At 59.5% G+C, this 459,648-nt stretch carries 407 protein-coding genes, 7 tRNA genes, 3 rRNA genes, 1 other RNA gene and 8 pseudogenes (2 of these 426 running past the window's edge); 247 read left to right on the top strand and 179 right to left on the bottom strand.

The annotated features are described in order from the left end of the window. The first annotated feature begins 96 nt into the window (after positions 1-96). Positions 97-423: a DUF1820 family protein gene (locus tag A7J50_RS25580; protein WP_003194436.1), complete on the top strand. Its 327-nt coding sequence runs from the start codon at positions 97-99 to the stop codon at positions 421-423. 129 nt (positions 424-552) lie between these two features. On the opposite strand, the gene A7J50_RS25575 is transcribed toward A7J50_RS25580, so the two are convergent. From A7J50_RS25575 to A7J50_RS25560, 4 genes are all read right to left on the bottom strand, one after another. After that, positions 553-1,107, bottom strand: a complete 555-nt coding sequence (locus A7J50_RS25575; RefSeq protein ID WP_064454266.1) for a tetratricopeptide repeat protein — start codon at positions 1,105-1,107, stop codon at positions 553-555. Between the two features lie 225 nt (positions 1,108-1,332). Continuing rightward, positions 1,333-2,616, bottom strand: coding sequence for a glutamate-1-semialdehyde 2,1-aminomutase (gene hemL, locus A7J50_RS25570; protein WP_064454265.1), 1,284 nt, complete (start codon positions 2,614-2,616; stop codon positions 1,333-1,335). 11 nt (positions 2,617-2,627) lie between these two features. Further along, positions 2,628-3,257: a thiamine phosphate synthase gene (thiE, locus tag A7J50_RS25565; RefSeq protein ID WP_064454264.1), complete on the bottom strand. Its 630-nt coding sequence runs from the start codon at positions 3,255-3,257 to the stop codon at positions 2,628-2,630. 32 nt (positions 3,258-3,289) lie between these two features. Beyond that, positions 3,290-4,087 (bottom strand): hydroxymethylpyrimidine/phosphomethylpyrimidine kinase, encoded by a 798-nt coding sequence (locus A7J50_RS25560; protein WP_064454263.1) that lies wholly within the window; start codon positions 4,085-4,087, stop codon positions 3,290-3,292. Positions 4,088-4,375: 288 nt separating this feature from the next. Here A7J50_RS25560 and A7J50_RS25555 point away from each other — a divergent pair, with 288 nt between their 5' ends. The 4 genes from A7J50_RS25555 (at position 4,376) to A7J50_RS25540 (ending at position 10,854) form a co-directional block, all read left to right on the top strand. Further along, the gene (locus A7J50_RS25555) at positions 4,376-6,754 is read left to right on the top strand and encodes a hybrid sensor histidine kinase/response regulator (RefSeq protein ID WP_064454262.1); all 2,379 of its coding nucleotides are present in this window, start codon (positions 4,376-4,378) and stop codon (positions 6,752-6,754) included. Between the two features lie 88 nt (positions 6,755-6,842). Continuing rightward, entirely contained in the window at positions 6,843-8,492 is a 1,650-nt protein-coding gene (locus A7J50_RS25550; protein WP_064454261.1) for an acyl-CoA dehydrogenase family protein, read from the top strand. Between the two features lie 182 nt (positions 8,493-8,674). Next, complete coding sequence (gene amn / locus A7J50_RS25545) at positions 8,675-10,147, top strand: AMP nucleosidase (protein WP_162238864.1); 1,473 nt, start codon at positions 8,675-8,677, stop codon at positions 10,145-10,147. 71 nt (positions 10,148-10,218) lie between these two features. Then, positions 10,219-10,854, top strand: a complete 636-nt coding sequence (locus A7J50_RS25540; protein ID WP_064454260.1) for a pseudouridine synthase — start codon at positions 10,219-10,221, stop codon at positions 10,852-10,854. Here A7J50_RS25540 and A7J50_RS25535 read toward each other — a convergent pair. Together A7J50_RS25535 and A7J50_RS25530 are read right to left on the bottom strand one after the other, a co-directional pair. Further along, on the bottom strand, positions 10,849-11,058 hold the full coding sequence (locus tag A7J50_RS25535; protein WP_007975837.1) for a DUF2788 domain-containing protein: 210 nt from the start codon (positions 11,056-11,058) through the stop codon (positions 10,849-10,851). The two genes, A7J50_RS25540 and A7J50_RS25535, sit on opposite strands and share 6 nt — an antisense overlap. A gap of 200 nt (positions 11,059-11,258) precedes the next feature. Then, the gene (locus A7J50_RS25530) at positions 11,259-11,738 is read right to left on the bottom strand and encodes an Lrp/AsnC family transcriptional regulator (RefSeq protein WP_003194418.1); all 480 of its coding nucleotides are present in this window, start codon (positions 11,736-11,738) and stop codon (positions 11,259-11,261) included. 457 nt (positions 11,739-12,195) lie between these two features. Between A7J50_RS25530 and A7J50_RS25525 the strand changes: the two genes are divergently transcribed. After that, complete coding sequence (locus A7J50_RS25525) at positions 12,196-13,287, top strand: DUF6515 family protein (protein ID WP_064454259.1); 1,092 nt, start codon at positions 12,196-12,198, stop codon at positions 13,285-13,287. Here the strand turns inward: A7J50_RS25525 and A7J50_RS25520 are convergent. Both A7J50_RS25520 and A7J50_RS25515 read right to left on the bottom strand, forming a co-directional pair. Beyond that, on the bottom strand, positions 13,284-14,177 hold the full coding sequence (locus A7J50_RS25520; protein ID WP_064454258.1) for a cation diffusion facilitator family transporter: 894 nt from the start codon (positions 14,175-14,177) through the stop codon (positions 13,284-13,286). The genes A7J50_RS25525 and A7J50_RS25520 overlap by 4 nt on opposite strands. Positions 14,178-14,192: 15 nt before the next feature. Further along, on the bottom strand, positions 14,193-14,612 hold the full coding sequence (locus A7J50_RS25515) for a hypothetical protein (protein ID WP_064454257.1): 420 nt from the start codon (positions 14,610-14,612) through the stop codon (positions 14,193-14,195). Positions 14,613-14,864: 252 nt separating this feature from the next. Between A7J50_RS25515 and hrpB the strand changes: the two genes are divergently transcribed. Beyond that, on the top strand, positions 14,865-17,372 hold the full coding sequence (hrpB, locus tag A7J50_RS25510) for an ATP-dependent helicase HrpB (RefSeq protein WP_064454256.1): 2,508 nt from the start codon (positions 14,865-14,867) through the stop codon (positions 17,370-17,372). A 137-nt stretch (positions 17,373-17,509) separates the two neighbouring features. Here hrpB and A7J50_RS25505 read toward each other — a convergent pair whose 3' ends face one another. Both A7J50_RS25505 and A7J50_RS25500 read right to left on the bottom strand, forming a co-directional pair. Continuing rightward, positions 17,510-18,598, bottom strand: coding sequence for an endonuclease/exonuclease/phosphatase family protein (locus A7J50_RS25505; RefSeq protein WP_064454255.1), 1,089 nt, complete (start codon positions 18,596-18,598; stop codon positions 17,510-17,512). A 40-nt stretch (positions 18,599-18,638) separates the two neighbouring features. Next, positions 18,639-19,298 (bottom strand): YciC family protein, encoded by a 660-nt coding sequence (locus A7J50_RS25500; protein ID WP_064455015.1) that lies wholly within the window; start codon positions 19,296-19,298, stop codon positions 18,639-18,641. 180 nt (positions 19,299-19,478) lie between these two features. Between A7J50_RS25500 and A7J50_RS25495 the strand changes: the two genes are divergently transcribed. The 3 genes from A7J50_RS25495 (at position 19,479) to A7J50_RS25485 (ending at position 21,511) form a co-directional block, all read left to right on the top strand. After that, the gene (locus A7J50_RS25495; protein ID WP_064454254.1) at positions 19,479-20,252 is read left to right on the top strand and encodes a DUF2076 domain-containing protein; all 774 of its coding nucleotides are present in this window, start codon (positions 19,479-19,481) and stop codon (positions 20,250-20,252) included. 128 nt (positions 20,253-20,380) lie between these two features. Then, the gene (locus A7J50_RS25490) at positions 20,381-20,857 is read left to right on the top strand and encodes an NYN domain-containing protein (RefSeq protein ID WP_053258147.1); all 477 of its coding nucleotides are present in this window, start codon (positions 20,381-20,383) and stop codon (positions 20,855-20,857) included. A 42-nt stretch (positions 20,858-20,899) separates the two neighbouring features. After that, positions 20,900-21,511 (top strand): PolC-type DNA polymerase III, encoded by a 612-nt coding sequence (locus A7J50_RS25485; RefSeq protein WP_064454253.1) that lies wholly within the window; start codon positions 20,900-20,902, stop codon positions 21,509-21,511. A gap of 139 nt (positions 21,512-21,650) precedes the next feature. Here A7J50_RS25485 and A7J50_RS25480 read toward each other — a convergent pair whose 3' ends face one another. Then, complete coding sequence (locus A7J50_RS25480; protein WP_053258145.1) at positions 21,651-21,959, bottom strand: DUF6124 family protein; 309 nt, start codon at positions 21,957-21,959, stop codon at positions 21,651-21,653. 334 nt (positions 21,960-22,293) lie between these two features. Here A7J50_RS25480 and A7J50_RS25475 point away from each other — a divergent pair, with 334 nt between their 5' ends. After that, positions 22,294-22,860, top strand: a complete 567-nt coding sequence (locus tag A7J50_RS25475; RefSeq protein ID WP_064454252.1) for a hypothetical protein — start codon at positions 22,294-22,296, stop codon at positions 22,858-22,860. Beyond that, on the top strand, positions 22,850-23,113 hold the full coding sequence (locus A7J50_RS25470; protein WP_064454251.1) for a hypothetical protein: 264 nt from the start codon (positions 22,850-22,852) through the stop codon (positions 23,111-23,113). The genes A7J50_RS25475 and A7J50_RS25470 overlap by 11 nt, the downstream gene beginning before the upstream one ends. A gap of 120 nt (positions 23,114-23,233) precedes the next feature. Here the strand turns inward: A7J50_RS25470 and A7J50_RS25465 are convergent, their stop codons facing one another. Further along, positions 23,234-23,695, bottom strand: a complete 462-nt coding sequence (locus tag A7J50_RS25465; RefSeq protein WP_053258144.1) for an Lrp/AsnC family transcriptional regulator — start codon at positions 23,693-23,695, stop codon at positions 23,234-23,236. A gap of 160 nt (positions 23,696-23,855) precedes the next feature. Here A7J50_RS25465 and yedA point away from each other — a divergent pair, with 160 nt between their 5' ends. Both yedA and A7J50_RS25455 read left to right on the top strand, forming a co-directional pair. Next, positions 23,856-24,752 carry a drug/metabolite exporter YedA gene (gene yedA, locus A7J50_RS25460; protein WP_064454250.1) on the top strand — a complete coding sequence of 299 codons (897 nt, stop codon included), beginning with the start codon at positions 23,856-23,858 and terminating at the stop codon, positions 24,750-24,752. A 47-nt stretch (positions 24,753-24,799) separates the two neighbouring features. After that, a complete protein-coding gene (locus A7J50_RS25455; protein ID WP_064454249.1) occupies positions 24,800-26,134 on the top strand; it encodes a DEAD/DEAH box helicase in 1,335 nt (444 codons plus the stop codon). 122 nt (positions 26,135-26,256) lie between these two features. Here A7J50_RS25455 and A7J50_RS25450 read toward each other — a convergent pair whose 3' ends face one another. Both A7J50_RS25450 and A7J50_RS25445 read right to left on the bottom strand, forming a co-directional pair. Then, positions 26,257-27,483, bottom strand: a complete 1,227-nt coding sequence (locus A7J50_RS25450) for a TIGR03862 family flavoprotein (protein WP_064454248.1) — start codon at positions 27,481-27,483, stop codon at positions 26,257-26,259. A gap of 170 nt (positions 27,484-27,653) precedes the next feature. After that, the gene (locus tag A7J50_RS25445) at positions 27,654-28,574 is read right to left on the bottom strand and encodes a histone deacetylase (protein ID WP_064454247.1); all 921 of its coding nucleotides are present in this window, start codon (positions 28,572-28,574) and stop codon (positions 27,654-27,656) included. Positions 28,575-28,649: 75 nt separating this feature from the next. Between A7J50_RS25445 and A7J50_RS25440 the strand changes: the two genes are divergently transcribed. The 3 genes from A7J50_RS25440 to A7J50_RS25430 are packed head-to-tail and all read left to right on the top strand — an operon-like array spanning position 28,650 to position 30,714. Next, positions 28,650-29,219, top strand: coding sequence for a GNAT family N-acetyltransferase (locus tag A7J50_RS25440; RefSeq protein WP_064454246.1), 570 nt, complete (start codon positions 28,650-28,652; stop codon positions 29,217-29,219). A 41-nt stretch (positions 29,220-29,260) separates the two neighbouring features. Then, positions 29,261-30,130 carry an acyl-CoA thioesterase II gene (tesB, locus tag A7J50_RS25435; protein ID WP_064454245.1) on the top strand — a complete coding sequence of 290 codons (870 nt, stop codon included), beginning with the start codon at positions 29,261-29,263 and terminating at the stop codon, positions 30,128-30,130. After that, positions 30,127-30,714 carry an HAD family hydrolase gene (locus A7J50_RS25430; RefSeq protein ID WP_064454244.1) on the top strand — a complete coding sequence of 196 codons (588 nt, stop codon included), beginning with the start codon at positions 30,127-30,129 and terminating at the stop codon, positions 30,712-30,714. The genes tesB and A7J50_RS25430 overlap by 4 nt, the downstream gene beginning before the upstream one ends. A gap of 162 nt (positions 30,715-30,876) precedes the next feature. On the opposite strand, the gene A7J50_RS25425 is transcribed toward A7J50_RS25430, so the two are convergent. From A7J50_RS25425 to A7J50_RS25415, 3 genes are all read right to left on the bottom strand, one after another. Further along, on the bottom strand, positions 30,877-31,863 hold the full coding sequence (locus tag A7J50_RS25425; RefSeq protein WP_064454243.1) for an alpha/beta hydrolase: 987 nt from the start codon (positions 31,861-31,863) through the stop codon (positions 30,877-30,879). Then, on the bottom strand, positions 31,864-32,751 hold the full coding sequence (locus A7J50_RS25420; protein WP_064454242.1) for a neutral zinc metallopeptidase: 888 nt from the start codon (positions 32,749-32,751) through the stop codon (positions 31,864-31,866). Positions 32,752-32,922: 171 nt separating this feature from the next. Beyond that, positions 32,923-33,339: a membrane lipoprotein lipid attachment site-containing protein gene (locus tag A7J50_RS25415; RefSeq protein ID WP_064454241.1), complete on the bottom strand. Its 417-nt coding sequence runs from the start codon at positions 33,337-33,339 to the stop codon at positions 32,923-32,925. A 199-nt stretch (positions 33,340-33,538) separates the two neighbouring features. Between A7J50_RS25415 and A7J50_RS25410 the strand changes: the two genes are divergently transcribed. Next, a complete protein-coding gene (locus A7J50_RS25410) occupies positions 33,539-34,417 on the top strand; it encodes a DMT family transporter (protein WP_064454240.1) in 879 nt (292 codons plus the stop codon). Between the two features lies 1 nt (position 34,418). Here A7J50_RS25410 and A7J50_RS25405 read toward each other — a convergent pair whose 3' ends face one another. Then, complete coding sequence (locus A7J50_RS25405) at positions 34,419-35,753, bottom strand: MFS transporter (protein ID WP_064454239.1); 1,335 nt, start codon at positions 35,751-35,753, stop codon at positions 34,419-34,421. A gap of 225 nt (positions 35,754-35,978) precedes the next feature. On the opposite strand from A7J50_RS25405, the gene quiC reads away from it, so the two are divergent. Beyond that, entirely contained in the window at positions 35,979-37,880 is a 1,902-nt protein-coding gene (gene quiC / locus A7J50_RS25400; protein ID WP_064454238.1) for a 3-dehydroshikimate dehydratase QuiC, read from the top strand. Positions 37,881-37,956: 76 nt separating this feature from the next. Then, positions 37,957-38,622 (top strand): TetR/AcrR family transcriptional regulator, encoded by a 666-nt coding sequence (locus tag A7J50_RS25395; RefSeq protein WP_064454237.1) that lies wholly within the window; start codon positions 37,957-37,959, stop codon positions 38,620-38,622. A gap of 121 nt (positions 38,623-38,743) precedes the next feature. Here the strand turns inward: A7J50_RS25395 and A7J50_RS25390 are convergent, their stop codons facing one another. Continuing rightward, positions 38,744-39,598 carry a shikimate dehydrogenase gene (locus A7J50_RS25390; protein ID WP_064455014.1) on the bottom strand — a complete coding sequence of 285 codons (855 nt, stop codon included), beginning with the start codon at positions 39,596-39,598 and terminating at the stop codon, positions 38,744-38,746. Positions 39,599-39,603: 5 nt separating this feature from the next. Further along, complete coding sequence (gene aroQ, locus A7J50_RS25385; protein WP_017253796.1) at positions 39,604-40,044, bottom strand: type II 3-dehydroquinate dehydratase; 441 nt, start codon at positions 40,042-40,044, stop codon at positions 39,604-39,606. Between the two features lie 274 nt (positions 40,045-40,318). On the opposite strand from aroQ, the gene A7J50_RS25380 reads away from it, so the two are divergent. Next, positions 40,319-40,747, top strand: a complete 429-nt coding sequence (locus A7J50_RS25380) for a hypothetical protein (protein ID WP_064454236.1) — start codon at positions 40,319-40,321, stop codon at positions 40,745-40,747. After that, positions 40,744-41,184 carry a DUF2442 domain-containing protein gene (locus A7J50_RS25375; protein WP_064454235.1) on the top strand — a complete coding sequence of 147 codons (441 nt, stop codon included), beginning with the start codon at positions 40,744-40,746 and terminating at the stop codon, positions 41,182-41,184. Before A7J50_RS25380 ends, A7J50_RS25375 begins: the two co-directional genes overlap by 4 nt. Before the next feature lie 6 nt (positions 41,185-41,190). Here A7J50_RS25375 and trmA read toward each other — a convergent pair whose 3' ends face one another. Both trmA and A7J50_RS25365 read right to left on the bottom strand, forming a co-directional pair. Continuing rightward, positions 41,191-42,270 (bottom strand): tRNA (uridine(54)-C5)-methyltransferase TrmA, encoded by a 1,080-nt coding sequence (trmA, locus tag A7J50_RS25370; protein WP_064454234.1) that lies wholly within the window; start codon positions 42,268-42,270, stop codon positions 41,191-41,193. Further along, a complete protein-coding gene (locus A7J50_RS25365; RefSeq protein ID WP_064454233.1) occupies positions 42,267-43,562 on the bottom strand; it encodes an NCS2 family permease in 1,296 nt (431 codons plus the stop codon). Before A7J50_RS25365 ends, trmA begins: the two co-directional genes overlap by 4 nt. A 210-nt stretch (positions 43,563-43,772) precedes the next feature. On the opposite strand from A7J50_RS25365, the gene A7J50_RS25360 reads away from it, so the two are divergent. From A7J50_RS25360 to A7J50_RS25345, 4 genes are all read left to right on the top strand, one after another. Next, the gene (locus A7J50_RS25360) at positions 43,773-44,216 is read left to right on the top strand and encodes a DUF4879 domain-containing protein (protein ID WP_064454232.1); all 444 of its coding nucleotides are present in this window, start codon (positions 43,773-43,775) and stop codon (positions 44,214-44,216) included. A 96-nt stretch (positions 44,217-44,312) separates the two neighbouring features. Continuing rightward, positions 44,313-44,837 carry a (2Fe-2S)-binding protein gene (locus A7J50_RS25355; RefSeq protein WP_064454231.1) on the top strand — a complete coding sequence of 175 codons (525 nt, stop codon included), beginning with the start codon at positions 44,313-44,315 and terminating at the stop codon, positions 44,835-44,837. Next, a complete protein-coding gene (locus tag A7J50_RS25350; RefSeq protein ID WP_064454230.1) occupies positions 44,834-45,823 on the top strand; it encodes an FAD binding domain-containing protein in 990 nt (329 codons plus the stop codon). Before A7J50_RS25355 ends, A7J50_RS25350 begins: the two co-directional genes overlap by 4 nt. After that, entirely contained in the window at positions 45,820-48,003 is a 2,184-nt protein-coding gene (locus A7J50_RS25345; protein ID WP_064454229.1) for a xanthine dehydrogenase family protein molybdopterin-binding subunit, read from the top strand. The genes A7J50_RS25350 and A7J50_RS25345 overlap by 4 nt, the downstream gene beginning before the upstream one ends. Positions 48,004-48,159: 156 nt before the next feature. Here the strand turns inward: A7J50_RS25345 and A7J50_RS25340 are convergent, their stop codons facing one another. Continuing rightward, positions 48,160-49,398: an MFS transporter gene (locus A7J50_RS25340; RefSeq protein ID WP_064454228.1), complete on the bottom strand. Its 1,239-nt coding sequence runs from the start codon at positions 49,396-49,398 to the stop codon at positions 48,160-48,162. 329 nt (positions 49,399-49,727) lie between these two features. On the opposite strand from A7J50_RS25340, the gene A7J50_RS25335 reads away from it, so the two are divergent. The 3 genes from A7J50_RS25335 to A7J50_RS30235 are packed head-to-tail and all read left to right on the top strand — an operon-like array spanning position 49,728 to position 52,356. Further along, positions 49,728-51,167, top strand: coding sequence for a cytochrome ubiquinol oxidase subunit I (locus tag A7J50_RS25335; protein WP_064454227.1), 1,440 nt, complete (start codon positions 49,728-49,730; stop codon positions 51,165-51,167). Position 51,168: 1 nt separating this feature from the next. Then, complete coding sequence (gene cydB / locus A7J50_RS25330; protein ID WP_064454226.1) at positions 51,169-52,176, top strand: cytochrome d ubiquinol oxidase subunit II; 1,008 nt, start codon at positions 51,169-51,171, stop codon at positions 52,174-52,176. A gap of 12 nt (positions 52,177-52,188) precedes the next feature. Then, on the top strand, positions 52,189-52,356 hold the full coding sequence (locus A7J50_RS30235; protein ID WP_064502999.1) for a DUF2474 domain-containing protein: 168 nt from the start codon (positions 52,189-52,191) through the stop codon (positions 52,354-52,356). 64 nt (positions 52,357-52,420) lie between these two features. Here the strand turns inward: A7J50_RS30235 and A7J50_RS25325 are convergent, their stop codons facing one another. After that, a complete protein-coding gene (locus A7J50_RS25325; RefSeq protein WP_064454225.1) occupies positions 52,421-53,545 on the bottom strand; it encodes a methyltransferase in 1,125 nt (374 codons plus the stop codon). A 181-nt stretch (positions 53,546-53,726) separates the two neighbouring features. Next, complete coding sequence (locus A7J50_RS25320) at positions 53,727-54,437, bottom strand: helix-turn-helix transcriptional regulator (RefSeq protein ID WP_064454224.1); 711 nt, start codon at positions 54,435-54,437, stop codon at positions 53,727-53,729. A gap of 458 nt (positions 54,438-54,895) precedes the next feature. Between A7J50_RS25320 and A7J50_RS25315 the strand changes: the two genes are divergently transcribed. After that, positions 54,896-55,672 carry a ferredoxin--NADP reductase gene (locus A7J50_RS25315; protein ID WP_064454223.1) on the top strand — a complete coding sequence of 259 codons (777 nt, stop codon included), beginning with the start codon at positions 54,896-54,898 and terminating at the stop codon, positions 55,670-55,672. 42 nt (positions 55,673-55,714) lie between these two features. Here A7J50_RS25315 and mscL read toward each other — a convergent pair whose 3' ends face one another. Next, entirely contained in the window at positions 55,715-56,131 is a 417-nt protein-coding gene (mscL, locus tag A7J50_RS25310; protein WP_064454222.1) for a large-conductance mechanosensitive channel protein MscL, read from the bottom strand. A gap of 286 nt (positions 56,132-56,417) precedes the next feature. On the opposite strand from mscL, the gene katB reads away from it, so the two are divergent. Genes katB through A7J50_RS25290 form a run of 4 tightly spaced genes read left to right on the top strand, consistent with a single transcriptional unit; the run spans position 56,418 to position 60,720 of the window. Continuing rightward, positions 56,418-57,959 carry a catalase KatB gene (gene katB / locus A7J50_RS25305; RefSeq protein WP_064454221.1) on the top strand — a complete coding sequence of 514 codons (1,542 nt, stop codon included), beginning with the start codon at positions 56,418-56,420 and terminating at the stop codon, positions 57,957-57,959. Between the two features lie 57 nt (positions 57,960-58,016). Next, positions 58,017-58,556, top strand: coding sequence for an ankyrin repeat domain-containing protein (locus A7J50_RS25300; RefSeq protein WP_064454220.1), 540 nt, complete (start codon positions 58,017-58,019; stop codon positions 58,554-58,556). Positions 58,557-58,591: 35 nt separating this feature from the next. Further along, the gene (radA, locus tag A7J50_RS25295; RefSeq protein WP_064454219.1) at positions 58,592-59,959 is read left to right on the top strand and encodes a DNA repair protein RadA; all 1,368 of its coding nucleotides are present in this window, start codon (positions 58,592-58,594) and stop codon (positions 59,957-59,959) included. Positions 59,960-59,985: 26 nt separating this feature from the next. Beyond that, positions 59,986-60,720, top strand: a complete 735-nt coding sequence (locus A7J50_RS25290) for a hypothetical protein (protein WP_064455013.1) — start codon at positions 59,986-59,988, stop codon at positions 60,718-60,720. Between the two features lie 4 nt (positions 60,721-60,724). Here A7J50_RS25290 and A7J50_RS25285 read toward each other — a convergent pair whose 3' ends face one another. Next, positions 60,725-61,093 (bottom strand): PilZ domain-containing protein, encoded by a 369-nt coding sequence (locus A7J50_RS25285; RefSeq protein ID WP_064454218.1) that lies wholly within the window; start codon positions 61,091-61,093, stop codon positions 60,725-60,727. A gap of 184 nt (positions 61,094-61,277) precedes the next feature. Between A7J50_RS25285 and A7J50_RS25280 the strand changes: the two genes are divergently transcribed. The 3 genes from A7J50_RS25280 (at position 61,278) to yjiA (ending at position 64,703) form a co-directional block, all read left to right on the top strand. Further along, positions 61,278-63,344 carry a carbon starvation CstA family protein gene (locus tag A7J50_RS25280; protein ID WP_064454217.1) on the top strand — a complete coding sequence of 689 codons (2,067 nt, stop codon included), beginning with the start codon at positions 61,278-61,280 and terminating at the stop codon, positions 63,342-63,344. Positions 63,345-63,359: 15 nt separating this feature from the next. Further along, the gene (locus A7J50_RS25275) at positions 63,360-63,557 is read left to right on the top strand and encodes a YbdD/YjiX family protein (protein ID WP_003176208.1); all 198 of its coding nucleotides are present in this window, start codon (positions 63,360-63,362) and stop codon (positions 63,555-63,557) included. Between the two features lie 186 nt (positions 63,558-63,743). After that, entirely contained in the window at positions 63,744-64,703 is a 960-nt protein-coding gene (yjiA, locus tag A7J50_RS25270; protein WP_064454216.1) for a GTPase, read from the top strand. Positions 64,704-64,900: 197 nt separating this feature from the next. On the opposite strand, the gene glyA is transcribed toward yjiA, so the two are convergent. Continuing rightward, positions 64,901-66,154, bottom strand: coding sequence for a serine hydroxymethyltransferase (glyA, locus tag A7J50_RS25265; protein ID WP_064454215.1), 1,254 nt, complete (start codon positions 66,152-66,154; stop codon positions 64,901-64,903). A 183-nt stretch (positions 66,155-66,337) separates the two neighbouring features. After that, positions 66,338-70,189 carry an EAL and GGDEF domain-containing protein gene (locus tag A7J50_RS25260; protein ID WP_064454214.1) on the bottom strand — a complete coding sequence of 1,284 codons (3,852 nt, stop codon included), beginning with the start codon at positions 70,187-70,189 and terminating at the stop codon, positions 66,338-66,340. Between the two features lie 283 nt (positions 70,190-70,472). Between A7J50_RS25260 and ettA the strand changes: the two genes are divergently transcribed. Beyond that, positions 70,473-72,137, top strand: coding sequence for an energy-dependent translational throttle protein EttA (gene ettA, locus A7J50_RS25255; RefSeq protein WP_064454213.1), 1,665 nt, complete (start codon positions 70,473-70,475; stop codon positions 72,135-72,137). A gap of 350 nt (positions 72,138-72,487) precedes the next feature. Then, entirely contained in the window at positions 72,488-73,825 is a 1,338-nt protein-coding gene (gdhA, locus tag A7J50_RS25250) for an NADP-specific glutamate dehydrogenase (protein WP_064454212.1), read from the top strand. On the opposite strand, the gene A7J50_RS25245 is transcribed toward gdhA, so the two are convergent. Together A7J50_RS25245 and A7J50_RS25240 are read right to left on the bottom strand one after the other, a co-directional pair. After that, a complete protein-coding gene (locus tag A7J50_RS25245; protein ID WP_064454211.1) occupies positions 73,822-74,319 on the bottom strand; it encodes a GreA/GreB family elongation factor in 498 nt (165 codons plus the stop codon). The genes gdhA and A7J50_RS25245 overlap by 4 nt on opposite strands. 70 nt (positions 74,320-74,389) lie before the next feature. Beyond that, complete coding sequence (locus tag A7J50_RS25240) at positions 74,390-74,746, bottom strand: hypothetical protein (protein WP_064454210.1); 357 nt, start codon at positions 74,744-74,746, stop codon at positions 74,390-74,392. A 429-nt stretch (positions 74,747-75,175) separates the two neighbouring features. On the opposite strand from A7J50_RS25240, the gene A7J50_RS25235 reads away from it, so the two are divergent. After that, complete coding sequence (locus A7J50_RS25235) at positions 75,176-75,466, top strand: DUF3077 domain-containing protein (protein WP_064454209.1); 291 nt, start codon at positions 75,176-75,178, stop codon at positions 75,464-75,466. Between the two features lie 50 nt (positions 75,467-75,516). On the opposite strand, the gene A7J50_RS25230 is transcribed toward A7J50_RS25235, so the two are convergent. The 3 genes from A7J50_RS25230 to A7J50_RS25220 form a co-directional block, all read right to left on the bottom strand. After that, complete coding sequence (locus A7J50_RS25230; protein ID WP_064454208.1) at positions 75,517-75,822, bottom strand: chorismate mutase; 306 nt, start codon at positions 75,820-75,822, stop codon at positions 75,517-75,519. A gap of 719 nt (positions 75,823-76,541) precedes the next feature. Continuing rightward, the gene (locus tag A7J50_RS25225) at positions 76,542-78,395 is read right to left on the bottom strand and encodes a DUF4105 domain-containing protein (RefSeq protein WP_064454207.1); all 1,854 of its coding nucleotides are present in this window, start codon (positions 78,393-78,395) and stop codon (positions 76,542-76,544) included. A gap of 91 nt (positions 78,396-78,486) precedes the next feature. Then, positions 78,487-78,975, bottom strand: coding sequence for a DUF3015 domain-containing protein (locus tag A7J50_RS25220; protein WP_017139294.1), 489 nt, complete (start codon positions 78,973-78,975; stop codon positions 78,487-78,489). 267 nt (positions 78,976-79,242) lie between these two features. Here A7J50_RS25220 and A7J50_RS25215 point away from each other — a divergent pair, with 267 nt between their 5' ends. Continuing rightward, on the top strand, positions 79,243-81,681 hold the full coding sequence (locus A7J50_RS25215) for a Lon protease family protein (protein WP_064454206.1): 2,439 nt from the start codon (positions 79,243-79,245) through the stop codon (positions 81,679-81,681). A 317-nt stretch (positions 81,682-81,998) separates the two neighbouring features. Then, positions 81,999-82,328, top strand: a complete 330-nt coding sequence (locus A7J50_RS25210) for a hypothetical protein (RefSeq protein ID WP_064454205.1) — start codon at positions 81,999-82,001, stop codon at positions 82,326-82,328. A 3-nt stretch (positions 82,329-82,331) separates the two neighbouring features. Here A7J50_RS25210 and A7J50_RS25205 read toward each other — a convergent pair whose 3' ends face one another. Continuing rightward, positions 82,332-84,155: a hypothetical protein gene (locus tag A7J50_RS25205; RefSeq protein ID WP_082895953.1), complete on the bottom strand. Its 1,824-nt coding sequence runs from the start codon at positions 84,153-84,155 to the stop codon at positions 82,332-82,334. Positions 84,156-84,317: 162 nt separating this feature from the next. Between A7J50_RS25205 and A7J50_RS25200 the strand changes: the two genes are divergently transcribed. Beyond that, positions 84,318-84,806 carry a TIGR00645 family protein gene (locus A7J50_RS25200; RefSeq protein WP_064454204.1) on the top strand — a complete coding sequence of 163 codons (489 nt, stop codon included), beginning with the start codon at positions 84,318-84,320 and terminating at the stop codon, positions 84,804-84,806. A 15-nt stretch (positions 84,807-84,821) separates the two neighbouring features. Here A7J50_RS25200 and A7J50_RS25195 read toward each other — a convergent pair whose 3' ends face one another. Together A7J50_RS25195 and A7J50_RS25190 are read right to left on the bottom strand one after the other, a co-directional pair. After that, the gene (locus tag A7J50_RS25195) at positions 84,822-86,255 is read right to left on the bottom strand and encodes an ArnT family glycosyltransferase (RefSeq protein ID WP_064454203.1); all 1,434 of its coding nucleotides are present in this window, start codon (positions 86,253-86,255) and stop codon (positions 84,822-84,824) included. 128 nt (positions 86,256-86,383) lie between these two features. After that, positions 86,384-87,409 (bottom strand): hypothetical protein, encoded by a 1,026-nt coding sequence (locus A7J50_RS25190; protein ID WP_064454202.1) that lies wholly within the window; start codon positions 87,407-87,409, stop codon positions 86,384-86,386. A 1,221-nt stretch (positions 87,410-88,630) separates the two neighbouring features. Between A7J50_RS25190 and A7J50_RS25180 the strand changes: the two genes are divergently transcribed. Then, positions 88,631-89,152, top strand: coding sequence for a hypothetical protein (locus A7J50_RS25180; protein WP_064454200.1), 522 nt, complete (start codon positions 88,631-88,633; stop codon positions 89,150-89,152). Between the two features lie 240 nt (positions 89,153-89,392). Here A7J50_RS25180 and A7J50_RS25175 read toward each other — a convergent pair whose 3' ends face one another. The 8 genes and pseudogenes from A7J50_RS25175 to A7J50_RS32015 form a co-directional block, all read right to left on the bottom strand. Further along, on the bottom strand, positions 89,393-92,386 hold the full coding sequence (locus A7J50_RS25175) for a DEAD/DEAH box helicase (RefSeq protein WP_064454199.1): 2,994 nt from the start codon (positions 92,384-92,386) through the stop codon (positions 89,393-89,395). Between the two features lie 11 nt (positions 92,387-92,397). After that, positions 92,398-92,610, bottom strand: a complete 213-nt coding sequence (locus tag A7J50_RS25170; RefSeq protein WP_064454198.1) for a YodC family protein — start codon at positions 92,608-92,610, stop codon at positions 92,398-92,400. Positions 92,611-93,087: 477 nt separating this feature from the next. Continuing rightward, entirely contained in the window at positions 93,088-93,219 is a 132-nt protein-coding gene (locus tag A7J50_RS32120) for a hypothetical protein (RefSeq protein WP_257784282.1), read from the bottom strand. Between the two features lie 79 nt (positions 93,220-93,298). After that, complete coding sequence (locus A7J50_RS25165) at positions 93,299-93,574, bottom strand: hypothetical protein (RefSeq protein ID WP_064454197.1); 276 nt, start codon at positions 93,572-93,574, stop codon at positions 93,299-93,301. Next, on the bottom strand, positions 93,571-94,551 hold the full coding sequence (locus A7J50_RS25160; RefSeq protein ID WP_064454196.1) for an integrase domain-containing protein: 981 nt from the start codon (positions 94,549-94,551) through the stop codon (positions 93,571-93,573). The genes A7J50_RS25165 and A7J50_RS25160 overlap by 4 nt, the downstream gene beginning before the upstream one ends. Further along, entirely contained in the window at positions 94,529-94,897 is a 369-nt protein-coding gene (locus tag A7J50_RS25155) for a hypothetical protein (protein WP_064454195.1), read from the bottom strand. The genes A7J50_RS25160 and A7J50_RS25155 overlap by 23 nt, the downstream gene beginning before the upstream one ends. After that, positions 94,881-96,281: a YfjI family protein gene (locus tag A7J50_RS25150; protein WP_064454194.1), complete on the bottom strand. Its 1,401-nt coding sequence runs from the start codon at positions 96,279-96,281 to the stop codon at positions 94,881-94,883. The genes A7J50_RS25155 and A7J50_RS25150 overlap by 17 nt, the downstream gene beginning before the upstream one ends. Before the next feature lie 1,033 nt (positions 96,282-97,314). After that, positions 97,315-97,455: pseudogene (locus A7J50_RS32015) on the bottom strand (integrase); the annotation flags it as partial. Between the two features lie 134 nt (positions 97,456-97,589). Here A7J50_RS32015 and A7J50_RS25145 point away from each other — a divergent pair. The 4 genes from A7J50_RS25145 (at position 97,590) to A7J50_RS25130 (ending at position 104,102) form a co-directional block, all read left to right on the top strand. After that, positions 97,590-99,074 carry a type I restriction-modification system subunit M gene (locus tag A7J50_RS25145; protein WP_064454193.1) on the top strand — a complete coding sequence of 495 codons (1,485 nt, stop codon included), beginning with the start codon at positions 97,590-97,592 and terminating at the stop codon, positions 99,072-99,074. Beyond that, the gene (locus A7J50_RS25140) at positions 99,071-100,237 is read left to right on the top strand and encodes a restriction endonuclease subunit S (RefSeq protein ID WP_064454192.1); all 1,167 of its coding nucleotides are present in this window, start codon (positions 99,071-99,073) and stop codon (positions 100,235-100,237) included. The genes A7J50_RS25145 and A7J50_RS25140 overlap by 4 nt, the downstream gene beginning before the upstream one ends. Positions 100,238-100,287: 50 nt before the next feature. Further along, positions 100,288-100,497, top strand: a complete 210-nt coding sequence (locus A7J50_RS32010) for a hypothetical protein (protein ID WP_064454191.1) — start codon at positions 100,288-100,290, stop codon at positions 100,495-100,497. A gap of 128 nt (positions 100,498-100,625) precedes the next feature. Continuing rightward, positions 100,626-104,102, top strand: a complete 3,477-nt coding sequence (locus A7J50_RS25130) for a DEAD/DEAH box helicase family protein (protein ID WP_064454190.1) — start codon at positions 100,626-100,628, stop codon at positions 104,100-104,102. Positions 104,103-104,256: 154 nt separating this feature from the next. On the opposite strand, the gene A7J50_RS25125 is transcribed toward A7J50_RS25130, so the two are convergent. The 5 genes from A7J50_RS25125 to A7J50_RS25105 form a co-directional block, all read right to left on the bottom strand. Beyond that, on the bottom strand, positions 104,257-105,513 hold the full coding sequence (locus A7J50_RS25125) for an integrase domain-containing protein (protein ID WP_064454189.1): 1,257 nt from the start codon (positions 105,511-105,513) through the stop codon (positions 104,257-104,259). A gap of 187 nt (positions 105,514-105,700) precedes the next feature. Further along, positions 105,701-106,097, bottom strand: a transfer-messenger RNA (tmRNA) gene (ssrA, locus tag A7J50_RS25120). Between the two features lie 104 nt (positions 106,098-106,201). Continuing rightward, entirely contained in the window at positions 106,202-106,480 is a 279-nt protein-coding gene (locus A7J50_RS25115) for a hypothetical protein (RefSeq protein WP_064454188.1), read from the bottom strand. Positions 106,481-106,616: 136 nt separating this feature from the next. Continuing rightward, positions 106,617-109,427 (bottom strand): FAD-binding and (Fe-S)-binding domain-containing protein, encoded by a 2,811-nt coding sequence (locus A7J50_RS25110; RefSeq protein ID WP_064454187.1) that lies wholly within the window; start codon positions 109,425-109,427, stop codon positions 106,617-106,619. A 70-nt stretch (positions 109,428-109,497) separates the two neighbouring features. Further along, positions 109,498-111,192: a lactate permease LctP family transporter gene (locus A7J50_RS25105; RefSeq protein ID WP_064454186.1), complete on the bottom strand. Its 1,695-nt coding sequence runs from the start codon at positions 111,190-111,192 to the stop codon at positions 109,498-109,500. A gap of 262 nt (positions 111,193-111,454) precedes the next feature. Between A7J50_RS25105 and A7J50_RS25100 the strand changes: the two genes are divergently transcribed. Further along, entirely contained in the window at positions 111,455-112,222 is a 768-nt protein-coding gene (locus A7J50_RS25100) for a GntR family transcriptional regulator (RefSeq protein WP_053258089.1), read from the top strand. Positions 112,223-112,260: 38 nt separating this feature from the next. Here A7J50_RS25100 and smpB read toward each other — a convergent pair whose 3' ends face one another. Next, positions 112,261-112,743, bottom strand: a complete 483-nt coding sequence (gene smpB, locus A7J50_RS25095) for an SsrA-binding protein SmpB (RefSeq protein ID WP_003176160.1) — start codon at positions 112,741-112,743, stop codon at positions 112,261-112,263. A gap of 166 nt (positions 112,744-112,909) precedes the next feature. Here smpB and A7J50_RS25090 point away from each other — a divergent pair, with 166 nt between their 5' ends. After that, a complete protein-coding gene (locus A7J50_RS25090; RefSeq protein WP_049711477.1) occupies positions 112,910-113,344 on the top strand; it encodes a type II toxin-antitoxin system RatA family toxin in 435 nt (144 codons plus the stop codon). After that, positions 113,337-113,639 carry an RnfH family protein gene (locus A7J50_RS25085; RefSeq protein WP_064454185.1) on the top strand — a complete coding sequence of 101 codons (303 nt, stop codon included), beginning with the start codon at positions 113,337-113,339 and terminating at the stop codon, positions 113,637-113,639. Before A7J50_RS25090 ends, A7J50_RS25085 begins: the two co-directional genes overlap by 8 nt. A gap of 63 nt (positions 113,640-113,702) precedes the next feature. On the opposite strand, the gene A7J50_RS25080 is transcribed toward A7J50_RS25085, so the two are convergent. After that, positions 113,703-114,230 carry an outer membrane protein assembly factor BamE gene (locus A7J50_RS25080; protein ID WP_053258086.1) on the bottom strand — a complete coding sequence of 176 codons (528 nt, stop codon included), beginning with the start codon at positions 114,228-114,230 and terminating at the stop codon, positions 113,703-113,705. 98 nt (positions 114,231-114,328) lie between these two features. Here A7J50_RS25080 and fur point away from each other — a divergent pair, with 98 nt between their 5' ends. Beyond that, positions 114,329-114,733, top strand: coding sequence for a ferric iron uptake transcriptional regulator (gene fur, locus A7J50_RS25075; protein ID WP_053258085.1), 405 nt, complete (start codon positions 114,329-114,331; stop codon positions 114,731-114,733). Positions 114,734-114,831: 98 nt separating this feature from the next. Here the strand turns inward: fur and recN are convergent, their stop codons facing one another. Beyond that, positions 114,832-116,505 (bottom strand): DNA repair protein RecN, encoded by a 1,674-nt coding sequence (recN, locus tag A7J50_RS25070; RefSeq protein ID WP_064454184.1) that lies wholly within the window; start codon positions 116,503-116,505, stop codon positions 114,832-114,834. Positions 116,506-116,759: 254 nt separating this feature from the next. Here recN and grpE point away from each other — a divergent pair, with 254 nt between their 5' ends. The 8 genes from grpE to A7J50_RS25030 all read left to right on the top strand — a co-directional run bounded on the left by grpE (position 116,760) and on the right by A7J50_RS25030 (position 127,227). After that, a complete protein-coding gene (gene grpE / locus A7J50_RS25065) occupies positions 116,760-117,320 on the top strand; it encodes a nucleotide exchange factor GrpE (RefSeq protein ID WP_064454183.1) in 561 nt (186 codons plus the stop codon). Positions 117,321-117,422: 102 nt separating this feature from the next. Then, positions 117,423-119,339, top strand: coding sequence for a molecular chaperone DnaK (dnaK, locus tag A7J50_RS25060; RefSeq protein WP_064454182.1), 1,917 nt, complete (start codon positions 117,423-117,425; stop codon positions 119,337-119,339). A 317-nt stretch (positions 119,340-119,656) separates the two neighbouring features. Further along, positions 119,657-120,781, top strand: coding sequence for a molecular chaperone DnaJ (dnaJ, locus tag A7J50_RS25055; RefSeq protein WP_053258081.1), 1,125 nt, complete (start codon positions 119,657-119,659; stop codon positions 120,779-120,781). A 10-nt stretch (positions 120,782-120,791) separates the two neighbouring features. Continuing rightward, positions 120,792-121,598, top strand: a complete 807-nt coding sequence (gene dapB, locus A7J50_RS25050) for a 4-hydroxy-tetrahydrodipicolinate reductase (protein WP_064454181.1) — start codon at positions 120,792-120,794, stop codon at positions 121,596-121,598. 259 nt (positions 121,599-121,857) lie between these two features. Further along, complete coding sequence (gene carA / locus A7J50_RS25045; protein WP_064454180.1) at positions 121,858-122,994, top strand: glutamine-hydrolyzing carbamoyl-phosphate synthase small subunit; 1,137 nt, start codon at positions 121,858-121,860, stop codon at positions 122,992-122,994. A 105-nt stretch (positions 122,995-123,099) separates the two neighbouring features. Then, a complete protein-coding gene (carB, locus tag A7J50_RS25040) occupies positions 123,100-126,321 on the top strand; it encodes a carbamoyl-phosphate synthase large subunit (RefSeq protein WP_064454179.1) in 3,222 nt (1,073 codons plus the stop codon). Continuing rightward, the gene (greA, locus tag A7J50_RS25035; RefSeq protein WP_064454178.1) at positions 126,318-126,794 is read left to right on the top strand and encodes a transcription elongation factor GreA; all 477 of its coding nucleotides are present in this window, start codon (positions 126,318-126,320) and stop codon (positions 126,792-126,794) included. Before carB ends, greA begins: the two co-directional genes overlap by 4 nt. A 28-nt stretch (positions 126,795-126,822) precedes the next feature. Further along, the gene (locus A7J50_RS25030) at positions 126,823-127,227 is read left to right on the top strand and encodes a hypothetical protein (RefSeq protein WP_064454177.1); all 405 of its coding nucleotides are present in this window, start codon (positions 126,823-126,825) and stop codon (positions 127,225-127,227) included. A 20-nt stretch (positions 127,228-127,247) separates the two neighbouring features. Here the strand turns inward: A7J50_RS25030 and A7J50_RS25025 are convergent, their stop codons facing one another. Then, positions 127,248-127,556, bottom strand: coding sequence for a YhbY family RNA-binding protein (locus tag A7J50_RS25025; RefSeq protein WP_017139256.1), 309 nt, complete (start codon positions 127,554-127,556; stop codon positions 127,248-127,250). 105 nt (positions 127,557-127,661) lie between these two features. On the opposite strand from A7J50_RS25025, the gene rlmE reads away from it, so the two are divergent. From rlmE to A7J50_RS24950, 16 genes are all read left to right on the top strand, one after another. Further along, positions 127,662-128,312, top strand: a complete 651-nt coding sequence (gene rlmE / locus A7J50_RS25020) for a 23S rRNA (uridine(2552)-2'-O)-methyltransferase RlmE (RefSeq protein WP_015885924.1) — start codon at positions 127,662-127,664, stop codon at positions 128,310-128,312. A 200-nt stretch (positions 128,313-128,512) separates the two neighbouring features. Beyond that, entirely contained in the window at positions 128,513-130,423 is a 1,911-nt protein-coding gene (gene ftsH, locus A7J50_RS25015; protein ID WP_017478564.1) for an ATP-dependent zinc metalloprotease FtsH, read from the top strand. Positions 130,424-130,431: 8 nt separating this feature from the next. Next, complete coding sequence (gene folP, locus A7J50_RS25010; protein ID WP_064454176.1) at positions 130,432-131,283, top strand: dihydropteroate synthase; 852 nt, start codon at positions 130,432-130,434, stop codon at positions 131,281-131,283. A 16-nt stretch (positions 131,284-131,299) separates the two neighbouring features. Next, a complete protein-coding gene (glmM, locus tag A7J50_RS25005; protein WP_064454175.1) occupies positions 131,300-132,637 on the top strand; it encodes a phosphoglucosamine mutase in 1,338 nt (445 codons plus the stop codon). 66 nt (positions 132,638-132,703) lie between these two features. After that, positions 132,704-133,459: a triose-phosphate isomerase gene (tpiA, locus tag A7J50_RS25000; RefSeq protein ID WP_064454174.1), complete on the top strand. Its 756-nt coding sequence runs from the start codon at positions 132,704-132,706 to the stop codon at positions 133,457-133,459. Between the two features lie 4 nt (positions 133,460-133,463). Further along, positions 133,464-133,847 (top strand): preprotein translocase subunit SecG, encoded by a 384-nt coding sequence (secG, locus tag A7J50_RS31015; RefSeq protein WP_010206600.1) that lies wholly within the window; start codon positions 133,464-133,466, stop codon positions 133,845-133,847. Positions 133,848-133,869: 22 nt separating this feature from the next. Further along, positions 133,870-133,955: transfer RNA gene (locus A7J50_RS24995), tRNA-Leu, on the top strand. A gap of 96 nt (positions 133,956-134,051) precedes the next feature. After that, positions 134,052-134,128, top strand: a tRNA-Met gene (locus tag A7J50_RS24990). A 140-nt stretch (positions 134,129-134,268) separates the two neighbouring features. Then, entirely contained in the window at positions 134,269-134,727 is a 459-nt protein-coding gene (gene rimP, locus A7J50_RS24985; protein ID WP_034117933.1) for a ribosome maturation factor RimP, read from the top strand. Between the two features lie 47 nt (positions 134,728-134,774). Then, positions 134,775-136,256 (top strand): transcription termination factor NusA, encoded by a 1,482-nt coding sequence (nusA, locus tag A7J50_RS24980; protein ID WP_003212187.1) that lies wholly within the window; start codon positions 134,775-134,777, stop codon positions 136,254-136,256. Between the two features lie 27 nt (positions 136,257-136,283). Beyond that, a complete protein-coding gene (gene infB, locus A7J50_RS24975) occupies positions 136,284-138,809 on the top strand; it encodes a translation initiation factor IF-2 (protein ID WP_064454173.1) in 2,526 nt (841 codons plus the stop codon). Between the two features lie 159 nt (positions 138,810-138,968). Next, positions 138,969-139,364, top strand: coding sequence for a 30S ribosome-binding factor RbfA (gene rbfA / locus A7J50_RS24970; RefSeq protein ID WP_016973761.1), 396 nt, complete (start codon positions 138,969-138,971; stop codon positions 139,362-139,364). A 3-nt stretch (positions 139,365-139,367) separates the two neighbouring features. Then, a complete protein-coding gene (truB, locus tag A7J50_RS24965) occupies positions 139,368-140,285 on the top strand; it encodes a tRNA pseudouridine(55) synthase TruB (protein WP_025857114.1) in 918 nt (305 codons plus the stop codon). A gap of 115 nt (positions 140,286-140,400) precedes the next feature. Beyond that, positions 140,401-140,670 carry a 30S ribosomal protein S15 gene (gene rpsO / locus A7J50_RS24960; protein ID WP_003176135.1) on the top strand — a complete coding sequence of 90 codons (270 nt, stop codon included), beginning with the start codon at positions 140,401-140,403 and terminating at the stop codon, positions 140,668-140,670. Positions 140,671-140,864: 194 nt separating this feature from the next. Continuing rightward, positions 140,865-142,970, top strand: coding sequence for a polyribonucleotide nucleotidyltransferase (gene pnp / locus A7J50_RS24955; protein ID WP_053258071.1), 2,106 nt, complete (start codon positions 140,865-140,867; stop codon positions 142,968-142,970). A 294-nt stretch (positions 142,971-143,264) separates the two neighbouring features. Then, positions 143,265-143,864, top strand: a complete 600-nt coding sequence (locus A7J50_RS24950; RefSeq protein WP_064454172.1) for a BON domain-containing protein — start codon at positions 143,265-143,267, stop codon at positions 143,862-143,864. A 290-nt stretch (positions 143,865-144,154) separates the two neighbouring features. On the opposite strand, the gene A7J50_RS24945 is transcribed toward A7J50_RS24950, so the two are convergent. The 14 genes from A7J50_RS24945 to dksA all read right to left on the bottom strand — a co-directional run bounded on the left by A7J50_RS24945 (position 144,155) and on the right by dksA (position 163,739). Then, positions 144,155-147,088 (bottom strand): DUF748 domain-containing protein, encoded by a 2,934-nt coding sequence (locus A7J50_RS24945; protein ID WP_064454171.1) that lies wholly within the window; start codon positions 147,086-147,088, stop codon positions 144,155-144,157. An 87-nt stretch (positions 147,089-147,175) separates the two neighbouring features. Further along, positions 147,176-148,192, bottom strand: coding sequence for a class I SAM-dependent rRNA methyltransferase (locus A7J50_RS24940; RefSeq protein ID WP_064454170.1), 1,017 nt, complete (start codon positions 148,190-148,192; stop codon positions 147,176-147,178). Between the two features lie 55 nt (positions 148,193-148,247). Then, positions 148,248-149,117, bottom strand: coding sequence for an oxygenase MpaB family protein (locus A7J50_RS24935; RefSeq protein ID WP_064454169.1), 870 nt, complete (start codon positions 149,115-149,117; stop codon positions 148,248-148,250). Positions 149,118-149,133: 16 nt separating this feature from the next. Then, on the bottom strand, positions 149,134-151,071 hold the full coding sequence (acs, locus tag A7J50_RS24930; RefSeq protein ID WP_064454168.1) for an acetate--CoA ligase: 1,938 nt from the start codon (positions 151,069-151,071) through the stop codon (positions 149,134-149,136). A 105-nt stretch (positions 151,072-151,176) separates the two neighbouring features. Next, entirely contained in the window at positions 151,177-152,841 is a 1,665-nt protein-coding gene (pgi, locus tag A7J50_RS24925) for a glucose-6-phosphate isomerase (RefSeq protein WP_064454167.1), read from the bottom strand. 241 nt (positions 152,842-153,082) lie between these two features. Further along, complete coding sequence (gene panC, locus A7J50_RS24920; RefSeq protein WP_064454166.1) at positions 153,083-153,934, bottom strand: pantoate--beta-alanine ligase; 852 nt, start codon at positions 153,932-153,934, stop codon at positions 153,083-153,085. Beyond that, positions 153,931-154,731: a 3-methyl-2-oxobutanoate hydroxymethyltransferase gene (panB, locus tag A7J50_RS24915; RefSeq protein ID WP_064454165.1), complete on the bottom strand. Its 801-nt coding sequence runs from the start codon at positions 154,729-154,731 to the stop codon at positions 153,931-153,933. The genes panC and panB overlap by 4 nt, the downstream gene beginning before the upstream one ends. Positions 154,732-155,096: 365 nt before the next feature. Further along, positions 155,097-155,582, bottom strand: coding sequence for a 2-amino-4-hydroxy-6-hydroxymethyldihydropteridine diphosphokinase (gene folK, locus A7J50_RS24910; protein WP_064454164.1), 486 nt, complete (start codon positions 155,580-155,582; stop codon positions 155,097-155,099). A 2-nt stretch (positions 155,583-155,584) separates the two neighbouring features. Beyond that, the gene (locus tag A7J50_RS24905) at positions 155,585-156,988 is read right to left on the bottom strand and encodes a polynucleotide adenylyltransferase PcnB (protein WP_064454163.1); all 1,404 of its coding nucleotides are present in this window, start codon (positions 156,986-156,988) and stop codon (positions 155,585-155,587) included. A 697-nt stretch (positions 156,989-157,685) separates the two neighbouring features. Next, positions 157,686-159,125: a sigma-54-dependent transcriptional regulator gene (locus A7J50_RS24900; protein WP_053258060.1), complete on the bottom strand. Its 1,440-nt coding sequence runs from the start codon at positions 159,123-159,125 to the stop codon at positions 157,686-157,688. A gap of 22 nt (positions 159,126-159,147) precedes the next feature. Then, positions 159,148-162,102, bottom strand: a complete 2,955-nt coding sequence (locus A7J50_RS24895; protein WP_167353711.1) for a sensor histidine kinase — start codon at positions 162,100-162,102, stop codon at positions 159,148-159,150. After that, the gene (locus A7J50_RS31485) at positions 162,086-162,262 is read right to left on the bottom strand and encodes a hypothetical protein (RefSeq protein ID WP_003176118.1); all 177 of its coding nucleotides are present in this window, start codon (positions 162,260-162,262) and stop codon (positions 162,086-162,088) included. The genes A7J50_RS24895 and A7J50_RS31485 overlap by 17 nt, the downstream gene beginning before the upstream one ends. A 62-nt stretch (positions 162,263-162,324) precedes the next feature. Then, positions 162,325-163,212, bottom strand: a complete 888-nt coding sequence (gene gluQRS, locus A7J50_RS24890; protein ID WP_064454161.1) for a tRNA glutamyl-Q(34) synthetase GluQRS — start codon at positions 163,210-163,212, stop codon at positions 162,325-162,327. Positions 163,213-163,295: 83 nt separating this feature from the next. After that, entirely contained in the window at positions 163,296-163,739 is a 444-nt protein-coding gene (gene dksA / locus A7J50_RS24885) for an RNA polymerase-binding protein DksA (RefSeq protein WP_025857127.1), read from the bottom strand. Between the two features lie 320 nt (positions 163,740-164,059). On the opposite strand from dksA, the gene A7J50_RS24880 reads away from it, so the two are divergent. Both A7J50_RS24880 and sfsA read left to right on the top strand, forming a co-directional pair. Beyond that, positions 164,060-165,232, top strand: coding sequence for a pyridoxal phosphate-dependent aminotransferase (locus A7J50_RS24880; protein ID WP_064454160.1), 1,173 nt, complete (start codon positions 164,060-164,062; stop codon positions 165,230-165,232). Next, complete coding sequence (sfsA, locus tag A7J50_RS24875) at positions 165,232-165,945, top strand: DNA/RNA nuclease SfsA (protein ID WP_053258056.1); 714 nt, start codon at positions 165,232-165,234, stop codon at positions 165,943-165,945. The genes A7J50_RS24880 and sfsA overlap by 1 nt, the downstream gene beginning before the upstream one ends. Here the strand turns inward: sfsA and A7J50_RS24870 are convergent. Beyond that, positions 165,942-166,259: a Rieske (2Fe-2S) protein gene (locus A7J50_RS24870; protein WP_064454159.1), complete on the bottom strand. Its 318-nt coding sequence runs from the start codon at positions 166,257-166,259 to the stop codon at positions 165,942-165,944. The two genes, sfsA and A7J50_RS24870, sit on opposite strands and share 4 nt — an antisense overlap. A 156-nt stretch (positions 166,260-166,415) precedes the next feature. On the opposite strand from A7J50_RS24870, the gene A7J50_RS24865 reads away from it, so the two are divergent. From A7J50_RS24865 to A7J50_RS24855, 3 genes are read left to right on the top strand one after another with little or no spacing between them, the layout of a single operon-like run. Beyond that, positions 166,416-167,294: a heme/hemin ABC transporter substrate-binding protein gene (locus A7J50_RS24865; RefSeq protein WP_064454158.1), complete on the top strand. Its 879-nt coding sequence runs from the start codon at positions 166,416-166,418 to the stop codon at positions 167,292-167,294. Further along, entirely contained in the window at positions 167,291-168,328 is a 1,038-nt protein-coding gene (locus A7J50_RS24860) for a FecCD family ABC transporter permease (RefSeq protein WP_064454157.1), read from the top strand. Before A7J50_RS24865 ends, A7J50_RS24860 begins: the two co-directional genes overlap by 4 nt. 23 nt (positions 168,329-168,351) lie before the next feature. Beyond that, a complete protein-coding gene (locus A7J50_RS24855; protein ID WP_410524806.1) occupies positions 168,352-169,095 on the top strand; it encodes a heme ABC transporter ATP-binding protein in 744 nt (247 codons plus the stop codon). Between the two features lie 243 nt (positions 169,096-169,338). Here the strand turns inward: A7J50_RS24855 and A7J50_RS24850 are convergent, their stop codons facing one another. The 3 genes from A7J50_RS24850 to A7J50_RS24840 form a co-directional block, all read right to left on the bottom strand. After that, positions 169,339-169,611, bottom strand: coding sequence for a TfoX/Sxy family protein (locus A7J50_RS24850; RefSeq protein ID WP_010562703.1), 273 nt, complete (start codon positions 169,609-169,611; stop codon positions 169,339-169,341). Positions 169,612-169,814: 203 nt separating this feature from the next. After that, on the bottom strand, positions 169,815-170,159 hold the full coding sequence (locus A7J50_RS24845) for a pentapeptide repeat-containing protein (RefSeq protein ID WP_064454155.1): 345 nt from the start codon (positions 170,157-170,159) through the stop codon (positions 169,815-169,817). Between the two features lie 93 nt (positions 170,160-170,252). Further along, entirely contained in the window at positions 170,253-171,809 is a 1,557-nt protein-coding gene (locus A7J50_RS24840; RefSeq protein ID WP_064454154.1) for an AAA family ATPase, read from the bottom strand. Between the two features lie 118 nt (positions 171,810-171,927). Here A7J50_RS24840 and mrcB point away from each other — a divergent pair, with 118 nt between their 5' ends. The 20 genes from mrcB to A7J50_RS24740 all read left to right on the top strand — a co-directional run bounded on the left by mrcB (position 171,928) and on the right by A7J50_RS24740 (position 199,312). After that, positions 171,928-174,252 (top strand): penicillin-binding protein 1B, encoded by a 2,325-nt coding sequence (gene mrcB, locus A7J50_RS24835; protein WP_064454153.1) that lies wholly within the window; start codon positions 171,928-171,930, stop codon positions 174,250-174,252. A gap of 17 nt (positions 174,253-174,269) precedes the next feature. Continuing rightward, positions 174,270-175,004 carry a hypothetical protein gene (locus tag A7J50_RS24830; protein WP_064454152.1) on the top strand — a complete coding sequence of 245 codons (735 nt, stop codon included), beginning with the start codon at positions 174,270-174,272 and terminating at the stop codon, positions 175,002-175,004. Beyond that, complete coding sequence (locus A7J50_RS24825) at positions 175,004-175,333, top strand: YqcC family protein (RefSeq protein ID WP_064454151.1); 330 nt, start codon at positions 175,004-175,006, stop codon at positions 175,331-175,333. Before A7J50_RS24830 ends, A7J50_RS24825 begins: the two co-directional genes overlap by 1 nt. Before the next feature lie 431 nt (positions 175,334-175,764). Then, entirely contained in the window at positions 175,765-177,489 is a 1,725-nt protein-coding gene (locus A7J50_RS24820; protein ID WP_053258279.1) for an acetolactate synthase 3 large subunit, read from the top strand. A gap of 2 nt (positions 177,490-177,491) precedes the next feature. After that, complete coding sequence (gene ilvN / locus A7J50_RS24815) at positions 177,492-177,983, top strand: acetolactate synthase small subunit (protein WP_003176102.1); 492 nt, start codon at positions 177,492-177,494, stop codon at positions 177,981-177,983. A 46-nt stretch (positions 177,984-178,029) separates the two neighbouring features. Then, the gene (gene ilvC, locus A7J50_RS24810) at positions 178,030-179,046 is read left to right on the top strand and encodes a ketol-acid reductoisomerase (RefSeq protein ID WP_064454150.1); all 1,017 of its coding nucleotides are present in this window, start codon (positions 178,030-178,032) and stop codon (positions 179,044-179,046) included. 145 nt (positions 179,047-179,191) lie between these two features. Then, positions 179,192-180,049 (top strand): CDP-diacylglycerol--serine O-phosphatidyltransferase, encoded by an 858-nt coding sequence (gene pssA / locus A7J50_RS24805; RefSeq protein ID WP_064454149.1) that lies wholly within the window; start codon positions 179,192-179,194, stop codon positions 180,047-180,049. 63 nt (positions 180,050-180,112) lie between these two features. Then, the gene (gene msrP / locus A7J50_RS24800) at positions 180,113-181,126 is read left to right on the top strand and encodes a protein-methionine-sulfoxide reductase catalytic subunit MsrP (protein WP_064454148.1); all 1,014 of its coding nucleotides are present in this window, start codon (positions 180,113-180,115) and stop codon (positions 181,124-181,126) included. Beyond that, positions 181,126-181,746 carry a protein-methionine-sulfoxide reductase heme-binding subunit MsrQ gene (msrQ, locus tag A7J50_RS24795; RefSeq protein ID WP_064454147.1) on the top strand — a complete coding sequence of 207 codons (621 nt, stop codon included), beginning with the start codon at positions 181,126-181,128 and terminating at the stop codon, positions 181,744-181,746. Before msrP ends, msrQ begins: the two co-directional genes overlap by 1 nt. A gap of 545 nt (positions 181,747-182,291) precedes the next feature. Further along, positions 182,292-183,828, top strand: a 16S ribosomal RNA gene (locus tag A7J50_RS24790). Between the two features lie 82 nt (positions 183,829-183,910). Beyond that, a tRNA-Ile gene (locus A7J50_RS24785) sits at positions 183,911-183,987 on the top strand. A gap of 30 nt (positions 183,988-184,017) precedes the next feature. After that, positions 184,018-184,093, top strand: a tRNA-Ala gene (locus A7J50_RS24780). A 250-nt stretch (positions 184,094-184,343) separates the two neighbouring features. Next, positions 184,344-187,235, top strand: a 23S ribosomal RNA gene (locus tag A7J50_RS24775). A 168-nt stretch (positions 187,236-187,403) separates the two neighbouring features. After that, positions 187,404-187,519 (top strand): 5S ribosomal RNA (gene rrf / locus A7J50_RS24770). The 16S, 23S and 5S rRNA genes sit together here with 2 tRNA genes alongside, the layout of an rRNA operon. Positions 187,520-187,656: 137 nt before the next feature. After that, entirely contained in the window at positions 187,657-191,109 is a 3,453-nt protein-coding gene (recC, locus tag A7J50_RS24765) for an exodeoxyribonuclease V subunit gamma (protein ID WP_064454146.1), read from the top strand. Continuing rightward, entirely contained in the window at positions 191,106-194,780 is a 3,675-nt protein-coding gene (recB, locus tag A7J50_RS24760; RefSeq protein ID WP_064454145.1) for an exodeoxyribonuclease V subunit beta, read from the top strand. The genes recC and recB overlap by 4 nt, the downstream gene beginning before the upstream one ends. Continuing rightward, complete coding sequence (recD, locus tag A7J50_RS24755; RefSeq protein WP_064454144.1) at positions 194,777-196,846, top strand: exodeoxyribonuclease V subunit alpha; 2,070 nt, start codon at positions 194,777-194,779, stop codon at positions 196,844-196,846. Before recB ends, recD begins: the two co-directional genes overlap by 4 nt. A gap of 144 nt (positions 196,847-196,990) precedes the next feature. Continuing rightward, the gene (locus A7J50_RS24750) at positions 196,991-197,557 is read left to right on the top strand and encodes a YfiR family protein (RefSeq protein WP_064454143.1); all 567 of its coding nucleotides are present in this window, start codon (positions 196,991-196,993) and stop codon (positions 197,555-197,557) included. Further along, entirely contained in the window at positions 197,554-198,816 is a 1,263-nt protein-coding gene (locus A7J50_RS24745; protein WP_064454142.1) for a diguanylate cyclase domain-containing protein, read from the top strand. Before A7J50_RS24750 ends, A7J50_RS24745 begins: the two co-directional genes overlap by 4 nt. A gap of 4 nt (positions 198,817-198,820) precedes the next feature. Continuing rightward, complete coding sequence (locus A7J50_RS24740; RefSeq protein ID WP_064454141.1) at positions 198,821-199,312, top strand: OmpA family protein; 492 nt, start codon at positions 198,821-198,823, stop codon at positions 199,310-199,312. A 1,036-nt stretch (positions 199,313-200,348) separates the two neighbouring features. Here the strand turns inward: A7J50_RS24740 and A7J50_RS24730 are convergent. Further along, a pseudogene (locus A7J50_RS24730) lies at positions 200,349-200,540 on the bottom strand (DUF3077 domain-containing protein); the annotation flags it as partial. Positions 200,541-200,697: 157 nt separating this feature from the next. On the opposite strand from A7J50_RS24730, the gene A7J50_RS24725 reads away from it, so the two are divergent. Genes A7J50_RS24725 through A7J50_RS24715 form a run of 3 tightly spaced genes read left to right on the top strand, consistent with a single transcriptional unit; the run spans position 200,698 to position 203,494 of the window. Continuing rightward, complete coding sequence (locus tag A7J50_RS24725; RefSeq protein ID WP_064454139.1) at positions 200,698-201,645, top strand: TauD/TfdA family dioxygenase; 948 nt, start codon at positions 200,698-200,700, stop codon at positions 201,643-201,645. A 53-nt stretch (positions 201,646-201,698) separates the two neighbouring features. Beyond that, positions 201,699-202,547 carry an EamA family transporter gene (locus A7J50_RS24720; protein ID WP_064454138.1) on the top strand — a complete coding sequence of 283 codons (849 nt, stop codon included), beginning with the start codon at positions 201,699-201,701 and terminating at the stop codon, positions 202,545-202,547. After that, complete coding sequence (locus A7J50_RS24715; RefSeq protein ID WP_064454137.1) at positions 202,547-203,494, top strand: LysR substrate-binding domain-containing protein; 948 nt, start codon at positions 202,547-202,549, stop codon at positions 203,492-203,494. Before A7J50_RS24720 ends, A7J50_RS24715 begins: the two co-directional genes overlap by 1 nt. Before the next feature lie 45 nt (positions 203,495-203,539). Here the strand turns inward: A7J50_RS24715 and A7J50_RS24710 are convergent, their stop codons facing one another. Together A7J50_RS24710 and A7J50_RS24705 are read right to left on the bottom strand one after the other, a co-directional pair. After that, positions 203,540-203,830 (bottom strand): DUF3077 domain-containing protein, encoded by a 291-nt coding sequence (locus A7J50_RS24710; protein ID WP_064454136.1) that lies wholly within the window; start codon positions 203,828-203,830, stop codon positions 203,540-203,542. 331 nt (positions 203,831-204,161) lie between these two features. Further along, complete coding sequence (locus A7J50_RS24705; RefSeq protein ID WP_064454135.1) at positions 204,162-205,109, bottom strand: LysR family transcriptional regulator; 948 nt, start codon at positions 205,107-205,109, stop codon at positions 204,162-204,164. 129 nt (positions 205,110-205,238) lie between these two features. Here A7J50_RS24705 and A7J50_RS24700 point away from each other — a divergent pair, with 129 nt between their 5' ends. Continuing rightward, positions 205,239-206,756, top strand: coding sequence for a CoA-acylating methylmalonate-semialdehyde dehydrogenase (locus A7J50_RS24700; RefSeq protein WP_064454134.1), 1,518 nt, complete (start codon positions 205,239-205,241; stop codon positions 206,754-206,756). Between the two features lie 15 nt (positions 206,757-206,771). Further along, positions 206,772-207,659, top strand: coding sequence for a 3-hydroxyisobutyrate dehydrogenase (gene mmsB / locus A7J50_RS24695; RefSeq protein ID WP_064454133.1), 888 nt, complete (start codon positions 206,772-206,774; stop codon positions 207,657-207,659). 48 nt (positions 207,660-207,707) lie between these two features. Here the strand turns inward: mmsB and A7J50_RS24690 are convergent, their stop codons facing one another. Continuing rightward, the gene (locus A7J50_RS24690) at positions 207,708-208,052 is read right to left on the bottom strand and encodes a cupin domain-containing protein (protein ID WP_003230905.1); all 345 of its coding nucleotides are present in this window, start codon (positions 208,050-208,052) and stop codon (positions 207,708-207,710) included. 367 nt (positions 208,053-208,419) lie between these two features. Here A7J50_RS24690 and kynB point away from each other — a divergent pair, with 367 nt between their 5' ends. Together kynB and kynA are read left to right on the top strand one after the other, a co-directional pair. After that, a complete protein-coding gene (gene kynB / locus A7J50_RS24685; RefSeq protein ID WP_064454132.1) occupies positions 208,420-209,070 on the top strand; it encodes an arylformamidase in 651 nt (216 codons plus the stop codon). Next, entirely contained in the window at positions 209,067-209,924 is an 858-nt protein-coding gene (gene kynA / locus A7J50_RS24680) for a tryptophan 2,3-dioxygenase (RefSeq protein WP_064454131.1), read from the top strand. Before kynB ends, kynA begins: the two co-directional genes overlap by 4 nt. Before the next feature lie 146 nt (positions 209,925-210,070). Here the strand turns inward: kynA and A7J50_RS24675 are convergent, their stop codons facing one another. The 4 genes from A7J50_RS24675 to antA form a co-directional block, all read right to left on the bottom strand. Continuing rightward, positions 210,071-211,474 carry an amino acid permease gene (locus A7J50_RS24675; RefSeq protein ID WP_064454130.1) on the bottom strand — a complete coding sequence of 468 codons (1,404 nt, stop codon included), beginning with the start codon at positions 211,472-211,474 and terminating at the stop codon, positions 210,071-210,073. Positions 211,475-211,546: 72 nt separating this feature from the next. Next, positions 211,547-212,554, bottom strand: coding sequence for an anthranilate 1,2-dioxygenase electron transfer component AntC (gene antC, locus A7J50_RS24670; protein WP_064454129.1), 1,008 nt, complete (start codon positions 212,552-212,554; stop codon positions 211,547-211,549). Positions 212,555-212,572: 18 nt separating this feature from the next. Further along, positions 212,573-213,064 (bottom strand): anthranilate 1,2-dioxygenase small subunit, encoded by a 492-nt coding sequence (gene antB / locus A7J50_RS24665; protein ID WP_064454128.1) that lies wholly within the window; start codon positions 213,062-213,064, stop codon positions 212,573-212,575. After that, entirely contained in the window at positions 213,064-214,455 is a 1,392-nt protein-coding gene (gene antA / locus A7J50_RS24660; RefSeq protein ID WP_064454127.1) for an anthranilate 1,2-dioxygenase large subunit, read from the bottom strand. Before antA ends, antB begins: the two co-directional genes overlap by 1 nt. A 313-nt stretch (positions 214,456-214,768) precedes the next feature. Here antA and A7J50_RS24655 point away from each other — a divergent pair, with 313 nt between their 5' ends. After that, the gene (locus tag A7J50_RS24655; RefSeq protein WP_064454126.1) at positions 214,769-215,761 is read left to right on the top strand and encodes an AraC family transcriptional regulator; all 993 of its coding nucleotides are present in this window, start codon (positions 214,769-214,771) and stop codon (positions 215,759-215,761) included. Between the two features lie 133 nt (positions 215,762-215,894). Here the strand turns inward: A7J50_RS24655 and A7J50_RS24650 are convergent, their stop codons facing one another. Continuing rightward, positions 215,895-216,770 (bottom strand): LysR family transcriptional regulator, encoded by an 876-nt coding sequence (locus A7J50_RS24650; protein WP_064454125.1) that lies wholly within the window; start codon positions 216,768-216,770, stop codon positions 215,895-215,897. 114 nt (positions 216,771-216,884) lie between these two features. Here A7J50_RS24650 and A7J50_RS24645 point away from each other — a divergent pair, with 114 nt between their 5' ends. From A7J50_RS24645 to catA, 3 genes are read left to right on the top strand one after another with little or no spacing between them, the layout of a single operon-like run. Further along, positions 216,885-218,012, top strand: coding sequence for a muconate cycloisomerase family protein (locus tag A7J50_RS24645; protein WP_064454124.1), 1,128 nt, complete (start codon positions 216,885-216,887; stop codon positions 218,010-218,012). A 12-nt stretch (positions 218,013-218,024) separates the two neighbouring features. Next, positions 218,025-218,315: a muconolactone Delta-isomerase gene (gene catC, locus A7J50_RS24640; protein WP_064454123.1), complete on the top strand. Its 291-nt coding sequence runs from the start codon at positions 218,025-218,027 to the stop codon at positions 218,313-218,315. Positions 218,316-218,356: 41 nt separating this feature from the next. Continuing rightward, positions 218,357-219,286, top strand: coding sequence for a catechol 1,2-dioxygenase (gene catA / locus A7J50_RS24635; RefSeq protein WP_064454122.1), 930 nt, complete (start codon positions 218,357-218,359; stop codon positions 219,284-219,286). Positions 219,287-219,442: 156 nt separating this feature from the next. On the opposite strand, the gene A7J50_RS24630 is transcribed toward catA, so the two are convergent. Continuing rightward, entirely contained in the window at positions 219,443-219,916 is a 474-nt protein-coding gene (locus A7J50_RS24630; protein WP_003176072.1) for an Lrp/AsnC family transcriptional regulator, read from the bottom strand. A 144-nt stretch (positions 219,917-220,060) separates the two neighbouring features. Between A7J50_RS24630 and kynU the strand changes: the two genes are divergently transcribed. Then, positions 220,061-221,311 carry a kynureninase gene (kynU, locus tag A7J50_RS24625; RefSeq protein WP_064454121.1) on the top strand — a complete coding sequence of 417 codons (1,251 nt, stop codon included), beginning with the start codon at positions 220,061-220,063 and terminating at the stop codon, positions 221,309-221,311. 162 nt (positions 221,312-221,473) lie between these two features. Further along, positions 221,474-222,880 carry an amino acid permease gene (locus A7J50_RS24620; protein ID WP_064454120.1) on the top strand — a complete coding sequence of 469 codons (1,407 nt, stop codon included), beginning with the start codon at positions 221,474-221,476 and terminating at the stop codon, positions 222,878-222,880. Here the strand turns inward: A7J50_RS24620 and A7J50_RS24615 are convergent. Next, entirely contained in the window at positions 222,826-223,722 is an 897-nt protein-coding gene (locus tag A7J50_RS24615) for a LysR substrate-binding domain-containing protein (protein WP_064454119.1), read from the bottom strand. The genes A7J50_RS24620 and A7J50_RS24615 overlap by 55 nt on opposite strands. A 182-nt stretch (positions 223,723-223,904) precedes the next feature. Here A7J50_RS24615 and A7J50_RS24610 point away from each other — a divergent pair, with 182 nt between their 5' ends. The 5 genes from A7J50_RS24610 to A7J50_RS24590 all read left to right on the top strand — a co-directional run bounded on the left by A7J50_RS24610 (position 223,905) and on the right by A7J50_RS24590 (position 228,960). Beyond that, the gene (locus A7J50_RS24610) at positions 223,905-224,669 is read left to right on the top strand and encodes a sulfite exporter TauE/SafE family protein (protein ID WP_064454118.1); all 765 of its coding nucleotides are present in this window, start codon (positions 223,905-223,907) and stop codon (positions 224,667-224,669) included. Positions 224,670-224,793: 124 nt separating this feature from the next. Further along, positions 224,794-225,384 carry an NAD(P)H-dependent oxidoreductase gene (locus A7J50_RS24605; RefSeq protein WP_064454117.1) on the top strand — a complete coding sequence of 197 codons (591 nt, stop codon included), beginning with the start codon at positions 224,794-224,796 and terminating at the stop codon, positions 225,382-225,384. 30 nt (positions 225,385-225,414) lie between these two features. Further along, a complete protein-coding gene (locus tag A7J50_RS24600; RefSeq protein ID WP_064454116.1) occupies positions 225,415-226,311 on the top strand; it encodes a LysR family transcriptional regulator in 897 nt (298 codons plus the stop codon). A 103-nt stretch (positions 226,312-226,414) separates the two neighbouring features. Further along, positions 226,415-227,308, top strand: coding sequence for an NAD-dependent epimerase/dehydratase family protein (locus tag A7J50_RS24595; RefSeq protein WP_064454115.1), 894 nt, complete (start codon positions 226,415-226,417; stop codon positions 227,306-227,308). Between the two features lie 206 nt (positions 227,309-227,514). Further along, entirely contained in the window at positions 227,515-228,960 is a 1,446-nt protein-coding gene (locus tag A7J50_RS24590; RefSeq protein ID WP_064454114.1) for a SulP family inorganic anion transporter, read from the top strand. A 69-nt stretch (positions 228,961-229,029) separates the two neighbouring features. Here the strand turns inward: A7J50_RS24590 and A7J50_RS24585 are convergent, their stop codons facing one another. Beyond that, positions 229,030-229,422: a lysozyme inhibitor LprI family protein gene (locus A7J50_RS24585; protein WP_064454113.1), complete on the bottom strand. Its 393-nt coding sequence runs from the start codon at positions 229,420-229,422 to the stop codon at positions 229,030-229,032. A gap of 248 nt (positions 229,423-229,670) precedes the next feature. Between A7J50_RS24585 and A7J50_RS24580 the strand changes: the two genes are divergently transcribed. The 4 genes from A7J50_RS24580 to A7J50_RS24565 are packed head-to-tail and all read left to right on the top strand — an operon-like array spanning position 229,671 to position 233,757. Next, positions 229,671-231,020, top strand: a complete 1,350-nt coding sequence (locus A7J50_RS24580) for a gluconate:H+ symporter (RefSeq protein WP_064455011.1) — start codon at positions 229,671-229,673, stop codon at positions 231,018-231,020. Positions 231,021-231,032: 12 nt separating this feature from the next. Continuing rightward, positions 231,033-231,893: a MurR/RpiR family transcriptional regulator gene (locus A7J50_RS24575; protein WP_064454112.1), complete on the top strand. Its 861-nt coding sequence runs from the start codon at positions 231,033-231,035 to the stop codon at positions 231,891-231,893. Position 231,894: 1 nt separating this feature from the next. Further along, a complete protein-coding gene (locus A7J50_RS24570) occupies positions 231,895-233,358 on the top strand; it encodes an N-acyl-D-amino-acid deacylase family protein (RefSeq protein ID WP_064454111.1) in 1,464 nt (487 codons plus the stop codon). Between the two features lie 30 nt (positions 233,359-233,388). Beyond that, complete coding sequence (locus A7J50_RS24565) at positions 233,389-233,757, top strand: glyoxalase superfamily protein (RefSeq protein ID WP_064454110.1); 369 nt, start codon at positions 233,389-233,391, stop codon at positions 233,755-233,757. Positions 233,758-234,397: 640 nt separating this feature from the next. On the opposite strand, the pseudogene A7J50_RS32345 reads toward A7J50_RS24565, so the two are convergent. Further along, positions 234,398-234,991, bottom strand: a pseudogene (locus tag A7J50_RS32345) (methyl-accepting chemotaxis protein); the annotation flags it as partial. A gap of 309 nt (positions 234,992-235,300) precedes the next feature. Further along, positions 235,301-236,317 (bottom strand): annotated as a pseudogene (locus tag A7J50_RS32340) (methyl-accepting chemotaxis protein); the annotation flags it as partial. 276 nt (positions 236,318-236,593) lie between these two features. Here A7J50_RS32340 and A7J50_RS24555 point away from each other — a divergent pair. Continuing rightward, positions 236,594-237,211 (top strand): FKBP-type peptidyl-prolyl cis-trans isomerase, encoded by a 618-nt coding sequence (locus A7J50_RS24555; protein ID WP_053257950.1) that lies wholly within the window; start codon positions 236,594-236,596, stop codon positions 237,209-237,211. Positions 237,212-237,358: 147 nt separating this feature from the next. Here the strand turns inward: A7J50_RS24555 and A7J50_RS24550 are convergent, their stop codons facing one another. From A7J50_RS24550 to A7J50_RS24540, 3 genes are all read right to left on the bottom strand, one after another. Then, complete coding sequence (locus A7J50_RS24550) at positions 237,359-237,616, bottom strand: hypothetical protein (protein WP_064454108.1); 258 nt, start codon at positions 237,614-237,616, stop codon at positions 237,359-237,361. A gap of 158 nt (positions 237,617-237,774) precedes the next feature. Then, positions 237,775-238,116 carry a zinc ribbon domain-containing protein YjdM gene (locus A7J50_RS24545; RefSeq protein WP_017254008.1) on the bottom strand — a complete coding sequence of 114 codons (342 nt, stop codon included), beginning with the start codon at positions 238,114-238,116 and terminating at the stop codon, positions 237,775-237,777. A 181-nt stretch (positions 238,117-238,297) separates the two neighbouring features. Next, positions 238,298-239,266 (bottom strand): polyprenyl synthetase family protein, encoded by a 969-nt coding sequence (locus A7J50_RS24540; protein WP_053257947.1) that lies wholly within the window; start codon positions 239,264-239,266, stop codon positions 238,298-238,300. 377 nt (positions 239,267-239,643) lie between these two features. Between A7J50_RS24540 and rplU the strand changes: the two genes are divergently transcribed. The 7 genes from rplU to A7J50_RS24505 all read left to right on the top strand — a co-directional run bounded on the left by rplU (position 239,644) and on the right by A7J50_RS24505 (position 245,254). Further along, positions 239,644-239,958 carry a 50S ribosomal protein L21 gene (gene rplU, locus A7J50_RS24535; protein ID WP_003176051.1) on the top strand — a complete coding sequence of 105 codons (315 nt, stop codon included), beginning with the start codon at positions 239,644-239,646 and terminating at the stop codon, positions 239,956-239,958. 34 nt (positions 239,959-239,992) lie between these two features. Continuing rightward, positions 239,993-240,250 carry a 50S ribosomal protein L27 gene (gene rpmA, locus A7J50_RS24530; protein ID WP_003176049.1) on the top strand — a complete coding sequence of 86 codons (258 nt, stop codon included), beginning with the start codon at positions 239,993-239,995 and terminating at the stop codon, positions 240,248-240,250. Between the two features lie 192 nt (positions 240,251-240,442). Next, a complete protein-coding gene (gene cgtA / locus A7J50_RS24525; protein ID WP_064454107.1) occupies positions 240,443-241,666 on the top strand; it encodes an Obg family GTPase CgtA in 1,224 nt (407 codons plus the stop codon). Between the two features lie 136 nt (positions 241,667-241,802). Then, positions 241,803-242,921, top strand: coding sequence for a glutamate 5-kinase (gene proB / locus A7J50_RS24520; RefSeq protein WP_064454106.1), 1,119 nt, complete (start codon positions 241,803-241,805; stop codon positions 242,919-242,921). A 16-nt stretch (positions 242,922-242,937) separates the two neighbouring features. After that, positions 242,938-243,402, top strand: coding sequence for a CreA family protein (locus A7J50_RS24515; RefSeq protein WP_064454105.1), 465 nt, complete (start codon positions 242,938-242,940; stop codon positions 243,400-243,402). A gap of 101 nt (positions 243,403-243,503) precedes the next feature. Further along, positions 243,504-243,986 (top strand): glutathione peroxidase, encoded by a 483-nt coding sequence (locus A7J50_RS24510; protein WP_064454104.1) that lies wholly within the window; start codon positions 243,504-243,506, stop codon positions 243,984-243,986. Positions 243,987-244,150: 164 nt separating this feature from the next. Beyond that, positions 244,151-245,254: an NADH:flavin oxidoreductase gene (locus A7J50_RS24505; protein WP_064454103.1), complete on the top strand. Its 1,104-nt coding sequence runs from the start codon at positions 244,151-244,153 to the stop codon at positions 245,252-245,254. Between the two features lie 38 nt (positions 245,255-245,292). On the opposite strand, the gene A7J50_RS24500 is transcribed toward A7J50_RS24505, so the two are convergent. After that, positions 245,293-246,471 (bottom strand): glycosyltransferase family 4 protein, encoded by a 1,179-nt coding sequence (locus A7J50_RS24500; protein ID WP_064454102.1) that lies wholly within the window; start codon positions 246,469-246,471, stop codon positions 245,293-245,295. A gap of 54 nt (positions 246,472-246,525) precedes the next feature. After that, complete coding sequence (gene cysZ / locus A7J50_RS24495; protein WP_064454101.1) at positions 246,526-247,290, bottom strand: sulfate transporter CysZ; 765 nt, start codon at positions 247,288-247,290, stop codon at positions 246,526-246,528. A 293-nt stretch (positions 247,291-247,583) separates the two neighbouring features. Between cysZ and trxB the strand changes: the two genes are divergently transcribed. Beyond that, the gene (gene trxB / locus A7J50_RS24490; protein WP_064454100.1) at positions 247,584-248,546 is read left to right on the top strand and encodes a thioredoxin-disulfide reductase; all 963 of its coding nucleotides are present in this window, start codon (positions 247,584-247,586) and stop codon (positions 248,544-248,546) included. Positions 248,547-248,715: 169 nt separating this feature from the next. Here trxB and A7J50_RS24485 read toward each other — a convergent pair whose 3' ends face one another. The 6 genes from A7J50_RS24485 to A7J50_RS24460 all read right to left on the bottom strand — a co-directional run bounded on the left by A7J50_RS24485 (position 248,716) and on the right by A7J50_RS24460 (position 251,708). Next, a complete protein-coding gene (locus A7J50_RS24485; RefSeq protein ID WP_064454099.1) occupies positions 248,716-249,054 on the bottom strand; it encodes a HopJ type III effector protein in 339 nt (112 codons plus the stop codon). Next, positions 249,047-249,343, bottom strand: a complete 297-nt coding sequence (locus A7J50_RS24480) for a DUF1244 domain-containing protein (RefSeq protein ID WP_064454098.1) — start codon at positions 249,341-249,343, stop codon at positions 249,047-249,049. The genes A7J50_RS24485 and A7J50_RS24480 overlap by 8 nt, the downstream gene beginning before the upstream one ends. Positions 249,344-249,427: 84 nt before the next feature. Continuing rightward, entirely contained in the window at positions 249,428-249,799 is a 372-nt protein-coding gene (gene folX, locus A7J50_RS24475) for a dihydroneopterin triphosphate 2'-epimerase (RefSeq protein ID WP_003194073.1), read from the bottom strand. A gap of 2 nt (positions 249,800-249,801) precedes the next feature. Further along, positions 249,802-250,362 (bottom strand): GTP cyclohydrolase I FolE, encoded by a 561-nt coding sequence (gene folE, locus A7J50_RS24470; RefSeq protein WP_064454097.1) that lies wholly within the window; start codon positions 250,360-250,362, stop codon positions 249,802-249,804. 20 nt (positions 250,363-250,382) lie between these two features. Then, complete coding sequence (gene folM / locus A7J50_RS24465; RefSeq protein ID WP_064454096.1) at positions 250,383-251,093, bottom strand: dihydromonapterin reductase; 711 nt, start codon at positions 251,091-251,093, stop codon at positions 250,383-250,385. 57 nt (positions 251,094-251,150) lie between these two features. Continuing rightward, positions 251,151-251,708, bottom strand: coding sequence for a hypothetical protein (locus A7J50_RS24460; RefSeq protein ID WP_064454095.1), 558 nt, complete (start codon positions 251,706-251,708; stop codon positions 251,151-251,153). Positions 251,709-251,920: 212 nt separating this feature from the next. On the opposite strand from A7J50_RS24460, the gene A7J50_RS24455 reads away from it, so the two are divergent. Continuing rightward, a complete protein-coding gene (locus A7J50_RS24455; RefSeq protein ID WP_064454094.1) occupies positions 251,921-252,880 on the top strand; it encodes a MerR family transcriptional regulator in 960 nt (319 codons plus the stop codon). 2 nt (positions 252,881-252,882) lie between these two features. On the opposite strand, the gene A7J50_RS24450 is transcribed toward A7J50_RS24455, so the two are convergent. Beyond that, positions 252,883-253,488, bottom strand: coding sequence for a hypothetical protein (locus A7J50_RS24450; RefSeq protein ID WP_064454093.1), 606 nt, complete (start codon positions 253,486-253,488; stop codon positions 252,883-252,885). 58 nt (positions 253,489-253,546) lie between these two features. Further along, entirely contained in the window at positions 253,547-254,014 is a 468-nt protein-coding gene (locus A7J50_RS24445; RefSeq protein WP_064454092.1) for a PAS domain-containing protein, read from the bottom strand. Between the two features lie 130 nt (positions 254,015-254,144). On the opposite strand from A7J50_RS24445, the gene A7J50_RS24440 reads away from it, so the two are divergent. Continuing rightward, on the top strand, positions 254,145-254,600 hold the full coding sequence (locus A7J50_RS24440; RefSeq protein WP_064454091.1) for a flavodoxin: 456 nt from the start codon (positions 254,145-254,147) through the stop codon (positions 254,598-254,600). Here the strand turns inward: A7J50_RS24440 and A7J50_RS24435 are convergent. Beyond that, positions 254,581-255,477 (bottom strand): LysR family transcriptional regulator, encoded by an 897-nt coding sequence (locus A7J50_RS24435; protein WP_064454090.1) that lies wholly within the window; start codon positions 255,475-255,477, stop codon positions 254,581-254,583. The two genes, A7J50_RS24440 and A7J50_RS24435, sit on opposite strands and share 20 nt — an antisense overlap. 98 nt (positions 255,478-255,575) lie before the next feature. Between A7J50_RS24435 and A7J50_RS24430 the strand changes: the two genes are divergently transcribed. From A7J50_RS24430 to A7J50_RS24395, 8 genes are all read left to right on the top strand, one after another. Then, positions 255,576-255,962: a CidA/LrgA family protein gene (locus tag A7J50_RS24430; protein WP_064454089.1), complete on the top strand. Its 387-nt coding sequence runs from the start codon at positions 255,576-255,578 to the stop codon at positions 255,960-255,962. Next, positions 255,952-256,638 carry an LrgB family protein gene (locus tag A7J50_RS24425; protein ID WP_064454088.1) on the top strand — a complete coding sequence of 229 codons (687 nt, stop codon included), beginning with the start codon at positions 255,952-255,954 and terminating at the stop codon, positions 256,636-256,638. Before A7J50_RS24430 ends, A7J50_RS24425 begins: the two co-directional genes overlap by 11 nt. A 140-nt stretch (positions 256,639-256,778) precedes the next feature. After that, positions 256,779-257,561 carry a class II aldolase/adducin family protein gene (locus A7J50_RS24420; RefSeq protein WP_064454087.1) on the top strand — a complete coding sequence of 261 codons (783 nt, stop codon included), beginning with the start codon at positions 256,779-256,781 and terminating at the stop codon, positions 257,559-257,561. Beyond that, entirely contained in the window at positions 257,561-258,463 is a 903-nt protein-coding gene (locus A7J50_RS24415) for an alpha/beta fold hydrolase (RefSeq protein WP_064454086.1), read from the top strand. The genes A7J50_RS24420 and A7J50_RS24415 overlap by 1 nt, the downstream gene beginning before the upstream one ends. Before the next feature lie 131 nt (positions 258,464-258,594). After that, the gene (locus A7J50_RS24410; protein WP_064454085.1) at positions 258,595-259,506 is read left to right on the top strand and encodes an SDR family oxidoreductase; all 912 of its coding nucleotides are present in this window, start codon (positions 258,595-258,597) and stop codon (positions 259,504-259,506) included. Positions 259,507-259,988: 482 nt separating this feature from the next. After that, positions 259,989-261,779 carry a DUF1302 domain-containing protein gene (locus tag A7J50_RS24405; protein WP_064454084.1) on the top strand — a complete coding sequence of 597 codons (1,791 nt, stop codon included), beginning with the start codon at positions 259,989-259,991 and terminating at the stop codon, positions 261,777-261,779. Between the two features lie 26 nt (positions 261,780-261,805). Continuing rightward, on the top strand, positions 261,806-263,164 hold the full coding sequence (locus tag A7J50_RS24400) for a DUF1329 domain-containing protein (protein ID WP_064454083.1): 1,359 nt from the start codon (positions 261,806-261,808) through the stop codon (positions 263,162-263,164). Positions 263,165-263,423: 259 nt separating this feature from the next. Further along, on the top strand, positions 263,424-265,922 hold the full coding sequence (locus A7J50_RS24395; protein WP_064454082.1) for a LuxR C-terminal-related transcriptional regulator: 2,499 nt from the start codon (positions 263,424-263,426) through the stop codon (positions 265,920-265,922). Between the two features lie 4 nt (positions 265,923-265,926). Here A7J50_RS24395 and A7J50_RS24390 read toward each other — a convergent pair whose 3' ends face one another. Next, positions 265,927-266,805 (bottom strand): AraC family transcriptional regulator, encoded by an 879-nt coding sequence (locus A7J50_RS24390; RefSeq protein ID WP_064454081.1) that lies wholly within the window; start codon positions 266,803-266,805, stop codon positions 265,927-265,929. A gap of 138 nt (positions 266,806-266,943) precedes the next feature. On the opposite strand from A7J50_RS24390, the gene A7J50_RS24385 reads away from it, so the two are divergent. Then, positions 266,944-267,846, top strand: a complete 903-nt coding sequence (locus A7J50_RS24385) for a DMT family transporter (RefSeq protein WP_064454080.1) — start codon at positions 266,944-266,946, stop codon at positions 267,844-267,846. 129 nt (positions 267,847-267,975) lie between these two features. Here the strand turns inward: A7J50_RS24385 and norR are convergent, their stop codons facing one another. Further along, positions 267,976-269,523, bottom strand: coding sequence for a nitric oxide reductase transcriptional regulator NorR (norR, locus tag A7J50_RS24380; RefSeq protein WP_064454079.1), 1,548 nt, complete (start codon positions 269,521-269,523; stop codon positions 267,976-267,978). Positions 269,524-269,670: 147 nt separating this feature from the next. Between norR and hmpA the strand changes: the two genes are divergently transcribed. Together hmpA and A7J50_RS24370 are read left to right on the top strand one after the other, a co-directional pair. Next, complete coding sequence (hmpA, locus tag A7J50_RS24375) at positions 269,671-270,852, top strand: NO-inducible flavohemoprotein (RefSeq protein ID WP_064454078.1); 1,182 nt, start codon at positions 269,671-269,673, stop codon at positions 270,850-270,852. 233 nt (positions 270,853-271,085) lie between these two features. Continuing rightward, positions 271,086-271,592 (top strand): disulfide bond formation protein B, encoded by a 507-nt coding sequence (locus A7J50_RS24370; RefSeq protein ID WP_064454077.1) that lies wholly within the window; start codon positions 271,086-271,088, stop codon positions 271,590-271,592. A gap of 474 nt (positions 271,593-272,066) precedes the next feature. Here A7J50_RS24370 and A7J50_RS32155 read toward each other — a convergent pair. Next, positions 272,067-272,357 (bottom strand): annotated as a pseudogene (locus A7J50_RS32155) (hypothetical protein). A 27-nt stretch (positions 272,358-272,384) separates the two neighbouring features. Between A7J50_RS32155 and cyoA the strand changes: the two are divergent. The 7 genes from cyoA to A7J50_RS24335 all read left to right on the top strand — a co-directional run bounded on the left by cyoA (position 272,385) and on the right by A7J50_RS24335 (position 279,180). After that, positions 272,385-273,326, top strand: coding sequence for a ubiquinol oxidase subunit II (cyoA, locus tag A7J50_RS24365; RefSeq protein WP_064454076.1), 942 nt, complete (start codon positions 272,385-272,387; stop codon positions 273,324-273,326). Between the two features lie 3 nt (positions 273,327-273,329). Next, complete coding sequence (gene cyoB, locus A7J50_RS24360) at positions 273,330-275,348, top strand: cytochrome o ubiquinol oxidase subunit I (RefSeq protein ID WP_064454075.1); 2,019 nt, start codon at positions 273,330-273,332, stop codon at positions 275,346-275,348. 3 nt (positions 275,349-275,351) lie between these two features. Next, positions 275,352-275,978, top strand: coding sequence for a cytochrome o ubiquinol oxidase subunit III (locus A7J50_RS24355; RefSeq protein WP_016971084.1), 627 nt, complete (start codon positions 275,352-275,354; stop codon positions 275,976-275,978). Continuing rightward, the gene (gene cyoD, locus A7J50_RS24350; RefSeq protein ID WP_010206434.1) at positions 275,978-276,319 is read left to right on the top strand and encodes a cytochrome o ubiquinol oxidase subunit IV; all 342 of its coding nucleotides are present in this window, start codon (positions 275,978-275,980) and stop codon (positions 276,317-276,319) included. The genes A7J50_RS24355 and cyoD overlap by 1 nt, the downstream gene beginning before the upstream one ends. Before the next feature lie 11 nt (positions 276,320-276,330). Then, a complete protein-coding gene (cyoE, locus tag A7J50_RS24345; RefSeq protein ID WP_014719864.1) occupies positions 276,331-277,218 on the top strand; it encodes a heme o synthase in 888 nt (295 codons plus the stop codon). Positions 277,219-277,321: 103 nt separating this feature from the next. Next, positions 277,322-278,020 carry a 7-cyano-7-deazaguanine synthase QueC gene (queC, locus tag A7J50_RS24340; protein ID WP_064454074.1) on the top strand — a complete coding sequence of 233 codons (699 nt, stop codon included), beginning with the start codon at positions 277,322-277,324 and terminating at the stop codon, positions 278,018-278,020. 77 nt (positions 278,021-278,097) lie between these two features. Next, a complete protein-coding gene (locus A7J50_RS24335) occupies positions 278,098-279,180 on the top strand; it encodes a pyridoxal phosphate-dependent aminotransferase (RefSeq protein ID WP_064454073.1) in 1,083 nt (360 codons plus the stop codon). A 567-nt stretch (positions 279,181-279,747) separates the two neighbouring features. Here the strand turns inward: A7J50_RS24335 and A7J50_RS24330 are convergent. The 4 genes from A7J50_RS24330 to A7J50_RS24315 form a co-directional block, all read right to left on the bottom strand. Continuing rightward, entirely contained in the window at positions 279,748-280,464 is a 717-nt protein-coding gene (locus A7J50_RS24330; protein ID WP_064454072.1) for a hypothetical protein, read from the bottom strand. Between the two features lie 69 nt (positions 280,465-280,533). Then, a complete protein-coding gene (locus A7J50_RS24325; protein WP_064454071.1) occupies positions 280,534-281,037 on the bottom strand; it encodes a DUF6622 family protein in 504 nt (167 codons plus the stop codon). Between the two features lie 140 nt (positions 281,038-281,177). Continuing rightward, positions 281,178-282,428 (bottom strand): aspartate aminotransferase family protein, encoded by a 1,251-nt coding sequence (locus tag A7J50_RS24320; RefSeq protein WP_064454070.1) that lies wholly within the window; start codon positions 282,426-282,428, stop codon positions 281,178-281,180. An 89-nt stretch (positions 282,429-282,517) separates the two neighbouring features. Continuing rightward, positions 282,518-283,411, bottom strand: a complete 894-nt coding sequence (locus tag A7J50_RS24315) for a LysR substrate-binding domain-containing protein (protein WP_064454069.1) — start codon at positions 283,409-283,411, stop codon at positions 282,518-282,520. 144 nt (positions 283,412-283,555) lie between these two features. Between A7J50_RS24315 and A7J50_RS24310 the strand changes: the two genes are divergently transcribed. Further along, positions 283,556-284,584 (top strand): amino acid ABC transporter substrate-binding protein, encoded by a 1,029-nt coding sequence (locus tag A7J50_RS24310; RefSeq protein WP_064454068.1) that lies wholly within the window; start codon positions 283,556-283,558, stop codon positions 284,582-284,584. A 112-nt stretch (positions 284,585-284,696) separates the two neighbouring features. Here A7J50_RS24310 and A7J50_RS24305 read toward each other — a convergent pair whose 3' ends face one another. From A7J50_RS24305 to A7J50_RS24290, 4 genes are all read right to left on the bottom strand, one after another. After that, positions 284,697-286,595, bottom strand: a complete 1,899-nt coding sequence (locus tag A7J50_RS24305) for an alkaline phosphatase D family protein (protein WP_064454067.1) — start codon at positions 286,593-286,595, stop codon at positions 284,697-284,699. Positions 286,596-286,843: 248 nt separating this feature from the next. Continuing rightward, on the bottom strand, positions 286,844-289,072 hold the full coding sequence (locus A7J50_RS24300) for an ATP-binding protein (protein WP_064454066.1): 2,229 nt from the start codon (positions 289,070-289,072) through the stop codon (positions 286,844-286,846). Beyond that, positions 289,069-289,683 (bottom strand): biliverdin-producing heme oxygenase, encoded by a 615-nt coding sequence (locus tag A7J50_RS24295; RefSeq protein ID WP_064454065.1) that lies wholly within the window; start codon positions 289,681-289,683, stop codon positions 289,069-289,071. Before A7J50_RS24295 ends, A7J50_RS24300 begins: the two co-directional genes overlap by 4 nt. 195 nt (positions 289,684-289,878) lie before the next feature. Next, the gene (locus tag A7J50_RS24290; protein ID WP_064454064.1) at positions 289,879-290,259 is read right to left on the bottom strand and encodes a response regulator; all 381 of its coding nucleotides are present in this window, start codon (positions 290,257-290,259) and stop codon (positions 289,879-289,881) included. Between the two features lie 182 nt (positions 290,260-290,441). On the opposite strand from A7J50_RS24290, the gene A7J50_RS24285 reads away from it, so the two are divergent. After that, positions 290,442-290,816 carry a c-type cytochrome gene (locus A7J50_RS24285; protein ID WP_064454063.1) on the top strand — a complete coding sequence of 125 codons (375 nt, stop codon included), beginning with the start codon at positions 290,442-290,444 and terminating at the stop codon, positions 290,814-290,816. Here the strand turns inward: A7J50_RS24285 and A7J50_RS24280 are convergent, their stop codons facing one another. From A7J50_RS24280 to A7J50_RS24260, 5 genes are all read right to left on the bottom strand, one after another. After that, positions 290,817-292,838: an LTA synthase family protein gene (locus A7J50_RS24280; protein ID WP_064455010.1), complete on the bottom strand. Its 2,022-nt coding sequence runs from the start codon at positions 292,836-292,838 to the stop codon at positions 290,817-290,819. 72 nt (positions 292,839-292,910) lie between these two features. Next, complete coding sequence (locus A7J50_RS24275) at positions 292,911-293,522, bottom strand: hypothetical protein (RefSeq protein WP_064454062.1); 612 nt, start codon at positions 293,520-293,522, stop codon at positions 292,911-292,913. Beyond that, entirely contained in the window at positions 293,522-294,790 is a 1,269-nt protein-coding gene (locus A7J50_RS24270) for a sialidase family protein (protein WP_064454061.1), read from the bottom strand. The genes A7J50_RS24275 and A7J50_RS24270 overlap by 1 nt, the downstream gene beginning before the upstream one ends. 23 nt (positions 294,791-294,813) lie before the next feature. After that, complete coding sequence (locus A7J50_RS24265; RefSeq protein WP_064454060.1) at positions 294,814-295,359, bottom strand: cytochrome b/b6 domain-containing protein; 546 nt, start codon at positions 295,357-295,359, stop codon at positions 294,814-294,816. Then, on the bottom strand, positions 295,359-295,625 hold the full coding sequence (locus tag A7J50_RS24260; RefSeq protein ID WP_053257899.1) for a PepSY domain-containing protein: 267 nt from the start codon (positions 295,623-295,625) through the stop codon (positions 295,359-295,361). The genes A7J50_RS24265 and A7J50_RS24260 overlap by 1 nt, the downstream gene beginning before the upstream one ends. 146 nt (positions 295,626-295,771) lie before the next feature. On the opposite strand from A7J50_RS24260, the gene A7J50_RS24255 reads away from it, so the two are divergent. After that, positions 295,772-296,434: a response regulator gene (locus A7J50_RS24255; protein WP_064454059.1), complete on the top strand. Its 663-nt coding sequence runs from the start codon at positions 295,772-295,774 to the stop codon at positions 296,432-296,434. Next, positions 296,431-297,813, top strand: a complete 1,383-nt coding sequence (locus tag A7J50_RS24250; RefSeq protein WP_064454058.1) for an ATP-binding protein — start codon at positions 296,431-296,433, stop codon at positions 297,811-297,813. The genes A7J50_RS24255 and A7J50_RS24250 overlap by 4 nt, the downstream gene beginning before the upstream one ends. Here the strand turns inward: A7J50_RS24250 and A7J50_RS24245 are convergent. The 4 genes from A7J50_RS24245 to A7J50_RS24235 form a co-directional block, all read right to left on the bottom strand. After that, on the bottom strand, positions 297,770-298,240 hold the full coding sequence (locus A7J50_RS24245) for a hypothetical protein (RefSeq protein WP_064454057.1): 471 nt from the start codon (positions 298,238-298,240) through the stop codon (positions 297,770-297,772). The genes A7J50_RS24250 and A7J50_RS24245 overlap by 44 nt on opposite strands. 4 nt (positions 298,241-298,244) lie before the next feature. Further along, positions 298,245-298,532, bottom strand: coding sequence for a colicin E3-like toxin immunity protein (locus A7J50_RS30990; RefSeq protein ID WP_082895950.1), 288 nt, complete (start codon positions 298,530-298,532; stop codon positions 298,245-298,247). A 165-nt stretch (positions 298,533-298,697) separates the two neighbouring features. Further along, positions 298,698-298,922 (bottom strand): DUF7683 domain-containing protein, encoded by a 225-nt coding sequence (locus A7J50_RS24240; RefSeq protein WP_064454056.1) that lies wholly within the window; start codon positions 298,920-298,922, stop codon positions 298,698-298,700. Beyond that, a complete protein-coding gene (locus A7J50_RS24235) occupies positions 298,919-300,055 on the bottom strand; it encodes a colicin E3/pyocin S6 family cytotoxin (RefSeq protein WP_064454055.1) in 1,137 nt (378 codons plus the stop codon). The genes A7J50_RS24240 and A7J50_RS24235 overlap by 4 nt, the downstream gene beginning before the upstream one ends. Before the next feature lie 550 nt (positions 300,056-300,605). Here A7J50_RS24235 and A7J50_RS24230 point away from each other — a divergent pair. Further along, positions 300,606-300,914, top strand: a complete 309-nt coding sequence (locus tag A7J50_RS24230) for a DUF3077 domain-containing protein (RefSeq protein ID WP_064454054.1) — start codon at positions 300,606-300,608, stop codon at positions 300,912-300,914. Between the two features lie 215 nt (positions 300,915-301,129). On the opposite strand, the gene A7J50_RS24225 is transcribed toward A7J50_RS24230, so the two are convergent. Together A7J50_RS24225 and A7J50_RS24220 are read right to left on the bottom strand one after the other, a co-directional pair. Beyond that, positions 301,130-301,906 carry a hypothetical protein gene (locus A7J50_RS24225; protein ID WP_064454053.1) on the bottom strand — a complete coding sequence of 259 codons (777 nt, stop codon included), beginning with the start codon at positions 301,904-301,906 and terminating at the stop codon, positions 301,130-301,132. A 155-nt stretch (positions 301,907-302,061) separates the two neighbouring features. After that, positions 302,062-302,433 (bottom strand): PH domain-containing protein, encoded by a 372-nt coding sequence (locus A7J50_RS24220; protein ID WP_053257892.1) that lies wholly within the window; start codon positions 302,431-302,433, stop codon positions 302,062-302,064. Between the two features lie 133 nt (positions 302,434-302,566). On the opposite strand from A7J50_RS24220, the gene A7J50_RS24215 reads away from it, so the two are divergent. Beyond that, complete coding sequence (locus tag A7J50_RS24215; RefSeq protein WP_064454052.1) at positions 302,567-303,202, top strand: LysE family translocator; 636 nt, start codon at positions 302,567-302,569, stop codon at positions 303,200-303,202. 6 nt (positions 303,203-303,208) lie between these two features. Here the strand turns inward: A7J50_RS24215 and A7J50_RS24210 are convergent, their stop codons facing one another. Beyond that, entirely contained in the window at positions 303,209-303,901 is a 693-nt protein-coding gene (locus A7J50_RS24210; protein ID WP_064454051.1) for an NBR1-Ig-like domain-containing protein, read from the bottom strand. Positions 303,902-304,035: 134 nt separating this feature from the next. On the opposite strand from A7J50_RS24210, the gene A7J50_RS24205 reads away from it, so the two are divergent. After that, on the top strand, positions 304,036-304,683 hold the full coding sequence (locus tag A7J50_RS24205) for a LysE/ArgO family amino acid transporter (protein ID WP_064454050.1): 648 nt from the start codon (positions 304,036-304,038) through the stop codon (positions 304,681-304,683). On the opposite strand, the gene A7J50_RS24200 is transcribed toward A7J50_RS24205, so the two are convergent. Both A7J50_RS24200 and A7J50_RS24195 read right to left on the bottom strand, forming a co-directional pair. Beyond that, positions 304,633-304,962, bottom strand: coding sequence for a hypothetical protein (locus A7J50_RS24200; protein ID WP_064454049.1), 330 nt, complete (start codon positions 304,960-304,962; stop codon positions 304,633-304,635). The two genes, A7J50_RS24205 and A7J50_RS24200, sit on opposite strands and share 51 nt — an antisense overlap. A 94-nt stretch (positions 304,963-305,056) precedes the next feature. Continuing rightward, positions 305,057-305,141: transfer RNA gene (locus A7J50_RS24195), tRNA-Leu, on the bottom strand. A 108-nt stretch (positions 305,142-305,249) separates the two neighbouring features. Here A7J50_RS24195 and queA point away from each other — a divergent pair. From queA to A7J50_RS24165, 6 genes are all read left to right on the top strand, one after another. Then, entirely contained in the window at positions 305,250-306,314 is a 1,065-nt protein-coding gene (gene queA, locus A7J50_RS24190; RefSeq protein ID WP_064454048.1) for a tRNA preQ1(34) S-adenosylmethionine ribosyltransferase-isomerase QueA, read from the top strand. A gap of 5 nt (positions 306,315-306,319) precedes the next feature. Then, positions 306,320-307,435, top strand: a complete 1,116-nt coding sequence (tgt, locus tag A7J50_RS24185; RefSeq protein WP_003175976.1) for a tRNA guanosine(34) transglycosylase Tgt — start codon at positions 306,320-306,322, stop codon at positions 307,433-307,435. 43 nt (positions 307,436-307,478) lie between these two features. Then, positions 307,479-307,817, top strand: coding sequence for a preprotein translocase subunit YajC (gene yajC, locus A7J50_RS24180; RefSeq protein WP_053135483.1), 339 nt, complete (start codon positions 307,479-307,481; stop codon positions 307,815-307,817). Positions 307,818-307,879: 62 nt separating this feature from the next. Beyond that, on the top strand, positions 307,880-309,748 hold the full coding sequence (gene secD / locus A7J50_RS24175) for a protein translocase subunit SecD (RefSeq protein WP_064454047.1): 1,869 nt from the start codon (positions 307,880-307,882) through the stop codon (positions 309,746-309,748). Between the two features lie 9 nt (positions 309,749-309,757). Next, the gene (gene secF / locus A7J50_RS24170; RefSeq protein WP_053257884.1) at positions 309,758-310,672 is read left to right on the top strand and encodes a protein translocase subunit SecF; all 915 of its coding nucleotides are present in this window, start codon (positions 309,758-309,760) and stop codon (positions 310,670-310,672) included. A gap of 123 nt (positions 310,673-310,795) precedes the next feature. Beyond that, positions 310,796-311,338 (top strand): glycine zipper 2TM domain-containing protein, encoded by a 543-nt coding sequence (locus tag A7J50_RS24165; protein WP_053257883.1) that lies wholly within the window; start codon positions 310,796-310,798, stop codon positions 311,336-311,338. A gap of 205 nt (positions 311,339-311,543) precedes the next feature. On the opposite strand, the gene suhB is transcribed toward A7J50_RS24165, so the two are convergent. Next, the gene (suhB, locus tag A7J50_RS24160) at positions 311,544-312,359 is read right to left on the bottom strand and encodes an inositol-phosphate phosphatase (protein ID WP_003175971.1); all 816 of its coding nucleotides are present in this window, start codon (positions 312,357-312,359) and stop codon (positions 311,544-311,546) included. A 145-nt stretch (positions 312,360-312,504) separates the two neighbouring features. Here suhB and trmJ point away from each other — a divergent pair, with 145 nt between their 5' ends. The 21 genes from trmJ to A7J50_RS24055 all read left to right on the top strand — a co-directional run bounded on the left by trmJ (position 312,505) and on the right by A7J50_RS24055 (position 331,401). Further along, a complete protein-coding gene (trmJ, locus tag A7J50_RS24155; RefSeq protein WP_010565226.1) occupies positions 312,505-313,275 on the top strand; it encodes a tRNA (cytosine(32)/uridine(32)-2'-O)-methyltransferase TrmJ in 771 nt (256 codons plus the stop codon). 2 nt (positions 313,276-313,277) lie between these two features. Beyond that, on the top strand, positions 313,278-314,063 hold the full coding sequence (gene cysE / locus A7J50_RS24150; protein WP_064454046.1) for a serine O-acetyltransferase: 786 nt from the start codon (positions 313,278-313,280) through the stop codon (positions 314,061-314,063). Positions 314,064-314,362: 299 nt separating this feature from the next. Beyond that, on the top strand, positions 314,363-314,854 hold the full coding sequence (gene iscR, locus A7J50_RS24145; RefSeq protein ID WP_003194020.1) for a Fe-S cluster assembly transcriptional regulator IscR: 492 nt from the start codon (positions 314,363-314,365) through the stop codon (positions 314,852-314,854). Positions 314,855-314,903: 49 nt separating this feature from the next. Beyond that, positions 314,904-316,118: an IscS subfamily cysteine desulfurase gene (locus A7J50_RS24140; protein ID WP_010207898.1), complete on the top strand. Its 1,215-nt coding sequence runs from the start codon at positions 314,904-314,906 to the stop codon at positions 316,116-316,118. A 99-nt stretch (positions 316,119-316,217) separates the two neighbouring features. Next, positions 316,218-316,604, top strand: coding sequence for a Fe-S cluster assembly scaffold IscU (iscU, locus tag A7J50_RS24135; protein WP_003175965.1), 387 nt, complete (start codon positions 316,218-316,220; stop codon positions 316,602-316,604). 28 nt (positions 316,605-316,632) lie between these two features. Further along, positions 316,633-316,956 (top strand): iron-sulfur cluster assembly protein IscA, encoded by a 324-nt coding sequence (gene iscA / locus A7J50_RS24130; protein WP_003209680.1) that lies wholly within the window; start codon positions 316,633-316,635, stop codon positions 316,954-316,956. An 8-nt stretch (positions 316,957-316,964) separates the two neighbouring features. Next, a complete protein-coding gene (gene hscB, locus A7J50_RS24125) occupies positions 316,965-317,486 on the top strand; it encodes a co-chaperone HscB (protein WP_064454045.1) in 522 nt (173 codons plus the stop codon). A gap of 51 nt (positions 317,487-317,537) precedes the next feature. Further along, a complete protein-coding gene (hscA, locus tag A7J50_RS24120) occupies positions 317,538-319,400 on the top strand; it encodes a Fe-S protein assembly chaperone HscA (protein WP_064454044.1) in 1,863 nt (620 codons plus the stop codon). 3 nt (positions 319,401-319,403) lie between these two features. Further along, on the top strand, positions 319,404-319,745 hold the full coding sequence (gene fdx, locus A7J50_RS24115) for an ISC system 2Fe-2S type ferredoxin (RefSeq protein ID WP_015885743.1): 342 nt from the start codon (positions 319,404-319,406) through the stop codon (positions 319,743-319,745). A gap of 14 nt (positions 319,746-319,759) precedes the next feature. Further along, positions 319,760-319,960 (top strand): Fe-S cluster assembly protein IscX, encoded by a 201-nt coding sequence (gene iscX, locus A7J50_RS24110; RefSeq protein ID WP_064454043.1) that lies wholly within the window; start codon positions 319,760-319,762, stop codon positions 319,958-319,960. Between the two features lie 88 nt (positions 319,961-320,048). Beyond that, positions 320,049-320,474 carry a nucleoside-diphosphate kinase gene (gene ndk, locus A7J50_RS24105; RefSeq protein ID WP_003175956.1) on the top strand — a complete coding sequence of 142 codons (426 nt, stop codon included), beginning with the start codon at positions 320,049-320,051 and terminating at the stop codon, positions 320,472-320,474. 29 nt (positions 320,475-320,503) lie between these two features. Next, the gene (gene rlmN / locus A7J50_RS24100; protein ID WP_064454042.1) at positions 320,504-321,652 is read left to right on the top strand and encodes a 23S rRNA (adenine(2503)-C(2))-methyltransferase RlmN; all 1,149 of its coding nucleotides are present in this window, start codon (positions 320,504-320,506) and stop codon (positions 321,650-321,652) included. Positions 321,653-321,664: 12 nt separating this feature from the next. Further along, positions 321,665-322,423 (top strand): type IV pilus biogenesis/stability protein PilW, encoded by a 759-nt coding sequence (gene pilW, locus A7J50_RS24095; protein ID WP_064454041.1) that lies wholly within the window; start codon positions 321,665-321,667, stop codon positions 322,421-322,423. Further along, positions 322,423-323,424 carry a RodZ domain-containing protein gene (locus A7J50_RS24090; protein ID WP_064454040.1) on the top strand — a complete coding sequence of 334 codons (1,002 nt, stop codon included), beginning with the start codon at positions 322,423-322,425 and terminating at the stop codon, positions 323,422-323,424. Before pilW ends, A7J50_RS24090 begins: the two co-directional genes overlap by 1 nt. A 2-nt stretch (positions 323,425-323,426) precedes the next feature. Continuing rightward, a complete protein-coding gene (gene ispG, locus A7J50_RS24085) occupies positions 323,427-324,536 on the top strand; it encodes a flavodoxin-dependent (E)-4-hydroxy-3-methylbut-2-enyl-diphosphate synthase (RefSeq protein WP_064454039.1) in 1,110 nt (369 codons plus the stop codon). Between the two features lie 21 nt (positions 324,537-324,557). Then, positions 324,558-325,847, top strand: a complete 1,290-nt coding sequence (hisS, locus tag A7J50_RS24080) for a histidine--tRNA ligase (RefSeq protein WP_064454038.1) — start codon at positions 324,558-324,560, stop codon at positions 325,845-325,847. Positions 325,848-325,912: 65 nt separating this feature from the next. After that, a complete protein-coding gene (locus tag A7J50_RS24075; RefSeq protein ID WP_177410102.1) occupies positions 325,913-326,530 on the top strand; it encodes a tetratricopeptide repeat protein in 618 nt (205 codons plus the stop codon). Then, positions 326,523-327,674: an outer membrane protein assembly factor BamB gene (gene bamB / locus A7J50_RS24070; protein WP_064454036.1), complete on the top strand. Its 1,152-nt coding sequence runs from the start codon at positions 326,523-326,525 to the stop codon at positions 327,672-327,674. The genes A7J50_RS24075 and bamB overlap by 8 nt, the downstream gene beginning before the upstream one ends. Before the next feature lie 135 nt (positions 327,675-327,809). Then, positions 327,810-329,279 (top strand): ribosome biogenesis GTPase Der, encoded by a 1,470-nt coding sequence (der, locus tag A7J50_RS24065; protein WP_064454035.1) that lies wholly within the window; start codon positions 327,810-327,812, stop codon positions 329,277-329,279. A gap of 194 nt (positions 329,280-329,473) precedes the next feature. After that, entirely contained in the window at positions 329,474-330,622 is a 1,149-nt protein-coding gene (locus A7J50_RS24060; protein WP_064454034.1) for a pyridoxal phosphate-dependent aminotransferase, read from the top strand. Next, positions 330,610-331,401, top strand: coding sequence for an amidohydrolase (locus A7J50_RS24055; protein ID WP_064454033.1), 792 nt, complete (start codon positions 330,610-330,612; stop codon positions 331,399-331,401). The genes A7J50_RS24060 and A7J50_RS24055 overlap by 13 nt, the downstream gene beginning before the upstream one ends. A 152-nt stretch (positions 331,402-331,553) precedes the next feature. On the opposite strand, the gene leuA is transcribed toward A7J50_RS24055, so the two are convergent. The 4 genes from leuA to A7J50_RS24035 all read right to left on the bottom strand — a co-directional run bounded on the left by leuA (position 331,554) and on the right by A7J50_RS24035 (position 336,663). Beyond that, complete coding sequence (gene leuA / locus A7J50_RS24050; RefSeq protein WP_053257867.1) at positions 331,554-333,233, bottom strand: 2-isopropylmalate synthase; 1,680 nt, start codon at positions 333,231-333,233, stop codon at positions 331,554-331,556. Positions 333,234-333,557: 324 nt separating this feature from the next. After that, positions 333,558-334,379, bottom strand: a complete 822-nt coding sequence (locus tag A7J50_RS24045; RefSeq protein ID WP_064454032.1) for a peptidoglycan DD-metalloendopeptidase family protein — start codon at positions 334,377-334,379, stop codon at positions 333,558-333,560. A 3-nt stretch (positions 334,380-334,382) separates the two neighbouring features. Then, a complete protein-coding gene (xseA, locus tag A7J50_RS24040; protein WP_064454031.1) occupies positions 334,383-335,762 on the bottom strand; it encodes an exodeoxyribonuclease VII large subunit in 1,380 nt (459 codons plus the stop codon). 10 nt (positions 335,763-335,772) lie between these two features. Next, positions 335,773-336,663, bottom strand: coding sequence for a LysR family transcriptional regulator (locus A7J50_RS24035; protein WP_064454030.1), 891 nt, complete (start codon positions 336,661-336,663; stop codon positions 335,773-335,775). Positions 336,664-336,762: 99 nt separating this feature from the next. Between A7J50_RS24035 and A7J50_RS24030 the strand changes: the two genes are divergently transcribed. From A7J50_RS24030 to A7J50_RS24010, 7 genes and pseudogenes are all read left to right on the top strand, one after another. Further along, positions 336,763-337,530, top strand: coding sequence for a sulfite exporter TauE/SafE family protein (locus A7J50_RS24030; RefSeq protein WP_064454029.1), 768 nt, complete (start codon positions 336,763-336,765; stop codon positions 337,528-337,530). 145 nt (positions 337,531-337,675) lie between these two features. Continuing rightward, positions 337,676-338,224, top strand: coding sequence for a hypothetical protein (locus A7J50_RS24025; RefSeq protein ID WP_058422675.1), 549 nt, complete (start codon positions 337,676-337,678; stop codon positions 338,222-338,224). Positions 338,225-338,328: 104 nt separating this feature from the next. Next, positions 338,329-339,798 carry an IMP dehydrogenase gene (gene guaB, locus A7J50_RS24020; RefSeq protein ID WP_003209646.1) on the top strand — a complete coding sequence of 490 codons (1,470 nt, stop codon included), beginning with the start codon at positions 338,329-338,331 and terminating at the stop codon, positions 339,796-339,798. A 126-nt stretch (positions 339,799-339,924) separates the two neighbouring features. Then, positions 339,925-341,502, top strand: a complete 1,578-nt coding sequence (gene guaA / locus A7J50_RS24015) for a glutamine-hydrolyzing GMP synthase (RefSeq protein WP_064454028.1) — start codon at positions 339,925-339,927, stop codon at positions 341,500-341,502. A 152-nt stretch (positions 341,503-341,654) separates the two neighbouring features. After that, positions 341,655-341,798, top strand: a pseudogene (locus tag A7J50_RS31480) (Arm DNA-binding domain-containing protein); the annotation flags it as partial. Beyond that, entirely contained in the window at positions 341,794-341,925 is a 132-nt protein-coding gene (locus A7J50_RS32115; RefSeq protein WP_257784309.1) for a hypothetical protein, read from the top strand. The pseudogene A7J50_RS31480 and the gene A7J50_RS32115, both read left to right, overlap by 5 nt. A 719-nt stretch (positions 341,926-342,644) precedes the next feature. Next, a complete protein-coding gene (locus A7J50_RS24010) occupies positions 342,645-344,783 on the top strand; it encodes an S-type pyocin domain-containing protein (RefSeq protein WP_064454027.1) in 2,139 nt (712 codons plus the stop codon). A gap of 719 nt (positions 344,784-345,502) precedes the next feature. On the opposite strand, the gene treR is transcribed toward A7J50_RS24010, so the two are convergent. Beyond that, complete coding sequence (treR, locus tag A7J50_RS24005) at positions 345,503-346,207, bottom strand: trehalose operon repressor (protein ID WP_064454026.1); 705 nt, start codon at positions 346,205-346,207, stop codon at positions 345,503-345,505. Between the two features lie 251 nt (positions 346,208-346,458). On the opposite strand from treR, the gene treP reads away from it, so the two are divergent. The 5 genes from treP to A7J50_RS23980 all read left to right on the top strand — a co-directional run bounded on the left by treP (position 346,459) and on the right by A7J50_RS23980 (position 353,971). Beyond that, positions 346,459-347,901: a PTS system trehalose-specific EIIBC component gene (gene treP, locus A7J50_RS24000; protein ID WP_064454025.1), complete on the top strand. Its 1,443-nt coding sequence runs from the start codon at positions 346,459-346,461 to the stop codon at positions 347,899-347,901. Between the two features lie 124 nt (positions 347,902-348,025). Then, positions 348,026-349,672, top strand: a complete 1,647-nt coding sequence (treC, locus tag A7J50_RS23995; RefSeq protein ID WP_064454024.1) for an alpha,alpha-phosphotrehalase — start codon at positions 348,026-348,028, stop codon at positions 349,670-349,672. A gap of 72 nt (positions 349,673-349,744) precedes the next feature. After that, the gene (locus A7J50_RS23990) at positions 349,745-350,965 is read left to right on the top strand and encodes a maltoporin (RefSeq protein ID WP_064454023.1); all 1,221 of its coding nucleotides are present in this window, start codon (positions 349,745-349,747) and stop codon (positions 350,963-350,965) included. Between the two features lie 184 nt (positions 350,966-351,149). Further along, complete coding sequence (gene ptsP / locus A7J50_RS23985) at positions 351,150-353,690, top strand: phosphoenolpyruvate--protein phosphotransferase (protein WP_064454022.1); 2,541 nt, start codon at positions 351,150-351,152, stop codon at positions 353,688-353,690. 2 nt (positions 353,691-353,692) lie between these two features. After that, on the top strand, positions 353,693-353,971 hold the full coding sequence (locus tag A7J50_RS23980; RefSeq protein ID WP_064454021.1) for a PTS transporter subunit EIIB: 279 nt from the start codon (positions 353,693-353,695) through the stop codon (positions 353,969-353,971). A gap of 138 nt (positions 353,972-354,109) precedes the next feature. On the opposite strand, the gene mltF is transcribed toward A7J50_RS23980, so the two are convergent. Further along, on the bottom strand, positions 354,110-355,570 hold the full coding sequence (mltF, locus tag A7J50_RS23975) for a membrane-bound lytic murein transglycosylase MltF (protein WP_064454020.1): 1,461 nt from the start codon (positions 355,568-355,570) through the stop codon (positions 354,110-354,112). Positions 355,571-355,856: 286 nt separating this feature from the next. Between mltF and purL the strand changes: the two genes are divergently transcribed. From purL to A7J50_RS23945, 5 genes are all read left to right on the top strand, one after another. Further along, the gene (gene purL, locus A7J50_RS23970; protein ID WP_064454019.1) at positions 355,857-359,753 is read left to right on the top strand and encodes a phosphoribosylformylglycinamidine synthase; all 3,897 of its coding nucleotides are present in this window, start codon (positions 355,857-355,859) and stop codon (positions 359,751-359,753) included. A 4-nt stretch (positions 359,754-359,757) separates the two neighbouring features. Then, positions 359,758-360,069: an NIF3 1 gene (locus A7J50_RS23965; protein WP_015885716.1), complete on the top strand. Its 312-nt coding sequence runs from the start codon at positions 359,758-359,760 to the stop codon at positions 360,067-360,069. 312 nt (positions 360,070-360,381) lie between these two features. After that, positions 360,382-361,020: a DUF6036 family nucleotidyltransferase gene (locus A7J50_RS23960; protein ID WP_064454018.1), complete on the top strand. Its 639-nt coding sequence runs from the start codon at positions 360,382-360,384 to the stop codon at positions 361,018-361,020. Beyond that, positions 361,004-361,456, top strand: a complete 453-nt coding sequence (locus tag A7J50_RS23955; RefSeq protein ID WP_064454017.1) for a hypothetical protein — start codon at positions 361,004-361,006, stop codon at positions 361,454-361,456. Before A7J50_RS23960 ends, A7J50_RS23955 begins: the two co-directional genes overlap by 17 nt. Positions 361,457-361,815: 359 nt before the next feature. Continuing rightward, positions 361,816-362,079, top strand: coding sequence for a DUF6124 family protein (locus tag A7J50_RS23945; RefSeq protein ID WP_064454015.1), 264 nt, complete (start codon positions 361,816-361,818; stop codon positions 362,077-362,079). A 117-nt stretch (positions 362,080-362,196) separates the two neighbouring features. On the opposite strand, the gene nagE is transcribed toward A7J50_RS23945, so the two are convergent. The 7 genes from nagE to A7J50_RS23910 form a co-directional block, all read right to left on the bottom strand. Further along, positions 362,197-363,903 (bottom strand): N-acetylglucosamine-specific PTS transporter subunit IIBC, encoded by a 1,707-nt coding sequence (nagE, locus tag A7J50_RS23940; RefSeq protein WP_064454014.1) that lies wholly within the window; start codon positions 363,901-363,903, stop codon positions 362,197-362,199. A gap of 26 nt (positions 363,904-363,929) precedes the next feature. Beyond that, complete coding sequence (ptsP, locus tag A7J50_RS23935) at positions 363,930-366,440, bottom strand: phosphoenolpyruvate--protein phosphotransferase (RefSeq protein WP_064454013.1); 2,511 nt, start codon at positions 366,438-366,440, stop codon at positions 363,930-363,932. A 29-nt stretch (positions 366,441-366,469) separates the two neighbouring features. Continuing rightward, positions 366,470-367,480 carry an SIS domain-containing protein gene (locus A7J50_RS23930; protein ID WP_064454012.1) on the bottom strand — a complete coding sequence of 337 codons (1,011 nt, stop codon included), beginning with the start codon at positions 367,478-367,480 and terminating at the stop codon, positions 366,470-366,472. Beyond that, on the bottom strand, positions 367,473-368,579 hold the full coding sequence (gene nagA / locus A7J50_RS23925) for an N-acetylglucosamine-6-phosphate deacetylase (RefSeq protein ID WP_064454011.1): 1,107 nt from the start codon (positions 368,577-368,579) through the stop codon (positions 367,473-367,475). The genes A7J50_RS23930 and nagA overlap by 8 nt, the downstream gene beginning before the upstream one ends. A gap of 10 nt (positions 368,580-368,589) precedes the next feature. Further along, positions 368,590-369,348, bottom strand: coding sequence for a GntR family transcriptional regulator (locus A7J50_RS23920; protein WP_064454010.1), 759 nt, complete (start codon positions 369,346-369,348; stop codon positions 368,590-368,592). A gap of 263 nt (positions 369,349-369,611) precedes the next feature. After that, complete coding sequence (locus A7J50_RS23915) at positions 369,612-370,115, bottom strand: L,D-transpeptidase family protein (RefSeq protein WP_064454009.1); 504 nt, start codon at positions 370,113-370,115, stop codon at positions 369,612-369,614. 40 nt (positions 370,116-370,155) lie between these two features. After that, positions 370,156-370,704, bottom strand: a complete 549-nt coding sequence (locus A7J50_RS23910; protein ID WP_064454008.1) for an NUDIX hydrolase — start codon at positions 370,702-370,704, stop codon at positions 370,156-370,158. 147 nt (positions 370,705-370,851) lie between these two features. Here A7J50_RS23910 and A7J50_RS23905 point away from each other — a divergent pair, with 147 nt between their 5' ends. From A7J50_RS23905 to purT, 5 genes are all read left to right on the top strand, one after another. Next, entirely contained in the window at positions 370,852-371,454 is a 603-nt protein-coding gene (locus A7J50_RS23905; RefSeq protein WP_017736785.1) for a CoA pyrophosphatase, read from the top strand. A 35-nt stretch (positions 371,455-371,489) separates the two neighbouring features. After that, complete coding sequence (locus tag A7J50_RS23900; protein ID WP_064454007.1) at positions 371,490-372,014, top strand: gamma carbonic anhydrase family protein; 525 nt, start codon at positions 371,490-371,492, stop codon at positions 372,012-372,014. Continuing rightward, positions 372,011-372,226, top strand: a complete 216-nt coding sequence (locus A7J50_RS23895) for a DUF1289 domain-containing protein (RefSeq protein ID WP_060754280.1) — start codon at positions 372,011-372,013, stop codon at positions 372,224-372,226. The genes A7J50_RS23900 and A7J50_RS23895 overlap by 4 nt, the downstream gene beginning before the upstream one ends. 166 nt (positions 372,227-372,392) lie before the next feature. After that, a complete protein-coding gene (locus tag A7J50_RS23890; protein ID WP_053257839.1) occupies positions 372,393-372,860 on the top strand; it encodes a preQ0 transporter in 468 nt (155 codons plus the stop codon). A 69-nt stretch (positions 372,861-372,929) separates the two neighbouring features. Further along, complete coding sequence (gene purT, locus A7J50_RS23885) at positions 372,930-374,111, top strand: formate-dependent phosphoribosylglycinamide formyltransferase (RefSeq protein ID WP_014719785.1); 1,182 nt, start codon at positions 372,930-372,932, stop codon at positions 374,109-374,111. A 114-nt stretch (positions 374,112-374,225) separates the two neighbouring features. Here purT and A7J50_RS23880 read toward each other — a convergent pair whose 3' ends face one another. From A7J50_RS23880 to A7J50_RS23870, 3 genes are all read right to left on the bottom strand, one after another. Beyond that, the gene (locus A7J50_RS23880; RefSeq protein ID WP_053257838.1) at positions 374,226-375,536 is read right to left on the bottom strand and encodes an MFS transporter; all 1,311 of its coding nucleotides are present in this window, start codon (positions 375,534-375,536) and stop codon (positions 374,226-374,228) included. A gap of 367 nt (positions 375,537-375,903) precedes the next feature. Further along, entirely contained in the window at positions 375,904-377,142 is a 1,239-nt protein-coding gene (locus tag A7J50_RS23875; protein WP_064454006.1) for a transporter associated domain-containing protein, read from the bottom strand. 12 nt (positions 377,143-377,154) lie between these two features. Next, on the bottom strand, positions 377,155-377,967 hold the full coding sequence (locus A7J50_RS23870) for a cytochrome C assembly family protein (RefSeq protein WP_064454005.1): 813 nt from the start codon (positions 377,965-377,967) through the stop codon (positions 377,155-377,157). Between the two features lie 233 nt (positions 377,968-378,200). On the opposite strand from A7J50_RS23870, the gene ffh reads away from it, so the two are divergent. From ffh to A7J50_RS23815, 12 genes and pseudogenes are all read left to right on the top strand, one after another. Then, positions 378,201-379,577, top strand: coding sequence for a signal recognition particle protein (ffh, locus tag A7J50_RS23865; RefSeq protein ID WP_010207982.1), 1,377 nt, complete (start codon positions 378,201-378,203; stop codon positions 379,575-379,577). A 250-nt stretch (positions 379,578-379,827) separates the two neighbouring features. Then, entirely contained in the window at positions 379,828-380,079 is a 252-nt protein-coding gene (gene rpsP, locus A7J50_RS23860) for a 30S ribosomal protein S16 (RefSeq protein ID WP_003175899.1), read from the top strand. 5 nt (positions 380,080-380,084) lie between these two features. Continuing rightward, positions 380,085-380,621, top strand: a complete 537-nt coding sequence (rimM, locus tag A7J50_RS23855) for a ribosome maturation factor RimM (protein WP_064454004.1) — start codon at positions 380,085-380,087, stop codon at positions 380,619-380,621. Further along, positions 380,603-381,376: a tRNA (guanosine(37)-N1)-methyltransferase TrmD gene (gene trmD / locus A7J50_RS23850; protein WP_173390389.1), complete on the top strand. Its 774-nt coding sequence runs from the start codon at positions 380,603-380,605 to the stop codon at positions 381,374-381,376. Before rimM ends, trmD begins: the two co-directional genes overlap by 19 nt. Before the next feature lie 45 nt (positions 381,377-381,421). After that, on the top strand, positions 381,422-381,772 hold the full coding sequence (gene rplS, locus A7J50_RS23845) for a 50S ribosomal protein L19 (RefSeq protein WP_003175895.1): 351 nt from the start codon (positions 381,422-381,424) through the stop codon (positions 381,770-381,772). Positions 381,773-381,854: 82 nt separating this feature from the next. After that, positions 381,855-382,268 carry an acyl-CoA thioesterase gene (locus A7J50_RS23840; protein WP_064454003.1) on the top strand — a complete coding sequence of 138 codons (414 nt, stop codon included), beginning with the start codon at positions 381,855-381,857 and terminating at the stop codon, positions 382,266-382,268. A 151-nt stretch (positions 382,269-382,419) separates the two neighbouring features. After that, the gene (gene xerD / locus A7J50_RS23835; protein ID WP_064454002.1) at positions 382,420-383,316 is read left to right on the top strand and encodes a site-specific tyrosine recombinase XerD; all 897 of its coding nucleotides are present in this window, start codon (positions 382,420-382,422) and stop codon (positions 383,314-383,316) included. A 169-nt stretch (positions 383,317-383,485) separates the two neighbouring features. Beyond that, entirely contained in the window at positions 383,486-384,217 is a 732-nt protein-coding gene (locus A7J50_RS23830; protein ID WP_053257833.1) for a thioredoxin fold domain-containing protein, read from the top strand. A 129-nt stretch (positions 384,218-384,346) separates the two neighbouring features. Next, on the top strand, positions 384,347-385,651 hold the full coding sequence (locus tag A7J50_RS23825) for a homoserine dehydrogenase (protein ID WP_064454001.1): 1,305 nt from the start codon (positions 384,347-384,349) through the stop codon (positions 385,649-385,651). Between the two features lie 67 nt (positions 385,652-385,718). After that, positions 385,719-387,128, top strand: coding sequence for a threonine synthase (gene thrC, locus A7J50_RS23820; RefSeq protein WP_064454000.1), 1,410 nt, complete (start codon positions 385,719-385,721; stop codon positions 387,126-387,128). Between the two features lie 110 nt (positions 387,129-387,238). After that, positions 387,239-387,472 (top strand): annotated as a pseudogene (locus A7J50_RS30965) (hypothetical protein); the annotation flags it as partial. A 292-nt stretch (positions 387,473-387,764) separates the two neighbouring features. Beyond that, positions 387,765-388,049 (top strand): DUF3509 domain-containing protein, encoded by a 285-nt coding sequence (locus tag A7J50_RS23815; RefSeq protein ID WP_064455009.1) that lies wholly within the window; start codon positions 387,765-387,767, stop codon positions 388,047-388,049. A 169-nt stretch (positions 388,050-388,218) separates the two neighbouring features. Here the strand turns inward: A7J50_RS23815 and A7J50_RS23810 are convergent, their stop codons facing one another. Further along, on the bottom strand, positions 388,219-389,103 hold the full coding sequence (locus tag A7J50_RS23810) for a TIGR02285 family protein (protein WP_064453999.1): 885 nt from the start codon (positions 389,101-389,103) through the stop codon (positions 388,219-388,221). Next, positions 389,103-390,302, bottom strand: coding sequence for a CaiB/BaiF CoA transferase family protein (locus tag A7J50_RS23805; RefSeq protein WP_064453998.1), 1,200 nt, complete (start codon positions 390,300-390,302; stop codon positions 389,103-389,105). The genes A7J50_RS23810 and A7J50_RS23805 overlap by 1 nt, the downstream gene beginning before the upstream one ends. Positions 390,303-390,451: 149 nt before the next feature. Between A7J50_RS23805 and A7J50_RS23800 the strand changes: the two genes are divergently transcribed. Together A7J50_RS23800 and recJ are read left to right on the top strand one after the other, a co-directional pair. After that, entirely contained in the window at positions 390,452-390,994 is a 543-nt protein-coding gene (locus A7J50_RS23800; RefSeq protein ID WP_064453997.1) for a YaeQ family protein, read from the top strand. Positions 390,995-391,167: 173 nt separating this feature from the next. Further along, positions 391,168-392,877, top strand: a complete 1,710-nt coding sequence (gene recJ, locus A7J50_RS23795) for a single-stranded-DNA-specific exonuclease RecJ (protein ID WP_064453996.1) — start codon at positions 391,168-391,170, stop codon at positions 392,875-392,877. Between the two features lie 149 nt (positions 392,878-393,026). Here the strand turns inward: recJ and A7J50_RS23790 are convergent, their stop codons facing one another. From A7J50_RS23790 to A7J50_RS23775, 4 genes are all read right to left on the bottom strand, one after another. Further along, positions 393,027-394,313, bottom strand: a complete 1,287-nt coding sequence (locus A7J50_RS23790) for a virulence factor family protein (protein WP_064453995.1) — start codon at positions 394,311-394,313, stop codon at positions 393,027-393,029. After that, positions 394,313-396,955: a bifunctional lysylphosphatidylglycerol flippase/synthetase MprF gene (gene mprF, locus A7J50_RS23785; protein ID WP_064453994.1), complete on the bottom strand. Its 2,643-nt coding sequence runs from the start codon at positions 396,953-396,955 to the stop codon at positions 394,313-394,315. Before mprF ends, A7J50_RS23790 begins: the two co-directional genes overlap by 1 nt. Positions 396,956-397,235: 280 nt before the next feature. Further along, positions 397,236-397,312 (bottom strand) — tRNA-Met (locus A7J50_RS23780). A gap of 207 nt (positions 397,313-397,519) precedes the next feature. Then, positions 397,520-397,596 (bottom strand) — tRNA-Met (locus A7J50_RS23775). A 280-nt stretch (positions 397,597-397,876) separates the two neighbouring features. On the opposite strand from A7J50_RS23775, the gene dinB reads away from it, so the two are divergent. Continuing rightward, a complete protein-coding gene (gene dinB, locus A7J50_RS23770) occupies positions 397,877-398,935 on the top strand; it encodes a DNA polymerase IV (RefSeq protein ID WP_064453993.1) in 1,059 nt (352 codons plus the stop codon). A gap of 130 nt (positions 398,936-399,065) precedes the next feature. Here the strand turns inward: dinB and A7J50_RS23765 are convergent, their stop codons facing one another. From A7J50_RS23765 to A7J50_RS23750, 4 genes are all read right to left on the bottom strand, one after another. Continuing rightward, a complete protein-coding gene (locus tag A7J50_RS23765; protein WP_064453992.1) occupies positions 399,066-400,019 on the bottom strand; it encodes a hypothetical protein in 954 nt (317 codons plus the stop codon). A gap of 20 nt (positions 400,020-400,039) precedes the next feature. Further along, positions 400,040-401,755, bottom strand: a complete 1,716-nt coding sequence (locus A7J50_RS23760) for a proline--tRNA ligase (RefSeq protein WP_064453991.1) — start codon at positions 401,753-401,755, stop codon at positions 400,040-400,042. Between the two features lie 109 nt (positions 401,756-401,864). Continuing rightward, positions 401,865-403,397: an AmpG family muropeptide MFS transporter gene (locus A7J50_RS23755; RefSeq protein ID WP_064453990.1), complete on the bottom strand. Its 1,533-nt coding sequence runs from the start codon at positions 403,395-403,397 to the stop codon at positions 401,865-401,867. A 43-nt stretch (positions 403,398-403,440) separates the two neighbouring features. Beyond that, the gene (locus A7J50_RS23750) at positions 403,441-403,755 is read right to left on the bottom strand and encodes an MGMT family protein (RefSeq protein WP_064453989.1); all 315 of its coding nucleotides are present in this window, start codon (positions 403,753-403,755) and stop codon (positions 403,441-403,443) included. A gap of 182 nt (positions 403,756-403,937) precedes the next feature. On the opposite strand from A7J50_RS23750, the gene A7J50_RS23745 reads away from it, so the two are divergent. The 5 genes from A7J50_RS23745 (at position 403,938) to groL (ending at position 408,573) form a co-directional block, all read left to right on the top strand. After that, positions 403,938-404,945: a DUF481 domain-containing protein gene (locus A7J50_RS23745; RefSeq protein ID WP_064453988.1), complete on the top strand. Its 1,008-nt coding sequence runs from the start codon at positions 403,938-403,940 to the stop codon at positions 404,943-404,945. A gap of 112 nt (positions 404,946-405,057) precedes the next feature. Then, complete coding sequence (locus A7J50_RS23740) at positions 405,058-405,789, top strand: HugZ family protein (protein WP_064453987.1); 732 nt, start codon at positions 405,058-405,060, stop codon at positions 405,787-405,789. A 66-nt stretch (positions 405,790-405,855) separates the two neighbouring features. Then, the gene (locus A7J50_RS23735; protein ID WP_064453986.1) at positions 405,856-406,332 is read left to right on the top strand and encodes an FxsA family protein; all 477 of its coding nucleotides are present in this window, start codon (positions 405,856-405,858) and stop codon (positions 406,330-406,332) included. Positions 406,333-406,579: 247 nt separating this feature from the next. Next, complete coding sequence (locus A7J50_RS23730; RefSeq protein ID WP_017846112.1) at positions 406,580-406,876, top strand: co-chaperone GroES; 297 nt, start codon at positions 406,580-406,582, stop codon at positions 406,874-406,876. Between the two features lie 50 nt (positions 406,877-406,926). Then, positions 406,927-408,573, top strand: coding sequence for a chaperonin GroEL (gene groL, locus A7J50_RS23725; protein ID WP_064453985.1), 1,647 nt, complete (start codon positions 406,927-406,929; stop codon positions 408,571-408,573). Positions 408,574-408,649: 76 nt separating this feature from the next. On the opposite strand, the gene A7J50_RS23720 is transcribed toward groL, so the two are convergent. From A7J50_RS23720 to A7J50_RS23705, 4 genes are all read right to left on the bottom strand, one after another. Further along, positions 408,650-409,027 carry a hypothetical protein gene (locus A7J50_RS23720; RefSeq protein WP_237140866.1) on the bottom strand — a complete coding sequence of 126 codons (378 nt, stop codon included), beginning with the start codon at positions 409,025-409,027 and terminating at the stop codon, positions 408,650-408,652. An 83-nt stretch (positions 409,028-409,110) separates the two neighbouring features. Further along, positions 409,111-410,409 (bottom strand): sensor histidine kinase, encoded by a 1,299-nt coding sequence (locus A7J50_RS23715; protein ID WP_064453984.1) that lies wholly within the window; start codon positions 410,407-410,409, stop codon positions 409,111-409,113. After that, a complete protein-coding gene (locus A7J50_RS23710) occupies positions 410,399-411,097 on the bottom strand; it encodes a response regulator transcription factor (protein ID WP_064453983.1) in 699 nt (232 codons plus the stop codon). Before A7J50_RS23710 ends, A7J50_RS23715 begins: the two co-directional genes overlap by 11 nt. A 75-nt stretch (positions 411,098-411,172) precedes the next feature. Further along, positions 411,173-413,122, bottom strand: a complete 1,950-nt coding sequence (locus A7J50_RS23705) for an LTA synthase family protein (RefSeq protein WP_064453982.1) — start codon at positions 413,120-413,122, stop codon at positions 411,173-411,175. A gap of 201 nt (positions 413,123-413,323) precedes the next feature. On the opposite strand from A7J50_RS23705, the gene colR reads away from it, so the two are divergent. The 7 genes from colR to A7J50_RS23670 all read left to right on the top strand — a co-directional run bounded on the left by colR (position 413,324) and on the right by A7J50_RS23670 (position 420,597). Continuing rightward, positions 413,324-414,007 (top strand): two-component system response regulator ColR, encoded by a 684-nt coding sequence (gene colR / locus A7J50_RS23700; RefSeq protein ID WP_016975511.1) that lies wholly within the window; start codon positions 413,324-413,326, stop codon positions 414,005-414,007. Beyond that, positions 413,997-415,277 (top strand): sensor histidine kinase, encoded by a 1,281-nt coding sequence (locus tag A7J50_RS23695; RefSeq protein WP_064453981.1) that lies wholly within the window; start codon positions 413,997-413,999, stop codon positions 415,275-415,277. Before colR ends, A7J50_RS23695 begins: the two co-directional genes overlap by 11 nt. A 189-nt stretch (positions 415,278-415,466) precedes the next feature. Beyond that, complete coding sequence (locus tag A7J50_RS23690; RefSeq protein ID WP_064453980.1) at positions 415,467-416,147, top strand: class I SAM-dependent methyltransferase; 681 nt, start codon at positions 415,467-415,469, stop codon at positions 416,145-416,147. Between the two features lie 4 nt (positions 416,148-416,151). After that, entirely contained in the window at positions 416,152-416,871 is a 720-nt protein-coding gene (locus A7J50_RS23685; RefSeq protein ID WP_064453979.1) for a lipopolysaccharide kinase InaA family protein, read from the top strand. Then, positions 416,868-417,095: a hypothetical protein gene (locus A7J50_RS23680; protein WP_053257809.1), complete on the top strand. Its 228-nt coding sequence runs from the start codon at positions 416,868-416,870 to the stop codon at positions 417,093-417,095. Before A7J50_RS23685 ends, A7J50_RS23680 begins: the two co-directional genes overlap by 4 nt. 512 nt (positions 417,096-417,607) lie before the next feature. Continuing rightward, positions 417,608-419,035, top strand: a complete 1,428-nt coding sequence (locus A7J50_RS23675) for an MBOAT family O-acyltransferase (protein WP_237140865.1) — start codon at positions 417,608-417,610, stop codon at positions 419,033-419,035. An 11-nt stretch (positions 419,036-419,046) separates the two neighbouring features. Beyond that, a complete protein-coding gene (locus A7J50_RS23670; RefSeq protein WP_064453977.1) occupies positions 419,047-420,597 on the top strand; it encodes an alginate O-acetyltransferase AlgX-related protein in 1,551 nt (516 codons plus the stop codon). 53 nt (positions 420,598-420,650) lie between these two features. Here the strand turns inward: A7J50_RS23670 and A7J50_RS23665 are convergent, their stop codons facing one another. From A7J50_RS23665 to A7J50_RS23655, 3 genes are read right to left on the bottom strand one after another with little or no spacing between them, the layout of a single operon-like run. Then, positions 420,651-421,748: a DUF1513 domain-containing protein gene (locus A7J50_RS23665; protein ID WP_064453976.1), complete on the bottom strand. Its 1,098-nt coding sequence runs from the start codon at positions 421,746-421,748 to the stop codon at positions 420,651-420,653. A 2-nt stretch (positions 421,749-421,750) separates the two neighbouring features. Next, positions 421,751-422,815 (bottom strand): imelysin family protein, encoded by a 1,065-nt coding sequence (locus tag A7J50_RS23660; RefSeq protein ID WP_064453975.1) that lies wholly within the window; start codon positions 422,813-422,815, stop codon positions 421,751-421,753. A 31-nt stretch (positions 422,816-422,846) separates the two neighbouring features. Further along, complete coding sequence (locus tag A7J50_RS23655; protein ID WP_064453974.1) at positions 422,847-424,286, bottom strand: di-heme oxidoredictase family protein; 1,440 nt, start codon at positions 424,284-424,286, stop codon at positions 422,847-422,849. 139 nt (positions 424,287-424,425) lie between these two features. On the opposite strand from A7J50_RS23655, the gene A7J50_RS23650 reads away from it, so the two are divergent. Next, entirely contained in the window at positions 424,426-424,989 is a 564-nt protein-coding gene (locus tag A7J50_RS23650; protein WP_064453973.1) for an NAD(P)H nitroreductase, read from the top strand. A gap of 139 nt (positions 424,990-425,128) precedes the next feature. Here A7J50_RS23650 and A7J50_RS32335 read toward each other — a convergent pair whose 3' ends face one another. From A7J50_RS32335 to gap, 8 genes and pseudogenes are all read right to left on the bottom strand, one after another. Next, the gene (locus tag A7J50_RS32335; RefSeq protein ID WP_407016289.1) at positions 425,129-425,884 is read right to left on the bottom strand and encodes a methyl-accepting chemotaxis protein; all 756 of its coding nucleotides are present in this window, start codon (positions 425,882-425,884) and stop codon (positions 425,129-425,131) included. A gap of 102 nt (positions 425,885-425,986) precedes the next feature. After that, positions 425,987-427,126 (bottom strand): annotated as a pseudogene (locus tag A7J50_RS32330) (HAMP domain-containing protein); the annotation flags it as partial. A 280-nt stretch (positions 427,127-427,406) separates the two neighbouring features. Then, positions 427,407-427,808: a YbaN family protein gene (locus tag A7J50_RS23640; protein ID WP_064453971.1), complete on the bottom strand. Its 402-nt coding sequence runs from the start codon at positions 427,806-427,808 to the stop codon at positions 427,407-427,409. 169 nt (positions 427,809-427,977) lie between these two features. Further along, positions 427,978-428,586, bottom strand: a complete 609-nt coding sequence (locus A7J50_RS23635; protein WP_064453970.1) for a biliverdin-producing heme oxygenase — start codon at positions 428,584-428,586, stop codon at positions 427,978-427,980. Between the two features lie 138 nt (positions 428,587-428,724). After that, positions 428,725-431,289 (bottom strand): TonB-dependent receptor, encoded by a 2,565-nt coding sequence (locus tag A7J50_RS23630; protein ID WP_064453969.1) that lies wholly within the window; start codon positions 431,287-431,289, stop codon positions 428,725-428,727. Positions 431,290-431,405: 116 nt separating this feature from the next. Then, positions 431,406-432,374, bottom strand: a complete 969-nt coding sequence (locus A7J50_RS23625; RefSeq protein WP_064453968.1) for a FecR family protein — start codon at positions 432,372-432,374, stop codon at positions 431,406-431,408. Positions 432,375-432,448: 74 nt separating this feature from the next. Next, entirely contained in the window at positions 432,449-432,967 is a 519-nt protein-coding gene (locus tag A7J50_RS23620; protein ID WP_064453967.1) for an RNA polymerase sigma factor, read from the bottom strand. A gap of 221 nt (positions 432,968-433,188) precedes the next feature. Continuing rightward, a complete protein-coding gene (gene gap, locus A7J50_RS23615; RefSeq protein WP_064453966.1) occupies positions 433,189-434,190 on the bottom strand; it encodes a type I glyceraldehyde-3-phosphate dehydrogenase in 1,002 nt (333 codons plus the stop codon). 221 nt (positions 434,191-434,411) lie between these two features. Between gap and edd the strand changes: the two genes are divergently transcribed. The 4 genes from edd (at position 434,412) to A7J50_RS23595 (ending at position 439,522) form a co-directional block, all read left to right on the top strand. Then, positions 434,412-436,238, top strand: a complete 1,827-nt coding sequence (edd, locus tag A7J50_RS23610) for a phosphogluconate dehydratase (RefSeq protein WP_064453965.1) — start codon at positions 434,412-434,414, stop codon at positions 436,236-436,238. Further along, a complete protein-coding gene (locus A7J50_RS23605; RefSeq protein ID WP_064453964.1) occupies positions 436,235-437,191 on the top strand; it encodes a glucokinase in 957 nt (318 codons plus the stop codon). Before edd ends, A7J50_RS23605 begins: the two co-directional genes overlap by 4 nt. A gap of 137 nt (positions 437,192-437,328) precedes the next feature. Further along, complete coding sequence (locus tag A7J50_RS23600) at positions 437,329-438,063, top strand: response regulator (RefSeq protein ID WP_053257795.1); 735 nt, start codon at positions 437,329-437,331, stop codon at positions 438,061-438,063. Further along, on the top strand, positions 438,053-439,522 hold the full coding sequence (locus tag A7J50_RS23595) for an ATP-binding protein (RefSeq protein ID WP_064453963.1): 1,470 nt from the start codon (positions 438,053-438,055) through the stop codon (positions 439,520-439,522). Before A7J50_RS23600 ends, A7J50_RS23595 begins: the two co-directional genes overlap by 11 nt. 124 nt (positions 439,523-439,646) lie before the next feature. Here A7J50_RS23595 and A7J50_RS23590 read toward each other — a convergent pair whose 3' ends face one another. Next, on the bottom strand, positions 439,647-440,576 hold the full coding sequence (locus A7J50_RS23590) for an AraC family transcriptional regulator (RefSeq protein ID WP_064453962.1): 930 nt from the start codon (positions 440,574-440,576) through the stop codon (positions 439,647-439,649). Positions 440,577-440,904: 328 nt separating this feature from the next. On the opposite strand from A7J50_RS23590, the gene A7J50_RS23585 reads away from it, so the two are divergent. Both A7J50_RS23585 and A7J50_RS23580 read left to right on the top strand, forming a co-directional pair. After that, complete coding sequence (locus tag A7J50_RS23585; protein WP_064453961.1) at positions 440,905-441,246, top strand: antibiotic biosynthesis monooxygenase family protein; 342 nt, start codon at positions 440,905-440,907, stop codon at positions 441,244-441,246. 43 nt (positions 441,247-441,289) lie between these two features. Then, entirely contained in the window at positions 441,290-441,538 is a 249-nt protein-coding gene (locus A7J50_RS23580) for a hypothetical protein (protein WP_064453960.1), read from the top strand. A gap of 126 nt (positions 441,539-441,664) precedes the next feature. Here the strand turns inward: A7J50_RS23580 and A7J50_RS23575 are convergent, their stop codons facing one another. Continuing rightward, positions 441,665-442,297, bottom strand: a complete 633-nt coding sequence (locus tag A7J50_RS23575) for a flavin reductase family protein (RefSeq protein ID WP_064453959.1) — start codon at positions 442,295-442,297, stop codon at positions 441,665-441,667. Between the two features lie 192 nt (positions 442,298-442,489). Between A7J50_RS23575 and A7J50_RS23570 the strand changes: the two genes are divergently transcribed. After that, positions 442,490-443,245, top strand: coding sequence for a hypothetical protein (locus A7J50_RS23570; protein WP_064453958.1), 756 nt, complete (start codon positions 442,490-442,492; stop codon positions 443,243-443,245). Between the two features lie 139 nt (positions 443,246-443,384). Here A7J50_RS23570 and A7J50_RS23565 read toward each other — a convergent pair whose 3' ends face one another. The 4 genes from A7J50_RS23565 to A7J50_RS23550 all read right to left on the bottom strand — a co-directional run bounded on the left by A7J50_RS23565 (position 443,385) and on the right by A7J50_RS23550 (position 449,862). Further along, the gene (locus A7J50_RS23565; RefSeq protein WP_064453957.1) at positions 443,385-444,704 is read right to left on the bottom strand and encodes an MFS transporter; all 1,320 of its coding nucleotides are present in this window, start codon (positions 444,702-444,704) and stop codon (positions 443,385-443,387) included. 296 nt (positions 444,705-445,000) lie between these two features. Next, positions 445,001-446,326: a sigma-54-dependent transcriptional regulator gene (locus A7J50_RS23560; RefSeq protein WP_064453956.1), complete on the bottom strand. Its 1,326-nt coding sequence runs from the start codon at positions 446,324-446,326 to the stop codon at positions 445,001-445,003. Further along, the gene (locus A7J50_RS23555) at positions 446,320-448,086 is read right to left on the bottom strand and encodes an ATP-binding protein (protein WP_064453955.1); all 1,767 of its coding nucleotides are present in this window, start codon (positions 448,084-448,086) and stop codon (positions 446,320-446,322) included. The genes A7J50_RS23560 and A7J50_RS23555 overlap by 7 nt, the downstream gene beginning before the upstream one ends. Positions 448,087-448,338: 252 nt before the next feature. Continuing rightward, the gene (locus A7J50_RS23550) at positions 448,339-449,862 is read right to left on the bottom strand and encodes a fumarate hydratase (protein WP_064453954.1); all 1,524 of its coding nucleotides are present in this window, start codon (positions 449,860-449,862) and stop codon (positions 448,339-448,341) included. 221 nt (positions 449,863-450,083) lie between these two features. On the opposite strand from A7J50_RS23550, the gene A7J50_RS23545 reads away from it, so the two are divergent. Next, entirely contained in the window at positions 450,084-451,016 is a 933-nt protein-coding gene (locus A7J50_RS23545) for an iron-sulfur-binding ferredoxin reductase (RefSeq protein ID WP_064453953.1), read from the top strand. Positions 451,017-451,046: 30 nt separating this feature from the next. Then, on the top strand, positions 451,047-451,796 hold the full coding sequence (locus A7J50_RS23540) for an enoyl-CoA hydratase-related protein (protein ID WP_064453952.1): 750 nt from the start codon (positions 451,047-451,049) through the stop codon (positions 451,794-451,796). Positions 451,797-451,993: 197 nt separating this feature from the next. Here the strand turns inward: A7J50_RS23540 and pyk are convergent, their stop codons facing one another. Continuing rightward, positions 451,994-453,445: a pyruvate kinase gene (gene pyk / locus A7J50_RS23535; protein ID WP_064453951.1), complete on the bottom strand. Its 1,452-nt coding sequence runs from the start codon at positions 453,443-453,445 to the stop codon at positions 451,994-451,996. Between the two features lie 174 nt (positions 453,446-453,619). Between pyk and A7J50_RS23530 the strand changes: the two genes are divergently transcribed. Together A7J50_RS23530 and A7J50_RS23525 are read left to right on the top strand one after the other, a co-directional pair. Continuing rightward, positions 453,620-453,994 carry a tetratricopeptide repeat protein gene (locus tag A7J50_RS23530; RefSeq protein WP_017139782.1) on the top strand — a complete coding sequence of 125 codons (375 nt, stop codon included), beginning with the start codon at positions 453,620-453,622 and terminating at the stop codon, positions 453,992-453,994. Positions 453,995-454,219: 225 nt separating this feature from the next. Then, the gene (locus tag A7J50_RS23525; RefSeq protein WP_064455007.1) at positions 454,220-454,579 is read left to right on the top strand and encodes a PilZ domain-containing protein; all 360 of its coding nucleotides are present in this window, start codon (positions 454,220-454,222) and stop codon (positions 454,577-454,579) included. A gap of 61 nt (positions 454,580-454,640) precedes the next feature. Here A7J50_RS23525 and A7J50_RS23520 read toward each other — a convergent pair whose 3' ends face one another. Beyond that, positions 454,641-455,972, bottom strand: a complete 1,332-nt coding sequence (locus tag A7J50_RS23520) for a DUF58 domain-containing protein (RefSeq protein WP_064453950.1) — start codon at positions 455,970-455,972, stop codon at positions 454,641-454,643. Between the two features lie 7 nt (positions 455,973-455,979). Continuing rightward, positions 455,980-456,975, bottom strand: coding sequence for an AAA family ATPase (locus tag A7J50_RS23515; protein ID WP_064453949.1), 996 nt, complete (start codon positions 456,973-456,975; stop codon positions 455,980-455,982). Beyond that, the gene (locus A7J50_RS23510) at positions 456,972-458,129 is read right to left on the bottom strand and encodes a DUF4350 domain-containing protein (RefSeq protein WP_064453948.1); all 1,158 of its coding nucleotides are present in this window, start codon (positions 458,127-458,129) and stop codon (positions 456,972-456,974) included. Before A7J50_RS23510 ends, A7J50_RS23515 begins: the two co-directional genes overlap by 4 nt. Then, positions 458,126-459,648, bottom strand: partial view of a DUF4129 domain-containing protein gene (locus tag A7J50_RS23505; RefSeq protein WP_064453947.1) — the 3' portion only. 4 nt of this gene lie beyond the right edge of the window; only the last 1,523 of its 1,527 coding nucleotides appear in the window; its start codon lies off the right edge, out of view; its stop codon occupies positions 458,126-458,128. The genes A7J50_RS23510 and A7J50_RS23505 overlap by 4 nt, the downstream gene beginning before the upstream one ends. Continuing rightward, positions 459,639-459,648, bottom strand: the final stretch of a protein-coding gene (locus A7J50_RS23500) for a stage II sporulation protein M (protein ID WP_064453946.1). It continues 971 nt past the right edge of the window; the window shows 10 of its 981 coding nt (coding positions 972-981); the start codon falls outside the window, past its right edge; it ends in the stop codon at positions 459,639-459,641. Before A7J50_RS23500 ends, A7J50_RS23505 begins: the two co-directional genes overlap by 14 nt.

Here is a 459,648-nt window from a genome sequence, read left to right as displayed (position 1 = left end):
ATAGGGGGCATGTCCATTGGTTCCTAGCGCTGTGCATCGGGTGCCATGCTATAGTTCGCGCCCTCTTTTATATCCCCGATGTGTTATTCGCCCACCATGACGAAACGTGAAGCTCCAATCTACAAGGTGATTTTCCTTAACCAGGGCCAGGTGTTCGAAATGTACGCCAAGCAGATCTATCAAAGTGATCTGTGGGGTTTCCTGGAAGTGGAAGAGTTCGTCTTTGGCGAGCGCACCCAGTTGGTCGTCGACCCGGGCGAAGAAAAACTCAAGGCGCAGTTTGAAGGCGTGGTGCGCAGCTTTGTGCCAATGCATTCGATTGTGCGCATCGATGAAGTGGAGCGCCTGGGCACGCCGAAGATCAGCGAGGCACGTGGCACCAGCAATGTGATGCCGTTTCCGATGCCGATGCCTGAGAAGTAGGCCGTTAGACCGAGTCGACCCTTTCGCGAGCAATCCCGCTCCCACACTTAACCGCATTCCAAGGCTGGAACTCGATTAAGTGTGGGAGCGGGCTTGCTCGCGAAAGCGGTAGTAGAAGCGCTGAATAATTCAGGGCAGTGGCGAGAAGGGCGAACGCCCATCGGCACTCTGCAATTCCTGCAGGTAATTGCGGAAGATCTGCCCCAGCACCTGCGTCGCCACTTCCAACTCATCGCGCTGCATGTGCTCGGCAACTTCGTCGGCCGTGTCCAGTGCGTCTTCCGCACCGTTGACCGCCGCCATTTTCAGCACGATGTACGCCTGGACGTTATTGGCCGGCACGCCTTCGCCTTTGAAGAACATATTGCCCAGCTGGAATTGTGCCTGGGCGTGGCCCTGCAACGAAGCCTTCTCGAAGTAGCTCAGGGCTTTGTTGAGGTCGCGGGCAGGGTTTTTTTCGTCGTGGTAGTACTGGCCCAACTCGTATTGCGCCTGCGCATCCCCGCCTTCAGCCTGTTTCTGGCACGCGCTCAGGGCTTCGGCCTGGCTGTCTGGCTGGGTATTGAGGGTGCAACGACCCATCGCTGGGATTAACAACGAGTTGCCGCCTGCTTGTGCATGTGCCAGCAGCGGCTGAAGGAGCAACAGGCAGCCCAGAACCAGGGTGCGGCCGGTGCGTTTCATGGGAATCGACTTACCTCTGACGGGGCACGCGGACCCTCGGGGAGTCCAATAAGCGCGCATTATGAAATAAGCAGGCCCCTGCTTACAAAGTCTTTACTCGTTTTTCTGCTGCGTAGGCAAGTTATCTGCCGGATTGCAGGTGATTTCTCGAAAAAAGTAGGAAATCTCTGTAGGCAAGGTAGCAAATCTGACGCCGCCAGGGGCAGCGTCAGATTTATCTGCCCCTTACTTCAGGGCCGCGAAGGCGCGCTCGGCAGCATCCAGGGTCAGTTTCAACTCCGCTTCGCCATGGGCGATCGACGTGAAGCCGGCTTCGAAGGCGCTCGGTGCCAGGTAAACCCCACCTTCCAGCATCAAGTGGAAGAAGCGCTTGAACAGGTCGGCATCGCTGCCCATCACGTCATCGAAAGTGACGATATCGTCGGCGCCACTGAAGTACAGGCCGAACATGCCGCCCGCCTGAGTGGTGACAAACGGAATGCCGGCAGCATCGGCGCGCTGTTGCAGGCCATCCAGCAGTCGGGTGGTGTAGTCAGTCAGCTCGGCGTGGAAGCCCGGGCGGCTGATCAGGCGCAGGGTGGTCAGGCCGGCGGCCATGGCCAGTGGGTTACCCGACAGGGTGCCGGCCTGGTAGACCGGGCCCAGCGGTGCGATGTGCTGCATGATTTCGCGTTTGCCGCCGAAGCAACCCACCGGCATGCCGCCGCCGATGATCTTGCCGAAGGTGCTCAGGTCCGGCGTGACGCCGTAATAAGCCTGGGCACCACCGAGGGCAACGCGGAAACCGGTCATCACTTCGTCGAAAATCAGCACCACGCCGTGCTTGTCGCACTGTTCGCGCAGGCCTTCAAGGAAGCCAGGCGCCGGTGGCACGCAGTTCATGTTACCGGCGACCGGCTCGACGATGATGCACGCGACTTCTTGACCGACTTCGCTGAGCATCTGCTCGACGGCGGCGATGTCATTGAACGGCAGCGTCAGAGTGTGTTTGGCAAACGCTGCCGGCACACCGGCCGAGCTCGGTACGCCCTGGGTCAGCAGGCCTGAACCGGCTTTCACCAGCAGGCTGTCGGAGTGGCCGTGGTAGCAGCCTTCGAACTTGATGATGCTGTCGCGGCCGGTGAAACCACGGGCCAGGCGAATCGCGCTCATGGTGGCTTCGGTGCCGGAGCTGACCATGCGCACCATTTCCATCGACGGCACGATCGAGCACACCAGGTCGGCCATCTCGGTTTCCATGGCGGTCGGGGCGCCATAGGACAAACCGTGCTGCAGTTGCTGGCGCACTGCGTCCAGCACGTCCGGATGGCTGTGGCCGAGGATCATCGGGCCCCAGGAACCCACATAGTCCACGTAGCGCTTGTCATCTTCGTCGGTGACGTACGCGCCTTCGGCATGCTTGAAGAACAATGGCGTGCCGCCCACGCTCTTGAACGCACGCACGGGGGAATTCACACCGCCGGGGATGTGTTTCTGGGCATTGGCAAACAGGGTTTCGGAACGGGACATGATCGGGCTCTCTAAACTGAATACTTAAGAAGATCGTTGAACGCGCGCGCACGGCGCGTGACTTCCTGGGTGCTGTCGGCACCGAACAGACCGTGCACCACGGCGAGCAGGTCGGCACCGTGGGCCACCAGCGGTTCGGCGTTCTCCAGGGTGACGCCGCCGATCACGCAGATCGGCAGTTGCAAGCGTGTACGGGCCTGGGCCAGCATTTCAACGGTGGCGGCGGGTGCGCCGGGCTTGGTGCTGGAGTTAAAGAAGCGACCGAAGGCGACGTAGCTGGCGCCTTCTTTGGCGGCTTGTTCGGCCAGTTCGATCTGGCTGTGGCAGGTGGCGCCGATGATCGCCTTGGGGCCCAGTAATGCTCGGGCCGGGGTCAGCGGGCCGTCGGTCTGGCCCAGGTGCACGCCGACGCCCAGGCGCGCGGCCAACTCGGCGTCATCGTTGATGATCAGATGGGTCTTGTAGCGCGAGCACAGCTCTCGCAACTTCTCGGCTTCACGCAGGCGGCGGGCTTCGTCGCTGCTTTTATCGCGGTACTGCAACAGGGTCACACCGCCGTCCAGCGCCGCTTCGACGTAGGCGAGGAATTTGCCGGCCAACAGTTGGCTGTCGGTAATGGCGTAAAGGCCACGTAGTTTCATGGGGCAGGCCTCTTGCTGTTAAAAGCACAAAGTTACGAGCAGAAATCCAGCGGCAGCCGGCGCGGCACAAACTGGCCCTGGCCGAGTTGTTCAGCGTCACGCAGGGTGCGCCAAGTGTAGTTGAGCGCCGATTGCACGGCGCTGACCAGGCCTTCGCCTTGAGCGATCCGACCGGCCAGGGCGCTGGCGAGCGTGCAGCCTGAACCGTGATAGCTGCCGGGCAGGCGCTGGCAGGTGAAGGTCTGGTGCGTGCCGTCGCGGCTGTAGAGGCGGTTGTGCACTTCGTGCTCGTCGCCGTGCCCGCCGGTAATAAGAAGATGCTTGATAAACGGCAACAGCTTCTCGGCGCATTCGTCGGCCGTGCCATTTGGCAACTCGGCGAGAATGCGCGCTTCCGGCAAGTTGGGCGTGGCGATCAACGACAGCGGCAACAGCCGCTCACGCATGGCATAACCCACTTCGTCCTTGCCCAGGCTGCCGCCGCCGCCGGCACGCAGCACCGGGTCGCACACCACCGGCAGGTGCGGGTGCGCCTGCAGCAGTTCGACCACGGTGTCGACCATCGCGGTGGAACCGAGCATGCCGAGCTTCACGGCTGCCACTTCGGAGTCGCTGAGCACGGCATTGGCCTGGGCCATTACCCACTCGCGGTCGAGCACGCGGAAGTCGATGACATTGACGGTGTTTTGCACGGTCAACGCGGTGACGGCCGGTGCCGCATGACAGCCTTGGGCGAGCAGGGCTTCGATATCTGCCTGCAAGCCGGCGCCACCACTGGGATCATGGCCGGAGAGACAGAGGACAACGGGGCGAGAGCTGTAGATATTCATGGTGCGCGAGCTTACCACCAAACGCTTTTTGCGTGGCTGTTGGGCGAAGGGGAAATTTCAGTGTCAGCACAGGCGTGTTTATGGCTGTTTATGGGTTGCTTTTTACGTCGAAAAAACGCGCTGAAAGGCCCGTTATAGAGCCTTTCAAAAAATTATTTCAATGGTGTCCAATGGCCTCTACTGGCTATGCTAAAGTGCACCCAAACAACTTACTGTATCGCCGGTGTACGTCTACTCAAAAGGAATGGGGGGCTTTTGACACAACCGGACAGGCCACGCTGGGGCTCTATGCGCTATTTGCTGATCTTATTATTCTGCGGGCTGCCGATGCTCGCCGGCGCCGCCGAGTTCAACCAGGACACTCGAAGCCTGCCGCTGGGCCGGGTCATGCAAGTGCTTGAAGACCCAACCGGTTCCCTCACCGTCGCCGACGTCAGTTCCCTCGCTTACGCTGCTCAATTCAAACCCCATGACAAAGCCACCCTCAACGCCGGCTATTCGCGTTCGGTGTTCTGGCTCAAGGTCGACCTGCATTACACCGCCATTGACCCCCGTGCGCCACGCACCTGGTTCCTGGAGTTGGCGTACCCACCGCTGAATCATCTGGACCTGTACCAGAACGACGGCACTGGCAACTACCGGCTGGCCACCCGCACCGGCAGCACGTTGCCTTTTTCCAGCCGTGAAGTGCGCGCGAGCAACTACCTCTTCAAGCTCAACTTTTTGCCCAACCAGCAACACACCGTCTACCTGCGCCTGCAAAGCGAAGGCTCGATCCAGGCCCCATTGACGCTCTGGTCCGCCACCGCCTACCTGGAAGAACAGCCCCTGCGCCTGTATGTGTTGGGCGCAATCTATGGCGTCTTGTTGGGGATGCTGGTCTACAACCTGTTCATCTACTTGAGCGTACGCGACACCAGCTACCTGTATTACATCCTCTATATCGCCTCGTTTGGCGTCTACCAACTGTCGGTCAATGGCGTGGCCGTGGAGTACTTCTGGCCTAACAACCCGTGGTGGGCGAATGCTGCGGTGCCATTCCTGATCGGGTCGGCAGCGCTGTTCGGCAGCTTGTTTGCCCGCAGCTTCCTGCACACCGCGCAGCACAGCCGCTGGCTCAATCGCATATTGCTGACGCTGGCTGCTTGCGGTGGAGTGGTGATGGTATTGGCGTTGTTGACCAGCTACGCCGTGGCCCTGCGCCTGGCCACTGGCTTGGCGCTGGTGTTCACCGTGACCATCTTTATTGCTGCAATCAAGGCCTGGTGTTGCGGCCAGCGCATGGCGCGCTATTTCATCATTGCCTGGTCGGCGTTTCTGCTGGGTGGGGTGGTCAACACCCTGATGGTGTTGGGTTACCTGCCCAATATGTTCCTCACCATGTACGCCAGCCAACTCGGCTCGGCCATCGAAGTGGCGCTGCTTTCCCTGGCCTTGGCGGATCGCATCAACGGCATGCGCGAGCAGCAGGCGCAGATCCTATTCGACGCCAGCCAGAAGCTTGAAGTGCTCAACCAGCAATTGGCCCGCAGTAACCGGCTGAAAGACGAATTCCTCGCCACCCTGACCCACGAGCTGCGCACACCGATGAACGGCGTGATTGGCTCGTTGGAGCTGATGCAAACCGTGCCGCTGGATGAAGACCTGGCGCAGTACCAGCAAACCGCCGCCGGTTCTGCGCGGGACATGATGCGCATGGTCAACGGCATCCTCACCCTGACCGAATTGCAAGCCGGACGCCTCACGGCCCAGCCGCAGGTGTTCAGCCTGCGCGGTGCACTCGACACCTTGCGCCAGCAATTCTGCGCCAGCGCCCAGAGCAAAGGCCTGGCATTTTCCATCGACGTGGCGGATGAGCTGCCGGACCGGGTGATCGGTGATGCGGACAAACTGATCCACTGCCTGGACTGCCTGCTGGACAACGCCTTCAAGTTCACCCACGAAGGCGCTGTGCGCTTGCGCGTGGTGGGTGTGCCGCAAAGTGATGGCGGGCTGCGCTTGAGCTTTATTGTGACCGACAGCGGTATCGGCTTTGCCTTCCTCGACGAGGCCACGTTGTACCAGCGGTTCTTCCAGCTCGACGGCTCGACCACCCGCGAATACGGCGGCATGGGTATCGGCCTGGCGATTTGCCGGCAGTTGATTGAACTGCTCGGTGGGCGCCTGACCCATCATTCCGAACCGCGCAAGGGCAGTCGTTTCCAATTGGAAGTGAGCGTCAGCCCGGTGCCGGCGGAGCCACAGCCGGTGGGGCAGGCGCCCCTCACGCAACGCGCTGCGCAGGATTGCACGGTGCTGTTGGTGGACGACAATAGCGTGGGCCAACTGGCGGTGCGCGGCATGCTGCTCAAGCTGGGTTACCGGGTGAAAACCGTGGATAACGGTGCGGCCGCACTGACCCTTTTGCAGGCCGAAACGTTTGATGCGGTACTGCTGGATGTGCCTGAAGGTGGCTTCTCTTTGTGCTGTCAGATTCGTGCATTGCCCGGCTGCGGCGAGCTGCCGGTGATCGCCCTGAGTACCTCGCTGCAGGCGCCGGATCGCGAGCGCTGTCATGGCGTAGGCATTACGGATCGTCTCACCAAGCCGGTGCGTTTCGAGGCGTTGCAGGCCGTGCTGGAGCGCCGTCTGTTGTGCCCTCTAGAGGGCGAAAGCGCCGGACATTAGGCGTGTATGCCACTTTTTTAAGCCGGATGACGGTGCTTAACTGAAATTCAGGCCTCAACGCACGTGGCCTTTTTCCAGGAGGCCCGTCATGAACCTGCATCAGTTCGCCGAAACCCACGACGTCACCAACCAGCCGCCGTCCCTGGACGGCACTAACCTGTACCGCATCGACCTGCCGCTGCAAGAGTGGTCGCGCCGCTTTGGCGCCGGCTGGGCCGAGACGCGTATCGACGCGTATGGCGCGCTGGCCGGTGGGCCACTGATGGCGGCCGGGTTCCTGGCGAACCAGAACAAACCGGTGTTCAACAGCCATGACCGTTATGGCCATCGCATTGACCTGGTGGAGTTTCATCCGGCGTATCACGAACTGATGCGCACCGCCGTCGAGCATGGCCTGCCGTCACTGCCATGGGCCCATCCGCAGTCCGGCGCCCATGTGGCCCGCGCCGCCATGACTTACCTGCACAGCCAGGCCGAAGCCGGCACCGGTTGCCCGCTGACCATGACGTTCGCTTGCGTCCCGGCCCTGCGCCTGCAACCGGATCTGGCGCAGATCTGGCTGCCGAAGATCCTCAACACCGAATACGACCCGCGCAACGTCGGCATCGCCCACAAAGCCGGCGCCACCATTGGCATGGCCATGACCGAGAAACAAGGCGGCACCGACGTGCGCGCCAATACTACGCGCGCTTACCCTGTGGGGGCGGGTGGCCCGGGGCAAGCCTATGAACTGGTGGGGCACAAGTGGTTCTGCTCGGCGCCGATGTGCGATGGGTTCCTGACCCTGGCCCAGACCGACAAAGGCCTGACCTGTTTCCTGCTGCCCCGGCACCGGCCGGATGACACACGCAACGAGTTCTATATCCAGCGCCTGAAAAACAAACTCGGCAACTGCTCCAACGCCTCCAGCGAAGTGGAGTTTCGGGGCGCCCTGGCCTGGATGATCGGCGAAGAGGGGCGTGGTGTGCCGACCATTATCGAAATGGTCGCCATGACCCGTTTCGATTGCATGGTGGGCTCCAGCGCGCTGATGCGTCAGGCGCTGACCCAGGCCAGCCATCATTGCGCCCATCGTTTGGTCGGCGGTCGCGTCCTTAGTGAACAGCCACTGATGCAAAACGTACTGGCCGACCTGGCCCTGGAAAGTGAAGCGGCGCTGGCCCTGAGCATGCGCATGGGCCGCGCGCTGGATCACCTCGATAACGAGCAGGAAGCCAAATTCGCCCGGCTGGTGACGGCGGTGGGCAAGTATTGGATCTGCAAGCGCGCGCCGGCGATGATCAACGAAGCCGCCGAGTGCATGGGCGGTGCCGGGTATGTCGAGGACAGTATCCTGCCGCGCCTGTACCGTGAGGCACCGGTGAATTCGACGTGGGAAGGTTCCGGCAATGTTCAGTGCCTGGACGTGCTGCGGGCGCTGTCCAAGGAGCCGGGTGTGCTGGAGGCGCTGTTTGTCGAGCTGGGGAATGGGCATGGCAGCCAGCAACTGGCGCAGCATATTGAGCAGTTGAAGTCGGCGTTTATGGACACTCAGGATATCCAGTACCGGGCGCGTCAATTGACTGAGGACATTGCTGTGGCGTTGCAGGCCAAGCTGCTGCTGGAGGCCGGGAATGCGGCGGTCAGTGATGGTTTTATCGCCAGCCGCTTGGGCGAGTCGTCCGGTCGGGTTTACGGCACTTTGCCGCGCGGTGTGAATGTTGAGGCGATTGTCGCCCGCTCGACCCCAAACCTCTGACTAAACTCGGTCAAAATGTGGGAGCGGGCTTGCTCGCGAATGCGCCGTATCAGTCGCATATTCAGCAACTGACAGACCGTATTCGCGAGCAAGCCCGCTCCCACATTGATCGCAATCCAATTCCACTGTTTCAGTGAGGCCGGGATACAGGCAAGATAAAGGTCTGCAAGTCAGAACACAGGATGCTTACCGTGACCGAAGCTTTTGTTGTCGTTCAAACCGCCGAAGAAGCCGTGGATCGGCTGGCGGCTCTTCATGAGCGTGCTACCGGCGCGCTCAATCAAGCCCTCAAGCAATACCTCAAGGACCGCGTCGAACCCGACGCCGAACAGCGCGCACAGTTTCGCTATCCGGAACTGCGCCTGACTTACCACTGCCACGGCGAAGTCCCACAGACTACTCGCGCGTATGCCAAGGTCCAGCTGCCCGGGACCTACAGCGTTACCGTCACTCATCCGGCCGCCTTCCGTAAATACCTGCTGGAGCAACTGGTGCCGCTGATGCACGACTTCACCGTGACGGTTGAAGTCGGCGTCAGCCAGCAGAACATTCCTTACCCGTATGTGGTGGAGCAGGGCGACGAATTGGCCGGCTCCGGCGTGACCGCCGCGACCCTCGCGCGCGTGTTCCCCAGCACCGATTTGTCTGCCGCCACCGATGGCATTGCCGACGGCCTCTATGACTGGGAAAACACCGACCCGCTGCCGCTGGCGCTGTTTGATGCCGCCCGTGTGGACTTTTCCCTGCGCCGCCTGGTGCACTACACCGGCAGTGACTGGCGCCATGTGCAGCCGTGGATCCTGCTGACCAACTACCACCGCTATGTTGACCAGTTCATCCTGCATGGCCTGGAGCAACTGCGCAGCGACCCACGGTTTATCCGCATGGTGCTGCCGGGCAACGTGATCATCGACAAGAGCATGGACCACGGCGAAGCGTCGGCGATTGCTGCCGGCGTGGTCTGGCACCGTTACCAGATGCCGGCCTATCACCTGCAGGCCACTGACGGCCACGGCGTGACCCTGGTGAACATCGGCGTCGGCCCGTCCAACGCGAAAAACATCACCGACCACCTCGCGGTGCTGCGCCCACATTGCTGGCTGATGATTGGCCACTGCGGCGGCCTGCGCCAATCCCAGACCATCGGCGACTACGTATTGGCCCACGCCTATATGCGCCGCGACGGGATTCTCGACCGCGTGGTGCCGCCGAACATCCCGATCCCGGCCCTGGCCGAAGTGCAGATGGCCTTGCAACAAGCGGCGGCGAATGTCACGGGCGAAAAAGGCGAAGAGCTGAAAAAACGCCTGCGTACCGGCACCGTGCTGACCTACGACGACCGCAACTGGGAGCTGCGTTGGGCCCAGGAACGGCCGCTGATCAACCTGTCCCGCGCCGTGGCCGTGGACATGGAAAGCGGCACCATCGCCGCCCAGGGTTACCGCTTGCGGGTGCCGTATGGCACGTTGCTGTGTGTCTCGGACAAACCGCTGCACAGCGAAATCAAGCTGCCGGGTTCGGCCAACGCGTTCTATGAGCGTGCGGTCAGCCAGCACTTGAAGATCGGCATCGAGGCGGTGGACCTGTTGCGCACCGAACTCAACTCGCTGCACTCGCGCAAACTGCGCAGTTTCGACGAACCGCCGTTCCGCTAAGCGGTTGGGATGGTCATTTAACGGTCAGGCCACTAGCATTGTCGGTCCTGACTGTTAGATGTTCCTTTGCCATGTCCCGTCCCACCCGTCCCGATTCGCGCCGCCCTGGCGTGAAACCTCCGCACTCCGCAGCGCGTCGTGTCGCCAAGGCGCCACCGGCCAAGCCGAAGTTGGTCCTGTTCAATAAACCGTTCGACGTGCTGACCCAGTTCAGCGACGAAGGCGGGCGTGCGACCCTCAAGGATTTTATCGACATCCCCGGCATCTACCCGGCGGGTCGCCTGGACCGTGACAGCGAAGGCCTGTTGCTGTTGACCAACGATGGCCAACTGCAAGCGCGCATTGCCGACCCCAAGCACAAGCTGGCGAAAACCTACTGGGTGCAAGTCGAAGGCGAACCCACCGAAGAACAACTGCAACGCCTGCGTGACGGCGTGGAGCTTAACGACGGCATGACCTTGCCCGCCGAAGCCCGGCAATTGGATGAGCCCGAGCTATGGCCGCGCAATCCGCCGGTACGGTTTCGCAAAAGCGTGCCGACGCACTGGCTGGAACTTGTGATTCGCGAAGGGCGTAACCGCCAGGTACGGCGCATGACCGCTGCGGTGGGCTTGCCGACCTTGCGCCTGGTGCGCGTGCGTATCGGGGATTGGTCGATTGATGGCCTGGATCAAGGCCAATGGAAGGAAGTGCCGGCGCGGTTATAGGGCGCCGGACTCGATCAGGCCGATCACCACGCTTTTGATGATGAATGCGGCCACGCCCAGGCCCAATACGAAGAACAGGATGAACGAGCCAAAGCGCCCGGCTTTGGATTTCTTCGCCAGGTCCCAGACGATGAATCCCATGAAAATGATCAAGATGGTGACCAGGCCGGTCATCATCCATTCTTCAAAAACGGCGGGATCGATGTTGTTCATGGGCTTCTTCCGACAGGGCAGGCGGGCAAGTATACGGCAGCGTTACAGACGCAATATTGACCTGAGTCTTGACGCGGTCAATGTGGGAGCTGGCTTGCCTGCGATGCAGGCAACTCGGTGTATCAGCCAGCCCCAGTTGATGCTATCGCAGGCAAGCCAGCTCCCACATTTGATCGGCGATGTGTTTGAGATCAGGTACGCAGGTGCGTCAGCGGCAACTCGGTGCTGTTGAGCACCTGGTTGAGCACAAAGCTGGAGCGCACGCTGGTCACGCCTTCAATGCGGGTCAGATGGCCCAGCAGCAGTTTTTGGTAGTGATCCATGTCCGGCACCACCACTTTCAACTGATAGTCAGCATCCATCCCGGTCACCAGACTGCATTCCAGCACTTGCGGCAGCGTGCGGATCGCGGCTTCAAAATTCTCGAAACGCTCGGGTGTGTGGCGGTCCATGCCGATCAGCACATAGGCCGTAAGGCTCAAGCCCAGCATCTTGCGGTCGAGCAGGGCGACCTGGCGCGCGATATAGCCGTCATCTTCCAGCTGCTTGACCCGGCGCGAGCAGGGCGACGGCGACAGGCCGATGCGTTCGGCCAACTCCTGGTTGGAGATCCTCGCGTCGCGCTGCAATTCCGCCAAAATACTCAGGTCGTATCGGTCAAGCTTGCTCATTGGGTTAGCCTTTGTCGTAACTATTGCGGCGAATTATCTATGAAGGGTTAAAAATTGCGCAAGCACTGTTTATTGACGCAATCTTCGCAATCATCTATCGGCGCGTCGGGCCTATGATTACCAACAGAATCACCGCCTGGACAACAGTCCACTTACAGCGAGCCCAATCAGGCCCGCTGCGGCCGCCACCCCAGCAGGGTTGAGCCGGCCTCCAGGCTGCACACTGTCCACAAGACGGCGTGAGGTGAGCCAACGTCAAAAGCGTTGAGCCAGGACGAAATTCTCAAGGGGTGGCCGACGGGTCACCCCTTTTCTTTTGCGTGGTTTTTACCTGCCTCTCTTTAAGTACAAAGAAAGTTCTCGTGACTGATAACCTGTCTCAGAACCGGGTGAGGCTTTTCCAGTCTCATACTATGAGGCCGGACACTCGAGGCCCTAATCCGCAGTGAGGAATAGCATGAAGCGCATCTGGCGTATGGCAGGTGTAGGTTTGCTGATGGTTACCGTCGGCACGCAAGTGATGGCCGACGACCCGCGCTCCGAAGGGGGCGGTCAGCATGAAAGAGGCCCGGAAGGCGGGCGGCAAGGTAACGAACAGCCGCGCCCGCAAAATAACCAGCCGCGCCCGCAGAACAATCAACCGCGTCCGGAGAATAACCAGCCGCGGCCACAGAACCCGCATGTCGAGAACAATCAGCCGCGCCCGCAAAACCAGCATTTTGATCGCGCTGAGCAACAGCCTCACGGCGGCGGGCAGTGGCAAGGTCGCCCGCAAGGCGCCGAACAGCCTCGGCCAGCGCCACAACCGGCGAATAATCTGCCGATTCAAGGTCGCCCGGACACGGTTCGACAAACCCAGGAGCCGCGTCAGGGCAACTACCAGGACATCCCGCGCCGCAACGACGGCAACCCGCATTGGCAGGCTGGGAATGGCGCCCGCCCAGGTGGCGGCTTCAATAATGGCCACCCCAATGACAACCGCTGGCCAGGTCGCCCTGATGGGCACGGCAACGGCTGGGGCCCGGGGCCGCAATATCGCCCTGGTTATATGGTTGATCGCTTCCCCGACCGCAATTACCGCGTGCCATACCGTGGCCAGGATTATTTCTTCTCCGGCGGCTACTGGTATCGCCCGCAAGGCCCGCGTTACGTAGTGGTCACGCCGCCGTACGGCATCCGCGTGCAATACCTGCCGGACTACGCCCGGGAAGTATGGGTAGGCAGCGCGTTGTTCTTCCTCGCGGCAGGTTCCTATTACACCTATGAAAGCGCCACTCAGCAGTACGTGGTGGTGCAACCGCCGACAGAAGTGCCGGCGCCGCAACCCGCGCCGCAAGGCAATGGTTATGACGTGATTGCCTATCCGGCGAACGGCCAATCACCGGCCCAGGTGCAGCAGGATGGCTATGACTGCTATCGCTGGGCGGTGCAGCAAAGTGGTTTCGATCCGCAGGCGGTCTCCTACGCCCCGGCCCCGGCAGTGGTACAAACCTACCGCCAGGCCCAGGGCAACTGCCTGACCAGTCGCGGGTATCAGGTGCAGTATTAGGCCTTGGCGCCCGTGACGACTTCCAGCGGGTCGGCGTGCACCAGCACTTCGGCCCGAGGGTAGGCTTTGTGAATGGCATCGGCGGCCTGGTCGCTGATGCCATGGGCCACTGACAGCGTCAATTCCCCGGGCAATTCCAGATGCAGTTGTACAAACCAATGGCTGCCGGAGATCCGCGTGCGCAAATCATGGGCACCCAGCACGCCGGGTATGCCACGCGCCAGTTCCAGCATGTGCTGGCTGACGTCCGGCGGCAGTTCCTCGTCCATCAGCACTGCAAAGCTTTCCCGGGCGATCTGGATCGCACTCCACAAGATGTAGACGGCAATCCCCAGGCCGAACCACGCGTCAACCTGATGGAAACCAAAACCGGCCAACACCAGCGCCACCAGGATGCTGCCGTTGAGCATCAAGTCCGAGCGGTAATGCAGTGAGTCGGCACGCACGGCGTTGGAGCCGGTTTCGCGGATCACGCGGTGTTGCAACATCAGCAGCGCCACGGTCATCACCAGTGAAAACACAATCACCCCGATGCTCAACCACGGCGCGCCTACCGGTTCCGGGTGCTGCAAGCGCTGGTACGCCTGGTATGCGATCAACACCGCACTGCCAGCGATAAACAGCGCCTGGGCCATGCCTGACAGCGATTCCGCCTTGCCATGCCCATAGCGGTGATCATCATCGGCCGGGCGCAGGGCGTAATGCACCGCCAGCAAATTCAGCAGCGAGGTCACGCCATCGAGCAGCGAGTCGGTCAACCCGGCGAGCATACTCACCGAGCCACTGAGCCACCAGGCGATGGCCTTGGTGATAATCAGCGCACAGGCCACGCCCACCGAAGCGCGGGTGGCCAGGCGCAAGAGCCGTGCGTGTTCGGGACTGCTGGTCATAAACGGGTCGAATCCTTAAGCGGCGGGTTGCAGGCCCAGGGACGCAAGTTGTTGCACGCTGCCCTTGAACTGGATCATGCGCGGGTCATCCAGCGGCAGGGTGTGGCCGGTTTCTTTCTGGATGATGGTTTGCAGCTTGGCGTTGTCGACTTTGCCGTCGGCACCGATGGCTTCGTGCAACTTCTCCGGCGCGACTTGTGCGGTTTTGCCCGGCTCGAAATAAATAGCGCCGGTGGCGAAGTCGACGCCGAATGCGATCAACCCCGGGATGACATAAAACAGCAGGCCAACGGCATCGAGCACGGCAATCGCCGGGTCGACCTTGCCGCCGATCTGGCCCCGGCGGTCCGGGTAGAAAATCGAACCGCAGGCCGTCAGTTGGCTCAGCAGGGTGACGGCGAGGACACCGCCGATGACACGGGAAGCGATACGCATAAAATTCTCCTGAACACGGTTGAAAGGTGACTATAAGCCAGATCTACGCGACGACGACTATCCAATGTGGGAGCGGGCTTGCTCGCGAATGCGGTCTTTCAGAAACATATTCGTCGACTGACAGATTGCTTTCGCGAGCAAGCCCGCTCCCACTTTTGACCGTTTTTATCTTCGAAGCCAGTGGTGTCTTTGAGACCACCACCGGCATCCGCCAGTTCGCCGTTATACTCGCCGCTCTGCTTTGGAGCCAGTATGAATTCGTTGCCGATCGATGATGTTTTACCCGCCTTGCGTGACGCCTTGGCGAATCGCCATGAAGCCGTGCTGGAAGCGCCGCCCGGCGCCGGTAAAACCACCCGCGTACCCTTGGCGCTATTGAACGAGCCTTGGCTGGCGGGGCAAACCATCCTGATGCTCGAACCTCGCCGTCTCGCCGCGCGCGCGGCCGCCGAGCGCCTGGCCAGTGAGTTGGGTGAAAAGGTCGGCGAAACCGTCGGCTATCGTATCCGCCTCGACAGCAAGGTCGGCCCCACGACGCGCATCGAAGTGGTCACCGAAGGCATCCTCACCCGCCGCCTGCAGGACGACCCGGCGCTGGAGGGCGTGGGCCTGCTGATCTTCGACGAATTCCATGAACGCAGCCTCGACGCCGACCTGGCGCTGGCCCTGAGCCTGAACGGCCGCGACCTGTTTCGCGATGAGCAGCCACTGAAAATCCTGCTGATGTCCGCCACCCTCGAAGGCGAGCGCCTGGCCGGGCTGCTGGATGACGCGCCGATCCTGCGCAGTGAAGGGCGCATGTTCCCGGTGCAGATGCGCTGGGGGCGGCCGTACCAGCCCGGTGAATTCATCGAACCGCGTGTGGTGCAGACCATCCTCGAAGCCCTGCATGACCAAACCGGCAGCGTGCTGGTGTTTTTGCCGGGGCAGGCGGAGATTCGCCGGGTTAACCAGCAACTGGCCGACGCTTTGGGGGATCGCAGTGATGTGCTGCTGTGCCCGCTGCATGGCGAGCTCGACCTTAATGCCCAGCGCGCCGCCATCGACCCGGCGCCGGCGGGTAAACGCAAGGTTGTGCTGGCCACCAACATCGCCGAGACCAGCCTGACCATCAACGGTGTGCGCGTAGTGATCGACGCCGGGCTGGCGCGGGTGCCGCGGTTCGACCCGGGCAGCGGCATGACCCGCCTCGACACCCAACGCATCTCCCGTGCCAGTGCTACTCAGCGCGCCGGCCGGGCAGGGCGGTTGGAGCCGGGCGTGTGTTATCGCCTGTGGTCCGAGGACCAGCACGAAGGTCTGGCTGCGTACGGCAGCGCGGAAATCCTCGCCGCCGACCTCGCAGGCCTGGCCTTGCAGTTGGCGCGCTGGGGCGTCACGCCCACGCAGTTGGTGTGGCTGGATGTGCCGCCGACTGCCGCGTATGCCCAGGCCCAGGATCTGCTGGTGCGCCTTGGCGCCTTGAATGACGACAAACTGACCGCCCATGGCCAGAAAATGGCCGAGTTGCCGGCCCATCCGCGTATCGCCCATCTGCTGCTGCGCGGGCAGGACCTGGCGCTGGCGTCGACAGCGTGTGATGTGGCCGCGCTGTTAGGTGAGCGCGATATCTTGCGCGGTGGCGGTGCTGACTTGCACAGCCGCCTGGCCTTGATGTCCGGTGAAGAACGCGCGCGCGGCACCCAAGGTGGCGTGCAGCGGGCCAAGCAACTGGCGCGGCAATACCGTGGCTATTTACGCGGCCCGGCGATTCAAGCCGTGGCCGACCCCGACCACCCGCGCTGGCTCGGTGCCTTGCTGGCGCTGGCCTACCCGGACCGTGTCGCCCAGCAACGTCGCCCCGGTGGCGCCGAGTACCGCCTGGCCAACGGCCGCGCCGCGCTGTTCGCCGAAGCCGACAGCCTGATGAAACAACCCTGGTTGGTTATCGCCGACCTCGGCAGCCGGCAGGGCCAGCGTGAAGAACGCATCTACCTCGCGGCGGACTTCGATCCGGCGCTGTTCGACACGGTGCTCGCCGAGCAAGTGCGCAACGTCGACCAGTTGGATTGGGATGAACGCGAAGGCGTCTTGCGTGCTGAACGCCAGCGCAAAGTCGGCGAACTGGTGCTGAGCCGTGAACCATTGACCGGGCAGGACGAGTCCGCCCGCAGCCAGGCACTGGTCAACCTTGTGCGCCGCAAAGGCCTGGAGCTGCTGCCGTGGACGCCTGAACTGCGCCAATGGCAGGCCCGCGTCATGCTGCTGCGCCACTTGGACGCCGGTAAAACCAGCGAATGGCCCGACATCAGTGACAAGGCGTTGCTTGCCAGCCTGGAGCACTGGCTGATGCCGTATCTGGGCAAAGTCTCGCGCCTGAGCCATTTCGCCAACCTGGATATTTCCAGTTTCCTGCACAACCTGCTGCCCTGGCCGCTGCCCCAACGCCTGGACGAGCTGGCGCCGCAGCATGTGAAAGTGCCGTCGGGCTCTTCGGTGCGTTTGGACTACAGCGAACAACCACCGATTCTGGCGGTGCGCTTGCAGGAATTGTTCGGCCTGGCGGACACACCGCGCATCGCCGGTGGGCGCCAGGTGGTCAAGCTGCACCTGCTGTCCCCGGCGCGACGGCCAGTGCAGGTGACGCAGGACCTGGCGAACTTCTGGCGCAGCACGTATGTCGAGGTGAAGAAGGACTTGAAGGGGCGTTATCCGAAGCATTACTGGCCGGATGACCCGTTGGTGGCCGAACCAACCGCCCGGATCAAACCCCGCAAGTAGGTCGTGTGGAGATCAAATGTGGGAGCGGGCTTGCCTGCGATACAGACGACTCGGTCTATCGGGTTCACCTAGGCGATGCTATCGCAGGCAAGCCAGCTCCCACACAAGCCAGCTTTCCACAGAGGTTTAGGTGTTGGTTATTGCGCAGCCGGCAGCAGGAAGCGGGCAATCACCGGCAAGTGGTTGGAGATGCGCAACGTGTCCGCCTGGCGCACTTTAGCCTCCACCCGCTTGATCCGAGGGCTGTAGAACAGATAATCCAACGTACGATCCGGACCCTCCACGCTCGGATCATTCGGAAAATTCGTCAGCCATTTCTCACGATCAATCCCACTCGATTCACTGTTACTCGGGATCATCGGGTATTTGTCCCACAGCAAATGCAGCTCACTGTCCGGCGAATACTGGCCGCGCTTAACCGCGTCCAGGCGCAGGAATTGCCCCAATGGCAGCAAGTTGAAGTCCCCGCCGATCAGCCATGGCGTGCCACGGCCTTCGAACTTGTCCAGCAACTTCACCGTGGCTTTCGCTTGTGCTTGCACTGCCGACCGCCCAGGCATGTCGCCATCCAGCCGGGTATTGAGCACCGCCAGTTGGCCGCCATCGCTCAGCGGCAAATAGGTCAGCAACAAGGCCGGTCTGGGTTGGAACTGGCGGCTGATGAAGTTGGCCGGCGACACCGGGAGTTGCAGGCGTTCGGCGTGTTCGATCTGGTAACGGCTCAGGGTCACCAGTTTGCGGCCGACGCTGCCGAAGATATGCAGGTTGGGCACAAAATCGGCTTTCCAGTCGAAGGCCTGGGCGCTGCACGGGTAGAGGTCGACCAGGCGTTCCTGAAGCAGGGCCACCTGGTCCTGGTAGTGGGACGATTTGGCGCCTTCGTCGAGTTCCTGCAACAGCAGGATGTCGGGTTGTTCGTCGCGGATTACCCGGGCCACTTCGTCCAGGCTCGAGGCCATGTCTTCCACGGTCGGGCGGTCGTCCGGGCCGCTGCCGTCGGCGGTGTCGTACCAGAACACGTAGTTCTTGCCGGCCAGGTATTGCACGTTCCAGGTCATGACCTTGAGCGCCTGCCCGGGCAGCAGGGTCGGCGCACGGGGCGCGACGCAGCTCACGGGCAGGGTTTGCTTGTCGGCGGGGCGCCAGGTCAGGCTGTAGATCAGTGCCGTGAGCAGGCCCGCGATGATCAACAGGCTCAACAGGGTGATGCGCAATAAACGGGTCATTGGCTCGGCTTATAGCGTTTCAGAGGTGGCACGGAGCATATCACCGCGCGTCGGCGTCGCCACCGATCAGCATGAATAAACGGAACAGCACCACGCTGGTAAACAATTGCAGGAAGCTGTGGGCGCTGTCGATCAGCACGCCCAGCAGCGGCGCGGGATGGGGATACGCCGCCACGCTGGCGCCCTTGAGCAGCCACAGTGGCGTCATCACGCACAGCAGGCACACCAGAATTCGCCAGAAATGCCCGCGAGTCAGGCGAAAACTTTCCTTCATCGCCTCCAGCGCCGACAGGCCGCGCAGCACCAGCAGGTACTCGGCAAACGCCAGCACCACCATCAGCCACAGGCCTGGCAGGAAATACAACGACAGGCCCAGCAATATCAGCAGCGTACTGATGGCCGTGAGCAGGGCGAAGCGTGGCCACAGGGTCAGGGCCATGGCCCACACATCTTTAGTACTCGGCGATTCGCCACGGGTGCGCGCGTCCAGAAACAGGATCAAGGCGCCCGTGTACAGCGGGTACACCAACAACCCCACCACCACGCTGTAGCCGGGGAAGGCATCCGGGCCCAGCGTGTGGTCGAGCACCTGTTGCAGCAGGGCTTCGAGAATCACCAGCGGCAGGCACAGCTGGACGATGGCGCCCAGGTTGCGTTGGGTGAAACGGAAAGAGTCGCGCAATACGTCTAACGGATTCATCAGGTTCATCACAGGCCTAAAAGCAAGGCCAACACTTTAACCGATCATGACGAGAGGTAAGCAAACGTAAACCTTTCGTAAAGACCATTGAAACGTCTAGTAACAGCCCCATAACTGTTACGTAGCTTGCCTGACCCTGGGCAGGCCCATGATTTCTACCGGCAATCTAACGAGGTCGCCATGAACAGCGAAGAGCAAACCCTGATCGATGGACTGTTTTCACGGTTGCAGCAAGCCGAAACGGACTCAGCCCCCCGCGACGCCCTGGCCGAAGCGCGGATCAAGGAGCACATGACTCGCCAACCGGCCGCCGGGTACTACATGACCCAGTCGATCCTGGTGCAAGAGCACGCGATCAAAAGCCTCGACGCGCAGAACAAGCAACAGGCGCAACAGATCCAGCAATTGCAGGACGAGTTGCAACAAGCCAAATCCCAGGCGGCGCAGCCTGCGCAGAGCAGCGGCGGTTTCCTGTCGAGCATCTTTGGTGGCGGCAGTTCCCGTGACGCCCAGCCTGCGCAAAGCGCCCCGACGTCTTCCGGTGGCGGCTGGCGTGAACCGGCGCGGCCATCATTCGGCCAGCCCGCGCCGCAACAGCAGAACTACGGTGCGCCGCAGCAGAACTACCAACAGCCGCAACAAGCGCCTGCTGCGCCCATTGGCAGTGGCTTCCTCGGTGGCGCGCTGAAAACCGCCGCCGGTGTGGCGGGTGGCGTAATGCTGGCCGAAGGCATCAGCAGCCTGTTCAACCACAACTCGCAACAGCCGCAAGTGGTGGAAGAAATCATCCGCGAAGAGCCGGCGCCTGCCAGCGACAACAGCAACTGGGGCAACGACGACCAGAAGTTTGCCGGCAATGACAACTGGGGCAGTGACAACGCTTCCGACAGCTTCGCTGACAACGACTACTCCGACGATTCCTCCTCTTTTGGCGACGACGACTCCTTCGTCTGACCCGCACTCAACCGGGGCGCTTCGTCGCCCCGGGCTGATTTTTCGCTGAAACTTTCCCATGGCTGGCATACTGGCGCCTTTGCGGACCTTCGCGTTCGAGGTCCAAGCGGCAGCCATGGGGAAGTGCGGTGAAGAAAATTGCGGTGTTCGCCGATGTACAAAACCTCTATTACACCGTGCGCCAGGCGTATGGCTGCCACTTCAACTACGCCGCCCTGTGGGCTGACATCAGCGCGCGCGGGCAGATCGTCGAGGCGTATGCGTATGCCATCGACCGTGGCGACAGCAAGCAGCAGCAATTCCAGCAGATCCTGCGCAACCTGGGCTTTACGGTAAAACTCAAGCCGTACATCCAGCGCGCCGACGGCTCGGCCAAAGGCGACTGGGACGTGGGCATCACCCTCGACATCATGGACGCCGCCGACCACGTCGACGAAGTGGTGCTGGCCTCCGGCGACGGTGATTTCGACATGCTGCTCGACCGCATCATCCAAAAGCATGGCGTCGAAGCCGTGGCCTACGGCGTGCCGGGCCTGACGGCCAACTCGCTGATACGCGCCGCCAGCCGCTACGTGCCGATCGAAGGCGCGCTGCTGCTCAAATAAGCGCGGCGGCTCAATAAATTGATAGACAGAGTTGGAACAGGTTTGGAACGTATAGCGGTCATCGACTTTGAAACCACCGGCATCACCCCGAGCAGCCACTGCCGGGCTACGGAAATCGCGGTGGTCATCCTTGAGCGCGGCCAGATCGTGGACCGCTACCAGAGCCTGATGAATGCCGGCGTGCGTGTGCCGGGCTTTATCGAACAACTCACCGGCATCAGCAACGCCATGTTGCGCAGCGCGCCTCCGGCCGAGCGGGTGATGAACGAAGTCAACGAGTTCGTCGGCACCACGCCACTGCTGGCGCACAATGCTGCGTTCGACCAGAAGTTCTGGGACTTCGAACTGGGCCTGATTCGCCGCACCCGCCTGCAAAAATTCGCCTGCTCCCTGCTGCTGGCCCGTCGCCTGATGCCAGCGGCGCCGAACCACAAACTCGGCACCCTCAACAGCTACGCCCAACTTCCCCACACCGGCAAGGCTCACCGGGCGATGGCGGATGCGGAGATGGCGGCCAACCTCACGGCGCACCTGGCCGAGCAATTGCGCGGTACGCATGGGTTGCGCGAACTGTCCCACGACCTGCTGTGCACCTTGCAGAAAGTGCCGGCGGCGAAGATCACTGAACACCTGAAGAAGCATCGCGGGTTCTAAACCGGCCACCCGCCCAAGAACACCGACGTTTCAAATGTGGGAGGGGGCTTGCTCCCGATAGCGGTGTGTCCGCTAATCATCCAGTGGCTGACACACTGTAATCGGGAGCAAGCCCCCTCCCACATGAGTCATGCGGTGTTCATCGAGGCTGCACACACTCCAACGCCCGACCCACCACGTCCTTCGCCATCCCCACCAAATGCATCACCGCTCGCTGCTGCGCATTCATCGCCTCTGCTGAACCGTGCGCCGTCTCCACCGCGCAATGCAGCAAGTCGGCCGCATGGGCGAGGGCGTCTTCGAAGCTCAGGTTGTCATTCAGCACAAAGTTGGGCGCGTCCGGGGCGGAAGCTTTGAGGTAGTAGTCGATGGCTCGGCGGTTGAGCAGGGCGTCTTCGCTGAGGAAGTTTGTCTGGGTATCAGTTGAAGCAGAGGTTGCTTTGACCATGTAGAATCTCCGGGATTTTTGACGCTCTCCTTCCGCCAATTTCGGCTTGCACTTCCGGTCACCGAAGGGCCGATGACGTGGTGAAGACTAGCGGCGGAATTCAGCCGGAACAAGGTATGAAACGGTGCTCGGAAACCTCCCGCAAATAAAAGGGATCAGTCTTGCTGGCCACTAAAACATCAGCTGTTTGTGGGGCCTTTTACGCTCTTTCTGAATAGTCAGTAGGGGAGTCCCTATTGCACTGTCGGACCTTTCTGATTTTTCCCTCCGCCCCTCCATCGCCCTTTGCTGCGACCTAACATCCCGCCTGTCATTTACGTAAAGGAACTACGTCATGCAGGAAAGCGATCTACACACCGCAATCATGCAAAGCCAATTTGAACTCGCGCAAAATGGCATCGATTTCGGCTCAACTTCCAGCATGGCGTTTCATTTGGGAAACACAATGACAAGCTGCCCGGCAGTCATGCTTTTACCTCATTCGCCAGGTTGGACTCATGGCGCCAGTTACACGTTACTCAGGCCCATTCAGGCGGACTCCACTGTGCCTGACACCACTGTTGACGACCTCTGGAAATGTACACAGCAACACTACGGTTTGACGGCGGCAACGGCTCTTACTGGCGCGGCGGGCATACCGATCAGCAAAATCGCCGTGGGAACTTGGGTCCACGTTGGCTCCAGTAAAACGACGAACCTGGCCAGCCTCATTGGAATGCGCTTTTTCCCTCGTACACTGATCAGGCAACCAACAATGGCTAGGATGGCAAAAGCAACGTTTGGCACCGTCCGGGTATTTGGCATTATTGGGCAGGGCATTCCCTTCGTTGCTGTGGGGTTAGCCGTTTTTGACTTAATCAGTATTGGTAAGTGTGCCTATGAGGCGAGAAGTGGAAGGTAGCCCTACCAGAGCCGAGATCACAGAAAAAGTGATCCAACTGTTCGTCGATATCATTGGTTTTATTGACCGAAGCCAAGTGACGGAAAATACGGATTTCATCCATGACTTCAAGATCATCGATGACGATTTGACCTGCTTCGTCATGCAGATCAAGTGGCAATTCAACCTGCAGGCGACTCAGGAGGATTGGGATCACATCACGAGCATCAAGCAGATTGTCGACTTGATCGTTCAGCGCTCAATTTTGCAGTGAGGCCGCTGACGCTATCGCAGGCAAGCCAGCTCCCACATTTGACCGAGCTCGCCAGGGCTGGATGCAATCTACTGTGGGAGCGGGCTTGTCGGGTCGCCGCATCGCCGCGATGGCGGTGTATCAGCCGCCATTTTTCCCATTGGCCTCCAACTGCCCCAACGGCACCCGCCGCTCTATCGCGCTGGACAAAATAATCGAGGTCTTGCTGAACCCGAACTTCGCCACCCGGTTGATCAGGTTCTCCAGCTCCGGCATCGACCCCACCGCCGCCTGCATGATCACGCACGGGTCGCCCGTCACTCGGTGGCATTCGGTCAGTTCAGGGATTTCAGCCAGTGCGTCGTACACTTTCTGGCTGCCGTTGTTGGTCAAGCGCAGTTCGATCGTGCACTGGATCGGCAAGCCGATTTTGGACAGGTCCACCTTGGCCTGATACCCGGTGATTACGCCGCTGGCTTCCAGCTTGGCCACGCGCTCGGCCACGGCCGGCGCGGAGAGGTTTACCGTGCGGGCCAGTTCGGCGTAGGAAGCGCGGCCGTCTTTAAGCAGGGCGCTGAGGAGCATGCGGTCGTATTTGTCCATGATAAGGCTCTGGTCCCGCGTGGCTTTCGAATCCACGGGTTATAGCCTTCATAACCATGCTTTGAAAAGTGTATGGGCGCTTTAAACAGGTTTTGTAACTTATGTTTAGCGTGCTGCCTTTCTAGAATAAGCCTCCAATTTCCTGCCGCAGAGCTACCCAATGCCTGGCCCACGTCGCTTTCCCTTACCGTTGATCGCCGCCTTTTTTGCGTTGTATGTGATCTGGGGTTCTACCTACCTGGTGATTCGAATCGGCGTGGAATACTGGCCGCCGCTGATGCTGGGCGGGATTCGATTTTTGGTGGCGGGGTTGGCGATGTATGGCTTTTTGCGCTGGCGCGGCGCGCCTGCGCCGACGTGGGTGCAGTGGAAGGCCGCCGCCAAGATCGGCATTTTGCTGCTGACCTTTGGTAATGGCGCGGTGACGGTGGCCGAGCACACGGGGGTGGCCTCCGGTGTGGCCGCGCTGGCGGTGGCGACGGTGCCGTTGTTCACCTTGCTGTGCGGGTATTTCTGGGGCGCGCGCAATACGCGTCTGGAGTGGGCCGGGGTGGTGCTGGGGATTATCGGCATCGCGATGCTTAACATGGGCTCCAACCTGCAATCGAGCCCGACGGGTGCCATGTTGCTACTGTTTGCCGCCGCCTCCTGGGCCTTCGGTTCGGTATGGAGCCGGCATTTGCCGCTGCCGCCGGGCGCCATGGCCAGCGCGGCCGAGATGATGATTGCCGGTGTCTTGTTGCTGGTGGGTAGTGCGCTGACCGGTGAGCGACTGCATTCCATCCCGCCGGTTGAGGGCTGGCTGGCCTTGGCGTACCTGGCCGTGTTCGGCTCGATCATCGCCTTCAATGCCTATATGTACCTGCTCAAGCACGTGCGCCCGGCGGCGGCGACCAGCTATGCCTACGTGAACCCGGCCGTCGCGGTGTTGTTGGGCATTGTGTTTGTCGGCGAGACCATCGGCATGGAAGAAGCCTTGGCGATGCTGGTGATCATCAGCGCGGTGCTGTTGATCAGCCTGCCCCAGTGGCGAAAGCCCAAGCCGGAAATAAGGTAAACTGCCGCGCATACGCCTATGCGCTGAATTTTTCCTACGGTAAACACATGACTTTCGCCACCCTTGGCCTGATCGAACCCTTGCTGCGCGCCCTTGAGACGCTTGGCTACCAGACCCCGACGCCGGTGCAGGCGCAAGCCATTCCGGCGGTGCTGGCCGGTCGAGACCTGATGGCCGCGGCCCAGACCGGCACCGGCAAGACCGCCGGTTTCGCCCTGCCGCTCCTGCAATTGCTGACCATGGAAGGGCCGAAAGTCGCCGCCAACTCGGCGCGCGCGCTGATCCTGTGCCCGACCCGCGAGCTGGCCGAGCAGGTTCACGCCAGTGTCGCCGAGTACGCCCAACACCTGCCGCTGACCACCTATGCGGTGTACGGCGGCGTGAGCATCAACCCGCAGATGATGAAGCTGCGCAAGGGCGTCGACATTCTGGTGGCCACGCCTGGCCGCCTGATCGACCTGTTCCGCCAGAACGCGCTGAAACTCAACCAGCTGCAAACCCTGGTGCTGGATGAAGCCGACCGCATGCTCGACCTGGGCTTCTCCGAAGAGCTGGCGAACATCTACCGCATGCTGCCGAAAAAGCGCCAGACGTTGCTGTTCTCCGCGACCTTCTCCGATGAGATCCGCCTGCTGGCCGGGCAGATGCTCAATGACCCGCTGACCGTCGAAGTCAGCCCGCGCAACGTCGCCGCCAACACCGTGAAGCAATGGGTGGTGCCGGTGGACAAGAAGCGCAAGGCAGAGCTGTTTGTGCACCTGATGCGCAAAGGCCGCTGGAAGCAGGTGCTGGTGTTCGCCAAGACCCGTAATGGCGTGGATGCGCTGGTGGATAAGTTGCAAGGCCTGGGCATCAATGCCGACGGCATCCACGGCGACAAACCCCAAGCCACCCGCCAGCGCGCACTGGACCGTTTCAAATCCAGCGACGTGCAGATTCTGGTGGCCACCGACGTGGCGGCCCGTGGCCTGGATATCGAAGACTTGCCGCTGGTGGTCAACTTTGACTTGCCGATCGTGGCCGAGGACTACATACACCGTATCGGCCGTACCGGCCGCGCGGGCAACACTGGTGAGGCGATTTCCCTGGTGTGTGCCGATGAGGTGAACATGCTGTCGGCCATCGAGATGCTCACGCGTCAGACCTTGACCCGCAAGATGGAGGCGGACTTCGAGCCTGAGCACCGCGTGCCGGATACCGATGCCAGTGGGCAAGTGGTGAAGAAGCCGAAGAAACCCAAGAAGCCTAAGGCGTCGGGCGGCGGCGGTAAGCGCAATTTGGGTAAGTGGGTGGACAGTGGGGATGCAGCGCCGGCTGAGCCGTCGATCAAGCCGGTGCGTAAGGTGCCGGTGTTTAATACTGGGCCGCGTAAGAAAAAATAAGTTTCTAGGCGCCTGTACGGGCCCTATCGCAGGCAAGCCAGCTCCCACCTTTGACGGTGCTCACACATCAAAATGTGCGAGCTGGCTTGCCTGCGATAGCGGTCTTGAAGGTATCGCAGGTTTCAGTGCTTAAGCCACTCCAACATCCCTCGCCCAGCCGCTCGCCCGCTGGCAAAGCACCCTGTCAGTAGGTAGCCGCCGGTCGGCGCTTCCCAATCCAGCATCTCCCCCGCACAAAACACGCCCGGCAATTGCTTGAGCATCAACCGCTCATCCAGCGCCTCGAACGGCACGCCACCGGCCGTGCTGATGGCTTCATCCATCGGCCGGGTTTTTATCAAGGTCAGCGGCAATGCTTTGATATCCACCGCCAACTGCGCCGGATCATTGAAATGCTCCGCCGGTGCCAACTCACGCAACAGCGCCGCTTTGACCCCATCCAACCCCAACTGGCTGTGCAAGTGCTTGCTCATCGAGCGCGAACCACGCGGTTTGGCCAAGGCAGCCTGGACTTTGTCCAACGGCTTGCTTGGCAGCAGATCGATATGCACGGTGGCTGAGCCCGTGCGGTTGATTGCTTCACGAATCGGTGCCGACAGCGCATAGATCAAACTGCCCTCGATACCCATGGCCGTGACCACACATTCCCCCAGCCGAGGCTTGTCATCCCCCAGGCCGATGGCGACGTTTTTCAACGGCGCGCCGGCGAATTTGCTGACCATCAATTCGCTCCAGGCTGACACCTCGAAGCCGCAATTGCTCGGTTGCAGAGGCGCGTAGGGCACGCCTTTGTCTTCCAGCAATTTGAGCCAGGCGCCATCGGAGCCCAGGCGCGACCAGCTGCCACCGCCCAAGGCCAGCAACACTGCATCGCTGTGGACAGTTTTCTCACCCTCCGGGCTGTGGATAAGTAAACCGCCGTCGACAGCCCAGCCTACCCAACGATGCCGGGTGTGGATAACCACGCCTTGGTCGCGCAGGCGCTTGAGCCAGGCGCGCAGCAGCGGCGCCGCCTTCATGTCAGTAGGAAAAACGCGGCCGGAGGTGCCGACAAAGGTTTGAATGCCCAGGCCATGAATCCATTCGCACAACGCCTCGGCACCAAACCCTCGCAGCAACGGCGCCATCTGCGGCGCGCGTTCGGCATAGCGCGACAGGAACGCCGGGTACGCCTCGGAGTGGGTGATGTTCATGCCGCCCACGCCCGCCAGCAGGAACTTGCGCCCCACCGACGGCATGCCGTCATACAGGTCAACCTGCACGCCCGCCTGGCTCAAGACTTCAGCGGCCATCAGCCCGGCAGGGCCACCGCCGATGATAGTGACGTGTTGAGACGGTGTCTGAGGCATGGGCAAGGCTACGGTCGCTGAATAGGCCGAGCATTCTACCCGACGCCGGCATCACTGCCTGATCAAAAAACGTACACTTTCCTACAAGCCATGCGGTTACTCGCTTTCAGGCCCTTACGCTCAAGTTATCCACAGGCCGTTCCACAGGCATTGTGGGTAACGCCCACACTTCAATGACAACCGGATGACGTCCACACCCGCTGTGCACTGTGATGCAGGATGCCGTGGCGGCGGGCCAGGGCAGGGCGGTCCTTGCTGTAACCACCACCGATCACGCCCATGACCGGGATGTCGCGACCCAGGCAGTGGCGCATCACGCTTTCATCACGCGCGGCGACGCCTGCGTCTGTCAGCTTGAGGTAACCGAGGGCGTCATCTTTATGCACATCGACACCGGCGTCGTAGAGCACCAGGTCCGGCTGGTAGAGCGGCAGCAGGTAGTTGAGCGCGTCGTCCACGGTTTTGAGGTAGTCGGCATCGCCCATGCCCATGGGCAGCGGGATGTCCCAGTCGCTCTGGGCCTTGCGGGCGGGGAAGTTTTTTTCGCAGTGCAGCGACACGGTGATTGCATCCGGCGTGTCGTGAAGGATGCGTGCGGTGCCGTCGCCCTGATGCACGTCACAGTCGAAGATCAGTATGCGGTTGACCCGCCCGCTGGCCAGCAGGTAATGGCTGATCACCGCGAGGTCGTTGAAGATGCAAAAGCCGGCCGGGTAGTCGTAATGGGCGTGATGAGTGCCGCCCGCCAGGTGGCAGGCCAGGCCGTGTTCCAGCGCCTTTTCGGCGGCCAGTATCGAGCCGCCGACGGCGCGCACAGTGCGTCGGGCCAGGGCTTCGTTCCAGGGCAGGCCAAGGCGGCGTTGGTCTTCGCGGGACAACTCGCCGCTCATGTAGCGTTCGATATACCCAGGTTCATGGGCGAGGGCCAGAATCTCTGTCGGGCACAGCTCCGGTCGCAGCAATTGGCTGTCCTCGGTCAGGCCGCTGTCCACCAGGTGGTCGCGCAACAGGCGAAACTTATCCATGGGGAACCGGTGGTCCGCTGGGAACTCGGGGCTGTAGTCGTCGTGGTAGATCAGTGGCAGGGGCATGGGATTTTCTGACGGGAACCTGCGAAGGATCTTACCAGCGCTGTACACTCACGCACATGGCAAGGGAGGGGACCCATGGAGCCGATACTCGAGTTGGAAAGCGCACGTCTGGTGCTGCGCCAATGGCGCGACAGCGACCTGCCGGAATTTGCGCGCATGTGCGCCGACTCGCAGGTGATGCGTTATTTCCCGGCCAAGCTGAGCCATCTGGAAAGCGCCGCGCTGATTGGGCGGATTCGCGGCCATTTTGCCGAGTACGGCTTTGGCTTTTGGGCCTTGCAGCGCAAGGACACGCGCGAGTTTATCGGCCTGACCGGGCTGCAAAATGTCAATTTCGAAGCCGACTTTGTGCCGGCCGTCGAGATCGGCTGGCGCCTGGCCCGTGAGCACTGGGGCCTGGGCTACGCCAGCGAGGCGGCCTGGACCGCACTGCGCTGTGGTTTCGATCGGCTGCAACTGGATGAAATCCTGTCCTTCACCACCGAAACCAATCTGCCATCACAAAAAGTCATGCAGGCCATCGGTATGCATTACGATCCCCAGGCAGATTTTGAACACCCCAAGGTCGCAGCCGATGACCCGCTGCGCCATCATGTTTTGTACCGCATCACCCGCGCCCAATGGTTGGACACGCTGCACGGATAAGCAGCCCGGAATGCCCTATCGATTGTTGTAGGAGTTGCTCTATGAGCCAAGTATTGGAAGATCTGGTGGACTTGCTGACCCTGGAGCCGATCGAGGAAAACCTCTTTCGCGGCCGCAGCCAGGACCTGGGCTTTCGCCAACTGTTCGGCGGCCAGGTGCTCGGCCAGTCGTTGTCGGCTGCCAGCCAGACCGTAGAAGAAGCGCGGCACGTGCATTCCTTGCATGGTTATTTCCTGCGTCCCGGCGACGCCGCATTGCCGGTGGTGTATTCGGTAGACCGTGTGCGCGATGGCGGTAGCTTCAGCACGCGCCGCGTCACCGCGATCCAGAAGGGCAACCCGATTTTTACCTGCACCACTTCGTTCCAGTACGACGAACAAGGCTTCGAGCACCAGACCACCATGCCGGTGGTCGTTGGCCCGGAGAACCTGCCGTCGGAACTGGAGCTGACCAAACAGCGCGCGCACCTGATCCCTGAGCACATGCGCGAAAAGTTGCTGTGCCCCAAGCCCATCGAAGTGCGCCCGGTCACCGAGAAAGACCCGTTCAACCCGCAACCGTCCGACCCGGTCAAGTACGTGTGGTTCCGAGCCGACGGTGCCTTGGCCGACTCGCCGGCGCTGCATAAATACCTGTTGGCCTATGCGTCGGACTTCGGTCTGCTGACCACCTCGCTGCTGCCCCACGGCAAGACGGTGTGGCAAAAAGACATGCAAGTCGCCAGCCTTGACCATGCGCTGTGGTTCCACGCTGACCTGCGCGCCGATGACTGGTTGCTGTACGCGATGGACAGCCCGTGGGCCGGCAACTCGCGTGGTTTCTCGCGGGGTAGCGTGTACAACCGCGCCGGGCAACTGGTGGCTTCGGTCACCCAGGAAGGCTTGATTCGCCATCGCAAGGATTGGGCATGAGCCTGGCGGACGTTAAGCACTGGGTCTTTGATATGGACGGCACGCTCACGGTGGCCGTGCATGATTTTGCGGCCATTCGTGTGGCTCTGGAGATTCCGCCCGAGGATGACATTCTCACCCACCTCGCGGCGTTGCCGGCAGAGGTGGCGGCGGTCAAGCATGCATGGTTGCTGGAGCATGAGCGGGCGCTGGCCGTTGGTTCGGTTGCCGCAGACGGCGCAGTGGAACTGGTGCGTGAATTGGCCGGGCGCGGCTGTCGCCTGGGCATCCTGACCCGCAATGCGCGGGAGTTGGCGCATATCACGCTGGAAGCGATTGGTCTGGCGGACTGCTTTGCTGTCGAGGATGTGCTGGGGCGTGAAGATGCGCCGCCCAAGCCGAATCCGGGTGGTTTGCTGAAACTGGCGACGGCTTGGGAGGTGGCGCCGAGCGAGATGGTGATGGTCGGGGATTACCGCTTTGACCTGGACTGCGGCCGGGCAGCCGGGACCAGGACGGTGTTGGTGAACGTGCCGGAAAACCCGTGGCCGGAGTTGGCGGATTGGCATGCTGAGGATTGCGCCGCCCTGCGCCAGATGATCTAAACCTGGCATCACACATCAAATGTGGGAGGGGGCTTGTGTGGGAGTCGGGCTTGCCCGCGATAGGATCACCTCGGTATGGCTGACAGACCGAGGTGTGCGCATCGCAGGCAAGCCAGCTCCCACAAAAAGCCATTTCCCACATTTTTAAGCCGGTCGTGTCAGTTACTTCGCAAACAGCACCTTTTCACCTTCAGGCGAGGTAAACATCTTGTCCCCGTCGTGCCCGACTCCCGGTACTTCCACCAGTTTGTGACTCAGCTGCGGATGACGCGCTTTGAGGTAATCAAAGTAGTTATGCCCACGAATCAGCCGATACGCGCCCTGGGTTTCGGCTTCGCAGCTTTTATCCAGCGCCGGGTGGTTCGGGTCGGTGTCCTGCTGGCCCAGCAGGTAGGTAATGTCGCGTGACACGTAAGCCTGCTCAAGCTGCTGCGCACTCTGGCCCTTGGCGTAGTCCGGCAGGTTTTGCATGCCGTACTTCCAGTCGTTGAAGCCCGGGCAGCTGGCCGCATCAAACTTTACCGGACGCTGCGGGCTGAAGTAGGCGTAGGACGATGGGTTGGCCACCACATAACGCAGGCTGATGCCTTCGGTTTGCAAAAGCGGGTGGTCGTGCCCGGTGAGCGCAAAACGCTGTATCACTTGGCCACCGCCGGAGTGGCCGGCGACGACGATTTCTTTCAGCGCCGGGAACAGCTTGCGGTTGCCCAGGTGCTTGATGATCTGGTCAAGTGCGCCGTAGGAGCTGACCTGGCCCGGGCCGGTCGACGGCGCGCCGGCCATCCAGTCATTGCCGTTCCAGCGCAGCACTGGGTTGCCCAGGTGGTTGCGTTTTACATCCGACTCATTCAAAAACTGCGGTGCGATCACCAGTGTGCTGGCGGCCAGCCCGGCGTGTTCGGCGGCATCTTCGCCACTTTTCAGGTAGGTCTGCGCGTTACGCAGGCGACCGTGCACGATGATCAGTGCGCGGGTTACCTGAGGCAGCGGCTTGCCCCAGTCCTGGCTCAAGCCGAGACTGAGATCGCCCGAATCCAAGTGAAAACGATCGGGGCTGACCACCTTGACGCCGTGGTCTTTCTCGGCGGCCCAGGTGAAGGAGGAACACGTGATTAACACGCCGAGCAGCAATCCCAATCGTTTATTCATTTAAAGACTCTTCGCTGTAAAAGTGTCGCATTGAGAGATCTGGCCCTGGGCGAAGCCGGTTTTGAACCAGCGAACGCGCTGTGCCGAGGTGCCGTGGGTAAACGAGTCTGGCACGACGCGCCCTTGACCCTGTTGCTGCAAACGGTCGTCGCCGATGGCGTTGGCCGCATTCAGTGCCGCTTCAATATCGCCGGGCTCCAGCCAGTTCAGGCGTTTTTGCGCGCGGTTGGCCCAGACGCCGGCGAAACAGTCGGCTTGCAACTCCTGGCGTACCAACAGGCCGCCATCGCCTTGCATCTGTCGGCCCTGTTGGCGCGCGGCCTGGATCTTGGCCGAGATGCCCAGCAGCGTTTGCACGTGGTGCCCGACTTCGTGGGCGATCACGTAGGCCTGGGCGAACTCGCCGGAGGCCTTGAAGCGTTGTGACATTTCCCGGAAGAAATCCAGGTCCAGATACACTTGCTGGTCGGCTGGGCAATAGAACGGGCCGCTGGCCGAGGTGGCGCCACCGCAGGCGGAATTCACCCGGCCACGGAACAGAATCAGTTTCGGGTTCTTGTAGGCCAACCCATTTTCCTGGAACACCTGGCCCCAGGTGTCTTCCGTGTCCCCCAGAATCGCTCGGACGAAGTCAGCCTGCTGATCATTGGCCGGCGGAGCCTGTTGCGATTGGGTGCTCACCGAGGGCGCTTGTTCCATCTGGCCGGTCAATTGGCCGAGGATCTGCATCGGGTCCTGGCCGGTCAGCCAGCCGATGCCGACAATCAGCACAATCGCCGTAAGGCTCAGGCCCTTGCCGCCACCAAAACGCATGCCGCCACCACCGCCTCCACTGTCATCGCGGGCATCCACCACGTTGTCGCTGCGTCGGCCTTTTTTCCATAGCATGGGGCAATCCTCTCGATAAACCTGTGGAACACTTTTTTCAGAACAGTGTTGTTGGTGCGTATGAATGGCGCCAGCCCGGCTGTCCGACAAGTAACGAGAGCTGCGTAGTATCGCTGCTGTCAGTCGGTGTCGGCACGGGCGCCAGATGAAAGTTGTGTCAGCAAAACCGGGTCAGTCGCGGCAATAACCTTCGCCGGTATCGACCACCAGGCAGTCTTTTTTATCCGCCAGCCATTTCAGGCCGGTGGCTTCACCGTCGCCGGCGCGCAGCAGTTGCGGGCCGTCCGGGCGAGTGAACGTGATGCCTTCTTCGTTGGCTTCACCCTTGAAGGTGCCTGAGTCGTCGGCGTCGAGGCCGTACTTCATGGTGAGGAGGTAGTGGCCACGGCCGATGCTGTCGTCCTTGGCGATGCTCAGGTTCAGGCCTTCGACGCCCATCCACGTGCCGACCCATTTATCGGTGGGCGGGGTCGCCGGTACCAGCGTGGCTTGCACGGAGGCGGGCGCAGGTTTCGGGGCTTCCTTGGGTTCCTTGTTACAGGCGGTGAGCAGGGCAAGGGCAGAAAGAACAAAGAGTGTCTTTTTCATAGCGGCAAGGCCTTGGTTAAAAAGTGTGCAACGCGCGGGCTAACGTGCAGCGTTGGACTCAAATCCCGTGATTTAGTGCGCTGTTCGCACGGTGTTTGGTTATGCTCTTGGGGCAGACTTCGGCCCGGCTGCTAGATTACCGGGTTGAGTGCTACCGCGTTCAGTGCTCAGCGTTCAGCCCGCCATGCAAGAGAATTAAATGACTGTCAGCACACCCCTTTCCGGCGTCAACCATCCTTTCAAAGGCATCCTGCTGATTGTGGTGGCGACGTTTCTGTTTTCCAGCCACGACGCCTTGTCCAAGTACCTGGCCGGGTTCTATCCGATTGTGATGGTGGTGTGGGCGCGTTACCTGGTGCACACCTTGCTGATGGCCGGGATCTTCCTGCCGCAATCGGGCTTGCGTGTGCTGCGCAGCAAGCGCCCGGGGATGCAGGTGGTGCGGGCCTTGTGCCTGTTGGGCACGAGCCTGTTCTTTACCGCGGCGCTGCATTACATCCCGTTGGCGGAAGCCACGGCGGTGAACTTCCTGGCGCCTATCCTGGTGACGGCGCTCTCGGTACCGTTGCTCGGTGAACGTGTGACGCGTGGCCAATGGCTGGCGGTGATCTGCGGGTTTATCGGCGTGCTGATCATCATCCACCCGGGCGGCGAGTTGTTCACACCGGCGGTGTTGCTGCCCCTGTGTTCGGCGCTGTTCTTCTGTTTCTACCAACTGCTCACACGCATCTTGAGCAAATACGACACCCCGACCACCAGCAACTTCTTCGCTGGCCTGTGCAATACCTTGGTGATGAGCGCGCTGGTGCCGTTCTTCTGGCAGCTCCCTACGCTGTGGCACGGTGTGTTGATGCTGGCGCTGGGCAGCTGCGGGATGACGGCGCACTTGATGTTGACCCAGGCCTTCCGCTTCGCGGCGCCGGCCTTGCTGGCGCCGTTCGGCTATTGCCAGACCGTGTTTGCGGGGTTGTTGGGCTGGCTGGTGTTCAACCATACCCCCGACTTGACCACGGTGGTCGGCATCGGGGTGATCTGCATGAGTGGGTTGGCCGCTGCCTGGCAGCAGCGGCGTCGGTGAGTCAAACGTCGACGGTAGGAATCTTGCGCGGCGCCATGAAGTACATCCAGGTCAGCGCGATGAAGTACATCGCCGGGATCAGGGTGAACAGCACGGTGTAGTTGTTGTTCGTCACCGTAAGGATATGGCCGACGATCTGGGTCATGAACATGCCGCCGATGGCTGCGCACATACCGCCGAAACCAAACACTGTGCTCATCATGTGCTTGGGCGTGTAGTCCATCACCAGGCTCCAGATGTTGGCGGTCCAGGCCTGGTGCGCGCCGATGGCCAGGGAGATCGCAAACACCGCGACCCACAACTGGCTGGAGCCGGCCGCCATGATCACGCCGACGATGCAGCAGGCAAACAGCAACATCGACAACAGCCGCGCCTTGATCGCATTCATCCCACGGCCGATCAGGAATGACGACAGAATCCCCCCACCCACGCTGCCGAAGTCGGCTGTCAGGTAAATGATGATCAGCGGGATACCCATCTGGGTCACGTTGATGCCCAGGTTGTATTGCTGGTTCAAGAACGGCGGCAGCCAATACAGGTAGAACCAGAACACCGGGGCGGTCATCGCATAGGCGAGGGCGAAGGCCCAGGTGCCGCGCATGCGCAGGATGCGGCTGAAAGGCACGCTCGGTTGTTCCGGTTCGGATTCCTGTTGCACGTAGTCCAATTCGGATTGTTTGGCCGTTGGATGGTCTTCCGGGTTGTAGTACTTCAAACCCCAGAACACCAGCCAGATTGCGCCCAGCGATGCCATGCACAGGAACGCTGCCTGCCAGCCCCATACATGCAGGATCAGCGGCAGCAGCATCGGCGTCATCATTGCGCCCACGTTGGTGCCGGCGTTGAAGATACCGGTGGCCACCGCGCGCTCACCGGCCGGGAACCACAACCGTGTGGTCTTGACGCAAGCCGGGTAGTTGGCGGCTTCGGTCAGCCCGAGGATAAAGCGGCACACCATAAAGCCGACGGCCGAGGTGGCCAGGCCGTGGGCGCCGGTTGCCAGGCTCCATAACAGCACTGCGCAGAAGAACACGCGCTTCACGCCGACGCGGTCGATCAAGCGACCCTGCAGCACAAAGCCGATGGCGTAGCCGACCTGGAACCAGAAGTTGATGTTGGCGTAATCCATCGCCGTCCAGCTCATCTCTTTGGCCAGGATCGGTTGCATCACGCCCAGGGCGGCGCGGTCGATGTAGTTGAGGGTGGTGGCGAAGAACACCAGGGCCAGCATGCCCCAGCGAGTTTTACCCACGGCCAGTGCGCCACGGATTTTGTCGCCGATGCCGGCGTGCGGGTTGCCCGGGCGCGCGGCCAGGGCGGAGTTTTGCAGAGGCATGAGGTCGTACCCGTTTTTTGAAATTTTTATGGTGTGTTCTGGGTCTTTTTTTCTTTGAAGGTTGCGTCGTCGATGGTGCGCAGCGGTTAAAAAACCGTCAATTCGCCAAACGGGCATAGTGTTCGGTAATCGCACGAAAAACTAACCGGTTCGTACATTTTAATTGCTGCGTGTAGGCTAGGGGCGAATAATTTGCCGCAAATAACAACTGCCGGGAGTCGCCCCATGCAACGTTCCATTGCCACCGTTTCCTTGAGCGGTACCCTGCCGGAAAAGCTCGAAGCCATTGCCGCCGCCGGGTTTGATGGGGTTGAGATCTTCGAGAACGACCTGTTGTATTACGACGGCAGCCCGCGGGAAGTTAAACAAATGTGTGCCGACCTCGGCATCGCCATCACGTTGTTCCAGCCGTTTCGCGACTTTGAAGGCTGCCGCCGTGATCGCCTGGCACGCAACCTGGAGCGCGCCGAGCGCAAGTTCGATTTGATGCAGGAGCTGGGCACCGACCTGGTGCTGGTGTGCAGCAATGCCTCGGCCGATTGCGTGGGCGATGAACGCATTCTACTGGATGACCTTGGCCTTTTGGCGGAGCACGCCGGCCGCCGTGGCCTGCGTATTGGTTATGAAGCACTGGCCTGGGGCAAGCACGTGAACACCTGGCAGCAGGTGTGGAACCTGGTGCGTCAGGTCGATCACCCAAGCCTCGGCGTGTTGCTCGACAGCTTCCACACGCTGTCGCTGAAGGGCGACCCAAGCGCCATCGCCGAGATCCCCGGCGAAAAGATCTTTTTTGTGCAAATGGCCGATGCGCCGATCCTGGCCATGGATGTGCTGGAGTGGAGTCGACATTTCCGCTGTTTCCCAGGGCAGGGCGAATTTGATTTGGCAGGGTTCCTGGCGCCGATTATCAAGACGGGTTACACCGGGCCATTGTCCCTGGAAATTTTCAATGATGGTTTTCGCGCGGCGCCGACCCGAGCGAACGCGGCGGATGGCTTGCGTTCGCTGCTGTACCTGGAAGAGAAAACCCGTCAGCGCCTGGCACAGGAACAACCGGCTGCGCCGGTGGATATTTTGTTTGAAACCCCGGCCGCCAGCGAATACGACGGCATCGAATTCCTCGAGTTCGCCGTGGATGAAAGCCTCGGCGCCAAGCTGACCCACTGGCTGGAACGCCTGGGGTTCGTCAAGGCCGGGCAGCACCGCTCCAAGAGTGTGAGCCTGTTGCGCCAGGGTGATATCAACCTGATTCTCAACTGTGAACCCTATTCCTTCGCCCATAACTTCTTTGAAGCCCACGGGCCGTCTTTATGCGCCACGGCGATTCGGGTCAAGGACAGCGCTAAAGCGTTGGAGCGGGCGGTGGCCTACAAGGGCCAGCCCTATCGCGGACTGGTCGGCCCCAACGAGCTTGAATTGGCGGCCGTACGTGCGCCGGACGGCAGCCTGATTTACCTGGTAGACCCGAGTGAAGGCGGGCTTTATGACACCGACTTCAACCTGCAACCGGCCACCGCCGCAAGTGGCGGCCTGTTGCGTATCGACCATATGGCCATGGCGCTGCCGGCCGACAGCCTCGACAGCTGGGTGCTGTTCTACAAGAGCCTGCTGGACTTTGAAGCCGATGACGAAGTGGTGCTCCCCGACCCCTACGGGTTGGTAAAAAGCCGCGCGTTACGCAGCCGCTGCAGTTCGATTCGCTTGCCGTTGAATATTTCCGAGAACCGCAACACCGCGATTTCCCACGCGCTGTCGAGTTATCGCGGCTCGGGTGTGCATCACATTGCCTTCGACTGTGCGGACATTTTCGCCGAGGTGAGCCGCGCCAAAGAGGCGGGCGTGCCGTTGCTGGATATCCCGCTCAACTACTACGACGACCTGGCGGCGCGGTTTGATTTCGACGACGAGTTCCTCAGCGAACTGGCGTACTACAACGTGTTGTACGACCGTGACGCCCAGGGCGGTGAGTTGTTTCATGTCTACACCGAGCCGTTCGAAGGGCGGTTTTTCTTTGAGATCATCCAACGCAAAAATGGCTACGCCGGTTATGGCGCGGCCAACGTGGCGGTGCGCCTGGCAGCGATGGCCAAGTCCCGCAGCGGCGCGGCACGCCAGGCTCGGTTGTAACGGCTGACAGGTGCTTCCTTCAGAGGGCGCCGCGGCCCATAATCATGGCCTGCATAACAATGGCCGTGAGCGCACCATGACCTCGAGTCCCGATCTCCCCGCGGTGTCAGACGCACCGCGCAAGAGTCGTAAGAACAATCCGGAAAAGACCCGCGAAAATATCCTGCAGGAAGCCATCGTCGAGTTTGTTCAACAGGGCCTGTCCGGCGCTCGCGTGGATGCGATTGCTGAGCGTATCCACACCTCAAAACGCATGATCTATTACTACTTCGGCAGCAAGGAGCAGTTGTACGTCGAGGTGCTGGAAAAGCTCTACGGCGATATTCGCAACACGGAAACCCGCATGAACCTCACGGCCCTGGAACCGCGCGAAGCGATTCGCAGGCTGGTGGAGTTCACCTTTGATCACCACGACCAGAACGTGGACTTCGTGCGCATTGTGAGCATCGAAAATATCAACAACGCCGAGTACGTAAAGCGCTCGGATTCGATCAAGGCAATGAACAGCAACATCCTCGAAGGGTTGGGGGCTACGTTGCGGCGGGGTGCTGAGATGGGCGTATTTCGCCAAGGATTGAATCCGTTGGACGTGCACTTGCTGATCAACTCATTCAGCTTTTACCGAGTGTCCAATCGCCATACGTTCAGTGAGATCTTTCAGATCGAGCTGTCGGATGAGCTCGTCAAACAGCGGCATCGCGAGATGATTTGTGAATCGGTGATGCGTTACCTGCAGGCTTGAGGACACCGCAGAACCGGATGTGGGGCGGGCTTGCTCGCGAATGCGCAGTATCAGTCCATACCTCCGGCGACTGATACACCGCTTTCGCGAGCAAGCCCGCTCCCACATTTGAATTGGGTTTCTACTGCGAGGTGTTCATGCTCTGAAAATGCGCCAACATCCTTTGCGCATCCGGCGCTTCGCCACTGAACAACTCAAACGCCTTCACCGCCTGAAACACCGCCATGTTGCCGCCATCCAGCGTGCGGCAGCCCAAGGCGCGGGCGCTGCGTAGCAGCTCGGTTTCCAGTGGGAAATACACGATTTCCGCGACCCACAACTCAGCCCGTAACAGGGCAGGCGGCACCGGCGTGCCGGGCAGCTTGGCCATGCCCATCGGCGTGGTGTTGACCAAACCATCCGCCTCGGCCATGGCGCTTTCCAGGTGGTTGCCGACCTGGGCGCGACTGGCCCCGAAACGCTGCGCAAGGTTATCCACAAGGTCTCGGGCACGGCTGGCGTCCACGTCGAAAATGCTCAAGTGCTCCACGCCTTCGGCCAGCAGCGCATGAGCCACCGCTGCACCGGCACCGCCGGCACCCATCTGGACGACACGGTGGCGGGCAACGTCATTCAAGTTCCTGCGAAAACCTTCGGCGAACCCCAGGCAATCGGTGTTGTGGCCGATGCGTTTACCCGCCTTGAATACCACCGTGTTAACCGCCCCAATGCCCCGGGCCTCGTCGGACAATTCATCGAGCAGCGGCAGGATCGCCTGCTTGCACGGGTAGGTAATGTTCAACCCGGTGAACTGCATCACCTCGGCCGCGTTCAGCAGGTCGGGCAGGGCGCTGATGCTCAGTTGCAGTGGTTCCAGATCGATCAGGCGGTACAAATATCGCAAGCCTTGGGCGTCACCTTCCTGCTCATGCAAGGCGGGGGTGCGGGAGGCCTGGATACCCGAGCCGATCAGGCCGGCGAGGATGCGCGGTTTCATCGGGCTCATCCCTTCAAGGTGTGGCTGAAGTGTTCCAGGGCCAGGTGATAGCCGTGGCTGCCAAACCCGGCGAGTACCGCCTTGGCGATGGGTGAGACAAAAGAGTGATGCCGAAACGCCTCGCGCGCATGCACATTGGATAAATGCACTTCGATCACTGGCACTTCACTGGCGACCAGTGCGTCGCGAATCGCCACCGAGGTGTGGGTCCAGGCCGCCGGATTGATCACGATCCCGGCGCAGCGGGCGCGGGCACCGTGGATCCAGTCAAGTAATTCGCCTTCGTGGTTGGTCTGGCGGAATTCGATTTTCAGCCCGAGTTTTTCGGCGCTGCGGCCACACAGCGCAGCCACGTCGGCCAGGGTTTCATGGCCGTAGGTAGCGGGCTCGCGGGTACCGAGCAGGTTGAGGTTGGGGCCGTTGAGCACCAGCACGATGGGCGGCATAGGGGAGGATCTCCACAGTTATTATTGGTTGTGGGGATAAAATGTACCGGATGGTTAATTTGGTCAATTAGTGGCAGCGGATGTGTTCGATTATCGAACTGTTAATCAGTAAAAGAGGATTTCAAGACCTCGCCATGCGCGGTTACAAGACGGTATTCGACGCTTCCTCCTTCGCGACTAACCTGTGAAAAACCTCCCTGATCACGCAGCCGGCTATCGGGCTGCAGGAGGAAAAGTGTTTCCTGACAGAAAATAACCTAACGGATGGGTTACGATGAAAGTAGGGGCTTACAAAGGATATGTAATTGCGGTTTTTCTCAGGGACGAGCATTGCCCGCCTCACGTACATGTCAGGGGAGAGGCATGGGATGCGCGCTTTCGTTTCAGCTTTCTGGATGGAGGCGTGGCGTTGTGGGATGTGAACCCCGAACGATGCCGGCCAGCGGGCGCGATTCTGGAAGGTATTCGCCAGGCCCTCATGCAACCGCATTATTTGGCGCGGGCACGAAGGATCTGGTGGCAAAAGCTGCAAACGGTCTGCCTGGAGAACCATTCCTGGGACTGGGACGCTGATGAGTTAGTGCCAGGGTTAGTCATTCGGCGTGGTGTTTATGTGATCGCCAATGCCCGACACGATGTTGTTGGGCAGAGAACCATTTTGAATCTGGTGAGGGCGCCAGGTTGTGTGGAGATTGATTTATGAAAAAAATCGTAAAAGCCAAAATCTTGCCTGATGTACCGATCACTGAGGCTGATATCGACAAGGCCATCGTGCGTGGGCGCAAGCTGAAGCGCTTGTACGCCAATGCCAGTGATGTGCGTTACGAAGACGACTGCATCTCCATCGGCTTCGGCGATGGCAGCCGTATCGTGCTGCCGGTGGCCGGGCTCGCGGAGTTCGAAGGGTTTTCTGCGCAGGACTTTCAGCAACTGGAGGTCGGGTTTGGTGGCAAGGCGCTGTGCTGTGAAGCCCGTGACCTGCACGTCTCCATCAGTGGCCTGATTGCTACGAGCCAGCCCTTGATGGACCTGGCTGCAAGCATGGTGGCGTCGCGTAACGGGCGTAAAAGCAGCGCCGCGAAGTCCGCCGCCGCCCGAGCCAATGGCAAGAAGGGCGGCCGGCCACGCAAGGACACGTGAGCGTGTTTAACGTCGGGTTAACAACACGCCGGATTCCATATGGTGCGTCCACGGGAACTGGTCAAACATCGCACACTGGGTAATCCGGTGCGTGTCGTGCAATTGCGCAATGTTCGCAGCCAGGGTCTCCGGGTTGCAGGAGATGTACAGGATGTTGTCGAAGCGTCGGGTCAGTTCGCAGGTGTCCGGGTCCATGCCCGCACGCGGCGGGTCGACGAAGACACTTCCGAATTCGTAGCTTTTCAGGTCGATGCCGTGCAGGCGGCGGAACGGACGCACTTCGTTAAGTGCTTCGGTGAGTTCTTCGGCGGAGAGGCGCACCAGGGTGACGTTATCCACCGCGTTTTCATCGAGGTTGCTCAGGGCCGCGTTTACCGAGGTTTTGCTGATTTCGGTGGCCAGCACTTTTCGTACGCGGGTAGCCAAAGGCAGCGTGAAGTTGCCATTGCCGCAATACAGCTCCAACAAATCATCCGGGCGATCACCCAAGGCGTCGTAAGCCCAGTTGAGCATCTTCTGGTTCACCGTGCCGTTGGGCTGGGTAAACGCACCTTCGGGTTGGCGATAGCTGAATGTGCGGCCGCCGACTTCGAGCTTTTCAACCACGTAGTCGTGGCCGATAACATCGCGCTTGCCCTTGGAGCGGCCGATGATGCTGACATTCAAGTCGGCAGCGAGCTTGTTCGCAGCCGTGTGCCAATGCTCGTCCAGCGGGCGGTGATAACACAGGGTGATCATCGCGTCGCCGGCCAAGGTGGTGAGGAACTCCACCTGGAACAGCTTGTGGCTCAGGGCGGCGCTGGCCTGCCAGGCAGCCTTGAGTTGCGGCATCAACAGGTTGATGCGTTGGCTGGCGATGGGGAATTCTTCGATCAGGATCGGCGTGCGTTTGTCGTCCTGGGAAAACATCGCGTAGTGGCGTTCACCGCCTTCGCGCCACAGGCGGAACTCCGCCCGCAGGCGGAAGTTCTGCAACGGCGAATCGAAGACCTGCGGCTCGGGCGCATCGAAGGGTGCCAGCAGGTCACGCAGGCGCGTGACCTTGTCTTGCAGTTGAGCGGTGTAGCTTGTGGCGTCAAAAGTCATGCGTTGAACCAGCCCAGCTTGATCACAAACAGAATCGACAGGATCACCAGTGCCGGGTTCAGCTCACGGTAGCGGCCCGAAAGCAGCTTGATGGCGGTCCAGGCGATGAAACCGAAGGCAATGCCGTTGGCGATGGAGTAAGTGAAGGGCATCGCCAGGGCGGTGATCACCACCGGCGCTGCAACAGTAATGTCATCCCAGTCGATTTCGGCCAGGCCCGAGGTCATCAGCACGGCCACGAACAGCAGCGCCGGCGCGGTCGCGAAGGCTGGAACGCTGGCAGCCAATGGCGAGAAGAACAGCGCCAGCAGGAACAGGATCGCGACCACGACGGCGGTCAGGCCGGTGCGGCCACCGGCACTCACGCCCGCAGCGGATTCGATGTAGCTGGTGGTGGTCGAGGTGCCCAGCAGCGAACCGGCCATGGCCGCGGTGCTGTCGGCGATCAGCGCACGGCCCATTTTCGGCATGTGGCCGTCTTTGCCCATCAGGCCGGCGCGCTTGGCAACGCCGATCAGGGTGCCGGAGTTGTCGAACAGGTCCACGAACAGGAAAGCGAAAATCACGCTGACCAAGCCGATATCCAGTGCGCCTTTGATATCCAGCTGCAGGAAGGTGGGGGCCAGGGACGGTGGCATCGACGTCACGCCGCCGAACGGGGTGAAACCCATGGCGATGGACACAATAGTCACCGCGAGGATGCCGATCAGTACGGCGCCGCGCACGGCCAGGGCTTCCAGCGCCACGATCAGCGCGAAACCGAGGGTGGCGAGGATCGGTGCCGGTTGTTTCAGGTCGCCCAGGCCCACCATGGTAGCCGGGTTGCTGACGACGATGCCGGCGTTGTGCAGGGCGATCAGCGCCAGGAACAGGCCGATACCGGCTGCAATCGCCGAGCGCAGGGGCAGCGGGATGCTGTTGATGATCCACTCACGGATGCGGAAGATCGACAGCAGGAAGAACAACACCGCCGAAATGAATACCGCGCCCAGCGCCACTTGCCAGGTGTGGCCCATGTGCAGGACCACGGTGTAGGTAAAGAAGGCATTGAGGCCCATGCCCGGCGCCAGTGCGATCGGGTAGTTGGCGATCAGGCCCATCACGGTCGAACCGATGGCGGCGGCCAGGCAGGTTGCGACAAACACCGCGCCCTTATCCATGCCGGTTTCGCCGAGGATGCTCGGGTTCACGAACAGGATGTAGGCCATGGCCAAAAAGGTGGTGATACCCGCGAGAATCTCGGTGCGCACGTTGGTGTTGTGTGCTTTGAGTTGAAACAGCTTTTCCAGCATGCCGGCTCCCTGTGACGCTATTTTGCGTCGTTATTTGTTGACCTCTAAGTCAAAGCACAAACTGCGCCAAGCGCGTGTGGTTTCAGAGAGGATCGGAAAAAGCGGCGCATCATACCAGCAGCCGGAGGCCAATGGCGTATGGGCTTGGTTTTGATGGTCCATGGGCTTGAGGCATACTGCGCCGACGTTTAATACAGGGTCGTTAACAGCATGAAAAAAGCCAACGCCAGCAGTCTAGCTCTGTTCGCCGTTATCGGCCTTGGGCTGGTGGCACCGGCTTGGGGCGCGACTGCACCGGCCTTGAGCGAGGTGCGGGTGTTCAAGGTCGAGTCTGCCGGTTGCGCTGAAACGATCCCGGAGCGGGCGAGCAGCACACAGATGTGCACGCACCGTGGGCCCACCAAGGTTTCAGTGATGGAAGTCGGCCTGGGCAAAAGCCCGATGGGCCGTTTCGATGGTGCAGAATTGAACGGGCAACGCACGCCGGTATGCCAGGTGGGCAATATCAGCCAGACCTGTAATGGTGCGGGCACGGTGATGGGCTACATCTATGTATTCGACGTGAATGTCGAAGCGCCCGGCTGGTTCGAATACAGCAATTCCTCGATCAATGGCGCGCAAACCCCGCTGAAGACCCTGCTCAACATCCGCTGATCAATCTCCTTGAACGCTCGATACCCCGGGAAGTCGTACCCCTGAGACGGCGATTTCCCTGAACGCCGCGGATGTACACCAACCCGTGAGGTGTTTATGAGCGCAATTCCCAATGGTGCGGCGGCCCCACCGTTCGCCACCCACTCCATACGCCTGAGCCTCAATGGCCAGGACCGCCAGCTGGACGTGTTGCCCTGGACCACCTTGCTGGATCTGCTGCGCGAGCAACTTGACCTGGTCGGCAGTAAAAAAGGCTGCGACCACGGCCAATGCGGCGCCTGCACGGTGTTGCGCGACGGTAAACGCGTGAACGCCTGCCTGACCCTGGCGGTGATGTGCGACGGCGCGGAGCTGACCACTGTAGAAGGCCTGGCCGACGGCGACGTGTTGCACCCGATGCAGCAGGCCTTTATCAAGCATGACGCTTTCCAGTGCGGCTACTGCACCCCCGGCCAGATTTGCTCGGCTGTTGGCCTGGCCAATGAGGGCCGTGCCCACGATACGGCGCAAATTCAGGAACTGATGAGCGGCAACCTGTGCCGCTGCGGCGCCTACAGCAACATCCGCGATGCCATAGAAGAAGCCTTGCCCGCCTGCCGCGCAAAGGGAGGTGAGCAATGAACCCCTTCCAGTACAGCAAGCCGGCCGATGTGCACGAGGCGGTGCACCTGAGCAGTGCGGCGTCGCGCTTCATTGCCGGTGGCACCAACCTGCTCGACCTGATGAAAGAAAACATCAGCCGCCCCGAACACCTGATCGATATCACCGGCCTGCCGCTGCAAGGCGTTGAAGAGACCGCTGAGGGCGGCCTGATGATCGGTGCCTTGGTGAGCAATGCCGACCTGGCCTGGCACCCGCTGATCGAACAGCGTTACCCGTTGCTGTCCCAGGCCATCCTCGCCGGTGCTTCACCGCAATTGCGCAATATGGCCAGCACCGGTGGCAACCTGCTGCAGCGCACCCGTTGCTATTACTTTTATGACGCCAGCGTGCCCTGCAACAAGCGCGAACCGGGCAGTGGTTGCCCGGCGCGCACCGGCTTGAACCGCATCCATGCGATTCTCGGCGCCAGCGAGCACTGTGTGGCCACGCACCCCTCGGACATGTGTGTGGCCCTGGCGGCACTGGCGGCGCGGGTTCACGTGGAAGGGCGCGGCGGGGCGCGGGTCATTGAATTTGCTGACTTCCATCGGCTGCCCGGCGATACGCCGCAGCGCGATAACTTGCTGGCCGATGATGAGCTGATTACCGCCATCGAGCTGCCAGCCGACCATCTGGCCAACCACAGCCACTACCTGAAAATTCGCGACCGTGCGTCTTACGCATTCGCCTTGGTGTCCGTCGCCGCTGCCCTGGAACTGGACGGTGAGACCATCGTCGATGCCCGCCTGGCCCTTGGCGGCGTGGCCCACAAACCGTGGCGCGACCGCGCAGTGGAAGTCACGCTGATCGGCCAGACCGTCAGCCGCGAAACCTTCAGCAACGCCGCCGACGCTTTGCTGCAAGACGCCGAGCCGTTGGAGCACAACGCCTTCAAGGTCAAGCTGGCGCGCCGCGCAATTATTCGCGCCCTCAGCGACGCTGCCATCGCAGGAGAACGGTCATGACGGCTATCGGTAAACCCATGGATCGCGTTGACGGTCTGCTCAAGGTCACAGGTCAAGCGCGGTATGCCGGTGAGTTTCCCGACCAGGGCTTGCTGCATGCCAGCGTGGTCTCCAGCACCATCGCCAAAGGCCGGGTCGTCAGGATCGATGCCTCCAAAGCCCTGGCGCTGCCGGGCGTGGTCATGGTGCTCGATCACCTCAACCGGCCGAAACTCGCCAGCTACGATGACGCGTTCGCCGACGCCGACGCGGCGGACGGCTCGCCGTTTCGGCCTTTGTATAACGACCGTGTGCTCTACAGCGGCCAGCCATTGGCGTTGGTGATCGCAGACAACCTGGAGCTGGCGCGGCACGCCGGTTCGCTGGTGCAGATCGAGTACGCAAGCGAAGCCTTTGAAACCGACTTGCTGGCCATGCAGGAACAGGCGCACCCATCACCGCAAACGCCGCCCGCGCCACGCGGTAACTTCCAGGCTGAATGGGCCGCTGCTGCCGTCAACCTCGATGTGCACTACAGCACGCCCATCGAACACCACAACCCGATGGAGCCCCATGCCAGCACCGTGCTGTATCAGCCGGACGGCACCCTGCATATCCACGACAAGACCCAAGGCCCGCAGAACTGCCAGGCGTATGTGCAAAAAATCTTTGGTCTGGATAAAAGCCAGGTGCGCATCTTCGCTGCGTTCGTCGGTGGCGCCTTCGGTTCGGGCCTGCGCCCGCAATACCAGTTGCCGCTGGCGGTGATGGCGGCATTGGCGCTCAAGCGCTCGGTGCGTGTCACGCTCACCCGGCAACAGATGTTCACGTTCGGCTACCGGCCGCGCACTTTGCAGCGCTTGCAGATGGGCGCCGCTGCCAATGGCCGCCTGCTGGCGTTGGGGCATACCGCGATTGGCCAGACTTCCCGTTTCGAAGACTTCAGTGAACACGTAGTGGAGTGGAGCGGCATGCTCTACCACTGCGACAACGTGCAGCTGACTTACAAACTGGTGCCTCTGGACGTATTTACCCCGCTGGACATGCGGGCGCCGGGGGCTGCGCTGGGCGTGATCGGCCTGGAGTGCGCCATGGATGAACTGGCCTGCGCCTTGGGCATCGACCCGGTGCAACTGCGGCTGATCAACTATGCCGAACGTAACCAGAACGAGGACAAACCCTGGTCGAGCAAAGCCTTGCGCGAGTGCTACAGCGAAGGCGCCGAGCGCTTCGGCTGGGCCCAGCGCAACCCGGAACCGCGCAGCATGCGCGACGGCAACCAGTTGATCGGCTGGGGCATGGCCGGTGGTGTGTGGGAAGCCTTGCAGATGAAGGCCAGCGCCAAGGCGCGGATCGATGCGAAGGGCCAATTGACGGTGAGCAGCGCCACCACTGATATCGGCACCGGCACTTATACGGTCATGACCCAGATTGCCGCCCAGGCCAGCGGTGTGGCGATGGCGGATATCCGCTTTTTGCTGGGGGATTCGTCATTGCCCACCGCGCCGTTGCAGGGCGGCTCGTTTACCGTGTCGTCCGTCGGCACCGCCGTGCAGCAAGCGTGCGAAGCGTTGACTGGCAAACTGCTGACCATTGCCCGGCAGACTTACCCGGTCTTCAAGGATGCAGAAACCGTGCGCTTTGAAGACGGCCAGTTGCACACCGGGGACGTGAGTGTGTCGTTGGCACAATTGGTCAAGGACAGTGGTGAAGAGGCATTGGAAGTGCAGGTCGACAGCGAGCCGGACAAAAAGCGTCAAGGCTATGCGAGCGCTACTCACTCGGCGGTGTTTGTCGAAGTTCAGGTAGACGAAGACCTTGGCACGATCAAGGTGCGGCGGGTGGTCAGCGCCATTGCCGCCGGGCGCGTGGTCAACCCGAAGATGGCGCGCAGCCAGATCCTGGGCGGTGTGGTGTGGGGCATTGGTATGGCGCTGCACGAAGAAACCCAGACCGACCACCAACTGGGGCGCAATATGAACCACAGCCTGGCCGAGTATCACATCCCGGTAAATGCCGATATCGGCGACATTGATGTGATTTTTGTCGAAGAGCACGACGAGATCGTCAATGCGCTCGGTTCCAAGGGCGTGGGTGAGATCGGCATTGTCGGGGTCGCGGCGGCGGTCGCGAATGCGATTTATCACGCCACCGGGAAGCGGGTACGGGACTTTCCCATCACCCTGGACAAGGTGCTTTAGCGCAAACCTTCAAACCACCGAAGATCAAAATGTGGGAGCGGGCTTGCTCGCGAATGCGGTGCATCAGTCAATACATTAGGTGACTGACACTTCGCATTCGCGAGCAAGCCCGCTCCCACCTTTACTGCATTCCAGCATCAAATCAGGTGGGGGGACTTAGACTTTGGCCTCTTCCACCGGCACATGCATGCGGTCGCGGTTGGCCAGGGACGGGAACAGCTTGATCCACACGCCCGTCACCAGCAGCGTACCGATCCCGCCCATGACCACGGCGGGCACGGTGCCGAACCAATGGGCGGTGATGCCGGACTCGAACTCGCCCAACTGATTCGAAGCGCCGATAAACAGCCCGTTGACCGCACTGACGCGCCCGCGCATTTCATCAGGGGTTTCCAGCTGCACAAAGGAGGCGCGGATCACCATACTGATCATGTCCGCCGCGCCGAGCACCACCAGCACGGCCAGGGAAAACCAGAACGAAGTCGACAGCCCGAACGCGATGGTTGCTACGCCGAACACACCCACAGCGGTAAACATTACGCGACCGACCTGGCGGTCCACCGAGAACCGCGCCAGCCACAGCGACATCAACAACGCGCCCACCGCCGGTGCCGAACGCAGCAGGCCCAGGCCCCAGGCGCCGGTCAGCAGGATGTCTTTGGCGAACACCGGCAGCAACGCCGTGGCGCCGCCCAGCAGCACGGCGAACAAGTCGAGGGAGATGGCACCGAGGATGTCCGGGCGGCTGCGGATAAAGCGAACCCCGGCCAACAGCGAGTCCAGGGTGGCCTTGGCTTTGTTCAGTGGGGTCTGGCGGGCGGGCAGGTTGAGGGTCAGCACGCAGGCAATCAGGTACAGCGCCACCGTTGGGCCATACACCCACACGCTGCCGAATGCGTACAGCAAACCGCCGAGCGCCGGCGCGACGATGGTTGCCAGTTGTTGCGCCGATTGTGAGGAGGCCACGGCTCGCGGAAACAGTGCGCTGGGCACGATGCTCGGCAGCAGCGCCTGGGTAGTGGGCATTTCAAACGAGCGTGCGGCGCCGAGCAGAAAGGCCAGGATAAAGATCATTTCGCGGGTGACGTTGCCGGTCAGGCCGCCGATGGCCAGCGACAACGCAATCAGCGCCTGCACGGTTTGGCAGATGGCGGCGACCTTGCGCCGTTCATAGCGATCGGCCACGTGCCCGGTATGCAACATGAACAGTACGCGCGGTATGAATTCCACCAGGCCGACCAAACCCAGGTCCAGCACGTTGCCGGTCAATTGGTAGAGGTTCCAGCCGATGGCCACGGTGAGCATCTGGAAGCCGCTGGCGGTGAAGATCCGTGCCAGCCAGAACGCGATGAAAGGGCGGTGGTGACGCAACAGCAACGCAGGTTCACTAGGCATCGGGAATACAGGTTCGGAGCGGAGGGAGCACCGAGGTTAGCATCAAGCTGTAACAAATAGTTGCAAGGGTTTGCTGGGCGCCGGGCTGAGACAAGCTGTCACGCGGCAAAAGACCACGCCTTCCTACAGCCAAAATGGGACTACTCTTTCAGCAATGCTTGATCCAGATCAAAACCGGCCCCGGGATTGTTCTGGCGGCCGAAAGGCCAGAATCCCTGCGTGATGGGTAAAAAAAGAAACGAATTGAAATTCGCCACACTCCATATCCGTGGGGGCAGTGGGTGCAGGCTCCCAGCCAGCAGCCGGTATTACCTGACAGAGGAAAACTTATGTTCGGTTTGGAGGCGCTAGATCTCGCCCGAATTCAATTCGCGTTCACCATCTCGTTCCACATCCTGTTCCCGGCGATCACCATCGGCCTGGCCAGTTACCTTGCGGTGCTCGAGGGCTTGTGGCTCAAGACTCACAACGACACCTACCGTGACCTCTACCATTTCTGGTCGAAGATCTTTGCCGTCAACTTCGGCATGGGTGTGGTCTCCGGGCTGGTCATGGCCTACCAGTTCGGCACCAACTGGAGCCGCTTCTCGGACTTCGCCGGCGCCGTTACCGGGCCGTTGCTGACCTATGAAGTGCTGACAGCCTTCTTCCTCGAGGCCGGTTTCCTCGGTGTGATGCTGTTCGGCTGGAACAAGGTCGGGCGCAAACTGCACTTCTTTGCCACGGTGATGGTGGCCGTCGGTACGTTGATCTCTACCTTCTGGATCCTGTCGTCCAACAGTTGGATGCAGACACCCCAGGGCTTCGAAATCGTGGACGGCCGCGTGATACCGACCGATTGGTTCGCCGTCGTCTTCAACCCGTCATTCCCGTATCGCCTGGCGCACATGGCCACGGCAGCGTTTGTGGCCACGGCGTTCTTCGTCGGTTCCTCGGCGGCCTGGCACTTGCTGCGCGGCAAGGACAACCCGGCGATCCGCACCATGTTGTCGATGGCGATGTGGATGGCTTTGATCGTCGCGCCTATCCAGGCGGTGATTGGCGACTTCCATGGCCTGAACACGCTGAAGCATCAGCCGGCGAAAATCGCCGCGATTGAAGGTCACTGGGAAAATATCGGCAACGAGCCGACGCCGCTGATCCTGTTCGGCTGGCCCGACATGAAAGCCGAGAAGACCAAATACGCCGTCGAAATCCCGTACCTGGGCAGCCTGATCCTGACCCACTCCCTGGACAAGCAAGTGCCGGCGCTCAAGGATTTCCCGCCGCAAGACCGTCCCAACTCGACCATCGTGTTCTGGTCGTTCCGGGTCATGGTCGGCCTGGGTTTCCTGATGATCTTCACCGGTTTGTTCAGCCTGTGGCTGCGCCGGGGCGACAAGATGTATACCTCCAGGCCGTTCCTGTACCTGGCGTTGTGGATGGGCCCGTCCGGCCTGATCGCGATTCTCGCCGGCTGGTTCACCACCGAAATCGGTCGTCAGCCCTGGGTGGTCTATGGGTTGATGCGCACGGCGGATGCATCCTCCGGGCATAGCCTGGCGCAGATGACCATTACCCTGGTGTTGTTCGTGGTGGTGTACTTCGCGCTGTTCGGCGCCGGGTTGGGCTACATGATGCGTCTGGTGCGCAAAGGGCCTCAGACGCACGAAGGCTCCGAGCCAACCCATGGTGGCCCTGGGCAGAAACGCACACCGGCCCGTCCGTTGTCTGCGGCCGATGATGGCAGCGATGACGACCACACTCACATCCAGCACAAGGGGAATTGAGATGGGTATTGATCTTCCGCTGATCTGGGCCGTGATCATCATCTTCGGCATCATGATGTACGTGGTCATGGACGGTTTCGACCTGGGTATCGGCATTCTCTTCCCGTTTATCCCGGGCAAAGTCGACCGTGACGTGATGATGAACACCGTCGCCCCGGTTTGGGACGGCAACGAAACCTGGCTGGTCCTGGGGGGCGCGGCGTTGTTCGGCGCGTTCCCGCTGGCCTATTCGGTGGTGTTGTCGGCGTTGTACCTGCCGCTGATCCTGATGCTGATCGGGCTGATCTTCCGGGGCGTGGCCTTCGAGTTCCGCTTCAAGGCCAAGGACCATAAGCGTCACCTGTGGGATAAGGCGTTCATCGGCGGCTCCATCGCGGCGACGTTCTTCCAGGGCGTGGCGCTGGGGGCATTTATCGACGGCATCCCGGTGGTGAATCGCCAGTTTGCCGGCGGCTCACTCGACTGGGCCACGCCGTTCACGATGTTCTGCGGCGTGGCCCTGGTGGTCGCGTATGCCTTGCTCGGTTGCACCTGGCTGATCATGAAGACTGAAGGCAAGTTGCAGGAGCAGATGCACAACCTGGCGCGGCCGTTGGCCTTTGTGGTGTTGGCGGTGATCGGTATCGTCAGCCTGTGGACGCCGCTGGCGCATCCGGAAATCGCCTCGCGCTGGTTCACCCTGCCGAACCTGTTCTGGTTCCTGCCGGTGCCGATCCTGGTGCTGGTGACCATGTACGGTTTGATCCGCGCAGTGGCGCGTAATGCGCACTACACGCCGTTCCTGCTGACACTGGTACTGATCTTCCTCGGCTACAGCGGCCTGGGGATCAGCCTGTGGCCGAACATCATTCCACCGTCTGTCTCGATCTGGGACGCCGCCGCGCCGCCGCAAAGCCAGGGCTTCATGCTGGTGGGCACGCTGTTCATCATCCCGTTTATCCTGGGTTACACCTTCTGGAGCTACTACGTGTTCCGCGGCAAGGTCACCCACGAAGACGGTTATCACTAGGAGGGTCGTAACATGCCCGGCAAACCTACGTTGCACGAGATCGAACAGGCCGAGAAACAGCCGTTGTGGCGGCGCCTGGGGTGGCTGGCGATGATCTGGACCGGCAGTGTGCTGGCCCTGTTCGTCGTGGCCAGCCTGATGCGTATGTTCATGAGCGCGGCCGGCCTGACGACTCACTGACATCCCGTTCCGGGCCTTGCGGCCCGGCTTTCAACCCCGCCTTTTGCGAGAAAGGCGGGGTTTTTTATTTGCGCGCTTTGAGAATCACGAACTTAGGCGTGGCGGCCACTTGCTCAACGCCACGGAATAAACGCGCCAACTTGCTGTGATAGCCCAAGTGGCGGTTACCCACGATGTAAAGCGCGCCACCGACCACCAGGGCCTCCCGCGCCTGCTGGAACATGCGCCAGGCAAGGAAGTCGCCGACCACCTGTTGCTGGTGGAACGGCGGGTTGCACAGCACCACGTCCAGGGACTGCGGTTCCTGGCCGGCGAGGCCATCAGCGGCGCGAACGATGACTTCTCGCGCCCCGAGTGCCGCCTGCCAATTCTCGAGCGCCGACTGCACGGCCATGTAGGATTCATCCACGAGCGTGTACTGCGCGTCGGGGTTTTGCAGTGCACTGGCAATCGCCAGCACGCCGTTACCGCAGCCCAGGTCGGCGACGCGAGCGCTGCCCAGGTTTTTCGGCAGGTGCGGGAGGAAGGCGCGGGTGCCGATGTCCAGGCCTTCACGGCAGAACACGTTGGCGTGGTTACGCAACTCGATGGCCGGTGCGTCCAAGGCGTAGCGGGTGGGGTAGGGCGAGGCGGCAACCGGTCGATCTTCGACCGTGGCAATCAGCAGCCGGGCTTTTTTGACCGCAAGCGAGGCGTGCATGGGCCCGATATAGCGCTCAAGCAGCTCGCCTGCAGCCCGTGGCAGGTGCTTGATCATAGCGCCCGCGATCACCTCGGCGCCCGGCGCCAACTGCCCTTGCAGGCGAATCAGTTGCTCTTCCAGCAAGGCCAGGGTCTTCGGCACGCGGATCAGTACGCGGTCGAACGGCCCGGTCGGCACCTGGCTGGCGGGCACGAATGGTACTGCATCAAACGCCTTGCCATTGCGCACCAGGTTTTTCTCCAGGCCCTGGGCTGCCAGATACGAGTCGCCGCTGGACGTCACCTGAACCTTGCCTTCCAGGCTGGCCGCCACGGCACCGAAGCTGTCATTGAGCACCAGTACGCGGGTTGCGGCGCCATGCGGCTGTTCGGCCAGGTAGTTGAGCAGGTACTCGTCGGCGGCATCGAAAGCCTGCAGCGGGTCATTGTGTTGCTCTGGCTGGCGGATCAGATCGAGCTGGGCGAAGGGGCTGTCAAGCAGGGGCATGGCGGGGGAGGCTCTGGGTCAACGATGGGCGGCGGCGGGTGCGGGCAACCGGCGCAACTATCCGTGTGAACGGCAACTGAGTGAACGGCGAGGCGGCACCGAGGCGCGGCTTCAACACTCAGAATAGGCCGTAAATGTTACTTTTTTTTCGGTGGGATTACATGCGGTGTTTGTACGCCGGTTAAAACAGGCCCGCTTTGGAGGCACAGAGCACGGCGGCGATCTTGTTATTGACGCCCAATTTTTTGAGGCAACTGCTGATATGAAAGCCCACGGTACGTTCTGACAGACACAGGATCGTGGCAATGTCCGACGCCGTCTTGCCCATGGCTGACCATTTGAGGATTTCCGTTTCCCGTGGGGTCAATTTGCAAGGCGGCGTAATACTCGGTTTATCGGCATGTTTTTGTGCCACCGCCGCGTGCAATACGTGGCAAAGCCACAGTGCCTGGCCGGCTTTCTCGTAAAGCTCTTGGGGACTGACTTCGCCGGTACTTCGGCCCAGGGTCAGCATGCTGAACACGCCCTGGAAGTCGTGTACTGCCTGAGTCCAACCAAAATGCACGCCAAACGATTGGGCCAACGACCATAAGTGTGGCGTGGTGCTGAACGTTTTTTCGTCCCACACGATAGGCATTACGCTACGTTTGCAGTGGGCTACTACTGGGTCTATATCAAAGAAGTTCGCTTGCTTGTAAACGCTGTTCCATTCATTTGGATAGTTGTTTAAGTGAAACTGTTTTGTTTGAAGGGTGGGTTGTAGGGAACTCATCGTAAATGAGCAATATTCAAAGCCGAGCTGATAGGTGTGATTCACGACCATCTCATAAACAGTGGTGATCTTATCCTCGCCTTCAAGTTTTGGGATCCTCGTGTTGCGCCAGTTGACCATCGGTAACTCTCCATACATGTTGTTATTGCCCGGGCACTTCCTGGCTCCCAATGAGGCACGGAAAGGAGTGTAGGATAAAGGCTACATGGAGAGGTGAAAAAAATGTCATGTGGCCTTCGTCTTTACACTTCATGAACTTGTACAGCAGTGAGTTTTTTGTGTAAGTTTTGTTGTTAGTAAGAAAATCTCATTGGTTTTAACAGGTTGCTGACGATATTGGATTGATATCAGTTAGATTGACTGTGTCATCTAATGGCGTATTGGAAGTTGGGAAATAGCTAAATGATTAGTTGGTAATTTAATGCCCGTCCTGCGCTTAAATGTCTTTGGAATGTAATAATTTTACGTTCCCCTCTGTCTGTAAGCATCCGGGTCAACGGTAATGCCAGTACAAACCAACGGTGTTTCCCTGTGCGACTTTGGGGGACACTAGGGGTACCTGTTGAACGGAGACCCCCATGACGGCCAGTGCTGAGAAATTTACCCGCCAGACGTTGCTCGACGTGCAATCGCTGACCCCTAGCCTGTTTACCCTGCGCACCACACGCGATCCGGGCTTTCGGTTTACTGCCGGCCAGTTTGTGCGCCTGGGGGTGAGCAAGGCGGATGGGAGTACCGTATGGCGTGCTTACTCCATCGTGTCGTCGCCGTTTGACGAGCACCTGGACTTCTTCTCTATTGTTGTTCCGGAGGGCGAGTTCACCAGTGAGTTGAGCCGGCTACAGGTGGGTGACACCTTGATGGTGGAGCGCCAGGCCACAGGCTTCCTGACCCTGAACCGCTTTGTGGACGGGCGCGACCTGTGGTTGTTGGGCACCGGTACCGGGGTGGCGCCGTTTCTGTCGATCCTGCAGGACTTCGAGGCCTGGGAGAAATTCGAGCGTATCGTTCTGGCGTACAGCGCGCGCGAGGCCAAAGAGCTTGCGTATCAGCACCTGATTGCAGCGTTGGGTGAGCGAGAGTACCTGGCCGAATACGCCCATAAACTCGTCTACATCCCCATCGTTACGCGTGAACAGCATCCCGGGGCGCTGAACGGGCGCATTACCACGCTGATCGAGAATGGCGAACTGGAACGCGCTGCTGGCGTCGCGCTGACCCCCGAATTCTCCCGCGTGCTGATTTGCGGCAACCCGCAGATGGTCGATGACACACGGCAACTGCTCAAACAACGCGACATGCAACTGAGCCTGAGCCGGCGCCCAGGGCAAGTGGCGGTGGAAAATTATTGGTAAAAAAAAGGCGCCTGCAATAGGCGCCTTTCTGGGTCCACCGATTTAAAGCGGCTTGTTGTTCTGAGCCTTGAGCAGATCACGGATCTCCGTCAGCAACTCTTCCTCTTTGCTCGGCGTTGCCGGCAGGGTCGGCGCCACGGCCTCTTCACGCTTGAGGCGGTTGATCGCTTTTACGCCCATGAAGATCGCAAACGCGATGATCACGAAGTCGATAATGCTTTGGATGAATTTGCCGTAAGCCAGTACCACGGCCGGAGCACTGCCTTGCGCCGCCTTGAGTTGCACGGCCAAGTCAGCGAAGTCCACGCCACCGATCAGCAGACCGATGGGCGGCATGACCACGTCGCCTACAAACGAGGAAACAATCTTGCCGAAGGCGGCGCCGATGATGATACCGACGGCCATATCGACCACATTACCTTTGACCGCGAAGGCCTTGAACTCACTGATCACGCCCATAGGTTATTCCTTGTTACAGATGAGAAGGGTGGAGGTCAGTGTAATTCAGTCGTAGGCGGCTTGCGCGACACAACCGTTAACACTGTCAATTTTTATCGACACATTAAAGCGCAAATAGTTTGCAAAGTGCCACCAATCGCGCGCGAAATACTCGCTGTTTCAGTGGGTTACCACACTTTTTTCTTAATCGTACCGGTGGTGTTTTTCTATTTATCTTCTGACTCGCAGGTCACTAGCCTCTGGCAAGCACAACTGAATGTGCACAAAAAAACCAGAGGACACCTCGATGAATACTCCAATGAGCCGCGGGCCGGTTTCAGCGCGATACGCGTTGGCACTGGTGACCGCCAGCCTGCTTTCCCTCTCTGTACAAGCCGCCAACCTGACCCGCGATAACGGCGCTGCCGTGGGTGACAACCAGAACTCCCAAACGGCCGGTGCCAATGGCCCCGTGCTGCTGCAGGACGTGCAGCTTATTCAAAAACTGCAGCGCTTCGACCGTGAACGCATCCCGGAACGTGTGGTGCACGCGCGTGGCACCGGCGCCCACGGTACATTCACCGCCACCGACAACCTCAGCGACCTGACCAAAGCCAAGGTCTTCGCCGCAGGTGAAGCGACGCCGGTATTCGTGCGCTTCTCGGCCGTGGTCCACGGCAACCACTCTCCAGAAACCCTGCGTGACCCGCGCGGCTTCGCCACCAAGTTCTACACCGCCGAAGGCAACTGGGACCTGGTAGGAAACAACTTCCCGACGTTTTTCATTCGTGACGCCATTAAATTCCCGGACATGGTGCACGCGTTCAAACCCGACCCACGCACTAACCTGGACGACGACTCCCGTCGTTTTGACTTCTTCTCCCATGTTCCCGAGTCCACCCGTACGCTGACCGAGCTGTACTCAGACTCCGGCACCCCGGCCAGTTATCGGGAAATGGACGGCAACGGCGTACATGCCTACAAGTTGATCAACGCCAAAGGCGAAGTGCACTACGTCAAGTTCCACTGGAAGAGCCTGCAAGGCATCAAGAACCTCGATCCCAAGCAAGTTACCGAGGTGCAAGGGCGTGACTACAGCCACATGACCAATGACTTGGTTACCCACATCAACAAGGGCGACTTCCCCAAGTGGGACCTGTATGTGCAAGTGCTTAAACCCGAGGACTTGGCCAAGTTTGATTTCGACCCGCTGGACGCCACCAAGATCTGGCCGAACGTGCCGGAGCGTAAAGTCGGGCAGATGGTGTTGAACCGCAACCCGGCGAATGTCTTCCAGGAAACCGAGCAAGTGGCCATGGCCCCGGCCAACCTGGTCCCGGGCATCGAACCGTCGGAAGACCGCTTGCTGCAAGGCCGGGTGTTCTCCTACGCCGACACCCAGATGTACCGCCTGGGGCCGAACGCCCTGCAACTGCCGATCAACGCACCCCGCGTCACCGTCAACAACGGTAACCAGGACGGCGCGATGAACTTCGGCAAAACCACCACCGGCGTGAACTACCAGCCAAGCCGGCTGTTACCACGCGAAGAGCCGCAAACCGCGCGCTACAGCCAGTCGGCGCTGTCGGGTAGCACCCAGCAGGCGAAGATCCAGCGTGAGCAGAACTTCAAGCAGGCCGGTGACTTGTACCGCACCTACAGCAAGAAAGAGCGTCAGGACCTGATCGAAAACTTCGGCGGCTCGCTGGCGACGACTGATGATGAGAGCAAGCACATCATCCTGTCGTTCCTCTATAAAGCTGACCCGGAGTACGGCACGGGTGTGACCAAGGTCGCCAAAGGTGACCTGGCTCGCGTTAAAGCGCTGGCAGAAAAACTGACTGACTGACGTTGGTTCCGGTCGACGCCCAGATCAGGGTGTCGACCCCCTGTTAGGAGAAAACCCATGCGAATCTCTCTCGGTTTACTGATGGCAATGCTCGCCTTCGTCGCCCATGCCGAGGCCCCCGACCCGGTCGCGCTCAAGGCGCAGTTACAGGACTACTACTTCGACGCCGCCCGCCGTGGCGATGTCGATATGCTCAACACCTTCATCGAATCCGGCTACAGCCTCAATACCCAGGACGACAAGGGTTACACCGCGCTGATCCTTGCCGCCTACCACGGCCAGGGGTCTTTCGTGGAGCGCCTGCTCAACGCCGGCGCCGACGCCTGCGTGCAGGACAAACGCGGCAATACGGCGTTGATGGGGGCAATCTTCAAAGGCGAGTTGAAAATCGCCCAACGGCTGCTGGCCACCGACTGCAACCCCGACCAGCGCAACGGCGCCGGGCAGACCGCCGCCATGTACGCCGGGCTGTTCAAGCGCATCGAGCTGATGGATGAATTAAAAGCCAAGGGCGCCGACCTCAACGCCGAGGACCCGATCGGCAACAGTGCTTCACGATTAGCCAGTGGTGAAATCCGGACCCCGGCGCCGCGCTGAGCTATCATCGCGGTTTTTCGGTTGGAGGTTCTCAAATGGCAAAGGCCAAGCGCATGTACGGCTGCACGGAGTGCGGCGCGACCTTTCCCAAGTGGGCCGGCCAATGCACCGAGTGTGGCGCGTGGAACACCCTGACTGAAACCATGATCGAAAGCGGCGGCGCTGCGGCCCCTACCGGCCGAGCCGGCTGGACCGGGCAGCAGGCGCAGATCAAGACCTTGGCCGAAGTCAGTGTTGAAGAGATCCCGCGTTTCTCCACGGCTTCCGGTGAGCTGGACCGCGTGCTCGGCGGTGGCCTGGTGGACGGTTCGGTGGTGCTGATCGGTGGCGACCCCGGCATCGGTAAATCAACCATCCTGTTGCAAACCCTGTGCAGCATCGCCAGTCGCATGCCGGCGCTGTATGTCACCGGCGAAGAATCCCAGCAGCAAGTGGCCATGCGCGCCCGTCGCCTGGGCCTGCCCCAGGATCAACTGCGGGTAATGACCGAAACCTGCATCGAAAGCATCATCGCCACGGCCCGCATCGAAAAGCCCAAGGTCATGGTGATCGACTCGATCCAGACGATTTTCACCGAGCAGTTGCAGTCGGCACCGGGCGGCGTATCCCAGGTGCGTGAAAGCGCGGCGTTGCTGGTGCGGTATGCCAAGCAGAGCGGTACGGCGATCTTCCTGGTCGGCCATGTGACCAAAGAAGGCGCGCTGGCCGGGCCACGGGTGCTTGAGCATATGGTCGACACGGTGCTGTATTTCGAAGGCGAATCCGATGGCCGCTTGCGATTGCTGCGGGCGGTGAAGAACCGCTTTGGTGCAGTCAATGAGTTGGGCGTGTTCGCCATGACCGACCGAGGATTGAAAGAAGTCTCTAACCCGTCGGCCATTTTTCTCACACGTGCCCAGGAAGAAGTTCCGGGAAGTGTGGTGATGGCGACGTGGGAAGGCACTCGGCCAATGCTGGTGGAAGTGCAGGCGCTGGTGGATGACAGCCACCTGGCCAACCCGCGCCGGGTCACGCTGGGTCTGGATCAGAACCGCCTGGCGATGTTGCTCGCTGTGCTACACCGTCACGGCGGCATTCCCACCCATGACCAGGACGTATTCCTCAACGTGGTTGGCGGGGTCAAGGTGCTGGAAACCGCCTCCGACCTGGCCTTGATGGCGGCGGTGATGTCCAGCCTGCGCAATCGGCCGCTGCCCCATGACTTGTTGGTGTTCGGTGAAGTCGGCCTGTCGGGCGAGGTGCGCCCGGTGCCGAGTGGCCAGGAACGCTTGAAAGAAGCGGCCAAGCACGGTTTCAAGCGCGCAATTGTGCCCAAGGGCAATGCGCCGAAAGAATCGCCGCCGGGCTTGCAGGTTATTGCGGTCACGCGCCTGGAGCAGGCGTTGGATGCACTTTTCGAATAAACGTGGAGCAATCAGGGATGAGCGCAATGCAACAGACCCATCGTTGGGGGGTATGTGCCCTGTTCGTGGCCTTGCTCGGGTTACCGGGCATTGCCTTGGCTGAGTCGGCCACACTGCCGGCCGGTTACCGCCTGGCCCAGAAGTTGGCGACGGAAGACGGCAGCGTGTTGCAGGTGCTGGAAGACCAGCGCATCAGCGCGCAGTTGCACAAGGACAGTTGGGGCAATGGCCTGGATGAGGACTCGTTTGACGAGCCCGGCGATCTGGTGGAGAACCCGTTGCTCAACGCTCAGGTACGCTTACTGTCGGCGTCCGGCACGATGCTGGCGCACGACGATCTTGGCTATCCCTTGGCCAAGGTCCAGAAGGCTCCGCTCAAAGGCCTGCCGGAACCGGTGTACTTTTTGATCATCGACCAGACGGCACCGATGGGCAGTTACAGCGGCCCGGCGACTCAACTGCTGCTGCCTTCCAAACAGCAACTCAAGCCGATGAGCTATAAGGGCGGCGACGGTAAGGTCGAGCCTCTGACGCTGGCCCAGACCGGCAAAGCCGCGTGGCAGATTGCTACGCCGGCCAGCGGTGGCGCGGATGAGCTACTGCAAGTGTCGTCCTTTATGGACGGTGACGGCGACGACGATTTCGCGACCCGCTATACGACCTATCGTTTTGTCGACGGGCAATGGCAGGCTGAGTCGAGTCAGAAGGCGGGCTACTGGGACGCAGAAAACGAATTCCCTGCGCGCACGGCGTTTCCCTGAATCGTCACACCTGCAGCAGCGCGCCGAGTTCCCGCTCAAGTTCTTCCTGATCGCCGAGGTTAAGTTCGATCAACCGCCGCAAATGGCTGATCGACTCCAAGTCGATGTGCTCGCACACAAACCCCAACTGGCCATCGTCGTCATGGGTCAGCCTGGCCTGCATCTTTATATGCGCCTGTGGGTCCAGGCGAATATCCACGTCGAACAGTTCTGCGCGATTACCCTGCCAGTCTTCGGGCCGTTGCACCAACAAACCTTTCAGCGACAAATCCACCAGTTGCACCGGCCAATTCCAGCCGTTTTGTGCAAGGGTCGTCCGCGCATCGAAGGCGATACGCCGGAAACGGCGTCGATCTGAGGGCTGCTCGCTCATGGTCAATTCCTCTGTGGGTAGAAAGATTGTAGCCCTGCGCCACCCTCGGGCTTTTATTTCTGATTTTTTTGCCGTTTTTTTCCTTGGCAAGGCTCTAGACCAATGTAGGGGGCTGGTCTTTGAGGCCAGTAGCGCTAAACTCGGGCTGGCTGTCCTTTCTGTCCACCCTGGCTGGAATATAAAAATGAAAAATAATAATAGCCTGCTACGCCACCTACCCTGGCTGCTGCTGGCAATCGTAGGAGCGTGCGCCCTGGGCGTAGTGGCCTTGCGCCGCGGCGAGGCGATCAACGCCTTGTGGATTGTGGTCGCTGCAGTGGCCATCTATCTGGTTGCGTACCGTTACTACAGTCTGTTCATCGCTAACAATGTGATGCAACTTGATCCACTGCGGGCCACCCCGGCAGTGCTCAATAATGATGGTCTGGACTACGTGCCGACCAACAAACACATCCTATTCGGTCACCACTTTGCGGCGATTGCCGGTGCAGGCCCGTTGGTCGGCCCGGTACTGGCGGCGCAAATGGGCTACCTGCCAGGCACCCTGTGGCTGATTGCCGGGGTGGTGCTGGCCGGTGCGGTGCAAGACTTCATGGTCCTGTTCCTGTCCACCCGTCGCAACGGCCGTTCCCTGGGGGACATGGTTCGCGAAGAGATGGGCCGCATTCCCGGGACCATCGCGCTGTTTGGCTGTTTCCTGATCATGATCATCATCCTCGCGGTGCTGGCGCTGATCGTGGTCAAGGCCCTGGCCGAGAGCCCTTGGGGCATCTTCACGGTGATGGCAACTATCCCGATCGCGATGTTCATGGGCGTGTATATGCGCTACATCCGCCCGGGCCGCATTGGTGAGATCTCGGTGATCGGCGTGCTGTTGCTGCTGGGTTCGATCTGGCTGGGCGGGCAGATTGCCGCTGACCCGGTCTGGGCCAAGGCCTTCTCCTTCACCGGCATCCAGATCACCTGGATGCTGATCTGCTACGGTTTCGTCGCGGCGGTACTGCCGGTGTGGCTGATCCTGGCACCACGGGACTACCTCTCCACCTTCCTCAAAATCGGCACCATCATCGCCCTGGCGATCGGCATCCTGGTCACCATGCCCGTGCTGAAAATGCCGGCACTGACCCAATTCATCGACGGCACCGGCCCGGTGTGGAAGGGCGGCCTGTTCCCGTTCCTGTTCATCACCATTGCCTGTGGCGCGGTCTCGGGTTTCCATGCGCTGATTTCCTCGGGCACCACGCCCAAGCTGCTGGATAACGAAGTCAACGCCCGTTACATCGGCTACGGCGCGATGCTGATGGAGTCGTTCGTTGCCATCATGGCCATGGTTGCTGCTTCGGTGATCGAGCCGGGCGTGTACTTCGCCATGAACAGCCCGGCTGCCGTGGTCGGTGCGGATGTGGTGACTGTGGCACAAACCGTCAGCAGCTGGGGCTTTGCGATTACCCCGGAAGCCTTGACGGCGGTGGCGCATGACATCGGCGAAACCACCATCCTGGCGCGTGCCGGCGGTGCGCCGACGCTTGCGGTGGGTATCGCGCAGATCCTGCACAGTGTGCTGCCGGGTGAAAACACCATGGCATTCTGGTACCACTTTGCGATCCTGTTCGAAGCCTTGTTCATCCTGACGGCGGTGGATGCCGGTACACGTGCGGGTCGCTTCATGCTGCAAGACCTGCTCGGCTCCTTCGTGCCGTCCCTCAAGCGAACTGACTCCTGGCCGGCCAACCTGATTGCGACCGCCGGTTGCGTGGCGATGTGGGGGTACCTGCTGTACCAAGGCGTGATCGACCCGCTCGGTGGCATCAACACCTTGTGGCCGCTGTTCGGTATCTCCAACCAGATGCTGGCCGGTATCGCGCTGATGCTCGCCACCGTTGTGCTGATCAAAATGAAACGCCAACGCTACATCTGGGTGACCATGTTGCCGGCTGTCTGGCTGCTGATCTGCACCGTGACCGCAGGCTTCATCAAGCTGTTCGACGCTAACCCGGCGATCGGCTTCCTGTCGCTGGCCAAGAAGTACAGCGATGCCCTGGCCGGCGGCCAGATCCTCGCCCCGGCCAAGAACATCGACCAGATGCAGCACGTGATCTGGAACGCCTACACCAACGCAACGCTGACGGCGCTGTTCCTGTTCGTGGTGTTCAGCATCCTGTTCTATGCGCTCAAAGTCGGCGTCGCCGCTTGGGGCAACAAAGAGCGTACGGATAAAGAAGCCCCGTTCCAGGCCGTACCGGACGCGTAATCGAGGATTGCAACCATGTTCAATGACATCAGTCGCCTCGGTAAATACCTCGGTCAGGCCGCGCGCCTGATGGTCGGCATGCCCGACTACGATACGTACGTCGAGCATATGCAAACCAAGCACCCGGACAAACCGATGATGGACTACAAGGCGTTCTTTCGGGAACGCCAGGAAGCCCGTTACGGTGGCAAGGGTGGGCCTAAATGCTGCTAACCCGGTAAGTTGGGCTTGCAGTGATCCCATGTGGGAGCGGGCTTGTGTGGGAGCTGGCTTGCCTGCGATAGCATCAGCTCGGTCTGACGGGAGGACCGAGTTGTCTGCATCGCAGGCAAGCCAGCTCCCACATAGGTCTGCTCCCACATTTGTTTTGTGTTCCTTCAGTTATCAGGAGAACTGTCTTTGTCCTCTCCCATCCCCGTCACCATCCTCAGCGGCTTCCTCGGCGCCGGCAAAACCACCTTGCTGCGCCACCTGCTTAAAGCCGAGCACGGCCTTAAAATCGCCGTGATCGAAAACGAATTCAGTGACGCCGGTATCGACACCCAGCTGCTGGGCGCCGAACCGGTGCAAGTCATGACCCTGTCCAACGGCTGTGTGTGCTGCACCATCCACACCGACCTGACCAAAGCCCTGTACCTGCTGCTTGAACGCCTGGACAGCGGCGAGATTGCCTTCGACCGGCTGGTGATCGAGTGCACCGGCCTGGCGGACCCCGCGCCCGTGGCCCAGACCTTCTTTATCGATGAAGAACTGCGCGAGCGCTACATCCTCGACGGCATCATCACCCTGGTGGATGCGGCGCACGCCGAGCATCACCTGACCCAGACCATCGCCCAGGCCCAGATCGGTTTCGCCGACCGCTTGCTGGTGAGCAAGCGCGACCTGGTGGATGAGGCGACCTTCGACGCCCTCAGCCAACGCTTGACCCGTATCAACCGCCGAGCGCCGATTCGGGTGGTCGACCACGGCGCCATCGACCTGGCTGAGTTGCTTGATGTTCGCGGCTTCAACCTCAACGCCGGCATGAGCCTGCGCCCGGTCAGCGCTGCGCCGTCCATCGACCGCATCTCAAGCCTGGTGCTGCGCACCGACCAGCCGCTGGATATCGACCGCCTCAGCGCGTTCATGAACGAGTTGCTGGAAGACCACGGCAAGCAACTGCTGCGCTACAAGGGCGTGCTGAATATTGCCGGGGAAGACCGGCGCATGGTGTTCCAGGGCGTGCTCAAACTCTACGGTTTCGATTGGGATACCGAATGGGCCGAGGGAGAGCAGCGCGAAAGTGTGATTGTGTTTATTGCTGACGAATTGCCGGAAGACAAGATTCGCGAGGGCTTTGCCCGGGTCTATCAACCCTGACTTGAAATGCGATCAAAAAATGTGGGAGCGGGCTTGCTCGCGAATACGGTGTATCAGTTACAAATAAGCTGGCAGGTCCACCGCTTTCGCGAGCAAGCCCGCTCCCACATGTGACTGTATTGCAGGTTGAGCAAGCAGGGTTTTCAGGCATAAAAAAGCCCGGCGCAAGGCCGGGCTTTTCATTCAAGCAACTGCAATCAAGCGCCGTATACCGGCAGCTTTTTGCAGATGGCCTTGACCTTCTCACGGACCGCGTCGATCACGGCTTCGTTGTTCAGGTCAGCCAGGATGTCGCAGATCCAGCCGGCCAGTTCCTTGCACTCTGCTTCCTTGAAGCCACGAGTGGTCACAGCCGGGGTGCCGAAGCGCAGGCCGGAAGTGACGAACGGCGAACGTGGGTCGTTCGGCACGGAGTTTTTGTTCACGGTGATGAAGGCTTTGCCCAGGGCGGCGTCAGCGTCTTTACCGGAGATGTCCTGCTTGATCAGCGACAGCAGGAACAGGTGGTTTTCAGTACCGCCGGAGACAACGTCGTAGCCGCGTTCGATGAACACACCGGCCATGGCCTTGGCGTTTTTCACGACTTGCTGCTGGTAAGTCTTGAACTCAGGCTGCAGGGCTTCTTTGAAGCAGATCGCTTTAGCCGCGATCACGTGCTCCAGCGGGCCACCTTGGGCGCCTGGGAATACCGCGGAGTTCAGCTTCTTCTCGATCTCGGCGTTGGCGCGAGCCAGGATCAGGCCGCCACGTGGACCGCGCAGGGTCTTGTGCGTGGTGGTGGTCACGACGTCAGCGAAAGGCACCGGGTTCGGGTAGACGCCTGCGGCGACCAGACCGGCTACGTGAGCCATGTCGACGAACAGGTAAGCGCCGACTTTGTCAGCGATTTCGCGGAAACGCGGGAAGTCCAGGATCTGCGAGTAGGCAGAGAAACCAGCCACGATCATTTTTGGCTTGTGTTCAACTGCCAGACGCTCGACTTCGTCGTAGTCGATCAGGCCGTTGGCATCGATACCGTATTGAACGGCGTTGTACAGCTTGCCGGAGGAGGAAACGCTGGCGCCGTGGGTCAGGTGACCACCGTGGGCCAGGCTCATGCCCAGGATGGTGTCGCCGCCTTGCAGCAGGGCCAGGTACACGGCGCTGTTGGCTTGGGAGCCGGCGTGTGGCTGGACGTTGGCGTAATCGGCGCCGAACAGTTCCTTGGCGCGATCGATGGCCAGTTGCTCAACCACGTCGACGTACTCGCAACCGCCGTAGTAGCGCTTGCCTGGGTAGCCTTCGGCGTACTTGTTGGTCAGAACCGAACCTTGAGCCTCCATAACCGCAGGGCTGGTGTAGTTTTCCGAAGCGATCAGCTCAATGTGCTCTTCCTGGCGCACGGCTTCTTGCTCCATGGCGGCAAAGAGATCGGCGTCGTACTTGGCAATAGTCAAATCACGGCTGAACATGGCGGTCCTCAAGGATCGGGGGCAGAAAAGGAGGGCATTCTAACCCAAGCGCTTATTAGAAGGGATATGAAACATAGTCATGGCGATGAAGCGCCAGCTTCAAGTTGCAAGCCACAAGCCTCAAGTAAAAGCAGTTCCGCTCGTTCTTGCTGCTTGTAGCTTGCAACTTGCCGCTGCTCTTATTCAGTCGAACATGAACAGCGCATCATTGCTGAACTGCGCTTCAAACCGATTCGCCGGCATCGGCCGCCCGAATAAGTAGCCCTGCACTTCATCGCAGCCATGCTCACGCAGGAAGTCCAACTGCTCATGGGTTTCCACGCCCTCGGCGATCACCGCCAGGTTCAGGCTGTGGGCCATGGCGATAATGGCACGGGCGATCTGCGCATCTTGCTCGCCAGAGGGCAGGCCGTCGACAAAGGTGCGGTCGATCTTCAGCACATCGATGGGGAATTGCTTGAGGTAGTTGAGCGACGAATAGCCGGTGCCGAAGTCGTCCACCGCAATGCTCAGGCCGAGGTTTTTCAGGCTGGCGAGGATCTGCATGGCTTCGTTGACTTCGCGCATCAGGATACTTTCGGTCAGCTCCAGCTCCAGGCACGCCGGGGGCAGGCCGGTGTCCTTGAGAATGGTGGCGATGCGTTCGCCCAGTTGGCCATCCGAGAATTGCCGCGCCGAGATGTTTACCGAGACTTTCGGCACGCGCACCTTGTTCTGGTGCCAGCTCTTGAGCTGGCGACACGCTTCGCTGATCACCCAGTCGCCCACGTCCACCACCAGCCCCAGCTCTTCCAGCACGGGAATGAAGTCCCCGGGCGGCACCAGGCCTCGGCGCGGGTGGCGCCAGCGCAGCAGGGCTTCGGCGCCGGTCAAACGTTTGCCGTCGCCGCTGAATTGCGGTTGGTAATACAGCACGAATTCGTTCTGTTCCAAGGCGTGGCGCAGGTCGCTTTCCAGCTCCAGGCGCTCCAGGGCACTGGCGTTCATATCAGCCTGGTAAAACTGGAAGTTGTTCTTGCCGCGCTCTTTGGCGTGATACATCGCGGTGTCGGCGTTTTTCATCAGTTGGCTCAGCTCGTTGCCGTCCTGCGGGCTCAAGGCGATGCCAATACTGGCGGTTACAAAGAACTCGCGGCCTTCCAGTACAAACGGCTTCACCAGGCTCGCCAGAATCTGCTCGGCCACCGAGATCGCGCGGTTCAGCGCCATCTCACGGCTGACTCGCGGTTGCAGGAGCAAGGTGAATTCGTCACCGCCCATGCGCGCCACGGTGTCGTCTTCGGCCACGCAGCCCAGCAGGCGGGTGGCCATCTCCTTGAGCATGCGGTCGCCGGCGGCGTGGCCGAGGGAATCGTTGATCGGCTTGAAGCGATCGAGGTCGAGGAACATCAGCACCACCCAGGACTTCTGTCGCTCAGCCGACTGCAGCGCCGTGTGCAGGCGGTCCTGGAACAGGGTGCGGTTGGGCAGGTGGGTCAAGGCGTCGTAATACGCCAGACGGTGGATGCGCTGTTCGCTGGCCTTGCGCTCGCTGATATCGCTGAAGAAACACACGTAGCTGGCCAGGTCACCTTCATCGTCAAATACGGCGGTAATGCCCACCCAGGCCGGGTAATGCTCGCCATTGCGTCGTTTGAGCCAGACTTCACCTTCCCAGGTGCTGTGCTGGTGCAGTTGCTTGAGCACGTAGCGCAGGTGAGCTTCCTGTTGCTCATCGACAGTGAGCATGTTTGGCAACTGGTCGAGCACGTCTGCCACGGCATAGCCGCTGACCCGGCTGAACGCCTCGTTGGCCTGCACGATATAGCCCGCAGGGTCAGTGATCAAAATGGCTGAGGTTGAGTGTTCAAATACCGTGGCCGCCATGCGCAGGTCTTTCTCTGCGCGGCGTTGCTGGCTGATATCGCGGCCCACACCGAGGATGCCTTCAAACGCGCCGTGCTCATCCCACACCAGCACCAGGCGCAACTCGATTGGCACTTTGCGCCCATCGGCGCGCAGGCAGTCGAACAGGAACAACTGGGTCTGTACTTCATCGCGCAGCTTGTTCAACGCGGCCACGTCGCCCAGCGCGCGGCTGACGTGTTCCACCAGGCTGTAAATGCCACTCAGTTGTTGGGGGTTGGCAATAATCGACTGCCAGCCGTTCTTGAATACCCAGTCCACGTCATAACCCAGTACGGCGCTGACTGACGGGCTGACGTAGTTGAGGGCCAGGTGGCTGTCGGTGGAGCAGATTACGTCGCTGATGCTTTCGGCCAGCATGCGGTAGCGTTGCTCGCTGTCGCGCAGGGATTCGCTGGCTTCGATCTGATCGGTAATGTCCTTGGCCACGCCGATGATCCGCGTGACCTGCGCAGATTTGTCACGGGCCAGGGCCTGCTCGCGGATATCGAAGCATCGCCATTGGTTATTGCGGTGACGAAAGCGCAGCTGACATTGCAATTGGGTGCTGTAGCCGACTTCACGTTGCCGCTGGCGCAAGTCGTGGTAATGCTCGGCGTCTTCGGGGTGCAGCAGGATTTCCCAGAAATACTCACCCATTTGCTGCAGTTCGACCTTGTTGTAGCCGAGGGTGTGGCCCAAGTGATGGTTGCTGAAAATCATGCGCTGGCTGATCACGTCCTGCACATACAGGTGATCGGGCACGGTACGCACCACGTCCGACCAGAAGCTTTCGCGCTCGACCAGCGACAGCTCGATCAACTTGCGGCTGGTGATGTCGCTGATGCTGAGGATCACCGCCTTGAAGTCGTCTTGCTGCTCCGGCAGGCGCATCACCAGCCACAGGTATTGGTCATTGCCGACGACGTCGTTGAGCTGGATTTCCAACTCCAGCTGTTTTTGCTGGGTCAGGACGGCCTCCAGCACCTGGTAACCGATGGCCGTGGCGTTGCGCGGGCAATCATCGATCAGCCGCTCCCACGCTTGCTCGCAAGAACTGACGTTCAGCAGGCGCACGGCCACCTGATTGACCTCGGTGACGCGCAACTCCTTGAGCAGTTGTTGGCGCTCTTCGGCGTTATTGCGCAACCAGGCCTGCAATTGTTCGCGGGTCTGCACTTTGGTCTTGTCGAAAAAAAACTTCAGGCCCGACAGGTCAAGTACGCACAGGGCCACGCCGGTGCCTTCGAAAATATCCTGATAACGTCTGCGGCCTTCATGCACCTGACGCTGACGGCGACGCATATTGAGCAACACAATCACCGGAATCAGCGAGAAGGCCAGGCCCAACAGGCATTTGCCGATAAACGCCGGCAGCAGTTGCTCCAACACGGCGCCGCGGTCGAACAGCCCGCGCAATTGCCAGTCACTTTTGCTCAGGGGCGTGACCAACACGCTTTTATTCAGCTCATCCGGCGTCAGCGCAGACGCCCACTGTGCCGGCATGCCGGAATCGCGGCTGACCACGCGGTGGTTCAAGCGGTTCTCGATGGCCCACATTGGGCGCTGGCCCTGGCCATCCTGGCGGGTGAGGTTGCTCAGATAGCTAGGCTCCAGGCGCAGGGCCCAGTACATTTTTGAGCCGCCACTGGGCTGTTGCAGCAACAGATAAATGAGGGTGCCGTCGGCATTGTTGCTCAGGTAATAAGGTTGCGAGTGGCTGCGCTGTACCAGCTCTTCAAGCCAGGCGCGGTCCTGGCTGTCTTTGGCGCTGTCACTGATCAACGCGCCGCTTGGCGCCAGCAAGGCGAAACTGCGCAGCTCCGGCAGCGAGCGTTGCAAGGTGCGCATCAGCGCTTGCTGTTGTTCGTCGTTGCGCGGCGGCTCGACCATCGGTAACAGGTTCAGGGCGATTTTTGCGCTCAGGGCCATGTTCAGGCTGATCTGTTCAGCCAGGTCGGCGCTGTAGTCAATGGTGTATTGCTGCTGGTTTTTCTGGTTTTGCTGCAATTGGTCCAGCAGTTGCCAGAACAATAACGCGAGCAACATAAGGACAAGCGTCGCCAATGCGCCTTTCAGGGTACCGTGCAGGGGCGCTCCCGGCGCTATATGAGCGGCGCGCAGAGGAGTGGGCGGCGTGACTTTGGACAAGCTGTGATCCTGCGGTTTGGCTGGATTGGCGCGCGACGTGCACTATAAGCCGGACGCCCGGAGGGCGGCTAGCATGCCTTGAGTTGTGGCAAAGTGCCAGTCCCGCCTGGCTGGACTGCCCAAGCGCATTCAGGTAGCTTTGCCGGTTACGCGAGGGCGTTCCAGCCCCAGACTTCAGGCTTTTTTCGCACGCAGGCATTGATCACCATCAACGGCCCGCGCGGCGCATGGCCTGCACGGGCTTCGCCCGCTTAACTCATCAGTCACTGACGCTAGGTTCACCATGGCTCAATACGTCTTCACCATGCATCGGCTGGGAAAAGTTGTTCCGCCGAAGCGGGAAATCCTGAAAAACATTTCGCTGTCCTTCTTCCCAGGCGCCAAGATCGGCGTGCTCGGCCTCAACGGTTCGGGTAAGTCCACACTGCTGAAAATCATGGCCGGCGTCGACACCGAGTTCGAAGGCGAAGCCCGCCCGATGCCCGAACTGAACATCGGCTACCTACCGCAAGAGCCAATCCTGGACCCGACCAAAACCGTGCGCGAAGTGGTCGAGGAAGCGGTCAGCGTGATCAAGAACGCCCAGGCCCGCCTGGACGAGGTTTACGCCGCCTACGCCGAAGAAGATGCCGACTTCGACAAGCTGGCCGCCGAACAGGCCAAGCTCGAAGCCATCCTGCAGGCCGGCGACGGTCACAACCTGGAGCGCCAGCTGGAAGTCGCCGCCGATGCGCTGCGCCTGCCGGCGTGGGACGCCAAGGTCGAATTCCTGTCCGGTGGTGAAAAGCGTCGTGTGGCCCTGTGCCGCCTGCTGCTGTCGGCACCCGACATGCTGCTGCTCGACGAACCGACCAACCACTTGGACGCCGATTCTGTCGCCTGGCTGGAACACTTCCTTCACGACTTCCCGGGCACCGTGGTTGCGATCACGCACGACCGGTACTTCCTGGACAACGTCGCCGGCTGGATCCTCGAGCTCGACCGTGGCGCCGGTATCCCTTACGAGGGTAACTACTCCGGTTGGCTGGAAGCCAAGTCCGACCGTCTGGCCACCGAATCCAAGCAGCAATCGGCTCACGAAAAAGCCATGAAGGAAGAACTGGAGTGGGTGCGCAAAGGCGCCAAGGCCCGCCAGTCCAAATCCAAGGCACGTCTGCAACGCTTTGAAGAAATGCAGTCGCAGGAATTCCAGAAGCGCAGCGAAACCAACGAGATCTACATCCCGGCCGGTCCGCGCCTGGGTGACAAGGTCATCGAGTTCAAGAACGTTTCCAAAGGTTATGGCGACCGCGTGTTGATCGATAACCTGTCGTTCTCGATGCCAAAAGGCGCGATCGTCGGCGTCATTGGTGGTAACGGCGCGGGTAAGTCCACGCTGTTCCGTATGCTGATGGGCAAGGAAACCCCGGATTCTGGCACCATCGAAGTCGGCGAAACCGTGCAGTTGGCCTGTGTCGACCAGAGCCGCGATGACCTGGATGGCAGCAAGACTGTGTTCCAGCAGATCTCTGACGGCTCTGACCAGATCCGCATCGGTAACTATGAAATCCCATCGCGCACCTACGTCGGCCGTTTCAACTTCAAGGGCGGCGACCAACAGAAGTTCGTCAAGGACCTGTCCGGTGGTGAGCGCGGTCGCTTGCACCTGGCCCTGACCTTGAAAGAGGGCGGCAACGTCCTGCTGCTCGACGAACCGTCCAACGACCTCGACGTTGAAACCCTGCGTTCCCTGGAAGAAGCCCTGTTGGACTTCCCGGGCGCCGCCATTGTGATCTCTCACGATCGGTGGTTCCTTGACCGCGTCGCGACCCACATCCTGGCGTACGAAGACGACTCCCAAGCAGTGTTCTTCGAAGGTAACTACACCGAGTACGAAGCGGACCGTAAAAAGCGTTTGGGCGAAGCTGCTGCCCAGCCGCACCGTGTACGGCACAAAAAACTGGCCTGAGTCGGGCTGGTTTGAAAAAAGCGGAGCCTTCGGGCTCCGCTTTTTTGTGCGCGTTATTCAGGTGGACCGCGTTGAATTCATTCGCGAGCAAGCCCGCTCCCACATTCGACCGCATTCCAAAGTGGGAACCCGATCAAATGTGGGAGCGGGCTTGCTCGCGAAGGCGCTTTAACGGTTGGTGCATGCCTTGAGTTGAAATCCCTCTCATGGTGCAAAAAAGCACAATAATTTATATATAATGCACCATTTAAATTCACAAAAGCGACATTTTGCGCTTTTCAGGTGCAACATGAATTGCTAAGGTCCGGCTCAATCTCCTTTAAAAACAATCAATTTGCCGAGACATTTCCATGATCGAATCTGTCGAATCCTTCCTTGCCCGCCTCAAGAAACGCGACCCCGACCAGCCGGAATTCCACCAAGCCGTAGAGGAAGTCCTGCGCAGTTTGTGGCCGTTTCTTGAAGCCAACCCCCACTACCTGACCTCGGGCATCCTGGAGCGCATCTGCGAACCGGAACGTGCGATCACCTTTCGGGTGTCGTGGGTGGATGATCACGGCAAGGTGCAGGTCAATCGCGGGTTCCGCATCCAGATGAACAGCGCCATCGGTCCCTACAAAGGCGGCCTGCGCTTCCACCCGTCGGTGAACCTGGGCGTGCTCAAGTTCCTCGCTTTCGAACAGACCTTCAAAAACTCGCTGACTTCGTTGCCCATGGGCGGCGGCAAAGGCGGCTCGGACTTTGATCCCAAGGGCAAGAGCGACGCCGAAGTCATGCGTTTCTGCCAGGCGTTCATGAGCGAGTTGTACCGCCACATTGGTGCGGACGTGGACGTGCCGGCCGGTGATATCGGCGTGGGCGCCCGCGAAATCGGCTTCCTGTTTGGCCAGTACAAGCGCCTCAGCAACCAATTCACCTCCGTGCTGACCGGCAAAGGCATGACTTACGGCGGCAGCCTGATTCGCCCCGAAGCCACCGGTTTCGGCTGCGTGTACTTCGCCGAAGAAATGCTCAAGCGCAGTGGTCAGCGAGTTGAAGGCAAACGCGTGGCCGTGTCCGGCTCGGGTAACGTGGCGCAATACGCGGCACGCAAGGTCATGGACCTGGGCGGCAAGGTCATTTCTCTGTCCGACTCCGAAGGCACCCTGTACGCCGAAAGCGGTTTGACCGAGGAGCAATGGTCGGCCCTGCTGGCGTTGAAAAACGTGCAGCGCGGTCGCATCAGTGAATTGGCCGAGCGTTTTGGCCTGGAGTTCCGCAAAGGCAAAGCACCTTGGGAGTTGGCCTGCGACATCGCCCTGCCGTGCGCCACCCAGAACGAACTGGACGCCGACGCCGCCCGCACGTTGCTGCGCAACGGCTGCATCTGCGTGGCCGAAGGCGCCAATATGCCGACCACGCTTGAGGCTGTGGATATCTTTATTGAGGCGGGCATTCTGTTCGCGCCGGGCAAGGCATCCAATGCCGGCGGCGTGGCCGTGAGTGGCCTGGAAATGTCGCAGAACGCCATGCGCCTGCTGTGGACGGCAGGCGAGGTGGACAGCAAGCTGCACAGCATCATGCAGTCGATCCACCATGCCTGCGTGCATTACGGTGAAGAAAACGGCCGGGTCAATTATGTGAAGGGCGCGAACATCGCGGGCTTCGTGAAGGTGGCTGACGCGATGCTGGCGCAAGGTATCGTTTAAGTCTCGGGTTCGACCTGCAGCACTTCAATCATTTGATCGCCGACGGGGCGTTTCCACAGCACCTCGTCGCCCACCTGGGCGCCCAGCAATGCGCGGCCCAAAGGCGAGCCCCAATTGATGAGGTTAGCGTGGGCATCGGCCTGGTCTTCCCCCACCAATTGAATGCGCTGCTGCTCGTCCTGCTCGTTGGCGAAGGTGACCCAACTGCCGATCTGCACCTTATCGGTGGAGGTGGCCGGCGCCACGACTTGGGCGCTTTGCACGCGCTGGTTGAAGTAGCGCAAATCCCGCTCAAGATCCGCTTGGCGCTGCTTATCGGCTGTTTCGCCTTTGGCGGACTCCACGCTGTATTCCTGCTGTAACTGCGCGACCTTGGCCTGCAACTGCGCCAACCCTTTTGCGGTCAGGCGATTGGGTTGTTCACTGACCTGGCGCTCCACCGGCTGATCGGCCTGGGCGGCGGCGTTGTCCTCGTTAACAAAAGCTCGGCTCATGACATTCTCCCTCTATGGAGTTTGGGCCATGGTCGCCGGGCTTTAGTTTCGCTGGATGTCTGAAAGCGACCTATTGCGCGCGATAAGCCCTGCCGGCGTCGCGGTCTTTCTCTTGCTGCCAGGCACGCTCACGGTCATCCCAGTGGTTGTCCTTGTAGTCACGCAACTCTTCGTTCTCGCGCATGGCCTTGCACTGGCGAAAGCCATCTTCCCAGCCTTCGGCGTACTCGCGGTCCTTCAGATAGCGCGGTACGTTTTTGCGAAACTCCCCGCTGATCACCCCTGCGGCCTGGCGACCGCTGCTGCAACCGTCATCAAAGCCATCGGCAAAGGCCGGTGGATAACCTTTGGCCAGCAACTCCTGGTGGGTTGATTGGCAACCCGACAACCACATTACCGCGCACAGCATTACCGCAGACCGCCACATGGCGTACTCCCTGGCCGTTTCCCGGCTGATAGGGGAAGTCTAGTCAGGGATTTGTTGGGGCGGTGTGAAAGCGAGGTGAGAAAGGTGTTGGGCTAAAGGGCCATCAACGACGATTCTCTTTAAATTGCAGGACGTTTCCTAGAGAATCCTTGGCCTATTGTGCCTTAGGGTTTGGGTCACTAGTCTCCTGGCTTCGCTGTGAAAGCAGCGACCGGGTTTAGCGACCCGAATCACTAAGACTCATCCTCTTTACACACTTGGCAGGCGGTTTTTGTGCTTGTCGATATCGTGTTATGGCGGCTGTGCGCGGGAGATCTTCGGATCTGCCGGGTGTCTAGGTGACCGGTTCGCTAACCTGCGTACAGCTGCCACCCCTTTATGTTTAGCGACGTGTTGTGGTGGTCCTTTATCTCACTTAGTAGGTACACCATGTCTAAAGTCGTCCCTGATCCACCCCTGTCTTCAATTACCACCCTAGGCGTCGTCACCTTCGGCGACTACGGCGAAAACGCAAAACCGCTGTTCCGCGTCAATGCCGGCATGCCGATTGATGAAGCGCTGGAACACGCCTCCACTTTGCTTTTCTACTCCAAGAAACTCGCGATGGAAGCCGCCATGGATGTGCGCGGCGAACAATACGCCTGGGCTGCGCATTATCTGTGTGAGATGGGCAAGGCCGTCGTAGACGACCTGACCCAAGCGATGACGCCCGCCACCTAAAGGCTGGCACTGCCATTGTGGCGAGCAGGCTTGTCGAATCGCCACAGGGGTTATGTCGCCTGGTTGATCGCCAGTGCGGCATGCTCAGCCAATTCCTGCTGGATAAACGCTGCAATCATCGCGCGATACACCTGCTCAGTGACCTCAGGGTTCGCGCCCACGGTCTGCGATAAACCCCGGACCTTGGCGATCACCTGTTCAACCCGTTGCGGCGCCTTGACGCCGTCCGAGTCTTTTTTGAAGCGAGCGGCCTGGGAAACGTAGTGGCCGCGTTCAGCGAGCAGGGTGACGATTTGCTTGTCGAGGCGGTCGATGTTTGCGCGGACTTCTTCAAGGGTGGTGCAGTTAACGGCCATGTTGATGGAGCTCCTGACTGGGCGGGAAATGCAGTGCATCTGACTATACGCGAGCCAAATGTGGGAGCGGGCTTGCTCGCGAATGCGGTGGGTCAATCAATACATCATTGCCTGAACCACCGCCATCGCGAGCAAGCCCGGCTCCCACATTTTTGAACTGCGGCGGGCGCAGAATTCAGGCCCGGCACGAACAAGTGTGGGAGCTGGCTTGCCTGCGATGGCGGTGGGTCAGTCAGACTATCCGCTGCTGATACACCGCATTCGCGGGCAAGCCCGGCTCCCACATTTTTGAACTGCGGCGGGCGCAGAATTCAGGCCCGGCACAAAACAAGTGTGGGAGCTGGCTTGCCTGCGATGGCGGTGGGTCAGTCAGCCTAGCCGTTACTGATGCACCGCCTTCGCGAGCAAGCCCGGCTCCCACATTTTTGAACTGCGGCGGGCACAGAATTCAGGCCAGGCACAAAACAAGTGTGGGAGCTGGCTTGCCTGCGATGGCGGTGGGTCAGTCAGCCTAGCCGTTACTGATGCACCGCATTCGCGAGCAAGCCCGGCTCCCACATTTTTGAACTGCGGCGGGCGCAGAATTCAGGCCCGGCACGAACAAGTGTGGGAGCTGGCTTGCCTGCGATGGCGGTGGGTCAGTCAGCTTAGCCGTTACTGATACACCGCCTTCGCGAGCAAGCCCGCTCCCACATTGGGTCATCGCCGGGGCTTACAGATCAGTAGTGGTACCACTTCACTTCAAGCATCACTTCATTCACGGGTGTCGACAAGTGGCTGTATTCGCGCTGGGCGCTAAGGCGCAGGCCGAGGTTGCGCGACAATTCCCACTGCTGGTTCAGGCTCACACTACGGCGCACTTCACCATTGGTGAAGAAATCCCCTTTGGCTTCCAGGCTCAAATTCCCCAGTGGATTTTTCCACAGCAGGCCCGTGTTGAAACCGGCAGCAGGGGAGATGGCCTCGCTGAAATCGTTGTTGTGTTCCACGCGCACGGTGCCGAGGGCGAAGCCGAGCATGTCGTCGCTCAGTTGCCAGGTGCCGCCGGCGCCGCCGTTGACGTGAGAGACCAGGGTTTGGTCGTCGTGTTTACCCGGCACGCGCTCCAGGCCACCGGTGACTTGCCATGACCAAGGCTGCAACAGGGCGTTGCGTGGGGTCAGGGAGCGGATGGTGGCCAGGTCCAGTTGTTGCAGTTGCCAGTGATTGCCTTCGTACTGGCGCAGTTTCATTTGCAGGATTTCAATCTGCGCGCCCAAGGGGAAACCTTCGGCGTTGTCGTTAAGGTCGTGGTAGGCCATGCGCAGGCCGTATTCGCCGAAAGTTTTGTTACCACGAGTGCCGACGCCGGCTTGCCAGGTGCGTGATTCATGGCCATCTTCGGGCAGGCCCGGGCGCTCAATTTTGAGGTCGGGCGCGGGGTTCTGGTTGATCGCACGCAGCAGCTCGAAGCTGCGTTGGGAGCGTTCGGTGTCGCGCTCCAGGCCGTTGGCGCGGTAGCGGCCCAGGCGATAGGCGGCGTCGATGATCAGTGCCTGGCGATCGCGGGGCAGGGCTTTGAAGGCCGGCGCCTGCAATTGTTTCTGGTCGTCGCTGACTTTCAGCACCCATTGTTGCTCGTCGCCATCCAGCGGTTTGGCGCGTTCCAGCAGCTCACGTTCACGCGACGGGCGGTAATCAATTTTCTCGACTAAACCCGCTTCTTTTACCGCCTTTACGGTATCGGTCGGGATTGCCGTCAGTGGGAATTGCTCGGTCAGGCGCAGGCTCGGGCGCGCCACTTGCAGCAGTTCCAGCAGGCGGTAGGAGCAGTTTTCGTCGAAGAAGAAGTAGTCGAACTGGATCTGCTTGAGCTCCCACACGTGCCGGACCATGCGCTCGGTCTCGAGCTGGGTCAGGTTGAGGCGGTATTCCCACAGGTCGCGGTTCTCGAGGCTACGGTATTCCGAGAGCTTTTCTTGGTACGGCACCAGGGCGAACAGGCCGGGATAGCCGCCCATCAGGCCTTTCCAGGCATAGAGAATGCTGTTGTCGGAGCCTTCGATATAGGCGCCGAAGTTAATCGCGTAGCTTAGCAGGGCGGTGTTGTTGCTTTGTACGTCAGCCTGGTCGATGCGCAGCAGCGTGTGGCCGAACATCGACGACGGGCTATTGAGGTAGGCCGCCGGGAAGATCATCACCGCGCTGTGGGGCGCGACGTCCTTGAACCATTGGGTGAATTCTTTGCACTCCAGGGCAGGCAGATCGGTCAGGTGCAACTGTTCCGTCAACCAGCGGGTGCGTGCCGGGTAAACGCATTGGGCATGTTTTTCACCCAGGCTTGCGGGAGCGTACAGCGCTTCAACGGTGGCCTTGAGCTCGGCGTCCGGGTGGTGGGCGCCATCGGGAGCGAGGAAGAATTTCTTGTCGCTGACATAGCTGCGCCAGCCTTTGAGCTTGCCGGCTTCGTAATGGCCCAAAGACAGCCAGAATGGATCGTTGGCCAATTGCTGCAAACGTTGATCATCAATATGCGGGGCCGCGTATAGCGGGGCGCAGGCGAAGAGTGCCAACCAGGCAAAGCGTTTGAGCATAGGGGCAACTTAAGTCGGAAATAGTGAGACCCAAAGGGGAGGCGGGCCCAAAAGTAAAACCCGCGCCTCGTAAGGCGCGGGCGGGTCGAGCTTAAGCCTGGGTAGCGTATTTCGCCAGGCGGGTATCGCTTTTCAGTACAGCCAGGGTGTTGTTGTGCACGTCGTCAGCGGTCACGTCAGCCTTGCTGAAGATTTGCTGGAAGTGCTCGTGGGTCACGGCAGCAAAGTGCTCGCGATCTTCCGGTGCAACGCCCAGTACCACGGCATAGGTGGTCAGCGCTTCGCCGTTGCCCTTGGCCATGTCTTCGGACAGCTCGTTCATCATGCCATTCATGGCAATCCAGGACTTGCCGCCGTAGGTCAGGGCGCTGTTGGTGCTGCAACCGTTGGTGCCCGAGGTCATGCCGAAGGTGGCGTTACCCGAGGTGCCGTTGGTGGTGGAAGCGAGGAAGTGAGCTGGCGTACCGCGCTGGCCTTCGAACAACATGTTGCCCCAACCGCAGTTCGGGCCACCTGGTGATTCAGCCATTGCATTGAGGGAGACAACGGTGAAGAGAGTACCAAGAAGGATCCGTTTCATAGCTTTGTTCTCTTTGTGTGCAAACCAATGGACAAGGGTTCAGGCGCGTCGCAGCGCCCTAGGGGCCAGTTATTAGTCCAACCCGCGCAGTTTGGAGTTTAGGCACGTTCCTGGGGTTCCGTTATTTTTTATAAAACAAACCGAGTTGTCGCGTTTTTTTTGTAGGAGGCCTCCCGTGTCTATGCTTTCCCAAAGGCGCGCCTTGCCAGAGCGCGTAACCGAGAGCCAGAATGCCGTCATCTGCCCCGCCTGATGTAAGGAAGCCCGATGCCTGATCCTGTTGCTGCCAGCCTGCGTCTAGCGCCTGAAGCGCTGACTCGCCCTTTCTCCGCTGAACAGTTCAGCTTCTCGACCACTAATGATTTGGAGCCCTTTCGCGGTGTGCTTGGCCAGGAACGTGCGGTTGAAGCCTTGCAGTTCGGCGTGGCCATGCCACGCCCCGGTTACAACGTGTTTGTCATGGGCGAGCCGGGTACCGGCCGCTTTTCGTTCGTCAAACGCTACCTGAAGGCCGAAGGCAAACGCCTGCAGACCCCGGCGGACTGGGTCTATGTGAATAATTTCGATGAGCCGCGCGAACCGCGCGCCCTGGAATTACCCGGCGGCGCGGCGGCGGCGTTCATTGCCGACATCAATGGGTTGGTCGACAACCTGGTCGCTACGTTCCCCGCTGTTTTCGAACATCCGACCTATCAACAGCGCAAAAGCGCCATCGACCGCGCCTTCAACCAGCGTTACGACAAGGCGTTGGACGTGATCGAACGCCTGGCCCTGGAAAAGGACGTGGCGCTGTACCGCGACAGCTCCAACATCGCCTTCACCCCGATGCTCGACGGCAAAGCGTTGGACGAAGCGGAGTTCTCGCAACTGCCAGAGGCTGATCGCGAGCGTTTCCACACGGATATTTCCGAACTGGAAGAACGTCTTAACGAAGAACTGGCGAGCCTGCCGCAGTGGAAGCGTGAATCCAACAACCAACTGCGTCAGTTCAACGAAGAAACCATTACCCTGGCCCTGCAACCTTTGCTGGCGCCGCTGTCGGAAAAGTACGCGGAAAACGCGGGTGTTTGCGGTTACCTGCAAGCCATGCAGGTGTACCTGCTCAAAACCGTGGTCGAGCAACTGGTGGACGACGCCAAGACCGACGCCCAGGCCCGCAAGCTGCTCGAAGAGCAATATTGCCCGAGCCTGGTGGTCGGCCACCCGGTCAACGGCGGTGCGCCGGTAGTGTTTGAGCCGCACCCGACCTACGACAACCTGTTCGGCCGTATCGAATACAGCACCGACCAGGGCGCGCTCTACACCACGTATCGCCAGCTGCGCCCGGGCGCTTTGCACCGTGCCAATGGCGGTTTCCTGATTCTGGAAGCCGAGAAAATGCTCAGCGAGCCGTTTGTGTGGGACGCCCTCAAGCGTTCCCTGCAGTCGCGCAAGCTGAAGATGGAATCGCCACTGGGAGAGCTCGGCCGCCTGGCCACCGTGACCCTCAACCCGCAAATGATTCCGTTGCAGGTCAAGGTCATCATTATCGGTTCGCGCCAGTTGTACTACGCGTTGCAGGATGCCGATCCGGACTTCCAGGAGATGTTCCGCGTACTGGTGGATTTCGACGAAGACATCCCAATGGTGGACGAGAGCCTGGAGCAGTTCGCCCAGTTGCTCAAAACCCGCACCTCGGAAGAAGGCATGGCGCCGCTGACGTCGGACGCCGTGGCGCGTCTGGCGACCTACAGCGCACGCCTGGCGGAACACCAGGGGCGTTTGTCGGCGCGTATCGGTGATTTGTTCCAGCTGGTGAGCGAGGCGGATTTCATTCGCCACCTGGCGGGCGATGAGATGACCGATGCCGGGCATATCGAACGGGCGCTCAAGGCCAAGGCCACGCGTACCGGGCGTGTGTCGGCGCGGATTCTCGACGACATGCTCGCCGGGGTCATCCTGATCGATACCGCCGGTGCGGCCGTCGGCAAATGCAACGGGCTGACGGTGCTGGAAGTCGGCGACTCGGCCTTCGGCGTACCGGCGCGGATTTCCGCCACGGTGTACCCGGGCGGCAGTGGCATCGTCGACATCGAGCGCGAGGTTAACCTTGGCCAGCCGATTCACTCCAAAGGCGTGATGATCCTTACCGGTTACCTGGGCAGCCGTTATGCCCAGGAATTCCCGCTGGCGATCTCGGCGAGTATCGCGCTGGAGCAGTCCTACGGTTATGTGGACGGCGACAGTGCCTCCCTGGGCGAGGCGTGCACCTTGATTTCGGCGTTGTCGAAGACGCCGCTCAAGCAGTGCTTTGCCATCACCGGCTCGATCAACCAGTTTGGCGAAGTGCAGGCGGTGGGTGGGGTCAACGAGAAGATCGAAGGCTTCTTCCGCCTGTGTGAAGCGCGCGGGTTGACCGGCGAGCAGGGTGCGATCATTCCGCAAGCCAACGTCGCTACGTTGATGCTCGACGAGAAGGTGCTGCAGGCCGTGCGCGACGGGCAGTTCCATATCTACGCCGTGCGTCAGGCGGATGAGGCGTTGAGCTTGTTGGTCGGTGAGCCGGCCGGTGAGCCGGACGAAGAGGGGCAATTCCCGGAAGGCACGGTGAATGCGCGCGTGGTGGAGCGTTTGCGCGCAATTGCCGAGATGATCAGCGAGGACGACTTGAAGGAAGCGGAGAAGGAGCTGGCGCAGCAGGCGTTGGCGGAAGCCAAGCCGAGCTGATTTTTTGTGGCAGCTCGGTAAGTGTGGGAGCTGGCTTGCCTGCGATAGCGGTGTGTCAGTCAGTAGAAATGTTGGCTATGAGTCAGTCATCGCAGGCAAGCCAGCTCCCACATTGGAACAGTGGTGTATTCGGAAAATTGTTAAAAACGCCACATTTTTGACTCGCCTCTCAGGGACCAACGCCCGTTGGTCCCTACAGCCTTGGTTTGTACTGGTTTTATTCTATTCTGAGCTTAAGGGATATCTACAGGAGTCGCTGGACAGAGACAGCTTCGCCACGCGCGAGGTTGAACACCGATCTACCGAGGGTCGCCGCCATGCCGCGCAACCTTTGCCTTACCCGCCAATGTTTGGGCCTGGTTACCCGTATCGAATGCTCCATTCGCCCTCTTGCGGGGGATAACGGGATGTGGACGTTGTTGTTTGCCGCTGGAATGACCGGCGAACAGCCTTCCACCATCAAGTCCCAAGGCCCGTTTCATGGGCCCTTCGTGGCAGAAACCATCCTGCAATCGATTGTTGAAAGCCTGACCCTGCACGGGTATGCGCTGGCCGATGACCCGCAGATCTGGTGCCTGCATTTGCAGGCACATCTGCGACAACTCAATGGTGGGCGAGCCCAGACGGTCATTGATACCCATCACTGAGCATTATTTGCTTTCGGGTTTGTCCAGCTTCACTTCAAAACCGTATTGCACGGTGCCGAGGTCGGTGCGCTGGTAGCTTTCCAGCGTCGTCGGCTGGCCGTAGAAATAAAACACGTCAAACAGCGCCGTGCCGTACTCCTCGGCGCGGTGGCTCACACCGAGAATTTCCTTGAGGTAGTTGCCGCTCGCGTCTTTGGCGTAGAAACGCCAGCTGTCGGCGGGGAACTCTTTTTGATCGACAATCAGCGCGTTGTCCTTCAGCGACAGGCCTTTAGGCAGCTTGCCCACGTCAATCGTGGCTTTTTCGATCGTGGCCAGGAACAGCGGTACCGAGCCCACCACAAAGGCCGGGTTTTCCGGGAAGAGGTTGAGGTCGTAAGTGAGCGTGCCGCTGCCTGCGTTCAACTCGAAGGCTTCGGTCGGCAACTCGATGGGCTCGCCGCGTTCGCCTTTGTCGTCCGCTGTGAAGAAGGTAATAGGCGACTCGCCGCTGTTGCGATCAGCGCCGACCAGGTCGTCATTGAACGTGAAAGGGTGGTCAAACACGATTTTCGCGGCACTGGCGTCTTCGGTCGACTGGCTGATCGTCACGCTTTTTTTCAGTTGGTCTTCGGTCATCGCGGCGTCTTTGAGCCAACTGGCGGCGCCGTCGTCATACACCGTGACCGGCATCGGCAGGGCTTGCACGGTCTTCTGCAGGCTGTTCTTGTCGAAGCGCATCACCGGCAGGTCGAGGTCCTTGCGGGTGAGCGTGGCCTTGGAGAAGTCCAGTACATCGACCTGCAGGGTGTCGATCAGGCCATTGAAATACACCTTGGCGTAGTGGCTGCCTTGTTTATGTTCGAAGGCTTTTTGCTCGTCCGTCAGTTGCTTTTCAAAGGCATCCGACCAGGTCGTCTGTTTTTGCATCTCGGCCAGTTGTTTCTCGTAGAACGCCACTTGCGCAGCATTCTCGTTGATCGAGCCCGAGCGGGTGAGAAATTGCCCGGTACTGTCACGTGCCTGTACCAGTAAGGGGTTCGGTGATTCGTCGCCGACCTCCGGTGCCAGCGGCTCGCTGTTGGTCAGTTCAATCTCGGCGTAGTTTTTCTCAAGCAACAGCAGGTTGAGGGTGATATTGCCCTCGGTGCGTTTGTGGCCCACGTCTTTTTTCGACAAGTCGAACGTCAGCACCTTGCCTGGCGCGACCACTTCAACCGCGCCCTTGAGGCTGACGGGCTGCGGCTGGCTCTTGTTGTCGGTCTCGATACCCTCGATGAACGGGTAAGTCACGGTCAGGTCATCGGGGTTGGTCAGGTTGGAACTGCTCGGGCTCAGTTGGATGCCTGGATCGGTTTCCGACCATTCCGGCTGAAAGGGGATGACTTTATTGTTGCTCAAGGTCACCGACTGCCATTCCAGGCCGTGGGGGAAGGGGAACTGGTCCGGGGTGTTGAAGTTGAACGGGAACACCGGCTGCAAATCCGTCAGGTAGTCGGAGTGTGACGCTTTGCGCAGCACGAACAGGCCATTGATGTAGGTGTCCACCAAGGCTTGGGGCGTGGGGTAGTGCTTGAGCAGGGCGAGGGTGTCTTCGCCGTATTCGGCTTCGATGGGCTTGTTGGCGAGTTTGACGCGCGCCCGCTCCAGCAACAGCAGCGAGCCGCCGAGGTCGGCGGTGGCATCTCTGAGTTTGGGGTCTTGAATGGTGTCCAGTGACTGTTCGAATTTCGCGGTTTTTTCTTCGAGGGTGACCTGCTTCTGCTCTTCTTTGGGAGAGCAGCCGCCGGCCATCAGCAACGCCGCACACAGGCCGATTGTGGCCAAAGGGGATCGCACATCCATCATCTGAATCTTCCTGTCCGACATCATCGAGCCGAGTTAATGGACTCGACACTAGCAGAAAAATTCTCTTACAGATGCCGCCCAGGTCAGTTTTCTCGCGGTTACAGGTGTTTGGTAGCGGCTGGTATACTCGCCGCCATTTTTAGCCACGCTGTGTGAGATCCGATGGAACGCTTTATTGAAAATGCTATGTATGCCTCGCGTTGGCTGCTGGCCCCGATCTATTTCGGCCTGTCCCTGGGGTTGCTGGCGCTGGCGCTGAAATTTTTCCAGGAGGTGATTCACCTGCTGCCGAGCGTGTTCTCGATGGCCGAGTCGGAACTGATCCTGGTACTGCTGTCGTTGATCGACATGGCGCTGGTCGGTGGCTTGTTGGTGATGGTGATGATCTCCGGCTACGAGAACTTCGTCTCGCAGCTGGATATCGATGAGGATAAGGAAAAGCTCAACTGGCTGGGCACCATGGACTCCTCGTCACTGAAGATGAAGGTCGCAGCCTCCATCGTGGCGATTTCGTCCATTCACCTGCTGCGCATCTTCATGGACGCCAAGAACGTCGATCCGCAGCATTTGATGTGGTACGTGATCATCCACATGACCTTCGTGATCTCGGCGTTCGCCATGGGTTACCTGGACAAAGTCACCAAGCACTGATGCCCGGCGCCGGCCTTACTGCTCGACGAAGTAGTAAGGCTGGCGACCGATAGCCATCTGCTTGATCACGCTGACCTTCTCAGCCAGTTGCTCGGGGCGGTCCAGCAGCGCCATGTTGCCGGGCTTGGCTGCAAGAAAACTACGCAGCTCAGCTTCGGTTTGCAGGATCGGCAAATAGCCCTGCAGATAGAACACGCTGGCCCCGGCGATGCGTTCGTTGGGCTGGAACAGCACCACCTCCTTGCCTTCGGTTTGATAAGCCTTGGCCTGACTGACCACCGGTACGAAGGACTCGCGCAAGTCAGCTTTTGGTGCAAACCAGAAGGCGGCTGTCATGTAACTGACGATCAACAGCGTGAACACACCGCTGATCACGCCGCGGTGATAACGGTACAGCGCCGGTTTATGCGCTTTGAGCCATTCCAACAGCACCCCTGCATATTCCGCTGCAAGTACGGCGGCTGCCGGTGTCAGTGCCATCAGGTAAACCACGCGCTTGCTGGACGCCAGGGTCAGCAGGGTGAATTGCGCCACCAGCCACACGCTGAAAAACAGGCGGTAGCGGTTACGTACCAGGCTTTTGCGGAAATGCCACAGGCCCAGGTACACCAGAATGTTCCAGGGCAGGAAGGCCTCGGGCAGTTTTGCAATGTAGTAATAGAACGGTTCGTAGTGCCCGGCTTCGACAAACGAGCCGCTGAAACGCCCAACGCTGTTGGTCCACAACACTTCGGCCACGGCCTGCATGCCGCCACGCTGGAACAGAAAGCCCAGCCAGATCAGCAGCGGCACCAGCGCCAGCAGCGTGAACAGCCCAGGCTTGAGCCAGTCGCCGATGCGCAGGCGCTTGTCCATTACGCTGGTGCTGAGCAGGTACACAAAAATCACAATGCCCGGCATCGCCAGGCCGAGTACGCCTTTGCTCAACGTCGCGATGGCCATCCCGACGGTAAACAACGCCCACGCCCAAACACTGGAACCTTGACGCTCGGGCCGCACGGCCTGGTAGAACGCCAGCAACGCAGTGGTCACACCGAGGCTGAGCAATGAATCCTCACCCACGCCGCGCACGTTGCCCCAGTAACTGGCCATGGTCGCGAGGATCAGCGCCGCGCAGAACGCCAGGGTCTGTGGCCGCCCGAACTTGCGCAGCATTGCGTAAAACAGCATCACGCTGAACAGCCCGGCAAACGCTGACGCCAGGCGTACCGCCCACGTTGTGCCACCGAACAGGCGAATCGCTCCGGCATCCAACCAAAGGCTCAGGGGTGGTTTTTCCAGGAACGGCTCACGAAACAGGCGTGGGATAACCCAGTCATTGTCCAAGTGCATGGCCATGGCGATCCCGGCAACGCGGGCTTCGGTGGAACCTTGCAGCTCATGACTGCCAAGGGCGAAGAAGAACAACACACCAACGAGAAGGAGCAGCAGAGAAACGGGACGCGTCATAGGTTCTGGCTACCGGGGCAAGGGGCCGTTCGGGGGAACGGCCGTGGCGATCGGCTAGTATATGTAACGGATTCTTAATATTTCGTGAATGAATGTGGGGTTTTTGTAAGGCTCGCTGAGCCAGGTATTCAGGGCCGTTTCAAGCTTGGCAGCGCCGCTTTGCCTGGCTCGGTCAGCACCGGTTCCAATTGCGCCCAGGTGAAACTCAACGCGTTGTCGCAGCCGTCGCCGGTGGCGGGCGTTGAAAGTTGCAGGCCTTGGGTGTTGAAGCTCAGGTCGAAGGTGGAGTAGCTGGTCACCGCCGGGCAGCCTTCGTCGGTGGTGGTTTGCTTGGCCAGCCAGTCGCTGAATGGGGTGGGCAATTTCACCTGGCCGGAGTAGGCGTCGTACCATTCCTGCTGCCCGCCGAGCCACGTCCATGGGTCGACGCTGTCGCCGGTTTGCAGGTTCCAACTGTGCAGGCCCCAACTGATACCGCCGCGTCCATAGCCTGCGGTCCAGCGGTAGAACCGCACCGTGATCCATTGCGAGGACCAGTAAAACGGCTCCACCGTGATCTCACTGGTGGTCGTGCCGCCGCTCTGGTCCAGTGCATTGCGCCGCTCACGATTGAAGTCGGCCTGGCCGTCCGGGCTAACCGCTAACCGCGCGAGGTCGCGGTTGATCTTCTCGATAGCCGGCCCTTCGCCTTCGAGCTTCAAGGTGACCTGCCCACCTTGGGTGTGCACTTGGTAGGCGTGCTCGCCAAAGGACTTCTTCTCGACCGTCACCTTCGGCGGCACCGCCTCGAGTGGCGTGTTATAGGCGTCGCTGGCGCAGCTTTCCGTATCCGCCCGTTTCAGCAGCAATGCCAGGCCTTTGCCTCCCGGGGCTTTGCTCCAGGTTCCCGTCAGCGTGTCCCCTTGCGGCTCATCCAACTGCCAGAAACCCGTGTTGCCTTCTTCGGCCCACGGTTCACTGGCGTTGGCCTGAGTCAGTTGGATGGGGGTGAGGATGCGCTGGTAGTAATAACTGCCGTTGGCGCCATGGGCACCATTAAAACAGGCAGTAACGGCGGATTTACCCAAGGTGCCTTTCCACACCCCTGCCAGGTCGGCAGCGTGGGTGAGCAAGGGCGCGCAGGCGAGGGCGATGACAGCGAAGGGCTTGAGCACGGGTATCGGACTTCCGGTTGTCTGATAAAGGCGGTCAGGGTAATGGGAAGTGTGAGGGGATTCCAGCGGGCGAGGCGTTGTGAGGCGTCTCGCCCTGCTGATCGAAACAGGGTGGCAACTGTACGCGGGTTAGCAGACCAGGAATCAAGGAACCCAGTGCATCCGAAAGTGCCTCACGCACAGCCGCCGTAACGCGGTCCAGCAGGTGCTGAGCGGATGTGGGTGTTGCAGGCCGTGATATTGCCGAGTGGCTAAACCCGGCGGCAGGTTTACTGCGAATGGGGGAGGTGAGCCGCGTGGGTGGAGGGGAGCCGGTTCACTGACAGCGGGACATCTTGAAGGAAAAATCCGAAGGCCCGCCGGCTGGACTTTCCACCCTCCAGAAACAACAAAACCCGCACTAGGCGGGTCTTGTCGATGCTTCGAATTGGTGGGCCGGGGTAATTTGAATCGGTTCGGTAAGTTATTGAGTTATAACATTAATAATTATTTAAATTTTTAGTTGGAATACCAATTGGAATACTGCACTCCACTTGACCACCCGCTTGCATTCGATCTGACCAGCACGCTTCGTAATCATGATTGGCGGTGAACTGCCCAAGATGGGCAGTCTGCACAGACGGAACGACCAGATGAGTGCCGAGCTAATAGCCGGTCTCCGACCGACTTTCTCCTGTCCACCGCGGCGTTTCAGAGCTTGGCCACTGTACAGAAGGATGTCGAATTGTTCGCCAATGTGGAAGACTCTCATCCTAGGGTCACCCATGGTGTCTTTGGGTGAGGTCGAGACGTGAGGTCACATACCGGGTGAGGCCGCCGAAGCAGGCGCGCGCGCCTTGACGAAGCGATACAGTGCACTGTGTACGGACTGAAATGAATGAGCGAGTCCAGCCGTGCGACAAGACTCCTCATGTTTCCGGCCTCCGTTAGGGATCATGGTAGTAATGAGATTGCCAGAGTCGGTAGAAACTGGTGACGACTTGGATAAAGATCGCACCAGACCTATGACGGAAGATGATTCAGATGACCAATAACGATTGCGACGAAAGCAGGTATCGGGCTGTTGCCAGGCGGTGGTTTACTCACATCAGGATTTGAAGGGATTCAGTTATTGAGTGCAGAAGTCGCCAAGCAGATGGAGCGGAGCACTCAAGCGCGATTTGAGAATTTAGTTAAAAGTGTTTTCAACGAGAATGTCAGCCCTGAGGTGGCCATTCACACATGAAGTCAGACGACGAAGAGTACAAGCTTTACGAAAAAATCTATCTCGCGGAGGCGGATAGGAAAGAGAAGTTGATGGGGCGTCTTAACCTACCCCTTGCAATGATTGTAGCGGTCCTCAGCTTTTTGTCTTATCTACTGTCGAAGGCACCTCCGGTAGCGGTTACCGCCGGAGTGTATTTTTGGATTTCATACTTAATGGCTGTCGTCTTCGTACTGGTGGCAATGGCGCATTTCTCACAAGGATGGCGGGTACGCCTAGATGATCTAGCGATACCCACGGCCGAGGATCTTGAATCTCACCGCAGGTTCCTGATTACCTACTATGATGGTGACATTGTTGAAGCCAATGGCTGGTTCATGCAGATCATGATGGATTACTACATTATGGGCGCAACGCGAAATGCTAAGAATAATGACAGGCGTAGCAGTCAGCTCGACCAGTGTTCGAAATATGTGATTTATGCGGTCGTAGCGTCCATTATTGCGTTCGTACCGACCTATACATCATCGCTGACTTAGGAAACATGTAATGTCCGATCAGAAGCCGCCACCACCACCGCCCCCTCCTATGCGCAACGTTAGAGGTGATGTTCCGTTACCACGGCGTGATCCGCCTCCGCCACACCCTTCGAAAAAGGGTTGAGGGGGCTAGCTTTAGCTGGCTTCCCGCCTATAAAAACAGTAATGAGCAATCTACGGGGCTTCGGTGGTCTCGTAGATGCTCAGATCATCCATTGCTCGGTTTCCGTGTTTAAAATCCTACGGATTGAGTAACGCGAGCAATTTACTACCACGACGCCCGACAATTGCCGTTAGCGCCTGCTCCCCTAGCGTTGAGATCGCTTCGAAGCTTCTGTGTCCAGCACGGTAGAGCGCCAGAGCCTCCCCACGCGTTAAAGTGAAGGGGCCTGCTAACAATGGTAGGGCTTCGGCAGGTAAGCCATGGTCGAGCCGGGTGAATAGCAGCGCCGTGGCTTCTTCATCCTCGGCCCGACCTAGCAGAATGGCAGCAATGCGTAATGCTGACTCTAAGATGAAACGTGAGCCATCAGCATACCCTCGGATATCACCGTGTCCCACGCGAGAGTAAGCATTGGCCGAGTAATGGGCTTCGATGCCGGTTATCGGTTCGCCTGCGATCCAGTCATTCACAATGAGTGCGCGTTTGCACCGAGCATAAAACGCTAAATCGCTTTCTGCTCTGTGAGCCAATCCACGACCAATAATTGGGCCAAACCGAACAATAGCTTCTTGCTGCCATCGTGGTTCTCCGTTTCGGCCGCTCTGTGGCGTGTAATCTTCATCACGCTCTTGAAGGACCTCTACGAGAACGAGCAGATTCTCCAGTGTTGCATCGGCAGGGGTGAGACGACGTACTAGCTCCACCAGTCGTAGGGCAGATTCCAGAGCCAAAGGTGATTCGCCACATGCACGTCCAAGCATGGTCAGGCGGAGGTTTTCGCCTTCTTGGTCAATCAGACCTTGATCAATCATTCGGTTAAGGAGCTGTTCCAGCGAGCTGGCCATACGATCCCGCCAATTGGGGTAGTGCAGCGCGGCAAGGAAACCTCCGTAGGTGTTTGCGATTAGGTCAATGACCGCATCACGCGGAACCTCTCGGACTTGTGCTAGAAGACGAATAGTCCAGGTGCCGGGCTGAGCTGAATCAAAAGATGAGGTAATCGCTTCGGGCGTTCCTTGCACATATGTTCGAAAGAGCTGGTTTCGCTCCATGGGTGTTTCGGCGAGAAGGACTGATCGACCTTCGGCTTCATAGCCAAGGCGACCAGCACGTCCGGCCATATTTTTGTACTGCGCGACTGTGTAGGGGGTGCGGGATCGGCCGGGGAAGTCTGTTTCGGCAATGATGACGGTTGATGCGGGTGTGTTTACTCCAGCTGCTACGGTACTCGTCGCCACAAGGGCTTTGATTAGTCCATTGGGCTCTCGAAAGCCGCGTTCAACCGCCACTCGCTCGTCGCGTGTCAAGTCGCCATTGTGAAATGCCACGCCGCCAGCTAGAGCACGACGCAGACTTTGGGACATTGCGGAGGGATCGCCTTCGGGCAGTGCGTCAATTACGTCTTGTGCCGCCTCCAGCCCAAGCTCACTTGCGAGATATTCGGCGCAACCACTCGCCGGTCCACGCGCGTTACGAAAAATAATAACCTTTTCCCCGGCTTCTATGAGGTTGCGTACGAGGGGCACGATCATGTCTTGCGAGGACGGTTTTTGGCGGCGTTGCCGGATTTCGTGACGGGCGATTAACTGCACTGTTTCCGGCCCATTCGGTCCAAGCCGAGTAAAAGCGCCGCTTCGATCCATCACACCTTCGATCAAAGGCACGGGTCGATAATTCGTTTGAAGCAATCCGCAACCGAGCCAGCTGTCCATGCTGTTGGCGTGGCCTATGACGGCGCTTAGCGTGATGAGCTGAGGGCACACGCCCCGGCGCCGAGCGCTGATTATGCTGGTAAGCAATAACTCTACCACCATGCCTCGTCCAGGCTCGGTGATGAATTGAGCCTCGTCCAAGACCACCAACCCTATCTGATTGAGCATATGGGATGAAGAAACTGACAGGCTTAAAAATTTCTCATAGGTAAAGAAGGCAATGTCGTACTTGCCCCGCAGAACGGTGCTTACTTGGTCCTGCCAGTCGCCGCTACACCGGGCGATCCGAAGACCTAACCGATCACCATAAAGTGCCGAAAAATCCTCAAATTTTTCGTTTACTAACGCCTTGTAAGGCAGCAGAAAAACGGCTTTTTTCCCTGCTGCGATGGCTTTAATTGCGGCCAGTTCGCCTATGAAAGTCTTTCCTGCGCTGGTTGGAGCTACGACCATGAGGGATTGGCCACTCAGCACGCCCTTGTCGTTGATCGCATCAATCTGCAAGGTATTAAGGCCAGCTGGGAAACGCTCATTCCAAGCATCCGCCGCTTCGTTAGGAATGCCTGCGTTCGTGAGTTCGAGAATCTCGCCGTTCGTTTGAAAATTTCCATATTCTGGGAAGGCGGCACGATAACGGTCGCCTACGCGACCCGGTGGTATTAGGACCTCTCCTTGTGTCTGACCAAACATGGTGGGCGACTGTACATACCCATAGCGCTGCGCGTTGACACTGACAAGCCGCGTGACTTTATCCACCAACTCCAGCATCCCAAGGGGAGCGTCCGCAGCCAATAGAGTGTCTATAATCGCCTTTGTGAACAGGCCGTGGCGTGACTGTGGATCTTCCATTGCTTCCTGATCTGCGGATGAGGCGGCAAACAAAATGCGACCCTGGCCAGCCACTTCGACCAATGGGAAAGCAACAGCATTGCGTGGTATCAACCCTACGTTGAGAACCCGCGCGGACGCTCCGCCGCTGAAGCAGCAATCCAAAAGAAGAATGACGGCCCGCGCTTTCGTGCCGCGAAACCATCGCGCGAGTTCGTCCATCCCAAGTGTTGTGCCAGGTAAATTATCAACTTCTGTGTCGTGCAGTACGAGCCGATGGTCCGGTGTCCCATGCCCCGCGAAGCCAAACATGACGACATCATCCTCGTTGGCTGCACTCAAGGTGGCCTCTATCGCCGCCCTCATCGCATCTACAGTGGCATCTTCGTTGGTAATCAACTGGGCATCCAAGCCTTCTATTGAATCCGACATGACGGCCCACAGTGCCGTCGCATCCCGCGCCGCCCCCGTCAGATCACCCACTAACGGATCGTGATACCTATCAATCCCCAGGAACGCGGCGCGCATCATAGTGCTACCCTCTAAATACTGGTGATTTCGAAAGACATTGACGTAATTTCAAGCGAGGTCGGTCGAAAGGTCGCTTCGTGTCGTGTTTGGCGGCCACCAACTTTCTCAAACCATACACACCAAACGGTGCTTTCACCTGTCATTGCAGCCTCGCCAATCTGTTCTACGGTCATGTGCGGGCCGCCGGATTTCAGTTGTACAACATCGCCAGGTTTAAACGTCATACCGCTCTCCAGGGTTTTGATGCGTGATTGTGATTGAAAAGTGCAGCGATGAAATAGTGGAGCGCGTACTGATCTCTTAATTTGCTGGTTGATGTCTGTGCGATTTCCCTTGTTTCGGCACATGAACCCCATGATCCATTAAGGTTGAGGGCATGCCGGTCCCATCGCATCATGCAGTATCCAGCGCCCAGGCTGGGATTGGTAACTGGTTAGTTGGATCTTGGCTCATTGATATCTGAAACATGCCCTTACCGGAATTTGCAGGGAAGCGCGCAACTTTGCAACGTTCGACTGTCACTTGTGACCTTCGCAGAATGGGTCGCTGCTTCACTGTGCGTAACAGTCCTTCTGGCCGATAGTGTTGAAAAAGTCGACCCGCCTGGCTACCCATACATTGATCTGTGAAAATGCCTTCTTTGCACGCTGCTACCCTAAATATGAGCCCTGAACCCTCTGCGTAAATTACAGATTTCAATCTCAGGCGCGTACTTTTCTGCCGTGGAAACCGACGCCGACTTTTTCAACACAATCGGCCGTTATCGGCCTGTCACGACTAACCGCTTTGGGTTGTTTTTTGCCATTGCGGCGCTGTTCTTCGAGCAGGTTCATTCAGCAAGAGAATATCCACGCTGAAACAGATGAAGGCGGGCAAGCGAGCCTGGAGGATTGCCTATCCACGATTCGAGCGTTAGATCAGCATTTCGCGGTCATTTCCTAATCGTTTCCAGATCAATAGGGTGGTGAGTCGATAGTAATACCGGGTGGCGTCGGAGTGGTCTTTCAGGTGCTGAGTGAGAAACCAGCGCACATGCTTGAGCTGCCAGGTCCAGGGATTATCGCGTTGCCATCGTTGTTGGATGGCCGCTTGCATGAATCGGGCTTGCCGCAGGTGTCGTTGCTGCGTGACCTTTGAGCCGGTCAGTACGCCGCTCAGGAACAGCGTCATATCGAAAGGCTTGGTCACGCTCGACCTCCAATGTAGGCCGAAACCACATCGATCCGGTTATGCCCGAGCTCAAGGCTGATTTGTTGGCGCGCCTGTTGATCAAGGTCGCGGTCAATGCGATAGCAGTGGCCACCATTGACCGGTGCGGCGTGGCCAGTGAGCTGCTCGTAGCGTTCGCAGGCGTAGGCCGCTCGCAGTTCATGGAAACCCTTCAGCCCGTGTTCATGCAGCGTTTCGCGGGCGGGGAGCACGGTCTGTTGCAGGAATGCGGCGTAGCTTTCTTCTCGGGCCAGCAAGTTGCGGCTGCGGGACGGTGATGCCTTACGAGCAAACTGCAGTGCCGCTTTCACCTCTTCATTGGCCACAACCCATCGCGGCGCTGATGCCCCTGAACGGCCGCCTTTGGTGCCGTCCTGGATGTTGATGCGGCCTAAGTGTTCGGCTTCGCGTTGCAGTCGTGGCAGGTCAGCCAGGATCGCTTCGCGCAGACGCATACCGGCTGCTCGGGCCAAAAGGACAATCGCGGCCACCCGCTCGTGTTGCCATTCGCCAAGCGCCTCGAGTGCTCGCCGCACCTGTTGATGATCTTGGCCATCCGGCGCGCGGGTGCGTACGCTCGAGCGCTGCAGTCCTAACGCCTGGCTCGGACTGGCGATCCTCACGTCCTGATCACCGCGCAACGCAGCGAGGGTACGGTTGACACTGCTCAGGCGGTTCTGCGCGGTAGCGATGCACAGTTCGCCTAGCTGGATCTGCTGACGCAGGTACGCGGCATAGTCCTGCAGTGTCTGTCGGTCGATTTGGCGCGCATCGTTGCAACCGGGGCCTAACTCTGATCGACACCAGCGCACGAACGCCTGCCAGCGATCGCTGTGCGCTTTGACTGTGGCGAAGTGGCCGCCGGCAAATAGATCTTTTAGCGCCTGTGGGCCGGCGTAGCTCAGCTGACGACCGTAGCCAAAATTGCGACCCTCACGCCGACCGACCAGTGCCATCGTCACCACCGTGTTCGTTTGTTTGCAGAAAGAGCAGCAGGGCTTTCCAATGAGGGCTGAGCCTGTCCACCTGCTGCCAGTGTGTCGGGCGGATCAGCAGGGTGTTCTCCTGGTGTTGCAGCAGTGCCCCTTCCTCACGCAGTTTCTCGATCAGATGCGCGATGTGCGCAGAGTCGAGTGGTGGTGTGGCGACAGCGGCGACAGTGGCGACAGTGGCGACAACCCGCGTCGTTTCTGGCCTGTCGCGTGGCGACAAGGTGGCGACAGAGGCGGCGACACACCGCAATTCTGGCTGGGGTTGATGTTGCGCCTGGTAGCGGCGCACCGCGTCATTTAGGCGAAACATGGCGGACCTCGAAGGTTTTTCCATCGTGGCTGCTCAGCCAGCGATGAATGATCAGTTCGGCAAATAAAGAGGCGGTATGGTCAGCGCTCTTGCGAGCAAAACGAGGGCCGTTGCGATTGACGTCACGGATGGTGAAGTGGGTCCGGCCTTTCTGCACCAGCCAGCGCAGCAGCCGATCCGCTTCCTCGCGTCGACTATTTATTGGCTCCTGTTCAGTCAGACGCTGGATCTCAGCCAGGTAGTAGTCCATCAGCGTGGAGGCGCGCTGGATGTGTGCTTCGTCCAACGCACTGGCTTCTTCAACCATGGCCAGCACACCGGCGATCCGCAGTACATTCGCCGCCGCCTTGCTCGCAACAGGCTGGACGCCGGCCAGCTCGCCGAACTCGCCAGACTGACATTCGATGGTGTCGTGAATATCAATCCAGGCACGACGGGCACGGGATGTCAGCACCAGCGTGGCGGGATTAAGTGATCCATCCTTATGAAGCGACCAGGGCTTTTGTAGCAGAGCGGTGATCCGCTGTTGGTAGCGCTGGACTCTGGCGTCGTGGTTCAGGTCAATTGCCTTGTAGAGCCGCTGGCCGACCAGGCGTTCGGGCCAACTGATCAGGCAACGGCCGAGGATGCCTTGGCCATTGATCACCGGGTCTTTGAACAGCTGCTCGGCCAGATAGGGTTGCAACATCAGATGCAGGCTAAGGCGGCGGTCATAGGCGCGCAGGCTTTCTCCGGCCATGGAGCGCGCCCGGTCGATCGGGCTGCCATCCCAGAGTGTCGACAAGGTGGTGATCGCCTTGAGCAAGTTCTCTTTGCTCATGGTGCTGCTGCCCAAGAACTGGCCGCCTTCATCATTGAACAAGCCCATGCTGGGCAAGCCATGGCACAGGCTTTTGACCAGAGCCTCAATGGTGGGCTCGGCAATGATCAGTCTCGGCGGTACCGGCTCGGATAGCTCACCGCCTTCCGCCTCCGCGTGTTTCTTTGAGGTTTTGGGTTTGGTCATGATGCTGGTAGCGGCGCGGTAGGCTTTGAGCTTTTCTGCATACAGGGTCCACTGCTGTCGCTCCCAGTCGCGTGCGGCGTTCAGTGCCTGCTGATCCACCGCGCTTTTGCGATCACCCGAGGACGCCACTGTCAGTAGGTAGAGGGATAGCGGATAGGTTCGGCCGTCGAGTTGGGCATTGGCATGACCCTGGCTCACCAGAGCCGCGCTGGCCAGCACCGATTGTGCAGCCATGGCGCAGGGCACGCCGATCACCTCGGACAGTCGTTCGACCGTAGGGCCTAACAGACCCCCGAGTGCTTCGACCGGGTAGGGCCGTGGCGCCTGCTGGTATTCCAGCAACGGTTGTGGTGGCTCGAACGCTTCGCACAATTGCATCGCTATTCTCCCGAGGTTATCGACTTCGTCCTCACTCATCCCGCCACGGTTGTTGAGTGTTATCAGGGATCAAGGCCCCTGCGACCTGTGAGGTTTGTCCACTCACGCGGGACTAACGGCTCCTTACGACCGGGAGCTTGGGCATCTCATGACCTGGCCTCCTGAACACCTCCGAAGAAGTGGGCGGGTGGAGGCTGCACTGGCTGACGAGACCGGTGCCGCGAGATCCTGAGTCGGTGAAGGCAGTGAGGCGATGACCGGGGCATGCCTGACTGTCAGTCAGGTGCAGTCCATTCCGTGGGCTGCGGCACCATCATCTGCATCACTGTAGCGAGTGAGCATTCGGTGTTTGTCACGCCGATTGTCACGAGGGGGAAAGCCGCAAAGCCCCATTCGTGCAAGGCTGCAGCAGTGTGAGATGCGCCCGTCTCTTTCGGGGGAAAGAGACGGGCAACAGGTTGGCGCAAGAAATGGCCAAGCGGATAAGTTGCTGCAGAGCAGCCAGGAGGGGGCATGAGTTGCCGCAGTGGGCGCTCTGGAAGAAGTAGGCATCCATCACATGGGTAGTGATCGTGCGAGCCGCCGGACGCTAATCGCACTTGGGAAAGAACCACCACGATGTGGCGTAGCCTCAAAGGTTCGGGCCACCTGGGAGCTGCCAACGGCAGCGCTTTGAGTGTTCCTTCTATCGTCCGCATATGGTTGGGTCAACCGGATTGCGCGCAGTCGATTGCGCCAACCAGCGGTGCAGGAATGCCTTGGTCATGAGTGGCGTTGGATGGACGATGAGCCGTTCGTCGTCTTTTAAATGTGAGCCCCAGCGCATGGGAATGCGGAGCCTTCCTATGCGCTGGGGCTTGGCCGGAGGAGCGCAGACATGTAGGAGGTTTGGCGACAGTCGCCACTTCTGTCGCCATGCTGCGCGCCACGGATTATGTGGGTTGTCGCCGGTGTCGCCGGTGTCGCCGGTGTCGCCAACAGAACTGTCACTGCGTCTGAGGCGTTACCTCTACCGGTGCCATCCGCTGAGTGCTTAGCGTATCGGCACGGCGTTGCGGTCCTGCGTTTTATTGATCGCAGATGCCAGAAGGCTGCCAGTGGCAGCCTTCTGGATATGCTCACTTTACCAAGCCATCATCGGGGGGCGGCGTTCTATGTCGTCCGCGCGGTTGTACCTGACAGCCTTACCCGCTAATCGTTACACTGCGCGCACCTTGTCAGGCCGGCGTTTTCCCGGCTTGGCCTATTGCCCGCATTGTTGCTGCGCTGGGCAGTAAACCTATAATTCAATCCAGGTAGTTATCAGTAGTGATCACAGGCGCTATCAAATCCCAAGTTGACCAGATCTGGAATGCATTCTGGAGCGGCGGTATTTCAAACCCCATGGAAGTCATCGAGCAGATGACCTACCTGCTGTTTATTAAACGCCTCGACGAGTTGCAGACGGTTAAAGAGCGCAAGGCCGCGCGCACCGGGCAGCCGATTGATCAGCCGATTTTCAGCCCTTACCAGGCGCATTTGCGCTGGGCAGCGTTCAAAGCACTGGGTGATCCGGTCAGTCTGTACACGCTGATTGCCGATAAGGTGTTCCCTTTTATCAAGTCGTTGGGTGGTGAAAATGGCGAGTCGACCTACGCCGGGCATATGAAGGATGCGCGCTTCACCATTCCCAACCCGGCGCTGTTGGCCAAGGTGGTGGACATGCTCGACGCCATCCCCATGGAAGACCGTGACACCAAGGGCGACCTCTACGAATATATGCTCGGCAAAATTGCCAGCGCTGGGCAGAACGGTCAGTTCCGTACGCCCCGGCACATTATCAAATTGATGGTCGAGATGATGGCGCCCAAACCGTCGGACACCATTTGTGATCCGGCCTGCGGCACCGCCGGTTTTCTGGTCTCTGCTGCCGAATACCTCAATACTCACTACAGCCACGAGCTATACCAAGACGAAGCCAGCGCCAGACGCTTTAACCATGACACCTTCCACGGCTTCGACTTCGACAGCACAATGCTTCGCATCGGCTCCATGAACATGCTGTTGCACGGCGTGGAAAACCCGGCGATTGAAAATCGTGACTCGCTCAGCGAAGGCCACGCAGGTGTTGAAGGGCAGTTCAGCCTAATCTTGGCTAATCCACCGTTTGCCGGTAGCCTGGATTACGAGAGCTGCGCCAAAGATCTGCAGCAGGTCGTTAAAACCAAAAAGACCGAGCTATTGTTTCTCGCCCTGTTCCTGCGCTTCATGAAGGCAGGAGGCCGCGCAGCGGTGATCGTACCGGACGGCGTGCTATTCGGGTCCAGCAAGGCTCACAAGACGCTACGACGGATGCTAGTGGAAGAGCACAAGCTGGACGGCATCGTCTCCATGCCTTCTGGGGTGTTCCGCCCTTATGCTGGGGTATCCACCGCTATTTTGCTGTTTACCAAAACCAACTCTGGCGGCACCGATAACGTCTGGTTCTACAACATGCAGGCCGACGGCTACTCTCTGGACGATAAACGCAGCGAGTTGGAAACGAGTAAACATAACAGCAACAACATACCTGACATCATCGCCCGCTGGCATAACTGTGCCGACGAAACCAGCCGCGCGCGTACCGAGCAGAGCTTTCTGGTGCCCAAGGCGGAAATCGTCGGCAACGACTACGACCTGTCAATCAACCGCTACAAGGAGGTAGTGTACGAACAAGTGCAGCACGAAGCGCCGCATAAAATTCTGGCCGAGTTGAAGGCGCTGGAGGCAGAGATTATGCAGGGGATGGATGAACTGGAGGGGATGTTGCTGTGACCTCAACCTATCTCACCCGACTAGGCGATTTCGCTAATGAAATAAGTCGCAGGGCTCCTTCAGAGGCGAACCTTCCCGTTTATTCAGTCACTAAGCATCAAGGATTTGTTCCGAGTCTTGAGTACTTCAAGAAGCAGGTTTTCAGTCTAGACACAAAAGGGTACAAGATGGTTGTTGCGGGCGAGCTGGCCTACGCAACCATCCATCTTGACGAAGGTTCTATCGGAGTTTGCCCTGAACTCTCACTAATAAGTCCGATGTATACCGTCTTTAGAATCGATGAAACCAAAGCAGAAGCTAGTTACCTTGAGCGCTTTCTGAAGTCACCAAAGGCTCTTTCAGCTTATCCAACACTTTCTAAAGGATCAGTGCACCGGCGCGCTGCAATTTCATTCGCCAGGCTTGCCGAGCTACCTGTCCCGCTCCCCCCACTTCCCGAACAACGCCGTATCACGGCGATTCTGGACAAGGCCGACGCGCTGCGCGCCAAGCGCCGCGAAGCCATCGTCAAGCTCGATCAACTGCTGCAGACCGTGTTTCTGGAAATGTTCGGCGACCCGGTGACAAATCCGAAGGGCTGGCCGGGCAATACAACGCTCGGCGATATTGCTTTAGACATGCAGTACGGGCCACGTTTTCATAACGAGGCTTATTCACTTAACGGAATAAAGATTGTCAGAATCACCGATCTCAGTCCAACGGGCGAACTAGATTTTGATGCCATGCCTAGAATGGACGTGGAAGAAAACGTGCAGGTGCGATTCGTGTTGCAGCCTGGGGATATAATCTTTGCACGAACAGGTGCGACCGTTGGGAAAGTTGCGTTAATCCAAGCGTCAGATCCGCCGAGCATCGCAGGTGCATACTTCATACGAGTTCAGGTCAATAATTCGGTTTTGCCCGAATACGTATTCGCTGCACTCCGGACTAAATCCATTCAAAAATTTATTGCAGTGAAGTCGCGCCAAGCTGCGCAGCAGAACTTTAGTGGCCCTGGCTTACGGAAACTGCCAATGCCTGTGCCTTCACTCGAACTGCAATGCCAATTTGCTAGTCTCGCCAAAAAAATCGAACAACAAAAGCGCACCCTGCAAGAACACGTTGGACAGCAGGACGCCCTCTTCGCTAGCCTGCAAGACCGTGCCTTTAACGGCGAACTGTAGGAAATTAGGATGGGTGGAGCACCGCCCAGGCACAACGCATCGAGCGGGCGTTGAGTGAGGCCGACATCGCCTTTGCCTCGGGCCAGTTGTCCAAGGGTCGCAGTGCGTTGTATGGCAATGAGGATGCAGTCAAGATCGTCAGCATGCATTCGAGCAAGGGCTTGGAGTTCGGTCTGGTGGTGCTGGTTCCTGGCCTGGGTGACATGCCGAAAAAGGGCGAAGATGAGGCCGACAGGCGCGTTTGCTTTACGTGGCCATGACTCGCGCGATTGATCGGTTGGTGATGACCTAACGCGAGCCACCAGTTTTACCCGCAGGATTCAGGATTCAATAGGCAGCGTGCGCCAGCACCTGGACCAGATGGACTCACAGAAGGCAGCCGGTTGATATGAGCAACTTTGAATTTCTCATCCCCGAATTTAAAGCGCTGTTTGAGCCGGCCAAGGGGGCGGAACACCTGGTGTATTCTGACCCGCGTGCCTGTTGCATGCGTACCCGTCATGCGCTGGAGCAGACGGTGCATTGGCTGTACGAGCATGATCGCGACCTGCGCATGCCTTACGACAACGGCCTTAATCTGCTGCTGACTCAGGTGGAGTTCGTTCGCCTGCTGCCCCCGCAAATTCATCAAAAGACGCGCTTGATTCAGAAGTTTGGCAATCAGGCGGTGCATTCCAATCAAGCGATTGGCTACAGCGATGCAATGAGGCTGGTACGCGAGCTGTTTCACGTGTTGTTCTGGCTGGCACGCACTTATACCCGCGCCAGCGACCCAAAAAGTATCGACGCTGCGTTTGACGAAAAACGTGTGCCTCAGCTCGTTAGCATGAATGAGGCAGTTGCCTTTACCCGTGCGGAACTTAAAAAGCAGGAAGCCAAATTCCAGGAACAGATTGCAGCCCAACATGGCACCCTTGAAGCCCGCGAGGCGGCGATTGCCGAGCAAGCCGCAAGCCTGAGTGAGCGCGAGTCGCTGCTGGCGCGACTGGATGCCGAACTGGTTGCCACCCGTGCGGCGCTGGCCCAGGCCAAGGCGACCAATATCGCAGTGCCGGATAACCATGATTACGACGAGGCCGACACCCGCCGTCTGTTTATCGATGTGCTGCTGCGCGAGGCCGGTTGGGAATTGGGCAAAAACGCTGACGCCGAAGTGCCAGTCAGCGGCATGCCTAACGGGCAAGGCGAGGGTTTTGTCGATTACGTGCTGTGGGGTGCCAATGGCAAACCGTTGGCGGTGGTGGAAGCCAAGCGCAGCTTGAAAGACCCGGACGTGGGGCAGCAGCAAGCCAAGTTGTACGCCGATTGCCTGGAGGCCGAGAAGGGCCAGAGGCCGCTGATTTTCTACAGCAACGGTAATCACACTTGGCTGTGGGACGACCGCCGTGCACCGCCACGCGAAGTGCAGGGTTTTTATACCCGAGATGAACTGGAATTGGCGATTCAGCGGCGCAGCCTACAAACCGACTTACGCGAACTGCCGATCAATAGCGAGATTGTTGAGCGGGCGTATCAACACCGGGCGATTCGAGCGATGACCGAATCACTGAACTTGGGCCGCCGTGCAGGTTTGCTAACCATGGCCACCGGCACCGGCAAGACGCGTATGTCGATTGCCCTGATCGAACTGCTGATGCGCGGTAACTGGGTCAAACGTGTGCTGTTTCTTGCCGACCGAGTGGCCTTAGTAAAGCAGGCCGCCAACGCCTTCAAGGAGTTCCTGCCGGCCTCCAGTCCGGTTAACCTGGTTACCGACAAAAACGGCCAAGGTCGGGTGTATCTGTGTACCTATCCGACCATGATGGGCTTGATCGAACAGATGGAGGGCGACCGTCGCAAGTACGGCGTTGGCCACTTTGACCTGATCGTAATCGATGAGGCACACCGCAGCGTGTACCAGAAGTACGGCGCTATTTTCCGTTACTTCGACAGTTATCTAGTGGGTCTGACCGCCACCCCGCGTGACGAAGTGGATCGCGATACCTATCACCTGTTCGGCTTGGAAACCGGTGTGCCGACCGACGCCTACGGCCTAAATGAGGCAGTGGATGACGGTTATTTGGTGCCGCCCAAGGCGTATTCGGTGCCGATCAAGTTTGTGCGCGAAGGTATCCGTTACGATCAACTCACCGATGACGAGAAAGAGCACTGGGAATCGCTGGATTGGGGTGACTACAGCGGAGACGGCCTTGCCCCCACCGAGGTGCAGGCATCTGAGGTCAACAAGCAGTTGTTCAACGAGCCAACTGTTGACCTGATGCTAAAGCACTTGATGCAAAATGGCCTGACAGTGGAAGGTGGTGACAAACTCGGCAAGACCATTATTTTTGCAGTGAACCAAAAGCACGCCGATTTTATCGCCCGGCGCTTCAATCATCATTATCCGCAATTTAAGGGTGAGTTTGCGCGGGTTATCACCCATGCGGTGAGTTATGCGCAGACCCTGATCGATGACTTCAGCAGCAAGCTGAATAAGCAGCCGCAGATCGCCATTTCGGTGGATATGCTCGATACCGGCATCGACGTGCCACAGGTGCTGAATTTAGTGTTCTTCAAGGCCGTTCGCTCAAAGGTGAAGTTTTTGCAGATGATCGGCCGCGGCACGCGCCTATGCCCGGACCTGTTTGCGCCGGGTGTACACAAGCGCGAGTTCGCCATCTTCGACTTCTGCGCCAACTTCGAATACTTCAACGAAAACCCTAAAGGCGCTTTGGGCGGTACGGCCGAACCGCTAGGCAAGCGGTTGTTCAAAGCGCGGCTGGATCTGCTGTCGTTGTTAGCGCCGAAGGAAGTTCGCGAGTCTGGTGATCTGGCGGAAACCAGGGGCCGGTACGATGCCTTTGTCGAGCTGCGCACGGAGTTGACCGACGAGCTGCACGACGAAGTCGCGGCGATGAATACGGACAACTTCATCGTGCGTACCGAACTTGAGCACGTAACCCGCTTTGCCGAGCGTGAAGTTTGGAATGCGCTGGATGATGCGGCGCTGGGTGATCTGAGCAGTCACGTCGCCGGCTTGCCGAGTGAGCGCGCTCCTGAGCACATCACTGCCAAGTTGTTCGATCTCCTGTGCCTGAATTTACAGCTGGCGTTAGTGCGCTCGACCAGCGACTTCGTGACGTATCGCGATAAGGTGGTCGAGCTGGCCAGCCAGCTAGAAGTGATGGACAGCGTTCCGGCAGTGCATGCTGAGCTGGCGTTGCTTCAGGACGTGCAAACCGACGAGTACTGGCAGGACATCCGCTTGCCGATGCTTGAGCAACTGCGGCGCAAGATGCGCGAGCTGATCAAGTTTATCGAGCGCCGTCCGAGCAACCCTGTTTATAGCGTGCTGAGCGACGAAATTGGCGTAGCGACGGTGGTCAACCTGAAAGATTTCAACACTGGCATCAATTTGGAGCAGTACAAGAAAAAGGTCGAGGTCTATATCCGTGGCAACGAGAATCACGTGGCAATCGCCAAGCTCAAATTCAACCGGCCGCTGACGCCGAGCGATCTGAGCGAGCTGGAGCATTTTGTCTACGAGTCGGAACCGGTTCAGAGTCGCGAGCAGTTCGAACAGTGCTATGGCGCTGACCAGCCGCTGACTCTGTTGATCCGCTCATTGGTAGGCTTGGACCGTAACGCCGCAAAAGAGGCTTTCGGTCAATTCCTCGACGAGAACCGTTACAGTAGTCAGCAGATTCGTTTTGTTGAAATGATTATTGAGCGTCTCACCCGGCAGGGCGTGATGGAGCCGGGCCAGCTCTACGAGCCGCCGTTTACCGCACTGCATCATGAGGGATTAGATGGTGCGTTTGGCGACGCTGATGCCAACGCGATCATTTCGGTGATCACCGCAATCAAACGCAGTGCGGCCGCTTGATGGCGACTGACTCAATAATGGGCACTGCCTGGCGTCGGGGCCTATAGCATTTGACCAAGCGAGTTGCGACAGTCGCCATTTCTGTCGCCATGCTGCACGCCACGGATTACGCAGGTTGTCGCCGGTTTCGCCACTGTCGCTAACAGGTGAGCGCTCAGCGTATCGGCACGATGTTGCTGTCTCTGATTTGATTGATCGCAGATGCCGACAGGCTACCCGTTGCCGCCTTCTGAATATGCTCACTCCACCAAGCCATCATTGGGCGTCGGCGCTCAATGTAATCCGCCCGGTTGTAGGCGCTCCGAACTTCGTCTTTATCGACATGCGCCAGCGCGACTTCGATTAGTTCCGGATCCCACCCATGCTCGTTCAGGATTGTGCTGGCCATGGAGCGCATGCCGTGGCTGACCAAGCGGTCCTGAAAACCCATTCGTTTCAATGCCATGTTGGCTGTCTGGCTATTCGCGTGGGTGCGCGGGTTTCTATCTGACGGGAACACATATTCCCTGTGCCCGCTATGGGGCTTAAGCGTTTCCAATAACGAGAGTGCATGTTCGGTCAGCGGGATTGTGTGCGGACGACGCTTTTTCATTCGCTCCGGAGGGATGGTCCAGATGCGTTTGTCGAAGTCGATGTCTGCCCATCGAGTGGTGGCCGCCTCGGCAGGGCGGGTCATGGTATGAAGTTGCCATTCAATCAGGCAGCGGGTCGTCCGCTTGATGCTGGCGTTCGCGATTTCCATCATGAGCTCCGGAAGCTCATCAGGTGGTAGCGCGGCCATATTCTCTTTCTTGGGTTTCTTGAACACCGCTCGAATGCCGCTGAGAGGGTTGGCAAAGATCATTCCGGAGTTGACCCCGTAGGTCATGATCTCATTAAGGCGCTGGCTCACTCGCTTAACCGTCTCGAGGCTGCCTTTGGCCTCAATCGGACGAAGCAGCTTAATGACCATCGGGGCGTTCACTTCCGATAACGGCGTTGATTTCATGCTTGGAAAAACGTGCAGCGTGAGCGAGCGCCAGATGTCTTCGGCATACGCCGGCGTAACCGAATCCTTCTTCAGCTCGAACCAGGCGGTGGCCACGTTCTCGAACGTGTGTTCTGTCTCCGCCCGTTTTGCTTCCAGCAACTCATTGCGCTGAGCTTTGGGGTCCATGCCCTGCGCGAGCAGCTCTCTGGCCTCAACCGTTTTCTTCCGGGCTTGCGCTAGAGAAACCTCGGGATAGGAGCCGAGCGCCATGTTGATTCGATTCTTGGTGACGGGATGTCGGTAGTTGAAATTCCACTGCATCGAGCGATTGACCCTGACTCGCAGCTGGAGCCCGTCGCCATCGGTGAGGACGTAATCCTTGTCTTTCGGTTTGATCGCCTTGAGCTGGCGGTCTGAGAGGCGGGTGGTTTGAGCGCACATGAGAAGTACTCCATGACACCTTTTGGTATTCCCAAGATTAGCCTCGGGTAGCCGGGAATACCATTGGGAATACCAAATAGCCTGGAACTCAAAAAACCTCGAAAGCCCCCAATAGCCCTGAAACCCCCGTATTCTCTGGATTTCAGGCACAAAAAAAGACGTCCGTGGACGTCTTTAGATGATGAAGTGGTGGAGCCGGGGGGATTTGAACCCCCGTCCGCCAGTACTCCGCTGTCGGTACTACATGCGTAGCCGTTTCTATTAAGTTAACCCTCAGCGACCCGAAGGGCAGGGTGCTTTGGGCGAGTTGTGTAAGTTTTAGCCGCTTCGTCCACAACGTACTGCACGGCGATTCTGTTCTATATGACAATCACTTTGGGTTTACAGACATCCCCTGGTGATTGCTGGACCCGAAGGTACCAGAAGCTCAGGGCTAAGGCTGCTTACGCAGCGAGAGCGAATTCCTGGCCGTAGTTTTCGTCATTGGCAACTATAAGAAGTTGCAACAGTGGATTTACGAGTTCTGTTACCAACTCGGCATGCACCTAAAGTTTCGCGACCGGCGTCGAATCCTAAACGGCCCCGTGCTTGTAACTCGTTGTTTCATAGTGAGTGACAAGCCTGTGCAGTGTACGCCAAACGCTCACAGAAGGCCAACCCGAAGGTTGGCCGCGACCGAGTGAGGCGCTTATTGACCGCCTTTTTCGCTGTTCTGCAGATCCTGCAGTGCTTTGGACGTGATCTCGATGCACTTCTTGTCATCACCGGCTGCGTGGGCTGCCTTGGCTTGGGAGACGGCGGTGTCGATTTCGCCGCTTTTGCCGCTGGTGTCGGTGGCTAGCAATGCTTTGCCGTTGTTGATTTTGTCCAGATTGATTCTGCACAGGTCAGGCTCACCTGCAGCGAAAACAGGGGAGGCCATGATCGCAGCGGTAATGAACAAACCAGCAAGAGCGGAACGCTTCATAGGGTATCTCCTTGCGAAAAAGGGCTCGACGCTGCTGGCGTTCAACGGCTGCCAGCGACATCACTGATGAGCCTCGTTCGCCGAGGCCTATGCAGATGACTACGCCGGCGCGCAGGGGTTCTGTTTTTTTGCAGGTTTAATGTGTGCGGGCCTGGGTGACCCGGTCCACGAGATACACCAACCCGTGGTAATCGATGCCGCCATGCTGGCTCAAGCCTATCTCGCAGGTTCGGCTGGTGGAGATGCCCTCGCTGCAATATTGCACCGCGTCCTTGAGTGATCGCAGTGAGTGGGCGTTGAGTTCCGGCGTGGTGAAGCCTTTGTCGCCGGCAAATCCGCAGCAGTGGATGCCCTCCGGGATCACCACGGTTTTGGCGCAGCGCCGCGCGAGATCAATCAATGCCTGGCTCTCGCCCAGGTGTTGAGTGCTACAAGTGACGTGCACAGCAATAGGGGCTTCCTGAGGCGTGAAGTCGAGGCGGTCCATCAGGTGGGTGCGGATAAAGCGCACCGGGTCGTAGAGGTCCAGGCGCGTTTCGCCGAGGTCTTGTACCAGCCTCAGGGTGCAGGGGCTGGTGTCGCAATAGATCGGGTCGAGGCCGCCGCGGCTGGCATGGAGCAGGGCACCGATCAGTTCCTGGCGCTTGTGCTCGGCCTGTTCGGCGTAGCCTTTGGAGGCAAAGGGCTGGCCGCAGCACAGGCTGTCCTGGTTGTCGGGGAAGACCACTTGGTAACCGGCTTTTTCCAGTAGGCCCCGGGTTTTGTCGTACAGCGACATCTGCTCTTTATCACCCGCTGCCGGGCCCATGGCGCGTGAGACACAGGCCGCCAGGTAGACCACGCGCGGGCGCGGGTCTGTCACGGCCGGACTGAAGCGAATGGCTTTTTCCGGATGCGGCATGGCGTTGCTCCACTGCGGGATCTGCCCTTTGGACAGTCTGGTCAGTGTGGCCGACAGCTTGGCCAGGCGTGGCGCGCCCAAGAGCATCCGTGCACCGTTGGCGACGTGCAGGGTGAAGCGCGCACCTTGCATGGCCGTGGCGAAATGGCTGGCGAGCCAATCGGCGGTCTTCGTACGGTCGGCATCGCGTGCGCGGAGTTTTTTCACCAGGTCGCCGGTATTGATGCCTACAGGGCAGCGTTGGGCGCATAACCCGGTGGCGGCGCAGGTGTCGATGCCTTGATAGTGATAGGCCGCTTCCAGTTCGGTGGTATCGACGCCCGCACGTTTCTTCGCCTGAATGTCGCGCCAGATCACAATGCGCTGGCGTGGGCTCAACGTCAGACCTTTCGATGGGCAGACCGGCTCGCAGAAACCACACTCGATGCACTTATCCACAAGCTCGTCGGCAGCGGGCAATGGTTTGAGGTGCTTGAGGTGGATTTGCGGGTCTTCGCTGAGCACCACGTCGGGGTTGAGAATGCCGTTAGGGTCGAGCAGGCGTTTGAGCTGCCACATCAGCTGATAGGCATCACTGCCCCATTCCAGCTCAACGAACGGTGCCATGTTGCGGCCGGTGCCGTGTTCGGCTTTCAGCGAGCCGCCAAATTCCACCGCCACCAGTTGCGCGACATCGTCCATGAACGCTTGATAGCGTGCGACTTCTTCGCTGCTGTTGAAACCTTGGGTGAATACAAAGTGCAGATTGCCTTCTAGGGCATGTCCGAAAAGGATGGCTTCGTCGTAGTGATGTTTGTCGAACAGCGCGATCAAGCGGTTTACACCGGTGGCCAGTTGCTCGACCGGGAAGGTCACGTCTTCGATGATGACCGTGGTGCCGGTTTTACGCACCGCGCCAACGGCCGGGAAGGTGTCTTTGCGGATAGCCCACAGGCGGGCGTTTTCTACGGGGTCTTCGGTGAAGTCGACTTGTTTTTCCACAGGGAATGCAGCCAGGGACGCCATGATCAGCCCCAGTTGCTCATGCAGCAACGCCGGCGACGCGGCGCGGGATTCAATCAGCAGTGCGCAGGCATTTTCCGATAGCTGCTGTACGAAAGCGGGCATGCCCGGTTTGTCCTGTACCGAGCGCATGCTGCGCCGGTCCAGCAACTCGACGGCCGACACCGGTTGAGTTTTGAGCACCGTTACCGCGTTGCAGCAGGTCTCGACATCCGGGAACACAATCAGCGCCGATGCTTTATTCGGGTGATCAATGACGGTGTCGTAAGTCACTGCGCTGATAAAGCCGAGGGTGCCTTCGGAACCCACCAGCAGATGGCTGAGGATATCCAGTGGCTCGTCGAAATCCACCAGAGCATTGAGTGACAGGCCTGTGGTGTTTTTCAGACGGTATTTGTGGCGGATTTTTGCAGCCAGTGCAGCGTTTGCCCGCGTTTCGCGACCCAGATTCGCCAGGCGCTCCAGCAGTGCGCCGTGCTGTTCGCGAAATGCAGCGACGCTGGCTGCATCTTCAGTATCCAGACGGCTACCGTCCGCCAGTACCAGGCGGATACCTGCCAGGGTGTGATAGGTGTTTTGCGCGGTGCCGCAGCACATGCCGCTGGCGTTGTTGGCGACAATGCCGCCAATTTTGCAGGCATTGATCGATGCCGGGTCCGGCCCGATCTTGCGCCCGAACGGTGCCAGCCAGGCATTGGCTTGCGCGCCGATCACGCCGGGTTGCAGGCGGATCTGCGTGCCTTGCCCGCGAATCTCGCGGCCATTCCAATTGTCACCCAGCACGATCAGCACCGAGTCGCTGATGGCTTGGCCGGACAAGCTGGTGCCCGCCGCGCGGAAGGTCACGGGGACGCGGTCACGCTGGGCGAGTTGCAGCAGCGCCACGACTTCCTCTTCCGATTCCACGCGAATCACCAGCTGTGGGATCAGTCGGTAAAAACTGGCGTCGGTGCCGAAGGCGAGGGTGGAAAGTGGATCGTCGAAGCGGCGATCTTTTGGGATCAGTTGTGCGGCGTCGCTCAGAAAAGCAGCAGGCAGGCTCATCGGTCCTCCAGAAATAGCAGACGCCGGAACCGTGTTCCGGCGTCGATTCTTACCCTATTGCGCGCAGGTCTCAGTGCACCAGCATACCGGTGAACCAGTAGGCCTGCGCCAGGGTGATCAGCCCGACGATGGTGGCGAAAAACAGGCTGTGCTTGAGGGTAAAGCGGAACAGATCGGATTCTTTGCCTACCAGGCCGGTGGCGGCGCACGCCACGGCGATTGATTGCGGCGAGATCATTTTGCCGGTCACGCCGCCGCTGGTATTGGCGGCAACCAGCAGCACGTCATTAACGCCAATCTGGTGGGCGGTGGTGGCTTGCAGCGAGCTGAACAGGGCGTTGGACGAAGTGTCGGAGCCTGTCAGGAAAACCCCCAGCCAGCCAAGGAAAGGCGAGAAGAACGGGAAGGCTGCACCCGTGGCTGCCAGCACAAGCGCCATGGTCGAGGACATGCCCGAGTAGTTAGTGACGAAGGCGAAGGCCAGCACCATGCCGATGGACAGGATGGGCCAGCGCAATTCGTAGAAGGTTTCTTTTAAAGTGGTCAGACCAGTTTTTACATCGATCTTGAGCACCAGCATCGAGATCAGCGCGGAGAAGAAAATCGCGGTGCCCGTTGCAGAGATCGGGTCCAGCTTGAACACCGCCGGAATCGCCGTCGGGTTAGCGACAATCGGGGCGACCTTGACGACCAGTTGATCCAGGTGCGGGATCGCGAAGTTGAAGACCCAGCTGTACATCGCGCCACCTGCAGCGAACATCGCTTTGAATGGCTTGAGGGTCCAAATGGTGACCAGTACGGTCAGGATCAGGAACGGCGACCAGGCCTTGAATATCTGCCCCAGGCCGTAGGGCGAAGCGAGCGTTTGGCGCGGCTGACCGAAGCCGCCGATGCTGGCGGTGACCGCAGCCCCGGAGGTGGCCCCCGCAATCTGTGCGCCCGCGGCACGCTTGGGTTGCCAGACTTTCAAAAACAGGGTCAGGGCTACCAGGCTGACGAGGGCCGAGGTGATGTCCGGCAGTTCCGGGCCGATGAAGTTGGACGTGAAATATTGGGTGACGGCAAAGCTCAAGCCTGCCACCAGCGCCGCCGGCCAGGTTTCGCGAACGCCGCGCAGGCCGTCCATCATGAACACCAGCCAGAACGGTACAAACAGCGACAGCAACGGCAGTTGGCGGCCGGCCATGGCGCCGATTTTGAAGGAATCAATGCCGGTTACTTGGCCGGCGACGATGATCGGAATGCCCAGCGCGCCAAAGGCTACAGGCGCGGTGTTGGCGATCAGGCACAAGCCGGCGGCATACAGCGGGTTGAAACCCAGGCCGACCAGCAGTGCGGCGGTAATCGCCACGGGGGCGCCGAAGCCGGCCGCACCTTCGAGGAACGCGCCGAAGCAGAAACCGATCAACAGCACCTGAAGGCGCTGATCGTCGGTGATCGACAGGACCGAGCTGCGGATGATTTCAAATTGGCCGCTCTTGACGGTCAGTTTGTAGAGGAAAACGGCGGCGACGATGATCCATGCGATGGGCCACAGGCCGTAGGCAAAACCATAACCGGCGGCGGCCAGCGCCATGTCGACCGGCATCTTGAAGGCGAAGATTGCCACCAGGATCGACAATGCCAGCGTAATACTCCCGGCGACGTGGCCTTTGAGGCGAAACACGGCCAGGGCGAGGAAGAAGAATACGATCGGAATGACGGCGGCCAGTGCGGACAGGCCGAGGCTGCCGAGCGGGCTGTAGAGCTGTTGCCAGGTTTGCATGTGGGGTGGCCCCTAATTGTTGTTGGTCAGGCACTGTTTAGTCAGCTTGGATAATTGGTAAGACCAATTTACAGCCGCTGTTGGCTAGAGTAAAAGTGTTGGCGTGGCTGTGTCAATTTGCCGCTGACCAAACTTTGGTCGTAGCGACGTAGCCGAGGTGTCCTGCTCGGGTCTATCGAAGGCGTTCTGATAGGTGCCGCAAGCGCGGCGATAGGCCAGAATAGAGCCCCCGGCGAGTGGTCGGGATTGTGGAGAGTGAGTTATGGGGTTTGATCAGGTGCGTCAGCGCCGTTTGTCTGACGATATTGTCGAGCAGCTCGAGGGCATGATCCTTGAGGGCACGCTGAAGTCGGGCGAGCGCTTGCCGGCCGAGCGCGCTTTGGCTGAGCAGTTTGGCGTGTCGCGCCCTTCGTTGCGTGAGGCGATTCAGAAGCTGGCGGCCAAGGGGCTGTTGGTCAGTCGTCAGGGTGGCGGTAACTATGTGGCGGATTCTCTGGGGTCTACCTTCAGTGATCCGCTGCTGCACCTGCTGGAAAATAACCCGGAGGCTCAGCGTGATTTGCTCGAGTTTCGTCAGACCCTTGAAGCGTCTTGTGCCTATTACGCGGCGTTGCGGGCTACCGAGGTGGACCGTGAGCGGCTGACGTCGGCTTTTGAAGCGTTACAGGATTGCTATACGCGTGTGGATGAGGTCAGCCGGGTGGAAGAGGGCGCGGCCGATGCGCGGTTTCACTTGGCCATCGCTGAGGCCAGTCATAACGCGGTGTTGCTGCACACCATTCGCGGACTGTTTGATCTGCTCAAGCGGAACGTGGTGACCAACATCGGCGGCATGTACCAGCAGCGTACGGAGACCCGTGACATGCTGATCAGTCAGCACCGGGATTTGTACCTGGCAATTATCGAGGGGCGTGCCGAGCAGGCGCGGGAAGTCTCAACACGTCACCTGTTGTATGTGCAGGAAGTGTTGGAAGAGGTGCGTCAGGAAGTTCAGCGCGTAGCGCGGGCGGAGCGGCGTAAAGGCATGTAGCCCGGGGTGAGTCACCCGAGGCTACAGTGTCACAAGGATTACTCTTCCTTGCCCTTGTTGCGCACGGCACGGTGCAGTTCACGATTGGAGTCGCGTTCGCGCTCGGTGTCGCGCTTGTCGTATTCCTTTTTGCCCTTGCCGAGCGCGATCTCGCACTTGACCAGGTGCTTGCTCCAGTACCAGGACAGGCAGATGCAGGCATAGCCTTTCTGCTGTACGGCGGCAGCGAGCTTTTCCAGTTCGCGGGCGTTGAGCAATAGCTTGCGCGTGCGCACCGGGTCGGCGATTACGTGGGTGCTCGCGGTCGTCAGCGGGGTGATATGACTGCCCAGCAGCCATGCCTCGCCATCCTTGAGCAATACGTAGCTGTCGACCAGTTGCAGCTTGCTGGCGCGCAGACTCTTTACTTCCCAGCCGGCCAGGACCAGACCAGCCTCGAACCGATGTTCGATGAAGTAATCGTGTCGCGCCTTTTTATTTTGCGCGATGGTCCCTGTAGGGTGTTTCTTTTGTTTAGCCATAGGGGCGGCATTATAGGGAGTTGCGAGCGTGTCGGCTACGGTCAACCTGCGTGCTTGAGCGTGTTGGACGAATCCCGGACAATACGGGCAGTTCTTAGGTTTTTTTCTCTCGCGGATCGGGCTGTTCTTTCGCGATGTTTGCTTCAGCAGTGGAAATAACGCTCACATGACGACGCATATTCAACGTTCGGCCTTACTGCCTTATCCGGCGCAGGCGCTCTATGACCTGGTCAACGACGTTGCGCGTTACCCGGAATTCCTGCCTTGGTGCTCCACTGCCGAGGTACTGGAAGGCAGTGATGAGCACATGGTTGCCAGTGTTGGGGTGGCCAAGGGCGGTCTTAGCCAGCACTTTGTTACGCGCAACGTACTGGTGCCTGGGAAATCCATTGAAATGAATCTGCAGGAAGGGCCCTTCACCCAGTTGCATGGGGTGTGGGTGTTCAAGGCACTGACCGACAAGGCCTGCAAGATCAGCCTCGACCTGTCATTTGATTATGCGGGCCCAATTGTGCGCGCGACGTTGGGGCCATTGTTTAACCAGGCGGCTAATACGCTGGTCGATGCATTCTGTCAGCGGGCCAAGCAACTGCATGGTTGAGATTGAAGTGGTATATGCCGCCGAGGATCGCCAGGTTTTGTTGGCGGTGACGGTGCCTGCGGGCACAAGCCTGAGGGTGGCGGTGCAGGCATCGGGCATTGCAGTGCAACTTCCGGGGCTGGTATTGGCTGATTGCCCTTCGGGGATTTTTGGCAAGTTGGTTGCGGACGCGGATGTGCGTGCTGTGCAGCCGGGTGATCGAATTGAGATTTACCGGCCGTTGCTGGCAGACCCCAAGGAAGTGCGCAGGCTGCGCGCGGCCAAGGCCGCGATGGCCAGGCAACAACCTTCATAACGCTGCCAATCGACAGGCAACAAAAAGCCCGGCATGCCGGGCTTTTTGTTGCGCGCCGCAAAATTATTGCGGGGCGGTGTCCAGAGGCTGTGGCGTCGGGACCGGAACGGTTTGCACGCCATCCACGTCCTTCTGGATCTGATCCAGCAACGAGCCTGGCTTGGCCGGTACCTCGGACTTCGGCTTCTCTGCTTCCTGCGCGGGCGCAGTCACATTGGTGCCGTTGTCCTTGCCCAGCAAGGCTTCATCACGGCTTACACCGGGCATGAAGTCACCGGACAGGCTGACAAGCTGGTCATTGCCATTGAAGATGACGCTGACGCGTTCCTGCTGGCGCTCACCGCCACCTGGCTGGATGCTGTAGAGATAATCCCAGCGATCGGCATGAAAAGTGTCGGTCAGCAGGGGGTTGCCCATGATAAACCGTACTTGCCGTCGGGTCATTCCCGGACGTAACTGGTCTATCATGTCCTGCGTGACGACATTGCCCTGCTGGATGTCGATTTTGTAAACCCCGGGGAATGAACAACCGGCGAGTGCGAGCAGTCCCACAAGGGTGAAACTGGTTAGCAAGAGCTTGGTGTTTTGCATCGGTGGGCGACTTCCACTATCTTGGCTGGGACAACGTAAACGCCGATCATACCCGTATTAAGAGAAGCTGCGAAGCAGCATCCGCGAGAAAGCTAACCATGGTTGAAAATAGCGAACTACGCAAAGCCGGTCTTAAAGTGACTCTGCCACGAGTCAAGATTCTACAAATGCTCGATTCTGCTGAGCAGCGCCACATGAGTGCCGAAGATGTTTACAAGGCGCTGATGGAGTCTAACGAGGACGTTGGCCTGGCCACGGTTTACCGTGTGCTGACCCAGTTTGAAGCCGCAGGGCTGGTGGTTCGTCATAATTTCGACGGCGGTCATGCAGTGTTCGAATTGGCTGACGGCGGTCATCACGACCACATGGTTGACCTGGATACCAATGAGGTTATCGAGTTCACCAGTCCGGAAATCGAGAAGCTCCAGCACACTATCGCTGAGCAGCATGGGTTCGATTTGGTGGACCATAATCTGGTGCTGTACATCCGTAAGAAAAAGTAAAAATCGACGCAGATTTGCTCTGCGAAACGATTGAAGGCGACCCTAGGGTCGCCTTCGTGCTTTCTATAGTAGAGAAAAGAGAGCGAAAAATGCTCGGTTCAGGCCTTGGTAGCCACGACCATTTTCTTCGCGTGGGCCAGGGACTCCTTGGTCAGGTCGATACCGCCCAGCATCCGCGCCACTTCTTCTACGCGTTCCGACTTGTTCAGCTTGGACACGGCCGTGTGCGTCGCATCGCTGCCTCTTACTTTATGCACAAACAAATGCTGATGCCCTTGAGCCGCCACTTGCGGTAAGTGAGTGACCGTCAGTACCTGGCCACGATCCCCTAGTCGGCGCAACAATTGGCCAACAATCTCTGCGGTCGGCCCGCCAATACCAACGTCCACTTCATCGAATACCAGCGTGGGTACCCGTGATGTCTGGGCGGTAATCACCTGGATCGCCAGGCTGATCCGCGACAGTTCGCCACCGGACGCCACTTTCGCCAGTGCCTTGAGCGGCTGCCCAGGGTTGGCACTCACCAGCAGTTCCACCTGTTCCAGGCCGTGAGGTTGTAGTTCATTGCTGGTGTTGGTGCGCAGTTCGATGGTAAAGCGCCCGCCAGGCATGCCAAGGCGCTGAATTTCCTGCTCTACGGCGCTGGCCAGGCTTGTGGCCGCTTGCTGGCGCAGGTCGCTCAGTTCGCGGGCCTTTTCTTGGTAATGTCGGGCGAAAGAGGCGAGTTCGTCGCCCAGTCGCTCAATGGATTCGTCGTTGGCGTTGAGGGTTTCGATTTCATCCAGCAGTTTTTGCTGCATCGTCGCCACTTCGGTCGGCTGAATGCGATGTTTGCGCGCCAGGGTGTAGATGGTATCCAGGCGTTCCTCTATTTCCTGCAGGCGGGCTGGATCGGCATCGAAGTGGTCGAGAAAGCGGTTGAGCTCTCCCACGGCTTCTTCAACCTGGATCTGTGCGCTGGTCAGTAACGTTGTGGCTTCGTTCAGCGAGCCGGATGCATTGTTCACGCTGGACAGGCGATTGAGGCTGGCGGTCAGTGCATTGAGCACGTTGCCGGAATCGCTTTCGCTGCATTGCTCCACCACTTGCCGGCAGATACCCAGCAGGGTTTCGGCGTTGGTCAGGTTCTTGTGTTCCTGTTCCAACTGCTCCAGCTCGGTTTCGCCCAGGCCCAGGCTCTCGAGCTCTTCGAGCTGATAGCTGAGCAGCTGGTGACGAGCGCGTTGTTCGTCGCCGGAGTTGGAGAGCCGCTCCAGCTCCTGGCGCGTCTGTCTCCAGCGCTGGGCGGCAAGTTGTACTTGTCGGGCCAGATCGGTGGCACCGGCGTACTCATCGAGCAAACGGCGATGGGTGTCGGTTTTCAGCAGGGATTGGTGTTCATGCTGGCTGTGGATATCGATCAGCAATTCGCCGAGGGCTTTCAAGTCGCCAAGGGGGCAAGGCGTGCCGTTGATGTAGCCGCGTGAGCGTCCTTCTGCCGTGATGACTCGGCGCAGGATGCACGGGCCCTCATTATTAAGGTCGCGCTCGGCCAGCCAGGCTTCGGCTTCGGGAATATCTGCCAGGTCAAAGGTGGCAAGGATATCGGCCTTGTCCGCGCCTGGGCGCACCACGCCGCTATCGGCACGGTCGCCAAGAGTAAGGCCCAAGGCGTCGAGCATGATCGATTTACCGGCGCCGGTTTCGCCTGTGATTACGCTCATCCCGCGATCCAGTTCGAGATCCAGATGTTCAACGATGGCGTAGTTATGTACAGACAGGTGCACGAGCATGACGGCCGCTCCCAGGCGTTAGGTCTGGTTATTTATACAGTGTTTTGTTTAGGGCTGACAATCCTGGCGCTTAGCTCAATTTGCTTGATCGAATGACTTTATTAGCGCAATTGGGAATGACTGCTCAGAAATTGATCTGGCGCAAGTGAAAGGCTTATGGAAGCGCCTGCGCCCTTGAACCTGGAAATTGTGGCCCCATATACCGGAACAGAAGCGCGAGTTTAGTTCGCGCATGATTTTGAAAGGAGAAATCTATGGCTGACGAACAGACGCAGGATACGCAAACTCCAGACGCCAATTCGGCTGCCGGTGATGAACTGGCAACTCGTGTGCAAGTGCTCGAAGAGCAATTGGCCGCTGCGCAGGATCAGTCTTTGCGTGTTGCTGCCGATCTGCAGAACGTCCGCCGCCGCGCCGAGCAGGATGTCGAAAAGGCTCACAAATTCGCGTTGGAAAAATTCGCCAATGACCTGCTGCCGATTATCGACAGCCTGGAGCGTGGCCTTGAGTTGTCCAACGCGGCCGACGAAAACATCCGCCCGATGCGCGAAGGGATCGAGCTGACCCTGAAAATGTTCCAGGACACCCTGAAGCGTTATCAGTTGGAGGCCATCGATCCGCAAGGCGGCGAGCCGTTCAATGCAGAGCATCACCAGGCTATGGCCATGCAGGAAAGCCATGACCTTGAGCCGAACAGCGTATTGAAAGTGTTCCAGAAGGGTTATCAGCTCAACGGTCGCTTGCTGCGCCCGGCAATGGTGGTGGTGAGCAAGGCTCCTGCACCTGTTGCACCTTCTATTGATGAGCAGGCTTGAAATCCGCCGCAAGGCCCCCATTTATAAGTCAAGCGTTTAAGTGCTACCGCAGTTAGCCACCACTGCTGCGGCAACCAAATTCATGTTTCGGGAGAGTCAATCATGGGCAAAATTATCGGTATCGACCTGGGGACTACCAACTCCTGCGTCTCCGTGCTGGAAAACGGCGTTGCAAAAGTTATCGAAAACGCCGAAGGCGCGCGTACCACGCCGTCGATCATTGCTTACGCCAACGACGGTGAAATCCTCGTCGGTCAGTCGGCCAAGCGTCAGGCTGTGACCAATCCGCACAACACCCTGTACGCGGTGAAGCGTCTGATCGGTCGTAAGTTCGACGAAGAAGTCGTACAGAAAGACATCAAGATGGTCCCTTACAAAATCGCCAAGGCTGACAACGGTGACGCGTGGGTTGAAGTAAACGGCCAGAAAATGTCGCCGCCGCAAATCTCGGCTGAAATCTTGAAAAAGATGAAGAAAACCGCCGAAGACTACCTCGGTGAAGCAGTAACTGAGGCGGTGATTACCGTTCCGGCCTACTTCAACGACAGCCAGCGCCAGGCGACCAAAGACGCCGGCCGCATCGCCGGTCTGGACGTAAAACGTATCATCAACGAACCGACCGCAGCTGCTCTGGCTTACGGTATGGACAAGGCCAAGGGCGACCACACCGTGATCGTTTACGACCTGGGTGGCGGTACTTTTGACGTCTCCGTGATCGAGATCGCTGAAGTTGACGGCGAGCACCAGTTCGAAGTGTTGGCCACCAACGGTGACACTTTCCTGGGTGGTGAAGACTTTGACATTCGTCTGATCGACTACCTCGTTGACGAATTCAAGAAAGAAAGCGGCATGAACCTCAAGGGTGACCCGCTGGCGATGCAGCGCCTGAAAGAAGCTGCCGAGAAAGCCAAGATCGAGCTGTCTTCCGCTCAGTCGACCGACGTGAACCTGCCGTACATCACTGCAGACGCTACCGGTCCTAAGCACTTGAACGTGAAGATCTCGCGCTCCAAGCTGGAAGCGCTGGTTGAAGACCTGGTTCAACGCACCATCGAGCCTTGCCGCATCGCGCTGAAAGACTCGGGTATCGACGTTGGTTCGATCAACGACGTGATCCTGGTAGGCGGTCAGACCCGTATGCCACTGGTTCAGAAGCTGGTCACCGAGTTCTTCGGTAAAGAAGCACGTAAAGACGTGAACCCGGACGAAGCCGTTGCCATGGGTGCTGCTATCCAGGGTGCGGTACTGGCCGGCGACGTGAAAGACGTGCTGCTGCTGGACGTCAGCCCGCTGACCCTGGGTATCGAAACCATGGGTGGCGTGATGACCGCGCTGATCGAGAAAAACACCACGATTCCTACCAAGAAATCGCAAGTGTTCTCGACTGCCGACGACAACCAGGGCGCCGTGACCATTCACGTACTGCAAGGTGAGCGTAAGCAAGCCGCTCAGAACAAGTCCTTGGGCAAGTTCGACCTGGCTGAGATTCCACCAGCACCACGTGGCGTGCCACAAATTGAAGTGACCTTCGACATCGACGCCAACGGCATCTTGCACGTAGGTGCTAAAGACAAGGCCACTGGCAAAGAGCAGAAGATCACCATCAAGGCCAACTCCGGTCTGTCTGATGAAGAAATTCAACAGATGATTCGTGATGCTGAAACCAATGCCGAGGCTGACAAGAAGTTTGAAGAGCTGGCCGGTGCCCGTAACCAAGGTGATGCATTGGTTCACTCGACGCGCAAAATGATCGCTGAAGCTGGCGATAAAGTGACTGCCGAAGAGAAAACTGCAATCGAAGCCGCTTTGGTTGCCCTGGAAGCCGCTGTTAAAGGCGACGACAAGGCTGCCATCGAAGCCAAGGTTGAGGAGCTGTCGAAGGTCTCCGCGCCAGTTGCTCAGAAAATGTACGCCGAGCAAGGCCAGCCGGCAGAGGGTGCTGCACAACACGCAGAGCCTGAAGCCAAGCACGACGACGTTGTCGATGCCGAGTTCGAAGAAGTCAAAGACCACAAGTAAGTTGGTCGCCCGGTTGACCGCTATCAAGCGGTGACTGGTAGGATGTCGCCGCGCGGGAGCTTGCTCCCGCGTTGGCGTGTCTGGGGTATGTGAATTTTTACAACATGCGACAAGGGTCGGATGTTGGCGGTGTGACTGGGAATGCTCCTGCTTTCCGGGCGAAAGTCACCGCGTTTTTGGCCGGGTCCCTGGCTAAAAGCAGTAATGACCAGGATCGTTGAATTGACGTGAGTTGGGTCCGGGCCTGTATTGGGGCTCAACGAGTTTGGCAAGGCTCAGGAGGGTCTGGCCGAACGTCCTTAAGAGTGCAAAGACTTATGGCAAAGCGTGACTATTACGAAGTATTGGGTGTTGAGCGCGGTTCCAGCGAGGCGGACCTGAAAAAGGCTTACCGTCGCCTGGCGATGAAGCACCACCCGGACCGTAATCCGGATAGCAAAGAATCCGAAGAGATGTTCAAAGAGGCCAACGAGGCCTACGAATGCCTGTCTGATCCCAACAAACGTGCGGCCTACGACCAGTATGGTCATGCCGGTGTCGACCCAAGTATGGGTGGCGGCGGTGCCGGTTTTGGTGGTCAGAACTTTTCCGATATTTTCGGTGATGTATTCAGCGACTTCTTCGGTGGTGGCCGTGGCGGCCAACGCGGCGGTGCCCAGCGTGGCAGCGACTTGCGTTACACCCTGGAGCTGAATCTGGAGGAGGCCGTACGCGGCACCACCGTCAATATCCGTGTGCCGACGCTGGTCAATTGCAAGCCATGCGACGGTTCGGGCGCCAAGAAAGGCTCCTCTCCGATCACTTGCCCAACCTGCGGCGGTATCGGCCAGGTGCGTATGCAGCAGGGCTTCTTCTCGGTGCAGCAGACCTGCCCGCGTTGCCATGGCCAGGGCAAGATCATTTCCGATCCGTGCGATTCCTGCCACGGCGAAGGCCGTGTCGAAGAGTACAAGACCCTCTCGGTGAAAGTGCCGGCGGGTGTGGACACAGGTGATCGCATTCGTCTGTCGGGCGAAGGCGAGGCGGGGACTCAGGGTGGTCCTACAGGCGACCTGTATGTGGTGATCAATGTGCGCGAGCACTCGATTTTCCAGCGCGATGGCAAGCACCTGTTCTGCGAAGTGCCGATCAGCTTTGTCGATGCTGCATTGGGTGGTGAGCTGGAGATCCCGACGCTTGATGGTCGAGTCAAGCTCAAGATTCCTGAGGGGACGCAGACCGGCAAGCAGTTCCGTATCCGTGGCAAAGGCGTTGCGCCGGTGCGCGGTGGCGGTGCTGGTGACCTGATGTGCCGTGTAGCGGTGGAGACTCCGGTTAATCTGGGCCGTCGTCAGCGTGAATTGCTTGAAGAGTTCCGCAGCTCGTTGGAAGGTGATGACTCCCATTCGCCGAAAACCACGGGCTTTTTCGATGGCGTGAAGCGCTTCTTCGGCGACCTGTAAGGAAGTGAATATGCGACGTATAGCCGTAATGGGCGCTGCCGGGCGCATGGGCAAGACGCTGGTCGAGGCGGTGCAGCAGCGCTCACCGGCTTGCGGGTTGACCGCGGCGATTGTTCGTCCCGGCAGCACGTTGACGGGTGCGGATGCCGGTGAGTTGGCCTCGTTAGGGCGCATTGGCGTTTCGTTGTCGGGCAATCTGGAGAAGGTGGCTGACGATTTCGACGTGCTCATCGACTTCACTCTGCCAGAGGTAATGCTGAAAAACCTGGCGTTCTGCCGCAAGGCGGGTAAGGCCATGGTAATCGGCACTACGGGCCTGAGTGCCGAGCAGAAGCAGTTGTTGGTCGAGGCGGGCAAAGATATCCCGGTGGTCTTCGCTGCCAACTTCAGTGTCGGTGTGAACCTGTCGCTCAAGCTGCTCGATATGGCGGCTCGTGTGCTCGGTGAGGATGCGGATATCGAGATTATCGAGACGCATCACCGCCACAAGATCGATGCGCCGTCTGGCACCGCGCTGCGCATGGGCGAGGCTATCGCCGATGCGCTGGGGCGTGACCTGTCGAAAGTTGCTGTTTACGGGCGTGAAGGCCATACCGGTGCGCGTGCGCGTGACACCATTGGCTTTGCCACCGTTCGCGGTGGCGATGTGGTTGGCGATCACACCGTACTGTTCGCTACCGAAGGCGAGCGCTTGGAGATTACACACAAAGCGTCCAGTCGCATGACGTTTGCCAAGGGCGCGGTACGTGCCGCGCTCTGGTTGGAAGGTCGCGAGCCTGGTCTGTATGACATGCGCGATGTGCTGGATCTGCACTAATCAGTAGCTAAAACGGGGCCTCAGGATTATCCTGAGGCCCCGTTTTTAACCGCTAAGCGACGTCCTGTCGCATTCCCCTGCCTTTAAGGCTCATTAGCGGTGGACCAAAAAAGCCTTTTTCTGTAAGCTACAGCTTTAGTGTGTCCACTAAAAGCGCGCAGAATAATTCAGTGAAGAAGCGGGGTGACGTGTCCATACGTCACTCCGCTTTTTTACAATCTGCGATCGCCCTTTCAGGCTTTATTTACGGGAGGTCTTCTTGACTAAGCCAGCCATACTCGCCCTTGCTGATGGCAGCATTTTTCGCGGCGAAGCCATTGGAGCCGACGGTCAAACCGTTGGAGAGGTGGTGTTTAACACTGCCATGACCGGCTATCAGGAAATCCTTACCGATCCTTCCTACGCCCAACAGATCGTTACCCTGACCTATCCGCACATCGGCAACACCGGTACTACACCGGAAGACGTCGAGTCTGATCGTGTCTGGTCGGCCGGTCTGGTGATTCGTGACCTGCCACTGGTTGCGAGCAACTGGCGTAACACGATGTCGCTGTCCGATTACCTGAAAGCCAATAACGTTGTGGCGATCGCCGGTATCGATACGCGCCGCCTGACACGCATCTTGCGTGAAAAAGGCTCGCAGAACGGCTGCATCATGGCGGGTGACAATATTTCCGAAGCGGCGGCGATCGCTGCAGCGCAAGGCTTCCCTGGCCTGAAAGGCATGGACCTGGCGAAAGAAGTCAGCACCAAAAAACAGTATGAGTGGCGCTCCACTGTCTGGGACTTGAAGACCGACAGCCACGAGACCATCGCTGCTGCTGACCTGCAATACCACGTAGTCGCCTACGACTACGGCATCAAGTACAACATCCTGCGCATGCTGGTCGAGCGCGGTTGCCGCGTAACCGTGGTGCCGGCGCAAACCCCGGCCAGCGACGTGCTGGCCCTGCAGCCGGACGGTGTGTTTCTGTCCAACGGCCCGGGTGACCCTGAGCCTTGCGACTACGCCATCAAGGCGATCAAGGAAGTGCTGGAAACCGAGATTCCGGTGTTCGGTATCTGCCTCGGTCACCAACTGCTGGCCCTGGCCTCCGGCGCCAAGACCCTCAAAATGGGTCACGGCCACCACGGTGCCAACCACCCTGTGCAAGACCTGGACACTGGCGTTGTAATGATCACCAGCCAGAACCACGGCTTTGCGGTGGATGAAGCGACCTTGCCGGGCAATGTCCGTGCGATTCACAAGTCGCTGTTCGACGGCTCCCTCCAAGGCATCGAGCGCACCGACAAGAGCGCGTTCAGCTTCCAGGGCCACCCTGAAGCAAGCCCGGGCCCGAACGACGTAGCGCCGCTGTTCGACCGTTTCATCAATGAAATGGCCAAACGACGCTGACGGACTGGCTTGCGGGCGGCCCCGAACCTCGGTGGCCCCCGCAGGCTCTTCAAAGAGTGTTCAAGACGGCTTGCCGACTGACCTGCGGATTTGAGTGACAAACCCATGCCAAAACGTACAGACATAAAAAGCATCCTGATTCTCGGCGCTGGCCCGATCGTGATCGGCCAGGCCTGTGAATTCGACTACTCCGGTGCCCAGGCCTGTAAAGCCCTGCGCGAAGAGGGCTACCGCGTCATCCTAGTGAACTCCAACCCGGCCACCATCATGACCGACCCGGACATGGCCGACGCCACCTACATCGAGCCGATCAAGTGGCAGACCGTTGCCAAGATCATCGAAAAAGAGCGTCCAGATGCACTGCTGCCAACCATGGGCGGCCAGACTGCACTGAACTGCGCCCTGGACCTGGAGCGCGAAGGCGTCCTGGAAAAGTTCGGCGTAGAGATGATCGGCGCGAATGCCGACACCATCGACAAGGCTGAAGACCGCTCGCGTTTCGACAAGGCCATGAAGTCCATCGGCCTTGACTGCCCGCGTTCCGGTATCGCCCACAGCATGGAAGAGGCCAACGCGGTACTCGAAAAGCTGGGCTTCCCGTGCATCATTCGTCCATCCTTCACCATGGGTGGCACCGGTGGCGGTATTGCTTACAACCGTGAAGAGTTCGAAGAAATCTGCGCGCGTGGTCTGGACCTGTCGCCGACTAAAGAGCTGCTGATCGACGAATCCCTGATCGGCTGGAAAGAGTACGAAATGGAGGTTGTCCGCGATAAGAAGGACAACTGCATCATCGTCTGCTCCATCGAAAACTTCGACCCGATGGGCGTGCACACGGGTGACTCGATCACCGTTGCTCCAGCACAGACCCTGACGGACAAGGAATACCAGATCATGCGTAACGCCTCGTTGGCGGTATTGCGTGAAATCGGTGTTGAAACCGGCGGTTCCAACGTTCAGTTCGGTATCTGCCCGGACACCGGTCGTATGGTTGTGATCGAGATGAACCCGCGTGTATCGCGTTCGTCGGCGCTGGCATCGAAAGCTACCGGCTTCCCGATTGCGCGTATCGCTGCCAAATTGGCGATCGGTTACACCTTGGACGAGCTGCAAAACGAAATCACTGGCGGCGCTACACCGGCGTCCTTTGAGCCGTCCATCGACTACGTTGTGACCAAGCTGCCGCGCTTTGCATTCGAGAAATTCCCGAAAGCCGACGCACGGCTGACCACTCAGATGAAGTCGGTTGGTGAAGTCATGGCCATCGGCCGGACCTTCCAGGAATCCCTGCAGAAAGCCCTGCGTGGCCTGGAAGTAGGCGTTTGCGGCCTGGACGAGAAGCTCGACCTGAGCAATCCTGAAAGCATGAGCGTGCTCAAGCGCGAGCTGACCGTACCTGGCGCTGAGCGCATCTGGTACGTCGCTGACGCATTCCGTGCCGGCATGACCGTCGAAGATATCTTCGGCATGAACATGATCGACCCGTGGTTCCTGGTACAGATCGAAGATCTGATCAAGGAAGAAGAGAAGGTCAAGACCCTCGGTCTGTCCTCTATCGACCGCGACCTGATGTTCCGCCTCAAGCGCAAAGGTTTCTCCGACCAGCGTTTGGCCAAGCTGCTGGGTGTGACCGAGAAGAACCTGCGCACGCATCGCCACAAGCTGGACATCTTCCCGGTCTACAAGCGCGTTGACACCTGCGCGGCCGAGTTCGCAACCGACACCGCCTACCTGTACTCCACCTATGAGGAAGAGTGCGAGGCTGCGCCGTCGGGGCGTGACAAGATCATTATCCTGGGTGGCGGTCCAAACCGTATCGGCCAGGGCATCGAGTTCGACTATTGCTGCGTACACGCCGCCCTCGCCCTGCGCGAAGACGGGTACGAGACCATCATGGTCAACTGCAATCCGGAAACTGTTTCCACTGACTACGACACCTCCGACCGTCTGTACTTTGAGCCGGTAACGCTGGAAGACGTGCTGGAAATCTGCCGCGTCGAGAAGCCAAAAGGTGTGATCGTTCAGTACGGCGGCCAAACTCCGCTGAAACTGGCTCGCGCCCTGGAAGCTGCCGGCGTGCCGATCATCGGCACCAGCCCTGACGCCATCGACCGTGCCGAAGACCGTGAGCGCTTCCAGCAAATGGTTGAGCGCCTGAACCTGCGTCAGCCGCCTAACGCTACCGTGCGCAGCGAAGACGAAGCCATCCGTGCAGCCAGCAAGATCGGTTACCCGCTGGTGGTGCGTCCGTCCTACGTATTGGGCGGCCGTGCGATGGAAATCGTTTACGAAGAAGAAGAACTCAAGCGTTACCTGCGTGATGCGGTGAAAGTGTCCAACGACAGCCCGGTGCTGCTGGACCACTTCCTCAACTGCGCCATCGAAATGGACGTGGATGCGGTTTGCGATGGCACCGACGTAGTGATCGGCGCGATCATGCAGCACATCGAACAGGCGGGCGTTCACTCCGGTGACTCCGCATGCTCGCTGCCGCCGTACTCGCTGCCGGCGCACATCCAGGACGAGATGCGTGAACAGGTCAAGAAAATGGCCCTGGAACTGGGCGTTGTCGGCCTGATGAACGTTCAGTTGGCGCTGCAAGGCGAAGACATCTACGTCATCGAAGTCAACCCGCGTGCTTCGCGTACCGTGCCATTTGTATCCAAGTGCATCGGTGTGTCCCTCGCCATGATCGCTGCCCGCGTGATGGCGGGTAAGACCCTGAAGGAAATCGGCTTCACCAAGGAAATCATTCCTAACTTCTACAGCGTGAAAGAGGCGGTGTTCCCATTCGCCAAATTCCCTGGTGTGGACCCGATCCTGGGCCCAGAGATGAAGTCCACCGGTGAAGTGATGGGTGTGGGTGACACTTTCGGTGAAGCATTCGCCAAGGCCCAGATGGGTGCCAGTGAAGTGCTGCCGACCGGTGGTACTGCATTCATCAGTGTGCGTGACGACGACAAGCCGCTGGTTGCAGGCGTGGCCCGTGATCTGATCAACTTGGGCTTTGAAGTCGTGGCCACCGCCGGGACCGCCAAGCTGATCGAAGCTGCCGGCCTGAAAGTGCGTCGCGTGAACAAGGTGACGGAAGGCCGTCCGCATGTGGTCGACATGATCAAGAATGACGAAGTCACCCTGATCATCAACACCACCGAAGGTCGCCAGTCGATCGCGGATTCCTACTCCATTCGTCGTAATGCCTTGCAGCACAAGATCTACTGCACCACCACCATTGCTGCAGGCGAAGCTATCTGCGAAGCGCTCAAGTTCGGTCCGGAAAAGACCGTGCGTCGCTTGCAGGATCTACACGCAGGATTGAAGGCATGATCAAATACCCTATGACCGTCCAGGGCGCCAAGGCCCTGGAAGAGGAACACGCCCACCTGACCAAGGTCGTACGTCCAAAGCTGAGCCAGGACATCGGTACGGCCCGCGAGCTGGGCGACTTGAAGGAAAACGCTGAATACCATGCTGCTCGTGAGCAGCAAGGTATGGTCGAGGCGCGGATCCGTGACATCGAAGGCCGTATGCAGAATGCGGTGATCATCGACGTCACGACCATCCCGCACACCGGCAAAGTGATTTTCGGCACCACCGTCGAAATCGCCAACGTCGAGACGGATGAGCGCGTCGTTTACCACATCGTGGGTGAGGACGAGGCTGACTTTAAACTCGGCAAGATTTCCGTGGGGTCACCACTCGCTCGTGCCTTGATTGCCAAGGAAGAGGGTGACGTGGTGTCCGTCAAGACGCCTGGTGGCGTGATCGAGTACGAGATTGTCGAAGTTCGTCACGTCTGAAAAGCGGCGCCCGCTTCGTGCGGGCGCCATGCTTTGGCAGCTCGCCCAGATGCTTTGGGTGGGTGGCCTGTGGCTATTGCACATTGGTGTACTGCCGGTGTTGGGCCTGATTGGCCTGGCGCCGTTGCTGATCGATGAGCTCGATGGATTGCTCAGTGCGTTGCTGGTGGGTTTTGCAGCGGCGTGCGTGACGCTCCAGGTGCTGGTGCTGATCAAGGCCGAAGGCTTGGGGAGTTTGTGGCGGGATATTCGCGGCCAACTGCTGTTGATGGCGCTGTATGCATGTGCAATGTTTTGCGTGGTGCATGTGTGGCTGCCGGAAGCGTTGCGCTGGCAGCTATTCAGCTATCTTGTGCTAGGGTTCTCCGGCCTGGTGCTGGTTATACAGCCTGCGCCGGGATGGAGTGGCAGGGCGCGCGAAGCACGCCCGTGACCCTTGTTGTCATTTGAAAGCTATTTGAAGCGGTGTACGTTTGACAGTTGCTTGTTGACGCTGAAGTTCTTGCGATACAGCAGCGCCATCTTGCCGATGACCTGAACCAGATCCGCTTTGCCGACCTTGCACAGTTCTGCAATGGCGGCCAAACGCGCTTCGCGGTCAAGGATGTTGACCTTGATCTTGATCAGTTCGTGATCGCCCAATGCGCGTTCAAGTTCGGCTAACACACCTTCAGTCAAACCGTTGTCTGCCACAATCAGAACTGGTTTCAGATGGTGGCCAATGGATTTGTACTGTTTCTTCTGCTCTTGAGTGAGCGGCATAATCTGACCCCTGCGTCTGATCTTGTAAAAAGCGGCGGCCAGTTTACCCGAGCGAGTCCGGGACCGCCCAGTTAATCACGACCCGTTTTATTTTCGAGGTGGCCCGTGGCCCGTTCCAAAACTAGTCTTAAGTGGCTGCAAGAGCATTTCAACGACCCTTACGTCAAAAAGGCGCAAAAGGACGGCTACCGTTCCCGGGCCAGCTACAAGCTGCTGGAGATCCAGGACAAGGACAAATTGATTCGTCCAGGCATGAGCGTTATCGATCTTGGCGCAGCCCCTGGTGGCTGGTCCCAGGTGACCAGTCGTCTGATTGGTGGGCAAGGCCGCTTGATCGCTTCCGATATCCTGGAAATGGACAGCATCCCGGATGTGACCTTTGTTCATGGTGATTTCACCCAGGACACGGTGCTCGCACAGATCCTTGAAGCTGTGGGAAATTCGCAGGTAGACCTTGTGATTTCCGACATGGCCCCCAATATGAGTGGATTACCGGCTGTTGATATGCCGCGCGCGATGTTCCTTTGTGAGCTGGCGCTGGATTTGGCAGGTCGGGTTTTGCGTCCTGGTGGTGATTTTCTGGTGAAGGTCTTCCAGGGCGAAGGTTTTGACGAGTACCACAAGAACATCCGCAAGTTGTTCGACAAGGTGCAAACGCGCAAGCCTGACTCTTCCCGGGACAGGTCTCGTGAGCAATACCTGCTGTGCCGCGGCTTCCGCGGTGTTGAAGGTGCGGCGAGTGAAGAGCGTTTTTGAGGAATTCGAGGAAGGCGATAGGTTTTTTTATATCGCTTTCGTCATGAAGCTTTACGAATATTGTGTAGTCAAAGTTTCACAAAGGGTTACAGACGGCGCCTGCCAGAGTTGTAGGTAATGTAGTAAGTTAGGCCGGTGAATATCATGCGAAGCGCGCGCCAGTAGCGGAGCTTGCTTCAGAGGGTAGTTAATTGAACGATATGGCAAAGAATCTGATCCTGTGGTTGATCATCGCGGCTGTCCTGGTGACGGTGATGAACAACTTCTCCAGCCCTAACGAGCCGCAGACCCTCAACTATTCCGACTTCATCCAGCAAGTTAAGGATGGCAAGGTCGAGCGCGTAGCGGTTGATGGCTACGTGATTACCGGCAAACGCAACGATGGCGACAGCTTCAAGACCATTCGTCCGGCAATTCAGGACAACGGTCTGATCGGCGACCTGGTGGATAACCATGTAGTCGTTGAAGGCAAGCAGCCTGAGCAGCAGAGCATCTGGACCCAGCTCCTGGTGGCCAGCTTCCCGATCCTGGTGATTATCGCCGTGTTCATGTTCTTCATGCGCCAGATGCAGGGTGGTGCGGGAGGCAAGGGCGGGCCGATGAGCTTCGGCAAGAGCAAGGCACGCCTGCTCTCCGAGGATCAGGTGAAGACCACCCTCGCGGATGTCGCGGGTTGTGATGAAGCGAAGGAAGAAGTTGGCGAGCTGGTCGAGTTCCTGCGTGACCCGGGCAAGTTCCAGCGTCTGGGCGGCCGCATTCCTCGCGGCGTGCTGATGGTGGGTCCTCCGGGTACCGGTAAAACCTTGCTGGCCAAGGCGATTGCCGGCGAAGCCAAGGTGCCGTTCTTCACTATTTCGGGTTCTGACTTCGTCGAGATGTTTGTCGGTGTCGGTGCCAGCCGTGTTCGCGATATGTTCGAACAGGCCAAGAAACACGCCCCATGCATCATTTTCATCGACGAAATCGACGCTGTTGGTCGCCATCGTGGTGCGGGCATGGGCGGTGGTCACGATGAGCGTGAGCAGACTCTCAACCAGTTGCTGGTGGAGATGGACGGCTTTGAAATGAATGACGGCATTATCGTCATCGCCGCAACCAACCGTCCGGACGTACTGGACCCTGCGCTGCTGCGTCCAGGCCGTTTCGACCGCCAGGTGGTAGTGGGTCTGCCGGACATCCGTGGTCGCGAACAGATTTTGAAAGTGCACATGCGCAAAGTGCCGATGGGCGACGACGTGGCTCCGGCCGTCATTGCCCGTGGTACTCCAGGCTTCTCCGGTGCTGACTTGGCCAACCTGGTGAACGAGGCTTCGCTGTTCGCTGCCCGTACCGGCAAGCGCATCGTTGAAATGAAAGAGTTCGAACTGGCAAAAGACAAGATCATGATGGGCGCTGAGCGCAAATCCATGGTCATGTCCGAGAAAGAGAAGCAGAACACCGCTTATCACGAAGCCGGTCACGCCATTGTTGGTCGTGTCGTGCCTGAGCATGACCCGGTTTACAAGGTGTCGATCATTCCTCGTGGTCGGGCGTTGGGTGTCACCATGTTCCTGCCTGAAGAGGATCGTTACAGCCTCTCCAAGCGTGCGCTGATCAGTCAGATCTGCTCACTGTATGGTGGCCGAATTGCTGAAGAGATGACCCTTGGCTTCGATGGCGTAACCACCGGTGCCTCCAACGACATCATGCGTGCCAGCCAGATTGCACGGAACATGGTGACCAAGTGGGGCTTGTCTGAAAAACTCGGGCCTTTGATGTATGCCGAAGAAGAAGGCGAAGTGTTCCTGGGTCGTGGCGGTGGCGGTCAAGCTGCCAGCTTCTCGGGTGAAACGGCCAAGCTGATCGACTCCGAAGTGCGCAGCATCATTGACCAGTGCTACGGCACGGCCAAACAGATCCTGACCGACAATCGCGACAAACTGGATGCAATGGCTGATGCGTTGATGAAGTACGAGACCATTGATGCCGACCAGATCGACGACATCATGGCGGGTCGCACGCCTCGTGAGCCTCGCGATTGGGAAGGTGGTTCGGGCACTTCTGGCACTCCGCCAGTAGTTCAGAACGAGCGCCCTGAAGCCCCGATCGGCGGTCCGGCAGCTGACCACTAAGGTTTGAAATGACTTCTGCGTTGTCCTCAACCCGGTTGCCTTGCGGCAACCGGGTTCTTGATTTGGCCCATACACATGTCATGGGCATTCTTAATGTAACCCCCGATTCCTTTTCCGACGGCGGCCGCTTCAGTCAACTCGATGCGGCATTGCGTCATGCCGAGGCGATGGTGGCAGCGGGCGCGACCTTGATTGATGTCGGTGGTGAGTCGACTCGCCCTGGTGCTCGCGTTGTTTCTCCTCTCGAGGAGTTGGAGCGAGTGGCGCCTATCGTCGAGCGCATTGCTCGTGAGTTGGACGTGATCATCTCGGTGGATACATCGACTCCGGCCGTGATGCGCGAGACGGCGCGCCTGGGTGCGGGGCTCATCAACGATGTGCGCTCCCTCCAGCGAGACGGTGCCCTGGATGCGGCAGCGGCAACCGGTCTGCCTGTATGCCTGATGCATATGCTGGGAGAGCCCGGCAATATGCAAGACAGTCCACACTACGACGATCTCGTTGGTGAAGTGAGTGGGTTTCTTGCTGAAAGGATCGCTCAGTGCGCCAAGGTTGGAATTGCTGCCGAAAAAATCATCCTTGATCCTGGGTTTGGCTTTGCCAAAACCCTTCAGCACAATTTAAGTCTGTTCAAACATATGCAGGCCTTGCATGCGCTTGGTCGGCCCCTGTTGGTCGGTGTTTCGCGCAAGAGCATGATAGGGCTCGCATTGAGTCGACCGGTGGGTGAGCGGTTGTACGGTGGCCTTGCTCTGGCAGCGCTCGCGGTTACCAAGGGCGCGCGTATCTTGCGTGTGCATGACGTCGCCGAGACGGTCGATGTGGTGCGTATGCTTGCCGCCGTAGAATCAGCCGAATAAGAACGATGGAGCACTTATGACTAAAAAATATTTTGGCACCGACGGTATCCGTGGTCGGGTCGGCGAATTTCCGATTACGCCTGATTTCATGCTCAAGCTGGGTTGGGCGGCAGGTATGGCGTTCCGCAGCATGGGCGCTTGCCGCATTCTGGTGGGCAAGGACACCCGTATTTCCGGTTACATGTTTGAGTCCGCGCTGGAGGCTGGCTTGTCCGCCGCCGGTGCCGACGTAATGCTGCTGGGGCCAATGCCGACGCCGGCGATCGCTTACCTGACGCGTACCTTCCACGCTGAAGCCGGTATCGTGATCAGTGCCTCGCACAACCCTCATGATGACAATGGCATCAAGTTTTTCTCGGGGCAGGGCACCAAGCTGCCGGATGCGATTGAGCTGATGATCGAAGAGCTGCTGGATGCACCGATGACGGTGGTCGAGTCCAGCAAGCTGGGCAAGGTCTCGCGCATCAATGACGCGTCTGGCCGCTACATCGAATTCTGCAAGAGCAGCGTGCCGACCAGTACCAATTTTGCCGGGCTGAAGATTGTTGTCGATTGCGCTCATGGTGCGACCTACAAAGTGGCTCCGAGTGTATTCAAGGAGCTGGGCGCCGATGTGACCGTGCTGTCGGCTCAGCCGAATGGTTTGAACATCAACGAAAACTGCGGCTCCACCCATATGGAGCAACTGCAGGCGGCCGTCCTGGCTGAGCATGCTGATCTCGGTATTGCTTTTGACGGGGATGGTGATCGTGTCCTGATGGTGGATCACACTGGGGCTGTCGTGGATGGTGATGATTTGTTGTTCATCATTGCTCGCGACCTGCATGAGCGTGACAAGTTGCAGGGCGGCGTCGTTGGCACTCTGATGAGTAACCTGGGCCTGGAACTGGCCTTGGCAGATCTTGGAATTCCCTTCGTTCGCGCCAATGTCGGTGACCGCTATGTAATCGCCGAGCTGCTGGAGCGTAACTGGCAGGTGGGCGGTGAGAACTCGGGGCATGTGGTTTGCTTCCAGCACACGACGACTGGCGATGCAATTATTGCCGCGTTGCAGGTGTTGCTGTCCTTGCGTCGTCGTGAGGAGAGCCTCGCTCAGGCGCGACAGGCTCTGCGTAAGTGCCCGCAGGTTTTGCTCAATGTGCGTTTCGCCGGTGGCGAAAACCCGATCGAACACCCTGCGGTCAAAGACGCCTGCGAGCGCGTGACCCTGGCAATGGCGGGGCGTGGGCGGGTGTTGCTGCGCAAGTCCGGCACGGAGCCTCTGGTGCGCGTCATGGTCGAAGGTGAGGACGAAACACAGGTTCGCGGTCATGCCGAAGACCTGGCAAAACTGGTAACTGAAATTTGCGCCTGAATTCGGCTTGCCAGTGATGATGTGGTTGGGTAACATCTGCGCCCACTTTGACCGACGGGGTACAGCATGCGTCGCACTATGGTAGCTGGTAACTGGAAGATGCACGGTACCCGCGCCAGTGTCGCTGAGCTGATCAATGGCCTTCGTCACTTGGCCTTGCCTAGCGGTGTTGATATTGCGGTTTTCCCGCCTTGCTTGCATATCAACCAGGTGGTTGATGGCTTGAAAGGTAAGTCGATCCAGGTCGGCGCGCAGAATTCTGCGGTGGAGCCCATGCAAGGTGCTTTGACCGGTGAGATTTCGCCGAGTCAGTTGGTAGATGCGGGTTGTTCCTATGTGCTTGTCGGGCACTCCGAGCGCCGTCAGATGATGGGCGAACGTGATGGGACACTCAATCGCAAGTTTGCAGCAGCACAGGCTTGTGGCTTGATTCCGGTGTTGTGCATAGGGGAGACCCTCGAGCAGCGCGAATCTGGCAAGACTCTTGAAGTTGTCTCGCGTCAGCTGGGCAGCATCATCGAGGAGCTGGGTGTTGGTGCGTTTGCAAAGGCAGTAATTGCTTACGAGCCGGTCTGGGCCATTGGCACCGGGCTGACTGCTACACCGCAACAGGCGCAGGATGTGCACGCAGCCATTCGCGCGCAGTTGGCGGCAGAGAATTCTGAGGTCGCACAAGGTGTGCGGCTTCTATACGGCGGCAGCGTGAAGGCGGCCAATGCGGTCGAACTGTTCGGCATGCCGGATATCGATGGGGGGCTCATTGGTGGGGCTTCCCTGAATGCAGATGAGTTCGGTGCGATTTGTCGCGCCGCGGGAAACTGAAAAAATGCTGGAAACAGTCGTAGTCGTTTTTCATCTGTTGGCTGCCCTGGGCGTAGTTGCCCTGGTTTTGTTGCAACAGGGTAAAGGTGCGGATGCTGGTGCGTCTTTCGGTGCAGGTGCTTCAAATACTGTGTTCGGAAGCCAAGGTTCCTCTACCTTTCTTAGTAAGTTTACTGCTATACTTGCCGCCGGTTTCTTCATAACCAGCTTAGGGTTAGGTTACTTTGCTAAAGAGAAAGCTCATGTGCTGACTCAAGTAGGTTTGCCAAACCCAGCAGTGTTGGAAGTACCAAAAGCAAAACCGGCTTCTGATGATGTCCCGGTGCTTCAAGAGCAAAAGTCGGCTACTCCAGCGACTGACGTACCTCCAGCTCAAGAGCAAAAGTAAGAAGGGTTGTAAACGCTGTATTGCCGAGGTGGTGGAATTGGTAGACACGCAACCTTGAGGTGGTTGTGCCCATAGGGTGTAGGGGTTCGAGTCCCCTTCTCGGTACCAATTATCAGGAGAGCCCGCTGTTGCGGGCTTTCTTGTAGGTGGAAGGTTACATTGACCCTGTAAGGGATCGGTCGTATACTTCCGCCCCAGCTTTGTCGCGGGGTGGAGCAGTCTGGTAGCTCGTCGGGCTCATAACCCGAAGGTCGTCGGTTCAAATCCGGCCCCCGCAACCAGTTTTAGCGGAGCCCCTTTTAAGGGGCTTTTTGTTAGCTGGACACTTTCAACGCCGCTATTCGACGGCGTTTCAAGGATGGGCGTTTCGCCCATTTTTTTATTTTGCACAGCATGCACATACATGCACGAGGGGGTTCAGGTGTCGAGCAAGCTAGAAGAGTTGCAGGCCTTGTTGGCCCCGGTGATCGTGGCCCTAGGCTATGAATGCTGGGGTATTGAGTTTTCGGCTCAAGGTCGCCACTCAATGTTGCGCGTTTATATCGATAAAGAGGGCGGTGTGCTGGTGGACGATTGTGCCATTGTCAGCCGTCAGATCAGCGGTGTCCTGGATGTTGAAGATCCAATCGCCGTTGAATATACCCTCGAAGTTTCCTCGCCAGGCATGGAACGCCCACTGTTCACTATTGATCAGTTTGCAAAATTTGCCGGTGAACAAGTGAAGATCAAGCTGCGCTCCCCGTTCGAAGGGCGACGCAACTTTCAGGGCCTTCTGCGCGGTGTAGAAGAACAGGATGTCGTGGTGCAGGTAGAAGACCATGAATTCCTGTTGCCGATCGATATGATCGACAAGGCCAACATTATTCCCAGTTTTGACTGAGACGCGGATCCCGCGGATCCAATGGCTTGCGAAAGGCGAGGCGTACGATGAGCAAAGAAGTACTGCTGGTTGTTGAGTCGGTATCCAATGAAAAGGGCGTACCGGCAAACGTGATTTTTGAAGCGCTGGAGCTGGCCCTGGCCACTGCTACCAAAAAGCGTTTTGAAGACGAAGTGGATCTGCGTGTGGAAATCAACCGCCACACCGGTGCCTATGAGACTTTCCGTCGCTGGACGGTCGTCGAAGAAGCCGACCTTGATGATCCGGCCATCGAAACCTGGCCAAGCAAGGTTGCCGAAACGCACCCTGGCGCTCAGGTCGGTGATGTCGTCGAAGAAAAGATCGAATCGATCGAATTCGGCCGTATTGCTGCACAGACCGCCAAGCAGGTCATCGTGCAGAAGGTTCGCGAAGCCGAGCGCGCTCAAGTCGTTGACGCTTATCGCGAGCGCCTGGGTGAAATCATCTCCGGCACCGTGAAAAAAGTCACCCGCGACAACGTGATCGTCGACCTGGGCAACAACGCAGAAGCGTTGCTGGCCCGCGAAGACATCATCTCTCGCGAAACCTTCCGTGTTGGCGTGCGTTTGCGTGCGCTGCTCAAGGAAATCCGCACCGAGAACCGCGGCCCTCAGTTGATCCTGTCGCGTACCGCGCCGGAAATGCTGATCGAGCTGTTCCGTATCGAAGTGCCGGAGATCGCCGAAGGCCTGATCGAAGTCATGGCTGCGTCCCGCGACCCGGGTTCGCGCGCCAAGATCGCGGTCCGTTCCAAGGACAAACGCATCGACCCGCAGGGCGCTTGCATTGGTATGCGTGGTTCACGCGTCCAGGCAGTGTCGGGCGAATTGGGTGGTGAGCGTGTGGATATTGTGCTGTGGGACGATAACCCGGCGCAGTTTGTGATCAACGCCATGTCGCCAGCTGAAGTGGCGGCAATTATCGTTGACGAAGATGCCCATGCAATGGACATCGCCGTTGGCGCAGACAATCTGGCTCAGGCCATTGGTCGTGGTGGTCAGAACGTGCGTCTGGCCAGCCAACTGACCGGTTGGACCCTGAACGTGATGACCGAATCGGACATCCAGGCTAAGCAGCAAGCTGAAACCGGCGACATCCTGCGCAACTTCATCGACGAGCTGGAAGTCGACGAAGACCTGGCACAGGTGCTGGTAGATGAAGGCTTCACCAGCCTGGAAGAGATTGCCTACGTACCGTTGGAAGAAATGCTCAACATCGACGGCTTTGACGAAGACACCGTCAACGAGCTTCGCGCTCGGGCCAAGGATCGTTTGTTGACTAAAGCCATCGCTACTGAGGAAAAGCTGGCAGACGCCCATCCGGCCGAAGACCTGCTCTCGCTTGAGGGTATGGACAAGGATTTGGCGATGGAACTGGCGGTGCGCGGCGTAATTACCCGCGAAGACCTGGCCGAGCAGTCTATTGACGATCTGCTCGACATCGACGGCATTGACGATGATCGTGCCGGCAAGTTGATCATGGCCGCCCGAGCCCATTGGTTCGAGTAACTAGGCGCGGCCTGAGGAGAGAAGTGCATGACGCAAGTCACGGTGAAACAACTGGCCGATGAGGTCAAAACACCGGTAGAGCGCCTGTTGCAGCAGATGCGTGAGGCAGGTCTGCCGCACACCGCCGCCGATGAAGGTGTGAGCGACAGTGAGAAGCAGTCTTTGCTGACTCACTTGAAGAGCAGCCACAAGGCGAAAGTGGAAGAACCGCGCAAGATTACATTGCAGCGCAAAACCACCAGCACACTGCGTGTTGCTGGTAGCAAGAGCATCAGCGTTGAAGTACGCAAGAAGAAAGTCTTCGTACAGCGCAGCCCGGAAGAAATCGAAGCCGAGCGCAAACGCGAACTGGAAGAACGTCGCGCAGTAGAAAATGCTGCTCGTCAGAAGGCTGAAGAAGAGTCCAAGCGTCGCGCCGAAGAAGAAGCGCGTCGCCAGCCTGCTGCTGCGCAACCTGCTGGTACTGAAGCGGTCGCCGCGCCTAGCGCACCTGTTGAAGCTGTGCGTGAGGCCGCTCCGGTTGCCGCCGCACCTGCTCCAGCAGCAGACGCTCGCAAGCGCGACGAACCTCGTCGTCCGGACAAACCACGTGCCGACGATAACAATCGTCGCGGTGGTGGTGGCGATGGCGAGCGTAAAAACGCTCCACATCGTGCCTCGGTCAAAGAGAAAGCGCCCGCTCCACGCGTTGCCCCACGTACTACCGACGAAGAAAGCGATAGCTTCCGTCGCGGTGGTCGCGGCAAGGCCAAGCTGAAAAAACGCAACGCCCACGGTTTCCAGAGCCCAACAGGCCCTGTCGTGCGTGATGTGCAGATCGGCGAGACCATTTCTGTTGGCGATCTCGCCAATCAGATGTCGGTCAAGGCTGCTGAAATCATCAAGTTCATGTTCAAACTGGGTACCCCAGCGACCATCAACCAGGTGCTTGATCAGGAAACTGCTCAACTGGTAGCCGAAGAACTGGGCCACAAAGTGACCCTGGTCAGCGATACCGCTCTGGAAGACTCCCTGGCCGAGTCCTTGAAGTTTGAAGGTGAGACGTTCTCCCGTGCGCCAGTCGTGACCGTAATGGGCCACGTTGACCATGGTAAGACTTCGCTGCTCGACTACATTCGTCGTGCCAAGGTAGCTGCTGGCGAAGCCGGCGGTATCACCCAGCACATCGGCGCGTACCACGTTGAAACCGAACGCGGCATGGTCACTTTCCTCGACACCCCAGGTCACGCCGCGTTTACCGCAATGCGTGCCCGTGGTGCCAAGGCAACTGACATCGTGATCCTGGTCGTTGCAGCAGACGATGGCGTGATGCCGCAGACCATTGAAGCTGTCCAGCACGCCAAGGCTGCTGGTGTTCCACTGGTTGTTGCAGTGAACAAAATCGACAAGCCGGGCGCCGATCTTGATCGCATCCGTAGCGAACTGTCGGTTCACGGCGTGACTTCCGAAGAGTGGGGCGGTGATACGCCATTCGTCTCGGTCTCGGCGAAAGTCGGTACCGGTGTAGACGAACTGCTCGAAGCGGTCCTGCTGCAAGCTGAAGTACTCGAACTGAAAGCAACGCCATCGGCCCCGGGTCGCGGTGTTGTGGTTGAATCGCGTCTCGACAAAGGTCGTGGCCCGGTTGCAACCGTACTGGTTCAAGACGGTACCCTGCGCCAAGGCGACATGGTGCTGGTCGGTTCGAACTATGGCCGTGTACGTGCCATGCTCGACGAGAACGGCAAGCCAATCAAAGAAGCCGGTCCTTCCATCCCTGTCGAGATCCTCGGCCTGGACGGTACTCCGGACGCTGGCGACGAGATGAGCGTAGTTGCCGACGAGAAGAAAGCCCGTGAAGTGGCTCTGTTCCGTCAAGGCAAGTTCCGCGAAGTCAAACTGGCCCGTGCTCACGCCGGTAAGCTGGAGAACATCTTCGAGAACATGGGCCAGGCAGAGAAGAAGACGCTTAACATCGTCCTCAAATCTGACGTCCGTGGTTCCCTCGAAGCGTTGAACGGCGCCTTGAACGGCCTGGGTAACGACGAAGTGCAAGTGCGTGTTGTCGGTGGCGGTGTCGGTGGTATCACCGAGTCCGACGCCAACCTGGCACTGGCTTCCAACGCTGTACTGTTCGGCTTCAACGTGCGTGCCGATGCTGGCGCTCGCAAGATCGTCGAGCAGGAAGGCCTGGACATGCGTTACTACAACGTCATCTACGACATCATCGAAGACGTCAAGAAAGCCCTTACCGGCATGCTTGGCAGTGACGTCCGGGAGAACATCCTGGGTGTTGCCGAGGTGCGTGACGTGTTCCGTTCGCCGAAATTCGGTGCGATTGCCGGCTGTATGGTTATCGAAGGCACTGTGCACCGTAACCGTCCAATCCGTGTACTGCGTGAAGACATCGTTATCTTCGAAGGCGAGCTGGAATCCCTGCGCCGCTTCAAGGATGACGCTTCTGAAGTACGTGCCGGCATGGAATGCGGTATCGGCGTCAAGAGCTACAACGACGTCAAAGCTGGTGACAAGATCGAAGTCTACGAGAAGGTTCAGGTTGCTCGCAGCCTCTAACTCGCGCACTTCAGGAGCCACACAGCGTGTGGGCATGCAAATGCCCCGCGCCGTGTCCGGACTCTAAACGCAACGCCCGGTCTGGCTTTTGTCAGGCCGGGCGTTTGCCGCTTTCAGACCCCACGGGTTTCACCGTGTGGCAGTAACAGGTAACAAGACATGGCAAAAGAATACAGCCGTACCCAGCGAATCGGCGATCAGATGCAGCGCGAGCTGGCCCAACTGATCCGTCGCGAAGTCAAAGACCCACGCGTTGGCCTGGTCACCATCACCGCTGTTGAAGTGAGCCGTGACGTAGGTCACGCCAAGATTTTCATCACCGTGATGGGCCAGGACAGCAGCGAAGAAATCGCGCAAAGCATCAAGGTGCTCAACTCCGCCGCAGGCTTCCTGCGCATGCAGTTGGCCCGTGAAATGAAGCTGCGCAGCGTGCCCCAGTTGCACTTCCACTACGACGAAAGCGTCGTGCGTGGTGCGCACCTGTCGGCACTGATCGAGCGCGCCGTGGCGGAAGACAGCCAGCACCCGTCCACACCTGAAGACGCCAAGGAGTAAGCGGTGGCTCAGGTCAAACGTATCCGTCGCAACGTCAGCGGCATCATTCTGCTCGACAAGCCCATTGGTTTTACCTCCAATGCCGCATTGCAGAAGGTTCGCTGGTTGCTGAACGCCGAGAAGGCCGGGCATACCGGCAGCCTCGATCCCTTGGCCACCGGCGTATTGCCGTTGTGCTTTGGTGAGGCCACCAAGTTCTCGCAATACCTGCTCGATTCCGACAAGGGTTACGAAACCCTGATGCAACTGGGCAAGACCACCACCACGGCCGATGCCGAGGGTGATGTTTTGCAGGTTCGCGACGTGACCGTTGGTCGTGCTGATATTGAAGCTGCTTTACCCGGTTTTCGCGGGGAAATCAGTCAGATACCACCGATGTACTCGGCGCTCAAGCGTGATGGGCAGCCTCTTTACAAGCTGGCACGTGCGGGCGAAGTAGTGGAGCGCGAACCGCGTTCTGTTACTATTGCGCGCTTGGAATTGCTCGCCTGCGAGGGCGACACTGCCCGCTTGGCCGTGGACTGCAGCAAAGGCACCTATATCCGTACCCTGGTGGAAGATATTGGTGAAAAGCTCGGTTGCGGCGCGTACGTTGCAGAGCTGCGACGCACGCAGGCAGGGCCTTTCAGCCTTGCCCAGACGGTCACGCTGGAAGAGTTGGAAGCAGTACATGCCGAAGGCGGCAATGAAGCAGTTGATCGCTTCCTGATGCCATCGGACAGCGGTTTGCTGGACTGGCCATTGCTGCACTTCTCGGAGCACAGCGCGTTCTATTGGCTAAACGGCCAGCCGGTACGCGCTCCGGATGCTCCGAAGTTCGGTATGGTGCGGGTACAGGATCATAACGGTCGCTTTATCGGTATCGGTGAAGTGAGCGAAGACGGGCGCATCGCGCCGCGTCGACTGATTCGGTCAGAATGACCGGACGAGTGTGGCTGTTAACAGGCACGGTCAACACTCATTTTTAGATACAGGGATTTGTCCCTGGCCTGTTGAAACTGCCCTTTGGGTGGTTTCCTGAAAAAAGGATTGCCTCATGGCTCTCGACGTTCAAGAAAAAGCACAAATCGTTGCTGACTATCAGCAAGCTGTTGGTGACACTGGTTCGCCAGAAGTGCAAGTTGCACTGCTGACCCACAACATCAACAAGCTGCAAGGTCACTTCAAGGCCAACGGTAAAGATCACCACTCCCGTCGTGGTCTGATCCGCATGGTAAACCAGCGCCGTAAGCTGCTGGACTACCTGAAAGGCAAGGATCTGGGTCGTTATCAGGCTCTGATCGGTCGCCTGGGTCTGCGTCGCTAATAAGCGATTGCGCTAGAGGTTGGTTGTCTGCCGTGTGTCAGTGGGATTCCCGCTGGCCCATGGCAGGCTCCCAGCCTCAAGTTTTATCTGGATACACGTTTTACCCTGGACCAGGCTCGGGCCGATTCCCGACATTGCCCAAGAATTTCGCAAGAAGACAAGTTCCCCAAGAGCCACAAAGAAGGTAGGACACCGTGAACCCGGTTATCAAAAAATTCCAGTTCGGTCAGTCGACCGTTACCCTCGAGACAGGCCGTATCGCCCGTCAAGCTTCCGGCGCAGTGCTGGTCACCGTTGACGACGACGTCACCGTATTGGTGACTGTTGTGGGCGCCAAGCACGCAGACCCAAGCAAGGGCTTCTTCCCTCTGTCCGTTCACTACCAGGAAAAGACTTACGCTGCCGGTAAGATCCCTGGCGGTTTCTTCAAGCGCGAAGGCCGTCCTTCCGAGAAAGAAACCCTGACTTCCCGACTGATCGACCGTCCGATCCGTCCGCTGTTCCCAGAAGGCTTCATGAACGAAGTGCAGGTTGTCTGCACCGTCGTTTCCACCAGCAAGAAGACCGATCCGGACATCGCTGCGATGATCGGTACCTCGGCTGCCCTGGCCATCTCCGGTATTCCTTTCGATGGTCCAATCGGCGCTGCCCGTGTTGCGTTCCACGAAAGCACCGGCTACCTGCTGAACCCGACTTACGAACAACAGAAAGCTTCGAGCCTGGACATGGTCGTTGCCGGTACTTCGGAAGCCGTGTTGATGGTTGAATCGGAAGCCAAAGAGCTGACCGAAGACCAGATGCTGGGCGCGGTACTGTTTGCTCACGACGAGTTCCAGGTTGTGATCAACGCTGTTAAAGAACTGGCTGCCGAAGCTGCCAAGCCAACGTGGACCTGGGCTCCACAAGCTGAAGCGACTGAACTGCTGGGCGCTATTCGCTCCGAGTTCGGCGCAGCGATCTCCGATGCCTACACCATCACCGTCAAGGCCGACCGTTACGCTCGCCTGGGCGAGTTGAAGGATCAGGTTGTGGCCAAGCTGTCCGGTGAAGAAGGCCAGCCTTCTTCCAGCGACGTCAAAGCTGCATTCGGTGAAATCGAATACCGCACCGTTCGCGAAAACATCGTTAACGGCAAGCCACGTATCGACGGCCGCGACACTCGCACCGTACGTCCGCTGAACATCGAAGTGGGTGTTCTGCCGAAGACTCACGGTTCGGCGCTCTTCACCCGCGGTGAAACTCAGGCTCTGGTAGTTGCGACCCTGGGTACTGCGCGTGACGCACAGTTGCTGGACACCCTGGAAGGCGAGAAAAAAGACCCGTTCATGCTGCACTACAACTTCCCTCCGTTCTCGGTAGGTGAGTGTGGTCGCATGGGTGGCGCTGGCCGTCGCGAAATCGGTCACGGCCGTTTGGCTCGTCGTTCGATTGCAGCCATGCTGCCGGCTGCTGACGTGTTCCCGTACACCATCCGTGTTGTGTCGGAAATCACCGAGTCCAACGGTTCCAGCTCCATGGCTTCGGTCTGCGGTGCTTCCCTGGCGCTGATGGATGCTGGTGTACCGATGAAGGCACCGGTTGCCGGTATCGCCATGGGCCTGGTTAAAGAAGGCGAGAAGTTCGCCATCCTGACTGACATCCTGGGCGACGAAGACCACCTGGGCGACATGGACTTCAAAGTAGCCGGTACCGCTAAAGGTGTTACCGCGCTGCAGATGGACATCAAGATCAAGGGCATCACCGAAGAGATCATGGAAATCGCTCTGGGCCAAGCCCTGGAAGCGCGCCTGAACATCCTCGGTCAGATGAACCAGATCATTGGTCAGTCCCGTACCGAACTGTCGGAAAATGCTCCGACCATGATTGCGATGAAAATCGACACCGACAAAATCCGTGATGTTATCGGTAAAGGCGGCGCGACCATTCGTGCAATCTGTGAAGAGACCAAGGCTTCGATCGACATCGAAGACGACGGCTCGATCAAGATCTTCGGCGAAACCAAGGAAGCTGCAGAGGCTGCACGTCAGCGCGTTCTGGGTATCACCGCTGAGGCCGAGATCGGCAAGATCTACGTCGGTAAAGTTGAGCGCATCGTCGACTTCGGCGCGTTCGTCAACATCCTGCCAGGCAAAGACGGTCTGGTTCACATCTCTATGCTGAGCGACGCTCGTGTTGAGAAAGTGACCGACATTCTGAAAGAAGGCCAGGAAGTGGAAGTGCTGGTACTGGACGTGGATAACCGCGGCCGTATCAAGCTGTCCATCAAGGACGTAGCAGCAGCCAAGGCTTCGGGCGTTTAATTACCCCTTCGCTTTAAGCTGAAAAAGGACTCTTCGGAGTCCTTTTTTTATGCGCGCAGGAAAATGTCGGGAAATCAGTCGCTTAGTTAATTCAAAAAGCCGCAACTTGCACGCAGGCACGATCAGTTTCATGCAACTTGCACGATTCCGAGATTTGGATGTTTTTGTAAGTTGCTGTTTTATAAGGGGAATATTCGAATTCAGAACTTGGCACAGTGCCTGCAATAACCCTGTTAACGCTGCAGCATCAAGGTTCACACACTGCAGACTTTCAATAAAACAGGAGTTACTCGTATGAAGAAGTTCGCTCTCGCTACTGCTACCGCTTTGACCCTGGCCATGGGTGCTAACGTGGCCTTTGCTCAGACTTCCCAAGCGCCAATGACCCTGGCCGCTGGCGAAATGACCAAAGCCAAAGAGTCCACTTCCGACACTTGGATCACCACCAAAGTCAAAGCTGACCTGCTGACTGAAAAAGGTATTCCTGGCTCGGACATCAAGGTTGAAACCAACAAAGGCGTGGTTTCCCTGTCGTCGACTGTAGCTATCTCGGACTCGCAGAAAGCGACTGCTGTAGCGATCACCAAGAAAATCAAAGGTGTTACCGCTGTATCCGCTGATGGCCTGATGGCTGGCGGTGCGATGAAAGCTGACAACATCGACAAATCCAAAGATGCCACTTCGGACACTTGGATCACTACCAAAGTGAAGGCTGACCTGGTTACCGAGAAAGGTATTCCTGGCACCGACATCAAAGTTGAAACCAATAAAGGTGTTGTTTCCCTGTCCTCTTCTGTCGCAGTGACCGAAGCTCAGAAAACCACTGCTGTTGCGATTGCCAAGAAAATCAAAGGCGTTAAAGCTGTTTCGGCCGATGGCCTGAAGGCAGAGTAACGCTCAACTATTCGTCTGAACTGGACGGCGGCGGCTTAGGGTGAGTTAGATTTCCACCCGATGCACCTCTTGAGTTCATGCGACCGACCACACGGATGTGGTCATTACAGGCCCCGGCACTTGTGTCGGGGCCTGTTCTATTGTGGGCCGGAACAAAACTTCAAGGCCGACATACATCAAAGTGGGAGCTGGCTTGCCTGCGATGCAGGCACCTCGGTCGTTCAGTTGAACCGAGGTGATGCTATTCGCAGGCAAGCCAACTCCCACATTTGGATAATGTCGTTCAGGCGTTACTCGGCATCCAGATGCATCGGCGTCACTACCCGACCATCCTTTTCAGCCTGCCCCAGGTTGGCGTCAATGAAGTAAACCCGGTCATCTTCCAGTTTTCCCTTGTCCACCAAGTAGTCCTTGATGGTGCTGGCGCGGTCTTGGCCCAACTGGCGCAGCAGCACGTCACTGGCGCTCCAGAACTTGATCAAACCATCCTTCAGCTTCGCGGTGCGATCATCGCTGCTCAGGTCTTTCCATTCAGCCGGTGGTTGTTGTTTCAGGCGAGTGCGGTAGATGCCTTCGAGCAACGGCGCCTTTTCCTTCTCCGGTACAACCAGCAGCGATGCCTGGGCTGGAACCTTGTCACCACGGCGCTGGAGGATCTTGTAGTAGTTGTATTGGTATTCGCGCTCCAGACGCTCTGCGGCCAGGAATGGCCCATCACTGCTGGCAGCCGCCGTGCCTTCGATTTCCAGGCGCAGGGTAGGGCGCTCTTTCAGCGCCTTGGCCAGGGTGTTCAGGGCGCCTTCGGCGTCTTTGTTCAACTCACTGGAGCCTGCGGCGAAAGACACATTACCGAGGTCTTCCGAGCCCCCACCGCTTACCAGCCCGCCGATAAACTTGAACGGCGCCGTTGCCGCGCGTACGACCAGGTTGCGCAGGGTCTGCCACACAATCGGCATCACGCTGAATTGCGGGTTATTCAGGTCGCCGGTCACCGGCAGTTCGATGGAGATCTTGCCGTCAGAGTCCTTGAGCAGGGCGATTGCCAGGCGAATCGGCAAGTCCACGGCGTCGGCACTGTCGACCTTCTCACCCAATTGCAGCTGTTCGACCACAACTTTGTTTTCGGCCTTCAACTGGCCTTTGGTGATGACATAGTGCAGGTCGAGGTTGAGACGGCCCTTGCGGATACGAAAGCCCGCGAACTTGCCGGAGTACGGCGTCAATGTGGTGAGTTCGACGCGTTTGAAACTGGTGGCGATATCCAGCGCCGCCATCGGATCAAATGGGTTCACGCTGCCCTTGATGGTTACGGGGGCGTAGCGATCCACCTTACCGTTGATGTCGACGCTCGCCGGTTTGGCCTGGCGGCTGTCAATGGTGCCAATCTGCCCGTTGAGTTGTTGGATGGCGGTGGCGAAGTTGGGCGTGAGGCTGAAGTCGGCGAAGTTGGCCGAACCGTCATTGATCGCAATCTGCCCGATATGAATGCCCAACGGCTTCTCTTTACTGGTCGCAGGCTTGGCCGCCGTCTTGTTGCCACTGTCGGCTGGTTGCGGGATCAGCAAGTCATCGATGTTGGTGGTGCGATCATCGTTGATCATGAAACGTGCATAAGGCTGCAGCAGGTTGACCTTGTCGATCGACAGGCTATTGCCGTGCTGATAGTTCACGCCTTCCAGCATCAGGCGTTGCCATTTGAGGAAGTCGCGGTTCTTGAGGGTGTCCAGGGTGTGTAATTGATCGACCTGAGCGCTGCCGGTGACCTGAAGGGCCAGTGGGTCCGTGCTTTTCAGGTTCACATCCAGATTGCTGCCCAGCATGCCGCTGCGCAATTCCAGGCGAATAAAGGGGCTGATATAGGATTGAGCGACCCGCAGGTCGATATCCTGAGTATTCACTTTCAGTCTGGCGCTGACCGGGTTGAGGTTGACCTCACCGGCCGCCTGGATCTTGCCTTGCTTGCCCAGCCCGGAGTCGACTTTCAGGCTAAAGGGCTTCTGATTGAGGCTGTCGAAGTTCTGCACATCGACATTCAACGGGCCCAGTTCCAGTGCGACGGCGGGTTTGGCCTGACGGTCAGCCAGGTGTACCTGGTAATTACGCAGTTGCACGTCCTTGAGCAGCACTTGCCAGGGTTTGCTGGGCGCTGCCGGTTGAGCTTTTGGCGAGTCGGCGGTGGCTGGCGCAGTGGCAGGTTCCGGTGCCTTGGCCGGTTTGCTCGGTTGGCCGGCAAACAGTTTTTGCCAATCCAGTTGCCCATCGGCCTCGCGGGCGGCCCAGGTTTCCAGCTTGTTACTGCGAATCTTGCCGACAACAACTTGCTGCTTGGCCAGGTCTACAGTGGTTTCGCTGATATCCAGGCGTTCCAGCCGCACCAATGGCCGGCCATCCGGTGCCTTGATGGCAAAGGGCGCGATGCTCGCAGCCGTGTTGGTCAGGTTCAGCTCGGTTTCTTTGGCCAGGCTGAACTTGTAGTCGGTGCTGAAATTCAACACACCGTCCTCAAGTACCAACGGCACGGCGTCTCGTACGTATGGCCACCAGGCTTTCATCTTGCCGTCGGTGACTTTCAGCGTGCCTTCGGAAGTGATCGGCACCAGGCTGAAATTGCCTTTCCAGTCGATCTGCCCACCTTCAGGACCGGCAGCCACCAGCGTCATGTCGGCGTTGTCTTCCGGCAAGGTGCTGAGGTTTTTCAACTCAAAGTCGAGTTTGTTGTAGAGGAATTCGATCGGCTCGCTCGGGCGCAGATCCTTGAAGTGCACATAACCGCCGGCAAGCTTGATGCTGTCGATACGCAGCGGGAAGGGTTTGGCATTCGGGTCGGCCGGCGTCGGCTCGCTCGGCGGCAGCTTGAACAGTTGCGCCAGATTCAGTTGGCCGGATTTATCGAACAGCAATTCGGTCTTGGGCTGGTCCAGTTGCACATCCGCCAGGTGCAGGGCGCGCGTCCAGAGACTGTCGATCTGCAGGTTGGCGTAAAGACGCTCGAAGCCAACCTGTTCCTTGCCAGGTTCACCGATCTTCAGGCCCCACAGTGTCAGCTCCAGGCTGAACGGGTTGAGCTCGATCCGTTCGATCCGCGCCGGCACCGTGGCGTAATTGGCCAGTTGCTGGTTGGCTATACGAAGGGCGATGCCCGGCAGAATCAAAAAGCCCAGCAAGCTGTACAAAGCAAGGGCAGTCAACAAGGCGCCTATGGCGCGAATCAATCCTTTGGGCATGGGTGACGCCATCTATGTCGAACGAGAGTGCCTTGGAGTATGGCACGGGATTTCGGTTCCGAAGAAGCGGGTCTATTGAGACAAGTCTTACAGTTGCAGCATCAGTGTTTTCAGGGGGGGCTGCTGGTCCTGGGAAGGAAAGTCCGCCCCCGGCGTGATGATTTGCCAGTCGCGTACCGGGCGACCGGCTTTTTCGGCGCAACGCAGCACCTGTTCACGCCAGTCATCCATGCTGACTTTTGCGAGGTTGTTGCAGCAGATCAGCACGCCATTGTCGGCCGTCGCCAGCAACGCGGGTTTGAGCAGGCTCTGGTAGTCGCGCAACAGGTCAACGGTGCCGAAAGCGCTCTTGGCCCAGGCCGGGGGGTCGAGCAACACCAAGTCATATTGGCGTTGCTCAAGGCGTGGATAGCTCGGCAGCTTTTGGCCGCGCCGCTGGGTGATCGGCAAGCCCGCCAGTTGGCGAATCGCCGGGAAGTAGTCGGACTGCACAAAATCCATGGTCGGCAAGTGCGGGTTGAGCAGGCCGTTTTCGCGACCGACTGCCAGGTTGCCCTCGGCGAAGTCCAGGTTGCACACCTCACTTGCGCCACCGGCTGCCGCGCTCAAGCCTACGCCACAGGTGTAGGCGAACAGGTTCAGTACGCTTTTGCCGGCGCTGTGGTCCTTGACCCAGCCGCGGGTGTTGCGCAGATCCAGGAACAGCAGCGGGTCCTGCCCGGCATGGCGCCCACGTACACGGTAATTGAGTCCCCATTCGTGGCCGACCTTGTCTTCCAGGGCCACGGGTTCGGCGCGGTACACCGTGTCTTCACGGTCGATTCGCGAGTTGCCACGGGAACGGTCGTTGTACACCAGCAGCAATTCCAGGCCCATGAACTGATTGACCTGTTGGTGCAGGTCCAGCAGTTCCTCGGTGTGCAGGGACTGATGGAAGCTTTGCACCAGCAGTTGCGGGCCATAACGGTCGATGGTCAGGCCACCGGCGCCTTCCTGGCTGCCATGGAACAGCCGGTAGCAGTCGGTGCCTTGGGCATGCAGCTCGTTGATCAGGTCTTGGCGGTGGTCGAGGGCGGCGCGCAGCGCCTGATTCAAGGGAGTCATAGAGCGCGCCTTGCTGTAAATGGGGGCGCGGAGTTTAACAGCTATAGGCGCTGGCCTACATCAACCCCATCCGCCGATGGGCGCGCTGTACCGACCCATTGCGCATCGCCCAACGCAGTAACGGCGCGCTGCGCTTGACCCCGGCGCGGATCATCTGGCGTTGCAGTGGGCTCTGGCGTTGTTCGAGCATCGCGCTGGCCCAGTCCGGCAGCAGGTCGATCCCTGCTTGCATCATCAAGCTGCCAAAGGGTTTGGCCAGTGTGCTGGGGGCGGGCGCATTGACCAATAGGCGCAGCACTTCGCGGCTGCGCTCGTCGCACAGCAATTGCGGACGAATGCGCGCTAGATAATCCGAAATTTCCTGCCGGGAGCGCGGAACATGTCGCGCGCCAAGCCTTTCGGCTACCAGCGCGATTTCGCTGTAGTAGCGATCCTGGTCCCGCCCGCAGAGGTGCGGGTTTCGATAACGCAGGTGCGCCGCGAGAAAGTTGCTGACTTCCGCCACATGCACCCAGGTCAGCAGCTCCGGGTCGCTGGCCGCGTAGGCTCGCCCGTCCGGGGCGTGTCCGACCACTTGCAGGTGGATGGTGCGGACTTTTTCAATCAGCCATTCGGCGTCCTTGCGCGAACCGAACGTGGTGCCGGAAATAAACTGCGAGGTCCGCCGTAAGCGTCCGAGCATGTCCTGGCGAAAGTTGGAGTGGTCCCACACACCGGCCAGGGCCAGCGGATGCAAGGCTTGCAGCATCAACGCGCTGATGCCCCCGATGAGCATGCTGCTGAAGTCGCCATGGACTTGCCAACTGACCGAGTCCGGTCCGAACAGGCCTGGGTCGCCCTTGGGGTTTTCCAGGTCCAACTGGCCCAGTGACAGACCGGTGAGGCTCATCAGCTGGGTTTCGATACGGCTGCGGATAAATTCCATGGCGACTCGGGGGTTCCTATCGATTCAGGCGTTTGTCGATCAGGCCGTCGACGACACTGGGGTCAGCCAGGGTTGAGGTGTCGCCGAGGCTGTCCAGTTCGTTGCAGGCAATCTTGCGCAAGATCCGTCGCATGATCTTGCCGGAACGGGTTTTCGGCAAGGCGGGTGCCCATTGGATCAGTTCCGGCTTGGCAAAGCTGCCGATTTCCTTACTGACCAGGTCAAGCAGGTGCTTTTTCAGCTCGTCATTGGGCTCGACCCCATTCATGGGTGTGACAAAGGCATAAATCCCTTGGCCTTTAACGTCGTGGGGATAGCCGACCACGGCCGCTTCGGCCACTTGGTCATGCAGCACCAGCGCGCTTTCCACTTCGGCGGTGCCGATACGGTGGCCGGACACGTTAATAACGTCATCGATGCGCCCGGTGATCCAGTAGTCGCCGTCGTCATCGCGCCGCGCGCCGTCGCCGGTGAAGTAGTAGCCGGGGTAGGGTTTGAAATAGGTGTCGAGCATGCGCTGCGGGTCGCCGTAGATGCTGCGGATTTGCCCAGGCCAGCTGGCTTTGATGGCGAGTACGCCACTGCCGGCGCCGCTCAACTCCTTGCCTTGTTCGTCGAGCAATACAGGCTGTACGCCAAACATGGGCTGGGTTGCGCACCCCGGTTTGATCCGTTGGGCGCTGACCAGCGGGCTGAGCATGATGCCGCCGGTTTCGGTCTGCCACCAGGTATCGACGATCGGGCAACGCTGCTCGCCCACGGCGTTGAAATACCAGTCCCAGGCTTCCGGGTTTATCGGCTCGCCGACGCTGCCCAACAGGCGCAGGCTGGCGCGGGAGGTGCTCTCCAGTGGGCCGTGGCCCTCACGCATCAAGGCGCGTAATGCGGTGGGCGCGGTGTAGAAGATATTCACATTGTGTTTGTCGATCACCTGCCAGAAACGCGAGCTGTTCGGGTAGCTCGGCACACCTTCGAATATCAGCGAAGTGGCGCCATTGGCCAGCGGGCCGTACACGATGTAGCTGTGGCCGGTAACCCAGCCCACATCGGCGGTGCACCAGAACACTTCGCCGTCGCGGTAATCCAGCACGTACTTGAAGGTCATCGCCGCTTGCAGCAGGTAGCCACCCGTGGTGTGCAACACGCCCTTGGGTTTGCCGGTGCTGCCGGAGGTGTAGAGAATAAACAGCGGGTCTTCGGCGTCCATCGGCTCGGGCGGGCAGTCGTCGCTGGCGGCCTCCAGAGCCTGTTGATACTTGAGGTCGCGGCCTTCTACCCAGGCAAGGTCCGCACCGGTGCGTTCCACCACCACTACCGTGCTGACGTTCGGGCAGCTGGCCAGGGCCTTGTCGACATTTTTTTTCAAGGCCACCGGCTTGCCACCGCGTACGCCTTCGTCAGCGGTGATGACCGTGCGGCAGTCGGCATCGAGAATGCGATCGCGCAAGGCGTCCGGCGAGAACCCGCCAAACACCACCGAATGCACTGCGCCAATGCGCGTGCAGGCCAGCATCGCGTAGGCGGCTTCCGGGATCATCGGCATGTAGATGCACACCCGGTCGCCTTTCTTCACGCCACGACTTTTCAGCACATTGGCCAAGCGGCTGACGTTCTGGTGGAGTTGGCGGTAGGTGATTTTGGAAGACGTTGCAGGATCGTCGCCTTCCCAGATGAAAGCGGGCTGGTCAGCGCGTTGCGCCAGATGACGGTCGATGCAGTTGTAGCTGACGTTCAGTTGGCCGCCGGCAAACCATTGGGCCGCGCCGGTGTTGATGTCCGAGTGTTGAACGGTATGCCACGGAGTAATCCAGTGGAGAAAGCGCTTGGCCTGTTCGGCCCAGAAGATGTCGGGTTGCTCAATCGATTGGCGATAGAGGCGCTGGTAGTCTTCTTGACTAAGCTGCGCCGCCCGGCGCACGGCATCGGCGGTGGGAAATGTGCTGATATCGAACATGAGCGGTCCTTATTCTTGTTTTCGGAACAAGCCATAAAGATGCGCGCACTGGGGGGAGGGTTCAAGGCCAACGTCCAAACGGACGTTGGCCTTGCGATACCTGGATCAGCCGCGGTGACGACCGCGGAAGTAGTTGATCAGGCCCTGGGTCGAAGCATCCTCGGCCGAGGTTTCTTCGGCGCCGGTCAGACGGTTGTACACGCCTTTGCCCAGCTCTTTACCCAGCTCCACGCCCCATTGGTCGAAGGCGTTGATGCCCCAGATCACGCTCTGCACGAACACTTTGTGTTCATACATGGCCACCAGTGCGCCGAGGCGACGCGGGCTGATGCGCTCGACCACGAGGGTGTTGCTCGGGCGGTTGCCCGGGATCACCTTGTGCGGGGCCAGCTTCTGCACGTCGGCTTCCGGCATGCCCTTCTCGCGCAGTTCGGCTTCGGCTTCGCTGCGTGTCTTGCCGAGCATCAGTGCCTGGCTTTGCGACAGGCAGTTGGCGAACAGCCACTGATGGTGGTCGGACACGGGGTTGAAGCTGACGATCGGCACGATAAAGTCGGCCGGAATCAGTTGGGTCCCTTGGTGCAGCAACTGGTGGTAAGCGTGTTGACCGTTGCAACCTACGCCGCCCCAGATAACCGGGCCGGTATCGGTGGACACTGGCGAACCATCCTGGCGCACGCTCTTGCCGTTGGATTCCATGTCCAGCTGTTGCAAGTGCTTGGTGATGTTACGCAGGTAGTGATCGTACGGCAGGATCGCGTGGCTGCGCGCACCCCAGAAGTTGCCGTACCACACGCCCAACAGACCCAGCAGCACCGGCATGTTGGCTTCGAACGGAGCATTCTGGAAATGCTGGTCCATGGTGTAGGCACCGGACAGCAGCTCCTTGAAGTTGGACATGCCGATGGCCAGGGCAATTGGCAAACCGATGGCGGACCACAACGAGTAACGGCCACCGACCCAGTCCCACATCGGGAAGATGTTTTCTTCGCGGATACCGAAAGCTACCGCCGCCGCGTTGTTACTCGATACGGCGATGAAGTGGCGGTACAGCTCGGCTTCCGAACCACCCTGGGCCAGGTACCAGGCGCGTGCAGCCTGGGCGTTTTTCAGGGTTTCCAGGGTGTTGAAGGACTTCGACGAGACGATAAACAGCGTGGTCTCGGCGCGTAGCTTCTGGGTCAGCTCGTGGAATTCGCTGCCGTCGATGTTCGCCAGGTAATGGCAACGCACGCCTTTGTGGGCGTACGACAACAGCGCCTCGGAGACCAACTCCGGGCCAAGGAACGAACCACCGATGCCGATGTTGACCACGTCAGTGATCGGCTTTTCGGTGTAGCCACGCCACAGGCCATCGTGGATACGGCCCACGAGGTCGGTGATCTGGTTCAGCACCTTGTGCACATCCGGCATGATGTTCACGCCGTTGACCGACAGCTTGTCGCCCACTGGGCGGCGCAGGGCGGTGTGCAGGGCCGGGCGGCCTTCGGAGGAGTTCACAGGTTCGCCGGCATACAGCGCTTCGATCGCGCCTTTAAGGTCGACTTCCTTGGCCAGCGCCACCAGCAGGTCACGGGTTTCGCTGGTGATCAGGTTTTTCGAGTAATCGAGGAACAGCCCGCAGCTGCTCAGGGTGAATTGGGAGAAGCGCTGGGGATCGGCATCAAACGCTTCGCGCATGCTGAAATCCTGCATGGCGTGGCGGTGTTGATTGAGCGCTTGCCAAGCGGGCAGAGCGGTAACGTCATGAGGGGTGCGGTAGTACGCCATCGCTGCGGGTTTCCTTTTTATTACGGGGACTTGCCTTTAGGACACTTCTAAATCCGGAACGTCCAGTCTTTCATCAGGCGTTGGGTTCCGGTCAGCGCCAATAATGGCGCAGGGCGATTACATTAAACCTAGCGTGTCGATATGTCTTGGCTTTGTCTGCGCTGTAGCCGGTACTTTTTTATACCGGCGCAGCAGGGAGGGCAACTGTTTAGCGGTTTTTAAGGGGGAAAGGCCGGGTGGGTCAGGCCAGATTCAAGTGCAAGTTATCGATCAGGCGCGTAGCGCCCAAATACGCGGCCACCAGGATAACGACATCACGGTCTTCAGTCGTGGCCGGACGCAGGTGCACGCCTTGGCGCACTTCCAGGTAATCCATGCGCAAGCCGGCCGCTTCGATGTGCTGGATCTGTTCGGCGCGCAGCTTGGCGAAATCGTGGTCACCCGCTTTGATGGCGGTAGCGATCTGGCTGAGGCTGCGGTACAGCACGGGGGCGATGGCGCGTTGTTCTTCGGTGAGGTAACCGTTGCGCGATGACAGCGCGAGGCCGTCGGCGGCACGTACGGTCGGTTCGCCGATGATCTGGATCGGCATGTTCAGGTCATGGACCATGGCGCGAATAACCGCCAGTTGCTGGTAGTCCTTCTGGCCAAACACGGCCATGTCCGGCTGGACCATATTGAACAGCTTGCTGACTACCGTGGCCACACCTTCGAAATGCCCTGGGCGACTGGCGCCGCAGAGGCCTTCGGACAGCTGCGGGACACTCACGCGGGTCTGGCCGGTCATGCCGCCGGGGTACATTTCTTCGACGGTCGGCGCGAACAGCAGGTTGCAACCGGCTTGCAGCAGCTTTTCCTGGTCGGCAGCCAGTGTGCGGGGATATTTGTCCAGGTCTTCGCCTGCACCGAACTGCAGCGGGTTGACGAAAATGCTCGCCACCACGAAGTCCGATTGCTGCGCGGCCTTGGTCACCAGGGTGGCGTGACCGCTGTGCAGATTGCCCATGGTGGGCACAAAGCCGATGCGCTTGCCGGCACTGCGCGCGTGAGCGACGGCGGCTCGCAGTTCTCGTACGGTTTTAACGGTGTTCATGCAGAGAATCCGTGTTCGGCACCTGGGAAAGTAACGGCTTTGACTTCGTCCACGTAAGCGCTCAACGCCGCCTGGATGCTGTCCTGGCCGGCCATGAAGTTCTTCACGAACTTTGGCGCACGGCCGGTCAGCGACAGGCCGAGCATGTCGTGCATCACCAGGACCTGGCCGTCGGTGGCGGAACCTGCGCCAATGCCGATCACCGGCACTTTGACAGCCTGCGTGATTTCCGCCGCCAGTTCGCTCGGCACGCATTCCAGCAGAATCATCGCCGCACCTGCTTGTTCCAGGGCGATGGCGTCCGCACGCATCTGGCGCGCCTGGGCTTCATTGCGACCTTGTACTTTGTAGCCGCCGAGGAGGTTGACCGACTGCGGTGTCAGGCCCATGTGCACACACACGGGTACGCCGCGCTCAGCCAGCAGTCGGATCGACTCGGCGAGCCATACGGCGCCTTCCACTTTGATCATGTGCGCACCGGCTTGCATCAGTTTGCCGGCGTTTTGAAAGGTCTGTTCGACCGTGGCGTAACCCATGAACGGCAGGTCGGCGATGATGAAGGCGCCGTCGTTACCGCGTTTAACGCTGGCGGTGTGGTAGGCGAGTTCATCGGTGGTGACGGGCAGGGTGCTGTCATTCCCTTGAAGAACCATGCCCAGGGAGTCACCCACCAGTAGCACCTCGACTCCGGCCTGGCAGCAGGCCTGGGCGAAGGTGGCGTCATAGCAGGTCAGCATGGTGATTTTTTCACCTTTGAGCTTCAGGCTCTGCAAGGTGGTCAGGGTAATGTCTGGCATGAAAAGGGTCCTCGTTCAGGCGCTTGGAAACAGCGAGTAACGCGCGCGAGTCTTCGTTTATACAGGCGCACTGTCTTGAGAGCAGTGCTTATAAGGCCTGGATTGCGCCCTTTAGCGCCGGGTCGGCGGCAGCGGGACGCCTATAGTCGTGATGAGGACACGGGAAGTCAATTGGATGTGTTACCGCATTGTTACGAGTGGGGTGTTACCGCTGTTACTGACGCGATTCAGCAGGTTGACCGCCGCTTTGAGTCACGCCAGAGATCAAGTGTGGGCGCAGGCTTGCCGGCGATGCAGGCGACTCGGTACATCCGTCACACCGAGTTGACGCTATCGCAGGCAAGCCAGCTCCCAACGGGATCGCATCAAGCTTCCGGGAGGCGTTCCAGGCCTACAAACGGGCAGGCTGCCAGCAGTTCGCTGAGCGTTTGGCCGTTTGGCAGTTGCAGGTTGGCGGGTGCCAGCTCGGCCAGCGGGTACAACACGAACGCGCGCAGGTGCATCTGGTAATGGGGCACCTTGAGGCGCGGTTCATCGATCAGGCGATCGCCGAACAGCAGGATATCCAGGTCCAGGGTGCGTGGGCCCCAGCGCTCAAGGCGCTCGCGGCCCTGGTCGTTCTCGATGGCTTGCAACGCATCGAGCAACGCCAGTGACGCGAGACTACTGTCCAGGGCGGCGACCGCATTGGTATAGCGCGGTTGGCCCGGGAGCAGGGAGTCACTTTGATAAAACGCCGACACGCCGGCGACGGTGGTGCCTGGCAATAACGCTAACGCCTCGACGGCGCTGCGCAATTGTTGGTCCGGGGCAGCGAGATTGCTGCCCATGCCGATGTAGATACGGTCCACGTTTATTCGCCTGTGGCGCCCGAGGCATCGGTGGAGCTGCGTTTGCGCTTGCCGCCACTGCGGCGACGCTTCTTCGGGCCTTCGCCGGCGCTATCGCCTTTGCTGCCGAGGTCACGAATCATGTCGCGACGCTGGCTGTCATTGGCGTCCTGGTAGTCAGTCCACCATTCGCCCAGGCCGTCGGTCTGCTCACCCGCGCTTTCGCGCAGCAACAGGAAGTCATAGCCGGCGCGGAAACGCGGATTGTCCAGCAGCAGGTCGGCGCGTTTGCCGCTGCGGCGCGGCAGGCGCTCCTGCATGTCCCAGATCTCGCGGATCGGCATGGTAAAGCGTTTCGGGATAGCAATACGCTGGCACTGCTCGGCGATCAGCTCGTGCGCGGCTTCCTGCATGGCCGGGATCGGCGGCATGCCACGGTCTTGCAGACGCAGGACGCGTTTGGGCAGGGCTGGCCACAACAAGGCGGCAAACAGGAACGCCGGGGTCACCGGTTTGTTCTGCTTGATGCGCAGGTCGGTGTTGATCAACGCTTCGCTGATCAAGGTGTGGGTGTACGTCGGGTTGTATTCCAGAGCCTCGGCGCTCGCCGGGAACAACGGATCGAACAACTGCAGGTCGACGAGCATTTCGAACGTGTCGGCGGCATAGCCCGACAGGAACAACTTGAGCACTTCTTCGAACAGGCGCGCGGAAGGAATCTCACGCAACATCGGCGCCAGCTCACGAATGGGCGCGGCGGTGTGTTTTTCGATGCCGAAGTTCAGCTTGGCGGCAAACCGCACGGCGCGCAGCATGCGCACCGGGTCTTCCTGGTAGCGCTGAGTCGGGTCGCCGATCAAGCGGATCAGGTTGTTGCGAATGTCGTGTACGCCATTGGCGTAATCGAGGATGCGCTCGCTGACCGGGTCGTAATACAGCGCGTTGATGGTGAAGTCGCGGCGTTGCGCATCTTCTTCCAGGGTGCCGTAAACGTTGTCGCGCAGGATGCGTCCGCTCTCGTTGCGGGAAGACTGGTTAGTGTCTTCCTCTTCATCGTTTTGCGGATGGCCTGCACGGAAGGTTGCGACCTCGATGATTTCGCGACCAAAGTGGATGTGCACCAATTTGAAGCGGCGGCCGATGATTCGCGCATTGCGGAATTCGGCACGCACTTGCTCGGGCGTGGCGCTGGTGGCGACGTCGAAATCTTTGGGTGTGATGTTGAGCAACATGTCGCGCACGCACCCGCCCACCAGGTAAGCCTGGTAGCCGGCGTTCTGCAAACGTTCGACGATGTTCACCGCATAACGGCTGAATTGGGCGCGCTGCAATGAATGCTGATTGCTGTTAAGCACTTCAGGCGTGCTGCGAATGTGTTGCGTACGACGCAAGGGGGAACGGAATGACTGGAACAACTTCTTCAGCATGGGATGCACTGTTTGAAGGAATGTTCGGCCATAACGAAGAATGACCGCATGATGGGCCGGGATTCTAGCATTTAGTCGGGGGATGGTGTAGGAACAAGCTGCAAGGCTTGAGCCAGAAGCCTAAAATTGTCAAATCCCGGAAACTACAAGGGGAGCCGAAGCTCCCCCAGAAGTAGTTGCGTGCTCTATTTTTATTATTGATTGCGGGCTTCTTGTTTTTGTTGATCGCCCTCGCCATGAAGCTTCACCTTCATGACACTCCCAATCGGGAGCCAAGAGCAAACGGATTGCTTTGGTCGCTGTGTTGCTGATCTACGATCCAACCAGTTCAGGCTCTGCCTTAGGGCAGTTTTTGTTGTTCTCGGCCTGGTTGCGGGGCAAGCCCCAAATGCAACGCCTCTCCAAAAGAATCAGTTAGCTGCGCCTCCGCCGTGTTGTTTTTGTTATGCGTGAGTCGATTCGTCTTATTTTTATTGTCTTGTACAAAGCTTGTTATTGTTTTTGTACTAAGCATATAGCAGGGTGCGTGCCAACTTTTGTGCCGCCCAGCAAAAACGGGGGGTTGAGGTGGTTTTGGCTTTTTGATGGACCAAAAAAAGCCGAGGCTTCGTTACCGTAAGCCCCGGCTTTTGTTACGTGAAAATTCAGCGGTAACAGTTTTTTCACATCTGAGGGTGTTACCTGTGAGGGCGCACCCTCAACTTTCGCTGGCAACCCCGGTCTTGCGCCGTGGAATGCCCAGGCGCTGGCGCCGCTCCCACAGGCACTTGCGGCTTACGCCCAGCTTGCGGGCCAGCTCGGTCTCGGTCATGTGGTCCTGATGCTCAAGGACGAAATGCTGGAAGTAGTCTTCCAGTGACAAATCTTCAGTCGGCTCATGGCTGGTATTGCTGGCGCCGCCCTGTTGCGGGGCCAGGCCGATGAAATCGTCGTCCTCCAGGTCGCTGAGCTCGATATCGATACCCAGCAGCTCGGCGGAAATCTCCGGGCTTTCCGACAGAATCACTGCGCGCTCGACCGCATTCTCCAGCTCTCGCACGTTACCCGGCCACGAGTAGTGCCGAATTGCCTGCTCAGCGTCCGGGGCAAACTTGAGGTCGGTACGGTTGATACGCGCGCTCTGGCGCAGCAGGAAGGCGCTGGCGATCTCGTTGACGTCGGCGCCACGCTCGCGCAGGGCCGGCAGCTTAAGGGCGATCACGTGCAGGCGGTAATACAAGTCTTCACGGAACTGGCCGATCTTGGCCAGGCTCTTCAGGTCCCGGTGGGTCGCAGCGATCAGGCGAACATCGACCTTCTGCGATTGCACCGAACCTACGCGGCGAATTTCGCCTTCCTGTAGCACGCGCAGCAAACGTGCCTGGGCTTCCAGAGGCAGTTCGCCGATTTCGTCGAGGAACAAGGTGCCGCCGTCCGCCGCCTCCACCAAACCCGCGCGCCCGGCGCTGGCGCCGGTAAACGCGCCTTTCTCGTGGCCGAACAGTTCGGACTCGATCAGGGATTCAGGGATCGCCGCGCAGTTCACCGAGATCATCGGCGCCTTGGCGCGCTTGGACAGGTTGTGCAGCGCGCGGGCGACGAGTTCTTTACCAGTGCCCGATTCGCCCTGAATCAATACATTGGAGTCGGTCGGCGCGACTTTGCGGATCTTGCTGTACAGGTCCTGCATCGGAGGGCAGGAACCGATGATGCCGATTTCGCCGTTGCTGTTGTCGACGCCTGGCTTGTCCGCACCGTTGGCGCCTTTGCCGGCGGGGCGCTGTTCGGCCGGGGCACTGCTGGCCGACTGGCGGTCGCGCAGGATGCGGGCCACGGCCTGGAGCATTTCGTCGTGGTCGAACGGCTTGGCGATGTAGTCCACCGCGCCCATCTTCATCGAGTCCACTGCCGAACGCAGGCTGGCGTAGCTGGTCATGATCAGCACGGGAGTGCCCTGGCCAAGCTTGATCAGCTCGGTACCCGGCGCGCCCGGCAGGCGCAGGTCGCTGACAATCAGGTCGAACGTGGGAATGCTGAATCGCTCTTGGGCTTCCTGCACCGAGCCGGCTTCGCTGACCTGGTATTGATTACGTTCAAGCAGGCGACGCAAGGCAGAGCGGATAATTGTTTCGTCTTCGACGATCAAAATGTGCGGCATTGATTCAATTCTCTCGACGGTCTCAGTTCACAGCGGACGTCGCTTCGACATGACGCGGCAAGGTCACCCGAATACGGGTGCCGCGTTGGCTTTCAGTGTCAGCCGGGCTGTCGATGGTGATTTGTCCATAATGCTCTTCAACGATGGAATAGACCAGTGCAAGGCCCAGACCGGTACCTTCACCTGGGTCCTTGGTGGTGAAGAAGGGTTCGAACAATCGGTCCATGATGTTCTGTGGAATACCGCTGCCTTCGTCCTCCACGATCAGATCGACCGTGTGCTCGAAAGCCTCGCTCTTGACGCGTACCGCGCTGTGCGGCGGGGAGGCGTCACGGGCGTTGGAAAGCAGGTTGATCAGCACCTGCGCCAAGCGTTGGGAGTCGCCGTCAACCCAGTGGTCCGGATCACACAGGTTGAAGAACTGTACTTCGAAATTGCGCCGGTTCAAGGCCAGCAGGCCAATGGCATCCTGCGCCACTTCGGCGAGGCACACCGCCTCGTCCTGATTCTGATGAGCGCCCGCGTGAGCAAAGCTCATCAGCGACTGCACGATGCGGGAAACGCGCTTGGTCTGCTCAAGGATCTGCCCGCTGATTTCGGTGATTTCACCGTCCTCTTCGCGCTCCTCGCGCAGGTTCTGCGCCAGGCAGGCAATGCCGGTGATGGGGTTGCCGATTTCATGGGCAACACCCGCTGCCAGGCGGCCAATGCTCGCCAGGCGTTCGGAATGCACCAGCTTGTCTTCCAGCATCTGGGTTTCGGTCAGGTCCTCTACCAGCAGCACCAGGCCACTGTTGCCAGGCGCCAGTGGCTCATCGATGGCGGCCTTGTGCAGGTTGAGCCAGCGGGTCTGGCCGTCCAGCGCCAGATGCTGCTTGTGTAAATGCTCATCGGGCAGGTTGATAAAGCCTTGCAGCAGTTCTTTCCAGGGGTCGGCCAGCGTATTCAGGCGCGAACCCACTACGCGCTGAGCAGCGATGCCGGTCAGCTCTTCCATGGCCTTGTTCCACATCAGGATCTCTTGATCCTTGGCCAGGGAACACACGCCCATCGGCAGTTCCTGAAGGGTTTGACGGTGATAGCGGCGCAGGGCATCGAGTTCGGCGGCGAGACCGGTGAGGCGTGAGTGGTAATCCTCCAGCCGGCTCTCGATGAAATGGATGTCTTCGGTGACGTAGTTTTCGCCGCCGGCCTTGTAGGGCAAGAACGTTTCTACCATGTCCTGAGACACGCTCGGCCCCATCAGGCCGGACAGGTTGGCTTCGATACGGTCACGCAGGCGGCGCAAGGCATACGGGCGACGCTCGTCGAACGGCAGGTACAGATCGCGCAGCGCCTGTTCGACTTCTTTCTGTGCGGCCTTGGCGCCCAGTGGTTTGGCCAATTGGGTGGCGAACTCCTGGGGTGAGGCGGCATGCAGTTCGCGCCGTTGCGGGCGCCGCACGTTGTCCACCGCGCACGCTTCGGCAGCGCTGGTTTCTTCCGGGCTGGCGTTGGTGAACAGCGAGATCAGGGTGAACATCAGCACGTTGGCAGCGAGGGAGGCAATGGCCGCCATGTGCCAGCTGGTGTCGTCCAGCACGTAGATCATGTTCAACAGGGGAATGTAAAAGCCCTGCAGGTTGCCGACCAGCGGCAGCAGCATGGTGACAATCCACACCAGGATCCCGGCCAGCAGCCCGGCGATGAATCCACGTCGATTAGCGGTTGGCCAGTACAGCACCGACAGCACGCCGGGCAGGAACTGCAACGTGGCGACAAACGCGACGATGCCGAGGTTGGCCAGGTCTTGTCCGGGGCCCAGCAACAGGTAGAAACCAAAGCCGGCCATGATGATTGCGACGATCAGCGCGCGCCGTGTCCACTTCAGCCAGCGGTAGATATTGCCTTCAGCCGGCGGCTGGTAAAGCGGTAGCACCAGGTGATTGAGCGCCATGCCCGAGAGCGCGAGCGTGGTGACGATGATCAAGCCACTGGCCGCCGATAAGCCGCCGACGTAAGCCAGCAATGCCAGGGATTTGCTGTTGGCGGCAATCCCGACGCCGAGGGTGAAGTATTCGGGGTTGGTGGTCGCCCCCAGCTTGAGGCCAGCCCAGAGAATCAGTGGCACCGCCAGGCTCATCAGCAGCAGGAACAACGGCAAGCCCCAGCTGGCGCTGACCAGTGAGCGCGGGTTGAGGTTCTCGGTGAACGTCATGTGGTACATGTGCGGCATCACAATTGCCGAGGCGAAGAACACCAGCAACAGCGTGCGCCACGGGCCTTCCTGCAGCGGGGTGTGCAGGGCGGCGAGGGCGGTCTGGTTTTGCAGCAGCCACAGTTCCAACTGTTGCGGGCCGTCGAATACGCCGTACAGCGCATAGAGGCCGACACCGCCGATGGCGATCAGCTTGATGACCGACTCAAAGGCAATCGCAAACACCAGGCCTTCGTGTTTCTCACGGGTGGCGATATGGCGTGAGCCAAAGAAAATCGTGAACAGCGTAATCAGCGCGCAGAAGGCCAGGGCAACGCGATGCTGCACCGGCTCGCGGGTGAGGATGCTGATGGAGTCCGCCACAGCCTGGATCTGCAGGGCCAGCAGCGGCAGCACGCCGATCAGCATGAAGATCGTGGTCAGTGCGCCAGCCCAGGTGCTGCGAAAGCGAAAGGCAAACAAGTCCGCAAGGGACGACAGCTGATATGTACGGGTGATTTTCAGGATCGGGTATAGCAGCACCGGCGCCAGCAGGAATGCGCCGGACACCCCGAGATAACTGGAAAGAAAGCCGTAGCCGTACTGATAGGCCAGGCCCACCGTGCCATAAAACGCCCAGGCGCTGGCGTATACGCCCAAGGACAAGGTGTAGGTCAACGGATGGCGAATGATCGCCCGCGGAATCATTCCGCGCTCACTGATCCAGGCGACGCCGAACAATGCTGCCAGGTAGGCGGCGCTGATCAGCAGCATCTGGGTGAGGCTAAAGCTCATCGGCATCTTTTTGGCTCTGCAGGATGAAGGTCACGACGATCAGGATCAGCCACAGCAGATAAGGGCGGTACCAGGCGCCCGTGGCGTCGATCCACCAATCCATGATGGCGGGGGAAAACAGGTAGATCCCGACGACCAGCAGCAGGACCAATCGATAGATGTACATGTTGGCCTCTGAGTAAAAAACTGCGGCGATGGTAACGGATGGCTGGGAAGCTGCAAGCGCCTTCAGCTCAATTGCGCTTCGGCCAGTGTGAGTGTGCGCGGGATCATTGTGGCATCCCAGTGCGCAATGCCCCAATCCAGCAGCTCCCGTGGGCTGGCGTGGAGAAGTTCGCTGCCGGGTTGTTGGCCGAGCGCGCGCAGGGCCCTCACTAGCAAAGGCGTGGCCTGGTCGGGTGTCAACGGTGGGGAGCGGTAGGATTTGCCCAGCTTGTGACCGTCCGGCTGGATGATCAGCGGCACGTGCAGGTAGCGCGGTTGGCGCAGCCCCAAGAGTTCTTGCAGGTAAAGCTGGCGCGGTGTGGAATCCAGCAGGTCGGCACCGCGCACGATGTCGGTAACACCTTGCCAGGCGTCGTCGAGTACCACGGCCAACTGGTAGGCATACAGGCCGTCGCGGCGACGGATGACGAAATCGCCTACATCACGCCCCAAGTGCTGTCGGAATTCGCCCTGTACGCGGTCGGTAAAGTGGTATTCCAGCTCAGGGACACGTAAGCGGATAGTCGCATCTTGCTGATCATGCCCGGCATTTCGGCACAGCCCCGGGTAGATCCCGTTGTAGGGCTCCAGCTGTTTGCGCGAGCAGGTGCAGGCGTAGGCCAGGCCGTGGTTGAACAGATCGTTCAGGACTTTGGCATAAGACTCATGCCGCTCGCTTTGTCGGACCAGTTCACCCTCCCACTCGAAGCCATAGCTTTCCAGGGCATGGAGAATCGCTGCCTGGGCGCCGGGCTCTTCACGGGGTGGGTCGAGGTCTTCCATGCGCATCAGCCAGCGGCCGTGATTGGCGCGGGCATCGAGGTAGGAGGCGAGGGCGGCAACCAGCGAGCCGAAATGCAAATGGCCGCTGGGCGTGGGGGCGAAACGCCCGATATAGGTAGAGGCTGTCATGGGCCGGATACTACTGGAAAAACGGTAAATCCCAGAAACAAAAATGGGGCGTTCGCACGCCCCATTCGTTCAGCCCGGCAGGGTTACTTGCCGACCTGTTTTTCCTTGATTTCAGCCAAGGTCTTGCAGTCTACGCACAGGTCCGCAGTTGGGCGGGCTTCCAGACGACGAATACCAATCTCGACGCCGCAGGATTCACACCAGCCGTATTCTTCGTCCTTGATCAGTTGCAGCGTCTTGTCGATTTTCTTGATCAGCTTGCGCTCGCGATCACGGGCGCGCAGTTCGAGGGCGAACTCTTCTTCCTGGCTGGCACGGTCGGCCGGGTCAGGAAAGTTGGCTGCTTCGTCCTTCATATGGTCAACGGTGCGGTCAACCTCCTGCATCAAGTCCTGTTTCCACTTGTTGAGGATTTTGGTGAAGTGCTCGCGCATGGGCTCGCCCATGTACTCCTCACCTTTCTTTTCGACGTAAGGTTCGAAGCCATTGAGGCCTTGAGTCTGCTGTTGCTTTGCTTGGGTGGACATGAATAGACCGCCTCTCACTCTTCTAATCCATTGCGCAGGATTGCAACGTCACCGACACCTGCCGGCCCTGCGGCTGCAAGCGGGCGAACTTACCAGATAGATTCGGGGTGCGCCACTCCCGGTTGTCGTGGCCCATCGCCAGGGGGTTGCAAACTGCTGCAGCCCGCCATGGCTGGGTATGCATGGGCCTGAATATTGATTTTAGTCGTTTTGCGCGCGCTTGCCCGGGCCGCACAGGTGGCCGAGCAGGCAATAGAACATGTTTTACGTCGCGGGTTCGGTAGAATCCAAACTTTGTCCTCACCGTCTAAGGAAGGCTAATGGCTCAGCCCTACAGTGCGCGCAGTCGCGCCATCGAACCTTTTCATGTCATGGCGTTGCTGGCGCGAGCCAATGAGCTGCAGGCAGCCGGTCATGATGTCATCCACCTGGAAATCGGCGAGCCGGATTTCACCACGGCCGAACCTATCATCCAGGCCGGCCAGGCTGCGCTGGCCAGCGGCAAGACTCGCTACACCGCGGCACGTGGGGTGCCGGAGTTGCGCGAGGCCATCAGTGGTTTTTACCAGCAACGCTATGGGCTGAGCGTCGATCCCGAGCGCATTCTGATCACCCCCGGTGGCTCCGGCGCCTTATTGCTGGCCAGCAGCCTGCTGGTGGACCCAGGCAAGCACTGGCTGCTGGCGGACCCGGGTTACCCGTGCAACCGGCACTTTTTGCGGCTGGTGGAAGGTGCGGCGCAACTGGTGCCGGTAGGCCCGGAAGTGCGCTACCAATTGACCGCCGATCTGGTTGCCAGGCATTGGGACCAGGACAGCGTTGGCGCATTGGTCGCGTCCCCTGCAAACCCCACCGGCACCGTCCTCACCCGCGACGAATTGGCCGGGTTGTCGAGTGCAATCAAGGCGCGCAATGGGCATCTGGTGGTGGACGAGATTTATCACGGCCTCACTTACGGCACTGACGCCGCCAGTGTGCTGGAAGTCGACGACGGGGCCTTCGTCCTGAATAGTTTTTCGAAGTATTTCGGCATGACCGGCTGGCGCCTGGGCTGGCTGGTAGCGCCGCCGGATGCGGTGAGTGAATTGGAGAAGCTGGCGCAAAACCTCTACATCAGCGCGCCGAGCATGGCCCAATACGCGGCTTTGGCCTGTTTTGCCCCGCAAACCCTGAGCATTCTGGAAGAGCGCCGCGCCGAATTTGGTCGCCGTCGTGATTTCCTGTTACCCGCCTTGCGCGAGCTGGGGTTCGGTATCGCCGTGGAGCCGGAAGGGGCGTTCTACTTGTATGCCGATATCAGCGCGTTCGGCGGCGATGCCTTCGCGTTTTGCCGCCATTTCCTCGAAACTGAACATGTGGCTTTTACGCCGGGGCTGGACTTCGGCCGCTATCAAGCCAGCCACCATGTGCGTTTCGCCTACACGCAAAACCTCGATCGACTACAAGAGGCGGTGGACCGGATCGCCCGTGGACTGCGGAGTTGGCAAGGCTGATGCGCTTTCATCCTCCCCTCGAAGAAGGGCGGCTGATTCGCCGCTACAAGCGCTTTCTCACGGATATCGAAACCGTTACCGGCGAGTTGTTGACTATTCACTGCCCGAACACAGGCTCGATGCTCAATTGCATGGTGGAGGGCGGCCAGGTCTGGTTCAGTCGTTCCGACGACCCCAAGCGCAAGTTGCCAGGCACCTGGGAAATTGCCGAAACGCCGCAGGGCCGACTTGCGTGCGTCAATACGGCACGCGCGAATCAGTTGGTTGAGGAGGCACTGCGCGCCGGGGTTATTACTGAGCTCAATGGCTTTACCGCGCTGAAACGTGAAGTGCCTTACGGCCAGGAAAAAAGCCGCATCGACTTTCGCCTGGAATACCCGCAGGGCGCGGCGTACGTGGAAGTTAAAAGTGTAACCCTGGGTTTCGATGGCTCGGCGGTGGCGGCCTTCCCCGATGCGGTGACGCAACGGGGCGCCAAGCATCTGCGCGAGTTGGCGCACCTGGCCCGCGACGGCGTGCGGGCGGTGCAGCTGTATTGCGTCAACCTGTCGGGTATCGAGGCCGTGCGCCCTGCCGTGGAAATCGACGCTGGTTACGCTGCCGCGTTGCGTGAGGCCAAGGCGGCCGGTGTGGAAGTGCTGGCTTATGGTGTACAGGTCACGCCTGAGGAAATTTACGTCGACCGCCGCTTGGAAGTGCTGATCGGCGACTAGAGTTCAACCCACAGGCCCTTTGCATCTTCGCGGCCGTGCAGGGCTTTGAGGCTTTGGCCTGCACACGGCCCGGCGATGCATTCGCCGTTTTCGATCAGGAACAGCGCGCCATGGGTCGCGCACTGGATCAGGCTGGCGCTGGCGTCGAGGAAGTGGTCAGGCTGCCATTCCAGCGGGATGCCGCGATGTGGGCAACGGTTGATATAGAAGTAGGCAACGCCGTCCCGGCGCACGGCCAACAGCTTGCAGCCGTCGATCTCGAAACCGAGGCTGCTGTTGGGTGCGAGCCTGTCGGAGGAGCAGAGAAACTTCATTTCAATCCTTAAGTGCCTTGACGTTCAAATGCAAACAATTATCAAATGCCGGCTTCGCCCGTTAGCTGATTGGGCGCTCAGTACGATGCCAGACGGGTTTAATCTGTCACATCGGTGAGTGCTTGAGTGGCCCTGCCCTTGGAAGGAAACCCTGATATGCGCCTGAGTACCAGCGCTATTGCGCTCGTTGCCTCACTGCTGGTCAATCACGGGGCGCAAGCCTCTGAACTGCCACAACGCTGGGTCAGTGCCGGTGGGGCGCTATCGGAATGGGTGACGGCCCTGGGTGGTGAGTCGAAGTTGGTGGGCGTCGATACCACCAGTCAGCATCCTGATGCTCTCAAGAAGTTGCCCAGTATTGGCTACCAACGGCAGTTGTCGGCTGAAGGTATTTTGAGCCTGCGCCCGCAGGTTCTGGTCGGCACTGAAGAAATGGGCCCACCACCGGTGCTGGCGCAGATTCGGGGGGCTGGTGTGCAGGTGGAGATGTTTTCGGCGCAGCCCGATTTACCGACGTTGAAGGGGAATCTTCAGCATCTGGGCAAGTTGTTGGGCAGTGAGGCCAAGGCCAACGAATTGTTTGCCGGGTATGAGCAGGCTCTTGAGCAGCAAAAAGCCTGGGTTGCCAAGGCCCAATCCACCCAAAAGACACCGGGCGTGTTGTTGTTGCTCGGTCACGCGGGTGGCAAACCGCTGATCGCCGGTAAAGACACGGCTGCCGACTGGATGTTGCAGCTGGCGGGCGGCAAAAACTTGGCGACCCATACGGGTTACAAGCCATTTTCGGTGGAGTCGTTGGCGGGGTTGAGCCCCGATGTGCTGGTGTTTGCTGACCGCGCCTTAACCGGTGACGCCGCGAGGGCCGCCTTGTTCAAGGAGAACCCGATTTTGGCTTCGACGCCGGCGGCCAAGAATAGTCGGGTGTTTGAGTTGGACCCGACCCTGCTGGTCGGTGGGCTCGGGCCACGCCTGCCGCAAAGTCTGGTGAAACTGTCTGCCGGGTTTTATTCGTCCCAGGCTAAACCTGCCCCATGACGACTTTGATTAAACCGAAAACGCTATTTATTGGGCTGGCGCTGTTATGTCTTTTGGCAACCTGGCTTTCCTTGGCCTTGGGGCCTGTCAACTTGCCTTTGCTGGATACACTGAAGGCCGCCTTGCGCATGATGGGCGCACCGATTGAAGCCCAGGGCCTGGAGCAGGCAGAGCTGATTTTAGGGCAGATTCGTTTGCCGCGTACCTTATTGGGGCTGGCCGTTGGCGGTGTCCTGGCATTGTCGGGCGTGGCGATGCAGGGGCTGTTTCGCAACCCGTTGGCCGATCCGGGGTTGGTCGGTGTTTCCAGTGGTGCGGCGTTGGGCGCGGCGATCGCTATCGTCGGCGGCTCGTTTTTTGGCGGCCTGCCGGATGCGTTCGGTCCTTACCTGCTGTCGTTGTGCGCGTTTCTCGGCGGTTTGGGCGTCACTGCACTGGTTTACCGGCTGGGCCGCCGCAACGGCCAGACCAACGTCGCGACGATGTTGCTCGCCGGTATCGCCCTCACAGCCCTCGCCAGCTCGGCGGTGGGGTTGTTTACCTATTTGGCGGATGACGCCACGTTGCGCACTCTGACCTTCTGGAACCTGGGCAGCCTCAATGGCGCAAGCTATTCGCGGTTGTGGCCGCTGTTGCTGGTAAGTGCCGGTGTTGCGTTGTGGTTGCCGCGCCGGGCGAAAGCGTTGAATGCGTTGTTACTGGGTGAGTCGGAGGCCAATCACCTTGGGATTGATGTGGAGCGTCTCAAGCGTGAACTGGTGTTCTGTACGGCTTTGGGGGTGGGCGCGGCGGTAGCGGCGGCGGGAATGATCGGGTTTGTCGGGCTGGTAGTGCCGCATCTTGTGCGGATGTTGGCGGGGCCTGATCATCGGGTGCTGTTGCCGGCCTCGGTGCTGGCCGGGGCGAGCTTGTTGCTGTTTGCCGATCTGGTGGCCCGCTTGGCCCTGGCGCCGGCTGAATTGCCGATCGGCATCGTGACTGCGTTTATTGGTGCGCCATTTTTTCTGTATTTGTTGCTGCGAGGGCGCGCCTGATGCTGCGAGTCGAAGCGTTGCAGGTGAGGCGTGGTCGCAAAACCGTGCTGTCGGACGTCACTCTGGACGTGTTACCGGGCGAGGTGCTCGGTGTGCTGGGCCCGAATGGTGCTGGCAAAAGCACGTTGCTCGGTGCGCTGTGCGGAGAGCTTCAGCCGGATCAGGGCAATGTGTGGCTGGATCAGCAAGCCTTGCAGGACTGGAGCGGACCGCAGCGCGCCCAGCGTCTGGCAGTGTTACCGCAGACTTCCACCCTGGACTTCGCTTTTCGTGTCGAAGAGGTTGTAGGCATGGGCCGCTTGCCCTATCAGACCGGGCGGGTGCGTGATGACGAGATTATTAATGCGGCGCTGCAGGCGGCGGATATCGGGCACTTGAGCGGTCGCAGTTACCTGGCCCTTTCGGGCGGTGAGCGCCAACGTGTGCACCTGGCGCGGGTTCTGGCGCAATTGTGGCCGGGGGAAGCGGGGCAGACGTTGCTGTTGGATGAGCCGACATCGATGCTCGATCCCTTGCACCAACACACGACCTTGCAGGCAATACGTACATTTGCCGACCGGGGAGCGGCAGTGTTGGTGATCCTCCATGACCTGAATCTGGCGGCGCGTTACTGTGATCGCATTCTGCTGCTGGAAGGCGGGCGTCCACATGCCCTGGACACGCCGGCACAGGTGATGCGGCCTGGGCCACTCAAGGCGGTGTTTGGCCTGGACGTATTAGTGCAGCCACACCCCGAGCGCGGGCATCCACTGATTATTGCGCGCTGAAATCAGTTTTTCGTAGGCAAAAAAAGACCCGGCAAGAGCCGGGTCAAATAACCGTGATTAGCCTGATGAGGAGATAATCTGAGAGTCCGAACCAATGGTCTTTCAGTTATCGGCTGATCTCGCGACCAGTTGTGATAATCATAACGATTCTCATTTGAGAGTCAACATTTGTTTTTGAACGTCCTTTCGTTTTTCTCAAACGAGCGTTAGAACCGCCTGTAAATATTGGGTTTGCTAACTCACCTAATTCTTCTGGCGCGCTGAAATCGCATCCAATTGACGGTTCAGAGCTTCCTTGCGCTCCGCCGGGATATCGTTCCAGTGCACATCCATCAGCGCCCCTTCAATCGCATACAGCAGGACTTTCGACGCTCGGAACCCGCGCGTCCTTACGGCCCGATAGGCATCGACCGCTCCCAGCCGGCGCAAGTCGGACGCGCTGTGGATGCCCACCGCGTGCAGCCACTGCGCTGACGTCTTTCCCAGATTTTTCAAGTGTTGCAGCTCATCGTTCATCAAGCCTCCTTGCGACGGCCGAATGGTGCGGTGGGTATCGTGACCAGGCAGGCCTGAAAGGGAGTGTAGCGCTCAGTAGGAAAAGCGTGATTCTTTGGTCAGGCGCGGCTGAAAAGCTATAAGAGTGGCACAGGAATTTTGACGATAAGCAGGCAGGAGGCACCCGGTACGCACGATACGTACCCGGGGCCCAGAGTGTGATGTTACCTGGTGCGGTAACGCAGACGAGTGCCGAAATTAACCGACATCAAGATCTCGTCAGCCGTCAATTCGGCAGGGAAGTAGGTGCCGGAGATCTGCGCATGGGCCAGGCTGGCGCCTTCCAGTGAGCAATCGCGCAAATCCAGCCCGCGCAGGTCGGCAGAGCGGAAGTACGCGTCGGTGAAGTCCACGCCTATGGCATTCAAATCGCGCAGGTCCAGCCCTCGGAAGTCGCCACCGCGCATGTCGATAATCCCGTCTATTGGGCGTTCCTGGTTGAAGCCTCGAATGTCGTCCTTGTGCAGGAGCGCGTAGAGCGGGGTATCAAGAAGCTTGGGCTGACTCATGACGGCGACTCCCGTTGGAATTATGACGCCATTATAGTGCCACTATTACTGGGTCGTGCACCCAAGATCGGTGACACGACCAAGAAATATTTCTTACAGACCGGGCAGGTGCTGACGAATGTGCGCGACTAACGCGTCCAGCGTTCCGCTTTCATTCGTCTCGACACGCTTGCTGAGGAGCTGCTCCTCGGCCGTCAGCGGGTCGCGACTGGCTTGCTGCTCTTCGATAATGCTCAGTGTTGCGTCGGAAGGATCATTTTTATCGGCCTGACGCTGTGCCAGCCAGTTGGCGATAACGGCTTGCGGCGCATTGCAATCCAGGATCAGGAAGGGCGCGCCGGTGGCTTCAGCAATCTTCGCTGCGGCGTCGCGTTGCTCGCGCTTCAGGAAGGTGGCATCCAGTACCACCGGATACCCGGCACGCAACAGGGTGTCGGCGATTTCGTTCAAGCGAGCGTAGGTCGCTGCGCTGGCATCGGCAGCATAGATACCGGCTTGCGGCGTGTTCTCTACCTTCTGCTCGCCGAACAGGCGCTTGCGCTCCACATCCGAGCGCAGGCGCACAGCGCCGAGTGCTTCCACCAGGCGCATGGCAACGTGGCTTTTGCCGACTGCCGATACGCCGTGGGTAATGGCGAGGAAGCGCGAAGGAATGGTGCTGTAGCTTTCCGCCAGGTTGGCGTAGTTGCGGTACTGGCGCAGGGTGGTGGCGCGCTGCACCGGGCTTGCCTCGCTCGGCATGCTGAACAGCGCCACCTTGGCGCGGACCAACGCACGGTAGGCTTTATAGAAGTTCAGCAGTTCAAGGCCTTGGTAGTCGCCGGTCAACTCCAGGTATTGGCTGATAAACCGGCGTGCCAGGGATTTGAGGCCGCGGTCTTCCAGGTCCATGGCCAGGAAGCCGGTATCGGCGTAGACGTCGGTGAAGCGAAAGGGTTCGTTGAACTCGATGCAGTCAAAGATCACGACCTCGCCATCGATCAGCGTGGCGTTGCCCAGGTGAATATCACCGTGGCATTCGCGAGTGAAACCCTCCAGCTTGCGCTGTGCCAGCAGCGGCTTGAGGCGTTCGAAGCTGCTTTCAGACCAGGCTTGCAGGGCTTCCAGTTGAGCCAGGTCAGCCTTGTCGCTGAGAAATGGGCGAATCTGCTCGAAGTTCTGGCGTATCGGCGCCATCACTTCGTCCGGGGTGCCGGCTGGGTGTTCTTGCGGCACTTTCGGTGCGGTCAGGTGGAAATGCGCAATCTGCTTGGCCATCTCATCAATGTGCGCGCTGGTCAGTTCGCCGTTGGCTTGCAAGGTACTCAGCATTTGGCTTTGCGGGAACTGGCGCATTTTCAGCGCGTACTCGATTACCGGGCCTTCGCCGTTCAGTTGCGGGGCTTCGGCAGTGCCGGTGATCGGCAACACTTCGAGATACAAGTCTTTGGTCAGGCGCTGGTTGAGTCGCAACTCTTCGTTGCAAAAATGACCACGATCGGCCAGCTCAGTGAAATTCAGAAAGCCGAAATTCATCGGTTTCTTCAGTTTATAAGCGAAGGGGCCCGTCAGTATGACCCAGGAAATATGGGTCTCGATGACTTGAAACGCTTCAACCGGATGCGGATACAAAGCCGGGTTTTGCAGTGCAGCGATCAGGGACTGGCTCACAGGCGATCCTTCAAAGTCTGGGGGAAATCATGGCTGGCATTATGGCGGTTACAGCCGGTCGTGCAAACCGCTGTCCGGCTCATGTTGATCATCGATAAAGTGCGTATAATCCGCCGCCATGACTCGAACCCGATCTCCCCGTTCCCGTAAAAAACCTCCTTCCCGCGGCCTGCGCCCGTGGCTGGGCTGGGCGCTCAAGCTAAGCCTGGTGGGCCTTGTCGTGCTCGCCGGCTTCGCGGTTTACCTCGACGCCGTGGTCCAGGAGAAGTTCTCCGGCAAGCGCTGGACCATCCCGGCCAAGGTGTACGCCCGCCCGCTGGAACTGTTCACCGGCCAGAAGCTGAGCAAGGATGACTTCCTCACTGAACTCGATGCCCTGGGTTACCGCCGCGAGCCCGTGAGCAACGGCCCGGGTGCCGCCGCCGTCAGTGGCAACACCGTCGATTTGAACACTCGCGGCTTCCAGTTCTATGAAGGCCTGGAAAAAGCCCAGCCGGTGCGCGTGCGCTTCTCTGGCGATTACGTTGCAGAGCTGTCGTCGCTCAATGGCTCGAAGTTGCCCGTGGTGCGTCTGGAACCCTTGATGATCGGCGGGATTTACCCGAAGAACCTTGAAGATCGCATCCTGATCAAGCTTGACCAAGTGCCGCCATACCTGCTGGAAACCTTGGTTGCAGTAGAAGATCGCGACTTTTATAGCCACTGGGGTGTGTCACCGAAGTCGATTGCTCGCGCCATCTGGGTCAACACCTCCGGCGGGAAGATGACTCAGGGTGGCAGTACGCTGACGCAACAATTGGTCAAGAACTTCTACCTGACCAACGAGCGCAGCCTGACCCGTAAGCTCACCGAAGCCATGATGGCAATGCTGCTGGAACTGCATTACAGCAAGCAGGAAATCCTTGAGGCGTACCTCAACGAGGTCTTCGTCGGTCAGGATGGCCAGCGCGCCGTGCACGGTTTTGGCCTGGCCAGTCAGTTCTTCTTTGGCCAGCCTTTGTCCGAGCTGAAGTTGCATCAAGTCGCGTTGTTGGTGGGGATGGTCAAAGGGCCGTCCTATTACAACCCGCGCCGCAACCCGGAGCGTGCGCTCGAGCGTCGTAACCTGGTGTTGGATGTGCTGGAGCAGCAGGGTGTTGCCACTGCCGAACAAGTCGCTGCCGCGAAGAAAATGCCACTGGGTGTAACCACTCGCGGCAAGCTCGCGGACAGCTCCTTCCCAGGCTTTATCGACCTGGTCAAACGCCAGTTGCGTGAAGATTACCGCGACGAAGACTTGACCGAAGAAGGCCTGCGGATCTTCACCAGTTTCGACCCGATTCTGCAGATGAAGGCCGAAGCGTCGGTGAACGACACATTCAAGCGCCTGACCGGCCGTAAAGGCTCGGATGAAGTCGAGGCGGCGATGGTCGTGACCAACCCGGAAACCGGCGAAGTCCAGGCCATGATCGGCAGTCGACAAGCCAGTTTTGCCGGTTTCAACCGCGCACTGGATGCCGTGCGGCCGATTGGCTCGCTGGTTAAGCCGGCGGTCTACCTGACGGCTTTGGAAAAACCGAGCAAATACACCCTGACCAGTTGGTTGTCGGATGATCCGCTCTCGGTCAAAGGTGCTGATGGCCAAGTGTGGACGCCGCAGAACTTCGATCGACGCTCCCACGGCACCGTGTTCCTGTACCAGGGCCTGGCGCATTCCTACAACATCTCCACCTCGCGCCTCGGGCTTGAAGTGGGTGTACCGAATGTGCTGAAAACCTTGGGGCGCCTGGGCATTACCCGTGAGTTCCCGGCGTTCCCGTCCATGCTCCTGGGGGCTGGCGCCATGACCCCGATGGAAGTGGCCACGATGTACCAGACTCTCGCCAACGGTGGTTTCAATACTCCGATGCGCGGCATTCGCAGTGTGCTGACCGCCGAGGGTGAGCCGCTCAAGCGCTACCCGTTCCAGATTCAGCAGCGTTTTGATGCGGGTTCCATCTACCTGATCCAGAACGCCATGCAGCGCGTAATGCGTGAAGGCACCGGGCGCTCGGTCTACAGCGTGCTGCCCTCGAACCTGACGCTGGCGGGCAAGACCGGTACCAGTAACGATTCGCGTGACAGCTGGTTCGCCGGCTTCGGCCAGGACGTGCTGGCGGTGGTGTGGCTTGGGCGTGACGACAATGGCAAGACGCCGTTCACCGGCGCGACCGGTGCCCTGCAGGTCTGGACCAGTTTCATGCGCAAGGCCGACCCGCTGCCGCTGAACATGCCGCAGCCGGATAACATCGTGCAGGCTTGGATTGATCCACACACCGGCCAAGGTTCTGATGCCAACTGTCCGGGCGCGGTACAGATGCCGTATATTCGCGGCAGCGAGCCACCACCCGGCGCCGCATGCGGTGGCAGTGCCCCTGCTGACGCGGAATCGGTGATGGATTGGGTCAAGGGCTGGATGAATTAAGCTAAAGAGGGTTTCAAGTGAACAAGTGGTTGATTCCAGCTATTACAGCTCTGGCGGTGCTCAGCGGTTGCTCCAGCGTGCAGCGTGGTTCGATTCCAGTGGTGGATTCGAGCACGACCGTTTCCAACAGCGACCGCATTTCGGCCACTGGCGGCTTCCGTCAGACCGTAGTCAAGCGTCCTGCCCAAGCCACACCGCAAGCCATACCGCAGGATTCGGGCGTGGTGGTGATGGTGCCGGGCGCGGGTGCCGCTACGTCGGCACCGATCAGTGCGGAGCCTTGGACCCCGGGGCCAAGCACGTCGGGGCCAATCGACGCCACGCCGATCCAAACGGCGCCGGTCAATCAGGGCAGCTACACCATGCCGTCTACGCCGAGCGGTATTCCGTCGCGTTCGAGCGCTGGCGGTCTGTCGGCTGACGAGCAGCTGGATGGTCCGGTGTTGGCTTTGCTGACCACTGCCCAGCAGCAGCAGGCCGGCGGCGACTTGAACGGTGCGTCGTCGAGCCTTGAGCGTGCCCAGCGTGTGGCACCTCGCGAGCCGCAAGTGTTGTATCGCCTCGCCCAAGTGCGTATGGCTCAGGGTGATGCGCCGCAGGCCGAACAGTTCGCACGTCGCGGCCTGACCATGGCCAATGGTCGTCCAGACCTGCAAGCCAACCTGTGGGCCTTGATTGGTGACGCGCGTGCCGCACAAGGCGATGCTGCCGGGGCCGCTCAAGCTCGGCAAAAAGCCAAGGTCAGCCTCTGATGGATGCACGTTTTCCAGCTATTGCTGAACAGTTATTGCTGATTGAGCGCGAGTTGCGCGTGCAGGGTTGGTGGGACGAAGTGTCCCCCAGCGCCGAGGCGCTCAGCAGCGTCGAGCCTTTCTCGGTTGATACCCTGGACTTTCACCAGTGGCTGCAGTGGATCTTCCTGGTGCGCATGAAGCAGATTCTGCAGCAGGACCTGCCCTTGCCCAATGCGTCAGGGATCATGGAAATGGCCGAGATGGTCTATGCCGATCGGCCGGTCGAGAGCCTGGGTTTACGAAATGCGCTGAAAAAGTTCGACCAACTGATCGTCGACGCTCGTTAATTGCCTGACTGCCGGTTTTTCCGGCAGTCTTGCGCACATTTCTACCGCTTGACGACATTCAGGCGAGTTTTATCCCTCCTCAAACCCCTTTCTTCTACGTTCTCATGCGCTTAGTTGGAAAAAAGCGCAATTATTGCTTGACTTGAAGGGGCTGAAACAGAAGAATCCAAAGTCCGCTGTATCGGGACTGCCAGAAGCAGGCCCGCTCAGCAGATCATGAGGCGCACACCCGCGCCGACCTGTAACACCCGCAACGCGTTACCTCGCGCTGGGTGGGAAAAGCCCGCAACACTTGGGACGATCCCAATACTTGCTCAGTCAGTGCTGACGTAGTCGGCGACCACCGTCGCTCATGCTCTGTTGAGAAGTAAACCTATTAAGACCCGTCGGTTTTTAACGGACGGTATTCTGGCGTTTTAGAGGTGAACAACGTGGAGCTTTTATCTGGTGGTGAGATGCTCGTCCGCTTTTTGCGTGACGAAGGCGTCGACTATATCTACGGGTACCCAGGTGGTGCTCTGCTGCATGTCTACGACGCACTGTTCAAGGAACCGGCTGTTACCCACATCCTGGTGCGCCACGAACAGGCTGCGACCCATATGGCTGACGGTTACGCCCGTGCCACCGGTAAAGCCGGCGTGGTACTGGTAACGTCCGGCCCAGGCGCAACCAATGCCATTACCGGCATCGCGACTGCTTATATGGACTCCATCCCGATGGTGATCATTTCCGGCCAGGTCGCAAGCACCATGGTCGGTACCGATGCATTCCAGGAAACCGACATGATCGGTATCTCTCGGCCGATCGTGAAACACAGCTTCATGATCAAGCATGCCTCGGAAATCCCGGAAGTCATGAAAAAGGCGTTCTACCTTGCACAGTCCGGTCGCCCGGGCCCTGTAGTGGTCGATATCCCGAAAGACATGACCAATCCGGCTGAGAAATTCGAATACGTCTTCCCGAAGAAAGCCAAGCTGCGTTCCTACAGCCCGGCCGTTCGTGGGCACTCGGGGCAAATTCGCAAGGCGGCAGAAATGCTCCTGGCGGCCAAGCGTCCTGTGCTGTACTCGGGTGGTGGCGTGATTCTGGGTGGCGGTTCGGCGCCTTTGACCGAACTGGCCAAACTGCTCAATCTGCCGGTGACCAACACCTTGATGGGCCTCGGCGCATTTCCGGGCACGGACCGCCAGTTCGTCGGCATGCTCGGTATGCACGGTAGCTACACCGCCAACCTCGCGATGCACCATGCCGATGTGATCCTGGCTGTAGGCGCGCGTTTTGATGACCGAGTGATCAATGGCGCGAGCAAATTCTGCCCGAATGCCAAGATCATCCACATCGACATCGACCCGGCGTCCATCTCCAAGACGATCAAGGCCGACGTGCCAATCGTGGGCCCAGTGGAAAGCGTGTTGACTGAAATGGTTGCCGCCCTCAAGGACATCGGCGAAACGCCGAACAAGGAATCCGTTGCCAGCTGGTGGAAGCAGATTGACGAATGGCGCGGTGATCGCGGCCTGTTCCCTTACGACAAGGGCGACGGCAGCATCATCAAGCCGCAAACCGTGATCGAAACCCTCTGCGAAGTGACCAAGGGCGACGCCTTTGTGACCTCCGACGTGGGCCAGCACCAGATGTTCGCCGCGCAGTACTACAAGTTCGACAAGCCTAACCGTTGGATCAACTCCGGTGGCCTGGGCACGATGGGCTTTGGTTTTCCTGCGGCCATGGGTGTAAAGCTGAGCTTCCCCGACACCGACGTCGCGTGCGTCACCGGTGAGGGCAGCATCCAGATGAACATCCAGGAACTGTCGACGTGCTTGCAGTACGGCCTCCCGGTGAAGATCGTCTGCCTGAACAACGGCGTGCTGGGCATGGTTCGTCAGTGGCAGGACATGAGCTACGGTAGCCGTCACTCCCACTCCTACATGGAATCGCTGCCAGATTTCGTCAAATTGGTTGAAGCCTATGGCCACGTCGGCATGCGCATCACTGATTTGAAGGATTTGAAACCGATGATGGAAGAGGCGTTCGCCATGAAGGACCGCCTGGTGTTCCTTGATATTCAGGTTGACACCAGCGAGCACGTCTACCCGATGCAGATCAAAGACGGCTCTATGCGCGATATGTGGCTGAACAAGACGGAGCGTACTTAATCATGCGGCACATTATCTCCCTGCTTCTGGAGAACGAACCCGGCGCTCTGTCTCGTGTTGTCGGCCTGTTTTCGCAACGCAACTACAACATCGAAAGCCTGACCGTGGCCCCGACCGAAGACCCGACCCTGTCGCGCCTGACGTTGACCACCGTGGGCCACGATGAGGTAATCGAGCAGATCACCAAGAACCTCAACAAACTGATCGAAGTGGTCAAGCTGGTCGATCTGTCGGAAAGTGCCCACATCGAGCGTGAGCTGATGTTGGTGAAGGTTAAGGCCACGGGTGCCCAGCGTGCCGAAATCAAACGGACTACCGACATTTATCGCGGGCAGATCGTCGATGTGAGCGCCAGCGTTTATACCGTGCAACTGACCGGTACAAGCGACAAGCTGGACAGCTTCATCCAGTCGATCGGGACGGCCTCGATTCTGGAAACTGTACGCAGTGGCGTCACCGGGATTGCTCGTGGCGACAAAGTACTCAGCATCTAACCCAATTAGTGAATGGCCTAACGGCCTGGATATATAGAGGAACCTCATGAAAGTTTATTACGAAAAAGATTGTGACCTGTCGATCATCCAGGGCAAAAAAGTCGCCATCATCGGCTACGGTTCCCAGGGCCACGCTCAAGCGTGCAACCTGAAAGATTCCGGCGTTGACGTGACTGTTGGCCTGCGTAAAGGCTCGGCCACTGTTTCCAAGGCTGAAGCTCATGGCCTGAAAGTAACTGACGTTGCTTCCGCTGTTGCTGCTGCCGACCTGGTCATGATCCTGACCCCGGACGAGTTCCAGTCCGCGCTGTACAAGAACGAAATCGAGCCGAACATCAAGAAGGGCGCAACCCTGGCCTTCTCCCACGGCTTCGCGATTCACTACAACCAGGTTGTGCCGCGTGCCGACCTCGACGTGATCATGATCGCGCCGAAAGCACCGGGCCACACCGTGCGCTCCGAGTTCGTCAAAGGCGGCGGTATTCCTGACCTGATCGCGATCTACCAGGACGCTTCGGGCAACGCCAAAAACGTTGCACTGTCCTACGCAGCGGGTGTTGGTGGCGGTCGTACCGGCATCATCGAAACCACCTTCAAGGACGAGACCGAAACCGACCTGTTCGGCGAGCAAGCTGTTCTGTGCGGCGGTACCGTTGAACTGGTTAAAGCCGGTTTCGAAACCCTGGTTGAAGCTGGCTACGCGCCGGAAATGGCCTACTTCGAATGCCTGCACGAACTGAAGCTGATCGTTGACCTCATGTACGAAGGCGGTATCGCCAACATGAACTACTCGATCTCCAACAACGCCGAATACGGCGAGTACGTGACTGGCCCGGAAGTCATCAACGCCGAGTCCCGTCAGGCTATGCGCAACGCCCTGAAACGTATTCAGGACGGTGAATACGCCAAAATGTTCATCAGCGAAGGCGCAACCGGCTACCCTTCGATGACCGCCAAGCGTCGTAACAACGCCGCTCACGGTATCGAAATCATCGGCGAGCAACTGCGCTCCATGATGCCGTGGATCGGTGCCAACAAGATCGTCGACAAAGCCAAAAACTAAGTCGTACGCATCAAGAGAAAACGCGGCTTAGGCCGCGTTTTTTCGTTTGGGAGGCAGGTTCTGGTATAAAGCTGCATCGTTTGCGGGCGAACACTCGCCGCAAGTATTTGTCGAATTTTTTTCACACCGTTGCAAGGTAAAGTCCATGAGCGAACGTCCCGACGAGCCAAGCCAGGCTTCTGGCGCCGATAGCCTGCTACCGATCGATGAACATGTCGAAGAAGGGCATGACGCGGAAGGCCGCAAGGTCCGGCATCGTGGCATCTATCTCCTGCCCAATCTGTTCACCACCGCGAACCTGTTTGCCGGGTTCTATTCCATCATCAACTCCATGAGCGCTCAGAGCGCATTGGCGGCGGGTGATGCGGCGAGTGCCAGCAAGTATTTCGGTTTTGCTGCCATCGCAATTTTTGTGGCCATGGTGCTCGACGGCCTTGATGGTCGTGTCGCGCGCATGACCAATACCCAAAGCGCCTTCGGTGCCGAGTACGACTCGTTGTCGGACATGGTCGCCTTTGGTGTGGCGCCTGCACTGCTGGCGTTCGCTTGGGCGCTGGGTGATATGGGTAAGGTCGGCTGGATGGTTGCCTTTATCTACGTCGCGGGCGCAGCTTTGCGGCTGGCGCGCTTCAATACCCAGGTGGGTACCGCCGACAAGCGTTACTTCATTGGTCTCGCGAGCCCCGCTGCTGCGGGAGTGGTGGCGGGTATCGTCTGGGCGTTCAGTGACTACGGGATACAGGGATCGAAGATGTCTTTCCTGGTGGCCTTGATGGTTGCGGCGGCCGGGATGTTGATGGTCAGTAACATCAAGTACAACAGCTTCAAGGAGTTTGACCTCAAGGGGCGCGTGCCTTTCGTGGCTATCCTGGTGGTGGTACTGGTATTTGCCGTCGTGTTCAGCGACCCGCCGCGCATATTGCTGCTGGCATTTTTGGTCTATGCCGCTTCGGGGCCGATTCAGTACCTGCTGCATCTTCGTCGGGACAAAACATTGCCTTAATGTAATATTCCCCATACTCCGCAGTCTATTGGTGCATCAGTTCTCCAATGCTGCGGAGTTGCCATGTTAATCAAGATCCCCAAAGCGTCCGATTGCCACGAATCGGATGTCACCCCTGAATCCTTCTATCTCTCTCGCCGTAGCTTGCTTGGCGGTGCGCTTGCCGGTGTGGCTGCGAGTACGTTGCCGCGTTGGGCGAGTGCGGACGATGCTGCGCGTTACGCTGATGTCGAACCGGGTAACGCTCCGAGCTGGTTTGCCGAGAAACTGCCGAGTACCCAGTGGCAGGCTGTCACGGTCAAGGGCGAAGCCATCACTCCGTTCAAGGATGCAACCCACTACAACAACTTCTATGAGTTCGGCACGGATAAGGGCGACCCAGCGAAGAACGCGGGTTCACTCAAGACTGAGCCCTGGAGTGTGGTCATTGATGGGGAGGTCGCGAAGCCTGGGCGTTATGCGCTGGAAGACTTCATGAAGCCTTATCAGTTGGAAGAACGCATTTACCGGCTGCGCTGTGTCGAGGCGTGGTCGATGGTGATTCCGTGGATGGGCTTTCCAATTTCAGCCTTGCTCAAACAGGTTGAGCCAACCTCCAAGGCCAAGTACATACGCTTTGAAACGCTCCAGGACCCCAAAAGCATGCCGGGGCAGCGCTCCAGCTTCGGCTTGATCGACTGGCCTTATGTAGAAGGGCTGCGTCTGGATGAGGCGATGAATCCGTTGGCGATCCTTGCGGTTGGCATGTATGGGCGTGAGTTGCCTAACCAGAACGGTGCGCCATTGCGTTTGGTGGTGCCGTGGAAGTATGGATTCAAGAGTGTGAAGTCCATTGTGCGTATCAGTCTGGTGAGCGAGCAGCCTAAGACCACGTGGCAGAGTATTGCGGCCAATGAGTATGGGTTCTACGCGAACGTGAATCCTACAGTCGACCATCCTCGCTGGACCCAGGCGCGGGAGCGTCGTCTGCCGAGCGGCTTGTTCAGTCCGAATGTGCGCGAGACGCAGATGTTCAATGGCTACTCGGATGAGGTCGCCTCTCTTTATACAGGCCTCGATTTGCGGAAGAACTACTGATGCGTTATCCGATCTGGCGCGTTGGCGTCTTTATAGCCGCGGCGATATGGCCATTTTTCTGGCTGTATGAGGCGTGGAGCTCTGTGCTCGGGCCGGATCCCGGGAAAGTGTTGATGGATCGACTGGGGCTTGGAACGTTGATTCTGTTGCTGATCACGCTGTGCATGACGCCACTGCAGAAACTCAGCGGGTGGGCGGGGTGGATAGCCGTCCGCCGACAGTTGGGGCTCTGGTGTTTTGCGTATGTGGCTCTGCACCTGGCGGCTTATTGTGTGTTCATCCTTGGACTTGATTGGTCGCAATTTGGTGTAGAGCTGCGCAAGCGGCCTTACATTATTGTGGGCGCGCTGGGTTTTCTCTGTTTATTGGTGCTGGCGGTGACGTCAAATCGTTATAGCCAGCGTCGGCTCGGCAGCCGTTGGAAGAAGCTGCATCGTCTGGTGTATGTGATTCTTGGGCTTGGTTTGCTGCATATGCTTTGGATCGTGCGGGCCGACCTGAAGGAGTGGGCTATCTATGCATCTATAGGCGCGTTGCTTTTGCTCTTGCGGATTCCACCAGTGATGCGTCGAATTCCCCGCCTTATTGCGAAAAAACCACTTTCTACGACAAAAGCGTAATTAGCGCTTGACGGCAAATTCTGGAAGTCTATAATTCGCCCCACTTCCGGCGCAGTCGAAACGGAAAACTCCTTGGTAAACAAAGAGTTATGCAGAGTTCGACAGCGAGTTGCTTCAGTTCATCGAAGCCCAGAAGGAGTTGGTAGGGCAGTGTTGTTTGGCTCTATTAACGTTTCGATCCTCTCGGTCGAAAGCGGAGAAAAAGAGGTGTTGACAGCAGCGTGTAACGCTGTAGAATTCGCCTCCCGCTAACGAGAGATCGGAAGCGCAAGTGGTTGAAGTTGTTGAAGAATTCTTCGAAAACTTCTGAAAATAATCACTTGACAGCAAATGAGGCTGCTGTAGAATGCGCGCCTCGGTTGAGACGAAAGATCTTAACCAACCGCTCTTTAACAACTGAATCAAGCAATTCGTGTGGGTGCTTGTGGAGTCAGACTGATAGTCAACAAGATTATCAGCATCACAAGTTACTCCGCGAGAAATCAAAGATGTAACCAACGATTGCTGAGCCAAGTTTAGGGTTTCTTAAAAACCCAAAGATGTTTGAACTGAAGAGTTTGATCATGGCTCAGATTGAACGCTGGCGGCAGGCCTAACACATGCAAGTCGAGCGGTAGAGAGAAGCTTGCTTCTCTTGAGAGCGGCGGACGGGTGAGTAATGCCTAGGAATCTGCCTGGTAGTGGGGGATAACGTTCGGAAACGGACGCTAATACCGCATACGTCCTACGGGAGAAAGCAGGGGACCTTCGGGCCTTGCGCTATCAGATGAGCCTAGGTCGGATTAGCTAGTTGGTGAGGTAATGGCTCACCAAGGCGACGATCCGTAACTGGTCTGAGAGGATGATCAGTCACACTGGAACTGAGACACGGTCCAGACTCCTACGGGAGGCAGCAGTGGGGAATATTGGACAATGGGCGAAAGCCTGATCCAGCCATGCCGCGTGTGTGAAGAAGGTCTTCGGATTGTAAAGCACTTTAAGTTGGGAGGAAGGGCATTAACCTAATACGTTAGTGTTTTGACGTTACCGACAGAATAAGCACCGGCTAACTCTGTGCCAGCAGCCGCGGTAATACAGAGGGTGCAAGCGTTAATCGGAATTACTGGGCGTAAAGCGCGCGTAGGTGGTTTGTTAAGTTGGATGTGAAATCCCCGGGCTCAACCTGGGAACTGCATTCAAAACTGACTGACTAGAGTATGGTAGAGGGTGGTGGAATTTCCTGTGTAGCGGTGAAATGCGTAGATATAGGAAGGAACACCAGTGGCGAAGGCGACCACCTGGACTAATACTGACACTGAGGTGCGAAAGCGTGGGGAGCAAACAGGATTAGATACCCTGGTAGTCCACGCCGTAAACGATGTCAACTAGCCGTTGGGAGCCTTGAGCTCTTAGTGGCGCAGCTAACGCATTAAGTTGACCGCCTGGGGAGTACGGCCGCAAGGTTAAAACTCAAATGAATTGACGGGGGCCCGCACAAGCGGTGGAGCATGTGGTTTAATTCGAAGCAACGCGAAGAACCTTACCAGGCCTTGACATCCAATGAACTTTCTAGAGATAGATTGGTGCCTTCGGGAACATTGAGACAGGTGCTGCATGGCTGTCGTCAGCTCGTGTCGTGAGATGTTGGGTTAAGTCCCGTAACGAGCGCAACCCTTGTCCTTAGTTACCAGCACGTAATGGTGGGCACTCTAAGGAGACTGCCGGTGACAAACCGGAGGAAGGTGGGGATGACGTCAAGTCATCATGGCCCTTACGGCCTGGGCTACACACGTGCTACAATGGTCGGTACAGAGGGTTGCCAAGCCGCGAGGTGGAGCTAATCCCACAAAACCGATCGTAGTCCGGATCGCAGTCTGCAACTCGACTGCGTGAAGTCGGAATCGCTAGTAATCGCGAATCAGAATGTCGCGGTGAATACGTTCCCGGGCCTTGTACACACCGCCCGTCACACCATGGGAGTGGGTTGCACCAGAAGTAGCTAGTCTAACCTTCGGGAGGACGGTTACCACGGTGTGATTCATGACTGGGGTGAAGTCGTAACAAGGTAGCCGTAGGGGAACCTGCGGCTGGATCACCTCCTTAATCGACGACATCAGCTGCTCCATAAGTTCCCACACGAATTGCTTGATTCATTGAAGAAGACGATAAGAAGCAGCCCGAAATTGGGTCTGTAGCTCAGTTGGTTAGAGCGCACCCCTGATAAGGGTGAGGTCGGCAGTTCGAATCTGCCCAGACCCACCAATTTTGTGTGGGAAACGCCTGTAGAAATACGGGGCCATAGCTCAGCTGGGAGAGCGCCTGCCTTGCACGCAGGAGGTCAACGGTTCGATCCCGTTTGGCTCCACCACTACTGCTTCTGAAGTTTTGAAAGCTTAGAAATGAGCATTCCATCGTTAAGGTGGTGAATGTTGATTTCTAGTCTTTGATTAGATCGTTCTTTAAAAATTTGGGTATGTGATAGAAAGATAGACTGAACGTTACTTTCACTGGTAACGGATCAGGCTAAGGTAAAATTTGTGAGTTACTCGTAATTGAGTATTATCGAATTTTCGGCGAATGTTGTCTTCACAGTATAACCAGATTGCTTGGGGTTATATGGTCAAGTGAAGAAGCGCATACGGTGGATGCCTTGGCAGTCAGAGGCGATGAAAGACGTGGTAGCCTGCGAAAAGCTTCGGGGAGTCGGCAAACAGACTTTGATCCGGAGATGTCTGAATGGGGGAACCCAGCCATCATAAGATGGTTACCTTACACTGAATACATAGGTGTATGGAGCGAACCAGGGGAACTGAAACATCTAAGTACCCTGAGGAAAAGAAATCAACCGAGATTCCCTTAGTAGTGGCGAGCGAACGGGGACTAGCCCTTAAGTGGCTTTGAGATTAGCGGAACGCTCTGGAAAGTGCGGCCATAGTGGGTGATAGCCCTGTACGCGAAAATCTCTTAGTCATGAAATCGAGTAGGACGGAGCACGAGAAACTTTGTCTGAATATGGGGGGACCATCCTCCAAGGCTAAATACTACTGACTGACCGATAGTGAACTAGTACCGTGAGGGAAAGGCGAAAAGAACCCCGGAGAGGGGAGTGAAATAGATCCTGAAACCGTATGCGTACAAGCAGTGGGAGCCCACTTTGTTGGGTGACTGCGTACCTTTTGTATAATGGGTCAGCGACTTATTTTCAGTGGCGAGCTTAACCGAATAGGGGAGGCGTAGCGAAAGCGAGTCTTAATAGGGCGTCTAGTCGCTGGGAATAGACCCGAAACCGGGCGATCTATCCATGGGCAGGTTGAAGGTTGGGTAACACTAACTGGAGGACCGAACCGACTACCGTTGAAAAGTTAGCGGATGACCTGTGGATCGGAGTGAAAGGCTAATCAAGCTCGGAGATAGCTGGTTCTCCTCGAAAGCTATTTAGGTAGCGCCTCATGTATCACTGTAGGGGGTAGAGCACTGTTTCGGCTAGGGGGTCATCCCGACTTACCAAACCGATGCAAACTCCGAATACCTACAAGTGCCGAGCATGGGAGACACACGGCGGGTGCTAACGTCCGTCGTGAAAAGGGAAACAACCCAGACCGTCAGCTAAGGTCCCAAAGTTATGGTTAAGTGGGAAACGATGTGGGAAGGCTTAGACAGCTAGGAGGTTGGCTTAGAAGCAGCCACCCTTTAAAGAAAGCGTAATAGCTCACTAGTCGAGTCGGCATGCGCGGAAGATGTAACGGGGCTCAAACCATACACCGAAGCTACGGGTATCACGTAAGTGATGCGGTAGAGGAGCGTTCTGTAAGCCTGTGAAGGTGAGTTGAGAAGCTTGCTGGAGGTATCAGAAGTGCGAATGCTGACATGAGTAACGACAATGGGTGTGAAAAACACCCACGCCGAAAGACCAAGGTTTCCTGCGCAACGTTAATCGACGCAGGGTTAGTCGGTCCCTAAGGCGAGGCTGAAAAGCGTAGTCGATGGAAAACAGGTTAATATTCCTGTACTTCTGGTTATTGCGATGGAGGGACGGAGAAGGCTAGGCCAGCTTGGCGTTGGTTGTCCAAGTTTAAGGTGGTAGGCTGGAATCTTAGGTAAATCCGGGATTCTAAGGCCGAGAGCTGATGACGAGTCATCTTTTAGATGACGAAGTGGTTGATGCCATGCTTCCAAGAAAAGCTTCTAAGCTTCAGGTAACCAGGAACCGTACCCCAAACCGACACAGGTGGTTGGGTAGAGAATACCAAGGCGCTTGAGAGAACTCGGGTGAAGGAACTAGGCAAAATGGCACCGTAACTTCGGGAGAAGGTGCGCCGGTGAGGGTGAAGGACTTGCTCCGTAAGCTCATGCCGGTCGAAGATACCAGGCCGCTGCGACTGTTTATTAAAAACACAGCACTCTGCAAACACGAAAGTGGACGTATAGGGTGTGACGCCTGCCCGGTGCCGGAAGGTTAATTGATGGGGTTAGCTAACGCGAAGCTCTTGATCGAAGCCCCGGTAAACGGCGGCCGTAACTATAACGGTCCTAAGGTAGCGAAATTCCTTGTCGGGTAAGTTCCGACCTGCACGAATGGCGTAACGATGGCGGCGCTGTCTCCACCCGAGACTCAGTGAAATTGAAATCGCTGTGAAGATGCAGTGTATCCGCGGCTAGACGGAAAGACCCCGTGAACCTTTACTATAGCTTTGCACTGGACTTTGAATTTGCTTGTGTAGGATAGGTGGGAGGCTTTGAAGCGTGGACGCCAGTTCGCGTGGAGCCAACCTTGAAATACCACCCTGGCAACTTTGAGGTTCTAACTCAGGTCCGTTATCCGGATCGAGGACAGTGTATGGTGGGTAGTTTGACTGGGGCGGTCTCCTCCTAAAGAGTAACGGAGGAGTACGAAGGTGCGCTCAGACCGGTCGGAAATCGGTCGTAGAGTATAAAGGCAAAAGCGCGCTTGACTGCGAGACAGACACGTCGAGCAGGTACGAAAGTAGGTCTTAGTGATCCGGTGGTTCTGTATGGAAGGGCCATCGCTCAACGGATAAAAGGTACTCCGGGGATAACAGGCTGATACCGCCCAAGAGTTCATATCGACGGCGGTGTTTGGCACCTCGATGTCGGCTCATCACATCCTGGGGCTGAAGCCGGTCCCAAGGGTATGGCTGTTCGCCATTTAAAGTGGTACGCGAGCTGGGTTTAGAACGTCGTGAGACAGTTCGGTCCCTATCTGCCGTGGACGTTTGAGATTTGAGAGGGGCTGCTCCTAGTACGAGAGGACCGGAGTGGACGAACCTCTGGTGTTCCGGTTGTCACGCCAGTGGCATTGCCGGGTAGCTATGTTCGGAATAGATAACCGCTGAAAGCATCTAAGCGGGAAACTAGCCTCAAGATGAGATCTCACTGGGACCTTGAGTCCCCTGAAGGGCCGTCGAAGACTACGACGTTGATAGGTTGGGTGTGTAAGCGCTGTGAGGCGTTGAGCTAACCAATACTAATTGCCCGTGAGGCTTGACCATATAACACCCAAGCAATTTGCATGCTCCGAGCTGAAAAGCGAAAGAGACCAGATTGCGGTGTGTGAAGACGATAGAACCGAAAGTTCGAATCTCACAAAACACCGAAAGCTGTCACATACCCAATTTGCTGAAGCGAGGCCAGCTGGCCACGACTCAGTACCCGAATTTCTTGACGACCATAGAGCATTGGAACCACCTGATCCCATCCCGAACTCAGCAGTGAAACGATGCATCGCCGATGGTAGTGTGGGGTTTCCCCATGTGAGAGTAGGTCATCGTCAAGATTAAATTCCAAAACCCCTGTTTGCTAACGCAGACAGGGGTTTTGTTTTGGGCGGTCGAAAAGTGCAAAGGGGCTTATTGCGGCCGCCTACAGTGCTAAAGTCCATGCCTCGATTTTGCTTTTCCCAAGGAAGCCGTTATGCCGGATGCGACGTCTCTCAGCGCTGGATTTATGGTGGTTCACGGCAACCGTCTGGACGAACTGCGCAGCCTGGTCGTCAGCTGGATGCGTCGTTATCCGCTGGCCCCCCTGGAAAACGAAATCGCGCTGGTCCAAAGCAACGGCATTGCCCAATGGCTCAAGTTGGCTTTGGCCGAAGACCCCGAAGAAGATGATATGGGCGGCTGCGGCATCGCCGCCGCTATCGACGTGCAACTTCCCGGCAGCTTTATGTGGCAGCTCTATCGCATGGTCCTGGGTAAGGATGAAATCCCGCCCAAGTCTCTGCTTGATAAAGCCCCACTGACCTGGCGCCTGATGCGCCTTCTACCAGAGCTCATCGATCAAGCGCATTTCGAGCCGCTGCAGCGTTTCCTCACCCACGACACTGACCTGCGCAAACGCTATCAACTCGCAGAGCGGTTGGCCGACTTGTTCGACCAGTATCAGGTCTACCGCGCCGACTGGCTGGAAGACTGGGCCGCCGGCCGTCACCAACTGCGCAACGGTCGAGGCGAGTCCAAGCCACTAAACCCAGCGAACTGCTGGCAAGCAGAGTTATGGCGTGCACTGCTACTGGATGTAGGTGAAGAGGGCATGGCTGAAAGCCGCGCCGGTGTTCATCAGCGTTTCATTGAACGGATCAACACCCTCGAAAAAGCCCCCCAAGGCCTGCCGTCCCGAGTGATTGTTTTCGGCATTTCCTCTTTGCCCGCACAGGCGCTGGAAGCGCTCGCTGGCCTGGCGAGATTCAGCCAAGTCTTGTTGTGCGTACACAACCCTTGCCGCCACCATTGGTCTGACATCGTCGCGGACAAAGACCTGCTGCGTAACGAGTACAAACGCCAAGCGCGCAAAGTCGGAATGCCGGTCACCATCGACCCGCAAACCCTGCACCAGCACGCGCACCCGCTGCTCGCCGCTTGGGGCAAACAGGGCCGGGACTACATCAGCCTGCTGGACAGTTACGACGACCCCAACAGCTACCGCGCCGCCTTCCGTGACGGGCGCATCGACCTGTTCAGCGAAAGCGAACCGACCACGCTGCTCAACCAGTTGCAGGATGACATTCTCGAACTGCGCCCACTCAACGAAACGCGTGAGCTGTGGCCCGGCGTCGACCTCAATAACGACAGCTCCATCCGCTTCCACATTGCCCACAGCGCCCAACGCGAAGTGGAAATTCTCCACGACCAACTGCTCCAACGCTTCAGTGCCGACCCTACGCTGCGCCCGCGCGACATCATCGTCATGGTCCCCGACGTTGACAGCTACGCACCGCATATTCGCGCCGTGTTCGGCCAACTGGAAAGAACTGACCCACGCTTTATCCCCTTCACCCTTACCGACCAGGGCCAGCGCGGCCGCGACCCTCTGCTGATCGCCGTCGAACACTTGTTGAAACTCCCGGACAGCCGCTTCCCGGTGAGCGAAATTCTCGACCTGCTCGACGTTCCTGCGTTGCGCGAACGTTTCGCGATCAAGGAGCGCGACCTGCCCACACTGCACCGCTGGATCGAAGGCGCCGGCATCCGTTGGGGCCTTAACGCCGAGCAACGTGCCGGCCTGGGCTTGCCAAACGAGCTGGAGCAAAACAGTTGGCGATTCGGCTTGCGCCGCATGTTGTTGGGCTATGCCGTCGGCACCGGCGCGGCCTGCGATGGTATCGAGCCCTATGATGAAATCGGTGGTCTCGATGCCGCATTGATTGGCCCGCTGGTCGCCTTGCTGGATGCATTGAATGACGCGCATCAAGCCTTGTCCCAACCAGCGCCTCCAACAGAGTGGGGCGCGCGCCTGCAGCGCCTGATGCAGTTATTCTTCCTGCCCAGCAGTGAACATGACGACTACCTCCTCGGCCAACTCGAACAACTCAGAGAGACTTGGCTAGAGACCTGCGAGTCCGTCGGCCTACAAGACGAGTTACCTCTCACCGTAGTCCGCGAAGCCTGGCTGGCCGGCCTGGACCAAGGCCGCCTGTCCCAGCGCTTCCTCGCAGGCGCTGTCAATTTCTGCACACTGATGCCTATGCGCGCCATTCCGTTCAAGCTTGTCTGCCTGTTGGGTATGAACGACGGCGACTACCCGCGCGCCCAACCGCCGTTGGACTTCGACCTGATGGGCAGCGACTACCGCCCCGGCGACCGTTCACGCCGTGAAGACGACCGCTACCTGCTGCTCGAAGCCCTGCTGTCAGCCCGCGACCAGCTGTATATCAGTTGGGTCGGCCGCAGCATCCGTGACAACAGCGACCGCCCGGCCTCCGTACTGATTGGCCAACTGCGCGATCATCTCGCCAGCGGATGGCACAACGCACAAGCAGAAGAACCGCTGCTGGAAGCGATGACCCAGGAGCACCCACTCCAACCGTTCAGCGCACGCTACTTCCATGCCGGCGACCCACTGTTCAGCTACGCACGTGAGTGGCAGTTGCTCCACGAAGCGTCCGATGTCCCCACACAAGAACACGAACTGGCGCCACACCAACAAGAAGAACCCTTGAGCCTTGGCCAGTTGCAGGATTTCCTACGCAACCCAGTCAAACATTTCTTCAGCCAGCGTCTGAAAGTGTTCTTCGAAGCCGCTGAAGTGCCTCTGGCCGATGAAGAGCCCTTCGTCCTCGATGCGCTGCAACGCTACAGCCTCAGCGACAGCCTGCTGAACGCCGCGCTGACCCAGCCCGATCACGTGGATCAGGCCCTACACGCCCAGGCGCTGCGCCTGCAAGGCAGTGGCCTGTTGCCAATGGTCGGTTTTGGCGAGTGCCTGCGTAACGAACTGATCGAGCCATTGCCCGATTTGCTGCAGCGTTATCAACACTTACTGGCGCTGTGGCCTACTCCACAAACAACCGCCGAGCCGATCAGTTTTGAGCACCAAGGTCTGCAGCTGGAAGGCTGGATCAGTGGCCTGCATGGGCGCAGTGATGGCGGGTTGCTAAGTGTGACCACCATTCCCAACAGCATCGGCTCAATCAAGACCCGCAAGTGGCATCGCCTGATTCGCCCATGGGTCAATCACGTCGTTGCCTGCGCCTGCGGCCTGCCACTCAGCACCGGCTTGGTCGCGAGTGACGACACCTTGTTACTGGGCCCACTGGATACATCCAATGCTCAGGAAATCCTCGGCAACCTACTGCTGGCCTGGCACACCGGCATGCGAAAACCGCTCCCCGTGGCCGTGAAAACCGCCTTTGCCTGGCTCGGCCAAACCGACCCCGTCAAGGCCCAGGCCGCCGCGAGCAAAGCCTACGAAGGCGACGGCCTGACCACCGACGGCGAACGACGAGAAACCCCGGCGCTCACCCGCCAGTTCCCCGACTACGCCACCCTGGTAGCCAGCGAAGAATTCGAAGGTTGGTGCGAAACCCTGTATCGCCCGTTGCTCAACGCCCCCTGGCGATCGCTCACCCGTGAGGAGGCCAGCGCATGATCGGCAAACCTTTAGCCCTGGCCTTCCCGCTAAAAGGCAGCCAGCTGATTGAAGCCAGCGCCGGCACCGGCAAGACCTTTACCATTTCCGCCCTGTATTTGCGCCTGGTGCTTGGCCATGGGGGTGATGAGTCCGGCTTCGGTCGCGAACTGCTGCCACCGCAAATCCTTGTGGTGACCTTCACCGACGCGGCCACCAAAGAGCTGCGCGAACGCATCCGTATCCGCCTCGCCGAGGCGGCGCGTTTTTTCCGCGACGAAATCGACCAGCCTGACGCCCTGATCGCCGACCTGCGCGATCAATACCGCCCCGAGCAATGGCCTGCCTGCGCCAACCGTCTGGACATCGCCGCCCAATGGATGGACGAAGCGGCCGTCTCGACCATCCACAGTTGGTGCCAGCGCATGCTGCGCGAACACGCGTTCGACAGCGGCAGCCTGTTCACCCAGACCCTGGAAACCGACCACAGCGACCTGCTCGGCGAAGTGCTGCGCGACTACTGGCGGCTGTTCTGCTACCCGATGCATGACGACGCACTCAATTGGGTACGCAAAAACTGGAGCGGCCCCGCCGCGCTGATGCCGCGCGTGCGTGCGCTGTTCGGCAGCGAACGGCCTACTGACGAAACCCGCGAGCCAGCCGAGCTGATCAACGCTTGCCTGCAAGAGCGCCGCGAAGCGCTGGTCACCCTCAAGGCACCCTGGCAACAATGGGCCGCCGAGCTGCGTGATATCTGCCTGCAGGCCGTGGCCGCCAAAGCCGTCGACGGCCGCAAGATGCAAGCGCGTTACTTCGAGCCCTGGTTCGAAAAGATCAGTGCCTGGGCCGCTGACGAAACCCTCGAGCAGTTGGACATCGGCACCGGCTTCACCCGCCTCACGCCCGACGGCATGGCCGAAGCCTGGAAGGGCGAACCGCCGCGCCACCCTGGCATTGACGCCATGGCCAGTCTCAAAGCCAGCCTCGATGCCTTGCCAACGCCCGACGCTGCGGTGTTGCAACACGCCGCCGGCTGGGTGGGTAAACGTTTCGAAGAAGAAAAACGCCGTCGTGCCGAAATGGGCTTCGACGACATGCTGATTCGCCTCAACGCCGCCCTGCAAGCCGAAGGCGGCGAGCGTCTGGCCAGTGTGATCCGCGAGCAGTTCCCCGTGGCGCTGATCGATGAATTCCAGGACACCGACCCGGTGCAATACAGCATCTTCGACAGCATCTACCGCATCGAAGAAAACCACCTCGACAGTGGCCTGTTCCTGATTGGTGACCCCAAGCAGGCGATCTACGCTTTCCGCGGTGCCGACATCTACACCTACTTGCGCGCCCGCCAGTCCACCGCTGGCCGCCATCACACCCTGGGCACCAACTTCCGCTCCAGCCATGCGATGGTCGAGGCGGTGAACCACGTGTTCCAACGCGCGGAAACCGGCCGTGGTGCGTTCCTGTTCCGCGAGCCGAATGGCGACAACCCGGTGCCGTTCCACTCGGTGTTATCCCAAGGCCGTAAAGAGCAACTGCAGGTCGATGGTCAAACGCTGCCGGCGATGAACCTCTGGCACCTGCCCACCGACCAGCCGATTTCCAACGCGGTGTATCGCCAGCAACTGGCTGCCGCCTGCGCCACGCAAATCGTCGCGTTACTCAATGGCGGACAGCAACGCACTGCCGGTTTCCTACAAGAGGATGGCAGTTTCAAAGGCGTACTCCCGTCAGACATCGCCATCCTGGTGCGCGACGGCAAGGAAGCTCAAGCCGTGCGCGCTGAGTTGGCCGCCCGTGGCGTGCGCAGCGTGTACCTGTCCGACAAAGACTCCGTCTTCGCCGCCCAGGAAGCCCATGACCTGCTGGCCTGGCTCAAGGCCTGCGCCGAACCGGACGTCGAGCGCCCGCTGCGCGCCGCCCTGGCCTGCGTCACCTTGAACCTCTCATTGCCGGAACTGGAACGTCTGAATCAGGACGAACTGGCGTGGGAAACCCGCGTGATGCAGTTCCGTGGCTACCGTGCAATCTGGCGCACCCAAGGCGTGCTGCCGATGCTGCGGCGCCTGCTCCACGATTTCAAACTGCCGCAAACCCTGATCGCCCGCAGCGATGGCGAACGTGTGCTGACCAACCTGCTGCACCTCAGCGAACTGCTGCAACAGGCCGCGTCGGAACTGGACGGCGAACAAGCGCTGATCCGCCATTTGGCCGAACACTTGGCGCTGTCTGGTCAGGCCGGTGAAGAACAGATCCTGCGCCTGGAAAGCGATGAGCAACTGGTCAAAGTGGTCACCATTCACAAGTCCAAAGGCCTGGAATACGACCTGGTGTTTTTGCCCTTTATCTGCTCGGCCAAACCGGTGGATGGCAGCCGATTGCCGCTGCATTACCACGACGAACACGGCAAATCCCACGTCAGCCTGCGGCCCAGCGCCGAGTTGATCGCCCAGGCCGACGATGAGCGCCTGGCCGAAGACCTGCGCTTGTTCTACGTTGCACTGACCCGCGCCAAACATGCCTGCTGGCTCGGCATTGCCGACCTTAAGCGTGGCAATACCAACAGCTCCGTCTTGCACCTGTCAGCGCTGGGTTATCTGCTCGGCGCCGGCGCATCGCTCGGCGAATCCGCCGGCCTGGCGCGCTGGCTGCTGGACTTGCAGGAAGGCTGCGCAGCCATCCACTACGCCCACGTGCCCGACGCGCTAGACATCCTGTTCCACCCGCCGCGCAACGAAGCCACCTTGCTCGCGCCCTTGCTGCCCAAGCGCAAGGCTGCCGAGAACTGGTGGATCGCCTCCTACAGTGCATTGCGCATTGGCGACAGCATGAGCGCCGCCCCCCTCGAAGCGCCGGAAAACCCACAGGCCCAGAAGCTGTTCGATGACGAACGCCTCGACCCTGATGCTCCGCGCGAAGTGGCGGCGTCCGGCGGTGACATTCACCGTTTCCCACGTGGCCCTAATCCGGGGACTTTCCTCCACGGCCTGTTGGAATGGGCGGGTGAGGAGGGCTTCAACGTGACACCCGAGGCCATCGAAAAAGCCGTGGGCGCGCGCTGCAACCGGCGCAATTGGGAAGGTTGGATCGTCACCCTCAGCGGTTGGCTGGGCCATCTGCTGCAAACCCCGCTGCCTGTGGATAACGACCACGTCACCCTGAGCAGCCTGCAGCAGTACCAGATTGAAATGGAGTTCTGGTTCGCCAGCCACAAGGTCGACGTGCTCGCCCTCGACAAGTTGGTATGCCAGCAGACCCACAATGGTGTGTCCCGGGTCGCCGCCGAACCGGTGTTGCTCAACGGCATGTTCAAGGGCTTTATCGACCTGACCTTCGAACACGACGGCCGCTATTACGTGGCCGACTACAAATCCAACTGGCTCGGCCCCGACGATTCGGCCTACACCCAAGACGCGATGGAACAGTCGATCCTCGAGCATCGGTACGACCTGCAATATGTACTTTACCTGCTGGCTCTGCACCGCCAGCTCAAGGCACGCCTGCCGGATTACGACTACGACCGTCACGTCGGCGGTGCGCTGTACCTGTTCCTGCGCGGCACTCAGGCGGCCAGCCAAGGCGCGTATTTCACTCGGCCACCACGTGAACTGATCGAAGGCTTGGACCTGCTGTTCCAGGGCAAACCCATACCGCCCAAAGTCGAACCTGCCTGGGAACAAGGAGTGCTGCTATGAGCCTGTCGCCGTTACCGCTTGAGGAACTGCTGCCGCTCAGCCGCGCTGCCGACTTGCTGCAACTGCTGGAACGTTGGGTCGACCGAGGCTGGCTGCGCGCCTTGGACAAAGCCTTCGTCGGCTTCCTCCACGAACTCGACGCGCAAGCCGATCCGTTGGTGCTGCTGGCTGCGGCATTGACCAGCCATCAATTGGGCCATGGCCACGTGTGCCTCGACCTGTTCGAAACCCTTAAGGCGCCGGACTTTGCGTTGTCACTGCCACCCGAAGGCGACGTGCAAACCGGTGCCATGCTGTTGCCGTCGCAACTGCTCACCGGCCTCGACGGTGCGCATTGGTGCCAAGCGTTGGCCGCCAGTCACCTGGTCGCCCTGGCGGTTGATGGCAGCGAAGCCGCTCACAGCCGGCCATTGGTGCTGTCTGGCAAACGTCTGTACCTGCGCCGTTACTGGACTTACGAGCGGCGTATCGACACGGCGCTGCGCCTGCGCCTGGCGACCCCGGAAAACGTCGCCGCCGATTTGCCCCAGCGCCTGAACCGTCTGTTTGACCAACCGCCACCCGACGGTGTCATCGACTGGCAAAAACTCGCCTGCGCCCTGGCCACTCGCGGCGCATTCAGCATCGTCACCGGCGGCCCCGGCACTGGCAAAACCACCACCGTGGTGCGCCTGCTCGCCCTGTTGCAGGCCCCCGCTGTGGAAGCCGGCAGCCCGTTGCGCATCCGCCTCGCCGCGCCCACCGGTAAAGCCGCCGCACGCCTCACCGAATCCATCAGCCAGCAAGTGCTGTCGCTGAACGTGCCTGACAGCGTGCGGGAAAAAATCCCGACCCAGGTCACCACGGTTCACCGCCTGCTCGGCAGTCGCCCGGGCACGCGGCACTTCCGTCATCACATTGGCAACCCTTTGCCTTTGGATGTGCTGGTGGTGGACGAAGCCTCGATGATCGACCTGGAAATGATGGCCAACCTGTTGGACGCCTTACCGCCCCACGCCCGCTTGGTGTTGCTGGGCGACAAGGACCAACTCGCCTCGGTGGAGGCCGGCGCCGTGCTCGGCGATTTGTGCCGCGACGCTGAAGCCGGTTGGTACAGCCCCGACACACGCCAATGGCTGCAAGCCGTGAGCGGCGAAGACCTCAGCGCCAGCGGCCTCCACGAAGACCTCGACGGCAGCCATCCGCTGGCTCAGCAAGTGGTGATGCTGCGCTACTCGCGACGTTTTGGCGAAGGCAGCGGTATCGGCCAACTGGCGCGTTGGGTCAACCAGCAAAACGCCGAAGAGGCGCGCAAACTGCTGGCCGCTCGCAGCCACAGCGACCTCTTCTGCCTCAGCCTCAAGGGCGAACACGACCACGCCCTGGAGCGGCTGGTGCTGGACGGGCAGGGCGACGACGCCCAAGGTTATCGCTATTACCTCAACCTGCTGCAAAGCGCGCGCCCGGCCCTCGACACCCCGCGCGAAGACGCCGCCTGGACGCACTGGGCGCAACAGCTGCTGCAAGCGTTCGACGCCTTCCAACTGCTTTGCGCCGTGCGCAAAGGCCCTTGGGGCGTGGAAGGGCTGAACCTGCGCATCACCGCCGCCTTGCGCAAAGTGCGGCTGATCGAGGGTGACGACCAATGGTACGAAGGCCGCCCGGTGCTCATGACCCGCAACGATTACGGCCTGGGCCTGATGAACGGCGACATCGGCATCGCGCTTAAACTGCCCGAAAGCGACGATGGCCCACAGGTCTTGCGCGTAGCCTTCCCACGCAACGATGGCCAAGGCGGTGTGCGTTTTGTACTGCCCAGCCGTCTGAACGATGTGGAAACCGTGTACGCCATGACCGTGCACAAATCCCAGGGTTCGGAGTTCACCCACACCGCGTTGATCCTGCCGGACGCGCTGAACCCGGTGCTGACCAAAGAGCTGATCTACACCGGCATCACCCGTGCCAAACGGTGGTTCAGCCTGATCGAGCCGCGGGGGGGAGTCTTTGAGGAAGCCGTGCGCCGCAAGGTCAAGCGCCTGAGTGGTTTGATGTTGGAGCTGGACGCTGCGGATAAAAAAACTGACTGATCGGTCATGAAATATTTCTGATTCGATCGTCTGATTTTTCTGAAAAAATAGCAGGCCTCGCGAAAGCACGCTTTCCCGGGGCTTTGCGCCGCTGTGCTATCGTTGCGGCATCACCTTGAAAAAATACCTGAAGAGAATTGCTGCATGAACGTGGCTGTCTCGCCCACAGAGCGCAGTTTGAGCTGGAGACGCATGTTACTGGTGGCGCTTGTGTGCGTGCTCGCGCCGCGAGCATTTGCCCAGGCACCCAGCCCGGCGGACCAACGCGCCCAGGCGGTGACTCAGGTGGTGCTCGGTATTCTCAGTTATGCACGCTGGCCCGTAGAGCCTGCGCAATTGCGCCTGTGCATTGTCGGGCCGACCCAATACACCGACGACCTGGTCAAGGGCACGACCCAGGCGACCGGCCGTCCGGTTGTGGTGCAGCGCCTGCTGGCCGATCACCCCGATATTGTCAGTGCGTGCGACGCCGTGTACATCGGCAAACTCAGCGCCGATGAGCGCACCCGGCTGTTTACCTCATTGATTGGTCACCCGGTGCTCAGCATCAGCGAAGGTGGCGACCAATGCACTGTGGGCAGCCTGTTCTGCCTGCGCGTGGGTGATCAGCAGGTGTCGTTCGAGGTCAACCTGGATTCCGTTGCCCGCAGTGGCGTGCGCATCCACCCCAGCGTGTTGCAGTTGTCCCGCCGTCGAGCGACGGTGCCATGAGGGCTCATAAAGCGCGCCCCACCCTGCGTTCAGTCATCGGCCGAGGGCATCTGATTCTGGCGCTGGTAGCCGTGACCCTGGCCAGCGTGTCCCTGACCCTGCTCGGCGTGTTGGCGCTGCGCGTGTATGCCGATCACAACCTGCACCTGATCGCGCGCTCCATCAACTACACCGTGGAAGCCGCGGTGGTGTTCAACGACAGTGCCGCCGCCACCGAAGCCCTCAGCCTCATCGCCTCCACCGAGGAAGTGGCCCAGGCCGAAGTGTTCGATGCCAACGGCAAGCTGTTGGCCCAATGGTCACGGCCGGAAACAGGCATGTTGTCCCAGGTCGAACTGGCGCTGGCGCATGCTTTGCTCGAACAGCCCATCAGCCAGCCGATTTTGCGTCAAGGGCAAACGGTCGGCAGCATTCACGTGGTTGGCCATGGCGGCAGCCTGTTGCGCTTCCTGCTCAGCGGCTTGGCCGGCATCGTGATTTGCACGGCCCTCAGCGCCTGGGTGGCGTTGTACTTGGCGCGGCGCCTGTTGCTGGGCATCACCAAACCGTTGCAAAGCCTTGCCGCCGTGGCGCACGCCGCCCGCAGCGAGCGCGATTTCGACCGGCGCGTACCCCCGGCGCAGATCGCTGAGCTCGACAGCCTGGGCAGTGACTTCAATGCCCTGCTCGGCGAGATGGAAGCCTGGCAAAGCCACCTGCAAAGCGAAAACGAAACACTCGCCCACCAGGCCAGCCACGACAGCCTGACGGGGCTGCCCAATCGCGCGTTTTTCGAAGGCCGGCTGATCCGCGCCCTGCGCAGCGCCGCCAAGATCAATGAGCGAGTCGCCGTACTGTTCCTCGACAGCGACCGTTTCAAAGACATTAATGACAACTTCGGCCACGCCGCCGGTGATGCCGTGTTGGTGGCCGTTGCCGAGCGCGTGCGCGCGCAATTGCGTGAAGATGACTTGGTGGCGCGCCTGGGCGGCGATGAATTCGCGATCCTGCTCGCGCCCCTGCACAAGGTGGAGGACGCCCAGCGTATCGCCGACAAGATCATTGCCAGCATGGACAAGCCGATCCCACTGCCCGGCAACACCCAGGTTGTGACCTCCCTCAGTATCGGCATTGCCGTTTATCCCGATCATGGCGCCACTCCCGGCACCTTGCTCAATGCCGCTGATGCGGCGATGTACCAGGCCAAACGCTTATCCCAGGGCGGCCAGCAAACGGCGGAATCGGAGCCCACCGCCGCAAATGTTAACCACAGGAGTTGATCCCTTGTTCTCGAACGCGCGTTTTATGTTTATCACTTTACTGGTGGCCTTCCTTGCCCTCGGCGGCTGCCAGACAGCCCCACCCAAAGGCCTGACACCGGCGCAAGTCGCAGTGCTCAAACAGCAAGGTTTCGAACTCACCGACGAAGGCTGGGCGTTCGGGCTCTCGGGCAAAGTGCTGTTCGGCAGCGACGTTGAAAGCCTCAACAAAGCCAGCACCGACATCGTCGAACGTATCGGCAAGGCCCTGGTGGGCGCGGGCATCGAACGCGTGCGCGTCGACGGCCACACCGACGCCTCGGGCAAAGAGAGCTACAACCAGCAACTGTCCCTGCGCCGCGCCAAAAGCGTGGGCAAAGTGCTGACGGGTGTGGGCATGAAGGAAGAAAACATTAAGCTGCGCGGCTTGGGCAGCAGCGAACCGGTGGCGTCTAACACCACGGTGGCGGGGCGCACGGAGAATCGTCGAGTGTCGATTGTGGTGATCGCGGACTAACCGCTTAACCCGTTCCAATGCTGCAATGCGGTCAAATGTGGGAGCTGGCTTGCCAGCTCCCACACTTATTTGTGCATGACCAAAGTTCTGCGCCCTTCGCAGTTCAAATGTGGGAGCCGGGCTTGCCCGCGATGGCGGTGTATCAGCAGCAGATAAAGCTGACTGACCCACCGCCATCGCAGGCAAGCCAGCTCCCACACTTATCTGTGTCTGACCAGAATTCTGCGCCTGCCACAGCTCAAAAATGTGGGAGCCGGGCTTGCTCGCGAAAGCGGTGTATCAGCAGCAGATAAGCTGACTGACCCACCGCCATCGCAGGCAAGCCAGCTCCCACACTTATCTGTGTCTGACCAAAGTTCTGCGCCTGCCACAGCTCAAAAATGTGGGAGCGGGCTTGCTTGCGAAAGCGGTGTATCAGCAGCAGATAAGCGGACTGACCCACCGCCATCGCAGGCAAGCCAGCTCCCACACTTATCTGTGTCTGACCAGAATTCCGCGCCGTTCGCAGTACAAATGTGGGAGCCGGGCTTGCCCGCGATGGCGGTGTATCAGCAGCAGATAAGCTGACTGACCCTCCACCATCGCAGGCAAGCCAGCTCCCACACTTATCTGTGTCTGACCAGAATTCCGCGCCGTTCGCAGTACAAATGTGGGAGCCGGGCTTGCCCGCGATGGCGGTGTATCAGCAGCAGATAAGCTGACTGACCCTCCACCATCGCAGGCAAGCCAGCTCCCACACTTATCTGTGTCTGACCACAGTTCTGCGCCCGTCACAGCTCAAAAATGTGGGAGCGGGCTTGCTCGCGAAAGCGGTGTATCAGCAGCAGATAAGCTGACTGACCCACCGCCATCGCAGGCAAGCCAGCTCCCACACTTATCTGTGTCTGACCAGAATTCCGCGCCCTTCGCAGTTCAAATGTGGGAGCCGGGCTTGCCCGCGATGGCGGTCGTTCAGCCACATATTTATTGGCTGACCCACCGCATTCGCGAGCAAGCCCCACATTTATTTTTGCAGCGTGCTCGCTACAGTGTTCGCTTAACTGCCCGGCGTCATCGCCTGTGTCAAGTCGTCCACCACGGCCTTGCCCATCTCACACAGGTAATGCGCAGCCCACGCGTATTGCTCGCCGCGCACATCCATGGCGGCTTCCATGGCGAGTTTCTTGGAGTAAAAAAGCAGGGTGGAGGCGTGTTCCAGGGTACCGCCAGCCGGTGTGCCGGAATTGACGCACCATTACCAAGTGCCAGCAACAACCATTAGGTTTTGACTGTAGGAATCGTCTTCCATGACGAATCTTAATGGCTAGGCTGATGAGGATTCGCTTTTTCGCAAGTGGTGGACTTAGTTAAATAGGCGCTCTAACTAACCACCGTAAAGGATTGCGATGAACATAAATGTCAGTAATTTCCGCCAAGAAGTTTCTAAGCTCAGGCTTTCAAAAGTTGCTTTCGATGAACTGTTGAGTGCAACGAAAATTATCGAATCTGAAATCCAGCATGATCGATTCGATGCGAAGCCAGCCTACATCAATCCGCTACTGTTACCCGCTCTGAGCGAAGAGCTACATAGAATACGAAACATGATCGATCACGAGAGCCACGTCTTGATCCTCGATGGCTTCAGAGTCGAAAAACTTGCCAGTTTCAAATCGCTCGTATGGACATTTGGTTCATTACTCGGTGTACCAATGGTACAGAACCATCTCGGTCACAAAGTGATTGAGGTTTATGATCGAGGGGGTAAGAGCATTGAGGAGGGAGCCAGATACCATCAAACCCGCCAGGGTGCTTACGTACACAACGATGGAGTGAGCGACCCGCTACCTATTGATTACCTGATCCTGGCTTGCGGACAGAAAGCGCTTTTAGGAGGTGAGAGCATTCTCATTGATGCAAGTGCGGTATACGCGGAGCTGATGGCGTACCCAGAAGTTTTGGAAGAACTCAAATGTGACTTCTTTTTTGAGAATCGCGGCATGTCAGATGAGGAACAGTTGTTTAAAGCACCGATCCTGAGCTTTTCCAATGAAGGTATTCCACTGATCAGATACTTTCGAGTCTACATTGAATCAGCTCACCTAAAGGCAGCAGTGCCGTTAACTGTGGCTCAATCTCAGGCACTGGACTTTCTGGATACTGTTCTCGATCAGTCATCTGTTCAGCATCGAGTACTGCTGGAGCCAGGGCAGGTACTTATTTCGGCCGATAACAAGTTTCTCCATACCCGCACGCACTTCATTGATAAGAGTACTCCACGTTCCGAAATCAATGACAGTGAGCCTTTGAGCGATCTGAATCGCTACATGCTACGGATGTGGTTACGCAAACAATGATGTCCCGATATTCATAACGTACGTCCTCCCAGATCCGCCATAAGCCGAGCCCCATGGACAATTCCGATATCGCGATCACGCTGGTCTTGATCTCTGCTGTTATGCACGCCACTTGGAACGCCGTAGTCCGTGCCGGTAGCAGTCGCTTTATTACCTTGGCCATGGTCGATGGCACCGCGCTGGTGATATGCCTGGTGGCGTTGCCGCTTGTCACCGTGCCGAGCCTGGAGGTATGGGGCTACATTCTCATCTCCGTGGTGCTCAATACGGTCTATCGGCTATTTCTGATCAAAGCGTACGAAACGGGTGACTTCGGTCAGGTTTACCCTGTAATGCGCGGGGTGCCGCCCGTATTGGTCGCGCTGTTTTCCTACTTTCTGCTGCATGAACAGTTGTCACTCCAGGCGCTGGCGGGAGTGTTGCTGATTTGTGTGGGGATTATCAGCCTGACCTTTGTGCGCAGGATGACGGCGCAGATGTTCAAGCCGATCCTGATGGCGGTGTGCGCCGGGGCGTTTATTGCGTCTTACACGGTGGTGGATGCCAAAGGTGTAAGAGCCAGTGAGACGGTGCTGCAATACATCATCTACCTGACGGTGTTCCAGAGTATTCCGATCCCGGTGCTGGCGTTTTCCAAAGAGCGCTCGGCCTTGGCTCGTGCGATACGTGGACATTGGCGAGTCGGCCTATTAGGCGGCGTTTTTTACCTGGCGTCTTACGGATTGGTGCTGTTTGCGTTGTCGCTGGACGCCGTCGCCAAGGTCTCAGCGCTGCGGGAAACCAGTGTTATTATCGGCGCCATAATTGCCGCGCTGTTCTTTCATGAACGGTTCGGTTGGCGACGGATGCTCTCGGCATGCGTCATTGTTTGCGGGATCATCTTGATCAAAGTGAGCACCTGATGGCCCAGCGTCCGCCTCCCACACCGATGCTTCAAGCGTTCGTCAGCGCTGCGCAAACCGGAAGTTTTGCACGTGCAGCGTCTGAGCTTAACCTCACTGCCAGTGCCATCAGTCATCAAATTGCTGGCCTGGAAGAGTGGTGGGGCGTGCAGTTGTTTGAGCGGCACTCGCGTGGCGTCAAGCTGACGGCGGCGGGGCAGGCTTTGTTGCCCGTTACCGATGGTTTTTTCAAGGCGCTGGGCGGGGTGCTGCATTCACTCAATCCCGGTAAATCCCAACCGTTGTACCTCTCATGCACGTCTTCCCTCTGTTCGACGTGGCTAATCCCCAGGATGCACGGCTCTCACACTGAGGCCTCGTTTAACATTGATCTGGTGTTGACCAGCGCCGACATGAGCAGCGCCAGCCTGGAGGCTCATCAATACGATGTTGCGGTGGTGATGGGTTACGGTGACTACCCGGATCATCATGTCGAACTGCTGATGCGCGACGCGGTGTTCCCCGTGTGTTCGCCGGAGTTTCTGCGGTTGAAGGGTGATATTGCGCTGGAGAATGTCGCCCGGTACCCGCTGATTCATCGGGTGGACGATCAGGTGTGCCCTGGGTGGGAAAGTTGGTTTGCGTTCCAGGGGCTGGCGCCGCCGCCTTATCACCACGGGCCGCGATTTCCGGATTCGAGTCTGGCGATCAGTCTGGCGGTGAAGGGCGGAGGCATAGCGCTGGGCAGGACTGCATTGGTGTATGACCAGTTGGAAGACGGAGCGTTAGTGGCGTTGAATAGCCCCGTGATGATGTCGCCAGCAGCCTACTACGTCATTTGCCGAAACGGACGACAGTCGGAGCCGGACATTGCTCGCTTGATTGATTGGCTCAAGATCAGCGCGGGTGAGTTTCTGCGCGACGTTCGGGCTCGGCATCCGCAAATAGCCGGAGCTGGCGCGGTTTAAATGTGGGAAGGAGCAAGCCTCCTCCCACATTTAAACGGTGTTCGCTTAACTGCCCGGCGTCATCGCCTGTGTCAAGTCATCCACCACGGCCTTGCCCATCTCACACAGGTAATGCGCAGCCCACGCGTATTGCTCGCCGCGCACATCCATGGCGGCTTCCATGGCGAGTTTCTTGGAGTAAAAAAGCAGGGTGGAGGCGTGTTCCAGGGCTTGCTCAATCGGCATACCGGAATTGACCCGGAACAGGGGTTTTTGGTTTTCGCCGTAGTCGCCGAAGGTGACGACGCCGAGGGTGGTGATGGAGGAAAGCGGTGGATCGGGGACGATTTTGCTCATGACGATTGCTCTCTGCTGAAGTAGAGCCGCCACATCACATCGCTAAACATGAAGAGGGTGGCAGCTGTGTGCAGGTTAGCGATCCGGGCCAGAGCGCATCCCGGGTAGACTCGAAAGTCTCCCGCACACAGCCGCCATAAAACGCTAAAAGCTGACGAGAGCCAGCTAATACTGTTGGGGGCAGTGACACGCCTGAAACCCGGATCGCTAAACCCGATCGCTGATGTGCAGCGACCCGGGGAGGCTAGTGACCCAAACGGTAAGGCGCAATAGGGTGGAGAGTCTCTAGGAAACGTCCTGCAATTTAAAGCGAATCGTCGTTGATGGCCCTTTAATCCGCAAACTTGATCTCCCGCGTCTCCCCCATCAACAACCCCTGATTCTGCTCCGTCACCTCCCTGATGTAATCCCACAACAACGTAATCCGCTTCAACTTCCGCAAATCCTCCCGGCAATACATCCAAAACTGCCGCGTAATCGCAATCTCCTCCCCCAGCACCGGCAACAACCGCGGGTCCTGCGCCGCCAGAAAGCACGGCAATATCGCCATCGACCGCCCCTGCTGCGCCGCCACGTACTGTGCAATCACGCTGGTACTGCGCAGGCTGGCGCTGGCGCCGGGCACCACGTTCGCCAGGTACAGCAGCTCCGAACTGAACGCCAAATCATCCACATAGCTGATAAATGGATGCTCGGCCAAGTCTGCCGGGCGGTGGATGGGCGGGTGTTGGTTGAGGTAGTCCTGGGTCGCGTAGAGCTGCAGTTTGTAATCGCACAGTTTGCAGCACACATACGGCCCGTGTTCCGGGCGCTCCAGGGCGATGACGATGTCGGCTTCGCGCTTGGACAGGCTGATGAAGTGGGGCAGGGGCAGGATGTCGACGGAGATCGCGGGGTACGTGTCGACGAAGTGGCTGAGCTGCGGGGTAACGAAAAAGCTGCCGAAACCCTCGGTGCAGCCCATGCGCACATGGCCGGACAGTGCCACGCCGGAGCCGGACACCTGCTCGCAAGCCATGTGCAAGGTGCTTTCGATGGACTCCGCGTAACCCAGCAAACGCTGGCCCTCGGCGGTAAGGACAAAGCCGTTGGTCCGGGATTTTTCGAACAGCAAGGTGCCGAGCGACACTTCCAAAGAACTGATGCGCCGCGACACGGTGGTGTAGTCCACCGCCAGGCGCTTGGCGGCCACGCTGGCCTTGCGGGTGCGGGCCACTTCGAGGAAAAACTTCAGGTCATCCCAGTTCAGGGAGCCCAATGACGTGATGTTTTTTTGCATATTGGACCGGCTTTTATGTGCGTTCTTATTAGAGATTTGCACATCTATACTCCAAAAACAGTCCGAACGCCTCATTTCCAAGGCGATTCACGCGCCTTGTCTCTGCATAACTACAAGATTGGAGACCACATGAACGCTTCTGCCGATATTTCCGTGCAACAGGTCAAGTTGCTGATCAATGGTGAATGGGTCGAGTCCAAGACCACCCATTGGCAAGACATCGTTAACCCGGCCACCCAGCAAGTGCTGGCCAAAGTCCCTTTCGCCACCGCCGATGAAGTCAACGCCGCCATCGACGCCGCCCACAGCGCCTTCCAGACCTGGAAGCTGACGCCTATTGGCGCGCGCATGCGCATCATGCTCAAGCTGCAAGCCCTGATCCGTGAACATTCCAAACGCATTGCCGTCGTCCTCAGCGCCGAGCAGGGTAAGACCATTGCCGATGCCGAAGGCGATATTTTCCGTGGCCTGGAAGTGGTTGAGCACGCGTGTTCCATCGGCACGTTGCAGATGGGCGAATTCGCTGAAAACGTCGCCGGTGGCGTCGACACCTACACCCTGCGCCAGCCTATCGGCGTGTGCGCCGGCATTACCCCGTTCAACTTCCCGGCGATGATTCCGCTGTGGATGTTCCCGATGGCGATTGCCTGCGGTAACACCTTCGTGCTCAAACCATCCGAGCAAGACCCGCTATCGACTATGTTGCTGGTGGAGCTGGCGCTGGAAGCCGGCGTACCGGCTGGCGTGCTCAATGTGGTGCACGGCGGCAAGGACGTGGTGGATGCGCTGTGCACCCATAAAGACATCAAGGCCGTGTCCTTCGTCGGCTCGACTGCCGTTGGCACGCACGTCTACGACTTGGCCGGTAAACACGGCAAGCGCGTGCAATCGATGATGGGCGCCAAGAACCACGCCGTGGTGCTGCCGGACGCCAACCGCGAACACACCTTGAATGCGCTGGTCGGCGCCGGTTTCGGCGCGGCGGGCCAGCGTTGCATGGCTACGTCCGTAGTGGTGCTGGTCGGCGCGGCCAAGCAATGGCTGCCTGATCTGAAAGCGCTGGCGCAAAAGCTCAAAGTGAATGCCGGCAGCGAAGCCGGCACCGATGTCGGCCCGGTGATTTCCAAGCGCGCCAAGGCACGCATCCTGGAGCTGATCGAAAGCGGCGTGAAAGAAGGCGCCAAGCTGGAGCTGGACGGCCGCGACATCAAGGTACCGGGCTTCGAGCGAGGCAACTTCGTCGGCCCGACCCTGTTTTCGGGCGTGACCACCGATATGCAGATCTACACCCAGGAAATCTTCGGCCCGGTGCTGGTAGTGCTCGAAGTTGCGACCCTCGATGAAGCCATCGCGCTGGTCAACGCCAACCCATTCGGCAACGGCACCGGCCTGTTCACCCAAAGCGGTGCAGCGGCGCGTAAGTTCCAGAGTGAAATCGATGTAGGCCAGGTCGGCATCAACATCCCGATTCCGGTGCCGGTGCCATTCTTCAGCTTTACCGGTTCGCGTGGCTCCAAGCTCGGCGACCTCGGCCCGTACGGCAAGCAAGTGGTGCAGTTCTACACCCAGACCAAAACTGTCACGAGCCGCTGGTTCGACGACGACACGGTCAACGATGGCGTCAACACCACCATCAACCTGCGCTGATTTCGGGAGACGACCATGAAGATTGCATTTATCGGCTTGGGCAACATGGGCGCGCCCATGGCCCGCAACCTGATCAAGGCCGGCCACGCGCTGAACCTGTTCGACCTGAACCAGACGGTTCTCAAAGAGCTGGCCGAACTCGGCGGCACTGTCAGCGATTCCCCGCGTGATGCGGCTAACGGCGCTGAATTGGTGATTACCATGCTGCCCGCCGCTGCCCACGTGCGCAGTGTGTGGCTGAATGAAGACGGCGTGCTCGCCGGGATCGGCAAGGGCGTACCGGCAGTGGATTGCAGCACCATCGACCCGCAAACCATCCGTGATGTAGCGGCTGCGGCGGCGAAGCAAGGTGTAGCCGTTGCCGACGCCCCCGTCTCCGGCGGCACCGGCGGCGCCAGCGCGGGCACCCTGACTTTCATGGTCGGCGCCACGCCAGAACTGTTCGCCACCCTGCAACCGGTGTTGGCGCAGATGGGCCGCAACATCGTGCATTGCGGCGACGTCGGCACCGGCCAGATCGCCAAGATCTGCAACAACCTGCTGCTGGGCATCAGCATGGTCGGCGTCAGTGAAGCCATGGCGTTGGGCGATGCGCTGGGTATCGACACCCAGGTGCTGGCCGGGATCATCAACAGCTCGACCGGGCGTTGCTGGAGTTCCGACACTTACAACCCATGGCCGGGCGTGATCGAAACCGCGCCATCCTCGCGTGGTTACACCGGTGGTTTTGGCGCCGACCTGATGCTCAAGGACTTGGGCCTGGCCACCGAAGCCGCGCGCCAGGCGAAGCAACCGGTGATTCTGGGCGCTGTGGCCCAGCAGTTGTATCAATCGATGAGCCAGCGCGGGGAAGGGGGCAAGGACTTCTCGGCGATCATCAACAGCTATCGCAAGCCCGAATAGGGCGTTTTCCGGGGGCCTGCCGCTGGCGGGCTCCCGGGTTTTTGCGGGTCACGCAAACACAAAATACTTACGCACCGTCTCGACCACTTCCCACGTGCCCTTCATCCCTGGTTCCACCACAAAGATATCCCCAGCCCGCAAGTGAATCGGCTCCATCCCTTCGGGCGTGATCACGCAGTAGCCTTCCTGGAAATGGCAGTATTCCCACTTCACGTACTCCACGTACCACTTGCCCGGTGTGCAGATCCAGGTGCCCATGATCTTGCTGCCGTCTTCGCTGGTGTAGGCGTTGAGGTTGACAGTGTGCGGGTCGCCTTCGAGTTTTTCCCATTTGCAGGCATCCAGGACCGGCAGAGGGTGGGTGTCGCGCAGTACGGTGATGGGCTTGGACATGATGACTCCGAGGCAGTGAATGCAAAGGTGAACCCTAAGGCCTTGGGCGTTGCGTCAGTGGTCTGAACTCGACATCGGGATGCCCAGAAGCGCAGGCGGATGCGATTCCTCTGACACCCATGCAGTCCATGTGGGAGCGGGTTTGCTCGCGATAGCGGTGTGTCAGGCTATGTAGAGGCAAGCTGTGCCGCCGCCATCGCGGGCAAGCCCGGCTCCCACAGAAGATGTTTGAACGAAAGATTTGTGCATGAATCCGCCATTTCCTCGCAGTAAGTACGAAAGAATTCCCGCCTGGCGCTGGAATTAGCAAGAAAATGCACGTCTGGCCCTCGTATCATTCACCTCAGTGACAACCGAGAGCCTTGAAATGAACCCAATAAAAACGTGGTGGGATATCAGCCCGCCCTTGAGCGCGGCGACCCCGACCTGGCCGGGTGATACGCCGTTCCAGGAAGAGCGCGTGTGGCAGTTCGGCCCGGAGTGCCCGGTGAATGTGGGCCGCGTGACCTTCTCGCCGCACACCGGTGCCCATGTGGATGCACCGCTGCACTACAGCGCGGACGGTGCGCCGATTGGCGAAGTGTCGCTTGATGTGTACATGGGCCCGTGCCGGGTGTTGCATTGCCTGGGCAGTGGCGCGCTGGTGCAGCCGCATCAGTTGGAAGGCCGTGTGGATAACTTGCCCGAGCGGGTGCTGCTGCGCACTTATCCACAAGCGCCGCTCACCGAGTGGGATTCAAACTTTACCGCCATCGCGCCGCAAACCATCGAGCTGCTCGCCAGCCTGGGCGTGCGCCTGATCGGTATCGACACGCCGTCCCTGGACCCGCAACAGTCCAAGACCATGGATTCCCACAACGCGGTGGCCCGCCACGGCATGGCGATTCTTGAAGGCATCGTGCTCGATGACGTACCGGAGGGCGATTATGAGTTGATCGCGCTGCCGCTGCGCTTTGCCAACCTGGACGCGAGCCCGGTCCGCGCCATTCTCCGCCCGCTCAAGGAGCTTACGCGATGAGCCAATGTCCCTTCTCTGCTGACTACCAACCGCCGGAAGAATGGCATAACGCCGAGCTGAATTTTTCCGAGTCCATGAGCTACGGCGACTACCTGGACCTGGGCAAAGTCCTCAGCGCCCAGCACCCGCTGTCGCCGGACCACAACGAAATGCTCTTTATCATCCAGCACCAGACCTCGGAGCTGTGGATGAAACTGATGTTGCACGAGCTCAAGGCCGCCCGCGAACACGTGCGTATGGGCGAGTTGCCGCCGGCGTTCAAGATGCTGGCGCGGGTGTCACGGATCTTTGACCAACTGGTGCACGCCTGGGCGGTGCTGGCGACGATGACGCCGTCGGAGTACAAGGCGATTCGCCCGTTCCTGGGGCAGTCGTCGGGGTTCCAGTCGTTCCAGTACCGTGAGATCGAATTTATCCTCGGCAATAAAAGCGCGGCGCTGTTGCGTCCTCACGCGCATCGGCCGGAGTTGTTGAACGAATTGAAAGTGGCGATCGCCACACCGTCGCTGTACGACGAGGCGATCAATCTGATGGCCAAGGCAGGCTTGGCGATTGATCCCAAGCGCGCCGAACGCGACCCGACGGCAGCGACGGTTCACGATGAATCGGTGGAGGCGGCGTGGCGTGAGGTGTATCGCGACCCGAGCCGGTATTGGGATTTGTATCAGTTGGCCGAGAAGTTTATCGACCTGGAGGATTCGTTCCGCCAGTGGCGTTTTCGACATGTCACCACGGTGGAGCGGATTATCGGCTTCCAGCCGGGCACCGGCGGTACCGAGGGCGTGGGTTACCTGCGCAAGATGCTCGATACGGTGCTATTCCCCGAACTGTGGCGAGTCCGTTCCACGCTCTAAACAAAAAGCCCCGGATAACCGGGGCTTTCTACATTTGGAATGCCATCAACAAGGTGGGAGGGGGCTTGCTCCCGATGGCAGTGTGTCAGCCAATACATCCGGTCTCTGACATACCGCTATCGGGAGCAAGCCCCCTCCCACAGGGATCACTGTGCATTCACTACAGCGCTATCCTTTTTGATCCGCATCCGGTAGGCAATGTAGATAATCCCTACCCACACCGGCATCGCATACACCGACTCGCGAATGCCCGGGATGGCCAGCATCACGCTGATGATCATCACCATGAACGCCAGGCACAGGTAGTTACTGAACGGGAACCAGAAGGTCTTGAACGACGGCACCACGCCTTGCTCGCCCATGGCCTTGCGGAACTTGATATGGGTGAGGCTGATCAGCGCCCAGTTGATCATCAGCGAGGCAACCACCAGCGCGAACAGCAACTCCAGCGCACTGTGCGGTGCGACGTAGTTGACCACCACGCACAGCATGGTTACCAACGCCGAGATCGCCAGGGCCCGAATCGGCACGCCTTGCTTGTTCAGCTTCATCAGCGATTTCGGTGCATCGCCTTGCTCGGCCAAGCCGAACAGCATGCGGCTGTTGCAGTACACGCCGCTGTTGTACACCGACAGCGCCGCGGTCAGCACCACGAAGTTGAGGATGTGCGCGGCGGTGTCGTTACCGATCAACGAGAAGATCTGCACAAATGGGCTGCCGCTGTAGGCGTCGCCTGACGCGCCGAGGGTTTGCAGCAGTTGGTCCCACGGGTACAACGACAGCAGCACGGTCAGCGCGCCGACGTAGAAAATCAGGATCCGGTACACCACCTGGTTGATCGCTTTGGGGATCACTTTGCGCGGTTCGCTGGCTTCGGCGGCGGTGATGCCCACCAGTTCCAGGCCGCCGAACGAGAACATGATGAAGGCCATGGACATCAACAGCCCCATGCCGCCATTCGGGAAGAACCCGCCATGGCTCCACAGGTTGCTCACCGTGGCTTGCGGGCCGCCGGTGCCGCTGAACAGCAGGTAGCAGCCGAGCACGATCATGCCGACAATCGCCACCACCTTGATGATTGCGAACCAGAATTCGGCTTCACCGAAGAATTTCACGTTCAGGGTGTTGATCAGGTTCACCGCGACAAAGAACACCAGCGCGCTGACCCAGGTCGGAATCTCCGGCCACCAGAACTGGATGTACTTACCCACCGCCGTCAGTTCGGCCATGCCCACCAGCACGTAAAGTACCCAGTAGTTCCAGCCCGCCAGAAAGCCTGCGTAACCGCCCCAGTATTTGTGGGCGAAGTGGCTGAAGGAACCGGCCACCGGCTCTTCGACGATCATCTCGCCGAGCTGGCGCATGATCAGGAACGCGATGAAACCGGCGATCGCGTAACCCAGGATCATCGACGGCCCCGCCGACTTGAGCACCCCGGCCGAGCCGAGGAACAAGCCCGTGCCAATCGCCCCTCCCAAGGCGATCAGCTGAATATGCCGGTTCTTCAGGCCACGCTTGAGGCCTACCGGGTTAACCATGTCATCCGCCATTAACATTCCCTTCTACTTGTTTTTCTCAGGGTTGATTGCACGCCGCACCCGCCCCCCAGAACTGCTGAGGGGTCAGATATTACTCTGCGTAAACTTTTCGTAATACAGCTGAACGCCATCAAGTGCCTGATCCGCCAGCCATTGCTGGATGGATTCGACCATTGGCGGGGGGCCGCACACGTACATATCGGCCGATCTGTCCCGCAATTCGGCCAGGTCGAAATGTTCGGTGAGGTAGCCGCGCTTGCCGGGCCACTCGGGCGACGGGTCACTGAGCACTTCGGTGTAGCGAAAATTCGGGATTTTCGCGGCGTAGCCGTGGATGCGCGCCGCTTCGCATAAATCCTCGGCCCCGCGCACGCCGTAATACAGGTGTACGGTCTGTGCGCAGCCATTAGCCGCCAATTCATCGAGCATGCCCAGCAGGGCCGACAACCCGGTGCCACCCGCCACCAGCACCAGCGGTTGGGTGACATGCCGTAGGTAGAAAGCCCCCAATGGCGCTTCCATCCGCACTTCATCACCGACCTGGCAACGCTCGCGCAGGTAGTTGCTCATCACGCCGTCCGGCAGCAGGCGCACCAGGAACTGCAATTGATTGCCCGGCCGATTGGCGAAGGAATAGGAGCGCCAGCTGTCCGTGCCAGGGACCGACAGTCGGGCGTATTGGCCCGGCAGGAAGTCCAGTGGGGCCTCCAACTGAACGTGCAAAATTGCCGTGCTGGCCGAAACCTGCTGCACCTCGCTCACCGTGCCACGCACCTGCACCGGGCCCGGTGCGTTGCACAGGCTTGAATCAAAATCGAAGTAGAACGTCGCGTCGGATTTGACCCGTGTCTGGCAACTGAGCATTTTGCGCTGTTGCAGGTCGAGGCTGGAGAGGGCCTCTTCGTCGACATAATCCTGGCTGTAATCGCCAGACTCGCAACGGCCCTGGCACGTGCCGCACACGCCTTCGCGGCAATCCAGGGGGATTTTTATGCCGTTGCGCAGCGCGGCGTCCAACAGGATTTCATGGGCGCCCACCGGGAAAAACAGAGTCTTGCCGTCGGCAAAACTGAAGGCCACTTTGTGATTCATCTGCAGTGCTCCGGTGCTTTAGAGGTGATAGAAATCCAGCACCGAGTTGATGGTGTCGTTGAGCAGCAAGGCGTGTTTGCGCGTGATCAGCCAACTGTCGCCATGAGGTTTCAGGTGATACGTGGCAGGCCCATAAAACTGCTCCGACGTGGCCAGCCGATAAAACAGCGTGTGCCAGTTCAACCGCACCTCCAGCGTGCCATCCGCCTGCTCGGCCACGCGCACGTTATTGATCAGGTGCAAGGTGCGTGGCATGGGCGTGGCCGACGCCGCCTTGCCGGTGCGCAGGCGGAACACGCGGTCTTCAAGGCCTGAACGGTTGGCGTAATAGATCAGTGACATCTCGCGCTTGGGGTCGCGGGTGTAGACGTGCTCGGAGTCCCATTGCGGCAGGTGGAATTCACTCTGCGGGTCGAACAACTGCACATAGGCGTCCCAGTCCTGAGCGTCACACAGTTCGGACTTACGGTAGAAAAACTGCTCGATCTGGTACTGCAATTGCGCATTCATCACTGCACCTCCCGCAGTTTCAGTGCTTGCAGGTCCAGGCCCTTGAGCAGGAACTGCTGCCAGTTGCGGTGCTGGTTGACGTACAAGCCTTCATGGGTAAATTCGGTGCCGGTCATGGCCGGTTGAATGCCGATGGCTTCGCTGTTCGGCGTGGGCCCGGTTGCCCAGCGATGGCTGCCGCGCGAGATATCGCTCCAGCGTTCCAGGCGGCCCTGGAAACCGCGCTGGGCTTCGCGGAACTCCACCAGGTCATCCGGCGTGCCCATGCCGGACACGTTGAAGAAATCTTCGAACTGGCGAATGCGGTTTTCGCGGTCGGCGTCGGACTCGTTCTTCACGCCCAGGCATTGGCTGATGATCTCGGTCTTGTTCCACGCCACCGGGCGGATGATGCGCAGCTGCGAGCTGATCTGGTCGAGGAAGAACAGGCTCGGGTAAATATTCAGGTTGCGCAGGCGGTGCATCATCCACTCGGCCTTTTGCTGGCCGTGTTCTTCCACCAGGCGCGGCATGATCGTGGCGTAGCCGGAGCGCACCGTCGGGTTGGGCATGTCGCTGAACAGCAGGCTGTGGCCATTATTGAAAGCGAACCAGCCGTCATCGGTATTCGCGTCGCCGGCGCCGAGCTTGCTGTAGTCCAGCGTGGTGCCCGAGCCCGTGCCGTTTTCAGTATTGACCTGCTGGCGATGCTGCACGGTGGCGACGTAGTTGTAGTGCACGGTGCTGACGTGATAACCGTCCAGGCCGTTTTCGTTCTGCAACTTCCAGTTGCCGTCGTAGGTGTAGGCGGATTTACCTGGCAGCACTTCCAGTTCACCGGTGGCGGACTGCGCGACCATCATGTCGAAGAACACCTTGGCGTCGCCGAGGAAGTCTTCCAGGCTGTCTGTGCCATTCACGTCCAGGCTGATAAACACGAAGCCCTTGTAGCTGTCGATACGCGCCTTTTTCAGGCCGCGGGTGGCTTTATCGAAGCCCTCTGGGTATTCCCCCGGCGCCTTGACCTTCACCAGCCGGCCGTCGCTTTTGTAGCACCATGCGTGGAAAGGGCAGGTGAAGGTGGATTGGTTGCCCTTGCCGACACGCGTAAGGGTCGTGCCGCGATGCTGGCAGGCGTTGATCAGTGCGTTGAGTTTGCCCTCGCCGTCGCGGGTGATGATCATCGGCTGGCGCCCGGCGCGCATCGTCACGAAATCGTGGTTATTGGCCAGTTCGCTTTCGTGGCAGGCGTAGATCCAGTTCTTTTCGAAGATCAGTTCCATCTCCAGGTCGAACAGTTCGGGCTCGGTGAACATGTCCCGGGCGATGCGGAACACTTCATCCGCCGGACGAAAGTCCAGGCAGCTTTCGATAAACGCTTTCCACTGCTCGACGCTTCTTGCACCACTCATGGGAGGCACCTTGTTTGATAGGGGCTAATCGGTGGTTTATTAGAGGCAGCATGGCCGGGTGCGGGCTATCCGCTTAATGGGGGAAGGTGGGCCGGAAAGTTGGGCAGCAAATACTCACAACGGTGCAGGGCGGTCGCGCAATGCGCTACTGTCATACAAGGCAAGAGGCGCAAAAGCCTGCCCGTTATCCACATAGTCGACGGTTGCTATCCACTGGGTTGCAATACGGCTGGCGTGGCTTGGAACTTGCTGTCGATCCATACCGACGCGCCGCCAGAGCGCGCAACAGCCTAACCGCCGTGGGTGCACCCTGATGAGTAGCCATACACGCGATATCCATATTCAACGCTTCGACCTGGAGGGCGCCTGCAGCTGGATGTCCGGCATCTGCGGGCCGCATCGCCTGGCGACGGCGACGCCCGAGCGCCTGCGTTTTCACCACAGTGCCAATGTGTTCAAGTCCCGCGCCACCACCTTGGGCGTGATCGAATACGGCACTGATGTGACCATCGACATCGAAGACGCCGAGCATTTCAGCAGTTACAGCCTGAGCCTGCCGCTGGTGGGCGAGCAGGAGTTGAGCAAGAACGGTGTGAGCCTGAGCTCCAATTGCGATCAAGGGGTGATCATTTCGCCCAACGAGCATCAGGTGCTGGCTATTTCCGGTGATTGCCGCAAGTTGCAGGTTGTCATTACGCGGGCGGCGATGAGCGAATCCCTTGAGGGCTTGCTGCAACGGCCGATTGAAGCGCCGCTGCGGTTTGAGTCGGTGATGGATGCGGTGGACGGCGCTTCGGCGTCGTGGTGGCGCATGGCGCGGTATTTCATTGCCGAGCTTGAACGCAGCAGCGAGTTGTATGAGCAGGCGGCGTTTACCCGGGATCTTGAAAGCTCGCTGATCAAGGGCTTGATCCTCGCCCAGCCGAACAACTACTCCGAAGAACTGCGCGACGTACTCGGCGTGAAGCTGCCGCATTACTTGATTCGCGCGCGGCAGTACATCCACGACAATGCCCGTGAGGCCGTGCACCTGGAAGACCTGGAAACCGCTGCCGGTGTGTCGCGGTTCAAGCTGTTCGATGCATTTCGCAAATACTTTGCGCTGTCGCCCATGGCTTACTTGAAGAAACACCGGTTGGGCGCCGTGCGCCAGGAAATCCTCGAACACGGCTCTACACGTACCATTTCCGAAATCGCTCTGGGGTGGGGGTTTACGCACTTGGGGCGGTTTTCGGCGGAATACCGAAAGCTATTCGACGAATCCCCCAGCCAAACCCTGCAACGCAAGCGCCTGCGCAGCCTTTGAAGACAATGAGGATCAAACTGTGGGAGCTGGCTTGCCTGCGATGGCGGTGGGCCAATCAGCAAAGATGCCAACTGATCCACCGCTATCGCAGGCAAGCCAGCTCCCACATTGGATATCCAGTGTTTGGGAGATATCAGATCAGCTCTTCCACCAATTGCAGACAATGACTCAGCCCGGGCGACTGATCATTCACCCGGCGGCTCAGAATAATCGGCGAGGTCGCGGTGGTTTCCACAATCGGCGTGTAGCCGATATCCGCGCGGTGCAGCACTTGCACCGAGGCCGGTACCAGGGTCACGCCCATGCCCGCGCCGACCAAGCCGATGGCAGTCTGCAATTCATTGGTCCACTGCGCCACCTTGAGGCTCAAACCGTGGGCGTCGAACAGGGCGATCACATGGTCGGCATAGCTGGGGCGTGGGTTGCCGGGGTAGAGCACAAAGGGTTCGGCGGCCAACTGGGCGAGGCTGGCGGGGGCGTCGAGCAGCGGGTGGCCGGCGGGCAGCACGGCCACCAGTCGGTCCTCCACCAGCACGCGCTGGACGATGGCCGGGTCGTCGATGCGAATACGCCCGAAGCCCACGTCGATACGCCCAGCCTTCAGCGCTTCGACCTGCTGCAAGGTGGTCATCTCCGAGAGCCCCAATTCCAGCTCCAGCGCTTCATGGTTGCGCAGCCGCCGAATCAACTCCGGCAGTACGCCGTACAAGGTCGATGGCGCGAAGCCGATGCCCAGCCAGGTCTTCTCGCCCTGGCCGATTCGCCGCGTGTTGTCGCAGACCTTGCCCAGTTGCTCCAGCAGCACATTGGCGTGCTCATAGAAAAACCGTCCGGCCTCGGTCAGCCGCAGCGGTCGGCCGCGTTCCAGCAAAATCACCCCCAATTCTTCCTCCAGTTGCTGGATCTGCCGGCTCAACGGCGGCTGGGCGATGTGCAGGCGTTCGGCGGCGCGGGTGAAGTTGAGGGTTTCACCCAGCACCTGGAAATAGCGCAGATGACGCAGCTCCATGACGGCTCCTTTCATACCTTGAGGGTATTGTGCGAGACCCATTCTATATTGGATGCCAAGAAAAATACGGCACAGAATCGGCGCAAACCTATAAAGAACCCAACGGGTATAGCCATGCCGATTTGCGCCATCGAGTCGATCGAGACCATCATCGTCGACCTCCCCACCATCCGTCCGCATAAGCTGGCGATGCACACGATGCAAAACCAGACCCTGGTGATTGTTCGCGTGCGTTGCGCCGACGGCATCGAAGGTATCGGTGAGTCCACCACCATCGGCGGCCTGAGCTACGGCAATGAAAGCCCCGACAGCATCAAGATCAACATCGACCGGCACTTCGCGCCGCTGTTGATTGGTCAGGACGCGAGCAATATCAACGCGGCCATGTTGCGTCTGGAGCGCAGCATTCGCGGCAATACGTTTGCCAAGTCCGGCGTCGAAAGCGCCTTGCTCGACGCCCTCGGCAAACGCCTTAACCTGCCGGTCAGCGAACTGCTCGGCGGCCGCGTGCGCGACGCTTTGCCGGTGGCCTGGACGCTGGCCAGCGGCAACACCGAACAGGACATTGCCGAGGCCGAAAAGATGCTCGACCTGCGCCGCCACCGCATCTTCAAATTGAAGATTGGCGCCGGTGAAGTCGGCCGCGACCTGGCCCATGTGATTGCGATAAAAAAGGCCTTGGGCGAGCGCGCCAGCGTGCGCGTTGACGTCAACCAGGCGTGGGACGAAGCCGTGGCCCTGCGTGCGTGCAAAGTGCTCGGTGAGAACGGCATCGACTTGATTGAACAACCGATTTCACGCAACAACCGCAGCGGCATGGCGCGGCTCAACCTGTCGAGCCCGGCGCCGATCATGGCGGACGAATCCATCGAGTGTGTGGAAGACGCCTTCAACCTCGCCCGCGAAGGCGCGGCCTCGGTGTTCGCCCTCAAGATTGCCAAAAATGGCGGCCCGCGCGCCGTATTGCGCACCGCCGCGATTGCCGAAGCCGCGGGCATTGGCCTCTATGGCGGCACCATGCTTGAAGGCGGCATCGGCACCCTGGCCTCGGCCCATGCCTTCCTCACCTTGAACAAACTGGCGTGGGACACCGAACTGTTCGGCCCACTGCTGCTGACCGAAGACATCCTCACCGAACCGCTGGTCTACCGCGATTTTGAGCTGCATGTCTCGCGCTTACCAGGCCTGGGCCTGACTATTGATGAAGAGCGTTTGGCGTTCTTCCGTCGTGACAAACACTAAGAGGCGCCTGCCATGTTGTTCCACGTAAAAATGACCGTGAACCTGCCCATCGACATGAACCCCGAACGCGCGGCGGCCCTGAAAGCCGAAGAGAAAGCGCTGGCGCAGCGCCTGCAACAGGAAGGCAAATGGCGCCACCTGTGGCGCATCGCCGGGCACTACGCCAACTACAGCGTGTTCGATGTCGACAGCGTGCAGGCACTGCACGACCTGCTGATGCAACTGCCGCTTTTCCCCTATATGGCCATCGAAATAAACGCCCTGTGCCGGCACCCTTCGTCGATCCGTGAGGACGACCGCTGAGCCTGTTTTGCACCCAATAATTACAAGATGAGGATTGCACCATGTCCATCCGACTTTCCCAGACTGCCCACGCCCAACAGTTTCTCGAAGAAGCCAGCGGCAACCTCAACGACGGCGGCAACCCGCGCACCAAGGCGTTGATTTACCGGATCCTGCGGGACACGGTGAACATCATCGAAGACCTGGAGGTGACCCCGGAAGAGTTCTGGAAGGCGGTCAATTACCTCAACGAATTGGGCAAGAACCAGGAAGCCGGTTTGCTCGCTGCCGGGTTGGGCCTGGAACATTACCTGGACCTGCTGATGGATGCCGCCGACGAAGAGGCCGGCAAATCCGGTGGCACACCGCGCACCATTGAAGGCCCGTTGTATGTGGCCGGGGCACCGCTGTCGCAGTACGAGGCGCGGCTGGATGATGGCAAGGACGACGCGGTGCCGCTGTTTATGCGCGGGCAAGTACGCGACACCGACGGCAAGCCGTTGGCGGGGGCGATTGTCGATGTGTGGCAGGCCAATACCGGCGGCACGTATTCGTGGTTTGACCCGACGCAATCGGCGTTCAACCTGCGCCGGCGTATCGAGACCGATGCCCAGGGCAACTACCGTTTTCGCAGTATCGTGCCGTCAGGGTATGGCTGCCCGCCGACCGGGCCGACCCAGCAGTTGCTCGATCAACTGGGGCGTCATGGGCAGCGGCCGGCGCACATTCACTTCTTCATTTCGGCGCCGGGATATCGGCACTTGACCACGCAGATCAACCTGTCGGATGACCCGTACCTGCATGATGATTTTGCCTATGCGACGCGCGATGAGTTGATTGCCGAGATTCGCTTCAGTGACGATCAGCAACTGGCGCGGGAGTTTGGCGTGGAAGGGCGGTTTGCGCAGATTGATTTTGATTTTGAGCTGCAATCGTCGGGTGCGCCGCAGGAGCAGAAACGCATGCAGCGCGTGCGCGCCCTGGAAGACTGATTTTAACGCGGTTAAAAAATGTGGGAGCGGGCTTATGTGGGAGCTGGCTTGCCTGCGATAGCATTAACTCGGTGTACCTGATGCACCGAGGTGTCTGCATCGCAGCGGTCCGGCGGTCCGGCAAGCCAGTTCCTACAACGTTCTGTGGTGTTCTGGTTATTTGCGTACGACCAAGTCCAGCACCTCATCCCGATCCTTGATCTTCTGCAACACAATCTCCGAGCGAATATCCATCACCCCGGCCGTGCGGTTCAGGTGGTTCACGATAAAGTCCGAAAAGTGCTTGAGGTTGCGTGCCTGCACCCGCAACACATAGTTGCTGGCCCCGGTAATTACATACGCACTGGCCACCTCCGGCCAGCCTTGCACCTTCTTGATAAACGTCTCATGCCAATCCTCTACATCCTGGCGTAATGACAGGTGGACGATGGCCTCCAGCTCGATTCCCAACTGTTCGGCATTCAACACCGCGCGGTAGCCGCTGATGATTCCCTCGCTCTCCAGCAGGCGCAAACGACGCAGGCAGGCGGAGGGCGACAGGGCGACTTTTTCCGCCAGTTCCTGGTTGCTGATACGGCCATCCTGTTGCAAAAAATGCAGGAGGCGCAGGTCGGTGGCGTCAAGAATCATGCTTAGAATAAATCCGCGTGTTTTGGAGTTAAATTCGAATTTCCTACAGCTTAATTAGCCTGTTGCCCGTCACTTTGCACGAAAATTCTCTAAAGTTTCGTTCATTATTTTGTCCATCGTCACTTATAAGAATCAGGACAGACCATGACCACTCGAAGCCACTGCCAAGCCCTCGACGCCCAGGACCCGTTGGCGCCACTGCGTCGCCAGTTCGCCTTGCCCGAGGGCGTCATCTACCTCGACGGCAACTCCCTCGGTGCGCGTCCGGTGGCGGCGTTGGCGCGGGCGCAGTCGGTGATTGCAGAGGAATGGGGCAATGGCCTGATTCGCAGTTGGAACAGCGCCGGCTGGGCGGCGTTGTCCCAGCGCCTGGGTGACCGCCTGGCGCCTCTGATCGGTGCACGCGACGGCGAAGTGGTGATTACGGATACCACCTCCATCAACCTGTTCAAGGTGCTCAGCGCCGCATTGAGCGTGCAGCGCCAACGTGCGCCTGCGCGCAAGGTGATTGTCAGCGAGGCGAGCAATTTCCCCACCGACCTGTACATCGCCGAAGGCCTGGCCGAGCTGTTGCAACAGGGTTATTCCCTGCGATTGGTCAACAGCCCGGACGAGCTGCCGCAGGCTATCGACCAGGACGTCGCGGTGGTGATGCTCACCCACGTCAACTACAAGACCGGCTACATGTACGACATGCAGGCGCTCACTGCGTTGAGCCACGAGTGCGGCGCGCTGAGCATCTGGGACCTGGCCCATTCGGCCGGGGCGGTGCCCGTCGACCTGCATAAGGCCGGTACCGATTACGCGATTGGCTGCACCTACAAATACCTCAATGGCGGGCCGGGCTCCCAGGCATTTGTGTGGGTCAACCCGGCGTTGGTGGACGTGGTGCGCCAGCCGTTGTCGGGCTGGTTTGGGCATACCCGGCAGTTCGCCATGGAAGCTCAATATGCCCCGAGCAGCGGCATCGCGCGTTACCTGTGCGGCACGCAGCCGATCACCTCGCTGGCCATGGTCGAATGCGGCCTGGAGATTTTTGCCCAGACCGACATGGCCAGCCTGCGCACCAAATCCCTGGCACTGACTGACCTGTTTATTGCATGGGTGGAAGCCCGTTGCGCCGCCCACGGCCTGGTGCTGATCACCCCGCGTGAGCACGCCAAACGCGGTAGCCATGTGAGCTTCGAACACCCTGAAGGTTACGCAGTCATTCAAGCCCTGATCGCCCGTGGCGTGATCGGCGATTACCGCGAGCCGCGCATCATGCGCTTTGGTTTCACCCCGCTGTACACAAGCTTTACCGAGGTGTGGGATGCGGTGGAAATCCTCGGCGACATCCTCGACAACCACACCTGGGACCAGCCTCAATTCAAAGTGCGCAACAGCGTCACCTAAGAACACTGCAAGACCAATGTGGGAGCGGGCTTGCTCGCGAAAGCGGTGTATCAGAAACATATTCTGTAACTGACCCACCGCCTTCGCGAGCAAGCCCGCTCCCACAGTGGATCTGTGTCTATATCCAAACCGTGCAATCACAATAATAAAGGGGCACACCACGTGACCACGCCAGACAACGGCTTTGCAGAGATCACCCATCGCGAACTGGGCCTGAGGCGCCAGCTCACTTCCGGCCAGATGAGCATGATCGCCATCGGTGGCGCTATCGGCACCGGGCTGTTCATGGGCAGCGCCTATGCCATCGGCTATGCCGGGCCCAGCGTGCTGGTGAGCTACGCCATCGGCGCGTTGATCACTTTGCTGCTGATGGGCTGCCTGGCGGAGATGACCGTGGCGCATTCCACCTCAGGCTCCTTTGGCGCCTATGCCGAGTTCTATATCAGCCCGCTGGCCGGTTTCCTGGTGCGTTATGCCTACTGGGCGGCGATTGTGCTGGCGGTGGGCGCCGAGGTCACGGCGGTGGCGATGTACATGAAGTACTGGTTCGCCAACGTGCCGGAGTGGGTCTGGATCGTGTCGTTTTCCAGCGTGCTGGTCCTGCTCAATGCGATCAGCGTGAAGACCTTCGGTAATTTTGAATACTGGTTCTCGACCATCAAGATCAGTGCCATTGTCGGCTTTATCATCCTGGCGGTTTACGTGGTGTTCGGCTCCGGCAACCCGCAATACGGGGTGCAGAACTACACGGCCCACGGCGGCTTTTTCCCGCATGGCTTGAGCGGCATGTGGATCGCCGTGATCGTGTCGATCTTCAGCTACCTGAGCGTGGAGATGATCGCCGTGGCCGCCGGTGAAGCCGCCGACCCGGAGCAGGCGGTGAAGAAAGCCTTTCGCGCGACCATCGTGCGCCTCGTGGTGTTCTACCTGCTGGCCCTGGCGCTGATGTTGGCCATCGTGCCGTGGAACCAGTCCGGGCAGACCCAGAGCCCGTTCGTTACGGTGATGCAGACCATCGGTATTCCCGGTGCCACCGGGGTGATGAATTTCGTGATTCTGATTGCGGCGCTGTCGGCGATGAATAGTCAGCTCTATATCACAACGCGGATGATGTTCAGCCTGTCCCGCGCCGGGTTTGCGCCTGCGTCCATGGGCGCCTTGAGCAAGAGCGGGATTCCGCTGAATGCGTTGCTGCTCTCCAGTTCAGGCATTGCCCTGGCGACCTTACTTAACGTGGTGTACCCGGAAAGTTCGTTCACCTTGATGATGGCGATCTCGATGTTTGGCGCGATCTTCACCTGGTTCATGATCTTCCTCACACACCTGTTTTTCCGTCGCTATCGCAAGCGTCACGGCGGGGCAAAGCTGTCGTTTCAACTGCGTCTGTTTCCCTACAGCACATCGCTGGGCCTGGTGCTGATGGGCGCGGTGATGATCACCACGTATTTAACCGAGGCGTTCAAAATGACCCTGGTGTTCGGCGTGCCGTTCCTGCTGATTCTGTCGGCGGTGTATTACGGGTTTTTCCGCAAGGGCAGGGCCAAGGCGTCGAACAAGGCCTTGGCATAACCGGGCAATTGTTCGAACGAACGCGCGCATAACAGCAGCTTGCGCCGGGCCCACTCTTCTTGCAGAGGCTGGACCTTGATCGGGCGCTCCCGTGGCCAACGCTCCAATGCCGCTTGGGGCACAATCCCCAGGCCCGCGCCCCGGGCGACCATGCGAATGACCCCATCAAAGCCATCGGCGCGAATGCGTGTTTGCAGGCGAAAGCCGCTGTGCAGCGCCTGTTCTTCCAGGTACACCGCCAGCGCACTGTTGGCGGCCAGGCCTACATAGTCGTGTTGCAGGCTGTCGATAAAACTCACCGAGCCCGTCGCCAGCGGATGCTCCAGGGGCATGATCAGCACCAGCGGGTCGTCGCGAAAGGGTGCGGTCTGCAATCCGTGGGTGTCCACGGCGTCGGAAATAATCCCCAAGTCCGCCGTGCCTTGGCGCAAGGCATGGGTGATGCGCAGGCTCGGCAGTTCCTGCAGGTCGATCTCAAGGTTGGGGTGCTCGCACAAAAAATCCGCGAGCAGTTCCGGCAGGTATTCGCTGAGGGCTGTTGTGTTGCACAGCAGGCGCACCTGGCCTTTGACGCCATTGGCGTATTCCGCCAGTTCCTGTTGCAGGTGCTCGGCTTGTTGCAGCAGCAAGCGCGCGTGCCGGGCCAGCGCGTTGCCGGCGGCGGTGGGTGTAACGCCACGGCGGCCGCGTTCGAGCAACTCAATGCCCAATGACGCCTCCATCGCGCGAATGCGTGCGCTGGCGGCGGCCAGGGATAAATGGCTGCGGCTGGCGCCTGCGGTGATGTTGCCGGTGTCGAGGGTGTGCAGGTAGAGGCGCAGGTCGATCAGGTCAAAGTGCATGGCTGGAAATTTCCTGTGACTGGGCTGGCCCCATCGCGGGCAAGCCCACATTTTGATGTGTGAATACAGTAAATGTGGGAGCTGGCTTGCCGGCGATGGCTATCTAAGCCTCACGCAAAACAAGAGGCTGCCTCAGTATATGGCGAATTTCAGAGCCCATTGAAAAGCCCCACAATCGGCCCATGTCTACTTTCCTCGCGTTCTACCAAAACCTCGGCCCGGCCTTGACACTGCTGGTGATTGGCACCTTCCTGCTGGCCGGCACGGTCAAAGGCATCATCGGCCTGGGCCTGCCCACGGTCGCCATGGGCATGCTCGGCCTGGCTATGCTCCCGGCGCAGGCTGCCGCGTTGCTGATCATTCCTTCAACGGTGACAAACCTCTGGCAACTGGCATTCGGTGGACACCTGAGCGCATTGCTCAAACGCCTGTGGCCGATGCTGTTGCTGATTTTCCTTGGCACCGGGCTCGGCACCTTGTGGCTGGGCATGGACGGCGGGCATTGGGTGGTGCGCGCGTTGGGCGGCGCCTTGCTGGTGTACGCACTGAGCGGGCTGTTGTTGCCCACGCTCAAGGTGAAGCTTGAAGCCGAGCGCTGGCTGGGCCCGGTGTGCGGGCTGATCACCGGCATCATCACTTCGGCCACGGGTGTGTTCGTGATTCCAGCCGTGCCGTACCTGCAAGCCTTGGGCTTGAACCGCGATCAGTTGGTACAGGCCCTGGGGCTGTCGTTCACCGTTTCTACACTGGCGCTGGCCGCAGGGTTAGCCTGGCGCGGCACCTTGGGCGGCGGCGAAATAAACGCCTCGCTACTGGCGCTGGTGCCCGCACTATTGGGTATGTGGCTGGGCCAGGCGCTGCGCCGGCGCATCAGCGCGGTGCTGTTCAAACGCGTATTTTTTATCGGCATGGCCCTATTGGGCGGTCATCTATTGATAAGCGGGTAAGTCAAAAGTACTGGTGCAATTCGTGCGTTTTGGTCAAATGTATTTTGCGGCGCCGCTGCTTATTCCGAGGGTTCAATGTCGATAGCCTGCCGGCAGACATTTTTAACCCTCTGGATTCCCTCCCATGAAAAAAGTCCTCCTGCTGAACGGCGGCAAGAAATTCGCCCACTCCGAAGGCCGTTATAACGCCACTTTGCATGAAGCCGCCGTCGCCGTTCTCGACCGTGGTGGCCTCGACGTCAAAGTCACGCATATCGACGAAGGCTACGACGTGGCCGAAGAGGTCGCCAAATTCCTTTGGGCCGACGTGATCATCTACCAGATGCCCGGCTGGTGGATGGGCGCGCCGTGGATCGTCAAGAAGTACCTCGACGAAGTCTTCACCGAAGGCCACGGCAGCTTGTACGCCAGCGACGGCCGGACTCGTTCCGATGCCTCGCAGAAATACGGCAGCGGCGGCCTGATCCAGGGCAAACAGTACATGCTGTCGCTGACCTGGAACGCGCCGCAGCAAGCCTTCGACGACCCGACTGACTTCTTCGAAGCCAAGGGCGTAGACGCCGTCTACTTCCCGTTCCACAAGGCCAATGAGTTTCTCGGCATGACTGGCCTGCCGACCTTCCTTTGTGTGGACGTGATGAAACGCCCGGCCATTGAGGTCGACGTGGCGCGCTACGAGCAGCACCTGGCGCAGATGTTCGACCTGTCGGTGTAAGCTGCGGTTAACCGATAAAGAGGACAGCCTGTGAAAGCCCGATCCGATGAGCTACAGATCTTCGTCAGCGTGATTGAGTGCGGCTCGATTTCCGCTGCGGCGGAGCAGGTCGGGCAGACGCCGTCGGCGGTCAGCCGCACCTTGTCGCGCCTGGAAGCCAAGCTCGACACCACGCTGATCAACCGCACCACGCGGCGCATGGACCTGACCGAGGAGGGCAAGTACTTCTTCGAGCAGGCCAAGGTGATTCTGGCGCAGATGGATGACCTGGAAGAACGCCTGTCGTCACGCCAGAAAAAACCGGCGGGGCGCTTGCGCATCAATGCCGCCGTGCCGTTCATGCTGCATGGAATCGTGCCGTACATCGCTGAGTTTCGCCGTTTGTACCCGGATATCCAGCTGGAGCTGAACAGCGATGACCTGATCATCGACCTGCTGGAGCAGAGCACCGACATTGCCATTCGCATCGGTGTCCTCGCCGATTCGACCTTGCATGCCCGTTCCCTTGGCTGCACACCGCTGCATATCCTGGCCAGCCCCGAATACCTCAAGCAATACGGCACGCCCAGCACGGTCGCCGAGTTGGCGGATCACACGTTGATGGGCTTCACGCAGACAGAAACGCTCAACCATTGGCCATTGCGGCACGTGGAAGGCGATCGGTGGCTGATCCAGCCCGGCATTGCTGCGTCCAGCGGCGAGACCTTGCGCCAGTTGGCGTTGGAAGGGCAGGGCATTTGCTGCCTGTCGAACTTCATGACGATTGAAGATATCAACGCCGGGCGCCTGGTGCCGGTGCTGGAGGCGTTCAACAGTGGCTATCGCCAGCCGATTCACGCGGTGTTCTACCGCAACTCGCAGTTGGCGTTGCGCATTCAGTGCTTCCTGGACTTCATTCAGGCCAAGCTGGCGCGGTATGCCTACTGATTCGTGACCTGCGCGCAAGATTGAATTGGGCAACAGGGTCTTATTCGACACGGATGAACCCTTGATACTGGGACCATCACTTACCCAGTCAGGAGCACTCTCCATGAACGTATTCATTACCGGCGCCGCAGGTTTTATCGGTGGCTCCATCGCCACCGGCCTGGTCAACGCCGGGCACCACGTCACCGGCCTGGTGCGCAGCGCCGAACAAGCCGCTGAAATGACCGGCCTGGGTATTACCCCAGTGATCGGCACCCTTGACGACGCCGCGGTGTTGACCGAGCAAGCGCAGAAAGCCGATGCGGTGATCAACGCCGCGAGCAGCGATCATCGTGCTGCCGTGGAAACCTTACTGGCCGCCTTGAAAGGCTCGAACAAGCCGTTCCTGCACACCAGCGGTTCGAGCATCGTCGGTGATGCGTCGGGCGGCAAAGCCAGCGATGTCATCTACGTTGAAGACAACCTGCCGGAGCCGACCGTCGACAAGGCCGCGCGCGTGGCCATCGACAACCTGATCCTGGCGGCCGCCAAGGACGGCGTGAATTCGGCGGTGATTTGCAACACCCTGATCTATGGCCACAGCCTGGGTGTGAAACGTGACAGCGTGCAATTGCCGCGACTGCTCAAGCAGGCGCGCAAGAGCGGCGTGGTGCGCCATGTGGGTACCGGGCAGAACATCTGGTCCAACGTGCACATTGAAGACGTGGTTGCGCTCTACCTTCTGGCGCTGACGAAAAACATTCCGGGCACGTTCTACTTTGTGGAAAGCGGCGAGGCGTCGTTTATAGACATGACCACCGCCATTGCTCAAGCGCTGCACCTGGGCGCGCCGCAGGATTGGCCGTTGGCTGACGCGGAAGCCGAATGGGGCTATGAAATGGCTAACTACGGCCTGGGTTCCAACAGCCGGGTACGGGGCAAGCATGCCCGTGAGCTGCTGGGCTGGGCGCCGAAGCGTACGTCGGTGGTGGAGTGGATTCGCAACGAAATGGTGTGATGTTCGCTTAACACCGGAGTGCGGCCATCGCGGGCAAGCCCGGCTCCCACATCGACCGAGTCGTTCAAGCAACACGCGGTCAACGTGGGAGCTGGCTTGCCTGCGATAGGGGCAACTCGGTCTACCTGACCTGACACTTCACTGGCCCCACCCGCCGCAATTCCGTACCATTCCCCGCCTAATTCCCCGCAACGCCCTGGTACCTCATGAACCTCACCCGTCTGCGCGCCGATGCCCTGGCCGGCCTCACCACGTCTTTTGCGCTGCTGCCCGAATGCATCGCCTTTGCGTTGGTCGCTCACCTCAACCCGTTGATGGGGCTCTACGGCGCCTTCATCATTTGCACCCTCACTGCGTTATTCGGCGGCCGTCCTGGCATGGTCTCGGGCGCGGCAGGTTCGATGGCAGTGGTGATCGTCGCGCTGGTGGTGCAGCACGGTGTGGAGTATTTGCTGGCGACGGTGCTGTTGGGCGGGCTGATCATGGTTGCGTTCGGCCTGTTGCGCCTGGGCAAGCTGGTGCGCATGGTGCCGCACTCGGTGATGCTCGGTTTCGTCAACGGCCTGGCGATCATTATCGCGCTGGCGCAACTGGAGCATTTCAAGAGCGGTGAACGCTGGCTCAGCGGCACGCCGTTGTATGTGATGACGGGCCTGGTTGTGCTGACCATGGCGATTGTCTACCTGTTGCCACGCCTGACCCGCGCCGTGCCACCCGCGCTGGTGGCGATCCTCGGGGTCGGCCTGGCGGTGTACCTGCTTGGCCTGCCGACCCGTACCCTCGGCGACATGGCTCACATTGCCGGTGGCCTGCCGACCTTTGCGTTGCCGCAGATTCCCTGGACCCTGGAAACCCTCACGATCATCGCGCCCTACGCGTTCCTGATGGCCATGGTGGGCCTGCTGGAAACCCTGCTCACCTTGAACCTCACCGACGAGATCACCGAGACTCGTGGCTACCCCGACCGCGAAAGTGTGGCCCTGGGCGCGGCGAATATGGTCTCTGGCCTGTTCGGCGGCATGGGCGGTTGCGCGATGATCGGGCAAACCGTGATCAACCTCAGCTCCGGCGGGCGCGGGCGCTTCTCCGGGGTATTTGCCGGGGTGATGATCCTGTTGTTCATTCTGTTTCTGTCGCCGCTGATCGAGCGAATCCCGCTGGCGGCGCTGGTGGGGGTGATGTTTGTGGTGTCACAGCAGACCTTCGCCTGGGCGTCGCTGCGGGTGATCAACAAGGTGCCGTTCAACGACGTGCTGGTGATTCTCGCGGTGACGGTGATTACCGTGTTTACCGACCTGGCCACGGCCGTACTGTGCGGCATTGTGATTGCGGCGCTGAACTTTGCCTGGCAACAGGCGCGTGAGCTGTATGCCGATGAACACCTGGAAGCCGACGGCAGCAAACTCTATCGCCTGCACGGCACGCTGTTTTTTGCGTCAACTACACCGTTCTTGAACCGGTTCGACCCGGCCAATGACCCGGCCGAGGTGACGCTGGATTGCCGTCACCTAAGCTTTGTCGACTACTCGGCGATTGCCGCGCTGATGACCCTGCGTGAGCGTTACAGCAAGGCCGGCAAACATCTGCGTGTGCTGCATTTGTCGGAGCGCTGCAAGAAGCTGCTCAAGCGCGCGAAGGTTCATCACGACTGATCGGGCTGAGTCCCAGCGAGTCCGTGTCATCGTTAAAGAATATCGCGAGCAAGCCCGCTCCCACCGGGATCACGGCCCGACCAGGTCTTCGAGTTCCTGGGCGCGGGTCTGCGTCATGTCCAGCAGGCAGCCGGAGCCATTGACCTGGTCGATGGTGCCGCCGGTGGCACTGCCTGCGAAGCCGCAATTGGCGTCGCGGTATTTGATCCACAGGCGCTGAACATCCTGCAATTGCTGCTTGCGCGCACCTTCCTGGGCGGCGAGGGCAGTTTTGTAGGCTTTGTTCAGGCGCTCGTCCTGCACTTTGGCTTCCTTGGCGTTGCAATTGACCATGTCGGCAGTGGTGTTGGCGCTGTCCATGCATTTCTTCAAGGCAGCGTTGTCGGCGGCCGAGGCGTTGCCGCACAGGGCCAGCAGCAGCGCGCTGGCGGCGAAGGGAACAAGCAGGGTCTGGCGATTCATTGGGGGGATTCCTGATCGTAGTTGAGGCCGCCATCTGAGACTCGGCCCTGGCCATTGAGTTTCCGCGCCGCACAAAACTTCATGTAAGAACGCCCTACGAATTTTCATGCGCCGGCGTAGGGCATATCCCCAAGCGACAGCGCTTATCTGTGGGCGAAAATTACTTTCATAAAAATTGAAAATACTCCTCGGTAATGATTTATGAGTTTCACAACCAATTCGACGTGACCCTTTCCGAGGAGTACCGCATGGCCGCACCACTGGGCTTGGGGCTGCTGGCATACGCTGCCATCGCCATCATTGCATTGATCGTGCTGATTGCACGTTACCGACTCAACCCGTTTATCGTCATCACCCTGGTGTCTATCGGCCTGGCGCTGATGGCCGGGATGCCCGCCGATACCATCATGGGGTCGTATGAGGCGGGTGTCGGCAAGACGCTGGGGCATATCGCCCTGGTGGTAGCGTTGGGCACCATGCTCGGCAAAATGATGGCCGAATCCGGTGGCGCCGAGCAGGTAGCGCGCACCTTGATCAACCGTTTCGGCGAGCGCAATGCGCATTGGGCGATGGTGTGTATCGCTTTCCTGGTGGGGCTGCCGCTGTTTTTCGAGGTCGGTTTTGTGTTGCTGGTGCCGATCGCCTTTACCGTGGCGCGGCGTGTGGGCGTGTCGATCCTGATGGTCGGCTTGCCGATGGTCGCCGGTTTGTCGGTGGTGCATGCCCTGGTGCCACCGCACCCGGCGGCGATGATGGCGGTGCTGGCGTATAACGCGTCAGTGGGGCAGACCGTGCTGTATGCGATCTTGATTGGTATCCCTACGGCGATCATCGCCGGTCCGCTGTACGCCAAGTTCATCGTGCCGCGCATTCACCTGCCGGCGGAGAACCCGCTGGAGCGTCAGTTCATCGAGCGTGAGCCGCGTACCCGTTTGCCGAGCTTTACGCTGACCATGGGCACCATCCTGTTGCCGGTGGTGCTGATGATGATCGGCGGCTGGGCCAACGTGATTTCTACACCGGGGAACGGTTTTAATCAGTTCCTGCTGTTTATCGGCAACTCGGTGATCGCGCTGCTGGTGGCGACCTTGGTGAGCTTCTGGACCTTGGGGCTGGCCCAGGGCTTTAACCGTGAAGCGATCCTCAAGTTCACCAATGAATGCCTGGCGCCGACGGCCAGTATTACCTTGCTGGTCGGCGCGGGCGGCGGGTTGAACCGCATTCTGGTGGACGCGGGCGTGACCAATGAGATCCTCGGCTTGGCCCATGCTTTCCATTTGTCGCCACTGGTGATGGGTTGGTTGTTCGCCGCGCTGATGCGGATCGCCACGGGCTCGGCCACCGTGGCCATGACGACGGCGTCCGGTGTGGTCGCGCCCGTTGCCATGGGCCTGGGTTATCCACACCCCGAATTGCTGGTGCTGGCCACTGGGGCGGGTTCGGTGATCTTTTCCCACGTCAACGACGGCGGCTTCTGGCTGATCAAGGAATACTTCAATATGACAGTGATCCAGACCTTCAAGACCTGGACCGTGCTGGAGACCCTGATTTCGGTGGTCGCCTTCGGTCTGACTTACGGTCTGTCCTGCATCCTGTAATTCGGAGACCTCATGGACATCCTCTACCAGATTCGTGCTCGCCAGGATTCCTTCAGCGCCGGTGAGGGACGTATCGCCAGGCTGATGCTCGATGACGTGGGCTTTGCCGCGTCGGCCAGCCTGGAAGAGTTGTCGCAACGGGCCGAGGTCAGCACGGCGACCTTGTCGAGGTTTGCGCGCAGTGTGGGTTGCCGCGATCTGCGGGATTTGCGCCTGCAACTGGCGCAGGCCAGCGGGGTGGGTAGCCGGTTTCTGGACCCGGCAGGGTTGCCGGAACAGTCGGCGTTTCATCGGCAGATTCTCGGCGATGTCGAAGCGACGTTGCGCCAGCATTTGTCAGGCTTTAACCAGGCGAGTTTTGTCGATGCAGTCAGCCTGTTGGGCAAGGCGCGGATGATTCACGCCTTCGGCATGGGCGGCCCGTCGAGCCTGTGCAGTGAGGAACTGCAGGTGCGACTGGTGCGTCTGGGTTACCCGATTGCCGCTTGCCGCGACCCGGTGATGATGCGTGTCACGGCCGCGACGTTGGGCCCTGAACATGCCTTGATCGTTTGCTCGCTCTCCGGGCTCACTCCCGAATTGTTGGACGTGGTGAGGCTGGCGCGCAACTACGACACGCCCATCGTTGCCATCACGCTGGCCGACTCACCGCTGGCCCAGTTGGCAGACGTGTTGTTGCCATTGCAGCCGGCCGAAACCAGTTTTATCTACAAGCCGACCGCAGCGCGCTACGGCATGCTGTTGGCCATCGACTTGCTCGCCACCGAGCTGGCGCTGGCCATGCCGGACGACAACCAGGAACGCCTGCGCCGGATCAAGCTGGCCCTGGACGATTATCGCGGCGGCCCCGATAGCCTGCCGCTTGGAGATTGATATGAAGTACGACACGCTGATTCGCCAGGCGCTGATCATAGATGGCAGCAACTCCCCGGGCTATGTCGCTGATGTAGGTGTGCGGGCAGGGCGGATCGAAACGATTGGCGACCTGTCGACCGCGCAGGCTGAGCACGAAATCGATGCGAATGGCCGTGTGTTGGCGCCGGGCTTTATCGACGTGCACACCCACGATGACACGGTGGTGATCCGTCACCCGCAGATGTTGCCCAAGCTCAGCCAGGGTGTGACCACGGTGATTGTCGGCAACTGTGGCATCAGCGCGTCGCCGGTCAATTTACGCAGCGACCCGCCGGACCCGATGAACCTCTTGGGGTCGCGTGAAGCGTTCGTTTATCCGCGCTTTGCCGATTACCGTGCTGCCGTGGAAAGTGCGCATCCGGCGGTGAACGTTGCCGCGCTGATCGGCCATACGGCCCTGCGCAGCAACCATATGGACGACCTGCACCGCACCGCCACGCCCGACGAAATCGCCGCCATGCGCACGCAATTGCAGGAAAGCCTGGAGGCGGGTGCCCTTGGTTTATCCACAGGCCTGGCCTACGCCAGCGCATTCAATGCCGAGACCGATGAAGTGCTGCAACTCAGTGAAGAACTGACGGCCTTCGGTGCGGTGTACACCACCCATTTGCGCAGCGAATTCGAACCGGTGCTGGAGGCGATGGACGAGGCGTTTCTCATCGGCCGACATGCCAAGGTGCCGGTGATTATTTCCCACCTCAAATGTGCGGGGGCGGGTAACTGGGGGCGTAGTCCGCAGTTGTTGGCGTCGCTGGAAGCCGCAGCGAAAACCCACCCGGTGGGGTGTGATTGTTATCCCTATGCGGCCAGCTCTTCGACGCTGGATCTCAAGCAGGTCACCGATGCCTTTCGTATCACCATCACCTGGTCCACGCCGCACCCTGAAGTGGGTGGGCGCGACTTGCAGGCTATCGCCGCCGAATGGGACGTTTCGCTGATGGACGCAGCACGCCGTCTGCAACCGGCGGGGGCGGTGTACTACGGGATGGATGAAGCGGATGTGCGACGTATCCTGGCGCATCCGCTGTCGATGGTGGGGTCTGACGGGCTGCCTGAAGACCCGTTTCCTCACCCGCGTTTGTGGGGCGCGTTTCCCCGGGTGCTGGGGCATTTCAGCCGCGACGTTGGGCTGTTCCCGTTGCACACGGCGGTGCACAAGATGACGGGGTTGTCGGCAGCCCGATTTGGTTTGGCTGAGCGGGGCGAAATTCGTCAAGGCTACTGGGCTGACCTGGTGTTGTTCGACCCGTTGCGGGTGCGTGATGTAGCGGATTTCAAAGCGCCGCAACGCGCGGCTGAGGGCATTGATGGTGTGTGGATCAACGGAGTGTTGAGCTACATCGATGGCCAGGCCAACGGTCAGCGACCGGGGCGGTTTCTGGCGCGTAATGGGGATTTGCGCGGTGGTTTTTCGTCTCTATAGTGGGGCGCTCTCTTACACGGAGTTGTTGCCATGCACTTAGGAAAGGTCACCCCCATCTTGCGTATTTTCGACGAGGCCAAGGCGTTGGAATTCTACGTCGAGTTCCTCGGGTTCAAGGTCGACTGGCAGCATCGTTTTGAGGCGAATTTTCCGTTGTATCTGCAGGTGTCGCTGGGGGAATGCGTGCTGCATTTGTCCGAGCATCATGGCGATGCTTCGCCGGGGGCGGCGGTGCGGATTCAGGCGCACGGGGTGGACGCGTATCAGCAGCAGTTGTTGGCCAAGGATTACCGGTATGCCAAGCCTGGGGTTGAGGAAGCGCCTTGGGGCTCGCGGGAGATGAGTGTCAGCGATCCGTTTGGCAATCGGCTGGTGTTTGTTGAGGAAGGCGACGGCTGATTGGCAAATCGCAGGCAATAAAAAACCGCCTTAGTAGGGCGGTTTTTTTTTGCAAACCAGTTTGCGACTGGGTTGCTATCTCAAAAGACGCAATCGACCCGCAGCCAGATACTACCGTTGGCCATGTCATCACGCAAGACGAAAAGATGGCCAGCATGGATACTTTAGGCATCTTTGTCTTACCTGATTTGACTGCAAAAGCTTGCAATGAATCTATCGGGCGATACTGGATATTTGACCACTGTTTGACACACCTTAGACGGGAATGTTGGTTAGGATCTTTCCCGTTCTGCGTTTGTCGCTTTTTAGGTGAGCCGGGTATGCGCGCGAATTCTGGACCGACCGCCACGGGCTAGTAATCCGTGCCGGATTGATGCGGGAGGACCATTAGCCCGGCCGCCTCAAAAGGCGCAATCGACCTGCGTCTGAAGGCTCACGTGTTCCGGTAAGTGCGCTGGAGGTAAGGCCCAACTCAGGGAGGGCCGAGTATGTCTAAGTTTGCACGACGTACGTGGAACCTCGTAGTGAATGCCTTGCGTGTCTATCACGTGTGGACATTCCTGCGGGACAGCTTTGATGACCTGTAAGGTCTGAGAAGTGGAGCCGCCTCGGCTTAAGTCGAGGCGGCTTTTTTGGTTTTTTAAACCCGGAAGTGGCTGACCATCTGCTGCAACTGGCTGCCCAAACGCGCCAGTTCCACGCTCGACTTGGCCGTCTCGTCACTCGCGGTGGCGGTCTGCTCCGACACATCCCGCACGTTGACGATGCTGCGGCTGATTTCTTCGGCTACGGCACTTTGCTGTTCCGCCGCCGCTGCAATCTGCTGGTTCATCGACTGGATGTTCGACACCGTACGGGTGATGTTTTCCAGCGATACGCCGGCCTTACGGGTCAGCTCGACGCTGCTGTCGGTGAGGCTGCGGCTGTTGTTCATCACAGTGGCCACTTGCTGGGTGCCGTTCTGCAAGCCGGCGACCAGGCCTTCGATTTCTTCGGTGGATTTTTGGGTACGCTGGGCCAGGCCGCGTACTTCGTCGGCAACCACGGCAAACCCACGACCGGCTTCACCGGCACGCGCCGCTTCAATCGCTGCGTTGAGCGCCAGCAGGTTGGTCTGCTCGGCTACGGCCTTGATCACGTCCATCACGCTGCCGATCTTGTTGCTCTCTTGTTGCAGGTGCGTCATGGCGTCGGTAGAGCGCGCCACTTCGGCGGCCAGGCGCTCGATCTGGGCGATGGCCTCGGCCACCACTTTGTCACCTGCGCGGGCTTGACCGTCAGCGTCGGCAGCGGCCAGGGACGCCTGCTCGGCGTTGCGCGCAACTTCTTGCACGGTAGCAGTCATTTCATGCATCGCTGTGGCGACTTGATCCGTCTCGATCTTCTGGCTGTTGACGCCGGCACTGGTCTGCTCGGTAACGGCTGACAGTTCTTCGGCGGCGCTGGCGATCTGAGTCACGCCGTCGCGAATACCGCTGATCAATTCACGCAGGGTGGTGCCCATGCGCTGGATGCCTTGTTGCAACACACCCAGTTCATCGCGACGGGTCACCTGGATGTTGTGGCTCAGGTCACCGGAGGCGATGCGTTCCACCACGGCCAGGGTTTCCTGGATCGGGCGCGTGATCTGGCGGGTAATCACCAGTGCAGCAATGATGCCGACCAGCAGGGCGAGCAACGTGCTGATCAACTGCAGACTGCGGGCCTGGGCGCTTTCGGCGTCGCGGCGATCAAGCTGAATGTCATACAGCTTGTCGCTGATGGTGACGATATCGGCGCCTTGTGTGGTCATTTCGGCACGGGCGCTGACGATGTTGGCGTTGGCTGCCTTGTAGCTCTGCACAGCGCTGCGATAGGCACCCAGCGCGGTTTCCAGCGAGGTCAATGCGCTTTGTTGGCTGGTGCCGAACGCGGCGTTGAGGCCTTTCAAGCCACCGATGGCTTTCTCGATTTGCGCAGCGGCGCGGGCTTCGGTTTCTGCGTTGACCGTGTTGGTGTAACCGCGCACTTCATAGCGCGCCAGCTGGAATTCTTCCTTGGCGTGGGTGATGGCCTGGTATTGGGTGTAGCGCTCCGGGCTGTCGGGCATCTGCTGCACGCTGGTGTCCAGTGCGTCGATCTGGGTGTTGGCAATATCAGCCTTGTCGCCCATGACTTGGCGTGCGGCGTTGCCGTTACGGTAGGCCTCACGCATTTTGTTCAGCGACTGCTGGTAGGCGGTGATGACGGCTTTTTGCTGAGTGAGCAGCTTGAGGTTTTCCGGGCTTTTGAAACTGTCCAGCAGCTTCTGTTGCTGGGCTGCAAAGGCGTCCAGGCTAGTCTGTACGTTCTGTGCCACGGCTTCATCGCCGTTTGCCAGCATGTATTGCAGGCGCACGATACGCAGCTTGGTCAGGGAGGCGTTGAGCTGGGTGATGTCGCTCATCCAGTTGCTACGGTCGATCAGGCTGCCCAGGCTGGTCCAGCCGGTCAGTGCCAGGATCGAGGTGAGGACCAGCACCAGGCCGAAGCCCAGGCCGAGTTTAAGGTTGACGCTGATGTTGCCGAACCAGCTATTCATCGAATGCTCCGCAAGAATGATGTTTGTCTGCTGGGCGGTGTTGTTGTTTGAGCCAGCCAAAGTGTGTAGGACTGTATCGGCGGCGGGGGATGAATCTGAAATACTTTTCTTACCGGTTCGACGAAGGGTGGCAATCACCGTATGGCAATGCTGACCTGTCGGGTTTGCGGCGCGGGGCAGGGGGCTCATCACGGGCCGGTCTTGTGTGCTAGTCTGCGGGCCCTTTTAGTTTTGGATGGCACGGGAAATCGTGCTGTCCTACAGCGGAGCCTCTTCATGTCCGAAGTTAATCTGTCCACCGACGAAACCCGCGTCAGCTACGGTATCGGCCGTCAGTTGGGCGACCAGCTGCGCGACAACCCGCCACCGGGCGTTAGCATCGACGCCATCCTGGCTGGCCTGACCGACGCTTTCGCAGGCAAGCCAAGCCGCGTTGATCAAGAGCAAATGGCTGCCAGCTTCAAAGTTATCCGCGAAATCATGCAAGCCGAAGCGGCTGCCAAGGCTGAAGCGGCTGCTGGCGCTGGCCTGGCGTTCCTGGCTGAAAACGCCAAGCGTGATGGCATCACTACCCTGGCTTCCGGTCTGCAATTTGAAGTGCTGACCGCCGGTGATGGCGCCAAGCCGACCCGTGAAGACCAAGTGCGTACTCACTACCACGGCACTCTGATCGACGGCACTGTGTTCGATAGCTCCTACGAGCGTGGCCAGCCTGCAGAATTCCCGGTTGGCGGCGTGATCGCCGGTTGGACCGAAGCCCTGCAACTGATGAATGCCGGCAGCAAATGGCGTCTGTACGTGCCGAGCGAACTGGCTTACGGCGCTCAAGGCGTTGGCAGCATCCCGCCGCACAGCGTTCTGGTGTTCGACGTTGAGCTGCTCGACGTTCTGTAATACTCGGTAATGTCGGCCCCGGCTTTGTGTGGGAGCTGGCTAGCCTGCGATGGCATCAACTCGGTAGCCGGTATGACCGAGTCATTGGTATCGTGGGCAAGCCCGGCTCCCCCATAAAGCCGGGGCAATCAGTTTTTGCGTGGTGTCTCATGGATGGAACTTGCCATTGAGCTCCGTGGCCGGGCGCAACGCTCGGGCATAGCAGAACAGAAACAGATTGCGCACCACCTCCTTAAGCACTCCAGGTTCACTGGAACTCAGGCCGCTCACGTCCAGGTCGCCCTGGTCCTGCAGCTCATTGAGCGCTTCTTCTTCCAGCACGGCACAGACTTCACCGGTTTCCCGATGCAGGATCCGCAGGTAAGGGTGTGGTCGGTCCAGCCAGGCATCTATCAAATAAGTCATGGTCATTCTCCTTGAGGGATTCAATGAGAATAATTCTTATTAGCGGAATAGCAAGTGCCTATTGGCGATTTGCTGATTTTTCTGTGGGGATAGTGCGTTCGATCAACGGGGAGGGCGAAACGCCATCCCGCGGCGGGCGCGGGATGGATGTAGCAGATTCAGACTTTGCGGACGAACTCTGACTTGAGTTTCATCGGGCCGATACCGTCGATCTTGCAATCGATATCGTGGTCGCCGTCGCACAGGCGGATGTTCTTGACCTTGGTGCCCACTTTGACCACCAGGGAAGTGCCTTTGACCTTGAGGTCCTTGATGACAGTGATGGTGTCGCCGTCTTGCAGGACGTTGCCTACAGAGTCTTTCTTCACGGTTTCATCACCGGCCGCTTCGGCCTCGCCATTGGCGGACCACTCATGGGCGCATTCCGGGCAGATCAGCTGGGCGCCGTCTTCGTAGGTGTATTCGGAATTGCATTTCGGGCAGGGTGGCAACGTGCTCACTAAAGCTCCTTGAAAGTCAGGATGGCTAAAAGTCGCACATTATATAGGGATTTAGAGTGTGGCGGGGGCTTGGATCTAATGGGGGAGCTGGCTTACCTGCCATGCTATCCACTCGGTGTGTCTGTTGTTCCGAGTTGACGCTATCGCAGGCAAACCAGCTCCCACATGAAGCGGAGCAGAATCAGTGAGTACGCGCGACCGCAAACTCACTCAGCTCAACCAGGGCATCCCGGTATTCACTGGCGGGGAGTGCTTCCAGGCACTGGATGGCACGGGCGACGTAGTCACGCGCCAACTGTGCGGTGTAATCCAGGGAGCCCGAGGCTTCCACGGCAGCGCGAATGCTTTCCAGGTCTTCAATCCCGCCTTTCTGGATCGCTTTGCGCACCAGTGCAGCCTGTTCCGGCGTGCCTTCGCGCATGGTGTAGATCAGCGGCAAGGTCGGCTTGCCCTCGGCCAGGTCGTCACCGACGTTCTTGCCCAGGGTTTCGGCGTCGCCACGGTAGTCGAGCAGGTCGTCCACCAGTTGGAACGCCACGCCCAGGTGATCGCCAAAGGTGCGCAGGGCTTCGGCCTGTTCGGCAGTGGCGCCACACAGGGCGGCGGCACTGTGGGTGGAGGCTTCGAAAAGCATCGCGGTTTTGCCGCGAATCACTTCCATGTAGGTTTCTTCGGTGGTGCTGGCATCGCGGACCTTCGACAGCTGCAACACTTCGCCTTCGGCGATGATGCGCGTGGCTTGTGAAAGAATCTTCATCACCGGCATCGAGCCCAGCTCGACCATCATTTCGAACGAGCGTGAATACAGAAAGTCGCCTACCAATACGCTAGGGGCATTGCCCCACATGGCATTGGCGGTCTCCCGGCCACGGCGCATGCCCGACATGTCGACCACGTCGTCATGCAGCAGGGTGGCGGTGTGCAGGAATTCGATAGTAGCTGCCAGCAGGCGCAAGTCATCGCCTTCGCGGCCCAGGGCCTTGCCGCACAGCAACACTAATAAAGGACGCAGGCGTTTGCCGCCCGCCGACGTAATGTAGTCGCCAATTTTGGAGACCAGCGGCACTTTAGACGTCAGCTGCTGCTTGATGATGCCGTCGACGGCGCTAAAATCGTCCGCGACCGCGCGGTAGAAAGCTTGGGGTTGCATCAGCGACAGTCGCTCCAGAAGGGTTGCGCGGCATGCTAGGACCCTCACCCCCGGGTGTCAAGGCGCGCCCAATCACTGTGAAAGCTACTGCGCTCGGTAATCCTGCGTCAAAAACAGGCTCGGAATGCTCATTTACAGCCAGTAAACTCCGCTTCCTCGCCTGTTTTTTCCTTGTCTTCCCTTCGCTCGCTACGCTTTCACGGCGATTGGCGGCTACTTGCATCACCCATTTACCTTGCGTACAATCGCGCACCCTGAACTTCCTGGGCAGCACCTGCCTTACGCAATTGCATTCGGGACGTCCATCCCATGCAGCCATGCCAGCCAATACCTCTTCTTATAAAGCGCTGGGTGAGCAGGATTATCGGAGAAATACCATGTCGTACGCAGTAATTGTTACTGGTGGCAAGCAATACAAGGTCGCCCCAGGTGAATACCTGAAGATCGAAAAACTGGAAATCGCTACTGGCGAATCCGTTACTTTTGATCGCGTTCTGTTGGTCGCCAATGGCGATGACGTGAACATCGGCGCTCCAGTGGTTGCTGGCGCTACCGTTGTGGCTGAAGTGATCTCCCAAGGTCGTCACGATAAAGTCCGCATCATCAAGTTCCGTCGTCGTAAGCACCACATGAAGCGTATGGGCCACCGCCAGTGGTACACCGAGATCAAAATCACCGGTATTCAGGCTTAATTTCAGCCTAATTCCTCACTAGGAGAATTGACTCATGGCACACAAAAAAGCTGGTGGTAGTACCCGTAACGGTCGCGACTCAGAAGCCAAACGCCTTGGCGTTAAGATGTATGGCGGCCAGAAAATCATTCCGGGCAACATCATCGTGCGTCAGCGCGGCACCCAATTCCACGCCGGTTACGGTGTTGGCATGGGTAAAGATCACACCCTCTTCGCGAAAATCGAAGGCGTGATCAAGTTTGAAGTAAAAGGCGCGTTCAACCGCCGTTACGTGAGCGTTGTCGCCGCTTAATTGCGCGATCGCTGGAAAAGCCCTGTCTCGCGACGGGGCTTTTTCGTTTGTGGAGTGAGTCTCTTGCAAAGCTGTTTGTAATGGGCTCAGGCGCTGGATTTGCGGTCGTTATTGAGGTCGCTGCGCTCATTTTTGCAAGAGTCTTATGTCTTGGTTTCTTAAGCTCGTCCATGCGACGAGAGGCGTTTTGTTATGAAGTTCGTTGATGAAGTTTCCATCCGAGTAAAAGCAGGCGACGGCGGTAACGGTTGCATGAGTTTCCGTCGCGAAAAATTCATCGAAAACGGTGGCCCCAACGGCGGTGACGGCGGTGACGGCGGTTCCATCTACATGATGGCCGACGAAAACCTCAACACCCTGGTCGACTACCGTTACACCCGGCACTTCGATGCCGAGCGTGGCTCCAACGGCGGCAGCACCGACTGCACCGGTAAAAAGGGCGAAGACCTGGTACTGCGCGTACCGGTCGGCACCACGATCATCGACTCCGCTACCCAGGAAGTGATTGGCGACCTGACCAAGGCCGGCCAAAAGCTGATGGTTGTGCAGGGCGGCTGGCACGGTCTGGGTAACACCCGATTCAAGTCCAGTACCAACCGTGCACCACGCCAGACCACGCCGGGCAAGCCGGGCGAGCAGCGTGACCTGAAACTCGAAATGAAAGTATTGGCCGACGTAGGCCTGTTGGGTTTGCCGAACGCCGGCAAAAGTACCTTCATCCGCTCGGTCTCGGCCGCCAAGCCGAAAGTCGCCGACTACCCGTTCACCACCCTGGTGCCGAACCTGGGTGTGGTCAGCGTCGATCGCTGGAAAAGCTTCGTGGTCGCCGACATTCCTGGCTTGATCGAAGGTGCTTCCGACGGCGCAGGCCTGGGGATTCGCTTCCTCAAGCACTTGTCGCGTACCCGTTTGCTGCTGCATCTCGTCGACATGGCGCCGCTGGATGACACCAGCGCACCGGACGCCGCCGAAGTGATCGTCAGCGAACTGACCAAGTTCAGCCCGGCCCTGGCCGAGCGTGATCGCTGGCTGGTACTGAACAAGTGCGACCAGATCCTGGAAGAAGAGCACGAAGAGCGCGTCAAGGAAATCGTCGATCGCCTGGAGTGGGAAGGTCCGGTCTACGTGATCTCGGCCATCGCCAAAGAAGGTACCGAGCGTCTGTGCCGCGACATCATGCGCTACCTGGAAGACCGCGCCGACCGCTTGGCGGCTGACCCGGTATTCAAGGCCGAACTGGCCGAACTCGATCAGCAGATCGAAGACGAAGCCCGCGCTCAGTTGCAGGCTCTGGACGACCAGCGTGCCCTGCGCCGCAGCGGCGTGAAGTCGGTCCATGACATCGGCGACGATGATTGGGACGAAGAAGACGTGGATGATGAAGACGGTCCGGAAATCATTTACGTGCGCGACTGATTCGTTGCAGTAAACTTAAGCGCCGCTCACTCGAGCGGCGTTTTGGTATCTGGGTTTTATGCAGTCAGGAATGTAGTCACGAATAACGTTATGGGCGGCGCTGGGTCGCGCGGCCCTCACTCTAAGGTTGAAGATGATGCGGAGCAAAGTGACAGGTGCGCAGCGCTGGGTCGTAAAGATCGGAAGTGCGCTGTTGACGGCAGATGGCAAAGGTCTGGATCGCGCAGCCATGAGCGTCTGGGTCGAGCAGATGGTGGCCTTGCATGAGGCCGGTGTCGAGTTGGTGCTGGTGTCGTCCGGGGCCGTTGCCGCCGGGATGAGCCGCCTCGGCTGGACCGCGCGACCCAGCGCGATGCACGAACTGCAAGCCGCCGCCGCCATCGGCCAAATGGGCCTGGTGCAAGCCTGGGAATCCAGCTTCGCCGAGCACGGCCGCCACACGGCGCAGATCCTGCTGACCCACGACGACCTGTCCGACCGCAAGCGCTACCTCAACGCTCGCAGCACCTTGCGCGCGCTCGTGGAGCTCAAGGTGATCCCGGTGATCAACGAGAACGACACGGTGGTCACCGACGAGATCCGTTTTGGTGACAACGACACCCTGGCCGCACTGGTGGCCAACCTGGTGGAGGCTGACCTGCTGGTGATCCTCACCGACCGTGACGGCATGTTCGACGCCGACCCGCGCAACAACCCCGACGCCCAGTTGATCTACGAAGCCCGCGCCGATGACCCGGCGCTGGACGCCGTGGCCGGCAGTGTCGGCGGCGCCCTGGGCCGTGGCGGTATGCAGACCAAGCTGCGTGCAGCGCGCCTGGCTGCGCGTTCCGGCGCCCACACCATCATCGTCGGTGGGCGCCTGGAGCGGGTGCTGGACCGCCTCAAGGCCGGAGAGCGCATCGGTACGCTGCTGTCGCCGGAACGTGGCATGTTGGCGGCGCGCAAGCAGTGGTTGGCCGGTCATCTGCAAACCCGTGGCACGCTGGTGCTGGACGAAGGCGCCGTGTCGGCGTTGTCCCAAGGCAACAAGAGCCTGCTGCCGGTGGGCGTCAAATTGGTGCAGGGCAGCTTCCGCCGTGGTGAGATGGTGGTGTGCGTGGCGCCGGACGGTCGTGAGATCGCCCGTGGCCTGGCCAACTACAGTGCCCTGGAAGCGCAGAAAATAATTGGACAATCGTCTGAAGCGATTGTCGGACTCCTGGGTTACATGGCGGAACCGGAACTGGTGCACCGCGATAACCTGATCCTGGTCTAAACAAAGGAAATATACGATGCGAGTCATGAAGGGTTTGCTCGGCCTGCTGCTGGTCATGCCGCTGCTGGCCAGCGCTGAAGAAATCGGCCAGGTGTCAACGGTATTCAAATTCGTCGGCCCCAACGACCGGATCGTGGTCGAGGCGTTCGATGACCCCAAGGTCGACGGCGTGACCTGCTACCTGTCGCGCGCCAAGACCGGCGGCGTGAAAGGCGGGCTGGGCCTGGCCGAAGACCGCGCCGAGGCCTCGATTGCCTGCCGCCAGGTTGGCCCGATTCATTTCAAGGGCGAGCTCAAGGATGGCGACGAAGTGTTCAAGGAGCGCACCTCGCTGGTGTTCAAGACCATGCAGGTGGTGCGCTTCCTCGACAAGAAGCGCAATACCTTGGTGTATCTGGTCTATAGCGACCGTCTGATCGAAGGCAGCCCGCAGAATGCGGTCACCGCTATTCCAATTTTGCCATGGCCAACGGCGCAGTAACCGGCGGGCGAGTTTTTCAATCGGCGTCTATGATTGCAGGCTTGCGGTCTGTAATCTCGAACTGCCGCAATGCGAAGAACATGGGATATCTGGAGTTCGTCATGAGTGCTTTCCACGATCTGAAACTCAAAGCTTTAGACGGACAAGACCTGCCGCTGGCGCCCTACAAAGGGCAGGTTGTGCTGGTAGTCAACGTCGCCTCCAAATGTGGCTTGACCCCGCAATACGCGGCGCTGGAAAACCTCTACCAGCAGTACAAAGGCCAGGGTTTTACCGTGCTTGGCCTGCCCTGCAACCAGTTTGCAGGCCAGGAGCCGGGCAGTGAGGAGGAGATCCAGGCGTTCTGCAGCTTGAATTATGGCGTGACGTTCCCGTTGGGCAGCAAGCTTGACGTCAATGGCCACGACCGTCATCAGCTCTATCGCTTGCTGGCGGGCGAGGGCGCCGAGTTTCCAGGGGATATCACCTGGAACTTCGAAAAATTCCTGCTGGGCAAAGACGGGCGAGTGCTCGCGCGATTCTCGCCCCGCACGGCGCCGGATGATCCAACGGTCGTCCAGGCCATCGAAAAAGCCCTGAGCTAAATCGTTCCTGCCGAAGGTGAGGGAGCAAACGCCCTCGCCGCAGGTTAGCGGCACCTGACTTCCCTCGCTTTTACCCCTTAATCACCCAGATCAATAGTGCTACCCAGCACTGCGCGCTCTCCATATTATCCACATCATAAACACCTCTTCTGTGGAGTGCTCCCATGCCTGTCCAAGCCTTGTTCAAACCGTTCCAGCTCGGTGCACTGCAGCTTTCGAGCCGTGTGGTGATGGCGCCGATGACCCGTTCGTTCTCGCCAGGTGGCGTGCCGAATTCCAAGGTTATCGAATACTATCGCCGCCGCGCCGCCGCCGGCGTAGGGCTGATCATCACCGAAGGTACTGTGGTCGGCCATCAAGCCTCCAACGGCTACCCGAACGTCCCGCATTTTTACGGTGAAGCCGCGTTGGCCGGCTGGAAGAAAGTGGTCGATGCCGTGCACGCAGAAGGCGGCAAGATTGTCCCGCAGTTGTGGCACGTGGGCAGCGTGCGCCGTATCGGTACCGAGCCTGATGCCAGCGTGCCGGCCTACGGTCCGATGGAAAAGCTCAAGGATGGCAACGTGGTGGTCCACGGCATGACCACCCAGGACATCAAGGACGTGATCAACGCCTTTGCCCAAGCCGCCAAGGATGCTCAGAGCATCGGCATGGACGGCGTGGAGATTCACGGCGCCCACGGTTACCTGGTCGACCAGTTCTTCTGGGAAGGCAGCAACCAGCGCACCGACGAATATGGCGGTAGCCTGGCCAATCGTTCGCGCTTTGCCATCGAGTTGATCCAGGCCACCCGCGCTGCCGTGGGCCCGGATTTCCCGATCATCCTGCGTTTCTCTCAGTGGAAGCAGCAGGATTACACCGCACGCCTGGTGCAAACCCCTGAAGCCCTGGGTGAATTCCTCAAGCCGCTGTCTGACGCCGGTGTCGATATTTTCCACTGTTCCACCCGTCGTTTCTGGGAGCCGGAGTTCGAAGGTTCCGACCTCAACCTGGCGGGCTGGACCCGTCAGCTCACCGGGAAACCGACCATCACTGTCGGCAGTGTCGGTCTGGATGGTGAGTTCCTGCAGTTCATGGTCAACACCGACAAGGTTGCGCAGCCGGCCAGCCTGGAGAAACTGCTGGAGCGCCTTAACAACGACGAATTCGACCTGGTGGCTGTAGGCCGTGCCTTGCTGGTGGACCCGGACTGGGCCGTGAAGGTGCGTGAAGGTCGTGAAGGCGACATTCTGCCGTTCAGTCGTGAGGCGTTGACGACGTTGGTGTAAGTGGCGCCCGCGAGCGTGATCTGACAGCCAACACCCTGTCAGATCAAACGCGACTGCGCGGCAATCACCGGTTGCTCGCCGCACACCCCGCGCAGGTGGCGCTCGAACTGCTCGATAATCGCCGGCCAGCCCTGGCGGCTGGCATGTTGGCGAGCATTCAAGCGCATGCGGCGCAAGCTCTCGGCATCCTCCAGCAGCCAGTTGGCCGCATCGCAAAACGCATCCTCATCCCCTGGCATCGCCAGCACGCCGTTGTAGCCATGGCGAATATGCTGGGTCGCGGCGGCCTGGTCGTAGGCCACCACCCCCAATCCCGAGGCCATGGCTTCCAGCACCACGTTGCCGAAGGTTTCGGTCAGGCTGGGGAACAGGAACACATCACCGGACGCGTAATGCCGAGCCAGTTCTTCGCCGCGCAGGGCGCCGCAGAAAATCGCCTCGGGCAGTTCCTTTTCCATCATTGCCCGTTGCGGGCCATCACCCACGATGATCAGTTTCATCTGGCGCAGTGGGTAAGTGTCTTGCAAGGTTTCGAAGCAGCGTTTGAGCAACCCCAGGTTCTTTTCCTGCGCCAGTCGGCCCACATGCAGCACGGCGATTTGATCACTGTTCAGTACCCAGCTTTCACGCAGCGCGTTATCGCGCTTGGCGGGGTGGAACAATTGGCTATCGACCCCGCGAGAGAGCATCCCCAAACGCTCGAAATTTCGACGCTCCAACTCCAGGCGTTGGCTGGCGCTGGGAACCAGGGTCAGGCTCGAGCGGTTGTGAAACCAACGCAGGTAGTGGGTCACCATACGGCTCAATATGCTCAAACCGTATTGGTTGGAGTACTGCTGGAAATTGGTGTGAAAACCGCTGACCACGCTGATCCCCAGACGACGCGCTGCGCGCAACGCGGATAAACCCAGTGGCCCTTCCGTGGCGATGTACAGCACGTCCGGGCGTTGGCGAGTCCAGCGTCGCAGCAATTTGTGCATCGACGACTGGCCCCATTGCAGGCCGGGGTAGCCTGGCAGCGGCCAGCCGCGGCACAGCAGCAATTCGTCGTCGCTGGGGCGGCTCTGGTCGGCACCCTGGCGCGGGCGCACCAACTCCACCTGATGGCCGCGCGCGCGCAAACCCTCACACAGGCGGCCAAGGGTATTGGCCACCCCGTTGATTTCCGGCGGGAAGGTTTCGGTAATCAGGGTGATGTGAAGCGAAGCTGTCGTCATGACCCACAGTGTCACTGTGGGCCATGTCGTCATTGTGTCACTGGGATGATGGATTTATGACGTGGCCACATTTTGCCGTGCCATGGCCTCAGCACCTTGCTCGCGCACCCAGAACAGCGTGGCCCCGGCCACCGCCGCCGGCATCATCAGCAGGTTCACCACCGGCACCAGCAGCACTAGATAGACGATGCCGCCGAAGCTCATGCTCTGCCAGCGTTTCTGGCGCAGCCAGGCGAGCATTTCGTTCCAGCCCAGCTTGTGGTTGTCCGCCGGGTAGTCGATGTACTGGATCGCCATCATCCACACGCCAAACAGCAGCCACAGCGGTGCGGCGATCAGGTTGAACACCGGAATGAACGACAGGATAAACAGGCCGATGGCCCTGGGCAGGAAGTAACCCAGCTTGCGCATTTCCCGCGCGAGGGTGCGCGGGACCATGGCAATCAGCTCACCCCAACTGAAGGGCGGGAAGTCATCGGTGCCGCGTACTACGACCTCAACCTTCTCCGCAAGAAAACCGTTGAACGGTGCGGCAATGACATTGGCGAGCATGGTGAAGGTAAAAAACACCATCAACACCACGAGCACGACAAACAGCGGCCACAAGATGTAGCTGAGGAAGCTCAGCCAGCCAGGCAGTGTCGGCATCAAGGTGTCGACCCACAGGCTGAACTGATGGCCGGCGAAATAGATCAAACCGACGAACAGCACCAGGTTGATCGCCAATGGCAGCAGCACAAATAGACGCAGGCCAGGGCTCAACACCAGTTTGAGGCCTTCACGCAGGTATTGCGGGCCGGAAAGAGCAGGGGCAGGCATGGAGAACTCCGAGCAGGATGACGAACGGGCCGACCTTACCGGCTTTGCATTCAACGCGAAAGCGCGGTCGGTGTGACGACATCAAAGGTAACAAAGGTGTCGATTAACCGAGCCGACTGCATAGAGACCGCCTATGAGCTGGATTGTTATTCCGTATTTCCTTAATCTTGCCCCCCTCGATACGCTGCACCCATTATTTTTCAGGACCTGCGAGTTCAAGCCTTCCCCAAGTGCTTCGCGGTCCTTTTTTATTCCAGCCGCCTTGTTGTCCGGGTGGTCGATAGGAGTGAGTCATGTCTGATACCCGTCATTCGCGAGTGATTATTCTCGGTTCCGGCCCTGCCGGTTACAGCGCTGCCGTCTACGCTGCCCGGGCCAACCTCAAGCCGCTGCTGATCACCGGCATGCAGGCGGGCGGTCAGTTGACCACCACCACTGAAGTCGACAACTGGCCGGGCGACGTCCACGGTCTGACCGGCCCGGTGCTGATGGAGCGTATGAAAGAACACGCCGAGCGCTTCGAAACCGAGATCGTTTTTGACCACATCAATAAAGTCGATTTCTCCAAGAAACCTTACAGCCTGACCGGCGACAGCGGCGTCTACACCTGTGACGCGTTGATCATCGCCACCGGCGCCAGCGCCCGTTACCTGGGCCTGCCTTCCGAAGAGGCGTTCATGGGCAAGGGCGTTTCGGCCTGCGCGACCTGCGACGGTTTCTTCTATCGCAACAAGCCGGTCGCCGTGGTCGGTGGCGGTAATACCGCCGTGGAAGAGGCGCTGTACCTGGCCAACATCGCCAGCACCGTGACCCTGGTTCACCGCCGTGAAACCTTCCGCGCCGAGAAGATCCTGATCGACAAGCTGCACGCCCGTGTCGCTGAAGGCAAGATCATCCTCAAGCTCAACGCCACCCTGGATGAAGTCCTGGGCGACAATATGGGCGTGACCGGTGCTCGCCTGAAAAACAACGACGGCGGCTTCGACGAGTTGAAAGTCGACGGCGTGTTCATCGCCATCGGCCACACCCCGAACACTTCGCTGTTCGAAGGCGTGCTGGAAGCCAAAGACGGTTACCTGGTGGTGCAGGGCGGCCGTGAAGGCAACGCCACCGCCACCAACATCGAAGGTATCTTTGCCGCCGGTGACGTGGCCGACCACGTCTACCGCCAGGCCATCACCTCGGCCGGCGCCGGTTGCATGGCGGCCCTGGATGCCGAGCGTTACCTCGACGGTTTGAAGGACGCTGCGTTCTAAATCCGTTGAAATAAAAAAACCGGCTGAGAGGCCGGTTTTTTTATGCGCAGGATTTAGCTGGCGGCGTAAACCCCTGTGGGAGCTGGCTTGCCTGCGATAGCGGTGTGTCAGTCACCATCGCCATCGCGGGCAAGCCCGGCTCCCACAGGGACCGCGTTTCCAGATTGGATCAGCGGCGGGTCAGTGGCTGACCGGCAAATTTCACACCGGCCAAACCATGCGCAATCAACGCGCGAATATTGCTGTGATCACTGCCCTCAGGCGTCGCCACCACTGAACGGTAATGCTCACCAAATGCCAGCAACGCTTGCTGATCGCTCAAGCCTTCCAGCAGCGCCAGCCCCAGGGTCTTGCACGAGCCTTCGTTTTGACCGGCGGCGTTTTCCACGCTGCCGTTGGTGAAAGCTTGCGGCTGGTAGTCGTAACCGGTGGCGATAAAGGCCAGTGTGTCGGCAAACAGGTGTTCGCCGCTGTCGAGGCTGGCGCGCAGGGTGTTCAGGTCAGTCATGGGGTTTTCCTTTGGCAAACGCCGCCTGTTGGTCGGCGTTGGCTTCTTTCTGGTATTGGGCTTTCCACTCGGCGTACGGCATGCCGTACACCACTTCACGGGCGTCATCGAGGCTCAGCTCGATGTGGCGCTCATCGGCCTCGGCCTTGTACCACTTGGACAAGCAGTTGCGGCAGAAGCCCGAGAGGTTCATCAGGTCGATGTTCTGCACATCCTTGCGGCTGTCCAGGTGCGCCACCAACCGGCGGAAGGCGGCGGCTTCGAGTTCGAGGCGTTGTTGGTCGTTCATAGAGGTCTCTTCGAGACAGCTTTCAGCGCACAAGCTTCAAGCTGCAAGTTGGAATGCGTATGGCTTCTAGCTTAAAGCTTGCGGCTAGCGGCTTGCAGCCAGGGTTATTGAAACCGACTCGGCAAAACGCAGCGCGTGGGGCTTGTCCACTTCGACTTCGGCGTACAGCACCGATTCGTTGCTCATCACCAGGTCCAGCAACTCCTGGGTCAGGCGCTCCAGCAGGGCGAAGCGGTTGCCTTCCACGTGGGCGATAATGGCCTTGGTGATGGTGCGATAATTCAGCGCGTGGTCGATATCGTTGTCGCGCACGGCTTCCTGAGCGGCATACAGGATGGTCAGGTTGATCAGCACGTCCTGCTTGTTGAGGATCTCATCCTCGTTGATACCGATAAAGGTGCGCAGGCACAGGTCTTTGACCCGGATGCGCGCCATGCCTGGTTGAAGTTGTGGCATTGCTACTTGCTCCGTCCGATCAGTTGCAGGAACTCCATGCGCGTGGTGTTCGACTCGCGGAAAGCGCCGAGCATCACCGAGGTGTTCATGGTTGAATTCTGTTTTTCCACGCCGCGCATCATCATGCACATGTGCTTGGCTTCGATCACCACGGCCACGCCGGCGGCCTGGGTGACCTGCTGGATGGCGTCGGCGATTTGCCGCGTGAGGTTTTCCTGGATCTGCAGGCGCCGCGCGTACATGTCGACAATGCGCGCCAGTTTCGACAGGCCGAGCACCTTGCCGGTCGGAATATAGGCTACATGGGCCTTGCCGATAAAGGGCAGCAGATGGTGCTCGCAGAGTGAATACAGCTCGATATCCTTGAGGATCACCATCTCGTCATTGTCGGACGCGAACAGCGCGCCGTTGACGATTTCGTCCAGGTTCTGCTCGTAGCCATGACACAAGTACTGCATGGCCTTGGCAGCGCGCTTGGGGGTGTCGAGCAAGCCTTCGCGTTCCGGGTCTTCGCCCAGGCCTTCGAGGATTTCACGGTAGTGTTGGGGCAGGGACAAGTTCATACAACATCCTCACAAACGGCTTACTTGATATGCCGCCCGCCGTTGACGGTCAGGGTGGTACCGGTGACATAGGGGTTGTCCAGCAGGTAACGCACGCTCTGGTAGATCACCTCCGGCCCAGGCTCGAGGCCGAGTGCCGATTTGGCCAGGACCTTGGCGCGATAGGTCGCGTCATCGCCTTCGTTGAACATCACCATCGCCGGGGCGATGCCGTTGACCTTGATCGTTGGCGCGAACTGCGCGGCAAATGACAACGTGAGGCTGTCCAGGCCTGCCTTGGTGGCGCAATAGGCGATGTGTTGGCGGCTGCCCTTGCGCACCACGTCATCGCTGATATGCACGATATCGGCGGGTGAAGAGCGTTGCAGCAAAGGTGAACAATGCAGGTTGATCAAGTACGGCGCAAGCATGTGCACGCTGAACATGTCGGTAAACGCGCGGCTTTCGTCGCCGGGCGTTTCTGCGACCCACGCCGAAGCGTTGTGGATGATCGCGCGCAGGCTGTCGGTATGGGTTTTGAGTGCGGCGATGAAGGCCAGGATCCCGGCTTCACTGGAGAAATCGGCAAACACGCCGAGCGCACCACGCTCACGCAAGGCCGCAACGCCTGGGCGTTCGCTGCGGTAGCTGAAAATCACCGAATGGCCCTCGTCCAGCAGGCGTTCGGCGCAATGCAGGCCGACACGCTGGCCGGCACCGGTAATCAGGATCGGGGCGTTCGTTGCAGTCATGGGAGGCTCAAGTCGCTGGCAGATTGAAACTATACCAGCGACCGGCCAGCCCTGTACTCACGCAGCAGCTTCGGTGACCTTACGCGGCGGCGCGGGGTGCAACCAGCTCGCCAGCAGGTGCGTCGACAGCGGAATAAAGAAGTAAACCATCAGGGGCGTGAGCGCGAGTGTGCTGACCAAAACGCGGCTGAACAGGTCAAGCTCGCTGAGCAGCGGCTCCAGGCCGAAGTTGAACAGCAGCGACACCGGGAAAAATGCCAGCCAGATCGCCACGGCCTGTTTCCAGCGCGGTGGTCGCGCACCCACGGCGCCGAACCAGCCATCAATACCACTGACGCGATGCTCGGACGGGTCGGCAAACAGCTCGCTGCCACGGCTTAGCCAGGCGTCGCGCGACGCGGAGAACTCCCAGGCGTGCAGGGTTTTTTCGTCGGCGAAGCGGAAGATAATCTGAAACTCATCATCGTTGGGCGGCGGTGCAAGGACGCCGGAACCCAGGTAACCGGGGAAGTCGGTGGCCAATTGCTCGCCTTCGCGCAGCCAGGCCATCAGTTCTTCATAGCGCCCTTTGGCCACGCGGCGCGCAACCATCAAGGTGACGGGTGAGGTAGACATTGTGTATCTCCAAATATCAGGTGCGCTGAACCGGGTAGGTAACGCGCAAAGATGGCGGCCGGGTTAGGCCACCACCTGAAAAACAGGCAAGGATTATTCCTGTTTTGAAAAATTACGCCAGTGACATTGGTCTGAAGATCCAGGCCCTTGAAAAGGACAAGTATTAAGGCGTTAAATGGGCTCCAAATTCACGCGGACGTTTTCGACCTCTGATGCCCGAAATTACTGCGCCTACTCACGAAATTGCCTCTGAAAATCGCGCTGATTCCGCAGCGTTGTTTCCGATTCGTGAAGTCTCAAGATTGACAGGTGTGAACCCCGTCACATTACGTGCATGGGAGCGTCGTTATGGCCTCATCCAGCCTACGCGCACCGAAAGTGGGCATCGCCTCTACTCCAACGCTGATATTGAGACCGTCAATCGCATTCTCGATTGGATTGAGCGAGGCGTGGCCGTGAGCAAGGTCGGCAAGATTCTTGCGCGCGATGATCAGCAGGCCAGCGCCGTTCGCGCAGAGCGCGATGCCGTCGAAGAGAGCGAATGGCCGCAGTGGCGGGCGCGGTTGGTGCAGGCAGTCAGTGCCTTTGACGATCGTCAGTTGGAGAGCCTGTACGGGCAGATTCTTGCGACCTACCCGCTTGGCGTGGCGTTCCAGGATATCCTCATGCCTCTGTGGAATGACCTGCTGCGCCATCAGGGCCGATTCGGCCAAGCCAGCGAGTGGCTTTTTTACGATTCCTTCCTGCGCATACAGACCTTTCTGCGCCTGCAGGTCGCGTGTGTCTCACCTGCGCCCCGAGTATTGCTGACAGCCATGCCTGGCGAGTGCCGTAAATTGGAGTTGCTGGTGGCGGCGTTGCTGATGAGTCGCGATGACCTGGCGGTGAAGGTGCTTGGCATGGGCCAGCCCTTTGAAGAATTGACGCTGGTGTGTGAAAGAATGCATCCCCAGGCGCTGATTATTTTCTCCAACCATTCACACAATCAGGATCTGGCTGGGCGCTTGAGTCGCCTGGCGTTGACCCTGGATTGCCCGCTGTTTCTCGCCGGTGTCGCTTCGGACTTGTCCGAGAAGGATTTTGCGGGTTCCTCCGTAGGCTGCCTGGGCAATGAAGGCAGCTTGATGCGGCGCCGCTTGCAGCAGTTTCTCAGCGGCGGGCTGGATACCTGATATCAGGCGTGTACATGCGGGTGGACCAGTCGGTGCTGGTGCAGGATGAACTGGCGCAGGCGTTCGATCTCCTCCGCATCGCTTTGGCTCAGGCGGTAGGCGAACAAACCTCGGGCGGTCTCCCGCTCCAGCGTGCCACGCAGCGCAATACGCTCGTAACCGGACGGGCTGAACCACAGGGAAAAGGTTTTCGGCGGTTTGACCCGGCCGCGAATCTCCACCAGCACGCCTTTGAATGACACCTCATGCACCCACAGCGCGCCGGGGTTGCCCTTGGCGGTCTCCATCACCACCGGTGTTTCCAGCGCCAGGCGCCACGGGCGGATCATCGGGCCGTCTTCAAAAATGCTCGGTACCCCCAAGCGCAAGTGAACCGCATGAAACTCATCCTCCACCAGGTGCAAAGGGAAGGTGAGTTGCTGGTTGTCGAACTGCGCCTGGATGGTGACGTGGTCGTGAGCGGCCAACCGCGTGAGCAAGTCGCGAATCTGTGCACCGCCGTTGACGGTCAGGCTCGACCATGCGTCCCGCAGATTGAGCTGCGGGTTGTGCTGCATGTCCTGGATAAAATCCAGTTCGTCCTGCGTCAAGAGAGCGTCGCGGTGCATGGATGTAGCTCAAGGATGAGGTACTAAAAAGCCATTATCCCTCTAAAGGCCTCGTTTACTACAACTTGTTATTTCCGCTCGTCGTTTCAAGTGCTGCCAACTGCGCTTTAAGCTGAGCCACTTGCGCCTCCAGCTGCGCGACGCGTTGTTGCGCTTTCACCTGCGCCGTGACGTCTTTTTGCACGCCGACGAAATACGTCTGCTTGTCCGCCTCGTTATAAACCGTCGACAGCGACAGCTCATTCCAGAAATGCGTGCCGTCCTTGCGGTAGTTGCGCAGGATTTCCCGGCAGGATCCACCGCTGTCGAGAGCTTCGCGGATGGCCATCAGCGCCGGCTGATCGCGATCACCCGCCTGCAGGAAGCGGCAATCCTGATAAAGAATTTCGTCCAGGGCATATCCCGTCAGGCGCTCGAACGCCGGGTTAACGTAGATCAGTGGTTTGTCTTTGCCTTCTCGTTCGGCGACGACGATGCCGTCGTTGGAAGCAGCAATCACCATTTGCATCAGCTTGGCGTTAATCATTGAGCAGTCCATGGCTGGTTTTTCAGAGCTTGGAGTTTATGGCAAGTTTTGAATGTTGCACCGTGCGCACTGAAATATTTGCGTCAGCTGCTAATATCCCACCCTTTCGCTCAACTACAGGATCAGATTGATGAAAGTCGCCATCCTTTCCGGCTCGGTCTACGGCACGGCTGAAGAAGTTGCCCGCCACGCTGAAGCCATCCTCAAAGAGGCCGGTTTTGACGCCTGGCACAACCCTCGCGCCAGCTTGGCCGACGTGCAGGCCTTTGCCCCTGAAGCCTTTCTGGCGGTGACCTCGACCACTGGCATGGGTGAGTTGCCCGATAACCTGCAACCGCTGTATTCGATGATTCGCGACCAACTGCCGGCCGCCTGGCGTGGCCTGCCCGGTGCAGTCATCGGCCTGGGCGACGCCAGTTACGGCGACACGTTCTGCGGTGGCGGCGAGCAAATGCGTGAGCTGTTTGGCGAGCTGGGCGTGCGCGAAGTGCTGCCGATGCTGCGTCTGGACGCCAGCGAAAGTGTCACCCCGGAAGCCGACGCCGAGCCTTGGCTGGCCGAGTTGGTCACTGCACTGCGCGGTTGACCGGGAATTCGCGCAGCAACGCCAGCCAGGCTTGGGCGGCTTTGGACAGATAAGCGCCCTCACGCCAGATAAAGGCAATGTCCCAGCGCAGGTAGTCGGGCGCCTTGAGTGTCAGGCGCACCACGCCTGGCCGCACCAACCCGCGGGCGACCACACTGGGCAGCAACACCACGCCCTGGCCGGCCGCGACCAGGGCCGCCAGAAAGTCCGCCTGGCCGCTGCGACCGATTTCTTTGGGCGTGAAGCCCAATTGCTGACATGCCTGCATCAGCCGGTCATTGAGTACAAAACTGCGCTGGTACATCAGGAACGGCGTGTCTGCCAATTCTTCCAGGCGCACATGGGCGTTGTCGGCCAGGGGATGATCCATCGGCAACAAGGCATCCAGCGGTTCATCGCAGAAGGCCTGCCAGGCAAACGCCGGGTCGCTGGGCATCAGGCTGCCGCCCACATCCAGCTCGCCGTTCAAAATCGCTTGCTCGATGGTGCGACTGCCACCCTCCAGCAATTGGATGGAGACCTTCGGATAACGCCTGCGGTATTCGGCGAACAGCCCCGCAAACAACGAATCGCCGGCCAATAGCGGCAGGCCCAGGCGTAACTCGCCACGGGTCAGTTGCTGCATATCATCCAGTTCACTGAGCAATTCGGTTTGCAGGCGCAGCATGGCCTCTGCGCGCTGCAATACCACCGTGCCGGCAGCCGTCAGGCGGATGTGTGAGCCGGTGCGTTCCAGCAGCGCCGTACCGAGGCTCTGTTCCAACTGTGCGACCTGCTTGCTGACGGCGGATTGGCTGATATGCAGGGTTTTCCCGGCTTGGGTAAACCCCCCTCGGTGGATCACTTCGACGAAGCTGCGCAGCTGTTTGAATTCCATTATCAGGATTCCAGTTTGGAATAGCATGCAGTCTAACAATTCGCTGTGGGGATGAGGGCGGCCTCTTTAAAATGGCGACCTGCGAGGACCCAAAGCTCATGAAACGTTTTACCTTCAAACATCTTGGCCGCCTGCTGACGGAGCTGGTCGTACTGCTGGCTATCTATCTGCTGGGCACTCAACTGTCGGTCTGGTTCGCGTGGCCAATCCCGGGTGGCGTCGTGGGCCTGGGGCTGTTGCTGGCGACATTCGCCAGTGGGCTGGTCAAGCCGGCCGCTCTGCAATTGGGTGCCGGGGTGTTGATGGCAGAAATGCTGTTGTTCTTTATCCCGGCCCTGATGAGCCTGCTCGACTACGGTGGCCTGGTGCGTAATGACGGCTGGCGCATCCTGCTGGTGATTGGCTTCAGTACCTTGTCGGTGATGTTGGTGACTGCGTTCACCGTGGAAATGGTCTGCCGCTGGAGCATGCGCCGTGAAGCTTGAGCTGATGCCGGTGTTCTGGCTCGCCCTGACCCTGGGCGCCTATATTTTCAGCCGCTGGCTCTACCGCCGCACCGGGCGCTACTTGCTATCACCGTTGATCCTGGTGCCGGCGCTGCTGCTGGCGGTGGCCGTGCCGATGAAAACCGCCTACGCCGAATACGCCACCGATACGCACTGGTTGATGCTGGTGCTGGGGCCGGTCACCGTGGCGTTTGCCGTGCCGATCTGGCAACAGCGCCGCTTGTTGGCGCGCCACTGGTCGGCGTTGCTGCTGGGGATGGTGGCGGGCAGCGCGGCCTCCATCGGCACCTCGTTCGGGCTGGCCAAGGCATTGGCGTTAAACAGCTCTGTGACCCTGTCCTTGTTGCCGCGCTCGATCACTACGCCGTTTGCCATGCCGGTATCCTCCGACCTCGGTGGCGTACCGGAACTCACTGCCGTATTTGTGATGTTCACCGGCGTGTTCGGCGCCATGCTCGGTGGTGTGCTGCTCAAATGGTTGCCGCTGCGCACACCCTTGGCGCGGGGTGCGTTGTTTGGCGTGGGCGCCCACGGCGCGGGCGTCAGCCGGGCGCAGGAAGTGGGCGGCGAAGAAGGTTCGGTCGCGGGGCTGGTGATGGTCTTGACGGGTTTGCTCAACCTGTTCGCCGTGCCTTTATTGGCGGCGCTTCTCTGACGCGAGTTGGACTATTCTCATGACTGACTCGCTCAGTCATCAAGCTGGCTGCGAAGGCAACTACTTGCGCCACGGCGTCTGACTAGACTGGCCCTTCATTCAAAAAAACAATAAGAACGTGAACCAAGGAGGTTGTTACCGTGAGCCTAGCCCCCGTTCCATCGTCACAGAATGTCAAAGACCAGGTCAGCGCTGCCGAGTGGCAAACCCGCGTCGACCTGGCGGCCTGCTATCGGCTGGTGGCGATGCATGGCTGGGACGATCTGATTTTTACGCATATTTCCGCCAAAGTGCCCGGCACCGATGATTTCCTGATCAACCCCTATGGGCTGATGTTTCACGAGATTACCGCGTCGAGTCTGGTCAAGGTCGACCAGGCGGGCAAAAAGCTGATGGACAGCCCCTACGAGATCAACCCTGCGGGCTACACCATCCACAGCGCCATCCATGAAGTCCGCCATGACGTGGTCTGTGTCCTGCACACCCATACGGCGGCCGGCGTTGCGGTGTCGGCGCAGAAGCAGGGCGTGTTGCCGATCAGCCAGCAAGCCACCTTTGTGTTGTCCAGCCTGGCGTACCACGCCTATGAAGGTGTGGCGCTGAACCACGAAGAAAAGGCGCGCCTGCAGGCGGACCTGGGTGACAGCAACTTCCTGATGCTGCACAACCACGGCCTGCTGACGTGCGGTGGCACCATCGCCGACACGTTCCTGATGATGTTCACGTTTCAGCGCGCCTGCGATATCCAGGTATTGGCGCAAAACGGTGGCGCCGAATTGATTGCGATCGAGCCGCAGATTTTGGCGGGCGCCAAGGCGATGGTGGCAGCTGTCACAAAGAGCGCCCAAGGTATGGGCGGTGCACTGGCGTGGCCGGCGCTGTTGCGTAAATTGGACGTGCAAGATCCCGGGTATAAAAGCTGATGCCTCTCGCCGAAATCCCGCTCAGAGCCTGGCGCAAACGTGCCCAGACGTTCGTGTTTCGTGGCCACACGGTCCGTTACTGGGTGGCCGGGCAGGGCGAGCCGTTGCTGTTGATTCATGGTTTTCCCACCGCCAGTTGGGACTGGCATTACCTGTGGCAGCCCCTGGCCCAGCGTAACCTGGTGATTGCGTGCGACATGCTGGGGTTTGGCGATTCGGCTAAACCGCTGGATCACGCGTATTGCCTGTTGGCGCAGGCCGACCTGCAACAGGCGCTGCTCGACTACCTGCGCGTGGAGCAGCCGGTGCATGTGTTGGCCCATGACTACGGCGACAGCGTCGCTCAGGAATTACTGGCTCGCCATTACGAAGCTCGCTTCGCGATGGCCAGCTGTGTGTTCCTCAACGGCGGGCTGTTTCCGGAAACCCACCGCCCGGCCCTGGTGCAGAAACTGTTGCTCAGCCCCATCGGCTGGATGATCGGCCGCGCCTTCGGGCGGAATGCCTTGTCGGATAGCTTCAGTCAGATTTTCGGCCCGAATACGCGGCCCAGTGAAAGTGCTCTGGATGACTTCTGGAGCCTGATCAGCTGCAATGACGGCCCGCGCATCCTGCATAAACTGATCGCTTATATTCCCCAGCGCCGCCGCCTGCGTGAGCGCTGGGTGACGGCAATGCAGCGCGACGGCGTGCCAATGCGGGTGATCGACGGCGAAGTCGATCCGATCTCCGGTGCCCATATGGTGGAGCGTTATCATCAGTTGGTGCCCAACGCCGACACGGTGTTGCTGGCCAATATCGGCCACTATCCGCAGATCGAGGCGCCCGTGCTGGTGCTCAAGCATTACCTCGAGTTTCGCGAGCGAATGGGCCAGCCGGCGCCGTGTGTTGCCTATTCCTGAGCGGCCTGCTGTTGTGGGGTAATCATCCCGCTGCCTTATCGAGCACCATTCAGCCTCGGCTGACTTTATTGTGACCAGAGGCTGCGTGCCTGACACTCACCCCATTCCCATTGTCGCCAGCGGAGTTCGGTATGAGTGAGTCAGTGCAGTTCCAGGATAAGGTCGTGATCGTCACCGGTGCCGGCGGCGGGTTGGGCCGGGCCCATGCGCTGCTGTTTGCCAGGCACGGGGCCAAAGTGCTGGTCAACGACCTCGGCGGTTCAACCCAGGGCGAAGGCGCCAGTGCCTCGGCCGCCGACCGGGTGGTGAATGAAATCCGCGAGGCTGGCGGCATTGCCGAGGCCAACCATGACTCCGTTACCGACGGCGACAAAATCGTGCAGAACGCGCTCGACGTCTTCGGTCGTGTTGACGTCGTGGTGAACAACGCTGGCATCCTGCGTGACAAGACCTTCCAAAAAATGGACGACAGTGACTGGGACCTGGTTTACCGGGTGCATGTCGAAGGTGCCTACAAAGTCACCCGCGCTGCCTGGCCGCATATGCGCGAGCAAGGTTATGGCCGTGTGATCTTCACCGCGTCCACCTCGGGCATCTATGGCAACTTCGGCCAGTCCAACTACGGCATGGCCAAGCTTGGCCTGTATGGCTTGACCCGCACCCTGGCGCTGGAAGGGCGCAAGAACAACATATTGGTCAACGCCATTGCCCCCACCGGCGGCACGCGCATGACCGAAGGCCTGATCCCGCCGCAAGTGTTCGAACGCCTCAAGCCGGAACTGGTCAGCCCGTTGGTGGTGTACTTGGGCAGCGAGGCGTGCCAGGAAACCTCCGGGCTGTTCGAAGTCGGCGGCGGCTGGATCGGCAAGACCCGTTGGGAACGCAGCCTGGGTGTGGGGTTCGACCCGGAGGCCGGGTTTTCGCCGGACGATGTGGCGGCGCACTGGGCGCAGATTTGTGACTTCGAGGGCGCGGTGCACCCCAAGGACACGATCGAAGCGTTGGCGCAGATGATGGCCAACTTGCAGAAGTTCAGCCTCTGATCGTTGCTTGAACACTGTTTAATCTTACGGGGCGCTAAGGGCGCCCCGTTTTTTTGGCACATAAAAAAGGCCGCTGCAAAGGCAGCGGCCGAAGTAAGACGTTGGATCAAGGAGCGATAAATCAACGTCAGTGAACACAGGTAACAGATTGAATACATTGACCAATCTATTGAAATTCGACTTTTCTCCCGAAGTCGGGAGCGGGCGGTTTGCCCTGAAAGCCCGGTAAGAATAGTCGGTTGTAACAAAATGAGTAATAGCGGTTCATGACAAGGACTGTTACTTAATTTGCAATAGTCTTGAAGTGAGCGATCCATTCCCCTGATAACCCGCCATCCACCTGATCCATAGCCCCGCCCAAACCCCGGCCAGAGCCCCTGCTAATCCTTTCGAGCGACAGTGCGAATACCCCTTTGGTGCGCTTATCGCTCCTGACGAGCGGCAGTAGGGTGGGGCCTTCTGTCACTCACCGGGGAAGACGCATGACAAAAACAACAATGCGCGCCATCTTCACGCCACAGGCGCTGGCCACTGCGGTTGCGCTGGGCTGCTGCGCCCAGGCGCAGGCTGTGTCGTTCAACATTGGCGAAATCGAAGGGCAATTCGATTCCTCGCTGTCGGTCGGCGCCAGTTGGGGCATGCGCGATGCCGACAAAAAACTGGTGGGGATTCCCAATGGCGGAACGGGGCAGGCGTCCACCGGGGATGACGGGCGGCTGAACTTCAAGAAGGGCGAAACTTTCTCCAAGATCTTCAAGGGCATTCACGACCTGGAGCTCAAGTACGGCGACAGCGGCGTGTTTGTGCGCGGCAAATACTGGTACGACTTCGAACTGCAGGACGAAAATCGCGAATTCAAGCAAATCAGCAATAACCATCGCGACGAGGGCGCGCGCTCCTCCGGTTACGAGCTGCTCGATGCGTTCGTCTATCACAACTATTCCATCGGCGACTTGCCGGGCAACGTGCGTGTCGGCAAGCAGGTGGTGAGCTGGGGCGAGAGTACGTTTATCGGTAACTCGATCAACAGCATCAACCCGATCGACGTGTCGGCTTTCCGCCGCCCGGGTGCCGAGATCAAGGAAGGCCTGATTCCGGTGAACATGCTGTTCGCCTCCCAGAGCCTCACCAATCAGCTGTCGGTGGAAGGTTTCTACCAACTGAACTGGGAAAACACCGTGGTGGATAACTGCGGCACATTCTTCGGTAACGACGTGGTGGCCCATGGCTGCAACGGCAACTACACCGTCGGTAGCCCGGCGATTGCGCCATTGCAACCGGTGGCCGCAGCGTTCGGCCAGGGCTTCCAGGTGACGCGCGAAGGTGTGGTCGTGCAACGTGCATCGGACCGTGAAGCCCGCGATGGCGGCCAGTTCGGCGCGGCGTTGCGCTGGCTCGGCGATGACACCGAGTACGGCCTGTACTTCATGAATTACCACAGCCGCACACCCACCGTGGGCACGATCACCGCCAACACCAACCTGGCCACCATCGGGCGTATCGCGGCGACCGCCAACGCCATCGCACCCGGCAGCGGCTCGGGCCTGGCCCAGAGCACCATGCTCGGCCGTGGCCAGTATTACCTCGATTACCCGGAAGACATTCGCCTGTACGGCGCGAGTTTCTCCACCACCTTGCCTACCGGCACGGCCTGGACCGGCGAAATCAGCTATCGCCCGAATGCGCCGGTGCAACTCAACACCACCGACCTGACCCTGGCGCTGGTCAACCCGATTGCCGGCCAAACCGCCTCGCCGATCCGCAGTTCGTTCGGCTCGGATAACTCAGGCTACCGGCGCAAGGAAATCACTCAGATCCAGAGCACCATGACCCAGTTCTTCGACCAGGTACTGGGCGCCGAACGCCTGACCCTGGTGGGCGAGGCGGCCTTCGTGCACGTCGGTGGACTGGAATCCAAAACCAAACTGCGCTACGGCCGTGATTCGGTGTACGGCGCCTACGGTTTCGGCGGCGACACCGATGGTTTCGTCACGGCCAACTCCTGGGGTTATCGCGCCCGGGCAATCCTTGACTACAACAACGTGTTTGCCGGGGTGAACCTCAAGCCCAACCTGTCCTGGTCCCAGGACGTCAGCGGCTATGGCCCCAACGGCCTGTTCAATGAAGGCGCCAAGGCGATCAGCGTCGGCGTGGATGCGGACTACCGCAACACCTACACCGCCAGCCTCAGCTACACCGACTTTTTTGGCGGCGACTACAACACCCTCACCGATCGTGACTTTATCGCCCTCAGCTTCGGCGTGAACTTCTGACTTGGTTTAAGGAAGGACAAGAACCTATGCGTAAGCTATTTGCAGTGATGGCCCTGAGTATGCTGGCTGCCCAAGTCTTGGCCGCCGTGTCGCCCGAAGAGGCCGCCAAGCTCGGCACCAGCCTGACGCCGGTCGGCGCCGAAAAAGCCGGCAACGCCGACGGCTCAATCCCGGCCTGGACGGGCGGCATCCCGAAAAACGCCGGCGCAGTGGACAGCAAGGGCTTTCTCGCCGACCCATTTGCCAATGAAAAACCGCTGTTCGTGATTACCGCCGCCACGGTGGACAAGTACAAGGCCAAACTCTCCGACGGCCAGGTGGCGATGTTCAAGCGCTACCCCGAGACCTACAAGATCCCGGTGTACCCGACGCACCGCACGGTCAACCTGCCGCCGGACATCTATGAGTCGATCAAGCGCAGCGCCCTGAATGTGCACGCGATCAACGACGGCAACGGCCTGGAGAACTTCACCGGCAACCGCTACTACGCGTTCCCGATTCCGAAGAATGGCGTGGAAGTGCTGTGGAACCACATCACCCGTTACCACGGCGGCAACCTGAAACGCATCATCACCCAGGCCACCCCGCAGACGAACGGCAGCTACACGCCGATCCGCTTCGAGGAAGAAGTGGCGGTGCCGCAGGCTATCCCGGATATCGACCCGGCCAAGGCGGCCAACGTGTTGAGCTTTTTCAAACAATCGGTCACCGCCCCGGCGCGGTTGGCGGGCAACGTGCTGCTGGTGCACGAGACCCTCGACCAGGTGAAAGAACCGCGCCTGGCCTGGATCTACAACGCCGGCCAGCGCCGCGTGCGGCGTGCGCCGCAAGTGTCGTATGACGGCCCAGGCACTGCCTCCGACGGCCTGCGCACCACCGATAACTTCGACATGTTCTCCGGCGCTCCCGACCGCTATGACTGGAAACTGGTCGGCAAAAAAGAGATGTACATCCCTTACAACAGCTACAAGTTGGACTCGCCGACCCTCAAGTACGACGACATCATCAAGGCCGGGCATATCAACCAGGACCTCACCCGTTACGAGCTGCACCGGGTGTGGGAAGTGGTCGGCACCGTCAAGCCGAGCGAGCGGCATATCTACGCCAAGCGCCACATGTACATTGACGAGGACAGCTGGCAAGTCGCGCTGGTGGACCACTACGACGGCCGTGGCCAGCTGTGGCGTGTTGCCGAAGGCCATGCGCAGTTCTATTACGACCACCAGGTGCCGGCCTACACCGTGGAAACCCTGTACGACATCATCGCCGGTCGCTACATCGCGCTGGGGATGAAAAATGAGGAGAAGAGCAGCTTCGTGTTCGGCTTTGCGGCCAAGGCGGCGGATTACACGCCGGCGGCGTTGAGGTCTACGGGCGTTCGCTGATCTTCCATTTGAAATGCAATCAACCTGTGGGAGCTGGCTTGCCTGCGATAGAGGTGGGTCAGCCGGCCCACCTGTCACTGCTACATCGCCATCGCAGGCAAGCCAGCTCCCACAGTGACCGTCTTCCACTTTAGGGTGAAGTGGAATCCCGGCTTTTTTATGCCTGCCAATCACCCCGCTGAATACTTCTTCAACAACCGCCGACCACAGGACTAGGGTAGGCGTCAGGTTGCATAACAATAAAAAGCAGGATGCAGCAATGACCGCCATGACACGCTGCCTGGACCGTCCTGGATTCATGCCACGGCTGTCCGCTCACCATCTGTTGCGCCCGCGCCTGACCGAGCCTTTGCTCGCAGCGCCCGTCAGGGTCAAGTTGCTCTGCGCGCCGGGCGGCAGTGGCAAGAGTGCGTTGCTCGCAGAATGTGCGTTGCAGGCGCCGAAAGGCTGCCAGGTCTACTGGCTGCCGCTCAATGGCGCGGTCCTCAGCCCCTACGAATTTTGTGAGCGTCTGGCGCACAACCTGGGGCTGCCCTTTGTCGATGAAGCCAGCTTGTTGCTCGACCTCAGCCGCTGGCAGCACGCGGCGTGGATATTTCTGGATGACTTCTGCCGTCTGCCCGCGCCTGGGCTGGACGCGTTGCTCGATCGTTTACTCAACGTCGCCAACCCGGCACTGACCTGGTGGCTGGGCGCGCGACGCCGGCCGGTGTGCAACTGGCCACGGCTGTTGCTCGACGATGAGTTGTTGGAGTGCAGTGAGTTGGCATTCAGCCCCGCGCAGGTCCAGCAATTGCTTGGCCCCGGGCTGACTGTCGACAGCGTGATGCAGTTCAGCGCCGGTTGGTGTGCGGGTGTGCGTATCGCCCTGCTGGGCGACGGTCATCCGGACAAGACCTTGCTCGACTACCTGCAGCACGAGCTATTCAGTACCTTGCCGGTCGAACTGGCGGATGCCTGGCGTGTGCTGGCGCATCTGCCGCGTTTCAACCCGAGCTTGTGTGAGCACCTGTTCGGCTCTGGCGACGGCGATCAGTACCTGCGGGATTTGCAGGCACTGGGTGCATTTATCCAGCCATGGGAAGACACCACCGATTGGCTTCAAGTGTTCCCGCCGCTGGCGCGATTGCTATGCGATGAGCCCTGGCCGGCCAAGCGCTCCTGGCATCGGCGTGCCTGCCAGTGGTTTACCGGTGAGCGCGACTGGCAAGCCGCGTTTGAACAGGCCTTGCTGGCCGAAGAGTACGAAGTGGCGGTGAGCCTGTTACAGCACTTCAGTTTTGAAGACCTGTTCCGCCAGCAGAACGCGCTGCTGCTGTTGCGCCTGCATGAGCAGCATGGCGATGACTTGATGCTCGGTTCCGCGCAACTGGTGGGGCTGTTGACGGCGGCGCTGCTGTTTGCCGGGCGTTTTGACCAGGCGGGCGTGTGCATCGACCAGCTTGCCCGATTTGCCCCGCAACCCAGCGCAGCGCAACAGCGCCATTTGTTGGCCCGCTGGCAGGCGCAATGGGGTTGGCTGTTGCATCTGGGCGGCGATGCCGAGCGTTCCCGCGAACATTTTCTGGAGGCCTTGCAAGCCTTGCCCGATAACGCCTGGACGTCGCGGGTGATGTGCCTCTCGGGCCTGACCCAGCAAGCCTTGCTGCGCGGTGAATTGGACGTCGGCCAAACGTTGAACCGCGAAGCCCTGTGCCTGGCGCGGGCCCACGGCTCGTTGGTACTGGAGGCGTTGCTGGAGCTGGACCACGCGCAATTATTGGAACAACGCGGCGCCCCGTATCGGGCGCAAAGCCTGCTCGAAAATGTGCAGGCGATGCTGATGCAGCAGCGGCTCAAGGCCGGGCCATTGGTGGGGCGCATCGCCCTGCGGCGCGGGCATTTGGCGCTGCGCCAAGGGCAGGACGCACTCGCCGGCGAGTGTTTCGAGGCCGGGCTGACTATGTGTCTGCACAGCCAGGACAAACGCGTGCTGTACGGGTTTCTCGGCCTGGCACTGCTGGCGGCCAACCATGGCGATTACGCCCAGGCCTTTATTCAACTGCGCGAAGCCGAGCGCTTGATGCAGCAACGCCAGGTGCCGGACTCGGTGTATCGCGCGGTGTTGCTGCTGGTCAGTGGCCACTTCTGGTTGCAGCAGGGCCGCGCCGACTTGACCGTGGAGGCGGTGCGCCGGGTGTTGCGCCACTTCCGTGGGCCGCAGGCCCGACAGGCACCGCCGGCCACGCTGGAATTGATTCCACGCCTGGAGTATTTGCTGGTGCTGGCCGAGGTTCGGCTGGGCTGCGCCGACCAACCCATGGTGCGGCTCAATGCCTTGCTCGACACCGCCCGGCAACGCGGCATGCTGTGCCTGGAAACCGAATTGCACCTCGTGCTGGGCGAAGTGGCCTGGCACCTGGGCGATACGGCCCTGGCCCGTCACGCCCTGCAAACCGGCTTGGAACTGGCGGCGCGTTGCCAGGTGCAGCAAGCCATTCGCGAGCTGCGCTTGCGCGCGCCCGGGTTATTGAGTGAGCTGGGGTTGGAGACACCGGCGTCGCCCGGCGGCGTGGCAGAAAACCCCCTGAGCCAACGCGAGCTGGAAGTGCTGCATTTGATCGCCCTTGGCAACTCCAACCTGGAAATTGCCGATCGGCTGTTTATTTCGCTGCACACCGTCAAGACCCACGCGCGGCGTATTCACAGCAAACTCGGCGTGGAGCGACGCACCCAGGCGGTGGCCAAAGCCAAGACGTTAGGCTTGATGCGGGGTTGACGGTTCAGGCGGTGCAGAAGGCCAGGCGGTATTCACCGGGCGTCGCGCCCATGGTTTGGCGAAAACGATGGGTGAAGTGGCTGGCGCTGGAGAAACCGCACATCCAGGCAATGTCACCGAGGGGCAGGGCGCCACCGCGCAATAGGGTTTGTGCACGAACCAGCCGTCGCGCCAGCAGGTATTGATGGGGCGGCAAGCCGAAGCTTTGGCGGAACATCCGCGCGAAATGGTATTCCGACAGCGCGCACAGGCCGGCCAGTTGCCCCAGGCTGATCGGTTCCTCCAGGTGGTGGTCGATGTAGTCCACCAACAGCCGCCGCTGATGCGCGGCCAACCCGCCTTTGAGGCGCAGGCCGTCACGCGCGCCTACCTGGCTGAGCAAGGTGTGGCTGAGCATTTCATGGGCCAGGCTGCTGGTCAGCAGGCGCTCGGCGGGCTCGTGCCAGTTGAGGGCGATCAATTGGTGAAAGCGCCGGGCCTGGCTCGCGTCTTCGAGAAACGTGCTTTCGCGCAGTTGCAGTTCGCGTGGTTCGCGGTCGAGCAGGGTGACGCAGCCGAGGGCGAATTGTTCCGGGCTGAAATACACGTGGGCCAGGCGGATCTCGCCGTTGATCACCCAGGCCGACTGGTGTTCGGCCGGCAGGATGCACAGCTTGTCGGGGCCGCCCTTGGTGCCCGGCTGGTCGCGGCGAAAGGTGCCGGTGCCGCCGCCGATGTAGCAGGACAAGGTGTGATGGCTGGGCGCCTGGTAATCCTGCGAGTCGTGATGGTTGCTCCACAAGGCCGCAGACAAGCCGTCACCGAGCTCGGCGCAGGCTTCCAGGCGAGCGTTGGGCGAGCGGTTGAGGGCTTGAAAGACTTGCAGGGATTCCAGATCAGGCATGGCGTGTGCTCTCCGACGCCTTGCATCCTACTCCGCGCCGCTGGCGCTGTGAGCCCACTGCCCGACAAAAGCGCAAGAATGTGCAAGAGCGCTCCCGGGGTGACGGGTGACACTGTGGCTCAATCGACGGAGCCCGCTATGAACCTTTTCCTGTATTTACTCACCGTGCTGATCTGGGGCACCACGTGGATTGCACTCAAGTGGCAGCTGGGCGTCGTGGCGATTCCGGTGTCGATCGTCTACCGCTTTGGCCTGGCGGCGCTGGTGCTGTTTGTACTGTTGCTGCTGAGTCGCAAGTTGCAGGTGATGAACCGCCGCGGGCACCTGATCTGCCTGGCGCAAGGGCTGTGCCTGTTCTGCGTCAACTTCATGTGCTTTCTCACCGCCAGCCAGTGGATTCCGAGTGGCCTGGTCGCGGTGGTGTTCTCCACGGCCACGCTGTGGAACGCCCTCAATGCCCGGGTGTTTTTTGGCCAGCGGGTTGCGCGGAACGTGTTGATGGGCGGCGCGCTCGGGTTGATGGGCCTGGGTTTCTTGTTCTGGCCGGAATTGGCGGGGCACACTGCCAGCCCACAGACCTTGCTCGGCCTGGGCTTGGCCTTGTTGGGCACGATGTGTTTTTCGGCGGGCAATATGCTCTCCAGCCTGCAACAGAAGGCCGGGCTCAAGCCGCTGACCACCAATGCCTGGGGCATGGCGTATGGCTCGGCGATGCTCGCAACCTACTGCGCGGTGCGCGGGATTCCGTTCGAGATGGATTGGAGTGCGCGTTATGTCGGCGCATTGTGGTACTTGGTGATTCCGGGGTCGGTGATTGGTTTTACCGCCTACCTCACGCTGGTTGGCCGCATGGGGCCGGAGCGCGCGGCGTACTGCACGGTGTTGTTCCCGGTGGTGGCGCTGAATGTGTCGGCGTTTGCCGAGGGGTATCAGTGGACGGCCCCGGCGCTGATGGGGTTGGTGCTGGTGATGTTGGGGAATGTGCTGGTGTTTCGTAAGCCCAAGCCTGTGAGTCCTGTCTACAAGGCGAAGGCAATCTAATGTGGGAGGGGGCTTGCTCCCGAAAGCGGTGTATCAGTGCCAGAGTTGTTGCCTGACACGCCGCATTCGCGAGCAAGCCCGCTCCCACATGGACCGAGGTGTCTACCGCCGCTTGGCAACCCCGTTGGTTTATTTGAGGCCCAGACGCTTGGCCATGCGGCCCAGGTTGGCGCGGTCCAGGCCAAGTTCGCGGGCGGCGCTGGCCCAGTTGTGCTGATGGCGTTCCAGGCAGGCGCTGATGATTTGCCGTTGGTAATGCTCGGTGGCCTGGCGCAGGTCGCCGGTGACAACCGGGACTGCCTCGGCCTGGGCTTCGATCTCCGGCGGCGCGCTGACGTCGGGCAGGTCCAGGTCTTGCGCATTCAAGCTCAAAATTTTCGGACGCTCGCGGCAGTTACCCAGGGCCTTAAGTGCGCTGCGTCCGATCAAATGTTCCAACTCCCGCACGTTGCCCGGCCAGTTATAGGCCAGCAATGCCGCCTGGGCATCGCTGCTCAGGCGCAGGCTGCCCAAGCCCATGCGCGAGCGGTTCTGCTCCAGGAAGAACCCCGCCAGCAGCAGTACATCGCGACCGCGTTCGCGCAACGCCGGCACTTGCAGCGGGTACACGCTCAGGCGGTGATAGAAGTCGGCACGGTAGCGGCCATTGCGCACTTCTTCGGCCAGGTCGCGGTTGGTCGCGGCGATCAGGCGCACATCCACCTGATGTTCCTTGTCCGAACCGAGGCGCTGCAACTGGCCACTTTGCAGCACGCGCAGCAGCTTGGCCTGCACGGTCAGCGACAATTCGCCGACTTCATCCAGAAACAAGGTACCGCCGTTGGCCAGCTCGAACTTGCCGCGACGCTCATTCAGCGCGCCGGTAAAGGCGCCGCGCACATGCCCAAACAGTTCGCTCTCCACCAGGGTTTCCGGCAGGGCGGCGCAGTTGAGGCTGATCATCGGCTTATCCGCGCGGGGCGATGCTGCGTGAATGGCTTGGGCCACCAGCTCCTTGCCCACGCCGGTCTCGCCGGTGATCAGCACGGTCAGGTCACTGCCACCGACCAGTGTGATTTCCTCGACCAGACGCTTGTGCGCCTTGCTCTGGCCGATCATTTCCTTGTGCTGCTGGCCGCTGGCCTGGCGGTAGATCTCGGCACGCTGATGCTCATCTTCGGCGCGCAATGCCAGGCGCTCGATACGTTCGGCCACGGTGACCGTGGCCGCCGCCAGGCTGGCGAAGGCTTGCAGGGCATCCAGTTCGACGCGCTCGAAACGCTCGGTGTCCAGCGCGTCGAGGGTCAGCAGGCCCCAGGGTTTGTCGTCGATAAACAGCGGGCAGCCCATGCAGTCGTGCACTTGCAGGTGCCCATGCAGGCCATCGACCAAACCGTCGTAGGGGTCGGGCAGTTCGCTGTCGCTGTCAAAACGGGTAGGCCCGGGGCTGCTCAGCAGCACGGCGAAGCGCGGGTGTTCGCTGACCTTGAAGCGCCTACCGAGGGTGTCGAGGCTCAAACCATCCACCGCCAGGGGCACCAGCCATTCACCGTCCAGGCGCAACAACGCAGCGGCGTCGCATGGCAGCAGGGCGCGCATGGCTTGCAGCAGGCGCCGATAGCGCTCGCTTTCGGGCAGTTCGCGGGACAGGTCGGCGACGAGGGGCAGCAGGGTGGTGAGCAGCGATTGCGCAGTCATAATGACTCCTTGTAGTCCTTGTGACTATATTGCGTAGGAGGTCATATTGACTACTTAATATTTAAGTCATTGAAAAATAAACAATATTAAGTTGGCATGAATACTGAGTAAGTAAAGGCATTCAGTAATAAGACCCAGGAGTCTGCCATGCTTAGTGCCCAAGAACGTGCCATCGTCAAATCCACTGTGCCCCTGTTGGAAAGCGGCGGCGAAGCGCTGATTACGCATTTCTACCGCATGATGCTCAGCGAGTACCCGCAGGTTCGCCCGCTGTTCAACCAGGCCAATCAGGCCAACGGCGACCAACCCCGCGCCCTGGCCAATGGCGTACTGATGTACGCGCGGCATATCGACCAGTTGGACCAACTGGGCGACCTGGTCGCCAAAATCATTAACAAACACGTGGCCTTGCAGATCCTCCCGGAGCACTACCCAATTGTGGGCGCCTGCTTGCTGCGCGCCATCTCCGAAGTGCTCGGCAACGAAATTGCCACGCCTGAGGTGCTGAGCGCCTGGGGCGCTGCCTACGGCCAGTTGGCCGACATCCTGATCGGCGCCGAAGCCGCCATCTACGACGAAAAAGCCCAGGCCCCGGGCGGCTGGCGCGGTGCACGGCCGTTCCTGCTGGTGAAGCGGGTGGAGGAGAGTGACGAGATCATCTCGTTCTATTTTGCCCCGGTGGACAACGGCCCGATCCTGGCCGCCGCGCCGGGCCAGTACATTGGCATGAAGCTGGTGGTTGACGGCGAAGAAGTGCGCCGTAATTACTCCTTGTCAGCCTTGAGCGACGCGGGCCTTTACCGCATCAGCGTCAAACGCGAGGCCGGTGGCCGGGTGTCCAACTTCCTGCATGACCAAATGCACGTCGGCGCGACCATTGACCTGTTCCCGCCGTCGGGTGAGTTCACCTTGGTCGCCAGCGATAAACCGCTGGTGTTGATCAGCGGTGGCGTGGGCATTACCCCGACCCTGCCAATGCTCGAAGCGGCCTTGGCGACTGAGCGCCCGGTGCACTTTATCCACTGCGCCCGTAACGGCGGGGTGCATGCGTTCCGTGATTGGGTGGACGCCCTGGCGGCCAGGCATCCGCAACTCAAACGCTTTTACTGCTATGCCGAGGACGACGGCGTAAGCCCTGCGGCGGACAAGGTCGGGATGCTGAGCCAGGAGCAACTGGCGGCATGGTTGCCCGAACAACGCGACCTGGACGCCTACTTCCTGGGCCCTAAAGGCTTCATGGTGGCGATCAAACGCCACCTCAAGGCTCTGGGCGTTCCCGAGCAACAAGCCCGTTACGAGTTCTTCGGCCCGGCTGCGGCGCTGGAATAATTGTCCGGAAACGACGCTGCCCAATTGTGGGAGCGGGCTTGCTCGCGAAAGCGGTGGATCAGTCACTTAAAATGTCGACTGACACGCCGCCTTCGCGAGCAAGCCCGCTCCCACATTGCTCCTCCATTTCCCCCTGATTAATCCGCTGTTAACCCCCTTCTGTTTTAACCATCCCCTGTGTGTAAACTTGCGGCCATCAGGCATAAACCATAATCAGGTAAAGGGAAACGGGGATGAGTGACGAATTGCGTATAGGCAGGGAGCGGCGCTTTCTGGTGTTGCTGGGCATCATCTGCCTGGCGCTGATCGGCGGTGCGCTGTACATGCAAGTCGTGTTGGGCGAGGCGCCGTGCCCGCTGTGCATTTTGCAGCGCTATGCCTTGTTATTGATTGCGGTATTTGCGTTCATCGGGGCTGCAATGCGCCGCAAAGGCGCAGTCACGCTGTTTGAAGGGTTGGTCGTACTCAGTGCGCTGGGCGGCGTCGCTGCGGCCGGCCACCATGTGTACACCCAGTTCTTCCCGCAAGTCAGCTGCGGCATCGATGTGCTGCAGCCGATTGTTGATGACTTGCCGCTGGCCAAGGTGTTCCCGCTGGGGTTCCAGGTCGATGGCTTCTGCAGCACGCCGTACCCGCCGATCCTCGGCCTGTCGCTGGCGCAATGGGCGCTGGTGGCGTTCGTGCTGACGGTGATTCTGGTGCCACTGGGCATTTACCGGAATCGTCGACCCAACGCCTGAGCCCGTTCACTGAAACGCCCCGGTCCTCCTTGAAGGAAGGCCGGGGCGTTTTTGTTTGTAGGGATTTGTGAAAGCGCTGTGACGAGGGGCAACTTGAGGTGCGCGCAGCGTGCGACATGTTGTCACACGGAAGCCGCCGCAGGACGTTTCTGGTGCGTCGGGCCTGCCCTTAAATTTGCGCCACACGGCCAAATTGTGCTGTCAGTTCGTGGTTTGAATGATGCCGCGAGTGCCGCATGGTTCGAGCCGTTCGGTGATGTCCGAATGCCTTGTATTATGGGGACTTGGATGCGTTTTGCATGCCCTTACAGCGTGTAAGGGTTGAGGGGCTGTGCTCAATAACACGGCAATTTTTGTGGTTTTTGTGGAGAATCCAACACGATAAGATCGCGAACCTTTGCAGGAATGGTGAAGGATTGTTGCTGGAATCGATAAAAATTATTTCTTTATAAGACATGGTTTATACATCGCTAGCTAACTACAATCGCCCGCACTGGATGTCCGGTGCTGTTCAATATTTGAGCATTGGAGCGGTCGAGGGGCAGATGGATGGCTCTGTGCGACCCCAGGTTCCGGCAGCCTTTCAACTTTCCGCACCAAATGGAATTGGTCTGTAACAAGGCCTTTAACCACGAAATCGAATAAGAACTCACCGCAGGTCCGTGAAACGTCCATTTATGGCGTGCCGGGCAGGCTCTTATTCAATCGAAGAGAAATGCCAACCCTTGGCAGGGTGAAGTGTTGGCGATCAAAACCCAACTGCATTGCGCAAGCTGCTTTAGAGGTCGTGAGATGAGTAAAAACAGGTACCCCCGATTACTAGGCTTTTTGCCGCTGCTTGGCATGATGTTAATGCTGGGAGGCTGCAAGTGGACCTTGCTCGACCCAAAAGGACAGGTCGGTCTGGATGAACGAAACCTGATCATCACCGCCACCCTGCTGATGCTGCTGGTCGTGGTCCCCGTGATCATCATGACCTTCGCCTTCGCCTGGAAATACCGTGCGTCGAACACCAGCGCGACCTACGCGCCGAAGTGGTCGCACTCCACCAAGATCGAAGTCGCAGTGTGGCTGGTGCCGATCCTCATCATCATTGCCCTGGGTTATGTGACCTACAAGTCCACCCACGCACTGGACCCGTACCGTCCGCTGGAATCCGACGTCAAGCCGATCAACATCGAAGTGGTTGCGCTGGACTGGAAGTGGCTGTTCATCTACCCGGACCTGGGTATCGCCACTGTTAACGAAATCCAGTTCCCGGAACACACTCCGCTGAACTTCAAGATCACCTCCGACGCCGTGATGAACTCGTTCTTCATCCCAGCTCTGGGCGGCCAGATCTACGCAATGGCAGGCATGCAGACCAAGCTGCACCTGATCGCCAACCAGAAAGCTGAAATGGAAGGCATCTCCGCCAACTATAGCGGCGCTGGCTTCACCGGCATGAAATTCAAAGCGATCTCGACAAGCCAGGAAGATTTCGACGCCTGGGTAGCCAAAGTCAAGGCCGCACCTAAACAGCTTGATCAAGCTGAATACGATGCCCTTGCCAAACCAAGCCAGAACAACCCAGCCGCTCTGTACTCCGCGTACACGCCGGACCTGTTTCAGAAAATCGTCGACAAGTACGAAGGTATGAAGCCAGGCAAGCCGGTCAAGCACGAGAAGAAAGAAGTGGCCGTGGTTGAAGGTTCTGACACGGGCTCGCATTCAACTGCTGGGGCAGAGGAGTAAACGATGTTTGGTAAATTAAGTTGGGATGCGGTCCCGTTCCACGAGCCGATCGTGATGGTGACCATCGCCATGATCGCGCTGGGTGGTCTGGCACTGTTTGCTGCAATCACGTATTTCAAGAAATGGACCTACCTGTGGACCGAGTGGTTGACGTCTGTCGACCACAAGAAAATCGGTGTCATGTACGTCATCGTTGCCATGGTCATGCTGCTGCGTGGTTTTGCCGACGCCATCATGATGCGTACCCAGTTGGCCATGGCCACCGAGGGTTCGCCTGGCTACCTGCCGCCTGAACACTATGACCAGATCTTCACCGCTCACGGTGTGATCATGATCATCTTCATGGCGATGCCATTCTTCACCGGCTTGATGAACCTTGCCTTGCCGCTGCAGATCGGTGCGCGTGACGTTGCCTATCCGTTCCTGAACTCCCTGAGCTTCTGGCTGCTGGTGTCCGGCGTTGTGCTGATCAACCTGTCGCTGGGCGTCGGCGAATTCGCCAAGACCGGTTGGGTTGCGTATCCGCCATTGTCGGGTATCCAGTACAGCCCTGGCGTAGGTGTGGACTACTACATCTGGGCGCTACAGTTATCAGGACTCGGGACGACACTGACGGGGGTCAACTTCCTGGCCACCGTCCTGAAAATGCGCGCCCCTGGCATGAAACTGATGGACATGCCGATCTTCACCTGGACCTGCACCTGGGCCAACGTCCTGATCGTGGCTTCGTTCCCGATCCTGGCCGCTACCATGGCGCTGCTGTCGCTTGACCGTTACCTGGATTTCCACATTTTCACCAACGAACTTGGTGGCAATCCAATGATGTACGTGAACCTGTTCTGGGCATGGGGTCACCCTGAGGTGTACATCCTGATCCTGCCAGCGTTCGGTATCTTCTCTGAAGTGATCTCGACCTTTACCGGCAAGCGCCTGTTCGGTCACCACTCGATGGTCTACGCCTCCGGCGCGATCTCCGTACTGGGCTTCATGGTTTGGCTGCACCACTTCTTCACCATGGGCTCGGGGGCAAGCGTCAACGCCTTCTTCGGCCTGGCGACGATGCTGATTTCCATCCCGACGGGGGTGAAGCTATTCAACTGGCTATTCACCATCTACCACGGCCGTCTGCGTATCACCAGCCAGGTTCTGTGGACCCTGGGCTTCATGGTGACCTTCGCCATCGGCGGCATGACTGGCGTACTGCTGGCCATCCCGGGTGCTGACTTCGTACTGCATAACAGCCTGTTCGTGATCGCTCACTTCCACAACGTGATCATCGGTGGTGCTGTATTCGGTTACATCGCTGGTTTCAGCTTCTACTTCCCGAAAGCGTTCGGCTTCAAGCTGCACGAAGGCTGGGGCAAGGCTGCATTCTGGTTGTGGATCTCGGGCTTCTTCGTTGCGTTCATGCCGCTCTACGCTCTGGGCTTCATGGGCATGACCCGTCGTCTGAACGCTACGACCAACCCTGAGTGGGTGCCGTACCTGTACGTCGCCATGTTCGGTGCGGTGATGATTGCTGCGGGTATCGCCTGCCAGCTGATCCAACTGTATGTGAGCGTGCGTGATCGCAAGCAGAACATGTGCGAATCCGGCGACCCATGGAATGGCCACACCCTGGAATGGTCGACTTCGTCGCCACCGCCGTTCTACAACTTCGCTGTGATTCCTACTGCGAACACGATCGATGCGTTCACCGAAGCGAAGGAAGACGGTACTGCGTACCAGCAGCCCAAGCACTACGAGCCGATCCACATGCCAAACAACACCGCCACTGGCGTGGTGATGGGTGCGCTGTTGACCGTGTTCGGTTTCGCGATGATCTGGCACATCTGGTGGCTGGCAATCGTGGGCCTGGTTGGCACTATCGGTTACTTCATCATTCACGCTGCCCGTGATGATCAAGGCTACATGGTGCCGGTCGAAACGATCGAGCGCATCGAAGCCGAGCAACACGCTCGCCTGGTAGCCGAGAAGAAAATCCCGGCCAACCGTGTAGAAACCTCGTTGGAACAGGCTTAAACCATGTCGAACTTAGTGACCAATGCTGGACACGCCCATGTCGATGACCATGGGCACGATGACCATCACCACGACTCGGGGCCGATGACCGTTTTCGGTTTCTGGCTCTACCTGATGACCGACTGCATCTTGTTTGCGTCGATCTTCGCGGTGTACGCGGTACTGGTAAACAACGTAGCGGGTGGCCCGTCGGGCCACGACATCTTCGAACTGCCTTACGTGCTCGGCGAAACCGCCTTGCTGTTGTTCAGTTCGATCACCTACGGCTTCGCCATGCTGGCCTTCTACAAGGGCAGCAAGAAAGGCGTCCTGAGCTGGTTGGCACTGACCTTCCTGTTCGGCCTGGGCTTCATCGGCATGGAGGTCAACGAGTTCCACCTGCTGATCTCCGAAGGCTACGGCCCGCACCGTTCCGGCTTCCTGTCTGCGTTCTTCACGCTGGTAGGCACCCACGGTCTGCACGTATCTGCCGGCCTGCTGTGGATGGCGGTGATGATGTATCAGGTCAATAAACACGGCCTGACCAACACCAACAAGACCCGCCTGAGCTGCCTGAGCCTGTTCTGGCACTTCCTGGACGTGGTCTGGATCTGCGTATTCACCGTCGTCTACTTGATGGGGACCCTGTAATGGCTAATGCACACTCCCATGACCATGACAGCCATGATGCGAGCCACGGCAGCGTAAAGTCTTACGCTATCGGCTTCATCCTGTCGGTAATCCTGACCCTGATCCCGTTCGGCCTGGTGATGTACCCAACCTTGCCGAAGTCGATCACCTTGATGATCGTTCTGGCGTTCGCGGTGATTCAGGTTCTGGTTCACCTGGTGTACTTCCTGCACCTGGATCGCTCCAAAGAGCAGCGCGATAACGTGATTGCATTCGTGTTCGCAGGTCTTGTGATCCTGCTGCTGGTTGGCCTGTCGATATGGATCATGTTCAGCATCCATACGTTCATGATGGCGAAGTGAGGTAAGACCCGATGTCGCTTAAGCACTTTATCCAAATCACCAAACCGGGGATCATTTTCGGTAACGTGCTTTCTGTGGCAGGCGGTTTCTTCCTGGCCTCCAAGGGACATGTCGATCTGGCCATCTTCCTGGCGGCAATGATCGGTACGTCCCTGGTGGTAGCTTCCGGTTGCGTGTTCAACAACTGCATCGACCGCGACATTGATATCAAGATGGAACGCACCAAGAATCGTGTGCTGGTCCAGGGCCTTATCTCCCTGAAACTGGCACTGATCTACGCGACCGTCCTGGGTGTTGCCGGTGTGGCACTGTTGTACAAGGTGGCCAACCCGTTGGCGGCGCTGTTTGCCGTGATCGGATTTGTCATCTACGTCGGCCTTTACAGCCTGTACCTCAAGCGCAAGTCGGTTCACGGCACGCTGGTGGGCAGTCTGTCGGGGGCGATGCCGCCGGTGATTGGTTATGTGGCTGTAACCAATAGCTTCGACATGGCCGCGCTGGTGCTGCTGGTGATGTTCAGCCTGTGGCAGATGCCGCATTCCTATGCCATCGCGATCTTCCGCTTCAATGACTACCTGGCTGCTTCGATTCCGGTCCTGCCGGTCAAGCGTGGCATCCAGGTTGCCAAGAAACACATCCTGCTCTACATCCTGGCCTTCCTTGTGGCGACCTTGATGTTGACCTTCAGTGGCTACGCCGGCATGAGCTACCTCGCCGTCGCCGCCGCCATGGGCATGTACTGGTTGTACATGGCCTGGACCGGCTACAAGGCAGTGGATGACACTGTCTGGGCGCGCAAGCTGTTCGTGTTCTCGATCTTCACCATCACCGCGCTCAGCGTGATGATGTCCCTGGATTTCCAAGTGCCGAAAGAGCTGTTGCTGACCTACGCTCACTGATCGTTCAAGCATTAAAAAACCCCGCCTTCGCAAGAAGCGCGGGGTTTTTTATGGCATGCCCTTTAAACTATTCCCACCTTCTACAAATGCAGGAAGCAACGTGATGAGTAAAAAAGCCGTTATGGTCTTCAGTGGCGGGCAGGATTCGACCACCTGCTTGATCCAGGCGCTGCCGCTGTATGACGAGGTGCACTGCATTACCTTCGATTATGGCCAGCGTCATGTGGCGGAAGTTGAAGTCGCACAGCGCTTGGCACAACAACTGGGGGCAACCGTTCATAAAGTGATGGACGTGTCCTTGCTCAACGAGTTGGCCATCAGCAGCCTGACCCGCGACAACATTCCCGTGCCGACCGTGAACAGCTCAGGCGAAAGCCTGCCAAGCACCTTTGTGCCGGGCCGCAATATTCTGTTCCTGACCTTGGCGTCGATCTACGCCTATCAGGTTAAAGCTGAAACCGTGATTACCGGCGTGTGCGAAACCGACTTCTCGGGCTACCCCGATTGCCGGGATGAGTTCGTCAAGGCGCTGAACAAGGCACTTGAACTGGGTATGGATTACACGCTGCGCCTGGACACCCCGCTGATGTGGCTGAACAAGGCCGAGACCTGGGCGCTGGCTGACTACCACCACCAACTGGAGCTGGTTCAGCACCAGACCCTGACCTGCTACAACGGCATCATTGGCGCCGGTTGCGGTAATTGCGACGCGTGCAACCTGCGCGCGCGAGGCTTGAGTGACTACCTGCAGAACAAGGCGGATGTCATGCAGAGCCTGAAGCAGAAGCTGCAGCTGAGCTAAATCAGCCGACACCTGCCTCGTCATACTCCTTTGTACGTGCTGTGCGAATTCATCACCCGCCTACAAGGAGTAGCCCCATGGTCAGTGTTAGTCGCCGGTCCCTTCTCGCCTTCGGCGCCGCTTTGCCGGTGCTGGGGCGCCTCGATTGGGCGGTTGCCAGCCCGCCACCGGCAACGGCTGACACGGTGCGGCTCAACTATAACGAAAGCCCCTATGGCCCCTCGGACGCCGCTCGCGAGGCGATGCAGCGCGGCGTCGGCAGCTCCGGGCGTTACCCCTACGGCCACATGTATGCCCTGGCCGGCCTGTTTGCCCGCCAGCAAGGCATTGCCGAAGAACAGGTCGCGGTATTTGCCGGTTCCATGGCGGCCTTGCGCTATGCCGTATTGGCGTTTACCAGCCCGAGCCGCGGGCTGGTAATGGCCACGCCGTCCTACGAAGTGCCGCGCCAGGCGGCCGAGTCGTGGAAGGCGCCGGTGCGGGAAGTGAACCTCGATGCGCGTCACGCCCATGATGTGCCAGCCATGCTCGCCGCCGATCCCCAGGCGGGCATGCTGTACCTGTGCAATCCCAACAATCCGACCGGCACCGTCACGCCCACCGAAGCGATCCGCCAGGCACTGGCGAACAAGCCCAAAGGCAGTGTGCTGGTGGTGGACGAGGCCTACATCGACTTCTCCGACGCCCAAAGCTGTGTCAGTTGGGTCAAGGACCACGACGATTTGCTGGTGCTGCGCACCTTCTCCAAAATATACGGCATGGCCGGCGCACGCCTGGGGCTGGCAATCGGCGCCCCGGCACTGCTGGAGCGTCTGGCAGTGTTCGGCGGCGACAACGTGCCGGCTGCCTCGACGTTGCTCGGCGCCCGGGCGAGCCTGGAAGACCCCAAGCTGCCGGCGCAACGCAAGGCGCTCAACACCCGGTTGCGCGATGAAACCGTGGCGTGGCTCAAGGACCGAGGGTTTACCTGCACCGCGTCGCAGAGCAACTGCTTCATGATCGATGTGAAGCAACCGGCGGAGCAGGTCATCGAGAAGCTGGCTGCACACGGCGTCTTGATCGGGCGGGTGTGGAAAAACTGGCCGCAGTGGGTGCGGGTGACGGTGGGGAACAAGCAGGAGATGGCGCGTTTTCGCGAGGTGTTTGCAGCGACTGTTTGAGCTGATGCAGCTGTTTGAGCAACCCACATTTGATTGGGTTCAGCTTCCAAGATCAGGTCGGCTGTCAGGCCGCCTCGGTTTTGCTTTTGATCTAACCACTCAGGTCGGCTACCAGGCCGCCGTGCTCTTGTTTTTGATCTTGATCTTAGGCGCCCCGTTAACCACGCTGGCCGAACGCAGGCTTTGGAGCGTGGGTAAACCGGCAGGACGCCGGTTTAGCCGCGATGGGCCAAGGATGGCCCATGGCGGCGGCCCACGGTCCAAAGCCTGCGTGAGGGCACACCGAGCCTAGGCGAGGTGCCGAGTGGTGGGGCAAGAGCCATTTGCTTACTTTGGGGCTTTTCCAAAGTGAGTCGCCGTAAGGGCGAAACCCATATCAGCCGTGCCCCAAACAACGGATATGTACTCAGCGCCCCCCGACAACCACGGCACTCAACCCGTAAAAAAAGATCTGTAGATACCTATGCTGCGATGCAGGCACCCCGGTGTATCCGTCACACCGCGGTGATGCTATCGCAGGCAAGCCAGCTCCCACATTTTTAGTCCAGCTGTGTTGCAGATACCGGGTTACTGCTGCGCGATGCTGTAACCATCAAACGCAGTCTGTTGCTGCAGTGCAGTAATCACGCTCTTGCGGCTCAACGGCTGCTCAGCGCCGGCGTTATCCACAAAGCTTTCGACGTCGAGCTCCGCTTCATCGCCTTCACCCACAAAGCTGAAACCCAGGAACTCGAACGCCTCGCGGTCAACGTTGAGCTTGGAGCGCGGCGTGCGCAGCGGCAGCGTGACGCTGATGCCGTCCTTGCTGATGACAAACACTTCGGCTTCTTTCTTGGGCCGTGCAGCTTTGCTCTTGCCGGCGCTCGGGTTGCTGATGGCCTGGTGGGACTGGTTCAGCACCTTGAGGGCCAGGCCGTAGACCAGCTCCTGGAACTCGGGGTCGTCCTTGAAACTGGACAAGATGCGGCTGATCGAGAATTTGCTGCTGAGGTCTTCCAGGGCGATGTTGTCGGCGGCCTCGGCATCTTTGAGTTGCTTGAGCTGGCCCATCAAGTCGTAGGCCTTGTCGTCGTCAAAGGCGTCGTGGGCTTGGCGGATCGCCACGCGCAATTCGCGGATCTGGTCGCTTTCCTTGGAGGTGTGGAACGCGTCCAGCACCATTTCGCTGATGATCTTGGCGGCAGGCACATGCTGTGAAAGATTGATGGCGTTTTCGTATTCAGCTTTGGAATGCAAGGCGACTACGGACTCTTCGGCGGATTTTTCAGTGTAAGAATCGGACATTAAAATTTCACTACTTCAATAAACGGAACAAAAAAGCGTCGCGCATTTTCAGTGGGTAGAGGGATCAGGTCAAGGCAGCACAATGCCCTTATCGCGGCGCAAGGCAGCCAGCGCCCGTTGCAGCCGTACGGCCCGCCCGCAGAACAGACCGACGGTAAACCCGGACACCCCGCCTACCGCCACCAGCATCTCGTGCGTGCTCAATAGCAGCGGGTGCACCGCCTGCTGGTAGCCGAAGTAGTACTTCACGGCAAAGAACAGCTGCGAGATCAGCAGGGTCTTCCAGGTGCCCGCCAGCACCAGGGTTTCGCCATTGGCATCAAGCCGCGCGCCTCGTGCGTTGAACAGCCACATTCCCAGCAGGCTGCCTGCGAGTGCGCCGGCAACCCAGGCGCTGCTCGACAGGATCGAAGGCGCCAGCGACATCAGCGACCACACCACCAGCACCACCGGCAGGATCATCAACGAACGACGATTCTCGCGCCCGCCCAGGCAGGCCTTGATGCCGTAGTAACAAATCCACAGGTAAATGGCGTACACCCAAAGGGGCGTGCCTTGGAGGATATCGAGCATGGGTGCTTCCGTGCGGTGTATGGGTAGGCGCTGAATAGTCGTTGAGCCGCTACGGGTTTGTCCATCGAATTGGGGCTGGCGCGCAGCAACACGCCACGCCGGACAACGTCAACGTGGTCTACGCCAAACAATCCACGGTATTAAGCCAACTGCTTGAGGCAGTCCTCCAGGATATCCAGGCCTTCCTCCAGCACGGCGGGCTCGATGGTCAGCGGAGCCAGCAGCCGGATGATATGCCGCGACTTGCCGCTGGGCATCAGCAGCAAGCCGGCGTCCCGCGCGAGGCTCAGCAGTTGGGTCAGTTGCCTGGAAGCGGGCGTGCCGTCGGCGTTGGCCAGTTCGATGCCGCGCATGGCACCGACGCCGGTCAGTCGGCCCAAATAGGGTGACAGGCGCTGTTCGCGCCAGGCGGCATACCGGCTGACGATGGCTTCTTCCTGCTGTGAACCCCAGGTGCTCAAGTGTTCATCGGTCATCGCATCCAGTGTCGCCAAGGCGGCCGCGCAAGCAATCGGGTTGCCGGAATAGGTGCCGCCCAAGCCGCCTTTGGGCAAGTTGTCGAGCAGCGCTTTACGCCCGACCACCGCGCCCAATGGCACGCCACCGGCGATGCTTTTGCCGAGCAGGATCAGGTCCGGTTCGATGCCCAGGCGCGAGAACGCAAAACGCTGGCCGGTACGCCCGAACCCGGACTGGATTTCATCGGCGATCAGCAGGATGTTTTTCTCATCACAGAAGTGGCGCAAGGCCTGCGCGAATTCGATATCCAGGGCCAGAAAACCGCCTTCGCCCTGCACCGGTTCGATGATGAAACAGGCGACATCGTCGACGTCGATTTCAACACTGAACAGCCGGTCCATGGCCTTGAGTGCCTCACTGCAGGTCACGCCGTTGTCGGCGCTGGGGTAGGGCAGGTGATACACCGGGCCGGGCAGCACACCGATTTTTTGCTTGTAGGGCGCCACCTTGCCATTGAGGTTGAGCGTGGCCAAGGTGCGGCCGTGGAAGGCGCCGTCAAAGGCGATTACCGCCGTACGGCCAGTGGCGCCGCGTACGATCTTCAAGGCGTTTTCCGCCGCTTCCGCGCCGCTGTTGGTGAGCATGCCGCTGACGGGGTAGCCCACCGGGATAAACGCGGTCAGGCGGTCCATCAGTTCGATATAGGGCGCGTGCGGCGCGGCATTGAACGCGTAGTGGGTGAGCTTGGTCGCCTGTTCGCGAATCGCCGCGACAACGCCCGGATGGCAATGCCCGAGGTTGAGCACGCCGATGCCGCCGACAAAATCGATGTAGCGCTTGCCCGTGGTATCCCAGACTTCAGCGTTCTTGCCATGGCTGAGGCTGATGGGGTGAACGATGGAAATCGACTGGCTGATGGTTTCGCGGCTCATGAATCTCGGACTCGGCAATGGCGGGCTTCTTTTTATCTAAGCCGCGCGCCATACCCTGTCGCAAACGAAATAAAGTCGCCGGGTCATTATTAAAAGTCGGGATGTGCGTGTGTGTAGTTCACCATCCAGTTCAGGAAGGCTTTCACTTTAGGGACCTCACCGGCATGTTCGGCGTGGGCGATAAAGTGGGCGCCGGCGCTGGGCATGGCGTAATCCCAAGGGGTCATCAGGCTGCCGTTGGCCAACTCGTCGGCCACCAGGTACTGCGGCACCAACGCCACGCCGTAGCCCGATTGCGCCGCGCGGATGCACATGTAGAACGTGTCGAAGCGCGGCCCGTGGTAGCTGTTCTGCGAGTGCAGGCCCTGTTCCAGAAACCACTCATGCCAGGCTTCCGGACGCGACGTGCATTGCAGCAACGTGTGGCGTGACGAAGCATCGCTGCCCTCGGCGACAAACCCGGGCGCACACACCGGCACCACGGCTTCGCGAAACAGCTCGATGCAGGTTGCTCCCGGCCACGAGCCCTGGCCGAAGAAAAACGCAATATCGGCCTTGGCCTGCAGCACGTCAAAGGGCTCCAGCTCGTTGCGCACATCGAGGTGGATATTCGGGTGCTTGGCGGCGAAATCCTTGAGCTTGGGCACCAGCCAGCGGTCGCCGAACGTCGGCTGGGTGGCGATGCGCAGCACCTCGGTCTCGCCACCATAGGTGAGGATGTAGCGGCTGGAGATGTCCACCTGGGTCAGGATCTTGTGCACCTCGGCGAGGTACAGCGAGCCCGCCGGCGACAGATACAAACGCTGGCGCACCCGTTCGAACAGGTTGTGGCACAGCATTTCCTCGAGCTGCGCCACCTGCTTGCTCACGGCACTTTGGGTCAGGTGCAACTCTTCGGCGGCGCGGGTGAAACTCAAGTGGCGGGCGGCGGCTTCGAAGCATTGCAGGGCGGTCATCGAAGGGGTCAAGCGTTTTGAGATCATGCAGTTCATTCCAAATCGGAAGGAGCCTTTGCCTAAAGGTCGTTTGTGACAGGGGAGTAAAGCCGTCGATACTGCGCGGCAACACTATAAACCGGCGCGGGCTGTGCGGCGCCGAATAATAAAGTTCGACAGGGAGTGCCTCGCATGAAACACCTCAAAACCACGTTGGCCGCGCTCACTGCGGCGGCTGCCGTGAGCCTGGCGGGCAGCGCCCACGCGGGCGTCACCCTGGATGCGATCCAGAAGAAAGGGTTTATCCAGTGTGGCGTCAGTGATGGCCTGCCGGGCTTCGGCGTGCCCGACGCCAACGGCAAGATGACCGGCATCGACGTGGACGTGTGCCACGCGGTCGCCGCTGCCGTGTTTGGTGATGCGTCCAAAGTGAAGTTCAGCCAGTTGACCGCCAAGGAGCGATTCACTGCGCTGCAATCGGGTGAAATCGACCTGATCTCACGCAACACGACGTGGACCAGTTCCCGCGATTCCGGCATGGGCCTGGTGTTCACCGGCGTGACCTATTACGACGGCATCGGCTTTCTGGTGAACAACAAGTTGGGCGTAACCGGCGCCAAGCAATTGGACGGCGCGACCGTCTGCATCCAGGCCGGCACCACCACCGAGCTCAATGTTTCGGATTACTTTCGTACCAACGGCATGAAGTACACGCCGATCACCTTCGACACCGCCGACGAAAGCGCCAAGGGCCTTGAAGCCGGGCGTTGCGATGTGCTGACCACCGACCAGTCGGGCCTGTATGCGCAGCGCATCAAGATGGCTCACCCGGATGAGTTTGTGGTGCTGCCCGAGGTGATCTCCAAGGAGCCGCTGGGGCCGTTGGTACGCAAGGGCGACGATGAGTGGTTCAGCATCGTCAAGTGGACCCTGTTCGCCATGCTCAATGCCGAAGAGATGGGCATCAATTCGCAGAACGTCGAAGAGCAGGCCAAGTCCACCAAGAACCCTGATGTCGCCCGCCTGCTCGGTGCCGACGGCGATTACGGCAAAGACCTGAAGCTGCGCAAGGACTGGGTGGTGCAGATCGTCAAGCAAGTGGGCAACTACGACGAAGTGTTCGAACGCAATATCGGCCAGGGCAGCGTGTTGAAGATCAAGCGTGGGCTCAATGCGTTGTGGAGCAACGGCGGCATCCAGTACGCGCCGCCGGTACGCTGAGGTGAGTGCTGTCGAGTTTTAGCGAGGCTGCGACGCAAGCCCTGCAGTGCATCGGGGCTTGCGTTGTTTGAATCGCAGGGGGTTGCTGCTTCAGGTCGGCTGCTACAGACCATTACTTCGGCGCGACCATCCTCGTTTGGGGCGTGCCATCGGCGTTGTGCTGGTAAATGGCCTCAGGCTCACCCTGCTCGTTGAAAAACACCTGGCCGATCCCCGCCGAATTCCACAGCCGCTCACCTGCCTGCGCATGCTCCGGAATATGCGGCACTACCTGCATGATGCGCCGGCGGGTGAACCAGTTGAGTGGCGAGCGTGGCGAGTAGAGCCAGCGGTTCAGGCGATCGAACCACTCCAGCAAGCGTGGTGGGAATTGGTTCTTGATGCCGCTGCTGGTGATCTGCCAGATCCTCGGGCCGGCGTTGCGATGGCGGATCAGCACTTCGTAGACAAACGAGTAATGCACGTCGCCCGAGAGAATCACGTAGTTACCCGGCGTGCGCGAGTGGCGGAAAATGTTGAGGATCACCTGGGCAGCGCCGCGATGGGCCATCCAGTTTTCGGCGTCTACCAGCAGTGGGTAGCCGCACCAGCTGAATACCTTCTGCACCGCCTCGATCAGCTTGACGCCAAAGATCGGCGCGGGCGAGACGATGATGGCGCAGCGGTGGTCCAGCAGCGCCTGTTGCAACTCACTCAAGGCTTCCCAGTCCAGCAGGCCGGAAGGTTGCTTGAGGGCGAACTCACTGCGCCAGCGCCGGGTGCGCGTGTCGAGCACCACCAGGGCGGGGGAGGTGGGCAGCACGTAATGCCATTGCTGGAATTTCAGCAGCGCTTGCAGCAGGGCATCGTGCGCGCAGGCCTGCAGAGGGTTGTCTTGCGCCTCGCTGGTCAGTGCCTGGGTTTGGTTCAGCAACTCGCCAAACACATCCGGCTGGTTACCCCAGCCCTGGCACAACATATACGCGAGCAGCGCATTGCCGATGATGCGGCTGGAGAACGGGTGGCCGTAGGCAGTTTGCTCCCACTGGGCGCTGAGGTTCCAGTCATCGGTGATGTCGTGATCGTCGAAGATCATCAGCGTCGAGAGGTGGGCGAACACCCGTGCGACGCCTGGCAGGCCATCACGGAATTGATCTATGTGCACCTGTTCACGGGCATAGCGCTGCTGTTCTTCGACGCTCAGTTGCGGCGGTTGTGGCGCGATCAGCGTCCAGGGTGTGGGCGACCATACAAGCAAGTACATCGCTATTACTTCGGCAAAGGTCACCAGGTGATTGTCGGCGGTGCTGCTGGTGAAAATCGGTTTTTTCACCCCGCCAAAGAAGCGCTCGCGCAACGTCTCGTTGCTGTCCAGCGCCGGGAGCAGGTCAGCGCGATGGTAATAGCTGGCGTGATGCGTGTAGAGGCTGGCGCTGTCGTTCACCACGGCGCCTTCGAGGTATTCGTCGAACAGCCCCAGGCGAGCGATCAGCGTGTGAATCGCCCGCAGCATCGGTCCGGCCACATCGTCGGCGTAGATCTGGTCACCGCTCATCATCAGCAGGGCCGGGCGTTGGGCCGGTGTGTGGGCATCAGCCAGCAGGCGGTCGACGCACAGCAAGCCTTCGTCGGCCCAGTGATGCGGTTTGCGGCAGGAGCCGTGCACCAACTGGTGGATACGGCTGTGCAGCACGAAGCTCGCAGACTCGGCGTTGGCGTACAGAAGGTGTGGCGCCCACTCTGCGATGCCGGAGCCGTCGACCACCACGTCATAGCCAATGGCGACGTCCTGGGGCAGAGGGGCATTCAGCGATACGTCGATCAGGTGAATAAACGCATGACGCCCAACCGGGACGACTTTGCAGTGCTGCGCGTCGAGGCCGATGTCCAGCGTCTCGCCTGTGGGTAACTGCAGCCTCAAGCGCACTTGCAGGGTACGACTTCCCACCAACCACAAGACCAGGCGCTGCGGTTCCAGGCGCCGTAGCATCGGGCCAGCAATCACCGCGGGCAATGAATCGGGTTGAGGCATGAGGACGCAGCTCTCACAAGGTAGGGCTGAAAAGGGTAGCGCAGAAGATGTCAGTGTTTTGTTAACAGAGTGCAGCGCGAATTGCTGCACTCCTTGGGGTGATCAGGCGCGGCGCAGGCCGCCCGGCCTGCACGTTGAGCGGCCTTGTTGCATCAACGCTGCCGGCCTTGTGCGATCGAATCCAGAGAGGATTGATGTGATTGCGGCTGCGTTTGCCCGACAGGCTGCCGTCGCTGGCCGAGGGCGTTTCAGTCCGCCTTAGGCACCGTAAACCTGAACTCACTGCCCCGCCCCAACTCACTTTCAGCTTCCATCCGCCCCCCGTGGGCCTGAACGATGCCCTGGGTGATGTACAGCCCCAGCCCGCTGCCGGTGGGGTTGTTTTCGGTCTGGGTCCAATAACGATCAAACACCTGCGGCAACTGTTCAGGCGCAATGCCTTCGCCGGAATCGCGCACCGAAAACACGATTTCTTCGCCGTTGCTCGCGGCGCTGACGTCGATGTTGCCCAGGCGCGGGGTGAACTTGATGGCATTGCCGATCAGGTTCGACAGCACCTGGAACAGGCGCTCCGGGTCGCCGTTGATCTGCAGGCCCGGCGCTGCGTTGAACGACAGGTCGATGCCTTTTTCCATCGCCAGCGGCGCGAGCAAGGCATAGGCTTCTTCAAACATCTGGCTGACGTCCAACACCACCGGCTTAACCACATAACGCCCGGCCTCGATTTTCGAGGTGTCGAGCAAGTCCTCCAGCAGCACATTCATGCGCCCGGCGGCTTGTTGCATGGTGTCGATGGCCTTGGAAATCCGCCGCGAAGTATGTGGGCCGTCGGAGCTGAAGGTCTTTTGCATCATGCCGCAGAGCATCGAGATAACGGTCATCGGGTTGCGCAAATCGTGGGACACCACCGCCACCAGTTCATCACGTGCGCGCACCGCTTGCTGCTCACGCAATACTTGGCGCGCGAGGTCATTTTCCAGGGCGGAACGGCGCAGGTCGTTGGCCGCAAACAGGTCGCCATGGCTCCACTTGGTGGAGATGCCGGCCATTTCCACTTTCCAGATTTCAAACGAGGTGCGTGGGCGAAGATGCAAGCCAGCGTCGGAGTTTTCCAGGTTCAGCGGCTTGTTCGGGTTGCCGCTCCAGTTGATGCTCTCTTTCACATCCGGGCGAAACCACAGCACGCCATTGTCCACCGGCTTGGGCAGGCTCATGGCCAGGACGCCGCTGGCGACTTGTTGATACTCGGCGGCGGGCGGGTACACCGACGCCAGCTTATGGCTGGCAAACACCGGTTGGCCGCTTGCTTGCAGCCATTTGTGTAAGGCGCGAATCTGCTCCGGCTCAGGGCAGTTGCCGTAACGGTGCAGCTGCTTGTCTTCGATGATCGCCACGCCACCCGACAGCGTCAGCTCCATCAGCACCTGAGGCTGCTGGGCCAGGCCATCGAACACATTTTGCTCAGAGGCTTTCATCGCCCGATCAAGCAGGGCCAGTGCCTCGACTTTCTCATCGCGCTGACGGCTCACGTCCAAGGCTTCCATGGCACTGATCTGCAACGACAGCACCTGGCCGATGGTTTGGCAGGTGATGCGCAGATCATTGGGCACCAACAGCGGCTCGCGGTTGCCGCAACTGATCAGGCCCCAGAGCTTGTCACCCGCCATCAAGGAGATGCTCATGGACGACAGCACGCCCATGTTTTGCATGTACTGGCAGTGAATTGGCGACACGCTGCGCAGGGTGGCAAAGCTCAAATCCAGCGGCTGGCCAATGTCCGGGCGCAGCTTGGGCAGCAGCGGTACCGGCTCGTAGGCGGCATTCGGGATGATGCGTAGCCAGTTGGTGCGGTACAGCTCGCGGGCCTGCTCGGGGATGTCGGATGCGGGGAAGAACAGACCGTTGAACAGCTCCATGGATGGCGCCGACGCTTCGGCAATCACCTGGCCATGGCCTTCATCTTCAAAGCGATAGATCAGCACCCGGTCGTAACCGGTGATGGCCTGGATTTCATTCACGCTGATTTCGTACAGCGCTTGCAGGGTTTTCGCCGACTGCAGGCGTTGCAGCATTTTGCCCAAGTTGCTGGTGCGGCCATTCAGGGCGCGGGGTTTGAAATCGTCGAGGCGCGGTTCGAATTCCAGTATCAGCACGTCGTTATGGCGATGCAGCAGGCCTTCGAATTGCGCACCGTTGAAGCTGACATGCAGCGCCGGTGCGTCGAAAAACGTGTTGTGCTCAGCCATGGCCTGTACGGCTTGGGCATGTTCTGCGCCAATCAAGGTGTGCAGCGGTTGGCCCAACAGCGACTCTGGCGCGTGGCCGAACAAGACGCCTACGTTGGCGCTGACCTGGATGATGTTCAGGCCTGGCTCCGACAGTGTCAGCAACACACCGTGGGGCTGAATCGCCCCCGGGGTGCGGATGGGTTCGTCGGCGCAGTTGGCAAGCAGTTCTTCAAAATCTTCAGGTTTCATAGCAGTACTTCCTGGCTGGCGAGCCATTGCTCAAAGCCGCTGAATGTCGAACAGGCCGCCTCCACTGCGCGCTGTTTGGCTGGCGCATCCAGTGACTGACCGCTCAGGTAATCGAGAAAGTCTTTCCAGCGCCGACCGGTCTCGGCGCCGTAGACGTTGAGAAACGCGCCACCGTTATCCGCATCGATATCCAGGCGCTTGCCCATTTCTCGGCGCAATACCTGGCCGCCCAGGGTCGCACCTTCCAGTACGTACAAAGCACCGAGGCAGGCGGCGGGGTTATCGAACGTTGGGCGTTGACTGCAACGGGGGAGGGCGCTGACGTCGGCGCCAGTCAGGCCAAGAGCGTAGAGATCGCACAGCAATGTTGGTGTTTTCACCCGCAACGCAGTATCGAAACCATCGGGGATCAAACCACTGTCATACAATGCCGCTTCCATCGGCCCATAAAAGCCGTAGTACGCCTGAAGCAGGCGTTGGTACCAGTCGGCATCCAGACGTTCGGAGAAAAACGGCAGGCGTTTTTCCAGCGCTACATGCAGCAGGCCGGTGCCTGAGCGCAACGCTTCCAGCAATGAGGGCGCAGCAACGTCAGGGGCCTGCAAATGCATTCAATGAGCTCGAACTGTGGGCCTTTCGGCCATGAATGACGCGAGTAACATGGCGACGATTCTACACAACGCATTGTCGTCAACTACACGCAGTAGGCGAAAAGGCTGACCGGCAGATCAGAAAAGTCGCTCCTTGCGTGATTAATGACCACAGGGCGGCGCATCAAGTTCGGTTTGGGTGATATTGCGGTGCTATCAATGCAGGGATGAACCCTGTTGGGTCAGTGCGTTTTGCACGCACTCAACCAAATGTTCGGCACTCCACGGCTTGGGCAAAAAACGTACGGAACCGCCCAGTTGCGCCGCCAGTCTGGTATTGCCGGAGGTCAGCACCACCGGCACTGATGGCCAACGATGCGCCACCACCTTGCTCAGGTCATACCCGTTGAGCAGGCCGGGCATTTGGATATCGCTGACAATCAGGTCTACCGGGTCGTCGCCGCGTTCCAGGTAAATCATTCCTTCATCCGCCGAAGGAAACGAGGTGACATGAGCCCCGAAATCCTCCAGTACGTCGACCATTAACGAACGAATAATCTCGTCGTCTTCCAGCACTAAAATCGATGGCTGGGCCATGATCCTTACTCCACCATCAGGGTTCAGTAAGGTGGAGTGGGGCGGGCGTGAATAGGTTCGATTGGATATGTGCGGGGCGATGGGTGGTCGTTTTAGAGCGGTTGCGCGGTGGTGGGCCGCAGCGGCACAGTAAGGTTGATACAGGCATAATCGACTCACCGTTGCCCGCTGTGGAGCCATAAATGAAGTACGCCTTGTTGACCCTCGCCCTGATCCTCAACACCGGCCCGGCCTTTGCGGCGGGTGACGCCGAGGCGGGCGGCAAGCTCTTCGCCAAGACCTGCGGCGGCTGCCACAGCATCGGCGAAGGTGCACGCGGCGGTTTTGGGCCTGAGCTTAACGGCATCATCGGCCGCCCCGCCGGCACCACCACTGACTATCAGTACTCCGACGCGATGAAAAATTCCGGCGTGGTCTGGACCCGCGACAAACTCGCCGCCTATATCGAGGCGCCGAAGAAGGTGGTCAGCGGCACGCGCATGATCTTCTGGGGAATCAGCGACCCGGAAAAAATTGAAAACATCCTGGCGTACCTGGAAACCTTCCAGCCCAAGTAATCATTCGCGCACGTTCCTGAACAACATCAACCGCGCACTCTCATGCAGCCCGCGCGTCAGCCCCTGTAAGCGTTGAAACTCTTCAGGGTGCTGTTCGGCCACATCCTCCCTCGGCGTTTGCGAGGCCAGGTCATGCAGGGTCGGCGAGCTGCCGTCATGTTGCATCTGCAGCAGGAAGTCCTTGGTCACGCCACCGATAATCGGGAATGTGCCCTCATGCAGCACCAGCGGCACCACGCGTTCGCCTTCCGGCGCTGGTTGCTGGATGTCGCGGCCCATCGCGCCGTTGCGAAACGGTATGCCCGCCATGCCGGCGACTGTCGGCAGCAAATCCGCCAGGCCCACGGCTTCTTCAATCACCCGCGGTGGCAGGCCCGGGGCGTGGATCAGCAGCGGCACATTGTTGCTTTCCAGGCCCAATTGCTCGAAGGCGGGCGCCATGTGCGGGATCTGGCTGATGCGGGTGTTGTGGTCGCCGAAAAACACAAAAATGCTGTTGTCGTACCAGCCGCCGGCCTTGGCGATTTCCATCAGGCGGCCGATGTTGTAATCCAGCAGGCGCACCGCGTTATATTGCTCGACGCTGCGTGAACCGGCAGCCTGGGCTTGCTCCAGCGTCACGTTATTGAGTTGGAAGCCATCGTTTTGCTTGGGGATGGTAAACGGGCGATGGTTGCCGGAGGTTTGCACGTAGGCGAAGAAAGGCTGGTCTTTTGGCACCGCGCGCAGCAGTGAGTCGCCTTCCTTGAACAGGTCCAGGTCGGAGATGCCCCACACGTCCACCCGTGGCGAGCGCCAGTGGCTTTCGTCAAACAGCCGCACGCCGTCGATGCTCTGGCGGATCAACGCATTGATATTCGCCCAACCGGCGTTGCCGCCGATCATGTAGAACTTCTGGTAGCCCTCGAACGCGTTGATCAGCGTGTGTTGCCGCGTGATCAGCGGGTTGCGCGTGGCGGTCTCCTGGCGCGTGACATCCGGCACGCCGGTGATGCTCGCCCAGACGGTTTTGGCGGTGCCGGTGACGGGCACGTAGAAGTGTTTGAAGAACCAGCTTTGCGTCGCCAGTTTATCCAGGTTCGGCGTGGGGTTCAGCGGGTTGCCGTAGGCGCCGACGGCGCTGGTGCCGAGGGATTCGAGCATCACGAAGATCACATTGGGCGGGCGCTCGCCTTGCAGGCGATAGGGCTGCACGCCTTGCTCACGGGTGAAATTCAATTGCTTGGGATCGGGCTGATCAACGCCCAAATACGCGGCCACCTGCGGGTAGTGCTCGCGCACTTTGGCTTCATCGAATTGCGCTTGGCCGACCTTGAGTGTGTCGTATAAAAACAGCACCGGGTTCAGGCCCACGGCGGCGACCTGGCTATTGCCGGAAAAGAACGCATCGCTCCAGCGCAGCGGCACCGGGTTTTCCAGGTTGAGGTTGGCTACGCGGCCGAGCAGCGCCAGCAGCACGGCGACAACGCCGACCACGGCCACAGACGCCACCGCCCATTTGCCGATGGTGTTGGGTTCGCGGTCCAGGGTCAATCGCTCCAGGCACACCAACGCCCACACCCACATGGCGACTGCCGCCAGCCAGCAGGCGGTTATCCACAGCACCGGGTAGGTTTCCCACACCATCTGTTGCGAAATCTGTGCGTCTTGCAGGTAGCGCAATACGGTCGCGTTGATACGCACACCGAGGTAGGCGTAGTGGCCGAAGTCGATGATGTACACCAGGCCGACCCCGGCCAGCGCCACCACCAGATAGCCGCGCGCCAGCCAGCGCAGCGCGGACGAGGTCGTGAGGTTCCAGCGCGGGAACCAGGCCAGCAGCGCCAGCGGCAACAGGATCAACACCGCCAGACGCAGGTCGAACCGCAGGCCGATGCCCAGGGTTTCCAGCAGCGCCGGGGTGTTTAACTCAAGGCCGGAAAAGCTGATTAAAAACACCAACCGCAACGCGGCCAGCAACACAAACACCAACCCGATCGCGCCCACGCCGTAGCGCAGGCGGCGTGATTGCAACGCACCCATCATTGACCCTTCCCAATGTTCAAAACGACGCCGATCAAATGTGGGAGGGGGCTTGCTCCCGAAAGCGGTGTATCAGTGCCAGAGTTGTTGCCTGACACGCCGCATTCGCGAGCAAGCCCGCTCCCACAGTTTGCATTGCATTAATCCTGCGACTACGCAGTAGCCCGCCAACAGTGGATCAACCAGGTAATCCCAATAGTTCTCCGAAGCCTTCAGCCGCAACGCGAACGCCAGGGTGCCGATCGCCAACATCCACACCGCCAATGCATTGCGCAGCCACAGCATCAACAGCGCCGCCGCCCCCACCAGCACAATCATCGGCCGAGGGTTAAAGCCCCAGCGGTAAGGGTCGAAATACGTCAGGCCCATCGTTGCCGGGTACAACAGCAGGCTCAGCACGCCAAACAGCACCAGCAATTGCACCAGGTGCTGACGGCCCAGCGGCTGTACCACGCCCAACCGGCACAGCCCCACCCACGCCAACAACACCAACGTGCTGATCGCCAGGTCATCGGTAAAGCTGCGTACGTACGCCGCCAAGGGCAGTTCATTCACCGGGATAAAGCTCACCACCACCAGCACGGGCAGCAACCACGGCCGCCACGGCGCGGTAAAGCGCAGGGCACACAGCGCCACAAACCCCAGCAACACAAAACTCAAATGGGCTTGCCACACAGAAACCATCACAGACGCTCCGCCAGCCAGGCTTCGTTGAAGCTGACATGTTTGATAAAGGTGTTATTCCACGAGTACACCAAGTGATACATGCCGTCCGGGCTGCGGCTGAAATACGGGTACTCGTATTCGAAGTCGCAGCCACGGGGTTTGCACACGCGATAATCCAGATTGCTCAGGAAACGTTGTTCCAGCGGCAGGCGTTTGGCGCCGCTGGACGCGCGAAAGCCTTCGCCGATGATCGCTTTATAGGCCTCGGGGGAAAACGGTTGGCCCAGCGGGTCGGGGGATTGGTCCAGCTCCACCACCGTGCGCCATTGGCTCAGCTTGGCGTCGGTGCCATAAAGGCTGAGCTTGAAGCGGCCGTCCTGCAGGTCGTTGAGGGCGACCAGCAAACCGTCGTCTTCGGTGCCCACCGCCGCCAGCGATGAATTGGGGTTGGCCGGTTCCAGCGGGTACGGCTCGCTCCAGGTTTGCCCGGCGTCCTCGGTGCGGCTGGCGAGCACGCGGTGATGGGTTTCGCCGGCGTAACGCAACATCGCCACGGCGCGCTGGCCGTCCTGCGGCACGATGGTCGGTTGCAGGGAATGCTTGCCACGGCTGATGCGGAATTTGTCGATCACCGCACCGTCCGCGCTCAAGTAGAGGTATTCGGCGAACTTGCCCATGAACTCGTGATACACCGGCAGGCCGATCGAGCCGTCGGCGTGAAACACCGGCGCGGCGCGTACCAGCGTGCTGATGTTGAAGAACGGCGAGGTCACCAATTGCCGAGGTGCCGACCAGTTCGCGCCAAGGTCCTCGGAGACCATCACGTTGATCGCACTGGTGGCCCAGCCGCCGACCGACACCGACACGTAAAACATCCACAGGCGTTTATCCGGCCCCAGCGCAATCACCGGGTTGCCCAGTTTACGGATGTAACGCTGAGTGCCGTCCCGCGTGCTTTCCCGCGTCGCTAGCACATGCTCGGCGCCCCATTCGCCGCTGCGCGCATCAAACCGTGCGGTGCGCACCTGCACATCGGCGGCGCCTTCGCGCGAACCGGCAAACCACACGGCCATCAAGTCGCCGCCGGGCAGCGCGGTGACGGACGAGGAGTGCACAAAGTCGGTGAGTTGCGAGGACACGAAGCGGCTGGTGTAGTGCGGCGCCGTCGCGACCTTGGCGGTGTTCGGGCTCGCTTGCGCAAACGGTGCGAGCACGTGCGGCGGATGGCTGAGCCAGGCGGCAATAAATACCCCTAGCAGGCTGCAGATCAGTAGGGCGGAGCGCATAGAGAACCTGTCAGAGAAAAGGATTACTGCGCACGATCATCCGGCAGGCGCTTCCTGCGACCGGTGAGCATGGATAACGGCAGGTTGTCCTTCACCTGGAGACTTTCATACACGGCGGCCAGTACATGCACACCGACCAGGGCCAGCAGCACATTGGCGGCGTTCTCGTGGACTTGCAGAGGCCAATCGGCGCCCCATAGCGCGTCGACTTCCTGCATCAGGAAGCCGCTGATACCGAGGGTCAGCAGCGCCGACATCATCAACAGCATCACCAGCGCGCCGATGGGCGAATGGCCGAGGCGATGCAGTGCTCGCCCGGTGTAAACCCTACGCACGTGGTTACCTAGGCGCGCAGGCGATGGCCAGAAATCCGACCAGCGCGCACTGCGCGGCCCTACAAACCCCCACACCAACCGCACCAGCAGCCAGGCCATGGCGTAGTAGCCCAGCCAAACATGCCAGTCATCGCCCGCTTCGTTAAAGAAGTAATTGGCGATAAAGACCCCGGCGATAGACAGATGAAACAGCCTCACCAGCGGGTCCCACAGGCGCAGGGATTCGCCTGGCATCAGCCCTTGATCTCAGTCTTCACGGCCTTGCCGGTGACCGGGTCGTGGTAGATCTCGACCTTGCGTTTGTCCTTGTCGAAGCCGTAGATCTCGTAGCAGTTGCCGTCAGTGACCTTGAACTTGCTGATGGTGTAACCGTCGGCCTTGAGCTTGTCCTGAAAGGCCTTTTCGTCTTGCCATTGCGAACGCTCGGCGGTGGTGCACTGCGGGCCGGCGAGGGCCATTGGGCTGGCGATAAGCAGAGACAGCAGGAGAATTTTGCGCATGAAAAAGCTCTCAGCAGATGTGGGAGATTTCACAGTGCAAAACCAACCTTAGTGCAACCTTAGTTGGCAACGCGCCGTAACATCTTTCCCGGAATGACCCACCGTAGAACCGGCATCATTCCGCCGTTTCCTACAGAGATTTCGTTATGCGCCTACTCCTTGTCGAAGATGATCGTGCCCTCGGCCAGGGCATTCGCGTGGCATTGGGCGCCGAAGGCTACACGCTGGATTGGCTGCAAGATGGCCTCAGCGCCTTGCACGCGCTGCGCACTGAAAGCTTCGATTTGCTGCTGCTCGACCTCGGCCTGCCACGCCTGGATGGCCTCGACCTGTTGCAGCAACTGCGCGCCGGGCAGCATGACCTGCCGGTGCTGATCCTCACCGCCCGCGACGGTACCGCCGAACGCATCGCCGGGCTGGACGCGGGCGCCGACGACTACCTGATCAAACCCTTCGACGTCGAAGAACTCAAAGCCCGCGTGCGCGCCCTGTTGCGCCGCAGCCAGGGCCGCGCGCAACCGATGCTGGAACATGCCGGCGTCAGCCTCGACCCGGCCACCCAGCAAGTGCGTTACCAGGATGAAGAGATCATCGTCACGCCGATGGAATACCAGCTGCTGCACCAACTGATGGTGCGCCCCGGCAAAGTGGTGACCCGCGAGCGCCTCGCCCGGGCGTTGTATGGCTGGCAGGACCGGGTCGAGAGCAACACCCTCGAAGTACTTATCCACAACCTGCGTAAAAAACTCTCCACCGACCTGATCCGCACCGTGCGCGGTGTTGGCTATGTGCTGGCGCTTAAACCATGACCTCGGTTCGCGCGCGCATCCTCATTCCGGTGCTGGTGTTTATTTTGCTCGGTGATGCCCTGATCAGCTGGCTCGTGCTGCGCGACAGCCACCACGAAATCGAAGAAGTCTACGACGCCCAACTCGCCCAAAGTGCGCGCCTGCTGCAAGGTGTGCTGCGCCAACGCGACCCCGGCGAAGCCGACTGGGACCGCTTATATCAGGCGTTCGACCAGGCCATGAGCCGAGTGGGGGAGGAGGGCGTGTCCCACCCGTACGAAACTCGCCTGACCTTCCAGGTGTGGCGCAGTGACGGGCAATTGCTCGTACGTTCCGCCGAAGCCCCCGTGCTGACTGCACCGCCGGCCACCCTCGGCGCCCACGACATCATGGACAACGATAATGACTGGTGCGCCTACCTCCTCGCCGACCCGCAACAGGGACTGCTGATCTGGGTGGGCGAGCGCGACGACATTCGCCAGGACCTGATCGAGCGCATTGTGCGCCATACCCTTTGGCCCACCTTGATCGGCGTGCCGCTGCTGACCGTATTGATCTGGCTGACCATCGGCTGGGGGCTCACACCGTTGCGCACCATGGTGAGGTCGATTCGGGGGCGCAATACCGACACCTTGCAACCGCTGAACCTCAAGCCGTTGCCGACTGATCTGGAGCCCATGCAAACCGCGCTTAATCGGTTGCTGGTGCAAATGGATGACCTGTTGGAGCGCGAACGCCGTTTCATCGCCGACGCCGCCCACGAACTGCGCACGCCATTGGCGATCCTGCGCATCCATGCACAAAACGCCCAAAGCGCTGCGACCGAAGCGCAACGGCGCGAAGCCTTGGACTTCCTGGTCAACGGCGTGGACCGTGCCACACGCATTGGCAGCCAATTACTGACCATGGCGCGTATCGAGCCGCAACTGAGCAACCCCGTGCGCAAGCGTGTGCAATTGACGGAACTGGTGCGCGAAGAACTGGCCGAGTTGACGCCGCTGGCCATGGAGAAAGGTGTGGAGTTGGTGCTCGAAGGCGAAGAAGAATGTTGGGTGCAAACCGAGCCGGTGGCCCTGGCGATTGCGCTACAGAACCTGGTGACCAATGCACTGAATTTTTCCCCGGCGGGCAGCGAAGTGAAAGTGGTGATTGGCGTTAACTGCTTGAGCGTGGAAGACCAGGGCCCGGGGATTGATGAAGCGGAAATGGAGCGTTTGTTTGAGCGGTTTTATAGCCGGGATAACGCCAATGGTGCGGGGTTGGGGTTGGCGATTGTGGAGATGATCGTGGGCAAGATCGGCAGTGCGTTGACGTTGCACAATCTGGCGCAGGGCGGCTTGCGCGCGCGGCTGAGCTTCACGGCTTGCGCGCAAGCGCCTGCGGGAATACCACACCGTTGAACGTGTGGGTGCAGCAGTCACAACTGGGCTTCATCTGTTCGGGCGTCAATTGGGGGTTAACCTTTTGCAGCAGGCCTGCCGCGTCGACCCACAAACCGCTGTAATAGCTGAAATCACCCAATAGCACATAGTCGTCTTTGTCATTTTCATGCAGAGCAACCATCCAGAACACGGGCTCCGGGCGATCCAGGCGAGCATTGGCTTCGCTGAACACCTTGTCCCATGGCCGACCAACGTTGGACAGGAGAAATCGGAATAGCGGCGTGTAGTCAAAACCGTGTCGTTGACGGCTGTGCATTGAACCGCGGGTGGACAGTGAACGCTGTGCACTTTTGGTATGCCGTTCATAGCGATAAGCGAAACCGCTACCGTGGCGCACACCGTGGGTTCGGGTATTGACTGAGCGGTAGAGGAGGGGCTTTTTCATTGCATCAAGACTCTGTACGGGGTTGTTTTGGAGGGGGCGGCCAAGCGCCTTGATAGCGGAAGGAAATTTGGTAGTCGAATAGGTTGGGCTGTATTACATGCTGGAAGTGTGGCTGGAGAATTGTTATCCAGGTAGGGAGAACGTTGAAACCCCCGGCATATATTGCGGTTTCTTCGCTCAACCCCAGAGCTTCAAAAGAACTGTCTGCGTCATGGATATCCGCTGAGTACTCATTTTCTTTTAAGTCATCACTGTTCTTTTCGTACCAGCACAATCTGATTTTCATGACCACTTTTGCTAGTCCTCTATATCGGTAAATTCGACGCTCAGGTTGCGCCGTTCCTTGGTATTGCGGACCCTGCGAGTCGGGTGAGAACCCTGAGATGCCAGGGGATCTTTCGGAGTCTTTTCCCTGAAAGTGAACGTCGGCGAATGAGGTTTCGACTCTTTAAAATGGTTACGCGTCGCATGCCAAATACAGCGACGCATTTTTTGGAAAGACCAATGAGGTAAGGTTTTCGATACCTTCGATTTGTTGCGGAGTAAGTAGGTAGTCATAGACACATTCGTGTTCGTCCTCCCAACCCATAATTGGCAGCAAATCGGCAGCTTTCAGGTTGAGCGGTATTTCAGTCGAAATATTCTCGCTTCCCGCTGGGACTACGTAGATCAGGTGTTTCATGGATCTATCCTTCTCGTGTCTTTTGCGTCTTTGGTTCGTTCACCTGTTATAGGATCGAATTCGCCCAAGTGCTTACCTCGCTTGTTGTACTTCTCGACCTTGCCTCGTTCGAAGTCCCATTCGTAGATATAGCCATGGGGATCCTTCCAGCGGGGCCTAAGATGACCTCCGCCCCTGACGCTGGATTTGGAAGGCGCGCGTACGGCTTCTGGAAACGCAGTTAAAAACCTTGGACTCGGTTGATATTTGTGATCCCCAGCCCGAACGCTAACCACCACATACAGCGGCCGAACCCCCGACTCCACCGGGAACACCAGAATAAAATCCCGATACTCCGGCGGATAAATCGGGTTCACCAGAATCTGCGCGGCTTTCTCCGTCGGCGGGTAAATCCAAATCACCGGCGCTTGCGGCGCAGCCTCCAATGCCGGAATACCCAGCGTATCTCCAGGATCAACCGCAGGCGTCCAGATCAGCTCCACGCCCTCACCCAAATCCGCGACAAACTGATCGCCACGGCTTTGGAACTGCACCACATCAATCATCTGCCAATCGGCAGTGTTGCCTGTGTAAAACCCGTACCCCTTGAGCGTGCCGTCCCCACTCTGTTCGACATGCAAACGCATCTGCGACCGCGCCCGTTGCAGCGAACGCAACTGTTCCTCGCTGTAGAGCGCGCTATCACCCAGCTCCGACGGCCAAGCCAGCGCCACCAAACCCGCCAATAAGCCACCGGCTACAGTGCCAGCGGCGGTAGCTGCGGATTCCACCACCGCCGAACGCAACGCCAACTGCCCCAAGCCAACAGGCAGGGCGCTGCCGCTGATCTTGTGCAAGGCGACTGCGCCTCGGCTGTCCACCTCGCGCCCACCCAACAGGCTGAAATGGCCGTAATCCTTGATCAGCTCCAACGGTACGTAACCGGTGGGGTCGTTGTAGCGAATGATGCCGTCGGGCAGTTGGCAGGGTTTGGTGAACACGCAACCGGGAAGTTTTGCGGGCGTAGGCGCCGGTGCTGGTGTTGGGTCGAGCAACACCATGGGCGGCGAATAGGGCACCCGCTTCGGCTGCGGAGTCAGGATTCGCCGTTTGAGTTGTTCTTCTTCGGTGATGGGGTAAAAGCGCTCTGACATGACCGGCTCACTTCCTTGTGCGAGGGAGTGAGCGTACGAGGGGGAATCAGAGGTTGATGTCGGCTTTGCTCGATGGTGTATGTGGGAAAAGTCATCGCTGTTAGCGACGATAATTAAAAAGGGGCGATGGGACTTTTCTACTTAGCTATCTTCAGCATTTTAAGTAGTGCGCTTTGGACATTTCGCGTCACAAGGCTCGGCTTTGCCTGTCCAGTTTTTAAAGCTAAGTTCTCGCTCGTCGCTGTCTATACGGCGACCGGGCCTGGAAACCCGTGGGTATAGGCGCACAGGCGCCACCATTTATCACGACCGCTGGCGCCACTTTTGTGCCAGCATATGCGTGTTATGGCGGCTGTGCGTGGGAGGCTTTCGAGTCTGCCGGGTTTGCCTATTCCCCGGTTTCCAGCCTGCGCACAGCTACCACCCATTCGCCTGGAAACGAATGCGGCAGCTCTCTTCGAAGAATGGGAGCTATACCAATGAGCGTTTCTGAACGGTTTTATCCTCGCAATACCGCAGTCCACACCTCCACGCAGTTCGGAGGTGCCCAATGATCAACCCACCCCTAAACAAAACCCTCGGCGTCATCACCTTCTCCCCCTGCGGCAAACAGCCCAACCTCCACCGTCTATTCCGCGTCAATGCCGGCGTGCCCATTCGCGATGCCCTGGAGCATGCCTCCGAGCTGTTGCACTGTTCCAAAATGCTCGCGTTGGATGCCGCCATGGACAAGAGCGCGGATCGTTATGCCTGGGCGGCGCATTATTTGGGGGAGATGGCGAAGGCGGTAGTGGATGATTTGGCGAATGGGATGTTGCCGAATGGGGTGATGGAGGAGGGCGAGGCGGTTTCGGTGTAAGCGGGTGATTTGAGGGTGTGGCGGCTGGCGTCTTCGCAGCGATGCGGCGACCCGACAAGCCAGCTCCCACGTTTGGATCGAGGCGCACCAGCTAAACCGTGTAGGCAGTAAAAAAGACCTTGGGACGCCAAGGTCTTTTTTTGCCTGCTGATCGAGGTGCGCAAGTGCTTGATGCCCTGCGTGCGTCAAGTCGGGCGGTATCGCTTGGTCAGGGATTATGTTGGCTCATCGGGGTGCCAATTAAGCAACGCTTGGCAAAGAGGCGCCGGCGCAGGTGGCTTCGGCATGGGGTAAGCCTGTTGCATTTGGGCGATATCGCCGTCGCTGATGTCCCAGGTTTCCGATTGACCCCAACTGCCATCTGTCCAGTCGGGGCTGACCTCGTAATGCATTATCGAATCGCCGTCGTAAGGTTGGTAGCTGTGCTCATCGCGACGCTCTAGGGGTAAGATATTTTTGTCGACGAGGTACTGGGTCCAACCATAGTGCTTGAGCATGTGGTCATACGCCTTCTGCTTGTCCCAGGGAATGCCTGAATTAGGGTGTTGGTGAGCATGCAGCGCGCCCAAGCCATGCCCGAACTCATGCAGCACCACGAAACGGAATCTGGGTGAATGGATATCGCCCGGCAGGATCATCGTGGGCAGGTGTGGCGGTTTTTTTTTCGCGTCTGTCCCTACCGCAGAGCCGAAGGTGTCATTGATATGGTTGAGAGCGATACGGATGTCGCCTTCTTCGCCCAGGACAAAATTGAACTTGAGATTGACGTAAGGCAGCCATTCGTTGATCACGTCCTTTATCGCTTTTGCCTCCTCTTCGTTAACGTCATATAGCGCTATCGTGATCGTCGAACCATTGGGCCAGAGCTGGGTTTTGTCGATCACGTTGCGCTTGGTTCGTATCGGGCTGACAGACTGCGCATCAGGGCTTGAGGCGTTGTCCGCGTAGGGGGCGGTATGAAACGGTTGAAAGAGACTGGGAGCATTGATCATAAGACATATCACCCAAAGGCTATAGGAACCTTTGGGTGTTGCCGGTGAGGTCTACAGTTCCCTGTGCAGGCTTGTTTCAGTCAATTATTTTATCTGTCGCTGGCCTCCAAACGACCGAGCTCGAGCGGCTGATAAACAATTAAGCGCATAAGGGGTCAGCTCAGCAGGTGCTTGGAAATGATCCGCGAAATTTCCACAATCGAAGTCTTCCCAGTGAATTCAAACTTCACTTTCCCCAGCGACGAAAAGTAAATCTCCAACTCCGAATCCAGATCAAACGTGCCGGATGTTTCCACCGAGTACGCGACGATATTTTTGTACGGCAGCGAGGTGAAGTCCTTTTTGCTGCCGGTAATCCCCTGCACGTTCACCGCGATGATGCGCTTGGTGGTGAAGACCACGCCGTCGCGCATGGCTTTGTAGGCGTCGATCACTTCTTCGCCGTCGAGCAGCAGGGCGGAGACGCGTTCGGCGTATTCGTTGTTTTGTTTGAGTTTGAAGAAGCCTTTGTTGTTGAAGTCGATCATGTGCCTGTCCTGGGTGAGTGGTGCGGCAAACGCCTGTGAGTGTGTATGACGTTTTGCTCGCGGATCTGTATCTAACGCCCGGCTTTCCAACGCCCTACCATGGCGTCCAACACACTATTTCTGGAGCGACACCATGCCCGAACTGTCCAGCTGGCTTGCCTATGGCCTGATCTCACTCGGCATGGTGCTAACGCCCGGGCCGAACATGATTTACCTCATTTCCCGCTCAATTTGCCAGGGGCGTAAGGCCGGGTTGATTTCCCTGGGCGGCGTTGCGTTGGGGTTTGTGGTTTACATGCTGTGCGCGGCATTGGGCATCACCGCGTTGGTGATGGCAGTGCCGTTTGCCTACGACGCGCTGCGGCTCGGCGGGGCGTTGTACCTGGTGTATCTGGCCTGGCAGGCGGTCAAGCCGGGTGGCCGTTCGCCGTTTCAAGTGCGGGATTTGCCCCAGGACAGCCCGCGCAAGCTGTTCATGATGGGCTTTGTGACCAACCTGCTGAACCCCAAGGTGGCGGTGATGTATTTGTCGTTGCTGCCGCAGTTCATCGACCCGAACGGCCATGGCAGTGTGCTGACGCAGTCCCTGGTGCTGGGCTTTACGCAGATTGCCATCAGCGTGAGCGTTAACTCGGTGATTGCCATCATGGCGGGCTCCATCGCGGTGTTCTTTGTCACCCGCCCGGGTTGGCAGGTGGTGCAGCGCTGGGTGATGGGCTCGGTGTTGATGGGGTTGGCGGTGCGGATGGCGGTTGAAGGGCGGCGGTGAGGCCATTCAGCGTGCCATGACGTTGACGATTACATGCAGGATGAAGGCGGGGCCATAGCAGGGCTGACCGTGTTCATCCTCGATCCGCCAGATGGACGTGACCGTGCAGGTTTCCTTGGGCGCGGCAAACTCCACAGTGATGTGCACCGGCTGGCCGGGCAGTGTTTCTGCAATAGCGACCTCGTTGTTCAGGCTGCGCAGGTGTGTGTCCATCACCACTTCCAGTGGCGCGCCCGTGGCGGTGCGTTGGGCGATGACGTATTCGCCGTCTACTCGCACCAACCTGCGGCCACGCCAGGGGCGGGAGCCAAGGTTCTGGATTTCCCAGGTTTTCTGAAAGATTTCGCCGGGCAGCACGACGGTTTGATCGGGCGTGGTTACGTCTGCATTGAAGACGGCGATGTCACTCGGGTCATGCAGGCCAATGGCTCGGTTGGTGGTGGCCATTGAGTTTGCGTCAGCCGGAGCGCCTGCCAGGTCGGCGAAGTAGCGGAACAGCAGCAGCGGCGAAACCTGCAACGCCTTGGCGAGTTTGATCAGTGTACGTACCGAGGGATCTTGCGAGGCGCCGCCTGCCAATCCGTAGAGATAGGTTCTGGAAATGCCAGCTTCCTTGGCCAGGGTGGTCATGGATTTGCCCAGTTCCCGGCTGCGTCGAGTAATCAGCGCCCTTAGGGTATCCCGCGTCCTGATCGTCATGCCTCACCTTTGTACGCCAAAAAAGACAACCTGCTCGCCGCTGCGTTTAGCGAGGTATGCACACTACACGCCGCGCTACGCCTTGGGATTCTGGCGTGTGTTGCATTCCTTTACACCAGGATTGAAAGGTAGCCATGACGCCTTACTTTATCGAGGGGCTGGTACTTGGCCTCGGGCTATTTGTTGCCCCAGGGCCTAAAGATACATTGGTCATTCGCCAAGCTGTCGGCCGTGGCCCTATTTGGGGCGTGGTCGCTATTTGTGTTTTGGCCGACATCCTGCTGATCGCTTTTGGCGTCACGGGTTTAGGTTCGCTGCTGGGAAGTTGGCCAGAGGTGATGGTGCTAATGCTGCTGTCCGGCGCGCTTTATCTACTGTGGTTTGGTGCCCAGCGCTTATTGGCCTGCATCCGTAACCAGTCCATGCCGGACACTCAGGGCGGCAATTCGCAACGCGGGCTGTTACGTACGGCGGTGGTGCTCGGCTTTGCCAACCCATACGCATGGCTCGATACGGTCGTGCTGATCGGCGCTATGGGTGCTGCCAAACCCGCAGGCCAACAAGTGCTGTTCGCAACCGGTGCCATGACGGCATCGTTGGTGTGGTTTATGGTGCTGGCGCTGGGATGTCAGCGATTGGCCGGGCTGTTTCGTTCACCGGTGGTCTGGCGATGCCTGGACGCTGGCGTCGCCGTATTGATGGTGTATCTGGCCGGTGTGTTGATCACCGACTCACTGGATATCTTTCAGGTAGTCCTTGAGAGTAATCAGCGGCGGGCTTAGCTCATCAAGGCTGTGGACCTGTTGTACATCGGCGGACAGCTTGAGCAATTCACGCCCGAGTACGGTGTCGGCACCGCCTAACGTATTCAGTGCCTGGGCAATACACTCATCAAGCTTCACCTGAATCGTGGCCAAATCCCCCTGGCGCACCAACAACCCGAACACTTCCCGCTCATACCCGTCCATGACCAAATCATCCCGCAGAATCGGGCTCGCGCCTTCGGTCTCATGCACCAGCTTGAGAGCAAAAAGCGCCACAGCTTCCAGCGTCAATTCCATGGTCCCGGCTCCTCAACGTCTGCGTTCGCCCGTGCATACGCACTTTTCTACAGGCGAAAAAAAAGACCTTGAATTTCAAGGTCTTTCTTTAAGATGGTGCCCCGAGGGAGACTCGAACTCCCACTCCTTTCGAAAACGGATTTTGAATCCGCCGCGTCTACCAATTCCGCCATCAGGGCTCAATGGCGGCGAAGTATAGAGATGAGATTACCGTTGGTCAATCACGTTTCATGGTCTATTTTCACTATTTCCGCTAGACTTCCCGGCCCTGCTAGACGAACCCCATCATGCGCGTTGCTGACTTTACTTTTGAGCTCCCTGATTCGCTGATCGCTCGCCACCCTTTGGCCGAGCGTCGCGCCAGTCGACTGCTGACCCTGGACGGGGTGAGCGGTGCCCTCGCACACCGTCAATTCACTGATTTGCTTGAGCATTTACGCCCAGGCGATTTGATGGTGTTTAACAATACCCGGGTGATTCCGGCACGGCTGTTTGGCCAGAAAGCGTCCGGCGGCAAGCTGGAAATTCTGGTGGAGCGGGTGTTGGACAGCCATCGCGTGCTGGCCCATGTGCGCTCCAGCAAGTCGCCGAAACCGAGGTCGAGCATCCTGATCGATGGCGGTGGCGAGGCCGAGATGGTCGCGCGCCATGACGCGTTGTTCGAACTCAAGTTCGCCGAAGAAGTGTTGCCGCTGTTGGAGCGTGTCGGCCATATGCCGTTGCCTCCTTATATAGACCGCCCCGACGAAGACGCGGACCGCGAGCGCTATCAGACGGTGTACTCGCAGCGCCCGGGTGCGGTGGCCGCGCCGACGGCCGGGCTGCATTTCGACCAGCCGTTGCTGGATGCGATTGCCGCCAAGGGCGTCGAGAGCGCTTATGTGACCCTGCACGTGGGGGCCGGTACGTTTCAGCCGGTGCGTGTGGATAACATCGAGGACCACCATATGCACAGCGAGTGGCTGGAAGTCAGCCAAAGCGTCGTGGATGCCGTGGCGGCGTGCAAGGCGCGCGGCGGTCGTGTGGTGGCTGTGGGCACCACCAGCGTGCGTTCGCTGGAGAGTGCGGCGCGTGATGGCGTGCTCAAGCCGTTCAGTGGTGACACCGATATCTTTATCTTTCCGGGCCGGCCGTTCCATGTGGTCGACTGCCTGGTGACCAACTTCCATTTGCCGGAATCCACGCTGTTGATGCTGGTGTCGGCATTTGCCGGTTACCCGGAAACCATGGCCGCGTATCAAGCCGCCATCGCCAACGAGTACCGTTTTTTCAGCTACGGTGATGCGATGTTTATCACCCGTAACCCGGCGCCGACTGCTCCTAAAGAAGCGGGCCCTGAGGAACCACTATGAGTCGTATGTCGTTTGAATTATTGGCCACTGACGGCAAGGCTCGTCGTGGTCGCCTGACCTTTCCACGCGGCACCGTCGAAACCCCGGCTTTCATGCCTGTGGGCACCTACGGCACCGTCAAGGGCATGCTGCCGCGTGACATCGTCGCCACAGGCGCCGAGATCATCCTCGGCAACACGTTCCACCTGTGGCTGCGCCCGGGCACGGAAGTGATCAAGAAGCATGGCGACCTGCATGACTTCATGAAGTGGCAAGGCCCGATCCTCACCGACTCCGGTGGTTTCCAGGTGTTCAGCCTGGGCGCCATGCGCAAGATCAAGGAGGAGGGCGTGACCTTCGCCTCGCCGGTCGACGGTTCCAAGGTGTTCATGGGCCCGGAAGAGTCGATGCAGGTGCAGCGTGACCTGGGCTCCGACATCGTGATGATTTTTGACGAGTGCACGCCGTACCCGGCGGATGAAGACGTGGCGCGCATTTCCATGGAGCTGTCGCTGCGTTGGGCCCAGCGCTCGAAGAATGCCCACGGCGACAACACCGCGGCGCTGTTCGGTATCGTCCAGGGCGGCATGCACGAAAGCCTGCGCAAGCGCTCGCTGGAAGGCTTGGACAAGATCGGCTTTGACGGCCTGGCCATCGGCGGCCTGTCGGTGGGCGAGCCCAAGCACGAGATGATCAAGGTGCTGGATTACCTGCCGGGCCTGATGCCGGCTGACAAACCTCGTTACCTTATGGGCGTTGGCAAACCGGAAGATCTCGTAGAGGGTGTGCGCCGCGGTGTGGACATGTTCGATTGCGTGATGCCAACCCGTAATGCCCGCAATGGGCATCTGTTCATCGATACAGGCGTGCTGAAGATCCGTAACGCGTTCCATCGCCATGATGATTCGCCGCTGGATCCCACCTGTGACTGCTACACCTGCCAGAACTTCTCGCGTGCTTATCTGCACCATCTGGACAAGTGCGGGGAAATGCTGGGTAGCATGTTGAATACCATCCACAATTTGCGTCACTACCAAGTCCTGATGGCTGGTTTGCGCGAGGCTATTCAACAGGGTACATTGGCCGCCTTCGTCGATGCCTTCTATGCCAAGCGCGGGCTCCCTGTGCCGCCCTTGGACTGAGTTTTCCGACCCTAAGATTCACTATTTGCAACTGGAGTGCTAAATGAGCTTTTTTATCTCTAATGCCATGGCTGACGCCGCTGCGCCTGCCGCTGCCGGCCCAATGGGCGGTGGTTTCGAGTGGATTTTCCTGGTCGGCTTCCTGGTCATCTTCTACCTGATGATCTGGCGTCCACAGGCCAAGCGCGCCAAAGAGCAGAAAAACCTGCTGGGCAGCCTGCAGAAAGGCGACGAAGTCGTGACCACTGGCGGCATCGCCGGCAAGATCACCAAGGTTTCCGATGCTTTCGTGATTCTGGAAGTCTCCGACACCGTCGAAATGAAGTTCCAGAAGGGCGCCATCGCCGCCACGTTGCCAAAAGGCACGCTCAAAGCGATCTGAGTAACAACTTTTACCAATCGACGGGGCGCGCAAGGCGCCCCGCGTTATAAGCGGGCGGCGTGATGCTGAACAAATACCCTCTGTGGAAATACGTACTGATCCTGGCGGTGCTGGCGATCGGTTTTATTTATTCCGCTCCCAATCTTTATCCTGATGACCCTGCGATCCAGATCACGGGCGCCAGCACTTCGCTGCAGGTCAATCAGGCTGACCTGGAACGCGCGAGCAAAGCGCTCAACGACGCGGGCATCCAGGTTAAAGCGGCAACATTGGCGGCTGATGCTAAGGGCGGCTTGTTGCGCCTGACCAAGGCAGAAGACCAACTGCCGGCCAAAGACGTTGTGCGCAAGGCCATGGGTGATGACTACGTTGTCGCGCTGAACCTGGCACAGACCACGCCAAAATGGCTGCGCAGCATTGGCGCGCACCCGATGAAGCTGGGTCTGGACTTGTCCGGTGGTGTGCACTTCCTGCTGGAAGTCGACATGGACAAAGCCCTCGACGCACGCCTGAAAGTCTACGAAGGCGATGTGAAGAGCCTGCTGCGTAAAGAGAAACTGCGTTATCGCAGCCTGCCGCAGCTCAACGGTGCCATCCAGCTGGGCTTCTCTGACGAAGCTTCCCGCGAACAGGCCCGTGCGCTGATCCGCAAGAACTTCAATGATTTCGACATCGTACCGGCCGACCTCAATGGTCAACCTGTACTGCGTCTGGCGATGACCCCGGCCAAGCTGGCGGAAATCCGTGAATACTCCATCAAGCAGAACTTGACCACGGTACGTAACCGCGTCAACGAGCTGGGTGTGGCCGAGCCGATCGTTCAGCGTCAGGGCGCCAACCGCATCGTGGTTGAACTGCCGGGCGTGCAGGACACTGCTGAAGCCAAGCGTATCCTGGGTAAAACGGCCAACCTGGAATTCCGTCTGGCCGCTGAGCCGGGTGCTTCGCGCGCCACTGCCGAAGAGTTCGAGTTCCGTGAAGGTAACCGTCCTCCAGCGTTGATCGAGCGTGGCTTGATCATCACCGGTGACCAGGTGACTGACGCCAAGGCTGGCTTTGGCGAGCACGGCACGCCTGAAGTGAACATCCGTCTGGATGGTCATGGCGGCGAACTGATGAGCCGCGCCACGCGCAGCAACGTCGGCCGCAGCATGGCGGTAATCTTCATCGAGCAACGCCCGGTTACCACCTACACCAAGCAAATGGTCAACGGTGTCGAGAAAGACGTGCCGGTGCAGACCTTCAAGGAAGAGAAGAAGATCATCAGCCTGGCGACCATCCAGTCGCCGCTGGGTGCTCAATTCCGCATCACTGGCCTGAACGGCCAGGGCGAGTCGTCCGAACTGGCGCTGTTGCTGCGTGCCGGTGGCCTGGCGGCGCCGATGTACTTCGCTGAAGAACGCACCATTGGCCCGAGCCTGGGTGCCGACAACATCACCAAGGGTATCGACGCAGCCTTGTGGGGCATGCTGTTTGTGTCGCTGTTCATCATCGCCATCTACCGCTTCTTCGGCGTCATCGCCACCGTGGCCCTCGCGGGCAACATGGTCATGCTGCTGGCCCTGATGTCGCTGCTGGGCGCTACGCTGACCCTGCCGGGTATCGCCGGTATCGTGCTCACCATGGGCATGGCGGTAGACGCCAACGTACTGATCTTCTCGCGGATTCGTGAAGAGATCGCGGCGGGCATGACCGTACAGCGTGCAATCAACGAAGGCTTCGGCCGGGCATTTACCGCGATTCTCGACTCCAACTTGACCACCTTGCTGGTCGGCGGGATTCTCTTTGCCATGGGCACCGGCCCGGTCAAAGGTTTTGCGGTGACCATGTCCCTCGGTATCTTTACCTCGATGTTCACGGCCATCATGGTGACCCGCGCAATGGTCAACCTGATCTTTGGCGGGCGTGACTTCAAGAAGTTGTGGATTTAAGGGGCTGCCATGTTACGTACAATCAACTTCATGGGCGTTCGCAACGTTGCGTTCGGCTTCACCATGGTCCTCACCGTTCTGGCGTTGTTCAGCTGGTTCCATAAGGGGCTGAACTACGGTCTGGATTTCACCGGCGGTACGCTCATCGAGCTGACCTACGAGAAGCCGGCCGACGTTACTCTGGTGCGCAACGAGCTGGTCAAGGCCGGCTATCACGAAGCCATCGTGCAGAGCTTCGGTGCAACCACCGACCTGCTGGTGCGTATGCCGGGCGAAGATCCACAACTGGGTCACCAGGTAGCCGAGGCCTTGCAGAAGGTCGGCGGCGACAACCCGGCGTCGGTCAAGCGCGTCGAGTTCGTGGGCCCGCAGGTCGGTGAAGAGCTGCGCGACCAGGGCGGCCTCGGCATGCTGATGGCGCTGGCCGGCATCATGATCTACCTGGCGTTCCGCTTTCAGTGGAAGTTCGGTGTAGGCGCCATTGTGTCGCTGATCCACGACGTCATCGTGACCGTGGGTATCCTGGCGTACTTCCAGATTACCTTCGACCTGACGGTATTGGCGGCGGTGCTGGCGATCATTGGTTACTCCCTCAATGACACCATCGTGGTATTCGACCGGGTTCGTGAGAACTTCCGCGTACTGCGCAAGGCGTCGCTGATCGAGAACATCAACGTTTCCACCACTCAGACCCTGCTGCGGACCATGGCGACGTCGATCTCCACCTTGCTGGCGATTGCTGCGCTGATGATCTTCGGTGGCGACAACCTGTGGGGCTTCTCCCTGGCGCTGTTCATCGGCGTTCTGGCGGGCACCTACTCGTCGATCTACATCGCCAACGTGGTGCTGATCTGGCTGAACCTCAACAGCGAGGATTTGATCCCGCCTGCCACTACCGGCAAGGAGGTCGACGACCGCCCTTGATGGGCGCTTGTTGAAACGCTGTTACAAAGAAGGCGCGAGTATTGAACTCGCGCCTTTTTTTTCGCTCCAAGGCTGGGTATAGCGCGGACGTTTCGGTCCGTTTGTGATGGTCAGGAGGTTCACGTGAACAAGTCGTTGCTGGTTGGTGCGGTATTGGGTGCTGTCGGTGTGACTGCCGGGGGTGCTGTTGCCACCTACAGCCTGGTAAAAAGCGGCCCTGAGTATGCGCAAGTGCTGGCGGTGCAGCCGGTGAAAACCCAGATTAAAACCCCGCGCGAAGTCTGTAAGGACGTCGCCGTGACCCGGCAGAAGCCTGTGCAGGATCAACATCAAATCGTCGGTACCGTGGTCGGTGCGCTGGCGGGTGGCCTGTTGGGCAACCAGGTCGGTGGCGGTAATGGCAAGAAGCTGGCGACTGTAGCCGGTGCGGTGGGTGGCGGTTACGCCGGTAACAAGGTTCAGGAAGGCATGCAGAACCGCGATACCTACACCACTACGCAAACCCGTTGTAACACCGTCAACGACATCAGCGACAAAGTTGTCGGCTATGACGTGCGGTACACCCTGGATGGCAAGGAAGGTTCGGTGCGCATGGACCGTGATCCCGGTGGCCAGATTCCAGTGGATAAAGAAGGTCGTCTGATCCTGGGTCAGAACCAGCAGTAATTCCAAGTCGGGTGCGGTTCAAAATGTGGGAGCGGGCTTGCTCGCCAAGGCGTAGTGTCAATCAACAGATTTATTGACTGACCCACCGCTTTCGCGAGCAAGCCCGCTCCCACATTGGGTATCGGTTGTAGCTGGAATTGCCGTATCGCCCAAATCCCAGGCATAAAAAAAGCACCCCTCGGGGTGCTTTTTTGTGCTCGCTCGCTTAACGCTTCAGCGAAGCCGGCAGGTGCGGCTGGATCGCCGTCAATACTGCCTTGAAGCATTTGGTGTTACCGGCAACGACGTGGCCTTTCTCAAGGAAGTCGTGACCACCGGTGAAGTCGCTCACCAGGCCACCCGCTTCCTGGATCAGCAGGGCGCCTGCCGCCATGTCCCACTCGGACAGGCCCGACTCCCAGAACGCATCAAAACGACCGGCGGCAACATAAGCCAGGTCCAGGCTGGCAGCACCGGCGCGACGGATGCCGGCGGTTTGGCCAACCAGGGCGCGGAACATGCCCAGGTAGTTTTCCAGGTTGTCCATCTGGTCGTCACGGAACGGGAAGCCAGTGCCCAGCAGGGCGCCGTCCAGGCTGGTACGACCGCTTACACGCAGGCGACGACCGTTCAGCTGGGCGCCACGGCCACGGCTGGCGGTGAATTCTTCCTGGCGAACCGGGTCGAGCACGACAGCGTGTTCCAGGCGGCCACGGTATTTGCAGGCAATGCTCACGGCAAAGTGTGGGATGCCGCGCAGGAAGTTGGTGGTGCCATCCAGTGGGTCGATGATCCACAGGTAGTCTTCGCCTTCGCCGCTGCCTTTGTGCAAGCCGGTTTCTTCGCCGAGGATGCCGTGGGTAGGGTAGGCCTTGCGCAGCGCGTCGATGATTTTCTGTTCGGCGGCGCGATCCACCTCGGATACATAATCCTTGGCGTCTTTTTCGTCGACCTTGATGGTATCCAGGCGCTCGATGGAGCGGAAGATCAATTCACTGGCGCTGCGGGCGGCGCGCAGCGCGATATTCAGCATGGGCTGCATGGATGTGTCACCTAAGGTTGTTAAAGAAAGCCGGGCATTCTAGCAGAAACTTTCTTCAGGTGAAGGACGACGTTACCTTTCATGGCATAACCTTAGGCTGTTCTGTAAGATTTGCTCCCCTTTCCCGTGTCCGAGAGCGCCTCCCTTGCTGCAAAACATTCGTGTCGTCTTGGTCAATACCAGTCATCCCGGCAACATCGGCGGGGTGGCGCGAGCCATGAAAAACATGGGGCTGACGCGCCTGGTGCTGGTCGAGCCGCGCCTGTTCCCGCACCACGAGGCCGATGCCCGTGCGTCCGGCGCCAATGACATCCTGGAAAAAGCCCAGGTTGTCGCCACGTTGGAAGACGCGTTGGTCGGCTGCAACCTGGTGCTCGGCACCAGCGCTCGCGACCGTCGTATCCCTTGGCCGCTGCTGGATCCGCGCGAATGCGGCACCAAAGTGGTGGAAGAGGCCGCCGGCGGTGCCGAAATCGCCCTGGTGTTCGGTCGTGAAGATTCCGGCCTGACCAATGAAGAGCTGCAGCGATGTCATTACCACGTGCACATTCCATCCGACCCTGAGTTCAGCTCGCTGAACCTCGGGGCGGCGGTGCAGGTGTTGAGTTATGAAGTGCGCATGGCCTGGCTGGCCGCTGAAGGTCAGCCGAGCAAGGTAGAGAAGGATGAAGTCGCGTCGACCAAAAGTGGCGAGTTGGCCACCATGGACGAGCTGGAGCGGTTCTATGAGCACCTGGAGCAAACCCTGGTGGCCATCGAATTCCTCGATCCGGAAAAACCACGGCACTTGATGGCGCGCCTGCGTCGCCTGTACGGGCGCAGCTCGGTCAGCCGAGCGGAAATGAATATATTGCGTGGCATCCTCACGGAAACCCAGAAAGCGGCCCGTGGCGAGCTTCTTAAGCGGAAGGATTAAAAATGTTCGAGCGTTTGCGAGAAGATATCCAGAGTGTTTTCCACCGTGACCCGGCGGCGCGCAACGCCTTTGAAGTGCTGACCTGCTACCCGGGCATGCACGCGATCTGGATTCACCGCCTGTCCGGCGCCCTGTGGGGTATGGGCTGGAAATGGCTGGCGCGGCTGGTGTCGAACTTCGGTCGCTGGCTGACGGGGATTGAGATTCACCCGGGGGCCAAAGTCGGGCGTCGCTTCTTTATCGACCATGGCATGGGCATTGTGATTGGCGAGACCGCCGAAATCGGTGATGACGTCACCCTTTATCAGGGTGTGACCCTGGGCGGCACCACCTGGAACAAAGGCAAGCGCCACCCGACACTGGGTGATGGTGTGGTAGTGGGGGCGGGCGCCAAGGTGCTTGGCCCGTTTACCGTTGGTGCGGGCGCCAAAGTCGGCTCCAATGCCGTGGTCACCAAGGCCGTGCCGCCTGGCGCCACCGTGGTAGGTATTCCTGGGCGCATCATCGTCAAGCCGGAAGTCGGCGACGAGCAGGAAGCCAAGCGCAAGGCCATGGCGGAGAAGATCGGTTTCGATGCCTATGGCGTCAGCGAAGACATGCCCGACCCGGTGGCGCGCGCCATTGGCCAGTTGCTTGACCACTTGCAGGCAGTGGACGGCAAGCTGGACGGTATGTGCGGCGCGCTGAAGGAGCTGGGCAGCAGCTACTGCGCCAAGGACCTGCCTGAGCTGCGCGAAGAAGACTTCGCCGAGATCAAGAACGAGGCTGCCACCACCAAGGCTGGCTGAGGTCTCGCAATCACCGCAAGACCCTGTGGGAGCGGGCTTGCTCGCGAAAGCGGTGTGTCAGTCGCTGAATATACTGGCTGACCCAGCGCCTTCGCGAGCAAGCCCGCTCCCACATTTGATCTTCGTTGTCTCTGGCAGTGCTGGTTGTCCGTTCCCGCTGTTCCATCCCACCCCACCCTGCTATGATTCGCGCGCCCTTTTTACGGGTAATCCCGACTAAAGCACTAGGTCTTATAGTTGACTTAAATACTCGGGAATCGCATACTTGCTCCCATTCTGAAACACCTTGGTACTTGTCCATGAGACTGACTACAAAAGGCCGATACGCGGTAACCGCCATGCTTGACCTGGCCTTGCACGCGCAAACTGGGCCGGTGTCCCTGGCCGATATCTCCGAGCGCCAAGGCATTTCCCTGTCCTACCTCGAGCAGCTGTTCGCCAAATTGCGCCGTAGCAACTTGGTTTCCAGCGTACGTGGGCCGGGTGGCGGCTACCAACTGTCCCGCGACATGCAGGGCATCCAGGTAGCCCAGGTGATCGACGCGGTCAACGAATCCGTCGATGCCACCAAATGCCAGGGTTTGGGTGATTGCCACGCTGGCGACACCTGCCTGACCCACCACTTGTGGTGTGACTTGAGCCTGCAGATCCATGAGTTTTTGAGTGGTATCAGCTTGGCTGATCTTGTGACTCGCCGTGAGGTGCAAGAAGTAGCCCAGCGTCAGGACCAGCGCCGTTGCAACACCAAGGCGCCGCGTCTGGACAAGATCGAAGCGTCCGCCGTCGAGTGACAGCCGCAGAGCTAACGGCACGCCAGCCAGCCTGATTAGGAGAAAGTCCATGAAATTGCCGATTTACCTTGATTACTCAGCGACCACCCCGGTTGATCCGCGTGTCGCGCAAAAGATGAGCGAATGCCTGCTGGTCGACGGAAACTTCGGCAACCCGGCCTCCCGTTCCCACGTATTCGGCTGGAAAGCCGAGGAAGCGGTCGAGAACGCTCGTCGCCAAGTCGCCGACCTGGTCAATGCCGACCCGCGCGAAATCGTCTGGACCTCCGGTGCCACCGAATCCGACAACCTGGCAATCAAGGGCGCGGCGCATTTCTACGCGACCAAAGGCAAACACCTGATCACCACCAAGATTGAGCACAAGGCTGTCCTCGACACCATGCGCCAACTGGAGCGTGAAGGTTTCGAGGTTACCTACCTCGAGCCAACCACCGACGGTATCGTCACCCCGGCCATGATCGAAGCCGCGCTGCGTGAAGACACCATCCTGGTTTCCGTGATCCACGTGAACAACGAAATCGGCACCATCAACGACATCGCAGCCATCGGCGAACTGACCCGCTCCAAGGGCATTCTGCTGCACGTCGACGCTGCTCAGTCCACCGGCAAGGTCGACATCGACCTGTCGAAACTGAAAGTCGACCTGATGTCCTTCTCCGCCCACAAGACCTACGGCCCTAAAGGCATCGGCGCGCTGTACGTGAGCCGCAAGCCTCGCGTGCGTATCGAAGCCACCATGCACGGCGGTGGTCACGAGCGCGGCATGCGTTCGGGCACCCTGGCGACCCACCAGATCGTTGGCATGGGCGAAGCCTTCCGTGTAGCCAAAGAAGACATGGCTGCCGAAAACGTGCGCATCAAAGCGTTGAGCGACCGCTTCTACAAGCAGGTCGAGAACCTTGAAGAGCTGTACATCAACGGCAGCATGACTGCCCGCGTACCGCACAACCTGAATTTGAGCTTCAACTACGTCGAAGGCGAGTCGCTGATCATGGCGCTCAAGGACCTGGCAGTTTCGTCCGGTTCGGCCTGCACCTCGGCTTCCCTTGAGCCTTCGTACGTATTGCGCGCCCTGGGCCGCAACGACGAACTGGCACACAGCTCGATCCGCTTTACGTTCGGCCGTTTCACCACCGAAGAGCAAGTCGATTACGCCGCGCAGAAAGTCTGCGAAGCCGTCAACAAGCTGCGCGTTCTGTCGCCGCTGTGGGACATGTACAAAGACGGTGTCGATATTTCCAAGATCGAGTGGGCGGCACACTAACTATAGAAGCCGCCACCCAAGCTCTGTAGAAACGTGGCGGAAAACGCAGGCGTTTTTACAGGGTTCCAGAGCGGCCCTGATGAGTGAGGATTCAGTACCATGGCTTACAGCGAAAAGGTCATCGACCACTACGAAAACCCGCGCAACGTCGGCAAGATGAACGCGGAAGACCCTGATGTCGGCACTGGCATGGTCGGCGCTCCGGCGTGCGGCGACGTTATGCGCCTGCAGATCAAGGTCAACGACGCTGGCGTTATCGAAGACGCCAAGTTCAAGACTTACGGCTGCGGTTCCGCCATTGCTTCCAGCTCCCTCGCTACCGAGTGGATGAAAGGCAAGACCCTGGATGAGGCTGTGACCATCAGCAACACCCAGCTGGCCGAAGAACTGGCACTGCCGCCAGTGAAAATTCACTGCTCCGTACTCGCCGAAGACGCTATCAAAGCGGCCGTCCGCGACTACAAGCAGAAGAAAGGCTTGATCTAAGCATTTGGCGACGAGTAAGGAGTCAACGATGGCTATCAGCATGACAGAAGCGGCTGCGCAGCACATTCGCCGCTCCCTGAATGGGCGCGGTAAAGGTGAGGGGATTCGTCTGGGTGTTCGCACCACGGGCTGTTCCGGCCTTGCCTACGTGCTGGAGTTTGTCGACGAGGTGGTTGAAGAGGACCAGGTGTTCGAAAGTCACGGCGAGAAAGTGATCATCGACCCTAAGAGCCTGACCTACCTGGACGGCACCGAACTCGATTTCGTCAAGGAAGGGTTGAACGAAGGCTTCAAGTTCAACAACCCCAACGTGCGCGGTGAATGTGGCTGCGGCGAAAGCTTCAACATCTGAGGCTATTTGTGGGTACTCCTTGTCATTTCGCTTTATTCGAGCTGCAGCCGAGCTTTCGGCTGGACCTTGAGCAGCTTGCCACGCGCTACCGAGAATTGGCGCGTGGGGTGCATCCGGACCGCTTCGCTGACGCTTCCGAGCGTGAGCAACGCCTGGCGCTGGAGCAATCGGCCAGCCTCAATGAAGCCTATCAGACGCTCAAAAGCCCCCCGAAACGCGCGCGCTATCTGCTCGCGATGAACGGTGGTGAGTTGCCGATTGAAGTCACGGTGCACGACCCGGACTTCCTGATGCAGCAGATGCAATGGCGCGAAGAGCTCGAAGACTTGCAGGACGAAGCCGATGTGGCCGGTGTCGCCGTCTTCAAGCGTCGTCTGAAAGTGGCCCAGGATGAGCTCAACGAAAGCTTCGCAGCCTGTTGGAATGATGCCGCGCAACGTGAACAGGCCGAACGCCTGATGCGGCGCATGCAGTTCCTCGACAAGCTCACCTACGAAGTGCGCCAGCTAGAAGAGCGCCTCGACGATTAACCCAGTGCTGCCCGTGTTGCACGCCTGATAGACAGATAAGACCTGATTACCATGGCTCTACTGCAGATCGCCGAACCCGGCCAAAGCCCTCAACCGCACCAGCGTCGTCTGGCGGTCGGGATTGACCTGGGCACCACCAATTCCCTGGTCGCCGCCTTGCGCAGCGGCCTGTCCGAGCCGCTGCCCGACGCCGATGGCCAGGTTATCCTGCCGTCCGCCGTGCGCTATCACGCTGATCGCACCGAAGTCGGTGAGTCGGCGAAGCTGGCGGCGTCTTCCGACCCTTTGAACACCGTGCTGTCGGTCAAGCGCTTGATGGGTCGTGGTCTGTCCGACGTCAAGCAACTGGGCGAGCAACTGCCGTACCGCTTTGTCGGCGGCGAATCCCATATGCCGTTCATCGACACCGTCCAGGGCCCGAAAAGCCCGGTGGAAGTGTCGGCTGATATCCTCAAGGTGCTGCGCCAGCGTGCAGAAACCACCTTGGGCGGCGAATTGGTCGGCGCGGTGATCACGGTTCCTGCGTATTTCGATGATGCTCAGCGCCAAGCCACCAAGGACGCGGCGAAGCTCGCCGGCCTGAACGTGCTGCGCCTGCTCAACGAGCCGACTGCCGCCGCTGTGGCTTATGGCCTGGATCAACACGCCGAAGGCCTGGTTGCTATTTATGACCTGGGTGGCGGCACCTTTGATATTTCGATCCTGCGCCTGACCGGCGGTGTGTTTGAAGTGCTGGCCACCGGTGGCGATACCGCCCTGGGCGGCGATGACTTCGATCACGCGATTGCCGGCTGGATCATCACCAGCGCCGGCTTGTCCGCCGACCTGGATCCGGGCGCGCAGCGTAAATTGCTGCAAACCGCCTGTGCGGCCAAAGAAGCACTGACGAACGCCAATTCTGTAGACGTTTCCTACGGTTCCTGGTCGGCTCAACTGACCCGGGAAGCCTTTGATGCGCTGATCGAGCCGATGGTCGCTCGCAGCCTCAGGGCGTGCCGTCGCGCCGTACGTGACTCCGGTGTCGAACTGGAAGACGTAGCCGCCGTGGTCATGGTTGGCGGTTCGACCCGTGTGCCACGCGTTCGCGAAGCCGTCGCCGAAGCTTTCGGTCGCCAGCCGCTGACTGAAATCGACCCGGATCAAGTTGTCGCCATTGGTGCTGCGATCCAGGCCGACACCCTGGCCGGCAACAAGCGCGATGGTGGCGAATTGCTGCTGCTCGACGTGATTCCGCTGTCCCTGGGGCTGGAAACCATGGGCGGCTTGATGGAGAAGGTGATTCCACGCAACACCACCATCCCCGTCGCCCGCGCCCAGGATTTCACCACTTATAAAGATGGCCAGACGGCCATGATGATTCATGTGCTGCAAGGCGAGCGCGAGCTGATCAGCGACTGTCGCTCCCTGGCGCGCTTTGAATTGCGCGGTATTCCGCCGATGGTGGCGGGTGCAGCGAAGATTCGCGTCACCTACCAGGTCGACGCCGATGGCCTGCTCAGCGTGGCTGCGCGTGAACTGGCCTCGGGCGTTGAAGCCAGCATCCAGGTCAAACCGTCCTACGGCCTGACCGACGGCGAAATTGCCAAGATGCTCAAGGATTCGTTCCAGTACGCCGGTGATGACAAGGTCGCCCGTGTACTGCGCGAGCAGCAAGTCGATGCCCAGCGCCTGCTTGAAGCGGTGCAGGGTGCCCTTGATGCTGATGGCGAGCGTCTGCTGGACGCCGAAGAGCGCATGGTCATCGACCTGCAGATGCAGGAGCTGGCCGAACTGATGAAAGGCAACGATGGTTATGCCATCGAGCAACAGACCAAGCGTTTGTCCCAAGTGACCGATGCTTTTGCCGCCCGTCGTATGGACCAGTCGGTAAAAGCCGCCCTGGCGGGACGCAATCTGAATGAAATCGAGGAATAATTAATGCCGCAGGTCATTTTTCTGCCACACGCCGAGCATTGCCCGGACGGTATGGTTGTGGAGGCTGAGACCGGCAAGTCCATCCTCGAAGTTGCCCATGACAACCACATCGAGATCGAGAGTGCCTGCGGCGGTGTCTGCGCCTGCACCACCTGCCACTGCGTGATTCGCGAGGGTTTCAACTCTCTGGAAGAAGCGGATGAGCTGGAAGAGGACTTTCTGGATCGCGCTTGGGGCCTGGAGGCGACTTCTCGCCTAAGCTGTCAGGCAAAAGTCGGGACTGAAGACATCACCGTCGAAATTCCGAAATATTCGCTCAACCATGCGGCCGAAGCGCCGCACTGATGGGTAGTATTGTCATGAACTATGGTTGGAATGATGTACAGCGCATTGCTGAAGAGCTCGCTGAAGCCAAGCCGGATGTGAGTCCGCTGACGGTCAACTTCGTTGATCTGCAGCGCTGGATCATGGAGCTGCCTGATTTCGACAATACCTCTGGCCGTTGTGGCGAGAAGGTATTGGAAGCGGTCCAGGCGCTCTGGATCGAAGAAATCGACTGATCATCCCCGCAGGTTAGGCAATACCCAATAACCCGCGTATAATTCGCGGGTTTAATTTTTCGTAAATTACCGTTTCTGGAGTTACACCATGGCTGTTCAACGTACTTTCTCCATCATCAAGCCTGACGCTGTTGCAAAAAACGTCATCGGCGAGATCACCACTCGTTTCGAAAAAGCCGGCCTGAAGGTTGTAGCTTCGAAACTCAAGCAACTGTCCAAAGCTGAAGCTGAAGGCTTCTACGCTGAGCACAGCGCTCGTGGTTTCTTCGGCGACCTGGTTGCCTTCATGATCTCCGGTCCTGTTGTTGTTCAGGTTCTGGAAGGCGAAAACGCTATCGCTCTGAACCGTGAGCTGATGGGCGCTACCAACCCTAAAGAAGCGGCTGCCGGCACCATCCGTGCTGATTTCGCTGAATCGATCGACGCCAACGCTGTTCACGGTTCGGACTCCGAAGCCGCTGCTGCTCGCGAAATCTCGTACTTTTTCGCTGCTACTGAAGTAACCGCTCGCTAAGCATCGGCTTAAAGAGTGAGGGTGAATCCATGACTACATCGACTGTTAAAACCAACCTGCTGGGTCTGACTCAACAGGAAATGGAAAAATTCTTCGACTCAATCGGGGAGAAGCGTTTCCGTGCCGGTCAGGTAATGAAGTGGATTCACCACTTTGGCGTCGACGATTTCGACGCCATGACGAACGTCAGCAAGGCCCTGCGCGACAAGCTCAAGGTCATTGCTGAGGTCCGTGGCCCCGAAGTGGTCAGCGAGGACATCTCCAGCGACGGCACCCGTAAGTGGGTGGTGCGCGTGGCGTCCGGCAGCTGCGTCGAGACCGTTTACATTCCCCAGGGCAAGCGCGGCACATTGTGCGTTTCGTCCCAGGCTGGCTGTGCCCTGGACTGCAGTTTCTGCTCCACCGGCAAGCAAGGCTTCAATAGCAACCTCACCGCCGCCGAAGTCATTGGCCAGGTGTGGATTGCCAACAAATCCTTTGGCAGCGTCCCGGCAACCGTCGACCGTGCCATCACCAACGTGGTGATGATGGGCATGGGTGAGCCGCTGCTGAACTTCGATAACGTCGTTGCCGCCATGCATTTGATGATGGACGACCTGGGCTATGGCATCTCCAAGCGCCGTGTGACCCTGTCGACCTCAGGCGTGGTGCCGATGATCGATGAGCTGGCCAAGCACATCGACGTCTCCCTGGCGTTGTCGCTGCACGCACCCAATGACGCATTGCGTAACCAATTGGTGCCGATCAACAAGAAGTATCCGCTTAAGATGCTGCTCGAATCTTGCCAGCGTTACATGGCGACCTTGGGCGAGAAGCGTGTGTTGACCATTGAGTACACCATGCTCAAGGACATCAACGACAAGGTCGAGCACGCGGTCGAGATGATCGAGCTGCTCAAGAACACCCCGTGCAAGATCAACCTGATTCCGTTTAACCCGTTTCCACATTCTGGTTACGAGCGGCCGAGCAACAACGCCATCCGCCGTTTCCAGGATCAACTGCACCAGGCCGGCTACAACGTCACCGTACGCACCACGCGTGGTGAAGACATCGACGCCGCCTGTGGCCAATTGGTAGGGCAGGTGCTGGATCGCACCCGTCGCAGCGAACGTTATATCGCCGTGCGCGAACTTAACGCCGCCGAAGATTTGCCGCAAATTGCTGTGAATCGAATCTGAGAGAGGATCTCTATGCCCTTGCGCCTTGCGCTGCTTTTACTTTTTACCGGCCTCGTGGCCGGTTGTGTTTCATCGGGCCATGACAGCCCTTTGCACACCGATAAAGGCCGTGATGAGGCGCGAGTTGCCTATGTGCAATTGGGTTTGGGATATCTGCGCCAAGGCATGAGCGAGCAGGCCAAGGTGCCGTTGAAAAAGGCCCTGGAGCTGGACAGCGCCGATGCCGACGCGAATGCCGCACTGGCTTTGGTATTCCAGGCGCAGGCCGAGCCCGTGCTGGCTGATCAGTATTTCCACAAGGCCTTGTCCGTGCGTCCCGCCGACCCTCGGCTGCTGAACAATTACGGCAGTTTCCTGTTCGAGCAGAAACGTTATGACCAGGCCTCCCGTTATTTCCAACAAGCCAGCGCCGATACTCTTTATCCTGAACGCTCGCGCGTGTTCGAGAACCTTGGGGTGACCTCAATGCGTCTTGGCCAGCGCGACAGCGCCCGTCGGCAGCTGGAAAAAGCCCTGCACCTGAACGGTAGCCAGCCACGCGCGTTGCTCGAAATGGCTGAGTTGTCTTACGAAGACAGGCATTATGTGCCGGCACGTGACTATTACGAGCGTTTTAGCCTGCTCAGCGGGCAAAATGCACGTAGTCTATTGCTCGGTGTGCGGCTGGCGACGGTTCATGAAGAACGCGACACGGCCGCACGTTTTGGCCAGCAACTCGAACGACTCTATCCCGGTACGCCGGAATATCAGCAATACCTGTCGGAGCAATGATGAAAGCGGCGCACCCGGAAGTTGTAGCAGCTAATCGCGTAAACCCAGGCGAGACCTTGCGTCAGGCCCGCGAAAGCAATGGTTGGTCGCTGGCAGAAGTGGCCCTCAAGCTCAATTTGACCGCCACGTCCCTGGGCAACCTGGAAGCCGGCGCGTTCGACAAGCTGCCTGGGCACACCTTTGCCCGCGGCTATATTCGCGCCTATGCCAAGTTGCTGGGCATTGACCAAACCGTACTGGTCCAAGCGTTCGACCAATTCACCGGCACCGACTCCCAGGGCAGCAATGTGCATGGCCTCGGTCGCATCGAAGAGCCGGTGCGGGTTTCCCACACGATTTTGCGTATTGTCAGCCTCTTGCTGCTGATCGCCGTGATCGGCGGAGGCTTCGTCTGGTGGCAGGATCAGGCCTCCCAGCGCACGAAGGACCTGACCAGCAACGCCCTGGAGCATGTCGAAGTCGAAAGCGCCGACGGCACCACCCAGATTCATCCGCTGGATGAGCCGGAAGACCAGGCCGTTGCTCAAGGCCAGGCCGTGCCGGAAGCGCCAGCCACTGCCGAGCAGCCCGTTGCGGAAGCCGGCACGGCACCTGCTGCGACCGCCGTTGTGCCAGTACCGGCGGTGCCTGCCACTCCGGTGGCCCCCGTTGCCCAGGCGCATGCTCCAGTCGCTCCGGCACAGGCTCCAGCGACCACTGCTCCAGCTGCACCGGCAACGCCGGCAGTCTCGCCGCCCAGCACACCCGCATTGGTGGCCGGCGATGGGCATATCCAGATTACCTTCATCTCTGACTGCTGGACGCAAGTCACCGATGGCAATGGCAAAGTGCTGTTTAGCGGTTTGAAGCGTAAGGGAGATACGCTTGACCAGGGCGGCAAGCCTCCTTTGACGCTGCGTCTGGGTTATGCCCGTGGCGCGCAAGTGGCCTACAACGGCCAGCCTGTGGACGTGGCGCCGTTCACCAGTGGCGAGACCGCTCGCCTCAAGTTGGGACAATAGTCATGCACGGCGAATCTCCAATCAAACGTCGCGTATCGCGCAAGATCTGGGTCGGCTCGGTGCCGGTGGGTGGCGATGCCCCTATCGCGGTGCAGAGCATGACCAACAGCGACACCAATGATGTCGCCGCCACCGTCGCCCAGATCAACCGTCTGGAAGCGGCCGGTGTGGACATCGTGCGGGTTTCCGTGCCGGACATGGACGCTGCCGAAGCATTTGGTCGCATCAAGCAACTGGTCAAGGTGCCGCTGGTTGCCGACATTCACTTCGACTACAAGATCGCATTGCGCGTGGCCGAACTGGGCGTCGACTGCTTGCGCATCAACCCGGGCAACATCGGTCGTGAAGACCGTGTGCGCGCGGTGGTGGATGCAGCCCGTGACCGCGGGATTCCGATCCGTATCGGCGTCAACGCCGGTTCCCTGGAAAAAGACCTGCAGAAGAAATACGGCGAGCCGACTCCGGCGGCGCTGGTTGAATCGGCGCTGCGCCACGTTGAGCACCTTGAGCGCTTGAATTTCCAGGACTTCAAGGTCAGCGTAAAGGCCTCCGACGTGTTCATGGCGGTAGAAGCCTACCGCCTGCTGGCCAAGGAAATCGTGCAGCCGCTGCACCTGGGTATCACTGAAGCGGGCGGTTTGCGCTCAGGCACAGTGAAATCTGCGGTGGGTCTCGGTATGCTGCTCGCCGAAGGGATTGGCGATACTATCCGCATCTCCCTGGCGGCAGACCCAGTAGAGGAAGTGAAAGTCGGCTACGACATTCTCAAATCCCTGCGTTTACGTTCCCGTGGCATCAACTTCATTGCCTGCCCGAGCTGCTCGCGGCAGAACTTCGACGTGGTGAAAACCATGAACGACCTGGAGTTGCGCCTTGAAGACCTGCTGGTGCCGCTCGATGTTGCGGTGATCGGTTGCGTGGTCAACGGCCCGGGTGAAGCCAAAGAGGCGCACATCGGCCTGACTGGCGGTACGCCAAACCTGATTTACATCGACGGCAAGCCGTCGCAGAAGTTGACGAATGAGAATCTGGTGGATCACTTGGAAAAGCTGATCCGCCAGAAAGCGGCCGAAAAGGTCGCGGCTGACGCAGCGCTGATCGCGCGCGGCTAAGAACGAATTTAAGGATTAGATGTGAGCAAGTCTCTGCAAGCCATTCGTGGCATGAACGACATCCTGCCGGAGCAGACGCCACTGTGGCGCTACTTCGAAAACACGGTCGCGCGCCTGCTGGATAACTACGGTTACAAGCAGATCCGCATGCCGATCGTTGAATTCACCGAGCTGTTCAAGCGCTCCATCGGTGAAGTGACCGACATCGTCGAAAAAGAGATGTACACCTTTGAAGACCGTAACGGCGACTCCCTGACCCTGCGTCCGGAAGGTACCGCTGCGTGCGTGCGTGCCGTGCTTGAGCATGGCCTCACCGGTGGTGGCCAGCCGCAGAAGTTGTGGTACATCGGCCCGATGTTCCGCCACGAGCGCCCGCAGAAAGGCCGTTATCGCCAGTTCCATCAGATCGGCCTCGAGGTGTTCAACCTCGACGGTCCGGACATCGACGCCGAGCTGATCGTGCTGACTTGGCGCCTGTGGGGCCTGCTCGGCATCCGCGACGCGGTCAAGCTTGAACTCAACAGCCTGGGCACCAGCGAATCCCGGGGCCGCTATCGCGTCGCCCTGGTCGAGTATCTGTCTGCTCACTTGGACAAATTGGATGAAGACAGCCAGCGCCGTCTGAAAACCAACCCGTTGCGCGTCCTCGATACCAAAAACGCCGACACCCAAGCCGTACTGGTCGACGCGCCGAAAATGGCCGACTACCTGGACGACGAATCCCGCACGCACTTCGAGGGCCTCAAGGCTCGCCTGGATGCGGCCGGTATTCCCTACGTGATCAACCCTAAGCTGGTTCGCGGCCTCGATTACTACAGCAAGACCGTATTCGAGTGGGTCACCGACAAGCTTGGTGCCCAAGGCACCGTATGTGCCGGTGGTCGCTACGACGGCCTGGTGGAGCAAATGGGCGGCAAGCCGACCACGGGCGTAGGGTTTGCGATGGGCATCGAGCGGCTGATCCTGCTGCTGGAAACCCTGGAGCAGGTCCCGGAAGAAATCTCCCGTCAGGTGGACGTGTACCTCTGCGCCTTTGGCGAGGCCGCCGAGCTGGCAGCCCTGGCCCTGAGCGAAAAAGTGCGCGACCAGCTGCCGAACCTGCGCCTGCAGATCAATGCCGGCGCTGGCAGCTTCAAGAGCCAGTTCAAGAAGGCCGACAAGAGCGGTGCGCTGTATGCACTGATCCTGGGCGATGACGAACTGGCCCAGCAAGTGATAGGTTTCAAACCCCTGCGTGGTCAGGGCGAGCAACAGAACATTGCCTTTGATGCGCTCGCCGCGCACTTGGCCACCTGCGTCGTGCAGGGTTGAAGCTGTCGAACAGCCGAATTTAGCGATTAAGGAGTATTGGGGTGTCGAGTACTGATGATGAGCAGATGGCCGAGTTCAAGGACTGGTGGCAGCGTAACGGCAAGCCCCTGGTTACTGGCGGCCTGCTGGCTTTAGTGGTGGTGTTCGGGTGGCAAGCCTGGCACAAGTATCAGGCCAACCAGTCCCAAGGCGCCTCGGTCCTCTATCAGCAATTGCTGGAAACCACCCTGACGCCGGACGGCAAGCCCGATCCTGCCCAAGTGGCGGACCTGGCCGGCAAGCTGAAAAGCGAATTTGGCGGTAGCACTTACGCCCAGTACGGCAGCCTGTTCGTCGCGAAAGTCGCGGTCGACACCGGCAAACTGGACGACGCGGCCACTGAGCTGAAGGCCATCGCCGACAAGCCGACGAACCCGACCCTGGGTGAAATCGCACGTCAGCGCCTGGCCCAGGTATTGGCGGCACAGAACAAGGCTGACGAAGCACTCAAACTGCTCGACGGCGATGCTGACAAGGCATTCGTGGCCACTCGCGAAGAGCTCAAGGGCGACCTCTTGGTCCAATTGGGTCGTACCGACGAAGCCCATGCTGCGTACCAAAAAGCCAAGGCGGCGCTGTCTGATGAAGCGGCGGTCGGTGGCTTACAAATCAAGCTGGACGACTTGGCCAAAGGGGATGCGTGACGTGATCCGTTGGAAACATGCAGCATTGCTGGCTCTGGCCGTTCTGGCCGCGGGTTGCAGCAGCAACAGTAAAAAAGAACTGCCTCCTGCCGAGCTGACCAGCTTCAAGGAAGAAGTGGTCCTGCAAAAGCAGTGGAGCCGCTCCGTGGGTGATGGCCAGGGCGACCTGTACAACCTGTTGCAGCCGGCGATCGACGGCGACAACATCGTGGCCACTGACTCCACCGGCGTGATCATTGCCATGGATCGCATGAATGGCGACGTCAAGTGGAAGAAAGACCTCGAGCTGCCGGTTTCCGGTGGCGTGGGCGTCGGCTACGGCATGGTGCTGGTGGGTACGCTCAAAGGCGACGTGGTTGCTCTGGACTCCGCAACGGGTGAAGAGAAATGGCGCGCTCGCGTGACCAGTGAAGTGCTCTCCGCGCCTGCCACCAACGGCGATATCGTCGTGGTGCAAACCCAGGACGACCGTGTGATTGGCCTGGACGCCGCCACCGGCAACCAGCGCTGGTTGTACGACAGCACCCCTGCGGTGTTGACCCTGCGCGGCACCAGTGGTCCGATTGTGACCAACAACCTGGCCATCGCAGGCCTGTCGACCGGTAAAGTGGTCGCCCTGGATACCCAGAACGGCGTGCCGGCCTGGGAAACCCGTGTGGCAATCCCTCAGGGTCGTTCCGAACTGGACCGCGTGGTGGACATCGACGGCGGCTTGCTGCTGTCGGGCGAAACCATCTACGTCGCCACCTACCAGGGCCGCGTTGCTGCGCTGGACCTGCAAAGCGGCCGCATCAACTGGCAGCGTGATGCTTCCAGTTATGCCGGTGTCGCCCAAGGGTTTGGCAGCGTCTACGTAAGCCTGGCGTCCGGCACTGTTGAAAGTGTCGACGAGCGTTCCACCACTGCACTGTGGAGCAACGACTCCCTGGCCCGCCGTCAACTGTCGGCACCGGAAGTGTTCTCCAGCTACGTAGCGGTAGGTGACTTCGAAGGTTACCTGCATCTGCTGAGCCAGGTGGACGGTCGTTTTGTCGGCCGCGAGCGTATCGACAGCGACGGCCTGCGTGCCCGTCCGCTGGTTGTGGGTAACATGCTTTACGTGTTTGGCAACAGCGGCAAGCTGGAAGCCCTGACCATCAAGTAAAGAATTATGCTTGGGGTAAAACCCAGGCGGCCCCGCTTCGGCGGGGCATGCGGCATTTGAATATGCTGCCCCGAGCACCAGCCGCTGCCTTGCAGCGGCTTTTGTATTTTCTGAAATAACGAAGTGGAGAGCCGCATGGTTCCCGTAATCGCCCTGGTGGGCCGACCTAACGTCGGCAAGTCCACCTTGTTCAACCGCCTGACCAGGACTCGCGACGCCATCGTCGGCGACTTGTCCGGTCTGACCCGTGATCGCCAATACGGTGAGGCAAAGTGGCAAGGGCGCTCCTACATTATTGTCGACACCGGTGGTATCTCCGGTGACGAGCATGGCATGGACGAAAAGATGGCCGAGCAGTCGCTGCTGGCCATTGAAGAAGCCGATGTTGTGTTGTTCCTGGTGGACGCCCGTGCGGGCTACACCGCTGCCGACCAGATGATTGGCGAGCACCTTCGCAAGCGCAACAAGCGGTCCTATTTGGTCGCCAACAAGATCGATAACATCGATCCTGAGGCTGCCCGCGCCGAGTTCAGCCCGATGGGCCTGGGCGACGCGATCCCGGTCGCCGGTGCTCACGGTCGCGGCATCACCCAGATGCTGGAAATCGCCCTGCGCGACTTCCCCAAGGATGACGACGAGGAAGAAGAGGGCGAAGCAGAGATCGTCGCCGAAGGTGAGGAAGCCAAGCGCATTCCTGGCCCGAGCGAAAAAGACGGTATCAAGATCGCCATCATCGGCCGCCCGAACGTCGGCAAGTCGACGCTGGTTAACCGCATGCTCGGTGAAGATCGGGTTATCGTGTATGACGAGCCCGGCACCACCCGCGACAGTATCTACATCCCGTTCGAGCGTAACGACGAGAAGTACACGCTGATCGACACCGCTGGTGTGCGCAAGCGCGGCAAGATCCACGAGGAAGTTGAAAAGTTCTCGGTGGTCAAAACCCTGCAGGCGATCAAAGACGCCAACGTGGTGATCTTCGTGATGGACGCCCGCGAAGGCGTGGTGGACCACGACCTCAACTTGCTGGGCTTTGCCCTGGAAGCCGGTCGCGCCCTGGTGATCGCGATCAACAAGTGGGACGGCATGACGCCGAGCGAGCGCGATTTCGTCAAGATCGAGCTGCAGCGTCGCCTGTTCTTCGTTGAGTTCGCCGATATCCACTTTATCTCGGCGCTGCACGGCACCGGCGTGGGCAACCTCTACGCCTCCGTACAGAACTCGTTCAAGTCCGCGGTTACCCGCTGGCCGACCAACCGTCTGACCCAGATCCTGGAAGACGCCGTCGGTGAGCACGCGCCGCCGATGGTCAACAACCGCCGCATTAAACTGCGTTACGCCCACTTGGGTGGTGCCAACCCGCCGATTATCGTGATTCACGGTAACCAGATCGAGAAGGTGCCAAAGTCCTATGTGCGTTACCTGGAAAACACCTACCGCCGTGTCTTGAAACTGGTCGGTACGCCGATCCGTATCGAGTTCAAGGGTGGCGAGAACCCATACGAAGGCAACAAGAACACCTTGACTGACCGTCAGGTGAACAAGAAGCGTCGTTTGATGACTCACCACAAAAAGGCCGACAAGAAGCGCCGAGATAAAAAGTAAGCAGTAGTGAGTGGTAAGCTACAAGCGGCAAGTAGAAGCGGGATTGCTTGTAGCTTGAAGCTAATAGCTTGCCACTCAAATCGCCAGGTACAACGGGGGCTCTGACTGAGCCCTTTTTTGTGCCTGGCGGTTTGTCGCTTGACCTGCTTGCAGCTTGCAGCTTAAAACTTGCAGCTCACCCGAAGGGGGCTCCTATGATCACCAGCAAGCTGCCGAATGTCGGCACGACCATTTTCACCGCCATGTCGCAACTCGCTGCCGAAACCGGCGCGCTCAACCTGTCCCAGGGTTTTCCTGATTTCAATGGCCCTAAGGCGTTGCTGGATGCGGTGGGCAAACACGTTGCCAGCGGGCATAACCAATATTCACCGATGACCGGCTTGCCGGCCCTGCGTCAGCAAGTGGCGGCCAAGATCGCGCGCAGCTATGGCGCCACGGTCAACCCCGACAGCGAAGTGACTATCACGCCTGGCGCCACTGCTGCAATCTTCTGCGCAATTCAGGCGGTGATTCGCAGCGGCGATGAGGTCATTGTGTTCGACCCCAGCTATGACAGCTATGAGCCCTCGGTTGAGCTGGCCGGTGGTCGCTGCGTGCACGTGCAACTGAGCCTGCAAGGCTTCGCCCTGGACGTTGAGAAGATCAAGGCCGCGCTCTCACCGCGCACGCGCATGATCATCCTTAATTCCCCGCACAACCCCACCGGTGCACTGATCAACCGTGCCGAGCTGGACCAATTGGCCGAACTGATCCGCGACCGTGATATTTACCTGGTCAGCGATGAGGTCTACGAACACCTGGTGTTCGACGGCGTGGCCCATGCCAGCGTGCTGGCCCACCCAGAGCTTTATCAGCGGGCGTTTGTAGTCAGTTCCTTCGGCAAGACTTACCACGTCACCGGCTGGAAAACCGGGTATGTGGTTGCGCCTCCAGCGCTGACCGCTGAACTGCGCAAGGTGCATCAATATGTCAACTTCTGCGGGGTGACCCCTTTGCAGTACGCGTTGGCTGACTTCATGGCCGAACACCCGGAACACGTCGAAGAACTGCCGGCTTTTTACCAGGCCAAGCGTGATCTGTTCTGCGACCTGCTGACGCCATCGCGCTTCAGCTTTACCCGGGTGGCCGGTACCTACTTCCAACTGGTGGATTACTCACAGATTCGCCCGGATCTGGATGACGTCGCCATGTCGCTGTGGATGACCCGTGAACACGGCGTGGCGACGATTCCGGTGTCGGTGTTCTATCAGCACCCACCCGAAGGCCAGCGCCTGGTGCGCCTGTGTTTTGCCAAACGCGAGGAGACGCTGCAACAAGCGGCGGAGAAACTATGCGTGATTTGAGTACATTGCCCGACCTGAATATCGCCCTGGTCCAAACCAGCCTGGTGTGGCATGACCGTCAGGCCAACCTCGAACATTTTGAGCTGCTGCTGGAACAGGCCAGGGGCGCCGATCTGATTGTGTTGCCGGAGATGTTTACCACTGGGTTCTCCATGGAATCGGCCATGCTTGCCGAGCGTGAAAACGGCCCCACTCACGATTGGCTTCGTGGCCAGGCGGCGAAATACAACGCTGTGGTCACCGGCAGCGTGATCATCCAGGCCGCCGATGGCAGCCACCGCAATCGCCTACTGTGGGCGCGGCCGGATGGCGAAGTGCTGCATTACGACAAGCGCCACCTGTTCCGTATGGCGGGCGAGCACGACCATTACACGCCGGGCGAGCGTCAGGTGCAGTTTGAGTTGAAGGGCTGGCGTATCCGTCCGCTGATTTGCTACGACCTGCGCTTCCCGGTGTGGAGTCGAGATGCTCAGGACACGGATTTGCTGCTGTATACCGCCAACTGGCCGGGCGCGCGGCGCCAGCATTGGAATCGGCTGTTACCGGCGCGAGCTATCGAGAACCTGTGCTACGTGGCTGCAGTGAATCGGGTGGGTACGGATGGCAAAGGCTTTGCCTACACCGGGGACAGTCAGGTGCTGGATTTCCAGGGTGAGACACTGCTGAGCGCGGGGGAGGCGGACGGGGTGTTTCAGGTGTGCCTGAATGCTGCGGAGTTGGCGGCGTATCGCACCAAGTTTCCGGCGAATCTGGATGCCGATGACTTTCAGTTTGTCTGACAGGCCGCTATCGCGGGCAAGCCCGCTCCCACAGGTGAATGCATTCCAAATGTGGGAGCCGGGCTTGCCCGCGATGAGGCCCTAGTAGACACCACAAATAAAAAGGCCCCTGGATTCTCACCCAGGGGCCTTTTGCATTTCAGCGGTAAGGCTTACGCCGCTTTTGCTTCCAGCTGGCTCAACGAGCGGTTCAGCGCACTGAACACCGCTTTAAAGCTGGCCGTGGTGATGTTTTCATCAATCCCCACACCGTGCACCGGACGCTCGCCATTCACGCGCAGTTCGATGTAAGCCGCGGCTTTGGCGTTGGTGCCGGCACCGATGGCGTGTTCGTTGTAGTCCATGATCTCGACCTTGATCGGCAGCGCGGCAACCAGCGCTTCGAGGGTGCCGTAGCCCTTGCCGTGCCAGCGCAGGTTGGTTTCGCCCTGGCCTTTGCCCGAGACTTCCACTTCCACCGTGCTGTTGCCGTTCTCTTCCTGCAGGCGATGGCTGACCAGCGCGTACGGCGTATTGGCTTGCAGGTATTCACGCTGCAACAAGGCGTAGATCTGTGGCGCGGTCATTTCCAGGCCGACGCGATCGGTCTCAGCCTGTACCACTTGGCTGAATTCGATCTGCATGCGGCGCGGCAAGCTGATGTCGTATTCCTGCTCCAGCAGGTAGGCGATGCCGCCTTTGCCGGACTGGCTGTTCACACGAATCACCGCCTCGTAGCTGCGGCCGATATCGGCCGGGTCGATCGGCAAGTACGGTACTTCCCACAGCGCGTCGGCTTTTTGCTGGGTAAAGCCCTTGCGGATCGCGTCCTGGTGGGAGCCGGAGAACGCGGTGTGTACCAGGTCGCCAACGTAGGGGTGGCGCGGGTGCACCTGGATCTGGTTGCACTCCTCGACGACTTTGCGCACGCCGTCGATGTCGGAGAAGTCCAGTTGCGGGTCAAGGCCTTGGGTGTACATGTTCAAGGCCACGGTGACCAGGTCGACGTTGCCGGTACGCTCGCCGTTGCCGAACAGGCAGCCTTCGACACGGTCGGCGCCGGCCATCAGGCCCAGCTCGGTGGCGGCCACGCCGGTGCCACGGTCGTTGTGGGTGTGCAGGCTGATGATCACGCTGTCACGGCGGTTGATATGGCGACCGAACCACTCGATCTGGTCGGCATAGATGTTCGGCGTGGCGCATTCAACCGTGGCCGGCAGGTTGAGGATCATCTTGTGCTCTGGTGTCGGGTTCCATACCTCGATCACCGCGTCACAGACTTCCTTGGCGAACTCCAGCTCGGTAGCGCTGAAGGTTTCCGGGGAGTATTCGAAGGTCCACTGGGTTTCCGGCTGCTGCGCGGCGTATTTGACGAACAGCTTGGCCGCGTTGACTGCGATGGCCTTGATGCCGTCCTTGTCCTGGTTGAACACGATGCGGCGGAACGACGGCGAGGTTGCGTTGTACAGGTGCACAATGGCTTTTTTCGCGCCGCGCAGCGATTCGAAGGTGCGTGCGATCAAGTCTTCACGGCCCTGGGTCAGCACCTGGATGGTGGTGTCCTCGGGGATGTGGTTGTCTTCGATCAGGGTGCGCACGAAGTCGAAGTCGGTTTGCGAAGCGGCTGGGAACGAGGCCTCGATTTCCTTCACGCCGACGGCGACCAGCGTCTTCCAGAAGCGCAGCTTTTTCACCGCGTCCATCGGCTCGATCAGCGACTGGTTGCCATCACGCAGGTCGGAGCTGCACCAGATCGGCGCTTCGGTGATGGTTTTCGACGGCCAGGTGCGGTCCGGGATATCGATGGTCGGGAACGCACGGTACTTCGAAGACGGGTCTTTGAGCATGCTCATCGGGAAATCCTTTGTGGTAAGGGCCGAGAAAAGGCGGCCTGCCGTAAAACTGTTATTTGGGGGCGAAGCTGGGGACGAGGCAGAACGATTCAGCCTGGCAGTCGTGCGCTGACGAGGCACAGGCTGCGGTGCTGGCGAAGCTGAATGAGGGTGTGAGAGGTTTTCATAAGCTCAACCCTAACCGCCGGGGTGAAAGATGGCAAGCAGTCGAGAAAAATTGAGAGAAGTTCTGCTATGGGTGTGGGAAACGAGATTTTATGGTTGGAAACAACTGGGTTGCTTGTTTTAATTGCGCGCCCTATAAGGGGCGCGCAATTGTGTCATTCAGGGCTGGAAAGCGCCGATAAAGATCGCCGGGTCGACCCGTGCGTCATTGAGGCTGATGTTCCAGTGCATGTGTGGCCCGGTCGCACGGCCTGTTGAACCGACCTTGCCCACCACCGCGCCGCGCGCCAGTGTGTCACCGACCTTTACGTCGATCTTCGACATATGACAGAACATGCTGATAAAGCCTTGGCCATGGTCGACAAACACGGTATTGCCGTTAAAGAAGTAATTACCGGTGAGGATCACCTTGCCTGCCGCCGGGGTCTTGATCGGCGTGCCGGCACCTACGGCGAAGTCCAGGCCAGAATGGGGATTGCGTTCTTCGCCATTGAAGAACCGACGCACGCCGAACTTGCTCGACAGCGGCCCGTTGACCGGCTTGTCCAGCAGCAAGTTGCTGGGCGTGTTCGGGCTGAAGCTGCGGTAGGCCTTGAGCTGAACGGCCAGTTCGCCCTCGATGCGCTTGAGTTGCGCCGGGTCCGGGTTCACCTGGCTTTTGTTCTTCAGGGTGATGTGCTGCTCGGGGTACTTTTTGAACCCCACTACAAACGGCAGGTTTTGCCCGCCACTGCTGATGCGTTGAGTGCCAGGTTTGACCGTCAGCGGTATCCCGACAATCGCCAGCCAGTTGTTCTTTTCCTTGACCACTAACACTGGCCGGTTCTGGTAGGTGGCTTTAGGCGCTGCCGCTGAAGTACCCAGGTCAACCACCGCGACGCCACCGGGCACCGGCTTGTTCAGCAGCCGAGTGATGTAGCTGTCGGCATGGGCGGTGAAGGTGAGGCACAACAGCATCAACAAGCTCAATAAACGTGGCATCAATCAATCCAGTAACGAAAGGGTGACGGGCGTCAGGTGGTTATCTTCCACCCGCACCTGCAGTTGGCCTTCACCGAGGCGTGCGGTCAGGCGCTGGCCGGTGTGGGTTTGCGCGGCGTTGCGGATCGCCTGGCCACGCTCGTCCAGCAAGATGCTGTAACCACGGCCGAGAGTCGCCAGCGGGCTGACCACTTGCAGCGTCTGCACCTGGCTTTGCAGCTGCAGGCGGCGTGCCTTGAGACCTTCGCGCATGGCGCGAGGCAAGCGTTCGGCGAGGCTGTCCAGGCGTTGGCGCAGCAGGGCCAACTGACGGCCGGGGTGCTGGCCGGCGAGGCGGGTTTCCAGGCGGATCAAGCGTTCGCGACGGGTATTGAGGCTGCGCTCGAAAGCACGGCGCATCCGCATGTCCAGGTCATCCAGGCGCTGGGCCTGCTGGCGCAGGCGTTCGCCCGGGTGGCGCAGGCGGCGAGCCATGCCTTCCAGGCGCAGGCGGTCGTGGGACAGCCGGTTGCGCATCAGCATCACCAGCCGGCGGTGCAGGTTTTCGACTTGGCGCACCCAATGGCTGGCGTCGGGTGCGAGCAACTCGGCGGCAGCGGAGGGTGTAGGCGCGCGCACGTCGGCGACGAAGTCGCAGATCGATACATCGGTCTCATGGCCGACGGCGCTGACGATCGGCGTTACGCAGGCATCCACCGCGCGCGCCACGGCTTCTTCGTTGAAGCACCACAGGTCTTCCAGCGAACCACCGCCACGGGCCAGGATCAGCGCATCAAACCCTCGCGCATCGGCCAGCTTCAGGGCGCGCACAATCTGCGACACGGCTTCGCGGCCTTGTACCGCCGTAGGGATCAGTGTCAGTTCAACGTTCGGCGCCCTGCGGCCGAACACGCTGATGATGTCGCGGATCACCGCGCCGGTCGGCGAACTGATAATGCCGATGCGCCGAGGGTGCGCCGGCAACGGCACCTTGCGTTCGGCACTGAACAAGCCTTCGGCGCTGAGCTTTTCCTTTAATGCATCGAAGGCCAGGCGCAGCGCGCCATCACCGGCAGGCTCTACGGTGTCGAGGATCAACTGGTAGTCGCCACGGCCCTCAAACAGCGAGACCTTGCCACGCACTTTAACGGCCAGGCCGTCCTTCAATGCCTGGCGCACCCTGGCGGCATTGTTGCGAAACAACGCGCAACGCACTTGGGCGCCGCTGTCCTTGAGGGTGAAATACACGTGGCCAGAGGCCGGGCGGGCGAGGTTGGAGATCTCGCCTTCGACCCAGATATTGGTGAACACGTCCTCCAGCAACACCCGCGCGCGGCCGTTGAGCTGGCTGACAGTCAGGACTTCGCGGTCCAGGCCCAGACGGGCAAAAGGATCTTTAATCATGGGCGGCAGTTTATAGGCATTCGTGCAAGGTTTGGCAGAATTGCTCGACCAGCGCGCTCGGCGCCTGGTGGCAGGCGAGGGCGACGGTGCTGAGGCTGTCCGGGTCGGCCAGGGGTAAAAAGTGCACATTGGCAGGGGCGATGTCCTGCATGGATTTTGGTAACAAGGCAATACCGAAGCCGGCCTGGATCAATTGCAGCTGGGTCGTCTTGCGCGACATCACTCGCGCCGCCTTGGGGAAAAAACCGGCACGTATACAGAGCTCGGCTGACAGGTAACTCAGGCCACCGCGTTGCGGGTGAGGGATAGAGATAAACGCTTCTTCCCTGAGCTGCGCCAATTCCACCGGTATGTCGCTGCGCGCCAAGGGGTGATCCGGCGGCACCGCCAGCAACAGCTGCTCGCTGTATAAAGGCACCACACGCACACCTTCGCGCTGGCGCAACACCGGCAAGCGCAACAGCCCAACGTCCAGGCGGCCGTCGGCAATTTCCTCCAGTTGCGCTTCAGAGGACAGTTTGACGATGTCCATCGACACGCCCGGGCAGCGCGCCAGCCAGGTGCTGATGCCGTGCAGCAACGGCCCGCTCATCGGCACGGTGCTCGAATGGCTCAGGCGCAGCGTGCCAAGCTGGCCATTGCCCACCTGCGTGGCCATTTCGCTGGCTTTGAGCAACTCGCTCAGCAGGTTGCGCGCCCGAGGGTAGAAGGCTTCACCGGCCGCCGTGAGCCGGGGTTGGCGCGCGGTGCGTTCGAACAAGGGAGTTTGCAGCTGTTTTTCCAGCTCCTTGATCTGTCGACTCAAGGCTGACTGCGCCACAAACAAACGTTCGGCCGCGGCGCTGAAGCTGCCGCTGTCGGCGATTTCGACGAAGTAGCGCAGTTGGCGAGTAGAGATCACGCGTCATGCCTTTTCGAGATGGGTGGAGGACTTTGAAGATATTAGTCGCAACGCTCGACGATGGCTAAAGTGACGGCCATCTCTTTCAAGGAAGTGCCCATGAGCCCGGTTGAGCTGATGAGTCAGTGGTCGTTTGGCAGCGTTGATTGGCTGGTGATCGGCCTCGGTATTGTCGTGGCCTACATCGTGTTTGGTATCGCCGGGTTTGGCACGGCGCTGGTCGCGGGGCCGATCCTGATTGTGTTTATGCCATTGTCGAAGATCATCCCGCTGCTGGTGCTGCTGGATTTTGTCGCCGCCTTTGGCAACCTGCTGCAATCGCGGCGGGACGTGAACACGCCCGAGCTGTTGCGATTGCTGCCGTGCATGGCGATGGGTTGCATACTCGGCGTGATCTTCTTGCTCAACCTGCATTCAGACCTGTTGCTGCTATTGATGGGGCTGTTTATCAGCGCCTACGCGATCTACAGCCTGGCGGTAAAAAAACGGCCGACACAGCTGGCGGCGGGCTGGTCGTTTCCCATGGGCACCGTCGGCGGGCTGTTTGGTGCGTTGTTTGGCAGTGGCGGCTTTTTATATGCGATCTACCTGAACAGCCGTTTACCCAAGGACGCGGCGCGCGCCACGCAAAGTGCGCTGATCAGTTGCAGCACGGTGGTGCGCCTGAGCCTGTTTCTGATTGCCGGGGTGTATGCTGACGTGCCGCTGTTGATGTTGGCGTTGTGCCTGTTGCCAGCGATGGCCCTGGGGCTGTGGTTCGGGCGCCGGTTGACGATGCGTATGTCCCGTGAAGCCTTTGTAAAGCTGGTGACGTGGTTGGTGTTGGCCAGCGGGCTTGCGTTGATCGGGCGGTACTTGAGCACTTGACCTGTGTGGGGCAGGGATTAAGCTGCCAGCCTTCAGGGCCTCATCGCGGGCAAGCCCGGCTCCCACATTTTTGATTTGTGAACGCAGTCAAATGTGGGAGCGGGCTTGCCCGCGATGGGGCCAGTAGCCACACCGCAGGACTCTCATGAACTCGCAAAGCATCCTTGTCCCGAAAATCTCCACCTTGCCCGTCCACGAACCCCGCGCGCGGGCGATCGTGCGCTGGCTGGTGCGCAAGAACATCATCAAGGAAGAACTGACCACCTGCGGCCGCACCGGCAACCGCATGGCTTACGCGCTGGCCGATGGCGCCCGCGCCGTGGTGCTGCACCCCGAAGCGCTGCCGTTCAACGAGCCGGTCAACGGCCTGGAGATCATCTACAAGCGCTGCATCTATACCCCGGCCAAGGGCTTTCTCGAAGAGGCCGGCTGCCCGGAATGCCTCAAGGAAGTCGGCGAGGCGCTGTTCGAAAGCCTCGAAGACTGGATGCCCGGCCACACCGACAACTTCACCTGCCCGCTGTGTGGGCATGAGGATGACATCAACGGGTTTCTGTTCCTGCAGGAATGCGGGTTTTCCAACCTGGGGTTCATCTTCAACAATTGGGCGGAGGCGGGTTTCAAGCAGAGCTTTATCGACGAATTTGCCGACTGGCTGGACCAGAAGATGAGTTGGGTCAAAGTCGAGCTTTAATCCATCTATCAGTATTACCAAGTTTGTCAGAGTTTTACATTGAGCCTGACCGGGTGCATGTATATAATGGCGCGCTTCCATTTTCCCGCTCGGGAGCCCCCGCGATGCTGCGTATCAGCCAAGAAGCTCTGACATTCGACGACATTCTCCTAGTGCCCGGTTATTCCGAGGTGCTTCCTAACGAAGTCAGTCTCAAGACCCGCCTAACCCGTGGCATCGAGCTGAATATTCCCCTGGTTTCTGCTGCCATGGACACCGTCACCGAAGCCCGTTTGGCAATCGCCATGGCTCAGGAAGGCGGCATCGGCATCATCCACAAGAACATGACCATCGAGCAGCAAGCTGCCGAAGTGCGCAAGGTCAAGCGTTACGAAGCCGGTGTGGTGAAAGATCCCATCACCATCGAAGCCGACGCCACCGTGCGTGACCTGTTCGACCTGACCCGCCTGCACAACATCTCCGGCGTTCCGGTGCTGCACGATGGCGACCTGGTCGGCATCGTCACTTCCCGTGACGTGCGTTTCGAGAACCGTCTTGAAGTCACCGTCCGCGAAGTGATGACGCCTAAAGAGCGCCTCGTCACTGTCAAGGAAGGCGCCGACAAGAACGATGTGCGCGAACTGCTGCACAAGCACCGCATCGAGCGCGTGCTGATCGTCGATGACAAATTCGCCCTCAAAGGCATGATGACCGTCAACGACATCGAAAAAGCCAAGGCTTACCCGCTCGCCAGCAAGGATGACCAAGGTCGTCTGCGTGTTGGCGCGGCAGTCGGCACCGGTAAAGACACCGGTGACCGTGTTGCGGCCCTGGTCGCTGCCGGTGTTGACGTGGTGGTGGTCGACACTGCCCACGGTCACTCCAAAGGCGTGATCGACCGCGTTCGCTGGGTCAAACAGAATTTCCCTGACGTGCAGGTGATCGGCGGCAACATCGCCACCGGCGCAGCCGCCAAGGCCCTGGCCGAAGCCGGCGCCGATGCGGTCAAGGTTGGTATCGGCCCTGGCTCGATCTGCACCACGCGTATCGTCGCCGGTGTGGGCGTGCCGCAAATCAGCGCCATCGCCAACGTTGCCGCTGCCCTTGAAGGCACTGGCGTTCCGTTGATCGCCGACGGCGGCATCCGTTTCTCCGGTGACCTGTCCAAGGCCATCGTTGCCGGTGCTTCCTGCGTGATGATGGGCTCGATGTTCGCCGGTACTGAAGAAGCGCCGGGCGAGATCGAACTGTTCCAGGGCCGTTCGTACAAGGCTTACCGTGGCATGGGTTCGCTGGGCGCCATGTCCCAGGCACAAGGCTCCTCCGACCGCTACTTCCAGGACTCCTCGGCAGGCGCCGAGAAGCTCGTTCCGGAAGGCATCGAAGGCCGTGTTCCTTACAAGGGCACCCTGAGCGCGATCATCCATCAACTGATGGGCGGCCTGCGTTCCTCGATGGGCTACACCGGCAGCGCCGACATCGAAGAAATGCGCACCAAGCCAGAGTTCGTACGGATCACCGGCGCCGGCATGGCTGAATCCCATGTCCACGACGTGCAGATCACCAAGGAAGCGCCAAACTATCGGGTCGGCTGACGCCGACAGCTATAAGCCACAAGTTATAAGCTGCAAGCGGTGCTGTGCTAGTGCAGTTACCGCGCAGCTTCCGATTACTTGCAGCTTGCAGCTTGAAGCTTGCAACTGCTTTTCAGAGTTTCTTTCATGGCCCTCGACATTCACGCCCACCGCATCCTGATCCTCGACTTCGGTTCCCAGTACACCCAGCTGATCGCCCGCCGCGTGCGTGAAATCGGCGTGTACTGCGAACTGCACCCGTTCGACATGGACGACGAAGCGATCCGCGAATTCGCACCTAAAGGCGTCATCCTCGCCGGTGGCCCCGAGTCCGTGCACGAAGCCAACAGCCCGCGCTGCCCGCAAGCCGTATTTGACCTGGGCGTGCCCGTCTTCGGTATCTGCTACGGCATGCAGACCATGGCCGAGCAACTGGGTGGCAAGGTTGAAGGTTCCGAGCTGCGTGAATTCGGTTATGCCCGTGTCGACGTGGTCGGCAAAAGCCGCCTGCTGGACGGCATCGAAGACCACATCGACGCCGACGGCCTGTTCGGCCTCGACGTATGGATGAGCCACGGTGACAAGGTCACCAAGATGCCGCAAGACTTCCACATCCTGGCCAGCACCCCGAGCTGCCCGATCGCCGGCATGTTCAACGACGAGCGCGGCTACTACGGTGTGCAGTTCCACCCGGAAGTGACCCACACCAAGCAAGGCGGCCGCATCCTGTCGCGCTTCATCCTCGACATCTGCGAGTGTGAAGCCCTGTGGACCCCGTCGAAAATCGCCGAAGACGCGATCGCCAACGTGCGTGCCCAGGTCGGCACCGACAACGTGCTGCTCGGCCTGTCCGGCGGCGTTGACTCCTCCGTGGTTGCCGCGCTGCTGCACAAAGCCATCGGCGATCAGCTGACTTGCGTCTTCGTCGACAACGGCCTGCTGCGCCTGCACGAAGGCGAGCAAGTGATGGCCATGTTCGCCGAGAACATGGGCGTCAAAGTGATCCGCGCCAACGCTGAAGATCAGTTCTTGAATAACCTGGCCGGCGAGTCCGACCCGGAGAAGAAGCGCAAGATCATCGGCCGCACCTTCATCGACGTCTTCGATGCCCAGGCCAAACACCTGGACAACATCAAGTACCTCGCCCAAGGCACCATCTACCCTGACGTGATCGAGTCGGCCGGCGCCAAGAGCGGCAAGGCCCACGTGATCAAGTCCCACCACAACGTGGGCGGCCTGCCTGAGGAAATGAACCTCAAGCTGGTAGAACCGCTGCGCGAACTGTTCAAGGACGAAGTCCGCCGTCTGGGCCTGGAACTCGGCCTGCCGTACGACATGGTCTACCGTCACCCATTCCCAGGCCCGGGCCTGGGCGTGCGCATCCTGGGTGAAGTGAAGAAGGAATACGCCGACCTGCTGCGTCGCGCCGACCACATCTTCATCGAAGAGCTGCGCAAAGCCGACTGGTACCACAAAGTCAGCCAGGCATTCGTGGTGTTCCAGCCGGTGAAATCGGTTGGTGTTGTAGGCGATGGCCGTCGTTACGCCTGGGTTGTGGCCCTGCGTGCCGTAGAAACCATCGACTTCATGACCGCACGTTGGGCGCACCTGCCGTACGAACTGCTGGAAACTGTCAGCGGCCGTATCATCAATGAGATCGAAGGTATTTCGCGCGTGACGTATGACGTGTCGAGCAAGCCGCCGGCGACGATTGAGTGGGAATGATTGGACGTCCGGCATTGTCCGGCACCATCTAGCAAGTAATGCCCTGTAGCCCGCGTAATTGCGGGCTTTTGGCTTTTTGGGTCTGGCAAATTCTGGCAGCTTTGTGCATCGCCAAGCACGGTGGTATTTTTTACGTGGAGTCCGAGACCTCCATGCTGACCGATACCAAACTGCGTAACCTTAAACCGAAAGAAAAACTCTAAAAGGTGAACGAGCGCCACGGACTTTACGTGGCCTTCACCGCGGCCGGTCCTCTTTCATTTCGCTACAACTACTCCGTCAATGGCTGTCATGAGCGTAACCCAACAGCTCGACGCGATCAGCCTGCAACCGCGTATGCGCACGAAGGTGCAAAATCATCTATCGCGCCTGGGCTATGCCCAGGAACTGCACGTCCTGGAGCTGCCCCAGGCGCATGCGTAAGGCTTTGTTGAAGTTTGGAGGCGGCGCGTGCGCCGTCCCGGCCACCATTGAGGCGCTGTTTATTGCGGTCGACGTGTCGGCCATTGAGCGCCGCCGGGGACTGACACAATGATCGGCGAGGTCACAGTCGGACACCTTAAAGGCTCTGGTCAGCCAGCACGCGATGCGTGAAGCGGTGGTAGGCCGATTCGCCGATGCCGTGGGCCTGCGCGGGTTTACCGTCGGTCCGTGACAGTATGTAGAGGGTCGCGTTTGAAAGCTTCCGGGCTAGCATTTATCGGTATTTCTGGCTCACATTAATTGCAAATGGGCTCGCATTCGACGGTGCTCGCTCGCATTTCATGCTGGCTGGCTCACCCCATCGGTAAATGATCAGCCACTCGTTGGCGATGGCAAATAGGAATCAATACCGTCTATCGGAATGGTATGCACAAATGCATTTTTTGGTTGCTCGCAATGGCTGTATGGACATACAGTTTGTGTGCGACATGCGGTAAGAACGCAGAGAGTGTCGATTTTGCTACGCCAAGTAATGCGAGGGACCCGCAAACCCAAGGGAAGGAACTGCTCGTCATGGCCTAGAGGCTGCGGAAGAACCAGCTGCCCATTTTACTTGTTGAATATGCAAGCTTTGATGTTGTATTTCTGAGATGCCGGTTCCTCTGGATGTAGGCTGACTCAAAAAAGCAGAGAGACCGCAAAAACAAGGAGGTTTTTTCATGTCTGATTTTGATAAATACTTAGGTCCAGGGTCTGTACAGACAGGACCCGGATCGTACGAGTTGCCGAATATTAAAGTTGGGGCCGTCAATTATGAGCCTCAGGTGTTTGGAGGTGGGGGAGGAGATGACAGTGATTTTGCTCATAGTCGCGTAGGGCAGCTGATTAACGTTGCGACACGTACTTACATACTTAATACATATCCACCTGTGATCGCTCAAAATGTTAGGGACCAAGAAGCGAATTTTGCAAAAAAGCTTCAATCTATGCCCACGTCTATTACAGAAAGTATTTACTCAATAGCGCAGAGTGAAAACAGCTCCGAGAGCGTTGCTGCGCAGATTGAAAAGCATAATCGCTCAGTTGATACACTTATCGCTCAAAAAGCACAGGCGTACGCTGCTCAAAAAGCGATTGGCGATAAGTACTACTACGGTGATTTCTTTCGCTTCCCCACGAGTCGATTTATCACTAATGCTATTAGCATGGGGAGGACGAATTACCCTCCGGATCGGAACTATAAAGAATGGTACGCCTCACTTGAGGCTGCGTATTCTGCAAAATATATCGGCCGTGAAATCGAATATTTAGGTGCCCTGAAGCAGAAACTGCAAGAACAGGCGACTCAAGCACGTGCAAACGCCGAAGTCGAAGCGCAGCGAGCGGCAGCAGAGGTTGAAGCTAAGCGTATTGCCAATGAAGCGGCTGCAACTGAGGCAGCAATAGTCGCTGCGCAGGTAGAGGCTCAACGTGTAGCTGCAGAAGCTGCTGAGCAAGCGCGACTTGCAGCGGAAGCTGAAGCTGAAGCTAAGCGTGTGGTAGATGAGGCCGCTCGTGTGGCAGCCGAAACCGCAGCGGCGGCCGCAGCTGAACAGGCTCGTCTTGCGGCAGAAGCTGAAGCGCAACGCGTGGCTGCCGAAGCCGCTGAGCAAGTACGTCTTGCAGAGGAGGCTGAAGCTAAGCGTATTACCAATGAGGCTGCAGCCGCCGAGGCCGCCAGGGTCGCCGTTGAAGCTGCAGCACTTAAAGCCGCTCACACTTTCAGGCTTCCTGCAGCTGGAGCAACGCAGCTCAGCACAGCGGCAGGTTCTATTGCTATTACGACAGGTTCAGGCATTACACTGGATGCAGCGATTCAAGCGGCTAAGGTAGCGCTGGGTACAGTTGTAAGTGCGGCCACGGCAGTCGGTATTGGGGCGTTGACGTATTCAGAGTCCCTTGGCAACGGGGAACTGCCCGCGACAATGTTGGACCTGCCAGCTAAGGACTTGGCGCCTAATCTACCTGACAACCTGCACGATATAGCAGCAGCGGGTGGCACGGTTGATGTGCCCTATCGGGTTTATGGCGATCAGTCAAAATATTCGGTTGTGGCCACGCAAACTACAGGGGGGGTAACGTCCTCCGTACCGGTAAGGGCATTGGTACTTGATCCTGTAGCCAACGCCTATACGTTCACCACAAACGACACACCGCCGATCACCCTGACATTCCCGATCGCAGTACCAGGTGAAAGCTCAACAGCGACTCCCGCAAAACCCTTGGAAACTCCGGTATACACCGGGATCACGCTGACCCCAATTGAGGTCAAACTTGAGCCGTTTCCGATTGCCAGCCAGTTGAGCATCCGAGACGGTATTTACGTTTATCCCGCAGATTCGGGTTTGCCGCCGATCTATGCGGTATTTAGTAGCCCTTACGAAGGGGCAACCACCAAAGGTGAGCACAGCGGGCGGCTGTACAATCCAGACAAGGCGGGTGGGCCCACTCAAGACCTCGACTGGACTACGGCGTCGGTGACCCTGGAAGGTATTGATCTAGTTAAGTTGCATACGGGACGATTTGCCCCCTCCGATGCTAATAAAATCATGATTGACCGTCTAGAAAAGATCTTGAGTGGTCATGTCCCTATTGCTGATGTTGACAAACGCTTTTATACCCATGAAATTCGAGAGTTGGAGCGATATAGGGCATTGGGGGTTGCAGATGGAATAGCACCTGATGACAGAGGGGTTACTTGGAATAATGCCCATGCGGCAACCTTGGAAGATTATAAGCTCAAAGATGGTGAAGGTCTGTTTTACACTCCAGAAGCAATAGAAGCTGACAGGGTACAGAGCGAGAGGGAAGCAAAGTGAATACAATAAACGATGTGGTGATTTCAGAAGACCCTAGGGATGTTGTTCTATTTCTAACGAAAGGCGAAGACGGCATTTCGTATCCTCGGCTGGATAAACTTTATAATAGAAACAATTGGGCCAATATTTCAAATAATCTTGAACTATTAAAGCTCGTTAGTAATATGGTAGATGAAGGACTCATCGTCGACTCTGGTAATAGCCTAAGGAAAGGCCTTAATTGGAAAGAGCCGGCCTTCGTGGCTGAAAATAAGTATTCTTTTGAATAGTTTATAAAGCGTTGTGAAGAAGGCCCAGTTCAAGTTGGGCTTTCTTTTGGAGGATTATTGAAAAATCTTTTATTTTTATGTGCTGAGTGCTCTTGCTTTTTAGTTGGTCGACGATCATGCCGTAAGAGTAATACAGTGTTTGTGAAAAGGGTTTTTCGTCAAATGGTATTTTTTGTGGTATTAGCTGGCGTGATTAAAATAAGGCTATGATTTATTAATATTCTTTATGTTTGAGTGGGAATGATCCTGCGTAGCAGGTGAGCGCTGAATAACAAAACCCTGGCCATGTGCCGGGGTTTTGTGTTTCTGGAATACGCTAAATCAAACACCATCGATCAAAAGTGTGGGAGCGGGCTTGCTCGCGAATGCGGTGTGTCAGTTGATGAACAGGTGACTGATACCCCGCATTCGCGAGCAAGCCCGCTCCCACATTTGATCTTCGCTCGGGCCTCAGCGCCGGGCAATGTCCGAAAAATAAAACTTATCCAACGTATGCCGCGACTCGGTGTACTCGAACTGCCTTCCATCCTGCAAAAACGTCTGGTTACTCACCACGATCACATGGCTTTGCCCATCCAGGTCCAGATGTGCCTGGTCGTCTTTGCTGCGGGGCAGGGCTTCGATGGTGCGCTGCGCGTAGCTGATCTGCAGCTGCAAGGTGTCTTCGATAAACGCATAGATCGACTGCTCGGCAATCGAGCGGTCCAGGCCTGGGATCAGGTCGGCGACGAAGTGGTTGATGTCGAGGATCACCCGTTTGCCGCCGATGCGCCGTACCCGTTTGATCCGCGTGATCAACGTGCCGGGCTCGGCTTCGATGTGTTGCAGCAGAGAGCCTTCCAGCGGGAACTGGCTGAATTCGACGACGTCGGTGCGTACGTCATCGCCCAGGTCGGCGTGGGTTTCGTGGAAGCTGACGATGCCACCCAGTTGGAACTCGATCGGGTTGGGCGACAGCACGAAGGTGCCCTTGCCGTGGATTTTTTGCGCAAACCCGCGTTCCTGCAGCTGCTCGATAGCGCGGCGCACGGTGCCACGGCTGGCTTGGTAGGCGTCCATCAGTTCGGTTTCGGAGGGAAGGCGCGTGCCGCGTTGCAGGCGTTCAGTGGTGATGTTGGCAAGCAGATCGGTATAGATCTGGTTGTATTTGCTCATGGCGATGGCTCTGTGCCCGACGTGATGAAGGGTGAACGGTGTTCAAGGCAGGAACCTTAGTGGCAGAGGTGGGCTTTGTCCATTGGACCCAAGTGGAATAAGAGAAATGTCTGACTTAAAACTCAGAAAAATAAACATTTCTTAACTCGTACAGACGAGTTATTGCTTTAACTCGTACAGACGAGTATTTTTGCCCTCGGCGTGCTGCCAATGACTGCCCCCAAATAAAAAAATCAAAGTGGATACCAAGCATGAGCCACGATTATTCGAATATCGCCCGCGAGATTCTCGAGAACCTCGGGGGCAGCGACAACCTTGAGCAAGCTGCCCACTGCGTGACGCGTCTGCGCCTCGCGCTCAAGGACCCGAGCCTGGTCAAGAGCAGTGCGTTGAACCAGGTCGATCTGGTCAAAGGCTCGTTCTTCACCGGTGGTTTGTTTCAGGTGGTGATCGGCCCGGGTGAAGTGGAAAAGGTCTACGCCGCACTGCGCGAACAGACCGGCCTCGCCGCCGCCACCATCGCCGACGTGAAGAAGAAGGGCGCCGACAAGACCAACGCGATGCAGCGTCTGGTGCGGGTGTTCTCCGATGTGTTCATGCCGATCCTGCCCGCACTGATCATCGCCGGCCTGCTGATGGGCGTGAACAACCTGATGGGCGCCAAAGGCATGTTCATCGAGGGCAAGACGCTGCTGGAGGCCTATCCGAACCTGGACGGCCTGTGGAGCCTGATCAACCTGATGGCCAATACCTCGTTCGTGTTCCTGCCGGCGCTGGTGGGTTGGTCGGCGGCCAAGCGCTTTGGCGGCAGTGAAATCCTCGGCATCGTGCTCGGCCTGATGCTGGTGCACCCCGATCTGCTCAACGCGTGGAACTACGGCAAGGCAGTCGCCGGGCTCGATGGCCAGAGCCTGCCTTACTTCGATATTTTCGGCTGGTTCAAGATCGAAAAAGTCGGCTACCAGGGGCAGATCCTGCCAATCCTGATGGCGGCCTATGTGATGAGCGTGATTGAAAAATGGCTGCGCGCACGGGTGCCGAATGCGATTCAACTGCTCGTTGTGCCCATCACCACCATCGTCGTCACCGGCGTGCTGGCCCTGGCAATCATCGGCCCGGTCACCCGCCACCTCGGCATCCTGATCACCGAAGGCGTAGTCACCCTGTTTGACCTGGCGCCGATGGTCGGCGGAGCGATTTTCGGCCTGCTGTATGCGCCGCTCGTTATCACCGGCATGCACCACATGTTCCTCGCCGTGGACCTGCAGCTTATCTCGACCCAGGGCGGCACCTTTATCTGGCCGATGATCGTGATGTCCAACCTGGCCCAGGGCAGCGCCGCGCTTGGTGTGTTCTACATGACCCGCAACGCGCGGGACAAAAGCATGGCTTCCACCTCGGCGATTTCTGCTTACTTCGGTATCACTGAACCGGCGATGTTCGGGGTGAACCTGCGCTTCAAGTTTCCGTTCTATGCCGCGCTGCTGGGCTCGGCGCTGGGCAGCATTTTCCTGTCGTTGAACAAGGTGACCGCCTCGGCGATCGGCGTCGGTGGTTTGCCGGCGTTTATCTCAATTCTTCCGCAGTACATCCCGGTTTTTGTCATCGGGATGGTCATCGCGATTGTGGTGCCGTTTGTTCTGACCTGTGCGTTGAGCATGAAGATTGTGCGGCCGGGGTATCGCGTCGCTTGATCGATCGCTATCGCAGGCAAGCCAGCTCCCACATTTGAATGTGTTCACAAATCAAAGTGGGAGCCGGGCTTGCCCGCGATGAGGCCTTCAAGGCCAACACACAACTTAATTGAAGGAGTCCACGATGCAAAACTGGCAACACTCGGTGATCTACCAGATCTACCCAAAAAGCTTTCACAGCCACGCGGGTAACGCCACCGGTGACCTGCTGGGCATCGTGGACAAACTTGATTACCTGAAATGGCTGGGCGTGGACTGCCTGTGGATCACCCCGTTCCTGCGCTCGCCGCAACGCGATAACGGCTACGACATCAGCGACTACTACGCTATCGACCCCAGCTACGGGACCATGGCCGATTGCGACCTGCTGATCAGCGAAGCGGCCAAGCGCGGCATCAAGCTGATGCTCGACATTGTGGTCAACCATACCTCCATCGAGCATGAGTGGTTCCAGCAGGCGCGCAGCAGCCTCGACAACCCGTATCGCGACTTCTACATCTGGCGCGACCAGCCGAATAACTGGGAATCCAAGTTCGGCGGCTCGGCCTGGGAATACGAGGCGCAAACCGGCCAGTACTTCCTGCACCTGTTCGACCACACCCAGGCTGACCTCAATTGGGACAACCCCAACGTGCGCGCCGAGGTGTACCAGTTGATGCGTTTCTGGCGTGACAAAGGCGTGGGTGGCTTCCGCCTGGATGTGATCAACCTGATCTCCAAGCCTGCCGATTTCCCCGAAGACAACACCGACGGCCGCCGCTTCTACACCGACGGCCCGAACGTGCATGAATACCTGCAGGAAATGCACCGTGAAGTCTTCGAAGGCCATGACCTGATCAACGTCGGCGAGATGTCGTCCACCAGCCTGGAACACTGCATCCGCTATTCGAATCCTGCATCGAAAGAGCTGTCGATGACCTTCAACTTTCATCACCTGAAAGTGGATTACCCGAACCTGCAAAAGTGGGTGAAGGCTGACTTCGATTTCCTGCAACTCAAGCAGATTTTTTCCGACTGGCAGTTGGGCATGCAGGCCGGTGGCGGCTGGAACGCGCTGTTCTGGTGTAACCACGACCAGCCGCGGGTGGTCTCGCGGTTTGGTGACGACGGTGAGTACCGCGTGGTCTCGGCCAAGATGCTCGCCACTGCGCTGCACTTTCTCCAGGGCACGCCGTATGTGTACCAGGGCGAAGAGCTGGGCATGACCAATCCAGGGTTCGACAAGATTGATCAGTACCGAGATGTCGAGACGCTGAACATCTTCCGGCTCAAGCGCGATGCCGGTGAGTCCGAGGCGTCGAGCATGGCGGCGATCATGCAGAAGTCGCGCGACAACGGTCGCACGCCGATGCAGTGGAGCACGCAGGCCAATGCCGGTTTCAGCAGCGGGGAACCGTGGATCGGTATTCCGGCCAACGCGGCGCAGATCAACGTCGAAAGCCAACTGGATGACCCGGATTCGGTGCTGCATCACTACCGCGCGCTGATTGCGTTGCGTCGTCACGAGCCGCTGATCCAGGAGGGTGTTTATCGCCAACTGCTGCAAGACCACCTCCAGGTCTGGGCGTACCTGCGCGAAGGCGATGGCGAGCGATTGTTGGTACTCAACAACTTCTACGGCACACCCTGCGAAATCCAACTGCCGGAAGGCGTCATCAGTGCGGCGAACGAGCAACGCCTGCTGATCAGCAATTACCCCGACTGCCCATTGCGTTCGAGCACGGTGGTGTTGCGACCTTATGAATCGTTTGTGCTGCACCTCAAGGACTGAGACCCGCTTCAACCCCTGTATGGGAGTGCAGGGGCGCTTCACCAAAACATAATAAAAATATTGGAGTGCTTCATGAAAACAACAATAAAGCTGGGCCTTATTGCGTCGTGTCTCACCGCCCCTTTTGCCGCTCAGGCCCTCGAATTTGCCGGTTACTTGCGCAGCGGCGCGGGCACGTCGACGGGCAGTGGCAAGCAACAGTGTTTCCAACTGCCGGGAGCGCAATCGAAATACCGTCTGGGTAACGAATGCGAGCAGTACGCTGAATTTGAATTGCGCCAGGACCTGCTGACCCTCGACGACGGCTCGGTGCTCAGCGTCGATGCCATGGCGTCCCTGTACAACAAGTACGACCGCGCCCTGAAATTCCAGGGTGAAGACAACGGCTCGGCGCGCATGCCGCAGATGTATGCGCAGTGGTCCAACCTGCCCAGTCTCAATGGCGGTTCATTGTGGGCCGGCCGACGTTACTACAAGCGTAACGACATCCATATCTCCGACTTCTACTACTGGAACCAGAGCGCCACGGGCGGCGGTATCGAGGACGTGTTGATCGGTGACCTCAAGTACAGCTACGCCCTCTCGCGCAAGGACAACCTGTACCAGAAGGAATACGCCACCCGTCACGACTTCAACGTCGCAGGCTTCAAGACCAACCCCGGCGGTGAGCTGGAGTTCGGCTTGAGCTACATCGAAAAAGCCGGCGGGCGTGACGCCAACAGCGGTTGGGCGATCACGGCGCAGCATGTGCAAAAACCTTTCCTTGGCGGTAAGAACAAATTCGCCTTGCAGTACGGCGAAGGCCCCGGCACGGGCTTGGGTTATACCGGCGACACCGCGCTGGACAAGAGCAGCAAAAGTTACCGCGCCGTGGAATTTTTTGACTGGCAGGTGACCCCGCGATTCGGCGGACAGATCGAGGCGGTGTACCAGAAAGACATCCGCCCTGGCAGCCAGGACCAGACCTGGATGTCCATCGGCGTGCGCCCGGCGTACGCCATCAGCGAGCAGTTCAAACTGGTCACCGAACTTGGGCATGATCAGGTTGAGGCCGCCGGTGGTACGCGCAAGTTGAGCAAATTTACCTTCGCCCCGACCTGGTCGCCCAACGGCCCGGATTTCTGGGCGCGGCCGGAAGTGCGTTTGTACTACACCTATGCAACCTGGAACGAAGCGGCCAAGCGCGCGGCGAATGAACTGGCGGCAGGTTCGGCGTTGTCCGACACCGGCGCCTACGGTACGGCGCGGCACGGGTCGAATGTGGGTGTGCAGGTCGAATACTGGTGGAAGTAAATCTGTAAATGTACGCGGACTAAATGTGGGAGCGGGCTTGCTCGCGAAAGCGGTGGGTCATCCAATACATGTGTCGCCTGATACACCGCATTCGCGAGCAAGCCCGCTCCCACATTTGATCTTCGTCATCCCAGGACTCACATCCACCCTATGATTTTTACAGAACAAAACAGCAGGTGAAGTCATGACCACAACTCAACCCCTGGAACTGCTGGCGCCCCTGTCCGGGGTGCTGCTGGCGCTGGATCAGGTGCCCGACCCAGTGTTCGCCAGTCGCGTGATCGGCGACGGCCTGTGCATCGATCCCACCTCGCAAACCCTGTGCGCGCCGTTGGCCGGGGTGATCAGCAATATCCAGGACAGTGGTCATGCGGTCAGCGTGACCGACGACAATGGCGTCCAGGTGCTGATGCATATCGGCCTGGACACCGTGAACCTGGCGGGTCAGGGCTTCCGCCGACTGGTGCAGGAAGGCCAGCGGGTGGAGGCCGGGCAGCCGCTGATTGAGTTCGACGCCGACTACGTGGCGCTCAATGCGCGCAGTTTGCTGACCTTGATGCTGGTGGTCAGTGGCGAACCGTTTACGCTGCTGGCCGAGGACGGCGGTGTGGTGGATGCAGGCCAGCCGCTGTTGCGAGTATCACCGGGGGAGGCCGCTTCCGCAGCGGTCGAGGAGGAGGGCGATGCGCGGTTTTCCAAGCCGCTGACCTTGCCCAATACCAACGGTTTGCACGCCCGTCCTGCGGCGGTCTTTGCCCAGGCGGCGAAAGGGTTCAGTGCCAGCATTTACCTGCACAAGCAAACCCAGAGTGCCAACGCCAAGTCGCTGGTGGCGATCATGGCGCTGCAAACCGTGCAGGGCGATACCTTGCAGGTGAGTGCGGTGGGTGAGGATGCCGAGGCGGCGATCGAGGCATTGGTCGCGCTGCTGGCTGAAGGGTGTGGCGAGACGATCGCGGCACCGGCTGAGGTGGCCGAGGTGGTCGAGGCCGTTGCGCCGGTATCGTCGGCGACCTTGCTGCGGGGCGTATGCGCGTCCCCGGGGTCGGCATTTGGCCAGGTGGTGCAAGTGGCCGAGCCTGAACTGAAGATTACCGAAGCGGGCGCAGGAGAGGCGACCGAGCGGGCCATATTGGCACGTGGCCTGCTGGCGGCAACCGAGGCGCTGCAAGCCTTGCAGGCCAAGGCGGCCGGCAGTGCCCAGGCGGAGATCTTCCGCGCCCATCAAGAGCTGCTTGAAGATCCAACCCTGCTGGAGCAAGCCCATGCCCTGCTGGCCAATGGCAAAAGCGCTGCCTTTGCATGGAACCGCGCCACGGTAAACACCGCCACATTGTTCCAGGGCCTGGGCAACGCGCTGCTCGCCGAGCGCGCGGCAGACTTGGCGGATGTCGGCCAGCGCGTGCTTAAACTGATCCTCGGTGTCCAGGAGCGTGCCTGGGACTTGCCTGAGCAAACCATCCTGATCGCCGAGCAACTGACCCCGTCACAGACCGCCAGCCTGGACACACGCAAGGTCCTGGGCTTTGTCACTGTCGGCGGCGGTGCGACCAGCCATGTCGCGATCCTCGCCCGGGCACTGGGTCTTCCGGCTATTTGCGGTGTGCCAGCGCACGTGCTGGCGCTGGCCAACGGCAAACAAGTACTGCTCGACGCCGACAAAGGCGAACTGCACCTGGACCCGGACCTGGCCGAAATTGAACAACTGCAGGCAGCCCGCCAGCAGCAGGTGCTGCGCCGTCAACGCGAAGTGGCACAGGCGGCCTTACCGGCCACCACACGCGATGGTCATCACGTTGAGGTCACGGCTAACGTCGCGTCGTTGCAGGAAGTGGAGCAAGCCTTGAGCCTGGGCGGTGAAGGCGTCGGCCTGCTGCGCTCGGAGTTCCTCTACCTGGACCGCAATCGCGCACCGAGCCCCGAGGAGCAAGCCGGTACTTATAGCGCCATCGCCCGCGCCCTGGGCACCGAGCGCAATTTGGTCGTGCGCACCTTGGACGTCGGTGGCGACAAACCATTGGCCTACGTGCCGATGGAGAGCGAGACCAACCCCTTCCTCGGTTTGCGTGGTATTCGCCTGTGCCTGGAACGCCCCGCGTTATTGCGCGAGCAGTTCCGTGCGATCCTGGCGAGTGCCGGGTTTGCGCGGCTGCATATCATGCTGCCGATGGTCAGCCTGCTGTCGGAGCTGCACCTGGCGCGCAAGATTCTTGAAGAAGAAGCGCTGGCGCTGGGGCTCTGCGAACTACCGAAGCTGGGGATCATGATCGAGGTGCCTTCTGCCGCGTTGATGGCGGACGTTTTCGCGCCGCATGTGGATTTCTTCTCTATTGGCACCAATGACTTGACCCAATACACGCTGGCGATGGACCGCGACCACCCACGGCTGGCCAGCCAGGCCGACAGTTTTCATCCGTCGGTGCTGCGGTTGATCGCCACCACGGTCAAGGCCGCCCATGCGCATGGCAAGTGGGTTGGTGTGTGCGGCGCGTTGGCGTCCGAAGCGCTGGCGGTGCCGGTGTTGATCGGGCTTGGCGTGGATGAATTGTCAGTGAGCGTACCGCTGATCCCGACCATCAAGGCCACTGTGCGCGAGCTGGACCTGGCCGACTGCCAGATCATCGCCCGCCAGGTGCTCGGCCTGGAAGAAGCTGCCCAAGTGCGCGAGGCCCTGCGCCTCTATCACGCGGCCACCGTTGAAACCTCACCTGTCGTGGAGCACTGAGCATGTTCGAGAAATTGCAGCGGGCGTTCTGGAAAGCCCTGACCCCGGATCTGATTGCCGAGACAGTGGTGGCACCGACACCGAGTCTGTTGTCGGCCGAAATGCTGAATGCGTTGGGGGGCGCGGATAATCTCAAGTCGCAGCAGCGCGTGGCGCTGACGCGGGTGCGCGTGCAGCTGCAGGATGCCGGGCGGTTGGATGCGCAGGCGCTGAAGGCGGCGGGTGTTGCGGGGGTGATGGTGTTGACCGGCGGCGTCGTGCATCTGCTCACCGGTCTCTAAGCCAGGCGGAGATCAAAAATGTGGGAGCGGGCTTGCTCGCGATAGCGGTATGTCAGGCAACGCATGTGTCGGCTGTAAGAACGCCATCGCGGGCAAGCCCGGCTCCCACAGGATTCTGCAGTGTTTGCGAGTCTGGTGTTAAAGCTGCGGGGTGTCTTCAGGCGGCTTGGTCTTGTCGATACCCGGCACATGCAAGTTGCCTTCGACCACCTGGTTGCCTTCCAGCTGCGGCTGGGTCACCCACGTGAGGATGTCGTAGTAGCGCCGGATGTTCGCCACAAAGTGCACCGGCTCACCGCCGCGCGCATAGCCGTAGCGGGTCTTGCTGTACCACTGCTTTTGCGCCAGGCGCGGCAGCATCTTCTTCACATCCAGCCACTTGTTCGGGTTCAGGCCTTCTCGCTTGGCCAGCGTACGCGCATCTTCCAGATGGCCGGTGCCGACGTTGTAGGCGGCGAGGGCGAACCAGGTGCGGTCCGGCTCGGCGATGCTGTCGTCCAGCTCATCCTTGATCTTGGCCAGGTACTTGGCGCCGCCCATGATGCTTTGCCTGGCGTCCAGGCGGTTGGACACGCCCATCGCCTGGGCGGTGTTCTGGGTCAGCATCATCAGGCCGCGCACGCCGGTCTTGGAGGTGACGGCCGGCTGCCACAGCGATTCCTGATAGCCGATGGCTGCCAGTAATCGCCAATCGACTTTTTCTTCCTTGGCGTAGGCTTTGAAGTGCTTTTCGTACTTGGGCAGGCGCTGCTGCAAATGCTGCGCGAAGGTGTAGGCACCGACATAGCCGAGTACATCAACGTGCCCATAATAGCGGTCTTTAAGGCGCTGCAGCGTGCCGTTCTTTTCTACCTTGTCCAGGTAACTGTTGATCTCGTTGAGCAGGCTGTTGTCATCCCCCGCCGCCACGGCCCAGCTCTGGTTACTGGCATTGCCGAGGTCGAACGCCACGCGCACGTTGGGGAAGTACACCTGGTTCATCGCGACTTCGTTGGAGTCCACCAGGGTCAGGTCGATTTGCCCCTCGTCCACCATGCGCAGCAGGTCGACCACCTCAACGGCGTCGGACTCTTCGTATTCAATCGCAGGGTTCTGCTTTTTAAGCTCGGCCAATTGCTCGGCGTGGGTGCTGCCCTTGAGCACCATGATCTTCTTGCCCACCAGGTCCGCCGGGGTGGTCGGGCGAGACTGGCCATTGCGGTAGATGATCTGCGGCGTCACTTCCAGGTACGGATGGGAGAAGCGCACCTGTTGCGCGCGTTGCTCGCTGCTGACCAGGCCGGCGGCGGCCAGAACCGGGCCCTTGGGTTTGCCCAATTGGCCGAACAGGTCATCGAGGTTATCAGCGGTCTCGATCTCCAGCTTCACACCCAGGTCATCGGCAAAACGCTTGACCAGTTCGTACTCGAAACCGGTTTCACCATTGCGGTCCTGGAAATACGTCGCCGGGCTGTTCCGGGTGATCACCCGCAATACGCCATCCTCCTTGATTCGCTCGAGCGTGCTGGGCTTATCAACACAGGCGCTGAGCATCAGGAAGAGTCCGGTTGCGATGAGCCATTTGGCGCATCGCGGGCGTAAAGCAGTAGGGGAGAACATCTGCGCAGTATACGCAAACGACCCTCGGCGCCATATCTCGACAGCAGGGGACTTGTCTGCTAGCGCCCGCAAAACCGGGCTGAAGCCCGCAGAAACGTGGGTTGACGAGGGTTTGTGACGGTTAAAATAACTGCGCGCAAACCCTTGGAAAACGCTCCGATACCGTGCAATCCGTGCCAACTGACGTTCGGCAGCCGCCAGCCGTGCCGTTTCGGGTGCCGTTGGCGGCGGTTTACGCTAGAATGCACGGCCTCAAAGCACACCCCTTCCCGAGGCTGTCCCGAAGATGTTGATCCTGCGCGGCGCTCCTGCCCTTTCTGCCTTTCGCCACAGCAAACTCCTTGAGCAACTGAGCCAAAAGGTTCCAGCGGTTACAGGCTTGTATGCTGAATTTGCTCACTTCGCCGACGTTACCGGCGTGTTGACCGCCGACGAACAGCAAGTGCTCGCACGCCTTCTGAAGTACGGCCCCAGCGTTCCCGTTCAAGAGCCGACCGGCCGCTTGTTCCTGGTTCTGCCGCGGTTCGGCACCATCTCGCCCTGGTCGAGCAAGGCCAGTGATATCGCGCGTAACTGCGGCCTGGAAAAAATCCAGCGCCTGGAACGCGGTATCGCTTTCTACGTCGCCGGCCAGTTCAGCGATGCCGAGGCCGAGCTGATCGCCAGCAGCCTGCACGATCGCATGACCCAGATCATCGTCAGCCAGCTGGAACAGGCTGCCGGTCTGTTCAGCCACGCCGAGCCCAAGCCGCTGACCGCGATTGACGTGCTGGGCGGTGGCCGCGCCGCCCTCGAGAAGGCCAACACCGAATTGGGCCTGGCCCTGGCCGAAGACGAGATCGACTACCTGGTCAACGCCTTCATTGGCTTGAAGCGCAACCCGCACGACATCGAACTGATGATGTTTGCGCAGGCCAACTCCGAGCACTGCCGTCACAAGATCTTCAACGCCAGTTGGGACATCGACGGCGAAAGCCAGGAAAAAAGCCTGTTCGGCATGATCAAGAACACCTACGTGATGCACAGCGAAGGCGTTCTGTCGGCTTATAAGGACAACGCCTCGGTGATCGTCGGCTCCGTCGCCGGGCGTTTCTTCCCGGACCCTGAAACCCGCCAGTACGGCGCGGTGCAGGAGCCGGTGCACATCCTGATGAAGGTTGAAACCCACAACCACCCGACCGCGATTGCCCCGTTCCCGGGCGCCGCCACCGGTTCCGGTGGCGAAATCCGTGACGAAGGTGCTACCGGCCGTGGCGCCAAGCCAAAGGCGGGCCTGACCGGTTTTACCGTGTCCAACCTGCAGATCCCGGGCTTCGAACAGCCGTGGGAAGTGCCGTACGGCAAACCTGAGCGCATTGTTACCGCGCTGGACATCATGATCGAAGGCCCATTGGGCGGCGCCGCGTTCAACAACGAATTCGGGCGCCCGGCGCTGACCGGCTATTTCCGTACGTTCGAGCAGTCCATCACCACCCCGCGTGGCGATGAAGTGCGCGGCTACCACAAGCCGATCATGTTGGCCGGCGGTATGGGCAACATCCGTGAAGAACACGTACAGAAAGCCGAAATCCTGGTCGGCTCCAAGCTGATCGTACTCGGTGGCCCGGCGATGTTGATCGGCCTGGGCGGCGGCGCAGCTTCCTCCATGGCCACCGGCACCAGCTCGGCTGACCTGGACTTCGCTTCCGTACAGCGCGAAAACCCTGAAATGGAACGCCGCTGCCAGGAAGTCATCGACCGTTGCTGGCAGTTGGGTGACAAGAACCCGATCAGCTTCATCCACGACGTCGGCGCTGGCGGTTTGTCCAACGCCTTCCCGGAACTGGTCAACGATGGCGACCGTGGTGGCCGTTTCGAGCTGCGCAACATTCCAAACGACGAGCCGGGCATGGCCCCGCACGAAATCTGGAGCAACGAATCCCAGGAACGCTACGTGCTGGCCGTCGGCCCTGAAGACTTCGCGCGCTTCCAGGCCATCTGCGAACGCGAGCGTTGCCCGTTCGCCGTGGTCGGCGAAGCCACTGCCGAGCCGCAACTGACGGTTACCGACAGTCACTTCGGCAACAGCCCGGTCGACATGCCACTCGAAGTGCTGCTGGGCAAAGCCCCGCGCATGCACCGTTCGGCGGTACGTGAAACCGAGCTGGGCGATGACTTCGACCCAAGCACCCTGGAACTGGCCGACAGCATCGAACGCGTGCTGCACCACCCGGCCGTGGCGAGCAAAAGCTTCCTGATCACCATCGGCGACCGCACCATCACCGGCCTGGTTGCCCGTGACCAAATGGTCGGCCCATGGCAAGTGCCGGTGGCCGACGTTGCCGTCACCGCCACCAGCTTCGACGTCTACACCGGTGAAGCCATGGCCATGGGCGAGCGCACGCCGCTGGCGCTGCTGGACGCTCCGGCGTCGGGTCGCATGGCCATTGGTGAAACCCTCACCAACATCGCCGCTTCCCGCATCGGCAAGCTGTCCGACATCAAGCTGTCGGCCAACTGGATGTCCGCTGCCGGTCACCCGGGTGAAGACGCGCGCCTGTACGACACCGTCAAGGCTGTCGGCATGGAGCTGTGCCCTGAACTGGGTATCACCATTCCGGTGGGCAAGGACTCGATGTCCATGGCCACCCGTTGGAACGAAGACGGCACCGACAAGAGCGTCACCTCGCCGCTGTCGCTGATCGTCACCGGTTTCGCACCGGTTACCGACATCCGCCAAACCATGACCCCGCAACTGCGCATGGACAAGGGCACCACCGATCTGATCCTGATCGACCTGGGCCGTGGCCAGAACCGCATGGGCGCCTCGATCCTCGCGCAAACCCATGGCAAGCTTGGCAAGCACGCGCCGGACGTGGATGACGCTGAAGACCTGAAAGCCTTCTTCGCCGTCATCCAGGGCCTGAATGCCGACGGCCACCTGCTGGCGTACCACGATCGTTCCGACGGTGGTTTGCTGACCAGCGTTGTGGAAATGGCCTTCGCCGGTCATTGCGGCCTGAACATCGTGCTCGACAGCGTTGCCGAGGACGCCTCCGAGATCAACGGCATCCTGTTCAACGAAGAGTTGGGCGCCGTGATCCAGGTTCGCCAGGACGCTACGCCGGACGTACTCGCACAATTCAGCGCCGCTGGCCTGGACGACTGCGTGGCCGTGATCGGCCAGCCGATCAACAATGGCGAGATCAATATCTCCTTCAACGGCGACACTGTGTTTGCCGGCCAGCGCCGTCTGCTGCAACGCCAGTGGGCTGAAACCAGCTACCAGATCCAGCGTCTGCGCGACAACGTTGAGTGCGCCGAGCAGGAATTCGACGTGATCCTGGAAGAAGACAACCCGGGCCTGAGCACCAAGCTCAGCTTCGACGTCAACCAGGACATCGCCGCGCCTTACATCAAGAAAGGCATTCGCCCACAAGTTGCGGTACTGCGTGAGCAGGGCGTCAACGGCCAGGTGGAGATGGCGGCCGCGTTCGACCGCGCCGGCTTCAATGCGATCGACGTGCACATGAGCGACATCCTCGCCGGTCGCGTTGACCTCAACGAGTTCAAAGGCCTGGTGGCCTGCGGCGGTTTCTCCTACGGCGACGTGCTGGGTGCCGGTGAAGGCTGGGCCAAGTCGGCCCTGTTCAACAGCCGTGCTCGCGATGCGTTCCAGGGTTTCTTCGAGCGCAACGACAGCTTCACTCTGGGTGTGTGCAACGGTTGCCAGATGATGTCCAACCTCCACGAGCTGATCCCGGGCAGCGAGTTCTGGCCGCACTTTGTGCGTAACCGTTCCGAGCAGTTCGAAGCCCGTGTCGCCATGGTGCAGGTGCAGGAATCCAACTCGATCTTCCTGCAAGGCATGGCCGGTTCGCGCATGCCGATCGCCATTGCCCACGGTGAAGGTCACGCTGAGTTCTCCAGCGAAGAAGCCTTGCTCGAAGCCGACCTGTCCGGCTGTGTGGCCATGCGTTTCGTCGACAACCACGGCAAGGTCACTGAAAGCTACCCGGCCAACCCGAACGGCTCGCCGCGCGGGATCACCGGCCTTACCAGCCGCGACGGTCGCGTGACCATCATGATGCCGCACCCGGAGCGTGTATTCCGCGCCGTGCAGAACTCGTGGCGTCCGGAAGAGTGGAACGAAGACGGCGCCTGGATGCGCATGTTCCGCAACGCCCGCGTGTGGGTGAACTAAGGCGGTGTACAAGCTCAGCTTCTTTGTGCCCGACAGCCATGTGGAGACGGTGAAAACCGCCGTCTTTGCCGCTGGCGGCGGGCGCATCGGCAATTACGACAGCTGTGCCTGGCAAGTGCTGGGCCAGGGCCAATTTCGCGCGTTGGACGGCAGCCAGCCGTTTATCGGGCAAGTCGGCCAGGTTGAAGTGGTTGAAGAATGGAAGGTTGAGCTGGTGGTGGCGGATGAGTTGATCGTGGCGGTTGTGGCCGCGTTGAAACTGAGCCATCCCTATGAGACACCGGCGTATGAGGTGTGGCAGTTGGCGGATTTTTGATTCGCAGATTGTAGAAACAAGAAACCCGCTGGGCCAGTTTGGTCAGCGGGTTTTTTGTTGTTTGCAAGGGCCTATTCGCGAGCAAGCCCGCTCCCATATTTGACCGCATTGCCACGTCAGGCACCGATCAAACTGTGGGATCGAGCTTGCTCGCGAACGCGCCGGGACAGGCACCTCAGATCTTTCCCACAGGCCTTTCAGGTTGTCCCTCGGAACCCGTCTCAATAGCCTTGCTCGGTCACTGAAAAGTCAGTGATCGGGATTTGAGCTCAATACCCGTTCAACAACGTTGCACCGGCTTGAGATTCAATAATGGGTTTTCCAGATGTCGTCTCTCCCCGACTCAATACGAATACCCCACTGGGCCAGGCTTTGATTTCAATGTTCAAGTCCATCGAGGTGGAGTTGATGGTTGAGGGCGCCAAGCCCGGCGCGGTAAAGGTTATTGTCTTTGGCGGTTGTGCTGTCCATTTGTATACGCACCATCGAGTTTCCACTGATGTGGATGCAGAAATTTATTGCGCGAATGCGCGAGACACATTGCGTCTACGGACATTGCTGGCGGAGTTTCCAGAAACATTTTTCGATGAGCAATCCGGCCGCGTCATGGAGCTGAACTACGATCTTCAATACAACACTGCATTTGGCCCGCTTCATGAAGACTACTGGGAACGAAGTATTCCCCTCGAGGCGTTTCCTGATAAATCTTCACTGCATCTGCACATAGCTGCGCCTATCGATATTGCGATCTCCAAATTGGGCAGAGCTACTGATCAGGATATAAGCGACATCATGGCGTTGCTCAGGGCAGGCTTCATCGTTACCACTGAGTTCCGTCGATTGGCATTGCAGGCGATTGATATGTATGTTGGCAACAAAGAATCACCTAGATCCATTCTGACCAATATTCTGCACGACTACTTGGAGACTGAAGTTGACGAAGCCTTTTAACGCTCCCGTCCTCTCATCCGCCTTGGATACGCTGGTCAAAAGCCCTTTGAATCAGGCTGATGATGCTGCGCTTGTCGTTGCAGCGAAGGCGGTTTGGTATTCGGACGCGAACCTTGTGGGCGAGGTGAGGGCTTTTCTGAAGGCGCACTCCAGTGAAGTGGAGCTTCGCCGCGCAGGCTACTTGCTGGAGCGATTCACGCGCTTTTCATGTGCGACGGATTCCCGGGTATTGGAAGCGTTGAAGGCGCTTGAATTGTTTTCGGCTTCTGCTGCCAAGCACAACGTGCAACCGCAAGGCGCTGTTGCGCTGCGCAGCCGTCGTGATGAACTGGCGGTGTCTTGGGGGTTGAGTGAGGGGCTGGGTTTAAAGGCTCAAGCGTTGATGCCTTTTCAGACGCGCCATTACGAAGCTGAGCAGCGTGCGGCGTCTGCTTAGGCGTAGATTGCAAACAATGAACCCGGCTTAGGCCGGGTTTTTTATTGTCTGCGCTATCTTCAGGTCTCGGAGATTTCCCACAGGCCTTTCAGGTTGTCCCTCGGAACTGGCCTCATTAACCTTCGCCAGTCGCTGCCAATTCAGCGATCGGGACTGCAAGCCTGCCGAAATCATGTTGGGAGCTAAGAAGCGCCGCTATAATCGTGGCGTTTTTCATGGTCATCGTTTTGTGGTGGCTGTGCGTGGGAGACCTTCGGGTCTGCCGAGCTGCTCCTGACTCGGTCTTGCAGACCCGCGCACAGCTGCCTCCCATCATCTGCAAGTGATGTTGGCAGCTCCTATTTTTCAGGAGATTTACCATGATCAAAGACAGTCCCAATCCTCCATCTGATTCTCAATCTACCGACCATATTTTCACCGTACTGCCCAACCTGAACAGCGAAACCCTGCTCGCCAACGCCTCCCAAGACCTGGCATCCGTGCAGGCGCTGGCGGGCAATCTGGCGTTTGATATCGACGGCCCGCAGCGTGATGCGGTGCTGGGGATTCATCGGATGCTGGAGGGTATTCAGTTGATGGTGGATCGGGTGTTGGATTTAGTTGAGGTGCCCGAACAGAAGTAATCGGGCGCCTGTCTGGCCCAATCGCGGGCAAGCCCGCTCCCACATGTTGAGCTGTGAATACAGCCAAATGTGGGAGCCGGGCTTGCCCGCGATGAGGCCAGAACAGCCGCTACAGCGCTAGACCCTGGCGCCGACCTCACGGCCACTGACCAACCGCTCCAGCGCCTCGCCCAACCCCAAGGCCTTGTCACCAATCAACAGGTGCCAAACCCCGCTGTCCAACTGGCTCACACCCTGGCAACCCAGCGCAGTCAAGTCGGCCTCGGACAGCACCGAGTCATCCCCCAATTCCACGCGCAACCGAGTCATCGCCACGGCTTCCAGCTGCCGCACATTCCCGCGGCCGCCCAAGGCGCTCAGCCATTTCTCGGCCTCGTGCACATTCACCGCAACCGGCTTATCCACAGGCGCAGCCGCTACCGGTGCAGTGGCAACAAATGACGGCATGGCCAAGCGAATCTCATCAGCAATGCTGTCGGCCATCGGCCCCACCACCACCTGCAAACTCCCACCATTGCCAGGCCGCACCACGGCCATCGCGCCAAGCGCTTTCAGTTCCGCGTCCACTGCCTTGTTGCGATCCACCATGTCCAGCCGCAGGCGCGTGGTGCAGGCGCCGACACTCAACAAATTAGCCGCACCGCCCAGCGCACGGATGTACGCACCGGCCCGCTGGTTCTCACTCATCGCCTCGGCCTGCACCACCGGGATATCTTCGCGACCCGGTGTCTTCAGGTTGAAGCGACGGATGCAGTAGTTGAACACGCTGTAGTAGATCACCGCGTAAGCCAACCCGACCGGGAACACCAGCCAGCCATTGGTGGACTTGCCCCAGCCCAGCACCATGTCGATAAAGCCGCCGGAGAAGGTAAAGCCCAGGTGGATATTCAACAGGTCAGTGACCGCCATCGACAGGCCCGTCAGCAGCGCATGGATCAAATACAGGAACGGCGCGAGGAACATGAAGGCGAACTCAATCGGCTCAGTCACACCGGTCAAAAACGAGGTCAGCGCCATCGACAGGAAAATCCCGCCCATGACTTTGCGGCGTTCCGGCAGCGCGTTGCGGTACATCGCCAGGCACGCGGCGGGCAGGCCGAACAGCATCACCGGGAACATACCGGTCATGAACTGGCCCCCTTTCGGGTCGCCGGCGAAGTAGCGGGTCAGGTCGCCGGTGACCACTGCACCGGTTACCGGGTCGGTGAAGCTGCCGAACACAAACCACGCCATGTTGTTGAGGATATGGTGCAGGCCGGTGACGATCAGCAGACGGTTAAACACGCCAAATACGAAGGCACCAATGCTCCCGCTTTCCATCAACAACACACCGAAGCTGTTGATGCCGTGCTGGATCGGCGGCCAGATCAAGCCAAAGATCACCCCCAGCGCAACGGCCGAGAAACCCGTGGCAATCGGCACAAACCGCCGCCCGCCGAAGAACGCCAGGTACTCCGGCAGTTTGATGTCCTTGAAGCGGTTGTACAGCCCGCCGGCCATCAAGCCGCTGGCGATACCGGCGAGCATGCCCATGTTGATGGTGGTGTCCATCACCTTGAGCGTGGAGACCATCACCAGGTAACCGATTGCGCCCGCCAGGCCCGCTGTACCGTTATTGTCGCGGGCAAACCCCACGGCGATGCCGATGGCGAAGATCAGCGCGAGGTTGGCGAAGATCGCTTGCCCGGCATCGTGCATCACGGCGATGTTGAGCAGGTCGGTGTCGCCCAGGCGCAGCAAGAGGCCGGCGATCGGCAAGATCGCGATCGGCAACATCAGCGCACGGCCGAGGCGTTGCAAGCCTTCGATAAAGTGTTGGTACATGGCGTGTCTCCCTATTCTTGTTGTTTTCAGCTCAGCGGCCAGTGGTGTTGACAGGCTTGGCGAACGGCTTTGGCGCTGCTCAGGTCGAGCAGGCGTTGGCTCAATTGCCGGCATTGAGCCGCGTCCAGGTGGCGGACACGGTCCTTGATTTCTCCGATTTGCGGCGGGCTGACGGACAACTCGCTGACACCCAGGCCGATGAGTACCGGCGTGGCCAGCGGGTCGGACGCGAGGGCGCCGCAGATGCCGACCCAACGCCCATGTTTGGCAGCCCCCGCGCAAGTCTGGGCGATCAGCCGCAGCAATGCCGGGTGCAGCGCATCGACCCGGGCGGCGAGGCCGGCGTGGTCGCGGTCCATGGCCAGGGTGTACTGGGACAGGTCATTGGTGCCAATGGACAGGAAGTCCGCATGCTGGGCCAACTGCTCGGCCATCAGCGCGGCGGCGGGGACTTCGATCATCACCCCCAGCTCCGGGCGTTGGGTCAATTCCAGCTCCACGCACAATTCATCCAGGCGCTGACGGATCTGCAGCAATTCGTCGACCTCGCTGACCATCGGCAACAGGATGCGGCAACGTTCCAGCGGGCTGACTTGCAGCAGGGCGCGCAATTGCTGGTCGAGCAGTTCAGGCCGCACCTGAGCCATGCGAATCCCGCGCAGGCCCAACACTGGGTTGGCTTCGACGGGCAGCGGCAGGTAGTCGAGCTGTTTGTCGCCGCCAACGTCGATGGTGCGGATGATCACCGACTTGTCGCCCATAGCGTCCAACACGGCTTGATAGGCCTGGCGCTGCTCCTGCTCATCCGGCGCGGTGCGACGGTCGACAAAGAGGAATTCGGTGCGCAACAGGCCGACGCCATCGGCACCGTTTTCAAAGGCCACTTGGGCTTCGGCGCTGGAGGCGACATTGGCGGCGACTTCAATGCTCACGCCATCGGTGGTGCGGGCCGGTTCCTGCGCGTGGGCCTGTTGCTGTTGGCGGCGCAGTGTTTGTGCGTCGCGAATCTGGTGCACTTCGGCGTGGCGCGCCTCGCTGGGAGCCAGTTCCAGGCGACCGTTGGCCGCATCCAGCACCACGCGTTGGCCTTGGGGCACATCGAGCACTTCGGCGCCCAATGCCACGACGCAAGGCAAGCCTTTACCGCGGGCCAGAATGGCGACGTGGGACGTGGCGCCGCCTTCGGCCATGCAAATGCCTACGGCGTTTTGCGCACTCAATTGCAGCAGGTCGGATGGCGTCAGTTCATGGGCGCTGACAATTGAACCGGCGGGCAATTCGAAGTGCCAGGTTTCCCCCAGCAGTGCGCGCAGCACGCGTTGTTGCAGATCCCGCAGGTCATTGGCGCGCTCGGCAAACAGCGGTTTGCCCAGCGCCAGTAACACGGCGCATTGCGCCTGGATCGCATCACGCCAGGCGTGGGTGGCGGCGCTGCCGTGTTCGATGGCGCCGGTGGCGGCGTCCAACAGCGTCGGGTCTTCCAGCAGCGCGAGGTGGGCGGCGAAGATATCTTCTTCCTCGACGGCTTTGCGTTGGCGTGCCTGGTCCAGCGTAGTGCGGATCTCGCCGCGCACGCGCTCAAGGGCCGTATCCAGCCGTTGCAATTGTTCGTCGGCACGATGGTTGCCGGTGTCTGCCGGCAGCTCGATACCGGTCAGGCGAAACAGCGGCCCGCACACCAGGCCGGGCGCTGCACACACGCCTTGTAATACACCGGCTTCGGTATTTGCCTTGCGTGGCGCGACGGCAACCGGCGCGTGCGGTTCTTCGCTGATGGCGACAGACAGTGCCGCAACCAACGCCTGCAACGCGGCCTCGCAATCCTTGCCGCGGCAAGTGACACGTACCTCGTCGCCTTCGCCGATACCCAGCCCCATCAGGCCGATCAGGCTGTCGCACGCCGCCGATTTACCGGCGAAGTGCAGCTGCGCCTGGCTGCTGAAACCTTGGGCGGTCTTGCGGATCAACGCGGCGGGGCGCGCATGCAAACCACCCCGGTGAGTGATACGCACGCTGGCACGGACTTCGGTGAACGCGTTATCCACAGGCGTTTGAGCCGGTGCTGCCGAGCGCGCCACGATGTGTAGCAACGGCTCACCAAGCTTGACGATTTTTCCCGCCACCGGCCGCAGCTCAAAGTGCTCGCCATTAGTCAGAATGATCAGGCTGATCAGGCTCTTGCACTGGCGCGCAATCCGGTCCAGATCGAACTGCACCAGCGCCTGGCCCTGACTCACCCGTGCGCCTTCCTTTACGAGCAGCGCAAACCCTTCGCCATTCAGCTCCACGGTGTCGATGCCCACATGCATCAGCACCTCCGCACCGTTTTCGGCACGAATCGTCAGCGCATGCCCGGTGCGGGCGACATGGATAATCACCCCGTCACAGGGCGCGTGCAGGCAGTCGTTCAGCGGGTCGATGGCAATACCGTCGCCCATGGCGCCGCTGGCGAACACTTCGTCGGGAACGTTGCCCAGGGTCAGCACCGGGCCACTGAGTGGGGCGCTTAGGGTCAATTCATTATTGTTGTAAGACATGGGCACGGTACTCATCAGGAAAACGCTACTCAGTGAGTGCGGGTAACTTTGCTCAGGTGACGCGGCTGGTCCGGGTCCATGCCCCGCGCTTCAGCCAGGCCAGCGGCCATTACGTAAAAGCTTTGGATCGCCAGGATCGGGTCAAGGCTTGGGTGTTCGGCGCGGGTCAGGGTCAGGTCGCGCTCGCTGATATCGTCCGGCGCGGCCAGCAGCACGCGGGCACCGCGTTGGCGCATGTCGGCGGCCAGGCTCAGCAGGCCAGCTTGCTCTGCACCGCGTGGGGCGAACACCAGCAACGGGTAGCCTTGGTCGATCAAGGCCATCGGCCCGTGGCGCACTTCGGCGCTGCTGAAGGCTTCGGCCTGGATCGCCGACGTCTCCTTGAGCTTGAGCGCAGCTTCCTGGGCGATGGCAAAACCGGCGCCTCGGCCGATGACAATCAGCCGTTGGCTGGTGCGCAAGGCGTCGATGGCTGGGGTCCAATCCTGTGTGGCGGCTTCACGCAGGCCGGCGGGCAACGCCTGGCAAGCTTGCAGCAGCAACAGGTCCTGGTTCCAGTGGCCGATCAACTGCGCGCTGGCGCTGAGGGTGGCGATAAAGCTTTTGGTGGCGGCCACGCTTTGTTCCGGGCCTGCGCACAATGGCACATGGAATTCGCAGGCGGCTTCCAGCGGCGAGTCCTCGGCGTTGACCATCGAAATGCTCAAGGCGCCGCGTTTGCGCAGCAAGCGCAGGCTGTTGACCAGGTCCGGGCTTTGCCCCGATTGGGAGAAACCGAACGCGACCTGGCCGCTGACTTTCAGCGGCGCCTGCAACAGCGTCACCACCGACATCGGCAACGACGCCACTGGAATGCCCACATGCTGCATGGCCAGGTAGGCGAAGTAGCTGGCGGCATGGTCCGAACTGCCACGGGCAATGGTCATCGCCACTTGCGGTGGCTGGCGGCGCAGGCGCCCGGCGACTTCCTCCAGCATCGGGTTCAGGCGTTGCAGTTGCGCCGCGACGGCGTCACAGGAGGCCAGGGCCTCTTCAAGCATTTTTGAAGTCAATGGTTTCTCCTTCGACCATTACGTCGGTGAGGTGCAGGGAGCGGTCCAGCCGCACGCAATCGGCAAAGCTGCCCGGTTGCAGGCGCCCGCGTTCTTCCAGGCCCAGGTAATCCGCAGGAAATTGCGACAGGCGTTGTGAGGCTTCGCTGATGGGCAGGCCGATTTTCACCAGGTTGCGCAGCGCCTGATCCATGGTCAGGGTGCTGCCGGCGAGGGTCCCGTCCGCCAGGCGCACGCCGCCCAGGCATTTGGTCACGGTGTGGCTGCCCAGCTTGTATTCACCGTCGGGCATGCCGGCGGCGGCGGTGGAATCGGTGACGCAGTACAGGCACGGGATCGAGCGCAGGGCCACGCGGATGGCGCCGGGGTGTACGTGGAGCAAATCCGGGATCAACTCAGCGTATTTGGCGTGCGCCAGGGCGGCGCCAACGATGCCCGGTTCGCGGTGATGCAGCGGGCTCATGGCGTTATATAAATGCGTGAAGCTGGTGGCGCCGGCAGCGAGGGCGGCGACGCCTTCTTCATAGCTGCCCAGGGTGTGGCCGATCTGCATGCGCACACCGCGTTGGCTGAGCGCGCGGATCAGGGCATCGTGGCCAGCGATCTCCGGAGCAATGGTGATCACCCGGATCGGCGCCAGGCGCAGATAGGCTTCCACTTCGGCCATCAGTGCGGTGTGGGCGAAGTTGGGTTGGGCCCCGAGTTTGCCGGGGTTGATGTACGGCCCTTCCAGGTGCACGCCGAGTACACGGGCGCTGCCGGTGGGGCGCTGCTCGCAGAAAGTGCCGAGCTGGCCAAGCACGCGGGAGATTTCGTCCACCGGTGCCGTCATCGTGGTGGCCAGCAGCGACGTCGTGCCAAAACGCACGTGGGTGCGGGTGATGGTCTCGAAGGCGTCGGCGCCTTCCATGATGTCTTTGCCGCCACCGCCGTGCACATGCAGGTCGATAAAGCCCGGCAGCAGGTACGGCAAATCGTTTTCAGCGGGGTCGCACGGCGCGCCTTCAATGGCGACCACCTTGCCGTGTTCGTGCACCAGGCGGCCGCGAATCCAGCCGTGGGGCGTGAGGATATTATCTTCGGACATGGGCAGTTCTCTAAGGCCGCAATTCAGCGGCAAAATCGTAGCGGCGCAGCTCTGCGACAAAGTCGTAGTAATCGTTGCGGCAGTAGGTGTCGGTGATTTCAATCGGCGTGTTGTCGGCGGTGTAGCCGACGCGGGTCATCAGCAACATGGCGGTGCCGGGGGCGATGCCTACCAGCTTGGCGAACTCATCCGAGGCATTGATCGCCTGGATATGTTGCAGGGCGCGCACGATGGGCTTGCCGATGCTTTCCAGGTATTCGTACAGCGAATTGCCGATGGCTTGCGGGTGCGGCAGCACTGAGGCAGGCATGGCGGTCATTTCAATCGCCATGACGGTGTCGTCGGCTTTACGCAGACGCTTGAGGCGCGCCACTTTGTCGGTGGGCGACAGGCCCAGGCGGATCAGCTCTTCGTGGGTTGGCTGGGTGATATCGCGCTCCAGCCACTGGGAGCTCGGCACAAACCCCTTGAGGCGCAACATTTCGCTGAAGCCTGAGAGGCGTGACAGCGGTTGTTCCAGGCGCGGTGTGATAAAGGTTCCAGAACCTTGGCTGCGGCGGATCAGGCCTTGGGCAAACAACACTTCCAGCGCTTTACGGGCGGTGACCCGCGAGATGCTTAATTGCTCGCTGAGGGCGCGTTCCGATGGCAGTGCCTGCTCGGATTTCCACTGGCCGGCATGGATCGCCGCTTCAAGGTTGCGGGCCAGTTGCAGGTACAGCGGCGTGGATTGTTTGTCGTCTGGGCGCAGCGTCAGGATAGGGTTCATCTGTGAAGTTTCCGATGCGGTTATTGGAGTGTTGTCGCCCGGTAATGGCCGGAAATTAATACCACTTAAATACCATGTCAATGCTGCCAAAACGGTGCGAGTGCCGGTTTCAGGGCGCCTTAATGGTGCCTGGTATCAAGTGGTATTAGAGAGGTCTTTATGGCGCGCGCAAGTGCGCAGCCCGCGCGGTGAACTGGTATTCACCGGCAGGTGCTGCCGTGGGCAGGAAATTATTTTTGAATTATTTTACGAGCGGTACGACTTTACGGCCGAATCTCGATCATGGTGCCGTCTTTGACCAGGTTCCAGACTTCGCGCATATCCACATTGCGCATGCCGATGCAGCCGTCGGTCCAGTCCAGGGTGTGGAACCACTGCTCCGGGTATTCCTCGGTGTCGGGCGTACCGTGGATCATGATCATGCTGCCTGGCCTCACGCCTTCGCGGCGCGCACGGGCGGAGTCGCTGATATTCGGGTAGGAGATGTGCATGGCCAGGTTGAAGCGGTCGCTGGTCTTGCGCCAGTCGATCCAATAAAAGCCTTCCGGCGTGCGGCGGTCACCTTCGAACTGCTTGGTGCCTTTAGGATTTTTACCCAAGGAGATGCGATAGCTCTTGAGCGGCTTGCCGTCGTTGATCAGTTGCAACTGATGGGCGGACTTGAGCACCAGGATTTTCTCGACAGGTTTGCCGCCGAGGGTTTCCACCGAAGAGGCCGAAGACAGGGTAGCGAACGACAGGCAGATAAGAGCGAGCAACCAACGCATTAAAACGGTTTCCCTAGTAAAGGTGCTGCCTGGAGTGTTGTTATTTGGCCGGCCGCGTCATGGGCGGCACCGACTCGCTGCGAACCGGGAACAGCTGTTGCTGACGGTCAGCGAAGAAACATTCTAAGGTACGCCCGACTGTGCGGAAAGCCAGCTCTGACCAAGGGATGTCGGCTTCATCGAACAGCTTCACTTCAAGGCTTTCGGGGCCTGCGGCAAAGTCCAGGTCGACCAGCTCTGCGCGGTAGAAGATATGCACCTGGCTAATGTGCGGCACATCGATCAGGGTGTAGAGGCTCAGGTTGCGCACGCGGGCGCAGGCCTCTTCCAGGGTTTCGCGCATGGCGGCCTGTTCCACGGTCTCGCCGTTCTCCATGAAACCGGCTGGGAGTGTCCAGTAACCCAGGCGGGGCTCGATGGCGCGGCGGCACAGCAGCACTTTATCGCCCCACACCGGTACGGTGCCGGCGACGATATTGGGGTTCTGGTAGTGAATGGTCGAGCAGTGATCACACACAAAGCGCAGGCGTGCGTCGCCTTCGGGAATGCGCTGGGTAACCGGTTTACCGCACTGGCTGCAGAAGTTCATGCTGGGGTTCCTGGAGAGTCGGCACATCTTGGCTCGGTGCCAGGCTTTCCTGCAAGTTGTCGTTTCGCGACATGCACCGGGTTTTGGGGTTGGGCACCCGCACGCTTTGGTGCATGATGCAAGGTAGCCAACAGACCGAGATGACTCATGCTGGACGAGCTACTCCGCCGGGTAAGCAATCACACCCCTCACACGCTGGAGACCGACGGGCGTTTTCCCGAGGCTGCGGTGTTGGTGCCGATTACTCGCAGTGACGAACCTGAGCTGATCCTGACCTTGCGCGCCAGCGGCCTGTCGACCCACGGTGGCGAAGTGGCGTTTCCGGGCGGGCGACGTGACCCCGAAGACCCGGACCTGATCTTTACCGCACTGCGCGAAGCCGAAGAAGAAATCGGCTTGCCGCCCGGCCTAGTGGAGGTCATCGGCCCGTTGAGCCCCTTGATTTCCCTGCACGGCATCCGTGTAACGCCCTATGTCGGGGTTATCCCCGATTACGTCGAATACCTGGCCAATGATGCGGAGATCGCTGCGGTCTTCAGCGTGCCCCTGGAGTTTTTCCGTCAGGACCCGCGCGAACATACCCACCGAATCGATTACCAGGGCCGCAGTTGGTATGTGCCCAGCTATCGGTTTGGCGAATACAAGATCTGGGGGCTGACGGCGATCATGATTGTCGAGCTGATCAACCTGCTCTATGACGACGCGAAGATCAGCCTGCATCAGCCGCCCAAGAGCTTTATCAATATATAAGCCATCGCTTGAATGGCCAGCCGTGAGGAAAAACCATGAAATACCGCCTGGGCGACGCCCGCGTCGAGACTCATCCACGCAGCTGGGTGGCGCCGAATGCCACGCTGGTTGGCAAGGTCAAGCTGGAGGAGGGCGCCAACGTCTGGTTCAACGCGGTGTTGCGTGGCGACAACGAACTGATCCTGATCGGCAAGAACAGCAACGTGCAGGACGGCAGCGTGATGCACACCGACATGGGCTATCCGCTGACCCTGGGCACCGGCGTGACCATCGGTCATAACGCCATGCTGCATGGCTGCACCGTCGACGACTACAGTTTGATCGGCATTAACGCAGTCGTCCTTAACGGCGCCAGGATCGGCAAGCATTGCATCATCGGCGCCAATTCGTTGATCGGCGAAGGCAAGGAAATTCCCGATGGCTCGTTGGTGATGGGCTCGCCGGGCAAGGTGGTGCGGGAACTGACCGAGGCGCAAAAGCGCATGCTCGAAGCCAGCGCTGCACACTATGTGCATAACGCGCAGCGGTATGCGCGTGATTTGGCTGAGCAAGAAGAATGAACCCGGTAGAACGGCCTGTCGCCTCACCGTGCGTGAGTATTTGCGCGTTGGATGATGACGATATTTGCACCGGCTGCCAGCGCACCGTGGATGAGATTACGCGCTGGAGTCGCATGGACAACACCGAGCGCCGAGTGGTGCTGGGGTTGTGCCATGAGCGGGCGAAGGCGAGTGGGTTGGTGTGGATGATGCCCGGTAAGTCGGGGGCCTGATAGACCGCTTTCGCGAGCAAGCCCGCTCCCACATTTGATCGTGTTTATCCTGTAGGAATACGGTCAAAGTGTGGGAGCTGGGCTTGCCCGCGATGAGGCCCTTCCAAGACGACATATTTCAAAATGTGAAGTACCCTGTGGCCCTTGCCCACAGGTCTCCCGCGCTATGTTCTTCCTGATCGCCTACATCAGCAGTGTCGTGCTGATTAACTTCGCTTTCTCCACCGCCCCGCACCTGGACGTTATCTGGTCCGCCTGGGGTGGCCTGGTGTTTATCCTGCGCGACATGGTGCAAACCCGTTTCGGCCACGGCGCGATCATTGCCATGCTGGCGGCGCTGGTGCTGTCGTATATCACCTCCGACCCGTCCATCGCCCTGGCCAGCGCCACGGCATTCGCGGTGTCCGAGTGCATCGACTGGCTGGTGTTCAGCATCACCAAGCGCCCGCTGCATGATCGCCTGTGGATAAGTTCGGCGCTGAGCATTCCCATCGATACCTTTATCTTCTTTGGCCTGATCGGCGCGCTGACGCCAGCGGTGGCCGGCACGGCGTTGGTGTCGAAATTCGCCGGGGTCACGGTGGTGTGGCTGATCATGGCGTGGCGTTTGCGCAAACGGGCCGTCGCCAACTGAGGCCAATTTTTACAGTTCATGTAAAATGCCGGCCTTTCTCCCCATGATCCGCTCCCCTGAGGACCTGAGATGACCCGAATCGGAACTCCATTGTCGCCAACCGCGACCCGCGTTTTGCTGTGTGGCTGCGGTGAGCTGGGCAAGGAAGTGGTAATCGAACTGCAACGCCTGGGCGTTGAAGTGATTGCCGTGGATCGCTACGCCAACGCGCCTGCCATGCAGGTCGCCCACCGTAGCCATGTGATCAACATGCTCGACGGCGCCGCCCTGCGTGCCGTGATCGAAGCGGAAAAACCGCACTTCATCGTGCCGGAAATCGAAGCCATCGCCACCGCCACCCTGGTGGAGCTGGAGGCCGAAGGCTTCACCGTGATCCCGACTGCGCGCGCCACGTCGCTGACCATGAACCGTGAAGGCATCCGTCGCCTGGCCGCTGAAGAGCTGGACCTGCCGACTTCGCCGTACCACTTTGCCGACACCTTCGAAGACTACAGCAAGGCCGTGCAGGACCTGGGCTTCCCGTGCGTGGTCAAGCCGGTGATGAGTTCGTCGGGCAAGGGCCAGAGCCTGCTGCGCAGCACTGATGACGTGCAGAAAGCCTGGGATTACGCCCAGGAAGGCGGGCGGGCGGGTAAAGGTCGCGTGATCATCGAAGGCTTCATCGACTTCGACTACGAAATCACCCTGCTGACCGTGCGCCACATCGGCGGCACCACCTTCTGCGCGCCGGTCGGCCACCGTCAGGAGAAGGGCGACTACCAGGAATCCTGGCAGCCGCAAGCCATGAGCCCGATTGCCCTGGCGGAATCCGAGCGCGTGGCCAAAGCGGTCACTGAGGCGCTGGGTGGTCGCGGCCTGTTTGGCGTGGAGTTGTTCATCAAGGGCGATCAGGTGTGGTTCAGCGAAGTGTCGCCGCGCCCGCATGACACTGGCCTGGTGACCCTGATTTCTCAGGACTTGTCGCAATTTGCCCTGCACGCTCGCGCGATTCTGGGCCTGCCGATTCCATTGATCCGTCAGTTCGGGCCTTCGGCTTCGGCGGTGATCCTGGTGGAAGGGCAGTCCACCCAGACGGCATTCGCCAACCTCGGCGCCGCCTTGAGCGAGCCGGACACGGCGTTGCGTCTGTTTGGTAAGCCAGAAGTGAATGGTCAGCGTCGGATGGGTGTGGCGTTGGCGCGGGATGAGTCGATTGAGGCGGCTCGGGCTAAGGCAACGCGTGCTTCGAAGGCTGTTGTAGTAGAACTCTAAACCGCGTCGCGTCTATCGCAGGCAAGCCAGCTCCCACATTTGATCGGGTTCACAAAGTTTGATGTGTGAATACATTTCAAATGTGGGAGCTGGCTTGCCTGCGATAGCAATCTATCAGGCGACCTTGTTCAAATCATTATCCCGCGTCTCTTTCAGGCACAGCACAGCGATCAAGCTGAGCAGCGCTGCCGCCGACACATACCCGCCGACATAACTCAGCCCGCCCATCGCCACCAGCTTGGTCGCGAAGAACGGCGCCGCCGACGCACCGACAATCCCACCCAGGTTATACGCCGCCGAAGCACCGGTATAACGCACGCGCGTCGGGAACAGTTCCGGCAGCAAGGCGCCCATCGGCGCGAAGGTCACGCCCATCAGGAACAGCTCCAGCGCCAGGAACAACGCCACCGCCCAGGTCGAGCCGTGGGTCAGCAGCGGTTCCATGGTGAAGCCCGACAGAATCGCCAGCACTGCGCCGACGATCAGTACTGGCTTGCGCCCGTAGCGGTCACTGGCCAAGGCTGCCAATGGCGTGGCCAGGCCCATGAACAGCACGGCGAAACACAGCAAGCCCAGGAACGTTTCGCGGCTGTAGCCCAGCGTCGATACGCCGTAGCTCAGGGAAAACGCAGTGGTGATGTAGAACAGCGCATAACACACCACCATCGACGCCGCGCCCAACAGTACCGGCAGCCAATGCTGGCTGAACAGTTCCACCAACGGCACTTTCACCGGTGCTTCTTTGGCCACGGCGTTGGCGAACACCGGGGTTTCATGCAGTTTCAAGCGCGCATACAGGCCGACCATCACCAGCGCCGCGCTGAGGATGAACGGTATGCGCCAGCCCCAGCTGCGGAATTGCTCGTCGTTCAGGCTCATGGCCAGGATCAGGAACAAACCGTTCGCGGCCAGAAAGCCAATTGATGGGCCCAATTGCGGGAACATGCCGAACCAGGCGCGCTTGCCCTTTGGTGCGTTCTCGGTCGCCAGCAATGCTGCGCCGCCCCATTCCCCGCCCAGCCCGAGGCCCTGGCCGAAACGCAGCACACACAACAGAATCGGAGCCCAGGCGCCGATGCTGTCATAGCCCGGCAGCAAGCCGATCAATGTGGTGCACACACCCATCAGCAGCAACGAGGCGACCAGGGTTGATTTGCGCCCGATACGGTCACCGAAATGGCCGAACAGCGCTGAGCCCAATGGGCGGGCGATGAAGGCGATGCCGAAGGTCAGGAACGACGCCAGCATCTGCGCGGTGCCGGACGTCTGCGGGAAGAACACCGGGCCGATCACCAGCGCAGCAGCAGTGGCGTAGATATAGAAATCGTAGAACTCGATGGCGGTGCCGACGATGCTCGCGGTCGCGACCCGTGCGGTCGAGTTGAGCGGGGCGGCGGTTGCAGCCTCGTTATAGGTGGTGCTCATGGCGGTATCCCTGACGGTCATTGCGCGTTTGGACGCGGATTATTATTGGTCGAACACCCAAGGATCAGGGGCGTAGGCGGGGCGGCTCGGGATGGGAGCAAACACCGGTCAGACACGGTAAAGCGGTGCCTGGACGCGCTGAGTGCGGGTAGCACGCGGTCGGGCGGGGCTTGGGTAAGCCGAGCCGATTATAGGAAGGGGGTTGAACAGACAACAAGGGGCTCAATCACGATCTATCAAACGCTGCAAATCAACTGTGGGAGCGGGCTTGCTCGCGAAAGCGGTGGGTCAGGTCTAGATGAGCTGACTGATCCACCGCTTTCGCGAGCAAGCCCGCTCCCACATTGGATTGTGTTATGCCAAGAGGTTATGCGGCGACCGGAACGCGGCTGGTGTGCCAGATCAGCACTTTGCTGACGCGGTTGTCCTCGGTCTCGAGGATTTCCAGGCGATAGCGGCCGATTTTCAGGCACACCGCGCAATCCGGAATGGTCTCCAGCGCTTCGGTCACCAACCCGTTGAGGGTCTTGGGGCCATCGCTGGGCAGGTGCCAGCCCAGGCTCTTGTTCAGTTCGCGGATCGAGGCGGCGCCGTCGATGATGAAACGGCCATCGGGTTGCGCGTCGATATGCGGGTTATCCACCGTCTGATCGTTTTCGAATTCGCCAACGATTTCTTCGAGGATATCTTCCAGGGTGACGATGCCGAGCACTTCACCGTATTCGTCCACCACCATGCCCAGGCGTCGCTGCTGCTTGTGGAAATTCAGCAGCTGCAGTTGCAGCGGGGTGCTTTCCGGGACGAAGTAAGGTTCGTGGCAAGCGGCGAGCAAGGCATCTTTGGTCAGGCTGGCATCAGGCAGCAGGTGTTGGATCTGCCGGGTGTTGAGCACCGCTTCGACTTGGTTGATGTCGCTGTGGAACACCGGCAGGCGCGTGCGCTGGGAAGCGCGCAATTGCTCGATGATTTCTTCAACCGGATCGTCCAGGTTGATGCCGTCCACTTCGCTGCGCGGTACCAGAATGTCGTTGACCGTGATGTTGTCCAGGGCGTGAATACCGGGCATGCCGGGGGTTCGGTTGTCGTCGGACTCGGGCTCCGGTTCATCATCGTGATCGGGCAGCGGCTCGTCGCTTTTTTTCACCACGCCGGTTTTGCGTGCGAAGGGGCGCAGCAGCAGCAGGCTGATGCCATTGAGCAGCCACGCCAGCGGATAAAGAATTTTCAGCGGCACGCCCAGCAGCGTATTGCCGAAGCCCAGTACGGCCTGGGGATGGCGAACCGCGAGGGCGCGGGGCAGGTAGTCGGCGAGCACCAGCAGGATCGCGCAAGAAATCAGCCAACCGAGCCACGGGCCGTTCTGCGCCCAGGCATAGATCGCCAGCAAGGTGCAGAGAATAACCACTGCAGCGCGACACAAGCTGTTGCACAGGATCAGGCTGTGACGCGGGAAGTTCAGGCGGGCGGCCGCCTTGTCACCCTGGCGTGTACCAGGACGCAGTGCCAGCAGGTGTTGTTGTGCGGCTTCGATGGCGGTAAACAGCGCCGCCCATAACACCAGCAAGGTGATTACCGCGAGCATCGGCCCAAGGGGCAAGTTGTCCATGATCGCTGCCCGTCAGATATGCAGGATGTATTCGCGAACCAGCTTGCTGCCGAAATAGGCCAGCATCAGCAGGCAGAAACCGGCCAGGGTCCAGCGGATCGCTTTGTGCCCACGCCAGCCGAGACGGTTGCGACCCCACAGCAAGACGCTGAAAACGATCCAGGCCAGGCACGCCAGCAAGGTTTTGTGCACCAGGTGCTGGGCGAACAGGTTTTCGACGAATAGCCAACCGGAAATCAGCGACAACGACAGCAGTGTCCAGCCGGCCCACAGGAAACCGAACAGCAGGCTTTCCATGGTTTGCAGCGGCGGGAAGTTCTTGATCAGCCCGGACGGGTGCTTGTTTTTAAGCTGGTGGTCTTGCAGCAGCACGAGCAACGCCTGGAACACGGCGATGGTGAACATGCCGTAGGCGAGAATCGACAACAGAATGTGGGCGAGGATGCCCGGTTCCTCGTCGATGACCTGCACGGTGCCGGTCGGGGCAAATTGCGCCAGCAGTACCGTCAGCATGCCCAGCGGGAATAGCAGCACCAACAGGTTCTCGACGGGGATTCGATAGCAGGCCATCAGCGTCAGCGCGATGACGGCGGCGGCGATCAGGCTGGCGGCGCTGAAAAAGTCCAGGCCCAGGCCGACCGGCGTCATCAGATGCGTGAACAGGCTGGCGGCGTGAGCCAGCAGGGCGATGACGCCAAAGCCCACCAGCAGGCGTTTGTCCGCTTTTGTGCCCTGGGCCAGACGAGTGCCCTGATAGAGAGTCGCAGCGGCATACAAAAGGGCGGCGGCGAGGCTGGGTAGCAAACTGGGTGACAAGGGGACCATAAATCCTGATAGACAAGCCCGAAAGGCGCTGAGTTTGGCACACACCTGCGCTCCACGAAAGACTCCCGGGCCAGACAGCGGGTGTGCACAGGCGCAGTCTTCGCTATAATCCGCGACCTGCCCACGCCGCAGGCTCGCCGAGCGCTGTTTTTAATAGCGATTTACCACAGCCTGGGCCGCCATTACCTCGGTCACCACTGCATTTCGATGAATAGGGCCTGAAAGGATCGCGCATGTTTGAAAACCTGACTGACCGTCTCTCGCAGACGCTGCGCCACGTAACCGGCAAGGCCAAGCTGACCGAGGACAATATTAAAGACACCCTGCGTGAAGTGCGCATGGCGTTGCTGGAAGCCGACGTGGCCTTGCCTGTGGTCAAGGACTTCGTCAACTCGGTCAAAGAGCGCGCGGTCGGCACCGAAGTGTCCCGCAGCCTGACCCCGGGCCAGGCCTTTGTGAAGATCGTCCAGGCCGAACTCGAAAGCCTGATGGGCGCGGCCAACGAAGATTTGAACCTCAGCGCCGTACCGCCAGCGGTTGTGCTGATGGCTGGTCTGCAAGGTGCGGGTAAAACCACCACCGCCGGCAAGCTGGCGCGCTTCCTTAAAGAGCGCAAGAAGAAGTCCGTGATGGTGGTGTCGGCCGACGTGTACCGTCCGGCGGCCATCAAGCAACTCGAAATGCTTGCCGGCGAAGTGGGGGTGACCTTCTTCCCGTCTGACCTGAGCCAGAAGCCGGTCGACATCGCTAACGCGGCTATTAAAGAAGCCAAGTTGAAATTCATCGACGTGGTTATCGTCGATACCGCCGGTCGCCTGCACATCGACGAAGAGATGATGGGCGAGATCAAGGCGCTGCATGCCGCGATCAACCCGGTCGAAACGCTGTTCGTGGTCGACGCCATGACCGGCCAGGATGCGGCCAACACCGCCAAGGCCTTCGGTGACGCACTGCCGCTGACCGGCGTGATCCTGACCAAGGTCGACGGCGACGCCCGTGGCGGTGCCGCGCTGTCGGTGCGTGCCATCACCGGCAAGCCGATCAAGTTCATTGGTATGGGCGAGAAGAGCGACGCGCTCGAGCCGTTCCACCCAGAGCGGATCGCCTCGCGCATCCTCGGCATGGGTGACGTGCTCAGCCTGATCGAACAGGCCGAAGCCACCCTCGACAAAGACAAGGCCGACAAACTGGCCAAAAAGCTGAAGAAGGGCAAGGGCTTCGACCTCGAAGACTTCCGCGACCAGCTGCAACAGATGAAAAACATGGGCGGCCTCGGCGGCCTGATGGACAAGCTGCCGAACATCGGCGGTGTGAACCTGGCGCAAATGGGCAATGCCCAGGGCGCGGCAGAGAAGCAATTCAAGCAGATGGAAGCCATCATCAATTCCATGACCCCGGCCGAGCGCCGCGACCCTGAGCTGATCAGTGGTTCGCGCAAACGTCGGATCGCCATGGGCTCCGGCACCCAGGTGCAGGACATCGGTCGCTTGATCAAGCAGCACAAGCAGATGCAGAAGATGATGAAGAAATTCTCCGCCAAAGGCGGAATGGCCAAGATGATGCGCGGCATGGGCGGTATGTTGCCCGGCGGTGGCATGCCCAAAATGTAAAGTATTCGAGCGCAAGCATGCTTGCGCTCCGACCCACAAGGATGTGGGATCTCCAGCAAACCCGCGGTTAGCGGGAGCTGACTCGCCGTTTTAACCGACGGCTCTATAGCAGATCTGAGTGGCACGCTGATAGGCGCCAGAAAAAGACATTTGCAAAAGTCCGGATATTCCTTAGAATATGCGGCCTTTCGGGCACCTATGCCCGCTGTGCATTTAGATTTGCAGCACCGACTACAGGAACGATGTTCACATGCTAACAATCCGTCTTGCCCTTGGCGGCTCCAAAAAGCGCCCGTTTTACCACTTGACCGTAACCGACAGCCGCAACCCGCGTGACGGTTCGCACAAGGAACAGGTTGGTTTCTTCAACCCTGTTGCTCGTGGTCAAGAAGTTCGTCTGTCCGTGAACCAAGAGCGCGTAGCCTACTGGCTGAGCGTTGGTGCACAGCCATCCGAGCGTGTTGCCAAGTTGTTGAAGGACTCGGCTAAGGCCGCAGCCTGAGCAATATGAACGCGACGCCAGCTGTTGCTGATGATTTGATCGTTATCGGCAAGATTTACTCTGTTCATGGCGTTCGCGGCGAAGTGAAGGTGTATTCCTTTACTGATCCGACTGAAAACCTGTTGCAGTACAAAACCTGGACGCTCAAGCGCGAAGGGAGTGTGAAACAGGTCGAGCTGGTCAGTGGACGCGGGAGCGATAAGTTCCTGGTCGCAAAGCTCAAGGGTCTTGATGATCGTGAAGAAGCTCGTCTTCTGGCCGGTTATGAGATCTGCGTGCCGCGCAACCTGTTCCCTGAATTGACCGACGGCGAGTACTACTGGTACCAGCTGGAAGGTCTGAAGGTTATTGATCAACTGGGGCAATTGCTCGGGAAAATCGATCATCTTCTGGAAACCGGCGCCAATGATGTAATGGTGGTCAAGCCTTGCGCTGGCAGCCTGGATGATCGCGGACGCCTGTTGCCGTATACCGGGCAATGCGTGTTGGCCGTCGACCTGGCAGCGGGCGAGATGAAGGTGGAATGGGACGCGGACTTCTAAGCGTGGCTAATTTGCGCATTGAAGTGATCAGTTTGTTTCCCGAGATGTTTTCCGCCATCAGCGAGTACGGCATCACCAGTCGGGCGGTGAAACAGGGGCTGTTGCAGCTTACCTGTTGGAACCCGCGAGACTACACGACGGATCGACATCACACTGTGGACGATCGCCCATTTGGCGGTGGCCCGGGCATGGTGATGAAGATCAAGCCCCTGGAAGACGCGTTGGCCCAGGCCAAGGCAGCTGCCGGGGAGAAGGCGAAGGTAATTTACCTGTCCCCTCAAGGCCGTCAGCTGAAACAGGCTGGGGTTCGCGAACTGGCGAATGAGGAAGCATTAATCCTGATTGCCGGTCGCTATGAAGGCATTGACGAGCGGTTTATTGAAGCTCATGTCGATGAAGAGTGGTCGATTGGGGACTATGTCCTGTCTGGCGGCGAGCTGCCGGCGATGGTCCTGATAGATGCGGTTACACGACTGCTGCCTGGAGCTTTAGGGCATGCGGACTCCGCGGAGGAAGACTCCTTCACGGATGGTTTGCTGGATTGCCCGCACTACACCCGACCGGAGGTGTATGCGGATCAGCGTGTTCCCGACGTATTGCTAAGTGGCAATCACGCACACATCCGGCGTTGGCGTTTACAGCAGTCCCTTGGTCGGACCTATGAACGACGCGCCGATCTTCTGGAAAGCCGCTCGCTTTCTGGAGAAGAGAAGAAGCTGCTCGAGGAATACATCCTCGCGCGGGACGATAGTTAACAACGTATCGATGGTAGGTCCGATGACTTACCTTAGGAGCACAGCATGACTAACAAAATCATCCTTGCACTCGAAGCAGAGCAGATGACCAAAGAGATCCCTACCTTTGCCCCAGGCGACACTATTGTCGTTCAGGTGAAAGTGAAGGAAGGCGACCGTTCGCGTCTGCAAGCGTTCGAAGGCGTGGTAATCGCCAAGCGTAACCGTGGTGTGAACAGTGCTTTCACTGTTCGTAAAATCTCCAACGGTGTTGGCGTAGAGCGTACTTTCCAGACCTACAGCCCGCAAATCGACAGCATGGCCGTTAAGCGTCGCGGTGACGTACGTAAAGCCAAGCTGTACTACCTGCGTGACCTGTCCGGTAAAGCAGCTCGCATCAAGGAAAAACTGGCTTAAGTCCAGCTTCCCGATGCAGAAAAAAGCAGCCTACGGGCTGCTTTTTTGTGCCTGAAATTTGTCAATTTGCCGGTATTTTCCCATGACCACCCGCCTCGAAGAAATCCAGCGTCGTACCGACCTGTCCGTGACCTACGTGACCAAGGCCGTGTTCCCGCCGACCACCAACCACCACAACACCCTGTTCGGCGGTACGGCGCTGGCGTGGATGGATGAAGTGTCGTTCATCACGGCCACGCGTTTTTGTCGTTTGCCGCTGGTGACGGTCTCCACTGATCGGATCGACTTTAATCACGCGATTCCGGCCGGCTCCATCGTTGAGCTGATCGGGCGCGTTGTCAAAGTCGGTAACACCAGCCTCAAGGTTGAAGTCGAAGTGTTTGTGGAAAGCATGAGTGCCGATGGCCGCGAAAAGGCGATCCAGGGTGTGTTCAGCTTTGTCGCGATTGATGCCGATAAGCGGCCGGTTCCGGTATTGCCTGGGTTTGTAGACTGATCTGAAACCGAGTCGTGGCCATCGCAGGCAAGCCAGCTCCCACATTTGATCGATGTTGATCATGAGATCAGGCATGACACAAAACCCATGTGGGAGCTGGCTTGCCTGCGATAGGATCTACCCGACACTACATTCATTCGCTTGAGCCCCTATGCCCGCCATTGACCATCCCCTGATCGATCGCTTCCTTGATGCCCTGTGGCTGGAAAAAGGCCTGTCGGACAACACCCGCCAGGCCTACCGCAGTGACTTGGCCCTGTTCAACGGCTGGCTGCAGGAGAAAAACCTCGAACTGATCAATGCCGGTCGCGAGCTGATCCTTGATCACCTGGCCTGGCGCCTTGAGCAGAACTACAAGCCTCGCTCCACTGCGCGATTTCTATCTGGCGTGCGTGGTTTTTATCGCTACCTGCTGCGGGAAAAGCTGATCGCGGTCGACCCGACCCTGCAAATCGATATGCCGCAACTCGGCAGGCCATTGCCCAAATCCCTGTCGGAAGCCGACGTCGATGCCTTGCTCGCCGCGCCCGACCTGAGTGAAGCCATCGGACAGCGTGACCGCGCCATGCTCGAAGTGCTCTACGCCTGCGGGCTGCGGGTGACTGAACTGATCAGCCTGACCCTGGAGCAAGTCAACTTGCGTCAGGGCGTGCTGCGCGTCATGGGCAAAGGCAGCAAGGAGCGACTGGTGCCGATGGGCGAGGAGGCGATTGTGTGGGTTGAGCGCTATATGCGTGATGCCCGTGGCGAATTGCTCGGCGGGCGGCCCAGCGACGTGCTGTTCCCCAGCCTGCGCGGTGAGCAGATGACCCGCCAGACCTTCTGGCACCGTATCAAGCACCAGGCCAAAGTGGCTGGGATCGGCAAGGCGCTGTCGCCACATACGTTGCGCCACGCGTTTGCCACCCATTTGCTCAACCACGGTGCGGATTTGCGGGTGGTGCAAATGCTGCTGGGGCACAGTGACTTATCCACAACCCAGATTTACACCCACGTCGCGCGCGCACGTCTGCAGGAGATGCACGCCAAGCATCACCCTCGCGGATAAAATTACGTCGGAAAAGGCCCAATTTACCTGCCGCAGTCTGCCCCCCGGCCCAACTGTGGTAGGCTTTGCCGGTTCGCAAAGGGGACGGCGCCCAGGCTCGTATTGACAGCCCCGTGTTTCCAGATCGGTGTTCATGCGCCCGTCCCTGCATCTGCCTTCAGGAGTTCCCATGCGCTTGACCCAGATTATTGCCGCCGCAGCCATTGCGTTGGTTTCCACCTTTGTTGTCGCCGATGACGCCGCCGAGCAGACCATTCGCAAGAGCTTGGCCAACCTGCAACTCGACACGCCGATTGAAAGCATCAGTGCCAGCCCGATGGCCGGGCTGTATGAAGTCAAGCTCAAGGGTAGCCGTGTGCTGTACGCCAGTGCCGATGGCCAGTACATCGTCCAGGGTTACCTGTTCCAGTTGAAAGACGGCAAGCCGGTCAACCTGACCGAGAAAGCCGAGCGCCTGGGCGTGTCCAAGTTGATCAACGGCATTCCAGTGGCTGAAACCGTGGTTTACCCGGCCATCGGCGAGACCAAGACTCACATCACCGTGTTCACCGACACCACCTGCCCGTACTGCCACAAGCTGCACGCCGAAGTGCCTGCGCTGAACAAAATGGGTATCGAAGTGCGCTACGTCGCGTTCCCGCGCCAGGGCCTGGGCTCGCCGGGTGACGAACAACTGCAAGCCGTATGGTGCTCGGCCGACAAGAAAGCCGCCATGGACAAAATGGTCGATGGCAAGGAAATCAAGTCGGCCAAATGCGCCAACCCGGTTTCCAAGCAGTTCGCCCTGGGCCAGTCGATTGGTGTGAACGGTACACCGGCCATCGTTTTGGCTGATGGCCAAGTAATTCCGGGCTACCAGCCTGCGCCACAAGTTGCCAAACTGGCGCTGGGTGCAAAGTAAGCAGTCATCGTCGAGCCTTTGACGATCATGCCCCGCCGAACAGTCGACGGGGCATTAATTGAGAGCCGCAGTTGTGCGGCTGTTTACCACGGCCGACCTTGAGTCGGCCGTTTCATGGGGAGTTCTTCAGTGAAACCGGTCAAAGTAGGCATCTGTGGGTTAGGGACCGTCGGTGGCGGCACCTTGAACGTACTTCAGCGTAATGCTGAAGAAATTTCCCGCCGTGCAGGGCGTGGGATTGAAGTGGCGCAAATTGCCACGCGTACGCCAAAGCCTCAGTTCCAAACGACCGGTATTGCGATTACCAACGATGTCTTCGCCGTGGCCACCAACCCTGAAATCGATATCGTCATCGAGCTGGTTGGCGGTTACACCGTGGCCCGCGAGCTGGTGCTCAAGGCCATCGAGAACGGCAAGCACGTGGTCACCGCCAACAAGGCGCTGATCGCCGTGCACGGTAACGAGATCTTCGCCAAGGCGCGCGAGAAGGGCGTGATCGTTGCGTTCGAAGCGGCTGTGGCCGGCGGCATCCCGGTGATCAAGGCGATCCGTGAAGGCTTGTCCGCCAACCGTATCAACTGGGTGGCCGGCATCATCAACGGCACCGGCAACTTCATCCTCACCGAAATGCGCGAGAAGGGCCGTACCTTCGAAGACGTGCTGGCCGAAGCCCAGGCGCTGGGTTACGCCGAAGCCGACCCGACCTTTGACGTGGAAGGCATCGACGCGGCCCACAAGCTGACCATCCTGGCCTCCATCGCCTTTGGTATCCCGCTGCAGTTCGACAAGGCCTACACCGAAGGCATCACCAAGCTGACCACTGCCGACGTGAACTACGCCGAAGCCCTGGGCTACCGCATCAAGCACCTGGGCGTGGCGCGCAGCACTCCGGCCGGTATCGAGCTGCGTGTGCACCCGACGTTGATCCCGGCCGACCGCCTGATCGCCAACGTCAACGGCGTGATGAACGCCGTGATGGTCAACGGTGATGCAGCCGGCTCCACGCTGTTCTACGGCGCCGGTGCCGGTATGGAACCGACGGCCTCCTCGGTCATCGCCGACCTGGTGGACGTGGTCCGCGCCATGACCAGCGACCCGGAAAACCGCGTGCCGCACCTGGCCTTCCAGCCGGACTCGCTGTCGGCCCACCCGATCCTGCCGATCGAAGCCTGCGAAAGTGCCTACTACCTGCGCATCCAGGCTCAGGATCATCCGGGCGTGTTGGCCCAGGTTGCCAGCATCCTGTCGGAGCGCGGCATCAATATCGAGTCGATCATGCAGAAGGAAGTCGAGGAGCAAAACGGCCAGGTGCCGATGATCCTGTTGACCCACCGCGTGCTCGAACAGCGCATGAACGATGCCATCGCCGCCCTCGAAGCCCTGCAAGGGGTGGTTGGCCCGGTGGTGCGGATTCGCGTCGAACACTTGAACTAACCGATTTGATCCAGGGGCCCCGTGTGTTCGGCGGCCTCTGTTCGAGAATGTTTTAGAGGAGCCAGTCATGCGTTATATCAGCACCCGCGGCCAGGCACCGGCCCTGAATTTCGAAGACGTTTTGCTGGCAGGCCTTGCCACTGACGGCGGCCTGTATGTGCCGGAAAACCTGCCACGTTTCACCCAGGAAGAAATTGCGTCCTGGGCGGGCCTGCCGTACCACGAGCTGGCGTTCCGGGTGATGCGCCCGTTCGTCACCGGCAGCATTCCGGATGCGGATTTCAAAAAGATTCTGGAAGAGACTTATGGCGTGTTTTCCCACAGCGCCATCGCCCCTCTGCGTCAGCTGAACGGCAACGAATGGGTGCTGGAGCTGTTCCACGGCCCGACCCTGGCGTTCAAGGACTTCGCCCTGCAATTGCTGGGTCGCCTGCTCGATTACGTGCTGGAAAAGCGCGGCGAGCGTGTGGTGATCATCGGCGCTACGTCCGGTGATACCGGTTCGGCCGCCATCGAAGGTTGCAAGCACTGCGAAAACGTCGACATCTTCATCCTGCACCCGCACAAGCGCGTGTCGGAAGTGCAGCGTCGCCAGATGACGACCATTTTCGGTGAAAACATCCACAACATCGCCATCGAAGGCAACTTCGATGACTGCCAGGAAATGGTCAAGAACAGCTTCGCTGACCAGAGCTTCCTGAAAGGTACGCGCCTGGTGGCGGTAAACTCGATCAACTGGGCCCGGATCATGGCTCAGATCGTCTACTACTTCCACGCGTCCCTGCAGTTGGGCGGCCCGGCGCGTTCGGTGTCGTTCTCGGTGCCGACCGGCAACTTCGGCGACATCTTTGCCGGCTACCTGGCGCGCAACATGGGCCTGCCGATCAACCAGTTGATCGTCGCCACCAACCGCAACGACATCCTGCACCGCTTCATGAGTGGCAACCAGTACGTCAAGGAAACCCTGCACGCCACATTGTCGCCGTCCATGGATATCATGGTGTCGTCGAACTTCGAACGCCTGCTGTTCGACATGCACGGTCGCAATGGCGCCGCCCTGGCTGGCCTGATGGACAGCTTCAAGCAAGGTGGCGGTTTCAGCGTCGAGCAAGAGCGCTGGACCGAAACCCGCAAGCTGTTCGACTCCCTGGCCGTGGACGATGCGCAGACCTGTGAAACCATCGCTGAGGTCTACGCCCAGACCGGCGAACTGCTCGACCCACACACCGCCATCGGTGTGAAGGCCGCACGCGAATGCCGTCGCAGCCTGGACATCCCGATGGTGATTCTGGGCACTGCCCACCCGGTCAAATTCCCGGAAGCGGTGGAGAAGGCCGGTGTTGGCAAAGCGCTGGAGTTGCCCGAGCACCTGGCTGACCTGTTCGAGCGTGAAGAGCGCTGCACGGTGTTGGCGAACGATCTGAAAGCCATGCAGGCGTTTGTCAGCCAGCACGGCAATCGCGGTAAGCCGCTCTGATCCACAGGTTGCTACGCGGTAGGTCAAGCCCGTCTTCGTGACGGGCTTTTTCATTCTGGCGAGCCATACTTGCGCGGGCGGCCAACCAGCAAACTCAAGAAACTCAATCGGTGCGTGTAGTGATTCAATGGGCGGTGCGGCTGGCTTGCGTGCTGTTGCTCGGCCATCTGCCTAAGGGCCAGGCGGCTGTCAGCCTGCCTTTCAAGCGGGTGCCGGGGTTTATCCCGCTGGAGCCTTTGCCCCTGGCACCGGCGGAGCAGCAGTGGTTCACCGCTCTCGGACATTGAAGGTGGGCATTTCGATTGATGATTATCAACCGATTGATTACCCGCGACCGCAATCGCTAACAGGGCATCAGTGCCGATTACCTGAGCCTGGTCGGCGCGCGTCCAGGACGGCGCGCAATGGCTGTTCAGACGCGGCTTTCAAGGCAGGCTCCCAGGGTAATCCAGGGATTCTAGCCTGTCGGTGGATGTTTTCTCTCTGTCATCTTTGCCGTGCATGCTCGCTTGACTCGGGCAGGAGGCTACACAAAAGGTCGAACTTTCTGCTTTGAGTACGGGTCACTTGAATGTAAGCACCTTAATGACATTTTTGTTTTTCGAACCTTATTCGAATGATTGAGTGGTGATCGAGATGGAAAGTATCAGCCTATTGCTCGAAGAAGCACTGAGCCCTTATCAGGTTACGTTGACCACCTCGGGCCTACAGGGCGAGTGCCTGGTGACCGTGAAGAACCCTGCTGGCGCTATCGTCGTCGAGCGTGAAGTCGATCGGGCCCAATTGACCGATAAGCGTGTACTGGTGGATGTGGTGGATTGCTTGCTACGCGATCTGAAAATCGCTGAAGGGCGCCTGGAACCCTCGGTTATCGCAGCATTGCGTAACGCAGCCCAAACCCGTGGCGCCGCCCTCGCATGAAGAATTGTTTAATGATGGAAACTTCCTACCGCATGCCCGGTCAGATTTCATAACAGCAAGAGCAAACATTGTGCTCCGGTGTTTGTGGCTTGTTGTACTGGTCTTTGTAGGCCACGTTTAACCCCGAGTTGTCTCCCCACTGCTCGGGGTTTCTTTTGCCTGCGATTTGTCAGGGCTCAGGGAAACTCTGGAAAAAACTCGGGTTGTCCAACAAATACTGCGCGCGCATCACGGGGTCCAACCATGACGCGTAGGATTGCTGGACCCGCGCCTGTGGGATATCCCGTATCGCCTGATCGATTCGCTGCATGGCCTGACGGCCTTGAGGCGTATCCGAGCAACCAATATGCGAACGTTGATAACGCGCTGAGCCCTTGATGGGATAGAACATCAGGTCCTGGGCAGCGATACCCTGTTGCCGGGCGTGATAGCGGATTTCCGGCGGGTAACCCAACACCGCTTCCAGCCGCCCAAGACGCTGCATTTGCAACAGGCTGCCAAGGGCGTCATTGCCGTAATGCAATGCCAGGGTGTGGGGAGCAGCGTGCTTGAGCTGTTCGTCGATGGCGGGGCCGTAGCTGCGTTCGGCGGTAGCGCCAATGCGCGCTTTATGGGATTCGAGAAAGGCTTGCAGATCAAATTGGCCCTCGGCAATAAAGGGTGCCATTGCCTCCTGCTGGCTGCGTTGGATCGTCACCCCGTTGCTGACCACCACGAATGCCTGGGCCGAAAACACAATGTACTTCGCGCGCTCCGGCGTCCACAGCAGCGAGGGGTCGCAGGTCAGGGACGGCGAGCGCAGCATTTGAATGCCGCGAGCGCGGTTGACGTGCATCACGGTGTGGCGGTATTGCGGCAGGCGCTTGGCGAGTATCGGCAACAACTCATCCAGTGCCCCCTGGCCTTTCTGAGGCCCTTCAAAGATGGTGATGGGCGGCAGGTCGCGCAACAGCCAGATCAGCGTGTCCTCGGCATGCGCCGAGAGCGGCCACACGCCGAGCATCACGCTCATGAGGCACAGAGGGATAAACCGGCATTGGTACGGGCGAGCCATCAGATCGCGCCAACCTCGCGCAAACGGGTGATGGCTGCGGCGTCGTAACCCAGTTCATTGAGGACCGTGCTGTTATGTTCGCCCAACTGCGGCCCGACCCACTCACAACTACCCGGTGTTTGCGACAGCTTGGGCACGATCCCCGGCATCTTGAAGCCCTTGCCGCCCGGCAACTGAGCCTCGAGAAACATTTCCCGCGCCAGAAACTGCGGGTCGCCCAACATGTCTTCGGCGCTGTAGATGCGGCTGGCGGGCACCTCGGCCTTGTTCAGTTGCTCAATCACGTGGTCCAGCGGCAGCGAGTTGACCCAGCGATCAATCACGCCGTACAGCTCATCACGGCGGCTATCGCGTCCGTCATTGCTCGCCAGCTGCGGGTCATTGGCCAGGTCTTCGCGGCCGATGGCGCTCATGAAACGCTTGAAGATTGCATCGCCATTGGCGCCGATCTGCACATGCTTGCCGTCGGCAGTGGTATGAATCGATGACGGCGTGATGCCGGGCATGATGTTGCCGGTGCGCTCGCGAATAAACCCGAACACGTCGAACTCCGGGATCATGCTTTCCATCATCGCGAAGATGGCTTCGTACAGTGCCACATCCACGACTTGGCCGAGCCCGCCGTTGACCTCACGATGACGCAGCGCCATCAGCGCGCCGATGACCGCCCACAAGGCGGCAATCGAGTCGCCGATGGAAATCCCCGTGCGTACCGGCGGGCGGTCTTCGAAACCGGTGATATAGCGCAAGCCGCCCATGGACTCGCCCACCGCGCCGAACCCCGGCTGGTCTTTCATCGGGCCGGTCTGGCCAAAACCCGAGAGCCGCACCATCACCAATTTCGGGTTCAGCGCATGCAGGGTTTCCCAGCTCAGACCGAGTTTTTCCAGGACGCCGGGGCGGAAATTCTCAATCAGGATGTCGGCATTCGCCAGCAACTGCTTAAGGATGGCCAAACCCTCCGGGTGCTTGAGGTTCAGTGTCAGCGACTGCTTGTTGCGCGCCTGCACGAACCACCAGAGTGAGGTGCCTTCATACAGCTTGCGCCATTTGCGCAGCGGGTCGCCGCCGCCCGGGGATTCGACCTTGATCACCTCGGCACCGAATTCGGCGCAGATGCGTGACGCAAACGGGCCGGCGATCAAGGTGCCCAGTTCGATGACTTTCAGGCCGGCCAGCGGTTTGGCATTAAACGACATGAGGATCCTTATCAAGCGTGGAACGGTGGTGTGATGCCTTTTAACATAGGCGAGCGGCCCAGGGATAAGGATGATGCAGCGCAGTATTCGTTGAATGGCCGCGCCATCGGTTAGACTGGCCGCCTTTCCCTGTCTCTAGAAGCCCGTTCATGGCCCAGCCGTCCACGACCTACAAATTCGAACTCAACCTCACCGACCTTGATCGCTCGGTGTACGAGAGCGTCAAACAGACCATCGCCCGCCATCCTTCGGAAACCGAAGAGCGCATGACCGTGCGTCTTTTGGCCTACGCACTTTGGTACAACGAGCATTTGTCGTTCGGCCGTGGTCTGTCAGATGTAGACGAGCCAGCCCTGTGGGAAAAAAGCCTGGATGATCGTGTTCTGCACTGGATTGAGGTCGGCCAGCCTGACGCCGATCGTCTCACCTGGTGCTCGCGCCGTACCGAACGCACCAGCTTGCTAGCCTACGGCAGCCTGCGTGTGTGGGAAGGCAAAGTGGTGCCGGTGGCAAAAAACCTGAAGAATGTACACATCGCCGCTGTGCCTCAGGAAATCCTCGAGACCCTGGCCAAGGACATGCCGCGCGTTATCAAGTGGGACGTGATGATCAGCGAAGGCACGATCTTCGTGACGGATGATCGTGGCCAGCATGAAGTGCAGTTGGAATGGTTGGTCGGCGAGCGTGATTAAACATGCGGGAGCTGGCGTGTGTGGGAGCGGGCTTGCTCGCGAAAGCATCACCGCAGCGTAACTGACTTACCAAGGTGTCTGCATCGCCGGCAAACCAGCCCCCACATTTGTTCTATCTCGCTGTGAATATCTTTGTTTAACCGTTGTACCAGAAGAGAAGCTTCCGTCACCCCATGCGTATTGATCCTCGCCCGTTGCCCGCTGTCCTGCCGTTTCTCGGTGAATTGCCACCGTTGTTGACCCGTCTCTACGCCGCACGCGGGGTGCAGTCGGAAGCCGAACTGGACAAGAGCCTGGCGCGGTTGATTCCCTACCAGCAGCTCAAGGGCATCGACGCGGCGGTGGACCTGCTGGTGACCGCCCTCGAGCAGCGCCAGCGCATCCTGATCGTCGGTGACTTCGACGCCGACGGCGCCACGGCCAGCACCGTGGGCACCCTTGGCCTGCGTTTGCTCGGCGCGGCCCATGTCGATTACCTGGTCCCCAACCGTTTTGAGTACGGTTATGGCCTGACGCCGGAAATCGTCGCCGTGGCGCTGCAGCGCACGCCGCAGTTGCTGATTACCGTGGATAACGGCATCTCCAGCGTCGAAGGCGTGGCGGCGGCAAAAGCGGCGGGGTTGAAGGTGTTGGTCACTGACCACCACTTGCCCGGCGATGAATTGCCGGCGGCGGATGCCATCGTCAACCCGAACCAACCCGGCTGTGAGTTCCCGAGCAAGGCGCTGGCGGGTGTCGGCGTGATCTTTTATGTGTTGATGGCCTTGCGCGCGCGTTTACGCAGCCTGGGCTGGTACGACAACACGCCGCAACCGAACATCGGTGAATTGCTCGACCTGGTCGCCCTGGGCAGCGTCGCCGACGTGGTGCCGCTGGATGCCAACAACCGCATCCTGGTCCATCAGGGGCTGGAGCGTATTCGCGCCGGTCGCGCCCGGCCGGGGATCAAGGCGATCCTTGAGGTCGCCAAGCGCGACCATGCCCGTATCACCTCGACCGACCTGGGCTTTATTCTTGGGCCACGGCTGAATGCCGCCGGCCGCCTGGATGATATGAGCCTCGGCATCGAATGCCTGCTCACCACCGACTTCGCGGCGGCCCGGGAAATGGCGGCGCAACTGGACGGCATGAACCAGGACCGTAAATCCATCGAGCAGGGCATGCAGCGCGAGGCGCTCGCCCAGCTCAAGGACTTGCCGGTGGAATCGATGCCCTACGGTTTGTGCCTGTTCGACCCGGAATGGCACCAGGGCGTCATCGGCATTTTGGCGTCGCGCATGAAAGAGCGGTACTTCCGCCCGACCATCGCCTTCGCCGACGCCGGTGATGGCCTGCTCAAGGGCTCAGGGCGCTCTGTGCAGGGTTTCCACATCCGTGATGCCCTGGCGGTCGTCGCGAGCCAGCATCCCAACCTGATCGCCAAATACGGCGGTCATGCGATGGCGGCCGGTTTGACCTTGCCCGAGGCGAATTTCCCACTGTTTGCCGAGGCCTTTGATGCTGAAGTGCGTCGGCAACTGCGCGAAGAAGACCTCACCGGGCGGCTGCTGTCCGACGGCACCTTGGCTGTGGAAGAGTTTCACTTGGAACTGGCGCGCGCATTGCGGCATGCCGGGCCATGGGGCCAGCACTTTCCTGAGCCGCTGTTTCACGGTGTGTTTCAGTTGGTCGAGCAGCGCGTAGTAGGGGAGCGGCACCTCAAGGTGGTGCTCAAGAGCGAATGCGGGTCAGTGAAGCTCGATGGCATTGCGTTTGGCGTGGACCGAGAGGTCTGGCCTAACCCGACGGTGCGTTGGGTGGAATTGGCCTACAAGCTGGACGTGAACGAATTTCGTGGGCAGGAAACCGTGCAGTTGATGATCGCGCATATCGAACCGCGCTAAATCCGACCAGCACCGCAAAACCAAATGTGGGAGCTGGCTTGCCTGCGATAGCAGCACTGCGGTGTGACTGACACACCCAGGTGATGCCATCGCAGGCAAGCCAGCTCCCACACAAGCCAGCACACCGTTTTTTGGCGTACAGCTCGGGATTACTCGGCTTTATCCTTGGCCTGGTGCTTCACGATGATGTCCACCAGACGCTGGGCCAGCGCCGGGTAGTTCTCATCGAAGTGATGCCCGCCCGGCAGCTTCACGGCTTCGCCCACAGCGGTCTTGTCGGTGCAGCCACTCTCGTCGACTTCTTCGGCACCGTAGATGCACACCACCTTGTCGGCGGGCAGCTTGGCCATTTCCGGGCCGGTAGCGGCCTCTTTGCCTGCGTTGCCCAACCAGCCTTCCACTTCGATTTCAAAGCTGCCGGTGCGCGCGAAGGCGAGCAGGATAATGGCGTCGACACGCTGCTGTTCGTTTTCCGGCATGCGGTTGTAGATGGCGGGCAGTACGTCGGCGCCGAACGAGTAGCCGGTCAGTACGAAGCGCTTGGTGCCCCACTTCTGCCGGTAGTGCTGCATCAGTTCGCTGAGGTCTTTGGCGCTTTGTTCCGGGGTCTTGTGCTGCCAGTAGTAGCGCAGCGTGTCGATGCCGACCACCGGGTAGCCGATCTTGGCCATTTCACCGGCCACGTCGCGGTCCAGGTCACGCCAGCCACCGTCACCGGAGAGGAACAGGGTGACGGTATCTTTGGCTTGGCCAGCCGGTACTTCCACTACAGGAATCGCCAGGCCGCCGTTGTCCGAACCGACCAGCTGCTTACGCAGTTCGTTGTTCAACACTTGCGGGTAGTGAATGTCGTAGTCGCTGATGCTGGTGGTTGCGCGCGGGGTGTCGCGTACGAAACTGGCGCTTTCGTCGTCAGGGTTGTCGTTCCAGGCCACCAGCCAGTTGCCATGGGCGGAGGTTTTCGGCAGCGGGTCCTTGCAACCTTCCTGTACCAGGGTGAAGCCGACGGAGATGGCGTTGGCTTTGTCATCGCTCTGTGTGGCCAGCCAGCGCCAGGCGAGCGCAGCGCCAGGGCCAATGCCGCTGACCAGGGTCGCCGGGCCTTTAAGCTGGCCCAGGGCGCTTTGCAGGGCTTGTTCCTGCAACTTGCAGTCATCCTTCGGCAGGATCACTTGAACGATTTGCGCAGCGCCACCTTGGCTCAGTGCAATCAGCTGGCTGTCGGTCAGGGTTTCATCAGCCATCACGGCCACGGCCACACGGGCTTTTGCCGAGCCGTTGGGCGTCACACGGGTCATAACCGTGCCATCAGCCTGTGGCAGTTGTTCCAGGGTCGGTTGCGGGGCAGGGCGGTTCCAGAACCAAAAGCCGCCGCCTGCGATCAGGGCGAGCAGCACTACAAAGGCCAATACATACCGCCAGGAGCGTCGAATCATCAGCGTTTCACCAATCCAGTCAAGCCGCCCGCAATCAGGGCGGCGGTATCGGCCAGTGCCACCAGCGGATCAAGTCCTGCGGGCACGGCCATATAACGGGGTTCCCAGTCAGGCTGGAACTTGTCTTTGAAGCGGCGCAAACCTTGGAAGTTATACAGTTGCTCGCCACGGCGGAACACCATTGAGCCCAGGCGTTGGGTCAGCGGGGCGCCACGGCGTGGTTGCAGGCCCGACAACGGCACCATGCCGAGGCTGAAGCGGGCGTAGTCATGGTTCTTATAATGTTGAATCAGGCCGACCATCATGAACTCCATGGTCAGCTTCGGCGCGTCCGGGTGCGCACGCATCAGGTCGAGACTGGCCAGGTCATGGTTGTAGGTCTCGAGCAGGTTGGCGAAGGCCACCGGGCGCCCTTCGAAGCGAATGATCGCAATGCGAAAGTGCTTGAGGTAGTCGTCGCTGAAACGGCCCAGGGAGAAGCCCTTTTCCCGTACGTTCTTGCCGGTCAGCCAGGCATCGGAGATGACTTTGAGTTCATCCATCGGCGCCTGGCCCGGTTCGCAGATCTCCAGGGACAGGCCGTCCCGGGTGCCACGGTTCCAGGTGTAGCGCAAATCCTTCATCTCTTTGCCCTTGGCTTCCAGGTCAAAGCGTTTCAGGTCGACACGGGCTTCTTCGCCCAGCTTGATCGCGGTGAGGCCGATGTCCATGTAGTACGGCAGGTTCTCGGCGCGTACCTGGTAGAACACCGGGCGGGCGTGATGGATGTCGCACAGGTCGCGGAACTGCCAGATCATCTCGGCGCGGGGTTGGGTCGGGCCGATCGGGTCATACAAGGCCACCAGGCTGCGCCCGCGACGGGCATACATCAGGAAGGCTTCGTCGTTAGGGTGGAACAGCAGCGCCTTGTCGCCGGTCAGCGCCAGGCCGCCGTCGGGTTGGGACGAGGCCATCAGAATCTTGGTGGCGCGCTCCAGTTCGTCGGGTGTCGGCAAGTGGATCACCGGCCGCGCAGTGCGCAGCAGCCAGGTCAACGACACGATCACCAGCAACACTGCCGCACCGAGCAATGAGCGCAGGCCGCGGGGGGCGTTGGCATCCAGGGTGAACTGCCACCACAGTTGATGGCTGTACGGCACGTCTTGATAGGCAAACAGCAGCAGCCAGATCGAGGCGCCCAGCACGCAAACGCTGGCCACCAGGTACAACGGCGAGAACGGCAGTTCGGTCAGGCGGCTCGCGCGGTAGAACGAGCGACGGAAGATCGCCAGCAGCACCGCCGTCATGATCATCAGGCTGGCTTCTTCCCAGTCGAAGCCTTTGAGCAGCGAGAGCAGGGCGCCGGTCAGCAGCAACACCATGGTCAGCATCCACGCAGCCGACAAGCGCCGACGCAGGCCCTGGGCAAGCAACAGGCAGAGCACGCCGATCAGGCTGGCGCCAAAGTGCGAGGCGTCAATCAGGCGGTGGGGAATCAGAAAGCCGATGTTTTCCAGGCGTGTGTCGATTTCCGGCGTTGCGCCGGAAAACAGCAGGACCACGCCGGACAAAAAAACCAGTACGGCCAGCACGGGTGCGGCCAGGCCGGATGCAACCCGCAGGCTCTGCTGGGTCTGGAACAGGCGCTGAGCTTCGTTGACCAGCAGGAACACGCAGGCGATCAGCAGCGGCAGGACCACGTAGATCATCCGGTACAGCAGCAGGGCCGCGGCCAAAGGCGCGGCACCGAGCTTGTCGGCGAAGGCGGCGAGCAGAATCGCTTCGAATACACCCACGCCGCCCGGAACATGGCTGAGTACACCGGCGGCCAGGGCCAGCAGATACACCAGCAGGAAGGGGCCGAACGGCGGCGCTTCCGGCAGCAACATATAGAGCACAGTGGCGGCGGCCGCCACGTCCAGTGCGGTGATGATCAACTGCAGGAAGGTCAGGCGCCGGCCCGGCAGGCGCAGCGTGCGGCGCCCGGCCTTGACCAGCAGGTTGTCCGGGTAGGGTTGTTCCGGCAGGCGGCGACGATAAATGCCGATGCACAGCGCGACCGACAACAGCAATACCGCGCCGGCAATGCTGCCGAGCAAACCTTGCGACAGATGCAGGTAGGTGGACGCAGCCGGCAGGTTACTCAGCGTGGCCAGTGCGGCCAGCGGTGGCAGGGCAGTGCCCAGGGCCAGGCTGGCGAATACGGTCATGTGGGCAACTTCCGAGGCCCCGATGCCATGGCGTGCATATAAGCGGTAACGCACCGAGCCGCCGGAAAGCATCGACAGGCCTATGGCGTTGCCAATCGCAAAGGCTGTGAAACCACCCAGAGCCAACGTCTTGGCAGGCAGTTTCACCCCGGCATAGCGGGCGCCGGAGAACTCGTAACCCAACAGAATGATGAAACCGGCGACCGCCGCCGCAAACGCGCCCAGCAATGCCGGTTTGGGCACTTCCAGGATCGAGTCGTGGAGGGCGTACAGGTCCAGTTCCAGCAGCAGGTGTCGGCAGGCGATCAGGGCAATTGCGAACAGCAACAGGGTGACGGCCAGCCCGATGGGTTGACGGTATTTGCTCAACAGATCCAGCCAACGCAAACGGGTGGGAGTAATCGGTTGTTCCGCTGTGACGGTGTCTTGTGGTTCAGACGAGTTGGCGCGCATCAATCACCTCGTGGATTGTGCGCGACAGGATGGAGGTATCCAGCCAAGTTACCAATCCCTATGGACAAAATAATTACAAATATTAACGCTTATCGCCGGGTGGGGCGAATGCGGCCATTGGTCGTAGAGGGTCGTGCTTGAGTACTGAGCATAGCTTGCAATGACATGGACTCTGCAAACCGTATACGGTTTCATGAAAGATGCCATGCCATTGTTTCAGAAGAACTTTTTTAACCGGATACAAAAAAGGCCACTCTTTCGAGTGGCCTTTCTTGATGTTTGGTTGCGGGAGCCGGATTTGAACCGACGACCTTCGGGTTATGAGCCCGACGAGCTACCAGACTGCTCCATCCCGCGTCTGTGGCCGGCATTCTACAGCCCAGCGGCGGGGTGTCAACCGTTAATCGGCCGATGGGTCAAATAAGTGTGAATTAGCCGCTGCGTGTTGACTATGTGCGGTAAGTCCGCGATGGGGAAAGAGTTTTTTGTCTTACAATTTTCATACAGGGATAAAACAGAGGCGCACAAAAAAGGCCACTCTTTCGAGTAGCCTTTTTTGATGTTTGGTTGCGGGAGCCGGATTTGAACCGACGACCTTCGGGTTATGAGCCCGACGAGCTACCAGACTGCTCCATCCCGCGTCTGTGTGTCGGCATTCTACAGCGGAACGCAGGTGTGTCAACCTGTGAATTGAAGAAAAGCGCTTGTGGTTCAATCGGTTAGCTCTCCAAAGCGCTGGTAGAAACGCCTCCGGGCCAGTCTGGCCGAGGGTTTCAGCTCTATCGGTAGGCTGATTTCGATTGAAAAAATAAATTCAACCTGGCGTTTTCCTACCGCTCGAACGGAAGATTCAAACTACTGGTGCTATATACAGGGGTGAGTGCGATACTGGCCACCCGTTGGATTACACCCTCTGTTTATATGACGCAGCGCAAAATCATCCACGTCGACTGTGATTGCTTCTACGCCGCCATCGAGATGCGCGACGACCCGAGCCTGGCGCAAAAGCCCCTGGCGGTCGGCGGCTCGGCGGATAGAAGAGGGGTGATCGCCACCTGCAACTATGAAGCGCGGGCATATGGCGTTCGCTCGGCCATGTCCTCGCGCCACGCCTTGAAGCTGTGTCCGGACCTGACCATCGTCAAGCCGCGCATGGATGCCTATAAAGAAGCGTCGAAGGAAATCCAGACGATCTTTCGCGAATACACCGACCTGATCGAGCCACTGTCGCTGGACGAGGCCTACCTTGATGTCTCCGACAGCCCGCATTTTGGCGGCAGCGCCACACGTATCGCCCAGGACATTCGCCGTCGTGTCTCCAACCAGTTGCACATCACCGTGTCCGCAGGCGTGGCGCCCAACAAATTTTTAGCCAAGATTGCCAGCGACTGGAAAAAGCCCAACGGCCTGTTTGTGATTACGCCGGATCAGGTCGAAGATTTTGTGTCGCAGTTACCGGTGAACAAGTTGCACGGGGTCGGCAAGGTCACGGCCGATAAGCTGGCGCGCCTGGGCATTGAAGACTGCCTGCAATTGCGCGAGTGGAACAAGCTGTCACTGGTGCGCGAATTCGGCAGCTTTGGCGAGCGGCTCTGGAGCCTGGCCCGTGGGATTGATGACCGCGTGGTGCAGAACGACAGCCGGCGGCAATCCATCAGCGTGGAAAATACCTACGATGTAGACCTACCGGATCTATCAAGTTGTTTGGCGAAACTTCCCGAGCTGATGGAAACCCTGGCCGGGCGCATGGCGCGCATCGACAGCAGTTACCGCGCGGGCAAGCCGTTCGTCAAAGTGAAGTTTCATGACTTTACCCAGACCACCCTGGAGCAGGCCGGGGCAGGGCGGGACCTGGAGAGTTATCAACAGCTGTTGAGCCAGGCGTTCAATCGTGGCGGTAAGCCGGTGCGGTTGTTGGGGATTGGGGTGCGGTTGCTCGACCTCAGCAGCGGCAATGAACAGCTGCAGTTTCCCTGGTAAAAACCGGAAACCAAATGTGGGAGCGGGCTTGCTCGCGAATGCGCAATGTCAGTCGATACATTCATCACTGATACATCGTATTCGCGAGCAAGCCCGCTCCCACATTTAGATCTATAGCGTTTTCAGAATCTCAGCGTGCCCCAGGATCTGCGACAAGCCGCCCCGCATCCCTGGTCAGCGCTTGCAGGAATTCCTGCTGCAACTCGGGATCGTTACGGGTCAGTTCGATCAGGCTTTGTTCCAGTTCGCTGGCTTCTTCTTCCAGGCCCAGTTCCGACAGGCGCTTGACCCGGTGGACCCACTGGTTGACTTCGTCGTCCTCCAGATCGTCGTAGATCAGGCCATGAGCTTCCAGCAACTTGCCGCGCAAAGTGGTGCTGATCGCCAGGGTCGAGTCCGAATGCACGTCGTCCTGGCCATCTTCCACACTGATTTTCAAGGTGGTGATGCGGTTCAGGTCCTGCTCGGCAAATGGGCTGTCCAACAGGTTCAGGCGCAGTATGCCGTCGCGGTCGGTGGTCAGCTCATGGGTTTGCTTGCCGGCGGTGACCTGTACCGGACGCTCGCTCCAGGGCAGGCTCGAATACTCCGTGCGCTTGTCGCGCTGGACCTCATCGATACCGGCCAGGTTCTGTTGCGCTCGGCCATGGGATTGCACGTTCATGAACGGGTTGATGCCATCCACGCCGTACGTCAGCCAATCGCGCGTCATGCTGGTGGGCAAGTTGCCGAGGGCGAAGATATTCGCCACGTTGGCGCCTGCGCCCGCCACCAGGGCGACCGCACCCAGGGGCATTTCATAGAGTTTGCGCCAGGGTTGGTAGGGGGTGTAGCGATCGTAACGGCGGGTGACTTCGAATTCGGTGACCTCGAAGGTCTTTTGCTCGTGAATGCGCACCCGGCGTTGTGGAAGCTCCAATACTTTGGGTTCGCCTACATCGATTTGCAGGCTGTGATCGAGCAACTTACGCTCGACCCGCTCCTCGTGCTCACTGCGTTGCGACATCTGGTTGGCGCAGCCGCTGACCAGCAGGGCGCCGCACAAGGCGGCGCCCCCCAGGGCTCTGGTGTTTCGCTTGAACATGACTTCTCTTGATCTGGTTTTCAGCGACGAATACGCGCCTGAAGGAAAGACAGCACGTCAGCCACCGGCAACGGTTGGGCTTCGGCTTCGGTCCGGCTCTTGTATTCCAGATTGCCATCGGCCAGGCCGCGGTCACTGACCACGATCCGGTGCGGGATGCCAATCAGTTCCATGTCGGCGAACTTGATGCCCGGGCTGGTTTTCTTGTCCCGGTCATCGAGCAACACTTCAAAACCGGCAGCCGTCAGTTCGGCATACAGTTTGTCGGTGGCTTCGCGTACTTGCTCGGTTTCATAACGCAGCGGTACCAGGGCAATCTGGAACGGCGCCAGGGCGTCGCTCCAGATGATGCCTTTCTCGTCGTTGTTCTGCTCGATTGCAGCGGCAACCACGCGGGACACACCAATGCCGTAGCAACCCATTTCCAGGGTGATCGGCTTGCCGTTCTCGCCCAGCACTTCGCACTTCATCGCCTTGCTGTACTTGTTGCCCAGCTGGAAGATGTGCCCGACTTCAATGCCGCGCTTGATTTCCAGAGTGCCCTTGCCATCCGGGCTTGGGTCACCGGCTACCACATTACGCAGGTCGGCCACGGTCGGAACCGGCAGGTCACGCTCCCAGTTCACGCCGAAATAGTGCTTGTCGTCGATGTTCGCGCCGATACCGAAGTCGCTCATCAGCTCGACCGAACGGTCGATGATGATCGGCAACGGCAGGTTCAGTGGGCCGAGCGAACCGGCACCGGCGCCAATGGCGTCGCGCAGCTCGGAGTCGGTGGCCATGACCAGCGGGCTGGCCACGCCTGGCTGCTGGGCTGCCTTGATTTCGTTGAGCTCGTGGTCGCCACGGATGACCAGGGCGATCAGCTTGCCTTCTTCTTCGGCGCGCACGATCAGGGTCTTGATGGTCTTTTCAATCGGCAGATTGAATTTTTCCACCAGGGCCGCGATGGTCTTGGTTTCTGGCGTGTCGACCAGGCGCAGCTCTTCGCTTGGCGCCGGGCGGGACGTTTCGCGTGGTACGGCTTCGGCTTTTTCGATGTTCGCCGCGTAGTCGGAGCCGTTGCTGAACACGATATCGTCTTCGCCGGAGTCGGCCAGTACATGGAACTCGTGGGAGCCGGCGCCACCGATGGAGCCGTTGTCCGCTTCAACCGGGCGGAACTTCAGGCCCAGGCGCGTAAACACGTTGCAGTAGGCGGTGTGCATGCGGTCGTAGGTGGCCTGCAGCGACGCCTGGTCAGCGTGGAACGAATAGGCGTCCTTCATGATGAATTCGCGGCCGCGCATCAAGCCGAAGCGTGGGCGGATTTCGTCACGGAACTTGGTCTGGATCTGATACAGGTTCAGCGGCAGCTGCTTGTAGCTGCTCAGCTCGTTGCGCATCAGGTCGGTGATGACCTCTTCGTGGGTCGGGCCGGCGCAGAAATCGCGGCCATGACGGTCCTTGAAGCGCAGCAACTCAGGGCCGTACTCTTCCCAGCGCCCGGACTCCTGCCACAACTCAGCCGGTTGGGTACTTGGCATCAACACTTCCAGAGAGCCGGCGGCGTTCATTTCTTCGCGAACGATCGCTTCGACCTTGCGCATCACCTTCAAACCCATGGGCAGCCAGGTGTACAGGCCGGAGGCCAGTTTGCGGATCATGCCCGCGCGCAGCATCAGCTGATGGCTGATCACGACCGCGTCGGAAGGCGTTTCTTTCTGTGTGGCGAGCAAATATTGACTGGTACGCATGGTAGGCCGTTGTCGGTTGCTTGGACTTGAAATGACTTGGGATTGTACGGGCGCAAACTGCTGGAGTACAGGTATCAGAATGCAGAGGGGTATGTGTGACCGAGTGGTGTCAGTCTTCCTGTGAAGGGCTCAAACGAGCCCGCCGACTTTCCTGAAACCAGTGCAACGCAATCAGGAACAGCGTCGGCACACCCAGCAGGCAGGTGATGACGAAGAAGTTGTGGTAACCAAACTTCTCGACCATCACGCCCGAGTAGCCACCAATGAGGCGCGGCAGCAGCAGCATGATGGAGCTGAGCAGCGCATATTGGGTGGCGGAGAACTTGAGGTTGGTCAGGCTCGACAGGTAGGCGACAAAGGCCGAGGTGGCCAGGCCTGAGCTGAAGTTATCCAGGGAGATGGTGAAAATCAGCATCTGCAGGTCCGGGCCCATGTCGGCGAGCATCACGAACAACAGGTTGGTGGCCGCCGAGGCTACGCCGCCGATGAACAGGATCGGCAGGATACCGAACCGCACAATCAACAGGCCGCCCATACCGGCGCCGAGCAGGGTCATGATCAGGCCGAAGATCTTGCTGACCCCCGCAATCTGGTCCTTGGTAAAGCCCTGGTCGATGTAGAACACGTTGGCCATCACGCCCATCACCGTATCGGACATGCGATAGGTCGCAATCAGCCCAAGCAGCAGCAGCGCCTGCCAGCGGTAGCGCAGGATAAAGTCATTGACCGGCGTCAGCACCGGCGCCAAGCCACGCCGGCCCATGGCCGAGAGGCACAGTGTGGTAAGGATGATGTACAAGATGGCGCGCAGGAAGGCGCGGTCTTCCATCAGCAATTCCCACAGGCTTACACCGTGGAACAGCACGCTGGCGAAATCCGTGTTGTACAACTGGGTGAACATCGCGGGGACCGACACCAGCAGTACGATCAGCACGAACACCGAGACCAATTGGTGCGCGAAGCTGTAGCGGCCGGCCTGCAACTGGGTGCGCAGTGGCACATCGGGTTCACGCATGAAGAAGGTGGTCAGCAGTGCCGGGATCATCAGCAAGCCGAACAGCACATAAGTGCCGGTCCATGCCGAGTGCTTATAGTTGAAGCCGGTCGAACCGAAGCCTTCGGCAAAGAACAGCGCGCCAGCCGTGGCCAGCAGGGCGGCGATGCGATAACCGGACATGTAACTGGCGGCCAGAGCGGCCTGGCGGCTGTCGTCGGCGATTTCCAGGCGATAGGCGTCTACCGCGATGTCCTGGGTGGCTGAGGCGAAGGCAACGATGACGGCAATGGCGATCAGCCAGGACAGATGTTTTTGCGGGTCGCAGAAGCCCATGCCGATCAACCCGAGGATCACCAGCGTCTGGGCAAGTACCAGCCAGGAACGACGACGTCCGAGTTTACCGAGCAGCGGCAGGCGCCATTGGTCGAGCAGCGGCGACCAGACCCATTTAAAGGCATAGGCCAAGCCGATCAGGCTCGCATAGCCGATGGTCTCGCGGGCCACGCCGGCCTCGCGCAACCACACAGAAAGCGTCGAAAACACCAACATGTAAGGCAAGCCGGCGGCAAAGCCGAGCAACAACAGCACTAACGTCGAGGGGCTGGCATAGGCGGCGAGCGCGGCGCGCCAGGTTTTACGGGGCATGGGCTGGAGTCTGCCTCAGATTTGCGGAAACAAAGCGCGCACTCTAACCGCTGTGCTCTACCGGGCGCCAGCCATGACGCTGAATATCAACGCGATTGTTCAGGATACTGACGCCTTCACTGCGCAAACGCGCACGTTGTTCGTCGCCTGACGCACTGCCCGCTGGCAGACTTATCCGACCACCGGCACCCAGTACCCGGTGCCAGGGCAACCGGGTGTCCTCGGGCAGTTGGCTGAGCGTGCGCCCGACCCAGCGGGCGGCACGGCCCAGCCCGGCCAGCTGCGCCAGCTCGCCATAACTCACCACGCAACCTTCGGGCACTTGCGCCAATGTCAGGTACAACGCCGTGCGGCGCATTTCGGCGGGGCTTTGTGGTGTCTCGGCAGGTTGATTCACTGTAGGTATCGTCGGTTGATTTGTAAGAAACGTCTGTAAGCTTGGTGGTGAGCATTGAACTCATCATAAATACTTGAGTCAGTCGTACCTATCTAACACGATAGCGCCCCTTTTTTCGCCAATCCTGAGCCCCGAATCCGCTTATGTTGTCCAGAACCCTGCTGTGCCTTGCTGTTTTCAGCGCCTCCACGCCCTTGCTCGCCGACACCGTCTGGCTGAAGAACGGTGACCGCCTGACCGGCAAGATCAAAGTCTTCGACGGTGGCAAGCTGCTGATTCAGACCAGCTATGCGGGGGCGATCCCGGTGGATTGGAAGCAGGTCAAGACCCTGGAGAGCGATCAGGAACTGCTGGTCAAGCAGGACGCCTACAGCGGTGAAAAAGCCAAGTCCCTGAAAGCGGCGGAGGACGGCAAGGTCGTTCTCGCCAATGGCGAAGCGCCCAAGACTGTGGACTTGGCCAGCATCCAGCAAATCATCAAGCCCAAGCCGGTCATCGAAGACCTGGTGTGGAAGGGCAACGTCGACCTGGCGCTGGATTACAAGCGCGCCGACAAAGACACCAACGACTACGACGTTGACTTCAAGACCTCGGCCCGTCACGGCCAGTGGCGCCATACCGCGAAGGGTGAATACAACCGCGAGTTCCAGGATGACGTGACCACCACCGATAACTGGGCGCTGGAATATGACCTGGACCGCTTTATTACCGAGCATTGGTTCTGGCAGGGCCGTCTGACCTACAAACGCGACAAGGTCGAAGACTTGTCCCGCCAGCGCACCGTCGGTACCGGCCCGGGCTACCAGTTCTGGGACGATGAGCTGGGCGCGTTCTCCCTCGGTTCGCTGGTTAACCGCACCGATTATGAATACGCCGACGGCGGCAAAACCAACTTCTATTCACTGGCCATGAAGTGGAGCTACAACCGCTACCTGGTGGGCAAGACCGTGGAGTTCTTCACCAATGGTGAATTGGGCAAACCACTTGCCGGGCCGTCCGAATACTCCCTGGATGCGGAAATGGGGCTGCGTTACAAAGTCACTGAATGGGCTTCGCTTAACCTCAAGGCTGAGCGCGACATCATTAATGGCGAATCCCAGAGCAGCCTGGACAAGACGCGCTACACCGCAGGGTTCGGCGTGGCCTGGTAAAAGCTGCATCGGTCACTCTGGCAACCTGCGCGGATATTGATTACCTTGTGTTGAGATTCATTCCCATAGACGTCGTACGCTGTGGGCGGCTGAACACCCGAGGAGTCATACATTGAGCGCGCAGGTTGCCAAGAACGCCCGAGAGCTGTTGCTCAAGGAATACCGTGGGGCTCTCTCCACATTGTCCAAAGCCATGCCCGGGTTTCCCTTCGGCTCGGTCGTGCCCTATTGCCTCGACGAGCAGGGCCGCCCGATTATCCTGATCAGCCGTATCGCCCAGCACACCCATAACCTGCAGAAAGATCCCAAGTGTTCGCTGCTGGTGGGGGAGCGCGAGGCCGATGATATACAAGCGGTAGGGCGCCTGACCTACCTGGCCGAAGCTGAAAAGCTTGAGGATGAGGCTGCGATTGAAGCGGCCGCCGAGCGGTATTACCGCTACTTCCCGGATTCTGCCAACTATCACAAAGCCCACGATTTCGACTTCTGGGTGCTCAAGCCCGTGCGGCACCGCTATATCGGCGGGTTTGGCGCGATTCACTGGGTCGATCAGTTGACCCTGGCCAACCCGTTCGCCGTCAAGACCGAGCGCAGCATGATCGAGCACATGAACAGCGACCACACCAAGGCCATTGCGCATTACGTCGAACTCGCCGGCTTGCCTGCACATGAACCGGCGCAATTGGCCGGTATCGACAGCGAAGGCATGCACCTGCGTATCGGTCAGTCCCTGCATTGGCTGCCCTTCGCAGAGCCTTGCAACACTCCGACACAAGTACGCGAAGCCCTGGTTTCATTGGCTCACGCCGAAGTTTGGCCGAAAAAAGAACCCGCCGACGCTTGAAATCACGAAACGGCGACGTCATCTAAGGTGAACTGGCAAGGCATTCTTGCGTTGAGGAACCATTTGATGCGCCCTTTTTTATTGCTCTTTCTGCTGTTTCCGGTGTTGGAGCTGTTCGTATTCGTTCAAGTCAGCAGTGCGATCGGGTTCTTCCCGGCACTGTTGCTGATAATCGCGGGCTCGATGCTCGGCGTCCTGGTGCTGCGCGTCGCCGGCCTGGCAACTGCGTTGCGTGCCCGTGAAAGCCTGAACCGTGGCGAACTGCCCGCGCAGACCATGCTTGAAGGCCTGATGATGGCCTTGGCGGGTGGCTTGTTGATCCTGCCGGGTTTTATCAGCGATGTGGTTGGCCTGGTCATGCTGTTGCCGTTCACCCGCAAGCTGTTGGCCGGCAAGATGCGCCAGCGTGCCGAAGAGGCTGCGATTCGCCAGCGTGCATTCGCCGATGACCTGCAAACTCGTGGTGGCCCGGCTCCGCGCCAACCGTTGGGGCGTGAAGGTGATGTGATCGAAGGTGAGTTCGAGCACCGCGACAGTAAATAACCGCTTAATCGGCACGGCACCTTCGGGTGCCGTGTTGCGTTTACCGCCCGGCACACGCAAAAAATTTCCGCCGCGGCCCCTTGAAATAAGCTTATGCGCCCTTATGTAACGGTCACCGCAAGGTTTCTGGTGGCGACACCAGACAGACTTCCGCGTCTTGCTTGGCGAGGCGCGACCGGCACAGCCGGAATACAACCCGCCGGTACCAATACCGGCCGATGAAAAACACAATTAGGAGAGATCGACAATGAGCAAGCTTCGTCCTCTGCACGACCGCGTCGTTATCCGTCGCAGCGAAGAAGAAAAGAAAACCGCTGGCGGTATCGTTCTGCCAGGTTCGGCTGCTGAAAAAGCCAACCACGGTGTGATCGTCGCTGCAGGCCCAGGCAAGACTCTGGAAAACGGTGAAGTGCGTGCGCTGGCCGTTAAAGTCGGTGACAAGGTTGTTTTCGGCCCTTACTCCGGCAGCAACACTGTGAAAGTTGACGGCGAAGACCTGCTGGTAATGGCTGAGAACGAAATTCTCGCTGTACTGGAAGGCTGATTTTCCCGCTCATTTTTCCGTTACTCCAAAGAATTTAAGGAATATCGATCATGGCTGCTAAAGAAGTTAAATTCGGCGATTCCGCCCGCAAAAAAATGCTCACCGGTGTCAACGTCCTGGCTGACGCAGTAAAAGCGACCCTGGGCCCTAAAGGCCGTAACGTGATCATCGAGAAGAGCTTCGGCGCTCCGACCATCACCAAGGACGGCGTTTCGGTCGCTAAAGAAATCGAACTGGAAGACCGTTTCGAAAACATGGGCGCGCAGCTGGTCAAAGACGTTGCCTCCCGTGCCAACGATGACGCAGGCGACGGCACCACCACCGCTACCGTTCTGGCTCAGGCAATCGTCAACGAAGGCTACAAGGCCGTCGCTGCCGGCATGAACCCGATGGACCTCAAGCGCGGCATCGACAAGGCGACCATCGCCGTTGTTGCTGAGCTGAAAAACCTGTCCAAGCCATGCGCTGACACCAAGGCTATCGCTCAGGTAGGCACCATCTCCGCCAACTCCGACAGCTCCATCGGCGACATCATTGCCGAAGCCATGGAAAAAGTCGGTAAAGAAGGCGTGATCACCGTTGAAGAAGGCACTGGCCTGGAAAACGAACTGTCGGTTGTAGAAGGCATGCAGTTCGACCGTGGCTACCTGTCCCCGTACTTCGTCAACAAGCCAGAAACCATGGTTGCCGAGCTGGACAGCCCGCTGATCCTGCTGGTCGACAAAAAGATCTCGAACATCCGCGAAATGCTGCCAGTACTGGAAGCCGTTGCCAAAGCCGGCCGTCCGCTGCTGATCGTTTCCGAAGACGTTGAAGGCGAAGCCCTGGCGACGCTGGTTGTGAACAACATGCGTGGCATCGTTAAAGTCGCAGCCGTCAAGGCTCCAGGCTTCGGCGACCGTCGCAAGGCCATGCTGCAGGACATCGCTGTTCTGACCGGCGGTACCGTTATCTCCGAAGAGATCGGCCTGAGCCTGGAAAGCGCCACCCTGGAAAACCTGGGCAGCGCCAAGCGCGTGACCATCTCCAAGGAAAACACCATCATCGTTGACGGTGCTGGCGTAGAGCAGGACATCCAGGCTCGCATCACTCAGATCCGTGCCCAGGTTGCTGAAACTTCCTCGGACTACGACCGTGAAAAACTGCAAGAGCGTCTGGCCAAGCTGTCCGGCGGCGTTGCAGTAATCAAGGTTGGCGCTGGTTCCGAAGTTGAAATGAAAGAGAAGAAAGCCCGCGTTGAAGACGCCCTGCACGCAACCCGTGCAGCCGTTGAAGAAGGCGTGGTACCTGGCGGTGGCGTTGCGCTGATCCGTGCTCTGGAAGCTTTGGTTGACCTCAAAGGCGACAACGCTGACCAGAACGTGGGTATCGCTGTACTGCGTCGTGCTGTTGAAGCACCCCTGCGTCAGATCGCTGCCAACTCCGGCGACGAGCCAAGCGTTGTGGTCAACGAAGTCAAGAACGGCAAAGGTAACTACGGTTACAACGCTGCCACTGGCGTCTACGGCGACATGATCGAAATGGGCATCCTGGACCCTACCAAGGTGACTCGTTCGGCATTGCAAGCAGCAGCTTCCATCGGCGGTCTGATCCTGACCACCGAAGCGGCAATCGCTGATGCACCGAAGAAAGAAGGCTCGGCTGGCGGCGGTATGCCAGACATGGGCGGCATGGGTGGCATGGGCGGCATGATGTAAGCCAGCCTTACCCGGCTAATAAAAACCCCGCCTGCAGCGATGCAGGCGGGGTTTTTTTATGGGGCTTGATGATGAATCAGCCGAGGGTGCGCCGTCGCAACAGCTTCCTGAAGGTCATTCCCCGCGCCAAGGTCACTTGGGCAGTCGGCATAAGTGCCAGGGGTTGCGGTGCAGCAACTTCCTTGAGTGGGCGAGGGACAGGCAGGTGCGCGAGTTTTTCAGGGGCGGTGGGCCTGGGCCGCCTCCCAGGCGCGGGTGTGACGACCAGACCCTGGGTTTTTGCGGGGCGCGCCGTATTCGCGGTGTGGTCGCCAGCGTGTTTGTCTTCCATTCGTGGCGATGGCGAGTCTGTGACCGCCAGGCGCGAGGCCGACGCATTGCCGGGCAAGAGTGAGCCGGAAAAGATGCACAGCGACAGCATCAACGTGGACAAATGCTTCTTACGGGGACGCATGAAAGAGCTCTCCAACCTGGGATTCAGTTGGTGAGGTTACGAGCAATGCGAAAGCTTCACTGTCACAGGCTGTAACACGCAGGTTACATCGGCCTTAGTGGCAGAATAAGGCTCAGGCGTGCGCCGCCCAAAGGGCTGCGCGATACCGACAATTCACCGTGATGCCACTGGGTTGCGCGCTTGGCCAGTGCCAGGCCAAGGCCCGAGCCAGTAGGCTCATCGCCGCCCAGGGCAAGCCGCACAAAGGGCTCGAAGATCTTGTCGCGGTTCTCCGCCAATACGCCGGGGCCATCATCGTCTACATGCAGCACCAGGTGATGTTGGCCGTGGTAAGTGGCACTGACGCACACTTGATCGCGTGCGTAGGTGATGGCGTTGCTCAACAGGTTGCGCACGATCAGGTGCAGCAGGGCACGGTCACCGATCAGTTCAAGGTGGGCTGGCTCGGTTTCCAGGCTCAACTGGCGGTGGTGCCCGTCGAGCAAGGCAAACTCCTGGTGCAGCCATTCTCGCAGGTTGATCGGCTCATGCTGCAGGTCGGTCGGTGCGCCCGCCAGTCTCGCAAAGGCGAGGCTGGCGCGAACCAGGGCTTCGAGCTCTTCGACATCGGTGAGCAAGCGTTCTTGCAGGCGTGTACGGGTGAGCGGGTCTTCGCTTTTACCCAGAAGCGTCAAGGCAAAACGCATGCGTGCCAATGGCGTACGCAGTTCGTGGGACACGGCCTGGGAGACTTCGCGGTGGCGTTCGTTCATGGCGCTGATATCCCGCGCGTGTTGCTGCAACGTCATCAGCAACGGCGTCCATTCCTTGCCCATGGCAGGCAACATTACATTCGGGGTGCGTGCCAGTGTGCCAAGGCAGGTCTTGAGGGTGTTCAGGTCAGTGGTGCGACGGCGGTGCAGGCGTAAACCGATCCAGAGTAGCAGTAGCACCGGCAGGCCTGCTACACCGGCGGTGATCCAGTAAACCGGGAATTTCAGCAGATCCTTGACCTCGGCACTGCCCCACATAGGGCCGAATTGGATCACCGTATCGTCATCCAGCGGAAAGTAGCTGATGTCTTCGTCGCTGCTCAGTGCCGGTTGTTTATGTTCCAGCATGACCAACGCTTCCGGCGGCAACTCGACCTCGTCCAGCGTGATCAGATTTACCGGGTACTGGAAGTGCGCGCGCAGGATTTCCATGCGTGCTTCACGTTGGTCGGCCGGCAAGGCTCTGAGCTGTTCGGCTACCAGGTAGGCCGGCCCGGCCATCAGGCGCAAAAAGCTGTCTTCGCCGACAAACACCGAGGCGTTGGCGCATAGCCACAGCAGATAAAACGTCAAACTCGCCCAGCCCGCGCCTGCTACGGCGACCATCCAGGGCCGCACCTTAGTCAACATGTCGGGCCTCCTGCGGGCTTTCCACGAACAGGTAGCCTTGGGCGGTGATGGTCTGGATGGTCACCGGGCATTCCAGGCTCATCAGCTTTTTACGCAAGCGCGACACACGCATATCGATGGAACGGTTGAGCCCGTCGTATTCCAGGCCGCGCAGGCTCTGCAGGAGTTTTTCCCGCGTCAGCAACACCCCGCAATGGCGCGCGAAAATCGCCAGTAATTCGAACTCGGCAACCGAGAACTGTAAAGGGGTCTCGTCGAGCCAGGCGAAATGGCTGTTCAGGTCCAGCCGAAAGGCGCCCCACTGGTAATAAGCACGCGGGGCTTGAGGATGGCGACGCAGCAACGAGCGAATTCGGGCCAGCAACAGCAGCGGGTCGACAGGCTTGACGACATAGTCATCCGCGCCGACGTTGAAGCCGGTCAGTTGCTCGGCGTTTTCATCCAGCGCGGTCATCATCAGGATCAGCCCGGGGTACTGATCGCGAATCTGTCGGCACAGGGTAAACCCGTCGATGCCCGGCAACATGACATCGAGGATCAACAGCGCCGGCTGTTCGTCAAGAATGCGCTGTGCGGCGCGATCGCCACGGTGCTCAACCGCCACGGTAAACCCTTCGGCACGCAGGAATTCGGCCGTCAGTGCGGCCAAGGGGCGGTCGTCTTCAATCAGCAGCAGGGTGTCGGACATGAGAGGGCGCCATCGCCGGAGAATGGGCGCAAGTGTTACGCCCTTGCCATGGGGAGGCAAGGGCTCACGAGGGCGTCAGCGCACGCTGATTGCAGGCGCCGCGTCCTTGGGCGCTTTCCAGCTCAATAATTGCTGTGTGAACCCATAACTGGCGGCCTGATAGTAAGTAATTGCGCGTTGGATCAACGGGTCATCCGTGCCCACGCGTAACTCCTGGCTCTCGCCCAAGGCCTGATCGTGGCGACGCAGGCCTTGGCGTGGGCTGAGGATCGCCAGGTCCTTGCCATCAAACAACCCCAGGTGCTGGTAGTTGCCGACCACTACGCGCGGCGGCAGCGGGCTGTCTTGCAACAGGTTGCGGCCGAAGAAGGTGGATTCGTAGCTCAGGTTGATCAAACCCAGCAACGTAGGTGCCAGGTCGATCTGGCTGGCGAGTTGCGCGGTTTCCCGGGCCTCGATCAGCTTGGGTGCATAGATAAACAGCGGGATCTGGTAGTTGGCGATAGGCAAGTCTTCCTTGCCTGCGCTGCCGGCGGTGTGGTCTGCGACGAACACGAAAATCGTGTTATCGAACCACGGCTTCTGGCGTGCCGCGTCGAGGAACTCGCCGATGGCGTGGTCGGTGTATTTCACCGCGCCGTCACGGCCGTTGCCGGATTTGATATCGATGCGACCTTCCGGATAGGTGTAAGGGCGATGGTTGGACGTGGTCATCAGTTGCAGCAGGAAGGGCTGCTGCTTGGCGTAGTCGGCATCGGCCAGTTTCAGGGTTTGCCGGTAGAGGTCTTCGTCGGCCATGCCCCAGGCGTTTTTGAACGAGATTTCCGATTCCGCCACGCTGCTCTGGTCCACGACCCGATAACCGTTGCCGCTGAAAAACGCGTTCATGTTGTCGAAGTAACCGCGTCCGCCGTAGACAAAGACACTGTCGTAACCGATGGCGCCGAGTTGTTGGCCTAGGCTGGCGAAACCGCTTTCACGGCCGATGCGCTTGACGATTGAACGGCCGGGCGTGGGAGGAATCGCCAGGGTGATCGCCTCCAGGCCACGGTCTGTGCGGGTGCCGGTGGCATAGAAGTTATTGAAATACAGGCTTTGTTTACGCAAGGCGTCGAGGTTGGGTGTGAGGTTGCGGTCGTCGCCATTGCTGCCCATGTATTTGGCGCTGAAGCTTTCGATGGTCACCAGCACGATGTTGGGTTTGCGCAATGTGCCGGGGTTGGTGATTGCACGGCGGATGTCCAGCGGGTCGGTGCCGATGAAGCGCGCATTGGGCTCGCTGAGTTCAGCACGCAATTGCTTGGCGACAACCTCGGTGGGCAGGCTTTTATAGAACTGTGTGTAATCCAGCTCGTTGTTGCGGAACGCGGCAAAAAACTGATACGGGCCGTTGCTCGCCAATTCATTCTTGTAAGCGTTGCCACCCGAGGAACGTGGGCTGTCCTGACTGATCAATTGCATGAAGAGACCGGCGACTACCAACAGGCACAGGGCATTCAACAAGCGACCACGCAGGGGCGGCAGGGGCGCGTTCATGGCGCTGTTGAACGGCTTGCGCAAGGCCAGGCTCAGCACAATCGCGAGCATCGCCAACAGGCTGAGCAGCTTGCCGATCGGGTAGGATTCCAGCAGGTTGTTCATCACCTCGTTGGAGTACACCAGGTAATCGACGGCGATAAAGTTGAAGCGCACGCCGAATTCATCCCAGAACAGCCACTCGGCCACCGACGTAAACAACATGGCGAACAGGCTGACGGTCAGCACCGCCTGCAGGAACCAGCGATGGCCACGGCGGCGCCACAGTGCGGGTGGGCAGAGCAGCAGATACAGCCCCAGCGGCAAAGCGGCATAGGCCAGGAAAGCCAGGTCATACAGCAAGCCAACGCCAAACACGGGCAGCAGGTTGCCACCGACTTCATCCAAATGCGTGATCAGCAGCACAGTGCGGGTAAGCAGGAAAATAACCAGCCATGCGCCGGTTACGAGCAGCAGAAAGCGCATCGGCGCGGTGTTGAAAAACCCCATGTCCATATTCCTTATATCAATGGACGCCGATATTCGGCCTGTCACTGTAGCCAGTTTGTGAAGCTATAGTGAAAAACTTGTTGGTTTGTATAATTGGTTGAAAACCTATATCGACGTGGCGTCCAGCTCTATCCCTGAGCCTCGCTTGGCCTTAAGCTGCGCGAGCCAACACGGCCGTTACCGCGTACGGAGACACTGCCCATGCGAATTTTATTGGTTGAAGACAACCGCGATATTCTGGCCAATCTGGCCGATTACCTGGGGCTAAAAGGCTATACCGTAGACTGTGCGCAGGACGGTTTGTCGGGCTTGCACCTGGCCGCCACCGAGCATTACGACCTGATCGTGCTCGACATCATGCTGCCTGGCATCGATGGCTACACCTTGTGCAAACGCCTGCGTGAAGACGCTCGTCGCGATACGCCGGTAATTATGCTCACCGCGCGCGACCAGTTGGATGACCGGCTGCAGGGCTTCAAATCCGGGGCCGATGATTACCTGCTCAAACCGTTCGCCCTGTCGGAATTGGCCGCGCGCATCGAAGCGGTTCTGCGCCGTGCCCAAGGGGGCGGCCGTCGCGCGCTGCAAGTGGCCGACCTGCATTACGATCTTGATACCCTGGAAGTGACCCGCGAAGGGCGCCTGCTCAAGCTCAACCCGGTGGGCCTGAAATTGCTCGCGGTGCTGATGCAAAAGAGCCCGCACGTGTTGCGCCGAGAAATTCTCGAAGAAGCCCTGTGGGGCGACGACTGCCCGGACAGCGACAGCCTGCGCAGCCACGTTCACCAATTGCGCCAAGTGATCGATAAGCCCTTCGCCAAGCCGTTGCTGCAAACCGTGCACGGTGTGGGTTATCGCCTGGCCGAGGGGCGTGATGGAGTTTAAGCAAAGCCTCGCCCAGCGGATCATCATCGCCTTTGCCTTGATGAGCGCACTGGTGGCGGGGGCGTTCGCCATGGGCATCGTTGCGACCGTGCACCTGGTGGAAGAAAAACTGATTTCGGCCGGCCTGGGCGGCGACCTGCAGCGCCTGTTGCTGATGGACAGTGTCGAGGACTGGAGCCATCGCCCAGAGCCGGATCAACTGTTCTATTTCAGCGGCGGGCCCGGGGATTTCGAACTGCCCAAGGATTTGCGCCATCTGGAACCGGGTTTTCATGAGGTGTTTCGCGAGTCGCTGTCGTACCACGCCATGGTCGAAGTGGTCGATGGCCGGCGCTACGTCCTGCTGCAAGACCAAAGCGATTTCGAAGAGCGCGAGCGCGTACTGTTTGCCGTAGTGCTGGTGGGTTTTGTACTCAGCCTGGCGCTGGCGGTGTTCCTCGGTTGGGTGCTGGCCCGCAAGGTGATGGCGCCCGTGGTGCGTCTGGCGCGCCAGGTTCGTCATCGTGACCAGTTGCTGGGTCTGGCGCCGCCCCTGGCGCCGGATTACGCGGCCGATGAAGTCGGTGAGCTGGCCGTGGCCTTCGACGCCACCCTGGGCCGGTTGCGGCAGGCATTGTCTCGTGAGCAATTGTTTACCAGCGATGTCAGCCACGAGTTGCGCACCCCCCTGATGGTGTTGGCCAGCTCCTGTGAACTGCTGCTGGAAAACCCCGCCATTGATCAGCGCGGCCGCAATCAGGTGCTGCGCATTGCCCGGGCCTGCGAAGAAATGCGCGAGCTGGTGCAAACCTTCCTGATGCTGGCCCGTGCCAAACACGATGATGCGGCCATGTCGCCCCAGGTCAACCTGACCCAGGTGGCCGAAGATTTGCTCGGCATCTGGCGCGAGCCCATCGAGCACAAAGGCCTTGAATTGATCTACCTCCCGGGCAATCCCCTGGATACCCGCTACAACACCACCTTCTTGCATGCAGTGATGGGCAACTTGCTGCGCAACGCGCTGCACTACACCGAGCGGGGCTTTATCCGGCTGACACTCGAACCCAGCGGCTTTGTTGTGGAAGACTCCGGCGTCGGGATTCCCGAAGACAAGCGTGAAGCGATGTTCGAGCCCTTTGTGCGCGGCAGCGAAAAGCGCGGTGAAGGCCTCGGTTTAGGCTTGTCGTTGGTGCAACGGATCTGCGAGAGCCAGGGCTGGAGCGTCAGCCTGAGCACCATGGAGCCCAATGGCTGCCGCTTTCATGTGCAGTTGAGCCAGGTCAAACCCTGAGCACCCTCCCTGCCGCTATCCTGCGGCAGGTACCCCGCTTTTCGGCGAAGATGGCCCCATGCCACTGATTGTGTCTGTAAAGTCTTGAAATGTATGGGGCTGGACAGGACAAGTTTTTCACAACGGGTTGACCTGTTAGTCACACTTCGCTGCTTAAGGTTGTAGGCATCAGCAACTGGAGAACCGTTGATGTCTACCCCGATCAAGCTCGATTTTTCTGAAAAGTACGACGATCAGCACGCGCAAGAATATTTGCTCAAACATCAGGACAATCTGGCTCGCCGGTTGTCCCACAAACGCGACGAGCAATTGGCGCGCGGCGCGTTGGCCATGGCCGGCGAGCCAGGCTTGGTGTTGGACCTGCCCTGTGGGGCTGGACGTTTCTGGTCGTTGCTGGCGGAAAAGCCCAACCGGGTGATTATCGGGGCCGACAATTCGGCGTCGATGTTGAACGTCGCCACCATTGCCCAACCGGCTGAAGTGGTGAAACGGGTACGTCCTTTGCAGACGTCTGCATTCGATATTGATTTACCGGATAACTCGGTCGACAGCATTTTCTGTATGCGCCTGCTGCACCACATTGGTGATGCGGAACACAGGCTAGCGATACTGAAGGAATTTCAACGAGTTACCCGCGACAGCGTGATTGTTTCGCTGTGGGTAGATGGCAATTTCAAGGCCTGGAAACGCAAGCGCCTCGAAGCGAAACGTCGCGAGAAAGGTGAGCAGGAAGGTTATCAAAACCGGTTTGTGTTACCGGCTGCTACTGTTGAGGCAGAGTTTGAGCAGGCCGGTTTCCGGGTTCAGGAGTCCCTGGACTTCATGCCGCTCTACGCCATGTGGCGAGTATATGTATTGCGTAAGAGGTAACAGGATGGCAGTTGAGTGCGTATCAGGCAGTCACGTAGCTCCCGAAGAGCGATTTGATTATTTCTGGCGCCAACGGGGCGAGTGGGTCGAGGAGCCCAACCGTCGACGTGGGGGGGAAAGTGGTGTGCAACGGGTGATCAGCCCCAATGGCCGCTTGCTCTACAGCAAGCGCCAGACCGGGCACATCTACCGCAGTTGGCTCCACCCGTTTGGACGTCCGACCGTGTTGCGCGAGCGCGATGCCCTGAAGGGCCTGCGCTCCTTGGATGTACGCGTACCGGAACTGGTGTTCTGCGGCGCGCGCCGTGATCCGGAGCACCAGTGGAAAGCGCTGTTGGTGACCGCGTCATTGGACGGATTCGATGAAATCGAAAACTGGTACGCCGCCGGTGGCCGCGAGCAGTACGGCGAGTTGGTTCACGAACGCGTGCTCAAGGAGTTGGCCTACACCCTGGCACGCATGCACAAGGGCCGCTGGCAGCATGGTTGCCTGTACATCAAACACATCTTTGTACGGGTGACTGGCGAGGGCGACTCGGCCAATGTGGAAGTGGCGCTGCTGGATTTCGAAAAGTGCCGCCAGCGTTTGACCGCTTATCGGGCGGCTTCCCATGACATGCTGCAACTGCGGCGCCATTCGTCGTGGAGCAGTACCGACTGGGAAAAACTCAGCTACTTTTACGAGACGGCGTTTGGCAGCGCTATCAAGGGTTTAACCAGATGAAGCTAGAAATAGCACGAGGTTTGTTCCTGGTCGGCGCGTTGGGCATTGCAGCCCTGGCGCTGGCTGCGTGGGAACAACCTCGCACACAAGTGCTGAGCGCGGTGCAGGGTAGCGGGCAATGTCTGTTACCACGTGTTGCCAAGGCCAGTGTGGCGGTCAAGCCTGATCATGATTTGCTGTTATTCATGTTCGGGATGTCCCAAGGGATGAGACCGCAGAGTTGAATACATCACAGCCAACGTAAAAGGCCCCGCACTGCGGGGCCTTTTACGTTACTGAACGCGCAGATACCCGCCGAAAGACGTCCGTTCCAATGACTCACCTTGTTTGAAAATTGACGCCTCTAGCGTGCATTGGTGCAGGGAACCCTTAGGAAATGTCTGACAGACGTGTCGGAATTTTCCTGTTTCAAGCGCTCGAATTCCTGCGCGCTATGGTATCTTCGCTCTCCTTTTTTCCAGCGACTGGGGCTTCTGTCGACGCTTTGCGTATTGCAGAAGGGGGGGAGAAGGATAATCGACCGGATATCGGTAGCTGAAGGAACGGGTGAATGTTGATGAACGTTAATAGCTCAAGATGAACGCTTGCAGTGGTAAACATGAAGGATAGATACCTGCGGCTCTTATGAGGGTTGGAACGCAGTGGTCTTTAACTGCAAGTTTTGTTTTTTTGGGGTGGGTCAATGATTTTTAGCTCTTCTATATTCATATTGGTGTATTTGCCAATAGTGTTTGCCGTGTACTTTATTTTAAACAAAGCCAGGTTGGTATCAGCCGGGAAGATCTGGTTGGTATTGGCCAGTTTGTTTTTTTATGGTTACTGGAGTGTCGCCTACCTGCCGCTGTTGCTGGGCTCAATTGTCTTTAACTACGCGGGCGGCTGGTTAGTCTCGCCGTATACAAAGGCTCTTCAAACGGCGCGGGCCAAAAAGTGGGCGCTGGCCGGTGCGATTGCGATAAACCTTTCGTTGCTTGCCTATTTCAAATACACAAACTTTTTGATTGATAACTTTAACGCGCTGGCCGGTGGTCATGTCGGGTTTGAGCAAATCATCTTGCCACTGGGCATCAGTTTTTACACCTTTACGCAAATCGCTTTCCTGGTCGATAGCTACCGCGGCGAGGCGAAAGAATATGACTTTATTAACTACGCCTTGTTTGTGACGTTCTTTCCGCATCTGATTGCAGGCCCGATTCTTCACCACAAAGAAATGATGTCCCAGTTTGAATCGCGCTGGACGTTGTTTGTTCGCCACAAAAACATTCTGATGGGCATCTTCATTTTCAGCGTGGGCCTGTTCAAAAAGGTCATTTTGGCAGACACCTTCTCGGTGTGGGCGGACGCAGGCTATGCACCCGGCGCTCATCATGACTTCTACAGCGCCTGGGCCACCAGCCTGTCGTATACGTTCCAATTGTATTTTGACTTCAGTGGCTACTGCGACATGGCGATCGGCGCGGCGCTGTTATTCAATATCTGGCTGCCGATCAACTTTAACTCGCCGTATAAGTCCCTCGACATCCAGGATTTCTGGCGTCGCTGGCACATGACCTTGAGTCGCTACCTGCGTGATTATCTGTATATCCCGTTGGGCGGCAACCGCTGTTCATCCCCGCGTATCTACATGAACCTGATGTTGACCTTCATTCTCGGCGGCCTGTGGCACGGGGCGAGCTGGATGTTTGTCATCTGGGGCGCGTTGCACGGTGGTGCACTGGTTATCCATCGAGTCTGGAAGCAGTTGGGCATGAGCATGCCGAACCCGCTGGCCTGGCTGGTTACTTTTCTGTTTATCAATATCACCTGGGTGTTTTTCCGCGCGACCTCGATGCAGGACGCGAATAACATCATTATCAAAATGTTTGATTTCGGCTCCATCACCGGTACACCGGTCAGTGCCATACCCACCGCCAACCTGGCGTGGGGCGGCGTGCTGTCGGATCACTTGCTGAGCCTGCTTCCACAGGGTATCGCCGTGAACGCGATTTGCTTCGCGATGATTCTGATTGGTTTCATTATCACCCCGATGAAGAACTCGTTCACGTTGACAGTCGAAGGCGCATTTGGTTGGAAAAAAACCATCTGGATGACGCTGGTATTTGCGATTGCCATGTATTCCACCCTGAAGACGACCAGCACCGTCTTCTTGTATTTTAACTTTTGATCGGTGTCGTGATGAAAAATAAAATAGCGGTCTTTTTCATTTCTGCATTTCTGATCCTGATGATTTCGCCGGTCTTCAATCTTGCAACACGCTTGCCCGGCCATACCGATGAAAATGTGAAATGGTGGGAACTCTCGTTCCTCTATAACGTTGATTTTGCGATGCCGTTGTTGGGCAGCCTTTACAGCATGGTCGGGGTTTCTATCGATCCGGGTGAAGTGATCCTGGGCAAGGATGGCTGGCTGTTCCTGGGCGATGACTACATAAAGTCTATTTCGGTTAAACGCACCGGTATGACGCCGCAAGAGGCCAGCACTGTCGAGAAAGTCGCGGACACGCAGGCCAAGTGGGACAAGTGGTACAAACACCACGGCGTTAAGCAGTACCGCGTGTTGATTGGCCCCGATAAAGATTCCATTTACCCGGAATTCTTGCCCGCTTGGGCGGCCCATTCGGCCAACCCTGTGACCGCGCAGTTGCTGAAAGTTGCTCCGCAAGGGGTGTACGTCGATGCGTTCACACCGCTCCTGGTAGCGAAAGACAAGAACCCACCGCTGTACTTCAAGACCGACACTCACTGGAACAACCTGGGTGCCTGGATCGCCTTTACCGCCTTGGCGGATAACTTGCGCAAAGCTGAGCCGAAGCTGATTTGGCCGGATCCTGCCGACGGTAAAGTGGCTTCTATTCTCCCGCAGGGCGGCGGTGATTTGGCCAAGTTCCAGCGCGTGCAAAACTCGACGCGTGATCAGAGAGTTGTCCTGAGCTTTGACGAAAAATACAAAATCAAGGTTGATCGTTACGACTACGACTCGGGGAAATTGCTGGGTACGAGCCAGAATATGCCATCAGAGCCACCGCATCACGCTGAGCTGTTTGTCTCCAAGGACGCTCTGAATGATAAAAAGGTCCTGTGGCTGCGCGATTCGTATGGCATCGCGATGTCTCCCTTCATGGCCGCAACCTTTTCCAATGTGGTTCAGGTGCACCACGATGCCCTCGACAGTGACAGCCTGACCAAATTGGTTGAGCGCTTCAAACCTGACTACGTTGTGTATTCCGTGGTAGAGCGCGGGTCGCGAATCGGCTTGTTCGTTTCGCCGCCTGAGCTGTATGCGATGTCGCCCAATAGCGATGAGTTTGTGCCGTCCGCCAAGGGCACGGTCTCGCTGATCAACGACGTCAAAACCACGAAAACGGCAGGGCGCTATGACATTACTGGCCCGGACCCTTTCATCGTGTTCACCATGGCCCCACAGGCCACGGGTTCAAAGTCGCATCAGTTGACCTTCGATGCAGAATGCTTCAACCCAGCGGAAAAACTCACGCCTGTGCAGATTTTCTGGTCCACGCCCACTGAAGGGTTCATGGAAAGCCACAGCGCCCGGTTCTTTATTAACCAGGGCACTACGTCTGTGGACCTGTCCGGCGCGCCTGGCTGGCCGACCACAGAGCAAGTCGTCAATGTTCGCTTTGACATCGACAGCACCACTGCCTGCTCAGGGTTTTCACTCAAGAACCTGGCTACCGGCGTGAACGCAGACGCAGTTAAAAAGAAGTAACAAAGACGCTGCCACCGCTATAGGGCCATACGTGGCCCTATGCATGACGGCGATCAGATCAGGTGCAGATGGTTATCCCAAAGCCCGGCCGGCAACTCCAATGGCTTGGCGACCAACTGCTGCTGGCGGCAATCGTAGAAGCGGCAGCGCCCCTGGCCTGACGTGACGACGAACCCATCCGCCACCGCGCCCACGCCGGCACAGTCCGGCAAAGGCCCATCCAGGCGCAGCTCACCGCTGTCCATGTCCCAGATAAAAAAGCGATTGCCCCGTGGCGCCGTCAGTGCGACCAGGCGCAGTTCGCTGTGCACTGCGACACTCGCGGTGTAATGCCCCATCGCCTGCAATTGCTCATCGGCCACCGGGAACGCCACGAACGGCTGCCCCGGGCGCTTGATCGCGAGCAACTCGGAACGCTCCTGGGACGGCCCCATGAACTGCTGCCCGGTAAGGATCGTGCCATCGCTGGCAATCCCCATATGGCGCACGCTGTTCATCTGCTGGTCGAGGGTTTCCTTGCTGATCAGGCTGCCATCGCGGCGCATCAACACCAGGCTCGGCTCCATGGCGTTGAGGTTCATCTCCACACGGCTTTCGGCTTCGGTGCGAATGCCGCCGTTGGCCACCACCAGGGTTTCGCCGTCGGGCATCCAGGACACCTGATGCGGGCCGATACCATGGGTGGAAATTTCGCCGCTGTGTACCAGTCGCTCGCCTTCGAACGTGTACACGCCAAGCAGGCCGCGGCCCGGATCGGAGGTGTCATTCTCGGTTGCGTACAGCCAGTTGCCGCTTTTGTGAATGACCGCATGGCCATAAAAGTGGCGATGGGCGTTCGACGTGATGGTTTGCAGGAGCGCGCCATCACGCAGGTCGATCAGGTAACTTTCGGTGCCCGGGCGACGGGCGACGAACAGCGCAATCGACAGCGTCGGGTGGTTGATGATGTCGTGGCAGCGCTGGCCAACCTGCGTGGCAAACACCTGCTTGCCGTCCAGGCGATAGCCTACGGCGTAGTGCTTGCCGTCCGCATCATCGCGCGCCGACAGCAGCAGCGGCCCTTTGTCCTTTTGCTTGAACAGCGTCCAGCCACCCAGCGTGATCGCACTGAGCAGCACGCTGCCAACCGCCAAAGCCTGTCGCCTGAGCATCATCAGTCACCGTCGTTGGCGTTAAAGCCCAGTTGGATGCCCAGCGCTTTGGCCAACTCGCCTTCGTGCAGGCGATGGACGACGTTGAGGCTGTCGTAAATATCGTTGAGCTGCTGGCGCCCGGCATCGTCGGCCAACAGTTCATTGAGGGTGCGCGGGTTGCCGGCGAACAGTTTCAGGGACGCGGCATAGGCGGCGTCGATCTTGTCGGCCAACGGCTTCTGCTCCGACGGCAGCAAGCCACGCAGGCCTTTGTTGTCGACACCGACCCACACGGTCTGGGCTGCCGCGAGGCTGGCCTGCAGGCTTTGCAGGGAAGACTGGCTGCGCCAGGCATCGGCCTGGAACGGTTGCGGGATGCCTTTGGTCTGGCGACCCATTGGCGTGCCGAGTTTTTTCTTCAGGGTGTCCAGTGCTGTCACTTGCGCGCGCAGCAGGTCGGCGATGGCTTCGTGGGAATCAGCGTAGCGCTGGTTCGGAAACTTGGTCATCTGCGCAAGCATGCCGTCGGTGCTGTTCCAACTGGCCAGGATCTCTTCGGCCAGGGCCTTCTGGCGCTCGCCGATGGCGACCAGCAACGGGCAGTAGCGGGCTTTCTGGGTTTCGTCGGCGACGTCAGTCCTGGCGTCGTAGAGGATGTATTCATAGGCCGAAAGGCCCTGCACCACGACACTGGACTTGGCCAAGGCGGCGGCGTCGATCTGCGGCTGGGCGGTAACCAGTTGCTCGACCTGGCGACCCACCAGGTTTTTCTTGTCCGGCCAGAACTGCACCTGCCACGAACGGTTGCCCTCGGCCAGTGGGCCGATCAGCAGCGGTTGCAACTCGGCCCAGGCTTTTTGCGCGTGGAGGAAGTCGGCACGGGCGGTCTCCAGGCTTTCCTTGCCCTGGCAGTAGGCGAGGGCGCTGACGGCCAGTTGGCGGTCGGCGTCAACCCAGCGGCTGTAGGTCGGCAGGATCACTTGCTTGGCGATGGCCGCCGAGGTCACGGCTTGCGGGTCCTGAGGCGAGCAGGCGCCGAGTGCGAGGGCGGCCAGGCTGGTGAACAACAACTTGGGACGAAACATGTCGAGCTCCCTTCGGTAAGTGGGGCAAAGCTTATAGAGAATTCAGGAACGCCAGCAACGCAGCCCGCTGCTCGGCATTAAAGGACAACACATGCTGCTGCGCCGCCTGCGCTTCGCCGCCATGCCAGAGCACGGCTTCAAGCAGATTGCGGGCGCGGCCGTCATGCAAAAACTGAGTGTGGCCACTGACGGTTTGCGTCAGGCCAATGCCCCACAACGGCGGCGTGCGCCAGTCGCGGCCACTGGCCTTGAATTCGCTGCGGTGGTCGGCCAGGCCTTCGCCCATGTCGTGCAACAGCAGGTCGCTGTAGGGGCGAATGACTTGGTTGGCCAGTTCGGGTTCGGCAGCGTTGGCGGCCGTGGTGAACGTTGGCTTATGGCAACCCTGGCAACCGGCCTGGTAGAACAGGTTCTTCCCGGCCAGCACCTGCGGCGTGTTGACGCCACGGCGTACCGGCACGGCGAGGTTGCGGGTGTAGAACAGCACCAGGCGCAGGATGTTATCGCTGACTTCCGGCTCACCGTCGGGGCCATTGCCGTTAGGGGCCTGTTTGCAGGCGACTTGGGCGTCGGTGCAGTCATCGAAGGGTCTGAGCGACGTGGTGAGGCCCATGTCACCGGAGAACGCGTGAACATTCTGTTGATTGAGGTTGGGTTGCCCGGCTTTCCAGCCAAAACGCCCGAGGACGGTGGTGTGCCGGGCGTCATCCCAGACCTGGTTGGCTCGGCCGACGATGGCGTCTTTGTCGGCAGTGTTCGGGTCGGTGTTTTTCAGAATATCGGCGTCGCTGATCGCTTCGAGCAGGCCCAGGCCGATCATCGGCGGGGCGATTCGCGCCGAGAACAGTGTATCCGGGTGCATCGGGCCGTAGCCGAGCTGGGTGATTTGCAGGGCGGGCTTGCGCAACTCGACCTGCGTGCCGTCCTTGAACGTCACGTTGACGGGCGTGTAGTCGACCCGCACTTTGCCTTCGGGGGCTACGCCCGGCACGGCCATGTCTTGCAGTTGCCCGCCGTACACCGGCTCTGGCACCACGCCGATCTGTTCAATGAGCTTGGCGTAGGCCGGCAGGTCTGAGGTAGGCGCGGGGATCGACAGGCGCACCAGCATCGACACCGCATTGGGCGCATCGGGCAGCGGCGGGTGACCACGGCCATCCTTGATATGGCAGTTCTGGCAGGCGTTGGTGTTGAACAGCGGGCCCAGGCCATCGCGCGCAGTGGTGGTGGACGGCGCGATCACCCAGGGGCTGCGAAAGAAGCTGTTGCCGACGCTGAAGTCCAGGCGGCGGCTGGGTGCAAGGTTGGCCGAGGGCAGGGAAAACGCGTTCTGGTCGCGCTTGTTGACCGTCGTCGCGCCGCCAGCTCGCGCTTCACCGGGCTCAGCCTTGGTGAAGCGTGGGGCGTCATCGCAAGCAGTCAGGCTCAAGGCCATCAATGTTGCGCACAGGCGAAGAAACGAACGGAACATCGAATTCCCTGAACGAAGGCGGAAAATAAGGCCGCAAAGTCTAACAGGGCAGGGCGGATTGAATAAGAGCAATTATCGTTTGGTGGAATCCGATTCATTACCGCTAGAATGGCCGCACATTTTTATCTGGAGGTGGCCAATGCAGGCTCTCGACGCTTTGCTCAACCGTGTTTCCGTGCCGCGTTTGCTGGAACCGGCACCGACCCAGGAGCAGCGCGACGTGCTGTTCGCCGCCGCCATGCGCGCGCCCGACCATGGCCAACTGCGCCCATGGCGTTTTCTGACCGTGGAAGGCGCGGCCCGTGAGCAAATGGGCACGCTGCTGGCCGAAGCCGCGCGACTGCAGGACGCCGACGCGCCGCAAGCCGCCATCGACAAGGCCCAGAACGGCCCATTGCGCGCACCGCTGGTCGTTGTGGTGATTGCCCGTTTGCAAGAACACTTCAAAGTGCCGAAGTCCGAACAACTGCTGGCGGCCGCCTGTGCGGCCCACGGCATTCTGCTGGCGGCGTACGCTCAGGGGATTGGTGCCGTGTGGCGCACCGGTGAATTGTCCTACTCGGCTCACGTCGCCAAAGGCCTGGGGCTGACGGCAGATGAGGAAGTGATTGGCTTCCTCTACCTGGGCACCCCGCAGAACCCGCCGCGCACTGCGCCGAAAGAAGACCTGACGCCGTTTGTTACAGTCTGGACTGGTCTGTAAGAAAGCGCAGATCTGCTTTATGTGGGAGCGGGCTTGCTCGCGAATGCGGTGGATCAGTCAATACATCCAGTGACTGTCACACCGCATTCGCGAGCAAGCCCGCTCCCACATTTGCTCATCATCATTTTCAAGTCAGGCGTTACACCTTGAACTGATCCATCAACTTCATCTGCTGGCTGGCTAACGCGTTCAGTTGGCTGCTGATGGCCGCCGACTCGGTGGCCTGGCTGGTGAGGGTTTCGGTCACGGTGCGGATTGCCGAAACGTTGCGATTGACCTCTTCGGCCACAGCGCTCTGTTGTTCGGCGGCGCTGGCGATTTGCAGGTTCATGTCGCTGATTACTGTCACCGCATCGCTGATCTTGCCTAACGCTTGCGCCGCTTGATGGATCTGCCCGGCATTGCTCTGGGCCTGGTGCTGGCTGGAATGCATAGTCGCTACCACGCCCCGCGTTCCGCTCTGGATGCGTTCGATCACCAGGCGAATCTCTTCCACCGAATCCTGGGTACGTTTGGCCAGGTTGCGCACTTCGTCGGCCACCACCGCAAAGCCACGCCCGCTTTCCCCGGCGCGCGCGGCTTCGATGGCGGCGTTGAGTGCCAGCAGGTTGGTCTGCTCGGCAATGCTGCGGATCACTTCCAGCACCGAGCCGATCTGCTCGCTGTTCACCGCCAGGGCTTCGACTTCACTCACCGCTTTGCTGACTTCGTCGGCGAGGGTGGTGATATCACGGGTGCTCTGTTCAATGATCGACATGCCATCACGCGCCGACTGATCCGCCCCGCGCGCCGCGCTGGCGGCGTTGGAGGCGCTGTTGGCCACTTCATGGGCGGTAGCGCTCATTTCATTGGAGGCGGTGGCGACCTGGTCGATTTCGCGGAACTGCACCTGCATGCCTTCGCTGGTCTGGCGCGCGATGGCTGAAGACTGATCTGCCGTGCCACGTGCTTCGGTGATGCTTTGCTTGATCTGTGCGATGGTCGGCTGCAGCTTGTCGAGGAAGCGGTTGAACCAGTTTGCCAGCTCGCCCAATTCGTCTTTCTTGGCATAGCTCAGGCGCTGGGTGAGGTCACCTTCGCCGCTGGCGATGTTCTTGAGCATGGCGGCGACGGTATTGATGGGGCGGGTGACGCCGGTGGCGGTCAGCCAGATCAATAGCAAGCCGAGCAAGGCGGCGGCCGCGCCGACCAGCAGCGCTTTGAGCGTGGAGGCGTTTTGGGCCTTGTCGAGTATCCCTTGCAGTTTCAGTGCGTCGGCCAGCATCACTTCTTTTGGCAGTTTGATGACCACACCCCAGGATTTTGCATCGGCAATGGGTTTCACCGGGTACACAGCGCGAATCGTGTCGTCCTGTTCGCGGATCATGCGGGTTTCACTGGCCAGCAGTTGCACGATGTCTTTGCCTTCGGCGCCAATGGTGTCGATCAGGTTTTTGCCGACCTTGTCCGGTTGGCCACTGAATGCCGCAATCAAACCGGTGCTGGAGAGGATTTCCAGGTAGCCGGCACCGTTGAACAGGTCTTTTTGCGCCGCGTCCGTGGCGGCTTGCAGGGCATTCAAGGCCAGGTCGATGCCCACCACACCGATGACTTTACCGTCCACGATTAACGGTAGCGAAATGGTGGTCATCAGCACCTGCTTGCCGGCGACTTCGTCGGCGTACGGGTCCAGCAGGCACACAGTGCGCGTGTCTCGTGGGCAGGTGTACCAGATGTTGTAGGGCGTACCGCTGAGATTGGGCGTGGTCTTGATCAGGTCGTCTTCGACCATCACGGTGTTCAGGCCATCGCCGCCGGCGCGGCTCCAGTAGCTGGAGAAGCGACCTTTTTCGTTGGAAACGCGGGCTTTGTCGTCGACGAACTCGCTGTCCTTGCCATCCAGGGCGTTGGGTTCGAACGACAGCCAGATACCCAGCACTTTGCTGTTGCGCTCGAAGGCGGTCTTGAGGCTCTGGTTGAGTTCTTCACGCAGGGCGCTCGCGTCCAGCCCGCGCTTGGCGGCCGTGTTGCGCAGGCCCTTGATCTGGTCGGCCAGCGCGGTGACGACGACCAGGCTTTCGCCGAAGGTTTTTTGCAGTTGTACGGCCTGTTCAGCGGCCTTGGCCTGCAACAGGTTCTGCACACTGTTGGTGAGCATTCGCGAGCTTGATTCGCTGACCAGTCGGTTGTTCTGGTCGGCCTCGTAAAGGTTGATGCCGACGATCAGCGCGATCACCCCCAGGAGGCAAAGGCCCGACAGCAGCACTATTTTCAAGCGGATGGAGAGGGTGTCGAACATAGGTTCACTCGCGATTGGACTTGTTAGAAAGCAAGCAGGGCGAGCCAAGTCCATTCGGCGCTATGTCCGGAACATCGGCGTAACGTGATGTTTCATGAGGCGGAGGCGATGAGCGGTAGGCAAAAGCTTGAACGCGGCGTTATACGGGGGTTGCAAGCCGTTCCGGGCGTGACCAGATCCACAGGTTGCCCAGGCTCATCCCGGCAATCGCCAGGTAGATCGGCCAGCCGTGGTCGAGCATCACCAGCATCAAACCGGCACATAGCAACATGCTCACAGTGGCGCTGACTTTGGCCCTGCGCGCGATGATCTTGCCGTTGCGCCAGTTGAACAGAATCGGCCCGAACAGCCGGTGGTTTTCCAGCCAGGCACTCAAGCGCGGCGAGCTTTTAGTCGCGGCCCAGGCGGCCAGCAGGATGAATTCGGTGGTGGGCAAACCCGGTATGACAATCGCCACCAACCCAATGCCCAGGCTGACGTAGGCCAGCAGGCCGAAGAGGATCTGCGCGATTTTTGAGGTGGATTGGGTTTTGCCGGTCATGGTGACGCTTATCTGGTGAGAGGGTTACACATTATCCGAACTGAAATGCGCTCAAATGTGGGAGCTGGCTTGCCTGCGATAGCGGACTGCCTGCCTGCACATCGGGGGCTGGCCCACCGCCATCGCAGGCAAGCCAGCTCCCACATTGAACCGGTTTCTACCGGCGTATTTACGCCAGTTCAGGGGCCGTAGCGTACGCCTGTTCCAGCAACACGGTGAAGCGCACAAACGCATCGATCGCACCTTTTTCGACCGCGGCTTCTTCTTCTGCGCTGAACGCCAGGCCGTCGAGGGTGCGGGTGAAACGCTTCCAGCCTTCGGCGCGACCGCCGGCCGGCTCGCCGAGGTGGCCGGCCCCGAAGGTTTCGCTCAGGCCCAGGCCTACGGCGCGCTTGATCAGGAACGCAGCGCCCAGCTTGGAACCTTCGGACACGAACAGCCAACCCAGGGCTTCGGCCTTGCTCGGGTTTTTCACGGCGCCGGCGACCGGTGCTGGCACTTCAGTGTCGAGGTCACCGAGGTCCAGCTTGGCGGCATCGGCGCGGCAGCGCTCGGCCAGGTCCGGGACGATCTTGATCAACTCGGGGTCGTTGTACAGGGCTACCAATTCTGATTGGAACAGGTATTGCGCGACCACGAAGCGGGCGAAGTTGGCTTGGGTTTCGAACGGGGCGTGGGCTTTGACCAGCGCATCGAGCTGGGTGTGCGGCGCGTGAGTGATCTGGTTCAGGCGCTGGGAGCGCAGGCTTGGGCGTTCTGCGGTAGGGGAAGCGGTCATCGAAAAAAGTCCTTGAGAAGAGTAGCGCCTGGGTGCCCTAAAGAGAGCGGTTATCAACTAGACGAACAAGAAGACGCGGCACAGTAAAAAATCCTCACCTCGCCGCTGTTTAATCGTGGCGAGGCAAGGAGGAAGTGGTCAGATGTCCCAGATCAGGTTGATCGCAAAGTTGCGGCCGGGCTGGGTCAGGCGATCGAGGTTGGCGGGCGCTGTAACACCCGCTTCGCCGACACCGTCGTAGCTGCGCACGTCATCCCAGTTCCAGTATTTTTTGTCGGTGAGGTTGTAGAGGCCGCCGTTGATGGTCACGTCGTTGGTAACTTTGTAGTAGCCGGTCAGGTCGACGATGCCGAAGCCAGGCGTTTTGAACGGGGCACTGGTGCTGCCATCAGGTGCGTGGAAGGTGGTGCTGTCGACGCGATTCTGTTTCTTGACCAGCGTCCAGCTGACCAACGCACCGTATTGCTCTTGCTCGTAACCCAGGCCGAATACGCCTTTAAGTGGGTTGACGCTGTTGAGCGGCTCGCCGTTGTCGTCGTTGCGGCCGTAGGTGTAGCCAACCGAGCCTTGGGTGTAGAGGCCTTGCGGTGCGCCGAAGGCGTCGAGGTTCAGGCGACCTTTGGCTTCAATGCCCTTGATGGTGGCGTGCTTGATGTTGTTGGCTTCGAACTGTTGCACGGTGCCGCCGGCAACCGAGGCGTCCTCGTCGATGAAGTCGCGGTACTTGTTGTAAAACACAGCGATATCGAACGAACCTTCGTCGAAGTTGCCACGAATCCCGGTTTCCACGCCTTTACTGCTCTCAGGCTTGAGATTCGGGTTGGGCTCGACGGTGTAGCCCTCATTCAAGTTTTCAAAGCGGCCATACAAGGCTTTGGCCGACGGTGTGCGGAAGCCTTCAGCGTATTGGCCGAACCAGGTGTAGTGATCGGTCAGCGCGTAGGTCAGGCCGAATTTAGGGGTGACACGGTGCCAGGTTTTTTCCGCATTGCTGTGATCGTAGATCCGGTTAGGATCGACGGTGTTGAGGAATTCCTGGGTCAGCTTGGGTTTGAGCTGGGTGTAGTCGTAGCGCACGGCGGGCAGGAAGGTCCATTTGTTCCAGGTGATCTGATCCTGCGCAAACAGCGAGTAGGTGTTGATGGTCGGGTCCGGGAAGTCGCTGGACTTTTTCACGCTGTCGCCGGCCATGGGGCTTGGGGCGCCGACGGCCGTGCAACCCGAGCCAACGGCGAGGCAGGAGGCTGAACCTTCGCGGGAGCCGGTCACTTTTTGCTGTTTGAGTGTGGTGCCATAGGTCACCTGGTGATCGGTTTCACCGATGCTGAAAGCCTTGTCCAGTTGCGCGTCGAAGACCCACTGCTTTTCTTCGTAAAGCGTGTCACGGGTGCGTAATACGCGACGACCCGCCTGGTAGATTTCGGCGGTGGTCTGGTCGGTCTTGGCGATCTGGTAGTTCAGGCTGGTCTTGATGCGATCGGCAACCGGCGACTCGAGGGCAAAGGTGTTTTCCAGGCCGAAGCGCTCACGGGTGATGGTGTCGTTGCCTGAGCGGGCGCGGTACAGATTCATCCCACGACCACCGATGAACGGTCCGCCCACGGCATTCTTCAAGTTAACGTCGCGATCGTCCTTGAACTTCTCGTAGGTCAGGCCCAGGCGATTGTCGTCACCGTAGTTCCAGCCCAACTTGGCGAGGATATTGGTGGTGCGCGCATCCTCCGGGTTCGCCCCGGTGCGGGCCAGGCCGGTGGCGTTGTTGCCGTCGTAGGATTCCATTTCATGGCCATTGCGCTGGCTCAGGTGCAGCAGGCCGTCGAAGTCCTGCACGCGGCCGGCGACGGTGCCGGAGGTCAGCCAACTGTCGTCGGCGGAGCTGTAGCCGGTTTTCAGGCGGGCGCCGACGTCCTGGCCGGGCTTGATGATGTCGTCCGGATCGAGGGTGAAGTAACTCACTGCGCCGCCGATCGCGCTGCTGCCGTAGAGGGCCGAGGCCGGGCCACGGAGGATTTCCACGCGCTTGACGATTTCCGGGTCGACGTAGTTGCGGCGCGTCTTGGCGTAGGGGCCGTTGAAGAAGTTGTCCGGCACTTCCACACCGTCTACCTGAGTGAGGATGCGGTCGCCGTCGATGCCACGATTGTTGTAGCCCGCGTTGCTGGCGCGGGTGCCTGCGCCGCCGACCGACACGTTGGGCTCGTAGCGCACCAGTTCACGGATGGTGTTGACGTTCTGGCGGTCCAGCGCCTTGCGATCCTGAACAGTGACGGTGCTTGGCACGCTGCTGACGTCCTGCTCGTTACGGGTGGCGCTGATGGTCACCTGTTGCAGGTTGAGCACGCTGCCCGCCGCACGTTTCTCCAGAACGATGGTGTTATTGCCCAGTTTGCGATAGCTCAGGTTGGTCCCCACCAACAGCCGGTCCAGGGCTTTTTCCGGCGACAGTGCACCGCGCACACCGGGGGACGATACGCCCTGGCCCAACTCTGCGGGCAGGCCGACTTGCCAGCCGGTCACGGCGGTAAAGGCATTCAATGCCGAAACCAGAGGTTGCTGCTCAATGCTGAAACTGTAATTGCCGTGACTGCGCGCGGCAGGTTCGGCGGCGTTGGCGGCCATGGCCGGCGCGCTGGCCAGCAGGAGGGCAGCGGTCAGCAAGGACAGGACGGGCGAAGAGGACCGGCGGTTGAAACGAGAGTACATCGAGAGCGCTCCGGAGATACGAATCTTATAGTTGCGAACCGAATCAAATAGGAATCAGTTGCATTGGCTATAACGAGACGTACCGCCGGTTACTATCGAGTAAAAATAATTCTCATTTAGTTCAGGATCACCAGCGCCGGGTATTCCGAAAGCTTGGCCGAGGTGATGTGCGCCAGCGAGCGCACCACGTTGAGGGGCTGGTCGAGGCGGTAGTTGCCGGTGACGGCGGTGCTGGCGAGCTTGTCGTTGTTGTTGACTATCCAGCCCGGGTAATAGCGGCGCAGCTCGGCGAGCACTTCGCTCATTGGGCAGTTTTCGAACACCAGCCGGCCCTGGACCCAGGCCAGCTCCTTGCTGGCATCCAGCTTGGCGGGTTGGCCAAAGCCCTTTGGGCCGATACGGATGCTCTCGCCGGCGCTCAGGCGAACGCGGGCATCATCGAACGTGTTGCTCAGGTCGACATCACCGCGCTGCACCTGCACCTGGGCCTCGCCGTTGAGATAGCGTACGGCGAAGTCGGTGTCGCGCACGCTGGCGCGCACGGGGCCTGCGTCAATCTCCAGGGGCAGGCCACGGTTGGGCGTCACTTCGAAAAACGCCTCGCCCTGGTACAGGCGGGCGACGCGCTGCTGGTCCTTGATGCTGCTGGAAAACGCCGAGTTGGTGTTCAGCAGCACTTTGGAGCCGTCGTCCAACTGCAGACGCTGGCGTTCCCCGACCACCGTGAGGTGATCGGCTTGCAGGCGAACGGGCAGGTTGCTGAAGCTGAACAGGCCGATCAGCAACACGGCGGCGGTGGCTATCGGTTTCCAATGGGGTTTGATACGGCGCCAGACCGTCGGCTTGCGCGGCGCGGCCAGCGCCACAGCGGCGCTGTACACCGGCGCGCCACCCCAGGCGGCCTGGGCTTTGCTGAATGCGTGCGGGTGCGCCGGGTCGCTGGCCAGCCAGGCGTCGAACTCGGCTTGCTGCCCGGGTTGCGGGCACTGCAAGGCGATCAGCCAGTCGAGAGCCTGGTCCATAGCCGTGTCTTGCAACACCTCATGAGCCAGCTCATGGGGACGCAGTTTATTCGGGGCCGTCACGGTGTTCCTCGGGTCTTCGCCACGTTCTATTCATTTTTCCTGCAATCTGGATCGACACTTCTGTCGGGTGAAGCTTAAGGCTGATCCAGACGTTCGGCCACACCTACACAGATGGCCATGATCAATTTCAGTTCCTTTTGCACGGTGCTCAAGGACACTTGCAACTGGTCGGCAATCTCCTGATAGCTGCAACCGTGCAGGCGGCTGAGGATGAAAATCTGCTGCTGGCGGGCGCTCAACTGGCCGAGGCTGACGCTCAGGTGTTCGAGCAGTTGCTCGGCCTGGGTCGCGTCTTCGGGTGTGCTGATGGGATCGGCGACGCTTTGCAGCACGTCCAGCGGGACATCTTCCTGCAGCGTGCGCGCCTGGATCCTGCGCGAGCGCAGATGATCCAACGCAAGATTGCGCGCGGTTTGATAGACGAAGGGTTCGAGGTGGTCGATCGGCCGCTCGCTGAGGGCCCGGGTGACGCGCAGATAGGTTTCCTGCAACAGGTCCTCGGCGGTGCTGGGGTTATTCACCATCCGCTGCAAAGTGCGTAGCAGAATCACCCGTTGGGTGAGAAAGACTTGGTTGAAGCGAGATTGGCTCACAGTGACACCAGACCGATAGGCAGTTAATGATAATGCTTATCATCAACTGAAATGGCAAGTGGCTATTGCTGTGAGCCAGCACCGATCAAATATGGGAAGGGTTTTTTGTGGGCGCCGGGCTTGCCCGCGATGCAGGCACCTGGGTATTTCAGTCAAACCGAGGTGATGCTATCGCAGGCAAGCCAGCTCCCACAGAAGCCAGCTCCTACACAGGCGGAGTATTACTCGGCGTTGCACAGCGCAAGGCAGTTATCCAGCATACGGTTGGAGAAGCCCCATTCGTTGTCGTACCAGGCCAGCACTTTCAACAGTTTGCCGCTGACCTTGGTGTGATTGGCATCGAAGATCGACGACAGCGGGTTATGGTTGAAGTCACTGGAAACCAGCGGCAGGGTGTTGTAACCGAGGATTTTCGAGTGCTGGCTGGCTTCTTTGAGCAGGGCGTTGACTTGCTCGGCCGTGGCGTCTTTTTTCAACTGCACGGTGAGGTCCACCAGGGACACGTTGATCACCGGTACACGCACCGCCATCCCGGTCAGTTTGCCCGCCAGTTCCGGCAGCACCAGGCCTACCGCTTCAGCGGCGCCGGTTTTGCTCGGGATCATGTTCTGGGTCGCCGAGCGCGCACGGTACGGGTCGGTGTGGTAGACGTCGGTCAGGTTCTGGTCGTTGGTGTAGGCGTGAATGGTGGTCATCAGGCCGCTTTCAATGCCCAGTTCGCGGTGCAGCACCTGGGCGACCGGCGCCAGGCAGTTGGTGGTGCACGACGCGTTGGAGATGATCTGGTGCGATTGACGCAAAATGTCATGGTTCACACCGTAAACCACGGTGGCATCGGCGCCTTTGGCCGGGGCCGAGATGATCACCTTGCGTGCGCCAGCAGTAATATGGGCGGCAGCCTTGTCACGGTCGGTAAACAGACCGGTGCACTCGAACACCACGTCGATCTTGTGCGCAGCCCACGGCAGGTCGGCCGGGTTGCGAATGGCACTGACGGCAATCCGGTCACCATTGACGGTCAGGCTTTCCTGATCGTGGGCGACCTCTGCTTCGAAAGTGCCATGTACGGTGTCGTATTTGAGCAGGTGGGCGTTGATCGAACTGTCGCCCAAATCGTTGATGGCGACGATCTGCAAATCCTGGCGATAGCCTTGGGTATACAGTGCGCGCAGGACATTACGGCCGATACGGCCAAAACCATTGATTGCGATACGAAGAGTCATTGGAAAGTGCCTGTCGTCGATTTGTTGTAAGAATTACAAGATTATTCGCATAAAAATAGAAAACAAGCCTTTTTAGTGGCAATATTTTGTTCAATCTACAACGAGTGACCTGAATCAACTGGTCCGATGATTCAAACGACACCCTGCCATCCCATGAGCTGCGGGCGTTTGATCAGCATAGGAACGCAGGTCGCCACATCCGTTAGCCTGGAGTTCTACACATGCATCCCCGCGTTATTGAGGTCACCGAACGGCTTATCGCCCGCAGTCGTGCAACCCGCGAGGCTTACCTTGCGCTCATTCGCGGCGCCGCCAGCGACGGCCCGATGCGCGGTAAGCTGCAATGCGCCAACTTTGCCCACGGCGTCGCCGGCTGCGGCACTGAAGATAAAAATAGTCTGCGCATGATGAATGCCGCCAACGTGGCAATTGTTTCTTCATATAACGACATGCTCTCGGCGCACCAGCCTTACGAACACTTCCCTGAACACATCAAGAAAGCCCTGCGCGAAGTCGGCTCGGTCGGCCAGTTTGCCGGTGGCACGCCTGCCATGTGCGATGGCGTGACCCAAGGTGAGCCCGGCATGGAGCTGAGCCTGCTCAGCCGTGAAGTCATCGCGATGTCCACGGCGGTAGCGTTGTCCCACAACATGTTCGATGCGGCGCTGATGCTGGGCATCTGCGACAAGATCGTGCCGGGCCTGATGATGGGCGCGTTGCGCTACGGTCATCTGCCGATGATCTTCGTACCGGGCGGCCCCATGCCGTCGGGCATTTCCAACAAGCAGAAAGCCGATGTGCGCCAGCGCTATGCCGAAGGCAAGGCCACCCGCGAAGAGCTGCTCGAATCGGAGATGAAGTCCTACCACAGCCCCGGCACCTGCACCTTCTACGGCACCGCCAACACCAACCAGTTGCTGATGGAAGTCATGGGCCTGCACTTGCCGGGCGCCTCGTTCGTCAACCCGTACACGCCGCTGCGTGATGCGCTGACCCGCGAAGCCGCGCACCAGGTCACCCGCCTGACCAAGGCCAGTGGCAGCTTCACGCCGATCGGCGAGATCGTCGACGAGAAATCCATCGTCAACTCCATCGTGGCGCTCAATGCCACCGGCGGTTCCACCAACCACACCCTGCACATGCCGGCGATCGCCATGTCGGCAGGCATCATCCTCACCTGGCAGGACATGGCCGACCTCTCCGAGGTGGTACCGACCCTGTCCCACGTGTATCCAAACGGCAAGGCTGACATCAACCACTTCCAGGCAGCGGGCGGCATGTCGTTCCTGATCCGCGAACTGCTTGAAGCCGGCTTGCTGCACGAAGATGTCAACACCGTGGCCGGCAAGGGCCTGAGCCGTTACACCCAGGAGCCGTTCTTGGTCGACGGCGAGCTGATCTGGCGCGACGGCCCGATCGAAAGCCTCGACGAAACCATCCTGCGCCCCGTGGCCCGCGCGTTTTCGCCGGAAGGCGGCCTGCGCGTGATGGAAGGCAACCTTGGTCGCGGCGTGATGAAAGTCTCCGCCGTGGCGCCGGAGCACCAGATCGTCGAAGCCCCGGCGGTGGTGTTCCAGGATCAGCAGGATTTGGCCGACGCGTTCAAGGCCGGCCAACTGGAAAAAGACTTTGTCGCGGTAATGCGCTTCCAGGGCCCGCGCTCCAACGGCATGCCGGAACTGCACAAAATGACGCCGTTCCTCGGCGTGTTGCAGGACCGTGGTTTCAAAGTGGCGTTGGTAACAGACGGGCGTATGTCCGGCGCGTCGGGTAAGATCCCCGCCGCGATTCATGTCAACCCCGAAGCTCAGAGCGGCGGGCCACTGGCACGGGTCCAAGATGGCGATATCATTCGCGTCGATGGCGTGAAGGGCACCCTGGAGCTTAAGGTGGACGCCGAAGAATTTGCAGCGCGCACGCCTGCCACGGGCCTGTTGGGCAATAACGTGGGGGCCGGTCGCGAACTGTTTGCATTTATGCGCATGGCCGCAAGCTCCGCAGAGCAAGGCGCCAGCGCCTTTACCTCTGCCTTGGAGACGCTTAAGTGAAGCTTGCGCTGGTCGGTGATATTGGTGGTACCAACGCCCGTTTTGCGTTGTGGCGGGATCAGGAACTGCATTCGATCCGCGTGCATGCCACTGCGGATCACCAGAGCCCTGAGGAGGCCATCAAGGTCTACCTCAAGGAAGAGGGCCTGGAAAGCGGGGACATCGGTGCGGTGTGCCTGTCGGTCGCCGGGCCGGTGAGTGGCGATGAATTTAAATTCACCAACAATCACTGGCGCCTGAGCAAAACTGCATTTTGCAAAACCTTGCAGGTGGATGAGCTGCTGCTGGTCAATGACTTCACGGCGATGGCCCTGGGCATGACTCGCCTCAAGCCCGACGAATTCCGTGTGGTCTGCGAAGGCACGCCGGAGCCGTTGCGCCCTGCTGTGGTCATCGGCCCGGGCACTGGCCTGGGCGTTGGCACCTTGCTGGATTTTGGCGAAGGTCGCTGGGCGGCGCTGCCGGGGGAGGGCGGTCATGTCGACCTGCCGCTGAGCAGCCCGCGTGAAACCCAGCTGTGGCAGCACATCTACAATGAGATCGGCCATGTCAGCGCCGAAACGGCCTTGAGCGGTGGCGGCCTGCCGCGTGTGTACCGCGCCATTTGTGCAGTCGATGGGCACACGCCGAAGCTGGACACGCCGGAAGCCATTACCGCGGCTGGCCTGGCCGGCGACCCGGTAGCGATTGAAGTGTTGAACCAGTTCAGCATCTGGCTGGGCCGCGTGGCGGGTAACAACGTGTTGACCACCGGTGGACGCGGTGGCGTGTACATCGTGGGCGGGGTGATACCGCGGTTTGCCGACTTCTTTATCAACAGCGGCTTTGCCAAGAGTTTTCGCGACAAAGGCTGCATGAGCGATTACTTCAACGGTATTCCGGTGTGGCTGGTGACTGCGCCGTATTCCGGGTTGACCGGGGCGGGAGTGGCGCTGGAGCAAGCTTTTGCATAGGTACTGATGGCCTCTTCGCGAGCAAGCCCGCTCCCACATTTTGAAATGCATTCCAAATGTGGGAGCGGGCTTGCCCGCGATAGGGCCTCAAGGGCAACAAATGACTTAAGCTTGGCCATAACAACAAGGAGGACCCCGTGAGCGTAATCAGTAAATCGATTCTCCTCGTCGACGACGACCAGGAAATCCGCGAATTGCTGCAAACCTACCTCAGTCGCGCCGGCTTCCAGGTGCGTGGCGTGCCGGATGGCGCGGGGTTCCGCCAGGCGATGAACGAGGCGCCGTGCGACCTGGTCATCCTCGATGTGATGTTGCCGGACGAAGACGGTTTCAGCCTCTGCCGCTGGATTCGCCAGCACCCGCGCCAGGCGCAGGTGCCGATCATCATGCTCACCGCCAGTTCCGACGAAGCCGACCGTGTGATCGGCCTGGAGCTGGGCGCCGACGACTACATCGGCAAACCCTTCAGCCCTCGTGAGCTGCAAGCGCGGATCAAAGCCCTGCTGCGGCGTGCCCAGTTTGGCCAGGAACGCAGCATCGGCGGCGATGTGTGGGTGTTCGATGAATGGCGCTTGGACATGATCAGCCATCGCCTGTTTCACGTTGACGGTGAAGAGGTGATTCTCTCCGGCGCCGACTTTGCCCTGCTTAAATTGTTTCTCGACCACCCTCAACAAATTCTCGACCGCGACACCATCGGCAACGCCACCCGTGGCCGCGACCTGATGCCGCTGGACCGTATCGTCGACATGGCCGTCAGCCGCCTTCGCCAACGCCTGCGCGATACCGAAAAACCTCCAAGGCTGATCCGCACCGTGCGCGGCAGCGGTTATCAACTGGCAGCCAGCGTGGTTGCCGGCAATGCCCACTGAGCCGTTGACCGAGCGTCGCCGGCGCTTCCCGGTACCGCGCTCACTGTTGGGGCGGATGTTGCTGCTGACCTTGCTTGCGGTGCTGTTCGCCCAGGCGCTGTCCAGCGTGATCTGGGTCTCGCAACTGCGCGCCACCCAGCTCGAAGGCCTGGTCACCAGCGCCCGCAGCCTGGCGCATTCGATGACGGCCAGCGTGAGTTATTTCCGCTCGTTGCCAGTGGCCTACCGCCCGTTAGTGCTTGATCAACTGCGCAGCATGGGTGGCACCCGCTTTGTGGTGACGCTCAACGATCGCCCGCTGGATATGCAGATATTGCCGCAGACCCCGCGCAAGCAGGCGGTGTTGCAAGCGGTGGACGAAGTGCTGCGCCAGACCCTGGGCAGCGACGTGCATATTTCGGTGGAATTCGTCAGCGCCGAGGACCTGCGTATTTTCAATGCCGGCTTGAAGCTCGATGAACTGCCGCGCTCCTGGGCGCATTACGCGCTGACGCTCGAACCGGTCAACCCGCCCGTGTTGGTCACTCAGATCCAGCTTGCGCCGGGCGAGTGGTTGTACATTGCCTCGCTGTTGCCCGAACCCTACACCAGCCTTGAAGAACAAGGCCTGCCTTCGCAGCAGGTGTGGTTCATCGTGTTGACCAGCGGCTTTTTGTTGTTGTTTATCGGCCTGCTGGTGCACTGGCAGAGCCGGCCGCTCAAGCGCCTGGCACGGGCGGCACGCGACATGTCCCTGGGCGCGGATGTGGAGCCGGTGGCCGAAGGCGGCGGCAGTGAAGTGGTGGAAGTGGGCCGTGCATTCAATGCCATGCGTGAACGCATCAGCCGCTACCTGACCGAGCGCAGCCAATTATTCAGTGCAATATCCCACGATTTGCGCACGCCGATCACGCGCCTGCGCCTGCGTGTGGAACTGCTTGAAGACGAGAACCTGCAAAACAAATTCGGCCGTGACCTGGATGAGCTGGAGTTGTTGGTCAAGGGCGCGCTGCAATGCGTGAAAGACACCGATATCCATGAAAACATCGAACCGGTCGACCTCAATCACGTGCTCGATTGCCTGGTAGAACCGTACCTGGCGCCCAACGGTAATGGCCGCATCACCCAGCAAGGCCGCGCCCTGGCACCCTACCCGGGCAAGCCGCTGGCGCTTAAACGCTGCATCGGCAACCTGATCGATAACGCGTTGAAGTACGGGCAGAACGCCCACTTGCATATCGAGGACGATGGCGCGGAATTCATCCTGCACGTTGATGACGAGGGGCCAGGCGTGCCGGAGCAGCGGCTGGAGCAAGTGTTTGAACCGCATTTTCGTTTGGCCGGCCAGCAGCAGGGTTATGGCCTGGGCTTGGGTATCGCACGTAACATCGCCCACAGCCATGGCGGCGAAGTGAGTTTGCAGAACCTGCGCGAGGGTGGTTTGCGGGTGACGCTACAGTTGCCTCGAACCCTGGACTAAAAAACATCACCGATCAAATGTGGGAGCTGGCTTGCCTGCGATAGCGGCGGGCCAGCCAGTGCATGATTAACGGATACACCGCCATCGCAGGCAAGCCAGCTCCCACAATATTAATTGCAGTGGGTCAGATGCTTTGGCGCAACCGGGCCAAATCTCTCAGCGGTGGCGCCCCAAACAACCGGCTGTATTCCCGGCTGAATTGTGACGGGCTTTCATACCCCACCCGATACGCCGCTGCCGAGGCCTCCAGCCCTTCGGCGATCATCAACCGCCGCGCCTCCTGCAAACGCAACTGCTTCTGGTATTGCAACGGGCTCATGGCGGTGATCGCCTTGAAGCGGTGGTGCAAGGTCGAGACACTGAGGTTCACTTCCTTGGCGAGGTCATCAATACGCAGCGGCTGCTCATAGTTGCCGTTCAGCCACTTGATCGCCTGGCTCACACGATGGCTCTGACTGTTGGCCACGGCAATTTCATACAGTCGGTAGCCTTGCGGACCACGCAGCAACCGGTAGAGGATTTCGCGGTTGATCAACGGTGCGAGCATCGCGATGTCTTTGGGGGTGTCCAGTAAGCGCGTCAGGCGCAGCACGGCGTCCAGCAACTGGGCGTCGATGCGGTCGACGTACATGCCGCGAGAAGTCGGACGCGATGGCACGCCCATCGGGCCGGCCTCGGCAATCAACGCGGTCAGTTGCGCCGGGTCGATATTGATCCGCACCGACAGGTTAGGGTCTTGCGGCGTCGCGTCGATGATCCGGCCGGCCACCGGCATTGCGACCGAAAACACCAAATAGTTGAGGGGGTCGTAGGCAAAAATCTCGTCTGCCAGGCGCACTTCCTTACTGCCACTGGCAAGGATGCACAGGGCCGGTTCGACCAGCACCGGCATGAAGTCGCGCGGTGTGTTGTGGCGGTTCAGGAACAACGAGGTGATCGCCGTGCCGTAGGAGCCATCTTCCCAAGTATGTCGGTGCACGATGCTGGCGAGTTCGACGCGCTGTTTTTCCGTCTCGGCATCGAGGGGAATGGACGTATGTTCCGGCGACGACATGGAGTGTCCTCTACAAGCTTCTTTGATGGGCTCAGCTTAGCGGTGACGTTTCAAAAAGTGTTACGTCAATTCTGCACAATCCTTGCCTGATCCTGCGATACGTCGTGAATCAGGCAAGCGCGATGCCTGTCATCTGCTTGAAACACTGAGCCTGTGCATGGAATAAATGCCGGGTGCCAAACGTCTTATCTACGCTTCTCGCAGGATTGTGCAATAAGCCTGCAGGAATTGACTAACCACGCCCACACCTGCGCCGCTATCTTTGATCCTGTGGCAACACGCCCTCACAGTGTTTGCCGAGCATCACTTCTCAACGGGAGAGTCGAACATGTCCACCCCCATTCCCGCGAGCCATATGGCCTTTATCCGCGCCCGTACCGGGTGCAGCACCGAACTCGGTGCACGCTTGAGCAGTTTGATCGAACCGGGCCGTCAGGCTCAGGGTTGCCTGCAGTTTTCATTGCAGCATTCCCAGGTCGATCCCGATGTATGGCTGGTCTCTGGCTTCTGGAGCAGCGAGCAGGCGATGAGCGCCTACTTCAGTTCGCCGGCCCTGATGATCTTTACCGAGCTGTTGAACGACATGGTCGTGCGCAGCATGGACTTCCAGACCTTTACCGAGGCATCCGCTGCGCATGCCTACGGCGAGTACCTGCAACTGGCCGGTTAGTGCTTTAGAATGGCCGACTTTCCCATTGGCCAGGACTTGCAACATGGCACGTAAAGAGTTTGCCCACCACGAAGCCGTTTCCGCCTTGGTGCGAGAAGAAGAGGGTGGCTACAGCGCTGCCATTGCCGTCAAGGCACTGGATGGCATGGGCGCACCGCGCTTTCACAAGGTCCTTGATGGACAAACGTTCAAGACCGCTGACGACGCCGACGATGCGGCTGCCGCGCAATTGGTGCGGCTGGTGGATGTGGACGAAGAGGGTCAGTTGACCTGGTCAACAGCCGCCAACTAAACAACACCGCCGATCCAAATGTGGGAGCGGGCTTGCTCGCGAATGCAGAGCGTCAGTCACTGGAAATATTGACTGATCCACCGCTTTCGCGAGCAAGCCCGCTCCCACATTTTTATTGCATTCCAATCAGCGCGCAGTGGCGCCTGGACGATACATCTTGAACAGTGCCTCCGGCCCCAACTGGAAGTAATCCGCCGGGCCACCGCCACGCAATATCGGCTCGGCGGCGGCGGTGTCGTAAATCCCATCCTTGAGCAGCCACTTGGCGATGTGCACGGCAACGACCTCGCCGAGCACCAGCCAGCTTGGCACCAACTGCTTGTCGGCGCGCTGCAGCTGAATAATCTGCGTCACCTTGCATTCGAACGACACCGGGCTCTCGCCCACACGCGGCACGCCGACGATTTTCGAGGCCACCGGCGTCAGGCCGGACAGTTCGAACTCATTCACCTGCGGCGCTACCGCTGCGCAACTCTGGTTCATCTGCTCGGCCAGCGGGCGGGTGGCCAGGTTCCACACAAACTCGCCGGTCTGCTCGATGTTGTTCAGGCTGTCTTTGCGCCCGACGCTGGAAAACCCAATGATCGGCGGGATGTAGTTGAACGCATTGAAGAAACTGTAGGGCGCCAGGTTCAGACGGCCTTCGCTGTCGTGGGAGGAAATCCAGCCGATGGGCCGTGGGCCGACGATGGCATTGAACGGGTCGTGTGGCAGGCCGTGGCCATTGGCGGGTTCGTAAAAATGGATATCGTCAGACATGGCCGGGGTTCCTGCTGTTGGGTTCGGTGAAGGCGCCATACTGCAATTCATGGCGGCGAATTTCCATCGGCTGTATGGAATTTTCATTTAGTGCCCACCTATTTTTCACAGCGCCACGTTCAGTCTGCGCGCCAGGTCGACACCCCTCTAAGTCGGCCCATTGAAAGACTGAGCTTCGGAGCCTTCTGCACCATGAACAAACTTCCTCAGATCACCCTGGCGTTCTGGGTCATGAAAATCTGCGCAACGACCCTGGGCGAAACCGCCGGGGATTTGCTGTCGATGACCCTGAATGTCGGGTACGCCATCAGCTCGATGATCCTGATCAGTGTGTTTCTCGTCACCCTGGTGACACAGCTCTGGTCGAAAACCTACAACCCGGTGCTGTACTGGATCGTGATTCTGTCCACCAGCACGGCGGGCACCACGATGTCGGATTTCATGGACCGTACCCTGGGCCTTGGCTATGCGACGGGCTCGATGATCCTGATCGCGATCCTGATGATCATCTTTGCCCTGTGGCATGTCAGCGGTGATTCGCTGAACGTGAACAAGGTCCAGACTTTTCGGGGCGAACTGTTTTATTGGATGGCGATTCTGTTCTCGAACACCTTGGGCACCGCGTTGGGCGACTTCCTCGCGGATGATTCCGGGTTGGGTTTCGCTGGCGGCGCTTTGCTGATCGGCTCGGCTATTGCGGTGGTAGTGGCACTCAAATACTTCACCAAAATCTCCTCGGTGCTGTTGTTCTGGGTGGCGTTTGTATTGACCCGGCCGTTTGGTGCGACCCTGGGCGACTTCCTCACCAAACCTCATGAAAAGGGTGGGCTGGATTTCGGCACCATCGGTTCATCGGCGGTGTTGGCGGCGGTACTGGTGGTGATGATTGCCGGGGCGTCGTATGCGCAGCGCCGGTATGGTCGTCAGCAGTCCGTAGAGCTGACCTGACACTGTTTAAGAAACCCTACGCAACGAAATGTGGGAGCGGGCTTGCTCGCGAATGCAGGGTTTCAGTCAACGGACATACTGACTGATCCACCGCGTTCGCGAGCAATCCCGCTCCCACATTTTTTACTGCGCCCAGCCTTTAGTCCGTGGTAATCCGCGAATGCTTGCGGGTGTCTTTCATGGTCACGTAGACCACCAGCGACACCGCGATACACGCGGTCACATACCAGTAGTAACCGGTCTCCATGCTAATGCTCTTGAACCACAGTGCGATGTATTCAGCGGTGCCGCCGAAAATCGAAACGGTCAGTGCATACGGCAGGCCCACGCCCAGGGCGCGGATTTCCGTAGGGAACAGCTCGGCTTTTACCACCGCATTGATCGAGGTGTAGCCGCTGACAATGATCAGCGCTGCCATGATCAGAAAGAACGCGCCCCACCAGCTTTGGATGGTGTGCAGGGTGGTGAGGATCGGCACGGTGAACAGCGTGCCGAGGATACCGAACGCGATCAGGATCGGCCGCCGGCCGACTTTGTCGGACAGCCCGCCGACCAGGGGTTGCAGGCACATGAACAGAAACAGCGTGGCGGCTGAAATGGTGGTGGAGTCGGAGATGCTCATGCCGACGGTATTCACCAGGTATTTCTGCATGTAGGTGGTGTAGGTGTAGAACGCCAGGGTGCCGCCCATGGTCAGGCCGACCACGGTCAACACTTCCTTGGGGTGGCGCATCAAGGTGCGCATCGCGCTTTCCTTGGCCTTTTCCTTTTTGGTGAACGACTCGGTTTCTTCCATGCCGCGACGCAAGAACAGCGCGACCACTGCGCACAAGGCGCCGATGGCGAACGGGATGCGCCAGCCCCAGGCATACAGCTGCTCGGTGGTCAGGGTTTGTTGCAGAATGATCAATACGGCCAGGGCGATGAGCTGGCCGGAGATCAGGGTCACGTACTGGAAGCTGGAGAAGAAACCGCGACGTTCCTTGGTCGCCATTTCACTCAAGTAGGTGGCCGAGGTGCCGTACTCGCCGCCGACCGACAGGCCTTGCAGCAAGCGTGCGAACACCAGCATGATCGGTGCGCCGATGCCGATGGTGTCGTAGCCCGGGGTCAATGCGATCAGCAGCGAGCCGAAGCACATCAGCAATACCGAGGCCATCAGTGCGGCCTTGCGGCCCTTGTAGTCGGCGTAGAGGCCCATCAGCCAGCCACCGATCGGGCGCATGATGAAGCCCACGGCAAAGATGGCGGCGGTGTTCATCAACTGGGCGGTGGAAGAACCGGCGGGGAAGAAGGCTTTGGCGAAGTACAGCGAGAAGGCGGCGTAGACGTACCAGTCATACCACTCGACCATGTTGCCGACGGAGCCGCTGAAGATCGATTTGATCCGGCTGGACGTACTGCGTTCTTTTGCCGGCGCAGCCGCCGACCCCAGAGGCAAGGTGTTGGAGTTATCCATTGAAGGATCCTTCATCTAATTGTTTTTGTGGAGCGGCGCGAACGCTGCCTGGTTCGGGCTATAGCAGGAGCTGTGCCAAGTAGATGAAGGCCCGGTTTAGAAGGGTTTGAAGAATTTTCTGAGCGGAAAGTCGCTGATGGTTTGAGGGTGATGAGCGGAAATCCGCTTATGGCTACTGGCCCCTTCGCGAGCAAGCCCGCTCCGACATTCGATCCCATTCCAACTGGAGGGATGCGGTCGAATGGGGGAGCGGGCTTGCTCGCGAAGGCGTCCTGCCAGGCAATAAAAAATTCAGCCTACAGAAACGTATCCCGCACTAACCCATGCCGCTGCATCTTTTCATTGAGGGTTCGACGCGGCAGTTGCAACTCGGCCAGCACCGCCTTGATATCGCCTTTGTGCCGTACCAGCGCCGCTTTCAGGCAATGAGCCTCGAAGGCTTCCTGCTGCGCTGCCAGGGATTGCCCCGCTTCGATACCTTCCGGCTCCGGTTCGCCAAGGCCCAGCACCTGGCGTTCGGCGACGTTGGCCAACTCACGCACATTGCCCGGCCAGTCATGGCTGAGCAGGCGCCCCAGTTTCGCGCCGCTCAAGGGTTCTGCGCTGCGGCCCAGGCGCTCGGCGGCGCTGTGTGCAAAGTGCTCGAACAGTAGTGGAATATCTTCACGGCGCTCGCGCAACGGCGGCAGGCGCAGTTGCGCGACGTTCAGTCGGTAGGCCAAATCTTCGCGAAAACGCCCGGCGCGGGCCTCTTCGAGCAAGTCGGGCTTGGTGGCGGCGATGATGCGCAAGTCCACGTGAATACTTTGATTCGAACCCAGACGCTCGAGTTTCTGTTCCTGCAACACGCGCAACAGTTTCACCTGCTGGGCCAGTGGCATGCTTTCGATTTCATCGAGAAACAGTGTGCCGCCATGGGCGTACTCCAGCTTGCCGATGCGCCTGCCCTGGGCGCCGGTGAACGCGCCGCTTTCGTGGCCGAACAGCTCGGCCTCAAACAACTGCTCGGGGATCGCTGCGCAATTGAGCGCGACAAACGGCTTTTTCGCGCGCGGGCCAAAATCATGCAGGCAGCGGGCGACCAATTCCTTGCCGCTGCCGGTCTCGCCACGAATCAACACGTTGACGGGCAAGCTGGCCAGATCAAGTACCTGGCGCCGCAGGTTCTGCAAACTCCGGGACACGCCCAGCAGGCTGGATTCCAGCTGCGCCCGATGGTCGGCCTGTTGATGCAGGCGGCGGTTTTCCAGGATCAGCCCGCGCTTGTCCAGCGCGCGGCGCAGGCTGTTGAGCAAGGCATCCGGGCTGAAGGGTTTTTCCAGAAAGTCGTAGGCACCGTCGCGCATGGCTTCCACCGCCATCGGCACGTCGCCATGGCCGGTGAGCAATATCACCGGCAAGTCGGCATCGCGTCGTTGCACTTCGGCCAACAGCTCCAGGCCGCTGAGCCCCGGCATGCGCACGTCGCTCAAGATCACCCCGGGGAAATCCTTGGGCAATTGCGCCAGGCATTCTTCAGCGCGACTGAACAACTGCACGTCAAACCCCGACAGGCTCAGCCATTGCTCGACGGCCGTGCGAATGCTGGCTTCGTCATCGACCACAATCACCGCGTTCAACATAGCTCAGGCGTCTCCAGCACAATCGGCAAGGTCAGGGTAAACACCGCACCGTCGCCACGGTTGCCGGCGAGCAGGCGCCCGCCGAGTTCGTGCACGATGGCATAGGAAACCGCCAGCCCGAGGCCGAGCCCATCCCCCACGGGTTTGGTCGTAAAGAACGGATCGAAGACACTGTTCAAGTGCTCTTCGGCAATCCCGCCGCCGCTGTCACTGACGGTCAATTGCCAGAGTTGCTGGTCGGCGTGCAGGCGGATTTCCAGGCGTTTGCGCGGTTTGTCCGCCATGGCGTCGAGGGCGTTGCGCAACAGATTGATCAGTACCTGCTCCAGGCGGATAGCATCGCCGCGGACCCAGGCAGGGCGGGTCAGGTCCAGCACCACGCCGATGGCTTCATCGCGCAACCGCGCGTCGAGCAGGTGCAAGGATTGGTCGACGACTGTCGCCAGGTCCAACCTTTCGCGCAGGCCGCTGGGGCTTTTACGGGCGAACGTCTTGAGGTGGCCGGTGAGTGCGGCCATGCGCGTGAGCATGTCGTCCAGCGGGGTGAGCGCCTTGTAGGCATCGTCCACGCGGCCATGGTCCAGCAGCAGCCGCAAGGTCGCCAACTGCATGCGCTGGGCGGTCAGTGGCTGGTTGATTTCATGGGCGAGGGCGGCGGACATCTGCCCCAGTGCCGCCAGCTTGGCTGATTGCACCAGGCCATCTTGCGCCGTGCGCAGGGCCTGAGTGCGCTCCTCGACAAGCTGTTCGAGCTCTTCGCGGCTGCGTTGGCGCAAGCGGGCCAGGCGCCAGCGTTGAGTCAGGAACAGCACCAGGAACACCAGCGCCAGCCAGGAGCCGGCAGCCGCAAGCCCGGCATTGCGTTGGTCTTCAAAGGCGAACTGCGGCTTGCGCAACAGGTGCAAGGTCCAGCCTTCGGCCTTCAGCGGCAGGGATTCCCAGATGTAGTTGGCGCTGCCGTCGGGGCCGTTGACGCGCATCAGGTGGCTGTTCTCGTCGAAGCGCTGCAACGTCTGGGTGTCCAGCGGCCGCAGTTGTTTTTTGTCGTATTGGCGGGTGGCTTTGAGTTCAGTGAGGTCGCTGGCCGACAACGGACGCAAGTTGCGGTAACGCCAGCCCGGTTGATTGGCGATAAACACGATGCCGCGCGCGTCGCTGACCAGCAGCAGGTCATTGCCTTGGGCCCATTCGCGTTCGAGTTCGGGAAACTCCAGCTTCACCACCATAGCGCCGAGGAACTGTTCGTGTTCATCGACCACCGCGCTGGAGAGGAAGTAGCCCGGAATGCCTGTGGTTACCCCTACTGCATAAAAACGCCCGGTGCCCTGGCTCAGGGTCTGGCTGAAATAAGGCCGAAACGCATAGTTGTGCCCGACATAACTGCTGGGCAGGTTCCAGTTACTGGCCGCCACGGCCAGGCCGGTGCGGTCCATCAGCTCCAAGGTGGAGGATTGCGCGGCACCGTTGATGCGCGCCAGCTTGCGGTTAAGCAGGTCCTGGGTGGTGGCATCCAGCGGGCCTTTCAAGGCGCTGATCATTTCCGAGTCCAGTGCCAGTACGGCGGGCAGGGCGCGGTAGCGTTCGATCAGGGTGTGCAGGGAGTTGGCGTACAGCGCCAGCTGTTGGTTGGCGCGAGCGGCGTCATCCACCAGGGCCTGGCGCTCGGCATGGCGGGTGGCCAAGGCGGCGGCCAGCACCGCACCGGCGATGATCAACAGTGAGTAGAAGGTCAGGCGCAGGGGGCGTGGGATCACGATCATACGGTGATGGGCAGGCACAGTAAGGGGTGAGCACCATAGCATGGGCTGCTTGGATCTTGTGGCATGCAGGCTTGTGTGGGAGCTGGCTTGCCTGCGATGGCATCACCTCGGGGTCACTGAAAAACCGATGTGCCTGCATCGCAGGCAAGCCAGCTCCCACATGACCGAGTTTGTCATTGCAACATTGCCAGTCATAAAAAAGGCGACTGGGCCATGGGGCCGCAGTCGCCTTTATCCTTGCGAGGGAAGTGCTTACTGCACCTCTACCGCCAGGCTTTCACTGATCTTTTTCTGCCAGATGGCAGGACCGGTGATGTGGACGGATTCGCCCTTGCTGTCCACCGCTACGGTGACCGGCATGTCTTTCACGTCGAACTCGTAGATCGCTTCCATGCCCAGTTCGGCAAACGCGACCACGCGCGACTTCTTGATGGCTTGCGCCACCAGGTAAGCCGCGCCGCCAACGGCCATCAGGTACACGGCTTTGTGGTCCTTGATCGCTTCGATGGCGGTCGGGCCGCGCTCGGATTTGCCGATCATGCCCAGCAGGCCGGTTTGCTCGAGGATCTGACGGGTGAACTTGTCCATCCGCGTCGCGGTGGTCGGGCCTGCCGGGCCAACCACTTCTTCGCGCACCGGATCAACCGGGCCGACGTAGTAGATGAAGCGACCCTTGAGGTCCACCGGCAAGGTTTCACCCTTGTTGAGCATCTCGACCATGCGCTTGTGCGCAGCGTCGCGGCCGGTGAGCATCTTGCCGTTGAGCAAGACGGTTTCGCCCGGCTTCCAGCTCTGCACGTCTTCCGGGGTCAGGGTGTCGAGGTTGACGCGACGGGCCGACGGGCCGGCTTCCCAGACGATTTCCGGGTAAGCGTCCAGCGGTGGCGCTTCCAGCGACGCCGGGCCCGAACCGTCGAGCACGAAGTGCGCGTGACGGGTGGCGGCGCAGTTGGGGATCATGCACACCGGCAGCGAGGCTGCGTGGGTCGGGTAGTCCATGATTTTTACGTCGAGCACGGTGGTCAGGCCACCCAGGCCCTGGGCACCGATGCCCAGTTGGTTGACCTTCTCGAACAGCTCCAGGCGCATCTCTTCGATACGGTTCTGCGGGCCGCGCTTTTTCAGCTCGTGGATGTCGATGGATTCCATCAACACTTCCTTGGCCATCACGGCGGCTTTCTCGGCGGTGCCGCCGATGCCGATGCCCAGCATGCCCGGTGGGCACCAGCCGGCGCCCATGGTCGGAACGGTCTTGAGCACCCAGTCGACGATCGAGTCGGACGGGTTGAGCATGGCCATTTTCGACTTGTTCTCGGAACCACCACCTTTAGCGGCCACGTCCACTTCCACGGTGTTACCCGGGACGATGGAGTAGTGGATGACTGCAGGGGTGTTGTCCTTGGTGTTTTTACGCGCGCCAGCCGGGTCGGCCAGGATGGATGCGCGCAGGACGTTTTCCGGCAGGTTGTAGGCCTGGCGCACACCTTGGTTGATCATGTCGTCCAGGCTCATCGTGGCGCCATCCCAGCGCACGTCCATGCCTACACGTACAAATACGGTGACGATACCGGTGTCCTGGCAGATCGGGCGATGGCCGGTGGCACACATGCGCGAGTTGATCAGGATCTGCGCGATGGAGTCACGGGCTGCCGGGGATTCTTCGCGCAGGTAGGCTTCGTGCATCGCCTGAATGAAGTCAACGGGGTGGTAGTAGGAAATGAATTGCAGGGCGTCGGCAACGCTCTGAATCAGGTCGTCTTGCTTGATCACGGTCATGAGTCGCGCTCCTCTATAAGACGGGAACATTCAATAAAGGTGGCTTCAGTGGGGTACATCGGTCGGCTGAAGTCACCTTTCCAAGGCACGCCGAGTGCTGCAGGCGCGACGCTAAAAAGGCGCGGCAGTATAACCCGGCGCGGTGGCCGATACACCCGACTATGGTCAAACTGTGTCGGGCGTGATTCCCTGTACGCAGCCCCTTCTGATTGAGACCTTATATGCCTGAACTGCGTGTCGGCGAACGCCACTGGTCGGTCGCCACCGGCAGCAACCTGCTGGATGCCTTGAATACGGCGGGTGTGGCTGTGCCTTACAGTTGCCGGGCGGGCAGTTGCCATGCGTGTCTGGTGCGGTGCCGGGGTGAGGTCGAGGACAAGCAACCCGATGCCCTTACCCCGGCGCAACGCCAGGATGGCTGGCGGTTGGCCTGCCAGTGCCAGGTCATCGCAGATGTGCAGGTCGACGCGTTTGACCCGCTGCGTGACGGTTTGCCGGCCAAGGTGGTGGGTGTTGATTGGTTGAATGTGAATGTGCTGCGCCTGCGCCTGCAACCGGAGCGTGGCCTTCGCTACCGGGCCGGCCAGCATCTGGTGGTGTGGGCGGGGCAGGTGGCGCGTCCGTATTCGTTGGCGAGCTTGCCCCAGGAAGATGCATTTCTGGAGTTTCATCTCGATTGCCGTCAGCCCGGCCAGTTCAGCGATATCGCCCGGCAGTTGCAGGTAGGCGACGTGTTGCAGTTGGGCGAGTTAAGGGGAGGGGCATTGCACTACGATCCCGACTGGCAATCGCGGCCGCTATGGCTGTTGGCGTCCGGCACGGGCCTGGGCCCTTTGTGGGGTGTGTTGCGTGAGGCGTTGCGCCAGGATCATCAGGGCGCTATTCGCGTGATTCACCTGGCCCATGATGGCGAGGCGCATTACTTGGCTGAGCCCCTCGCGCAGCTGGCTGCGCAGCATCCGAACCTGACGGTTGAGCTGTGGACCTCGGCTGAGCTGGACCCGGTATTGGCGCAACTGCGGCTTGTTTCGCGGCAAACTCTGGCCTTACTCTGCGGGCACCCCGTCAGCGTAGAGGCGTTTTCCAAGCGCCTGTTCCTGGCCGGGCTGCCGCGCAATCAACTGCTGGCCGATGTGTTCCTGCCTCGTGGTTGAGCGCTGAATTCTACAGCCGCGAGATTCGCCATGACTGACGCCATCCTGCTGCAACGCGAACGCGGGCTGCTGACCTTGCAGCTCAATCGTCCCGACAAGAAAAACGCCCTGACGCGCGCCATGTACACGCAACTGGCCGAGGCGCTGGAACAGGCTGATGCTGACTCAGGCGTCAGTGCCGTGTTGATCCAGGGCAGTAGCGACTGCTTCACGGCCGGCAACGATATTGCCGACTTCCTCGAACAGCCGCCCAGTGACCTCGACAGCCCACCGTTCCACTTCATGAAAAGCCTGCTCAACTGCCGCAAACCGGTCATTGCCGCTGTAGCGGGCGCGGCAGTCGGTATCGGCACGACCCTGCTGCTGCATTGCGACCTGGTGTATATCAGTCGCGATGCACGCTTGCGCATGCCATTCGTTAATTTGGGGTTGTGCCCCGAGTTTGGCTCAAGTCTGATCCTGCCGCGTCTGTTGGGGCATGCGAAAGCGGCAGAATTGTTGCTGCTAGGCGAAGGTTTTACGGGCGAGCAGGCGGCGGCATGGGGGATTGCGACCGAGGCGTTGGGCAGCGGCAAAGCGGCGTTGGCCAAAGCGCGAGAGATTGCCGAGCGCTTTGAAACCCTGGCGCCAGGGGCGGTGCAGGTCAGCAAACACCTGATGAAAAGTGTTGATCGCGAGCAGTTGCGGCAAGTGATCGAGGAAGAGGGCGCGTTGTTTACTCAGCGCTTGAAATCGCCGGAAGCGATTGCGGCGTTGTCGGCCTTTATTTCTCGGCGATGAATGTGCGTTGACGGGGCCGACGTATTCGCGAGCAAGCCCGCTCCCACATTCGACCGAGTTCCTTCAGGGTGTACGCAGTAAAATGTGAGAGCTGGCTTGCCTGCGATGAGGCCCTCTAATTTAACCCGTCACCCTGCCTTGAAATGCAAAAAGCCCCGCCATTCACATGGCGGGGCTTTTGTTTTTCAGCGTGTCACTCAGACCATTGGGTCGCCAACGTGCAGGATTTTCATGCCGTTGGTGCCGCCGATGGTGTGGTAGCTGTCGCCCTTGGTCAGGATGACCCAGTCGCCTTTTTCCACAACGCCACGTTTAAGCAGTTCGTCGATAGCCGCCTGGCTGACTTGGTTTGGCGGCAGGGATGCCGGGTCAAACGGGACGGTGTACACGCCACGGAACATGGCCGCGCGGGCCTGGGTTTCGCGGTGCGGGGAGAACGCGTAGATCGGGATCGAGGAACGGATGCGCGACATGATCAACGGCGTGTAGCCACTTTCGGTCAAGGCGATGATCGCTTTAACGCCCGGGAAGTGGTTGGCGGTGTACATGGCTGCCAGCGCGATGCTCTGGTCGCAGCTTTCGAACACTTTGCCGATACGGTGGCTGGAGGTCTTGCTGGTCGGGTGCTTTTCGGCACCGACGCAGATACGCGCCATGGCCTGGACGGCTTCGAGCGGGTACGGGCCGGCAGCACTTTCAGCCGAGAGCATCACGGCGTCGGTGTAGTCGAGCACGGCGTTGGCCACGTCAGACACTTCGGCACGAGTTGGCATCGGGTTCTGGATCATCGACTCCATCATCTGGGTCGCCACGATCACCGCTTTATTGTGGCGGCGTGCGTGCAGGATGATCTTCTTCTGAATACCGATCAGCTCGGCGTCACCGATTTCCACGCCCAGGTCACCACGGGCAACCATGACTGCGTCGGACGCTTTGATCAGGCCGTCGAGGGTTTCGTCATTGGCCACGGCTTCGGCGCGTTCGATCTTCGCCACCAGCCAAGCGGTGCCGCCGGCTTCGTCGCGCAGTTTACGGGCGTATTCCATGTCGGCGGCGTCGCGCGGGAAGGACACAGCGAGGTAGTCCACTTCCATTTCGGCGGCGAGCTTGATGTCGGCCTTGTCTTTTTCAGTCAGGGCTGGCGCCGTCAGGCCACCGCCGCGGCGGTTGATGCCTTTGTGGTCGGACAGCGGACCACCGATGATCACGGTGCAGTTCAGTTCGGTGGGGGTCGCTGTGTCGACGCGCATGACCACGCGACCGTCGTCCAGCAGCAGTTCGTCACCGACACCGCAATCCTTGACCAGGTCCGGGTAGTCGATACCTACGACGTCCTGGTTGCCTTCGGTCAGCGAATGGCTGGTGGAGAAGGTGAACTTGTCACCGATCTTCAGTTCGATTCGCTTGTTGGCGAATTTGGCGATACGGATTTTCGGGCCTTGCAGGTCACCCAGCAATGCCACGAAGCGGCCGTGCTTGGCGGCCAAGTCACGCACCAGCTTGGCGCGAGCCTTGTGCTCGTCCGGGGTGCCGTGGGAGAAGTTCAGACGGGCAACGTCCAAACCAGCCAGAATCAGCTGTTCGAGGACTTCCGGCGAGTTACTGGCCGGGCCAAGGGTGGCGACGATTTTGGTACGACGGACGGACATGCACAGACTCCTGAGTTCAAGCGCTGGGGAAGGCTACTATGCTCTTTGGTTGTAGTCATTGTTCGTTTGCACTACTTATCGATGATTCGCTTGTTTTCGCTCCAATCGAATAGACGAACATCCTTGAAGATTTTCGACGAGGGGTCGATACACTGCACAAGACAGGAGAACCCCATGCGAATTTTGCTCATTGCTGCCTTGGCCGTCAGTGTCGTCGGCTGTACCCGCTGGTCGATGGACCATCATTTGAACAATGCTTACCGTGCCTATGGGGTGGGTGATTGCGAGCGCGTTACCCTGGAGTTGTCCCAGGTAGACCGCGAGAGCCGTACCCGTCGCTATGTGCAACCGGAAGTCTCGATGTTGCGCGGGCAATGCCTGGAACGGCAAAAATTGTTTGTCGATGCGGTGCAAACCTACCAGTTCATCATCAATCAGTACCCGTCCAGCGAGTACGCCTACCGTGCCCGTGCCCGGCTCGACACCCTGCAGCAACTGGGACATTACTCCGGCGCGAGCGTTGCGCAACCACGCCCGGCGTCACTTTGATGATATTTGTCATTCTATAGCTCGCCCGGCGCCAGTCTTGAGCTATTCTTTGAGTGTTCGTTTGTACAAGGTTATGTTCAAACGAATGGAATGCTTGGGGTTGGCAGCTGTAGAGCGACAAAGCGCATGCTGTAGTCGCGCTGATCCCCAGGGAGAGCGGGCCCTATCGCCCGTTCCGAATCACTGGCGCGGCCAGACTCATGGCCAATGGATGGCGATTTCAACATGTTTACCGACCGACGGATTGAGCGGCACCAGTTGTCATGTTTCCTGAAAGTGTTCAACCGGCTTACGGACAAGCCTATTGGCTACTTGGGTAACGTGTCCAAAGACGGGCTGATGTTGATCAGCCAATTACCCATGATGGTCGACGTGGCGTTTGAGCTGCGTTTGAAAATTCCTACAGCTGACGGTGATTTCCAGGCAATTGACCTCACCGCAACCTGCTTATGGAGCCATGAAGACGTCAACCCGCAACACTATGACTCAGGGTTCAGTGTGGTCGAAGCGCCCGAGGCATATGAGCAATTGATCAATGCCCTGTGGCATTACTTCAGTTTTGATCCTTTGCAGGCTTCCGCCTAGACATTGCGCGCTGTCGCCCCGGCCTGGGTGTGATTAACCAGGCCGTGGTCGTGCGCATGTTTCACAATACGCCCGCTTTTTTCCAGCCCAAATAACGCGTCACCAAGGCCGCTCCAAGCCCTGAGGGCAGCGTATCCAGTACCGACAAGCCGTGCGCGCTCAAGCGCTCATGCAGATCGTTTCTTTTATTGAGGTAGTCGATGGTGCCGCTGTAGGCCAGCGCTTCGGGCAAAGTTTGCACGGGGGATTGGCGCAGTTGGTCGAGCACGTCTTCCCGCAGGCTGGCGACCAGTACCCGGTGTTGCCGACCGATGCGTTTAACCGCCGTCAGCAGTTCTTCATCGTCTTCATCCCGTAGATTGGTGACCACAATGACGAGCGCCCTGCGTTTTTGTCGGGCCAGTAACTGGCTGGCGGCGGCTTGGTAGTCGGCGGTGCGGCGGGTGGTGTCGAGGTCGTATACGGCATTGAGCAACAGGTTCAGTTGGCCGGTGCCCTTGACGGGCGCCAGGTAGCGGGGCTGGTCACAGGCAAAAGTGCATAGCCCCACCGCGTCGCCTTGGCGCAAGGCGACATAGCTGAGCAGCAAACACGCATTGAGGGCGTGATCGAAGTGAGAGAGTTCTGCGTCCTGGCTGCGCATGCGCCGGCCACAATCAAGCATGAACACAATTTGCTGGTCGCGCTCGTCCTGATATTCCCGGGCGATTGGCGTGCGCTGGCGCGCGGTGGCTTTCCAGTCGATCTGCCGCAGGCTGTCGCCTTCGTGAAACTCGCGTAACTGATGAAACTCCAGCCCCAGCCCTCGCCGCTGGCGTTGACGTATGCCCAGTTGGCTCAACCAATTGTCGACCCCCAATAACTGTGCGCCATACAGATGGGCGAAGTCCGGATAAACACGGGTCGTATCGCGGGCCTCAACCAGACGCCTCGCGGACCAGAGCCCCAAGGGGCTGGGCAGGTGAATCTCACAACGGCTGAAACTGAAGTGCCCGCGTCGTAAGGGGCGCAGGCGATAGCCCAGTTCGCTGCTTAGACCGGGGCGCAGTTCGATGGATTGGGGCATATTCTCCATGCTCAGGCCGTCAGGCGCATGGTCGAATACCTGTACCGTCAGCGGCTGTGGGTAATCGTGTTCGAGCGTCAGACGCACCTCGCCCCAACGACCCAGGGCCAGGCTACCTGGCATCTGCCGCCGCACGCGAGCACACGGCAGGCGGCTTAAGCGCAAGGCGTCCAGCAGCGCCAGTAGAAACAGCGCAAGCAGCAGGCCCCAAGCCACCGAATACAGGGTGTCGGGCACCTTGAATTGTAAGGCCGCAGCGGCACCCAGCAGGGTGTTCAAACCCAGCAGTACGCCGAGCCAGATCAGCAGCAGACGAGTCGGCTTCATGGACGGGTCATTGCCGAGGTGCCGGAATCTGGTCCAGCAACTGCTTGAGCACCTGGTCCACTTCCAATCCGTCGATGTCCAGTTCGGGAGCGATACGAACCCGGTGGCGCAGCACCGCCAACGCGCAGCCCTTGATATCGTCTGGAGTGACGAACGCGCCCCCGCGCAGCAAAGCACGGGCGCGGGCGCCGCGTACCAGGGCGATGGAGGCGCGAGGGCCTGCACCGATGGTCAGCCCCGGCCAGCTGCGAGTAGCCCTGGCCAGGCGTACGGCATAGTCGAGTACGTGTTCATCCAGTGCCAGTTCGCTGGCAATCCGCTGTAACTGCAGCACATCCTCGGCTTGCAGCACGGTGCGTAATGGCTGCACGTCCAGCATATCGGCCCGGGATGAGCGCGTTACTTCGCGTACCATATCCAGTTCCTGCTGTGAATCGGGGTAGTCCATGCGCACTTTGAACATGAACCGATCCAACTCGGCCTCGGGCAGCGGGTAGGTGCCTTCCTGTTCAATGGGGTTTTGCGTCGCCAGCACCATGAAGGGTTGGCCGATGGGCAGTGCCTCACCTTCAAGGGTGACTTGACGCTCCTGCATGGCTTCAAGCAGGGCGGCCTGAGTCTTGGCCGGGGCGCGGTTGATTTCGTCGGCCAGCAACAGGTGAGTGAACAGCGGCCCCTTGCGCAGCTTGAATTGTTCGGTGTGCAGGTCGTACACGGCGTGACCGGTGACATCGCTGGGCATCAGGTCCGGCGTGAACTGGATGCGTGCGAAATCGCCACCGAAACAACGGGCCAGCGCGCGCACCAGCAGCGTTTTACCAAGGCCGGGTACGCCTTCAAGCAGTACATGGCCGCCTGCGATCAGTGCGGTGAGCACGTCGTCGATCACCTGATCCTGGCCGATCACTGCCTTGCGCAGTTCAACGCGCAGGGCCTGTGCCTGTTGGCTGGCGTGTTGAAGGCTTTCGGCAGTCTGGTCAGTGGCCGTTGGAAAATCGCTCATAGGGCGTTCCTCAGAGTTTGCAGGCATGCTACTTCCCGGCTGAAATCGGCGCTGGAGAGCCGTTTTGCCGGGAGTGGGCCGAGGGCCTGGCGGATGACGTGGGAGGGTTGGCGCGTCAGGCGTTCAAGTACCTGCCACTGTTCAGCGGTTTCGAGGTGTTCAAAGCCTGGGTGGCGACGCCTTGCAGCACGCTGGACATCACCCTGTAACGCTTGCAACAGCGTGCCTTGGCCACTGCGTCGCAGCAGGAAGTCGGCACTGGCCTTCAAGTGTTCCTGCAACTGCCGGCGTGCCTTGGGTGCTGGTGTACGGATTGGGCCTTGGCGCATACCGGCCTGCCAGAGTGCCAGGGCAATCAGCGCGATGAGCGCCACCAGGGCCTGGGGAAAGTTGCGTATCAACAGGGTCAGTAGATTGTCCACGTCGCTGTTGAACAGCAAGGTTACGTCCGTGCCCTGGTTGAGGTACCACAACAGCCAGGCGTTATCGTGTTTGCCGATACTCGGGGTTTTCCACAGATCGCTGTCGGTCACAACCGTTACGGTGCCGTGCCCGAAGTTGCGTTGCATCAAATGGCTGGACCTGGCGCTGTTGGCGGAAAACTGCGCCAGGTGCTTGGGATCGGTGAGGCTGAAGTCGGTATCGAAGCTGAAGTAGGCCGGTGCAGTTTCATTGTCGACATACAGTTTGGTCAGGTCCGGCGCTGTCTTTCTGCGCGAGGAGGTAGGTTCGTCAGCGGCCTCACTCAATGTTTGGTGGATGTTCAACCGATCAAGCAGCAGGTCGCCGCTGTTGCCTGTCTCTTCATCCCATAGCGCTTCGGCGACCAGCAGCAAGTGGCCACCGGATTTTGCCCAGTCCAGCAGTTGGTCCACTTGGCGTGGCGTCATGTTGCTGCGCTCACCCAGCAGCAACAAGCTGTGCCCTTTGGCTGGCAGGTCGGCAAGCCTTTCAAGACTGTTGGCATGCTCCACTGCAAGGCCTTGCTGGCGTAGAAAGTATTCGGCCGCCAGGTAGGTGTTTGCCCTGACTTGCGGCGACGGGCCGCGGTCGACTACCTCGTCGTAGGGCGTTGCGATATGCCAAACATAAAGGCCTCCGGCTCCCAGCAAACATACCAGCAGCAGGCCGACCCACAGCATTGGCCGGTTCATTGGGTGGCTCCCGGGCTGAAGAGGGCACGCCAATCGCGACACAGTTGCTGTTGTACCCAGGTGGGGGGAAGACGGTGGCCATAGGCGAGGTTTTGCCAGTGGTGAGTCAGTTCATCGCTGAAGGCCAGTAGCTGCGGTTGTTGCAGTTGATGAACGCGTTCCAGGACCTGGCCTTCGGTGTCCGCGCTTTTCAGAGGCAGGTTGAAGTCGTGTAGCAGTCGGTTGAGCAGGCCGCGATACAACAGGCCAAGCGCTTCCCTTGGTTGGGTAAGCCAAAGCTCTTCGGCAGCGCTGGCGACGTCGTCAGGCAAGGTGTCGGTGCCCAGCTCCAGGCCGAATAAGTGTGTGGGTGCCGGTTTGGCAACGTTGGGTTTGAGTGACCCGCGTCGGCTGACAAAGGTGCGCAGCCAGTCGCGATAGTGCCAGACCAATAGCGCCACGCAGCCCGCGAGCAGGCTCCATAACAGTATTTCCAGGCCAAAGGCTGCGTGTTTGAAAGTATTGCTGTTGAAGGTGTCCAGCAGCGACTGAAGCCAGGCCGGAAGCTTGCCGTCACCGCGCGCCTTGTGTTTCGCAGTGGGAGGGTCATCGCCAAAACGGTAACGGGTGACGGTTTCCTGATTTTTGAACGGGGGAGTGTCCAGCAGCGTCTTGATCGATTGGCTGGCGGCCTGGGTCGTGACCTGCCTGGGAGATTCCGGGGCTTCGGCCATGGCAGGGCGGCTGAACGGTAGAAGCATCAACCCGGCCATCAGCAGCAACGGTACGATACTGCTCAGGCGTTGGCGCAGCCGGCGGAACACCAATTCCAGGTCCCAGGCCTCCAATACAGTGCGGCGGTTGAGGTACAGGCTGAAACCGCATGCGACATAGATGGGTTCCCAGAACACCAGGATCAACGCGTAAAAGGCGTTGCCCAAATGCTCCAGCCACAACCCCTCTGAACCGGTTGCCAGTGCCAGCCCTTGCCAGTCCCAATCCAGTTCCAGTTGTTGCGGAATGAATAGATAGAACAGTGCCATGCAACCGAACCAAAGGCCTATTTCCAAATGCACCCCGATGGTGGTCAGCCAGCGTGCAGCACCGGCGTTGCGCTGCAGGAGCACTCCTAAGCGTCTTTGGCGGGCTTGGCCGTCCAGGCCTTCGAGTTGTCTAACCGGCATCACAAAGCTGCGACTCAGGCTGAATCGTCTCCAGGTCAGGCTGGCCAGCAGTTGACCTTTGAGCAGGCGTGGCCAATGGCGTACTGCCTGCTTTAGGCTGGGTGTCTCGCCAAACAAGGCTGTTGACAGGATGTACAACGGTAGCCGGTCAAAGGCCGGTTTTAGCCACCAGAACAAAAACATGGCGGTGGAAGGGTAATTCCACAGCAGGGCGGTCAGCACAATGAATATCGGCAGGGTCACCATTGCCCAACTGGTCATCAATAGCAGGCGATGTTCCCGAGCCATCAATACGCCCAGGTCCATGGCTTCCCAGGAAGTGCGGGGTCGAATCACCACGCTGGCATCACTCAGGC

Origin of the sequence: Pseudomonas antarctica, assembly GCF_001647715.1 — a bacterium.
GTDB classification, from domain to species: Bacteria; Pseudomonadota; Gammaproteobacteria; order Pseudomonadales; family Pseudomonadaceae; genus Aquipseudomonas; species Aquipseudomonas antarctica_A.
This window is presented reverse-complemented; position numbering and strand designations above follow the sequence as displayed.

Excerpts from the sequence above, each read along its gene's own strand:
- A7J50_RS25580 (WP_003194436.1), top strand. The coding sequence starts at position 97 with ATGACGAAACGTGAAGCTCCAATCTACAAGGTGATTTTCCTTAACCAG.
- A7J50_RS25575 (WP_064454266.1), bottom strand. The coding sequence starts at position 1,107 with ATGAAACGCACCGGCCGCACCCTGGTTCTGGGCTGCCTGTTGCTCCTT.
- hemL (WP_064454265.1), bottom strand. The coding sequence starts at position 2,616 with ATGTCCCGTTCCGAAACCCTGTTTGCCAATGCCCAGAAACACATCCCC.
- thiE (WP_064454264.1), bottom strand. The coding sequence starts at position 3,257 with ATGAAACTACGTGGCCTTTACGCCATTACCGACAGCCAACTGTTGGCC.
- A7J50_RS25560 (WP_064454263.1), bottom strand. The coding sequence starts at position 4,087 with ATGAATATCTACAGCTCTCGCCCCGTTGTCCTCTGTCTCTCCGGCCAT.
- A7J50_RS25555 (WP_064454262.1), top strand. The coding sequence starts at position 4,376 with ATGCGCTATTTGCTGATCTTATTATTCTGCGGGCTGCCGATGCTCGCC.
- A7J50_RS25550 (WP_064454261.1), top strand. The coding sequence starts at position 6,843 with ATGAACCTGCATCAGTTCGCCGAAACCCACGACGTCACCAACCAGCCG.
- amn (WP_162238864.1), top strand. The coding sequence starts at position 8,675 with ATGCTTACCGTGACCGAAGCTTTTGTTGTCGTTCAAACCGCCGAAGAA.
- A7J50_RS25540 (WP_064454260.1), top strand. The coding sequence starts at position 10,219 with ATGTCCCGTCCCACCCGTCCCGATTCGCGCCGCCCTGGCGTGAAACCT.
- A7J50_RS25530 (WP_003194418.1), bottom strand. The coding sequence starts at position 11,738 with ATGAGCAAGCTTGACCGATACGACCTGAGTATTTTGGCGGAATTGCAG.
- A7J50_RS25525 (WP_064454259.1), top strand. The coding sequence starts at position 12,196 with ATGAAGCGCATCTGGCGTATGGCAGGTGTAGGTTTGCTGATGGTTACC.
- A7J50_RS25520 (WP_064454258.1), bottom strand. The coding sequence starts at position 14,177 with ATGACCAGCAGTCCCGAACACGCACGGCTCTTGCGCCTGGCCACCCGC.
- A7J50_RS25515 (WP_064454257.1), bottom strand. The coding sequence starts at position 14,612 with ATGCGTATCGCTTCCCGTGTCATCGGCGGTGTCCTCGCCGTCACCCTG.
- hrpB (WP_064454256.1), top strand. The coding sequence starts at position 14,865 with ATGAATTCGTTGCCGATCGATGATGTTTTACCCGCCTTGCGTGACGCC.
- A7J50_RS25505 (WP_064454255.1), bottom strand. The coding sequence starts at position 18,598 with ATGACCCGTTTATTGCGCATCACCCTGTTGAGCCTGTTGATCATCGCG.
- A7J50_RS25500 (WP_064455015.1), bottom strand. The coding sequence starts at position 19,298 with ATGAATCCGTTAGACGTATTGCGCGACTCTTTCCGTTTCACCCAACGC.
- A7J50_RS25495 (WP_064454254.1), top strand. The coding sequence starts at position 19,479 with ATGAACAGCGAAGAGCAAACCCTGATCGATGGACTGTTTTCACGGTTG.
- A7J50_RS25480 (WP_053258145.1), bottom strand. The coding sequence starts at position 21,959 with ATGGTCAAAGCAACCTCTGCTTCAACTGATACCCAGACAAACTTCCTC.
- A7J50_RS25475 (WP_064454252.1), top strand. The coding sequence starts at position 22,294 with ATGCAGGAAAGCGATCTACACACCGCAATCATGCAAAGCCAATTTGAA.
- A7J50_RS25465 (WP_053258144.1), bottom strand. The coding sequence starts at position 23,695 with ATGGACAAATACGACCGCATGCTCCTCAGCGCCCTGCTTAAAGACGGC.
- yedA (WP_064454250.1), top strand. The coding sequence starts at position 23,856 with ATGCCTGGCCCACGTCGCTTTCCCTTACCGTTGATCGCCGCCTTTTTT.
- A7J50_RS25455 (WP_064454249.1), top strand. The coding sequence starts at position 24,800 with ATGACTTTCGCCACCCTTGGCCTGATCGAACCCTTGCTGCGCGCCCTT.
- A7J50_RS25450 (WP_064454248.1), bottom strand. The coding sequence starts at position 27,483 with ATGCCTCAGACACCGTCTCAACACGTCACTATCATCGGCGGTGGCCCT.
- A7J50_RS25445 (WP_064454247.1), bottom strand. The coding sequence starts at position 28,574 with ATGCCCCTGCCACTGATCTACCACGACGACTACAGCCCCGAGTTCCCA.
- A7J50_RS25440 (WP_064454246.1), top strand. The coding sequence starts at position 28,650 with ATGGAGCCGATACTCGAGTTGGAAAGCGCACGTCTGGTGCTGCGCCAA.
- tesB (WP_064454245.1), top strand. The coding sequence starts at position 29,261 with ATGAGCCAAGTATTGGAAGATCTGGTGGACTTGCTGACCCTGGAGCCG.
- A7J50_RS25430 (WP_064454244.1), top strand. The coding sequence starts at position 30,127 with ATGAGCCTGGCGGACGTTAAGCACTGGGTCTTTGATATGGACGGCACG.
- A7J50_RS25425 (WP_064454243.1), bottom strand. The coding sequence starts at position 31,863 with ATGAATAAACGATTGGGATTGCTGCTCGGCGTGTTAATCACGTGTTCC.
- A7J50_RS25420 (WP_064454242.1), bottom strand. The coding sequence starts at position 32,751 with ATGCTATGGAAAAAAGGCCGACGCAGCGACAACGTGGTGGATGCCCGC.
- A7J50_RS25415 (WP_064454241.1), bottom strand. The coding sequence starts at position 33,339 with ATGAAAAAGACACTCTTTGTTCTTTCTGCCCTTGCCCTGCTCACCGCC.
- A7J50_RS25410 (WP_064454240.1), top strand. The coding sequence starts at position 33,539 with ATGACTGTCAGCACACCCCTTTCCGGCGTCAACCATCCTTTCAAAGGC.
- A7J50_RS25405 (WP_064454239.1), bottom strand. The coding sequence starts at position 35,753 with ATGCCTCTGCAAAACTCCGCCCTGGCCGCGCGCCCGGGCAACCCGCAC.
- quiC (WP_064454238.1), top strand. The coding sequence starts at position 35,979 with ATGCAACGTTCCATTGCCACCGTTTCCTTGAGCGGTACCCTGCCGGAA.
- A7J50_RS25395 (WP_064454237.1), top strand. The coding sequence starts at position 37,957 with ATGACCTCGAGTCCCGATCTCCCCGCGGTGTCAGACGCACCGCGCAAG.
- A7J50_RS25390 (WP_064455014.1), bottom strand. The coding sequence starts at position 39,598 with ATGAAACCGCGCATCCTCGCCGGCCTGATCGGCTCGGGTATCCAGGCC.
- aroQ (WP_017253796.1), bottom strand. The coding sequence starts at position 40,044 with ATGCCGCCCATCGTGCTGGTGCTCAACGGCCCCAACCTCAACCTGCTC.
- A7J50_RS25380 (WP_064454236.1), top strand. The coding sequence starts at position 40,319 with ATGAAAGTAGGGGCTTACAAAGGATATGTAATTGCGGTTTTTCTCAGG.
- A7J50_RS25375 (WP_064454235.1), top strand. The coding sequence starts at position 40,744 with ATGAAAAAAATCGTAAAAGCCAAAATCTTGCCTGATGTACCGATCACT.
- trmA (WP_064454234.1), bottom strand. The coding sequence starts at position 42,270 with ATGACTTTTGACGCCACAAGCTACACCGCTCAACTGCAAGACAAGGTC.
- A7J50_RS25365 (WP_064454233.1), bottom strand. The coding sequence starts at position 43,562 with ATGCTGGAAAAGCTGTTTCAACTCAAAGCACACAACACCAACGTGCGC.
- A7J50_RS25360 (WP_064454232.1), top strand. The coding sequence starts at position 43,773 with ATGAAAAAAGCCAACGCCAGCAGTCTAGCTCTGTTCGCCGTTATCGGC.
- A7J50_RS25355 (WP_064454231.1), top strand. The coding sequence starts at position 44,313 with ATGAGCGCAATTCCCAATGGTGCGGCGGCCCCACCGTTCGCCACCCAC.
- A7J50_RS25350 (WP_064454230.1), top strand. The coding sequence starts at position 44,834 with ATGAACCCCTTCCAGTACAGCAAGCCGGCCGATGTGCACGAGGCGGTG.
- A7J50_RS25345 (WP_064454229.1), top strand. The coding sequence starts at position 45,820 with ATGACGGCTATCGGTAAACCCATGGATCGCGTTGACGGTCTGCTCAAG.
- A7J50_RS25340 (WP_064454228.1), bottom strand. The coding sequence starts at position 49,398 with ATGCCTAGTGAACCTGCGTTGCTGTTGCGTCACCACCGCCCTTTCATC.
- A7J50_RS25335 (WP_064454227.1), top strand. The coding sequence starts at position 49,728 with ATGTTCGGTTTGGAGGCGCTAGATCTCGCCCGAATTCAATTCGCGTTC.
- cydB (WP_064454226.1), top strand. The coding sequence starts at position 51,169 with ATGGGTATTGATCTTCCGCTGATCTGGGCCGTGATCATCATCTTCGGC.
- A7J50_RS30235 (WP_064502999.1), top strand. The coding sequence starts at position 52,189 with ATGCCCGGCAAACCTACGTTGCACGAGATCGAACAGGCCGAGAAACAG.
- A7J50_RS25325 (WP_064454225.1), bottom strand. The coding sequence starts at position 53,545 with ATGCCCCTGCTTGACAGCCCCTTCGCCCAGCTCGATCTGATCCGCCAG.
- A7J50_RS25320 (WP_064454224.1), bottom strand. The coding sequence starts at position 54,437 with ATGGTCAACTGGCGCAACACGAGGATCCCAAAACTTGAAGGCGAGGAT.
- A7J50_RS25315 (WP_064454223.1), top strand. The coding sequence starts at position 54,896 with ATGACGGCCAGTGCTGAGAAATTTACCCGCCAGACGTTGCTCGACGTG.
- mscL (WP_064454222.1), bottom strand. The coding sequence starts at position 56,131 with ATGGGCGTGATCAGTGAGTTCAAGGCCTTCGCGGTCAAAGGTAATGTG.
- katB (WP_064454221.1), top strand. The coding sequence starts at position 56,418 with ATGAATACTCCAATGAGCCGCGGGCCGGTTTCAGCGCGATACGCGTTG.
- A7J50_RS25300 (WP_064454220.1), top strand. The coding sequence starts at position 58,017 with ATGCGAATCTCTCTCGGTTTACTGATGGCAATGCTCGCCTTCGTCGCC.
- radA (WP_064454219.1), top strand. The coding sequence starts at position 58,592 with ATGGCAAAGGCCAAGCGCATGTACGGCTGCACGGAGTGCGGCGCGACC.
- A7J50_RS25290 (WP_064455013.1), top strand. The coding sequence starts at position 59,986 with ATGCAACAGACCCATCGTTGGGGGGTATGTGCCCTGTTCGTGGCCTTG.
- A7J50_RS25285 (WP_064454218.1), bottom strand. The coding sequence starts at position 61,093 with ATGAGCGAGCAGCCCTCAGATCGACGCCGTTTCCGGCGTATCGCCTTC.
- A7J50_RS25280 (WP_064454217.1), top strand. The coding sequence starts at position 61,278 with ATGAAAAATAATAATAGCCTGCTACGCCACCTACCCTGGCTGCTGCTG.
- A7J50_RS25275 (WP_003176208.1), top strand. The coding sequence starts at position 63,360 with ATGTTCAATGACATCAGTCGCCTCGGTAAATACCTCGGTCAGGCCGCG.
- glyA (WP_064454215.1), bottom strand. The coding sequence starts at position 66,154 with ATGTTCAGCCGTGATTTGACTATTGCCAAGTACGACGCCGATCTCTTT.
- ettA (WP_064454213.1), top strand. The coding sequence starts at position 70,473 with ATGGCTCAATACGTCTTCACCATGCATCGGCTGGGAAAAGTTGTTCCG.
- gdhA (WP_064454212.1), top strand. The coding sequence starts at position 72,488 with ATGATCGAATCTGTCGAATCCTTCCTTGCCCGCCTCAAGAAACGCGAC.
- A7J50_RS25245 (WP_064454211.1), bottom strand. The coding sequence starts at position 74,319 with ATGAGCCGAGCTTTTGTTAACGAGGACAACGCCGCCGCCCAGGCCGAT.
- A7J50_RS25240 (WP_064454210.1), bottom strand. The coding sequence starts at position 74,746 with ATGTGGCGGTCTGCGGTAATGCTGTGCGCGGTAATGTGGTTGTCGGGT.
- A7J50_RS25235 (WP_064454209.1), top strand. The coding sequence starts at position 75,176 with ATGTCTAAAGTCGTCCCTGATCCACCCCTGTCTTCAATTACCACCCTA.
- A7J50_RS25230 (WP_064454208.1), bottom strand. The coding sequence starts at position 75,822 with ATGGCCGTTAACTGCACCACCCTTGAAGAAGTCCGCGCAAACATCGAC.
- A7J50_RS25225 (WP_064454207.1), bottom strand. The coding sequence starts at position 78,395 with ATGCTCAAACGCTTTGCCTGGTTGGCACTCTTCGCCTGCGCCCCGCTA.
- A7J50_RS25220 (WP_017139294.1), bottom strand. The coding sequence starts at position 78,975 with ATGAAACGGATCCTTCTTGGTACTCTCTTCACCGTTGTCTCCCTCAAT.
- A7J50_RS25215 (WP_064454206.1), top strand. The coding sequence starts at position 79,243 with ATGCCTGATCCTGTTGCTGCCAGCCTGCGTCTAGCGCCTGAAGCGCTG.
- A7J50_RS25210 (WP_064454205.1), top strand. The coding sequence starts at position 81,999 with ATGCCGCGCAACCTTTGCCTTACCCGCCAATGTTTGGGCCTGGTTACC.
- A7J50_RS25205 (WP_082895953.1), bottom strand. The coding sequence starts at position 84,155 with ATGATGGATGTGCGATCCCCTTTGGCCACAATCGGCCTGTGTGCGGCG.
- A7J50_RS25200 (WP_064454204.1), top strand. The coding sequence starts at position 84,318 with ATGGAACGCTTTATTGAAAATGCTATGTATGCCTCGCGTTGGCTGCTG.
- A7J50_RS25195 (WP_064454203.1), bottom strand. The coding sequence starts at position 86,255 with ATGACGCGTCCCGTTTCTCTGCTGCTCCTTCTCGTTGGTGTGTTGTTC.
- A7J50_RS25180 (WP_064454200.1), top strand. The coding sequence starts at position 88,631 with ATGAAGTCAGACGACGAAGAGTACAAGCTTTACGAAAAAATCTATCTC.
- A7J50_RS25175 (WP_064454199.1), bottom strand. The coding sequence starts at position 92,386 with ATGATGCGCGCCGCGTTCCTGGGGATTGATAGGTATCACGATCCGTTA.
- A7J50_RS25170 (WP_064454198.1), bottom strand. The coding sequence starts at position 92,610 with ATGACGTTTAAACCTGGCGATGTTGTACAACTGAAATCCGGCGGCCCG.
- A7J50_RS32120 (WP_257784282.1), bottom strand. The coding sequence starts at position 93,219 with ATGAACCTGCTCGAAGAACAGCGCCGCAATGGCAAAAAACAACCCAAA.
- A7J50_RS25160 (WP_064454196.1), bottom strand. The coding sequence starts at position 94,551 with ATGGCACTGGTCGGTCGGCGTGAGGGTCGCAATTTTGGCTACGGTCGT.
- A7J50_RS25155 (WP_064454195.1), bottom strand. The coding sequence starts at position 94,897 with ATGTTTCGCCTAAATGACGCGGTGCGCCGCTACCAGGCGCAACATCAA.
- A7J50_RS25150 (WP_064454194.1), bottom strand. The coding sequence starts at position 96,281 with ATGCAATTGTGCGAAGCGTTCGAGCCACCACAACCGTTGCTGGAATAC.
- A7J50_RS25130 (WP_064454190.1), top strand. The coding sequence starts at position 100,626 with ATGAGCAACTTTGAATTTCTCATCCCCGAATTTAAAGCGCTGTTTGAG.
- A7J50_RS25125 (WP_064454189.1), bottom strand. The coding sequence starts at position 105,513 with ATGTGCGCTCAAACCACCCGCCTCTCAGACCGCCAGCTCAAGGCGATC.
- A7J50_RS25115 (WP_064454188.1), bottom strand. The coding sequence starts at position 106,480 with ATGAAGCGTTCCGCTCTTGCTGGTTTGTTCATTACCGCTGCGATCATG.
- A7J50_RS25110 (WP_064454187.1), bottom strand. The coding sequence starts at position 109,427 with ATGAGCCTGCCTGCTGCTTTTCTGAGCGACGCCGCACAACTGATCCCA.
- A7J50_RS25105 (WP_064454186.1), bottom strand. The coding sequence starts at position 111,192 with ATGCAAACCTGGCAACAGCTCTACAGCCCGCTCGGCAGCCTCGGCCTG.
- A7J50_RS25100 (WP_053258089.1), top strand. The coding sequence starts at position 111,455 with ATGGGGTTTGATCAGGTGCGTCAGCGCCGTTTGTCTGACGATATTGTC.
- smpB (WP_003176160.1), bottom strand. The coding sequence starts at position 112,743 with ATGGCTAAACAAAAGAAACACCCTACAGGGACCATCGCGCAAAATAAA.
- A7J50_RS25090 (WP_049711477.1), top strand. The coding sequence starts at position 112,910 with ATGACGACGCATATTCAACGTTCGGCCTTACTGCCTTATCCGGCGCAG.
- A7J50_RS25085 (WP_064454185.1), top strand. The coding sequence starts at position 113,337 with ATGGTTGAGATTGAAGTGGTATATGCCGCCGAGGATCGCCAGGTTTTG.
- A7J50_RS25080 (WP_053258086.1), bottom strand. The coding sequence starts at position 114,230 with ATGCAAAACACCAAGCTCTTGCTAACCAGTTTCACCCTTGTGGGACTG.
- fur (WP_053258085.1), top strand. The coding sequence starts at position 114,329 with ATGGTTGAAAATAGCGAACTACGCAAAGCCGGTCTTAAAGTGACTCTG.
- recN (WP_064454184.1), bottom strand. The coding sequence starts at position 116,505 with ATGCTCGTGCACCTGTCTGTACATAACTACGCCATCGTTGAACATCTG.
- grpE (WP_064454183.1), top strand. The coding sequence starts at position 116,760 with ATGGCTGACGAACAGACGCAGGATACGCAAACTCCAGACGCCAATTCG.
- dnaK (WP_064454182.1), top strand. The coding sequence starts at position 117,423 with ATGGGCAAAATTATCGGTATCGACCTGGGGACTACCAACTCCTGCGTC.
- dnaJ (WP_053258081.1), top strand. The coding sequence starts at position 119,657 with ATGGCAAAGCGTGACTATTACGAAGTATTGGGTGTTGAGCGCGGTTCC.
- dapB (WP_064454181.1), top strand. The coding sequence starts at position 120,792 with ATGCGACGTATAGCCGTAATGGGCGCTGCCGGGCGCATGGGCAAGACG.
- carB (WP_064454179.1), top strand. The coding sequence starts at position 123,100 with ATGCCAAAACGTACAGACATAAAAAGCATCCTGATTCTCGGCGCTGGC.
- greA (WP_064454178.1), top strand. The coding sequence starts at position 126,318 with ATGATCAAATACCCTATGACCGTCCAGGGCGCCAAGGCCCTGGAAGAG.
- A7J50_RS25030 (WP_064454177.1), top strand. The coding sequence starts at position 126,823 with ATGCTTTGGCAGCTCGCCCAGATGCTTTGGGTGGGTGGCCTGTGGCTA.
- A7J50_RS25025 (WP_017139256.1), bottom strand. The coding sequence starts at position 127,556 with ATGCCGCTCACTCAAGAGCAGAAGAAACAGTACAAATCCATTGGCCAC.
- ftsH (WP_017478564.1), top strand. The coding sequence starts at position 128,513 with ATGGCAAAGAATCTGATCCTGTGGTTGATCATCGCGGCTGTCCTGGTG.
- folP (WP_064454176.1), top strand. The coding sequence starts at position 130,432 with ATGACTTCTGCGTTGTCCTCAACCCGGTTGCCTTGCGGCAACCGGGTT.
- glmM (WP_064454175.1), top strand. The coding sequence starts at position 131,300 with ATGACTAAAAAATATTTTGGCACCGACGGTATCCGTGGTCGGGTCGGC.
- tpiA (WP_064454174.1), top strand. The coding sequence starts at position 132,704 with ATGCGTCGCACTATGGTAGCTGGTAACTGGAAGATGCACGGTACCCGC.
- secG (WP_010206600.1), top strand. The coding sequence starts at position 133,464 with ATGCTGGAAACAGTCGTAGTCGTTTTTCATCTGTTGGCTGCCCTGGGC.
- nusA (WP_003212187.1), top strand. The coding sequence starts at position 134,775 with ATGAGCAAAGAAGTACTGCTGGTTGTTGAGTCGGTATCCAATGAAAAG.
- infB (WP_064454173.1), top strand. The coding sequence starts at position 136,284 with ATGACGCAAGTCACGGTGAAACAACTGGCCGATGAGGTCAAAACACCG.
- rbfA (WP_016973761.1), top strand. The coding sequence starts at position 138,969 with ATGGCAAAAGAATACAGCCGTACCCAGCGAATCGGCGATCAGATGCAG.
- rpsO (WP_003176135.1), top strand. The coding sequence starts at position 140,401 with ATGGCTCTCGACGTTCAAGAAAAAGCACAAATCGTTGCTGACTATCAG.
- A7J50_RS24950 (WP_064454172.1), top strand. The coding sequence starts at position 143,265 with ATGAAGAAGTTCGCTCTCGCTACTGCTACCGCTTTGACCCTGGCCATG.
- A7J50_RS24945 (WP_064454171.1), bottom strand. The coding sequence starts at position 147,088 with ATGCCCAAAGGATTGATTCGCGCCATAGGCGCCTTGTTGACTGCCCTT.
- A7J50_RS24940 (WP_064454170.1), bottom strand. The coding sequence starts at position 148,192 with ATGACTCCCTTGAATCAGGCGCTGCGCGCCGCCCTCGACCACCGCCAA.
- A7J50_RS24935 (WP_064454169.1), bottom strand. The coding sequence starts at position 149,117 with ATGGAATTTATCCGCAGCCGTATCGAAACCCAGCTGATGAGCCTCACC.
- acs (WP_064454168.1), bottom strand. The coding sequence starts at position 151,071 with ATGTTCGATATCAGCACATTTCCCACCGCCGATGCCGTGCGCCGGGCG.
- pgi (WP_064454167.1), bottom strand. The coding sequence starts at position 152,841 with ATGGCGTACTACCGCACCCCTCATGACGTTACCGCTCTGCCCGCTTGG.
- panC (WP_064454166.1), bottom strand. The coding sequence starts at position 153,934 with ATGAACACCGTTAAAACCGTACGAGAACTGCGAGCCGCCGTCGCTCAC.
- panB (WP_064454165.1), bottom strand. The coding sequence starts at position 154,731 with ATGCCAGACATTACCCTGACCACCTTGCAGAGCCTGAAGCTCAAAGGT.
- A7J50_RS24905 (WP_064454163.1), bottom strand. The coding sequence starts at position 156,988 with ATGCTGAAGAAGTTGTTCCAGTCATTCCGTTCCCCCTTGCGTCGTACG.
- A7J50_RS24900 (WP_053258060.1), bottom strand. The coding sequence starts at position 159,125 with ATGCCGCACATTTTGATCGTCGAAGACGAAACAATTATCCGCTCTGCC.
- A7J50_RS24895 (WP_167353711.1), bottom strand. The coding sequence starts at position 162,102 with ATGCCGATGAGCTTTAGCCTCACCCAGATGCTGCTGATCAGCGCCGCC.
- A7J50_RS31485 (WP_003176118.1), bottom strand. The coding sequence starts at position 162,262 with ATGTACATCTATCGATTGGTCCTGCTGCTGGTCGTCGGGATCTACCTG.
- gluQRS (WP_064454161.1), bottom strand. The coding sequence starts at position 163,212 with ATGACAGCCTCTACCTATATCGGGCGTTTCGCCCCCACGCCCAGCGGC.
- dksA (WP_025857127.1), bottom strand. The coding sequence starts at position 163,739 with ATGTCCACCCAAGCAAAGCAACAGCAGACTCAAGGCCTCAATGGCTTC.
- A7J50_RS24880 (WP_064454160.1), top strand. The coding sequence starts at position 164,060 with ATGGCTCAGCCCTACAGTGCGCGCAGTCGCGCCATCGAACCTTTTCAT.
- sfsA (WP_053258056.1), top strand. The coding sequence starts at position 165,232 with ATGCGCTTTCATCCTCCCCTCGAAGAAGGGCGGCTGATTCGCCGCTAC.
- A7J50_RS24870 (WP_064454159.1), bottom strand. The coding sequence starts at position 166,259 with ATGAAGTTTCTCTGCTCCTCCGACAGGCTCGCACCCAACAGCAGCCTC.
- A7J50_RS24865 (WP_064454158.1), top strand. The coding sequence starts at position 166,416 with ATGCGCCTGAGTACCAGCGCTATTGCGCTCGTTGCCTCACTGCTGGTC.
- A7J50_RS24860 (WP_064454157.1), top strand. The coding sequence starts at position 167,291 with ATGACGACTTTGATTAAACCGAAAACGCTATTTATTGGGCTGGCGCTG.
- A7J50_RS24850 (WP_010562703.1), bottom strand. The coding sequence starts at position 169,611 with ATGAACGATGAGCTGCAACACTTGAAAAATCTGGGAAAGACGTCAGCG.
- A7J50_RS24845 (WP_064454155.1), bottom strand. The coding sequence starts at position 170,159 with ATGAGTCAGCCCAAGCTTCTTGATACCCCGCTCTACGCGCTCCTGCAC.
- mrcB (WP_064454153.1), top strand. The coding sequence starts at position 171,928 with ATGACTCGAACCCGATCTCCCCGTTCCCGTAAAAAACCTCCTTCCCGC.
- A7J50_RS24825 (WP_064454151.1), top strand. The coding sequence starts at position 175,004 with ATGGATGCACGTTTTCCAGCTATTGCTGAACAGTTATTGCTGATTGAG.
- ilvN (WP_003176102.1), top strand. The coding sequence starts at position 177,492 with ATGCGGCACATTATCTCCCTGCTTCTGGAGAACGAACCCGGCGCTCTG.
- ilvC (WP_064454150.1), top strand. The coding sequence starts at position 178,030 with ATGAAAGTTTATTACGAAAAAGATTGTGACCTGTCGATCATCCAGGGC.
- pssA (WP_064454149.1), top strand. The coding sequence starts at position 179,192 with ATGAGCGAACGTCCCGACGAGCCAAGCCAGGCTTCTGGCGCCGATAGC.
- msrP (WP_064454148.1), top strand. The coding sequence starts at position 180,113 with ATGTTAATCAAGATCCCCAAAGCGTCCGATTGCCACGAATCGGATGTC.
- msrQ (WP_064454147.1), top strand. The coding sequence starts at position 181,126 with ATGCGTTATCCGATCTGGCGCGTTGGCGTCTTTATAGCCGCGGCGATA.
- recC (WP_064454146.1), top strand. The coding sequence starts at position 187,657 with ATGCCGGATGCGACGTCTCTCAGCGCTGGATTTATGGTGGTTCACGGC.
- recB (WP_064454145.1), top strand. The coding sequence starts at position 191,106 with ATGATCGGCAAACCTTTAGCCCTGGCCTTCCCGCTAAAAGGCAGCCAG.
- recD (WP_064454144.1), top strand. The coding sequence starts at position 194,777 with ATGAGCCTGTCGCCGTTACCGCTTGAGGAACTGCTGCCGCTCAGCCGC.
- A7J50_RS24750 (WP_064454143.1), top strand. The coding sequence starts at position 196,991 with ATGAACGTGGCTGTCTCGCCCACAGAGCGCAGTTTGAGCTGGAGACGC.
- A7J50_RS24745 (WP_064454142.1), top strand. The coding sequence starts at position 197,554 with ATGAGGGCTCATAAAGCGCGCCCCACCCTGCGTTCAGTCATCGGCCGA.
- A7J50_RS24725 (WP_064454139.1), top strand. The coding sequence starts at position 200,698 with ATGAACATAAATGTCAGTAATTTCCGCCAAGAAGTTTCTAAGCTCAGG.
- A7J50_RS24720 (WP_064454138.1), top strand. The coding sequence starts at position 201,699 with ATGGACAATTCCGATATCGCGATCACGCTGGTCTTGATCTCTGCTGTT.
- A7J50_RS24715 (WP_064454137.1), top strand. The coding sequence starts at position 202,547 with ATGGCCCAGCGTCCGCCTCCCACACCGATGCTTCAAGCGTTCGTCAGC.
- A7J50_RS24710 (WP_064454136.1), bottom strand. The coding sequence starts at position 203,830 with ATGAGCAAAATCGTCCCCGATCCACCGCTTTCCTCCATCACCACCCTC.
- A7J50_RS24705 (WP_064454135.1), bottom strand. The coding sequence starts at position 205,109 with ATGCAAAAAAACATCACGTCATTGGGCTCCCTGAACTGGGATGACCTG.
- A7J50_RS24700 (WP_064454134.1), top strand. The coding sequence starts at position 205,239 with ATGAACGCTTCTGCCGATATTTCCGTGCAACAGGTCAAGTTGCTGATC.
- mmsB (WP_064454133.1), top strand. The coding sequence starts at position 206,772 with ATGAAGATTGCATTTATCGGCTTGGGCAACATGGGCGCGCCCATGGCC.
- A7J50_RS24690 (WP_003230905.1), bottom strand. The coding sequence starts at position 208,052 with ATGTCCAAGCCCATCACCGTACTGCGCGACACCCACCCTCTGCCGGTC.
- kynB (WP_064454132.1), top strand. The coding sequence starts at position 208,420 with ATGAACCCAATAAAAACGTGGTGGGATATCAGCCCGCCCTTGAGCGCG.
- kynA (WP_064454131.1), top strand. The coding sequence starts at position 209,067 with ATGAGCCAATGTCCCTTCTCTGCTGACTACCAACCGCCGGAAGAATGG.
- A7J50_RS24675 (WP_064454130.1), bottom strand. The coding sequence starts at position 211,474 with ATGGCGGATGACATGGTTAACCCGGTAGGCCTCAAGCGTGGCCTGAAG.
- antC (WP_064454129.1), bottom strand. The coding sequence starts at position 212,554 with ATGAATCACAAAGTGGCCTTCAGTTTTGCCGACGGCAAGACTCTGTTT.
- antB (WP_064454128.1), bottom strand. The coding sequence starts at position 213,064 with ATGAATGCGCAATTGCAGTACCAGATCGAGCAGTTTTTCTACCGTAAG.
- antA (WP_064454127.1), bottom strand. The coding sequence starts at position 214,455 with ATGAGTGGTGCAAGAAGCGTCGAGCAGTGGAAAGCGTTTATCGAAAGC.
- A7J50_RS24655 (WP_064454126.1), top strand. The coding sequence starts at position 214,769 with ATGAGTAGCCATACACGCGATATCCATATTCAACGCTTCGACCTGGAG.
- A7J50_RS24650 (WP_064454125.1), bottom strand. The coding sequence starts at position 216,770 with ATGGAGCTGCGTCATCTGCGCTATTTCCAGGTGCTGGGTGAAACCCTC.
- A7J50_RS24645 (WP_064454124.1), top strand. The coding sequence starts at position 216,885 with ATGCCGATTTGCGCCATCGAGTCGATCGAGACCATCATCGTCGACCTC.
- catC (WP_064454123.1), top strand. The coding sequence starts at position 218,025 with ATGTTGTTCCACGTAAAAATGACCGTGAACCTGCCCATCGACATGAAC.
- catA (WP_064454122.1), top strand. The coding sequence starts at position 218,357 with ATGTCCATCCGACTTTCCCAGACTGCCCACGCCCAACAGTTTCTCGAA.
- A7J50_RS24630 (WP_003176072.1), bottom strand. The coding sequence starts at position 219,916 with ATGATTCTTGACGCCACCGACCTGCGCCTCCTGCATTTTTTGCAACAG.
- kynU (WP_064454121.1), top strand. The coding sequence starts at position 220,061 with ATGACCACTCGAAGCCACTGCCAAGCCCTCGACGCCCAGGACCCGTTG.
- A7J50_RS24615 (WP_064454119.1), bottom strand. The coding sequence starts at position 223,722 with ATGCACTTTGACCTGATCGACCTGCGCCTCTACCTGCACACCCTCGAC.
- A7J50_RS24610 (WP_064454118.1), top strand. The coding sequence starts at position 223,905 with ATGTCTACTTTCCTCGCGTTCTACCAAAACCTCGGCCCGGCCTTGACA.
- A7J50_RS24605 (WP_064454117.1), top strand. The coding sequence starts at position 224,794 with ATGAAAAAAGTCCTCCTGCTGAACGGCGGCAAGAAATTCGCCCACTCC.
- A7J50_RS24595 (WP_064454115.1), top strand. The coding sequence starts at position 226,415 with ATGAACGTATTCATTACCGGCGCCGCAGGTTTTATCGGTGGCTCCATC.
- A7J50_RS24590 (WP_064454114.1), top strand. The coding sequence starts at position 227,515 with ATGAACCTCACCCGTCTGCGCGCCGATGCCCTGGCCGGCCTCACCACG.
- A7J50_RS24585 (WP_064454113.1), bottom strand. The coding sequence starts at position 229,422 with ATGAATCGCCAGACCCTGCTTGTTCCCTTCGCCGCCAGCGCGCTGCTG.
- A7J50_RS24580 (WP_064455011.1), top strand. The coding sequence starts at position 229,671 with ATGGCCGCACCACTGGGCTTGGGGCTGCTGGCATACGCTGCCATCGCC.
- A7J50_RS24575 (WP_064454112.1), top strand. The coding sequence starts at position 231,033 with ATGGACATCCTCTACCAGATTCGTGCTCGCCAGGATTCCTTCAGCGCC.
- A7J50_RS24570 (WP_064454111.1), top strand. The coding sequence starts at position 231,895 with ATGAAGTACGACACGCTGATTCGCCAGGCGCTGATCATAGATGGCAGC.
- A7J50_RS24565 (WP_064454110.1), top strand. The coding sequence starts at position 233,389 with ATGCACTTAGGAAAGGTCACCCCCATCTTGCGTATTTTCGACGAGGCC.
- A7J50_RS24555 (WP_053257950.1), top strand. The coding sequence starts at position 236,594 with ATGTCCGAAGTTAATCTGTCCACCGACGAAACCCGCGTCAGCTACGGT.
- A7J50_RS24550 (WP_064454108.1), bottom strand. The coding sequence starts at position 237,616 with ATGACTTATTTGATAGATGCCTGGCTGGACCGACCACACCCTTACCTG.
- A7J50_RS24540 (WP_053257947.1), bottom strand. The coding sequence starts at position 239,266 with ATGCAACCCCAAGCTTTCTACCGCGCGGTCGCGGACGATTTTAGCGCC.
- rplU (WP_003176051.1), top strand. The coding sequence starts at position 239,644 with ATGTCGTACGCAGTAATTGTTACTGGTGGCAAGCAATACAAGGTCGCC.
- rpmA (WP_003176049.1), top strand. The coding sequence starts at position 239,993 with ATGGCACACAAAAAAGCTGGTGGTAGTACCCGTAACGGTCGCGACTCA.
- cgtA (WP_064454107.1), top strand. The coding sequence starts at position 240,443 with ATGAAGTTCGTTGATGAAGTTTCCATCCGAGTAAAAGCAGGCGACGGC.
- proB (WP_064454106.1), top strand. The coding sequence starts at position 241,803 with ATGCGGAGCAAAGTGACAGGTGCGCAGCGCTGGGTCGTAAAGATCGGA.
- A7J50_RS24515 (WP_064454105.1), top strand. The coding sequence starts at position 242,938 with ATGCGAGTCATGAAGGGTTTGCTCGGCCTGCTGCTGGTCATGCCGCTG.
- A7J50_RS24510 (WP_064454104.1), top strand. The coding sequence starts at position 243,504 with ATGAGTGCTTTCCACGATCTGAAACTCAAAGCTTTAGACGGACAAGAC.
- A7J50_RS24505 (WP_064454103.1), top strand. The coding sequence starts at position 244,151 with ATGCCTGTCCAAGCCTTGTTCAAACCGTTCCAGCTCGGTGCACTGCAG.
- A7J50_RS24500 (WP_064454102.1), bottom strand. The coding sequence starts at position 246,471 with ATGACGACAGCTTCGCTTCACATCACCCTGATTACCGAAACCTTCCCG.
- cysZ (WP_064454101.1), bottom strand. The coding sequence starts at position 247,290 with ATGCCTGCCCCTGCTCTTTCCGGCCCGCAATACCTGCGTGAAGGCCTC.
- trxB (WP_064454100.1), top strand. The coding sequence starts at position 247,584 with ATGTCTGATACCCGTCATTCGCGAGTGATTATTCTCGGTTCCGGCCCT.
- A7J50_RS24485 (WP_064454099.1), bottom strand. The coding sequence starts at position 249,054 with ATGACTGACCTGAACACCCTGCGCGCCAGCCTCGACAGCGGCGAACAC.
- A7J50_RS24480 (WP_064454098.1), bottom strand. The coding sequence starts at position 249,343 with ATGAACGACCAACAACGCCTCGAACTCGAAGCCGCCGCCTTCCGCCGG.
- folX (WP_003194073.1), bottom strand. The coding sequence starts at position 249,799 with ATGCCACAACTTCAACCAGGCATGGCGCGCATCCGGGTCAAAGACCTG.
- folE (WP_064454097.1), bottom strand. The coding sequence starts at position 250,362 with ATGAACTTGTCCCTGCCCCAACACTACCGTGAAATCCTCGAAGGCCTG.
- folM (WP_064454096.1), bottom strand. The coding sequence starts at position 251,093 with ATGACTGCAACGAACGCCCCGATCCTGATTACCGGTGCCGGCCAGCGT.
- A7J50_RS24460 (WP_064454095.1), bottom strand. The coding sequence starts at position 251,708 with ATGTCTACCTCACCCGTCACCTTGATGGTTGCGCGCCGCGTGGCCAAA.
- A7J50_RS24455 (WP_064454094.1), top strand. The coding sequence starts at position 251,921 with ATGCCCGAAATTACTGCGCCTACTCACGAAATTGCCTCTGAAAATCGC.
- A7J50_RS24450 (WP_064454093.1), bottom strand. The coding sequence starts at position 253,488 with ATGCACCGCGACGCTCTCTTGACGCAGGACGAACTGGATTTTATCCAG.
- A7J50_RS24445 (WP_064454092.1), bottom strand. The coding sequence starts at position 254,014 with ATGATTAACGCCAAGCTGATGCAAATGGTGATTGCTGCTTCCAACGAC.
- A7J50_RS24440 (WP_064454091.1), top strand. The coding sequence starts at position 254,145 with ATGAAAGTCGCCATCCTTTCCGGCTCGGTCTACGGCACGGCTGAAGAA.
- A7J50_RS24435 (WP_064454090.1), bottom strand. The coding sequence starts at position 255,477 with ATGGAATTCAAACAGCTGCGCAGCTTCGTCGAAGTGATCCACCGAGGG.
- A7J50_RS24430 (WP_064454089.1), top strand. The coding sequence starts at position 255,576 with ATGAAACGTTTTACCTTCAAACATCTTGGCCGCCTGCTGACGGAGCTG.
- A7J50_RS24415 (WP_064454086.1), top strand. The coding sequence starts at position 257,561 with ATGCCTCTCGCCGAAATCCCGCTCAGAGCCTGGCGCAAACGTGCCCAG.
- A7J50_RS24410 (WP_064454085.1), top strand. The coding sequence starts at position 258,595 with ATGAGTGAGTCAGTGCAGTTCCAGGATAAGGTCGTGATCGTCACCGGT.
- A7J50_RS24405 (WP_064454084.1), top strand. The coding sequence starts at position 259,989 with ATGACAAAAACAACAATGCGCGCCATCTTCACGCCACAGGCGCTGGCC.
- A7J50_RS24400 (WP_064454083.1), top strand. The coding sequence starts at position 261,806 with ATGCGTAAGCTATTTGCAGTGATGGCCCTGAGTATGCTGGCTGCCCAA.
- A7J50_RS24395 (WP_064454082.1), top strand. The coding sequence starts at position 263,424 with ATGACCGCCATGACACGCTGCCTGGACCGTCCTGGATTCATGCCACGG.
- A7J50_RS24390 (WP_064454081.1), bottom strand. The coding sequence starts at position 266,805 with ATGCCTGATCTGGAATCCCTGCAAGTCTTTCAAGCCCTCAACCGCTCG.
- A7J50_RS24385 (WP_064454080.1), top strand. The coding sequence starts at position 266,944 with ATGAACCTTTTCCTGTATTTACTCACCGTGCTGATCTGGGGCACCACG.
- norR (WP_064454079.1), bottom strand. The coding sequence starts at position 269,523 with ATGACTGCGCAATCGCTGCTCACCACCCTGCTGCCCCTCGTCGCCGAC.
- hmpA (WP_064454078.1), top strand. The coding sequence starts at position 269,671 with ATGCTTAGTGCCCAAGAACGTGCCATCGTCAAATCCACTGTGCCCCTG.
- A7J50_RS24370 (WP_064454077.1), top strand. The coding sequence starts at position 271,086 with ATGAGTGACGAATTGCGTATAGGCAGGGAGCGGCGCTTTCTGGTGTTG.
- cyoA (WP_064454076.1), top strand. The coding sequence starts at position 272,385 with ATGAGTAAAAACAGGTACCCCCGATTACTAGGCTTTTTGCCGCTGCTT.
- cyoB (WP_064454075.1), top strand. The coding sequence starts at position 273,330 with ATGTTTGGTAAATTAAGTTGGGATGCGGTCCCGTTCCACGAGCCGATC.
- A7J50_RS24355 (WP_016971084.1), top strand. The coding sequence starts at position 275,352 with ATGTCGAACTTAGTGACCAATGCTGGACACGCCCATGTCGATGACCAT.
- cyoD (WP_010206434.1), top strand. The coding sequence starts at position 275,978 with ATGGCTAATGCACACTCCCATGACCATGACAGCCATGATGCGAGCCAC.
- cyoE (WP_014719864.1), top strand. The coding sequence starts at position 276,331 with ATGTCGCTTAAGCACTTTATCCAAATCACCAAACCGGGGATCATTTTC.
- queC (WP_064454074.1), top strand. The coding sequence starts at position 277,322 with ATGAGTAAAAAAGCCGTTATGGTCTTCAGTGGCGGGCAGGATTCGACC.
- A7J50_RS24335 (WP_064454073.1), top strand. The coding sequence starts at position 278,098 with ATGGTCAGTGTTAGTCGCCGGTCCCTTCTCGCCTTCGGCGCCGCTTTG.
- A7J50_RS24330 (WP_064454072.1), bottom strand. The coding sequence starts at position 280,464 with ATGTCCGATTCTTACACTGAAAAATCCGCCGAAGAGTCCGTAGTCGCC.
- A7J50_RS24325 (WP_064454071.1), bottom strand. The coding sequence starts at position 281,037 with ATGCTCGATATCCTCCAAGGCACGCCCCTTTGGGTGTACGCCATTTAC.
- A7J50_RS24320 (WP_064454070.1), bottom strand. The coding sequence starts at position 282,428 with ATGAGCCGCGAAACCATCAGCCAGTCGATTTCCATCGTTCACCCCATC.
- A7J50_RS24315 (WP_064454069.1), bottom strand. The coding sequence starts at position 283,411 with ATGATCTCAAAACGCTTGACCCCTTCGATGACCGCCCTGCAATGCTTC.
- A7J50_RS24310 (WP_064454068.1), top strand. The coding sequence starts at position 283,556 with ATGAAACACCTCAAAACCACGTTGGCCGCGCTCACTGCGGCGGCTGCC.
- A7J50_RS24305 (WP_064454067.1), bottom strand. The coding sequence starts at position 286,595 with ATGCCTCAACCCGATTCATTGCCCGCGGTGATTGCTGGCCCGATGCTA.
- A7J50_RS24300 (WP_064454066.1), bottom strand. The coding sequence starts at position 289,072 with ATGAAACCTGAAGATTTTGAAGAACTGCTTGCCAACTGCGCCGACGAA.
- A7J50_RS24295 (WP_064454065.1), bottom strand. The coding sequence starts at position 289,683 with ATGCATTTGCAGGCCCCTGACGTTGCTGCGCCCTCATTGCTGGAAGCG.
- A7J50_RS24290 (WP_064454064.1), bottom strand. The coding sequence starts at position 290,259 with ATGGCCCAGCCATCGATTTTAGTGCTGGAAGACGACGAGATTATTCGT.
- A7J50_RS24285 (WP_064454063.1), top strand. The coding sequence starts at position 290,442 with ATGAAGTACGCCTTGTTGACCCTCGCCCTGATCCTCAACACCGGCCCG.
- A7J50_RS24280 (WP_064455010.1), bottom strand. The coding sequence starts at position 292,838 with ATGGGTGCGTTGCAATCACGCCGCCTGCGCTACGGCGTGGGCGCGATC.
- A7J50_RS24275 (WP_064454062.1), bottom strand. The coding sequence starts at position 293,522 with ATGGTTTCTGTGTGGCAAGCCCATTTGAGTTTTGTGTTGCTGGGGTTT.
- A7J50_RS24270 (WP_064454061.1), bottom strand. The coding sequence starts at position 294,790 with ATGCGCTCCGCCCTACTGATCTGCAGCCTGCTAGGGGTATTTATTGCC.
- A7J50_RS24265 (WP_064454060.1), bottom strand. The coding sequence starts at position 295,359 with ATGCCAGGCGAATCCCTGCGCCTGTGGGACCCGCTGGTGAGGCTGTTT.
- A7J50_RS24260 (WP_053257899.1), bottom strand. The coding sequence starts at position 295,625 with ATGCGCAAAATTCTCCTGCTGTCTCTGCTTATCGCCAGCCCAATGGCC.
- A7J50_RS24255 (WP_064454059.1), top strand. The coding sequence starts at position 295,772 with ATGCGCCTACTCCTTGTCGAAGATGATCGTGCCCTCGGCCAGGGCATT.
- A7J50_RS24250 (WP_064454058.1), top strand. The coding sequence starts at position 296,431 with ATGACCTCGGTTCGCGCGCGCATCCTCATTCCGGTGCTGGTGTTTATT.
- A7J50_RS24245 (WP_064454057.1), bottom strand. The coding sequence starts at position 298,240 with ATGAAAAAGCCCCTCCTCTACCGCTCAGTCAATACCCGAACCCACGGT.
- A7J50_RS24240 (WP_064454056.1), bottom strand. The coding sequence starts at position 298,922 with ATGAAACACCTGATCTACGTAGTCCCAGCGGGAAGCGAGAATATTTCG.
- A7J50_RS24235 (WP_064454055.1), bottom strand. The coding sequence starts at position 300,055 with ATGTCAGAGCGCTTTTACCCCATCACCGAAGAAGAACAACTCAAACGG.
- A7J50_RS24230 (WP_064454054.1), top strand. The coding sequence starts at position 300,606 with ATGATCAACCCACCCCTAAACAAAACCCTCGGCGTCATCACCTTCTCC.
- A7J50_RS24225 (WP_064454053.1), bottom strand. The coding sequence starts at position 301,906 with ATGATCAATGCTCCCAGTCTCTTTCAACCGTTTCATACCGCCCCCTAC.
- A7J50_RS24220 (WP_053257892.1), bottom strand. The coding sequence starts at position 302,433 with ATGATCGACTTCAACAACAAAGGCTTCTTCAAACTCAAACAAAACAAC.
- A7J50_RS24215 (WP_064454052.1), top strand. The coding sequence starts at position 302,567 with ATGCCCGAACTGTCCAGCTGGCTTGCCTATGGCCTGATCTCACTCGGC.
- A7J50_RS24210 (WP_064454051.1), bottom strand. The coding sequence starts at position 303,901 with ATGACGATCAGGACGCGGGATACCCTAAGGGCGCTGATTACTCGACGC.
- A7J50_RS24205 (WP_064454050.1), top strand. The coding sequence starts at position 304,036 with ATGACGCCTTACTTTATCGAGGGGCTGGTACTTGGCCTCGGGCTATTT.
- A7J50_RS24200 (WP_064454049.1), bottom strand. The coding sequence starts at position 304,962 with ATGGAATTGACGCTGGAAGCTGTGGCGCTTTTTGCTCTCAAGCTGGTG.
- queA (WP_064454048.1), top strand. The coding sequence starts at position 305,250 with ATGCGCGTTGCTGACTTTACTTTTGAGCTCCCTGATTCGCTGATCGCT.
- tgt (WP_003175976.1), top strand. The coding sequence starts at position 306,320 with ATGTCGTTTGAATTATTGGCCACTGACGGCAAGGCTCGTCGTGGTCGC.
- yajC (WP_053135483.1), top strand. The coding sequence starts at position 307,479 with ATGAGCTTTTTTATCTCTAATGCCATGGCTGACGCCGCTGCGCCTGCC.
- secD (WP_064454047.1), top strand. The coding sequence starts at position 307,880 with ATGCTGAACAAATACCCTCTGTGGAAATACGTACTGATCCTGGCGGTG.
- secF (WP_053257884.1), top strand. The coding sequence starts at position 309,758 with ATGTTACGTACAATCAACTTCATGGGCGTTCGCAACGTTGCGTTCGGC.
- suhB (WP_003175971.1), bottom strand. The coding sequence starts at position 312,359 with ATGCAGCCCATGCTGAATATCGCGCTGCGCGCCGCCCGCAGCGCCAGT.
- cysE (WP_064454046.1), top strand. The coding sequence starts at position 313,278 with ATGTTCGAGCGTTTGCGAGAAGATATCCAGAGTGTTTTCCACCGTGAC.
- iscR (WP_003194020.1), top strand. The coding sequence starts at position 314,363 with ATGAGACTGACTACAAAAGGCCGATACGCGGTAACCGCCATGCTTGAC.
- A7J50_RS24140 (WP_010207898.1), top strand. The coding sequence starts at position 314,904 with ATGAAATTGCCGATTTACCTTGATTACTCAGCGACCACCCCGGTTGAT.
- iscU (WP_003175965.1), top strand. The coding sequence starts at position 316,218 with ATGGCTTACAGCGAAAAGGTCATCGACCACTACGAAAACCCGCGCAAC.
- iscA (WP_003209680.1), top strand. The coding sequence starts at position 316,633 with ATGGCTATCAGCATGACAGAAGCGGCTGCGCAGCACATTCGCCGCTCC.
- hscA (WP_064454044.1), top strand. The coding sequence starts at position 317,538 with ATGGCTCTACTGCAGATCGCCGAACCCGGCCAAAGCCCTCAACCGCAC.
- fdx (WP_015885743.1), top strand. The coding sequence starts at position 319,404 with ATGCCGCAGGTCATTTTTCTGCCACACGCCGAGCATTGCCCGGACGGT.
- iscX (WP_064454043.1), top strand. The coding sequence starts at position 319,760 with ATGAACTATGGTTGGAATGATGTACAGCGCATTGCTGAAGAGCTCGCT.
- ndk (WP_003175956.1), top strand. The coding sequence starts at position 320,049 with ATGGCTGTTCAACGTACTTTCTCCATCATCAAGCCTGACGCTGTTGCA.
- rlmN (WP_064454042.1), top strand. The coding sequence starts at position 320,504 with ATGACTACATCGACTGTTAAAACCAACCTGCTGGGTCTGACTCAACAG.
- pilW (WP_064454041.1), top strand. The coding sequence starts at position 321,665 with ATGCCCTTGCGCCTTGCGCTGCTTTTACTTTTTACCGGCCTCGTGGCC.
- A7J50_RS24090 (WP_064454040.1), top strand. The coding sequence starts at position 322,423 with ATGAAAGCGGCGCACCCGGAAGTTGTAGCAGCTAATCGCGTAAACCCA.
- ispG (WP_064454039.1), top strand. The coding sequence starts at position 323,427 with ATGCACGGCGAATCTCCAATCAAACGTCGCGTATCGCGCAAGATCTGG.
- A7J50_RS24075 (WP_177410102.1), top strand. The coding sequence starts at position 325,913 with ATGGCCGAGTTCAAGGACTGGTGGCAGCGTAACGGCAAGCCCCTGGTT.
- bamB (WP_064454036.1), top strand. The coding sequence starts at position 326,523 with ATGCGTGACGTGATCCGTTGGAAACATGCAGCATTGCTGGCTCTGGCC.
- der (WP_064454035.1), top strand. The coding sequence starts at position 327,810 with ATGGTTCCCGTAATCGCCCTGGTGGGCCGACCTAACGTCGGCAAGTCC.
- A7J50_RS24060 (WP_064454034.1), top strand. The coding sequence starts at position 329,474 with ATGATCACCAGCAAGCTGCCGAATGTCGGCACGACCATTTTCACCGCC.
- A7J50_RS24055 (WP_064454033.1), top strand. The coding sequence starts at position 330,610 with ATGCGTGATTTGAGTACATTGCCCGACCTGAATATCGCCCTGGTCCAA.
- leuA (WP_053257867.1), bottom strand. The coding sequence starts at position 333,233 with ATGAGCATGCTCAAAGACCCGTCTTCGAAGTACCGTGCGTTCCCGACC.
- A7J50_RS24045 (WP_064454032.1), bottom strand. The coding sequence starts at position 334,379 with ATGCCACGTTTATTGAGCTTGTTGATGCTGTTGTGCCTCACCTTCACC.
- xseA (WP_064454031.1), bottom strand. The coding sequence starts at position 335,762 with ATGATTAAAGATCCTTTTGCCCGTCTGGGCCTGGACCGCGAAGTCCTG.
- A7J50_RS24030 (WP_064454029.1), top strand. The coding sequence starts at position 336,763 with ATGAGCCCGGTTGAGCTGATGAGTCAGTGGTCGTTTGGCAGCGTTGAT.
- A7J50_RS24025 (WP_058422675.1), top strand. The coding sequence starts at position 337,676 with ATGAACTCGCAAAGCATCCTTGTCCCGAAAATCTCCACCTTGCCCGTC.
- guaB (WP_003209646.1), top strand. The coding sequence starts at position 338,329 with ATGCTGCGTATCAGCCAAGAAGCTCTGACATTCGACGACATTCTCCTA.
- guaA (WP_064454028.1), top strand. The coding sequence starts at position 339,925 with ATGGCCCTCGACATTCACGCCCACCGCATCCTGATCCTCGACTTCGGT.
- A7J50_RS32115 (WP_257784309.1), top strand. The coding sequence starts at position 341,794 with ATGAGCGTAACCCAACAGCTCGACGCGATCAGCCTGCAACCGCGTATG.
- A7J50_RS24010 (WP_064454027.1), top strand. The coding sequence starts at position 342,645 with ATGTCTGATTTTGATAAATACTTAGGTCCAGGGTCTGTACAGACAGGA.
- treR (WP_064454026.1), bottom strand. The coding sequence starts at position 346,207 with ATGAGCAAATACAACCAGATCTATACCGATCTGCTTGCCAACATCACC.
- treP (WP_064454025.1), top strand. The coding sequence starts at position 346,459 with ATGAGCCACGATTATTCGAATATCGCCCGCGAGATTCTCGAGAACCTC.
- treC (WP_064454024.1), top strand. The coding sequence starts at position 348,026 with ATGCAAAACTGGCAACACTCGGTGATCTACCAGATCTACCCAAAAAGC.
- A7J50_RS23990 (WP_064454023.1), top strand. The coding sequence starts at position 349,745 with ATGAAAACAACAATAAAGCTGGGCCTTATTGCGTCGTGTCTCACCGCC.
- ptsP (WP_064454022.1), top strand. The coding sequence starts at position 351,150 with ATGACCACAACTCAACCCCTGGAACTGCTGGCGCCCCTGTCCGGGGTG.
- A7J50_RS23980 (WP_064454021.1), top strand. The coding sequence starts at position 353,693 with ATGTTCGAGAAATTGCAGCGGGCGTTCTGGAAAGCCCTGACCCCGGAT.
- mltF (WP_064454020.1), bottom strand. The coding sequence starts at position 355,570 with ATGTTCTCCCCTACTGCTTTACGCCCGCGATGCGCCAAATGGCTCATC.
- purL (WP_064454019.1), top strand. The coding sequence starts at position 355,857 with ATGTTGATCCTGCGCGGCGCTCCTGCCCTTTCTGCCTTTCGCCACAGC.
- A7J50_RS23960 (WP_064454018.1), top strand. The coding sequence starts at position 360,382 with ATGGGTTTTCCAGATGTCGTCTCTCCCCGACTCAATACGAATACCCCA.
- A7J50_RS23945 (WP_064454015.1), top strand. The coding sequence starts at position 361,816 with ATGATCAAAGACAGTCCCAATCCTCCATCTGATTCTCAATCTACCGAC.
- nagE (WP_064454014.1), bottom strand. The coding sequence starts at position 363,903 with ATGTACCAACACTTTATCGAAGGCTTGCAACGCCTCGGCCGTGCGCTG.
- ptsP (WP_064454013.1), bottom strand. The coding sequence starts at position 366,440 with ATGTCTTACAACAATAATGAATTGACCCTAAGCGCCCCACTCAGTGGC.
- A7J50_RS23930 (WP_064454012.1), bottom strand. The coding sequence starts at position 367,480 with ATGCTTGAAGAGGCCCTGGCCTCCTGTGACGCCGTCGCGGCGCAACTG.
- nagA (WP_064454011.1), bottom strand. The coding sequence starts at position 368,579 with ATGTCCGAAGATAATATCCTCACGCCCCACGGCTGGATTCGCGGCCGC.
- A7J50_RS23920 (WP_064454010.1), bottom strand. The coding sequence starts at position 369,348 with ATGAACCCTATCCTGACGCTGCGCCCAGACGACAAACAATCCACGCCG.
- A7J50_RS23915 (WP_064454009.1), bottom strand. The coding sequence starts at position 370,115 with ATGCGTTGGTTGCTCGCTCTTATCTGCCTGTCGTTCGCTACCCTGTCT.
- A7J50_RS23910 (WP_064454008.1), bottom strand. The coding sequence starts at position 370,704 with ATGAACTTCTGCAGCCAGTGCGGTAAACCGGTTACCCAGCGCATTCCC.
- A7J50_RS23905 (WP_017736785.1), top strand. The coding sequence starts at position 370,852 with ATGCTGGACGAGCTACTCCGCCGGGTAAGCAATCACACCCCTCACACG.
- A7J50_RS23900 (WP_064454007.1), top strand. The coding sequence starts at position 371,490 with ATGAAATACCGCCTGGGCGACGCCCGCGTCGAGACTCATCCACGCAGC.
- A7J50_RS23895 (WP_060754280.1), top strand. The coding sequence starts at position 372,011 with ATGAACCCGGTAGAACGGCCTGTCGCCTCACCGTGCGTGAGTATTTGC.
- A7J50_RS23890 (WP_053257839.1), top strand. The coding sequence starts at position 372,393 with ATGTTCTTCCTGATCGCCTACATCAGCAGTGTCGTGCTGATTAACTTC.
- purT (WP_014719785.1), top strand. The coding sequence starts at position 372,930 with ATGACCCGAATCGGAACTCCATTGTCGCCAACCGCGACCCGCGTTTTG.
- A7J50_RS23880 (WP_053257838.1), bottom strand. The coding sequence starts at position 375,536 with ATGAGCACCACCTATAACGAGGCTGCAACCGCCGCCCCGCTCAACTCG.
- A7J50_RS23875 (WP_064454006.1), bottom strand. The coding sequence starts at position 377,142 with ATGGACAACTTGCCCCTTGGGCCGATGCTCGCGGTAATCACCTTGCTG.
- A7J50_RS23870 (WP_064454005.1), bottom strand. The coding sequence starts at position 377,967 with ATGGTCCCCTTGTCACCCAGTTTGCTACCCAGCCTCGCCGCCGCCCTT.
- ffh (WP_010207982.1), top strand. The coding sequence starts at position 378,201 with ATGTTTGAAAACCTGACTGACCGTCTCTCGCAGACGCTGCGCCACGTA.
- rpsP (WP_003175899.1), top strand. The coding sequence starts at position 379,828 with ATGCTAACAATCCGTCTTGCCCTTGGCGGCTCCAAAAAGCGCCCGTTT.
- rimM (WP_064454004.1), top strand. The coding sequence starts at position 380,085 with ATGAACGCGACGCCAGCTGTTGCTGATGATTTGATCGTTATCGGCAAG.
- trmD (WP_173390389.1), top strand. The coding sequence starts at position 380,603 with ATGGGACGCGGACTTCTAAGCGTGGCTAATTTGCGCATTGAAGTGATC.
- rplS (WP_003175895.1), top strand. The coding sequence starts at position 381,422 with ATGACTAACAAAATCATCCTTGCACTCGAAGCAGAGCAGATGACCAAA.
- A7J50_RS23840 (WP_064454003.1), top strand. The coding sequence starts at position 381,855 with ATGACCACCCGCCTCGAAGAAATCCAGCGTCGTACCGACCTGTCCGTG.
- xerD (WP_064454002.1), top strand. The coding sequence starts at position 382,420 with ATGCCCGCCATTGACCATCCCCTGATCGATCGCTTCCTTGATGCCCTG.
- A7J50_RS23830 (WP_053257833.1), top strand. The coding sequence starts at position 383,486 with ATGCGCTTGACCCAGATTATTGCCGCCGCAGCCATTGCGTTGGTTTCC.
- thrC (WP_064454000.1), top strand. The coding sequence starts at position 385,719 with ATGCGTTATATCAGCACCCGCGGCCAGGCACCGGCCCTGAATTTCGAA.
- A7J50_RS23815 (WP_064455009.1), top strand. The coding sequence starts at position 387,765 with ATGGAAAGTATCAGCCTATTGCTCGAAGAAGCACTGAGCCCTTATCAG.
- A7J50_RS23810 (WP_064453999.1), bottom strand. The coding sequence starts at position 389,103 with ATGGCTCGCCCGTACCAATGCCGGTTTATCCCTCTGTGCCTCATGAGC.
- A7J50_RS23805 (WP_064453998.1), bottom strand. The coding sequence starts at position 390,302 with ATGTCGTTTAATGCCAAACCGCTGGCCGGCCTGAAAGTCATCGAACTG.
- A7J50_RS23800 (WP_064453997.1), top strand. The coding sequence starts at position 390,452 with ATGGCCCAGCCGTCCACGACCTACAAATTCGAACTCAACCTCACCGAC.
- recJ (WP_064453996.1), top strand. The coding sequence starts at position 391,168 with ATGCGTATTGATCCTCGCCCGTTGCCCGCTGTCCTGCCGTTTCTCGGT.
- A7J50_RS23790 (WP_064453995.1), bottom strand. The coding sequence starts at position 394,313 with ATGATTCGACGCTCCTGGCGGTATGTATTGGCCTTTGTAGTGCTGCTC.
- mprF (WP_064453994.1), bottom strand. The coding sequence starts at position 396,955 with ATGCGCGCCAACTCGTCTGAACCACAAGACACCGTCACAGCGGAACAA.
- dinB (WP_064453993.1), top strand. The coding sequence starts at position 397,877 with ATGACGCAGCGCAAAATCATCCACGTCGACTGTGATTGCTTCTACGCC.
- A7J50_RS23765 (WP_064453992.1), bottom strand. The coding sequence starts at position 400,019 with ATGTTCAAGCGAAACACCAGAGCCCTGGGGGGCGCCGCCTTGTGCGGC.
- A7J50_RS23760 (WP_064453991.1), bottom strand. The coding sequence starts at position 401,755 with ATGCGTACCAGTCAATATTTGCTCGCCACACAGAAAGAAACGCCTTCC.
- A7J50_RS23755 (WP_064453990.1), bottom strand. The coding sequence starts at position 403,397 with ATGCCCCGTAAAACCTGGCGCGCCGCGCTCGCCGCCTATGCCAGCCCC.
- A7J50_RS23750 (WP_064453989.1), bottom strand. The coding sequence starts at position 403,755 with ATGCGCCGCACGGCGTTGTACCTGACATTGGCGCAAGTGCCCGAAGGT.
- A7J50_RS23745 (WP_064453988.1), top strand. The coding sequence starts at position 403,938 with ATGTTGTCCAGAACCCTGCTGTGCCTTGCTGTTTTCAGCGCCTCCACG.
- A7J50_RS23735 (WP_064453986.1), top strand. The coding sequence starts at position 405,856 with ATGCGCCCTTTTTTATTGCTCTTTCTGCTGTTTCCGGTGTTGGAGCTG.
- A7J50_RS23730 (WP_017846112.1), top strand. The coding sequence starts at position 406,580 with ATGAGCAAGCTTCGTCCTCTGCACGACCGCGTCGTTATCCGTCGCAGC.
- groL (WP_064453985.1), top strand. The coding sequence starts at position 406,927 with ATGGCTGCTAAAGAAGTTAAATTCGGCGATTCCGCCCGCAAAAAAATG.
- A7J50_RS23720 (WP_237140866.1), bottom strand. The coding sequence starts at position 409,027 with ATGCGTCCCCGTAAGAAGCATTTGTCCACGTTGATGCTGTCGCTGTGC.
- A7J50_RS23715 (WP_064453984.1), bottom strand. The coding sequence starts at position 410,409 with ATGTTGACTAAGGTGCGGCCCTGGATGGTCGCCGTAGCAGGCGCGGGC.
- A7J50_RS23710 (WP_064453983.1), bottom strand. The coding sequence starts at position 411,097 with ATGTCCGACACCCTGCTGCTGATTGAAGACGACCGCCCCTTGGCCGCA.
- A7J50_RS23705 (WP_064453982.1), bottom strand. The coding sequence starts at position 413,122 with ATGGGGTTTTTCAACACCGCGCCGATGCGCTTTCTGCTGCTCGTAACC.
- colR (WP_016975511.1), top strand. The coding sequence starts at position 413,324 with ATGCGAATTTTATTGGTTGAAGACAACCGCGATATTCTGGCCAATCTG.
- A7J50_RS23695 (WP_064453981.1), top strand. The coding sequence starts at position 413,997 with ATGGAGTTTAAGCAAAGCCTCGCCCAGCGGATCATCATCGCCTTTGCC.
- A7J50_RS23690 (WP_064453980.1), top strand. The coding sequence starts at position 415,467 with ATGTCTACCCCGATCAAGCTCGATTTTTCTGAAAAGTACGACGATCAG.
- A7J50_RS23685 (WP_064453979.1), top strand. The coding sequence starts at position 416,152 with ATGGCAGTTGAGTGCGTATCAGGCAGTCACGTAGCTCCCGAAGAGCGA.
- A7J50_RS23680 (WP_053257809.1), top strand. The coding sequence starts at position 416,868 with ATGAAGCTAGAAATAGCACGAGGTTTGTTCCTGGTCGGCGCGTTGGGC.
- A7J50_RS23670 (WP_064453977.1), top strand. The coding sequence starts at position 419,047 with ATGAAAAATAAAATAGCGGTCTTTTTCATTTCTGCATTTCTGATCCTG.
- A7J50_RS23665 (WP_064453976.1), bottom strand. The coding sequence starts at position 421,748 with ATGCTCAGGCGACAGGCTTTGGCGGTTGGCAGCGTGCTGCTCAGTGCG.
- A7J50_RS23660 (WP_064453975.1), bottom strand. The coding sequence starts at position 422,815 with ATGTTTCGTCCCAAGTTGTTGTTCACCAGCCTGGCCGCCCTCGCACTC.
- A7J50_RS23655 (WP_064453974.1), bottom strand. The coding sequence starts at position 424,286 with ATGTTCCGTTCGTTTCTTCGCCTGTGCGCAACATTGATGGCCTTGAGC.
- A7J50_RS23650 (WP_064453973.1), top strand. The coding sequence starts at position 424,426 with ATGCAGGCTCTCGACGCTTTGCTCAACCGTGTTTCCGTGCCGCGTTTG.
- A7J50_RS32335 (WP_407016289.1), bottom strand. The coding sequence starts at position 425,884 with ATGCAGGTGCAGTTCCGCGAAATCGACCAGGTCGCCACCGCCTCCAAT.
- A7J50_RS23640 (WP_064453971.1), bottom strand. The coding sequence starts at position 427,808 with ATGACCGGCAAAACCCAATCCACCTCAAAAATCGCGCAGATCCTCTTC.
- A7J50_RS23635 (WP_064453970.1), bottom strand. The coding sequence starts at position 428,586 with ATGACCGCTTCCCCTACCGCAGAACGCCCAAGCCTGCGCTCCCAGCGC.
- A7J50_RS23630 (WP_064453969.1), bottom strand. The coding sequence starts at position 431,289 with ATGTACTCTCGTTTCAACCGCCGGTCCTCTTCGCCCGTCCTGTCCTTG.
- gap (WP_064453966.1), bottom strand. The coding sequence starts at position 434,190 with ATGACTCTTCGTATCGCAATCAATGGTTTTGGCCGTATCGGCCGTAAT.
- edd (WP_064453965.1), top strand. The coding sequence starts at position 434,412 with ATGCATCCCCGCGTTATTGAGGTCACCGAACGGCTTATCGCCCGCAGT.
- A7J50_RS23595 (WP_064453963.1), top strand. The coding sequence starts at position 438,053 with ATGCCCACTGAGCCGTTGACCGAGCGTCGCCGGCGCTTCCCGGTACCG.
- A7J50_RS23590 (WP_064453962.1), bottom strand. The coding sequence starts at position 440,576 with ATGTCGTCGCCGGAACATACGTCCATTCCCCTCGATGCCGAGACGGAA.
- A7J50_RS23585 (WP_064453961.1), top strand. The coding sequence starts at position 440,905 with ATGTCCACCCCCATTCCCGCGAGCCATATGGCCTTTATCCGCGCCCGT.
- A7J50_RS23580 (WP_064453960.1), top strand. The coding sequence starts at position 441,290 with ATGGCACGTAAAGAGTTTGCCCACCACGAAGCCGTTTCCGCCTTGGTG.
- A7J50_RS23575 (WP_064453959.1), bottom strand. The coding sequence starts at position 442,297 with ATGTCTGACGATATCCATTTTTACGAACCCGCCAATGGCCACGGCCTG.
- A7J50_RS23570 (WP_064453958.1), top strand. The coding sequence starts at position 442,490 with ATGAACAAACTTCCTCAGATCACCCTGGCGTTCTGGGTCATGAAAATC.
- A7J50_RS23565 (WP_064453957.1), bottom strand. The coding sequence starts at position 444,704 with ATGGATAACTCCAACACCTTGCCTCTGGGGTCGGCGGCTGCGCCGGCA.
- A7J50_RS23560 (WP_064453956.1), bottom strand. The coding sequence starts at position 446,326 with ATGTTGAACGCGGTGATTGTGGTCGATGACGAAGCCAGCATTCGCACG.
- A7J50_RS23555 (WP_064453955.1), bottom strand. The coding sequence starts at position 448,086 with ATGATCGTGATCCCACGCCCCCTGCGCCTGACCTTCTACTCACTGTTG.
- A7J50_RS23550 (WP_064453954.1), bottom strand. The coding sequence starts at position 449,862 with ATGACCGTGATCAAGCAAGACGACCTGATTCAGAGCGTTGCCGACGCC.
- A7J50_RS23545 (WP_064453953.1), top strand. The coding sequence starts at position 450,084 with ATGCCTGAACTGCGTGTCGGCGAACGCCACTGGTCGGTCGCCACCGGC.
- A7J50_RS23540 (WP_064453952.1), top strand. The coding sequence starts at position 451,047 with ATGACTGACGCCATCCTGCTGCAACGCGAACGCGGGCTGCTGACCTTG.
- pyk (WP_064453951.1), bottom strand. The coding sequence starts at position 453,445 with ATGTCCGTCCGTCGTACCAAAATCGTCGCCACCCTTGGCCCGGCCAGT.
- A7J50_RS23530 (WP_017139782.1), top strand. The coding sequence starts at position 453,620 with ATGCGAATTTTGCTCATTGCTGCCTTGGCCGTCAGTGTCGTCGGCTGT.
- A7J50_RS23525 (WP_064455007.1), top strand. The coding sequence starts at position 454,220 with ATGTTTACCGACCGACGGATTGAGCGGCACCAGTTGTCATGTTTCCTG.
- A7J50_RS23520 (WP_064453950.1), bottom strand. The coding sequence starts at position 455,972 with ATGAAGCCGACTCGTCTGCTGCTGATCTGGCTCGGCGTACTGCTGGGT.
- A7J50_RS23515 (WP_064453949.1), bottom strand. The coding sequence starts at position 456,975 with ATGAGCGATTTTCCAACGGCCACTGACCAGACTGCCGAAAGCCTTCAA.
- A7J50_RS23510 (WP_064453948.1), bottom strand. The coding sequence starts at position 458,129 with ATGAACCGGCCAATGCTGTGGGTCGGCCTGCTGCTGGTATGTTTGCTG.